At 64.8% G+C, this 457953-nt stretch carries 414 protein-coding genes, 5 pseudogenes and 3 riboswitches (2 of these 422 cut by a window edge); of the genes and pseudogenes, 166 read left to right on the top strand and 253 right to left on the bottom strand.

The features are described from left to right. The 3 genes from CIT39_RS14160 to CIT39_RS14150 all read right to left on the bottom strand — a co-directional run. Positions 1 to 503, bottom strand: the beginning of a protein-coding gene (locus tag CIT39_RS14160) for a cytochrome P450 (RefSeq protein ID WP_244607578.1). 832 nt of this gene lie to the left of the window's left edge; the window shows 503 of its 1335 coding nt (coding positions 1-503); its start codon is at positions 501 to 503; its stop codon lies off the left edge, out of view. An 89-nt stretch (positions 504 to 592) separates the two neighbouring features. Then, the gene (locus CIT39_RS14155; protein WP_094974707.1) at positions 593 to 916 is read right to left on the bottom strand and encodes a hypothetical protein; all 324 of its coding nucleotides are present in this window, start codon (positions 914 to 916) and stop codon (positions 593 to 595) included. A 104-nt stretch (positions 917 to 1020) separates the two neighbouring features. Beyond that, positions 1021 to 1794: a ferredoxin--NADP reductase gene (locus tag CIT39_RS14150; protein WP_094974708.1), complete on the bottom strand. Its 774-nt coding sequence runs from the start codon at positions 1792 to 1794 to the stop codon at positions 1021 to 1023. A 156-nt stretch (positions 1795 to 1950) separates the two neighbouring features. Here CIT39_RS14150 and CIT39_RS14145 point away from each other — a divergent pair, with 156 nt between their 5' ends. Next, entirely contained in the window at positions 1951 to 3147 is a 1197-nt protein-coding gene (locus CIT39_RS14145; protein WP_094974709.1) for an amidohydrolase family protein, read from the top strand. A 125-nt stretch (positions 3148 to 3272) separates the two neighbouring features. Further along, positions 3273 to 3956 (top strand): hypothetical protein, encoded by a 684-nt coding sequence (locus CIT39_RS14140; protein ID WP_094974710.1) that lies wholly within the window; start codon positions 3273 to 3275, stop codon positions 3954 to 3956. Between the two features lie 4 nt (positions 3957 to 3960). Here CIT39_RS14140 and CIT39_RS14135 read toward each other — a convergent pair whose 3' ends face one another. The 9 genes from CIT39_RS14135 to CIT39_RS14095 all read right to left on the bottom strand — a co-directional run bounded on the left by CIT39_RS14135 (position 3961) and on the right by CIT39_RS14095 (position 12888). Beyond that, positions 3961 to 4350 carry a hypothetical protein gene (locus tag CIT39_RS14135; RefSeq protein ID WP_094974711.1) on the bottom strand — a complete coding sequence of 130 codons (390 nt, stop codon included), beginning with the start codon at positions 4348 to 4350 and terminating at the stop codon, positions 3961 to 3963. 207 nt (positions 4351 to 4557) lie between these two features. Next, entirely contained in the window at positions 4558 to 5013 is a 456-nt protein-coding gene (locus CIT39_RS14130) for a MarR family winged helix-turn-helix transcriptional regulator (RefSeq protein WP_094974712.1), read from the bottom strand. Positions 5014 to 5036: 23 nt separating this feature from the next. Continuing rightward, positions 5037 to 5741 (bottom strand): ABC transporter ATP-binding protein, encoded by a 705-nt coding sequence (locus CIT39_RS14125; RefSeq protein ID WP_094974713.1) that lies wholly within the window; start codon positions 5739 to 5741, stop codon positions 5037 to 5039. Next, positions 5738 to 6529, bottom strand: coding sequence for an ABC transporter ATP-binding protein (locus tag CIT39_RS14120; RefSeq protein WP_094974714.1), 792 nt, complete (start codon positions 6527 to 6529; stop codon positions 5738 to 5740). The genes CIT39_RS14125 and CIT39_RS14120 overlap by 4 nt, the downstream gene beginning before the upstream one ends. Then, a complete protein-coding gene (locus CIT39_RS14115; RefSeq protein ID WP_094974715.1) occupies positions 6526 to 8415 on the bottom strand; it encodes an ABC transporter permease in 1890 nt (629 codons plus the stop codon). The genes CIT39_RS14120 and CIT39_RS14115 overlap by 4 nt, the downstream gene beginning before the upstream one ends. A 239-nt stretch (positions 8416 to 8654) precedes the next feature. After that, positions 8655 to 9857: an ABC transporter substrate-binding protein gene (locus CIT39_RS14110; RefSeq protein WP_094974716.1), complete on the bottom strand. Its 1203-nt coding sequence runs from the start codon at positions 9855 to 9857 to the stop codon at positions 8655 to 8657. A gap of 80 nt (positions 9858 to 9937) precedes the next feature. Beyond that, on the bottom strand, positions 9938 to 10522 hold the full coding sequence (locus CIT39_RS14105; protein ID WP_027557295.1) for an amino acid synthesis family protein: 585 nt from the start codon (positions 10520 to 10522) through the stop codon (positions 9938 to 9940). A 15-nt stretch (positions 10523 to 10537) separates the two neighbouring features. After that, positions 10538 to 11434, bottom strand: a complete 897-nt coding sequence (locus CIT39_RS14100) for a UPF0280 family protein (protein ID WP_094974717.1) — start codon at positions 11432 to 11434, stop codon at positions 10538 to 10540. Further along, positions 11431 to 12888 carry a 6-hydroxynicotinate reductase gene (locus CIT39_RS14095; protein WP_094974718.1) on the bottom strand — a complete coding sequence of 486 codons (1458 nt, stop codon included), beginning with the start codon at positions 12886 to 12888 and terminating at the stop codon, positions 11431 to 11433. Before CIT39_RS14095 ends, CIT39_RS14100 begins: the two co-directional genes overlap by 4 nt. A 250-nt stretch (positions 12889 to 13138) precedes the next feature. On the opposite strand from CIT39_RS14095, the gene CIT39_RS14090 reads away from it, so the two are divergent. Both CIT39_RS14090 and CIT39_RS14085 read left to right on the top strand, forming a co-directional pair. After that, positions 13139 to 13621 (top strand): (2Fe-2S)-binding protein, encoded by a 483-nt coding sequence (locus CIT39_RS14090; RefSeq protein ID WP_094974719.1) that lies wholly within the window; start codon positions 13139 to 13141, stop codon positions 13619 to 13621. Continuing rightward, positions 13621 to 17142, top strand: coding sequence for a molybdopterin cofactor-binding domain-containing protein (locus tag CIT39_RS14085; protein WP_094974720.1), 3522 nt, complete (start codon positions 13621 to 13623; stop codon positions 17140 to 17142). Before CIT39_RS14090 ends, CIT39_RS14085 begins: the two co-directional genes overlap by 1 nt. A gap of 215 nt (positions 17143 to 17357) precedes the next feature. Here the strand turns inward: CIT39_RS14085 and CIT39_RS14080 are convergent, their stop codons facing one another. Further along, entirely contained in the window at positions 17358 to 18326 is a 969-nt protein-coding gene (locus tag CIT39_RS14080) for a catechol 2,3-dioxygenase (protein ID WP_094974721.1), read from the bottom strand. A 438-nt stretch (positions 18327 to 18764) separates the two neighbouring features. On the opposite strand from CIT39_RS14080, the gene CIT39_RS14075 reads away from it, so the two are divergent. From CIT39_RS14075 to CIT39_RS14065, 3 genes are all read left to right on the top strand, one after another. After that, positions 18765 to 20504: an ATP-binding protein gene (locus tag CIT39_RS14075; RefSeq protein ID WP_094974722.1), complete on the top strand. Its 1740-nt coding sequence runs from the start codon at positions 18765 to 18767 to the stop codon at positions 20502 to 20504. Between the two features lie 217 nt (positions 20505 to 20721). Then, entirely contained in the window at positions 20722 to 21300 is a 579-nt protein-coding gene (locus tag CIT39_RS14070) for a peroxidase-related enzyme (protein WP_094974723.1), read from the top strand. A 10-nt stretch (positions 21301 to 21310) separates the two neighbouring features. After that, positions 21311 to 21814 carry an MgtC/SapB family protein gene (locus tag CIT39_RS14065; RefSeq protein ID WP_094974724.1) on the top strand — a complete coding sequence of 168 codons (504 nt, stop codon included), beginning with the start codon at positions 21311 to 21313 and terminating at the stop codon, positions 21812 to 21814. Here CIT39_RS14065 and CIT39_RS14060 read toward each other — a convergent pair. The 3 genes from CIT39_RS14060 to CIT39_RS14050 form a co-directional block, all read right to left on the bottom strand. Then, positions 21811 to 24387 (bottom strand): cation-translocating P-type ATPase, encoded by a 2577-nt coding sequence (locus CIT39_RS14060; protein ID WP_109853902.1) that lies wholly within the window; start codon positions 24385 to 24387, stop codon positions 21811 to 21813. The genes CIT39_RS14065 and CIT39_RS14060 overlap by 4 nt on opposite strands. Further along, positions 24384 to 24551, bottom strand: coding sequence for a hypothetical protein (locus CIT39_RS14055; protein ID WP_162848641.1), 168 nt, complete (start codon positions 24549 to 24551; stop codon positions 24384 to 24386). Before CIT39_RS14055 ends, CIT39_RS14060 begins: the two co-directional genes overlap by 4 nt. 232 nt (positions 24552 to 24783) lie before the next feature. After that, positions 24784 to 24927 carry a hypothetical protein gene (locus CIT39_RS14050; protein WP_162848640.1) on the bottom strand — a complete coding sequence of 48 codons (144 nt, stop codon included), beginning with the start codon at positions 24925 to 24927 and terminating at the stop codon, positions 24784 to 24786. Between the two features lie 270 nt (positions 24928 to 25197). Between CIT39_RS14050 and CIT39_RS14045 the strand changes: the two genes are divergently transcribed. Continuing rightward, the gene (locus tag CIT39_RS14045) at positions 25198 to 25353 is read left to right on the top strand and encodes a hypothetical protein (RefSeq protein WP_162848639.1); all 156 of its coding nucleotides are present in this window, start codon (positions 25198 to 25200) and stop codon (positions 25351 to 25353) included. 29 nt (positions 25354 to 25382) lie between these two features. Here CIT39_RS14045 and CIT39_RS14040 read toward each other — a convergent pair whose 3' ends face one another. Further along, positions 25383 to 26012, bottom strand: coding sequence for a ParB-like protein (locus tag CIT39_RS14040; RefSeq protein WP_094975095.1), 630 nt, complete (start codon positions 26010 to 26012; stop codon positions 25383 to 25385). A 313-nt stretch (positions 26013 to 26325) separates the two neighbouring features. Here CIT39_RS14040 and CIT39_RS14035 point away from each other — a divergent pair, with 313 nt between their 5' ends. From CIT39_RS14035 to CIT39_RS14010, 6 genes are all read left to right on the top strand, one after another. Then, positions 26326 to 26667 (top strand): hypothetical protein, encoded by a 342-nt coding sequence (locus tag CIT39_RS14035; RefSeq protein ID WP_094974762.1) that lies wholly within the window; start codon positions 26326 to 26328, stop codon positions 26665 to 26667. 222 nt (positions 26668 to 26889) lie between these two features. Beyond that, positions 26890 to 27177 (top strand): acyl carrier protein, encoded by a 288-nt coding sequence (locus tag CIT39_RS14030; protein WP_094974763.1) that lies wholly within the window; start codon positions 26890 to 26892, stop codon positions 27175 to 27177. Between the two features lie 10 nt (positions 27178 to 27187). Further along, entirely contained in the window at positions 27188 to 27658 is a 471-nt protein-coding gene (locus tag CIT39_RS14025; RefSeq protein WP_094974764.1) for a 3-hydroxyacyl-ACP dehydratase FabZ family protein, read from the top strand. After that, positions 27655 to 28860 carry a beta-ketoacyl-ACP synthase gene (locus tag CIT39_RS14020; protein WP_094974765.1) on the top strand — a complete coding sequence of 402 codons (1206 nt, stop codon included), beginning with the start codon at positions 27655 to 27657 and terminating at the stop codon, positions 28858 to 28860. Before CIT39_RS14025 ends, CIT39_RS14020 begins: the two co-directional genes overlap by 4 nt. An 18-nt stretch (positions 28861 to 28878) precedes the next feature. Continuing rightward, the gene (locus CIT39_RS14015) at positions 28879 to 30156 is read left to right on the top strand and encodes a beta-ketoacyl-ACP synthase (RefSeq protein WP_094974766.1); all 1278 of its coding nucleotides are present in this window, start codon (positions 28879 to 28881) and stop codon (positions 30154 to 30156) included. 8 nt (positions 30157 to 30164) lie between these two features. Then, positions 30165 to 31097 (top strand): lipid A biosynthesis lauroyl acyltransferase, encoded by a 933-nt coding sequence (locus CIT39_RS14010; RefSeq protein WP_094974767.1) that lies wholly within the window; start codon positions 30165 to 30167, stop codon positions 31095 to 31097. 16 nt (positions 31098 to 31113) lie between these two features. Here the strand turns inward: CIT39_RS14010 and CIT39_RS14005 are convergent, their stop codons facing one another. Further along, on the bottom strand, positions 31114 to 32847 hold the full coding sequence (locus CIT39_RS14005; protein ID WP_094974768.1) for a winged helix-turn-helix domain-containing protein: 1734 nt from the start codon (positions 32845 to 32847) through the stop codon (positions 31114 to 31116). Between the two features lie 172 nt (positions 32848 to 33019). Here CIT39_RS14005 and CIT39_RS14000 point away from each other — a divergent pair, with 172 nt between their 5' ends. Next, positions 33020 to 37549, top strand: a complete 4530-nt coding sequence (locus CIT39_RS14000; protein ID WP_094974769.1) for an autotransporter domain-containing protein — start codon at positions 33020 to 33022, stop codon at positions 37547 to 37549. 177 nt (positions 37550 to 37726) lie between these two features. Here CIT39_RS14000 and CIT39_RS13995 read toward each other — a convergent pair whose 3' ends face one another. From CIT39_RS13995 to CIT39_RS13965, 7 genes are all read right to left on the bottom strand, one after another. After that, complete coding sequence (locus CIT39_RS13995) at positions 37727 to 38839, bottom strand: polyamine ABC transporter substrate-binding protein (protein ID WP_094974770.1); 1113 nt, start codon at positions 38837 to 38839, stop codon at positions 37727 to 37729. Between the two features lie 2 nt (positions 38840 to 38841). Beyond that, positions 38842 to 40023 carry an aminotransferase gene (locus CIT39_RS13990; protein ID WP_094974771.1) on the bottom strand — a complete coding sequence of 394 codons (1182 nt, stop codon included), beginning with the start codon at positions 40021 to 40023 and terminating at the stop codon, positions 38842 to 38844. Between the two features lie 7 nt (positions 40024 to 40030). Continuing rightward, positions 40031 to 40357 (bottom strand): rhodanese-like domain-containing protein, encoded by a 327-nt coding sequence (locus tag CIT39_RS13985; protein ID WP_026202463.1) that lies wholly within the window; start codon positions 40355 to 40357, stop codon positions 40031 to 40033. A 157-nt stretch (positions 40358 to 40514) separates the two neighbouring features. Further along, a complete protein-coding gene (locus CIT39_RS13980) occupies positions 40515 to 42443 on the bottom strand; it encodes a potassium transporter Kup (RefSeq protein ID WP_094974773.1) in 1929 nt (642 codons plus the stop codon). 140 nt (positions 42444 to 42583) lie between these two features. After that, complete coding sequence (locus CIT39_RS13975) at positions 42584 to 44482, bottom strand: potassium transporter Kup (RefSeq protein WP_162308498.1); 1899 nt, start codon at positions 44480 to 44482, stop codon at positions 42584 to 42586. A gap of 173 nt (positions 44483 to 44655) precedes the next feature. After that, positions 44656 to 45483 carry an OmpA/MotB family protein gene (locus CIT39_RS13970; protein ID WP_094896445.1) on the bottom strand — a complete coding sequence of 276 codons (828 nt, stop codon included), beginning with the start codon at positions 45481 to 45483 and terminating at the stop codon, positions 44656 to 44658. Positions 45484 to 45505: 22 nt separating this feature from the next. Next, a complete protein-coding gene (locus CIT39_RS13965; RefSeq protein ID WP_094974774.1) occupies positions 45506 to 46279 on the bottom strand; it encodes a motility protein A in 774 nt (257 codons plus the stop codon). Positions 46280 to 46577: 298 nt separating this feature from the next. Here CIT39_RS13965 and CIT39_RS13960 point away from each other — a divergent pair, with 298 nt between their 5' ends. Then, entirely contained in the window at positions 46578 to 46871 is a 294-nt protein-coding gene (locus CIT39_RS13960; protein ID WP_094975097.1) for a hypothetical protein, read from the top strand. Positions 46872 to 46873: 2 nt separating this feature from the next. Here CIT39_RS13960 and CIT39_RS13955 read toward each other — a convergent pair whose 3' ends face one another. From CIT39_RS13955 to CIT39_RS13940, 4 genes are all read right to left on the bottom strand, one after another. Continuing rightward, on the bottom strand, positions 46874 to 47593 hold the full coding sequence (locus CIT39_RS13955) for an RraA family protein (RefSeq protein ID WP_162308497.1): 720 nt from the start codon (positions 47591 to 47593) through the stop codon (positions 46874 to 46876). Between the two features lie 120 nt (positions 47594 to 47713). Continuing rightward, positions 47714 to 48598, bottom strand: coding sequence for a CDP-diacylglycerol--serine O-phosphatidyltransferase (gene pssA, locus CIT39_RS13950; protein ID WP_094974776.1), 885 nt, complete (start codon positions 48596 to 48598; stop codon positions 47714 to 47716). Positions 48599 to 48677: 79 nt separating this feature from the next. Next, positions 48678 to 49376 carry a phosphatidylserine decarboxylase gene (locus tag CIT39_RS13945; RefSeq protein WP_094974777.1) on the bottom strand — a complete coding sequence of 233 codons (699 nt, stop codon included), beginning with the start codon at positions 49374 to 49376 and terminating at the stop codon, positions 48678 to 48680. A gap of 78 nt (positions 49377 to 49454) precedes the next feature. Then, a complete protein-coding gene (locus CIT39_RS13940) occupies positions 49455 to 51410 on the bottom strand; it encodes an ABCB family ABC transporter ATP-binding protein/permease (protein ID WP_094974778.1) in 1956 nt (651 codons plus the stop codon). A gap of 201 nt (positions 51411 to 51611) precedes the next feature. Here CIT39_RS13940 and CIT39_RS13935 point away from each other — a divergent pair, with 201 nt between their 5' ends. Beyond that, positions 51612 to 52217 (top strand): LOG family protein, encoded by a 606-nt coding sequence (locus CIT39_RS13935; RefSeq protein WP_162308496.1) that lies wholly within the window; start codon positions 51612 to 51614, stop codon positions 52215 to 52217. A 4-nt stretch (positions 52218 to 52221) separates the two neighbouring features. On the opposite strand, the gene CIT39_RS13930 is transcribed toward CIT39_RS13935, so the two are convergent. The 4 genes from CIT39_RS13930 to cysS form a co-directional block, all read right to left on the bottom strand. Beyond that, positions 52222 to 52599, bottom strand: coding sequence for a VOC family protein (locus tag CIT39_RS13930; protein ID WP_094974780.1), 378 nt, complete (start codon positions 52597 to 52599; stop codon positions 52222 to 52224). Positions 52600 to 52717: 118 nt separating this feature from the next. Then, complete coding sequence (gene cimA, locus CIT39_RS13925) at positions 52718 to 54316, bottom strand: citramalate synthase (protein WP_094974781.1); 1599 nt, start codon at positions 54314 to 54316, stop codon at positions 52718 to 52720. Further along, entirely contained in the window at positions 54313 to 54804 is a 492-nt protein-coding gene (locus CIT39_RS13920) for a GNAT family N-acetyltransferase (RefSeq protein ID WP_162308495.1), read from the bottom strand. Before CIT39_RS13920 ends, cimA begins: the two co-directional genes overlap by 4 nt. A gap of 115 nt (positions 54805 to 54919) precedes the next feature. Continuing rightward, complete coding sequence (cysS, locus tag CIT39_RS13915; protein ID WP_094974783.1) at positions 54920 to 56302, bottom strand: cysteine--tRNA ligase; 1383 nt, start codon at positions 56300 to 56302, stop codon at positions 54920 to 54922. A 280-nt stretch (positions 56303 to 56582) separates the two neighbouring features. Here cysS and CIT39_RS13910 point away from each other — a divergent pair, with 280 nt between their 5' ends. Next, entirely contained in the window at positions 56583 to 56876 is a 294-nt protein-coding gene (locus CIT39_RS13910; protein WP_094974784.1) for a hypothetical protein, read from the top strand. Positions 56877 to 57018: 142 nt separating this feature from the next. Next, entirely contained in the window at positions 57019 to 58206 is a 1188-nt protein-coding gene (locus tag CIT39_RS13905) for a DUF2865 domain-containing protein (protein ID WP_094974785.1), read from the top strand. Positions 58207 to 58228: 22 nt separating this feature from the next. On the opposite strand, the gene CIT39_RS13900 is transcribed toward CIT39_RS13905, so the two are convergent. From CIT39_RS13900 to CIT39_RS13890, 3 genes are read right to left on the bottom strand one after another with little or no spacing between them, the layout of a single operon-like run. Next, positions 58229 to 59986 carry an NAD+ synthase gene (locus CIT39_RS13900; protein WP_094974786.1) on the bottom strand — a complete coding sequence of 586 codons (1758 nt, stop codon included), beginning with the start codon at positions 59984 to 59986 and terminating at the stop codon, positions 58229 to 58231. A 16-nt stretch (positions 59987 to 60002) separates the two neighbouring features. Next, on the bottom strand, positions 60003 to 60356 hold the full coding sequence (locus CIT39_RS13895; protein ID WP_094974787.1) for a diacylglycerol kinase: 354 nt from the start codon (positions 60354 to 60356) through the stop codon (positions 60003 to 60005). 4 nt (positions 60357 to 60360) lie between these two features. Further along, positions 60361 to 61749 (bottom strand): class II 3-deoxy-7-phosphoheptulonate synthase, encoded by a 1389-nt coding sequence (locus CIT39_RS13890; protein WP_094974788.1) that lies wholly within the window; start codon positions 61747 to 61749, stop codon positions 60361 to 60363. Positions 61750 to 61928: 179 nt separating this feature from the next. Between CIT39_RS13890 and CIT39_RS13885 the strand changes: the two genes are divergently transcribed. Further along, the gene (locus CIT39_RS13885) at positions 61929 to 62825 is read left to right on the top strand and encodes an alpha/beta hydrolase family protein (protein WP_094974789.1); all 897 of its coding nucleotides are present in this window, start codon (positions 61929 to 61931) and stop codon (positions 62823 to 62825) included. An 875-nt stretch (positions 62826 to 63700) separates the two neighbouring features. Next, a complete protein-coding gene (locus tag CIT39_RS13880) occupies positions 63701 to 64282 on the top strand; it encodes a DUF1349 domain-containing protein (RefSeq protein WP_094974790.1) in 582 nt (193 codons plus the stop codon). A 33-nt stretch (positions 64283 to 64315) separates the two neighbouring features. On the opposite strand, the gene CIT39_RS13875 is transcribed toward CIT39_RS13880, so the two are convergent. Further along, a complete protein-coding gene (locus tag CIT39_RS13875) occupies positions 64316 to 64579 on the bottom strand; it encodes a hypothetical protein (RefSeq protein WP_094974791.1) in 264 nt (87 codons plus the stop codon). Positions 64580 to 64731: 152 nt separating this feature from the next. Next, positions 64732 to 65445: a LuxR C-terminal-related transcriptional regulator gene (locus CIT39_RS13870; protein WP_162308494.1), complete on the bottom strand. Its 714-nt coding sequence runs from the start codon at positions 65443 to 65445 to the stop codon at positions 64732 to 64734. A 440-nt stretch (positions 65446 to 65885) separates the two neighbouring features. On the opposite strand from CIT39_RS13870, the gene CIT39_RS13865 reads away from it, so the two are divergent. From CIT39_RS13865 to CIT39_RS13845, 5 genes are read left to right on the top strand one after another with little or no spacing between them, the layout of a single operon-like run. Beyond that, positions 65886 to 67118: an acyl-CoA dehydrogenase family protein gene (locus CIT39_RS13865; RefSeq protein WP_094975098.1), complete on the top strand. Its 1233-nt coding sequence runs from the start codon at positions 65886 to 65888 to the stop codon at positions 67116 to 67118. Further along, on the top strand, positions 67091 to 67684 hold the full coding sequence (locus CIT39_RS13860) for an NAD(P)H-dependent oxidoreductase (protein WP_094974793.1): 594 nt from the start codon (positions 67091 to 67093) through the stop codon (positions 67682 to 67684). The genes CIT39_RS13865 and CIT39_RS13860 overlap by 28 nt, the downstream gene beginning before the upstream one ends. Before the next feature lie 54 nt (positions 67685 to 67738). Next, positions 67739 to 68539 carry an alpha/beta fold hydrolase gene (locus tag CIT39_RS13855; RefSeq protein WP_094974794.1) on the top strand — a complete coding sequence of 267 codons (801 nt, stop codon included), beginning with the start codon at positions 67739 to 67741 and terminating at the stop codon, positions 68537 to 68539. A 23-nt stretch (positions 68540 to 68562) separates the two neighbouring features. Continuing rightward, positions 68563 to 69006, top strand: coding sequence for a cupin domain-containing protein (locus CIT39_RS13850; RefSeq protein ID WP_035701455.1), 444 nt, complete (start codon positions 68563 to 68565; stop codon positions 69004 to 69006). A 40-nt stretch (positions 69007 to 69046) separates the two neighbouring features. Next, a complete protein-coding gene (locus CIT39_RS13845) occupies positions 69047 to 70324 on the top strand; it encodes an MFS transporter (protein ID WP_244607577.1) in 1278 nt (425 codons plus the stop codon). Between the two features lie 93 nt (positions 70325 to 70417). On the opposite strand, the gene CIT39_RS13840 is transcribed toward CIT39_RS13845, so the two are convergent. From CIT39_RS13840 to CIT39_RS13820, 5 genes are all read right to left on the bottom strand, one after another. Next, positions 70418 to 70996: a TIGR00645 family protein gene (locus CIT39_RS13840; protein ID WP_094974795.1), complete on the bottom strand. Its 579-nt coding sequence runs from the start codon at positions 70994 to 70996 to the stop codon at positions 70418 to 70420. A 31-nt stretch (positions 70997 to 71027) separates the two neighbouring features. Then, positions 71028 to 71666 (bottom strand): TerC family protein, encoded by a 639-nt coding sequence (locus tag CIT39_RS13835; RefSeq protein WP_094974796.1) that lies wholly within the window; start codon positions 71664 to 71666, stop codon positions 71028 to 71030. Between the two features lie 6 nt (positions 71667 to 71672). After that, entirely contained in the window at positions 71673 to 72026 is a 354-nt protein-coding gene (locus CIT39_RS13830; RefSeq protein ID WP_094974797.1) for a hypothetical protein, read from the bottom strand. A gap of 2 nt (positions 72027 to 72028) precedes the next feature. Then, positions 72029 to 72496, bottom strand: a complete 468-nt coding sequence (locus CIT39_RS13825; protein ID WP_094974798.1) for a tellurite resistance TerB family protein — start codon at positions 72494 to 72496, stop codon at positions 72029 to 72031. A 400-nt stretch (positions 72497 to 72896) separates the two neighbouring features. Continuing rightward, positions 72897 to 73277, bottom strand: coding sequence for a nuclear transport factor 2 family protein (locus tag CIT39_RS13820; RefSeq protein ID WP_094974799.1), 381 nt, complete (start codon positions 73275 to 73277; stop codon positions 72897 to 72899). 180 nt (positions 73278 to 73457) lie between these two features. On the opposite strand from CIT39_RS13820, the gene CIT39_RS13815 reads away from it, so the two are divergent. The 6 genes from CIT39_RS13815 to CIT39_RS13790 all read left to right on the top strand — a co-directional run bounded on the left by CIT39_RS13815 (position 73458) and on the right by CIT39_RS13790 (position 80145). Continuing rightward, positions 73458 to 75203: an MOSC and FAD-binding oxidoreductase domain-containing protein gene (locus CIT39_RS13815; protein WP_094974800.1), complete on the top strand. Its 1746-nt coding sequence runs from the start codon at positions 73458 to 73460 to the stop codon at positions 75201 to 75203. 32 nt (positions 75204 to 75235) lie between these two features. Further along, the gene (locus CIT39_RS13810) at positions 75236 to 75832 is read left to right on the top strand and encodes a redoxin domain-containing protein (protein WP_094974801.1); all 597 of its coding nucleotides are present in this window, start codon (positions 75236 to 75238) and stop codon (positions 75830 to 75832) included. 234 nt (positions 75833 to 76066) lie between these two features. Continuing rightward, positions 76067 to 77578 carry a tetratricopeptide repeat protein gene (locus tag CIT39_RS13805; RefSeq protein WP_094975100.1) on the top strand — a complete coding sequence of 504 codons (1512 nt, stop codon included), beginning with the start codon at positions 76067 to 76069 and terminating at the stop codon, positions 77576 to 77578. Between the two features lie 242 nt (positions 77579 to 77820). Beyond that, positions 77821 to 78648, top strand: a complete 828-nt coding sequence (locus CIT39_RS13800) for a class II glutamine amidotransferase (protein ID WP_094974802.1) — start codon at positions 77821 to 77823, stop codon at positions 78646 to 78648. Between the two features lie 17 nt (positions 78649 to 78665). Beyond that, positions 78666 to 79895, top strand: a complete 1230-nt coding sequence (locus tag CIT39_RS13795; protein ID WP_094974803.1) for a carboxylate-amine ligase — start codon at positions 78666 to 78668, stop codon at positions 79893 to 79895. 64 nt (positions 79896 to 79959) lie between these two features. Continuing rightward, positions 79960 to 80145, top strand: coding sequence for a hypothetical protein (locus CIT39_RS13790; protein ID WP_094974804.1), 186 nt, complete (start codon positions 79960 to 79962; stop codon positions 80143 to 80145). 13 nt (positions 80146 to 80158) lie between these two features. Here the strand turns inward: CIT39_RS13790 and CIT39_RS13785 are convergent, their stop codons facing one another. Next, entirely contained in the window at positions 80159 to 80467 is a 309-nt protein-coding gene (locus CIT39_RS13785) for a hypothetical protein (RefSeq protein WP_094974805.1), read from the bottom strand. 377 nt (positions 80468 to 80844) lie between these two features. Here CIT39_RS13785 and CIT39_RS13780 point away from each other — a divergent pair, with 377 nt between their 5' ends. Both CIT39_RS13780 and CIT39_RS13775 read left to right on the top strand, forming a co-directional pair. After that, positions 80845 to 81984: a hypothetical protein gene (locus tag CIT39_RS13780; protein WP_094975101.1), complete on the top strand. Its 1140-nt coding sequence runs from the start codon at positions 80845 to 80847 to the stop codon at positions 81982 to 81984. 388 nt (positions 81985 to 82372) lie between these two features. After that, the gene (locus tag CIT39_RS13775; RefSeq protein ID WP_094974806.1) at positions 82373 to 83380 is read left to right on the top strand and encodes an alpha/beta fold hydrolase; all 1008 of its coding nucleotides are present in this window, start codon (positions 82373 to 82375) and stop codon (positions 83378 to 83380) included. A gap of 217 nt (positions 83381 to 83597) precedes the next feature. Here CIT39_RS13775 and gor read toward each other — a convergent pair whose 3' ends face one another. From gor to rpiA, 3 genes are read right to left on the bottom strand one after another with little or no spacing between them, the layout of a single operon-like run. Continuing rightward, a complete protein-coding gene (gene gor, locus CIT39_RS13770; RefSeq protein ID WP_094974807.1) occupies positions 83598 to 84986 on the bottom strand; it encodes a glutathione-disulfide reductase in 1389 nt (462 codons plus the stop codon). Positions 84987 to 85032: 46 nt separating this feature from the next. Continuing rightward, a complete protein-coding gene (locus CIT39_RS13765; protein WP_094974808.1) occupies positions 85033 to 85575 on the bottom strand; it encodes a DUF2059 domain-containing protein in 543 nt (180 codons plus the stop codon). Then, complete coding sequence (rpiA, locus tag CIT39_RS13760; RefSeq protein WP_094975102.1) at positions 85572 to 86303, bottom strand: ribose-5-phosphate isomerase RpiA; 732 nt, start codon at positions 86301 to 86303, stop codon at positions 85572 to 85574. Before rpiA ends, CIT39_RS13765 begins: the two co-directional genes overlap by 4 nt. A gap of 168 nt (positions 86304 to 86471) precedes the next feature. On the opposite strand from rpiA, the gene CIT39_RS13755 reads away from it, so the two are divergent. The 5 genes from CIT39_RS13755 to CIT39_RS13735 all read left to right on the top strand — a co-directional run bounded on the left by CIT39_RS13755 (position 86472) and on the right by CIT39_RS13735 (position 91356). Next, positions 86472 to 87146 carry an HAD family hydrolase gene (locus CIT39_RS13755; RefSeq protein WP_094974809.1) on the top strand — a complete coding sequence of 225 codons (675 nt, stop codon included), beginning with the start codon at positions 86472 to 86474 and terminating at the stop codon, positions 87144 to 87146. Positions 87147 to 87301: 155 nt separating this feature from the next. Next, the gene (locus tag CIT39_RS13750) at positions 87302 to 87796 is read left to right on the top strand and encodes a hypothetical protein (protein ID WP_094974810.1); all 495 of its coding nucleotides are present in this window, start codon (positions 87302 to 87304) and stop codon (positions 87794 to 87796) included. A gap of 107 nt (positions 87797 to 87903) precedes the next feature. Next, positions 87904 to 88923, top strand: coding sequence for a GTP 3',8-cyclase MoaA (gene moaA, locus CIT39_RS13745; RefSeq protein ID WP_094974811.1), 1020 nt, complete (start codon positions 87904 to 87906; stop codon positions 88921 to 88923). Between the two features lie 169 nt (positions 88924 to 89092). Further along, positions 89093 to 89674: a TRAP transporter small permease subunit gene (locus tag CIT39_RS13740; protein ID WP_094974812.1), complete on the top strand. Its 582-nt coding sequence runs from the start codon at positions 89093 to 89095 to the stop codon at positions 89672 to 89674. Between the two features lie 26 nt (positions 89675 to 89700). Beyond that, positions 89701 to 91356 carry a TRAP transporter large permease gene (locus tag CIT39_RS13735; protein WP_094974813.1) on the top strand — a complete coding sequence of 552 codons (1656 nt, stop codon included), beginning with the start codon at positions 89701 to 89703 and terminating at the stop codon, positions 91354 to 91356. 24 nt (positions 91357 to 91380) lie between these two features. Here the strand turns inward: CIT39_RS13735 and CIT39_RS13730 are convergent, their stop codons facing one another. Both CIT39_RS13730 and CIT39_RS13725 read right to left on the bottom strand, forming a co-directional pair. After that, on the bottom strand, positions 91381 to 92787 hold the full coding sequence (locus CIT39_RS13730; protein WP_181955155.1) for a sensor histidine kinase: 1407 nt from the start codon (positions 92785 to 92787) through the stop codon (positions 91381 to 91383). Between the two features lies 1 nt (position 92788). Continuing rightward, positions 92789 to 93463, bottom strand: coding sequence for a response regulator (locus CIT39_RS13725; protein ID WP_094974814.1), 675 nt, complete (start codon positions 93461 to 93463; stop codon positions 92789 to 92791). 422 nt (positions 93464 to 93885) lie between these two features. On the opposite strand from CIT39_RS13725, the gene CIT39_RS13720 reads away from it, so the two are divergent. After that, positions 93886 to 95046 (top strand): acyl-CoA dehydrogenase family protein, encoded by a 1161-nt coding sequence (locus tag CIT39_RS13720; protein ID WP_094974815.1) that lies wholly within the window; start codon positions 93886 to 93888, stop codon positions 95044 to 95046. Positions 95047 to 95290: 244 nt separating this feature from the next. Here CIT39_RS13720 and CIT39_RS13715 read toward each other — a convergent pair whose 3' ends face one another. From CIT39_RS13715 to CIT39_RS13700, 4 genes are all read right to left on the bottom strand, one after another. Further along, on the bottom strand, positions 95291 to 96379 hold the full coding sequence (locus CIT39_RS13715) for a TRAP transporter substrate-binding protein (protein ID WP_094974816.1): 1089 nt from the start codon (positions 96377 to 96379) through the stop codon (positions 95291 to 95293). 170 nt (positions 96380 to 96549) lie between these two features. Further along, positions 96550 to 97641 carry a TRAP transporter substrate-binding protein gene (locus tag CIT39_RS13710; RefSeq protein WP_094974817.1) on the bottom strand — a complete coding sequence of 364 codons (1092 nt, stop codon included), beginning with the start codon at positions 97639 to 97641 and terminating at the stop codon, positions 96550 to 96552. Positions 97642 to 97856: 215 nt separating this feature from the next. Further along, positions 97857 to 98999: an Mrp/NBP35 family ATP-binding protein gene (locus CIT39_RS13705; RefSeq protein ID WP_094974818.1), complete on the bottom strand. Its 1143-nt coding sequence runs from the start codon at positions 98997 to 98999 to the stop codon at positions 97857 to 97859. Positions 99000 to 99053: 54 nt separating this feature from the next. Beyond that, entirely contained in the window at positions 99054 to 99491 is a 438-nt protein-coding gene (locus CIT39_RS13700) for a VOC family protein (RefSeq protein WP_094974819.1), read from the bottom strand. 197 nt (positions 99492 to 99688) lie between these two features. On the opposite strand from CIT39_RS13700, the gene CIT39_RS13695 reads away from it, so the two are divergent. The 5 genes from CIT39_RS13695 to CIT39_RS13675 all read left to right on the top strand — a co-directional run bounded on the left by CIT39_RS13695 (position 99689) and on the right by CIT39_RS13675 (position 104516). Beyond that, positions 99689 to 100561, top strand: coding sequence for an NAD(P)-dependent oxidoreductase (locus CIT39_RS13695; protein WP_094974820.1), 873 nt, complete (start codon positions 99689 to 99691; stop codon positions 100559 to 100561). A gap of 112 nt (positions 100562 to 100673) precedes the next feature. Then, complete coding sequence (nhaD, locus tag CIT39_RS13690; protein ID WP_094974821.1) at positions 100674 to 101954, top strand: sodium:proton antiporter NhaD; 1281 nt, start codon at positions 100674 to 100676, stop codon at positions 101952 to 101954. A gap of 135 nt (positions 101955 to 102089) precedes the next feature. Beyond that, entirely contained in the window at positions 102090 to 103685 is a 1596-nt protein-coding gene (locus tag CIT39_RS13685) for a sensor histidine kinase (RefSeq protein ID WP_094974822.1), read from the top strand. 44 nt (positions 103686 to 103729) lie between these two features. Next, positions 103730 to 103933 (top strand): DUF1289 domain-containing protein, encoded by a 204-nt coding sequence (locus CIT39_RS13680; RefSeq protein ID WP_094974823.1) that lies wholly within the window; start codon positions 103730 to 103732, stop codon positions 103931 to 103933. A gap of 28 nt (positions 103934 to 103961) precedes the next feature. Then, a complete protein-coding gene (locus CIT39_RS13675; protein ID WP_094975104.1) occupies positions 103962 to 104516 on the top strand; it encodes a TIGR02281 family clan AA aspartic protease in 555 nt (184 codons plus the stop codon). A gap of 46 nt (positions 104517 to 104562) precedes the next feature. Here the strand turns inward: CIT39_RS13675 and CIT39_RS13670 are convergent, their stop codons facing one another. Both CIT39_RS13670 and CIT39_RS13665 read right to left on the bottom strand, forming a co-directional pair. Next, a complete protein-coding gene (locus CIT39_RS13670) occupies positions 104563 to 104757 on the bottom strand; it encodes a hypothetical protein (RefSeq protein ID WP_094974824.1) in 195 nt (64 codons plus the stop codon). Continuing rightward, positions 104754 to 105605, bottom strand: a complete 852-nt coding sequence (locus CIT39_RS13665) for an AraC family transcriptional regulator (protein WP_094974825.1) — start codon at positions 105603 to 105605, stop codon at positions 104754 to 104756. The genes CIT39_RS13670 and CIT39_RS13665 overlap by 4 nt, the downstream gene beginning before the upstream one ends. Positions 105606 to 106090: 485 nt before the next feature. Here CIT39_RS13665 and CIT39_RS13660 point away from each other — a divergent pair, with 485 nt between their 5' ends. The 3 genes from CIT39_RS13660 to CIT39_RS13650 all read left to right on the top strand — a co-directional run bounded on the left by CIT39_RS13660 (position 106091) and on the right by CIT39_RS13650 (position 109126). Continuing rightward, a complete protein-coding gene (locus CIT39_RS13660; protein ID WP_244607576.1) occupies positions 106091 to 107977 on the top strand; it encodes a PAS domain-containing sensor histidine kinase in 1887 nt (628 codons plus the stop codon). Then, entirely contained in the window at positions 107974 to 108645 is a 672-nt protein-coding gene (locus CIT39_RS13655) for a response regulator transcription factor (RefSeq protein WP_094974827.1), read from the top strand. The genes CIT39_RS13660 and CIT39_RS13655 overlap by 4 nt, the downstream gene beginning before the upstream one ends. Positions 108646 to 108748: 103 nt before the next feature. Then, positions 108749 to 109126 carry a response regulator transcription factor gene (locus CIT39_RS13650; protein ID WP_094974828.1) on the top strand — a complete coding sequence of 126 codons (378 nt, stop codon included), beginning with the start codon at positions 108749 to 108751 and terminating at the stop codon, positions 109124 to 109126. A 469-nt stretch (positions 109127 to 109595) separates the two neighbouring features. On the opposite strand, the gene CIT39_RS13645 is transcribed toward CIT39_RS13650, so the two are convergent. The 9 genes and pseudogenes from CIT39_RS13645 to CIT39_RS13605 all read right to left on the bottom strand — a co-directional run bounded on the left by CIT39_RS13645 (position 109596) and on the right by CIT39_RS13605 (position 117589). Next, the gene (locus tag CIT39_RS13645) at positions 109596 to 110531 is read right to left on the bottom strand and encodes an acyltransferase domain-containing protein (RefSeq protein ID WP_094974829.1); all 936 of its coding nucleotides are present in this window, start codon (positions 110529 to 110531) and stop codon (positions 109596 to 109598) included. 9 nt (positions 110532 to 110540) lie between these two features. Beyond that, on the bottom strand, positions 110541 to 111491 hold the full coding sequence (locus CIT39_RS13640) for an AEC family transporter (RefSeq protein WP_094974830.1): 951 nt from the start codon (positions 111489 to 111491) through the stop codon (positions 110541 to 110543). Then, a complete protein-coding gene (gene mdcB / locus CIT39_RS13635; protein WP_094974831.1) occupies positions 111488 to 112366 on the bottom strand; it encodes a triphosphoribosyl-dephospho-CoA synthase MdcB in 879 nt (292 codons plus the stop codon). The genes CIT39_RS13640 and mdcB overlap by 4 nt, the downstream gene beginning before the upstream one ends. Then, positions 112363 to 113043 (bottom strand): malonate decarboxylase holo-[acyl-carrier-protein] synthase, encoded by a 681-nt coding sequence (mdcG, locus tag CIT39_RS13630; protein WP_094974832.1) that lies wholly within the window; start codon positions 113041 to 113043, stop codon positions 112363 to 112365. The genes mdcB and mdcG overlap by 4 nt, the downstream gene beginning before the upstream one ends. Continuing rightward, positions 113018 to 113740 (bottom strand): annotated as a pseudogene (mdcE, locus tag CIT39_RS13625) (biotin-independent malonate decarboxylase subunit gamma). Before mdcE ends, mdcG begins: the two are co-directional and overlap by 26 nt. Then, positions 113727 to 114665 (bottom strand): biotin-independent malonate decarboxylase subunit beta, encoded by a 939-nt coding sequence (locus CIT39_RS13620; RefSeq protein ID WP_162308492.1) that lies wholly within the window; start codon positions 114663 to 114665, stop codon positions 113727 to 113729. Before CIT39_RS13620 ends, mdcE begins: the two are co-directional and overlap by 14 nt. Beyond that, positions 114662 to 114979 (bottom strand): malonate decarboxylase acyl carrier protein, encoded by a 318-nt coding sequence (gene mdcC, locus CIT39_RS13615; RefSeq protein ID WP_094974834.1) that lies wholly within the window; start codon positions 114977 to 114979, stop codon positions 114662 to 114664. Before mdcC ends, CIT39_RS13620 begins: the two co-directional genes overlap by 4 nt. Before the next feature lie 9 nt (positions 114980 to 114988). Further along, positions 114989 to 116635: a malonate decarboxylase subunit alpha gene (gene mdcA, locus CIT39_RS13610; RefSeq protein WP_094974835.1), complete on the bottom strand. Its 1647-nt coding sequence runs from the start codon at positions 116633 to 116635 to the stop codon at positions 114989 to 114991. Positions 116636 to 116803: 168 nt separating this feature from the next. Then, positions 116804 to 117589: an alpha/beta hydrolase gene (locus tag CIT39_RS13605; RefSeq protein WP_094974836.1), complete on the bottom strand. Its 786-nt coding sequence runs from the start codon at positions 117587 to 117589 to the stop codon at positions 116804 to 116806. A gap of 179 nt (positions 117590 to 117768) precedes the next feature. Here CIT39_RS13605 and CIT39_RS13600 point away from each other — a divergent pair, with 179 nt between their 5' ends. Continuing rightward, on the top strand, positions 117769 to 118227 hold the full coding sequence (locus CIT39_RS13600) for a hypothetical protein (protein ID WP_244607575.1): 459 nt from the start codon (positions 117769 to 117771) through the stop codon (positions 118225 to 118227). 80 nt (positions 118228 to 118307) lie between these two features. On the opposite strand, the gene CIT39_RS13595 is transcribed toward CIT39_RS13600, so the two are convergent. Next, complete coding sequence (locus CIT39_RS13595) at positions 118308 to 118853, bottom strand: hypothetical protein (RefSeq protein ID WP_181955154.1); 546 nt, start codon at positions 118851 to 118853, stop codon at positions 118308 to 118310. Positions 118854 to 118892: 39 nt separating this feature from the next. Here CIT39_RS13595 and CIT39_RS13590 point away from each other — a divergent pair, with 39 nt between their 5' ends. The 4 genes from CIT39_RS13590 (at position 118893) to CIT39_RS13575 (ending at position 125200) form a co-directional block, all read left to right on the top strand. After that, positions 118893 to 120065: an efflux RND transporter periplasmic adaptor subunit gene (locus CIT39_RS13590; protein WP_094974837.1), complete on the top strand. Its 1173-nt coding sequence runs from the start codon at positions 118893 to 118895 to the stop codon at positions 120063 to 120065. Next, positions 120062 to 123205 carry an efflux RND transporter permease subunit gene (locus CIT39_RS13585; RefSeq protein ID WP_094974838.1) on the top strand — a complete coding sequence of 1048 codons (3144 nt, stop codon included), beginning with the start codon at positions 120062 to 120064 and terminating at the stop codon, positions 123203 to 123205. The genes CIT39_RS13590 and CIT39_RS13585 overlap by 4 nt, the downstream gene beginning before the upstream one ends. After that, complete coding sequence (locus CIT39_RS13580) at positions 123192 to 123608, top strand: thioesterase family protein (RefSeq protein ID WP_094974839.1); 417 nt, start codon at positions 123192 to 123194, stop codon at positions 123606 to 123608. Before CIT39_RS13585 ends, CIT39_RS13580 begins: the two co-directional genes overlap by 14 nt. Positions 123609 to 123709: 101 nt before the next feature. After that, positions 123710 to 125200 (top strand): PAS domain-containing sensor histidine kinase, encoded by a 1491-nt coding sequence (locus tag CIT39_RS13575; protein ID WP_094974840.1) that lies wholly within the window; start codon positions 123710 to 123712, stop codon positions 125198 to 125200. On the opposite strand, the gene CIT39_RS13570 is transcribed toward CIT39_RS13575, so the two are convergent. Beyond that, positions 125147 to 127438, bottom strand: coding sequence for an FdhF/YdeP family oxidoreductase (locus tag CIT39_RS13570; RefSeq protein WP_094974841.1), 2292 nt, complete (start codon positions 127436 to 127438; stop codon positions 125147 to 125149). The two genes, CIT39_RS13575 and CIT39_RS13570, sit on opposite strands and share 54 nt — an antisense overlap. A 248-nt stretch (positions 127439 to 127686) precedes the next feature. Between CIT39_RS13570 and CIT39_RS13565 the strand changes: the two genes are divergently transcribed. Next, positions 127687 to 128934, top strand: coding sequence for an oxalate decarboxylase family bicupin (locus tag CIT39_RS13565; RefSeq protein ID WP_094974842.1), 1248 nt, complete (start codon positions 127687 to 127689; stop codon positions 128932 to 128934). Between the two features lie 83 nt (positions 128935 to 129017). On the opposite strand, the gene CIT39_RS13560 is transcribed toward CIT39_RS13565, so the two are convergent. From CIT39_RS13560 to CIT39_RS13540, 5 genes and pseudogenes are all read right to left on the bottom strand, one after another. Then, on the bottom strand, positions 129018 to 129458 hold the full coding sequence (locus CIT39_RS13560; RefSeq protein ID WP_162308491.1) for a formate dehydrogenase accessory sulfurtransferase FdhD: 441 nt from the start codon (positions 129456 to 129458) through the stop codon (positions 129018 to 129020). Between the two features lie 46 nt (positions 129459 to 129504). Then, positions 129505 to 130005, bottom strand: coding sequence for a Dps family protein (locus tag CIT39_RS13555; RefSeq protein WP_162308490.1), 501 nt, complete (start codon positions 130003 to 130005; stop codon positions 129505 to 129507). A gap of 63 nt (positions 130006 to 130068) precedes the next feature. Beyond that, positions 130069 to 130632 (bottom strand): cytochrome b, encoded by a 564-nt coding sequence (locus tag CIT39_RS13550; protein WP_094974844.1) that lies wholly within the window; start codon positions 130630 to 130632, stop codon positions 130069 to 130071. Continuing rightward, positions 130629 to 131683: pseudogene (locus CIT39_RS13545) on the bottom strand (catalase family peroxidase). The gene CIT39_RS13550 and the pseudogene CIT39_RS13545 overlap by 4 nt, the downstream one beginning before the upstream one ends. A 291-nt stretch (positions 131684 to 131974) precedes the next feature. Further along, positions 131975 to 132172: a hypothetical protein gene (locus CIT39_RS13540; RefSeq protein ID WP_244607574.1), complete on the bottom strand. Its 198-nt coding sequence runs from the start codon at positions 132170 to 132172 to the stop codon at positions 131975 to 131977. Positions 132173 to 132506: 334 nt separating this feature from the next. Here CIT39_RS13540 and CIT39_RS13535 point away from each other — a divergent pair, with 334 nt between their 5' ends. Further along, the gene (locus CIT39_RS13535; RefSeq protein ID WP_094974847.1) at positions 132507 to 132749 is read left to right on the top strand and encodes a hypothetical protein; all 243 of its coding nucleotides are present in this window, start codon (positions 132507 to 132509) and stop codon (positions 132747 to 132749) included. Next, complete coding sequence (locus tag CIT39_RS13530) at positions 132715 to 133254, top strand: hypothetical protein (RefSeq protein ID WP_244607573.1); 540 nt, start codon at positions 132715 to 132717, stop codon at positions 133252 to 133254. Before CIT39_RS13535 ends, CIT39_RS13530 begins: the two co-directional genes overlap by 35 nt. Positions 133255 to 133515: 261 nt before the next feature. On the opposite strand, the gene CIT39_RS13525 is transcribed toward CIT39_RS13530, so the two are convergent. The 5 genes from CIT39_RS13525 to CIT39_RS13505 form a co-directional block, all read right to left on the bottom strand. Then, positions 133516 to 134787: an efflux RND transporter periplasmic adaptor subunit gene (locus CIT39_RS13525; protein WP_094974848.1), complete on the bottom strand. Its 1272-nt coding sequence runs from the start codon at positions 134785 to 134787 to the stop codon at positions 133516 to 133518. Then, positions 134784 to 137966, bottom strand: a complete 3183-nt coding sequence (locus CIT39_RS13520) for an efflux RND transporter permease subunit (RefSeq protein WP_094974849.1) — start codon at positions 137964 to 137966, stop codon at positions 134784 to 134786. The genes CIT39_RS13525 and CIT39_RS13520 overlap by 4 nt, the downstream gene beginning before the upstream one ends. Before the next feature lie 78 nt (positions 137967 to 138044). Further along, the gene (rpoH, locus tag CIT39_RS13515) at positions 138045 to 138968 is read right to left on the bottom strand and encodes an RNA polymerase sigma factor RpoH (protein WP_094974850.1); all 924 of its coding nucleotides are present in this window, start codon (positions 138966 to 138968) and stop codon (positions 138045 to 138047) included. 70 nt (positions 138969 to 139038) lie between these two features. Next, positions 139039 to 140454, bottom strand: a complete 1416-nt coding sequence (locus CIT39_RS13510; protein WP_094974851.1) for a sensor histidine kinase — start codon at positions 140452 to 140454, stop codon at positions 139039 to 139041. Positions 140455 to 140463: 9 nt separating this feature from the next. Then, the gene (locus CIT39_RS13505) at positions 140464 to 141144 is read right to left on the bottom strand and encodes a response regulator transcription factor (protein WP_162308489.1); all 681 of its coding nucleotides are present in this window, start codon (positions 141142 to 141144) and stop codon (positions 140464 to 140466) included. A gap of 492 nt (positions 141145 to 141636) precedes the next feature. On the opposite strand from CIT39_RS13505, the gene CIT39_RS13500 reads away from it, so the two are divergent. Together CIT39_RS13500 and CIT39_RS13495 are read left to right on the top strand one after the other, a co-directional pair. Beyond that, positions 141637 to 141885: a hypothetical protein gene (locus CIT39_RS13500; protein WP_162308488.1), complete on the top strand. Its 249-nt coding sequence runs from the start codon at positions 141637 to 141639 to the stop codon at positions 141883 to 141885. A gap of 253 nt (positions 141886 to 142138) precedes the next feature. Continuing rightward, positions 142139 to 142507 carry a hypothetical protein gene (locus CIT39_RS13495; RefSeq protein WP_094974853.1) on the top strand — a complete coding sequence of 123 codons (369 nt, stop codon included), beginning with the start codon at positions 142139 to 142141 and terminating at the stop codon, positions 142505 to 142507. 172 nt (positions 142508 to 142679) lie between these two features. Here the strand turns inward: CIT39_RS13495 and hydA (CIT39_RS13490) are convergent, their stop codons facing one another. The 5 genes from hydA (CIT39_RS13490) to CIT39_RS13470 are packed head-to-tail and all read right to left on the bottom strand — an operon-like array spanning position 142680 to position 147457. Then, positions 142680 to 144089 (bottom strand): dihydropyrimidinase, encoded by a 1410-nt coding sequence (gene hydA / locus CIT39_RS13490; protein WP_162308487.1) that lies wholly within the window; start codon positions 144087 to 144089, stop codon positions 142680 to 142682. A gap of 11 nt (positions 144090 to 144100) precedes the next feature. After that, the gene (locus tag CIT39_RS13485; RefSeq protein WP_094974855.1) at positions 144101 to 144832 is read right to left on the bottom strand and encodes a maleate cis-trans isomerase family protein; all 732 of its coding nucleotides are present in this window, start codon (positions 144830 to 144832) and stop codon (positions 144101 to 144103) included. A gap of 9 nt (positions 144833 to 144841) precedes the next feature. Next, positions 144842 to 145618, bottom strand: coding sequence for an ABC transporter ATP-binding protein (locus tag CIT39_RS13480; RefSeq protein WP_094896368.1), 777 nt, complete (start codon positions 145616 to 145618; stop codon positions 144842 to 144844). Continuing rightward, positions 145618 to 146469: an ABC transporter permease gene (locus CIT39_RS13475; protein ID WP_094974856.1), complete on the bottom strand. Its 852-nt coding sequence runs from the start codon at positions 146467 to 146469 to the stop codon at positions 145618 to 145620. The genes CIT39_RS13480 and CIT39_RS13475 overlap by 1 nt, the downstream gene beginning before the upstream one ends. Continuing rightward, entirely contained in the window at positions 146453 to 147457 is a 1005-nt protein-coding gene (locus CIT39_RS13470) for an ABC transporter substrate-binding protein (RefSeq protein ID WP_094974857.1), read from the bottom strand. The genes CIT39_RS13475 and CIT39_RS13470 overlap by 17 nt, the downstream gene beginning before the upstream one ends. Positions 147458 to 147655: 198 nt before the next feature. Between CIT39_RS13470 and CIT39_RS13465 the strand changes: the two genes are divergently transcribed. Together CIT39_RS13465 and CIT39_RS13460 are read left to right on the top strand one after the other, a co-directional pair. Next, a complete protein-coding gene (locus CIT39_RS13465; protein ID WP_094974858.1) occupies positions 147656 to 148363 on the top strand; it encodes a GntR family transcriptional regulator in 708 nt (235 codons plus the stop codon). Positions 148364 to 148365: 2 nt separating this feature from the next. Then, positions 148366 to 149115 (top strand): aspartate/glutamate racemase family protein, encoded by a 750-nt coding sequence (locus CIT39_RS13460; RefSeq protein WP_162308890.1) that lies wholly within the window; start codon positions 148366 to 148368, stop codon positions 149113 to 149115. Here CIT39_RS13460 and CIT39_RS13455 read toward each other — a convergent pair. Continuing rightward, positions 149112 to 150551, bottom strand: coding sequence for an amidase (locus CIT39_RS13455; protein ID WP_244607572.1), 1440 nt, complete (start codon positions 150549 to 150551; stop codon positions 149112 to 149114). The two genes, CIT39_RS13460 and CIT39_RS13455, sit on opposite strands and share 4 nt — an antisense overlap. 40 nt (positions 150552 to 150591) lie before the next feature. Here CIT39_RS13455 and CIT39_RS13450 point away from each other — a divergent pair, with 40 nt between their 5' ends. From CIT39_RS13450 to CIT39_RS13435, 4 genes are read left to right on the top strand one after another with little or no spacing between them, the layout of a single operon-like run. Continuing rightward, positions 150592 to 151686, top strand: coding sequence for an ABC transporter ATP-binding protein (locus CIT39_RS13450; protein ID WP_094974861.1), 1095 nt, complete (start codon positions 150592 to 150594; stop codon positions 151684 to 151686). 29 nt (positions 151687 to 151715) lie between these two features. After that, positions 151716 to 152762: an ABC transporter substrate-binding protein gene (locus CIT39_RS13445; RefSeq protein WP_094974862.1), complete on the top strand. Its 1047-nt coding sequence runs from the start codon at positions 151716 to 151718 to the stop codon at positions 152760 to 152762. Between the two features lie 15 nt (positions 152763 to 152777). Further along, on the top strand, positions 152778 to 153641 hold the full coding sequence (locus tag CIT39_RS13440) for an ABC transporter permease (protein ID WP_094974863.1): 864 nt from the start codon (positions 152778 to 152780) through the stop codon (positions 153639 to 153641). After that, positions 153641 to 154456, top strand: a complete 816-nt coding sequence (locus CIT39_RS13435) for an ABC transporter permease (RefSeq protein ID WP_162308486.1) — start codon at positions 153641 to 153643, stop codon at positions 154454 to 154456. The genes CIT39_RS13440 and CIT39_RS13435 overlap by 1 nt, the downstream gene beginning before the upstream one ends. On the opposite strand, the gene CIT39_RS13430 is transcribed toward CIT39_RS13435, so the two are convergent. After that, on the bottom strand, positions 154457 to 154792 hold the full coding sequence (locus CIT39_RS13430; protein ID WP_162308889.1) for a hydroxyisourate hydrolase: 336 nt from the start codon (positions 154790 to 154792) through the stop codon (positions 154457 to 154459). It abuts the gene before it with no gap. Between the two features lie 26 nt (positions 154793 to 154818). Here CIT39_RS13430 and CIT39_RS13425 point away from each other — a divergent pair, with 26 nt between their 5' ends. The 3 genes from CIT39_RS13425 to CIT39_RS13415 all read left to right on the top strand — a co-directional run bounded on the left by CIT39_RS13425 (position 154819) and on the right by CIT39_RS13415 (position 158341). Beyond that, on the top strand, positions 154819 to 156015 hold the full coding sequence (locus CIT39_RS13425; protein WP_094974865.1) for an MFS transporter: 1197 nt from the start codon (positions 154819 to 154821) through the stop codon (positions 156013 to 156015). Continuing rightward, complete coding sequence (locus tag CIT39_RS13420) at positions 155996 to 157363, top strand: amidase (protein WP_094974866.1); 1368 nt, start codon at positions 155996 to 155998, stop codon at positions 157361 to 157363. Before CIT39_RS13425 ends, CIT39_RS13420 begins: the two co-directional genes overlap by 20 nt. A 78-nt stretch (positions 157364 to 157441) precedes the next feature. Beyond that, a complete protein-coding gene (locus CIT39_RS13415; protein WP_094974867.1) occupies positions 157442 to 158341 on the top strand; it encodes a LysR substrate-binding domain-containing protein in 900 nt (299 codons plus the stop codon). Positions 158342 to 158506: 165 nt separating this feature from the next. On the opposite strand, the gene CIT39_RS13410 is transcribed toward CIT39_RS13415, so the two are convergent. The 12 genes from CIT39_RS13410 to CIT39_RS13355 form a co-directional block, all read right to left on the bottom strand. Beyond that, positions 158507 to 159997 carry an amidase gene (locus CIT39_RS13410; protein WP_094974868.1) on the bottom strand — a complete coding sequence of 497 codons (1491 nt, stop codon included), beginning with the start codon at positions 159995 to 159997 and terminating at the stop codon, positions 158507 to 158509. A gap of 17 nt (positions 159998 to 160014) precedes the next feature. Then, positions 160015 to 160812, bottom strand: a complete 798-nt coding sequence (locus CIT39_RS13405) for an FAD binding domain-containing protein (RefSeq protein ID WP_094974869.1) — start codon at positions 160810 to 160812, stop codon at positions 160015 to 160017. Between the two features lie 11 nt (positions 160813 to 160823). Next, on the bottom strand, positions 160824 to 163211 hold the full coding sequence (locus tag CIT39_RS13400) for a xanthine dehydrogenase family protein molybdopterin-binding subunit (RefSeq protein WP_094974870.1): 2388 nt from the start codon (positions 163209 to 163211) through the stop codon (positions 160824 to 160826). Between the two features lie 2 nt (positions 163212 to 163213). Then, entirely contained in the window at positions 163214 to 163705 is a 492-nt protein-coding gene (locus CIT39_RS13395) for a (2Fe-2S)-binding protein (protein WP_181955153.1), read from the bottom strand. A gap of 20 nt (positions 163706 to 163725) precedes the next feature. Beyond that, positions 163726 to 164832 (bottom strand): ABC transporter ATP-binding protein, encoded by a 1107-nt coding sequence (locus tag CIT39_RS13390; RefSeq protein WP_094975109.1) that lies wholly within the window; start codon positions 164830 to 164832, stop codon positions 163726 to 163728. Between the two features lie 8 nt (positions 164833 to 164840). Then, entirely contained in the window at positions 164841 to 165746 is a 906-nt protein-coding gene (locus CIT39_RS13385; protein WP_094974871.1) for an ABC transporter permease, read from the bottom strand. Beyond that, positions 165743 to 166633 (bottom strand): ABC transporter permease, encoded by an 891-nt coding sequence (locus CIT39_RS13380; RefSeq protein WP_094974872.1) that lies wholly within the window; start codon positions 166631 to 166633, stop codon positions 165743 to 165745. Before CIT39_RS13380 ends, CIT39_RS13385 begins: the two co-directional genes overlap by 4 nt. 82 nt (positions 166634 to 166715) lie before the next feature. After that, positions 166716 to 168065 carry an ABC transporter substrate-binding protein gene (locus CIT39_RS13375; RefSeq protein ID WP_094974873.1) on the bottom strand — a complete coding sequence of 450 codons (1350 nt, stop codon included), beginning with the start codon at positions 168063 to 168065 and terminating at the stop codon, positions 166716 to 166718. Between the two features lie 364 nt (positions 168066 to 168429). Next, the gene (locus tag CIT39_RS13370) at positions 168430 to 169407 is read right to left on the bottom strand and encodes a HEAT repeat domain-containing protein (protein ID WP_162308485.1); all 978 of its coding nucleotides are present in this window, start codon (positions 169405 to 169407) and stop codon (positions 168430 to 168432) included. 2 nt (positions 169408 to 169409) lie between these two features. After that, on the bottom strand, positions 169410 to 169643 hold the full coding sequence (locus tag CIT39_RS13365; protein ID WP_007593252.1) for a 4Fe-4S dicluster domain-containing protein: 234 nt from the start codon (positions 169641 to 169643) through the stop codon (positions 169410 to 169412). Between the two features lie 35 nt (positions 169644 to 169678). Beyond that, the gene (locus CIT39_RS13360; RefSeq protein ID WP_094974875.1) at positions 169679 to 171421 is read right to left on the bottom strand and encodes a fumarate reductase/succinate dehydrogenase flavoprotein subunit; all 1743 of its coding nucleotides are present in this window, start codon (positions 171419 to 171421) and stop codon (positions 169679 to 169681) included. Positions 171422 to 171524: 103 nt separating this feature from the next. Further along, complete coding sequence (locus CIT39_RS13355) at positions 171525 to 172298, bottom strand: ferredoxin--NADP reductase (protein ID WP_094974876.1); 774 nt, start codon at positions 172296 to 172298, stop codon at positions 171525 to 171527. Positions 172299 to 172493: 195 nt separating this feature from the next. Between CIT39_RS13355 and CIT39_RS13350 the strand changes: the two genes are divergently transcribed. From CIT39_RS13350 to CIT39_RS13330, 5 genes are all read left to right on the top strand, one after another. Further along, positions 172494 to 172790, top strand: a complete 297-nt coding sequence (locus CIT39_RS13350; protein WP_162308888.1) for a gamma-butyrobetaine hydroxylase-like domain-containing protein — start codon at positions 172494 to 172496, stop codon at positions 172788 to 172790. 226 nt (positions 172791 to 173016) lie between these two features. Further along, positions 173017 to 173790, top strand: a complete 774-nt coding sequence (locus CIT39_RS13345; RefSeq protein WP_094974879.1) for a Crp/Fnr family transcriptional regulator — start codon at positions 173017 to 173019, stop codon at positions 173788 to 173790. Between the two features lie 181 nt (positions 173791 to 173971). After that, positions 173972 to 175393: an ABC transporter substrate-binding protein gene (locus CIT39_RS13340; RefSeq protein WP_162308484.1), complete on the top strand. Its 1422-nt coding sequence runs from the start codon at positions 173972 to 173974 to the stop codon at positions 175391 to 175393. Between the two features lie 35 nt (positions 175394 to 175428). Next, positions 175429 to 176286: an ABC transporter permease gene (locus CIT39_RS13335; RefSeq protein WP_162308887.1), complete on the top strand. Its 858-nt coding sequence runs from the start codon at positions 175429 to 175431 to the stop codon at positions 176284 to 176286. Continuing rightward, the gene (locus CIT39_RS13330) at positions 176283 to 177155 is read left to right on the top strand and encodes an ABC transporter ATP-binding protein (RefSeq protein WP_094974882.1); all 873 of its coding nucleotides are present in this window, start codon (positions 176283 to 176285) and stop codon (positions 177153 to 177155) included. The genes CIT39_RS13335 and CIT39_RS13330 overlap by 4 nt, the downstream gene beginning before the upstream one ends. 26 nt (positions 177156 to 177181) lie before the next feature. On the opposite strand, the gene CIT39_RS13325 is transcribed toward CIT39_RS13330, so the two are convergent. The 8 genes from CIT39_RS13325 to CIT39_RS13290 form a co-directional block, all read right to left on the bottom strand. Beyond that, complete coding sequence (locus CIT39_RS13325; RefSeq protein WP_094974883.1) at positions 177182 to 178306, bottom strand: mandelate racemase/muconate lactonizing enzyme family protein; 1125 nt, start codon at positions 178304 to 178306, stop codon at positions 177182 to 177184. A gap of 39 nt (positions 178307 to 178345) precedes the next feature. Beyond that, positions 178346 to 179383, bottom strand: coding sequence for a tagatose 1,6-diphosphate aldolase (locus tag CIT39_RS13320; protein WP_094974884.1), 1038 nt, complete (start codon positions 179381 to 179383; stop codon positions 178346 to 178348). After that, on the bottom strand, positions 179380 to 180339 hold the full coding sequence (locus CIT39_RS13315) for a sugar kinase (protein ID WP_094974885.1): 960 nt from the start codon (positions 180337 to 180339) through the stop codon (positions 179380 to 179382). The genes CIT39_RS13320 and CIT39_RS13315 overlap by 4 nt, the downstream gene beginning before the upstream one ends. After that, positions 180336 to 181409 (bottom strand): ABC transporter ATP-binding protein, encoded by a 1074-nt coding sequence (locus CIT39_RS13310; protein ID WP_094974886.1) that lies wholly within the window; start codon positions 181407 to 181409, stop codon positions 180336 to 180338. Before CIT39_RS13310 ends, CIT39_RS13315 begins: the two co-directional genes overlap by 4 nt. Positions 181410 to 181414: 5 nt before the next feature. Continuing rightward, a complete protein-coding gene (locus CIT39_RS13305; RefSeq protein ID WP_094974887.1) occupies positions 181415 to 182419 on the bottom strand; it encodes a zinc-dependent alcohol dehydrogenase family protein in 1005 nt (334 codons plus the stop codon). Between the two features lie 7 nt (positions 182420 to 182426). Further along, positions 182427 to 183254: a carbohydrate ABC transporter permease gene (locus CIT39_RS13300; RefSeq protein ID WP_094974888.1), complete on the bottom strand. Its 828-nt coding sequence runs from the start codon at positions 183252 to 183254 to the stop codon at positions 182427 to 182429. A gap of 4 nt (positions 183255 to 183258) precedes the next feature. Further along, a complete protein-coding gene (locus tag CIT39_RS13295; protein ID WP_162308483.1) occupies positions 183259 to 184146 on the bottom strand; it encodes a carbohydrate ABC transporter permease in 888 nt (295 codons plus the stop codon). 61 nt (positions 184147 to 184207) lie between these two features. Further along, complete coding sequence (locus CIT39_RS13290) at positions 184208 to 185509, bottom strand: ABC transporter substrate-binding protein (protein ID WP_094974890.1); 1302 nt, start codon at positions 185507 to 185509, stop codon at positions 184208 to 184210. 187 nt (positions 185510 to 185696) lie between these two features. Between CIT39_RS13290 and CIT39_RS13285 the strand changes: the two genes are divergently transcribed. Both CIT39_RS13285 and CIT39_RS13280 read left to right on the top strand, forming a co-directional pair. Continuing rightward, positions 185697 to 186716: a LacI family DNA-binding transcriptional regulator gene (locus CIT39_RS13285; RefSeq protein ID WP_244607571.1), complete on the top strand. Its 1020-nt coding sequence runs from the start codon at positions 185697 to 185699 to the stop codon at positions 186714 to 186716. A 9-nt stretch (positions 186717 to 186725) separates the two neighbouring features. Beyond that, positions 186726 to 187460, top strand: coding sequence for an SDR family NAD(P)-dependent oxidoreductase (locus CIT39_RS13280; RefSeq protein ID WP_094974891.1), 735 nt, complete (start codon positions 186726 to 186728; stop codon positions 187458 to 187460). A 99-nt stretch (positions 187461 to 187559) separates the two neighbouring features. Here CIT39_RS13280 and CIT39_RS13275 read toward each other — a convergent pair whose 3' ends face one another. The 12 genes from CIT39_RS13275 to CIT39_RS13220 all read right to left on the bottom strand — a co-directional run bounded on the left by CIT39_RS13275 (position 187560) and on the right by CIT39_RS13220 (position 197108). Beyond that, the gene (locus CIT39_RS13275) at positions 187560 to 188645 is read right to left on the bottom strand and encodes a YeeE/YedE family protein (protein WP_094975111.1); all 1086 of its coding nucleotides are present in this window, start codon (positions 188643 to 188645) and stop codon (positions 187560 to 187562) included. 101 nt (positions 188646 to 188746) lie between these two features. Next, on the bottom strand, positions 188747 to 189190 hold the full coding sequence (locus tag CIT39_RS13270) for a DsrE family protein (RefSeq protein WP_094974892.1): 444 nt from the start codon (positions 189188 to 189190) through the stop codon (positions 188747 to 188749). A gap of 10 nt (positions 189191 to 189200) precedes the next feature. After that, positions 189201 to 190106: an alpha/beta hydrolase gene (locus CIT39_RS13265; RefSeq protein WP_094974893.1), complete on the bottom strand. Its 906-nt coding sequence runs from the start codon at positions 190104 to 190106 to the stop codon at positions 189201 to 189203. Positions 190107 to 190121: 15 nt separating this feature from the next. After that, positions 190122 to 190556, bottom strand: a complete 435-nt coding sequence (locus CIT39_RS13260; RefSeq protein ID WP_162308886.1) for a DsrE family protein — start codon at positions 190554 to 190556, stop codon at positions 190122 to 190124. 26 nt (positions 190557 to 190582) lie between these two features. Further along, positions 190583 to 191275 carry a c-type cytochrome gene (locus CIT39_RS13255; RefSeq protein ID WP_162848638.1) on the bottom strand — a complete coding sequence of 231 codons (693 nt, stop codon included), beginning with the start codon at positions 191273 to 191275 and terminating at the stop codon, positions 190583 to 190585. Then, on the bottom strand, positions 191259 to 192521 hold the full coding sequence (gene soxC, locus CIT39_RS13250) for a sulfite dehydrogenase (protein WP_094974896.1): 1263 nt from the start codon (positions 192519 to 192521) through the stop codon (positions 191259 to 191261). The genes CIT39_RS13255 and soxC overlap by 17 nt, the downstream gene beginning before the upstream one ends. 6 nt (positions 192522 to 192527) lie before the next feature. Beyond that, positions 192528 to 194219, bottom strand: coding sequence for a thiosulfohydrolase SoxB (gene soxB / locus CIT39_RS13245; protein ID WP_094974897.1), 1692 nt, complete (start codon positions 194217 to 194219; stop codon positions 192528 to 192530). A 27-nt stretch (positions 194220 to 194246) separates the two neighbouring features. Beyond that, the gene (gene soxA / locus CIT39_RS13240) at positions 194247 to 195068 is read right to left on the bottom strand and encodes a sulfur oxidation c-type cytochrome SoxA (RefSeq protein WP_094974898.1); all 822 of its coding nucleotides are present in this window, start codon (positions 195066 to 195068) and stop codon (positions 194247 to 194249) included. Positions 195069 to 195096: 28 nt separating this feature from the next. After that, positions 195097 to 195423 carry a thiosulfate oxidation carrier complex protein SoxZ gene (gene soxZ / locus CIT39_RS13235; protein ID WP_094974899.1) on the bottom strand — a complete coding sequence of 109 codons (327 nt, stop codon included), beginning with the start codon at positions 195421 to 195423 and terminating at the stop codon, positions 195097 to 195099. A 17-nt stretch (positions 195424 to 195440) separates the two neighbouring features. Next, entirely contained in the window at positions 195441 to 195893 is a 453-nt protein-coding gene (gene soxY / locus CIT39_RS13230; RefSeq protein WP_094896300.1) for a thiosulfate oxidation carrier protein SoxY, read from the bottom strand. A gap of 19 nt (positions 195894 to 195912) precedes the next feature. Next, positions 195913 to 196356 (bottom strand): sulfur oxidation c-type cytochrome SoxX, encoded by a 444-nt coding sequence (soxX, locus tag CIT39_RS13225; RefSeq protein ID WP_162848637.1) that lies wholly within the window; start codon positions 196354 to 196356, stop codon positions 195913 to 195915. A gap of 128 nt (positions 196357 to 196484) precedes the next feature. Beyond that, positions 196485 to 197108 (bottom strand): SoxW family protein, encoded by a 624-nt coding sequence (locus CIT39_RS13220; RefSeq protein WP_181955152.1) that lies wholly within the window; start codon positions 197106 to 197108, stop codon positions 196485 to 196487. Between the two features lie 134 nt (positions 197109 to 197242). Between CIT39_RS13220 and CIT39_RS13215 the strand changes: the two genes are divergently transcribed. Continuing rightward, positions 197243 to 197869: a hypothetical protein gene (locus tag CIT39_RS13215; RefSeq protein ID WP_094975113.1), complete on the top strand. Its 627-nt coding sequence runs from the start codon at positions 197243 to 197245 to the stop codon at positions 197867 to 197869. Between the two features lie 2 nt (positions 197870 to 197871). Here CIT39_RS13215 and CIT39_RS13210 read toward each other — a convergent pair whose 3' ends face one another. Further along, positions 197872 to 198603 (bottom strand): cytochrome c biogenesis CcdA family protein, encoded by a 732-nt coding sequence (locus CIT39_RS13210; protein ID WP_094974901.1) that lies wholly within the window; start codon positions 198601 to 198603, stop codon positions 197872 to 197874. Positions 198604 to 198708: 105 nt separating this feature from the next. On the opposite strand from CIT39_RS13210, the gene CIT39_RS13205 reads away from it, so the two are divergent. From CIT39_RS13205 to CIT39_RS13190, 4 genes are all read left to right on the top strand, one after another. Beyond that, the gene (locus CIT39_RS13205) at positions 198709 to 199080 is read left to right on the top strand and encodes a thioredoxin domain-containing protein (protein ID WP_094974902.1); all 372 of its coding nucleotides are present in this window, start codon (positions 198709 to 198711) and stop codon (positions 199078 to 199080) included. A 37-nt stretch (positions 199081 to 199117) separates the two neighbouring features. Then, complete coding sequence (locus CIT39_RS13200) at positions 199118 to 199468, top strand: ArsR/SmtB family transcription factor (RefSeq protein ID WP_028137430.1); 351 nt, start codon at positions 199118 to 199120, stop codon at positions 199466 to 199468. Positions 199469 to 199541: 73 nt separating this feature from the next. Continuing rightward, positions 199542 to 200621, top strand: a complete 1080-nt coding sequence (locus tag CIT39_RS13195) for a YeeE/YedE family protein (RefSeq protein ID WP_094974903.1) — start codon at positions 199542 to 199544, stop codon at positions 200619 to 200621. 298 nt (positions 200622 to 200919) lie between these two features. After that, a complete protein-coding gene (locus tag CIT39_RS13190) occupies positions 200920 to 201195 on the top strand; it encodes a hypothetical protein (RefSeq protein WP_162848636.1) in 276 nt (91 codons plus the stop codon). Between the two features lie 283 nt (positions 201196 to 201478). Here CIT39_RS13190 and CIT39_RS13185 read toward each other — a convergent pair whose 3' ends face one another. The 9 genes from CIT39_RS13185 to CIT39_RS13145 form a co-directional block, all read right to left on the bottom strand. Further along, positions 201479 to 203791 (bottom strand): TonB-dependent receptor, encoded by a 2313-nt coding sequence (locus CIT39_RS13185; RefSeq protein ID WP_094975115.1) that lies wholly within the window; start codon positions 203789 to 203791, stop codon positions 201479 to 201481. After that, positions 203772 to 204851: a HoxN/HupN/NixA family nickel/cobalt transporter gene (locus CIT39_RS13180; RefSeq protein ID WP_094974904.1), complete on the bottom strand. Its 1080-nt coding sequence runs from the start codon at positions 204849 to 204851 to the stop codon at positions 203772 to 203774. The genes CIT39_RS13185 and CIT39_RS13180 overlap by 20 nt, the downstream gene beginning before the upstream one ends. A gap of 317 nt (positions 204852 to 205168) precedes the next feature. Further along, on the bottom strand, positions 205169 to 207499 hold the full coding sequence (locus CIT39_RS13175; RefSeq protein WP_094974905.1) for a TonB-dependent receptor: 2331 nt from the start codon (positions 207497 to 207499) through the stop codon (positions 205169 to 205171). 356 nt (positions 207500 to 207855) lie between these two features. Continuing rightward, the gene (locus tag CIT39_RS13170) at positions 207856 to 208326 is read right to left on the bottom strand and encodes a hypothetical protein (RefSeq protein ID WP_094974906.1); all 471 of its coding nucleotides are present in this window, start codon (positions 208324 to 208326) and stop codon (positions 207856 to 207858) included. After that, positions 208310 to 209221 carry a DUF2950 domain-containing protein gene (locus CIT39_RS13165; RefSeq protein WP_094974907.1) on the bottom strand — a complete coding sequence of 304 codons (912 nt, stop codon included), beginning with the start codon at positions 209219 to 209221 and terminating at the stop codon, positions 208310 to 208312. Before CIT39_RS13165 ends, CIT39_RS13170 begins: the two co-directional genes overlap by 17 nt. Beyond that, on the bottom strand, positions 209218 to 210852 hold the full coding sequence (locus tag CIT39_RS13160; RefSeq protein WP_094974908.1) for a DUF3300 domain-containing protein: 1635 nt from the start codon (positions 210850 to 210852) through the stop codon (positions 209218 to 209220). Before CIT39_RS13160 ends, CIT39_RS13165 begins: the two co-directional genes overlap by 4 nt. A 189-nt stretch (positions 210853 to 211041) precedes the next feature. After that, positions 211042 to 212934 (bottom strand): sensor histidine kinase, encoded by a 1893-nt coding sequence (locus CIT39_RS13155; protein ID WP_094975116.1) that lies wholly within the window; start codon positions 212932 to 212934, stop codon positions 211042 to 211044. A gap of 88 nt (positions 212935 to 213022) precedes the next feature. Beyond that, the gene (locus tag CIT39_RS13150; RefSeq protein ID WP_094974909.1) at positions 213023 to 214255 is read right to left on the bottom strand and encodes an HlyD family secretion protein; all 1233 of its coding nucleotides are present in this window, start codon (positions 214253 to 214255) and stop codon (positions 213023 to 213025) included. Further along, positions 214248 to 214658 carry a hypothetical protein gene (locus CIT39_RS13145; RefSeq protein WP_094975117.1) on the bottom strand — a complete coding sequence of 137 codons (411 nt, stop codon included), beginning with the start codon at positions 214656 to 214658 and terminating at the stop codon, positions 214248 to 214250. The genes CIT39_RS13150 and CIT39_RS13145 overlap by 8 nt, the downstream gene beginning before the upstream one ends. A gap of 174 nt (positions 214659 to 214832) precedes the next feature. Here CIT39_RS13145 and CIT39_RS13140 point away from each other — a divergent pair, with 174 nt between their 5' ends. Both CIT39_RS13140 and ppk2 read left to right on the top strand, forming a co-directional pair. Continuing rightward, positions 214833 to 215285, top strand: coding sequence for a hypothetical protein (locus tag CIT39_RS13140; RefSeq protein WP_094974910.1), 453 nt, complete (start codon positions 214833 to 214835; stop codon positions 215283 to 215285). A gap of 72 nt (positions 215286 to 215357) precedes the next feature. Beyond that, complete coding sequence (ppk2, locus tag CIT39_RS13135; protein ID WP_094974911.1) at positions 215358 to 216158, top strand: polyphosphate kinase 2; 801 nt, start codon at positions 215358 to 215360, stop codon at positions 216156 to 216158. 43 nt (positions 216159 to 216201) lie between these two features. On the opposite strand, the gene CIT39_RS13130 is transcribed toward ppk2, so the two are convergent. The 5 genes from CIT39_RS13130 to CIT39_RS13110 form a co-directional block, all read right to left on the bottom strand. Next, positions 216202 to 216636, bottom strand: a complete 435-nt coding sequence (locus CIT39_RS13130) for a hypothetical protein (protein WP_094975118.1) — start codon at positions 216634 to 216636, stop codon at positions 216202 to 216204. 20 nt (positions 216637 to 216656) lie between these two features. Then, on the bottom strand, positions 216657 to 218357 hold the full coding sequence (locus CIT39_RS13125) for an aspartate:alanine exchanger family transporter (protein WP_094974912.1): 1701 nt from the start codon (positions 218355 to 218357) through the stop codon (positions 216657 to 216659). Between the two features lie 13 nt (positions 218358 to 218370). Further along, positions 218371 to 221124, bottom strand: coding sequence for a decarboxylase (locus tag CIT39_RS13120; protein WP_094974913.1), 2754 nt, complete (start codon positions 221122 to 221124; stop codon positions 218371 to 218373). A gap of 164 nt (positions 221125 to 221288) precedes the next feature. Continuing rightward, positions 221289 to 222992 carry a SulP family inorganic anion transporter gene (locus CIT39_RS13115; RefSeq protein ID WP_094974914.1) on the bottom strand — a complete coding sequence of 568 codons (1704 nt, stop codon included), beginning with the start codon at positions 222990 to 222992 and terminating at the stop codon, positions 221289 to 221291. Beyond that, positions 222989 to 223966, bottom strand: coding sequence for a YoaK family protein (locus CIT39_RS13110; protein ID WP_334249226.1), 978 nt, complete (start codon positions 223964 to 223966; stop codon positions 222989 to 222991). The genes CIT39_RS13115 and CIT39_RS13110 overlap by 4 nt, the downstream gene beginning before the upstream one ends. On the opposite strand from CIT39_RS13110, the gene CIT39_RS13105 reads away from it, so the two are divergent. The 3 genes from CIT39_RS13105 to CIT39_RS13095 are packed head-to-tail and all read left to right on the top strand — an operon-like array spanning position 223850 to position 227000. Beyond that, positions 223850 to 225493: an aspartate:alanine exchanger family transporter gene (locus CIT39_RS13105; RefSeq protein ID WP_334260434.1), complete on the top strand. Its 1644-nt coding sequence runs from the start codon at positions 223850 to 223852 to the stop codon at positions 225491 to 225493. The two genes, CIT39_RS13110 and CIT39_RS13105, sit on opposite strands and share 117 nt — an antisense overlap. A gap of 12 nt (positions 225494 to 225505) precedes the next feature. Next, the gene (locus tag CIT39_RS13100) at positions 225506 to 226393 is read left to right on the top strand and encodes an alpha/beta hydrolase family protein (RefSeq protein WP_094974916.1); all 888 of its coding nucleotides are present in this window, start codon (positions 225506 to 225508) and stop codon (positions 226391 to 226393) included. A 22-nt stretch (positions 226394 to 226415) separates the two neighbouring features. Further along, complete coding sequence (locus tag CIT39_RS13095) at positions 226416 to 227000, top strand: invasion associated locus B family protein (protein ID WP_094974917.1); 585 nt, start codon at positions 226416 to 226418, stop codon at positions 226998 to 227000. Between the two features lie 15 nt (positions 227001 to 227015). On the opposite strand, the gene CIT39_RS13090 is transcribed toward CIT39_RS13095, so the two are convergent. After that, complete coding sequence (locus tag CIT39_RS13090) at positions 227016 to 227327, bottom strand: response regulator (RefSeq protein ID WP_244607570.1); 312 nt, start codon at positions 227325 to 227327, stop codon at positions 227016 to 227018. A gap of 233 nt (positions 227328 to 227560) precedes the next feature. Next, positions 227561 to 228184: a response regulator transcription factor gene (locus tag CIT39_RS13085; protein ID WP_162308480.1), complete on the bottom strand. Its 624-nt coding sequence runs from the start codon at positions 228182 to 228184 to the stop codon at positions 227561 to 227563. A gap of 310 nt (positions 228185 to 228494) precedes the next feature. On the opposite strand from CIT39_RS13085, the gene CIT39_RS13080 reads away from it, so the two are divergent. Continuing rightward, positions 228495 to 229178, top strand: coding sequence for a helix-turn-helix domain-containing protein (locus tag CIT39_RS13080; protein ID WP_094974920.1), 684 nt, complete (start codon positions 228495 to 228497; stop codon positions 229176 to 229178). A gap of 60 nt (positions 229179 to 229238) precedes the next feature. Here CIT39_RS13080 and CIT39_RS13075 read toward each other — a convergent pair whose 3' ends face one another. The 12 genes from CIT39_RS13075 to CIT39_RS13020 all read right to left on the bottom strand — a co-directional run bounded on the left by CIT39_RS13075 (position 229239) and on the right by CIT39_RS13020 (position 241166). Then, on the bottom strand, positions 229239 to 229694 hold the full coding sequence (locus CIT39_RS13075; RefSeq protein ID WP_094974921.1) for a potassium channel family protein: 456 nt from the start codon (positions 229692 to 229694) through the stop codon (positions 229239 to 229241). Between the two features lie 210 nt (positions 229695 to 229904). Beyond that, a complete protein-coding gene (locus CIT39_RS13070; protein ID WP_094975120.1) occupies positions 229905 to 230900 on the bottom strand; it encodes a Bug family tripartite tricarboxylate transporter substrate binding protein in 996 nt (331 codons plus the stop codon). Positions 230901 to 231050: 150 nt separating this feature from the next. Beyond that, the gene (locus CIT39_RS13065; protein WP_094974922.1) at positions 231051 to 231812 is read right to left on the bottom strand and encodes an SDR family NAD(P)-dependent oxidoreductase; all 762 of its coding nucleotides are present in this window, start codon (positions 231810 to 231812) and stop codon (positions 231051 to 231053) included. 21 nt (positions 231813 to 231833) lie between these two features. Next, complete coding sequence (locus tag CIT39_RS13060; protein ID WP_094974923.1) at positions 231834 to 233573, bottom strand: nitrilase-related carbon-nitrogen hydrolase; 1740 nt, start codon at positions 233571 to 233573, stop codon at positions 231834 to 231836. A gap of 13 nt (positions 233574 to 233586) precedes the next feature. Further along, positions 233587 to 234576 (bottom strand): acetamidase/formamidase family protein, encoded by a 990-nt coding sequence (locus tag CIT39_RS13055; RefSeq protein ID WP_094974924.1) that lies wholly within the window; start codon positions 234574 to 234576, stop codon positions 233587 to 233589. Between the two features lie 31 nt (positions 234577 to 234607). After that, on the bottom strand, positions 234608 to 235336 hold the full coding sequence (locus CIT39_RS13050; RefSeq protein ID WP_094974925.1) for an ABC transporter ATP-binding protein: 729 nt from the start codon (positions 235334 to 235336) through the stop codon (positions 234608 to 234610). Next, on the bottom strand, positions 235329 to 236045 hold the full coding sequence (locus tag CIT39_RS13045; RefSeq protein ID WP_094974926.1) for an ABC transporter ATP-binding protein: 717 nt from the start codon (positions 236043 to 236045) through the stop codon (positions 235329 to 235331). The genes CIT39_RS13050 and CIT39_RS13045 overlap by 8 nt, the downstream gene beginning before the upstream one ends. Next, entirely contained in the window at positions 236045 to 237109 is a 1065-nt protein-coding gene (locus CIT39_RS13040; protein WP_094974927.1) for a branched-chain amino acid ABC transporter permease, read from the bottom strand. Before CIT39_RS13040 ends, CIT39_RS13045 begins: the two co-directional genes overlap by 1 nt. Positions 237110 to 237124: 15 nt before the next feature. Beyond that, positions 237125 to 237997, bottom strand: a complete 873-nt coding sequence (locus tag CIT39_RS13035) for an ABC transporter permease subunit (RefSeq protein ID WP_094974928.1) — start codon at positions 237995 to 237997, stop codon at positions 237125 to 237127. 94 nt (positions 237998 to 238091) lie between these two features. Beyond that, the gene (locus CIT39_RS13030) at positions 238092 to 239333 is read right to left on the bottom strand and encodes an urea ABC transporter substrate-binding protein (RefSeq protein ID WP_094974929.1); all 1242 of its coding nucleotides are present in this window, start codon (positions 239331 to 239333) and stop codon (positions 238092 to 238094) included. 10 nt (positions 239334 to 239343) lie between these two features. Beyond that, complete coding sequence (locus tag CIT39_RS13025) at positions 239344 to 240009, bottom strand: ANTAR domain-containing response regulator (protein ID WP_094974930.1); 666 nt, start codon at positions 240007 to 240009, stop codon at positions 239344 to 239346. Continuing rightward, the gene (locus CIT39_RS13020) at positions 240006 to 241166 is read right to left on the bottom strand and encodes a transporter substrate-binding domain-containing protein (RefSeq protein WP_094974931.1); all 1161 of its coding nucleotides are present in this window, start codon (positions 241164 to 241166) and stop codon (positions 240006 to 240008) included. Before CIT39_RS13020 ends, CIT39_RS13025 begins: the two co-directional genes overlap by 4 nt. Before the next feature lie 653 nt (positions 241167 to 241819). Between CIT39_RS13020 and CIT39_RS13015 the strand changes: the two genes are divergently transcribed. Continuing rightward, on the top strand, positions 241820 to 242956 hold the full coding sequence (locus tag CIT39_RS13015) for a GNAT family N-acetyltransferase (protein ID WP_094974932.1): 1137 nt from the start codon (positions 241820 to 241822) through the stop codon (positions 242954 to 242956). 27 nt (positions 242957 to 242983) lie between these two features. Here CIT39_RS13015 and CIT39_RS13010 read toward each other — a convergent pair whose 3' ends face one another. Beyond that, on the bottom strand, positions 242984 to 244207 hold the full coding sequence (locus CIT39_RS13010; RefSeq protein ID WP_162308882.1) for an FAD-dependent oxidoreductase: 1224 nt from the start codon (positions 244205 to 244207) through the stop codon (positions 242984 to 242986). A 463-nt stretch (positions 244208 to 244670) separates the two neighbouring features. Here CIT39_RS13010 and CIT39_RS13005 point away from each other — a divergent pair, with 463 nt between their 5' ends. The 3 genes from CIT39_RS13005 (at position 244671) to CIT39_RS12995 (ending at position 248994) form a co-directional block, all read left to right on the top strand. After that, a complete protein-coding gene (locus CIT39_RS13005; protein ID WP_094974933.1) occupies positions 244671 to 246017 on the top strand; it encodes a lipopolysaccharide biosynthesis protein in 1347 nt (448 codons plus the stop codon). A gap of 236 nt (positions 246018 to 246253) precedes the next feature. After that, on the top strand, positions 246254 to 247429 hold the full coding sequence (locus tag CIT39_RS13000; protein WP_094974934.1) for a glycosyltransferase family 4 protein: 1176 nt from the start codon (positions 246254 to 246256) through the stop codon (positions 247427 to 247429). A 29-nt stretch (positions 247430 to 247458) separates the two neighbouring features. Next, entirely contained in the window at positions 247459 to 248994 is a 1536-nt protein-coding gene (locus CIT39_RS12995; RefSeq protein ID WP_094974935.1) for a glucosamine inositolphosphorylceramide transferase family protein, read from the top strand. 58 nt (positions 248995 to 249052) lie between these two features. Here CIT39_RS12995 and CIT39_RS12990 read toward each other — a convergent pair whose 3' ends face one another. Continuing rightward, positions 249053 to 249976, bottom strand: coding sequence for a LysR family transcriptional regulator (locus CIT39_RS12990; protein ID WP_094974936.1), 924 nt, complete (start codon positions 249974 to 249976; stop codon positions 249053 to 249055). A 108-nt stretch (positions 249977 to 250084) separates the two neighbouring features. Here CIT39_RS12990 and CIT39_RS12985 point away from each other — a divergent pair, with 108 nt between their 5' ends. The 11 genes from CIT39_RS12985 to CIT39_RS12935 all read left to right on the top strand — a co-directional run bounded on the left by CIT39_RS12985 (position 250085) and on the right by CIT39_RS12935 (position 260952). Beyond that, positions 250085 to 250408 carry a Dabb family protein gene (locus CIT39_RS12985; RefSeq protein WP_094974937.1) on the top strand — a complete coding sequence of 108 codons (324 nt, stop codon included), beginning with the start codon at positions 250085 to 250087 and terminating at the stop codon, positions 250406 to 250408. Then, on the top strand, positions 250405 to 251484 hold the full coding sequence (locus CIT39_RS12980) for a maleylacetate reductase (protein WP_094974938.1): 1080 nt from the start codon (positions 250405 to 250407) through the stop codon (positions 251482 to 251484). Before CIT39_RS12985 ends, CIT39_RS12980 begins: the two co-directional genes overlap by 4 nt. A gap of 4 nt (positions 251485 to 251488) precedes the next feature. After that, positions 251489 to 252853, top strand: a complete 1365-nt coding sequence (locus tag CIT39_RS12975; protein ID WP_094974939.1) for an amidohydrolase family protein — start codon at positions 251489 to 251491, stop codon at positions 252851 to 252853. Positions 252854 to 252875: 22 nt separating this feature from the next. Then, positions 252876 to 253778, top strand: coding sequence for an NAD(P)-dependent oxidoreductase (locus tag CIT39_RS12970; RefSeq protein WP_094974940.1), 903 nt, complete (start codon positions 252876 to 252878; stop codon positions 253776 to 253778). 15 nt (positions 253779 to 253793) lie between these two features. Beyond that, a complete protein-coding gene (locus CIT39_RS12965) occupies positions 253794 to 254678 on the top strand; it encodes an intradiol ring-cleavage dioxygenase (RefSeq protein WP_094974941.1) in 885 nt (294 codons plus the stop codon). A 58-nt stretch (positions 254679 to 254736) separates the two neighbouring features. Beyond that, positions 254737 to 256131, top strand: a complete 1395-nt coding sequence (locus CIT39_RS12960) for an FAD-linked oxidase C-terminal domain-containing protein (protein WP_094974942.1) — start codon at positions 254737 to 254739, stop codon at positions 256129 to 256131. Further along, positions 256128 to 257651 carry a sugar ABC transporter ATP-binding protein gene (locus tag CIT39_RS12955; protein WP_094974943.1) on the top strand — a complete coding sequence of 508 codons (1524 nt, stop codon included), beginning with the start codon at positions 256128 to 256130 and terminating at the stop codon, positions 257649 to 257651. Before CIT39_RS12960 ends, CIT39_RS12955 begins: the two co-directional genes overlap by 4 nt. Further along, positions 257644 to 258594 (top strand): ABC transporter permease, encoded by a 951-nt coding sequence (locus tag CIT39_RS12950; RefSeq protein WP_094974944.1) that lies wholly within the window; start codon positions 257644 to 257646, stop codon positions 258592 to 258594. Before CIT39_RS12955 ends, CIT39_RS12950 begins: the two co-directional genes overlap by 8 nt. Beyond that, positions 258591 to 259568 carry an ABC transporter permease gene (locus tag CIT39_RS12945; RefSeq protein WP_094974945.1) on the top strand — a complete coding sequence of 326 codons (978 nt, stop codon included), beginning with the start codon at positions 258591 to 258593 and terminating at the stop codon, positions 259566 to 259568. Before CIT39_RS12950 ends, CIT39_RS12945 begins: the two co-directional genes overlap by 4 nt. 44 nt (positions 259569 to 259612) lie before the next feature. After that, a complete protein-coding gene (locus tag CIT39_RS12940) occupies positions 259613 to 260590 on the top strand; it encodes a sugar ABC transporter substrate-binding protein (RefSeq protein ID WP_094974946.1) in 978 nt (325 codons plus the stop codon). 74 nt (positions 260591 to 260664) lie between these two features. Next, complete coding sequence (locus tag CIT39_RS12935; RefSeq protein WP_094974947.1) at positions 260665 to 260952, top strand: YciI family protein; 288 nt, start codon at positions 260665 to 260667, stop codon at positions 260950 to 260952. Positions 260953 to 261043: 91 nt separating this feature from the next. Here CIT39_RS12935 and CIT39_RS12930 read toward each other — a convergent pair whose 3' ends face one another. From CIT39_RS12930 to hydA (CIT39_RS12870), 13 genes are all read right to left on the bottom strand, one after another. Continuing rightward, positions 261044 to 262036: an ABC transporter ATP-binding protein gene (locus CIT39_RS12930; RefSeq protein WP_094974948.1), complete on the bottom strand. Its 993-nt coding sequence runs from the start codon at positions 262034 to 262036 to the stop codon at positions 261044 to 261046. Beyond that, complete coding sequence (locus CIT39_RS12925; RefSeq protein WP_162308479.1) at positions 262033 to 263022, bottom strand: ABC transporter ATP-binding protein; 990 nt, start codon at positions 263020 to 263022, stop codon at positions 262033 to 262035. The genes CIT39_RS12930 and CIT39_RS12925 overlap by 4 nt, the downstream gene beginning before the upstream one ends. 19 nt (positions 263023 to 263041) lie before the next feature. After that, a complete protein-coding gene (locus CIT39_RS12920) occupies positions 263042 to 263965 on the bottom strand; it encodes an ABC transporter permease (RefSeq protein WP_094974950.1) in 924 nt (307 codons plus the stop codon). Further along, positions 263962 to 264903 (bottom strand): ABC transporter permease, encoded by a 942-nt coding sequence (locus CIT39_RS12915; RefSeq protein WP_094974951.1) that lies wholly within the window; start codon positions 264901 to 264903, stop codon positions 263962 to 263964. Before CIT39_RS12915 ends, CIT39_RS12920 begins: the two co-directional genes overlap by 4 nt. A gap of 17 nt (positions 264904 to 264920) precedes the next feature. Continuing rightward, positions 264921 to 266522 (bottom strand): ABC transporter substrate-binding protein, encoded by a 1602-nt coding sequence (locus CIT39_RS12910; RefSeq protein ID WP_094974952.1) that lies wholly within the window; start codon positions 266520 to 266522, stop codon positions 264921 to 264923. Positions 266523 to 266660: 138 nt separating this feature from the next. Beyond that, a complete protein-coding gene (gene nikE / locus CIT39_RS12905; RefSeq protein WP_094974953.1) occupies positions 266661 to 268331 on the bottom strand; it encodes a nickel ABC transporter ATP-binding protein NikE in 1671 nt (556 codons plus the stop codon). Then, positions 268328 to 269176, bottom strand: coding sequence for an ABC transporter permease (locus tag CIT39_RS12900; protein ID WP_094974954.1), 849 nt, complete (start codon positions 269174 to 269176; stop codon positions 268328 to 268330). Before CIT39_RS12900 ends, nikE begins: the two co-directional genes overlap by 4 nt. After that, a complete protein-coding gene (locus CIT39_RS12895) occupies positions 269173 to 270207 on the bottom strand; it encodes an ABC transporter permease (protein ID WP_094974955.1) in 1035 nt (344 codons plus the stop codon). Before CIT39_RS12895 ends, CIT39_RS12900 begins: the two co-directional genes overlap by 4 nt. A 28-nt stretch (positions 270208 to 270235) precedes the next feature. Beyond that, positions 270236 to 271855 carry an ABC transporter substrate-binding protein gene (locus CIT39_RS12890; protein ID WP_094974956.1) on the bottom strand — a complete coding sequence of 540 codons (1620 nt, stop codon included), beginning with the start codon at positions 271853 to 271855 and terminating at the stop codon, positions 270236 to 270238. A 116-nt stretch (positions 271856 to 271971) separates the two neighbouring features. Continuing rightward, complete coding sequence (locus CIT39_RS12885) at positions 271972 to 273408, bottom strand: NAD(P)-binding domain-containing protein (RefSeq protein ID WP_094974957.1); 1437 nt, start codon at positions 273406 to 273408, stop codon at positions 271972 to 271974. Next, the gene (locus CIT39_RS12880) at positions 273405 to 274154 is read right to left on the bottom strand and encodes an SDR family oxidoreductase (protein WP_094974958.1); all 750 of its coding nucleotides are present in this window, start codon (positions 274152 to 274154) and stop codon (positions 273405 to 273407) included. Before CIT39_RS12880 ends, CIT39_RS12885 begins: the two co-directional genes overlap by 4 nt. 1 nt (position 274155) lies before the next feature. After that, positions 274156 to 275130 (bottom strand): NAD-dependent epimerase/dehydratase family protein, encoded by a 975-nt coding sequence (locus tag CIT39_RS12875; RefSeq protein WP_094974959.1) that lies wholly within the window; start codon positions 275128 to 275130, stop codon positions 274156 to 274158. A gap of 16 nt (positions 275131 to 275146) precedes the next feature. Continuing rightward, entirely contained in the window at positions 275147 to 276616 is a 1470-nt protein-coding gene (gene hydA / locus CIT39_RS12870; RefSeq protein ID WP_094975122.1) for a dihydropyrimidinase, read from the bottom strand. Positions 276617 to 276671: 55 nt separating this feature from the next. Here hydA (CIT39_RS12870) and CIT39_RS12865 point away from each other — a divergent pair, with 55 nt between their 5' ends. Beyond that, positions 276672 to 277334, top strand: coding sequence for an aspartate/glutamate racemase family protein (locus CIT39_RS12865; RefSeq protein ID WP_181955150.1), 663 nt, complete (start codon positions 276672 to 276674; stop codon positions 277332 to 277334). Here CIT39_RS12865 and CIT39_RS12860 read toward each other — a convergent pair. From CIT39_RS12860 to CIT39_RS12840, 5 genes are all read right to left on the bottom strand, one after another. Further along, complete coding sequence (locus tag CIT39_RS12860; RefSeq protein WP_094974960.1) at positions 277331 to 277999, bottom strand: flavin reductase family protein; 669 nt, start codon at positions 277997 to 277999, stop codon at positions 277331 to 277333. The genes CIT39_RS12865 and CIT39_RS12860 overlap by 4 nt on opposite strands. Next, positions 277996 to 278928, bottom strand: a complete 933-nt coding sequence (locus CIT39_RS12855; RefSeq protein ID WP_094974961.1) for an N-carbamoyl-D-amino-acid hydrolase — start codon at positions 278926 to 278928, stop codon at positions 277996 to 277998. The genes CIT39_RS12860 and CIT39_RS12855 overlap by 4 nt, the downstream gene beginning before the upstream one ends. 130 nt (positions 278929 to 279058) lie before the next feature. After that, positions 279059 to 280354, bottom strand: coding sequence for an aminotransferase class III-fold pyridoxal phosphate-dependent enzyme (locus CIT39_RS12850; protein ID WP_094974962.1), 1296 nt, complete (start codon positions 280352 to 280354; stop codon positions 279059 to 279061). Between the two features lie 10 nt (positions 280355 to 280364). Further along, complete coding sequence (locus CIT39_RS12845; RefSeq protein WP_162308478.1) at positions 280365 to 281945, bottom strand: hydantoinase B/oxoprolinase family protein; 1581 nt, start codon at positions 281943 to 281945, stop codon at positions 280365 to 280367. After that, a complete protein-coding gene (locus CIT39_RS12840; RefSeq protein WP_094974964.1) occupies positions 281942 to 283951 on the bottom strand; it encodes a hydantoinase/oxoprolinase family protein in 2010 nt (669 codons plus the stop codon). The genes CIT39_RS12845 and CIT39_RS12840 overlap by 4 nt, the downstream gene beginning before the upstream one ends. A gap of 392 nt (positions 283952 to 284343) precedes the next feature. Here CIT39_RS12840 and CIT39_RS12835 point away from each other — a divergent pair, with 392 nt between their 5' ends. The 3 genes from CIT39_RS12835 to CIT39_RS12825 all read left to right on the top strand — a co-directional run bounded on the left by CIT39_RS12835 (position 284344) and on the right by CIT39_RS12825 (position 286973). Then, positions 284344 to 285384: an AraC family transcriptional regulator gene (locus tag CIT39_RS12835; protein ID WP_244607569.1), complete on the top strand. Its 1041-nt coding sequence runs from the start codon at positions 284344 to 284346 to the stop codon at positions 285382 to 285384. Positions 285385 to 285490: 106 nt separating this feature from the next. Next, positions 285491 to 286183, top strand: coding sequence for an O-methyltransferase (locus tag CIT39_RS12830; protein ID WP_094974966.1), 693 nt, complete (start codon positions 285491 to 285493; stop codon positions 286181 to 286183). Positions 286184 to 286217: 34 nt separating this feature from the next. After that, complete coding sequence (locus CIT39_RS12825) at positions 286218 to 286973, top strand: siderophore-interacting protein (protein WP_244607568.1); 756 nt, start codon at positions 286218 to 286220, stop codon at positions 286971 to 286973. Between the two features lie 30 nt (positions 286974 to 287003). Here CIT39_RS12825 and CIT39_RS12820 read toward each other — a convergent pair whose 3' ends face one another. Together CIT39_RS12820 and CIT39_RS12815 are read right to left on the bottom strand one after the other, a co-directional pair. After that, positions 287004 to 288425 carry a PepSY domain-containing protein gene (locus CIT39_RS12820; protein WP_094974968.1) on the bottom strand — a complete coding sequence of 474 codons (1422 nt, stop codon included), beginning with the start codon at positions 288423 to 288425 and terminating at the stop codon, positions 287004 to 287006. A gap of 12 nt (positions 288426 to 288437) precedes the next feature. After that, positions 288438 to 290795 carry a TonB-dependent receptor gene (locus CIT39_RS12815; RefSeq protein WP_162308477.1) on the bottom strand — a complete coding sequence of 786 codons (2358 nt, stop codon included), beginning with the start codon at positions 290793 to 290795 and terminating at the stop codon, positions 288438 to 288440. A gap of 117 nt (positions 290796 to 290912) precedes the next feature. Continuing rightward, positions 290913 to 291115: riboswitch (cobalamin riboswitch) on the bottom strand. A 72-nt stretch (positions 291116 to 291187) separates the two neighbouring features. On the opposite strand from CIT39_RS12815, the gene CIT39_RS12810 reads away from it, so the two are divergent. Next, positions 291188 to 291760: a histidine phosphatase family protein gene (locus tag CIT39_RS12810; RefSeq protein ID WP_162308476.1), complete on the top strand. Its 573-nt coding sequence runs from the start codon at positions 291188 to 291190 to the stop codon at positions 291758 to 291760. Here the strand turns inward: CIT39_RS12810 and cobT are convergent. The 8 genes from cobT to cbiE all read right to left on the bottom strand — a co-directional run bounded on the left by cobT (position 291753) and on the right by cbiE (position 298954). Beyond that, complete coding sequence (gene cobT, locus CIT39_RS12805; RefSeq protein ID WP_094974971.1) at positions 291753 to 292805, bottom strand: nicotinate-nucleotide--dimethylbenzimidazole phosphoribosyltransferase; 1053 nt, start codon at positions 292803 to 292805, stop codon at positions 291753 to 291755. The two genes, CIT39_RS12810 and cobT, sit on opposite strands and share 8 nt — an antisense overlap. Before the next feature lie 10 nt (positions 292806 to 292815). Next, entirely contained in the window at positions 292816 to 293565 is a 750-nt protein-coding gene (gene cobF / locus CIT39_RS12800; RefSeq protein WP_094974972.1) for a precorrin-6A synthase (deacetylating), read from the bottom strand. Between the two features lie 46 nt (positions 293566 to 293611). Further along, the gene (locus tag CIT39_RS12795; protein ID WP_094974973.1) at positions 293612 to 294289 is read right to left on the bottom strand and encodes an energy-coupling factor ABC transporter permease; all 678 of its coding nucleotides are present in this window, start codon (positions 294287 to 294289) and stop codon (positions 293612 to 293614) included. Positions 294290 to 294326: 37 nt separating this feature from the next. Next, a riboswitch (cobalamin riboswitch) is annotated at positions 294327 to 294545 on the bottom strand. A 45-nt stretch (positions 294546 to 294590) separates the two neighbouring features. After that, entirely contained in the window at positions 294591 to 295322 is a 732-nt protein-coding gene (gene cobA / locus CIT39_RS12790; RefSeq protein WP_094974974.1) for a uroporphyrinogen-III C-methyltransferase, read from the bottom strand. Beyond that, positions 295319 to 296629, bottom strand: a complete 1311-nt coding sequence (locus tag CIT39_RS12785) for a cobyrinic acid a,c-diamide synthase CobB (RefSeq protein WP_094974975.1) — start codon at positions 296627 to 296629, stop codon at positions 295319 to 295321. The genes cobA and CIT39_RS12785 overlap by 4 nt, the downstream gene beginning before the upstream one ends. Beyond that, positions 296629 to 297411: a precorrin-4 C(11)-methyltransferase gene (gene cobM / locus CIT39_RS12780; protein WP_094974976.1), complete on the bottom strand. Its 783-nt coding sequence runs from the start codon at positions 297409 to 297411 to the stop codon at positions 296629 to 296631. The genes CIT39_RS12785 and cobM overlap by 1 nt, the downstream gene beginning before the upstream one ends. After that, positions 297408 to 297776, bottom strand: coding sequence for a cobalamin biosynthesis protein (locus CIT39_RS12775; RefSeq protein WP_094975125.1), 369 nt, complete (start codon positions 297774 to 297776; stop codon positions 297408 to 297410). The genes cobM and CIT39_RS12775 overlap by 4 nt, the downstream gene beginning before the upstream one ends. Beyond that, positions 297773 to 298954 carry a precorrin-6y C5,15-methyltransferase (decarboxylating) subunit CbiE gene (cbiE, locus tag CIT39_RS12770; protein WP_094975124.1) on the bottom strand — a complete coding sequence of 394 codons (1182 nt, stop codon included), beginning with the start codon at positions 298952 to 298954 and terminating at the stop codon, positions 297773 to 297775. The genes CIT39_RS12775 and cbiE overlap by 4 nt, the downstream gene beginning before the upstream one ends. 10 nt (positions 298955 to 298964) lie before the next feature. Between cbiE and CIT39_RS12765 the strand changes: the two genes are divergently transcribed. After that, positions 298965 to 299711: a cobalt-precorrin-6A reductase gene (locus tag CIT39_RS12765; protein WP_094974977.1), complete on the top strand. Its 747-nt coding sequence runs from the start codon at positions 298965 to 298967 to the stop codon at positions 299709 to 299711. On the opposite strand, the gene cobJ is transcribed toward CIT39_RS12765, so the two are convergent. From cobJ to CIT39_RS12730, 7 genes are read right to left on the bottom strand one after another with little or no spacing between them, the layout of a single operon-like run. After that, a complete protein-coding gene (cobJ, locus tag CIT39_RS12760; protein WP_094974978.1) occupies positions 299690 to 300421 on the bottom strand; it encodes a precorrin-3B C(17)-methyltransferase in 732 nt (243 codons plus the stop codon). The genes CIT39_RS12765 and cobJ overlap by 22 nt on opposite strands. After that, positions 300418 to 301149 carry a precorrin-2 C(20)-methyltransferase gene (locus CIT39_RS12755; RefSeq protein ID WP_094974979.1) on the bottom strand — a complete coding sequence of 244 codons (732 nt, stop codon included), beginning with the start codon at positions 301147 to 301149 and terminating at the stop codon, positions 300418 to 300420. The genes cobJ and CIT39_RS12755 overlap by 4 nt, the downstream gene beginning before the upstream one ends. Positions 301150 to 301151: 2 nt before the next feature. Continuing rightward, positions 301152 to 301781, bottom strand: coding sequence for a precorrin-8X methylmutase (locus tag CIT39_RS12750; RefSeq protein ID WP_094974980.1), 630 nt, complete (start codon positions 301779 to 301781; stop codon positions 301152 to 301154). Continuing rightward, complete coding sequence (gene cobG, locus CIT39_RS12745) at positions 301781 to 302944, bottom strand: precorrin-3B synthase (protein WP_094974981.1); 1164 nt, start codon at positions 302942 to 302944, stop codon at positions 301781 to 301783. Before cobG ends, CIT39_RS12750 begins: the two co-directional genes overlap by 1 nt. After that, positions 302941 to 306189, bottom strand: coding sequence for a cobaltochelatase subunit CobN (gene cobN, locus CIT39_RS12740; protein WP_094974982.1), 3249 nt, complete (start codon positions 306187 to 306189; stop codon positions 302941 to 302943). Before cobN ends, cobG begins: the two co-directional genes overlap by 4 nt. After that, entirely contained in the window at positions 306189 to 307238 is a 1050-nt protein-coding gene (gene cobW, locus CIT39_RS12735; protein WP_094974983.1) for a cobalamin biosynthesis protein CobW, read from the bottom strand. The genes cobN and cobW overlap by 1 nt, the downstream gene beginning before the upstream one ends. Continuing rightward, a complete protein-coding gene (locus CIT39_RS12730) occupies positions 307235 to 307609 on the bottom strand; it encodes a DUF1636 family protein (RefSeq protein WP_094974984.1) in 375 nt (124 codons plus the stop codon). Before CIT39_RS12730 ends, cobW begins: the two co-directional genes overlap by 4 nt. A 94-nt stretch (positions 307610 to 307703) precedes the next feature. Next, positions 307704 to 307921, bottom strand: a riboswitch (cobalamin riboswitch). A 40-nt stretch (positions 307922 to 307961) separates the two neighbouring features. Here CIT39_RS12730 and cobO point away from each other — a divergent pair. Next, positions 307962 to 308597 (top strand): cob(I)yrinic acid a,c-diamide adenosyltransferase, encoded by a 636-nt coding sequence (cobO, locus tag CIT39_RS12725; RefSeq protein WP_094974985.1) that lies wholly within the window; start codon positions 307962 to 307964, stop codon positions 308595 to 308597. A 7-nt stretch (positions 308598 to 308604) separates the two neighbouring features. Beyond that, on the top strand, positions 308605 to 310053 hold the full coding sequence (locus CIT39_RS12720) for a cobyric acid synthase (RefSeq protein ID WP_094974986.1): 1449 nt from the start codon (positions 308605 to 308607) through the stop codon (positions 310051 to 310053). Here CIT39_RS12720 and cobD read toward each other — a convergent pair. Continuing rightward, complete coding sequence (gene cobD, locus CIT39_RS12715; protein WP_162308475.1) at positions 310042 to 311007, bottom strand: threonine-phosphate decarboxylase CobD; 966 nt, start codon at positions 311005 to 311007, stop codon at positions 310042 to 310044. The genes CIT39_RS12720 and cobD overlap by 12 nt on opposite strands. Positions 311008 to 311018: 11 nt before the next feature. Further along, positions 311019 to 311942, bottom strand: coding sequence for an adenosylcobinamide-phosphate synthase CbiB (gene cbiB / locus CIT39_RS12710; RefSeq protein ID WP_094975126.1), 924 nt, complete (start codon positions 311940 to 311942; stop codon positions 311019 to 311021). 139 nt (positions 311943 to 312081) lie between these two features. Here cbiB and cobU point away from each other — a divergent pair, with 139 nt between their 5' ends. The 4 genes and pseudogenes from cobU to CIT39_RS12690 form a co-directional block, all read left to right on the top strand. Continuing rightward, the gene (gene cobU, locus CIT39_RS12705; protein ID WP_094974988.1) at positions 312082 to 312585 is read left to right on the top strand and encodes a bifunctional adenosylcobinamide kinase/adenosylcobinamide-phosphate guanylyltransferase; all 504 of its coding nucleotides are present in this window, start codon (positions 312082 to 312084) and stop codon (positions 312583 to 312585) included. After that, a complete protein-coding gene (cobS, locus tag CIT39_RS12700; protein WP_094974989.1) occupies positions 312582 to 313364 on the top strand; it encodes an adenosylcobinamide-GDP ribazoletransferase in 783 nt (260 codons plus the stop codon). Before cobU ends, cobS begins: the two co-directional genes overlap by 4 nt. 4 nt (positions 313365 to 313368) lie before the next feature. Further along, positions 313369 to 314001 (top strand): 5,6-dimethylbenzimidazole synthase, encoded by a 633-nt coding sequence (gene bluB, locus CIT39_RS12695; RefSeq protein WP_094974990.1) that lies wholly within the window; start codon positions 313369 to 313371, stop codon positions 313999 to 314001. A 96-nt stretch (positions 314002 to 314097) separates the two neighbouring features. Then, positions 314098 to 314506 (top strand): annotated as a pseudogene (locus tag CIT39_RS12690) (response regulator); the annotation flags it as partial. A 4-nt stretch (positions 314507 to 314510) separates the two neighbouring features. Here CIT39_RS12690 and CIT39_RS12685 read toward each other — a convergent pair. Next, on the bottom strand, positions 314511 to 315419 hold the full coding sequence (locus tag CIT39_RS12685; RefSeq protein WP_162308473.1) for a LysR family transcriptional regulator: 909 nt from the start codon (positions 315417 to 315419) through the stop codon (positions 314511 to 314513). A gap of 128 nt (positions 315420 to 315547) precedes the next feature. Between CIT39_RS12685 and CIT39_RS12680 the strand changes: the two genes are divergently transcribed. Both CIT39_RS12680 and CIT39_RS12675 read left to right on the top strand, forming a co-directional pair. After that, complete coding sequence (locus tag CIT39_RS12680) at positions 315548 to 316486, top strand: ring-cleaving dioxygenase (RefSeq protein WP_094974991.1); 939 nt, start codon at positions 315548 to 315550, stop codon at positions 316484 to 316486. Further along, entirely contained in the window at positions 316483 to 317109 is a 627-nt protein-coding gene (locus tag CIT39_RS12675; protein WP_094974992.1) for an alpha/beta hydrolase, read from the top strand. The genes CIT39_RS12680 and CIT39_RS12675 overlap by 4 nt, the downstream gene beginning before the upstream one ends. A gap of 41 nt (positions 317110 to 317150) precedes the next feature. Here the strand turns inward: CIT39_RS12675 and CIT39_RS12670 are convergent, their stop codons facing one another. From CIT39_RS12670 to CIT39_RS12640, 7 genes are all read right to left on the bottom strand, one after another. Then, entirely contained in the window at positions 317151 to 318125 is a 975-nt protein-coding gene (locus CIT39_RS12670) for a magnesium transporter CorA family protein (protein WP_094974993.1), read from the bottom strand. Between the two features lie 362 nt (positions 318126 to 318487). Continuing rightward, a complete protein-coding gene (locus CIT39_RS12665; RefSeq protein WP_094974994.1) occupies positions 318488 to 319981 on the bottom strand; it encodes an ABC transporter substrate-binding protein in 1494 nt (497 codons plus the stop codon). Positions 319982 to 320036: 55 nt separating this feature from the next. Further along, positions 320037 to 321041 (bottom strand): ABC transporter ATP-binding protein, encoded by a 1005-nt coding sequence (locus CIT39_RS12660; RefSeq protein ID WP_094974995.1) that lies wholly within the window; start codon positions 321039 to 321041, stop codon positions 320037 to 320039. Next, positions 321038 to 322051, bottom strand: coding sequence for an ABC transporter ATP-binding protein (locus tag CIT39_RS12655; protein WP_162308472.1), 1014 nt, complete (start codon positions 322049 to 322051; stop codon positions 321038 to 321040). The genes CIT39_RS12660 and CIT39_RS12655 overlap by 4 nt, the downstream gene beginning before the upstream one ends. A 2-nt stretch (positions 322052 to 322053) precedes the next feature. Then, the gene (locus CIT39_RS12650; protein ID WP_094974997.1) at positions 322054 to 322947 is read right to left on the bottom strand and encodes an ABC transporter permease; all 894 of its coding nucleotides are present in this window, start codon (positions 322945 to 322947) and stop codon (positions 322054 to 322056) included. After that, positions 322944 to 323894, bottom strand: coding sequence for an ABC transporter permease (locus CIT39_RS12645; protein ID WP_094974998.1), 951 nt, complete (start codon positions 323892 to 323894; stop codon positions 322944 to 322946). Before CIT39_RS12645 ends, CIT39_RS12650 begins: the two co-directional genes overlap by 4 nt. Positions 323895 to 324008: 114 nt before the next feature. Then, positions 324009 to 325430 (bottom strand): amidase, encoded by a 1422-nt coding sequence (locus CIT39_RS12640; protein WP_162308471.1) that lies wholly within the window; start codon positions 325428 to 325430, stop codon positions 324009 to 324011. Between the two features lie 121 nt (positions 325431 to 325551). On the opposite strand from CIT39_RS12640, the gene CIT39_RS12635 reads away from it, so the two are divergent. Further along, positions 325552 to 326439: a LysR family transcriptional regulator gene (locus CIT39_RS12635; protein WP_094975000.1), complete on the top strand. Its 888-nt coding sequence runs from the start codon at positions 325552 to 325554 to the stop codon at positions 326437 to 326439. Positions 326440 to 326446: 7 nt separating this feature from the next. Here CIT39_RS12635 and CIT39_RS12630 read toward each other — a convergent pair whose 3' ends face one another. The 7 genes from CIT39_RS12630 to CIT39_RS12600 form a co-directional block, all read right to left on the bottom strand. Then, positions 326447 to 327382, bottom strand: a complete 936-nt coding sequence (locus CIT39_RS12630) for a carbohydrate kinase family protein (protein WP_094975001.1) — start codon at positions 327380 to 327382, stop codon at positions 326447 to 326449. Positions 327383 to 327496: 114 nt separating this feature from the next. Next, positions 327497 to 329413 (bottom strand): nitric oxide reductase activation protein NorD, encoded by a 1917-nt coding sequence (locus tag CIT39_RS12625; protein ID WP_094975002.1) that lies wholly within the window; start codon positions 329411 to 329413, stop codon positions 327497 to 327499. Between the two features lie 10 nt (positions 329414 to 329423). Beyond that, positions 329424 to 330233 carry a CbbQ/NirQ/NorQ/GpvN family protein gene (locus tag CIT39_RS12620; protein ID WP_094975003.1) on the bottom strand — a complete coding sequence of 270 codons (810 nt, stop codon included), beginning with the start codon at positions 330231 to 330233 and terminating at the stop codon, positions 329424 to 329426. A 63-nt stretch (positions 330234 to 330296) separates the two neighbouring features. Beyond that, positions 330297 to 331643, bottom strand: coding sequence for a cbb3-type cytochrome c oxidase subunit I (locus tag CIT39_RS12615; RefSeq protein ID WP_094975004.1), 1347 nt, complete (start codon positions 331641 to 331643; stop codon positions 330297 to 330299). A 39-nt stretch (positions 331644 to 331682) separates the two neighbouring features. Beyond that, entirely contained in the window at positions 331683 to 332135 is a 453-nt protein-coding gene (locus tag CIT39_RS12610) for a c-type cytochrome (RefSeq protein WP_094975005.1), read from the bottom strand. Positions 332136 to 332230: 95 nt separating this feature from the next. After that, positions 332231 to 332491, bottom strand: a complete 261-nt coding sequence (locus CIT39_RS12605; RefSeq protein WP_162848692.1) for a cytochrome C oxidase subunit IV family protein — start codon at positions 332489 to 332491, stop codon at positions 332231 to 332233. After that, positions 332491 to 333069, bottom strand: coding sequence for a cytochrome c oxidase subunit 3 family protein (locus CIT39_RS12600; RefSeq protein WP_094975007.1), 579 nt, complete (start codon positions 333067 to 333069; stop codon positions 332491 to 332493). The genes CIT39_RS12605 and CIT39_RS12600 overlap by 1 nt, the downstream gene beginning before the upstream one ends. 174 nt (positions 333070 to 333243) lie before the next feature. Here CIT39_RS12600 and CIT39_RS12595 point away from each other — a divergent pair, with 174 nt between their 5' ends. Beyond that, entirely contained in the window at positions 333244 to 333411 is a 168-nt protein-coding gene (locus CIT39_RS12595; RefSeq protein ID WP_094975008.1) for a hypothetical protein, read from the top strand. Between the two features lie 117 nt (positions 333412 to 333528). On the opposite strand, the gene mmsB is transcribed toward CIT39_RS12595, so the two are convergent. From mmsB to CIT39_RS12500, 19 genes and pseudogenes are all read right to left on the bottom strand, one after another. Further along, a complete protein-coding gene (gene mmsB / locus CIT39_RS12590; protein WP_094975009.1) occupies positions 333529 to 334719 on the bottom strand; it encodes a multiple monosaccharide ABC transporter permease in 1191 nt (396 codons plus the stop codon). Further along, positions 334716 to 336293 (bottom strand): multiple monosaccharide ABC transporter ATP-binding protein, encoded by a 1578-nt coding sequence (mmsA, locus tag CIT39_RS12585; RefSeq protein WP_094975010.1) that lies wholly within the window; start codon positions 336291 to 336293, stop codon positions 334716 to 334718. Before mmsA ends, mmsB begins: the two co-directional genes overlap by 4 nt. Before the next feature lie 185 nt (positions 336294 to 336478). Next, positions 336479 to 337552, bottom strand: a complete 1074-nt coding sequence (chvE, locus tag CIT39_RS12580; protein WP_094975012.1) for a multiple monosaccharide ABC transporter substrate-binding protein — start codon at positions 337550 to 337552, stop codon at positions 336479 to 336481. 73 nt (positions 337553 to 337625) lie between these two features. Beyond that, positions 337626 to 338504, bottom strand: a complete 879-nt coding sequence (locus CIT39_RS12575) for an SMP-30/gluconolactonase/LRE family protein (RefSeq protein ID WP_162308470.1) — start codon at positions 338502 to 338504, stop codon at positions 337626 to 337628. Continuing rightward, the gene (locus CIT39_RS12570; RefSeq protein ID WP_094975014.1) at positions 338504 to 339580 is read right to left on the bottom strand and encodes an aldose epimerase family protein; all 1077 of its coding nucleotides are present in this window, start codon (positions 339578 to 339580) and stop codon (positions 338504 to 338506) included. Before CIT39_RS12570 ends, CIT39_RS12575 begins: the two co-directional genes overlap by 1 nt. Positions 339581 to 339582: 2 nt before the next feature. Then, entirely contained in the window at positions 339583 to 340509 is a 927-nt protein-coding gene (locus CIT39_RS12565; protein WP_094975015.1) for a Gfo/Idh/MocA family protein, read from the bottom strand. Beyond that, positions 340506 to 341282, bottom strand: coding sequence for a FadR/GntR family transcriptional regulator (locus CIT39_RS12560; protein ID WP_094975016.1), 777 nt, complete (start codon positions 341280 to 341282; stop codon positions 340506 to 340508). Before CIT39_RS12560 ends, CIT39_RS12565 begins: the two co-directional genes overlap by 4 nt. After that, entirely contained in the window at positions 341279 to 342259 is a 981-nt protein-coding gene (gene yjfF, locus CIT39_RS12555; protein ID WP_094975017.1) for a galactofuranose ABC transporter, permease protein YjfF, read from the bottom strand. The genes CIT39_RS12560 and yjfF overlap by 4 nt, the downstream gene beginning before the upstream one ends. Then, positions 342256 to 343248 carry an ABC transporter permease gene (locus CIT39_RS12550; RefSeq protein WP_094975018.1) on the bottom strand — a complete coding sequence of 331 codons (993 nt, stop codon included), beginning with the start codon at positions 343246 to 343248 and terminating at the stop codon, positions 342256 to 342258. The genes yjfF and CIT39_RS12550 overlap by 4 nt, the downstream gene beginning before the upstream one ends. Continuing rightward, positions 343245 to 344789: a sugar ABC transporter ATP-binding protein gene (locus CIT39_RS12545; protein WP_162308469.1), complete on the bottom strand. Its 1545-nt coding sequence runs from the start codon at positions 344787 to 344789 to the stop codon at positions 343245 to 343247. Before CIT39_RS12545 ends, CIT39_RS12550 begins: the two co-directional genes overlap by 4 nt. A gap of 84 nt (positions 344790 to 344873) precedes the next feature. After that, positions 344874 to 345839 (bottom strand): galactofuranose ABC transporter, galactofuranose-binding protein YtfQ, encoded by a 966-nt coding sequence (gene ytfQ / locus CIT39_RS12540; RefSeq protein WP_094975020.1) that lies wholly within the window; start codon positions 345837 to 345839, stop codon positions 344874 to 344876. Positions 345840 to 346254: 415 nt separating this feature from the next. Continuing rightward, entirely contained in the window at positions 346255 to 347427 is a 1173-nt protein-coding gene (locus CIT39_RS12535; protein ID WP_094975021.1) for a fumarylacetoacetate hydrolase family protein, read from the bottom strand. A gap of 95 nt (positions 347428 to 347522) precedes the next feature. Beyond that, positions 347523 to 348580, bottom strand: a pseudogene (locus CIT39_RS12530) (YeiH family protein). Between the two features lie 111 nt (positions 348581 to 348691). Next, positions 348692 to 348910: a hypothetical protein gene (locus CIT39_RS12525; RefSeq protein ID WP_094975023.1), complete on the bottom strand. Its 219-nt coding sequence runs from the start codon at positions 348908 to 348910 to the stop codon at positions 348692 to 348694. A gap of 164 nt (positions 348911 to 349074) precedes the next feature. Continuing rightward, a complete protein-coding gene (locus CIT39_RS12520; protein WP_094975024.1) occupies positions 349075 to 349788 on the bottom strand; it encodes an ABC transporter ATP-binding protein in 714 nt (237 codons plus the stop codon). Further along, positions 349785 to 350539: pseudogene (locus tag CIT39_RS12515) on the bottom strand (ABC transporter ATP-binding protein). Before CIT39_RS12515 ends, CIT39_RS12520 begins: the two are co-directional and overlap by 4 nt. Before the next feature lie 2 nt (positions 350540 to 350541). After that, positions 350542 to 351561 carry a branched-chain amino acid ABC transporter permease gene (locus CIT39_RS12510; RefSeq protein WP_094975026.1) on the bottom strand — a complete coding sequence of 340 codons (1020 nt, stop codon included), beginning with the start codon at positions 351559 to 351561 and terminating at the stop codon, positions 350542 to 350544. After that, positions 351558 to 352460, bottom strand: coding sequence for a branched-chain amino acid ABC transporter permease (locus CIT39_RS12505; protein ID WP_094975027.1), 903 nt, complete (start codon positions 352458 to 352460; stop codon positions 351558 to 351560). The genes CIT39_RS12510 and CIT39_RS12505 overlap by 4 nt, the downstream gene beginning before the upstream one ends. Before the next feature lie 84 nt (positions 352461 to 352544). Next, entirely contained in the window at positions 352545 to 353804 is a 1260-nt protein-coding gene (locus CIT39_RS12500; RefSeq protein WP_094975028.1) for an ABC transporter substrate-binding protein, read from the bottom strand. Positions 353805 to 353975: 171 nt separating this feature from the next. Here CIT39_RS12500 and CIT39_RS12495 point away from each other — a divergent pair, with 171 nt between their 5' ends. The 9 genes from CIT39_RS12495 to CIT39_RS12455 all read left to right on the top strand — a co-directional run bounded on the left by CIT39_RS12495 (position 353976) and on the right by CIT39_RS12455 (position 365613). Continuing rightward, positions 353976 to 355469 carry an AMP-binding protein gene (locus CIT39_RS12495; RefSeq protein WP_094975030.1) on the top strand — a complete coding sequence of 498 codons (1494 nt, stop codon included), beginning with the start codon at positions 353976 to 353978 and terminating at the stop codon, positions 355467 to 355469. Next, a complete protein-coding gene (locus CIT39_RS12490) occupies positions 355466 to 356107 on the top strand; it encodes a TetR/AcrR family transcriptional regulator (protein WP_094975031.1) in 642 nt (213 codons plus the stop codon). The genes CIT39_RS12495 and CIT39_RS12490 overlap by 4 nt, the downstream gene beginning before the upstream one ends. Then, positions 356104 to 358014 (top strand): flavin-containing monooxygenase, encoded by a 1911-nt coding sequence (locus CIT39_RS12485; RefSeq protein ID WP_094975032.1) that lies wholly within the window; start codon positions 356104 to 356106, stop codon positions 358012 to 358014. Before CIT39_RS12490 ends, CIT39_RS12485 begins: the two co-directional genes overlap by 4 nt. Before the next feature lie 11 nt (positions 358015 to 358025). Beyond that, positions 358026 to 358661, top strand: coding sequence for a 2-hydroxychromene-2-carboxylate isomerase (locus CIT39_RS12480; protein ID WP_094975033.1), 636 nt, complete (start codon positions 358026 to 358028; stop codon positions 358659 to 358661). A gap of 211 nt (positions 358662 to 358872) precedes the next feature. Beyond that, the gene (locus CIT39_RS12475) at positions 358873 to 359358 is read left to right on the top strand and encodes a (2Fe-2S)-binding protein (RefSeq protein WP_094975034.1); all 486 of its coding nucleotides are present in this window, start codon (positions 358873 to 358875) and stop codon (positions 359356 to 359358) included. After that, on the top strand, positions 359355 to 360371 hold the full coding sequence (locus CIT39_RS12470; protein WP_094975035.1) for an FAD binding domain-containing protein: 1017 nt from the start codon (positions 359355 to 359357) through the stop codon (positions 360369 to 360371). Before CIT39_RS12475 ends, CIT39_RS12470 begins: the two co-directional genes overlap by 4 nt. 7 nt (positions 360372 to 360378) lie before the next feature. After that, positions 360379 to 362577, top strand: coding sequence for a xanthine dehydrogenase family protein molybdopterin-binding subunit (locus CIT39_RS12465; protein WP_094975036.1), 2199 nt, complete (start codon positions 360379 to 360381; stop codon positions 362575 to 362577). A gap of 96 nt (positions 362578 to 362673) precedes the next feature. Further along, a complete protein-coding gene (locus CIT39_RS12460; protein ID WP_094975037.1) occupies positions 362674 to 365031 on the top strand; it encodes an Orn/Lys/Arg family decarboxylase in 2358 nt (785 codons plus the stop codon). A 6-nt stretch (positions 365032 to 365037) separates the two neighbouring features. Beyond that, positions 365038 to 365613 (top strand): GNAT family N-acetyltransferase, encoded by a 576-nt coding sequence (locus CIT39_RS12455; RefSeq protein WP_162308468.1) that lies wholly within the window; start codon positions 365038 to 365040, stop codon positions 365611 to 365613. Between the two features lie 57 nt (positions 365614 to 365670). Here the strand turns inward: CIT39_RS12455 and CIT39_RS12450 are convergent, their stop codons facing one another. Together CIT39_RS12450 and CIT39_RS12445 are read right to left on the bottom strand one after the other, a co-directional pair. Continuing rightward, the gene (locus CIT39_RS12450) at positions 365671 to 365883 is read right to left on the bottom strand and encodes a hypothetical protein (protein ID WP_094975039.1); all 213 of its coding nucleotides are present in this window, start codon (positions 365881 to 365883) and stop codon (positions 365671 to 365673) included. A gap of 131 nt (positions 365884 to 366014) precedes the next feature. Continuing rightward, positions 366015 to 367064, bottom strand: a complete 1050-nt coding sequence (locus CIT39_RS12445) for a hydroxyacid dehydrogenase (RefSeq protein WP_094975040.1) — start codon at positions 367062 to 367064, stop codon at positions 366015 to 366017. A gap of 250 nt (positions 367065 to 367314) precedes the next feature. On the opposite strand from CIT39_RS12445, the gene CIT39_RS12440 reads away from it, so the two are divergent. The 3 genes from CIT39_RS12440 (at position 367315) to CIT39_RS12430 (ending at position 368929) form a co-directional block, all read left to right on the top strand. Then, positions 367315 to 367869 (top strand): thiamine pyrophosphate-binding protein, encoded by a 555-nt coding sequence (locus CIT39_RS12440; RefSeq protein ID WP_094975041.1) that lies wholly within the window; start codon positions 367315 to 367317, stop codon positions 367867 to 367869. 8 nt (positions 367870 to 367877) lie between these two features. Next, complete coding sequence (locus CIT39_RS12435) at positions 367878 to 368474, top strand: thiamine pyrophosphate-dependent enzyme (protein WP_162308467.1); 597 nt, start codon at positions 367878 to 367880, stop codon at positions 368472 to 368474. A 77-nt stretch (positions 368475 to 368551) separates the two neighbouring features. Next, positions 368552 to 368929: a VanZ family protein gene (locus CIT39_RS12430; protein ID WP_094975043.1), complete on the top strand. Its 378-nt coding sequence runs from the start codon at positions 368552 to 368554 to the stop codon at positions 368927 to 368929. A 45-nt stretch (positions 368930 to 368974) separates the two neighbouring features. Here the strand turns inward: CIT39_RS12430 and CIT39_RS12425 are convergent, their stop codons facing one another. The 11 genes from CIT39_RS12425 to CIT39_RS12375 form a co-directional block, all read right to left on the bottom strand. Next, the gene (locus CIT39_RS12425; RefSeq protein ID WP_061028470.1) at positions 368975 to 369358 is read right to left on the bottom strand and encodes a DUF1236 domain-containing protein; all 384 of its coding nucleotides are present in this window, start codon (positions 369356 to 369358) and stop codon (positions 368975 to 368977) included. Positions 369359 to 369468: 110 nt separating this feature from the next. Beyond that, positions 369469 to 370356 carry a 2-hydroxy-3-oxopropionate reductase gene (locus CIT39_RS12420; RefSeq protein WP_094975044.1) on the bottom strand — a complete coding sequence of 296 codons (888 nt, stop codon included), beginning with the start codon at positions 370354 to 370356 and terminating at the stop codon, positions 369469 to 369471. 197 nt (positions 370357 to 370553) lie between these two features. Then, positions 370554 to 371339, bottom strand: coding sequence for a hydroxypyruvate isomerase (hyi, locus tag CIT39_RS12415; RefSeq protein WP_094975045.1), 786 nt, complete (start codon positions 371337 to 371339; stop codon positions 370554 to 370556). Positions 371340 to 371351: 12 nt separating this feature from the next. Then, positions 371352 to 373136, bottom strand: coding sequence for a glyoxylate carboligase (gene gcl / locus CIT39_RS12410; RefSeq protein WP_094975046.1), 1785 nt, complete (start codon positions 373134 to 373136; stop codon positions 371352 to 371354). Positions 373137 to 373289: 153 nt separating this feature from the next. Then, positions 373290 to 375095, bottom strand: a complete 1806-nt coding sequence (locus CIT39_RS12405; protein WP_094975047.1) for an adenine deaminase C-terminal domain-containing protein — start codon at positions 375093 to 375095, stop codon at positions 373290 to 373292. An 85-nt stretch (positions 375096 to 375180) separates the two neighbouring features. After that, positions 375181 to 375981: an NYN domain-containing protein gene (locus tag CIT39_RS12400; protein WP_094975048.1), complete on the bottom strand. Its 801-nt coding sequence runs from the start codon at positions 375979 to 375981 to the stop codon at positions 375181 to 375183. A 51-nt stretch (positions 375982 to 376032) separates the two neighbouring features. Beyond that, on the bottom strand, positions 376033 to 377532 hold the full coding sequence (locus CIT39_RS12395) for a tripartite tricarboxylate transporter permease (RefSeq protein ID WP_094975049.1): 1500 nt from the start codon (positions 377530 to 377532) through the stop codon (positions 376033 to 376035). Beyond that, a complete protein-coding gene (locus CIT39_RS12390; protein ID WP_094975050.1) occupies positions 377532 to 378029 on the bottom strand; it encodes a tripartite tricarboxylate transporter TctB family protein in 498 nt (165 codons plus the stop codon). Before CIT39_RS12390 ends, CIT39_RS12395 begins: the two co-directional genes overlap by 1 nt. Beyond that, positions 378026 to 378994: a Bug family tripartite tricarboxylate transporter substrate binding protein gene (locus CIT39_RS12385; protein ID WP_094975128.1), complete on the bottom strand. Its 969-nt coding sequence runs from the start codon at positions 378992 to 378994 to the stop codon at positions 378026 to 378028. Before CIT39_RS12385 ends, CIT39_RS12390 begins: the two co-directional genes overlap by 4 nt. Before the next feature lie 110 nt (positions 378995 to 379104). Beyond that, the gene (locus CIT39_RS12380; RefSeq protein ID WP_094975051.1) at positions 379105 to 379944 is read right to left on the bottom strand and encodes an IclR family transcriptional regulator; all 840 of its coding nucleotides are present in this window, start codon (positions 379942 to 379944) and stop codon (positions 379105 to 379107) included. Between the two features lie 86 nt (positions 379945 to 380030). Beyond that, complete coding sequence (locus CIT39_RS12375; protein ID WP_094975052.1) at positions 380031 to 382160, bottom strand: acetate--CoA ligase family protein; 2130 nt, start codon at positions 382158 to 382160, stop codon at positions 380031 to 380033. A 350-nt stretch (positions 382161 to 382510) separates the two neighbouring features. Between CIT39_RS12375 and CIT39_RS12370 the strand changes: the two genes are divergently transcribed. From CIT39_RS12370 to CIT39_RS12355, 4 genes are all read left to right on the top strand, one after another. Further along, a complete protein-coding gene (locus CIT39_RS12370) occupies positions 382511 to 383203 on the top strand; it encodes a GntR family transcriptional regulator (RefSeq protein WP_162006348.1) in 693 nt (230 codons plus the stop codon). Positions 383204 to 383263: 60 nt separating this feature from the next. Beyond that, complete coding sequence (gene oxc / locus CIT39_RS12365; RefSeq protein WP_094975054.1) at positions 383264 to 384997, top strand: oxalyl-CoA decarboxylase; 1734 nt, start codon at positions 383264 to 383266, stop codon at positions 384995 to 384997. Positions 384998 to 385151: 154 nt separating this feature from the next. Continuing rightward, positions 385152 to 386429 carry a formyl-CoA transferase gene (gene frc, locus CIT39_RS12360; protein WP_094975055.1) on the top strand — a complete coding sequence of 426 codons (1278 nt, stop codon included), beginning with the start codon at positions 385152 to 385154 and terminating at the stop codon, positions 386427 to 386429. A 315-nt stretch (positions 386430 to 386744) separates the two neighbouring features. Beyond that, a complete protein-coding gene (locus CIT39_RS12355) occupies positions 386745 to 386927 on the top strand; it encodes a hypothetical protein (protein ID WP_094975056.1) in 183 nt (60 codons plus the stop codon). 140 nt (positions 386928 to 387067) lie between these two features. Here CIT39_RS12355 and CIT39_RS12350 read toward each other — a convergent pair whose 3' ends face one another. From CIT39_RS12350 to CIT39_RS12335, 4 genes are all read right to left on the bottom strand, one after another. Next, positions 387068 to 387283, bottom strand: a complete 216-nt coding sequence (locus CIT39_RS12350) for a hypothetical protein (RefSeq protein WP_162308466.1) — start codon at positions 387281 to 387283, stop codon at positions 387068 to 387070. Positions 387284 to 387347: 64 nt separating this feature from the next. Next, complete coding sequence (locus CIT39_RS12345) at positions 387348 to 387590, bottom strand: transcriptional regulator (RefSeq protein WP_094975058.1); 243 nt, start codon at positions 387588 to 387590, stop codon at positions 387348 to 387350. A 99-nt stretch (positions 387591 to 387689) separates the two neighbouring features. After that, the gene (locus tag CIT39_RS12340; RefSeq protein ID WP_026201564.1) at positions 387690 to 387899 is read right to left on the bottom strand and encodes a cold-shock protein; all 210 of its coding nucleotides are present in this window, start codon (positions 387897 to 387899) and stop codon (positions 387690 to 387692) included. 261 nt (positions 387900 to 388160) lie between these two features. Continuing rightward, a complete protein-coding gene (locus CIT39_RS12335; protein ID WP_094975059.1) occupies positions 388161 to 389135 on the bottom strand; it encodes an alpha/beta hydrolase family protein in 975 nt (324 codons plus the stop codon). A 115-nt stretch (positions 389136 to 389250) separates the two neighbouring features. Between CIT39_RS12335 and CIT39_RS12330 the strand changes: the two genes are divergently transcribed. Both CIT39_RS12330 and CIT39_RS12325 read left to right on the top strand, forming a co-directional pair. After that, positions 389251 to 389940, top strand: coding sequence for a hypothetical protein (locus CIT39_RS12330; RefSeq protein ID WP_094975060.1), 690 nt, complete (start codon positions 389251 to 389253; stop codon positions 389938 to 389940). Between the two features lie 157 nt (positions 389941 to 390097). Next, entirely contained in the window at positions 390098 to 390541 is a 444-nt protein-coding gene (locus CIT39_RS12325) for an SRPBCC family protein (protein ID WP_094975061.1), read from the top strand. 191 nt (positions 390542 to 390732) lie between these two features. On the opposite strand, the gene CIT39_RS12320 is transcribed toward CIT39_RS12325, so the two are convergent. Further along, positions 390733 to 392064, bottom strand: coding sequence for an Hsp70 family protein (locus tag CIT39_RS12320; RefSeq protein ID WP_094975062.1), 1332 nt, complete (start codon positions 392062 to 392064; stop codon positions 390733 to 390735). A 354-nt stretch (positions 392065 to 392418) separates the two neighbouring features. Here CIT39_RS12320 and CIT39_RS12315 point away from each other — a divergent pair, with 354 nt between their 5' ends. From CIT39_RS12315 to CIT39_RS12235, 17 genes are all read left to right on the top strand, one after another. Further along, entirely contained in the window at positions 392419 to 392556 is a 138-nt protein-coding gene (locus CIT39_RS12315) for a hypothetical protein (protein ID WP_162848635.1), read from the top strand. 425 nt (positions 392557 to 392981) lie between these two features. Further along, entirely contained in the window at positions 392982 to 393986 is a 1005-nt protein-coding gene (locus tag CIT39_RS12310; protein ID WP_094975063.1) for a Bug family tripartite tricarboxylate transporter substrate binding protein, read from the top strand. A gap of 86 nt (positions 393987 to 394072) precedes the next feature. After that, positions 394073 to 394570 carry a tripartite tricarboxylate transporter TctB family protein gene (locus CIT39_RS12305; RefSeq protein ID WP_094975064.1) on the top strand — a complete coding sequence of 166 codons (498 nt, stop codon included), beginning with the start codon at positions 394073 to 394075 and terminating at the stop codon, positions 394568 to 394570. A 42-nt stretch (positions 394571 to 394612) separates the two neighbouring features. Then, positions 394613 to 396112 (top strand): tripartite tricarboxylate transporter permease, encoded by a 1500-nt coding sequence (locus tag CIT39_RS12300; protein WP_094975065.1) that lies wholly within the window; start codon positions 394613 to 394615, stop codon positions 396110 to 396112. 401 nt (positions 396113 to 396513) lie between these two features. Continuing rightward, positions 396514 to 397803, top strand: a complete 1290-nt coding sequence (gene oxlT, locus CIT39_RS12295) for an oxalate/formate MFS antiporter (protein ID WP_094975066.1) — start codon at positions 396514 to 396516, stop codon at positions 397801 to 397803. Positions 397804 to 398055: 252 nt separating this feature from the next. Further along, a complete protein-coding gene (gene oxlT, locus CIT39_RS12290) occupies positions 398056 to 399378 on the top strand; it encodes an oxalate/formate MFS antiporter (RefSeq protein WP_094975067.1) in 1323 nt (440 codons plus the stop codon). A gap of 190 nt (positions 399379 to 399568) precedes the next feature. Beyond that, positions 399569 to 399997 (top strand): CBS domain-containing protein, encoded by a 429-nt coding sequence (locus CIT39_RS12285; protein ID WP_094975068.1) that lies wholly within the window; start codon positions 399569 to 399571, stop codon positions 399995 to 399997. 99 nt (positions 399998 to 400096) lie between these two features. Beyond that, positions 400097 to 401116, top strand: coding sequence for a 2-dehydropantoate 2-reductase (locus CIT39_RS12280; RefSeq protein ID WP_094975069.1), 1020 nt, complete (start codon positions 400097 to 400099; stop codon positions 401114 to 401116). Then, a complete protein-coding gene (locus CIT39_RS12275) occupies positions 401116 to 401901 on the top strand; it encodes a fumarylacetoacetate hydrolase family protein (RefSeq protein ID WP_162308465.1) in 786 nt (261 codons plus the stop codon). Before CIT39_RS12280 ends, CIT39_RS12275 begins: the two co-directional genes overlap by 1 nt. Before the next feature lie 542 nt (positions 401902 to 402443). After that, on the top strand, positions 402444 to 403850 hold the full coding sequence (locus CIT39_RS12270; protein WP_162308464.1) for a hypothetical protein: 1407 nt from the start codon (positions 402444 to 402446) through the stop codon (positions 403848 to 403850). Positions 403851 to 404443: 593 nt separating this feature from the next. Continuing rightward, on the top strand, positions 404444 to 406186 hold the full coding sequence (locus CIT39_RS12265) for a phospholipase D-like domain-containing protein (protein WP_202975562.1): 1743 nt from the start codon (positions 404444 to 404446) through the stop codon (positions 406184 to 406186). A gap of 250 nt (positions 406187 to 406436) precedes the next feature. Further along, a complete protein-coding gene (locus CIT39_RS12260; protein WP_018315845.1) occupies positions 406437 to 406634 on the top strand; it encodes a hypothetical protein in 198 nt (65 codons plus the stop codon). Between the two features lie 48 nt (positions 406635 to 406682). After that, the gene (locus CIT39_RS12255; RefSeq protein WP_094975072.1) at positions 406683 to 407333 is read left to right on the top strand and encodes a hypothetical protein; all 651 of its coding nucleotides are present in this window, start codon (positions 406683 to 406685) and stop codon (positions 407331 to 407333) included. A gap of 897 nt (positions 407334 to 408230) precedes the next feature. Further along, complete coding sequence (locus CIT39_RS12250) at positions 408231 to 409226, top strand: NAD(P)H-dependent flavin oxidoreductase (protein WP_094975073.1); 996 nt, start codon at positions 408231 to 408233, stop codon at positions 409224 to 409226. A gap of 25 nt (positions 409227 to 409251) precedes the next feature. Further along, positions 409252 to 410220: a quinone oxidoreductase family protein gene (locus CIT39_RS12245; protein ID WP_094975074.1), complete on the top strand. Its 969-nt coding sequence runs from the start codon at positions 409252 to 409254 to the stop codon at positions 410218 to 410220. Between the two features lie 261 nt (positions 410221 to 410481). Then, complete coding sequence (locus CIT39_RS12240; RefSeq protein WP_094975075.1) at positions 410482 to 411855, top strand: cation-efflux pump; 1374 nt, start codon at positions 410482 to 410484, stop codon at positions 411853 to 411855. 226 nt (positions 411856 to 412081) lie between these two features. Next, entirely contained in the window at positions 412082 to 414409 is a 2328-nt protein-coding gene (locus tag CIT39_RS12235) for a PAS domain-containing sensor histidine kinase (RefSeq protein WP_094975076.1), read from the top strand. Between the two features lie 4 nt (positions 414410 to 414413). Here CIT39_RS12235 and CIT39_RS12230 read toward each other — a convergent pair whose 3' ends face one another. Next, positions 414414 to 415307: a LysR family transcriptional regulator gene (locus CIT39_RS12230; RefSeq protein ID WP_094975077.1), complete on the bottom strand. Its 894-nt coding sequence runs from the start codon at positions 415305 to 415307 to the stop codon at positions 414414 to 414416. Between the two features lie 224 nt (positions 415308 to 415531). Here CIT39_RS12230 and CIT39_RS12225 point away from each other — a divergent pair, with 224 nt between their 5' ends. Genes CIT39_RS12225 through CIT39_RS12205 form a run of 5 tightly spaced genes read left to right on the top strand, consistent with a single transcriptional unit; the run spans position 415532 to position 421497 of the window. Then, on the top strand, positions 415532 to 416008 hold the full coding sequence (locus tag CIT39_RS12225; RefSeq protein ID WP_094975078.1) for a formate dehydrogenase subunit gamma: 477 nt from the start codon (positions 415532 to 415534) through the stop codon (positions 416006 to 416008). Continuing rightward, entirely contained in the window at positions 416005 to 417561 is a 1557-nt protein-coding gene (locus CIT39_RS12220) for a formate dehydrogenase beta subunit (RefSeq protein WP_094975079.1), read from the top strand. Before CIT39_RS12225 ends, CIT39_RS12220 begins: the two co-directional genes overlap by 4 nt. A gap of 10 nt (positions 417562 to 417571) precedes the next feature. Beyond that, positions 417572 to 420445, top strand: coding sequence for a formate dehydrogenase subunit alpha (fdhF, locus tag CIT39_RS12215; protein ID WP_094975080.1), 2874 nt, complete (start codon positions 417572 to 417574; stop codon positions 420443 to 420445). A 4-nt stretch (positions 420446 to 420449) separates the two neighbouring features. Next, positions 420450 to 421277, top strand: coding sequence for a formate dehydrogenase accessory sulfurtransferase FdhD (gene fdhD, locus CIT39_RS12210; protein WP_094975081.1), 828 nt, complete (start codon positions 420450 to 420452; stop codon positions 421275 to 421277). After that, positions 421267 to 421497: a formate dehydrogenase subunit delta gene (locus CIT39_RS12205; protein ID WP_162308463.1), complete on the top strand. Its 231-nt coding sequence runs from the start codon at positions 421267 to 421269 to the stop codon at positions 421495 to 421497. Before fdhD ends, CIT39_RS12205 begins: the two co-directional genes overlap by 11 nt. Here the strand turns inward: CIT39_RS12205 and CIT39_RS12200 are convergent. The 14 genes from CIT39_RS12200 to CIT39_RS12135 form a co-directional block, all read right to left on the bottom strand. Next, positions 421457 to 424441, bottom strand: a complete 2985-nt coding sequence (locus CIT39_RS12200; RefSeq protein ID WP_094975083.1) for a bifunctional [glutamine synthetase] adenylyltransferase/[glutamine synthetase]-adenylyl-L-tyrosine phosphorylase — start codon at positions 424439 to 424441, stop codon at positions 421457 to 421459. The genes CIT39_RS12205 and CIT39_RS12200 overlap by 41 nt on opposite strands. Then, positions 424438 to 425898, bottom strand: a complete 1461-nt coding sequence (locus CIT39_RS12195; RefSeq protein WP_094975084.1) for a sensor histidine kinase — start codon at positions 425896 to 425898, stop codon at positions 424438 to 424440. The genes CIT39_RS12200 and CIT39_RS12195 overlap by 4 nt, the downstream gene beginning before the upstream one ends. Then, positions 425882 to 426562 carry a response regulator transcription factor gene (locus CIT39_RS12190; protein ID WP_094975131.1) on the bottom strand — a complete coding sequence of 227 codons (681 nt, stop codon included), beginning with the start codon at positions 426560 to 426562 and terminating at the stop codon, positions 425882 to 425884. The genes CIT39_RS12195 and CIT39_RS12190 overlap by 17 nt, the downstream gene beginning before the upstream one ends. Before the next feature lie 284 nt (positions 426563 to 426846). Continuing rightward, entirely contained in the window at positions 426847 to 428424 is a 1578-nt protein-coding gene (locus tag CIT39_RS12185) for a Do family serine endopeptidase (protein ID WP_094975132.1), read from the bottom strand. A gap of 219 nt (positions 428425 to 428643) precedes the next feature. Then, a complete protein-coding gene (locus CIT39_RS12180; RefSeq protein WP_094975085.1) occupies positions 428644 to 429987 on the bottom strand; it encodes a methyl-accepting chemotaxis protein in 1344 nt (447 codons plus the stop codon). 118 nt (positions 429988 to 430105) lie between these two features. Next, positions 430106 to 430588, bottom strand: a complete 483-nt coding sequence (locus CIT39_RS12175; RefSeq protein ID WP_094975086.1) for a cytochrome c-type biogenesis protein — start codon at positions 430586 to 430588, stop codon at positions 430106 to 430108. 4 nt (positions 430589 to 430592) lie between these two features. Next, on the bottom strand, positions 430593 to 432575 hold the full coding sequence (locus CIT39_RS12170) for a heme lyase CcmF/NrfE family subunit (RefSeq protein ID WP_094975087.1): 1983 nt from the start codon (positions 432573 to 432575) through the stop codon (positions 430593 to 430595). After that, the gene (gene ccmE / locus CIT39_RS12165; protein ID WP_094975133.1) at positions 432572 to 433099 is read right to left on the bottom strand and encodes a cytochrome c maturation protein CcmE; all 528 of its coding nucleotides are present in this window, start codon (positions 433097 to 433099) and stop codon (positions 432572 to 432574) included. The genes CIT39_RS12170 and ccmE overlap by 4 nt, the downstream gene beginning before the upstream one ends. A gap of 37 nt (positions 433100 to 433136) precedes the next feature. Beyond that, on the bottom strand, positions 433137 to 434258 hold the full coding sequence (ccmI, locus tag CIT39_RS12160) for a c-type cytochrome biogenesis protein CcmI (protein ID WP_094975134.1): 1122 nt from the start codon (positions 434256 to 434258) through the stop codon (positions 433137 to 433139). 131 nt (positions 434259 to 434389) lie between these two features. Continuing rightward, the gene (locus CIT39_RS12155) at positions 434390 to 434659 is read right to left on the bottom strand and encodes a hypothetical protein (protein ID WP_162308462.1); all 270 of its coding nucleotides are present in this window, start codon (positions 434657 to 434659) and stop codon (positions 434390 to 434392) included. A gap of 99 nt (positions 434660 to 434758) precedes the next feature. After that, a complete protein-coding gene (locus tag CIT39_RS12150) occupies positions 434759 to 436159 on the bottom strand; it encodes a hypothetical protein (RefSeq protein WP_094975088.1) in 1401 nt (466 codons plus the stop codon). A gap of 161 nt (positions 436160 to 436320) precedes the next feature. Then, the gene (locus tag CIT39_RS12145; protein ID WP_094975089.1) at positions 436321 to 437697 is read right to left on the bottom strand and encodes a sensor histidine kinase; all 1377 of its coding nucleotides are present in this window, start codon (positions 437695 to 437697) and stop codon (positions 436321 to 436323) included. Between the two features lie 94 nt (positions 437698 to 437791). Further along, positions 437792 to 438457: a response regulator transcription factor gene (locus CIT39_RS12140; protein ID WP_018315821.1), complete on the bottom strand. Its 666-nt coding sequence runs from the start codon at positions 438455 to 438457 to the stop codon at positions 437792 to 437794. Between the two features lie 234 nt (positions 438458 to 438691). Then, positions 438692 to 438847 carry a hypothetical protein gene (locus CIT39_RS12135; RefSeq protein ID WP_162848634.1) on the bottom strand — a complete coding sequence of 52 codons (156 nt, stop codon included), beginning with the start codon at positions 438845 to 438847 and terminating at the stop codon, positions 438692 to 438694. A gap of 234 nt (positions 438848 to 439081) precedes the next feature. Between CIT39_RS12135 and ku the strand changes: the two genes are divergently transcribed. From ku to CIT39_RS12100, 7 genes are all read left to right on the top strand, one after another. After that, positions 439082 to 440056, top strand: a complete 975-nt coding sequence (gene ku / locus CIT39_RS12130; RefSeq protein WP_094975090.1) for a non-homologous end joining protein Ku — start codon at positions 439082 to 439084, stop codon at positions 440054 to 440056. Between the two features lie 57 nt (positions 440057 to 440113). Beyond that, the gene (locus CIT39_RS12125; RefSeq protein ID WP_094975091.1) at positions 440114 to 440347 is read left to right on the top strand and encodes a hypothetical protein; all 234 of its coding nucleotides are present in this window, start codon (positions 440114 to 440116) and stop codon (positions 440345 to 440347) included. A 268-nt stretch (positions 440348 to 440615) separates the two neighbouring features. Then, positions 440616 to 440780 (top strand): Flp family type IVb pilin, encoded by a 165-nt coding sequence (locus CIT39_RS12120; RefSeq protein ID WP_018315817.1) that lies wholly within the window; start codon positions 440616 to 440618, stop codon positions 440778 to 440780. 215 nt (positions 440781 to 440995) lie between these two features. Then, a complete protein-coding gene (locus CIT39_RS12115; RefSeq protein ID WP_094975092.1) occupies positions 440996 to 442537 on the top strand; it encodes a thymidine phosphorylase family protein in 1542 nt (513 codons plus the stop codon). Then, positions 442534 to 443454, top strand: coding sequence for a ribose-phosphate pyrophosphokinase (locus CIT39_RS12110; RefSeq protein ID WP_094975093.1), 921 nt, complete (start codon positions 442534 to 442536; stop codon positions 443452 to 443454). Before CIT39_RS12115 ends, CIT39_RS12110 begins: the two co-directional genes overlap by 4 nt. Then, the gene (locus CIT39_RS12105) at positions 443451 to 445046 is read left to right on the top strand and encodes an MBL fold metallo-hydrolase (protein WP_094975094.1); all 1596 of its coding nucleotides are present in this window, start codon (positions 443451 to 443453) and stop codon (positions 445044 to 445046) included. Before CIT39_RS12110 ends, CIT39_RS12105 begins: the two co-directional genes overlap by 4 nt. Positions 445047 to 446226: 1180 nt before the next feature. Further along, positions 446227 to 448980, top strand: coding sequence for a beta strand repeat-containing protein (locus CIT39_RS12100; RefSeq protein WP_094975136.1), 2754 nt, complete (start codon positions 446227 to 446229; stop codon positions 448978 to 448980). Between the two features lie 36 nt (positions 448981 to 449016). Here the strand turns inward: CIT39_RS12100 and CIT39_RS12095 are convergent, their stop codons facing one another. Next, positions 449017 to 449655: a VOC family protein gene (locus CIT39_RS12095; RefSeq protein WP_094975817.1), complete on the bottom strand. Its 639-nt coding sequence runs from the start codon at positions 449653 to 449655 to the stop codon at positions 449017 to 449019. 230 nt (positions 449656 to 449885) lie between these two features. Here CIT39_RS12095 and CIT39_RS12090 point away from each other — a divergent pair, with 230 nt between their 5' ends. Further along, complete coding sequence (locus CIT39_RS12090) at positions 449886 to 451520, top strand: thiamine pyrophosphate-requiring protein (RefSeq protein WP_094975137.1); 1635 nt, start codon at positions 449886 to 449888, stop codon at positions 451518 to 451520. Positions 451521 to 451606: 86 nt separating this feature from the next. Beyond that, entirely contained in the window at positions 451607 to 454087 is a 2481-nt protein-coding gene (locus CIT39_RS12085) for a GAF domain-containing sensor histidine kinase (RefSeq protein ID WP_162308461.1), read from the top strand. Positions 454088 to 454090: 3 nt separating this feature from the next. Here CIT39_RS12085 and CIT39_RS12080 read toward each other — a convergent pair whose 3' ends face one another. Then, positions 454091 to 455674, bottom strand: a complete 1584-nt coding sequence (locus CIT39_RS12080; protein WP_094975139.1) for an MDR family MFS transporter — start codon at positions 455672 to 455674, stop codon at positions 454091 to 454093. Between the two features lie 156 nt (positions 455675 to 455830). Then, complete coding sequence (locus CIT39_RS12075; protein WP_094975140.1) at positions 455831 to 456346, bottom strand: YcgN family cysteine cluster protein; 516 nt, start codon at positions 456344 to 456346, stop codon at positions 455831 to 455833. 294 nt (positions 456347 to 456640) lie between these two features. On the opposite strand from CIT39_RS12075, the gene CIT39_RS12070 reads away from it, so the two are divergent. Beyond that, on the top strand, positions 456641 to 457953 hold the 5' portion of the coding sequence (locus tag CIT39_RS12070; protein ID WP_094975141.1) for a transglycosylase domain-containing protein. It continues 976 nt past the right edge of the window; 1313 of the gene's 2289 nt are visible here — the first part of the coding sequence; it begins with the start codon at positions 456641 to 456643; the stop codon falls past the right edge of the window.

Below are 457953 nucleotides of genomic sequence, written 5' to 3'. Positions count from 1 at the left end.
CCCCAGGCGATGAATTTGGGCCGGTCGGCCAGAGGCAGTCCCAGTAGCTCGGAGATCACTGCGAGCGGCAGGATTCGCGCGTAGCGCTGGACCAGATCGGCTGTACGTCCCTCCGCGAACAGCTCGTCGGCCAGGCCGTCGGCAATATTGCGGATGCGCGGCTCCATCGCGACGATGGCACGGCGGCGAAAGGCCTCGTCCACAATGCTGCGGAGCCTGGTATGGTCAGGTTCGTCCATCGTCAGCATGTTGTTGGCGACGGTCCTGACGTAGCTCGGCATCCACCAGCGCAGACCCGCGACGTCGCCGTCCTCCTTGCGCAGCGTGAAGGTCGCGCCGTCCTTCAGAACCTGTGCCGTCGCGTCATGGGTCGTGGTGATCCAGACATCGCCGACCAGGGGAAATCGCGTCGCGACGAGAGGACCTGACATGCGCAACGCCGCGATCGCCTTGGGCGGATCGCGGAAGAAGGCCTCGCTGGTGAAATCGAGGCGTACTGTCATGGGATCACCGGAGTGATTATTGGCGTCTCACCCAGATGGTATGGACGGACCGACGCGCAAGGGGGGCGGAACTCGCGCGAGGAGACGACCTATCCGCCTCCCGGCGAACGCTGCCCCGTCTTGCGCTGCTGCTGCGTGTATGCGTCCCAATGACTCCAACTGCCATTGCTGAGGCTCTGCAGGTCGGTGCCGAGCGGACGGCGCGTGCGCTTGTCGTGATCGGCGATGACGCGCTCGGACTGCGCGATCTTGCGCTTGAGTTCCGCGACCGTCTTCTGGGTCTGGCCGTTCCGCTTCGAGGAGGCGATCTCGCCCATCGTGAAGCGCGCGGTCTCGAGCGCCTTCAACTCGGCGCGGTTCTTCTTCAACTGGACCCGGTGCCAGGCGATGTTGCTGTCGCTGTCCGCAACCATGTGGGAACTCCGCTGATTCGCTCCCACAGTGTATCAAGCGCCGAATCGGCGCCGCAACGCCCGCCAGACGGCGAAACTACGGTCTTATCGGGCAAGATTGGGGATCAGCGCTCGGCAAAGGCCTTTTCGACCACGAATTGGGCCGGCTCACCGTGATTGCCCTCGATGAAGCCGCGTTCGCCGAGGAGCACGCGGGTGTCTGCGACAAGGGCCGGGCTGCCGCAGATCATGACGCGGTCATGGGCGGCCTCCAGTGCCGGCAGGCCGATATCGGCGAACAGCTTGCCGGAAGTGATGAGATCGGTGATGCGGCCGCGGTTGCGGAAGGGATCGCGGGTCACGGTCGGGTAGTAGATCAGCTGGTTCTGGATGTACTCGCCGATCAGTTCGTCCTTCGGCAGCGTCTCCGTGATCATCTCGCCATAAGCGAGTTCCTTGACGTGCCGGCAGCCGTGCAGCAGCACGACCTTCTCGAACCGCTCGTAGGTCTCGGGGTCCTTGATCACGCTCAGGAACGGCGCAAGGCCGGTGCCGGTGCCGATCAAATAGAGGTTGCGCCCCTCCTCCAGATTGTCGATCACCAGCGTGCCGGTGGCCTTGCGGCTGACGATGATCTCGTCGCCTTCCTTCAGGTGCTGGAGCCGCGAGGTCAGCGGACCGTCCTGCACCTTGATCGAGAAGAATTCCAGCGTGTCCTCGTAATTGGCGCTGGCGACGCTATAGGCCCGCAGCAACGGCTTCTCGCCGACCTTGAGCCCGATCATGGTGAATTCGCCGTTACGGAAGCGGAAGGTCGGGCTGCGCGTGGTCTTGAAGGAGAACAGCGTGTCGGTCCAGTGGTGGACGCTCAAAACGCTTTCCTGATTGAAATTGCTCATCTCACCTATCCGTGTCGCGTCAATGCGGTTGTCGAGGCGGGCAGCTATGCGTCGTTTGTACACGATCATTCGTATACTAATGAATAATCCCGCTTGCTCCCGCGGTCAAGGCTGCCCAAGATCGGAAGCGTTGCAGTTAAGGACAAGGACCCCTCCATGGCGCATGACGCACCCCAGGCCACCGGACCGTCGAAACTCGTGATCCGGAACATCGGCCTGATCCTCTCCGGCGCGCTGGAAAAGCCGATCCTGGACGGCGACACCATCGTCGCCGAGAACGGCAAGATCACCGCGATCGGCCGCTACAAGGACCTCAACACCGAAGGCGCAACCACCATCGTCGACGCCAACGGCACGACGGTGACCCCCGGCCTGATCGATAGCCACGTCCACCCCGTCGCGGGCGACTGGACACCGCGGCAGAACCAGACCGGCTGGATCGACAGCTCGCTCCATGGCGGTATCACCACCATGATCTCGGCGGGTGAAGTGCACATGCCCGGCCGCCCCCGCGACGTCGTGGGTCTGAAGGCCATGGCGATCTTCGCCCAGCGCGCGTTCTGGACCTTGCGTCCGGGCGGCGTGAAGGTTCATGCCGGCGCGCCCGTCATCGAATGCGAGATGGTCGAGGAGGACTTCAAGGAATTGGCGGCCGCCGGCGTCAAGCTGCTCGGCGAAGTCGGCCTTGGTGGCGTGAAGGACGGACCCACTGCACGAAAGATGGTCGGCTGGGCACGCAAGTATGGCATCCAGAGCACGATCCACACCGGCGGCCCCTCGATCCCTGGCTCCGGCCTGATCGACAAGGACGTGGTGCTGGAGGCCGACACCGACGTGGTCGGCCATATCAATGGCGGACACACCGCCCTGCCCGACGACCAGATCCGCTGCATTTGCGAGGGCTGCAAGCGCGGGCTGGAGATCGTTCACAACGGTAACGAGCGCTCGGCGCTCTACACGCTGCGCATCGCGCGCGAGATGGGCGACCTGCATCGCGTCATCCTGGGCACTGACGGGCCGGCCGGCTCCGGCGTGCAGCCGCTCGGCATTTTGCGCATGGTCTCGATGTTGTCTTCGATTGGCGAGCTGCCGGCCGAGATCGCGTTCTGCCTCGCCACCGGCAACACGGCGCGGATGCGGCAGCTCGACTGCGGCCTGATCGAGGTCGGCCGCGCCGCCGATTTCGTCATCATGGACAAGGCGCAGCACTCTCCCGGCAAGACCATCCTCGAGAGCGTGCAGCTCGGCGACCTCCCCGGCATCGGCATGACCATCATCGACGGCATCGTGCGCACCCAGCGCAGCCGCAATACGCCGCCCGCCGGTAGGGTGCCGGAAATCGTGGCGAAGTGACGCAGCCGGAACGACCCTCCGCTCCGCATCGCCCCTCGATGGCGTTGAACAAGTCTGCGGCCTGCTGCGTCTAACGCAGGCAGCCCTCGGTGGCGGCAGTTCATTGCTGGACCATCGGGGGAGACATGAAGAACTCATCACGGATAGCCGTCGGCGTTGCCGGCGCGGTGGCGGGTTATGTCGCGAGTTTCGTGCTGCTTTCTCTGTTCGATTTCGGCAACCGGGCGGATCCCATAACAGCGGGGCTTGTGGGACTTTTCGTTTACTCTCCCATCGGCGCGATCGCCGGAGCGGTGTTTGCCAACTGGCTGGTGACGCGTTCGGGCACGGACACCAGCAATGGCAACGTCGCGCGCAACAGCCTGAAGTCGCTGGGCGTTGTCGTCCTGCTCTGCGCCGCCGGGATCGGCATCTACATTGCCTACGCCTATGCGACTGCGACGCCCTGGCTCAACCGCAACGGCGCCAATCCCCTGCTCGTATTCGAGGTCCGTTTTCCGGCGGGGATCGCGGTGCCGACATCAGCCCAGGGCATCGAACTGCAGACCGACCTCAATACAATGCCTGGCGAAGTGACCCCGGCCGCCTTTCATCGTGACGGCGACCAGCCCGTCATCGCAGGCGAGGTCGAGCTCGCGTTTCGAACCTCGCACCGGCAGCTCGCCGTGAACATCCAGGGCCAACCGAGCCGTATCTATCCGATCGATTTGAGCGCCCGGGCGCCGCATACGCCGGAGTTCGGAACGTGGCGGCGGCTCGGCGACGGCAGCGAAATCCGCTACCGCGCCAAATGGCCGGGACAGACGTAAGGGATCAGCGCTTCTTCGCAATCTCACAACGCACATAGGTCTGGCGCTTGGCCTGCCCGACCGGTCCGTTGTCCATCACCAGCTTGCCGTCCGTCGCGATGGAGACCCGGGGAGTGGAGCGAAACTTCTCGCCCTCGCCTTCGCAGGCGAGCTTCATCTTCCAGCCGAGCTTTCCGTCAGCGGTGATCTCGCTGGCGCGGCACCGTGTCTCGTACCAATACAACCGATTGCCGCCTTCGATGCTCATGCGGTTGGGGCTGTCGTCGTCGCGGCAGTCTTTTTTGGTGGACGCCCAGAAGCCCTCGTAGGGTTGGGCGGCAAAGGCGGGCGCGCATGCGCCCGCCACCGCCGCACCTAGACTCAAGACCAATGCAAATTTCGTGGCGGCTCTCATGACTAAAGACCTCGACAAACCCCTCATCGAGGTTAGTCGCCAATTCTCGCAGCTTGTTCAACTGTCGTAGGATGGGCAAGGGCGCGAAGCGCCGTGCCCACGATCTCTTCCTGACTGAGAAAGATGGTGGGCACGCTTCCGCCTTCGCTCTGCGAGCTACGGCGGACGAGCCGTTTTGCCCACCCTACGAGACCGTCAACGGCACCGTCACCGCAGCTTGTTCAACAGCGCCATCAGCATCTCGCGCTCCTTGGGCTCGAGCGGCGCCAGCGTCTCGCGCGTGATGGCGAGCGCGTTCGGCGCGACCTTCTCCGAAAGCTGCTGACCCGCACGCGTCAGGCTGACAAGGAGCCGCCGACCGTCCTCGGGATCCTGGCTGGTCTCGGTCAATCCGCGCGCGGTCAGTCGGTCGATCACGCCCTTGATGGTCGCGACGTCCATCGCCGTCAGCCGGCCAAGCTGGTTCTGCGAGCACGGCCCGGTCTCGGCGAGTTTCGACAATGCCGCCCACTGCGTCGGCGTCAGATTGGTGCCGATATCGCGGGAGAAGATCGAGCTGTGGCGCTGCCAGACCTGGCGCAGGATGAAGCCGACCTGCTCGTCGAGCACGTAAGGCGGTTTTCCCGGCTTGACGCTCTTCTTCGCCGTGACGCTTCTCGCCATCCGTTCGCAGCCCTTTTTTGCCGTCACAACGACAGATGCGCGTCGCGGATATCAGGACGCGCATCGAGCTCGGCCATGGTGCCGCCGAAGCAGATGCGGCCGCGCTCGATGATGTAGGCGCGATCCGAGATCAGCCGCGCGAAATGCAAATTCTGCTCGGAGACGACGATGCTGACGCCCTCCTTCTTCATGGTGAGGATGGCATCGACCATCTGCTCCACGATCTTAGGAGACAGGCCCTCCGAGGGCTCGTCCAGCAGCACCAGCGACGGATTGCCCATCAGGGTGCGCGCAATCGTCAGCATCTGCTGCTCGCCGCCGCTCATGCGGCCGCCGGGGCGGTTCTTCATCTCGCCGAGATTCGGAAACAGCGCGAACAGCTTTTCGCGCGTCCAGTATGGTGCGTTCGGACGCTTGGGCTGCTTGCCGACTTCGAGATTCTCCTCCACCGTCAGGTCGGTGAAGATGCGCCGTTCCTCCGGCACATAGCCGAGCCCCTCGCGCACGATTTCGTGCGTCGGACGCAGCGAGACGTCCTTGCCCTCGAACATGATGCGGCCGGAGCGTTGCGCCACGAGCCCGACGATCGAGCGGAACGTGGTCGACTTGCCGGCGCCGTTGCGCCCAAGCAGCGCAACGACCTCGCCCTCGCCGACCTCGAAGCCGATGTCGAACAGGATATGCGCCGGGCCATAATGGCTGTTGAGGCCCTCGACGGTGAGCTTCATATTGATGCTCCCTCGCGATGGCGGGCATCGTAGACGAGGCCTTCGCCGAGATAGACCGCCTGCACCTGCGGATTGCCGCGCACCTCGGCCGGCGTCCCCTCGGCGATCAGCGTCCCTCGATTCAGCACGATGATGCGGTCGGCATGCTCGAACACCACGTCCATGTCGTGCTCAGTGAAGAGCACGCCGATCGACTTTTCGCGCGCAATTTGAGCCGTGAGCCGCATCAAATCGACACGCTCGCGCGGCGCCATGCCGGCGGTCGGCTCGTCCATCAGGAGCAGCTTTGGCTGGTTGGCGAGCGCCACCGCAAGCTCGAGCCGCTTGAGGTCGCCGTAAGCCAGCTCGCCGCAAGGACGATCCGCGTAACCACCCATGCCGACCAGCTCGAGCAGCCGCCCAGCTTCGCCGCGTTCGAACTTCGGCGCCGAGCCGAACAGATTGAACAGCTGTTTGCCATGTGAGATCAGCGCGACCTGCACGTTCTCGCGCACCGTCATGGTGGCGAAAGTCGCGGTGATCTGGAAGGTGCGCCCGACGCCCATGCGCCAGATCTCGCGTGGCTTCTTGCCGGTGGTCTCTTCCCCGAGCAGTCGGACCTGCCCGGTATCAGGCTGGTTCTGGCCGTTGAGCATGTCGAAACAGGTGCTCTTGCCGGCGCCGTTCGGCCCGATCAGCGCCAGGATCTCGCCGGCGCGCAGCGAGAACGAAACGCCGCGCACGGCATGGATGCCGCCATAGGATTTGGTCAGACCTTCGACCGCGAGAAGTGGGGGTGCAACGCTCATTCGGCGGACTCGATCGGCTTGGCAAGCAGAGATGATCCCGGCGGCGAGGACTTCCTGCGCCGCTGCGCCAGCATTTCCAGCATGCCGACGATGCCCTTGGGAAAGACCACGACGATCAGCATGATGAAGCCGCCGAGCACGAGCTTCGACAGGTCGGTCTGGCTTATCAGCCAGATGCTCAAAGCCTTGTAGACGATGGCGCCGATCACCGCGCCCGACACCGTTTCGACGCCGCCCAGCAGCACCATGACCAGCGCATCGACCGAGAGCGAGATACCGAGATTGTCAGGAAAGACGCTCCCCTTCAGATAGGCGAACAGCGCACCGCCGATGCCGGCGGTCGTGCCCGCGATCACGAACGCCGTCCACTGGATGCGCTTGGCATTGATGCCGATCGCCTCGCTGCGCAACAGCGAGTCGCGCGTGGCCCGAAGCGCGTAGCCGAACGGCGAGAACACCATGGCCCGCAGCGCGATGGTCACCAGCGCCGCAACGCCGAGCGCCAGCCAATAGAAGTGCGACGGGCTCCCCGCCCATTTTTCCGGCCAGACGCCCAATATGCCGTTGTCGCCGCCGGTGACGCTCACCCATTGGAACGCGATCGACCAGACGATCTGCGCGAAGGCGAGCGTCAGCATCGCGAAGTAGACACCGGATAGCTGCACGGCGAAGAAGCCGAACACGGCGGCCCCCATGCAGCCCAGCAGCGGCCCGAGCAGCAGGCACACGATCATCGGCAGCCCCGCCATCTTGGCGAGGAAGGCAACGCCGTAGGCACCGAGGCCGAAATAGGCGGCATGGCCGAAGGACGCGAGCCCGCCGACTGACATCAGGAAGTGCAGGCTGACGGCGAAGATCACGAAGATCGCGATCTCGGAGCCGACGGTCAGCACGTAGTTGCCGGCGAACAGCGGCAGCGTCGCTGCGATCACGAGCGCCGCAAGCGCCAGCAGCCGCTCGTTCGACGTCAGCGGGCGCCATGGATTGACGGTAAGCCCGGGCGTCTTGCGCGCGGGCGCCTCCGGCTTGCCGAACAGCCCCCACGGCCGCACGATCAGCACCACCGCCATCACCAGGAAGACCAGGATGATGGAAATCTTCGGAAAGATCAGGATGCCGAAGGCATTGAGCTCGGAGACCAGCACCGCCGCGACGAAGGCGCCGACGATGCTGCCGAGGCCGCCGATCACGACGACCACGAAGACCTCGACGATGATGCGCAAATCCATGGCGTGGTGCACGGCATCGCGCGGAATCTGTAGCGCGCCGCCAAGCGCGGCCAGGAAGACGCCGACCGCGAACACGGACGTGAACAGCCATTTCTGATTGACGCCGAGTGCTGCGACCATGTCGCGGTCTTGCGTCGCCGCGCGCACCAGCACGCCCCAGCGCGTGCGCTGGAATAGCAGCCAGAGAATGCCGAGCACGACAGGGCCGAGCACGATCAGGAACAGATCATAGCTCGGGATGTTCTGGCCGAAGAAATCGATGGCGCCCCGAAAGCCCGGAGCGCGGCGGCCGACCAGATCGTCGGGCCCCCAGATCAACACCACGAGATCCTCGACCATCAAGGTCAGGCCGAAGGTCGCGAGCAGCTGGAACAGCTCCGGCGCATGATAGATGCGGCGAAGCAGCACCATCTCGACGAGCACGCCGATCAGCGCCACGGCAATCGCGGCCAGCACCATGCTGCCCCAGAAGCCGAACGCACCCGACAGACGCTCCGTCAGGGTGAAGGCAATATAGGCGCCGATCATGTAGAAGGCGCCATGCGCGAAATTCACGATCCGCGTCACGCCGAAGATGATCGACAGGCCCGAGGCCACCAGGAACAGCGACGCCGCGCTGGCGAGACCGGTCAGAAACTGTACGACGTAAAAGGCCATCGGCGGTCCGGGTTGGGTGTTGCATGCCACGGCAGGGCACGCGGGTCTTGGTTCACCTCTCCCCGCCTGCGGGGAGAGGGAGCTTCGTGGGGTGAGTTAGCCTTTCGACTGCGCGAAGCGCAGTTCGCTGGGCGTAACCCACCTCTTCTGGTTCTGAGAGTGTAGACCGTGGTGGGTTACGCCAAGCGGTCTGCGCTACGCGCAGTCCGCAGGGCTAACCCACCCTACGGCAGTGGTGATCAATTCTTCGGACGCAGCTTCTCGACCTCCGCATCGCTCGGCAGGTAGTCCGCGCCCTTCTTGTAGACCGAATCCACCATCACGCCCTTGCCGTCCTTCAGCGCGGTCTTGCCGACGAATGCGCCGAGAGTCGACTGATGGTCGATCTTGCGGAAGGTGATCTCACCGAACGGCGACGGCATTGAGATCCCCTCCGCCGCGGCGATCAGCTTCTCCGGATCGCTCGAGCCCGCCTTCGCCAGAATCGCGGCGGCCGCCTTGATGGTCTGGTAGCCGACGATCGAGCCGAGGCGCGGATAGTCGTTGTACTTGGCCTGGTAGGCCTTCAGGAACGCATCATGCTCTGGCGTCTTGATCGAGTACCAGGGATAGCCGGTGACGATCCAGCCCTCGGGCGTCTCATCCTTGAGCGGATCGAGATATTCGGGCTCGCCGGTCAGGAACGAGACAACCTCGCGGCCCTTGAACAGGCCGCGGGTATTGCCTTCGCGCACGAGCTTGACGAGGTCGGCGCCGAAGGTGACGTTGAGGATCGCCTCGGGATTGGCGGCGGCAACGGCCTGCACCACCGGACCCGCGTCGATCTTGCCCTGCGGCGGCCACTGCTCGTCGACCCACTGGATGTCAGGGCGCTTCTCCGACATCAGCTTCTTGAAGACGGCGACCGCGGACTGGCCGTATTCATAGTTCGGCGCGATGGTCGCCCAGCGTTTTGCGGGCAGCTTCGCGGCCGCCTCGACAAGCATCGCCGCCTGCATGTAGTTGGAGGGCCGCAGGCGGAAGGTGTACTTGTTGCCCTTGGACCAGGTGACGGCGTCCGTCAGCGGCTCGGCCGCGAGGAAGAACACCTTCTTCTGGTTGGCGAAGTCGCTGACGGCAAGGCCGATGTTCGACAGGAACGTACCCGTCAGCATCGCGACGCCCTCGCTCGACACCAGCTCATTCGCCGCGGTCTGCGCATCCGCCGGCTTGCCGCCGTCGTCCTTGGAGATCACAACCAGCTTCTTGCCGTTGATACCGCCGGCCGCGTTGATCTCTTCGACCGCGAGCTGCCAGCCCTTGCGATAGGGTTCGGTGAACGCCGGCAGCAGCGAATAACTGTTGATCTCGCCGATCTTGATGTCCTGCGCCACGGCCGAATGAGCCATGCCGCCCGCCAGAAGCGCAAAGGCCGCGCCGACGAAGTAATTTCTAGCTCGCATCCCAACCTCCAGTTTTGAACTCTCTTACGTCTTCTGCGTGATCTCATCGGAGAGGCTGTGCCCGCCTCCCGCTCCGAGTTCTATCTCAAACCGTCCTCGCCCTTTACTTCCGCAACCGTCAGCCCGCCGACGCGCGGCAGCGGACGGCCGCTGTCGGTCACGGCGACCGCGACCATGATCTCGTTGGCGCGCGGCGCGTCGTTGATCTGCACCTCCATGCCGTCGAAATGGCTCCGCACGAAGGCGGCATCCTTGTGCCCGAGCGGGATGTCGAGCGTCGTGCCCGGCCCGCTACGCTTCTTCGACGACGGGATCAGCGCCGCGCCCTTGCTCAGCACCTTGCGCACCGGCGCGCCCATCTTGGGATGGAGGATCGCGGCGGCATGCTCGAGCTCGCCGTTCTCGCCGACGGCGGCAGCTTTGCCGTAGCTCTGCGCCTTCGCGCCATCGATGCCGAGCGCCGCCACCGCGCGTTTCGACAAGAGCTCGCCCAGCTCCTCGCCGATCGCGATCAGCGGCGAGAGGTCCTCGACATATTTTCCGGCAAAGGGATTTTCGATGACGGCAATCGCCGCCGCGCGCCGGGTCGGCGGCGAGACCTGGCGGCCCATCTCCATCTGCGTCTCTTCGACGACGGTGACGATCTTGCGGATGATCGCGCTCATGCTTCGCTTCCCCGTTCAGGCACAGACCGCGTTCTCCAGCAGAAGCGGACGCGTTCGTTGCCGTTCAATTTCTTTCGGTCCGATGACAAGCATATCACCACAGAGCTGCAACACGGCACCCTCGATCAATCCGCGATCGAACAATTGTCGTGCACATTCCGCGCCAGATTCGAGTGCGGCGGCGATCTCCCCCAGCGACAATTCACCGACGCCGCGGGTGACGAGACACGCGCCGAGGTCGCTGTCGGGCTGAAGCTCGTTTGCTGGCATCCGAATGATGGCGGGATGCCCGGGCAGATCGACAGCGTTGGCTATGACGGTCGCAGCCGCATCGGCCTGCGACGCCGTCGCCGCCAGCACTGTCACGGCATCGGCAATGCCAAGCGAAAAGCTGCGGCCGTGCCGTCCGCTGGTCGCGATGCCGCGCACGGGATCATCGGCATCCACCCGCATCGTCCGCATCACGCCGTCGCGATCAGGTCGGTCCATCAGGCCGATGGAGAAATATTCGGCGTTAGCGAGATGAAGCGCAATGTCGCCACCGTTGTTCACATAGACGCGGTCCAGCGTCGCAGCACCGAGCATCGCGCCCAAAATCTCCTCCGCCACGCTGCCTGCCACCGCAGCCATCGGCGTGATGAAGCAATCGGCGGCAAATGGCGCGACAGCGGCGTGCATCCGACACGCAACCACGCCCTTCAGCGAAGTGCGCTTGCCGGCGGCGCTCCGCAGCTCCGGCAGTTCGGCGCAGAGTTCGTCGAGCAGCCCGGTCAACCGCCGTGCCGCGGCCTCGTAAGCCGCACGCACATCGTCCGCGCGTCCCCTCGCCTCAACGACCAGATCAATCGGACCATCCTGCAAATGCAGCCGCCGGCCATCAGACAGCAATGCGATTTGCGGGAGCCTCGTCATGACCGCGGTCCCGGGATCGGGTTCTGCCACGGCAGCTGACGCACATCGTCACCGGCCTGCACCTCGGCGAGCGGCTTCACGTAATCCATGTGACCGCCGAGCGCAGCGTAGTCGGACAGCTTCATCGTGAACTCGATCGGGGCGACCAGCGCCGGGGTCGGTACATAGCCGAACGCACCTGACGGCATCTGCGTCACGTCGACCATGTAGGTGATGCCGCCGCCCGGCCAGACATAGACCGGCGCGCCGCCGCTGGTGACGCGCGTCAGCGCATCCTTCACCGACCGTGTCAGCCGCACCGGATTGTCAGTGACGCCCGCGCGCAGCGAACCGCCAGCTCCTGCCATGAACAGCACCGTGCACAGCGCCGGCTCGCAATTCTCCTGGATGCGCTCGACCGAGAACTTCAGGTCGGCCGGCATCTCGGTTTCGACGGGCCTCAAGACCTCATCAAGCACATAATAGGACGAATGCTCGCCGGTGGTGGAGACCATCAGCATCGAGAGACCCGGCTTTGCTTCCTTGGCATCGAACGGCCCGAGGATCGCGAGTGGATCGGAGATGTTGGTCCCACCCCACCCCGTGCCGGGATCGGCGACCTGGAAATAGCGGCCGGGCGTCGAGCGCCGGCCCTTCATCTTGATGCCGGTGTCGGCGATGTCGAGCAGCTTGCCGGCCTGGTGCTCGCTCAGCACGCCGGTGATGTGGTCGTCGACCACAACGACCTCGTCGACCTTGCCGTGCCATTGCTTGGCGAACATGCCGATGGTCGCCGAGCCGCAGCCGACCCGCATGCGCTCTTCTTTCATGCCGTTGACGATCGGCGGCTGGCCGGCCTGCACCACCACGCTCGCACCGCCGTCGATGGTCAACTCCACCGCCTTGCAATTGGCGAGATCCATCAACGTGTCGCAGGTGACGCGGCCCTCCTTCTTGGAGCCGCCGGTCAGGTGATGCACGCCGCCGAGCGACAGCATCTGCGAACCGTATTCGCTGGTCGTGACGTGACCGACCGCCTCGCCCTGCGCGCGGACGGTGGCCGTCTCAGGCCCCAGATAGCGATCGGTGTCGATCTTCACCTTGATGCCGCAATAGGAGAAGATGCCCTCGGTGACGACAGTCACCATGTCGACGCCGTCGACCTCCGCAGAGACGATGAACGGCGCCGGCTTGTAGTCGGGATAGGTCGTGCCTGCGCCGATCGCGGTCACGAAGGTCGAGGGTTCGTGCACGATCTTGCCGTCCCAATCTTCGGTGCGGCTGAACGGGACCAGCTTGCCGCCATGCGAGACCGTGCGCTCCAGGATCACATGCGGATCGACGCGGACGAGCTTGCCGTCGTGGTTGGCGTAGCGGTCGCAGGCGCCCGCGGCGCCCGGCTTGATGTAGCACATCACCGGACAGGCATCGCAGCGGATCTTGTCGATAGCAGCGCTCGTCGTTTCCATCACCATGTCAGAGCCAGCGAGATCGCGGTTATCATTCGTATACGAACGATGGTGCGCGCGCCCCGGATGGCTGTCAAGCGGCGGTGCAGCGCAAAAGATGCGGCTGCTGCATAAAGCCTCATTTGCCTATCCGCTCTGTCCACAAAGAAGGCAGTCGCGCTGCAGTGCGGCATGCACGGCTTGCACGTTTGTGTACAAACGGTATCGTCGCGACGTAGATTTTCGCCCCGACTTGGCCGAGCGCTTGGAAACGAGGATGACGCAGACACCGATCCGCCTCACCGTGAATGGGGCGATCCACGAGGTCGCCGCAGCGCCGCAGACGCCGCTGCTCTACGTGCTGCGCAACGACCTCGCGCTCAACGGCCCGAAATATGGTTGCGGGCTCGGCGAATGCGGCGCCTGCACTGTCCTGATCGACGGGGCCCCGGCCCGCTCCTGCGTGATTCCCGTCAGTGGCTGCGCCGGCCGCGACATCGTGACGCTCGAAGGGCTCGGCACGCGCGACAAGCCGGACGTGGTGCAGCAGGCCTTCATCGACGAACAGGCCGCGCAATGCGGCTATTGCCTCAACGGCATGATCATGACCACCAGGGCGCTGCTCACAATCAACCCGCGGCCGACCGAGCAGGAGGCGCTCGCGGCGCTGCGCTACAATCTCTGCCGCTGCGGCACCCATGTCGAAATCCTGCGCGCCGTGATGCGCGCTTCAGGCCAGCTCACCGAGGCCGTTGACTGATGGCCTCCCCTGCCCCTGATGGAGCTGAGCGCCAATTCGGCTCGCTCGTGGTCGTCCGCACCGTGGACGAGCTCACCTCCGAGACCTTCATCCGCATCACCGCGGACGGCTCGGTCAACGCCTATAACGGCCATGTCGATCTCGGCACCGGCATCCGCACCGCGCTCGGTCAGATCGTCGCCGAGGAGCTGGACGTCTCCTTTGCGCGCGTCGTCGTGGTGCTCGGCGACACTGCGGTGGTGCCGAACCAGGGCGCGACGATCGCGAGCGAGACCATCCAGATCACAGCCGTGCCGCTGCGCAAGGCCGCGGCGCAAGCGCGGCATTTTTTGATCGCGCGCGCGGCCGAGCGACTGGAGCTGCCTGCGGCGGAGCTCGGAATCGAGGATGGCCTCGTGCGCGGCCGCGACAATCGCAGCGTCAGCTATGGCGAATTGATCGGCAGTGAGACGATCCGCCTCGAGTTGGCCGATGACGTCACCGTCAAGGCGGTCGGCGACTACGCCATCGTCGGCCAGTCGATGCCGCGCGTCGACCTGCCCGCCAAGGCCACGGGCGAATTGACCTTCGTCCACGATATCCGCGTCCCCGGCATGCTGCACGGCCGCATGGTGCGCCCGCCCTATGCCGGCGTCGATGCCGGCCCGTTCGTCGGCACAAGTCTCATTGCCGTCGATGAATCCTCGGTGCGCGACATCCCCGGACTTGTCGCCGTGGTGCGCATCGGCGACTTCGTCGGTGTCGTCGCCGAGCGTGAGGAAAATGCGATCCGGGCGGCCGAGCAGCTCAAGGTGAGCTGGAAGCCGACGCCGGCGTTGACAGATCTCTCCGACGTAGAGACCGCGCTGCGCACCAATCCATCGACGCCGCGCACGCTGATCGACAAGGGCGACGTCGATGCGGCGATATCGGGCGCGGCCAAGCCGATGCAGCGCACTTACGTATGGCCGTATCAGATGCACGCCTCGATCGGCCCATCCTGTGCGGTTGCCGATTTCAGCGACGGCAATATCCGGGTTTGGTCGGGCACGCAAAATCCGCACGTACTGCGCAGCGACCTCGCGCTGCTGATCGAGCGACCCGAAAGCGAGATCGAGGTGATCCGGCTGGAGGCCGCCGGCTGCTACGGCCGCAATTGCGCTGACGATGTCACTGCCGACGCCTTGCTGCTGTCGCGCGCGGTCGGGCGCCCCGTGCGCGTGCAACTCACGCGCGAGCAGGAGCACGCCTGGGAGCCCAAGGGCACCGCGCAGCTCATCGATGTCAATGGCGGGCTCGATGCCAACGGCGGCATCGCCGCTTACGATCTCGCCACCCGTTATCCCTCGAACGCCGCGCCGACGCTGGCGTTGCTGCTCACCGGGCGCATTCCATCCGAGCCCGCCGTGCTCCAGATGGGCGACCGCACCGCGATCCCGCCCTACGATTACGACCACATGCGTGTCGTCGCCCACGACATGCCGCCGATCGTGCGCGCCTCCTGGTTTCGTGGCGTCTCCGCGCTGCCGAACACGTTTGCGCACGAATCCTACATCGACGAAGCCGCGACCGAGGCCGAAGTCGATCCGATCGAATACCGCCTGCGCTATCTGAAGGACCAGCGCGCCGTCGATCTCGTCAACGCGGTGGCCGAGCGCGCGGGCTGGACGCCCCGGCCGGTGCGCGAAGAGAAAGACGGCGAAGTCGTGCACGGGCGCGGTTTCGCCTATGCGCTCTACGTCCACAGCAAGTTTCCCGGCTATGGCGCGGCGTGGTCGGCCTGGGTCGCCGACGTCGCGGTGAACAAGACGACCGGCGATGTCAGCGTGACGCGGGTCGTCGCCGGACAGGATTCCGGATTGATGATCAATCCGGACGGCGTCCGCCACCAGATCCACGGCAACGTCATCCAGTCCACCAGCCGCGCGCTGATGGAGGAGGTCTCGTTCGAGCGCGGCGCAGTGGCGGCGCGGGAATGGGGCGCCTATCCGATCATCCCCTTCCCCGACGTGCCCAAGATCGACGTGCTGATGCTGCCGCGGGCGGATCAGCCGCCGCTCGGCGTCGGCGAATCCGCCTCGGTGCCGAGCGCCGCGGCGATCGCGAACGCGATTTTCGATGCCACCGGTGTGCGCTTTCGCGAGCCGCCATTTACGCCCGAACGCATCCTGAGGGGACTGCACGGCGCTGCAACGGCGGCGCCGCAGGCCCTGCCCGCGCCCGTTCCGCCGCAGCCGTCGCGCAGCTGGGAGAATCCCTTCGCCAAACGCGCCGGCATTGTCGCGACGATTGCGGCGGTTTGCACCGCCGCGATCGGCATCGGCGCAGCGCTGCTGCCGGGACGCGCGATCGCGCCGATCGCGCGACCGGATATATCGGTCTATTCCGCCGCGACAATTGCGCGCGGAGAGCAACTCGCAGCGCTCGGCAATTGCGCTGAGTGCCACACCACGATCAATGGCGCGCTCTACGCCGGCGGCCGCGCATTGGAGACACCGTTCGGCACGATCTACGCGACCAACATCACGCCTGATGTCGAGACTGGAATCGGCGCCTGGTCCTACCCGGCCTTCGAGCGCGCGATGCGCGACGGGCTGCACCGCGACGGACGGCAACTCTATCCCGCCTTCCCGTACACGCATTTTTCGAAGACCAGTGATGCCGACATGCAGGCGCTCTACGCCCACCTGATGGCGCAGCCTGCAGTGCGCGCGACGGCGCCGGCGAACACGCTCGCCTTCCCGTTCAACCTGCGCCCGCTGCTCGCGGGTTGGAATGCGCTCTTCCACCAGACAAAGGAATTCAAGCCCGATCCCACCAAGTCCGAGGCCTGGAATCGCGGCGCTTATCTCGTCGAAGGCCTCGGCCATTGCAGCGGCTGCCATTCGCCGCGCAATGCGCTCGGCGCCGAGCAGCGCAACGCCTACCTCGCCGGCGGCTTTGCCGAGGGCTGGGAGGCGCCGCCGCTGACCTCGCTCTCGCATGCGCCGATCCCATGGAGCGAGGACGAGCTGTTCGCCTATTTGCGCACCGGACATTCGCGCTATCACGGCGTCGCCGCCGGCCCGATGGCACCTGTTGTCCGGGACCTCAAGGCCCTGCCGGACCAGGACATCCGCGCGATGGCGGTCTATCTCAATTCGTTCAACGACGCCGCCGCCGATGCGCCTGCGCTTGCCGCAACGCTCGAGAGCGCAACGCAGGTCACGTCCGGCTCTTCCACTGGCGCGCGGCTCTATCAAGGCGCCTGCGCCGTCTGCCACGAGGTCGGCGGCCTGCCGCTGTTCGGCTCCCGGCCTTCCCTCGCGCTCAACAGCAATCTGCACAGCGCGACGTCGGATAATCTCGTGCAGGTCATCCTGCACGGCATCGCCGAACCCGTGTCGAGCGACCTCGGCTACATGCCCGCGTTCAGGAACAGCATGAGCGACGCGCAAATCGAGGAACTTGTCACCTTCCTGCGCGGCCAATTTGCGCCCGACAAGCCAGCATGGCCAGGCGTCCGCGAGACGATCGCGCGCGCACGGGCGTCAGCGCATTGAGGCAGTACAAAGAAAGGCTTGGCTGGAAGCTCACCTGTGGCCATCCTTCGAGACGCCCGCCTGCGGCGGGCCCTCAGGATGAGGACAGGGTGCGTGGCGCCAGTTCGATAGGCAAAGCTGCCTCTTAGACTAGCCTCATCCCGAGCAGACCGCGAAGCGGTCGTCTCGAAGGACGAGGCGCTTGCTCAGACCCCCGCCAGCTCACCTGCTTTAACTCACCCGTGCTTCTTCATCTCCACCGGCGGCGTGCCGTGGGTGTGGAAGGACTCGATCGTCTTCAGCCCCCAGGCCTGACCCTTCTTGCGCTCCTCCTCGGTCCACACGATCGGCTTCCAGTCCGGCGCGAGGATCAGGCGGGCGCCGGCATTGGCGACCTCGACGCGGTTGCCGCCGGGCTCGTAGACATAGAGAAAGAAGGTCTGCTGAATCGCGTGTTTGTGCGGGCCGGTCTCGATGTGGATGCCATTCTCCAGGAAGATGTCGGCAGCGCGGAGAATCTCCTCGCGGCTGTCGAGCGCGTAGGTGACGTGGTGAAAGCGGCCGGGCGTGCCGGAATGGTCGAGCGAATAGGCGAAATCGTAGCTCTTGTTCGACATCGTCAGCCACATCGCGGCTTCACGTCCGTCGTTGAGGACGATCTGCTCGGTGAGGCGGCAGCCGAGGTAATTCTCGAAGAATTCGCGGTTCGCTTTGATGTCGACGGCGAGGCAGTTGAGGTGATCGAGCCGGCGAACATTGACCCCGCGTGCGGGAAAGCGCTGCGCCTGGTTCTTCAGCGCGGGTTTCAGCTCCGGCGGCGCCTGATACCATTCGGTCTCGTAATAGAGCTCGACGATGTGGCCGTCGGGATCGCGGCAGCGGAAGGTCGGCCCTTGTCCCATGTCGCCGTCGATCCAGCCGATGTCGAAGCCGGAGCCCTTCAGCGCGGCGACCCGGCGCTCCAGCGCCTGCTGGCTGCGCGCGCGTAGTGCCATGTGCTCCATGCCCGAGGTCTTGGACGCCGTCAGCTTGAGCGAATAGCGCTCGTAATCGTCCCAGCCGCGCAGGTAAACGGAGTCACCCTTCTGCCCGCTCACGGTCATGCCCATGACGTCGACGAAGAATTTCAGGCTCTCGTCGGGCTTCGGCGTCAGCAATTCCATATGACCGAGATGGGCGAGATCGAGGATCGGTTCGGGCTGCATGGTCTCCTCCAGGGCATGGCTGCGATCCGCCGGACCGGATCTCGCATCGGATGCAGAGCTGGTAATTGGCTCATGCGTCCGGGCGGCACTGAAGGCCGCGGGTTCATTTGCACTAATGTACAAATGATTAGGTCCCGTCAACAAATCAACGTGTGCAGTTCGGTGAAACCCGGTGCGCACCGCCGTGACCAGCCGTCCTCCGAACGGCCGACGGACTGCCCGGATGGTAAAATTTTCCTTAAGTGAATTTATGCTCAAAGGCCTGGAAAAGCAGCATTTTTCAGCCGATTCCGGCGCCGAGTATGCATTCGGAACAAACCTATCGACCGAATTGTCGCAGATTTAAGAAAACGCCTGCACCTGCTGCTTAACCGTTTGTCCAGCCCCCGGCTCGCATAGTCAGGGTTAAACTCCTCGCTCTCGCCAGGTTCATTCATCGTGACATCCTTTGGACGTGTGATTTCGGTTCGCGGATCGCTCGCCCGGGTCGGGCTGCTGGCGGAAAGCCAGATGCCTATCTCGGAAGTTCGAGCGACCGTCGGCCGCTTCGTCAGTATTCGCAGCTCCAGTTCGGTCATCGTCGCGATGATCACCGAGGTGTCCTGCGAGAACCTGTCGAGCAGCGACAATTATATCGCTGTTGCCTCGGTCGACCTGCTCGGCGAGATCCTCAACGCCAGCGACAAGCCGAAATTCCAGCGCGGCGTCACCAACTATCCGACCATCGGCGATGCCGTCGATCTGATTACCAGCCAGGAGCTGCGCACGATCTACGCGCCGACCGGCTCGGACCAGATCAATGTCGGCTTCCTCCAGCAGGACCGCTCGGTCGTCGCCTATGTCGATGTCGAGGAAATGCTGTCCAAGCATTTTGCGGTGCTGGGGTCGACCGGCGTCGGTAAATCCACCGGCGTGTCACTGCTGCTCAACGAGATCCTGAAGGCGCGTCCCAACCTGCGCATCTTCCTGCTCGACGTGCACAACGAATATGGCCGCTGCTTCGGCGACCGCGCGCTGGTGCTCAACCCGCGAAACCTGAAGCTGCCGTTCTGGCTGTTCAATTTCGAGGAAATCGTCGACGTGCTGTTCGGCGGCCGCGCCGGCGTGCCCGAGGAGCTCGACATCCTGGCCGAGGTGATCCCGCTCGCCAAGGGCGTCTACACCCAATACCAGAACGCCGACCGCATCGGCCTCAAGCGCATCGATCCCAAGCAGATCGGCTACACCGTCGACACCCCCGTGCCGTACCGCCTCGTGGACCTGTTGTCGCTGATCGACGAGCGGATGGGCAAGCTCGAGAACCGCTCCTCGCGCATCATCTATCACAAGCTGATCTCGCGCATCGAGGCCGTGCGCAACGATCCGCGCTACACCTTCATGTTCGACAACGCCAATGTCGGCGGCGACACCATGGCCGAAGTCATCAGCCTGCTGTTCCGTCTCCCCGCCAACGGCAAGCCGATGACGGTGATGCAACTCGCCGGCTTCCCGGCCGAGGTGATCGATTCCGTCGTCTCGGTGCTCTGCCGCATGGCCTTCGATTTCGGACTGTGGAGCGACGGTGTCTCGCCACTGCTGTTCGTCTGCGAGGAAGCGCATCGCTACGCCTCCGCGGACCGCAACGTCGGATTCGGGCCAACCCGCAAGGCGGTGTCACGCATCGCCAAGGAAGGCCGCAAATACGGCGTCTATCTCGGTCTCATCACTCAGCGTCCGGCCGAGCTCGATGCCACCATCATCTCCCAGTGCAACACGCTGTTCACGATGCGGCTTGCCAACGAGCGCGACCAGGCGCTGCTGCGCGCCGCAGTGTCGGACGCCGCCGCGAACCTGCTCTCCTTCGTGCCCTCGCTGGGCACGCGTGAAGTGCTGGCCTTCGGCGAAGGCGTCGCGCTGCCGACCCGGCTGCGCTTCAAGGAGGTGCCACCGCACCAATTGCCGCGCGGCGAGGCCACCATCAGCAGCGTGCCATCGGTCACCTCCGGCCACGACATGCATTTCGTCAGCGCCGTGCTCGAACGCTGGCGCGGCGCCACCTCGCAGCGCGACGTGCCGAACGATCCGGTGTTTTCGGCTCCGCCCGCCAAGACGCTCTCCAACGTCGAGGCCCCGATGCTGCAGCCCTCAATGGGGCTCGATCCGGACCGCTTCTCGCTTTTGAAGAAACCGCTGCGGTAGCCACTCGCGTTTCCCGGACGCGCTGCAGCGTGCAACGCTGCTGCGCAGAGCCGGGACCCACGCCACATAGACTGCACTCCCGGAAATATGGGCCCGGGCTCTGCAGCGCACCGCTGAAGCAGCGCAGCGCTGCGTCAGGGGCACCAGCCTCGCGACACCTCTGGAGCCTCTCGTCCGCATCGACTATGGTCTCCGGCCCCAAGCCGGAATCCATGCCATGACACAGCCCACGCAACGCTTCCCCGCCCCCGCCCTCGATACGCTACCCGATGACATCCGCACGCGCCTTCTCGCTGTGCAGGAGAAGAGCGGGTTTGTGCCGAACGTGTTCCTGACGCTGGCCTACCGTCCCGACGAGTTCCGCGCCTTCTTCGGCTATCACGACGCGCTGATGGAAAAGGACGGCGGCCTTAGCAAGGCCGAGCGCGAGATGATCGTGGTCGCGACCTCGGCCGCCAACCAGTGCCAGTATTGCGTGATCGCCCACGGCGCGATCCTGCGCATCCGCGCCAAGAACCCGCTCATTGCCGACCAGATCGCGGTGAACTACCGCAAGGCCGACATCACGCCGCGGCAGCAGGCGATGCTCGATTTCGCGATGAAGGTCTCGGCCGACGCGCAGCGGATTTCCGAGGACGATTTCGCCGCACTCGCGCCGCACGGGTTCAGCGACGACGACATCTGGGACATCGCCGCGATCTCCGCCTTCTTCGCGCTGTCGAACCGGCTGGCGAATTTCACGGGCATGCGCCCGAACGACGAATTCTACCTGATGGGACGCGTGCCGAAGACGTGACGGACAAGACATGACCGGGATGGACTGGCCCGAAATCCTGCTGCGCCTCGGCACCGCGACATTCGCCGGCGGCGCGATCGGCCTCAACCGCGACCTGCACGGCAAGCCGATCGGACTGAAGACGCTCGGCATCGTCGGGCTCTCCACCGCAACCGTCGTGCTGCTCGCGGTGCAATTCGCCGAGCCCGGCAAGATCACCGATGCGGCGAGCCGCGTGATCCAGGGCATCCTGACCGGCATCGGCTTCCTCGGAGCCGGCGTCATCGTCCACGAGAGCGATCGTTTTCGCGTGCGCGGCCTCACCAGCGCGGCCTGCACCTTCCTCGCCGCCTGTCTCGGCATTGCCTGCGGCGCCGGAGAATGGAAGATCGTGCTGGTGGCGCTGGCCTTCACGTTCGTGCTGCTTACGATCGGCCGCCGCGTCGAACGCTGGCTGCATCGCGCCTTCGGCGGCAAGGAAGATCCGCACCATGCGGAGGCTGCGCCGAAGACCGGCTCCCGGGACGGCGTCTAGAATCGCAACCGCCGTCCCCATATCGGCTTCAGCAGTTCGAGCACCGTGAGCACCAGCAATCCCGCACCGAGGGTGACCATCAGATCGTCCAGGTGCAGGGGACCGAACCGGAACAGACTGGACGCAGGCGGCCAGAACAGGGCCGCGGCGAGAATGGACGCGATCGACAGGAATATCCAGAGCAATGCCGGATTCGGACGGAAGAAGGCAGACAGGAAGGACGCGCTGAAGGATCGGTTGACCAGCACCAGCGCGACGATGCAGACGACGAGCGCGATGAAGGCCAGCGTGCGCGCCTCTTCGGGCGGAACACCCCAACGAAGCGCGACGACGAAGATCGCGGCGATCGACACAAATGCAACAACGCCCTGCAAGACGCTCCAGCCGACCAAGGCCCACGAGAACAGCTCAGCATCGGCACGCCGCGGCGGGCGGCTCATGACATCGCGCTCCTCCCGCTCGGCTTCAAACACGAGCGAGCACACGGGGTCGATGATCAGCTCCAGAAACGCGATGTGAACGGGGCCGAGAACCAGAGGCAGTCCGAAAACCAGGGGCAGCAGGGCAAGCCCCGCGATCGGAACGTGGACGGCGAAAATGAAGGCCATGGCCTTGCGCAGATTGTCGTAGATCCGGCGTCCCAGGCGGACGGATGCAACGATGGAGCCGAAATCGTCGTCGAGCAGGACGATCGAGGAGGCTTCGCGGGCGACATCGGTGCCGCGGCCGCCCATCGCGATCCCGATATGGGCTGCCTTCAGGGACGGCGCATCGTTGACGCCGTCGCCGGTCATCGCGACGATCTCGCCGTTGCGCTTCATGGCCTGCACGATCCGCAGCTTCTGCTCCGGCAGCACCCGCGCGAACACGTTCACGTTCCTGACGAGCGCCTCCAGCCCGCCCTCGTCCGCGAGCTTGATCTGCTCGCCGGTCGCGACCTCGTTGACGTCGAGCCCGGCCTGCCCGGCGATCGCCAGGGCGGTCGCCGGATAATCGCCCGTGATCATGACGACGCGGATGCCGGCCGAACGGCATTCCGCGACCGCCTCAGGGACGTGCGGACGAAGCGGATCGGCCAACCCGACGAGACCGAGAAAGCGAAACGAAAAGCCTTCCTGCGAGCTCGGCAGGGCGTCGCCGTCGCAGGTCGCGGCGGCGACGCCCAGCACGCGAAGACCATCCTTCGCCATCACCGCGACCGCATCCCGCATCGCGTCCTGATCCGCGCCATCCAGCTTGCAGAGGCGCGCGATCGCTTCGGGAGCGCCTTTGGCCGAGGCGAACACTGCCTGGGACGATTGCCAAACCTGGGTCATCGCCAGCAGTTCGGGGCGCAGGCCGTAGCTGCGGATCAAGGTCCGAGCTCCCGGGATTTCATCATCCTCCGGCAGGCTCGCCCGCGTGAACGCGTGCAGGGCCTTCTCCATCGGATCGAACGGTTCGGCCGAACTCGCCAGAGCACTGCAACGCGCCAGCTCGAAAAATTCTGCTCCCACGGGCCCCGCCTGCGACGACGCCAGGCGCGCGCTCGCCCCGTCGGGCAGCCTCAGTTCCGCGACCGACATCCGGTTCTGCGTCAGCGTGCCGGTCTTGTCGGTGCACAGCACGGTTGCGGAGCCGAGCACCTCGATCGCGGCCGCGCGCCGTGTCAGCACCCGCGCCTTCGAAATTCGCCAGGCGCCCATGGCCATGAACACCGTGAGGACGACGGCAAACTCCTCAGGTAGCATGGACATGCCGATCGCGATGCCTCCGAGCAGCGCCTGCAGCCAATCCCCGCGTAACGTTCCGTAGAGCAGGACGGCGGCGAGGCTGATCGCCGCACCCCCGAGAAAGCAAAGCCGCACGAGCCGTGCGGTCTGCTGCTGCAGCCGCGGCGGCTCCTGTTGCAGGCCATGCAGCGACAGCCCTATCTTTCCGATCTCGCTGCGAGGGCCGGTGGCCTCGACCTCGGCGAGGCCCTCGCCTCGCACGACCAGCGAGCCCGAATACACGAACGGCAGGTCATCGCCCCCCGGGCGATGTTCAGCCAAGGCGGCTTTTTCAGTCGAGGACGCTTTGGCGACGGGCGTCTTGATGGCCTGCTTGCGAACCGGGACCGATTCTCCGGTCAGCAGGGACTCGTCGACCGCCAGATCACGCGCGCTGACGAGGACTGCATCTGCCGGGATCCGATCGCCTTCGGCCAGCATGAGGAGATCGCCGCGGACGACGTCCCGGCCCGCGATGCGCCGGCGCTCGCCGTCCCTGACCACGAGCGCTCGCGGACTGGTCAGCTCCCGCAACGCCTCCAGCACGCGCTCGGTGCGGGTTTCCTGCACGATCGTGATCACGACGGAGATGGCGCCGAATGCCACGAGCAGCAAGGCCTCGCGGAGGTCGCCGAGCAGCAGGTAGACCAGCCCGCCGCACAAAAGGAGCGCGAGCATCGGCTCGCGCAGCACATCGAGAACGATGCGCAGCGGCGTGCGCCGTTCGGGCCGCGGCAGTTCGTTGTAACCTTCCTGTTGCAGCCGCAGCCGGGCCTCGGTTTCGCTAAGCCCGGCCGGACTGCCGCGTTCTGCGTTGCTCACGTCTTCGGCCGCATGCTCCAGAGACTTCCAGCGCCCACGACGGCTGTCACGAGCAAGACGGCGACGAAGGTCTGGATGATGGTGAAGTTCAGGGCGTCACGCGCGACGAACAACGCGGTGAGCGCGCCGGCGACGATGAAGACGATGCGAAAGATGAGGCTCATGGTCGTGTCTCCGGCCAGCATGACCTGGAACCGACCTCGCCCTCGCCATCGGGGCGCAACGCTGCTTCGGCAATCATGCAGGCAAACTTTACCCGACCGCAGCGACGCAGATTTGCGGCAGGTCAAGCCTGATCCGGCCACCGCCGCATCTGGCCGGTCGACGGGTGCGACGTGATGTCCACACCGGATCGATCGGCCCCTGCATCGCTCATGGCGGCAGAGCGCTACGCCGCTAGCGCTTCGCCATCAACTCGAGCGCCGGAGCAAAGCGCTCCGCGAACGTCAACGACTTGGCGTGATGAACTGCGGCAAACGATGCCGAAATTCCTGCCGAAGCGATCGCGAGCAAGAAAATTACGAAAACCAGACGGCGCATTGTTCGCCTCCTGTGTGAGCTCGACTACCCCACAGAGATGGGACGGCTCTGTTTCAGGACGGTGTCATGGGCGCGGAAATTGATTTCACTCAAGCGACTGTGATGGGATTCGGCTTATCAGGGCACAAGCCATCACCAACTAACGATCATCGGCGTGTTTTGCGGCGGAATGCAAGCGGCGATCGGAATGTTACAGCCGCGTCTGCAATCCCAGGCAATGCGACGACGCGCGGCATCCGCTGGAATGTGGAGTCATCGAGGACTATCCAAATGAAGATCGTGATCCAGAAGCTCAATGGCCTGTGGCACCTCATCGTCGGGTCGCACCGGATCCGAACGCCCTTCCTGGACACCCAGGACCGCGCGCTGGTGGTCACCTACGCTCGCCGCGCCTATCCCGGCGCCAGGATCTTCCAGCCCGACTGATGGCATCACGGCTCGCGATTCCCGCCGTCCTAATCGTCGTCCTCGGGACCGCACCATCCGGGCAGGTAGATCGCGTCCTTGCTCTTGGCTGCGGATATCGCCTTCTCGAGCGCCTTGTCGAAATCGGCCTCCACGACCTTGCGCGAGACCTTTCGGCGCAGGAAGTCGGCCCACAGGAATTCGGAGAACGGCGTGGTGTCCTTGGCGAAGCCGCCCAGGCGGCGCAATTCGCCGGCAAGGCTGCGGAACGGATCGTCCTTGAGATCGGCGACCGATTTCGGCAGGTCGCGGAACTGTCGCCGTTCGCCCTTGGCATCGTAAGGATAGACCCAACGCTTGTTGTCCATCACGCCCCAGAACGCCTCGCGCTCGACCATGCGGAGGTCGCCGACGACGGTCACCAGCACCTCCTTGACGCCTTCGTCGTGCAGCGCGCGGCCGAGATGATGATGGTCGATCACGTAGTATCGCGCGTCGGGGCCGTAGACGACGGGGATCATGTGCTTGCCGAGCAGATCGGCCTGCTTCTTCCTGTCGTGCTCGCGCCAGCGCTTGCGCTTCTCCTTGACCTCGCGCATGCCGACCGTCATCTGCGTCGGCCGGAGCGACAGGATCGGGACCGGATGCACTCTCGGCTCGCGCGCGTTGGTCGTGGTCATGGTCGAAGGCCCTTCGGACGGATGCACCTGACGGTTCAGGTTCCCGACTATGACATGGGCCATGCGGCGGCAAAACGTGTTCGCGAGGACACCGAGATCACAAGCCGATGTAGGCGGTGCAACCTTGGTTGTTGTTGCAACGCAACCCTCGTGCCCCGGTATCGGCATAAGGGGCGGTTCCGCAATCGCTCCACACCGGTCCATGCGCAAATAGTGCAAGCGCACGAATGCACGCGGGTATTGAGAAGATTTCCTGCGACGTGTTCATCACGTATGCTATCTGAAATCGCTGCTTTGGAGTGATCCCCGCCCCATGACGACCCAGCGGCCCATAAGCTCTGACGACGAGCACCGGGTGCTCCAGTTCAGGCCGCGCACCTCGCCTTCCCCCGCGGCCCACCGCGGTAGCGGTACGGTGCAACCGTTGCGTGTCGCGCCCGAACCGCTCGACCTGTCGCGCTATGAGCAACCCCGCGCCGAGCCGGACGATTTCCGCCATCGCATGCTCGCCAACATCGCGGCGCTGGCCTTTACCATCGCGCTGACTGCAATCGGAATTTGGCTCGCGGTCAGCATTGCCGACCTGCGCCGGACCCAGGATTGCGTGCTGATGGGCCGTCGCGACTGCGCCAAGATCACGACGCCGCATATCTAGGCCCGCCTGATCGCCGGCCCCGGCGGTAAGGGACACCAGCGGGGCATCCCCAGCCCTGTCTCGACGCCTGCCCGGCTCCATTGAACTCAGGGCTTCGCTCCGATATACGGGCTTTCGACCCGGCCAGAGGGGGGTTGAGGGCGTCATCAGGGGCGCGATGCCCACCCACCGTGCCACTCTGGACAATCTGATAAATACCCGCAATATATCAAAGGCTTAGTGATGTCTTCCACATTCGATCAGGTCGCCACGATCATCGCTGAAACCTGCGACATCCCGCGCGACACGATCACGCCGGATAGTCATGCCATCGACGATCTCGGCATCGACAGCCTCGATTTCCTGGACATCGCATTTGCGATCGACAAGCAATTCGGCATCAAGCTGCCGCTGGAAAAGTGGACCCAGGAGGTCAACGACGGCAAGGCGACCACCGAGCAGTATTTCGTGCTGAAGAATCTGTGCGCCCGCATCGACGAACTGGTTGCGGCCAAGGGCGCGGGCGCCTAAGGGCGCGGTCATGCAACTCGAATACTTCCACATGATCGATCGCATCGTCGACCTCAAGGTCGACGAGAAGACGATCGTCGTCGAAGCCCAGGTCCCCAAGGAGAGCACCGTCTTCGAGGGGCACTTCCCGGGTTACCCCTTGATGCCCGGCGTGCTGCTGATCGAATCGATGGCGCAGGCCTCGGGCTGGCTCCAGCTCGGCGTATTGAAGTTCGAACGCATGCCGATCCTGGCCGCCGTGAAGGAAGCCAAGGTCCGCGGCTCGGTCTTCCCCGGCGATCTCATGAGCATCGAGGCGAGCCTCGTCCATGAAGGATCGGGCTATGCCATGACCGAAGCCAAGATCAGGGTCGGCGGCAAGCTGCGCGCCAATTCGGCGCTGACCTTCACGCTGATCCCCTTCCCCAATGCGGATATCCGCGGCTACATGGCGAAAGTCGCCGAGCGCGTCGGCTTTCCGCAACAGGCCGTATCGCCATGACTGACACTGCTTCGAAGCCCGGCCAGACCGAAGTCTGGATCACCGGCATTGGACTCGCGACCTCGCTCGGCGAGGGCCTGGACGCCAACTGGGCCGCGCTTTCCGAGAAGCGCATCAACGTCGACGAGAAGCGCTTTGCGCCCTACATCGTGCATCCCTTGATGCCGGTCAGCTTCGACAGCCAGATCCCGAAGAAGGGCGACCAGCGCCAGATGGAAGCCTGGCAGCGCATCGGCACCTACGCCGCCGGCCTTGCGCTCGATTCCGCCGGGATCAAGGGCAACAAGGACATCCTGTCCAAGATCGACATGGTGGTGGCCGCCGGCGGCGGCGAGCGCGATCTCAACGTCGACACCGGCGTCTTGACGGCCGAGGCCAAGGGCGCGAACGCGCCCGGCTTCCTTAACGAGCGCCTGATGAGCGATCTCAGGCCGACGCTGTTCCTGGCGCAGCTCTCCAACCTGCTCGCCGGCAACATCGCCATCGTGCACGGGCTCGGCGGCACCTCGCGCACCTTCATGGGCGAAGAGGTCGCCGGCGCCGATGCCGCCCGCATTGCGCTTGCGCGCATCGCCTCGGGCGAGAGCGACATCGCGCTGGTCGGCGGCTCGCACAATGGCGAGCGCAAGGATCTGCTCGTCCTCTACGAATTCGGCGATTTCAACCTCAAGGACAAATTCGCTCCCGTCTGGGCGCGCAAGGACCACGCCGGCTTCGCGCTGGGATCTGCCGGCGCCTTCCTGGTGCTGGAGTCGAAGGCGCATGCGCAAGCGCGTGGCGCCAAGCCGTTCGCAAGACTGACGAGCGTCGTCGCCGACCTCGCCCGGCGCAAGCAGCCCGGCGACATGGCCGCGACGCTGGAGCAGCTGTGGGCCAAACTGCCCCGGCGCGAAGGCAAGGGCGCGATCATCTCGGGCGCGACCGGCGCAGAGCCCGCGACGAGCGAAGAGCATGGCTTCCTGAAGGGCCATGCCGACTTCCCGGTGCGTTCGACCGGCACGATGTTCGGCCACACCATGGAGACGCAATTCCCGCTCGGCATCGCGCTCGCCGCGCTGTCGATCTCGCGCGGTGCGCTATTCCCGCCAAACGATTCGACCGGCACCGAGATTGAAATGCAGGGAGCGCCCACCCAGATTGTGGTGGTCGGAGCCGGACACTGGCGCGGCGAAGGCATGGCGCTGGTCGAGGCAGTTGGCTAGCTCACCCGGGGGATCGACATGACTGCACCACGCGACAAACTCGGGCGTCCCGTCGTCGTCGTCACCGGCATGGGCATCATGACCTCGCTCGGTGCCGGCAAGGCCGACAATTGGGCCAAGCTCGTCGCCGGCGAATCCGGCATCCGTACCATCACGCGTTTTCCGGTCGACGGCCTCAAGACCACGATGGCCGGCACGGTGGATTTCGTCAGCGTCGATCCGTTCTCCTCCACCGGCCTGTCCGAGCGGATGGCTGAGATCGTGACGGAGGAAGCGCTCGAGCAGGCCGGCATCGGCGCCAAGGCCGATTTCCCGGGCCCCCTCTTCCTCGCGGTTGCGCCGGTCGAAGTCGAATGGCCGCAGCGCCGCGAACTCGGCCGCGCCGTCGGCGCGCCCGACTTTACCTATGACGATTTGCTGCGCATCTCCGGCGGCGGCAAGTACAGCGCCTATCACCACCGCTTCATGTTCGGCTCGGTGGCCGCGTATCTCGCCGAGACCTTCGGCACCAAGGGCTCGCCGATCTCGCTATCGACGGCATGCGCGTCCGGAGCCACCTCCATCCAGCTCGGTGTCGAAGCGATTCGCCGCGGCGAGACTGACGCTGCGCTGTGCGTGGCGACCGACGGCACCGTGAATCCGGAAGCCCTCGTGCGCTTCTCGCTGCTCTCGGCGCTGTCGACCCAGAACGATCCGCCGCAGGCGGCCTCCCGCCCCTTCTCCAAGAACCGCGACGGCTTCGTCATGGCCGAAGGCGCCGGCGCGCTCGTGCTGGAAAGCTACGAGGCAGCCACCGCGCGCGGCGCAAAAATCCTCGGCGTGATCGCCGGCTGCGGCGAGCTCACCGATTCCTTCCATCGCACCCGCTCGTCTCCCGACGGCAAGCCGATCATCGGCTGCATGAACAAGACGCTGGCCGATGCCGGCATGACGCCGGACCAGATCGACCACATCAACGCGCACGGCACCGCGACGCCCGAGAACGACAAGATGGAGTTCAACACGACATCGGCCGTGTTCGGCGAGCTTGCGCAGAAGATTCCGGTGACGTCCAACAAGTCGATGGTCGGCCACACCATCTCGGCCGCCGGCGCCGTGGAAGCGATCTTCTCGCTGCTCACGCTCGAGCATCAGCGCATCCCGCCGACGATCAATTACGAGACGCCGGATCCGACGATCCTGTTCAACGTCGTCGGCAACAAGGCGCGCGACGCCCGCGTCACCGCGGTGATGTCGAACTCGTTCGGCTTCGGCGGTCAGAACGCCTCGCTGATACTGACCCGCGAACCGGCCTGACCGGACGCATGGCGCTGATTCCCGTCAGCACGAAGATTCGCGCGCGGAATGCAGCCAAATCGATCGGCGGAAGCCTGATTGGCGCCGCCACCGTCGGCATGCTGCGCACCACGCGCTATTTCGATCCGGTCAAGACCTCCGACTTTTTCGCGCGCGCCGTGAGGCTGATCGGGCCGCGCCTGCGCGAGCACCGCATCGGCCGCGCCAACCTCACCGCGGCCTTTCCCGAGAAGTCGCCGGAGGAGATCGAACGGATCCTGATGGGCGTGTGGGACAATCTCGGCCGCGTCGGCGCCGAATTCGCCCATATGGATCACGTCTGGGACTACGATCGCGACCATCCCGAAAACAGCCGGATCGAACTCCCGGCGCGCAGCATCGAGCTGTTCGACCGGATCCGCGATGACGGCAAGCCGGCGCTGATCTTCGCCGCGCATCTCGCTAATTGGGAATTGCCGGCGCTCGCCGCCGTCGCGCATGGACTGGAGACCGCGATCCTCTATCGCCGCCCGAACATCGCCTCGGCCGACCGCATCATCCAGGAGATGCGACAGGTCAACATGGGCACGCTGATCCCGGCGGGGCGTGACGCCCCGCTCCGGCTCGCCCAGGCGCTGAAAGACGGCAAGCACGTCGCGATGCTGATCGACCAGTACCTGACGGGCGGCGTCGAGGTCACCTTCTTCGGCCGCAAGACCCGCGCCAACCCGATGCTGGCGCGCCTGCTCCGGCAGGTAGAATGCCCGATCCACGGCGTGCGCATCATCCGCCTGCCCGGCGGCCGCTTCCGCGGCGAGCTCACGGAAGAGATCCCGCCGGTGCGCGATGCCGAGGGCAGGATCGACATCCAGGGCACGACGCAGGCGGTCACGAGCGTGGTGGAAGGATGGGTGCGCGAGCATCCCGAGCAGTGGCTGTGGCTGCATCGCAGGTGGCGGTAGGGCGCCTATCCGCCCCTCACCGCTCCGGCAATCCTGCGTCCACCATGCCCTGAACGACGCGATCCGCGGCCGCAAGATATACCGGGCTTGCGTTCTTCGTCGGGGGCGCGACATTGAACCTGGTCGTGCCGGGCTGCAGCTTCAGGCCTTCCCTGATCGCCGCCCTCGCCTCGTCGAACCGTCTCGATCGCTGGTAGGCGACCGCGAGCAGCATGTGCGAGCGCCCCGTCGCCGCCGTGATGGCGATCGAGCGTTGCAGCCACGGCACCGCCTCTTCGCCCTGCCCCTTTAGGAGGGTCGCCCAGCCCGCGCCAAGCAGCCAGGTCCAGCGCGAGGTCGGCGGCGTGTCGTAACGGTCGGCTTGCCGAAATGTAGCAAGCGCGTCGTCGAAGCGACCAAGAAAGATTTGCCCGAGTCCGACCAGATAAAGCGCAGACCCGTCCCAGGGGTCGAAGCTCAATACCTTGGCGCACGTGACGAGACTTTCCACGAAATGATTGGTGGCGCTCTGGAAGCGGCAATAGGCCTCGAGCACCGGAATCGAATTGGGCTTCGACCGCAATGCCTGCTCGAGCGTCGCGCTTGCCTTGGCCTCGACCGCAAACGCTTCATCCGAGCTGAACCAGCGCATCTGGATGCCGCGCATCTGGAGCGAGGCGAGCGCAACCGCGATGTCGAGATTGTCGGGGTCGTCAGCGAGCGCCTTCTGCAGCATGGTTTGTGCTGCGCCAAAACGCTCGCGCGTGGTCTGGTTGATCGAGGCGAGCGCCTGCTCGACGGCCACCTTGTCACCGCCCGCCGACGATTTGCGAGCCCGGGACGGCGCCGCACTCGGCTCCAGAATCTCGTTGAGGCGGCGCGCGAGCACATGACCCGCGCCGGCGACGAGCCGGGACTGCGCAAGCTGCGCGTCCGCCTCGTCCGCGCTGACCGACGCCGCGACGACCGACTGAACCTCACCGGTACCAGCCTTGATGACGCGCGCCCGCAACGTCCAGGATTGATCGCTATGCTGCAACTCGCCACGCAGTTCGTAATCGGATGATGCGACGGACGCAGCGGTGCTGTCGCCGCCAGTGGCCGCCAATCGTGGCGCAACCACGCTGATGTTCTGGATCTTGGCAAAACCATCCGTCAGTCGAGCGGTGACCTCGGCGGCCATCACCGCGCCGCGCGGGTCGTTGCTGTCGTCAACGATGGGCATCACGACGAGCCGCGGCGGCGTTCGCTTGAACAGAAGGTCCGGCTTCAGCACCGGCGCGGCAACCGCAAGCCCCACGACGATAACACAGAGAGCCGCAACCGCGGCGACCATGGCCTGCCGGCTCAAACCAAAGACGGCGCGCTGTGGTCTCACGGGCGCGGCGACGACCTCGGCCGGCGGCCGGCGCTCAACCTCCCCCGTTGGATCCGAGCGGAGCCCCTCGGCCTGTGCCTTGACATCTGGCGCAGCCACAACCTCCGTCGCCAGCAGATAGCCGCCGCCGGAGGCGAGCTTGATCAGCTGCCGCCGCTCGTCACCGAGCGCGGTACGAAGCTCGCGGATGCATTGAAACAGGCTGTCCTCGCCGACATGGACGTTCGGCCAGACCGCCTCCATCAGCTCCTGCTTGCTCAGCACCCGGCCGCCGCTGGCGGCGAACAGCCGAAGCATCTCGAACGTCTTGGGCCGGAGCTTGATCGGCATGCCATCGGCCCCGCGCAGCTCAGCGCGCTGCAGGTCCAGCTCGAAGCCGGCGAAACGAAGCAACTTATCCCCCAAAGCGTCTCTCAAGGCGGCTCATATAGTCGAAGTCTACCGGAAATGCCCAAAAATCGGGCCTGAAACGGAAATATCAGAAACTTTCAGAAAGTAGCTACGCCCTTATCAGGACACCCCTCCGCCCCGATGCGAAGAATCCAGTCGAGGACTCGGGACTTGCGTGTTGGGGGACGTTGTGAAGACGGGGAAAGATTATTTCAAAGCGACCCGCCGCCTGCGGGCCGCCCTGCTGACGTCGTCGGCGCTGGCCTTGGCCTGGGCGCTGCCGGCCACCCCATCGCGCGCCGCGTCGGATGGCATCTGGCTCACCTCTCCCGGCAGCAACGATTATGGTACCGCCTCCAACTGGGACAGCGGCTTCGTGCCGTTGGGCACGGCGTCCTTCGGCAGCTCGGACACCACCAGCCTGGCGATTTCAAGCGTCAGCGTCGGCGGCTGGACCTTCAATGCCGGCGCCTCGAACTACACGTTTTACGTCAACGGTCCGTTGACCTTCACGGGTGCCGGCATCACCGTCAACGGAGGCAGCGCCACCATCACCAGCCACAATAGTCTGTATTTCTTCAACAGCAGCACGGCCGGCAGCGCCACCATCATCAACAACGACACCCTGGGATTCTTCAGCAACAGCACGGCGGGCCACGCCACCATCACCAACACCAACGAGCTGGACTTCAACGACGCCAGCACGGCAGGCAACGCCACCATCACCAACAACGGAAATCTGTATTTCATCGACACAAGCACGGCCGGCACTGCCACCATCACCAACAGCGGCAATCTGTATTTCCGCGCCGCCAGCACGGCCGGAAGCGCCACCCTTATCAACAACGCCGGAGGCACTATCGATTTCTCGAACAGCACCGGTCCGAACGGCGACGGCAGGCTGAGCGCCGGCTCGATCGCGGGCGCCGGCACTTACAACCTCGGCGCCAATGAGCTGACGGTCGGCTCCGACAATTCCTCGACCGAGGTCAGCGGCCTCATCTCAGGCGCCGGCGGATCGCTGGTCAAGACCGGCACCGGCACGCTGACCCTGTCGGGCGCCAATACCTATACCGGCGGCACCACGATCAACGGCGGCACATTGCAGCTTGGCAGTGCCGGCGGCATCGGCACCATTCTGGGGACAGTCGCCGTCGGCAGTGGAGCCACATTCGACGTCGTCAACGCCGACACGAGCGGCATCACCAGCATCGCGAACAGCGGGACCACAAACTTCCGCAACGCTACCAGTGCCGGCAGCACCAGCGTCAACAATGACTATCACCTGAATTTCTACAACACCAGCACGGCCGGAAGCGCGACCATCACCAACAACGCCGGCTTGACATACTTCTACGGCACGAGCACGGCCGGCAGTGCCAACATCACCAACAACACCTACGGCCAGCTTAGCTTCAACGACTCGAGTTCGGCCGCAAACGCCAACATCATTAGCGGGTCCTACGGCTTCGTCGGCTTCTACAACTCGAGCACGGCTGGCAGCGCCACCATCAACATCAACAGCAGTGCCGGCACGCTGAATTTCCGCGGCACCAGCACGGCCGGCAGCGCCACCATCACCAACGCCGGATCCACGTTATTTTACGACGCCAGCACCGCCGGCAGCGCGACGATCAACAACAGCGGAATGATCTACTTCTACGGTTCGAGCACGGCAGGCAATGCCGTCATCACCAACACCAGCTCAATCGATTTCAACCAAACCAGCTCGGCGGCAAGCGCCAACATCACCAACAACGGCGTCTTGGGCTTCAGCGGTTCGAGCACAGCGGCAAGCGCAACCATCACCAACAACCTTGCGATGTCGTTCGCGGGCGCCAGCACGGCTGGCAGCGCGACCATCGCCAACACCTATAATCTAATCTTCAACGGCACCAGCACGGCCGGCAACGCCGTCATCACCAACAATGGCGGCGGCCCCTTCCACAATTCCGTCGGAACGACCTATTTTCGGGACAACGCGACCGCGGGCAATGCGCAGCTGATCAACAACGACCCGAGCGCCGTCTTCGATTTCTCCGGCAGCACCGGTCCGAACGGCGACAATAAGCTCGGCGCCGGCTCGATCGCCGGCGACGGCACTTTTTATCTCGGCGCCAACGCGCTGACGGTCGGCGGCAACAATCTGTCGACCACCGTCAGCGGCGTGATCGCCGATGGCGGCTGGAGCGGCGGAGCCGGCGGTTCGCTGGTGAAGACGGGCACCGGCACGCTCACGCTGACAGGCACCAACACCTACACCGGCGGCACCACCTTCGCCGGCGGAACAGTCAGCGTCTCCTCGGACGCCAATCTCGGCGACCTCGCGGGCGGCCTGACCTTCAACGGCGGCACCCTGCAGATATCAGGCACGACATTCAACGCCTCCGCGCGCACGGTCAATCTGGGGGCCGGCGGCGGTACATTCGACATTGCGGACGCAACCAACAATTTCGTCCTGAGCCAGGGTGTCAGCGGCAGCACGCTGACCAAGTCCGGCGCCGGCACGCTGACCTTGACCGGCGCCGCAAGCTTTTCCGGCGCGACGGTGTCCGCCGGCATGCTGGTGTTCGACGGCAATGCGACGGCCGGCAATGCGGCCATCACCAACAACGCGCAGCTGGTCTTCGCCACCAGCGCCACGGCCGGCAACGCCACCATCACCAACACCAATCAGTTGACGTTCTACGGCAACACCACAGCCGGCAACGCCGTCATCATCAACAGCGGCAACGTGCTGTTCGACGGCGACTCGACGCCCGGCAGCGCGCAGCTCGTCAACATCGCGTCCACCGCCGTCATCAACTTCTTCACCCCCGGCCCGGGCAGCGACGGCAGGATCAGCGCCGGCTCGATCGCCGGCGACGGCCGCTTCGACATCAACGGCGCAGAGCTGACGGTTGGCGGCAACAATCTGTCGACCACCGTTACCGGCGTGCTCACCGGCGACGGAAGCATCACCGGAACATCGCTGATCAAGGTCGGCACCGGCACGCTGACGCTGGCGGGCATCAACACCTACACCGGCGCCACGATCGTGAACGGCGGCACGCTGGCGGTGAACGGCTCGATTGCGTCCTCCAGCAGCCTCACCGTGAACAGCGGCGGCACGCTCGGCGGCACCGGCATCGTCGGCAACACGACGATTGCGAGCGGCGGCACGCTCGCCCCGGGCAATTCCGTGGGCACCCTCACCGTCAGCGGCAACCTCGCCTTCAGTTCCGGTAGTCTCTACAAAGTCGAGGTCTCGACGACAGCCGCCGACCGGACCAACGTCTCGGGCACCGCGACGTTGACCGGCGCCACCGTGCAGGCGGTGGCGATCCCCGGCAGCTTCCGCAGCCAGACCTACACCGTTCTCAATGCGACTGGCGGCCTTGGCGGAACGCAGTTCGCCGGGCTGAGCGTGAGCGGCAGCTTCAGCCCCACCCGCAATCCGCACCTCACCTACGATCTGAACAACGTCTATCTCGTGCTCGATCCCGGCACGATCGTGGTGCCGCCAGGCACCGGCGCCAACCAGAGCAGCGTCGCCGGCGCCATCAACAAGGCGGTCGAAGGCGGTGCGACGCCGCCGGCCGGCTTCGATGCGCTGCTCAACATGGGCCAGCCGCAACTCAGCGGCGCGCTCGGCCAAGTCTCCGGCCAGCCCGGCGCCGCCGGCACGCAGGCCTCGTTCAACGCCATGCAGCAATTCGTCGGCATGCTCGACCCGCTCGGCGACGGCGAGCGCGGCGGGGCCGCTGGCGACGGCGGGACGCTGGGCTACGCGTCCACCGGCCCGCGCGACGCCAAGATGCGCGAAGCTTACGCCGCAGTCACGCCACGCGAAGCGAGCGGCGAAGTCATCGACCGGCGCTGGGGCGTCTGGGCCTCCGGCTACGGCGGCGCCAGTACCTTGAATGGCAATGCAGCGACAGGTTCGAGCACCACCACCAGCCGCATCTACGGCACCGTGGTCGGCGCCGACTATCGCGTCTCGCCGGATACGCTGGTCGGCTTTGCGCTCGGCGGAGCCGGCTACAATTTTGCGCTCTCAAATAGCCTCGGCGGCGGCCGTGCCGATCTGTTCCAGGCCGGCCTCTATGCCCGCCACTCGTTCGGACCGGCGTATCTCTCGGCCGCCCTCGCCTATGGCTGGCAGGACGTCACAACCGATCGCACCGTAACGGTGTCAGGCACCGACAAGCTTACCGCCAACTTCAAGGCCAGCACCTTCTCGGGCCGCCTGGAAGCCGGCTGGCGCTTCGCACCCGTTCCCGCCTCCAGTTTCGGCGTGACGCCCTACGCGGCCGCACAAGTCACGACCTTCCACCTCCCCGGCTACGGCGAGACCGCGATCGTCGGCAGCAACCAGTTCGCGCTGTCCTACACGTCGCAGGACACGACGAATGTCCGCACCGAGCTCGGCGCCCGCACCGACCAGCACTTCCTCGTCAATGACGGCGCGCTGACCTTGCGCGGCCGACTCGCCTGGGCGCACGACACCAACACCAGCCGGCTCGTCAGCGCCGCCTTCCAAACGCTCCCAGGCGCTGCCTTCACGGTCAACGGCGCGAAACCGGCGGCCGACTCCGCGCTGGTCGGTGGCCGGGCCGAGATGAAATGGAAGAACGGCCTGTCGCTCGCAGGCACGGTCGAAGGCGAGTTCTCGCAGAGCACCCAGACGTACACGGGTAAAGGCACGGTGCGGTACGAGTGGTAGATGGCGCTGTGCTCTCGCGATGCGTCGGCAACTAGCGCGGTGTTGCGCCCGAGCGTCAATTAAGCCAAGCCGGAGTGCGACTTAAGCACCGCCACCGCCGGCAGCCCGCAGGTGGCGTTTCTACTGTGCATGGGGTTGTTTTGCGGAATTTGGTTTGTCGGGTGGGATCTCGAACGCCTACCGCCCCGTCTTCACCTTGGTCCATAGCCGGTTGATGATCCGTTGGGTCGCAGGCTCGCGCGCCGTGATGACGAACAGCTTCGCGAGCGTCGGCTCGTCCGGGTAGATGTTCTTGTCGTTCAGAATCTTCGGATCGACCAGCTTCTGGCTGGCGAGATTGCCGTTGGCGTAGGACAGGAAGTCCGAGTTCTTGGCCGCGACGTCCGGACGGTAGAGATAGTTGATCAGCTCGTAGGCTTCCCTGACGTTCCTGGCGTCCGCGGGAATCGCGAGATTGTCGAAGAACATCTGCGCGCCCTCCTTCGGAATGGCGAAGCCGATCTCGATGCCATTCTTGGCTTCCGCGGCGCGGGCGCGGGCCTGCATGATGTCGCCGGACCAGCCGACCACGAAGCAGATCTCGCCGGTGGCGAGCGCGCTGAGATATTCGGAGGAGTGGAACTTGCGCACGGAAGGGCGGACTTTCGCGACGACATCGGCGGCCTTCTCGAGGTCCGCCTGCTTGGTCGAGTTCGGATCGAGCCCGAGATAATTCAGCGCCGCCGGAAAGATGTCGTCGGCGGAGTCGAGCATGTGGACGCCGCAATCTCTAAATTTTGCGAGGTTCTCAGGCTTGAAGACGATGTCCCAGCTGTCGATCCTGGCATCCGGCCCGAGGATCGCTTTCAGCTTGGCCACGTTATAGCCGATGCCCGTCGTGCCCCACATATAGTTGGCGGCGTAGTCGTTGCCGGGATCATAGGTCGCAAGATGCTTGGTGACCATCGGCCAGGCATTGGCGAGGTTCGGCAGCTTCGCCTTGTCGAGCTTCTGGAAGATTTTGGCCTTGATCTGGCGCTGCAGGAAATAGGCCGTGGGCACCACCACGTCGTAGCCGGACTTGCCCGCCATCAGGCGCGTCTCCAGCGTCTCGTTGGCATCGAAGGTGTCGTAGACCACCTTGATGCCGGTCTCCCTGGTGAAGGCCTCGAGGACATCTGGCGCCATGTAGTTGGACCAGTTGTAGAAGTTGACGACACGCTCCTCGGCCCTCACGGGAGCGGAAGGCAAATTCAGCGCGGCGGCGATCGCAAAACCAAGGCAAAGCCCGAAGCGGCCGACATTGGTCATCTCTACCTCTTGCGACCGCGCACCGCGTCCGACAGCCGCTCCAGCGCGGTGTCGAGGGTCGCGTCCTTCTTGGCGAAGCAGAAGCGGACCACCGAGGTCACCGGGTCCTGCTCGTAGAAGGCCGACACCGGGATCGCCGCGACCTTGTAGTCCTTCACGATCCGCCAGCAGAACTCGGTGTCGCTCTCGTTCAGCCCGAGCGGCGACAGGTCGACGGTGAGGAAGTAGGTGCCCTGCGACTTCAGCACGGGGAAGCCGAGGCTCTCCAGGCCCTTGGTCAGGCGGTCCCTGCTCCGCGTCAAATCCTTGCGCATCGACAGGAAATACTCGTCCGGCTTGCCGAGGCCGTAGGCGACCGCGGCCTGCAGGTTCGGCGCGGTGGTGAAGGTCAGGAACTGATGCACCTTGGCGGCGACGCGCAGCAGCGGCGGCGCGGCGCAGACGAAGCCGATCTTCCAGCCCGTCAGCGAGAAGATCTTGCCGGCCGAGCCGACCTTGATGGTGCGCTCGCGCATGCCGGGAATGGTGATCAGCGGGATGTGCTTGTGCTCGTCGAAGGTGACGTGCTCCCAGACTTCGTCAGTGATCGCGATGACGTCGAACTCCTGGCAGTAACGCGCCAGCAGCTCGAGATCCTCGCGCGGATAGACCACCGCGCTGGGATTCAAGGGATTGTTGAACAGCACCGCCTTGGTCTTTGAATTGAAGACGCTTTTCAGCATGTCCTCATTCAAGCGCCAGTGCGGCGGCTCCAGCCGCACCAGGCGCGGAATGCCGCCGGCTTGGCGGATGATCGGGAGATAGGAATCATAGACCGGCTGGAAGCAGACCACCTCGTCGCCGGGCTGGACCACCGCGAGGATCGCCGAGGTCAGCGCCTCGGTACCTCCGGAGGTCACCATCACCTCGCTCATCGGATCGAGCTTGAGCCCGTGCCAATGGCCGTAATGGGTCGCGATCGCCTGGCGCAGCTCCGGCAGGCCCATCATCGAGGGGTACTGGTTGTAGCCGTTCAGCGAGGCGTCGGCCGCGGCGCGACGGATGTCCTCTGGGCCGGGATCGTCGGGAAAGCCCTGGCCGAGATTGATGGCCGCGTTGTCGCGCGCGGCCTGCGACATCGCCTCGAAGATGGTGACGGGAAGGTCGGCGAAGACCTTGTTCAGCGAGGAGCTCTTGGTCGTCATCGCGGGGTCAGCCACCGACCTTGCTGGGAAGGCCCGCCGCCTTCCAGCCCAGCATGCCGCCGGCCAGATGCTTGTCGTAAGGCAGGCCCGCCGCCTGCGCCGCGAGCGAGGCCGTCACCGAGCGTTTTCCGGAACGGCACGCGAACACGACGTCCTTGCCCTGGGGATCCGGGATCGCCTTGGGATCGAAGGTCGAGAGCGGCACCACGACGCCGTAGGGATAGGCCTCGGCTTCGACCTCGTTCGGCTCGCGCACGTCGACGAGGAGATAGCGGCCCTCCGCGACACCCTTGGAGACCTCGTCCGGGGTCAGATCCTGCACCTGGTTTGCCACATCAACCTCCAACATCGCGCGTGCCCGCCGGACGTGTCCCGGCCGGCGGCAACCTCGCCTCTCGGCTCACGAAAATCAAGCGCTACAAAGGCTTGAGCCCCGGAGCGCAAGTTAAAGCTAAATCGCAGCGACTTGAAGTGCGGCGTTGGCTGGCCGGCTAGATCGTCACCTGGGTGCCGACCTCAACCACCCGGCCGCTCGGGATCTGGAAATAGTCGGTGGCGTCGTTGGCGGAGCGGCTGAGCGAGATGAACAGCCGGTCCTGCCAGCGCGGCATGCCGGAATGGGCGGCGGGCTTGAGCGTCCTGCGCGACAGGAAGAACGAGGTCGACATGATGTCGAACTGCCAGCCGAGCTTGCGGGCGATCGCCAGCGCCTTCGGCACGTTCGGCGATTCCATGAAGCCGAACTTCAGCGTCACCTTGGAGAAGGTCGGGCTGATCTGCTCCAGCTTGACCCGCTCGGCCGGATCGATCCGCGGGGTCTGCGCCGTCTCGATGGTGAGAATGACGTTCTTCTCATGCAGCACCTTGTAGTGCTTCAGACTATGCATCAGCGCGGTTGGCGCGCTGAGTGGGTCCGAAGTCAGGAACACGGCGGTGCCGGGCACCCGTTGCGGCGGCCGCTTCTCCAGCATCGCGACGAGATCGGCGAGCGGGAACTCGAGCTTGCGCGATTTCTCGAACAGCAGCCGGCTGCCGCGCCGCCACGTGTACATCAGAATGATCATGAGCGCGCCGAGCGCCAGCGGTACCCAGCCGCCCTCGAACACCTTGAGCAGGTTGGCGGCCAGGAACGTGAGGTCGAGGAACAGGAACGGCGCGATCAGCGCTCCGGCCGCGAGCGGCGACCAGCGCCAGACCTTCCAGATCACCACGAAGCCCATCATCGCCGTGACCACCATGGTCCCGGTGACGGAGATGCCGTAGGCGGACGCCAGCGCACTGGACGAGCGGAACAGCAGCACCAGCAGCACCACCGCGACCAGCAGCAGCTGGTTGATGCGCGGGATGAATATCTGGCCGGAATGGGCTTCCGACGTATGGCGAATTTCGAAGCGGGGCAGCAGGCCGAGCTGGATCGCCTGGCGCGTCAGCGAATAGGCGCCGGTGATCACCGCCTGGCTCGCGATGACCGTTGCGGCGGTAGCCAGCACGACCATGCAGCCGCGGAAAAAGCCTTGCGGGAAAAGCTGGAAGAACGGGCTGACGATGGCGCCGGGATCGCCGAGCACGAGCGCGCCCTGCCCCAGATAGTTCAGCGCCAGCGACGGCAGCACGATGAACAGCCAGGCGGTCTGGATCGGCCGCTTGCCGAAATGGCCGAGGTCGGCATAGAGCGCCTCGGCGCCGGTGACCGCCAGGAACACCGCCCCCAGCGTGACGAAGCCGATGATGCCGTGGTGGAGCATGAAAGAGACCGCATAGAGCGGGTTCAGCGCGTACAGGACTTGCGGCTGCTGGATGATCGGATGGATCGCCGCCACGGCAAGGACCGCAAACCAGACGCACATGATCGGGCCGAAGAAGGCGGCGACGCGGGCGGTTCCGCGCGACTGCACGGCGAACAGGCCAACCAGGATGATCACGGTCAGCGGAACGACATAGGGCTCGAAGTGCAGGGTGATGTCCTTCATGCCTTCGATCGCCGACAGCACCGAAAGCGCCGGGGTGATGACAGCGTCGCCGTAGAACAGGGCGCCCGAGATGATGCCGAGCAGGACGATAGTCGCCCCGCGGGTACCGACCGCGCGCTGGGCCAGCGCCATCAGCGCCAGCGTGCCGCCCTCGCCGTTGTTGTCGGCACGGAGCAGGATCACGACGTATTTGAGCGTGACCACGACGATCAGCGCCCACAGGATCAGGGAGAGCACGCCGAGCACCGCAGCCGGCGTCGGCACCCCCTCCGCGCCCGAGGCGGCCATCACCGCTTCGCGGAACGCGTAGAGCGGGCTGGTGCCGATATCGCCATAGACCACCCCGATGCTGCCGAGCGTCAGCGCCCCGAAGCCGGCGGTCGTGTGGGCGTCGCCATGCCCATTGGCCGCCGCCGTTTCCGGGGCGGAAATCGCTATGTCATTTGTCATGGGAGAGCCCGATGGCCTCTAAAATGCTTCACTGCACAACGGCGGAAGAGCGCGCGGCTTATAGTCCTGCGCTGCTGGCATAGCCTAGCCCGATTCCGGGTCCTTGCCATGCAATTTCCGCATGGATGGGCCAGTTCCGTTCAAATAGTGACCTGGGTTCCGACTTCAACCACGCGCCCGGTGGGAATCTGGAAATAGTCGGTGGCATCGTTGGCCGACCGGCTGAGGGCAATGAACAGATGGTCCTGCCAAAGCGGCATGCCCGACTGCGCCGACGCCTTCAACGATCTTCGTGACACGAAGAACGACGTGGACATGATGTCGAATTGCCAACCCTGCTTGCGCGCGATCGCGAGCGCCTTGGGCACGTTCGGCTGCTCCATGTAGCCGAAGCGCAGGCGGACTTTCGAGAACTTGTCGCTGATCTTCTCCATGCGGAACCGCTCCGCGAGGTCGACCCGCGGCGTATGCGCGGTCTCGATGGTCAGGACCACGTTGTGCTCGTGCAGCACCTTGTTGTGCTTGAGATTGTGCAAGAGCGCGGTCGGCACGAAGGCGGGATCGCTGGTCAGGAACACCGCGGTGCCCTTGACGACGTGCGGCGGCCGCTTCTCCAGGCTGCGGATCAGATCGTCCAGCGGCACCTCGATCCGGCGCGTCTTCTGAATCAGGATCCCGGAGCCCTTCCGCCAGGTCCAGATCGTTCCCGCCATGGCCACGCCGAACAACAGTGGCACCCAGGCGCCCTCGAGCAGCTTCAGGAGATTGGCGCTGAAGAAGCTCAGATCGACGATGACGAAGGGCACGATCACGGCCGCAGCCGTCGCGGCGCGCCAGTTCCACAATTTCCAGATCACGACGAAGCCCATGATGCCGTCGGCGACCATCGTGGTGGAGACCGCGATGCCGTAGGCCGAAGCCAGATTGCTGGGGGTGTGGAACAGCAGCACCAGCAGCATGACGCCGATCAGCAGCAGCCGGTTCACCCGCGGCAGGTAGATCTGGCCGGCGTGAGTCTCGGAGGTGTAGCGAACCTCGAAGCGCGGCAGGAGGCCGAGCTGCACCGCCTGATAGACCAGCGAATAGGCGCCGGTGATCACCGCCTGGCTCGCGATCACGGTCGCGGCGGTCGCAAGCCCGACCAGCGGCAGCACCAGGCTCTCGGGCACCATGCGATAGAACGAGTGTTCGATCGCGCTGGGATCGGACAGCACCAGGGCGCCCTGCCCGAAATAGTTGATCAAGAGCGCGGGCAGCACGAAGAACATCCAGGCCGACTGGATCGGCTTGCGGCCGAAATGTCCGAGATCGGCATAGAGCGCCTCGCCGCCGGTGACCGCCAGGAACACGGCACCGAGCGTCACGAGGCCGATCGTGCCGTGCGACAGCACGAACTGCACGGCGTAATAGGGATTGATCGCCGCCAGCACGGACGGGTCATCGGCGATGTGGACGGCCCCCATGACGGCGATGACGGTGAACCAGACCACCATCACCGGCCCGAAGGCCGAGGCCACCAGCGCGGTCCCCTTGCTCTGCACCGCGAACAACAGCACCAGGATGAAGACGGTGAGCGGCACGACATAGTGCTCGAGCGCGGGCGCCGCGAGCTTCAGGCCCTCGACCGCCGATAGCACCGAGATCGCCGGCGTGATCATGGAATCGCCGATGAACATGGAGGCGCCGACCACGCCGAGGGCGAGCAGAAACCAGCTCCGCCGCCCGAGTGCGCGCTGCCCGAGTGCCATCAGCGAGAGCGTGCCGCCCTCCCCGTTGTTGTCGGCGCGCAGCAGCAGCAGGACGTATTTGGCGGTGACGACGATCAGCAGCGCCCACAGGATCAGCGAGAGCACGCCGAGCACCATGACGCGTGAGACCGGCGCACCATGGGCGGCGCCCCTGACGGCCTCATGGAATGCGTAGAGCGGCGAGGTGCCGATATCGCCGAAGACGACGCCGATGCTCCCGAGCGTAAGGGACCAAAAGCCCGAGGTGACCGGCCCGTCCTGGGTCTCGGCCTGTGTGATGCTCGCCGTCATGGAGGTGGAAAACGCTTCTTCCCTGGAATTGATCCGGCGCCTTTTGACGCTTCCGCCGCGCCTGTCAATCGGCCCATCACCATAGCAGGTGCCGAGACGGATGCTGTGACGGCGCGGCCACGTTCGTCGCCAGCGTGACGACATGCCTCAGGTAAGATGGTAGCGCAAGAGGCCTAGGGCTTCAGATTCGGCGGCAGCGGCGGATCCTCGCGCATCAGGGTGATGGTCACCCGCCGGTTCGCCGCGAGCGAGGGATCGTCGGGAAACAGCGGCTGGGTGTCCGCCTTGCCGGAGACGGCGAAGATGTGAGACGGCGGCAGGCCCTCGCGTTCGAGGATCTGACGCACCGCATTGGCGCGGTCGGCCGATAGATCGAAGGCGCCGTAGTCGCTGCGGTTCGGCACGAAGCCGGCCGCGGTATGGCCGGCGATGGAGACGCGCAGCGGCGTGGCCTTGAGCGGGATCGCGAGCTTCTCGACGAGCCGGCGGGTGCGATCATAGGGCACCTTGGAGCCGTCGGCGAACATCGAACGGCCGTCCTGGTCGACGATCTCCAGGTTGAGGCCCTGCTTGGTCTCCTCGAACATGATGTGCTTGGATATCTCGGTCAGTTCCGGCATGTCCTGTAGCGCCTGCCTCAGCGAGGCGGCGGCCAGCGCGAAATTCCGGTCGACCTTCATCCTCGCGCCCGACGTCTTGTCGTGATCCTCCTGATCCGGCGTCGGCGTGTTCGACGACTCTTCTGGCTGGATGTGGTCGACGTTCTTCAGCCGCGCGCGGGTCGGCAGGCCGTCGGATTCGATGATGCCGGCGTAACGGGCTTCGCTCTGGACGCCGAAGGCTTCGCGCATGGAGCCCGCAACGATCTTCAGCTTATTGGCGTCCTGGGTCGAAAACGCGACCAGCATCACGAAAAACGCCAGCAGCAAGGCCATCAGATCGGCAAACGTCACGAACCAGCCATGGCCGCCGTGTGCTTCTTCGCGCTTCTTCTTTGCCATCGGTCAGACCCCGGCGCAGTCGCTACGCCGGAACCGGCTCGCCTTCGGCATGGCGATGCTTCTCGGGCAGATAGGCCAGCAGCATCTCGCGCACCAAGGTCGGGCTCTTGGAATCGCGGATCATCAGAATGCCGTCGATGATCAGCGTACGATTGGTTTCCTCGTCGATCAGCTTGGTGTGCAGCTTGTCGGCGATCGGCAGACAAATCAGGTTCGCGACCAGCGCACCATAGAGCGTGGCCAGCAGCGCGGTCGCCATGAAGGGGCCGAGCTTCGAGGGATCCGACATGTTCGAGAACATCTGCACCATGCCGATCAGCGTTCCGATCATGCCGAACGCGGGCGCGCAGTCGCCGACCGCGCGGTAGATCTTGCTGCCTTCGTTGAGATGCAACAGGAAATTGTCGCGATCGCGTTCCAGATTGTCTCTGATGAAATCGAGGTCGTAACCGTCGGCGACGTAGCGGATGCCTTTGGCGAGGAACGGCTCGTCGGTCTCGACCTTCTCCAGTCCCACCGGTCCCTGCTTGCGGGCAATCTCGGCGATGCGGGCAAGCTCGTCCACCAGGTCGTGCGCCGACAGCCGGCTCATCGTAAAGGCAAACTTCATTCCGAGCGGCAGGCCGTGCATCAGCACCGACAGCGGAAAACGGATCATGGTCGCGGCGGCGGAGCCGCCAAAGATGATGATCATCGCATGTTCACTGATGAACATGTGCAGATCGCCGCCCATCAGCACCATGGCCACAATAACGGCTAATCCGCCCGCGAGTCCGGCGCCTGTCATAATGTCCATGGCATACTCCAACGCGTACGCAACAACGGCCATCCTGGCCGCTGGCGCGGCCCAACCCCGAACCGCATCAGGAACCCTAGAGCGCCGCCCTTAAAGCCGCGTAAAGGTTAAGTTCGGACAGCGTGGTAGCCGCGCTTGCGAGCGCCGAATTGCCGCCCGGCGATAGGAATTTCAACCGTTCGCTAACCATGTCGGCCGCAACAGGACGCGCTGCGGCTGCGGCCCTGCGCCACATCGAAGCCGTGGATCGTTTGCTGTCATGTAGCAGCGCGGCATGCCCGTGGCGGGAGCCATCGCAATGTTGACGCTGTTCAGTCTTCTCACCGCGGTGCCGGCGGTGCTGGCGCTTCACCTGCTCGAGCCGGAACTCGTCCTGCCGGCATTCAGCGCTTTGCTCTTCGTCGAAGCAGCGTTCGCCGTGATTGCAGCGCGATTGATTCACAGCACCCACAGCGCAGACGACATCACGCTGTGGGATCTCGCAGGCGGCTTCACCTTGATCGGATGCGCCGCCGCGGTGCTCGGTGAGCCCGATCAGGCCGCACTGTTTCTGACCGAACAGGGCGGCCCTCGGCAGGCATCATCGCCGTAAGCTCAGTGAATCTCCGCCGAGCGCTTCAGTGCGGCCTTCAGCTTCTCCAGCGAGAAGTCGGGGCTGCGGGCGATCTCGAGGATCGGCGTCTCGCGGCGGCCGCAGAGCTCGGCGGCCTCTGGCAGCTTCGCCGCAATGTCGAGCGGAATCACGATCGCGCCATGCTGGTCGGCATGGATCAGATCGTCGGACTTCACGGTCATGCCGGCAACGCGCACCTCGCCGCCAAAGCTCTCCGCATGCACCCAGGCATGCGACGGGCCGATCGAGCCCGCCAGCGCCTGGAAGCCAGGGGCCCATTGCGGGATGTCGCGGATCGAGCCGTCGGTGATGACGCCGAGACAACCGAGCGCCTTGTGGACGTTGCTCTGCACCTCGCCCCAGAACGCGCCGTAGCCGACATCGGGGCCGTCGATGTCCTGGATCACCGAGATGCGCGGACCATGGCCGGTGCCGACATATTCGTAATATTCGATGCGGCGCTTCGACTGCTCTTCGGCGGGCAGCGAGGATTTCAGCACCGAGCGGATCGCGACCGTGCGGGCATACCCGACGATCGGTGGCAGGTCGGGAAACGGGCAGACCAGTTGCTTGGTGGTGTAACCGATCAGCCGGCGCTCGGGCGCCACGATCTCCATGGCATTGCAGATCGTCGGCGTGTCGTAGCGGCCCAGCGCTTCGAGGACGGAAGCGGGCAGCGGCCCGGTCGCTTTTTCGGTCACGGCGTTCTCTCCCAGATTGGCGGCTGATTGACGCGATGCCGCCGTCACAGGGCGATATAGCCGAGATCGGGTCTCAACCCAACTCGGGGGGCCTCATGGCAGATATCCGCGTGCCGCCGCTCAGTGCAGCCGTCCGGGCCGGTCGTCGTCGTCGTCGGGCGGCTCCGATAAATTCGCCAGCGTCGGTGCCGATGGCGGCGAGGTGACTTCGCCTCCCGAGGGCCCGGTCGCCTGCATCGCGCGCGCCTGGTCGCGATAGGATTTGTAGCCGAGCGGCAAAGCGAGAAGATACAGTACCGTGCCGATCGACAGCACATGCCAGGGATAGGCGATCAGCAGCGCGATGAAGACGATCACCGCGACGAATGCCGGCAGCACCAGTTCCGGCGGCACGCGCATGCGCTTGGTCTTGCCGGAGAACACCGGCAGGCGCGACACCATCAGGAAGGCGATCAGTAGGGTATAGGCTGCCGTCAGCGCGGCGGGCCAGCGGCCGAGGTCGAGGAACGCGACATAGATCGGCAGCAGCACGGTGATCGCGCCGGCCGGCGCCGGCACGCCGGTGAAGAAATTGGCCGCGAAGGCCGGCTTGTTCGGATCGTCCATGGTGGCATTGAAGCGCGCCAGGCGCAGGCCGCCGGAAATCGCGAACACCATGGCGGCGATCCAGCCGGCGTTGCCGAGCTCGTGCAGCTGCCAGAAATACAGCATCAGCGCGGGCGCGACGCCGAAATTGACGAAATCAGCGAGGCTGTCGAGCTCGGCGCCGAACTTGGACTGCCCCTTGATCATGCGCGCGATGCGGCCGTCGATACCGTCGAGGGCGGCCGCGAACACGATGGCGTAGACGGCGAGCGACATCCGCCCCTCGATCGAGAGGCGGATCGAGGTCAGGCCGGCGCAGATCGCCAGCAGCGTGATGACGTTGGGCACCAGCATCCGCACCGGAATCGGGCGGAACCGCCGGCGGCGCACATCGGGGTCTTTGAAGTCATAGGGCGTCATCGCGGGTCCTCACCTCGAGGCGAGATATAGCAAGCCGCGTCCCCCTCCGCCATTGGGGCGGGAGGCCCCCCAGGCCTGGTCAATTGGCGCGGAAGGCGCGGCTGGGGTCGTCGCCAGCAAGATCGGCCAAGATCGTCTCGCCGGCGATCGCGGTCTGCCCTTCCGAGACCAGCGCTTTGGTCCCCACAGGCAGATAGACATCGAGCCGGGAGCCGAAGCGGATCAGGCCGAAGCGCTCGCCGGCGCCGATCGCCTGGCCCTCCCTGACGAAGCAGACGATGCGCTTGGCGACGAGCCCTGCGATCTGCACCACGCCGATCCGCGCCGCCGGCGTCGAGATCACCAGCGAGTTGCGCTCATTGTCCTCGCTGGCCTTGTCGAGCTCGGCATTGATGAAAAGGCCGGGCCGGTAGGCGATGCGGTCCACCCTGCCCGCTACCGGAGCGCGGTTCACGTGGCAGTTGAACACGCTCATGAACACCGAGATGCGCGGCAGCGGCCGGTCGCCGAGCCCGAGCTCGGCCGGCGGCAGCGCCATGGTGATCATCGAGACGCGGCCGTCTGCCGGCGACACCACGAGCCCCTCGCGCACTGGCGTCACACGGACGGGGTCGCGGAAGAACAGCGCGCACCACACGGTCAGGATCGTGCCGATCCACCCCAGAGGCGACCACAGCCAGAACAGGACGAGGCTTACCAGCGCAAAGCCGCCGATGAAGGGATAGCCCTCCTTGTGGATCGGCGGGATCTGTCGCTGGATCGAATCGAGAATGGACATCGCTATCTGCCGCTCGGGGTTAATGGCGCGGGTCGTCGCGCGGGCCTCTTTAGGCCAGAGTTGGGACCGGAGACAAGGTCACACCGCTGCCGCAGGCGCCGTCAGGGCGTCGTCGACCGGCGGCGGCTCCCGGTTGGGCGCCTCGCTGGTATCCGCCATCTTGGCCAGTTTCTCGCGGGCAGCCTCCGCCTCACGCTGCCTGTTCCACATGCTGGCATAGAGACCGCCATGCGCGAGCAGCTGGGCGTGGGTCCCCCGCTCGGCAATGCGGCCCTGGTCCAGCACGATGATCTCATCGGCCCCGACGATGGTCGAGAGCCGGTGCGCGATCACCAGCGAAGTGCGGTTCTTCGCCACGCGGTCGAGCGCGCCCTGGATCTCGTGCTCGGTATGGGTATCGAGCGCCGAGGTCGCCTCGTCCAGCACCAGAATCGGCGGCGCCTTCAAGACGGTGCGTGCGATCGCGACGCGCTGCTTCTCGCCGCCCGAGAGTTTCAGCCCGCGCTCGCCGACCTGGGTCTCGTAGCCCTTCGGGGCCATGCGGATGAAACGGTCGATCTGCGCAAGGCTCGCCGCCTCCTCGACTTCGGCATCGCTGGCGTCCCAGCGACCGTAGCGGATGTTGTAGCGGATGGTGTCGTTGAACAGCACGGTGTCCTGGGGCACCATGCCGATCGAGGCACGGAGTGAATCCTGAGTCACCGCGCGGATGTCCTGGCCGTCGATCAGGATCTTGCCGCCGGAGATGTCATAGAGGCGGAACAGAAGGCGCGAGATGGTCGACTTGCCTGCGCCCGAAGGGCCGACGATGGCGACGGTCTTGCCGGCGGGCACCTCGAAGCTGATGCCCTTGAGGATCGGGCGGGCCGGTTCATAAGCAAAGCGCACGTCCTCGAAACGAACGATGCCGGCAGAGATGACCAGCGGCCTGGCATCGGGCGCATCCTTGATCTCAGCCTCGCGGCCCAGCACATTGAACATCTTCTCGATGTCGATGATCGCCTGCTTGATCTCGCGATAGACCATGCCCATGAAGTTCAGCGGCTGGTAGAGCTGGATCATCATGGCGTTGACCAGCACGAAATCGCCGACCGTGTTGGTGCCGTTGCGGACGCCGATCGCGCACATCAGCATGGTTGCAGTCAGCCCCAGCGTGAAGATCACCGCCTGTCCGGTGTTGAGGACGGCGAGCGACGTATAGGCTTGGATGCTCGACTCCTCGTAGCGAGCGACCGACTTGTCATAGCGCTGCGCCTCGCGCGCCTCGGCGCTGAAATATTTGACGGTTTCGTAGTTGAGCAACGAGTCGATCGCCTTGGTGTTCGCCTCGGTGTCGGAATCGTTCATCTTGCGGCGGATGCCGATCCGCCACTCCGTCGCGACATAGGTATAGTACATGTACACCGTCACCGTGATCAGGGTTGCGACCACGTAGCGCCAGTCGAACTGCCACAGTAGCACCGCGAGCAGCAGCGAGACCTCGACGATGGTCGGGATCAGCTGGAGGATCACCATGCGCACGATGACCTCGATGCCCTCGCGGCCGCGCTCGAGCACGCGCGTCAGGCCGCCGGTCTTGCGCTCGAGGTGAAAGCGCAGCGAGAGCTCGTGCATGTGAATGAAGGTGATGGTCGCAAGCTTGCGAACCGCATGCATGGCCACGCGGGCAAAGATGCCGTCGCGCCATTGCGTCAACACCGCCATCACGATCCGCATCACGCCGTAGCTCGCGGTGAGCAACAGCGGCGAGGCGATCACCCAGAGGTGCCAATTGTCCGCCTGCACCGGCGCCGTGTTGGCGCCGGTCAGCGCATCGGTCGCCCATTTGAAGCTGAAGGGAACCGTGAGCGTGATCAGCTTGGCGGCGAGCAGCAGCACCATCGACCAGACCACGCGCATCTTCAAGTCGAAGCGGTCGCCCGGCCAGATATAGGGCCACAGATGCGCCAGAGTGCCCATCAGCGTGGCGCGTTCCAGCGGTCCGCCGGCCGGCTCGGGCGCCTCCGAGCCATGGGGCGAATGGGAAGGATTCATCAAAACAGCCTGAAAGCCCACCGAATGCGGGCTGCGTTGCGATTAACGATTTCGCTCGTCATATAGAAGCTTCCGAAGGCGAACGCACCCCGCCAGATGGCGAATCTTCGATTGTTTGTCGCCATTTACCGGTAAATTCCCGGGAGTATCGAATCACCGATTGGGCTTGACGCCTCTTCGCTGCAATGCATCATGGCACCAATGAGCACGATCAAAACCGTCTGCGTCTATTGCGGCTCCGGCCCCGGAACCAATCCCAACTTCATCGAAGCGGCGAAGGCGCTTGGCAAATCGCTGGCGGACAACAAAATCCGCCTCGTTTATGGCGGCGGCTCGCTCGGCCTGATGGGGGCGGTCGCAACCTCGGTGCTGGATCACGGCGGCACCGTCACCGGCATCATCCCCGACTTCCTGCGGATGCGCGAGAACGCGCTGACGCGCGTGCAGGAGATGGTCGTCACCCCCGACATGCACGAACGCAAGCGGCTGATGTTCGAACGCTCCGATGCCTTCGTCGCCTTGCCCGGAGGCCTCGGCACGCTCGAGGAGCTGGTCGAGCAGCTGACCTGGCAGCAACTCGGTCGCCATGCCAAGCCGGTGCTGCTCGCCAATGTCGACAATTTCTGGGAGCCACTGTTCTCGCTGGTCTCCCACATGCGCCAGACCCAGTTCATCCGCGCCGGTCTTTCCGTCGATATCCTGAAGGCGGACAAGATCGAGGAGATCGTCCCGCGGCTCCGCGCCGCGGCCGCGCAGATCCCCGACAGCCAGCGCGATCTCGCGCCGGAAGTGGCGCGCAAGCTGTAGCGCCCTACTCTGCCGGAAACGTCACCGCCTCGATGCGGTTACCGTCGGGGTCGGTGACGAACGCCGCGTAGTAGCGCACGCGATCGTGCGGACGGATGCCGGGCGCACCGTCCGAGGCGCCGCCGGCGGACAGCGCTGCGGCGTGAAACGCATCGACCTCGCTTGTCGTCTTCGCCCGCAGGCAGATATGCACGCCGCTCTCGGGGGCGACTGGCGGCATGGCTTCGCGCAGATTGATCCAGAACTCCGGATAGGCCTTGCCGAAGCCGACGGTCCGCGGTCGGGTGACGAGACGCGCGAGTCCGAGCGCTCCCAGGGCGGCCTCGTAGAAGCGAGCGGAGCGATCGAGATCGCTCACGCCGACGGAGATGTGGTCGATCATGGTCCCGCCCTTCCCCTACCGCTCGTAGCCCGGATGAGCGAAGCGACATCCGGGAAAGTCTATCGGCGCGGCATATACCGTCCCGGATATCGCTTCGCTCATCCGGGCTACATCTTTCTCACGCCGGCGCGCCCGACTTCACGAGCTTGTAGATCACCGAATCCATCAGCGCCTGGAACGAGGCGTCGATGATGTTCGGGGAGACGCCGACCGTGGTCCAGCTGTCGCCGTTCTCGTCCTCGCTCTCGATCAGGACGCGCGTGACCGCGCCTGTGCCGCCGTTGAGGATACGCACGCGGTAGTCGATCAGCGTCAAGCCCTCGATGTATTTCTGGTACTTGCCGAGATCCTTGCGCATGGCAACGTCGAGCGCGTTGACGGGACCGTTGCCTTCGGCAGCCGAGATCAGATGCTCGCCGGCGACGTCGACCTTCACCACGGCCAAAGCGACGGTGACGCGCTCGCCATGCGAATTGTAGCGCTGCTCGACATTGACGTCGAACTGCTCGACCTCGAAATAATGCGGCACCTTGCCGAGCGTGCGGCGCGCCAGCAGCTCGAACGAGGCGTTGGCGGATTCATAGGCGTAGCCGGCCGCCTCGCGCTCCTTCAACTCCTCGACGAGGCGCGTCAGCTTCGGATCGCTCTTCTCGTAAGGGATGCCGGCGCGGTCGAGCTCGGCGATGACGTTGGACCGCCCGGCCTGGTCCGAGACCAGGACCTTGCGGTGGTTGCCGACCGTCTCGGGCAGCACATGCTCGTAGGTCTGCGGGTCCTTCAGCACCGCGGACGCATGGATGCCGGTCTTGGTGACGAAGGCGCTCTCGCCGACGTAAGGAGCGTGCCGGTTCGGCACGCGGTTGAGCATGTCGTCGAGCGTGCGCGAGACCTTGACCAGGGTCGCCAGCTTCTCCGTCGTGACCCCGATCTCGAAGGCGTCGGAAAACGCCTGCTTCAGTTTCAGCGTCGGGATCAGCGAGCACAGATTGGCGTTGCCGCAGCGCTCACCAAGGCCGTTCAGCGTGCCCTGGATCTGCCGTGCGCCGGCACGCACCGCGGCGAGCGAATTGGCCACCGCCTGCTCGGTGTCGTTATGGGCGTGGATGCCGACATGATCGCCGGGGATGTGTTTCGTCACCTCGGTGACGATGGCCTCGACCTCGTCGGGCATGGTGCCGCCATTGGTGTCGCACAGCACCACCCAGCGCGCGCCGGCCTCATAGGCGGCTTTCGCGCAAGCGAGCGCAAAGCTCGCATCTTCCTTGTAGCCGTCGAAGAAATGCTCGCAGTCGAGCATGACCTCGCGACCGGCGGCCTTCGCGGCCGCGACGCTGTCGCGGATGGAGGCGAGATTTTCCTCCTTGGTCGTCTCCAGCGCGACGCGCACCTGATAGGCGGATGCCTTCGCCACAAAGCAGATCGCGTCCGCCTTCGCTTCCAACAGTCCGGCCACGCCGGGATCGTTCGAGACCGAGCGCCCGGCCCGGCGCGTCATGCCGAACGCCGTAAAGCGCGCATGGGCGAGCTTGGGCTTGGTGCCGAAAAACTCGGTGTCGGTCGGATTGGCGCCGGGATAGCCGCCTTCGACATAATCGATGCCGAGGTCATCGAGCATCGCGGCAATGACCTGCTTGTCCGTCAGCGTGAAATCGACGCCGTTGGTCTGCGCGCCGTCGCGCAACGTAGTGTCGAACAGATAAAGGCGCTCTTTGCTCATTGCCCCGCTCCGAGCGTCTTCTTCATGGTGGTGTTGGCGAGCCACTCGTCGTTGACGGTGATGCTGTTGCGCTGCATGGCGACATAGCCGCGCTTGGCGAAGAATCCTTGCGCGGTATCGCTGGCATCGACCGAGAGGCTGGCCGCACCGCGACCGCCGGCGAGCTTCTCCAGCGCGTCGACGAGCATGGTCGCGATACCCTGCCCGACGACAGCCGGATGCACATAGAGCATTTGGATGTGATCGGCGCCGCGCAACGAGGCGAAGCCGACGGGCGATCCTTCCATCGTCGCGATCAACGTCAGATCGGACGCGAGCCGCCTGCCGAACTCTTCGCCTTCCGCCGCCGCCATCCAGGCCTGCTGCTGCGCCTCGTTGTAGTCCTCGCCGGTGAGTTCCTCGATGCTGGCGGTGAAGATCGCCGCGAGCACCGGCACGTCATCTGGCAGGAACGGCCGCAGGCCGGGCTTTGGCAAAGTCTGTCCCATCGTCCTCACCACATCCCATAGAGCTTGAGCACCAGCGCCACGGCGCCCGCGAGCAGCAGGACCTTCAGCGCGATGTAATAGATCCAGTGCCGCGGAAAAGGCGTGTCGGGCCGCTTCATCGCGAAAACTCCCAAGTGGTGCCGTCCTTGGAGTCCTTGATCGCAACGCCCATCGCAGCGAGTAGATCGCGTATGCGGTCGGATTCCTTGAAGTCCTTGCGGCTACGGGCCGCCGTCCGCTCCGCGATCAGGCCCTCGACCTCCTTGGGATCGACGCCACTCGCCTGCTGCTTACGGCCTTCCCATTGCGCAGCACTCTCGGACAGGAATCCGAGCAGGCGCAACGAGCCCGCCAGAGCGCCCACGTCACCTCCACGCAGGCCATGCATCGCTGCAATCGCCAGCGGCGTGTTGAGATCGTCGATCAGCGGCTCGACCACCGACGCGGCCGGCTCGCCGGGCGCAACGTCAGCCGCAACACGATACCAGTCGTCGAGCGTCTTCGCGCTTTCCTCCAGCGACTTCATGGTCCAGTCGATCGGCGAGCGGTAGTGCGTCTTGAGCATGTTCAGGCGCAGCACCTCGCCCGGCCAGTCCGCGAGCAGCTCATGGATCGTGATGAAGTTGCCGAGGCTCTTCGACATCTTCTCACTCTCGACCTGCAGGAAGCCGTTGTGCATCCAGTAACTCGCCATGCGCTCCCGATGGAAGGCGCAGCAGGTCTGCGCGACCTCGTTCTCGTGATGCGGAAACACGAGATCGATGCCGCCGCCATGGATGTCGAAATGCTCGCCGAGGTGCTTCCAGGCCATGGCCGAGCATTCGACGTGCCAACCCGGACGCCCCTCAGCTTTGATACCAGCCGGCGATGGCCATGACGGCTCGCCGGGCTTGGACGGCTTCCACAGCACGAAATCGGTGGCATCGCGCTTGTAAGGCGCGACATCGACGCGGGCGCCGGCGATCATCTCGTCGAGCGAGCGCTTCGACAGCGCGCCATAGCGCGGCAGCGTCGAATTGGCCGCGTTCATCGCCTGCGGCGAGAACAGCACGTGGTCCTCGGCGACATAGGCAAAACCGCCCTTGACCAGTCGCTCGATGATCTCGCGCATCTCGCCGATGTGCTCGGTCGCGCGCGGCTCGACGCTCGGCCGCAAGCAGCCCAGCGCATCGACATCGGCGTGAAACTGCTCGCCGGTCTGCTCGGTGACCTTGCGGATCGCCTCGTTCAGCGGCAGGCCCGGAAAATCACGCGCGGCGCGGTCGTTGATCTTGTCGTCGACGTCGGTGATGTTGCGGACATATTTGACGTGCGCCTCGCCATAGAGGTGGCGCAGCAGCCGAAACAGCACGTCGAACACGATCACCGGCCGCGCATTGCCGATATGGGCGAAGTCGTAGACGGTCGGTCCGCAGACATACATGCGGACGTTCTTGGGATCGAGCGGCACGAAGGTGCGCTTTTCCCGGCTCAGCGTATCGTAAAGGCGCAATTCCATATGGATACCCGTCGGCTGTTGGCCGGGCGTCCAGGTCTCTCAACGTGTTTGAGAAAAGACGGCTCCAGCCAGCGAATCGCTAGCTCGTAATCTCGCAAATGAAGCAAATGGCGAGGAGACCGTTCATGCGGAACATATGGGCTAACAGGCGCCCCTGCGTCAAGGGAGCCGCGCGAAACGCCATTCACCCGGACTACGGACGTCCGATAGTTCATATCCTTAACTATTTGAGCCCATTCTGGAACCGGATTGTTCCACCTTTTTGCCTCTCGGTATTTTCATGCGATCCTTGCTCGCGCTCATTTTCAGCGCCTCGATCCTCGCCGCATCCGGCGCCTGCGCCGAGACCCGCGTCTTCATCATCGCCAACGGTTACGGCGACCAGTGCCTGGCCAAGGGTGAGAAATGCGGGGCCTCCGTCGCCCGGACCTATTGCCAGTCACGAGATTTTGCCCAGGCATCAAGCTATCGCCGGGTCGATCCCGACGAAATTACCGGCTCTGTCCCCAAATCCGGCACAAATTGCTCTCATGGCCATTGCGACGAATATGTCGCAATCACCTGCCAGCGCTAATTTACTCGGCACTGGCGCAGCTTAGGCCGGTCCCTTGGCCCCCGAAACGACGTGACGATGCCGCAGGAAGCGGCTATGGGAGGGCGCGCTTCGGCCCTTCCAAGTCACGTGGAACATCACCTTGGGCCGTGACCTCGCTAGAATGGCGGATATGCCTGAATTCCTATCCCTCTCCCGTGCCCGCTTCGTCCTTGCCTGCACCGTGCTCTTGAGCACGGCCGTGCTCGTCACCGGCGCTTTCGCGCAGGCCGGGCCGCCCGGACCGCCGCCTCAGCCGGGGCAAAACGGACTTGGGCCCAATCCGATGTGCGTGCGGCTGGAAGGCCAGCTCGCGGCGCTCGACCGCGGCGGCGGTGGCGACCCCGCGCGTGAGGAGCAGATCCGCCGTTACCAGGACTCCCAGGCCAGGCAGCAGGCCGAGCTCGACCGTGTCACCATGCAGGCCAAGCGCATGGGCTGCGATTCCTCCGGCTTCTTCTCGCTGTTCAACGGCCAGTCGGCCCAATGCGGCCCGGTCAACACCCAGATCCAGCAGATGCGCGCCAATCTGGACCAGATCACCGGCAATCTCGAACGCCTGCGCGGCGGCAGTGGCGGCGGCTACAGCCCGGAGCGCGACAGTCAGCGCCGCTCGGTGCTGGTGGCGCTGGCGCAGAACAATTGCGGCCCGCAATACGCCAACGCCGCGCAAGGCCAAGGCGGCGGCAACTTCCTCAGCAATCTGTTCGGCGGCAACAACGCGGGCAATCCGCAAGGTGCGCCGCCCTCCGATCTCGGGCCGCAATCCGGCACTTTCCGCACCGTGTGCGTGCGCACTTGCGACGGCGCCTATTTCCCGATCTCGTTTGCCACGGTGCCGGCGCGCTTCTCCGACGACGAGAAGACCTGCAAGGCGCTGTGCCCGGCCGCGGAAGCCGTGCTCTACACCCATCGCAATCCCGGCGAGGACATGAATTCGGCGGTCTCGATCAGCGGCCAGCCCTACACGGCGCTGCCGACCGCTTTCAAATTCCGCAGCGAGTTCAACCCGTCGTGCTCCTGCAAGGCCGCCGGCCAGACCTGGGCGGACGCGCTGAAATCCGCTGACGACAAGGCGACCGCCGAGCAGCAGGGCGACATCATCGTCACCGAGGAAAGCGCCAAGAAAATGCAGCAGCAGCGGCTCAACAAGGGCACGCCTGCGAACGCCAAAAAGGGCGCAGCTCCCCCGCCGACCACGGCGGCTGCACCAGCTGCGGCGCCGCCGGTGGATACCGGCGCGGCTGCGAGCTCCGATAACAAGCCGATCCGCTCGGTCGGCCCCACCTTCCTGCCGCAGCAGCAGAAATAGGTGCGGCGGCTAGCTGCCGCCCTCACCCCTCGAATGCGTCGATCGACGCCTTGCTGCCGCGCGAGACCAGCGTCTCGTCCGCCGTCGGCAGCCCCTCGCCCTTGTCGCGGAAGCGGTTGGTGATGGGATAGCGGCGGTCGCGGCCGAAATTTCTCGGCGTTACCTTCACGCCGGGGGCAGCCTGGCGGCGCTTGTATTCGGCGACGTTGAGCAGATGGTCGATCCGGGCGACGGTGTCGCGATCGAAACCGGCGGCGATGATCTGATCGAGCGGCTCTTCGCGCTCGATCAGACGCTTCAGGATCGCGTCGAGCACGTCATAAGGCGGCAGCGAGTCCTCATCACGCTGGTTCTCGCGCAATTCCGCGCTCGGCGGCCGCGTGATGATGTCGGGCGGGATCACTTCGCCGGCAGGCCCGAGCGCGCCATCGGGCTTCCAGCCGTTGCGCAAGGCCGCCAGCCGGAACACCTGTGTCTTGTAGATGTCCTTGATCGGGTTGAAGCCGCCGTTCATGTCGCCGTAGAGCGTGGCGTAGCCCACCGACATTTCCGACTTGTTGCCGGTCGTCACCACCATCAACCCGGTCTTGTTGGAGATCGCCATCAAGAGCGTGCCGCGGCTGCGGGCCTGGAGGTTTTCCTCGGTGATGTCGGGCGGCAGGTTCTTGAACAGGCCCGAGAGGATGGTCTCGAACCCGGTCACGGCCTCCGCGATCGGCAGCACCTCGTAGCGAATGCCGAGATGGCCGGCGAGTTCGCCCGCATCGGCGATCGAGTGTGCTGCGGTGTAGCGATACGGCAGCATCACGCCATGCACCTGATCGGCGCCGAGCGCATCGACCGCGATCGCCGCACACAGCGCTGAATCGATGCCGCCGGAAATGCCGAGCAGCACGCCGGGAAAACCGTTCTTGACGACGTAGTCGCGCAGCCCCAGCACGCAGGCGGCATAATCGGCCTTGTCACCCTCGACCTGCTCCGCGATCGGTCCCGCGCAACGCCAGTCGTCGCCGTTTCGCGTGAAGCGCAGCGTGACGATGCTCTCTTCGAAGGACGGCAGTTGCGCTGCGAGCGAGAGATCGCCGTTGAGCGCGAACGACGCGCCGTCGAACACCAGTTCGTCCTGGCCGCCGACCTGGTTGAGATAGACCAGCGGCAGCCCGCTCTCGGTGACGCGGGCGACCGCGACCGACAGGCGCACATCGTTCTTGTCGCGGGAGTAAGGCGAGCCGTTCGGCACCAGGATGATCTCGGCGCCGGTCTCGGCCAGCGTCTCGATGACGTTCTCGTAGTCCCCGGACTCTTCCAGCCAGATATCCTCGCAGATGGGGACGCCGATGCGTACGCCGCGCACGGTCACGGGGCCCGCCGCAGGGCCGCGCGAAAACAACCGCTTCTCGTCGAACACGCCGTAGTTCGGCAGATTGCATTTGAAGCGAAGTGCGGCGATGCGCCCGCCATCGAGCAGCGCGCAGGCATTGTAGAGCTTGCCGTCCTCGGCCCAGGGCGTGCCGATCAGCATGGCCGGCCCGCCACCGGCGGTCTCGCGCGCCAGTGCCTCGATCGCGGCGCGGCAGGCCGCCTGGAAGGCCGGCTTCTGCACCAGGTCTTCCGGCGGATAGCCGGCGATGAACAGTTCCGGAAACAGCACGAGATCGGCGCCGTCGGCTATGGCACGCGCGCGCGCATCGCGCGCCTTGACGGCGTTACCCTCGATGTCGCCCATAACAGGATTGAGCTGGGCGAGCGTGACCACGAATGCTTTGAGACGTTCGGTCATGGCCGCCGCGCTCCGATCAGATGAATCCCAGTCGCTCGATGATGGCGATGATCCAGAACGCGCCTGCCATCAGCAGCGCGACGCCGACCGCCGCCGAGCCCATGTCCTTGACCCGGCCGATCTGCTTGTCGTGATCCATGGTCAGCCGGTCGGCGAGCTTCTCGATCGCGGTGTTGAGCAGCTCGACGGTCAGCACGAACGCAACCGAACAGACCAGTTCGACCGCGCGCATCGCGGTCGCGCCGACCAGCCAGGCCAGCGGCAGCGACAGCAGGAGCGCAAAAATTTCCTCGCGGACAGCCTGCTCCGATCGGAACGCAAAGGCCAGACCGTTACGGGAATTGATCGTGGCCTTCCAGATCCGCAGCAAGATCCTAGAGCCCCGCTGCCGCCGGCATCGGCGTGGCCTTGCCCGCGCGTTCCTGCTTGAGCAGCTCCGCAATCAGGAAAGCCATGTCGATGGATTGCTCGGCATTGAGGCGGGGATCGCAGACGGTGTGATAGCGGTCGTTGAGGTGCTCGTCGGTGATCGCGCGTGCGCCGCCGATACATTCGGTGACGTCCTGCCCGGTCATCTCCAGATGCACGCCGCCGGCATGGGTGCCTTCGGCGGCATGGATCGTGAAGAACGACTTCACCTCGGACAGGATGCGGTCGAACGGCCGCGTCTTGTAGCCCGAGGTCGAGGTGATGGTGTTGCCGTGCATGGGATCGCAGGACCAGACCACCACCTTGCCCTCGCGCTTCACGGCGCGGATCATGTTCGGCAGATGCTCGCCGACCTTGTCGGAGCCGAAGCGGCCGATCAGCGTCAGCCGGCCCGGCTCGTTGTCGGGGTTGAGCACGTCGATCAGCTTCAACAGTTCGTCGGGCTTGAGCGACGGGCCGCATTTCAGCCCGATCGGGTTCTTGATGCCGCGGAAATATTCGATATGGCCGTGATCGAGCTGGCGGGTGCGGTCGCCAATCCAGATCATGTGACCCGAGGTCGCGTACCAGTCGCCGGTGGTGGAATCGACGCGGGTCAGGGCCTGCTCGTAGCCGAGCAGCAGCGCCTCGTGGCTGGTGTAGAAATCGGTGGCACGCAGCTCGGGATGGGCCTCGAGATCCAGGCCGCAGGCGCGCATGAAGTTGAGCGCGTCCGAGATGCGGTCGGCCAGCTCCTTGTAGCGGCGAGACTGCGGACTATCCTTGAGGAAGCCGAGCATCCATTGATGCACGCTGCCGAGATTGGCGTAGCCGCCGGTGGCGAAGGCGCGCAGCAGGTTCAGCGTCGCGGCCGACTGGCGATAGGCCATCAGCTGGCGCTGCGGATCGGGAATGCGCGCTTCCCTGGTGAAGGCGATGTCGTTGACGATGTCGCCGCGATAGCTCGGCAGCTCGATGCCATTGAGCTTCTCGGTCGGCGACGATCGCGGCTTGGCGAACTGGCCGGCAACGCGCCCGACCTTCACCACCGGCACCGCGCCGGCATAGGTCAGCACCACCGCCATCTGCAGCAGCACGCGGAAAAAATCGCGGATGTTGTTGGCGCCGTGCTCGGCGAAGCTCTCGGCGCAATCGCCGCCCTGCAGCAGGAACGCTTCGCCCGCCGCAACGCGCCCCAGCGCCTTCTTCAGGTTGCGCGCCTCGCCCGCGAACACCAGCGGCGGAAAGGTCGCAAGCTGCGTCTCGACGTCGGCCAGGGCCTTGGCGTCGGGATAATCGGGCACCTGTAGCACCGGCTTGCTGCGCCAGGACTCGGGCGTCCACCGCTCGGACATCGCAATCTCTCCGTGAAGCAAAAAGCACAACCTGATCTAGGGGTTGCGAGGGCCGCCTTATACACAGGCTGGCACGACATCGCCAGTTGTAAATCCGCCTCGAACTGCAAACCCTTGCGAGGAAAGCCAAATTCGCATCTGCTGGGCGGGCGAGGCAACTGGCGGGATACCTTGCGCCCATGGACGCGGCACCGGACGACGTTTTCATCGACGAGATCAACTTCCCGGCGACCGACGGGTATGCCCTGACCGGCACCCTGTTCCTGCCGCGCGGCACCAAGCGCCATGCCGTCCTGATCAATTCGGCGACCGCCGTCCCGCGAAAAATCTATCGCGGCTTTGCCTCCTACCTCGCCCATCGCGGCTGCGCGGTGCTGACCTACGACTACCGCGGCATCGGCGATTCCCGGCTGCCGGCGATGGTCGGCTACAACCGGCCGAAATCGCTGGTCGGCTTCAAGGCCTCGATGTCGGATTGGGCCGCGCTCGACGTCACCGCCGCGGTCAGCTGGATGCGCGAGCGGTACAACACCCTGCCGCTTGCCTATGTCGGCCATTCCTTCGGCGGCCAGGCGCTCGGGCTGATCGCCAACAACAGCGAAATATCGCGCGCCGCCTTCGTAGCCTCGCAGGCCGCGACCTGGCGGCTGATGACCTCGCCGGAGAAATACCGCGTCTTCGCCTTCATGAACCTCATCGGCGTACCGCTCGTTCACACGCTCGGCTACGCCCCGGGCTGGACCGGCGTCGGCGAGGATTTGCCCAAGGGTGTCTTCCTGCAATGGGCCGAGTGGGTCTCGAGCCCGCGCTACCTGTTCGATTCCAAGCTGCCGGCGCTGGAGAATTTTCCAAGGTTCAAGGGCGAGCTGCGGGCGCTGTGCTTCTCGGACGATCCCTGGGCGACGCGGCCGGCGGTCGAGCTGCTCGCCAGCGGGTTCACCGCGATCAAGCCGGAGGTGCTCGACGTCAAGCCGTCCGACGTCGGCGCCAAGGCAATCGGCCATTTCGGCTTCTTCCGCCCCGAGCACCGCGACACGCTGTGGCGCGGCGTCGCCGAATGGGTCCAGGGGGACTGAGACACATCACGATGCGCCTCGACGTTCATCATTGCTGCACGATGGCGGGAGTAGCGAGCAATCCGGAAATCGCTCATCGTGACGGTGCCACTTCTCGAGCGGCAGCTCCGTTGCAGACACGGCTAATCATCCTCGCGGCGCATCTCGCCCGAGTTTTGCTTCATCGCTTCACCCTCGATTGAACGAGGGCGCAGGGAAGACCGGGTGCCGGCCGGGCACCCACGGTCCACTGTGCGAAGGTTGCGCTACAAGAAGCTGCACAGCGGCATACAGGTGAAGCCGAACATCCGGCCTTCCCTGCGCAGTGGGTTTACAGCTTATGTCGCGCTCTCCCCGGGGAGCGTTGCACTATTGCCCCCGTCGCCTTGTGGATGACTGATGCGCGTGCCCGGTTGAGCAACACACATCACCGCAAGACTTGGCGCACAGACCCCGGGCGCCAGGACCACACGATTTTGCCGTACGCCGATCACACCGGTCGTGTGCGCGAGGCGCCTTGCTCACGGTTGCCCGCCCTGCGAAATCCTTGGCGCCGATGTCACCTGCGTCCACCGCCGCCCGGCCCGCGTTCGTGACGATCGCGATACGCCCCTCTTCGTTGGGCCGGGATGCCGCAACACATACGCCGTTCCCGAATTTCGGTAAAGTGGAATATTTTCGGTGATGAGGGTTGCCCCATCCCTCGCGTGTTTTGCCTATCGGGCAACACAAGGTCTTGTAGCTATCGTGCCCGGCCCGGACGTTTCCGTGGAAACGCTGAAAGGCGTGCGCGAGGTCGCATTGCGCCTGAAACCTGCCTTTTTGTGCTCGGCACAAAACTTTCCGCGTAGTTGGTTGTTGGACCGCGTGTCCCGCCTTCAGATGGAGCATCAAGGATGTTTGGCAGGTCCAACGGCACTTGGTTGAACGAACCGAAACAATGGTCTGAAAAGGACAACTTCCTCGAAGTGGTTACGGACCATGCCACCGACTTTTGGCGCGAAACCCACTACGGTTTCATCCGCGACAGCGGGCACTTTCTTGGTTTTCCGGTCGGGGACGCATTCACGGCCGAACTCCGCGTCCGGGGTGATTTCAAAGCGCTCTACGATCAAGCGGGCGTCATGGTGCGTGTGGACGAACGTTGCTGGCTCAAGGCCGGGATCGAGTTTGCGGATGGGCGCGCGATGCTATCGAGCGTCCTGACCGACGGGCGATCGGACTGGGCGACGGCACCCTATCAGCACGACGCCAGTGACTTCCGGTTGCGCATTACGATTGCGCACGGCGTTCTTCGCTTGCAGTCTTCGAGCGATGGCAAGATATGGCCTCTCATGCGGCTTGCGCCGTTCGCAGCGAATTCTTCCTATCTTGTTGGACCTATGGCCTGCACACCGGAGCGATCCGGACTCGCGGTCGCATTTTCAGATTTTCGGCTGACGCCGCCGCTCGGTAAGGAGCTTCACGATTTGCAATAACCGGACGGGCGGACGCCGATTTATGCCTCGGCCCTACCGGATAATGGTCGTCAGCGCCGAGTAACGCTTGTTCGGCTTGACCTCGCCCGCCGAGAACTGCGCGAAGGCGTCGCTGACGCGCACCGCCGGCGGCGTGTCACCCGCGAAGCGGAATTCCTTCGGCCGCGGCGCGTAGAAGCTGGCGCGGTAATATACGTCGTCGAAGCGCGGCTCGCCGACCCCGAACAATGCGTCGCAGGCGAGCAGGAGCGCGTAGACTCCCGCGACCGCAGCGACGATCTCCCTGAGAATTGACATGCTGATGCCCTGCCCTGTTGCAGGCAGAATGCAGATCAGTTCCAAAGCTCTGGTTTAAAGCGCAGTGCTTCTCGTCCGCACGGTTTGCCGCTGCTGGACGGATTGCAGACAATTTTAACGACCCCGCCGAACGCACGCTGTGACCGGCGGCTTCACTGCCGCGCGCTGAGAAGGCAGGCCGCAAGTTCGGTCCGGTTGTGCACGCCGAAGCGCCGGCATAGATTCGCGACGTGCTCCTTCACGGTCTGGTCGGAAATCCCCATTTCGCGGGCAATCTCCTTGTTGGTCTGGCCACGGCAAACCCGGATGGCGACATCCGCCGAGCGCGGCGGCAGCGATGCCGAGAGCATCCCGGCCGTCTCGGGTTGACGGCCCGGGCTACGACCGGCTTGCAGCTCGCCCGTATCCATCATGTTGGTCAGCGCTAGCGAGCCGGCCCGGCATAGCATCTGCATGCGCAATCGTGCCCGCGGCGTATAGGGCGCGCCCGTCTCCGTCGTCGCAGTGAAGAGCACGCCGATGATCTTCCGGCCGCACCACAGCGGCCCACCCATATTGTAGGCGAAGCCCCATTCATGCAGCATCTCGAAGCTCGGGCTGTGCCGCCATTGCTGCGGGCCGATCACGGTTTCGCCGTCGACCGCGCAGCCGCGGGTCATGATGCAGTCGAGCACAGGGTCGTGCTTCCAGAAGCCGGCCTTGTAATTGTCAAGCAGGCCATCGGCGACGTGGCGGCTGTAGACCAGGGCGGGCTCCGGGCCGTCGAGCAGGTAGAGGCCGACGGTCGGCGATCCCGTAAGCTCGGTGATTGCCGAGCAACAGGCCGCGCCCAGTGCACGCACCGAACGGCTCTCGGCGATGGACATCAAACGATCCGCCAGCTGGCCCTCAGGCAGACGGTCAAACTGCTCCTGCTCGGCCCTCACCGCCACTCCTCGCACGACGTGCGCCATTTCGTTTTGTTATAGGCTTAAAACTTCTTCTTCGCCCGTTCTCCGGTCAAGCGGAAAGAAGCGGCAGAACCGTGCTTCTCCGGCTCAGCTTTACGGCACAGCAGCAACGGCGATCCCCCCATGATGGGGGATTGCCGGTCTGCCCGCTTCATCCCTAGATTTGCCCATCGTGACCGCGCGACGACATCACGCGGTTCCGACGGGCCACGTCACCATCGCGAGCTGCCTGCTCACCCGCGCGCCAACGACCTTGGCGCGCGACGGCAGAGCTTTGCCGACGGACGAGGTTCCCGCGGTCCCGATCTTCGCCGCCGATCGCGGCGGAGCAACAGCCTGACGTGGAGATACCGATCATGAGCCTTTCCATGCAACGCGCCGCCAGGCCTTCCACGACGCCATCAGTGGCCGAGTTCCACGCGCGCCTCGACGCCGTACTGCCACTGGTCGAGTCCCGCGCCGCCGAGGCCGAGGCGCAGGGCTATCTCACCGACGACGTCGTCGCCGCGCTTCGCAAGGCCGGCATCTACACGATGCTGTTCCCCCGCGAGGTCGGTGGCGCAGAGCTTCTGCCATACGACGCCATGACCGTGATCGAGCGCCTTGCCTATACGCATGCATCCGCCGGATGGTGTGCGATCGGCAACAACATGGAAGGCACGACGCTCGCCATCTATGTCGAGGACGAGGGCATCAAGAAGGTCTTCGCAAAAGGCGCCGACATCACCATCGCCGGCAACGGAGTCCCGCGGGGCTTCGCCCGTCCGGTCGACGGCGGCTACATGATCCGCGGCAACTGGGCCTATGGCAGCGGCATCCAGCATGCCGAATGGGTCCACTCCGGCTGCTTCGTCACCGACGCCTCCGGCAAGGACATGGTGTTCGGTCCCAACGGACAGCCCAAGATCGTCGTCACCCACCATCCGCGGGCGACCATCAAGCTGATGGGCAATTGGGACGTGCTCGGCCTGCGCGCCACCGGAAGCTTCGACTACACGCTCAGCGAGGGCGACGAGCTGTTCGTGCCGACACACATGACCTACGATTTCGACATCGGAGCGCCGCGTCGCGGCGGGGTGCAGGGCGCGCTGGGGCTCGCTGGCTATAGCGCCTGGTCGCACTCGAGCTGGGCAGTCGGAGTCGGCCGCCGCATGCTCGACGAACTCGTGAAGGTCATCGTCCCGCGCCAGGATCCCTTCGGCAAGTCGTGCGAGAGCGCCAGCTTCAAGTTCCAATTCGCGCAGGCCGAGGCTCGTTTTCGCGCGGCACGTGCGCTGGTGCACGAAACCTGGAAGGAGGTCTCCGAGACCTGCGCCGACGGCGAAAGCCCGTCGCTGGCGCAAATGACAATGATCAAGCTGTCGCTGCGCCACATCCACGACGTCCTGTCCGACGTCTCGACCTTCGCGCACCGTGCAGCCCGGGGCGCCTCGCTGCACAACACGCCGATGCAGCGCTTCTATCGCGACATCCACTCGGGTACCCAGCACATCCTGATGGCCGACCAGATCGTCGAGGAATGCGGTCGTGCGCTGCTCGGCCTTCCCGGGCCGGACGCGCAATGGACAGTGTTCGGGGTGACTGGCTGAGCGCGCAGGAGGTCGGCGTGAACGGATCCCGCATCGTTGGCTTCTGCGGCAACAGCTGGCGGCCGGCAAGATCGCGCGTGCTCGTTGAAGCCGTTGCGGCCGATCTCCTGACCCATCACGCGCTCAAGACCGACATCCTCGACCTCGTCGATGCCGGCCAGGGCATCGCCGCGTTTACCCGCAACGGGCTCGACGACCGCGCGCGCGATCTCGTCGAGGCAATCGAGCATGCCGATGGCCTGGTGATCGGCTGCCCGGTGTTCCAGGGCTCGTATCCCGGCCTGTTCAAACATGTCTTTGACCTGATCAAGCCCGGCGTGCTGCGCAATCGCCCGGTGCTGCTGACAGCGGTCGGCGGCGGGCTGCGCCACTCGCTGGTAGTCGAGCATCAGCTGCGTCCGTTGTTCGGGTTCTTCGAGGCCTGCACGGTGTCGACCGCGATCTATGCAAGCAGCGACGAACTGGCGTCGGGCGGCCCCCTGGCGCCGATGATCGCCGCTCGCCTCGCCAACGCCGTGGAACAATTCGCAGCGCTCGTCGGCGACCGCCGGGCCAACGCCGCATGATCCCTCTTCCGCTGCGGTGCCCAGACAGGCTGCCTTCAACCGGAGACATCCATCATGCTTGAGACCACCAAACCCTTGCCCGACCTCACCGGCTTTGCTCGCGCGGAATACGTTATCAACGACGTGCGCACCGTCGTTCACACCATCGGAAGCGGCCCTCCACTGGTGTTTCTGCACGGTACCGGCACGTTTACCGGCTTTGAGATGGCGCGCGATTGGGCGAAGCGGCACACCGTCATCATTCCTTATCAGGCCGGTTTCGGCGATTCCGGCGATGCGGTCTGGATCGATACGATCGAGGATCATGTCCTGCAGACCACGGACTTGCTCGACAGGCTGGGACTGGCGAAGTTCGATCTGGCCGGGTTTTCGCTCGGCGGGTGGCTCGCCGCCGAGTTCGCCATCCGCCAGCCGCATCGCGTCCGCAAGCTGGTGCTGGTCGCGCCCGCCGGCCTTGTGGTTGCGAGCGCGCCGGCCCCCGGCCTGTTCGAAATCGCGCCACAGGATTTGCCGGCCTATCTCGCGAACGATCCTTCAAACGCGCTCCGTTACTTTCCCAGGTCGCCGGATCCTGCATTCGATGCCCGCCTCGGACGCGAAGTGACCGGCTTCGCCAAGCTGATCCGCAACGATCCACAAGGAAATCCGAAGCTCGCGCACTGGCTACACCGGATCACGATGCCGACGCTGGTCTTGTGGGGCGCCGCGGATCGCCTGCGACCAACGGCGCAAGCCGAAGCCTGGAAGGCGGGGCTGCCCGATGCGCGCGTGACGCTGGTGCCGGATACCGGACATCTTGTGTTCGAGGAAACGCCCTCCGCTGCGCACCACGTCACCGATTTTCTTGCCGAGTAGCTCAGACAACAGAGGACACCACCATGATCGAGATGCCGCCGGGCGTAACCCCTGCCAAGGACGGTTTTGGGAACATCGTCTGGAACATTCTGGGCCAGACCTACACGCTCAAGCAACACTCCGAAGCGTCGATGGCCTGGCATGCCGTTTTCCCCGACGGCACCTTCGTGCCGCCGCACGTTCATCCGACCCAGGACGAGTTCGTCTACGTGCTGAGCGGCCGCTACGATCTCTGGCTCGACGGCAAGGACCTGGTGGCGACCGCCGGGGACCTCGTGCGCATGCCCAAAGGCATTCCCCACGGCATCTTCAACAAGTCCGGCGAAACCGCGACCAGCCTGTTCTGGGTTGCCCCGACGCGATCGCTCAAGGAGCTGTTCGAGCGCATCCACAACCTGCCCGATCCGCAGGAGGTCGTTCGGCGTGCCGCCGAGCACGAGGTCAATTTCCTGCCGCCCCCGGCTTGATGCTCGTCTTCCACCGAAGCTCAAACCGCAAGGATTGATCATGACGACCAACTGGACCACCATTTCCGAGAGCGACCGCCGGCGGATTGCTGTCTGGCAAAAGGGCATGCTGGCGCTCGCCATCTTTTGCGAGATATTCCTCGCGGCCGACTGGTATGCCTTCGCCGCCGTGCTGCCTTTCGTCTCCGAGAGCCTGAAACTCAATCCCGCCGAGGCCGGCCTGGCGCAGGGCATCTTCGCACTGACCTATGGCGTCGGCATGGTGGTGTGGTCGCCAGTGAGCCGCTCCATGACGGCGCGCAACATGCTGCTGGTTGGGCTTGCCGGCACCGGTCTCGGGATGGTGCTGCAGGTGTTCGTCCAAACCTACACCCAGCTCGTTCTGCTGCGGCTCGTGATCGGCTTCTTCGACGCCGGCATTTTCATCGGCAACATGAAGCTGATCTTCGGCTGGTTTCCGCAGAGCCGGCGCGGCTCGGTGGTCGGCATCATCCTTGCGGCCTACAGCCTTGCCATCACCCTGGATTTCGCACTCGGCATTCCCCTGACCATCGCGACCGGATGGCGGACCTTCTTCGCGGTGCTGGCGGTCGGCACCCTGATCGTCGCGGCGATCGACGCGCTCGTCGTCCGCAACAGCCCGCGCGAGATCGGCATCGCCGATTTCACCTGGGGGAACGAGACGCCTCAGGAGCACCTGCCGCTTGGCGAAATCTTCCGCTCGAAATGGATCGCGGTCGGTGGCTTCGGCATCGTGGCCTGCACCTTCGCCATCGCCGGCACGGCGACCTGGGTGGTGCCCGCCTTTATCACCGTGCAGCACATGCCGCCGGAAGCCGGCGCCGTGATCGGCACCGTGATGGGGCTGTCGCAGGTCCTGTTCCTGGTGATCGGCGGCTACATGTCCGACCGGCTCGGCAAGCCGTTCATGATCAAGCTCACCGCAGGGCTCGCCTTCCTGACCGCCCTGATGTTCCTCTGGAGCGTCGTCACGCCGATGCCGTTCGGGATGCTGGTGCTGTTCGCAGCCCTCAGCGGCGTCGCTCTGCTTGGCGGTGGCGCGATCTTCGCACTACTCAGCGAAAAATACTCCGACGCGCTCGCACCGGCGGCGATCGGCTATGCGGAGGTGTTCGGAATCTTCTCGGCTTTCGTGGCGCCCTGGATGATGGGGGTCATCATCAACGCCTCTTCCGGTGCCTTCACCGGGGCTTTCGTCGCCTTCGCGGTGGTCGAGTTGATCATCGTCGGCCTCCTGCTGATCCTCGCCCGCGAGGACGTCAGGCAGGGAGCGGTCGTCGGCAGTCCAGCCGAATGATTAGCCTGGAGCGGACGGGACCGTACCCCGCGAGCTCCCGGGCAGAAACCAGAACGGACGTCGGCACCTCCCGTCAGAGGGTCGCCCCCTCAGTCAGTGGCCGGCTTCCTTGCGATGACCGCTCTCGCTGAGGCGGTCGACCCAGGCGATGCCGACCGCCGAGATGATGAAGGTCAGATGGATCAGCACCTGCCACATCACGCCGGTCTCGGTGAAATTGCTGCGCGTGGTGCCGAGATTGCCGGCCTCGATGAAGGTCCTGAGCAGCGAGATCGAGGAGATGCCGATGATCGCCATCGCGAGCTTGATCTTGAGCACGCTGGCATTGACGTGGCTGAGCCATTCCGGCTCGTCGGGGTGGCCGGTCAGGTTCAGCCGGGAGACGAAGGTCTCGTAGCCGCCGACAATCACCATGATCAGGAGGTTGGAGATCATGACGACGTCGATCAGCCCGAGCACGACCAGCATGATCTGCTGCTCGCTGGCGTCGAAGGAGTGCAGGACCAGATGCCAGAGCTCCTTCAGGAACAGCAGCACGTAGACGGCCTGCGCGACGATCAGGCCGATGTAGAGCGGGAACTGCAGCCAGCGCGATCCGAAGATGAGCTGGGCGAACAGGCCGAGACGCGGCGGCACGACCTGCGCCGAAGGTGCTTTGGGTTCGGACGTCATGAATTACTCCGGATTGCCGAAAATTATCGCCTCAGAGACTCGCGATGACGGGTGCGAGCTCGAGCGAGCCCCGATAGATCATCTCGAAGGCGACGTAAATGATGATGGCGAGGCCGACATAGGCGATCCAGCGCTGCTTCTGGAGCACGCGGCCGAGCAGGTCCGCGGCGACGCCCATCATTGCAACCGACAGCAACAGGCCGAAGGCGAGAATGTAGGGATGTTCGCGCGCGGCACCGGCGACCGCGAGCACGTTGTCGAGCGACATCGAGACGTCGGCCGCGATGATCTGCACCGCCGCCTGGCCGAAGGACTTTCGCTGCGCCGGCGCAGCCGCCGCGCCGCCGCCATGGCCGAATGCGAGTTCCTTCGAGTGCGCGGCCTGCTCGCGCAGCTCGCGCCACATCTTCCAGCACACCCAGAGCAGCAGCACGCCGCCGGCGAGCAACAGGCCGATCACCTGCAGGAGCTGGGTCGCCACGCCGGCAAAGACGATACGCAGCACGGTGGCGGCGGCGATGCCGACGATGATGGCGCGGCGGCGCTGCTCGGCCGGCAGTCCCGCCGCGGCGAGGCCGATGACGACGGCATTGTCGCCGGCGAGTACGAGGTCGATCAGGACGACTTGAAGCAGCGCAGTGAGTGCTTCGGGCGTGATGAATTCAAACATGTTCGATCATTTTTTTGGCGTGGACGGATCGAGCCAATGCGGCTTCTTCCGCTCGACCCAATCCAGGACCTTCGAACGCGACGAACGCAGCGCAGGCACGTCCTCGGCAAGCAGCGCGAGGCCGAGCGGCAGCATCCAGACGCCGAGAATCGGCAGGAAGGAAAGCACGCCGCCGGCAACGAGCAGCGCGCCCGAGGGAATTCTGACCCAGCGGTTCGATGGTTTGAGCAGATAGGTGACCGTGTCACCCATGCGTGGCGGCAGCCGGTCGACGAGTTGGTCCAGGCGCGGGTCACCGCCGGCCATCTCGCCGGCGGAACCTGCGGCCTCATTGCGACGCTCGTTCGATGCTGCGCTCATGCCTACTCCTCTTCAGCCAACGGCTGTTCGATGCGCTCCTTACGCGGGTTGACCTGCTTCGCGCGCGGCAGCACCAGCGTCAGCAGGCGCAACAATTTGATCGCCTGCACTTCATGGGGATGGACGTCCTCGTCCGCCGCAGCAACGCGCTCCGACAGCTCGATCAGATGGGACGACAGCGGCAGGTTCGAAACCGGCCGCAGCGTGTCGATCACGACATTGGCGAAATCCGGCTCTTCGAGCCGTTCGGCGAGTTCGTCGAACATGGCATAGAGCCGTTCCTCCGGAATGTGCGGCGCCAGCTTGCGGTCCCTGACGAAGCGGACCACCTCGTCGCGCTCGACCGGCGAGACGCGCCGGTCGGCAACCGCGACCAGCGCGCCCACGATCACCAGCGCGGCGGCAGCCTGCTCGTTCAGGCTGGACGGTTCCGTGATCTCGATGGGATTTGAATGCTTGGCGTCAGTCATCGTTGCTCCTCAGTTTGCGAAATGACCGCACGGAGCTGCGATGGGGACGAATGGTCGGAGAGAACGAACGAGGCCCGACAATCGGCCAATCCATCGCATTCGCGCGGGACAGGTCATCCGACATCGCGAGGTTTGCCGACCAGGTCGGCGTCCTCGCCAGAGGGGCCCGGATTCTTGTTCGTGTCAGAGATAAAGGTGGGTCTGTCGGAATCAAGGCGAGATGACTGCGACCAGCCGCCGCATCGGTTCCATGTTGCCGGGCTTGGTTACGCAATGGTGTGCCAACCAGGCACATATGGATTTCACGAGGACCGTGGGCTTGCTCCGCCTGCGGGAGAGGCAGCCGACGGTCAATGCCGCCGCATCGTGCCCGCCATATGCGATTGCCCTGCCGCCCAACCTATCCCACCCGCTCGACGAGATGCGCACGGGACGGTCCGGGGTCGAACCGGTCGCCGAAATATTGCGTTTCGTGTGCCACGAGGCCGTCGCGGAATTCCATGATGCTGACGACATAGGACGGCACCCCGTCATAGCTCAGCGCGAACTCGCTTACCCAGAGATCACCGCCGCCGATGATCCGCCGAACCGTGAAGCGCTTCTTGTTCGGCTGCACCGTCCGGCTTTCCCGGATGTTGCTGCGGCCGCGGATCCGCTCACCCGACTGCGGATAGTCGAGCACGGCGTCCTCGCGATAGATATCGTGCTCGGCTTCGAAATCGTTCGCATCCGAGGCGTCCCAATGGCGCCTGAGCGCTGCCAGTGTCACTTGATCATCCATTTCGCCTCTCCCGTTTCTCGTCTCACAGATCGGCGCGCGGACGGCCGCAGACAAGGCACTCTCGCAACGTCTAACAACCACTAACGGGCCAAAACCACGATCCGGGTGCAGATTGACGGCTGCCGCAATCTGGAATTCGCCAAATTGCGCAGGCACGGTGGTTTTGGCCGAGGAAAGTCCATGGCTCGTCTGCTCTCCCTCAATGTCGGCCTGCCGCGCGACGTCGCCTGGCAAGGCAGGACCGTCCATACCGGGATCTGGAAGACTTCCGTCACAGGCCCGCGCCATGTACGCCGGCTCAACATCGACGGCGACGGTCAGGGAGATACGGCGGGTCACGGCGGCGAGCAGCGCGCCGTCTTCGTCTATCAGGACGAGTCCTATCGATACTGGCAGAAACATCTCGGCCGTTCCGACCTCGTTCATGGCCAATTCGGCGAGAATTTCACCGTCGAGGGCCTGGCCGACACCGAGGTCTGCATCGGTGATCGCTACAGGATCGGATCGGCTCTGTTCGAGGTCACGCAGCCGCGCGTCACCTGTTACCGGCTCGGCATTCGCATGGACGAGCCCGATATGCCCGCGCTGCTCGTCAAGCACGGCCGGCCAGGCTTCTACTTCCGTGTCATCGAGGAAGGCGACGTCGAGGCCGGCGACAAGATCGTGCAGGTCGAAAGCGGTCCGGAAGGCATGAGCGTAGCCGAGATCGATGCGCTGCTTTACTTGCCCCCTCATCCGCCCGAGCGCCTCGCGCGCGCGCTGAAAATTCCGGCGCTGAGCCGCGGCTGGAATCACTCCTTTGCAGCGCTGCTCGCGCAGAAGGACAGCGCCGCCGCGGGAAACGCCGGGCTCGGCCCAACCGCTGGTCCGGCGCCGGCCTGGCGCGGCTTCCGCCCGTTCCGCGTGTCGCGCAAGATCGCCGAAAGTGCCAGCGTGACCTCGCTGATCCTCGAGCCCGCTGATGGACAGCCGTCGGCAGCCGCCCTGCCCGGTCAATTCGTCGTCGTGCGGCTGGGGCCATCGGCGATGACGCGCAGCTATTCGCTGTCGAGCCGCGCCGACGCCGCATCCTATCGCATCAGCATCAAGCGCGAGGCGCACGGCGCGGCCAGCTTCTATGTCGCCGAGACGATCCAGGCTGGCGATATCGTGCCGGTCGGTGCGCCGCGCGGCAGCTTCACGCTCCACTCCGATGCGCGGCCTGTGGTGCTGCTGAGCGCGGGCATCGGCGTGACGCCGGTGCTCGCCATGCTGCACGCCCTCGCCGCGGAACGCACGACGCGGGACGTCTGGTGGCTGCATGGCACACGCAACGGCCGTGAGCATCCATTCGCTGCCGAAGCGCGCGAACTTCTTGCGGGATTGGCGCATCATCACAGCCATGTCTGCTTCAGCGCACCCGATCCGGCCGACCGTCCAGGAGCCGACTTCGACAGCGCGGGTCGTCTGGATCGACAGCGGCTCCAGATGCTCGACGTTCCCAGGGACGGCGATTTCTATCTCTGCGGACCGACGGCCTTCATGAGCGATCTCACCATCGGCCTCGCCGCGCTGGGCGTCGCGCCCGATCGCATCCACACCGAGCTGTTCGGTAGCAAGCCCTCGCTGACACCGGGTATCGCCGCCGCGCCGAAGACGACTCCACATCAGCCGGCAGGAGCACGCGGCCCGGGTCCGATGGTGTCGTTCGCCCGCAGCGGCCTCAATGTCTGCTGGGGGCCCTCCTACGCCAACCTGCTCGAGCTCGCCGAGGCATGCGATGTCCCGGTGCGCTGGTCGTGTCGGACGGGGGTTTGCCACAACTGCGAGAGCGGGCTCGTGGCCGGAGAGGTCATCTACACGGCGGATCCACTCGACCCGCCCGCGGAGGGAAATCTGCTGATCTGCTGCGCACGACCGCAAGGCGACGTCGTAATCGATCTCTAGAGATGAACCAGCGATAGACACGGGAGTGTTCGATGCGAACTGACATCATGCCGGGCGTGACCTTCCCGGATTACGAACTCAGCGACCACACCGCAAAGCACCGCAAACTCTCCGAGTTGCAGGGGGACGATCCCATGATCGTCGTGCTCGGCCGCGGCGGATTCTGCCCGAAGGATCGTCGCCAGACCGAAGGGCTGGTTCAGCTCCATCGCGAGATGGAGGTCGGCTATTGCCGGCTGGTCACGATCACGACCGACACCATCACCGAGACCAATGAATATCGCAGCGGCGCCGGCGCGCACTGGCCCTTCCTCTCGGACCCCAGGCGGATCGTCCAGAAGGACCTCGACATCGCCGAATACACCGATCCCGTCCACAATCCCATGATCCCGCATGTCGTCGTGCTGGAGCCCCGCCTCGTCGTTCACAAGATTTACAACGGCTACTGGTTCTTCGGGCGTCCGACCATGGAGGAACTGCGCCAGGACCTCAGGGCCGTCAGCATGAAGTGCCGCCCGGATTGGGACATCACCGCGCCCGGATTCAAGGCGCTCTGGGATCAGGGCCGCAAGGAGCATTTTTATCCCTACGGCAAGGCTTATCGCGAAACGCTCAGTGGCCGGGACTAGCGCGTGTCCTCATAAAGTTCAGCTTAGCAACGCAAAGCGGAAGTCTCCGCCCCTGAAAGTGTTTGGCGGCTTGGGACCCCAACCGGACATCTATTCGGATCTTCGTCGACCAGCGATTGTCGAGGCGACACTTTAGAAAAAAAGCGCGAATGAGTCAGAAGTCTTGACCGACCTGAAGCCGCGCAACTGCTAGTGTTAGAAGTCCGGACGTGTGACCTGTGCGCGGAGGCAGCGGTGACAAACTCGGAAGTCTCCAACGACCCATCTGGCAAACCGCCGCCATCCGATGATGAGCCGCCCGACAAAGCGGTATCCGACAAGGAGCAGTCTGGGAAGTCGCCATCCGACCGCAATTTAAAGGTTCGCCTGCGAGCACGATTGCAGGTGATCGCCGGTGCGCTCGCCTCTATTGCCGCCGTCGGTGCAATCGCGGGCGGCCTGGTCGGTTACTGGACTGTTTGGAAGACGCTCCGCACAGATGTGTTTCCAGAAAGCCAAAAGACGCAAAAACAGGCTACGGCCCGGCCCGACCTTGCTCCCCGTTTGTCCCTCGTCGTCCTGCCATTCGCAAACCTCAACAACGATGCAGAGCAGGATTATTTCGCCGACGGTATTACGACCGATCTGACGACCGACCTCGCGCAAATGCCCGATACATTCGTGATCGGGCGCGGGACGGCTTTTACCTACAAGAACAAGCAGGTGGATCTCAAGACGCTGGGCAAGGACCTTGGTATTAGATGGGCCGTACAGGGCGCCGTGCAACGGGCCGGAGATCGGGTCCGGATGAACGTGTCGCTCGCTGACCTTTCGACCGGTCGCGACGTCTGGTCGGATCGTTTTGACGGCGATCGGATGAATCTCGCCGACTTGCAGGAGCAAGTCACGGCGCGGCTCGCCCGCTCTCTCAACGTTGAACTCATCCAGGCCGAAAGCCGACGCAGCCTGATGGACCCGCCAACGAATCCAGATGCTAAGGATTTCAGCATGCGCGGCTGGGCGAAGGTCTATCAACCTCAAACCAAGGTTACGAACGCGCAGGCAATGGACTTGTTTGACAGCGCGCTGCGCCTCGATCCAGACAACATTGACGCAATGCTCGGGAAAGCGTGGTGCATCGTCAGTGGCGTGCTCTCCGGATCGTCAACGTCCGTGATGGAAGACAAGAAGATTGCGACCAGCTTGGTTGATCGAGTGCTTGCCAAACGCCCGGCGAGTGCAAACGCGCACGTAACCAAGGGAAACACTTTGCTATACGGAGATCCCGAGAGAGCGTTGCCTGAATTCGACGCCGCTCTGGAAATCGACCCCAATTCGCCGGTCGCGCATGCAACAAAGGGAATCGCATTTGTCACGGCGGGACGCGCGCACGAAGCATTCTCCCCGGTCCAGATCGCCTTGCGCCTAAGCCCCAAAGATCCGTCCGCTGACGTTTGGCACTTCTTCCTTTGTCATGCCCACGTGCATGTGCGCCAATACAACGAAGCCATTGAGGAATGCAGGCGCTCGATCAATCTGAACAAATTGAACTGGATGCCGTATGCGGATCTGATTTCAGCTTATGAAGCCACGGGCCAACTGGAAATGGCCCACCAAATGATAGCCGAATTAAATGCAGTCCGGCCGGACTTCACGGTCCAGTGGTTCCGTCAAGTGGGCTACGCGCGTTCGAGCAATCCGCAGTTTCGCCGTGAGTACGATGACATCGTCGATGGGCTCAGAAAGGCTGGCGTCCGCGATCGATGATGTGACCAGGACTTCATTGCTAACTTGCGAGCAGAGGTCTCCTTCCGGCCCCTTAGCCGACCAGCTGGTGCGACCTGGCCCTGTCCGCTATTGAAAACGGAATGGACAAGGCGCCGCCTCCGCGCGGGCTGATCGGGTTTACGAGTACACGCCCTAGCGGTGCGGGCGGCCCGGATCTCGCCGGGAACGCAGCCCGGGCATATTTGTTGGTGCTGTCAGGACATATCCCCGACAGGAACCTCATGTGCCGCTGGATCGCATACCGGGGCGAGACCACCTCGTTCGAGCCTTTCGTCACCGAGCCCGAACATTCGCTGGTCGCGCAAAGCATCCGCTCGCTGCAATCCACGGCGGGCTCCAACGGCGACGGATTCGGTCTCGGCTGGTACGGCGAGCATCCGGAGCCCGGGCTCTATCGCGAGACGCGGCCGGCGTGGTCCGACGAAAACCTGCGCTACCTCTGCCGGCATCTGCGCTCGCATTTGTTCTTCGCGCACGTGCGGGCCGCGACCGGCACGGCGGTGACGCGGCAGAATTGCCATCCCTTTGCCTGCGGCCACTGGATGTTCATGCACAACGGATTCGTCGGGAGCTGGAATCGGCTGCGGCGCAAGGTCGAGGCGCTGATCCCCGATGCTTATTATCCGTCGCGGCTGGGCACGACTGATTCGGAAGCCGTGTTCCTGGCGATGATGGGTGCCGGCCTCGACGGCGACCCGCTTGGAGCGACGCGGCGCGTGCTGCAGGCCCTGGTCGGCCTTGTCAACGAAGGCAATCTGCGCGAACGGCTGCGCTTCACCAGTGCGATCGCCAACGGCCGGGATCTCTATGCCTTCCGCGTTGCGGTCAACGACGCCGCGAACACGCTCTATTACCGGGAAGACGGCGGTCAGGTCATCGTCGTGTCCGAACCGTTCGACAAGGAATCGGACTGGATCGAAGTGCCGCCAAATCACGCGCTGATCGCCCGCGCGTCCGAAAGCGTGAAGATCGTTCCGTTCGACGCGACAATTTGCGGTAGCGCCGACAGGGAACCCGTCCCTGCCAGAAGGATTAGTGCCCGCAGGTGATTTTTGCCGGGTGGGACATGACTTTTGCTTCGGATGTATTGAAATTGCTGCGCCTCGATTCATCAGATGACAAGCAGCATCTCGTGATTCGCTCCGCTGGCGGCGGGGCCAAGGCAGCTGAATACTCCTTCGGCATCGAGGAGGAGTATTTCCTGGCCGACCGCCGCAGTTTCGAGGTCGCGATCCACACGCCCAACGAGTTGTTCGAGTCGGCGAACTGGTCGACCGGCGGCCAGGCCATGCGCGAGATGCTGCAATCTCAGCTCGAGGTCGCCACCAACGTCCACGTCGACGTCAACGACGCCCGCGAAGAGCTTCGCTTCCTGCGGCGCGAAGTCGCCAATGTCGCCGCGCAATATGGTTTCGTGATCATGGCCTGCGGCACGCACCCGACCGCGGTGTGGCGCATGTCGCAGCCGAGCCCGAAGCCGCGCTATGAGGACATGATCGAGGATCTGCGCAGCATTGGCCATCGCAACATGATGTGCGGTATGCATGTGCACGTCCAGCTGCCCGATCCCGAGAAGCGCATGGCGGTGATGCGGGCGATGCTGCCGGATCTGCCGCTGTTCATCGCGCTGTCCGCGTCCTCCCCGTTCTGGAATTCGCACAAGACCGGACTGAAGGGCTACCGTCTCGCCGCCTATTCCGAGCTGCCGCGCACCGGCCTTCCCGAACTGTTCGAGAGCCGGCAGGACTACGACGACTATGTTGGCGCCTTGCAGCGCTCCGGCGTCATTCCCGACGAGAGCCACATCTGGTGGGCGATGCGCCCCTCGATGCGGCACCCGACCCTCGAGCTTCGCGCGCCCGACACCTGCACTTTGGTCGACGACGCCGTCGCCATCGCCTCGCTCTATCGCTGCCTGACGCGCCACCTCTATCTGCGACCCCATCTGTCGAAGGAGGTCACGGCGGTCGAACGCGCGATTGCGGTGGAGAACAAGTGGCGCGCCCAGCGCTACGGCACCGATTGCATCTTTGCCTCCAAGGACGGGCCGGTCGCGATCTCGGAGATGCTCTCCCGAATCATCGACGACACCGCCGGGGACGCCGAGGCGCTGGGCTGCACAGCCGAGATCGAGCATTGCCGCACCATCGTGGAGCGCGGCAGCTCGGCCGAATTCCAGCTTCGCGCCTACCGCGACAACGGCGACGACATCGCAGCCGTGTCACGATGGATCGCGACATCGACGATCTCGGGGACGAGCGCGCCGATCGGGCGCAGTGCGCCTGCGGCGTCATAGCGCCCGCGCAAGCTTCGCGGCCGAGAACGTCATTTCTGAATTTGATACGCCGTTGGGGGAATGCATGACTGACATCGCCTGGTGCGCCGGTTGCGGCCACAGCCTGGTCCCGATCCTGTCCGAGAACGGCCGCGCGCGGCCGAGCTGCTTCTGGTGCGAGGGCGTCGATGCGCGAACCACGGAGATGGCAAAGTGGGCGGACAGCCCGGCCGGAAAGCCGGATCGGGCCGCGCCTCACGCTTTCGATTGAGCCGCCCTCCGCGTCAAGCCCGCGCCACCACGCGCGGACGGAATACGGAATCGACCGTCGGCGAACGAGCCGCGACCGGCTTTCGCGTCGGCCGGCGCCGCGGGATGAAGAAATTATTCACGAGGATCGGCTCGTGATCGCCGAGCGCGGTCCGCTCCTTCACCAGCAGGCTCATGACCGAGCGCATCTTGATGACTTCCTGCGCCACGAAGCTGCAGTCCTCCTCGCGATTGATCTGCTCATGCATGATGGCTTCGGCTTCGCGCATGCTGACGCGGAGCGCCCTGATGGTTCTGCGAATTTCGTTGATACGGTTGTCCATGGCCTGCCTCCCTCTCGGTCACAGCATAAGAACAAAACATGAACACTCTGTCAATCGCCGTGGTGTCGGGTCGCGACGTTATCGCTGATCCCGAGGGCGGCTTCGCGCCGATCCGTGCCTGTGCCGCTGCACGCGCGTTGGCGAGGCTTGCCGACAAATTAGACAGGTCGCGTCGCCGCGCCGGGAGCCCGCGGTCCCGTCACGCGTCCGACGATCGGAACCAGCCGTCGATCTAACCTCCCGTGCAACCACCGGATTTTTCCCAAACCGGCACATCCGCATCGCGGCGCCGGGCCCGTTTGCTGCTTCGCAAACCAACTGGCCCAAAATTCGCAATGACGATGGCAGCGAAGCAACGGCGCAGAGCGGAGAACGTCATGAACGTGCATGCTGCGGGCGACCTCGGGACGACCGGCCTCACCCATCCGAACGGCGCGCCGCTCCGCCTCAACACGCAGGACTTCGTCGCCATCGACCGCGACCGGAATGCGAAATTCGAGGCGACCTATCGCCCGCAAGCACTCTACAACCGCGCCAACGAAGGCTTTCACGCCAACAACGAGACCTTCCTGCTCCACGAAGTCGCGACCAACCTGCCGATCTACCGCCCCGACACAGGTCCCACCGATTTCCACCTGCATCTTCCACCCGGCGGCTTCCAGCTGGTGCTGGTGACCTCGGGCGCGTTCACCTTCGACTATGACGGGCGCTTCTACAATGTCGGCCCCGGCGCGGTGATGCTGCAAAGCGCGATCGTGCATCGCCAGCTGTTCTACACCTGGTCGGGACTGTCGACCGAAGAGAATTTGAAGACGCCGCAGACGGTGGTGCCGGATCCGGTCTCGATGGGCTATTCGGGCAAATTCCTCGAAGCCTTCATCACCGATCCCACCACCTTTCCGAATCCCACCATCGTCGGTCCCGACCAGATCAACGAAGCCGAGACGCCGCGCGTGGCCTGGAGCCATCCGCTGCACGATCGCCCGGCCAATGCCGGCTTCTGGCTTCAGGATCCGCTGGCGCTGGATGCACTGTTCAAGCCACTCGCGGACAGCTCGATCAAATCGGCGCTGCCGGTTTACGTGCGCGACATCGGCATCGAAGCACCGAGCGGCCAGCTCGTCACCGGCCACATCATCGCAACCGACCCGCGCGGCGGGTCGCTGCTGCCGAAGAGCACATCGTCATCAGCGGACGCCGCCTCGTTCGCCAAGGGCGAGGTGGTGATCTATCGCGTCATTCGCGGCACGGCCGAATTCAAGAACAAGGCGGGCGAGATCTTCGAGCTCGCGGCCGGCGACGTCGTGACCGCAAGCAAGAGCTCGATCAGCCTCATTGCGGTCGGCGAGAACACGCAGGTGCTCCGGCTCGGTCTCCTCAAGGGCATGAACGACCTTCGCAGCTGGACGCCGACGCAGCGCGACGAGATCGACGGTCTCGCCGGCCAGATCATCACGCAGAAGGACATTCGTCCGCTGCGCACCGAAGGCAGGCCGGTCGGATATCTTTACGGGTAGCCGCACAAGAAACGGCCCGCCGAAGCGGGCTTGGCAAGCGATCTCAGACCTGCCGCGACATCGTCGACTTCAGCGCGCGGCGCGATTGGGTTAGGAACTTCCCTCCGTCGCTTCTGTTGTGTCTGCACGACATGACCCGTGAACGCGCATGCCGTCCCCAAAAATGGAGATTTGACCATGCGTGCGCTCTGTTGGCCCGGCAAAGGCGACGTCCGGGTCCGATACGGATCCCAAGATCCAGCATCCGCATCAAGATTGCCGCCTGCGCCATCTGCGCCTCGGACCTGCATCTCTTTGACGGTTACCAGCCGAATGAGACCGGGACGTTAAACCAGAAGTGTCCCTTCCCCACTCTCGAATAGCTGGCTGTGGTCAGCGAAAGTGTCATATGCGCTTACTGAAAAAACGTTCGCCATCGCTGGCGACTACGACCCTTCATACTCTTGCACAGCATCCCTTGGCCTCCACCCTTGTCGCGGCAGCCGGCCTGATGGCAGCGGCCGCGGTCGTCAATCGGCGCCTTGCCGACAAGGCGCAGCGCGACAACCCACCCCAAGGACGATTCATCGACGTCGACGGAGTTCGCCTGCATTACGTGGAGCGCGGATCCGGACGTCCCCTGGTCCTGCTCCATGGCAATGGCAGCATGATCCAGGATTTCGAGTCGAGCGGCCTGATCGACCTCGCGTCCAAGGACTATCGCGTCATTGTGTTCGACCGTCCCGGCTTCGGCCACAGCCTCAGGCCCCGCAACGTGGTGTGGACGCCTGCAGCCCAGGCCGACCTCTTCAAGGATGCCCTTGCGCAACTCGGCGTCGAGAAGGCGATCGTGCTCGGACATTCCTGGGGAGCGTCGGTTGCGATCGCCCTGGCAAGCAGGCATCCCTCAATGGTCGAGGCCCTGATACTGGCGTCGGGCTATTATTTCCCGACAGCCCGCACCGACGCGATGATGGCGATGGCAGGGCCGGCGATCCCGGGATTTGGCGATATCCTCAGTTACACCATCTCCCCGATCCTCAGCCGTCTGATGTGGCCGGCGATGCTGCGTCAGCTGTTCGGACCCAAATCCGTCCCGCAAAAGTTTGACGGCTTCCCCAAATCACTGGCCGTGCGTCCATCGCAGCTTCGGGCCGGCGCGGCCGAGGCGGCGCTGATGGTCCCTGCTGCAATGCTGTCTGCGAAGACCTACGGCGAACTGGCCATGCCGGTCACCATCCTGGCCGGCGAGGATGACCGTCTCATCGACATCGACGAGCAGTCCGGCCGGCTGCATGACGAAATCAAGCACAGCAAGATGCGCCGCGTCCCGAATGCGGGTCACATGATCCAGCAGTCGGACACGGCCGACCTGATGGCCGCTGTCGACGAGGCCGCGGCCGGAACGCTGCACTGAGAGCCTGATCACGCCAGGCGAATCCGATTCAATGCGAGGTCTGCCTCGCACTGAACGCGGGTGAAGTTGCGTTGCATGACAGCTGACGCGGCCTGGCCGCGGTATCGGCCGGCCATGCATTCTTCAAATGCGCCCCAGAAGAATGTCACGATGGACGAGCGCACGTCCGATGATCAGCCCGCCGGGCGACAAGAAAACAACCCGGTGATTGCCGCCCCTACTCCGCGGCCTGGCGCACGTGGCGCGCGGTCGGGGTGCGCATGGTGACCAGCTCTTCGGCCGCGGTCGGATGCAGCGCGATGGTCGCGTCGAAATCGGCCTTGGTCGCCTTCATCTTCACCGCGATCGCGACGGCTTGCGTGATCTCGGCGGCGGCCTCGCCGACGATGTGGCAGCCGAGCACGCGGTCGCTCGCACCGTCGACGACCAGCTTCATCAGCACGCGGGTGTCGCGGCCCGACATCGTCGCCTTGATCGGGCGGAACGAGGTCTTGTAAATGTCGACGTGACTGAATTGGGCACGCGCCTCGGTTTCCGTCAGACCAACCGTGCCGACCTCCGGCTGCGAGAACACCGCGGTCGGAATGTTGGCGTGATCGACCTGCACCGTACGCTTGCCGAACACGGTGTCCGCGAAGGCATGGCCCTCTCGGATCGCGACCGGCGTCAAATTGAATCGATGGGTGACGTCGCCGATCGCATAGATGCTGTCGACCGAGCTCTTCGAGAAATGGTCGACCGCGATGCCGCCGTTCGCGGGGTTGATGGCAACGCCGGCGTTCTCCAGCCCGAGATTGGCCACTGCCGGGTGGCGGCCGATCGCGAACATCACCTGGTCCGAGGCGATGCTCGATCCGTTCGACAGATGCGTGGTGAATTCATCGCCGTGGCGGTCGACTTTGCTCACCGTGCAGCCGGTGAGAATGGTGATGCCCTGCTTCTCCATCTCGGCACGAACATGGCTGCGAACATCCTCGTCGAAGCCGCGAAGGATGTTGTCGCCGCGATAGATCACGGTGACGTCGGAGCCGAAGCCGGCGAAGATGCCGGCGAATTCCAGCGCGATATAGCCGCCGCCCTGGATCACGATCCGCTTCGGCAGCTTCTTCAAATGGAACGCCTCGTTGGAGGAGATCACGTGCTCGATGCCGGGGATCGCGGCGCCATGGTTGGGCGCGCCGCCGGTGGCGATCAGGATGTATCTTGCGGTGATCTTGCGGTCGTTTTCAAGCAGGCGGACGGTGTGCTTGTCCTCGATCACCGCGCGGCTCTTGACGATCTGCGCGCCCGACTTCTCGACGTTGGCGGTGTAGGCCGCCTCGAGCCGCGCGATCTCCTTGTCCTTGTTGGCGATCAGCGTCGGCCAGTCGAAGCTGGCGGGCGGAACGGTCCAGCCGAAACCCGCGGCATCCTCGAGCTCGTGGCGGAAATGCGAGCCGATCACGAACAGCTTCTTCGGCACGCAGCCGCGGATCACGCAGGTGCCGCCCATGCGGTACTCTTCCGCGATCATCACGCGGGCGCCGTAACCAGCCGCGATACGGGCGGCACGCACGCCGCCCGAACCACCACCGATGACGAAGAGGTCGACGTCGAATTCAGCCATTGTCCACTCCGACCCCTATCAGGAATCACCGATCAGATAGTGTCTGTCAGATCTCCTTGCCACGCTTGCGCATCTCGGCGCGGAAGGCCCCCATCACGGTCTCGGAGAAGTTCTGGGCCCAGGAGTTCATGAAGGCCATGCTGAGCCCGATGGCGCGCGGCTCGGCGTCGATCAGCTTCTTGCCCAGCGGCGACTTGTAGAAGGTGACGAGATCCTTCAGCTCCTGCTCGGTGAACTCGCTGGCATAGATCTGTGCCATGCCATCGCCGATCTCGTTCTGGCGGCCATTCAGCTGCTGTTCGACGATCGGGGCGACCTCGTTGAGGTCCTTCTGGTAGTTCAGGTTCTGCTGGATCAGCGCGATCTTGGTCTTCTGGACGAGACCGGGCACGGCGCCCGCGTACATCGCGGTGGCGTTCTTGATCTGCAGAATCTCTTTGGCCGCCGCGACCGCTGCGGGCGAGGCTTTCGGCTGCGCGGGTGCGGCAGCTGCCTTGGGCGCGGCCTGCTGCGCGGCGGCCGGGACGACCGAGAGGGCCAGTCCCACAGCGAGGGTCGCAGCCGGCAAAAACTTCAAGACGCTCTTCATTCCCAGTCTCCTTTCGGCTTACGCCGTTCAATCACGCGAATTCCCTCGCCGCCCGCCAATACAGCCGAGCTGGCCAAGCCGATGAATAACCCGTGCTCGACCACGCCGGGGATCACGCTCAACGCCTTGGCGAGACGAGCAGGATCCTCGATCCGTCCGAGCTTTGCATCGACGATCCAGTGGCCGCCGTCGGTGACCAAAACGTGGCCGTCCTTGTCCCCGCCTTTGGCGTTGCGGACCGCCATTTGCCCGGAAACGCCGCATTCGGCAAATGCCTTCTCGATCGCCCGGCGCGTCGCACCAAGCCCGAAGGGGATGACCTCGATCGGGAGCGGAAATTTGCCCAGCGTCGGCACCCATTTGGTGTCATCGGCGATCACGATCATGCGATCCGAGGCCGCAGCCACGATCTTCTCGCGCAGCAGCGCACCGCCGCCGCCCTTGATCAGGTTGAGCTCGGGATCGATCTCGTCGGCGCCGTCGATGGTGATGTCGAGATGGTCGATCTCATCCAGCGTGGTCAGCGGCACGCCGCACCTGATAGCATCGAGGCGAGTCGCCTCGGAGGTCGGCACGCCGATCACCTTGAGCCCGGCGGCGACGCGCTCACCGAGCAGCTCGACGAAATGCTTGGCGGTCGAGCCGGTGCCGAGCCCGAGCTGCATGCCGTCCCGCACCTCCTCGAGCGCGCGCGCAGCGGCCTGTCGCTTCAACTGGTCCATATTCACGTCTGCGCCCACCCTTGAGTCCCGAACGTGCCGCCGATCGTGGCCGCTTTCGGCGGCCTATGTAGCCTCGTTTTCCGCCGGAGAACAGGGTCTGGGGAACCAGACTATAAGTTGATCTTATGGCGCCGCCCCTTGCACTGGCATGACCGGGCCGGTAGCGCTTGGACCATGACCTCCCCTCACACCATCGTCTTCGATCTCGACGGTACGCTTGTGGATACGGCGCCCGACCTGATCACCGCGCTGAACCATGTGCTCGACCGCGAAGGGCTGCCGCCGGTGCCGATGGCCTCGGCCCGCAACATGATCGGCGCCGGCGCCCGCAAGCTGATCGAGCGGGGGCTGGAGGCCGAGGGCCGCAGCGTCACCCCCGCCGACATGGACCGGATGACCGCGGATTTCATCGCCTATTACGCCGACCATATCGCGGTCGAATCCCGCCCCTTCGAGGGGCTCGAGGCCGCGCTGGACCATTTTTCAGCGCAAGGCCATCGCCTCGCCGTCTGCACCAACAAGCTGGAATGGCTGTCGAAGCGGCTTTTGGACCAGCTCGACCTCAGCCGCCGCTTCGCGGCGATCTGCGGCGCGGACACCTTTGGCGTCCAGAAGCCCGACCCCACGATTTTTCGTGAAACGGTGGCGCGCGCCGGCGGAGCGGTCAAAGCGAGCATCATGGTCGGCGATGCCGGAACCGATGTCGGGGTCGCTCGCCGGGCCGGAGTGCCCGTGATCGGGGTCAGTTTTGGCTATACCGATGTGCCGATCGCCGAGCTGAAGCCGGACCGGCTGATCCATCACATGCGTGACCTTCCGGCCGCCGCCAGCAGCCTGATGACCGTATAGCGCCAGCAAGTTATTGATATATAATGGTATTCAGAAATCTCCTGCATTAACCATTCATTAACTATGCGCAGCCCGCCGGTTGCCTGCCCCAAACGACGCTCCTAAGGTCCGGGCGGGGTTATGGGGCGGTTCGTCGCAGTCGAAGTGGATGGGTCATGCGTCGTGTCATCGCGGTTGCGTTAGCCGGAGCGAGTCTTTTGGGAGCGGCAAGCCTTGGGGGCTGCTCCTCAATGTCCTGGGACATGTTCAAATCGGCCCCGCCGACCGTCCAGGTCCGGCTCGAATCCAACCCGCCGGGTGCCGACGCCACGACCTCGCTCGGGCCGGGATGCAAGACTCCTTGCTCCGTCTCGGTTCCCGCCCCCGAGGCTCCCTTTACGGTCGCTTTCGCGCTGCCAAAGTACCAGCCGGCGAGCGTCCCGGTGAACGTGATCAGAAGTCCCGGGGATTTCACCACGCCCGCCTCGGTGACATCAGACCCGAATCCGGTGTTTGCGGAACTCCAGCCGGCCACCCCGCCGAAACCGGTTCGCAAGCCGCACCGGCCGAGGAAGCCCAAACCGGCTGCAGCCGCGCCGGCCGCGGCACCAGCCGAAGCCGCATCGCCCGCGGGCTCGCCGTTCCCCGATCCGAACGCCGGCAGGCGGTGATCTAAGTATACCACCCGATTGTCCTCGTCGCGTCCGATGCTTAGATTGTGTCCCGAGCACCGCTGAAGCAAAGGTGCGCCCGACGCCGCAAGTGACAAGGCCTCTTCATGAACGGATCCACCGCGCTGTCGACCCCGATGACCGATCCGTTCGGGCGGACCATCAGCTATCTGCGCGTCTCCGTCACCGATCGCTGCGATTTGCGCTGCTTCTACTGCATGTCCGAAGACATGACGTTCCTGCCCAAAGCCGACCTGCTGACGCTGGAAGAGCTCGACCGGCTCTGCTCTGCTTTCATCGCCAAGGGCGTGAAGAAGCTGCGGCTGACCGGCGGCGAACCGCTGGTCCGGCGCAACGTGATGACCTTGGTCCGCTCGCTGTCGCGGCATCTGTCGAGCGGCGCCCTGAACGAGCTGACGCTGACCACCAACGGCACCCAGCTTGCGAAATACGCAAGCGAGCTCGCCGATTGCGGCGTCCGCCGCATCAACGTCTCGCTCGACACGCTCGATCCCAAGAAGTTTCGCGAGATCACCCGCTGGGGCGAGATCGACAAGGTACTGGAAGGCATCGAGGCCGCGCGCGCCGCAGGCCTCGCCATCAAGATCAACGCGGTGGCGCTGAAGAACCTCAACGAGGACGAGCTTCCCGAATTGATGCGCTGGGCCCACGGCAAGGGCATGGGCCTGACACTGATCGAGGTCATGCCGATGGGTGAGATCGGATCGGGCCGCATCGACCAGTATCTGCCGCTGTCGCTGGTGCGCGCACGCCTCGCCCAGCAATTCACGCTGACGGATCTGGCCGAGAGCACCGGAGGTCCGGCCCGCTATGTCAGTGTCGCCGAAACCGGCGGCAAGCTCGGCTTCATCACGCCGATGACCCATAATTTCTGTGAATCCTGCAACCGGGTTCGCGTCACCTGCACCGGCACGCTGCACACCTGCCTCGGCCACGAGGATGCCTCTGATTTGCGCAAACCTCTGCGTGCATCCGACGACGACACGCTGCTTGCGGATGCGATCGACCGCGCCATCGGGCTGAAGCCCAAGGGCCACGATTTCATCATCGACCGCCGCCATGACCGTCCCAGCGTCTCCAGGCACATGAGCGTCACCGGCGGCTGACACCGGCGGATTACGGTCTTATTCCCCTTAACTATCAACAAACTTCCGATTGACTGGCGGCACGCCCGCTGGTTTGGTGCGCGTGCCTCATGCCTGCGCGGCGAGACAAGCCACGCGCCCGTTCGGCGCAGTCAAGACGGCCGGGGCACAATCGGGGGAGGACCTATCGTTGCAAGCGCTCCTAAAAGTGAGCCAGGGAATCGACGCGTTCACGCGCTGGACAGGCAAGCGTGTGGCGTGGCTGATCATGGTCGCCGTCGTCGTCTCGGCGGTCAACGCGATCATCCGCAAGACATTCGACACCTCGTCGAATTCATGGCTCGAGCTGCAATGGGTGCTGTTCAGCATCGTTTTCCTCGTCTGCTCGCCCTGGACGCTGCTGGACAACGAGCACATCCGCATCGACATCGTGAACAATTCGCTGCCGAAGAAGGTCCGCAATGTGATCGATGTGATCGGTCACCTGTTCTTCCTCATTCCGCTCTGCATCGTCATGATCGTCACGGGCGTGCCGTTCTTCGAGCGCTCGTTCCACATCAACGAGCAATCCGGCAATGCAGGCGGTCTGCCCCAATGGCCTGCCAAAGCTCTGATCATGATCGGCTTCGCTTTGCTGCTCGTTCAAGCAGTCTCCGAGCTGATCAAGCGAATTGCGGTGATGCGCGGATTGATTCCGGATCCCCATGAATCGCAGGTGTCGGCGCTGGAGGCGGAAGTCGAGCATCTCGTCGAAGCGATTGAGAAGAAGTAGCCGTTGGCGACGGTTTAGGGGGAATTATGACCGCTTTTATCATCGCCAATATGGCGCCCATCATGTTCGCGTCGCTGGTCGTCGTGCTGCTGCTCGGCTATCCCGCGGCATTCTCGCTCGGCGCCGTCGGCCTGTTCTACGCCGTCATCGGCGTCGAGCTCGGCCAATTCCACCCTGACTTCCTGCAGGCTCTTCCCGAGCGCGTCTACGGCGTGATGAATAACGACACGCTGCTCGCCATCCCGTTCTTCACCTTCATGGGACTGGTGCTGGAGCGGTCGGGCATGGCCGAGGACCTGCTCGACACGATCGGCCAATTGTTCGGTACCATCCGCGGCGGCCTTGCCTATGCCGTCATCTTCGTCGGCGCGCTGCTCGCCGCGACGACGGGCGTGGTCGCGGCGTCCGTGATCTCGATGGGTCTGATCTCGCTGCCGATCATGCTGCGCTACGGCTATGACCGCCGCGTCGCCGCCGGCGTCATCGCCGCGTCGGGCACGCTCGCGCAGATCATTCCGCCCTCGCTCGTTCTGATCGTGATGGCCGACCAGCTCGGCAAGTCGGTCGGCGACATGTACGAAGGCGCCTTTATCCCGGGCCTCGTGCTCGCGGGCCTCTACGCCCTCTACGCCTTTCTCGTCAGTATGATCTTCCCGAAGGCCGCGCCGGGCCTGCCGAAGGAGGCCATCGGCTTTCGCGAGGACAGTGGCGACCGTGGCCTCCGCTCCCTCGGCGTGCTGTTCCTGGCGAGCTGCGTGTTCGGCTGGTTCATGATGCGCAACTCCGAGACGCATGGCGCCGACTATGTCGTGCTGAGCATGTTCTACGGCATCATCTTCGCGTTCGCCGTCGCCGTGCTGAACTGGGTGATCGACAAGCTCACCGGCTTCCGCTTCCTCTCGAAAATGGCTCAGCAGACCACCTTCGTGATGGTGCCGCCGCTGTTCCTGATCTTCCTGGTTCTCGGCACGATCTTCATCGGCATCGCGACCCCGACCGAAGGCGGCGCGATGGGTGCCGCCGGCGCCCTCATCCTCGGTGCCGCGAAGCGGCGGCTGAGCTGGGACTTGATCCGGCAAGCCACGGAATCGACCGCCAAGCTGTCGGCTTTCGTCGTGTTCATCCTGGTCGGCGCTCGCGTGTTCTCGCTCACCTTCTACGGCGTCAACGGGCACGTCTGGGTCGAGCACCTGCTGACCTCCCTGCCGGGCGGCCAGGTCGGCTTCCTGATCTTCGTCAACCTGTTCGTGTTCGTGCTGGCCTTCTTCCTCGACTTCTTCGAGCTGGCCTTCATCGTGATCCCGCTGCTCGGACCTGCCGCCGAGCATCTCGGCATCGACCTGATCTGGTTCGGCGTCATCCTCGGCGTCAACATGCAGACCTCGTTCATGCACCCGCCGTTCGGATTCGCGTTGTTCTATCTCCGGTCGGTCGCGCCGAAGGAGCGCTACACCGATCGCCTCACCGGCAAGCGGATGGAGCCCGTCACCACCGGCCAGATCTATTGGGGTGCGGTGCCATTCGTCGTCATCCAGATGATCATGGTCGGACTGGTAATCGCGTTCCCGTCGATGGTGATGCACTACAAGGGCGTCCAGTCGAACATCGACCCCAACACGATCAAGATCGAGGTGCCGCAGATCGAACTGCCGCCGCTGGATTTCGGGCCGCCGTCGAAGTAAGCGGAGGCTGCATGGCCGACCTTCTTACCCTCCGCCTCCAGCGGAGGGTAAAGGTTCGGCCCGCTCCGCCAGACGAAACCGCAGCGTGAACTCCGCGCCGCCGCCGGGGAGGTTCTCGACCGCCACCGTCGCGGCGTGATCGTCGGCCACGGCGCGCACGATCGACAGCCCCAGTCCCGCGCCGTCGCTGCGCCGGCGGTCGGCGCGCCAGAAGCGCTGGAAGATCAGTTCGCGCTCGACCTCCGCGATCCCCGGGCCGCAATCGCGCACGCGCACCGAACCGTCCTCGCCCACCTCGACGTCGACGGTGGTGTCCTTTGCCGTGAACTTGATGGCGTTTTCGGCAAGGTTGAAGATCGCGCGCTGGAGCATCTCCGCATTGCCGTGGATCCTGACCGGCACGTCGGTGCCCCGGAGCGCAATGTCCTTGTGCTGCGCGATCGCGAATGGGGCGATCGAGGCGACCACATCGGCGCAGACCGCGCGCAAATCCGTGGTCTCGCCGGGATCGAGCACCAAAGTGTCGAGCTCGGCGATCTCCAGCAACTGGGCGACCAGGCGGCTCATCGTTTCGATGTCGGCATGCAGCGCCTGCCGTGCGGCACGATCGCCGAGCGTCTCGATCCGCGTGCGCAGGATCGCAAGCGGCGTGCGCAATTGATGCGCGGCATCCGCCGTGAACTGCCGCTGCACCCGAAAGCCGCCTTCGAGGCGGTCGAGCGCCTGGTTGACGGCGGTGACGAGCGGCAGGATCTCGCGCGGAATCTGCTCCGTCGGCAGGCGGATGTCGGTGCGCGCCGGGCCGATATTGCTGGCCTCTTCGGAGGCCTTCAACAGCGGCGCGATCGCACGGCGAAAGATGATGATGTCGGTGGCGAGCAGGATCAGCAGGATCGGGATGGTGATCCATCCCACTCGGCGGAAGAAATTCGAGACGATGTCGTCGATGATGACGTCACGGTGTGCGAGGTCCTCGGCGACCCGGATGCGCACCGTGTTGCCGTCGATGTCGCGGGTGACGGCGGCCCCCGAAATGCTCTCCGACGAGCGCGGCGCAGCAGCTGCGGCGGAGCGCCGATGGGAAGAGAACAGCAGCCGGCCCTCGGCATCGCGAATGTCGTACTGATAGCGGCCATACGCTTCCGAATAGAGGCCCTTGAGACTGTCGGGCAGATGGAACGTCAGCACGCCGCCCGGCTGGGCAACGATGCGCTCCGCCAGCACCTCGGCCTGGGCGCGCATGGCATCGCGATGCAGCTGGTCGATCTCGGAATTGAGCAGCCAGAACAGCACCAGCGGCAGGAAGATCGCGACCACCGCGACGGCGAGGATGTGCAGGAACACGATGCGCCAGATCAGCGATTTGAACGTCGGCGACCTGCCATAGGACCCGGCGCCCTGGGGCCTGGCTTGGGACCCGATCCGGGCCACGCTATTTCTCCACGTCCATGAGATAGCCGACGCCGCGGATGGTATGGATCACGACCTTCGCGCCGTGCTCGGCGAGTTGCTTGCGCAGCCGCGAGACGTAGACCTCGACCGCGTTGGAGGCGACCTCGCCGTCCAGTCCGAAGATGTGATCCTCGACGTTCTTCTTCGGCACCACCCGGCCCTGCCGGCGCAGCAGGATCTCGAGCACCGACGTCTCGCGCGCGGAGATGATCCGCGGCTGGTCGTCGACGAAGATCTGGCGGCTCTCGGTGTCGTAGACGAGGTTGGCGAGACTGAGCGAGCGGCCGAGCAGCTGGCCGGGCCGGCGCAGGATCGCCTCCAGCCGCGCTATCAGCTCCTCCATCGCGAAGGGCTTGGCGAGATAGTCGTCGGCGCCGCTGCGCAGGCCGCTGACGCGATCCTGCAGGCCGCCGCGTGCGGTCAGGACCAGCACGGGGAGCGGCTCCATCTTGAGGCGCAGCTCGCGCAGCACCGACAGGCCGTCGCCGTCGGGCAGCCCGAGGTCGAGGATCATCGCAGCGTAGCTGACGCTGCTCACCGCCTCGCGCGCCTCGGCCGCGCTGCCGACGATGTCGCTTTGATAGCCGGCCGCCGCCAGCCCGCCCGCGACGAGCCGCGACAGCTCGGCATTGTCCTCGACGATCAGAAGGCGCATGTGCTCGACCAGAATTCCGGTATTTCAGAACCGCGGGACCCGCCGCGCTTCGGAATGTCTCCCATCATTCGGCGGCTACGACCAGCAAAAAAATGCGTCCTTGCGGACGTCGACAGAACCGTAAGGTGAGCGTCAGGCAACGTTGATATGGGTTCCGTTTCGCCGCGACGCTCGCCCTGCCGCACGCACATGCACCACAAAAGTCGAACTGATCATCAACGCCAAGACAGCAAGAGCAATCGGCCTCGTCGTGCCGCCAGGCTTGCTCGTGCGCGCCGATGAGACGATCGAATAGACTCTGTGACCCCGGCGTCCTTCCCTCATCCGGTAGTGCCAGCGCGGGTGTTGCTCAACTCCGGCCCATCCGTCTATAGCTGATCGAAAGCCGGCCTCCGCCGAGGCGGCAGTCGACCGGAGTAGCTATGCCCCATCAAGACGACAGCATTGCAGCGAAGATCGAGGCGTTCATCCGGACTGAAGTCATTCCCTACGAGAAGGATCCCCGGACAGGTCCGCACGGTCCGAGCGACGAACTCGTGCAGGAGCTGCGCGACAAGGCGCGGAAGGCCGGCGCCCTGACGCCGCACATTCTCGCGGACGGGTCCCATCTCACGCAACGCGAGACTGCGAAGGCGCTGATCAAGACTGGCCTGTCTCCACTCGGTCCATTGGCGTGCAACACCATGGCGCCGGATGAAGGCAACATGTACCTGCTCGGCAAGGTCGGCAGCCCCGAGCAGAAATCGCGTTTTCTCGAACCGCTGGTGTCGGGCAAAGCGCGCTCGGCGTTCTTCATGACGGAGCCTGCCGATGCGGGCGGAGCCGGATCGGATCCGTCGATGATGCAGACGAGGTGCCGGCTCGACGGCAACCATTGGGTCATCAACGGGCGAAAGAAGTTCATCACGGGAGCCGAGGGAGCGCGCGTCGGGATCGTCATGGCGAAGTCTGACGATGGCGCGTGCATGTTCCTCGTCGATCTGCCAAATCCCGCGATCCGCACGCTGCGCGTGCTGGATACTATCGACAATTCGATGCCCGGCGGACACGCGGAGATCGACATTGAAAACCTGCGGGTGCCGGCCGACCAGATGCTCGGCGCGTCCGGCGAAGGTTTTAAATATGCCCAAATTCGTTTGAGCCCCGCACGGCTGTCGCATTGCATGCGATGGCTGGGCCTCGCGATCCGCGCTAACGAGATTGCCACCGACTATGCCTGCCGCCGCCAGGCGTTCGGCAAACCGCTGGTCGACCACGAGGGCGTCGGCTTCATGCTGGCGGAGAACCTGATCGATCTCCAGCAATCGGAGCTGATGATCGACTGGTGCGCCGGAGTGCTCGACACCGGCTCGCTCGGCACGACCGAGAGCTCCATGGCGAAGGTGGCCGTGTCGGAAGCACTGATGCGCGTTGCCGATCGCTGCGTTCAGGTGATGGGCGGCACAGGGGTCTCGACGGAGACGATCGTCGAGCAAGCCTTCCGCGAAATCCGTGCCTTCCGGATCTATGACGGGCCGACTGAAGTGCACAAATGGTCGCTGGCCAAGAAGATCAAGCGCGACTGGAAAGCGGCGCAAGAATAAAGCGGCGCGGTGGCGCAGTTGGCACAGGGGGCTGGTCAGACCTTCTGATCAAATTGCTCCGCCCCCAACACCAGCTCCGCCCTCCCAGCAGCGATTTGCGGCTAAATTTTCTCTCGGATTATCAAGCCGTTGGCTACTGTGCATGGGGTTGTTTTTCGAATTTTGAGTTGGGCGCTCCCTTGGACGCATAAGAAAGCGCCCCGGAGCCTTCGCTCCGGGGCGCCGCGTCCAGCCGGTGATGCGCTCAGCTCTGCGAGCGCCGCGCCATGAAGATGTCGTAGCCGACCTCGGCGACCTGGAACCAGGCGTAGCCGTCGCTGGTGAACTTGGCGAGAGAGTCGTGCACCTTCTTGAAGTTGGGATTGGTCGCGCCGACTTCGGCATGCAGCTCCTTGGCGGCCTTGTAGCAGGCATCCATGATCGACGGCGAGAAGGCGTGCAGCTTGGTGCCGCCCGCCAGCAGCTTCTTCAGCGCCAGCGGATTGGCGGCGTCGTAGCGCGCCATCATGTAGTTGTTGGCGTAGTGGCCGGCCTGCTCCAGCACGCTCTGGTAATATTTCGGCAACGCGTTCCACTTGTCGAGGTTGACGAAGGCCATCAGCATCGGACCGCCTTCCCACCAGCCGGGATAGTAATAGTGCGGCGCGATCTTGTAGAAGCCGAGCTTTTCGTCGTCATGGGGGCCGACCCATTCGGCGGCGTCGATGGTGCCTTTCTCCAGCGCCGGGTAGATGTCGCCGCCAGCGAGCTGCTGCGGCACCACGCCGAGCTTCTGGAGCACGCGGCCGGCAAAGCCGCCGACACGGAATTTCATGCCCTTCAGATCATCCGGCGTGTTGACCTCTTTCCTGAACCAGCCGCCCATTTGGCAACCGGTATTGCCCGCGAGCAGCGAGACGACGTTGTAGCTCTTGTAGAACTCGTTGAGCACCTCGCGCCCGCCGCCCTGCATGTACCAGGCCTGGTTGATGCGCATGTTGGGACCGAACGGTACGGCCGAGCCGAAGGTGAAGGTCGGATCCTTGCCGAAATAGTAATAGGAGGCGGTGTGGCCGATTTCGCAGGTGCCGTTCTGCACGGCGTCGAGCACCTGCAGGCCCGGCACGATCTCGCCGGCCGCGAAGATCTGGATCTGGAATTTGTTGTCGGTCGCCTCGGCGACCATCTTGCACATCATCTCGGCGCCGCCGAACAGCGTGTCGAGCGATTTCGGCCAGCTCGTCGGCATGCGCCATTTGATTTCCGGCATCGACTGCGCGATCGCGGGAGCCGCAAGCGCAACTGCGCCGGCCGCACCAAGTCCTGTGACCTTGATGAAGTCTCTTCTCTTCATGATTTCCTGCCCTGATGTACCAGTGATTGTGAGCCTTCTTTCCGAGGCTTGCGGTCAGCATGACGCAAGCCGGGACCGAATGCCATCCCGATCGCACTCTGCGGCAAAGAAAAAGCCCGGCCTCCCCTGGAGGCCGGGCTTTCCGGTCTTGCGACTTTAGGCCTAGGCGATCAGCCGCGCGTGCGCGAGCGGATCATGAAGCTGTCGTAGGTGTATTCGGCGACCTGCCACCACAGATATTCGTCGGAGCGGTAGGCCTGCATGGCATCGATCGACTTCTTGAAGTCGGGGTTCTTGGCCGAGATCTCGCCCCACAATTCGTTGGTCGCCTTGAGGCAGGCTTCCAGCACCTCGTTGGTAAAGGGACGAAGCTGGGTCCCGCCGGCAACCAGTCGCTTCAGCGCCCCCGGGTTCTGCATGTCGTAGCGCGCGGCCATCCAGGTGTTGGCGTGAGCCGTCGCGTTGGTGAGGATCGCCTGGTAGTTCTTCGGCAGCGCATTGAACTTTTCCAGGTTGGCGAAAGCGTGGACGGTCGGACCGCCTTCCCAGAAGCCCGGGTAGTAGTAGTACTTGGCGACCTTGGCGAAGCCGAGCTTCTCGTCATCGTAGGGGCCGACCCACTCGGCCGCATCGATGGTGCCCTTCTCGAGCGCCGGATAGATGTCGCCGCCGGCGAGCTGCTGCGGTACCACGCCGACCTTCTGGAGCACCTGACCGGCAATGCCGCCGATGCGCATCTTCAGGCCGGAAAGGTCGGCAACGGTCTTGATCTCCTTGCGGAACCAGCCGCCCATCTGGGTGCCGGTGTTGCCGCAGGGGAAGCCGACCACGTTCGACTTCTTGAAGAACTCGTTGGCGAGCTCATTGCCGCCGCCCTGATAGAGCCACGAGTTCTGCTGGCGCGCATTGAGGCCGAACGGCACCGAGGCGAAGATCGCGAAGGTCGGATCCTTGCCGACATAGTAGTAGGACACCGTATGGCACATCTCGACCGTGCCGCTGGAGGTCGCATCGAGCGCCTGCAGACCGGGAACGAGCTCACCGGCGGCGAACACCTGGATCTGGAATTTGTTGTCGGTCATCTCGGCGACGTACTTCGCCACCTGCTCGGCACCGCCATAGATTGTATCGAGCGACTTCGGGAAGCTCGAAGTCAAGCGCCACTTCACCTCGGGCGAGGACTGCGCGATCGCCGGCGAGGCCACCGCGGCGGTCGCCGCCGCGCCTGCTGCCGACACTTTCAGAAAATCACGACGCTTCATCTTCAGGTCTCTCCTTGCTGGGGCGTTTCCCCTTGACTTCTCTTCTTGCCGCCGCTCATTCCGGCGACGCGTTAGGCCGCGTCGAACCGAAGGGGCTTGACTGCCGTGGGCCTTTACCACGGAAGCCTCGCCTGCGGAACGCGACAATGGCATGACTGGGCTCTACGAAAGTCGCATGCCCCCAGAAAGACGAGAGCGTGGCCGCGGGCGCCGGCTCAGGCCGCCGCGATGACGCCCTTGAGCTGGTCGCGGACCTGACCCGCGATGGCGCGGTAGATCGCCGCATGGGGACCGTCCGGCTCGCTGTCGACGACGGGAGTGCCGGCATCCGAAGTGGCGCGAATCGCCATGTGCAGCGGGATCTCGCCGAGGAAGGGGACCTCGAGCTTCTCGGCCTCGTGCCGCGCCCCGCCATGGCCGAAAATGTCCGATCGCGTGCCGCAATGCGGGCACTGGAAGTAGCTCATGTTCTCGACGATGCCGAGCACCGGCACGTTGACCTTCTTGAACATGGCAAGCCCCCGCCGCGCATCGATCAGGGAGAGGTCCTGCGGGGTCGAGACGATCACCGCGCCCTTCAGCGGCACATTCTGCGCCAGCGTGAGCTGGGCATCGCCGGTGCCCGGCGGCATGTCGACGACGAGCACGTCGAGCTTGCCCCATTCGACATCCCGCAGCATCTGCGTCACCGCCGACATCACCATGGGACCGCGCCAGATCATCGCGGTCTCTTCCTCGACCAGGAAGCCGATCGACATGATGGCGAGGCCGAAGCGCCGAAGCGGAATCATTTTTCGCTCGGCGTTCAGCTCCGGCTTATCGTGCAGGCCGGTCAGCCGTGGCACCGAGGGGCCGTAGATGTCGGCATCGAGCAACCCGACCTTGAGGCCGAGGTCGCGCAGACCGAGAGCCAGGTTCAGTGCAGTGGTCGACTTGCCGACGCCGCCCTTGCCGGAGGCGACCGCGATCACGGCGGCAACGCCCGGGATTTCCGACTGCCGCGCCATCGGCGACTGGGCGCCGCCCTGTGGCGGCGGCTTGTGGGCATGGACCGGCTGTACGCCGGGCGTGCCGCGGCTCGGTTGCGGGGGTGGCGGCGGCGCAGAGCCTGGCTTGCGCTCGGCGGTCAGCGCCACCATGACGGTGGTGACGCCGGGAATGGCGCGCACGGCGGCCTCCGCTTCGGCCCGGATGGACTCCCAGGCCCTCGCCTCGGCGGCATCGACGTTGATCGAGAAGAACACCTTGCCGTCGGACGCGTTGACCGCGCTCAGCACATTGGCATTGGTGAGCGCGACCCCGCGGGGGGATTTGATCCGGGCGAGGCTGTCGAGAACCTGTTGCTGCGTTACGCTCAAAGCGCATCTCCTAGAAGTTCAGGATGCCCCATTAGAGCGGAAACGCCCAAAAGGCTACTGCCTGCCGATATCGTCCGCCTTCTCGGCCGGCGCAGCCCCCTGCTCCGTGGCGGCCTCGTAATTCAGCTCGATCATGACCCCGTTGGGGTCGTTGACGAAGATCTGCCAGAGGTCGCCGCCGGGCACCTGGCGGGACTCGAACTTCATGTCCCTGGATGCCAGCCGCTGCTTCATGCCGTCGAAGCCGCGACTGACGAAGGCGACATGATGGACAACGCCGGAATCCGGCTTTTGCGGCTCGGCGGTCGCGGAAATATCGACGAGGTGCACCACCGCCTTGCCCTCGCTGTACATCCAGGCACCGGGGAAGGCGAAATTCGGCCGGGCGCCTTTTTCGAGGCCCAGCACATCCTCGTAGAAGCGGACCGTCTCGGCCAGATTCCGGGTCCGGATGTTGAAATGATCGAGGACGCCAACGCTCACGCCGCCCATGCTTTCGCTCCCTTTTTTGAAGTCCTTGGGTCCGCCATCCTAGCACAGGGGGCCGCCAAACGAAGCCGTTGCCCTCCGCCCTTAACGGTTTATGGTGCGCCTCCGATCCGCCCTCTCGGCGGAACTTCGAGGACGCCGCCCTGGCGCCCTCGCCCGGCTGCAACCGTAAAACTCAAGCTACGGACAAGGTACCACACATGGCTAAAGTCGCTTTCCTCGGTCTCGGCGTCATGGGCTACCCCATGGCCGGACACCTCGTGAAAAAAGGGGGCCATGAGGTCACCGTTTACAACCGCACCGCGGCCAAGGCGAAGGAATGGGCGGACAAGTTCGGCGGCAAGACCGCCCCGACCCCGAAGGCCGCCGCCGAAGGCCAGGATTTCGTGATGTGCTGCGTCGGCAACGACAACGATCTGCGCGCGGTCACGATCGGCGCCGACGGCGCCTTCGCCGGCATGAAGAAGGGTGCGACCTTCGTCGATCACACCACCGCCTCCGCCGAAGTCGCGCGTGAGCTGGATGCAGCCGCGACCAAGGCCGGCTTCAAGTTCATCGACGCGCCGGTCTCCGGCGGCCAGGCCGGCGCCGAGAACGGCGTTCTGACGGTGATGTGCGGCGGCGCCGAGGGCGCCTATGCCGGCGCCGAGCCGATCATCACGGGCGCCTATGCGCGGATGTGCAAACTGCTCGGGCCCGCGGGAAGCGGCCAGCTGACCAAGATGGTCAACCAGATCTGCATCGCCGGCCTGGTGCAGGGTCTCTCCGAAGGTATCCACTTCGCCAAGAAGAGCGGCCTCGACGTCGCCGCGGTGATCGAGACCATCTCCAAGGGTGCGGCGCAGTCCTGGCAGATGGAAAATCGCTACAAGACCATGAACGAGGAGAAGTACGATTTCGGCTTCGCTGTCGAATGGATGCGCAAGGACCTCTCGATCGCGATCGCCGAAGCCCGCCGCAACGGCGCCAACCTGCCTGTCACCGCGCTGGTCGATCAGTTCTATTCCGAGGTCGAGAAGATGGGCGGCAAGCGCTGGGATACGTCGAGCCTGCTGGCGCGTCTGCAACGCTGATGAACGCATGACGGCCGCAGCCGGGCAGCTGCGGCCCTTGCGGGTCTCGACGCGGCGCCCGCCGCGACGAGGCTCGCATTGAGTCTAAGAACGAATTCCGGGGGGAATTGACTTGCTGAGCGTGATAGCCGCCATTTTCATCGTTGCGTATGCTGCCATCGCGCTCGAACATCCGCTCGGCGTCAACAAGAGCGCTTCGGCTCTCCTGGGAGCCGGTCTGCTCTGGACCATTTACGCGCTGTCCGTCGGCGACGCCTCGCTCGTCAACCACCAGCTCGACGAATCCGTCGCTTCGACCGCGCAAATCGTCTTCTTCCTGATCGGCGCCATGACGATAGTCGAGGTGATCGACGCCCACAACGGCTTCGAAGTCATCACCTCGATCATCCGCACCACGAAGCAGACCACGCTGATGTGGATCATCGGCTTCGTCACGTTCTTCCTGAGCGCGATCCTCGACAATCTGACGACGACCATCGTGATGATCTCGCTGATCCAGAAGCTGATCGGCAACAAGAGCGATCGCCTGCTGTTCGCCTCCATCATCGTCATCGCGGCCAATGCCGGCGGCGCCTGGACCGTGATCGGCGACGTCACGACGACGATGCTCTGGATCGGGGGGCAGATCTCTCCCGTCAGCATCATGAAGTCGGTGTTCCTGCCGTCGCTGGTCAACCTTCTGATCCCGCTGCTCATCATCGGCTATTCGCTCAGGGGAAAAGAGATCGTCCCTCCGCTGCAAGGGGGAGAGCAGGCCCTCAGGGTCGAGGCGTTCGAGCGCAATCTGATGTTCTATCTCGGCCTCGGCACCCTGGTTGCGGTTCCGGTTTTCAAGGCCGTGACGCACCTTGCGCCCTTCATGGGTATTCTTTTCGGGCTGGGCATCCTCTGGCTGGTCGGCGAGGTCGTTCACCGCCACAAGGACGAGGACGCGCGCCGTCCCCTCACCCTCGTCCATGCGCTGACGCGCATCGACATGAGTTCCATCGTTTTCTTCGTCGGCATCCTCTTGGCCGTCGCGTGTCTGGAGCATGCTCGCGTGCTGGAACTGTTGGCGAAATGGCTCGACGCCACGGTCGGGCGTCTCGACATCATCGTCATCCTGCTCGGCCTCCTGAGCGCCATCATCGACAACGTACCACTCGTCGCGGCAACGATGGGCATGTACAATCTGGTGCAATATCCGCCCGACAGCTTCATCTGGGAGTTCATCGCCTATTGCGCCGGCACCGGCGGCTCGATCCTGATCATCGGCTCGGCCGCGGGCGTTGCCGCCATGGGCCTCGAGAAGATCGAGTTCTTCTGGTACGCCCGCCGCATCGCAGGCCCCGCGCTGGTGGGATATCTGGCTGGAGCGATGGTCTACATCGTGCAGCACGCGGCGCTGCACTGACCGCGGGCCAGATCCGAATTAACGCCGGGTTAACGTAATTCTTTAGCTCCTTAAGTCACCTCTTAAGGATTTCTTGCCAGAGATAGACAATGCAGAAGGCCCGCGTCCGGCGTGGGCAGGAATCGTTGTTGCTTGATGAGTAACCCCGCTGAAAAGCCTGAGGTAGTACAGCTTCCGGCCGAGCCGGTGAGCGCTCCATCGGCGAGCAGCCGAAGGGCTGCGGCGCAGCGGGTGCGCGAGGCGCGGGACAAGTTAACGTCGACAAGTGGAACCCGGCCGGCCTTCGACGTCGAGATGCTGCGCCAATACGCCCAGACGCGGCTGTCGGCTTCCTATGTCGTAATGCTGCTGGTGGTCGCGACCGGCGTGCTGTTCGGCCTGTGGATGCAGCCGATCCCCGCCGCCGCCTGGACCGCCGGCATGCTCTGCATCCACGCCGCGATGATCCGCAGCTGCCGGCGCTTCCTGACCGAGCCCGCCTCGCCCGCGGCGACCCGGGCATGGCAGACGCGCTTCGTCGTGCTCGACCTGCTCTATGGCCTGTGCTGGATGGCGATCCTGATCCATCCCGTGCTCGACATGGTCACGGAAACGCTGATGATGTTCCTGATGCTGCTGGTGATCGCAGTGTCGAGCATGCTCGCCGCCAATCTGCCGATCGCAGCCCTCGCCGCCACCGCGCCGGTCGCGGTTGCCATGGCGCTGAGCTTCGTGATGACCGGCTCGCTGGACAATTACATCCTGGCCGCGCTCGCGCTCGCCGCCGAAGGCTATTTCGTGCTGCTGGCGCATCGCCTGCACTCCTCCACCTTTGCCACGCTGGAAGCGCGCGCCGAGAAGGACGCGCTGATCGGCGAGCTCGAACAGGCCAAGGCAATCTCCGACGAAGCGCGCCACCGCGCCGAATCCGCCAACGTCGCCAAGTCGCGCTTCCTCGCGCAGATGAGCCACGAGCTGCGCACGCCGCTGAACGCCATCCTCGGTTTCTCCGAGGTCATGAAGAGCGAGATCTTCGGCGCGCATGCGGTGCCGGTCTACAAGGAGTACTCGGCGGACATCCATAATTCCGGCGTGCACCTGCTCAACCTCATCAACGAGATCCTCGATCTGTCGCGGATCGAGGCCGGCCGCTACGAGCTCAATGAGGAAGCGGTGTCGCTGGTCGGCATCGTCGCCGACTGCCATCATCTGATGAAGCTGCGCGCCTCCAGCCGCGGCATCACCATCCACGAAGTGTTCGAGCAGGCCATGCCCCGGCTGTGGGCCGACGAGCGCGCGATCCGCCAGGTCGTGCTCAACCTGCTCTCCAACTCGATCAAGTTCACCCCGCAAGGCGGCGAGATCTGGCTTAAGGCCGGCTGGACCGCCTCGGGTGGACAATATCTCTCGGTGCGGGATTCCGGCTCAGGAATCCCCGAGGACGAGATCCCGGTCGTGCTCGCCTCGTTCGGCCAGGGCTCCAACTCGATCAAGTCCGCCGAACAGGGCGCCGGCCTCGGCCTGCCGATCGCCAAGAATCTGATCGACCTGCATGGCGGCACGTTCACGCTGAAATCGAAGCTGCGCATCGGCACCGAGGTGATCGTCACCTTCCCGCCGGAGCGCGTGATGAGCGCGCTGGCGCCGCTATCGGATGATTCCCCGCCGCTCCAGCCGGAGAGTTCCGTCCTGCCCGAGGAGAAGCGCCGGCCGCGCCACAAGCCGATCATGAGCGCAGGCACAGGCTCTTAACCAGATGCTTGCAGACATGCCCGACAATCCCCCACTATGTCCGAATGAGCAAAGAAACGCCGTGCGTCGCCGTCTGCATGATCGATCCCAGGACCAAGCTGTGCTTCGGCTGCGGCCGGACCTTGCCCGAGATCGCGCGCTGGCACGCCATGGAAAGCGCGGACCGGCTCTCGGTCATGGCGCTGTTGCCGGCACGCATGACGGAAGCTGGACTGGCGCCGATCGCCGCATCGCCGAAACGCACCTGACCGGCCTGTGCGCCTGCGGAGGCGCGCGATGATCCGCTTCCTGCTCGTTCTCGCCATGCTCGCCGGCACGGCAGGCGCAGTCGTCGCCTATGGCGACCCCGATAGGATCGCCCGCGCCAGCCACAAGGTCTCGCACATCTTCCGCAGCCAAACGGCAACGCCCGCCCCCGCCGTACAGATCCCGCGCGGCCAGGGCGGCGAATTCGCGCTGCGTGCGAAGATCAACGGCATCGCCGCGCCGATGGTGATCGATACCGGCGCGACGTCGGTGGTGCTGACCTGGGAAACCGCGAAAGCGATCGGCCTGCCGCTCGAGATGCTCGAATACGATGTCGATCTCGAAACCGCGGGCGGCCATACCAAGGCAGCCCGCCTCACGCTCGACCGTCTCTCCGTCGGCCATCTCGTCGAAAAATCGGTGCCGGCCCTCGTCGTCCAGCGCGGGCAGCTGAAGACCAATCTGCTCGGCATGAGCTTCCTCGACCGCCTGGAGAGCTGGGGCGTGCGCGCCGACAAGCTGATGCTGACCGGCTATCCCGAGCTTCACGGCGGCCGTCGCCGCCCGCGGACGGCGATCGATTAGCAACCTCACGATCGCGGCGTCCGCCGGCGCCAATGTGGATGCGTGCCTAGCGCGCGAGGCATGCGACGATGGTCCTGAAGAAATCCAGGATGAATCGGCCATGGATAACGCTTGAACCGGGCTCCGAAGCTGCCAGGCGATACGAATTGCCGAGAGCGCGGACAAACCCGACCATCTCCATCGGTTCAAGATGCGTCAGCATCAAATGTGTGCCCGCGAGAAGGGTGGCAATGCGGCTCATGACGGGCCTGCCTTTGCGCGCGGCAGCGGCATGAATTGCGCGAGATAGGCGCTCCGCCATTGATACGGCGTATCGCCGACGAAGCGCTTGAACACCGTGGTGAAATGCGCCTGCGTCTGGAAGCCTACGGTCAAGGCGATATCGACCAAGGTGACTTCAGCCTGCTTGAGCAGCTCCTGGGCGCGTTCGATCCGCCGCCTCAGCAGGTATTCGTGAGGCCGAACGCCGGTGGCGGCGCGGAATTGCGCGGCGAAGTGCATCCTGCTCAACCCGGCCACGGCCGCCAGGTCCTGAAGCGTGATCTTGGCGGTCAGGTTCTTGTCGACATATTGCAGGACGCGCTTGAGGCGCCAGTTTTGCAGCGACCGCACGGCCCGGCCCGCGTCCTCCTCGCGAACGCCGTCAGCCGGGCGAAGCTCGGCCGGTGCGCGAAGCGACTGCCGGCTGAACGTCCGGGTGAGGATCGCGAGCCGCAAGGCATCGGCCATGATCGCCGAATGGGCATCGTGCGCGGCTTCGGCCGCCGCGAGTGCGGCCGACAGGCGCCGCATGACCGGATCGGCGGCTTCCGCTGTGGGCGCCTGCTCGCTCTCGACAGGCTGCCCCGCCAGGAGTTTTGCAGAGAGCCGGAAGCGAGGACCATGAACGGCAGATGGCTCGACGTCAGCCGCCTGCGTCTCGACTGCCAGGGCGACATCCAGATGGACGAAGGACAGCGTCGCTCCGTCTTCGCCGAACCGGTCAGGGAATTTCGACAGCCCGAGCGGATCGCGATCGATCGCCGAGATATCGATCGCGCGAACGTCATGATCCTTGATTGCCTGTGAGCGTGACATCTGCAGCGACATCGTCGAATCTCCTTGTCCCGTTTTCGATCCGGCCAAGCCTGACCGGCTTGTCCGAATGTCGTGGGAGCAGAGTAGTTCGGCGGTCCGCCCGATCCATTCTACGCGCGGGTGTATCAATAGGTTCTCGGGTTAGCCGTGTCATACCTAGGTATGATCGAGGCATGTTCGCTGGGGTAGCGCGACCGTGCGGTGATCACCTGCATCGCGGATGGGACGCGAAGCGCGACGTGCGGCACCTGCGGTAAGTTGACGCGCCTTTTGCGCAGATTCGCCGGCGGAACCACGCGAGCCGGCCGGTTTCCGCAGGGAATGCCAGCTGCCGGCACTTTCTCCGGATTGCGTGGCGCGCAGGTCTTCCACGAGGGCACGAAAATCACGCGGCCGACTGTTGTGAACGCGATCAAATCGCGGCATCAACGCCGCTGGTATGAGAAGGGCGACTGCCAGCGACGATGACGACTCATGATCGAACCACCGGTTCATCCATGAGCCGCGCCGGCTTGCGGTTCTGCTCCGCCATCCTCGCCGTGACGGTCTTCCTGGTTGACGTGCTGACGCCGCTCGAGGGAGCGGTCGCCGTGCTCTATGTCGTCGCGATCCTGCTCGCGGCGAAGACCAACCGGCGCGACGACACCATCGTCGCCGCGGCCGGCTGCGTCGTCCTGACGATTTCCGCCTATCTGCTGTCGCACGATCTGGAGAGCATCGCCTCGCCCTTGCTTCGCTTGTTGGTGAGCCTCGCGGCGATCGGGATCACGACTCTGCTGGCGCTGCAAAATCACGCGGCGACGCAGCGCCTCGCAGCGCAGGCGCGCCTGCTCAACCTCTCGCATGACATGATCTTCGCCAGGGATCGCGGCGGCGTAATCACCTTCTGGAACAAGACCGCCGAGCAGGCCTATGGCTGGTCGGCCGACGAGGCGCTCGGACAGCTCGCCGACAAGCTTCTGCGAAGCACATATCCCGACCGGCGCGAGATCATCGAAGCGGGCCTGCTCGACACTGGTCGATGGGAAGGCCACGTGCAGCAGCGAACCAAAGACGGCGCCGTGCTCACCGTCGATGCCCGATGGGCCCTGCAGCACGACCGTCTCGGCAAGCCCGTCGGGGTCCTCGAGACGCACACCGACGTCACCGACCGCGTCGCCGCACACAGCGCGCTGGTGCAGAGCGAGCAGCGGTACCGCCGGATGTTCGACGCCAGCCGGATCGGCGTGGTCGAAGAGGACTGGAGCGAAGTCCGGGCCGCACTGCAGTCGCTGGACACCGCCGGCACCGGCCTGCACGACCATCTGGTGCAACATCCTGATTTCGTCCGGAATGCCCGCCGGCTCGCCAAAATCACCGACGTCAATCCGGCCCTGCAAAAGATGGCAGGGGCAAACGGCGCCTCGGCCTTCATCGAAAATGTGGATCTGCTTCTCGGTGAGAACGACCGGAGTTTCCTCGGCGCCTTGATCGCGTTCGCGGAAAGGGAACCGTTCTACGAAGGCGAGACCGAGATCGTCAGGTTCGACGGACGCAAGGTTCCCGTGCTGTTCACGATCACCTTTCCCTCCGGGCCTGACGGCGATCGCAACGTGCTCGCTTTCGTCGTCGACATCGCCGAGCGCAAGCAGGCGCAGGATGCCCTGCTTGCGGCGCAGGCGGAGCTGGCCCATGCCGCACGCGTCGCCACCCTCGGCGAGCTCACCGCCTCCATTGCCCACGAGGTCAACCAGCCTCTGGCGGCGATCGTCACCAGCGGAGAGGCCGGCCTGCGCTGGCTGCGGCGCGAGGTGCCCAATCTGGACGAGGTCGCGGCCACGATCGTCCAGATCGTCGCGGCAGGCCGCCGCGCCAGCGAGATCGTAGCGCGCATCCGGACCTTCCTGAAGAAGGCGCCCGCCCAGCAGGACAGTATCGATATCGCCGAGATCATCGAGGACGCGGCCCTTCTGGTCGCTAGGGAGCTTGCCAACGACGACGTCGTCCTCACCTCCGAGACCGAGCATGGGCTAGGGCCGATTCGCGGCGACCGTATCCAGCTTCAGCAGGTGCTCGTCAATCTGCTGGTCAATGCCGGCCAGGCCATGTCAGGCCAGCCCGGTTCCCGCACCGTCAAGCTGCGCGCCAGCACCGTCGACCGCGAGCGTCTGGCCATCACGGTTCAGGACAGCGGTCCCGGCGTCCGGCCTGAAGACATGCCCCGCCTGTTTGATCCGTTCTTCACGACGAAACCCGGGGGAATGGGCATGGGACTTGCGATCTGCCGAACGACGGTGGAAGCTCACGGCGGCCAGTTGTCGGTCCAGAGCACGCCCGGCGCGGGGACGACGTTCCGCCTGACACTGCCATACGCCCAAGAACATCAAGAACATCCCGGACCATGACACGACCAGACCAAGCGCAGCCGCCTGCCCAATCCCTCAATTCGGTCGTCATCATCGTCGATGACGATGCCGGGATCCGCGCTTCGCTCGACAGCCTGTTCCGATCCGTCGGCCTCGAGACGCGCCTGTTCGCCTCGCCCGCCGAACTGCTCGGCGGCGCGCTGCCGGACCGCCCCGGCTGCATCGTGCTGGACGTCCGCCTTCCCGGTGTGAGCGGGCTCGATCTGCAGGGCCAACTCGTCCGGCACGGCATCAGACATCCCATCATCTTCATGACCGGTCATGGCGACATTCCGATGTCGGTGCGTGCCATGAAGGCCGGCGCAGTCGATTTCCTCGCCAAGCCGTTTCGCGACCAGGACATGCTCGACGCGGTGACGGCGGCGCTCGAGCGCGATGCACAGCACCGCGCCGAGGCCGCGACCAAGGAGGACATCCGCGCCCAATACGAGACCCTGACGGCGCGCGAGCGCGAGGTGATGGGCCATGTCACCGCTGGCCTGATGAACAAGCAGGTCGCCGCCCTGATCGGTCTCAGCGAGATCACGGTCAAGATCCACCGCGGGAACGTCATGCGCAAGATGGAGGTCCGGTCGCTGGCCGATCTCGTCCGCAAGGCCGAGGCGCTCGGGGTTTCCCAGACCCGCAGGACTACGGACCAAACCTGAGTATAGTTCCGGCCGGGCTGATCCGGGTGCATATAAGACGTTATCGGCCGCGCAAAGGGAGATACTTCTCCTTGCGGAACACCGCGGTCAGGATTGTGCGCTCATGGCCAAAACCCCGGTGATTGCGATCGTAGACGACGACGAGGGCGTTCGCACCTCGCTTGCGAGCCTCGTGCGCTCGATCGGCTACGAAGCCCAGGCCTACGCATCCGGCATGGACTTCCTGCGGCAGGCACCGGGAGACGATCCCGCGTGCATGATCGCCGACGTCCAGATGCCTGTTATCTCCGGCGATGAGTTGCAGGCCCGGCTGGTTGCCGCCGGCCGCCATTTCCCGATCATCTTCATGACGGCGTTTCCGAGCGAAAACGTGCGCCAGCGTGTGATGGCCGCAGGCGCGCATTGCTATCTCGGCAAGCCCTCCAGCGGTGACGAGATCATTCGCTGCCTCGAAGAGGCGCTGGCAGGCCACGCGCCGTAGTCCGCAAGAGGGCTCTCCTCCCAACCCGACGTACATTCCGGCAAACAGGTTGGTGGACCGGAAATACCGGTGAGCCCGGCAAACCTCCACTCGGTTCGATTTCACGACATTCCGAGACGGCCCTCGCCGGGGTGCCCACGCGCTGGCGCCGCGCCAGCCGGAACGCGTCGACTTCATCCAGGCTCTCAGGCAGCAATCCGGCTCCGGCTCGCAAGGCCGTGTCTTGGGTGCGGCCCGCAGACTTCTCGTGAATCATGCGAAATGAGAAACAGAAGGGGTTCGTGAAATACTTTGGCTGCGGGATCGGCGATGCTGTGCGTGTTGGGTGACTGAGACCCCCACGTCACCGCTCGAGCCTCCCTCCTCCCTGGGCATACGAGCATCTCAGGGCCGTCCTCCCCCAAAGGACGGCCCCTTTTTTCGACCGCGCAGCGCGATCGACGGAGGCCCCTGTTCGGACCAGCCGACGTTAGGCGCCGAGGTGACGCGCAATCCAACCGCGGACGCCCTCAAGACTCCTGAAATCGTCCAGTGAGCGCGCCGGAAATCCGGGCTCGATGTACGCAACCATCTTGCTCAGCGCCTGTCCCGGCCCAAGCTCGAGAAAGGTCGTGGCGCCCGCCTCGAAGCAGCTCTCCAGGCAATTTGCCCATTGCACGGTTTGCGATATCTGCGCGGCGAGTTTGTCGAGGCCTATCTCGGCGGAGACGACCGTCGCGCCATCGATACCGCTCACGATGCGCGCGCCGGCGGCCGGCGGAAACGTGACCTGCGCCGACCGCAACACCTCGCGAAACGCGGCCGACGCTTCGACGAGCCGTTCAGTGTGGGAAGCAACCTCGACCGGCAGATCGACGACCATTGCCGCGTGCGTTGCCCTCGCGCTTGCTGCGATCGCGTTCAAAGCCCCCCGGCTGCCGCCGATCACGAAGGCGTCGCCCGGATTGATGATGGCGATCGCCGCGCCAAAGCGCCTGCAGAGGCGGTCGACGTCGCCACGTGAAAGTCCGCGCACGAAGATCAGCCCATCACCGGCGCGCGTGGCGGCGTCCATGGCCTCCGCACGGCGCGCGACGAGGTCGAGCGTGACGGTCGCTTCGAACACCCCCGCACCCCAGGCCGCGACCTCACCGACGCTATATCCGGCGTTGATGGCGCCATGTGGAATGGCACCCTTGAGCGCAGCCATGGCGGCCAGTGCCTGCAAGGTACACAGGATCTGGCTGGCACGGTTGCGATGCAGGGCCTCATCGGGCTCGCTGCGCACGAAATCGCGCGGATCCCTGCCCCCCAGCAATGTCGCCGCATGTGCAAACAGGTGCGCGGCTTCCGGTGCATCGCCGGTGAGAGCGAACATCTCCCGGTGCTGCCTGCCTTGGCCCGAGCACAGGATCGCAAGTGTCATTGCTGCCGCCTAATTCGGAAAGAGCATTGCGATCGCAATCGCCAGGGTCACGACGCTGACTCCGGTGCTCGCAATGACCATGGATCCGGCCCTGGCGGAATCCAGCCGGTAGTTGACGGCGAACAAGATTCCGAAAAAACCAGAAGGTACCGCGGCGAGCAGAATGGCCGTTTTCGCGGCATCCGGGGCGACCGGAATGGCGCGAATGACCGCAACAGCCAGCAGCGGGCGGACGATGTCCGAGGCCACCGTCGCAGCCGTGATCGTCCAATCCAGCCGAAACGATTGTGCCGACAGAATGGCTCCGGTGAGGAACAGGGCGACGCCGGCGGCCGAACTTCCGATCAGCGCGAGGCTGGCATGGGCCAGTGCGCCAAGGCTCACATCCGACAACGAGAACACGATGCCAAGCGCGGGCGCCAGCACCACCGGCTTGGTGATCGCACGCCGGACTGACGTCAGGACCTGCCGTGCCGCCAGTTCCTCGCCATGCGCCTTGGCGGCGCCCATTTCCGCTATGATTAGCGTCAGCGGACTGATCAGGATCGAGCCCGCCGCCAACGCAACGGCAACCGGGACGGTGCCGGTTGGCCCCACGACCGACGTCATGATCGGAAGGCCCACACCGGCGAGATTCGGAAAGCCGATCGTCAGCGCCTGCAATGACGCCTCCGACCGGGACACCTTGGATAAGCTGCGTGCAGCGAAATACCAGGCGAGGTAGAGCAGCAGAATCGTCACGCCGAGCACCAGGAAAAGCGGGACCTGCTCGATCATCTCGCGGCGCGACGCCGAGGCGGTCGCGGCGAACAGCGAGGCCGGCAACGCAAAGTCCATCACGAGCGCATTGAGAGCATCGACATGGAGATTGTCAACGACATGAAACTTGCCGGCTGCATACCCCAAAAGCAGAACGAAGAAGACCGGCACCAGCGCCATCAGGATCGCATTGGACATCACCGGGCCGCTCTCTCATGGGCATCGACGAACAGCGCCATGGCAAGCAGGTCAGCCGAACCACCCGGGCTGAGGCGGCGGACGACGAAGCTTTCGTGGATCGATTGCGCGCGCGGACGCCAGCCGTCCGCGCGGACGCCGCCGGCGTCGATGAAGCTCTGCGCCGCGTCATGCGCGAAGCGGAGGCCATCGAGCCCGCCGCGATGCAGGAGGTTGGTGTCTTCGACAGATGCGATCAGGGCAAAGCACGCCTCGACCCGGGCGGCTTCCAAATCCTGTAGCGCGGCAGTCGCTCTCCGCAGGGCCGGCAAGCCGATCCGGTACACGCTCGGAAATCCCGTCGCGGCCTCGATACGCGCACCGCCCGCGCGAAACCGGCGTCGGGCCACGCTGCCATGGCTGTGCAGCAGCACCGGACCATCGAGTATGCTGTCGCCCCACAGGCGCGCCACGACAGCGCCAAGCGGAAGCCCGGGATCGACCAACCCGCCGGCTTTCGCGCCGGCCGCCGCGCACAGCAGGCCGAGCCCGAAGATCGCGCCACGGTGCGTGTTGATTCCCGAAGTCGCAGCGAACATGGCGCGCTCTGCCTCAAGCCCGATGATCCGCAGCCGTCCCATACCGCAGCCAAGCGCGCCTGCGTCGGCCAGGCGTTGCAGACAGGGCCTGATGGCCGCAGCACTGCGACGAAACGTGTTCGCATCCATGTCATCGTGACTGCCATTGTCGACATGGCTCACCAAGCCCGGCTTCGGCCAGGTTTCGAGCTCCTTGACCAGGCAATCTGCGGCGACGGCACCGATGGCGGAGACATCGGGCGCGATCTGCGCCCGATGCGGATGTCGCCGTTCCACGCCTCTTGCGGCGGTGGTGATCATGATCCCATCGCTCCCGAAATGAATTGATCCCTGCCGAGCAGGGCCGCGCGCTCGATGCTCTTGACCAGAATCTCGTCGGCGCCGCCGTGGAATTCGCGCCAGTTGACCGCAGCGCCGTCGGCACCCATCAGTTCGCCATCAAGCCGCATTGGCGCGCCGGTCTCGATCGCGGCGACTTCGGCGACGAAACGATCGACGTCAGTTTCGCCTTGAACCTCGAACAGGATATCGAGGTCGGAACGGCCGGTGACGTAGTCAAGCCCGGTCAACGACTGCCAGGCCAGGCTGCCGAACACGCGCGCGTCCACCGCATGACGAAGCGCCAGTTCATCGAGCCGGTCGAGCGTCAGCCACCAACTGCGTGGCGCGTAAGCCCGCGCCTGCCGCAGCGACGGCGGCCTTGCAACGGAGGCGACGTGGTCGATATCAACCACAAGGGAGATACGCTTCTTGCCGGCCGAGGGCGGTAAGGGCAGGCCGAGCGCGAGGCCGGTTGCCTCGCTTGGCAAAGCGCGCCGCCTGATCGTTGGCCATCGCATTTTGGGCCAGCGCGCGACCAACACATCGGTTGCGAGATCGCCGCGCGAGTCCAGTATCGCACGCCACCCATCAGGGCTGACGAAGACGAGGTCGTGACGACCAGGTTGACGTTCACTGTGCTTGCAAGGCGAGGTCATGAACGCGCTCCGCGATCTCGGTGGCCTTCAGCCGGCCGCCACGCTCCTTGCCGAGCGCATCCCGCCGGTCGTGCACGGCCGGCATATCGGCCAGCAGCGCCTCCAACTGATCGGCGAGCGAACTGGCATTGCTCCACATCATGTGAACAGCGCCCATCTGCGCGAGATTGGACAGACCCGGCGCGAACACCGGCGTCGATCTCGCCTTCTCCTGCAGGGCCTCCATCGACAGCTTGGTGACCTTCGCCATCGACGGCAGGTCCATCACCGCGGGATCGGCCCCAGGCAGTCCGACCAATACGCGCGTCGCAAGACCCGTCGCAAGCAGCGCGCCTGCGGCCGAGTGGCCGTATAGAAGACCGATGGTCGGGCGACCGTGCGTGTCGCATGGATCAGCACCTTCGCCAGATGCGCGAGGAACTCGTTCAGCCCGAGCAGCTCGTCACGCTTGCTCATGCGCTGGCTGTCGCTGTCGACGAGCACCAGGATCGGTCCGGAGTCCCGGCCGATCGACTCAAGGACGTGGCCCGACAGCTTGATCGCTTCATCGACGCCTAGCGGCGTCCGGTCTGCAACACCAAGCACGAGCATCCCGCCGCCGGTTCGCAGCCTCGCCGAGCCGAGGATGACGCCCTTGTCGTTCCCTCACCTCGTGGCCGTCAGGAAAGAGCGATGCGATGATATCATCGAGCGTCACGCCTGGTCCTCCCGATCCGGTTGGCAAGGGCAATGAACTGGTCGGCCGGCAACTCGGGGATGGCTTGAGCATCCGCGATACCTTCCGCCGTCCAGATGTCCACGGCATCACCGCAGGCACCGAAGCTACGCAGCCGGTCGGCAAGCCGCTGCTGTTCGGCCTTCAGCCTGTCGAGACCGAACGATCCGGCCAAAGCGAGCAATTCGAGCGCGGCCTCGCGAAAGTCCTGCACCGTATCGTCGGCGAACACATCGGCGGCGCCGAGCAGACGACGGTGCTTGCCGCCCATGGTGCGCCAGACCAAAGCGCGGTCGCGGGAGTCGAACTCTTCGACGCCGCGGTTGGTCTCGATCACCTCGGGGCCCGACACGGCGATGCGCCCCGGCTCCGATACGGCAAGCGCAGAGCAACAGCCTGCGATGAGACCACCGCCGCCATAGCATCCAGATCTGCCGCCGATCAGACCGATGACCTTCACGCCGGCGGCACGGGCTTCCATCACAGCACGCATGATCTCGGCGATGGCAAGCTCACCGGCATTGGCTTCCTGCAACCTGACGCCGCCGGTATCGAGCAGGATCAGGACGGGGATCGAGCCGATTTGGCGCGCAGCGCGGAGCAGCCCTGTCAGCTTGGCGCCGTGCACCTCGCCGAACGCGCCGCCCATGAAACGGCCCTCCTGAGCCGCGAAGAACACGGGCGAGCCGTCGAGGCGGCCGTGACCGACGACGATGCCATCGTCGAACTGCTCGGGAAGATCGAATATCTTCAGATGCGGACTGACCTCGCGCTGCTCGGGCCCGATGAACTCGACGAGGCTACCGACATCGAGCAGCAGCTCCAGCCGCGTGCGAGCCGACGCCTCGTAGAAGCTGGTGCCGCGGGCCCGTTCGGCCGGAGTGATGTCCTTGAGCGGAGCAGTCATTGGCCCTCCCCCGCGATCAATCGCACCGCCTGCGCCAACCGGAGCGAGACCGTATCGGGACGCGCGCCGCCGTCGTTGATCGAGAACTTCAGCCCGCCAGGAGAATAATGCTCGACGAAATCCCCGATCACGGCACTCCATATCTCGCCGAAGCCCATCGCCGCGGTCCTGATATCGACCACGCATTCCGCATCCGGCAAAACGCGCTCCACCAGCACTTCCAGATTGCCCGAGGCAACTACGCCGACAATCGCAGTTCGCCTGGCACCGCTTGCGCGGGCGCGAACCGGGTGTCGAAAGCTGAGATCTTCCATGGCGCGTCCTCACCAGTTCCTGAATTTCGACGGGGGTGCGTACAAGCCGCCTGACCAGCGCACGAGATCCTTGATCGAGCGCGCCGCCAGCAGGCTGCGATCCGCATCGAGCGGATTGATGCCGAGATCGTCCGGCCGGCGGATCACGCCGCGCTCGCGAAGGCGCGAGATAATGCCATGGTCCCGCCGACGGCCGGGGTCGGTGTAGCCGGCAACGCCGCGGATGGCCTGCTCGCGCTCCTGCGCGGTGCGGCACATCAAGAGATTTGCGATGCCTTCCTCGGTGACGATGTGCGTGACGTCGTCGCCATAGATCATGACCGGCGCAAGATCGAGCTTCAGCTTCTCCGCAAGCTCGATCGCATCGAGTTTCTCGACGAACAGCGGCACGTTCTTGTCGCCGAAAGTCTCACCGATCTGCACCACCAGCTTGCGGCCGCGGCGTAGCGGCGCCGGACTGTCGGGATCGGCCTCCGCTCCGGCCTTCAGCCAGGGCTCGCTCGGATGACGCCGCCCGCGGGCATCCGCCCCCATGTTCGGAGCGCCACCGAAGCCCGCGATGCGCGAGGTGGTGATGGTCGACGAATTCCCCTGCAGATCGATCTGCAGGGTGGAACCGATAAACATGTCGCAGGCATAGAGCCCGGCGGTCTGGCAGAAGGCGCGGTTGGAACGCAGCGAGCCGTCGGGACCGGTGAAATAGACATCGGACCTGGCCCGGATGTAGTCGTCCATGCCGACCTCCGAGCCGAACGAGTGGATCTGCCGCACCCAGCCGGACTCGATGGCGGGAATGAGTGCGGGATGCGGATTCAACGCGAAGTGCGTCGCGACCCTGCCTTTCAGCCCCAGCCTCTCGCCGAATGTCGGTAGCAGGAGCTCGATCGCGGCGGTGCTGAAGCCGATGCCGTGATTGAGGCGCTGCACGCCATAGGGCGCGTAGATGCCCTTGATCGCGAGCATCGCGGTCAGGATCTGGCCTTCCGTGATCGCGGCGGGATCGCGCGTGAACAACGGCTCGACGAAGAACGGCTTGTCGGCCTTGACGATGAAGTGGACGCGGTCCGCCGGGATGTCGACCCGCGGGACGGTGTCGACGATGTCGTTGACCTGGGCGATCACGACGCCGTCCTTGAACGCCGTCGCCTCGACCACGGTCGGGGTGTCCTCCGTGTTCGGGCCGGTGTAGAGATTTCCCGCGTGGTCGGCGCTGACGGCGGCGATCAGGGCGACGTGCGGCGTGAGGTCGATGAAGTAGCGGGCGAACAGTTCGAGATAGGTATGAACCGCGCCAAGTTCGATCTTGCCGCCGAACAACATACGCGCGATCCGCGCCGATTGGGGCCCGGAATAGGCATAGTCGAGCCGCTTGGCGACGCCGCGGTCGAACAGGTCCAGATGTTCGGGCAGAACGACACCCGACTGCACCATGTGCAGATCGTTGACCTTTGACAGGTCGACCGCCAGCAGCGCGCGACTGAGCAGATCGGCCTGCTTCTGGTTGTCGCCTTCCAGGCAGATCCGATCGCCCGGCCGGACCACGGCCTCGAACAGGCGCGTCACGTCTTGGGCTGCCACGACCTTGCCACGGGCGAGCGCAGAGCCTGCGGCAATGCGGGCGTCACGCGTGGCGCGGTTGTTCTGCCAGCTCGTCATAGCCATTGCTCCTCGGCGCGCCTAAGGTCACGGACCGGTCCGCGTCTCGCGCTGGTCATCTCGATCACGTTCATGAAACACTTCGGGGAAGTCAGGCCGGCGGAAGTGTTGTCTCTCCCGCCGGCCTTCCCTTCGCCGGCCGTGCGTCAGGACCGGCAAGATACGTGACTAGCGCGCAGCCTGTTGATCAATGCTGCGCGCGGCGCGAGTGATCACAGTTGCGACTTCCTTCGGATGCGACTCGAAGACCGAGTGGCTGGCGCCGGGGATGACGGTGATCTGGCTCTTGGCGCGCTCATAGTACCAGCGCTCGAGATCCGGATTGATGATCTGGTCGCTACCGGCCACGACGCCCCAGCTCGGCTTGGTCTTCCATGCGGCCGCAGTGAGCGGCGTGCTGAAGACCTGCGCCGCAGCCGGGACTTGCGAGCGAGCGACGAACTCGGCGCGCTCACGCGGCAGATCGGGCGCGAACAGTTTCGGGAATTGCACGGGATCGAGATAGGTGAACTTGTCGGGGGTGACCTTGATGACGCCCTCGGTCTTGCCGAGCACGCTCGGCGTCTTCTTGCCCAGCGCCGATTCATCTTCGCCGACCTCGGGCGCGTGCGCGGCGACGTAGACGAGACCGACGACGTTGGGATGGACTCCGGCTTCAGTGATGATGGAGCCGCCATAGCTGTGGCCGACGAGGAGTGTCGGACCGTCCTGTTGATCGAGAATGCGCTTCGCCGCCGTGACGTCGTCGGCGAACGACGTCTCGGGCTCCTGCACCATGGTGACGCGGAAACCCTCCTTGGTGAGGATCTCATAGACCGGCTTCCAGCCGGACGCATCCACCCAAGCCCCGTGCACCAGGACGATGTTCTTCAGGGGTTCTGCGCGTGCGGGAGCAACGGTCGCGAACAGATAGAGAGCGGCGGCAAAGGCCAGACCAGCGTTGGGGTGCTTCATGTCGGGATTACTCCGGGTTGGAATGACGCGACACTAGTTCCGCCGCTGGCCTGCGTATTTCGGCAAGCAACGGCCCTTGCCACTTCGCACGCCGAAAACTGCTCGTCACAACGGCGGCCACTCGCACATCCTCCGGACGCGACCTACTTAGGCCGTGCACTTCGAGCGGAGCAGATGCCATGCGTGCGGAGAGTCACGACGTCGCGAAGACCAGAACTGCCATCGTCTTCCGCAGAAGCCACAGGTCGAACCGATCGACGATGGCGCAGGGATCGACAATGACACCGAATTCACTCATCCGGATCGCAGCTGCCCTTATAGTCCTCCTGAATGCGGCAACTCCGGTCCATGCAGCGTCCTGCGAGGATTCGATCGGGCGTGTCCAGGCACAGCTGGACGCCGCCATTGAGAAGAATGCAGACGCAAATGGCTGGAGTCCGGAGAGCCTCGAGGCACTACGCGGTGATCAGCCCACGCCGCGATCTCTGGCGCAAGCGGAAGGCGCAAGGGGAGCGCATCTTCGGCTCGCGCTCGATGCCCTCGATCGCGCGCGGGCGGCGGACGGTTCCGGCGACATCGCCAGGTGCCGCCGCGAGCTGTCCGAGGCGACGCTACTGCTCCAGCAGGCGCCACAATGATTCCGGAGGGGATGCCTTTGCGATCGTGCGGCCAGACAGCGGGACGTGCGTTCAGGGAATACCGGCACGCCGGCCGTTCCCTATCGTTCCGCGCAATGAAGGAATCCGGAGCAGCCCATGCGAGAACAGCCCTCCTCGAACAGGTCCAAATACCGCCGGTTTACATCGATGCTTCTGGGTGCGGCTCTTGCATTTAGCCTGATATGGCTGCCCGCCGCAGCGGTTATTGCGCAAACGGCACTGCCGACGATGCCACCATCGATCGGAATGCTCTCGACCTCGCCGCTCAACATGGGTTCGACACGGCCTGAAGGCATTCCGCTGGGCTCGACTGAAATTGCAACGCCGGGCGTATCTCCGATCACGCCATTGCAAGGCACGACGAACTGCGCCGCATCAGGCAATCCCGGATCATCGGGAGCCCTGTTCGACGGCGGCGGCCTCTCCGGAAGCTCGTCACTTGCCTGCCCCAACGGCTTGACGACCCAGTCAGCCTTGCCTCCCTCGACATCGACAGTCGGAAGCGTCGGGATTCCGCTCGGATCCACCGAGCTCGGCGGCGCCGGAATCAGTTCGTTCGTGCCGGTGCCCGGCCCCGACTCCGTGGGCAGCACGAGTTCAATCAACGGCTCCGGCAATCCCGGAGATCAAGGAGGATCATCGCCGTGAAACGGAGCCTCACCATTGCACTCGTTGCTCTCGCCGCAATCGTGATCGGCGGAGGCTTCTGGCTTTTCGGTGGCGACAAGAAGCCGATCGTCACCGCCGCGCCGCTGCCCGCCGCCGTGCCAGTGGTTGCTGCCACCGTCACCGGCAAGGATGTTCCGATCTATCTGCGCGGCATCGGCACGGTGATCGCCTACAACACCGACGTGGTGCGCAGCCAGATTCAGGGACAGATCGTCAAGATCGCGTTCACCGAGGGCCAGACCGTCAAAGCCGGCGACCTGCTCGCCCAAATCGATCCTCGTCCTTACGAGGCACAGATCGAGCAGTTGACGGCGAACCGCGACCGGGACCAGGCGCAGCTCGTGAACGCCGAGGCCAATCTTTCTCGCTACAATCAGCTCGGCGACAAGGGTTATGCGACCCCGCAACTGATCGAGACGCAGACGGCGCAGGTGGCGCAGCTCAAGGCCGCCGTGAAGGCCGACGAGGCGCAAATCGATCAGGCCAATGTCCAGCTCAGCTACACGCGCCTGACGTCGGCGATCCCCGGCATCACGGGTGTCCGCCAGATCGACGTCGGCAATGTGATTCATCCGACCGATCCGAACGGTCTGGTCGTCGTCACCCAGATCGAACCGATCTCGCTGCTGTTCACCCTGCCGCAGGCGGATCTGCCCGCAATCCAGGAGCAGGCCGCGAAGGGAGCGCTGAAGGTCATCGCCTACAGCCAGGACAACAAGATGAAGCTCGATGAGGGCACGCTGCTGCTGGTCAACAACGAGATCGCGGGGACCACTGGCACCGTCCAGCTCAAGGCGGTGTTCCCGAACCATGAGCACCGGCTATGGCCAGGGCAGCTGGTGAACGCGCGCCTGCTGCTGGAGACCCGCAAGGATGCCCTGACGGTGGCGGGATCGGCAGTTCAGCAAGGTCCGAACGGCAGCTATGTCTACGTCGTGTCTGCCGATCAGACAGCTACCTTGCGCCCCGTTCACGTGGTCGAGATCAGCGACGGACAGGCCCTGATCGATCGGGGCTTGAAATCGGGCGACGTCGTCGTGGTCGATGGCCAGTATCGGTTGACCGAAGGAAGCCGCGTCAGAGAACTGCACGGCAAGGCGGCACGCGAAGCCGATCTGCAAAGCGCCGTGCAGGACGCGCTCCCATGAACCTCTCCGCGCCCTTCATCCTGCGGCCGATCGCGACTGCCCTGCTGATGGCCGGCTTGCTGTTGTGCGGCCTTGCGGCCTATCCGCTGCTGCCGGTCGGCGCGCTGCCGAACGTCAACTACCCGACCATCCAGATCTCGGCGCAACTGCCTGGCGCCGACCCCGGCACGATCGCGTCGTCCCTGGCCACGCCGCTCGAACAGCAGCTCAGCCAGATTCCCGGCATCACCCAGCTCACCTCGTCCAGCGCACTCGGCGTGGCACAGCTCACAGTGCAGTTCGAGCTGTCGCGCACGGTCGACAGCGCCGCGGTCGACGTGCTGGCCGCGATCAACGCCGCGAGCCCCTTCCTGCCGCCGAACATCCCCTACCCGCCGACGATCAGGAAGGTCAACCCGGCCGAGACGCCGATCATGCTGATCGCGCTGACGTCGGACTCATTACCGCTGACCACGGTCGACGCCTACGCGGAGAACATCCTGCTGCCGAAGATCTCGCAGGTGCCGGGCGTGGGCCTGGTCGGCATCGGCGGCCAGCAGAAGCCCGCAATCCGTGTCCGCGTCAATCCGCAGGCGCTCGCCGCCCGCGGCATCGGCCTCGAAGACGTCCGCAACGTGATCGCCGGCGCCAATGTCGATTTGCCGAAGGGCACGCTCAACAGCCCGCGCGTCACCTATACGTTGAACACCAACGATCAACTGCTCAAGCCCTCCGCCTATGAGGACCTCATCATCGCCTACCGCAACGGCTCGCCGGTGCGCATACGCGATATCGGCACGGCGATCGAAGGACCCGAGAACGACCTGCTGGCCGGCTGGTACGGCAAAGAGCGCGCCATCATTCTGGCAGTCCAGCGCGTGCCCGGTGCCAACGTGATCCAGACCGTCGACCGGATCAAGAAGCTGCTGCCGCAGCTGCAGGCCTCCGTTCCGCCGGCGATCAAGGTGACGATCGCCGCCGACCGAACCGCCACCATCCGCGCCGCGGTCTCCGACGTCCAGTTCACCCTGATGCTGACGGTCGCATTGGTGGTAATGGTCATCTTCCTGTTCCTGCGGAATTTCTGGGCCACCGTCATTCCGGCGATCACGGTTCCACTGGCGCTGATCGGCACGTTCGCGGTTCTCTACGTGCTCGGCTACAGCCTGGACAATCTCTCGCTGATGGCGCTGTCGATCGCGGTCGGCTTCGTGGTCGACGATGCCGTCGTGGTCATCGAGAACATCGTACGCCATCTCGAGCAGGGCATGACGCCGATGGAAGCGGCGCTCAAGGGCTCCAGCGAGATCGGCTTCACCATCGTCTCCATCACCCTGTCGCTGATCGCGGTGTTCATCCCGCTGTTCCTGATGGGCGGCTACGTCGGCAAGCTGTTCCAGGAATTCGCAGTCACGATCACCGCCGCGCTGCTGCTGTCTCTGGTCATCTCGCTCACACTGACGCCGATGATGTGCGCGCGGCTGCTGAAGGACCAATCGCGGAAGACACACGGCCGGCTCTATCTCGCCTTCGAACGGGGATTCGATGCCCTGCTTTCACTCTATGCGAGAGGCCTGCGGATCGTTCTGCGCCATCGCTTCGTGACGCTGCTGGTGATGCTCTCGACCATCGCGCTGACCGGCTATCTGTACGTGATCATCCCGAAAGGTTTCTTCCCGCAGCAGGACACCGGGCAGATCGTCGGGATCACCGAGGCTGCCCAGGACATCTCCTTCCCCGCGATGTCCGAACGTCAGCAGGCGATCGTCGGCATCCTCTCGAAAGATCCGGCGATCCAGTCGGTGGCGAGCTATATCGGTCCGGGCGGACCGACGGCAACGCTCAATCAGGGACGCATCTTCATCGTCCTGAAGCCGAAGCCCGAGCGCAAGGCCAGCGCCGATCAGGTGATCGAGCGGCTGGGGCCCCGGCTGGCCCACATCCAGGGCATCAGGCTTTACATGCAGGCTGCCCAGGACATCACCATCGGCGCACGGCTGTCGAAGACGCAGTATCAATACACGCTGACGGACGCAGATTCCAACGAGCTCACCAACTGGTCGGCGACCTTCCTGGCAAAACTCCGCGCGCTCGACCTCATCACCGACGTCGCGAGCGACCAGGCCAATGCCGGTCCGAGGCTCGAAGTCACCGTCAATCGGGAAGTCGCCTCCAGCTTCGGTATCCTGCCGACGACGATCGACAACGCCCTCGACGACGCCTTCGGCCAGCGCATCGTCTCCACCATGTTCACCTCGCTGAACCAGTATCACGTCGTGATGGAGGTCGATCCGAAGTTTCAATACGGACCCGAGGCGCTCAAGGACATCTACCTGAACTCGGCTGGCGGCCAGCAGGTGCCCCTGAGCACGCTGGTCCACGCCGTCATCAAGCCTGCGCCCATCCTGATCAATCACCAGAGCCTGTTTCCCTCGGTCACGATCTCGTTCAACCTGCGGCCCGGCGCAGCGCTCGGCGATGCGGTGACGGCGGTCCAGAAGATCGAGAAGGAGATCGGTAAGCCCGCCTCGCTGTCGACATCGTTCCAGGGCAATGCGCAGGCCTTCCAGTCCTCGCTGTCGGGCACGCCGCTGTTGATCGGGGCGGCGCTGATCGTGATCTACATCATTCTCGGCGTGCTCTATGAGAGCCTGATCCATCCGATCACGATCCTGTCGACGCTGCCTTCGGCCGGCATCGGCGCGCTGCTGCTGCTACTCGCCGTCCATATGGATCTCAGCGTCATCGCCATCATCGGCATCATCCTGCTGATCGGCATCGTCAAGAAGAACGGCATCATGCTGGTCGATTTCGCTCTACAGGTGGAACGCGAGCACGGGCTCAGCCCGGAAGAGGCGATCTACCAGGCCTGCACGCTGCGCTTCCGCCCCATCCTGATGACGACGATGGCCGCGCTGCTCGGCGGCGTGCCGCTGATGCTCGGCACCGGTACCGGCGCGGAGTTGCGCCAGCCGCTCGGCTACACCATCGTCGGCGGCCTGATGTTCTCGCAGATCCTGACGCTCTACACCACGCCCGTGGTCTATCTCTATCTTGACAAGCTCGGCAACTGGTTCACCGGGCGCAAGCCGCGGGCGGCCGCGACATCCACTCTCTCGACAACCGGGGCAGATACGGAACTGAGCCATGAATCCGCTTGAGAAGGTGACCGCCGGCATGACCGCCGACAAACTGGTGGCCGTCACGCCCGAGATGACGGTCGGCCACGTGATACCAGGCATGCCGGCGGTCTACGGCACGCCGATGATGATCCTGCACATGGAAATGGCCGCCGGATCGGCGGTGCAGCCGTTCCTGCCCGCAGGCCATGTGAGCGTCGGGATGATGGTCAACATCCGCCACCTCGCCGCAACGCCGGTCGGCCGCACGGTGCGCGCAATCGCGCGGGTGATCGCGGTCGAGGCCAAGAGCGTGCTGTTCGAAATCGAGGCCTGGGACGGCGGCCGCAAGATCGGCGACGGCACGCACCGGCGCGGCGTAGTCGATGTCGCCGAGTTCGAGCGGCGGTTCGACGTGACAAGATCAACAGCAGAGATGGCCTAGCCTCGCGGCCGGCGAGCAGCCGATCGCGACCTCGTGCGCTTTGACAAAGGACCTGTCAGATTGCAAAAGACGACTCTTCAACGTCGAATTAGACATTTCGTATGACGCTCGAACGCCTGGATGGCTCCACGCCCGTAAAGCCCCAGCGATGGTGGCGCCGTGTGCTCCCAGGCTGGCCCATGCGGCATCGCGCTCCACTGTGGGCGTGGGGTAGTGTTGCCCTGAGCTTGTTGTCGTTCACGTCTTCCCTGCTCGGCTTCAATTTCACATCGATCGCATTCGCCGCCTCGATAGCGGCTTCGCTCGTGGTGATCAGCCTGACGCTCACCGCCCGGAAGAAGGCCCATACCGAGCTGGAGCGGAGCGAGCAGCGATATCGCCATCTGTTCAGCCGCATGCCGATCGCATTCCATCAGCTCGACGCCAGCAGGCTGGTCGTGCTGTTCCGGAAATTGCGCCGCGAAGGGGTCAAGGACCTCGGCCCCTATTTCGATAGCCATCCCGAGTTCCTCCGGACCTGCATGGACGCGCTCTCGTTTCAGGAGGCCAACGAACGGGCCGTCCAGATGTTCGGAGGCGGCGTCAGCGGCTATGTCGGACCATCCATGGCCGAGACCTGGAAGGAACGTCCCGATACGTTCCGGCGGGCCATGGAGTCACGTTATGGCGGTGAGACGAACTTCGAGGAAGAGACCCAGATGGTCACCTGGGACGGCCGTGTCGTCGACGTCCTCTTCACGACGGCCCGCGTCGGCCCCATCAACGACCTCGAAATCAGCCTAGTCGGCACCATCGACATCTCACAGCGTGTTCGCGCGCAGCAGAAGCTCCAGCAGGTCCGGGCCGAGTTCGCGCATGCCGCGCGCGTCTCGATGCTCGGCGAGCTCACCGCCTCGATCGCGCACGAGGTCAACCAGCCGCTGGCCGCCATCGCAACCAGCGGCGCGGCCGGGCTGCGGTGGCTGAACAGGCCTACGCCCGATATCGTCGAGATCCGCAAGACCATCGAGAACATCGTCGTGGATGCCCAGCGCGCCGCGAACATCGTGGCGCGCGTTCACGGGATGGCTTCCCGGAAAGCGCCCGAGCAGGCATCCCTGTCGTTCGACGAGATCATCCGCGAAGCGCTTCTCTTCCTGCGACACGAGATGGAATCCCGAAGCGTGAGCATTCTGCACCAACCCGATCCGAGCGCGCCACAGGTGCTCGGTGACCGCACCCAGCTCCAACAGGTGATCGTCAACCTGGCCATCAACGCGGTGCAGGCGCTGTCACAGGCTGGATATGGCGATCGCAGAATCGTCATCAGCACGATCACGCAAGACGCGGCCACGCTGTGCTGCTCCGTGGAAGACAACGGTCCCGGCATTGCCGCCGAACATCTCGATCGGCTGTTCGAAAGCTTTTTCACGACCAAGGACAATGGGATGGGCATGGGACTACCGATCTGCCGGTCGATCGTCGAAGCGCACGGCGGTCGGATCGGCGCCGAAGGCCATGGCGTCAATGGCGGCGCCCGCTTCTGGTTTACGCTGCCGCTATCCCCCGGGAGCAGCCGAACGCACCAGGCGGATCGGGACGCCCTTGTATGACGGCGTAAAGCTGAGCGGGTCGCGGCCATAGAGCGGAACCAACGGATTGGTCTCCGGATAGTAGGCCGCGCAGCAGCCAGTCGGAAAAGAATAGGCTACGACGCGGAAGTTGCGCACGATCCGCTCGGCGCCGTCGGTCGAGGCGGTGATCAGGTCGACGCGATCGCCATCGGCAAGCCCGCGCTTCCTCAGCTCGTATTCGTTGAGGAAGATCACGTCGCGCTGGCCGACAACGCCGCGATAGCGATCGGACATCGAGTAGAGCGTGGTGTTGTACTGATCGTGGCTGCGTATGGTGGTGAGCCAGAGCGAATCGGGATCGCTTTCCGGCGGGTCTTCGCCGCAGCCCGGGAAGACCAGGAAGTTCGCCTTGCCCGAGGGGGTCGCCCAGATGCGCTCGCGTGCGGTCGAGGTGAGATGGAAGCCGCCGGGGACGCGGATGCGGGCATTGTAGCCCTGGAATATCGGGAACACGGCCTCGATCGCATCGCGGATGCGATCGTAATCGGCAACGAAGCCGTCCCAGTCGACCACCGTACGCTCGCCCAGCGTCGCCTTGGCGACGCCGGCGACGATCGCGACCTCGCTGAGCAGGTGCTCCGATGCCGGCTTGTTGCGGCCGCCGGATGCATGCACCATCGACATCGAATCCTCCACCGTGACCGACTGCGGCCCCGATGCCTGCACATCGACTTCGGTCCGTCCGAGGCACGGCAGGATCAGGGCGGCGCGGCCGTGGATCAGGTGGCTGCGGTTGAGCTTGGTCGAGACGTGGACGGTCAGATCGAGCTTGCCAAGCGCCGCCCGGGTCGCCTGCCAATCCGGAATGGCCGCGGCAAAATTGCCGCCCATCGCGAAGAAGGCCTTCACCTCGCCGCGGATCATGGCTTCCAGCGCGGTGACCACGTTGTGTCCCGGCGCGACCGGAGGCTTGAAACCGAAGCGTTGCTCCAGGCGTGCGAGGAAATCCGCCTTGGGGACCTCCGTGATCCCCACGGTACGGTCGCCCTGCACGTTGGAATGGCCGCGAACCGGGCAGACGCCGGCGCCTTCGCGCCCGACATTGCCGCGCAACAATGCGAGGTTCGCGATCTGCTGGACGTTGTTCGCGCCGCGCCAGTGCTGGGTGATGCCCATGCCGTAGACAAGGATGGCGCGTTCAGCCTTCATGTAGGCGCCAGCGGCATATTCCATGTCCTCGCGCGTCAGGCCGGACTGACGTTCGATATCAGGCCATTGCGTGCGCTTGAGATCGTCGATCAGCGCTTCGACGCCGACGGTGTGACCGCGAATGAAATCCCAATCCAGGATCTCCGGCTGCTCGGCGGCGCGGGCGGCATCGTCCGCCTCGACCACGATCTTCATGATCCCCTTGAGAACGGCGACGTCGCCGCCGACCCGGACCTGGAAGAGTTTTGAGCTGATCGGCGTCGACGACAGCGTGATCATCTCGACCGGGCTCTGCGGTGCCTGGAAACGCTCCAGCGCCCGCTCTCGGAACGGGTTGAATGAGATGATCGATGCGCCGCGGCGAGCCGCGTTGCGCAGGCTCGTCATCATCCGTGGGGTGTTGGTGCCCGGATTCTGGCCGAAGATGAAGATGCAATCGGCCTTGTCGAAATCCTCCAGCAACACGGTGCCCTTGCCGACGCCGAGCGAGTACGGCAGGCCGACGCTGGTCGCCTCATGGCACATGTTCGAGCAATCGGGGAAATTGTTGGTGCCGTATTCGCGCACGAAGAGCTGATAGAGGAAGGCGGCTTCGTTCGAGGTCCGCCCGGATGTGTAGAACTCCGCCATGTTCGGATCGGGCAAGGCCCGAAGCTCCCGACCGATCATGTCGAACGCTTCGCTCCACTCGACCGGGAGATAGCGATCGGATGCGGAATCGTAAGCCACCGGATGGGTGAGCCGCCCGACCATTTCGAGATCGTAATCGTTCCAGCCCGCGAGCTCCGTGACGGTATGCTCGGCGAAGAATTCGGGGGTGCAGCGCTTCGATGTCGTCTCCCAGGCGATCGCCTTGCCGCCGTTCTCGCAGAATTCGAATGACGAGGTGTGCTTCGGGTCGGGCCAGGCGCAGCCGGGGCAATCAAAACCCTCCGGTTGATTCATCCGGCTCAGCGTCGCTGCGGCCTTCAGCGGCGCCCTCTGCACCAGAAGCGCCTCGCTGAGCGCCTTGAGTGCGCCCCAGCCGCCGGCGGGTCCACCATAGGGACGAACCGATTTCGTGGTCATCTCGACATCTCTCGATCTTGTGCTTCTTCGCGGTAGTTAAGGATCGCGCGGGCAGAGCCGTCTTTTCAAAACGAAACCGAATTTCGCAATTGCACACGTCCGGACCGGGATGGTCGGCCGCAGCAGCCATGCATTCCGGCAAAAGCAGCGCCGTTCTCGGAAGCTGAAACGACAAGCGGAAACTAGGGTTGACGGTTGGAGCCCCGTCGCTACGGAGGGCTTTCGACATTTTTCAGGAGCGACCCCAGATGTTTTCACGACGTGATTTGCTGGCCATGTCCGCGGCAGGCGCCGCCATGGTCGGCTCGAGTGCGCAGGCCGCAACCTTCGGCAACCCGGACGAGCCGCCGCAAGGTGCCGTCAACGCCAAAAGCCCCGGCAGCCTGACCGATCCCGGTCCGCAAAACCCTGAATTGGCCAAGCAATTCCCCTCCGCACAAACCCCGCCGGCGACCGACGTAGGCGGCCAGCCGATGGATTGGGCCTCGTTCAACAATGCGCCGAGGCGCATCCAGAATGGCGGCTGGGCACGGCAAGTCACCGTCGCGGATTTCGCCATCTCGAAAGAGATCTCCGGCGTCAACATGCGGCTGTCCGCCGGCGGCATCCGCGAGCTGCATTGGCATCAGGCGGCCGAATGGGCGATCATGACCTACGGCAGCTGCCGCATCACCGTGCTCGACACGCAGGGGCGCCCCTATGTCGGCGACCTCAAGGCCGGCGACCTCTGGTATTTCCCGTCGGGCGCGCCGCATTCACTGCAGGGACTGGGTCCCGACGGCTGCGAATTCGTGATCTGCTTCGACGACGGCCACGCCAATGAGTTCAACACGCTGCTGGTGACGGATTGGCTTGCCCATACGCCGCCCGAGGTGCTGGCGAAGAACTTTGGCGTGCCGGCCGACGCCTTCGCCAAGATCCCGCTGAACAATCTCTGGATTTTCCAGGGGACGCTGCCCGGCGATCTCGCTGCCGATCGCGCCGCAATCGCCAAGCATGCGGAGGCACCGCCCTATCCGTTCATCCATTCGCTCGGCAGTTCGGCGCCGGTGAAGGAGAGCTCCGCCGGCAGCATCCGCGTCGCCGACAGCAGCAACTTCAAGGTATCCACCACCATCGCCGCGGCACTGGTGACGATGCCGCCGGGAGCGGTCCGGGAGATGCACTGGCATCCGAACGCCGACGAGTGGCAGTACTACATCAAGGGCAAAGCGCGCATGACGGTGTTCGACACCGGCCCGAACGCGCGGACGACGGATTTCGCAGCCGGCGACATCGGCTATGTCCGGCGCAATCTCGGCCACTATGTCGAGAATGTCGGCGACACCGAGCTCCAGTTCATCGGCGTATTCCGTGCGCCGCGCTACGAGGAGGTCTCGCTCTCCAACTGGCTGACGCACACGCCGCCCAAGCTCGTCGCCCAGCACTTCAACATCGACGAGAAGCTGGTCGCTCAATGGCCGGACAACGGCCCCGGCATCATGCCCAAATCCTGAAGCAAGCCCATATGGGGCCGGAACGAGAAAGGTGCCGAAGCCGGCACCTTTCCTTTTGTCCGTGGTTCGCGCCGTACGGCGATCTACAGCGATCTGCCGAGGAGGAAGGCCGCGAGCGGCAGGAGATGGGACAGCGCCCGCTGCCATTGCCCTGATAGCGCATGGATCCCGAGGAAAACGTCGTTGGCGGTCTGCGAACTCGCGAACACGCCGAGCGACAACCATGCAGCCAATGTCGACGCGCGGTCACCATCGAGCCACATCCGGACTTCCATGCCGAGCTCGTTCGAGATCAACTCGATGCTCCCGATCTCGCTTGCGCGGCCGATGATCCCTTCGGTGAGACTGAAGCCGACGCCGAAATCCTCGAGGTCAGCCGGCGTCCCCATCATCACCGCATGAGTCGATCCGTTGTAGGTGAGCGCGACGGCGCTCTCCTCGGCCACCAATCGCGATGTCGGTGTGGTGCGGCCGCCGCGCCAGGCGATCTCCCGGTGCCGGGTGAATGTCGAGCCCCCCATCATGGCTCACCCCCCTCGCAGCGATCGGCCGCATGAACACACTTAATCCTTACGAATTCGGACCGCTTCGGCCGGTCTCGTAGAGGAACCAGACCCGCCGCTCCGTCTCGTCGATCCAGTTTTCCAGCAGGCTCGCGGTCGCGACATCGCCGTGTTCGTCGCAGAGCTCGTGGACCCGGCGCATCTCCCGCGTCAGTTGCTGATTGTCACCGCGGAGCTCGGCGAGCATGTCCTGCGGATCGACATAGTCGGCATCGTTGTCGAGAATGCGCTGCTCGCGCGCGATCTGGCCGATCGAGCGCAGAGCCGTTCCGCCGATCTTGCGCGACCGCTCGGCAATATCGTCGGTCATGGCAAAGATCTGCTCGGCCTGCTCGTCGAGCATCAGGTGATAGTCGCGAAAGTGCCGGCCCGACACGTGCCAGTGAAAGTTCTTGGTCTTCAGGTACAGCGCGAAAACGTCAGCCAGCAACGCTCTCAGCGCGGCTGGGATATCCCGGTTCGCATTGGCCCCAAGATCCGTCGGGGTCTGGATATCGGCTTTCGTCATGATCGTCATCCTTGTTGGAGATTGAAGAACTTCGGCCGCGCGCTTCGCCGGCGCATGAAGGGTTCATTCCGCCGGCGTCGTCCTGTTCCGCAGTCGGAAGAGAGCCATCGTCCCGAAGACGCCGTCGCGGCGGACCAAGGCGTGGAACAGCGCTGCCGCCAGATGCAGCAGCACGATGGCAAAGAAGGCGAAGCCCAGATAAAAATGAGCATTCCACAGCAGCGTGTGCGCGCGGTCGCTCTGCGGCAGCACCGCCGGAATTTGAATCCCGCCATACAGGACAACCGGATAGGCCGCAGCCCAGAGCATACCGAGCCCCAGCAGCGGCATGACAATCATGAAGCCATAGAGGGCGAGATGTGACAATCGCGCTCCCAGCTTGATCGCCGGCGGAAGATCCTCCGGCAATGGCGGCGCGCCGTAATGGAGCCGCAACGCCAGCCTGATCACGACGAGAACCAGAAGCGTGACACCGAGCGTCTTGTGGATCAGGATCAGCGGCAAATATGTCGGTGCCACCGTAGACACCATGCCGACCCCGATGAAGAGCATGGCAATGATGCAAGCCGCCATCAGCCAGTGCAAGAACCGCTGGACCAGGGCGAAACGATGAAGCGCTGTACTCATGGCTTGGCGGCCTCGGTTCGCGGATAGCTGCTGGCTTCGGCCGCACGCAGATCGTAGGACTTGCGGTACACCGACGAGCGCGCGGCCGGGAAAGGATCGTCTGACACCCGAATTCCCTTCGGCAGCACGGTCGGATCGAAATTGATGTCGCGGCACGGCCCGTCCCGCTCCTGTTCGATCCGCTGCACGACGAGCGTTCCGACCTGCACCGTCCGGCGGCCCTCCGGCCAGGCCTTGCTCGGGTCTGCGGTGGGATCGCCGGGATCGGCGACCGTCGTGACCATGGTCCAGCGTTGCGGGCCGGCAGTGCGGATGCGCTCCGTTATCTCCTGCTCGAGAAAATCGGGCCCGCGCTTTTCCAGCTCGGCCTGTGATATCGGTACGACCTGAGCGGCGGGGAGCAACGACCATCGCACCGTCCGCTCGCCGCCGCGTGCATCCGTGAAGATGAAACTGTTGAGCCCGTGGTAAGCGTCCTCCGCATAACTGTCGGTCCAGGGCGCCGTCTTCGCCCAGGTCGCAAAGGCGGCGAATTCCGGATTGGACTGGATGAATGCCTTCATCGCTTCCGGATCCTTCTTGCCGGACGCAATCAGCAGGTCGTGGAATGCCTGCGGCGTCGACACCGCGAAAAACGGCGGATTAATCAGCGCCATCCGCCACTCTTCGCCGTCCGCCGCGGCGATCTGCAATCCCAACCCCGCACACGCGCGGTTGCATCCACGGCGTTCGGATCTGTGGTGCCGAGATTGAAGCGGCCCACCGCCGAATACTTGCCGCGCTCAAAGATCCTGGCACGCGAGAGTTCGACGCCGTTTCCGTTCGCCTCGAAGGCTCCGGTGAAGCAGATTCCCTTGGCATGATTCCGCCGGTGCCCCAGCGGCGCGCCTCCCGGGGGCGCCAGCGCCGCGATCATCCGCTCCGGCGTGAGGCGCCCGGGCGAGAGCCAGCCTGCAGTATATGCGAAAGCGGCAGCGCCGCCTCCGAGCACAACCGCAATCAATACGAGCGAGCCGAAGCCCGAACGCGGCAAGTTGCCTGATTGCTTCATCACTTGTCCTTGTAATGCGTAAGCCGCCCCACGGACGGTCGCACGGCCCGTTCCGCCGAGCGGTGTGGGTTCCTTGTAGCCGGCGGCCACGGTCGTGATCTTCTGAAACCCAACGTCAATTTCTCGAAGGCACGTTTGGGGGTGTCCAACCAGCGGGAGGGTCTATCTGCCGCCTGGGCTCACTCGAAATATCTCGTGCGATTTGAGAATCACCTACCGGGATCGACAGACCCATCCTGCAATTGATCGCAGCTCGGAGGCTCTCCGAACGAGGCCGGCGACGTCTGCTCTTCAGCAGCCGCGGCAGATTGATCCTTCCAGCATCTTCTCGAGCCGGGCGTCTTCCTTGTCGATGGTCGGGTCCGTGCCGAGCAACGGCCCCTTCGTCACGTGGCCGCCGCCGTCCGACGCTGGAAGTGCGGTACCGAGCGAGTTCGTTCCCGGCGCGGCAGCGCTCGTACCGAGCGTACCGCCGCCACCCATCGACATATGTGATCCCATACCACCACGGGCCGACGCGGTGCCCGACAGTCCAATACAGGCGGCAACACAAACGACAGGGAATAATCTCATTGCTCACACTCCAGATGTTCACGCGATCCGCTGCACGGAAACGTACACCGGTCGCGTTTGATCACGCACAATGGCGCGAGCGTTCTGACAACCGTGACAGAATCTTCTCGTAGGAGTGATGCACATGCGTCGGGACTCTTCGACCGGAGTACCTACATGAGTCTCATCAGAACAATTCCGGAAACGCCACTAGCCGAGCAGCGATCATCGTCCGCGCCTCTCCGCACACAGCAAGTAATGGAGAATCGCTATGACTGCATTCAAGGTCTTGATCGCTGCTGCGCTGATCTCAACGGCAACGATATCGTCAGCATCGGCGGCCTGGTCTTTCGCCGACCAGGAGCCGGCAACTTTCGCATCGATGTACCCCGATCGCGACGTGCTGAATGGTGGCGCGCTGACGCCCGCCGGGCGAATGGGCCTCGAGCGACCCGGTGGGGCCGCGCCGGTTTTCACCCATGGCTATCTTCACGGCGAACACGGGCGTCGATGACGAGACGCCGCGAGCAAGCACCATCCGTCCTGCCGCCCCCATATCTTCATCTCAGCATCCCGGCGGCAGGATCGGCGATACCCCCGGCGTTGGCGCAGCGCCAGAAGCGTTGGCCGCCAACACCGTGGCAGGCGAAGCAAGATTCATCGAGACGCCTTCCATGCAAGCCGAGCTGTTCGGGCTCGGTACGACCGCGGCATTCGGATCGATGCCTGTGCCGCCGGCACCGCCGGTATCCCCAACGATCGTGCCGGGCGCGGGACTTATCGGCACTTGCGGAATCGAAAGCGGCAGAGACGCAGCGCTCGTCACCTGCCCTCCCGGCATCGAGCTGCATGCAACACTCGTACCTGTTCCTGCCGGCGCAGCCGCGGAGATCGTTCCGATAGAGCTTCCGTTCTGCCCCGTGACCGGAAGAATCTCAGCCGCCAGGCTCGATGTCGAAGCGCCCATGGCCGATACGCTCGGCGTCGCCGGTACCGGCATGGGCGATGACGACGGCTGAGCACAGGCGACCACCGTCCCCGGCGTGGTCGGGTCCGAGGCGAGCGGAACAGGCGCCAGCGTCGTATCCGGAGCACCCGGCACCGTCGTCGCGGAAAACGGGCCCGGACTGTTGAGCGGCGAAATCACGATCGCACCCGGCACTGTCGGCAGATCCATTGCCGTGCTGCCGGTCGTGGCGACCTGTGCCTGGCCCGGAGAGAATCCGAGCAGAAAAGCTAACATCGTGCCGAGCGCAATCCGCATCATCTCTGTGGAGCCCCTAGCTGACTTCGGTCTTGCGAACGGTGACCTTGCTGCCTTCTGCCAAGCTGACCGAAGGATTGAGCACGACCTGATCGCCGGGATGCACACCGTCGCGCACTTCCACCGTGGTGCCGAAGTCTCTGGAGATCGAGACCTGCTGAAATTGAACCGTGCCGTTCCGCACGACTACGACATGAAGGCCGTTTTGATCGAAGACGAGCGCGTCGGAGGGGATCGTCATCGATGGCGTCCTGCGCGGGATTGATAGTTCGACGGTGCAATAAATGCCGGGACTGAGCAGGCCATCGGGGTTGGGCACGTCGATCTCGGTCAGCAGCGTCCGGCTCCCCGGCTGCAGCGCAGTTGCGATCCGCGTGACCTTGCCCGCAAACGTCCGCCCCGGAATTTCGGGGACGCGGATCTCCGCATCGACGCCCGGCGCAACGCCAAACGCTTCGTCCTGAGGCACGAACACCTGGGTCCGGATCACGTTGGAATGCATCAGCGTGAACATGAAGGTGGAGCCTGCCTGCACCAGGCTGCCATTGTCCACGTTACGCTGGGTGACCACACCGTCGAACGGCGCCACCACACGCTGGTACGACTTCTCCTGCTGGAGGACGCGGATCTGCGCCTGCTGCGCAGTGATGTTCGATTGGGCGACCCCCACCGCGCCTTGCTGCGCGCGCAGGGTGAGACGATCATTGTCGCCCTGTTGTGCCGTCAACCAGCCCTGCTTGACGAGATTGCTGTCGCGCGAATTGGTGACGTCGGCGAGCTCCCGGCTTGCCTGCGCCTGCTGAAGCGCGGCCTGGTCCTGCGCCAGCGTCGCCTGCGCCTGCGCGATCTGCTGATCCAGCTCGGGCGCGGTGATTTCCGCAAGGAGGTCGCCCTTCTTGACGCGATCACCGATATCGACGTAGCGCTTCTCGATATAGCCGCTGGTCCGCGCGAAGATGTTGGCCGCCTCGAATGCGGTCGTCGTCGCCGGCAAACTCACCTTCATGATGTCGCCGCTGGGCTTGACTGTCGCCACCCGCACTTCCGGAACGTTGGTCCGCACCTGCTCTGCCACCGCGGCAACGACACGCGCGGCCTCGTAGTGCCGCCAGGCTCCAATGCCGAGACCGCCGGCGAGCAGCAGGAGCGCACCTCCTCCGAGCAATGCTCCGCCGTAACGCCGGCGGGATCGCGGACCCTTGCTCGGCAACTCCACGACCCGGAGGCTCTCTGCCCCCGGGCGGTCTCTCGCCTCGTCGTCATCAGTCTTTGCACGAACATCGCTCATTCCGGTTGCTCCTCGAATACGCCGTGGCGAGGCTTGCCGTCATTGCCCTTGCGCAGCATGGCAAAGAGATAAGGCACGATCAGCAAGGTAGTCGGGGTTGCGAACAGCAGGCCACCGATGACCGCCCGCGCGAGCGCCGCATTCTGCTCCTCGCCGGGCCCGCCGATCGCCATCGGGATCATGCCCACGATCATCGCGGCCGCTGTCATCAGCACAGGCCGGATCCTCGTTCGGCCCGCGCTCAGCGCCGCCTGGAAGGCCGAGTGTCCCTTCAACTGCTCGTCACGCGCGAACGTCACGAGCAAGATGGAATTTGCGGAGGCAACGCCGATCGCCATGATGGCACCCATCAGCGAAGGCACGTTCAGCGTGGTCCCGGTGATGAACAGCATCGTCACGATGCCGCAGAATGTCGCCGGCAGCGCCATGATGACGACGAAGGGATCGCCGAAGTTCTGGTAGTTCACGACCATCAGCAGATAAACCAGGATGGCCGCGAACAGCAGCCCGATTCCGAGATCGCGGAACGACTGATGCATGCTCTGGATCTGTCCCAGAACCTGAATGGAATTGCCCGGCTGAAGCTGCTTCTGCAGGGTGGACGTCACCTTCTCGATGTCGGCTGCAACGCTGCCGAGATCACGACCCTGCACGCTCGCATAGACGTCGTACACCGGCTGGACATTGGCCTGGTTCGAGTTGGTGGGAACGGTGCCCCGCTTGAAGGTGGCGACATTGCTGAGCAGGCCGGGCACCGTCTGCCCGCTTGCGGCAAGGGAGGCCGACACTGGCGTGTTGCCCAATGCGTTTAGCGAATTGGCCCTGTATTCAGGCGTCTGCACGGCCAGATAATAAGGGATGCCTGACGTCGGATCCGTCCAGAAATTCGGCGAGACCTGTGAGGACGAACTGAGGCTGACATTGATATTGGTCGCCACCGTGCTCGCATTGAGGCCGAGCTGCGCGGCGCGGGTGCGGTCGATGTCGGCGTAGAACGCGGGAGCATCCACTTCCTGCTGCAGATGCGCATCAACCACGCCGGGGATCGCCGCGAGACTCTTCTGCAGCTCCTTGGCCACGGCCAGGTTGTTGTTGCCGTAACCGACCGTGCGGACATCGATCTGCGCTGGAAGACCGAAGTTCAGGATCTGCGTGACGATATCGGCCGCCTGGAAATAGAAGGTGTCCTCCGGAAATGCCGAAGGTAGCACCTGCCGCAGCTTCCTGACGTAATCCGCGGTCGGCTTGTGCCCGTCCTTCAGCGAGACGAGGATGGTGCCGTCGTTCACCCCGATGGTCGAGCCATCAGTGAATGCGAGATTGTAGGCCCGCGCGGGGAGTCCGATGTTGTCGACGATCAGCGCCCGGTCGCGCTCGGGAATGACCTCGCGGATCTTGTCCTCGACAGCCTGGAAAATCGCTTCCGTGCGCTCGATACGCGTGCCCGCGGGCGCGCGAACGTGCAGCTGGATCTGGCCACCGTCGATCAAAGGATAGAAGTCCCTGCCGACATAGACGAACATGGTGGCCCCTAGCGCCAGCACCAGCACGGCGACAACGGGCACGACGACGCGATGCCGCAGCAACGCCAGCAGGAGATCGGAATAGCCATCGCGCAGGCGCTCGAACCCGCGCTCGAACATGGCCGAGGCGCGCGCGAAGACGCCCGACGGGCGTTCGCCCTCGCCATGGCGCCGCTCGCTCTTGAGCAGCAGGCCGATGGTGATCGGCGTGAGCGTGCGCGACAGCCCGTAGGACGCGAGCATCGCGAACACCACGGCGAGGCCGAGCGGCGTGAACAGATACTTGGCCGGCCCCTCCAGAAACACGACCGAGGTGAACACGCAACTGATCGCGAGCGTCGACACCAGCGTCGGCACCGCGATCTCGGCCGCTCCGTGCAGGGTTGCCTCCGACAGCGGCATGCCTTCCTCCGTCCAGAGCCGGTGCGTGTTCTCGATCGTCACCGTCGAATCGTCGACAAGGATACCGACCGCGAGGGCAAGCCCGCCGAGCGTCATCGTGTTGAGGGTCTCGCCGAGGAAATACAGGACGATCAGCGAGGACAGCATCGCCAGCGGGATCGAGATCAGGACGACCAGCGTCGACCGCCATGATCCCAGGAACACCAGGATCATCAGCGCGGTCAGGCCCGCCGCGATCGCACCCTCGCGCAGCACGCCATCGACCGAATGGGTGACGAATATCGACTGGTCGAACAGCTCGTTGATCTTCAACCCCGCCGGGGCCGACGCGCGGATCGACTTCAGGGCCGCCTTCACGCCGTTGACGACAGCGAGCGTTGACGCATTTCCGTTCTTGATGATGCTGAGCAGGACGGCGCGGTGGCCGTCCTCGCGCACGATGTTCTGCTGGACCTGGGCGCCGTCGCGGACCTGGGCGACATCCTTCAGGAAGATCGTGGCTCCGTTCGCGAACTTCACCGGAATCATGTTGAGATCGTGGATCGTGGCCGGCGTCGCATTGGTGCGAACGGTGTATTGGGTGTCTCCGATTTTGGTCGTACCGGTCGGCAGCGTCAGATTCTGGGTGTTCACCGCATTGACGACGTCGAGCGGCGTCAATCCGCGCGACAGCAGCTTGTTCGGATCGAGATCGACCATGATCTGGCGGTATTTGCCGCCGGCGGGTGTGGGCAGAGTCACGCCCGGTACGGGAGCCAGCTGCTGGCGGACGCGGTAGATGCCGAAATCGTAGAGCTGCTGCTCGTTAAGGCTGTTCGACTCGAGGCTGAGCTGCAGCACGGGCACGCTGGACGCATTGAACTGCACGATGATCGGCGGCTGGATGCCCGGCGGCATCAGGGCACGGATAGCGTTGGTCGCCGAGACGATCTGCGAGATCGCGAGATCGAGATTGACGTCCGGCTGGAAGTAGATCTTCTGAACGGACAGGCCGTTGAGGGTCTGCGCCTCGATATTCTTGATGCCGCTGACATTGGCGCTGATCGAATACTGGCTGTAGGTGCTGACGCGCTGCTCCATCTCCGGCGTCGACAACCCGGTGTAGCTCCAGATGACCGTGACGACGGGAATCCTGATCTCCGGGAAAATATCGGTGGGCATCGAGCGGATCGCGAGGCCGCCGAGGAACAGGATCAGCGCAGCGAGCACATAGAATGTGTGCGGAAGCCGTAGCGCGAAGCGAACAATTCCCATGGTGGTCTGCCTGGAGTGAGTTAAGTGGGGCGTCGGACAGGTGAGGACGCTCGAAGCCCCGTTCAATTGAAAACGAATTCAGACGCCACACACGGCGGACCGTGGCGCATCCTGCGCGGCGAGCGTGACGGCCCGCTTGACCTTGGCGAAGGCGCGAATCTCGATCTGTCGAACCCGCTCGCTGGAGATGGACAATTCGCGGGCCAGCCGATCGAGCGTGACGGGGCATTCCGTCAGCCGCCGTGCCTCGAAGACGCGACGTTCCCGCGCCGCAAGCCCGCCCAGCGCAACCCGCAAGGCTTTGGCACGCCGCTCCGTCTGCTCGTGATCGGCAAGCAACGTCTCGGCGTCGATCGCCCCGTCGACCAGCAAGGCTTCCAGGTCGGTTCCGCCATCTTCGCCACCGACGGGCGCGTTCAGCGACAGGTCACCGTTCAGCCGCACGTCCATCTCGATCACTTCACGCGCCGTCACCTCGAGCTTCCCGGCAATCAATTCGGCGACGTCAGGCGTGAGCCCCGACATCACGTTGCCGGTGGCTTTCCTGATTTCGCTGCGGAGCTTGAAGAATAGCTTCTTCTGCGCGGCCGTCGTCCCGATCTTGACGAGGGACCAGGACCGCAGGATGTACTCGTGAATGGCGGCCCTGATCCACCAGACCGCGTAAGTGGAGAAGCGCGCGCCACGACCGGGTTCGAAGCGTGACGCCGCGATCACGAGGCCCAGATTGGCCTCGGCGATCAGATCGACCATCGGAAGGCCGTATCCTTTGTAGCCCCGCGCCAGCTTGGCCGCGAGCCGGAGATGGCTGGTGACGAGCGCGTCCGCCGCGCTCCGATCCCCGGTCTGCTGCCAGCGACGCGCGAGCTGCTGCTCCTGACCCGGCTCGAGAAGGTCGTAGCGCCTGATGGCCGCGGAATACGCGCTGAGGAACGGCGCCGGCACCGGCGAGACCGGCATGGCCGGGAGATTTTTCCTCGTAACTTCGTGGCTAGTCTGCATCCGTCACTCCCACGTTCCAGGCCGGCTGATCGATCTCGAAAGCATCGCGCATCGTTTTGGTCCATCCCATCTAATCGGAGTCGGCGTGCACTAACGTCCGCGACCGGCGGGTGACGGCCCTGCCCGTCCGTCCGATCCGGGCAAGGATCTCGATCTGCCCACCGGGAGCGGGACCGATGATCAGCCGAAAGCCGTGCAGCTTGACGATGGCGGCGACCAGGCTCAGTCCGAGCCCGACGCCGGGCGTGTTGCGCATCGTGTCGGAGCGATAGAAACGGCGCAGCACCGCCTCACGCTCCTGCTCGCTGATGCCGGGGCCGGTGTCGCGGACGCGCACGAGCGCCGTATCGTCCTCCGCCTCCAGAGCGAGCTCCACCCGTCCGCCCGATGGCGTGAACTTGACGGCATTGTCCACGAGGTTGGCGACGGCCTCGAACAGCAGGTCGCGGTCGCCCCAGACCTGCACATTGCGCGCGATGACGACACCGAGCCCGATGAGCTTGTCCTCGGCGATGGGCTCGTAGACGTCGCACACCTCCCGCAGGATCTCGTCCAGCGCGACCTCGCCAAATCCGGCCATGCGGCGGTTGTTCTCGATCTCGGTCAGGCGCAGCAGCGCCGTGACGATGGCGAGCGACTGGTCGATCCCGGCCATGGCCTTGTCGGTGATGTCCTGGAGTTCCTCCAGCGTCGCCGCATGCGTGCGCCCGCGCTCCAGCGCCAGGCGGACACGCGTGAGCGGCGTCCTGAGGTCATGGGCGATGTCGTTGCCGACGCCGGCCAGCGCGTTGATCATCGTCTCCATCTCGTCGAGCATGCCGTTGACGATCGCGGCCAGCCGCGCGAACGGATCGTCCGTCCCGCCCTCCGGGAGCCGCTCGCGCAGCTCGCCGGCGACGATGCGCTGGACCCGCTGGTTGACCTCCTCGACCCGCTTCTGGGCACGGGCGCTCAGCCAGGCGCCGGCCACTAGGCAGAGGCTGAAGGCCGGCAGCAGGCCGAGGGCCAGGGCTTCGCCCACGACGCTCGATATCTCGCGCGTCTCGTCGACGTTCCGTCCCATCACCAGCACATCGCCTCCATCGAGGCGCCTGCCGATCGCCCTGACGACCGGAACCTGGACTGCCGGTCTTCCCTTGAGATCGAGCCGCACGCCCTGCACCGCGCCACCCAACCCGAGTTCGCGCGGCAAATGGTCGATGTTGCCGGCAAGCCTGATGCCGGCGGCATCGAACAGTCCTGCGTACTGCACACCCCTGGAATCCTGCTCGAGATGATCCGCGATCGCACTGATGCGGCGGGCCGGCGGCAGGTCTGCGATGAAATGGATCTGCGTGGTGATCATGCGATCGGATCGCGCGATCAGGTAGTCGTCGAGCTTCCAGTAGACGAACGTGAACAGGGCGACCACGAACAGCGCGAAGGCGGCCGCCACGGCCAGGGCCCAGAGGAACGTGCTGGAGCGGATCAACCGGACCTGATGCATCTTGCGTTCCTATTGCCGCGAACGCAGCACGAAGCCGGAGCCTCGGACGTTGTGGATGAGCTGCACCTCTCCTGGACCGTCGACCTTGTGACGGAGCCGGCCCATATGCACGTCGATCAGGTTCGTGGTCGCCGGGACGAACTTGTAGTTCCAGACCTCCTCGAGCAGCATCGCGCGCGTCAGCAACTGATCGTTCCGGCGCATCATGTATTCGAGCAGCCGGAATTCGCGCGGCAGCAGGTCGAGCTCGCGATCGCCGCGTCGCGCCGTCCGCTCGATCAGGTCGAGCTCGAGCGGCCCGGAATGCAGGATGGTCTTACGGTCGTCGGTCGGGCGGCGCAGCAGCGCCTCGATCCGCGCGACCAGCTCGATGATCGCGAACGGCTTGGTGAGATAATCATCTCCGCCCATGCGCAATCCGCGTACCCGGTCGTCCACCGCACCGAGCGCACTCAGCACCAGCACGGGCGTCCTGAACTGATCCTTGCGCAGCGCCTCGATGACGGTCAGTCCGTCCATTTTCGGCAGCATGCGATCGACGATCATGGCATCCGGGCTCGACCTGCGCGCACGGTCGAGACCGTCGACGCCGTCGCCAGCCCATTGCACCTCGAAGCCGCGATCGGTGAGCTCGGCGACAATCGCCTCGGCAGTCTCGGTGTCGTCCTCGATCAGGAGAATACGGTTCATGATCCTCGTTCCGCGCTCCGCGCGGCGCTTTGGCACGCGGTGAGGAAGCGTGGGCTCAGCGGCGCACGGCGTCATGTTCGGTGTCCGCACGCGCCGGCCCCGCCGCCCTGACGCCGCCTGAAGCCGGCCACTCGCTCTGATGCGAGATAGGCTTGCGGCGCGGGCGCTGCCATTGAATTCCAGTTCATGTTGCGGACGGCTCGCATCACGAGCAGCGCCAATGCAACGAAGGTGCATGTTGCCGATGTCGTGATCATCTTGCGGGCTCCGCATTCGAACTGGGCTGGATCGAACATATGCCCTCAACGCACGCGTTGTAGTTTCAGGGGCCACGGATGTTATCCATTCGCACGATCGCGGTTGTTACGCCGCATCGGCTCACAGGTCGTTGAACTGCGGTGAGCAAATCGTGCGTTTGAATCGTGTGTGGTCGTTCACACGTCAACGGCGAGCCGACATGGTTCGGCCTGATGTCATCAAAGGAGAGAGCGAATGACCAAGTCAAAACTGTTGTCGATGGGACTGATCGCAGCCGCCATGCTCGGCGGCCCCGTCATGGCGCGCGAGCAACATCGCGTCGTGCGGCAACCCGCGGTACAAGCGGATATGATCGCGACGACTGCGCCCTTCGATTATCCGGGCGAACGCGCCTGCATGCCAGCACCGCGCGTCGGCGCCTTCGCCACCGCGCCGTGGACCGGAAACAACGTGCCGTGCGAGCCGGGTACCGGCAGCCTCTGATCGCCGCACATCGAATGACAGGGAGCGGGCTGGTCCATTCAGCCCGCTCCTTGCGCGCACGCCGCCACCACGCGCGGCGCAGTTACCTTCGCGAGCAGCGCGGCTCATACATGACGCCGAATTCAGTTGGATTTCCGTGCATCGCTCCTACCTCTCATGCATCACACGCCCAGTCATTAGCAGCCTCGCGCGCAGCACGAGGCGTCGGCGACTTCCGGGATGGTTGGGCAGCTCAACACGAGAGGAGTTTTCCATGAAACGGGCCATCATGATTTTGGCAACAGCAGCCCTCGCTTCGACGCTGGCCATCGGCGCGGCAGACGCGCACGGCGGCGGCGGTGGCGGCCACGGCGGGTTTGGCGGCGGCTTCGGCGGAGGCGCACATGCGGGCTTTGGCGGCGGCGCGCATTTCGGCGGCATGGGCCACGCGGGAAGATTCGGCGGCGGCGGCGCCCGGTTCGGTGGCGAGCACCTCGGCTTCGGCGGCCATATCGGCGGTCTCCGCCAGCACGCATTCCACCGCTACGGCCGGCGCGGATATGGATTCTACGGCGCCTATCCGGACTGCTATGACTGGTACGAGCTGCATCCCGCTCAGGCATTGCCCCTGAGCTGCAGCTAGCCGCGCGCGCACGGCGCCGATCGGTCCGGACCTTACCACGTCATGGGACGGATCGATCGAGGCAGCGCGGTTTCATCGCGGGACTGTCGGCATGTGTTGTGCAGAAACACGCAGTTTCGCGTTCTCGCGGCCCGTTTCTCCCGAGATTTTCTTGATCGCTCATCCTCAATTGTCAGATCAGGCTCGACTTGCCGCGGCTGAGCACCTCGCCCGCGCCCTTGTCGCCGACGATCTTGCCCTGTTCGTACACGACCCGCCCGCGGGCGATTGTGGTGACCGGCCACCCAGTGACGTCGAAGTCTTCCCAGGGCGTATAGTCGGAGCCGTGATGCAGATCGGCCTGACGGATCTTCTTCGTCAGCTTCGGGTCCCACAGCGCGATGTCGGCGTCGAAGCCGACGCCGATCGAGCCCTTGCGCGGATAGAGGCCGTAGATCCGCGCGTGGTTGGTCGCGGTCAGCTCGACGAATTTCTGCAGGCTGATCCGCCCCCTCGAGACGCCTTCGGAGAACAGGATCGGCAGCCGCGTCTCCACGCCGGGAATGCCGTTCGGTACCCAGCGGAACGAAGTGCGTGCATTCGGCGTCAGCTTGCCCTTGGGATCGTCGTAGCGGAACGGGCAGTGGTCGGACGAGAAGGTCTGGAACACGCCGGTCGTGATGCCTTCCCAGATCGCCTGCTGGCTTTCGACGTCGCGCGGCGGCGGCGAACAGACATATTTCGCGCCCGTGATGTCCATGTTCAGGCCCTTCATGTCGTCGGCCGTCAGCGTGATGTATTGCGGGCAGGTCTCGGCATGCACCGGCAATCCGCGTTGCTGGGCCCAACGCACCTGCTCCATCGCCTCTCGGCCCGAGACATGCACGATCATGATGGGAACGCCGATCACCTCGGCATGGCTGATGGCGCGATGCGTCGCCTCACGCTCGACAGCCTGGGGCCGCGACACGCCGTGGTAATACGGCGCGATCTGGCCTTCGCGCTCGAGCTTGCTGGTGAGAAAGCGGATCGCGTCATAGCCCTCGCAATGGACCATCACCAGCGCCTCCTCGCGGCGCGCCACGTCGAACACTTCCAGCAGCTGGCTGTCGCTGAGCACGAGATCGTCATAGGTCATGAACACCTTGAACGAGGTGTAGCCGTCCTTGACGAGCGCCGGCAGCTCCTGCCCGAGCACGACCGCGGTCGGATCGGAGATGATGAGGTGAAACGCGGTGTCGATGTAGCACTCGCCCTCGGCGAGCTTGCGGTAGTTCTCGACGCAGGTGCGGAGCGACGTGCCTTTCTCCTGGAGCGCGAAGGGCAGCACCATGGTGTTGCCGCCGGCTGCAGCCGCGCGCGTCGCCGACGCAAAATCGTCGGCCATCACGACGTCGGGGCCGGAGGGCTGCGAAATGTGGACGTGACTGTCGATCCCGCCCGGCAGCGCAAGCAATCCCGTCGCATCGATCTCGCGCGCGGCGCCCTTGACACGGTCGGCGATGCTGACGATTCGGCCGTCGCGAATGCCGATATCGGCGCGAAACTCGTCGCTGGCCGTCACGATGGTGCCGCCGCGAATGGCGAGATCGAGCTGGGTCACAGGCGCCTCCGTTACTTGTTGACCGCTGGTGTCTGGAAGATCCGGCCCCACGACGCAAGAGTCGTGACGTCGCCGCCGGCGAGCGCAAGCGTTCGCCACAGCGTCACCGCCACCGAATCCAGCACGGCGATGTTCAACTCCCGTTCGAGTGAGGCCGCAAGCGCGGCGCCGTCGAGATTGGTGCAGAGAATGACGATCGCGTCGGCGCCGTCCGCCGCGACCGCGCGGATCATGTCCGCGATGGTCGCAGGCGGGACCTCGCCGAAGGAGAAATTATCGCGCAGGCCCAGATGCCGCTCGGCATGCGGAGCGATGCCGTCTGTCGCCCAGACGTCGCCGATTCGCCGCTGGACGTCGTCGGTGTAGGGCGAAACGAGGCCAACGCGCTCGGCACCGAGCGCACGTGCAGCATCGATGCAGGCCAGCGTAGAGGTCGTCGCCGGCACGCTCGTGCGCGCGGTGATCGCCTCGCAGAGGCTCCTGTCACGGCCGATACCGAGCCAACTTGCCGAAGTGCCATTCCAGGCGATGGCATCGACCTTGGCATCGGCCAGCAGGTCCGCCGCAGGCAGCATCACGGAGGCGTCGAACTGGTTCAGCGCCGCGGCATCGAGCGCAATCTCGGTGACGCGGAAGCGCGAGAAATGCGCGGTGACATCAGGCACGCCATGCAGCATGGCGCTGGTGACGGGCTCGAGCACCGAGTTGGAGGACGGCGTGATCATGCCGAGACGCTTGCGCATGGCCTTACCTTACGACGCCTGCGCAAGGCGCGTCGACTCCTCCCGGATCAGGGAGAGGATGCGGCGCTTTGCGTCATTGAATTCGGGACTGGTGATGTCGCGCGGACGCGGCAAGTCGAAATTGACCGCCTCGCGGATGCGGCCGGGCCGCTTCGTCATCACCACGATCTTGTTGCCGAGCACCAGCGCCTCGTCGACGCTGTGGGTGACGAAAACGATGGTGCAGCGCCGCTTCTGCCAGATCGCGACCAGCTCCTCCTGCATTTCGAGCTTGGTCTGGGCGTCCAACGCCGCGAACGGCTCGTCCATCAGGATCACGCTCGGGTTCATCAGCAGCGCACGGGCGATGCCGACGCGCTGGTTCATGCCACCCGACATCTCGGAGGGATGGTGGTGCTCGAAACCGCGCAAGCCGACGAGATCGATGAACTCCATGGCGCGATCGTGCCGCTCGGCCTTGCCGACGCCCTTGAGCTTGAGATGGAAGGCGATGTTGTCGATCGCCGTCAGCCACGGCATCAGGGTCGGCTGCTGGAACACCACGCCGCGGTCGGAGCCCGGCCGCTCCACCTGCTTGCCGTCGACCAGCGTCCGGCCGGACGTCGCCTGCTCGAAGCCGGCGATGATGTTGAGCAGGGTCGACTTGCCGCAGCCGGACGGACCGAGCAGGCAGACGAAGTCGTTGGCCTCGATGTCGAGATTGATGTTGTCCAGCGTCAGCAAATCGCGGCCGCGCCGCTTGTCGGAGAACACCTTGACGATGTTGCGTAGCTCGATGGCCGCCATCAGCCTGCCCTGCCCTGCACGGTGGTCGTCCGCTGCCAGCGCAACGCGCGCGCCATGATCGCCTTGAGCCCGAGATCGGAGAGATAGCCGAGCAACCCGATCGAGATCATCGCCGCGATTACGATGTCGTAGCGCAGGAAATAGTATGAATCCCAAAGCACGTAGCCGAGGCCGCTCTTCACCGCCACCATTTCGGCCGTGACCGTCAGCATCCATGCCGAGCCGACCGCGATGCGGAGACCGGCGAAGATCGAGGGGAGCGCCGCCGGCAGCACGATATCGGTCAGCATCTGCCGCTGGTTCGCGCCCATCATCGCGCCTGCGCGCACGAGATTGTGGTCGACCGTCTTCACGCCGTGGATGCTGTTCATCAGTACGGGAAAGAAGGCGCCGAGGAAGACCAGGAAGATCGCCGGCTTGTCGGCGATGCCGAACCAGATGATCGCCAGCGGAATCCAGGACACCGGCGGTATCGGCCGCAGCATCTGGAGCGTCGGCTCCAGCGTCTTCTCGAACAGGCGCGACCAGCCGATCGCGACGCCCGCGAGGATGCCGAGCAGGCTTGCCAACGCGAAGCCGCCGAACACGCGCAAAGCGCTGGCGAGCGCATCGCGCAGCCAGTGACCGGAATAGGTCTGCGTGGTCTCGTCGAAGCCGAACACCCAGTCGCCGAGCGCATGCAGCACCGCGCTCGGCGCCGGCAGGAGCGCGGGCGGAAGCACGCCGCTGCGGGCAAAAGCCTCCCAGCCCGCGATCAGCAGCGCAGGGACAATGAGGCGTTCGAGCCCTTGGAACACCCGCGTCAGCCGAAAGGCTGGCCTCGCGGGCGAGACGTCAGTAACCGAGGTCATTCTTGGCCTTTCCCGTGGCCTGCCCCAGGAACGAATAGTCCATGTTCTTCTCCGCTTCCGCGGAGACGTCCTTGGAGATGTATTTGAGATCACGCATCATCGCGGCGATCGCGAGCGTCTGCGACCGGTGGAGCGCGGGATCGGGCGAGGCATTTTTCAGCGCCTCGGTTGCTACATTCTTGTCGAGGCCGGTGAGCTTGTTGATGACGTCGATCCACGGCGCCTTGTCGGCGATCAGCTTGTTGTCGAGCTCGACCACGGCGCTGACGACGCCCTGAACGCCGGCGCGCTGGCTCGCGATCACGTCGGAACGGGTGACGATCAAGTTCGTCAGATTGCCCGCGGCCTGGTCGTACGGCAGCACGAAGTGCTTGCCGGCGCCGGCAAGCCGGATCTGCGAGGCGAACGGCTCGACCGAGCAGATCATGTCGACCTCGCCGCGCTGCAAGGCCGCGAGATGGTCGGACGGATTGGGGATGTTGATGAACTGGACGTCCTTGTTGGGATCGACGCCCTGCTTGAGGAATGCGCCGCGCATGTGGATGTCCTGCGCATTGCCGCGGGAGGCCGCGACCTTCAGCAACTGACCGTCGCTCTTGCCCTTGGCAACGATGGCCTTGAACGCGGTCCAATCATCAGGCGGCAGGTTCAGCTTCGTGGAGGAGAGACATTCCGAGCCGCCGTTGATCTGGCCGGACACGGCGACGACGTCAAAGCCCTTGTCGAGCGCGGTGACGTAATGGAGGTAGGTGACTTGCGCGACGTCGATACTCTTGGAGATCAGTGCGGTGAGCACATCGTTGCCCGAGTTGAAGCCGGTGGCCTCGACCTCGACGCCCTTCGCCATACCCGGGATCAGCGACATCGGCAGGCAGTGCGCGCATTTGGCGTAGCCGAGCTTGATCTTCGCGGTCTGCGCAATGGCGAGGTCGCCCCCGCCGAACATCGCTACCATCACCACGAGGCCCAGTCGCAAACTCGTCCGCATCGCTCACTCCGTTTCGAAGGCGCGAGACCTCGCGCGTCTCGGGAGATCATCGGTCGGCCTTCGCGGTAGTGCAACGGTGATTCTGCATGCTGCATACAATTTGCGCGCTATGCCATTGTTTTCAGCGACATGCGACGGTATTTTGGGCACGCCAAGCGGCCGGAAACGGCTAGGATGAACTGAAGCAACGAGGCGCGCGTGCAGCAGAAGTCGGAAACCCCGAAGGGCCGAAAATCGCCCAAACTCAAGAGGATGGGCCTGCATGAGCGCGCCGCCGCGCGGATGCGGACGATGATCATTCGCGGCGAGCTGGCGCCGGGATCGCAGACCCAGGAGACCAGGCTATCGAAGGAGCTGGGCGTGTCGCGTACTCCCCTTCGTGAGGCGATGAAGGTGCTCGCGGCCGAAGGGTTGATCGAGCTTCGCCCCAACCGCAGTCCGCGCATCGCCGACATCGCAGTCGCCGGCATCTCGGAGCTTTTCGAAGCGCTCGCCGGGATCGAACGTCTGGCCGCCGAGTTCGCCGCCGAGCGCGCCACCGAACGTGACCTCGCCCGCCTGCGCACGCTGCAGACCCGGATGGAGGGTCATCATCGCAACGGCAAGCTCGACGATTACTTCGCCATCAACGGCGAAATCCACAACACCATCGTCCGGATGGCGCGCAACACGCCGCTGCGCGAAGCGCACGAGACGCTGATCTCCCGCGCCGAGCGCGCACGCTATCTGGCGCTGGGTGCCGACAAGCGTTGGAGCAATTCGGTCGACGAGCACGCCGGCATCCTCGCCGCCCTCGAAGCGCGCGACAGCGAAGCCGCAGGGCGCCTGCTCGGCGCCCATGTCCGGCAGACCGGCACCGCGCTGCTCGAGACGCTCGCTCCCAAACCCAAGCTGACGGCGGCGTGACCATGAAGCTGCTGCTGCTCAACCCCAATACCAGCGCGGGGGTCACCCAGTTGATGACGGATGTCGCCCAGCGCGCCGCCGCGCCCGGCACCGAGATCGTCCCCTGCACCGCGACGCGCGGCGTGCCCTATATCGCGACGCGCACCGAGGCGCAGATCGGCGGCGCGATCGCGCTGGAGATGCTGGCCGAGCAGCACACGAAAGTCGACGCGGCCATCATCGCCGCCTTCGGCGATCCCGGCCTGTTCGCCGCACGCGAGACCTTCGATATTCCCGTGATCGGCCTTGCGGAAGCCGCGATGCTGACAGCCTGCATGGCCGGACGGCGCTTTGCCATCGTCACTTTCGCGCAGGCGCTGGGGCCCTGGTACGAGGAATGCGTCCGCGACCACGGGCTGCGCGAGCGCTGCGCGGGCATCCGCATGCTCGACACGCCGTTTCAAGCGATCTCCGAGGTCGGCACCGAGAAGGAGGACCTTCTGGTCGAACTCGCACAGCGCGCCATCGTCGAGGATGAGGCCGATGTGCTGATCTTTGCAGGTGCGCCGCTCTCGGGTCTTGCCGAGCGCGTCGCCGACCGGATCCCCGTTCCCGTCGTCGACCAGGTCGTCGCCGCCGTGAAGCAGGCCGAGGCACTGGTCGCGTTGCGCCTGCGCAAGGCCACCGCGGGCACGTACCGCCGGCCCGCTGCCAAACCCACCATCGGTCTTGCCGGCGCGCTCGCCGCCCGGCTCGAGCATCGCGACAGCTAGGGGAGCTTCGGCCGACGATGCGAAAAGCCCAATTCGTTTTCGATGGCACGGCCAAAAGCAAACAGGCGGGATTCGCAGCCCGGTGGGGCGATGATCTGGATGCCGAAGGGCAGCTGATTTTCCCCTCGCCGCACCGGCAAGGTCAGGACCGGACAGCCGACCAGCGACACGATGAAGGTGACGGCGAGATAGTCGATCGGCGTTTCCAGGGCTGCGCCGTCGATCGCGGTGACGTCACTGATCTCGTTCGGCCAGGGGAATACCGACGCCGCCGGCGCTACCAGGAAATCGGCACGCGCGAACAACTCGCGAAAGCTGCGGTAGATCGCGGTGCGCCGCCGCTCGGCGTTGAGGTAATCCTCCGCCGAGAGCTTGGCGCCCGCCTCGATATTCCAGATCACGGTGGGCGTGAGCTCGCCGCGGCGCGTTCTGAGCAACTCGCCATAGCTGTTGGCGATGTGCGCGGCACGAAGAGTGCGGAAGGTCTCGATCGCGCCACCGCAATCCGGCGAAGACGAGACGATTTCGGCGACACGCGCGAGCGCTTCGCAAGCATCGGCAAAACGAACGCGGACATCGCGCGAAACCGGCGCAACACCGAAATCAGGCGTGACTGCGATCCGGGAACGTCCAACCAGGGGACGATGGTCAGTGACGACACCGGTCGAGAGCGGGTCCTGCGCATCGGCGCCAGCGCAGACCGACAGCGCCAGTTCGAGATCATCGACGCCGCGAGCAAGAAAGCCGTGGCTGGCCAGCATGTCCCAACCGAGCGGCCGGCGCGGCGACGGGATACGGCCAGGCGTCGGCCGGATCGAGGCCACGTCGCAGAAGCTTGCGGGGGTGCGCACCGAGCCACCGAAATCGGTGCCGTGCGCGACCGGCACCATGCCGGCCGCCACCGCTGCGGCGGAGCCGCCGGACGATCCGCCGGAGGTCAGCGCTGGATCGAACGGATTGCGCGTCGGCCCGCACAATTTATTGGTGCAGACAGCGCCGAAGCCGAACTCGGGCGTGTTGGTCTTCCCCAGGATGATCCCACCGGCGCGCCGCAGCCGCGCGACCACGAGATCGTCCTCGGCCGGCACGTGATCGCGAAACAGCACCGATCCGTAGGTGGTCGCAAGCCCCGCGGTGTCGGTGAGGTCCTTGATCGCGACGGGCACCCCATGCAGTGGACCGCTCGGCGCAGCCGCCGCGTCGCAGATGTCCGCCGCACGGCGGGCACCCTCCGCATCAACGGTCACGAACGCCGCCAATTGCACGTCCACGAGTGCAATCCGCGCCAGATGCGCCTCGACGGCGTCACGCGAGGACAGCTCGCCCTTGGCAATGGCGCGCGCGAGGGTTGTGGCGGTGAGGTCGCAAATCGATTGATCCGAGGTCATCGGACTACAATGCCAAAACGCGCCGCAAAAAGCGACCGCGCCGGGCACGAGACTTGCTTTCTCCTCTGGGGCAACGGGAGGCAACATCATGGCTGAAGCGCAAGGCGGACGATCGCTCGTCGTCGACGCCGTCACCCACCGCTACCCGAGCGGCGCGCTCGCGGTCGAGAACATCAATCTCGACATCAAGGGCGGCGAGATCATCGCCCTGCTCGGCCCGTCCGGCTGCGGCAAGACGACCTTGTTACGCATCATCGCGGGCTTCATCGCGCAGACCCAGGGGCGGATCATTATCGGCGACGACATCGTCGACACGCTGCCGCCGAACCGCCGCGCGGTCGGTATCGTGTTCCAGAACTATGCGCTATTCCCGCATCTCTCCATCAGCGAGAACGTGGCCTACGGGCTCGCCGCCCGCGGCATCGACAAGGCAACGCGCCAGCGCGAGTCGCAGCGTCTTCTGGAACTGGTGCAATTACCGACCATGGCCGAACGCCTGCCGAGGCAGCTTTCCGGCGGCCAGCAACAGCGCGTCGCGCTTGCTCGCGCGCTCGCGATCAAGCCTTCGATCCTGCTGCTCGACGAGCCCTTTGCCGCGCTGGACAAGAATCTGCGCCTCGACATGCAGATCGAGGTCAAGCGGCTGCAGCGTGTCTCCGGCATCACCACGCTGATCGTGACGCACGACCAAGAAGAGGCGCTGTCGATGGCCGACCGCGTCGCCGTGCTGAGTCAAGGCAAGCTCGAGCAGTTCGGCACGCCGTCGGACGTCTACGACCGGCCGCAGACGCTGTTCGTGAACACCTTTGTCGGCTCCAGCAATCGCATGCCCGGCGTGGTCGTCTCGGCGGACCGAACTGCCGCCAAGATCCGCCTCGATGCCGGCGCGGAGATCATCGCGCGGCCCGCCGCCGGCGCCCTCACCGAGGGGGGCCGCGTCACCGTGTGCATCCGACCCGAGCATCTGCAATTCGTCGGCGACGAGACCGGCTTTGCCGGCGTGGTCGGCATGTCGCTGCCGCTGGGCGCGACCGTCGTGCACGAGGTCACGACGGCCGACGGCTCCGGCGTCAAGATCTCCCAGGCGCGCATCGGCGAGGCGCGCGCGCTGGAGAGCGGCGCCGCCGTGCGCCTCGCACCACTCGCCCCTTCGCTCGCCAACGCATTCCCCGCAACGCTTTAATTCCTGTCATTGTCCACACGGAGTTCGACATGATCCTCAATCGCCGCAGCCTGATGACGACCGCCCTCACGCTCGGAGCCATGAAGGCGTTTCCCGGACTGAGCTTCGCGCAGGCACGCCCGCTGGTGTTTGCGACCTTCACCGGAAGCTGGGAAGAAGCGCACAAGGCCGTGCTGGTGCCCGCCTTCCGCAAGGCAAACGCCGACGCCGCCATAGTGCTCGATCCCATGCTCTCGGTCGACCAGATCGCGAAGGTGAATGCAGCAAAAGCCAATCCGCCGATCGACGTCATGCTGCACGATCCCGGCCCTGCCCTCGTCGCGATCGGTCAGGACCTGGTCGAGCCCTATCCGGTCGAGAAGAGCGCCTATTACAAGGACCTGATCGCCGAGGCGCAGGAGCCGATGGGACCGGCTCCGTTCTTCCAGGTCGTCGGCCTCACCTACAACCCGGAAGCCGTCAAGACGCCGCCGACCTCGTGGGCCGATCTCTGGAAGCCCGAGTTCAAGGGCCGGGTCGGCATCACCAACCTCAACTCGACGCTCGGCACCGGCTGGCTGGTCGAGATCGCCAAGATGCGCGGCGGCTCGGAAGCCAATATCGATCCCGCCTTCAAGGCGCTGGAGGAACTCAAGCCCAATCTCGCCGCGGTGGCCGCCAATCCCGGCGCGCTCGCGACCCTATTCCAGCAGGGCCAAATCGACATCTCGCCCGGCAATTTCAACGCCATCCAGATCCTGAAAGCGCGCGGCGTGCCGGTCGAGTTCGTTGCGCCGAAGGAAGGCGCCATCGCCTTCAAGACCACGATCCACATCGTCAAGAACTCGCCGAACCGCGAGCTTGCCTTCAAGCTGATCGAGGCGGCGCTGACACCGGAAGTCCAGACCACGCTGATGAACCCGCCTTATCTGATCGTGCCCACCAATTCCAAGGTGACGATGGGCGGCGAGATCGCGCGCGTGCTCGCCAAGGACACCGCCGAGCTGAAGAAGAAGTTCGTGTTCCAGGACTGGAAGAAGATCAACGAGCAGCGCTCGGCGTGGATCGAGCGCTTCAACCGCGAGATCAAGATCTAGCGCGAGGACCTGACGATGGGCGCTGCACCGGCATCACGGGACGTCACGTCCTATGGAATGGGATTGGCGGCGCCGCTGGCGCTGTTCTTCCTGCTGTTCTTCGTCGCGCCCCTGCTGCAGCTGCTCTGGCTTTCGCTGCACAACGACACAGCCGGGCTCCATTGGGGGCTCGGCCAGTACCTGCACTTCCTCACCGACCCCTTCAGCCTCAGCGTACTCGGCTCGACGCTGCTGCTGGGGGCCGAGGTGACGGCCGTGTGTCTCGTGCTCGGCTTTCCCATCGCCTGGCTCTACCAGCGGGTCGGGCCCAAGGTTCAGACCATCATCATCCTGATCGTACTGCTGCCGCTTTTGACCAGCGTGGTGGTGCGCACCTTCGCCTGGATCGTCATCCTGGGCCGCCAGGGCATCATCAACGCGACGCTGCAATCCCTGGGGATCATCGATACGCCCCTGAAGCTGCTCTACACCCAGTTCGGCGTCGTGATCGCCCTGGCTCAGGTGCAGATGCCGCTGATGACGCTGCCGCTGATCACCGCGCTCGGCCGCATCGATCCCAATCTCGACGATGCCTCCTGCTCGCTCGGCGCCGGAAGCTGGCGCACCTTCTTCCGCGTCGTGCTGCCGCTGTCGCTGCCCGGCGTGATTGCCGGCTGCACGTTGACCTATGCCGCCGCCATCACGGCCTTCATCACCCAATCGCTGGTCGGTGGCGGACAGATGCTGTTCATGCCGATGTATCTCTACCAGCAGGCCTCGACCTTGCAGAACTGGCCGTTCGCGTCGGCGATCTCGATCATCTTCCTGCTGGCCGTGCTCGCGGTCGTGTCCGTCTTCACCACGCTCGGCCGCCTGTCGCGCGGCTATGGAGGCGCCTGATGGCTGGCCGCAAGCGCACCCTCGAGGCGTTCAGCTTCGAATTGGTGATGACATTGGTCGCGATCATCGCGCTGATCCTGATCATCGCGCCGTCGCTCGTCGTCCTGATCGTCTCCTTCACCAGCGGCTTCTCGCTGAGATTCCCGCCGCCGGGATATTCGCTGCGCTGGTACGCCGAGCTCTGGGACGCCTGGCAGCTGCACTTTGCGGCGAAGAACAGCCTGATCGTCGCGCTGTGGGCGACGGGCCTGTCCGTCGTGCTCGGTGTCGCCGCCGCGCTTGCGATCTCGCGGTCGCAGGCGCTGTCGGCGCGGCTGCTCGATTCCCTCTTCATGTCGCCGCTGGTCCTGCCTGCGCTGGCTTTCGGTCTGGCTGCTCTGATGCTGTTTTCGCTGGTTGGCCTGCCGGTGTCGCCGTTGACGCTGGTGATCGGCCACACCGTGGTCTGCGTGCCCTATGTCGTGCGCAACACGGTCGCTGCCCTTGCCCAGCTGGAGCCGACCCTGCTCGAAAGCTCCGCGGTGCTCGGCGCGAGCCGCCTCTACACGTTCCGGCGCATCGTGCTGCCGCTGATCCGGCCCGGCATCATTGCCGGGGCCTTCATCGCCTTCATGTCGTCGTTCGACAACGTACCCGTCTCGCTGTTCCTGCGCGACGCCGCCACGGACATGCTGCCGATCCGGATGTGGCAGGATCTCGAAGGCAAGCTCGACGTCACCATCGCCGCCCTGTCGGGCGTCCTGATCATCGCGACCGTGGCGATGGTCGCAGTGATGGAGCGTGTCACCGGCCTGTCGCGGCGGCTGACCAACTGATCAGGCTCCGCGAAACAGCGAGTAGCCCCAGCGCGTGAATTTCAGCGGCAGATGAAAATGTTCATCGACGTGCTTGATGCGGAAGCGGAACGGCGCCACGGTCAGGAAACCGTCGCTGTCGCCAAAGAATTCGCCGAGATGAAACAGCACTTCATACTCACCAGCCGTCACGCCTGCGCCTTGCGCGACGGGATGATCGAGCACGCCGTTCGCCCCGAGCCGTCCGTCGGCGATTCGCAGCGAGTCCGGATCGATCCGCCAGATCTCGACGCGCAGGCCCTGCGCCGGGCGTCCGCTCGCCACATCGACCGCGTGAATGGAAATGCCGCCTGCCACCATGGTCCTCCCGTGAGCGCAGCTGCATGGTAGACGCAAACAGTACCGTTCGACCAGCGCCCGCGCTGCCGCCGGCCCTGGGGGCGATGACCTCGCTCCAGGCCCTGGTGGCGCTCGCGCTGTTCGCGCCGGGCGTGGTCGCGCCGCGCGCCCATATCGAGGTCTGGCAGCTCTCGATGTTCTCCTGCGCGGTGTTCGCCGTCGGCATCCCCGCCTCGTTCTGGGGCGGCGGTTTCATCGCGCGGCTGGGCTCGCTCCGGATCGCCAGCCTCTGCGCGGCGGCCATCGTCGTCAGCATGGCGCTGGCCTCGCTCGGCACGACGGCGGCGCTGCTCGCTGCGGGCCTCTGTCTCGGCCTTGCCTTCGGGCCGGAGACGCCGGCCAGCGCTGCGCTGCTGTCGCGGCTCGTGACGGCCGAACGGCGGGCCTTCGTGTTCTCGGTGCGACAGACCGGCAACCAGATTGGCGCCGTCTGCGGCTCGCTGGCGCTGCCTGCCATTGCCATCTCGCTCGGACCCGCCTGGTGCTATGCAGCCGTGGGTGCCTGTGCACTGCTCGCGATCCTGCTGTTCGAGCGGCTGCGGCCGGCCTATGCCGGCAAGGCGGCCCCTCTTCCGGAGCTCAATCTCCGCGCACGGCTGGCGCTGGTCACCGCGGACCGGCGCATCGCGATGCTGGCGCTGGCCTCGATGCCATTCAGCGCGATGCAGGTGTCGCTCAACACGGTCTTCGTCACGCTCGGCACCCGCGAACTCGGCCTCAGCCATATCGAGGCCGGGATGGCGCTCGCCTGCGCGCAAGCCGGCGGCCTGGTCGGCCGGCTCGGCTGGGGCTTTGTCGCCATGCGGCTCAACGCCTCACGCGCCGTTCTGGTCGTCATCGGCCTCGGCATGGCCTTCTGCGCCGCGCTGCTTGGCCTTGAGGGCGCATCGCTGGGACGCACTTGGCAATTCGCGATGGCCGCGTTGTTCGGCCTGACCGCGTCGGGCTGGAACGGCGTTTTCGTCGCCGAGATCGCGCGCCTAGCCCCGCAGGATCGGATCGGCGAGGCCACCGGCGCGGTGTTGACCGCATCCTATGCGGGCCTGCTGGCTGCCCCGGCGCTGATCTCGATCCTGGACGCCGCGGCCAGCCTCGGCGCGGCCTTCGTCGCCCTGGCCTGCCTTGCGCTGTGCGGCACATTGGCGTTGATCTGGGGAAGCCATGACAAAACAGGTCAATAGTGCGCGCGGGATCGCGGCCGATGTGGCGGCCGGACGAACGAACGCGGTCGAGACCGCCAAAGCCGCGCTCGCGCGCATCGAGGCCGCCAAGGCGCTGAACGCCGTGGTCACGATCGACCCCGCGCGCACGCTGGCCGATGCCGCGGCGGTCGACGCTCGCCTGCGCGCCGGAGAGACCTTGCCGCTCGCGGGCGTGCCCATCGTCGTCAAGGACAACATCTGGGTCGCCGGCTGGCGTGTCACGCAGGGCTCGCGCCTGTTTGCCGATTTCGTCGCGCCCGAAGATGCGATTGCGATCGAGCGGTTGCGCAGGGCCGGCGCCGTCGTCGTCGGCATCGGGGCGACGTCGGAATTCGCCTGCAAGGGCGTCACCACCTCACAGCTCTACGGGCCCACGCGCCACCCGCTCGACCGCGCGCTGACACCGGGCGGCTCGTCCGGCGGTCCTGCCGCTGCTGTCGCAGCCGGTCTCGTGCCGCTCGCAATCGGCACCGATGCCGGCGGCTCCAGCCGCAGGCCGCCGGCTCATGTCGGCGTCGCCGGCTTCAAGCCGTCTTACGGCGCGATCCCCTATGGGCCCGGTTTTGCCGAGCCGTTCTTCGGTCTTTCCGTGATCGCACCGATCGCGTCTGACGTGGCCGATATCGCATTGGCGTTCGAGGCCATGGCCGGCGCCGATCCGCGCGACCCGGATTCCGCCGTCATCGCATCGCAGGCTGAAGACATCGCCGGCTTGCGCATGGCATTCTCGCCCCGTCTTGGGCTCGACGTCGCGGTCGACGACATCGTCGCGGATGGCCTCGCCTCCACCGTCGACCGACTTTCCGCGGCAGGCTTGCGCATCATGCAGCGCGATCCCGTCTGGCCGACGGGCGCGACCGAAGACGCCATCATGCCGCTCCAACATGCAGGTCTCGCTGCGCTCTATGGGGACACGTTCCGCAAGGATCCGACCATATTCGATCCCGACGTCGCTAGGCAGATCGAACGCGGCCTCTCATGGTCGGGTGCCGAGGTTGCTGGAGCTCTGGTCGCGAGCGCCGCGGTCGCCAGTGCTTTCGCCGCCTTCCTCACCGAAATGGACTTGCTGCTGACCCCAACCGTCCCCTGCGTCGCTTGGTCGCTGACGCAGCTTGGGCCGGACATGATCGGCGGAAAGCCCGCGAGCCCACGGGGGCATGCCGTCTTTACTCCCTTCGTCAATCATGCCCGCCTGCCGGCGATCTCGATTCCGTGCGGAACGGATCCGCGCGGCCTTCCGTTCGGCCTGCAAATCATCGCCAGGCGCGGACAGGACCGCACGCTGCTTGGCGCCGCCCAACGGATCGAGGCCATGTTGCGGAGGTGACGTTGCTGGGGCCACGATCCCTCAGGGTGGACGCGCTAGCATGGGTTTTGCATAAATTGCAGGCGATATGGACGCCGCATGAACCTCATCAGTCTCGACATCCGCATGCTCCGGTCGCTGATCTCGGTGGTCGAGACCGGCAGCATCACCGAGACCGCCCGACGGCTGGGCCGCACCCAGCCGGCGATCACGCTGCAATTGCAGCGGCTGGAGGAGCTCACCGGCAAGCAACTGTTCGAGCATGGCGGCCGCAGGCTCATCTTGACCGACGACGGCACCATGGTCCTCACCTACGCCAAATCTATCTTGAGGTTGCATGATGAGTTGATTTCGCAACTGGCGTCGCAGGAGATCGAAGGCCAGGTCGTGCTCGGCACGCCGGACCTCTATGCCGCCTTCATGCTGCCGCAGATCCTCAGCGTGTTCAAAAAATCATTTCCGCGCGTGCAGGTCGAGCTCAATTGCGCGCTGTCGACACCGCTGGTCGGCCTCGTCAAGCGCGGCGATGTCGACATCGCGCTGGTCACCCGCATGAACGATTTCACCGGCGGCCAGGTGGTGCGGCGCGAGCAGCTGGTGTGGATGACGGGCGAGCAGTCCACGGCACATCAGGAGCGACCGATCCCGCTCGCGCTGCTGCCGCCGGGCAACATCTATCGCGACTACGCCATCGATACGCTGGAACGCGCAAATTTGCGCTGGCGCGTCGCCTGCGTCAGCGAAAGCGTCGGCGGACTACAAGCGGCCGCCTTCGCCGGGATGGCGGTGACCGTGCTCGGCCGCAGCGCGCTGGTGCCGGCTATGCGCGAGATCGGACCCAACGAGGGACTGCCGCCGTTGCCTAAGATCGAGCTGCTGCTTTACAAGTCCAGCGGCGCGACCTCAAAGGCGGCGACTGCGCTACACGACTATCTCGCGCATTATCTACGCCTCGACGAGGAGCTCAGCGGCCGCGGCGCACCGATCGAGCTGGGCTAGGACCCCAAAAGTGCGAAAACAACCCCATGCACAGTAGGACGGCCCTTGTTTGCAAAGGGTTTTTCGCGCGTCATTTTAGGGAATACCTAGGTCTAACAATCTGAACCGACCCTGAGCGAGCTGACACGTCGGGCAAAACACCTGCACTGTTCTAGGATGGCCGCTTCACCCCTTGGCGCGGCCTCCACTCCCCTCGCGTAACGCGAGCTGCGGCCAGAACTTTGCCCAGGGCTGCGCCTGCTCGAATGCCGCGGCGATACGGAAGATCGTGGGCTCGTCGAGCCAGGGCGCGATGATCTGCAGGCCGATCGGCATGCCGTCGCGATCGAAGCCGCAGGGCAGCGTCGCCGCCGGCAGACCTGCCAGATTGATCGGCCAGGTGAACGGCGACCAGCCGAGATGCGGATCGACCTTGCTGCCATCGACGGTGTCGACGCCGATCCGGCCGGCCTCGAATGCGGTGACAGCAACCGTCGGCGTCACCAGCACATCGACACGTTCGAACAGCTTGACGAAGGCATTGCGCACCTGGCCGCGGCGGTAACTCGCCTCGATGTAATCCGTGCCACTGTAGCGCCGTCCGGCACCGATGACATTGCGATAGTCGGCCTCCGAGCTTGCAAGATCGGTTGCGGACTTGCTCGCAACCGCCGCCGCCTGTTCGGTAAAGGCGATCGGCTTCAGGGTGTGCTGGAGAATGCCGGGGTCGAGACCCGGGCCGTCCATGGTGACCTGCGCACCGCAGGAATCGAGAACGGCAAGCGCCTTGCCGAATGCCGCGCACACGTCAGGGCTGACGGCGGCGTAGCCGAGATCTGCGCTGGCGCCGATACGAATGCCATCCAGACGCCCTGCATCCGTATCGAAGCGACGTGCGGACACGGGAAGGCTTGCGGCATCGCGCAGATCGTAAGCGGCGATGACCTCCAGCGTCAGCGCGGCGTCTGCGACCGTGCGCGTGATCGGCCCGGTATGGGCGAGCGAGGCCCAGGATGGCGGCGAGAAGCCGGGCGAGCGCGGCACGAGGCCGAAAGTCGGTTTCAGGCCGAACACGCCGCAAAAGGAGGAAGGCACCCGGATCGAGCCGACGCCGTCGGTGCCGATCGCGATCGGCCCGCAACCAGCGGCCACGCCTACTGCCGCACCTCCGCTCGACCCTCCGCTGGTACGGCCGGGATTCCAGGGATTACGCGTGATGCCGGTGACCGGGCTGTCGGCCGTCAGCTTATAGCCGGATTCGCAGGTCGTGGTCTTGCAGGTGATGATCGCGCCGGCGGCCTTCAGGGACGACACCACGGCGGCATCGGCCTCGGGCACAAAGCTCGTGTTCATCGGCGAGCCCGCATAGGCCGGCACGCCCGCAACGAAGACGAGGTCCTTGATCGTGACGGGTACGCCGGCGAGCGGCCCCTTGGCTTCGCCCGCACGCATCTCCCTGGTGAGCCGGTCGGCTTCCGCCCTCGCCTGCTCGTACATCGGCGTCACCACCGCATTGCAGGTCTCGTTCGCCGTCTCCAGCGCGGCGATGGTGTCATCCATGACATCGCGCGGGGTGAACGCCTTGCGCCGATAGCCGGCCATGATCTCTGTTGCAGAGAGCGCGCCAAGGCCAGTCGGCGCCGGTGGGAAGGCCGTTCGGCCGGAACCATCAGTCATCATCAAACCTAAAGGAGCTAGCTGAGCGCCGCGTCGACGGCGCGCTTGGCCATCACGGTGACGAGATGTGCGCGGTAGTCGGCTTCGGCATGGATATCGGAGGTGAGACCGTCGGTGTCGATCCTGATTGCCGCGATCGCGGACGGATCGAAATTTTGCGACAGCGCCTCTTCCATCGGTGGCACCCGGAACACACCGGGCCCGGCACCGGTCACGGCGACGCGGACGCCGTCGGCGAATTTCGCAACGAACACGCCGACCAGCGCATAGCGCGACGCCGGTGCCTTGAACTTCGCGTAACCCGCCTTGAGAGGCACGGGAAAGCGGATCGCGGTGATGATCTCGCCGGGCTGAAGTGCGGTCTCGAACAGGCCGAGGAAGAACTTGTCCGCCGCGATCTCGCGCGTGCTGGTGACGATCGTCGCGCCAAGTCCGAGCACGCCGGCCGGATAGTCCGCTGCCGGATCGTTGTTGGCAACGGAGCCACCGATAGTGCCGCGGCTGCGCACTGCGGGATCCCCGATCATCGACGCCAGCGCCGCCAGCCCCGGGAGCTTGGCCTGCAGCAGTTGCGAGGCCGCGACCACCGCATGCGGCGTCATCGCGCCGATGGTGATGGCAGCACCGTCGTCGGTAATACCCTTGAGATTTCCGAGCTTCGACAGGTCGATCAGCGCCGGCGGATTGGCCAGCCGCTGCTTCAGCGTCGGAATCAGCGTCATCCCGCCCGCGACAAGCTTGCTGTCCTCGATCGAGGTCAGCAGCTTGGCCGCATCGGGAATCCGGGCAGGCTGGTGGTAGGCAAATGGTTTCATTGTCGTCCTCCCTATTCCGCGGCGACCGGCAGCGACGCATTCTGCAGCAGCCGCCAGATCCGGTTCGGCGTCGCCGGCATGTCGACATGGGTGACGCCGAGATGGGACAGCGCATCCACCACCGCATTGATCACGGCGGCGGGCGAGCCGATGGTGCCGACTTCGCCGCAGCCCTTCACCCCCATCGGCGTGTGCGTGCACAGCGTGGAGTGGGTCGCGACCTTCATCATCGGCATGTGGTCCGCACGCGGCATGCAATAGTCCATCAGCGAACCCGACAGGAGCTGGCCGGAGCCCTCATCATAGACCGCGTTCTCGAACAGCGCCTGGCCGACACCCTGCACGATACCGCCGTGCAACTGGCCTTCCACGATCATCGGGTTGATGACCGTGCCGACGTCATCGACAGCCGTGTAGTTGACCAGCGTCACCGTGCCGGTTTCCGGATCGACCTCGACCTCGGCGATGTGGCACCCGCCGGGATAGGTGAAGTTGACGGGATCGTAATAGGCCTGCTCCTCAAGCCCCGGCTCCAACACCTCGAGCGGATAATTATGCGGCACGTAAGCGGCGCCCGCGATTTCCTCGAACGACTTCGTGCGATCCGTGCCCGCGACCGAGAAGTTTCCGGCCTCGAACTGGATATCGACTTCAGCCGCCTCGAGCAGATGGGCGGCGATCTTCTTGCCCTTCGCGATCACCTTGTCCGTCGCCTTCGACAACGCGGCACCGCCGACCACCAGCGAGCGCGAACCATACGTGCCCATGCCGAACTGCACGCGATCTGTGTCGCCGAACACGATGTCGACATTCTCAAAGGACACGCCGAGCTTCTCCGACACGATCTGCGCGAACGTGGTCTCGTGGCCCTGGCCGTGATTGTGGGTGCCGATCATGACCGTCACCTGGCCGGTCGGATGCACGCGCACCGTGGCGCTTTCATAAAGGCCGCCGCGCGCCCCCAATCGTCCGGCAAAACGCGACGGCGCAAGGCCGCAGGCCTCGACATAGGTGGAATAGCCGAGCCCGCGGAACTTGCCCTTGCTGGCAGATGCCGCCTTGCGGATCCCGAAATTCTTGACGTCGGCCGCGACCAGCGCACCGTCGAGGCAACCCATGGGATCGCCGGAATCGTACTGCACCAGCACCGGCGTCTGGTACGGATAGGCCTCCTTCGGGATCATGTTGCGCCGGCGGATCTCGACGCGGTCGATGCCCATCTCGCTGGCTGCGACGTCGACCATCCGCTCGAGCACGAAGGTGGCCTCGGGACGGCCGGCGCCGCGATAGGCGTCTACCGGCACGGTGTTGGTGAACACGACCTTCACGTTGCAGTAGATCGCCGGCGTCGTGTACACGCCGCCAAGCAGCGGCGCATAGAGATTGGTCGGAATGTTCGGCCCGAAGGTCGAGAGATAGCCGCCCATGTTGGCGAGCGTGTTGACGCGGAAGGCCAGAAACTTGCCGGTCTCGTCGAGCGCGAGCTCGGCCTCGGTGACGTGGTCGCGGCCGTGGCGGTCGGAGACATAGCCTTCCGAGCGGCTCGCGACCCACTTCACAGGCCGCTTCACGCGCTTGGCGGCCCAGGTGATCACGGCCTCCTCGCCGTAGTGAAATTGCTTGACGCCAAAGCCGCCACCGACATCGGGCGCGACCACGCGCAGCTTGTGCTGCGGGATGTTCAGCACCAGCGCGCCCATCAGGAAGCGCACGACGTGCGGAAACTGGCTGGTGGTCCATAGCGTGAACCGATCGGTGCCCGGTTCGTATTCGGCGATGGCCGCGCGCGGCTCCATCGGATTGCCGATCAGGCGGTTATTGACCAGGCTGAGCTTTGCGACATGCGCAGCCTTCTTGAATGCGGCTTCGACGGCGGCCTTGTCGCCAAGTTCCCAGTCGCAGCAGATGTTGTTCGGGACGTCGTCGAACAATTGTGGCGCGCCCGGCCGGACGGCTTCGAGCACGCTGACGACCGAAGGAAGCACCTCGTAATCGACCGCCAGCAACTCGGCCGCCGCCTCGGCCTGGTCCGGCGTCTCGGCGATGACGAAGGCCACCATGTCGCCAACGAAGCGTACCTTGCCCTGCGCCAGCATCGGGAACGGCGGCTCCTTCATCGGGACGCCCTTGGCGTCCGAGATGCCCCAGCCGCAGGGCAGCGAGCCCAACTTGTCCGCTGCGGCGTCTTCTCCGGTCAGGACGGCAATGACGCCGGGCGAGGCCAGCGCCGCGCTCTTGTCGATGCCGCGCAACACGGCATGGCCATGCGGAGACCGGACGAACACGCCGGCGGCCATGCCCGGGCGCTTGATGTCGGAGACGTAGTTGCCGCGTCCCGTGAGGAAGCGCTGATCTTCCTTGCGCTTCGGTGCAGCGCCGATGCCGATCACATTGCCCATGGTCACTCTCCCTTGGCGGCGTTCATGGCGGCAGCGCCAGCCATCACCGAAATGACGATGTTCTGGTAGCCGGTGCAGCGGCAGATGTTGCCTTCGAGACCGTGGCGGACATCGGCCTCGGTCAGATCCGGCTTCTCGGCGGCGAGTGCGATCGCGGTCATCAGCATGCCCGGCGTGCAGAAGCCGCATTGCAGGCCGTGATGCTCGCGGAATGCCTCCTGCATCGGGTGCATCTGGTTAGAGCCGGGTGCGCCTAGCAGGCCCTCGATGGTAAGCAGCGTCGCGCCGTCAAGTGCCGGTGCCAGCAGCGTGCAGCTCTTCACCGGCAGACCGTCGAGATGCACCACGCAGGCGCCGCATTGGCTGGTGTCGCAGCCGATATGGGTGCCCGTGAGGTGGAGCTGCTCGCGCAGCAGCTCTGCGACGAGCGTCGCCGGTTCGGCCTCGACAGTGGTTGGCCGGCCGTTGAGGGTAAAGGATATCTGCACGGTCATACTCCTGTGCGCAAGGGTCTTCAGGCGAGAGGCAACGCGCTGCCGGTGGCCCAAGTGGCCATCACGACATCGCCGACGGTGAAGGGATCTGCGAAGAAAGTCTTTTCCGGCACGTAGGCCACGAACTCTTCGTCAGGCACGGTGTCGAGCATGACCTTGACGAAGTAGCCTTGATACTCGATCGCGAGCACACGGCTCGGCAGCGAGGTCGTGTAGCCCGGCGGCAAGTCCCTGCCCGGCCGGACCAGGGCGACATCGTCGCGGCGGACGGCGATGTCGACCTTGTCGCCGACGCTGAGATTCGCGCGCGCCTGAAGCGGCACTTCGATGCCGGAGGGAGCCGCCTGCGCGAGGGTAAAACTCGCGCCATTGACCTTCTCGACGCGGCCGGACAGCACGTTCTGCCCGCCCATGAACTCGGCGACGTAGCGATCATGCGGATGGGCATAGACATCGCGCGCCGCGCCTGCCTGCTTGATCTTGCCTTGCTCCATCACCACGACGAGGTCAGCCAACGCAATTGCCTCGAGCTGGGTGTGGGTGACATGGATGAAGGTGATGCCGAGCTCCTGCTGCATCCGCCGCAGCTCCTGGCGCATCTGCACCCGCAGCTGCTCGTCGAGCGCCGACAGCGGCTCGTCGAGCAGCAGCACCCTGGGCTCGGTGATCGCGGCGCGCGCCAGCGCCACGCGCTGCTGCTGGCCGCCGGACAGCTGCGCCGGCAGTCGGTCGGCGAATTGCGTCAACCTCACCTTCTCGATCATGGCATCGGCCGCGCGAAGCCGATCGGCCTTGGACTGGCCGCGCACGCGGAGTGCAAAGGCGATGTTCTCGCGCACCGTCAGATGCGGAAACAGCGCGTAGGACTGGAACATCATCGCGGTGCGGCGCTGCACCGGCGCAAGCCCGACGACGTTCTGCCCGCCGATGACGATCTCGCCGGCGGTCGGGTCCTCGTGGCCGGCAATCATGCGCAGGATCGTGGTCTTGCCGCAGCCGGACGGGCCGATGAAGCAGCAATAGGCGCCGTCCGCGATCTTGAGGTTGACGCCGTCGACCACATTGGTCACGCCGTCAAAGCTCTTGCAGACGCCTGCCAGTTCGATATCGCCACGATCGCTCTTCATGTCCCAGCTCAACCCTTTGCGCTGCTGCCGCGCTTCTTCTGAATCAACACGATGCTGCCGAGGCTCGCGCCGATGACGACGAACGAGACGATGGTGGTGACTGTGCCGAGCGCGTAGAGCGAGGGCGAGGTGACGTTCAGCGTCATGCTCCAGATCTCCAGCGGCAGCGTGTTCAACGAGCCCGCGGTCTGGAGGCTGCGCGCGAACTCGTCATAGGACAGTGTGAAGCCGAACAGCGCGACCGCAACGAGGCCGGGCGCCAGCACCGGGATCATCACCAGCCGGATCGACTGCCAGCGGCTGGCACCGAGATCGTAGGCCGCCTCCTCCCAGACGTGGTTGAAGCGCGACATCACCGCGAACATCACGAGCACCCCGAACGGCAGCGTCCAGGATAGCTGCGCGCCGAGCGCGGAGCTGTACCAGCTCGCATTCAGCCCGAGCGCCTGGAACAGAAGCCCGGTACCAAGACCCAGCACCAGGCCAGGCGCCACCAGGCTGCCGATCATCATGTAGAAAACGAAAGTGTCGCCGCGAAAGCGCTTGCGGAAGCCGAGGCCCGCGAGGAACGACACCACCACGGTGATGACAGTCACGATGACCGCAAGCTTGATCGAGCGGTCGAACGAGCCTTTGACGTCGCCGGTGCGGACCTGGGTGAAGAGATCGACGAACCAGTGCAGCGAATGCCCCTTCATGGGGAACACGAGCCCGCCGCGGATGTCCTGGAAGGACAGGATATAGATGCAGAACATCGGGCCGTAGAGCGCGACGACGTAGAGCGTGAACAGCGCCGCCAGCACGTAGAACGTCCAGGGCCGCCCGCCTTTGCTCGGCGCGATCGCCTTGGTTGTCGCGGGCACGATCGTCTTGGGCGTATCGGTCTTGGACGCATCGGCAAGAACAGCGCTCATCGCGTGATCTCCTGCCTGATATCGACCGTGCGCAGGATCAGCGAGACGATCGCGACCAGCACCAGCGTCAGCAGCACGGCGCTTGCGGCCGCGGTCGGATATTGCAGCACGCCGACGTCCTCGTAGAACGCGCTGACCACCGAGGCCGAGCCGCCGCCGGACATCACCTTCACCACGAAGAAGTCGCCCATCACGATCGAGACCACGAAGATGGTGCCGAGCGCGATGCCGCTCTTGGACATCGGCACCACGATGAGGCGCATGATGTCGAAACGGCTGGCGCCGGCGTCGATCGCGGCCTCGATCAGCTTCTTGTCGATCCGCGCCATGGAATTGAAGATCGGCACGATCATGAAGATCGTGAGCTGGTGGACATAGGCGATGACGACGGCGAGGTCCGAGAACAGCAGGACTTCCAACGGTTGATGGATCACGCCCGTTCCCAGCAGCGCCTGATTGATCAGGCCCTCCTTGCCCAGAAGCGGAATCCAGGAGATCATGCGAATGATGTTCGAGGTCCAGAACGGCACGGTGCACAGCAGGAACAGGCCGATCGCGAGCAGCTGGTTGCGGACGTGGAACACCAGGAAATAGGCGACGAAGAAACCGATGATCAGCGTGAAGACCCAGGTCAACACGGTGAACTTGATGGTCGCCAGATAGAGCTTCAACGTCAGCGCCGAATGCAGGACTTCGACATAGCTTGCGAGCGTGAAGCCCGGCGTCAGCCCGCCAAAGCCATCGGTCGCAAAGAAGCTCGCGGCGAGCACGACCAGGATCGGCGCCACGAAGAACGGCACGAGAACCACGACCAGCGGCGAGACATAGAGCCAGCCGGCGAGGTTTGCGCGTGGTGACGTTTGAGCTGGACTAAAACTTGGCTGCATGTCGGCGAACGCCTCGAAGTCGGTCTTTGCGCACCGGCGCAGTCACGCGCCGGCGCTTCGCTTCAGTCGGGGAAGGCAGGTTTCAGGCCACCTTGAAGTCGTTCCAGCGCTTGTTCATGTAGGCGGCTTCGTCCATCAGCGTGTTCCAGCACGAGATGTTCTTGACGCGGTCGAGGAACGAGCCGCCGTCGCGCTTGGTGCCGGCCTTCTCCATCGGCACGCCGTAGGGATCGTTGATCACCGCAGGCGCCGGCTTGCCGTCGTACCAGAAGTCCCATTCGGCGGCGGTGAGGAATTTCTTCGCCGTCGACGGCACCGGGCTGTAATAGCCGTAGCGGCCGACGAAGCCGCCCTGCCAGCCCGAGAGATACCAGTTGAGATATTCGTAGGCGGCATCCAGCTTCTTGCCGGAGAGATGCTTCATCAGGCCCATGCCGTTGCACCAGCCACGATAGCCTTCCTTGCCGTTCTTAACGTTGACCGGCGCGTAGACGCAGGGGATTTCCTTGACGCGCACCGCGGCGACCGCCGGCGACCACATCGACTGGATCACCACTTCGCCCGCCGCCATCAGCTGCACCGACTGGTCGAAGGTGGTCCAGGTCGCCCGGAACTGGCCCTGCTTCTTCAGCTCGATCAGCTTGTTGCAGGTGAAGTCGATCTCCTCCTTGGTCATGTTGCCCTTGTTGTCGTACTTGATCAGTCCGGCGCTTTCGAAGCAGAGCGCAGCGTCCATGATGCCGATCGCGGGCACGTCGAGGATCGCGGCCTTGCCCTTGAACTTGGGATCGATCAGGTCCTTCCACTCGGTCACTTCATGGCCGACCAGATCGGGCCGGTAGCCGATGGAGTCGGCATTGTAGACCTGCGGCAAGAAGGTCGCCCATTCGGTGACGCCGTCGTGCAGATCGGTCGAGTCGGGCTTGGAGATGTACATGGCCTCGTAGGGCGAGATGCCCTGGCGCGGGATCTTGTGGCCGTCGATCTCGCCCTTGGTGAAGATCGGCAGGATGTTGTCGAACTCTTTGATCTTCTTGACTTCGATGCCCTGGATCACACTGCGCTTGGCGGCGAGCTTAGCCTGCCAGCCTTCGAGGTCGGCGATGTCGACCGTATTAGGCTGGCTTATGAAGCGGTTGATGGCGGCGGAGGTGTCGAGGTTCTGCATCGTCACCTTGAAGCCGAGATCCTTGGCGGCCTGGTCGCCGATCGCCTTCACCACCGAATAGGAGACGCCGACATGGCGCAGCTCGATGTCCTTGATTTCCTGCGCCCAGATGGTCGGGAATCCGCGGATCGCATCCGATCCAATTGCTGCGCCCGCAACTGCGGCCGCCCCCTTCAAGAGCGTGCGCCGGTTCAATTTTTTCGCCGATCCCGCTTTCGTCCCCGCCGGATTGGAAGTGGACGTCCCCTTAGCCCCATCAGACATGGCAACCCTCGTTGGTTACGATGAACGCTCGCGCCGGACGCCATTGTCCAGCCGCGGATGTGATCGATTGCGCGCAAGGCTAGAGGCGGGATTCTGCGAAGTAAAATTGGAAGTAGCAATTCACGGCATAAGCGCCACTAATGGCTCAAATCTCTGCACGTCATCTCGGCACGCGGCTCAGGAAGGCAGCAGGCAGCGGTGACCGATCGCCTGAATGCGGGCTTATCCGGTCCGTCGTTTCCTCGAATTGTTCGGAGCACGAGTCCGACTTGCCCTGCAAGCGACCGTGCAGGTCTTCACCAGCCGCGCGTCGCGGCGTAGCACAGCGGTCCAACAGAATTGTACTGAAATGGCCCTTTCCGCTCTACGCTCCCGCCTTTCCCTTTCGCGCGGCAATCTGCTGGAGCGCCCAGCGGGCATTCTTGCGCACGTCGGGGTCGGGATCGTTGGCGACCACCACGAGGTAGACCTCGCCTTCGGGGGCGGCGATCTCGCCGAGCGCGGCAGCCGCCTCCTTCCGCAAATTGGCTTGCTCGTGGCTGATGCAGTTGCCGATCGGGCGCAAGGCGCGCTCAACCTTCATCTTGCCGAGGCTGCGGATCGCCTTGAGCCGCACCTGCCAGAATTCGTCGGCAAGTGAGGCGATAAGCTGATCGGCAGCGAGCGAACCGTTGACGTTGAGCCCCAGCGTTTCGGCAGCCATCTCCCGGACCATCCAGTCGGTGTCCCTGAGGGCGCGGGTGATCGTCTCGGCCGCCGGCTTCATCTGCGAGAAGGCGAGCGCGCTCACCGCGGCGCGGCGCACATGGGCGTCGGGATCGTGGATCAGCGCGGTCAGCGCCGGGATCGACTCTTCGAGCTTCAGGAAACCGATGACGCCGATCGCCTGCACGCGGACGGCCGCGTCACCGTCCTGGAGCGCTTCCAGCGCGGGCTTCAGCGTGTCCTTGCTGCGCAACTCCTTGAGCGCGCGCAGCGCGCCCATGCGAACGAAGGCGTGGGCATGCTTGACCAGCGGCAGGATGATTTCGGTGCAAGCGGGGTCCTTGAATTCGGCCAAACTGTCGGCTGCGGCCGACGCCACGATCCGCTCGGGATCGACGAGCAGCTTGACGAGTGCACTTGCCGCCTCCCGCCCGTCGAACTCGCCGAGCGCCATCGCGACCTGCTGGCGCACGCCCGCGTCGGGATCTGACACCAGGTTGGCGAGATGCGCGACCGCGGCCGGATCGCCGGAATGGCCGAGCGCGATGATGGCGACGCGACGCTCGGCCGGATCGGCAGCCTGCAACCGCTCGTCGGCGTCTTCGAGATCGTCATAGGATTCGAACGGGCTCGACATGCTCACCTCAAGAGATAGGGGATGTTGACGGTGACGGCGCCGGTCGGGCAGTCGGCCTCGCAGGGCATGCAGTACCAGCACTCATCATAGGCCATGTAGGCCTTGTTGGTCATGTCGCTGATGCGGAGCACGTCGAGCGGGCAAACGTCGACGCACACGGTGCAGCCCTTGTCGGCGATGCATTTGGCGTCGTCGACGACCACCGGAACCGATGTCTGATAGGATGCGAGAGGCATCGTTGATCTCCTGTTGCTTCTATTTGGCGGTGGATTCAGGCCGTCGCGCGGATGCGCTGCTTGTCGTAGAGGTCCTTCTCGTCGTCGGCGATCGGCACGACATAGGGCTCGACGGCGCGCTTCTCGCTGGTCATCTTGCCGTTCTGCTTGCTCAGAAGGGTGTGGCAGAACCAATTCTCGTTGTCCTTCTCGGGGAAATCGGTACGCCAGTGATAGAGGCCCCAGCGGCTCTCCTCGCGATACAACGAGGCATGTACCGCCATGTCGGCACAGTCCATGATCGACTGGACTTCGAGCGCACGGAGCAGCTCATGTGCGTTCCGCGCGATCATGTGTTCCTGCATGTCCTGCCGCGTCTCGGCGAGGCGGCGCATGCCGAGCTCATATTTGCGCGTGACCTTCGGCGGCTGGAGATAATCGTTGACGAGGCGGCGGGTCTTGTACTCGACCTGGTTCGGCGGAATGCCGTCCTCGCGCCTGGTCGGCGCCATCACGCGGTCGCGTTCCCTGGCGACATCGGCCGCATCAAACTCCGCGAAATCGTGGCTGTCGGCGAACTCCATCGCGTCGATGCCGGCGACCGCTCCGTTGGTGAAGGCACCGAGCATGTAGTTGTGCGGCACGCTCGCCATGTCGCCGGCTGCATAGAGGCCCGGCACAGTGGTGCGGGCGTTGTCGTCGACGAACACACCGGAGGCGCTGTGACCCGAGCAGAAGCCGATCTCGGAAATGTGCATCTCGATCGAGTCGTTGCGATAGTCGACCCCGCGTCCCTGCTGGAACAATCCGCGCGTCGGCCGCTCCACCTTGTGCAGCGTGGATTCGATTTCCGAGATCGTATCCGGGTGGAGATGCTTGAGCTGGAGGAACACCGGGCCCTTGCCCGACAGCAGCTCGTTGTAGAATTCGAGCATCATCTGCCCGGACCAGTAGTCACATTCGATGAAGCGAGATCCCTCGTTGTTGGCGGTAAAGGCACCGAAGGGACCAGCGACATAAGCGCAGGCAGGACCGTTGTAATCCTTGATCAGCGGATTGATCTGGTAGCATTCGAGGTTCGCAAGCGCGGCGCCGGCGTGATAGGCCATGGAATAGCCGTCGCCGGAATTGGCGGCATTCTCGTAGGTGCCGAACATGTAGCCGGAGGTCGGCAGACCCAGGCGGCCGGCGGCGCCCATGCACAGGATCACGGCCTTGGCCTTGATCACAAGAATCTCTGCGGTGCGGGTGTTGACACTGATCGCACCGGCGATACGGCCGTCATTGGACTTGAGCAGGCGCGTTGCCATGTAGCGGTTCGAGATCAGGATGCGGGCACGCCGCAGCTGGCGATAAAGCGCCTTCTTCACGGTCTCGCCGTTCGGCATCGGTAGCACATAGCTGCCGATGTGGTGCACCTTCTTGACGGCATAATCGCCGTTCTCGTTCTTCAGAAAGCGGATGCCGAAACTGTCGAGCTCCTCGACGATCTTGTAGCAGTTCTGCGCGTATTTATAGACCGCCTTCTGGTCGACGATGCCGTCATTGGCGATGGTGATTTCCTTGGTGTACTGCTCCGGCGTCGCATAGCCGGGAATGACGGCGTTGTTCAGGCCGTCCATGCCCATCGAGATCGCGCCGGAGCGCTTGACGTTGGCCTTTTCGAGCAGGACGACATTGGCCTTCGGATTCTTCAGCTTCGCCTTGAGCGCCGCCATCGGGCCGGCCGTGCCGCCGCCGATCACCAGCACATCGCAGGAAACCTCCGAAAGTCCGTCGACGATCTGATCTAGTGCCATCGCTTGCTCCTGGTTCGCCGGGCGTCCGGCGCCTTTGCATCAGATTTGTTCAGAGGGCGTCGCGGCGATAGCAATTAGTTGTCGCCGGGACGCGATTTATAACTCAGCGCTCGACGAAGGCCTTTTCGATCACGAAATGGCCGGGCTGGCTGTGGTTTCCTTCGACGAAGCCACGCCCGGAAAGCATTGCGGGGAGTTCCTCCAGCATTGCCGGGCTGCCGCAGAGCATGATGCGGTCGGTCTCGATATCGAGGCAGCCCTGCCCGATATCGTCGAAGAGCTGGCCCGAGGCGATCAGATCGGTGATGCGACCACGATTCCTGAACGGCTCGCGGGTAACGGTCGGGTAGTAGACGAGCTTGTCGCGGATCAGCGGTCCGAAGAATTCGTGATTGCGGAGGCCTTCAACCACGTGCTCGCCATAGGCGAGCTCGGAGACCTGGCGGCAGCCATGGGCGAGCACGATGGTCTCGTAGTTCTCGTAGACGTCGGGGTCCTTGATCAGGCTGGCGAACGGCGCGAGGCCCGTGCCGGTCGAAAGCAGCAGGAGGCGCTTTCCCGGAATGAGGTTGCCGGTGATCAGCGTCCCCGTTGCCTTGCGGCCGACCAGGATGATGTCGCCTTCGCTGATCTTCTGGAGGCGCGAGGTTAGCGGACCGTCCTGCACCTTGATCGAGAAGAATTCGAGCGCCTCCTCGTGATTGGCGCTGGCCATGCTGTAGGCCCGCATCAAGGGCTTGCCCTCGACCTCCAGCCCGATCATCGCAAACTGTCCGTTCTGAAAACGGAAGCCGGGATCGCGTGTCGCGGTGAAGCTGAACAGGGACTCAGTCCAGTGCCGGACCGACAGAACCGTCTCCTTCTGAAATGCGCTCATCCGTCGTCTCTCCATGCCTGCGGTTCGGCGCAAGGTTTCGGAGAGACGGGAGTCCGGCAACCCGGAACTGAACTTCCCGGTCGATTAGTTTCACATTTCGCGGGCGATGATCGGGAAGCAGCCGGCGTTGGCAACTAGTTGCTATTCGCGATCGTCTGCGACGACGTAGAAGAGGGTCGGAGATACGTCATGACCATGACCTTGGTTGCACCGACCGTGACAGACTACGAAGCGAGCGCCGATCTGGCGACGCTCCTCGTCCGCACCACACAGGACGATGCGTTGAGCGTGCCTGCCGAAAGACTTCGGCTCTCCTGCAAATGCGCCCACTGCACCCGGGCCCGCTTCGACGGCCGCTTTCCCGAACGCTTTCCGGGCATCGCAATCACCGAGATCGGCGACCTCGGCTATGGGCTGAACATCTCGTTCTCGGACGGGCATAATCGGGGCATTTACCCGAAACCGTATCTGCTGAGTCTGGCGGGGCGGTAGGCCCCGATCTCCCTACGCATACCGCTGTCATTCCCCGCGGGGACTCCAGTACGCCGCGGCCTCTCCGTATCCCATTGACGTCTCCGGAATACTGGATCGCCCGGCCGAGCCGGGCGACGACAGCGGAGTAATTGGCACCGACATGCCAAAGGTGAGCCGCGATTACCACTGTCTGGCACGGACATTGCTCCTCTTTAGAACGATTTGAACGTTCCGGAGGCTGACGATGTTGCAGGCGGCGAATGTGGTTCGCGGGGCTGTTCCCCCGGCAGTCCGGCCTGCAGGCAGCTCCTCGCTGCTGCTCACCGAGAACCAGCGATGGATTGGCGGGCCCCCGCCGCTGATGGACAAGCTCTCCCCACGCGAGCGGGAGCTGGTGCTGAAGCAGGGCCGCCGAAAAGTGCTCAACCGCGGCCAGACGCTGTTCAGCCAGGGCGGCAAGCATGACGGCATCTGGCTGATCGAGAGCGGCCGTATCCGGGTGTTCTACACCTCCCCGCTCGGGCGCGAGATCACGCTGGCCTATTGGCATGTCGGCAACTTCGTCGGCGGGCCGGAAGTGTTCGAAGGCACCGTGCATCAATGGTCCGGTGTTGCGTCCAGCAATTGCAGCGTCGTGCACCTTCCCGGAAAGGAGCTGCGGTCCCTTGCCGTCGAGATCCCGAACCTTGCGATCGGCCTGATCGAAGGCCTGACGTTCAAGGGCAAATGCTATTCGGCTCTCGCCCAGATGCTGGGAACGCGCTCGATCACGCAGCGGCTTGCGCATCTGCTGCTGCATCTCGTCGAGCTCTATGGCGTCGAGGACGCCGATGGCAGGGTGATCGCGGCCGCCTTCACCCATGCCGATATTGCACACATGGTCGGAGCCACCAGGCAATGGGTCACGATCAGCCTGAAGCGTATGCAGGAAAAGGGAATCGTGTTGACCAAGCGGTCACAGATCGTGGTCTGCCGGACGGACGTGCTGGAGGAGATGCGCGGCCACGCATCCGATTGACCGAATTTGCGACCACCTCCCGTGCACAGGCAAGCGGCTTTATAGTGCAGGACTGCTCAAGGAGTATGCAATCAGCTTTTCCCGGCAACTAATCGACTGCAGCGGTCATTCCGGATTTGCCCTGTCCGGGCGCTCACCCAATCATGGCAACCACAGCACATCCAACCGAATGAGGATGAGAATGGTCCGCCATCTTCCCACGCTCTCGATCGCGACGTCGGTGACGTCGTTGGCCCTCCTGGCCGCGCAGCCGGCCTTGGCGGAAACCGTCACGCTCGGCATCGGAACGCAGGACACCACAACCAACACGGTGACTGCGGGCGTGGTCATCCGCCAGCTCCATCTCCTCGAAAAGTATCTGCCCAAGGACGGCAAATACGCCAACATCAAGTTCGAGCTGGAGTGGCAGAACTTCACCTCCGGCCCGCCCGTCACCAATGCGATGATGGCGAACAAGCTGCAGATCGGCATGATGGGCGACTATCCGCTGATCGTGAACGGCTTCACTTTCGAGAGCAACCCCGAGAGCAAGAGCCGGCTGATCGGCGTTGCCGCCTACAGCCTCGCCGGCTCCGGCAACGGCATCGTCGTTCACAAGGACTCGCCCTATTACGAACTCGCCGATCTCAAGGGCAAGCTCGTCAGCGTGCCGTTCGGCTCCGCCGCGCACGGAATGGTACTGAAGGCGATGCAGGATCGCGGCTACAACTCCGACTTCTTCCAGCTCGTCAGCCAAAGCCCGGAAGTCGGCTCGACCAATCTGCAGGAGAAGAAGATCGACGCGCATGCCGACTTCGTCCCCTTCGCCGAGCTGCTGCCCTTCCGCGGCTTCGCGCGAAAGATCTTCGACGGCGTCGAGACCAATCTGCCGACGTGGCACGGCGTCGTGGTGAGAACGGACTTTGCGGAGAAGTATCCGGAAGTCGTCGTCGCCTATTTCAAGGCGTTGATCGCTGCCAACCAATGGCTGCGCGACGATCCGAAGCTCGCCGCCGAGAAGATTCAGGAGTGGACCGGCATCAACAAGGAAGTGGTCTACATCTTCCTGGGGCCCGGTGGGAACATGACCACCGATCCCACGATCAAGCCCGCTCTGATCGACGCCGCCGCGGCCGACGTCAAGGTACTGCAGAACCTCGGCCGCATGAAGGAATTCGATCCCAAGAAATGGGTCGACGACAGCTACATCCGCAAGGCCTATAGCGAGATGAAGCTCGACTACGACGCGCAGCTCGCCAGCACCAAGAACTACGAGATCTCCGGCGAAGACTCCTTCTGCAAGAAGCCGATCACCGATCCGCGCAAGGCCGGTGAGGTCTGGGTGGACCAGGCCGGCATCATGCCCTTCTCGTCGGCCAGCTGCACGCTGAGCGCCTATGCCGACTACAAGGCCAAGGGCAAGAAGATCAACGTCGCCTACGTCTTCGACACCACGCGCGGCATCAAGCTGTTCGCCGACCAGGCCTTCTTCGCGGTCGGCGATGGCGGCGTCGCCCCGTTCCTGCTGAAAAAGGACGCCGAAGCCTACGCCGCCAAGGTCGGCGGCAAGGTGCTCGGCTTCGACGACGCGGTGAAGGCAGCAGTCAGCGGAGGCAAGACGTGAGCAGCTCCGCCATCCTCAGACAGCCCGAGGACAGCATGCCGGCAACAGCCATTGCAGCGACGGGCCCGGAGCCCGTCGCCAGCCCACCCTCCTTCGGCATGCTCGCGCTGCGCTGGTACCGACTGAACCGCAGCGGCCTGCGCGCCATTGCGATCGGCGTTACCTCGCTGCTGGCGTTCCTCCTGGTCTGGCACCTGCTCACGACCTATCGCGTCGTGTTTTTCGTGCGCTTCACCAACGTCCCCTCGCCACTCGCGGTCTATGCCAGCTTCACCAAGGCGATCCACGACCCCAAATTCCTGTTGCATATCGTCTTGAGCTGTCGGCGCATCCTCATCGGCTTCTCGCTCGCAGCCATCATCGGCGTGCCGCTCGGCCTGATCATGGGCCGCTTCAAGCTCATCCACGAGATCATCTTCCCGGTCGCGGAAGTGCTGCGGCCTATTCCGGCGATCGCCTGGGTACCGATGGCGATCATGCTGTGGCCGACCAACGAGCAGAGCATCGTCTTCATCACCTTCCTCGGCTCGTTCTTCCCGATCCTCATCAATACGCTGCACGGCATGTCGCTGGTCGATCCCGTGCTGGTGCGCGCGGCGCAATGCCTGGGCGCGCGGGAGCGATCGATCTTCCGCGAGGTGTATTTTCCGGCCTCGCTGCCGCACATCTTCACCGGCCTCACCGTCGGCATGGGCGTCGCATGGGTGTCGCTGATCGCAGCCGAGATGATCTCAGGGCAATACGGCATCGGCTATTTCACCTGGGAGGCCTATTCGCTGGTGCAGTACGCCGACATCGCGCTCGGCATGATCGCGATCGGCGTTCTCGGCCTGGGATCGAGCTTGCTGATCCGGGGCGCGGGACAATTGGTGATGCCGTGGAGAGTAAAATGAGCGAGACCCCCGCCAAGGCACCGCAAGGTCACATCGAGGTCACGAACTTTTCCCTCAGCTATGACAGCATCGAGGGACCGGTCCAGGCCGTCACCGACACGCAGATCCACGTGAAACCGGGCGAGTTCGTCTCGATCGTCGGGCCCTCCGGCTGCGGAAAATCCACGCTGCTCAACGCGGTCGCCGGCTTCCTCAAGCCGACCACCGGTATCGTCACCGTCGACGGCGAACGTGTGAGCGGGCCCAGCGCCGAGCGCGGCATGGTGTTCCAGCAATATTCGCTGTTTCCCTGGAAAACCGTGCGGGAGAACGTCGAGTTCGGCCTGAAGATGCGCGGCATGCCGCGCTCGCAACGCGAGCGCGCCGCCCGGACGCTGCTCGGGCTAGCGGGCCTGGAGGCCTTCGAGAAGCACTATCCGGAAAAGCTCTCGGGCGGCATGAAGCAGCGCGTCGGTATCGTCCGCGCGCTCGCGACCGGGCCGAAAGTGCTGCTGCTGGATGAGCCCTTCGGTGCGCTCGACGCCCAGACCCGCGTCATCATGCAGCAAATCCTCACCAACATGTGGCAGCGGCTGAAGATCTCGGTGCTGTTCGTCACCCACGACATCGACGAGGCGATCTTCCTGTCCGACCGCGTCTACTGCATGACCGCGCGTCCCGGCTCGATCAAGGCGGAGGTTCCGATTCCGCTGGAACGGCCGCGACAGCAGTCGATGATGATGTCCTCGGAATTCCTGGCGCTGCGCCGCGGGCTGATGTCCCTGATCCGCGAGGAGAGCCTGAAAGCGATGGGCGGCGAGATCAGTGACCTCGGCATGCGGGGATTGGACATCGAGCTGCACGGCCAGTCTTTGGCCGACGTACTTTAGGCGAAAAACACCAGCACGCGCACTGGTTAGACGCTGCGATAGCGCTCGACAGCTGAAAGATCCGGTACTGTTCCGAGCCCCGGATCATCACTCAGCTGAACCCTGCCTTCGCGCACATTGGTCACGGAGCCGCAAAACAGATCACGCAGCGGATTGTCGTTGGCATCGACCTCCAGCCAGCCATCGCCTCCGATGCCGGCCAGCAGATGAGCCGAGGCAAGCAGTCCAATGCCACCGCCGAGATAGTGCGGGCAAAACGTCTTGCGCGCGTCGAGAATGTCACGCGCCAGTCCGGCACAGACGGTGAGCCCGCCCCATTTCGCGATATCGGGCTGAACCACGCCAAGCACGTCCTCGGCCAACACCTCCTTGAAGCCCGCGGCGCTTGAAATGTTCTCGCCGGCGGCAATCGGCATGTGCGCGCTCGCGCGCAGTCTTCGCCATTCTTCGCGTGGCCGATCGGCGCGGATGGGCTCTTCCAGCCAGCGCAGATCGAACGCGCCAAGCCGCGGCAGCATCTGAAGCGCCTGCTCGACCGACCAGCCCTGATTGGCATCCGCCGCGAGCATGCCCGCGCCGACGATCTCGCGCATGGCTGCCAGATTAGCAAGGTCGATGTCGGCGCCGAAGCCGACCTTCAGCTTCAGTGCGCGATGACCCCGCCCGAGTGCGGCTTCGGCCGTCTGCGTAGCGCCACCGGGATTGATGCCGCTGGCATAGACCTTGATTGTGCTGCCGTGTCCGCCGAGCAGGCGCCACAGCGGCAAGCGACGACGGCGCGCCGAGAGGTCCCATAGCGCGAGATCGATCCCCGCGATAGCCTGTGCGAATGGACCGGGCTCTCCGCATTGCAGCGCGAGAACTTCAGTGCCCCTCGTCAGAGCCTCGAAGGCTTGAGCCGGACCGTCGAACCTGCGCCCCACAAGGCCGGGCGCGAGCACTTCGTTGACGAGCCGGGCGCGATGCTCCGCGCCCGGTGCTGGAAAGTTGGACCAGGCTTCGCCCCATCCTTCGACGCCGTCCTCGTCGATCACGCGAACGAAGACGGCGGGACGGTTGAGCATCTTGCCGAACGACGTTACCACCGGCGTTGCCAGCGGATAACGATAACAGAACGCCTCGATCGAACGGATGGTGAAGCTGTCAGTCATGTTGCAGATCCTGCGAGACGACGCGGAGCCGCCACCATCTCAGTAAGCGCGCGCGAAGTCACCTTCCTGCTTGATATCGCTGAAAACAGGATAGCGCGCCCTCCATGCCGTACCCTTGGCCGTCGTCAACTTGCTGAGCCGTTCCAGAACGTTGAGGCCGTCCTTGCGCAGGCTGGCAGACACCGCGGCGCGATCCGGGAAATTCTTCAGCACGGCATCGAGCCAGATGGTGCGACCCGCGAGGAAGCCGCTCGCGCCCGCCGCATAGGAATAGTCGAGCACGCGCTCGAATTTCTCCGGCGCGGCCCCGCCCGACAGCAGCACCCAGGGGATGTTGCGGCCGCGGCAGATATCGCCGATCGCGTCGAACTCTTTCTGCGCGGCCTTGGCCTCCGCACTGCCGTCACGGGCAGGCAAGCTATTGGCCGCCAGCGGGCTCTCCAGCTTGAGCAGGTCGACGTTGTATTCGGGCTTCGCAAACTCACGCACGCTGTCGATGACGAGGCCGGGGAGCTTGCCCGGCGACTCCACGTAATCCGCGGTGTGGTTGGCGCTGCCGAGGAACGGATAGACCAGCAGCTCGAGCACGTAGGGAATGTCGTGACGGGCGCAGTCCTCGCCGATCTCGCGCACGAATTTCTTCTGGTGATCGTTCACAGCAGCCTCGGCGTCCGGCCGGTACCAGGCCAGCACCTTGACGGCGTCGCCGCCCATGGCGCGGATCTTCTCCACGCTCCAGTTGGTAATGGCGCGCGACTTGCGGCCGCCCGCGGTTTCCTCGACGCGGTGTTCTTCCAGCGTCATGATCAGGCCGCAGCGCGGCGGCAGCAGATCGATCGCAGCGGGCACGGCAAAATTGGGGTCAAACAGCATCGAGCTGCAATGCGGCGCAAGGTTCTCGACGAGTAAGCGCTTGGCCGCCGTGACGTCGGAATATTCGACCTGCTCCCGCGTGATGCCTTTTGCCTTGGCGATGGCATCGAACAAGGGCGGCCGCTGGTCCAGCGCGACCATGCGAAAGTGGCCATCAGCGTCAGCAAGCCGTGCCAGGCCGCGGTTCTTTCCAATCGTTCTCATGGCTTCGTCCTCATGAATACAAGACACTCGTTGATATCGGGGATTCCATTGCGGCCGCCAGCGTGGCGGCATTTCATCGCGGCCGAGGCCGCCGAAAACGCCATGGCGGCGCGCACGTCGAGACCGGCGCCGATCCCCAGCGCATAGGCACCATGGAAGACGTCGCCCGCGCCGGTGGTGTCGACGACGTCGACGGCATAGGCGGCCTGCCGGTGCAACTCGCCGTTCTCGTACCAGCTCACGCCCGTCTCGCCGCGCGTGACCGCGATGACGCGGCAGCCGAAGCGGGCGAGGGCTGCCAGGGATTGATCGTCCGTAGAGCCGGCAAAGGCGGCAAGCGCAGGCTCGGAAAAGATCGCGTGGTCGGTCAGCGGCAGCAGCCGCTCGAACACGTCAGGCTCGGCCATGTCACCGTCGAGCACAGTCGGGATGCCGCGGGCGCGTGCTTCGCGGAACAACGTCGCGGCGCCCTCGACCCAACGCGGATCGGCGAGCACGGACGATGCGCGCGAGACCGCTTCGATGGGGAGCCAGTCTGCGGCTTCGGGATAGAGACCGCGGAAATTCACGATCTGCCGCTCGCCGGAGCTGTCGACGATGACCCCGGAGACGGATGAGCGGCCATCGGCAAACAGCCGGAAATTCTCGACGTCGACGCCTTCCGCGGTGAAGGCCGACTTCATCTCATGCCCGGCAGCATCATTCCCTGCCCGCCCCCAGAACGCGACGGACGCACCGAGCTTTGCCACCGCGACGCTGGCATTGGCGGCCATGCCGCCGCCAAGCGTGCCGTATTCGATGGCCCTGATCTTCTCGCTTCCACCCGCGAACGGCCGATCGACGCGCCAGACCTGATCGAGTGCCGACAACCCGAGACAGATCACGTGCACGGGCCTCGTCCTGGACGCGACGTCCGCGAGCGCCGACAGATCTCCGATGTTGACCAATGCGCTCACCGCACGACCTGTCCGTTGGTGGCATCGAACAGATGCGTCTTGCCGGATTGCGGACGCAGCGTGATGCGATCGCCGACCTTTGGCCGCAGCGCCGGATCGACCCGCGCGATGGCGGAGCCGCCGGCGAGATCGAAATGGATCAGCGTATCCGAACCGAGCGGCTCGACCAGCTTCACGTCGATGGCAATGCCGTCGGCCGCATCAGCAGCAACGGCAAAATGTTCGGGCCGAATGCCCAGCACGGCGTTGCCGGCCTCGCTCAGCCGGCCTGCGGTCTCGCCGTCGAGCGGCACCACAGTTCCACCTTGCGAAAGGATCGCACGCCCCTCGCGCCATTCGACCGGAAAGAAATTCATGGCCGGCGAGCCGATGAAGCCGGCCACGAACTGGTTGGCCGGCCGCTCGTAGACCGCCTCGGGCGTGTCGTATTGCTGGATCGTGCCGGCCTGCAGCACCACGATGCGGTCGGCCATGGTCATGGCCTCGATCTGGTCGTGGGTCACGAAGACCATGGTGGTCTTGAGCTCCTGCGACAACGCCTTGATCTCGGCGCGCACCTGCCCGCGCAGCTTGGCGTCGAGATTTGAGAGCGGCTCATCGAACAGGAAGGCTTTAGGGTTGCGCACGATCGCGCGTCCCATGGCGACGCGCTGGCGCTGGCCGCCGGAGAGTTCCCTCGGCTTGCGATCGAGATATGGCTCGATGTGAAGCAGCGCCGCCGCGCGCTTCACCCGCGCGTCGATCTCCGCCCTCGGCGTTCCCCGCAACTCCAGCGCAAAGGACATGTTGTCGTAAACCCGCATGTGCGGATAGAGCGCGTAGTCCTGGAACACCATCGCGATGTCGCGCTGCGCCGCCTGCACGCCGTTGACGCGCGTGTCGCCGATGTAGAGGTCTCCGGAGGAAATCGGCTCGAGACCCGCGATGATCCGGAGCAAGGTCGACTTGCCGCAGCCGGACGGGCCGACGAAAACCACGAACTCGTGGTCCGCGATCTCCAGATTGAGATCGGGGATCACAGTGAAATTCCCGTAGCGTTTGGTAAGATTGCGGATCGAGATCGAGGCCATGATCGTCAGTCCAGCGCCAGCACGGGCTTGATCAGCTCGCCCTTGGCGAAGCGGGCGAAATTCTCGGGCAACGCCGGGAGGCCGAACTCGCCATCGACGAGGATGCGATATTCGTCCTTGTATTTGCGCAGCAGCTCGACATTCGGCTCGAAATCCGAAACCGGGAAATAGAAGGTCCGGATCATGTAAAAGTCCTTGCGGCGGAAGACCTTGCCTTCCTCGATGGTCCAGGGCGCGGCGTTCTCGCCGACCAACACCAGCGCCCCGCGCGGCAGGACGAGCTCGATGCCGACGTTGCGTGCCGCATGCGCGCCGGAGCATTCCATGATGAGCGCAAAGCGCTTCGAGGTATCACCGACTGGATGTGCTTTTGCACCGAAAGACTGGGCGATCTTCAATCGCGACGCGTTGGGATCGGCGACATAGATGTCGTCGTAGCCGAGCGCGCGAAGCGCCAGCACGACGCCGAGGCCGACAGGCCCCGCTCCCATCACGAGGACCGCATCAGCCTCGTCCGGCGGCACTACGCGACTGACGAACCGCACGGCGTGGCCGGAGGTGCCGATGGTGTCGAGCAAGAGCGGCGCGAGGCTGTCCTCGATATCATCAGGCACCGGCAGCAGACAGTTCTCCGGCACCGGCACGTATTCCGCATAGCCGCCCGGCCTGTTCCAGCCGATCAGGCTGGAGACTTCGAGGCACATTTGGGTGTCGCCGCGCTGGCAGGCGGCGCAGTGGCCGCAATGCAGGGGAATGTAGACGGCGCAACGGCGGCCGTGCAGCCGGTGACCAGGCTGCTCGACGACACCAAAGATCTCATGCCCGGCGGTGAACTCGGCGCCCTGGTGCCAGAGCTTGAAATCGGAGCCGCATAGCGCGGTGCGCAAGATCCGGACCAGCACCTCGCCGGTGCCGACATCGGGCATCGCCACGCGCTCGATGGTGATGCGGTCGTTGCCGTGGAAGACCGCGGCCTGCATGATCGAATTCGGACGGGGGGATACGTTCATCAAGTACCTAGCCTTTCACCGCACCGAGCGTCAGCCCGGACACCAGCCAGCGCTGAACCAGGGCAGCCAGCACCAGCGGCGGCAACGCAATCAGCGTCGCAGCCGCCATGAGGGCGCCCCATTGCGTCGAGCCTTCGCCGATGAAGTTGAAGGCGGCCGCGATCAGCGTCTTGGTGTCACCATTGGAGAGCACCAGCGCAAACAGGAAGTAATTCCAAGAAAACACGAAGGCGAGGATCGCCGATACGGCGATGCCTGACGCAACGAGCGGCATCGCGATGCGCCAGAGGATACGCGTGACGCTGCATCCATCCACCTGTGCCGCCTCGAACACGCTGCGTGGAATGGCATCGAACGATGGCAGCAGCACCCAGATCACGATCGGCAGCGTGATGACGGCGTGGCTGAGGATCAGCGCGGTGTAGGAGCCGATCATGCCGATTTGCCGGAACATCACGTACCACGGCAGCAGGAAGAGCGTGCCCGGCGCCATGCGCGCCGCGAGCGTCAGGATCGCCGGCCACGTGATCCGCGTCCAGGAGACGGCGAAGGCGGCAGGAATCCCGAACAGCAGCCCCAGCGCGGTCGAACCGATGGTGACAATCAGGCTATTGAGCGCATAGCTCAGGAACGGCGTGGTCCTTGTCAGCTCGACGTAGTTGTCCAGCGTCGGCGAGAAGACCAGCGTCGGCGGATAGGCAGTGACCTCGAAGGACGGCTTGAACGATGACAGCACCATCCAGACCGTCGGCGCCATGATGAGCACACCGGCGATCACGAGTTGCACCGTGTTGAGCCAGCGGATCCAGCGGTCGGTATTGACGGCATCGTTCATGGCATCACCACGCCACTGCGCCGCGGAGGCGGTTGAAGGCGAGCACGGCGCCGAACACGATCGCGGTCAGCGTCAGCATCAACGCGCTGGCATAGCCGATGTTGAAGAATTCGAATCCGACCCGGAAGCCGTAGATATTGAGCGTATTCGAGGCGTTGCCGGGGCCGCCCTGGGTCGTGATGTAGATGATGTCGAAGAAGCGCAGGAGATCGACGCTGCGCAGGATGGCTGCAGTGACGATGGTCGGCAGCAGCAGCGGCAGCGTAATGCGCTGGAACGTCTTGAACGGAGATGCACCGTCGATCTGCGCGGCCTCATAGACGCTCGGCGGCAGCGATTGCAATCCGCCGAGCACGATCAAGGCGACGTACGGCGTCCACTGCCAGCTATCGATCAGCGCAATCGTCGGAATCACCCATGTCGGCGAAGCCAGCCAGTCCGAGGGCGGCAGGCCGAACGATTGCAGGATATAGTTGGCGGCACCCAGCGACGGATCGAGGATAACCAGCCACATCATGCCGGCCACGACAGGCGGCATCATGAAGGGCGAGATGAATAGCGACCGCACGATGCCCGGCAGGCGCTTGGCATTGAACAGCACCAGTGCGAGCCAGATGCCGAAGACGAGCTGCAGCACCAGCGACAGCACGAACAGCGCAATGGTGATCCACAAACCGTGCCAAAATTCGTAATCGGAGATCAGCTTCGAATAATTGGCGAGGCCCGCGAAGGATTGCTTGCCGGTCGAGGAGAACGTCTGAAAGCCGAGCCAGATCGTGTAGACGACAGGGAACGCGATCATCGCGACCGTGAAGAACACGGCCGGCGCCGAGAGCGCCGCCATCTCCAGCTTCTGCCGGTCCTGCGTGAGTGGCGCAGCCGTATCAGACATGTGTTCCTGTCCTCGATCGAGTGAGATGCCGGCAGGCAGCGAGCCAGCCGGCACCGGGCGGTCAGTTCAGCGCGATCAGCGCGTCCAGCGCCTTGTCGGCATCCGCGCAGGCCTGGTCGATCGGCTTTTGCTTCAGGATCAGATCCTGCACCGCCTGCCCGATGAATTCGCGCGACTGCGGATTGGCGACGATGGGATAACCGACTTCGGACGAGCCCTTGGTGGCGAGCACGTCGAGCGCGGCCTGCCATTCCTTGCGGACCGGCTCTTCGTCGATCCACTTGCGATACTCAGGGTCCTTGGCGACCGACGGACGCGGCGGGGCAATGCCCTGGAGCGCCATCTTCTTCTGCACTTCCGGGCTGGTCGCCCACTGCACGAAATACCAGGCGGCATCCGGCTGCTTGCTGTGCGAGGACACCGCCATGCCCCAGCCGATCGTGGTCGGCACCTGGCCGGCCTCGCCCGCCGGGAACGGCAACAGGCCGGTGTCCTTGAGGCGCGCACCGCCGTCCATGACGGTACGCAGCTCGTTGGAGGATTCGAACGCCATCGCGGCACGGCCGCTGCGATAGAGCGCAGAGATCTGCTGGAAGCTGTAATTGACGACGCCGGGCGGACCGAAATCGCGCAGCAGGCGGCTATAGGTGTCGAGCGCTTCCTTGCCCTTGGCCGAGCAGAGATTGGACTTGCCGTTCGCGATATAACTGCCGCCGATGTTGTGCAGCATGTTGCTGAAAGTGTAGGCGACCGCGGGCTTGAGGCCGCGCGAGACGAACGGCGTCACGGAGCTGTCGCAGGTCTTGATCTTCTCGGCCGCAGCCTCGACGTCCTTGATCGTCTTCGGCGCCTCGAGGCCGCACTTCTTGAAGATATCGGTGCGGTAATAGAAGATCGGACCTTCGAGATTCATCGGCATGCTGGTCAGCTTGCCGCCGAAAGTCGCCGCCTTCAGCAGCGCCTGGCTCAATCCAGCCGGATCATAGTCCTTGGCCACCTCGTTCTTGGCCATCGCAGTGAGATCGCCGTACCAGCCGGCAGCGGCGAACTGTTCGCCTTCGCGCGAGGGCAGCGTCATGAACACGTCGACCTCGTCGCTGTTCGCATTCATGACCGTGACCAGGCGCTGGCGCATCTGCTGTTCCTGGTAGCCGTCGACCTTGAGAATCATGCCGGTCAGCTTCTCGAAATCGGCCTTGTAGGTCAGCAACGCCTGCGAGACCGGATTGTTGTTGGCGAGAAAGGTGACTGTCTTGCCCTTGAACTTCATCCAGTCGAAATCGGCCGCGTGCGCCTGCGCGCTGACGGCGACAATCGCAAGAACAGGCAACGCGACGCGCGTCGCGAGCATCTTGGCCTTCATTGAACTCTCCTCCCGCTGGCGCCTTTTGCTGTCGGCACCTTATGAAAACGGTTACATCCTAAGCGCCACAGCATCTCTGTCAAGTGATGGACAATCGAACTTTTCCGCGGCATTATCGCGGATATTCTCCTTATTGCGGCTTGAGACGAGATTGTAACGTTACATGATAAACGGATCGTCCGCCAAATTGACGAAGCAAGGCATCCGCGCCGTCGCGGCGCGAGCCGGCGTGTCGACGGCGTCGGTCTCACGTGCGCTCAACAATCCCGATGCGGTGAGCTCGTCCCTGCGCGCGCGCATCGCGCAGGCTATCGACGCCGTCGGTTACATCCCTCACGCGCCGGCCCGCATTCTGTCATCGCGGCGGTCGCGTACGCTGGGCGCGATCGTGCCGACGATCGACAACACGATGTTCGCGCGCGGCATCGCTTCGCTGCAGAAGTACCTCTCTTCGGTGGGCTACATGCTGTTCCTCACCACGAGCGGATATGATCTCGACGTCGAACTGCAACAGGCCCGCAACCTGATCGGCCGCGGCGTCGATGGCCTGGTGCTGCGGGGCGACTGCCATCACGAAGGTTTGCGCAAGCTGCTCGCGGACAATGCGGTGCCTTTCATCAACGTCGGGATCTATCAGCCCGACCGGCCCTACCCTTGCGTCGGCACGAACAACGAAGCGGCCGCCCATCGAGCGGCCGCACATGTCATCGAGCTCGGCCATCGCCGGATCGGAATCGTTTCCGCGCTCCAGCGCAACAACGACCGCGCTGGCGCTAGAGTCGCCGGCTTTCGCCGCGCGCTCGCGGAGAACGGCCTGGAACTGCCTCCGGAATGGCATGTCGAAGTGCCCTATACCCTGGACGACGCGCGCGAAGCGGCCCGCCATCTCCTCAACCTCAGGGACCGCCCGACGGCAGTGGTCTGCGGCAACGACGTCATCGCCTATGGCGTCCTGCTGGAAGCGGAGCGTAGCGGCTTTTCGGTTCCGCGCGATCTGTCGGTCGTCGGCTTCGACGACCTCGACTGGAGCCGCCATCTGCGACCGAGCCTGACCACGATCCACGTCCCAACCGACGAGACCTGGCAGCGAGCCGGAGAATATCTGGTGCGCAACCTCGCCGGCGAGCAGACCATCATGCATCGCGAGGTCGATTTCTCACTGGTGGTTCGGGAATCGACGGCTCCGCCTCCCCCAATCCTGAAGTGAGATCCTCCGATGAGTGCCAGCTTTTCTCTCACCCCCGGCTTTCATGCCGTCGTGGTCGGCGGTGCCGGCGACATCGGCGCCGCGATCAGCAACCAATTCTGCGATCTCGGGGCGACGGTGACCGCCACAGGCGTCAATGATGCCGATCTCGCACGCTCCCTGCTCAAGCCGCGCACTGGACTTGCGCTCGCGACGCTCGATGTCACGAGCGATGAAGCCGTGGCGTCACTCGCAGCGCAACACCAACGCGTCGATGCGCTGATCAATTGCGCCGGCATCCTGGCGCGGGACAAGGAATACGAGATCGAGACCTTCATGAAAGTGCTCGACGTCAATCTCACGGGCACGTTTCGGACCTGCATGGCGTTTCGCTCGCAGCTGGCGAAGATGAACGGCTCGATCGTCAACATCGCCTCGATGAATGCCACCCTGGCGCTGCCGCGGATTCCGGCCTATTGCGCCAGCAAAGGCGGCGTCGTGATGCTGACCAAGGCGCTGGCCCTGGCGTGGGCCGAAGACGGCATCCGCGTCAACGCCGTCGCACCCGGCTATGTCGAAACCGCGATCAACGCCGCCGGCCGCACCGACCGCGCCCATTATCAGCGCATCGCCGACCGCACCGCCTTCAAGCGCTGGGGACAGCCCGAGGACATCGCCGGTGCCGTCGCCTTCCTCTGCATGCCAGCCTCGCAATACGCGACCGGAACGGTGGTCGCGGTGGATGGCGGGTTTCTGGCGGGGTAGTGGCCGGCGCGGCCGCAGGTGCGCCAGGATGCCGATGATGAGGAACGTCTTCTTGCGGCCGATGAGGTCGCTCAGCGCGCCGACCAAGACCGCGGCGATTCAGCGGCTCGCTGCCGGCAAGCTCGTCGTCTGCTGCGGCATGCCGGCGCGATCGACGAGCAGGTCCGTGAGCCCCGCCCCCAGCCACATGCCACCGAGCACGAGCCAGGCGGTGAGTGCGAAGACCGAGGCACCGGTCACGCCGGCGCCAACCGCGCAGCCGCCGGCGAGCATCGCGCCGAACCCCATCAGCACCGCGCCGAGCAGGTAGCGCCGCATGCCGAGCCCATCAGAAAATCCCTCGAGCTTCAGCTCATGCGCGTGCGCCGCGGCCAGAAACGAGCCGAGAAACACGCCGGGGACGATGCCAAGATCGAAGCCGAGCCGGAGCTGCGCGCTGTTGAGCACCAGCATCAGCAACTCGGCCGACGGTCCGCTGAAGGTGAGGCTCTTCAGCGTCACCGGCGCGAACGAAGCTTGCGACAGCTGGTAGGTGAAGAGCCAGCCGGCGACGACGGCCGTTCCGGCTGCGAGCGCAGCAAGGATCAGCCGGCGCGGCAACCGGCTGCGAAAGGCAAAGGACAGCCCCGCAATCAGCCACACCGCTCCGAAGGCAAGCTTCTCGGGCGTGCCGGCACCGAACATCGCCATAATGTCGCGCGACGGGCCACCATCGACCAGCCACAGATTGGTCACCCATTCGCGCGCGGGCGACAGCAGGCCGCGATAGGAGGCCTGCGCGGTCACCGCAAACACCAGCCCCGACAATAATGCCCGCAGATTGCCATTGGCCGAGAGCACCAGCAGCCGGCTGGCGCAGCCGCGCGCCAGGATCATCCCGCAACCGAACATGACGCCGCCGAGCAGTGCTCCGGAGATGCTTCCCTGCTGCGCGAGCTGACGCGCCTCCGATACGTCGAGCCAGCCGAGCGCGACCAAGCCTTGCGTGCCCACCAGCGCCGCGGCAAAGGTCAGGAGCCAGACCGCAAGGCGCGGCCCGCCCTCGCCGCGGGAGAATTCGACCGCCGCGGCACGCAGACAGAAGCGGCTGCGCTGGGCGAAGAACCCGAACAGGCCTCCGGCCAGAAGGCCGCCGAGCCAAGACAGCCGGTCTTCACCCAAGAGATCGATGATCGGCGTCAGCACGTCTGCCTCGGCTGTTCCTGCGAGCATGCAATTCTAGCGATTGGGCCGTCACTTCCCATGAGCCAGATCAAAGCTCGACACCGCAGGATGCCGGAGCGGCCTCATGGCCGTAGATAGGCATATCCCTGCTGTTGCAGCTCGGCGAGCCGCACCACGCCGCCCTTCTCGGCCACCACGAAGCCGGGCGTGAGGTCGTCCAGCTTGACGCCCTGCGCCTTCATCGTGTTGGCGCAGGCGTCGAAACCAACGCCGGCATCGACGAGCTTCGTCATCATCGCAACGGTGTGCTCCTGTGCCGCGAGCGCGTGGAAGGCTCGCAGCGCCGGCCCGTGCACCACCAGCCTGATGTCAGCCTTCCCAGGTCCGCCGACGCCGTCGACATGGTTCTGCAGATTGCCCAGAACGAAGACGACACGATCGGCATCGGCGAGATGATAGACGACGCGCTGTCGCGCGGACGCTTCCGTCGCAGCGGACGCCTGGCGCACCGCGAAGGCACCAAATAGTCCGGCAAGGCTCGCGCGAAGCATGGATCGACGCTGCATGGTCCCCCTCCTATCGTGTCTGCTTGATGAATTCGGCGATGCGGTCGGCGACGTCTTCCGCGAACAGATCGCGAAAGAAATGATCGGCATCCTCGATCGTGTCGAGCTGGACTCTGCCTCCGCTCGAACCCGCAAGCGAAGCGAAGGCGTCGGCAACGTCGGGCACGACGCTATCCTTGGTTGCGGCGAGCACCAGCACCGGCAGCTTCACGCGCGCCACCAGCGCGGCCGTGTCCTGGCCGGCATCGGCACCGTAGAACGAAGCAAGGGCCCGCGCGGTGACTACGGCATTGCGACAATAGATGAAGCCGGGGACGTCCATCCACTCCCCGCCCGAGCCCGCCGCAACCGCCTTCGTTGCCAGCTCCAGAAACGGTTCGAGCGGCCTGCCGTAGGTCGTGGCGTAGGAGGCGCGCAGATCGACCTCGGCTTTTGCGGTCACCGGCGCCAGCAGCACCGCACCCGCCACCGGCGGGGCTTCGCCGGCCGCGAGATACCGCGCGACCTGGTTGCCGCCGCGCGAATGGCCGAACGCGAAGACGAGCCGGGACAGGCCCTTCGCCCGCGCCACCCAGGCGCCGATCTCGGCAATTGCATCCCCGACGACATAGTCATGCCGCGCGGCGCAGTCATACATGCCCTTGCGGCGATCGAGCCCGAGCGACAACGTATGAGCTAGCGAAGCGATGCCGCGCTGCTCCAGCGCCTTGGCAACGCCCTGGATGACCTCCATGTCCTTGTGCGCGAGCGTGCCATGGGTCATCACGACGAGCGGTGTGTCCGGTGTCATCGTGGCGGGTGTGCGCAGCGTTGCAAGTGTGGTGCGGCTGTCGACCGACAGTTCGAGCTCCTGCTCGGCCGCATATCCGGACCCTGCGAACGCGAGCAAAATGGCCAATCCCAGCAACCATCGCATCGTTGGCTCTCTCCCCTATGGCCGGACAATCGTCCAGTTCTTCTCCGCAAGTTCCATCAGCGCGGCAACCCCGACCTGTGTGACGCTGACGCCCTCGATCAGCGGCGGCCGCCTATCCTCCTTCGCCGCCAGCGTCTCCAGCGTGTTGCCGCAGGCGATGAAGCTCACATTGGGCATCGATTTCAGGAAATTCACCAGGCGCTCCTTCACCGGCGAACGGTCCGCGAGCAGCATGTCGAGGCCGCCGTTGAAGGCGACCACTGCGATCTCGACGTCCTCGCCTTGCCCGGAATAATGCCGCGAGACGTTGGCCGCAACATCGAGGACCGCGCGCATCTTGACCGGGTCGTCGTCGCTGATCTGCAGCGCGAGCCTGTGAGGTTCCGCCGCCCGGGCCAGAGCCGGATGGAAGATGACGAACAGGCCGGCCGCGAGAGCCGCATGCAGCAGCGTGCGGCGGCTCGCCCGGCCGTCTCTCACTCCACGCCCCGCGACTTCTTCTCCTTGCCGTCCTCGGGCGTCACGTCGATGGCGGCAGCGCGCCCGGTGATCTTCACCGGAGCGATGCAGTCCTTCATGCAGGGGTCCTTCTGCCAGAAAGACTTCTCGCTAGTGGCGCGGTCGTCCATCACGAAGCCCTGCTCGTTCGGCATCTTGATCGTGGCAAGGGTCTTCTTGTTCAGCTCGAAGTTCTGATCGGTGATGACGTCGTTCAGATAGAGGACGTAAGCGACCAGCGCATAATATTCATCGACAGACAAGGATCCCGTATTGCCATAAGGCATGGCGTGACGGACGTAGTCGAACACGGTGGACGCGTAGGGCCAGTACGAGCCCACCGTCTTGACCGGATTGTCCGAGGTCAGCGAGCCCTTGCCGCCGGCCAGAACCGGCCAGCGGCCGTTGCCCTCGCCGAACTCGCCGTGGCAGGACGAGCAATTGTCCATGAACAGCTTTTCGCCCTCGGCGACCGTGCCCTTGCCTTCCGGCAAGCCTTGGCCGTCGGGCCGCACATCGATGTCCCAGCCGCGGATCTCGTCCGCGGTCGGCACGCGGCCGATGTGATAGCGGGGACCGCCCTTCGCGTCCACCTTCTGCTGCGAGACTGCAGGCGCGCTCAGCGCGCAGGCCGTCAGCGCGACGGCGATGAGCTTAAGCGACTTCGACATTCTCGACCTCACCATTGGCCTGCACATGCCAGGTCTGGATGCCATTGTTGTGATAGATGGAGTTGACGCCGCGAATCTTGCGCAGCTCGGCCTTGCTCGGCTGCACGTAGCCGGTCTCGTCCTGCACTCGTGATTGAAGCAGCAGGGGCTCGCCGTTCCAGTCGAACTCGTAGTAGAAGCGCGTCAGCGCCTTGTCGAGAACCGGCCCGTCGAGCCGCGCCGGCCACCAATTGCGACCGCCGTCGAGCGAGACGTCCACGCGCTTGACCTTTCCGTTGCCGCTCCAGGCTAGACCCGAGACGATGGTAAAGCCTTTGCCGTGCTTGATCGGCGCCTGCGGGCTCGGGCTCGTGATCACGGACTTGGCGTCCATCGACCAGGTGAAGCGGCGCGCCTTGCCGTTCGGCATGAGGTCAGTGTATTTCGACGTCTCCTCGCGGGTGTGCCAAGGCTGATCACCGACCTTGATGCGGCGCAGCCACTTGACCCAGAGATTGCCCTGCCAGCCCGGCACCACGAGCCGCATCGGATAGCCTTGCTCAGGATAGAGCGCCTCGCCGTTCATCTTGTAGGCGATGATGCAGTCGTCGAGCGCCTTCTCGATCGGCAGACTGCGATCCATCGTGGCGGCATCGGCTCCCTCGACCAGCAGCCACTTGCCGTTGCTCTTGACGCCGGCTTCTTCCAGCAGGGTGCGCAGCGAGACGCCGGTATATTGCACGCAGTGGATCATGCCGTGAGTGAACTGGCAGCCATTGAGCTGGGCGCCGCGCCATTCCATGCCCGAATTCGCCGCGCATTCCATGAAGTGGATGCGATTGACGCGCGGATAGCGCTTCAGCTCCTCCAGCGTGAGAATGAGCGGACGCTCGACGAGGCCATGGATCATCAGGCGGTGATCAGCCGGATCGACCTCGGCGATGCCGCCGTGATGGCGCTCGAAGCAGAGGCCGTTCGGGGTAATGATGCCTTCGAGCTCGTGCAGCGGCGTGAAGCTCACCGAGGATTCGCGCGAGGCAGTCAGCCATTCGACGTCGCGCCGGACGACGTCCTTCTCGAATTTCGACGGCTTGCCGTACGGGCGCACGGCGACGCCCTCGCCGAGCGACTTCGTCCACTCGGGCACATTAGGCGGCTGGTTGGCGGGATTTCCGCCAGCGGCTGCCGGTCTTGCCAGCATGGCGGCCGCGACGCCGGCGCCGGTGGCCAGGAAGCTGCGACGGGATTGGCTGTCTGTTTTCGACATCGCTTCTTACGCTCCGGTAACTTTGACGGCCCTGTTGGGCTCGAGCCGAACGGTTTTCTGTCGCGTCAAATAGTTCGCGACGACGTCCCAGATCGGCGGCCCTTCGGTTCCTTCGTTGACGCTGGCCCAGCCGGCGACCTGGTATTCCCTGGTGGGATCGATCGGCGTGCCGGTCTTGAGAACCTGCATGTCGGAGATACGCTGCCCCTGCGGCTTGGTGACGTCGATCGCGTAAGACAGTCCGCCGATCCGCACCATGTCGCCACCCTGCTGGTAATAGGGATCGGCGTTGAAGAGATTGTCGGCGACGTCCTCGATGATCTCCTTCAACCGGCTGCCCGTCATGCCCATGCGGTAGACCGCGGGATAGGTGATCGCGGTAGCGTTCGTGACGTCCTCGAAGGTGATGTCCTGCCCCGGCAGCACGCTGGTGCCCCAGCGGAAGCCAGGCGACAGCGCGATCTCGGCATCGCGCTCCTGCATCAGCGCCTGGCAGATCAGGTCATCAAACGTGCCGTTGAAATTGCCACGCCGATAGAGCAGCGAGTCGGTCTTGCCGAGCACCTTGGCCAGCTCGGACGCGAACGGCTTGCGGACCTCGGCGATCTTCGCGGCCATCTCGGCGTCCGCCGTGATCACATCGGAGAACAGCGGAATCAGCTTGTAACGGAACGCCTTGACCTCGCCGTCGCGGACGTCGAGATCGAGCCGCGAGACGAACTTTCCGGAGGAGCCTGATGCGATCAGCAGGGTCTTGCCGACCTTGACGGCCTCGGGCAGCGCGTCATGGGTATGTCCGGTCAGGATGACGTCGATGCCCTTGACACGGGTCGCGAGCTTGCGATCGACGTCGAAGCCATTGTGGGACAGCAGCACGACGAGTTGCGCACCACCCTTGCGCGCCTTGTCGACCTGAGCCTGGACGTCCTCCTCGCGCACGCCGAATGACCAGTTCGGAATCATCCAGCGCGGATTGGCGACCGGTGTATAGGGGAACGCCTGGCCGAGCACCGCGATCTTGACGCCGCCGCGCTCGATCATGGTCGAGGCGTCGAAGGCCGCCTCGTTCCACTCGGTATCGCGGATGTTGAGACCGAGGAAGGGAAAGCCGAGCCCGTCGATCGCCTGCTTGACGCGCTCGGTGCCATAGGTGAACTCCCAATGGCCGGTCATGGCATCGGGCTTGAGCAAGGCCATGCAGTCGATCATGTCCTGGCCGCGCGTTTTCAGCGAGGACCATGAGCCCTGCCAGGTGTCACCGCCGTCGAGCAGCGCAACCTTGTCGCCGCGCTCGGCACGGATCGCCTTGATCACGGTTGCGGCGCGATCGAGCCCGCCGATCCGGCCGTAGCTCTTGGCAAGCGCCTCGAAATCCTCCGAGGTCAACGCATAGGCCGCGGACGAGCCGGGCGCGATGCCGAAACGGGCGAGAAACTCCCTGCCGGTGACGTGCGGCGGAAGCCCCTTGGCCTCGCCCACCCCGAGATTGGTCGAGGGTTCACGGAAATAGAGCGGCATCAGCTGGCCGTGGATATCGGTCACGTGCACCAGCGTGACGTTGCCGAGTGGCTCGAACGCCAGCAACTCCTTCTCGGTCAGGCGCTGCTGGGCGACCGCCCGGGTCAGGCCGGAGCCGACGCCGGTCGAGAGTGCCGCCGTTGCCGCGGCAACCTGAATGAACTCGCGCCGAGAGATCATGCGCAATACTCCTGCAAGCTCATCGTTTCAGTTGCGAACCGACGGCGTCTCGACCGGCAACCCGATGCCGCGCCAGGCGACATAGAGCTCGAGCGCAAGGAAGTCGTCCGAGAGCGGCTTGAACGGCTCGGCGCGCACGTCGAACATGCAGCCCTCGAACCGCTCATGCAGCGGCACCAGGCGTTGGTCGCGCAGCCGATAGGTCGGGAAGCCGTTGGTCTGACCCTGACTCAGGAAGTCCGCACGCATGAACTTTCCGTTGTTGCGTTCGTGGCACGACGCGCAGGCGAGATCGAGCTGTCCATAGCGCGTGTAATAGGTCTGCTTGCCGCGCTCGAACCACGGCGACATCGGCCCGTCGGTCTTCACCGCCACCGGCATGCCGTGCGATTGGTATCGCACGAAAGTGGTCATGTCGGTCAGCTCTCTAGATTTGAATTTCCAGGGCTCCGCCTTCATGTGCTCGCTGCGGCAGATGTTGATGCGCTGCTCGAGATTGACCGGCTTCTTGAGCTTGTCGTCCCATTTCGGCATCGCCGCGCCGACGCCCTTCATGCTGGTCTCGGCCTCGCCGTGGCAGCTCATGCAGGACTTGCCTTCGCTCCCCTCGACCTTCTTCCAGGCATCCGCCGCGCGCTCCACCGCGAGGAAGCCCGGGTTCTCCAGGTCGTCGTCCTGCAGGGCTCGCGTTTCCTTGGTGCGGAACTGGTAGCCGGAGATGATGGTCTTGAAGACGTGTCCGGGAGGCGCCGGGATGCCCTTGCGTTCGGCCTCCTGCGCGGAGGCGCACGTCGCCCATGATGCGGCCGCGGCGATCGCGACAGCTAGTCCAATATAGCGCGACAGCATCCGCCCTCTCCCTCGAAGCTCTATGGCATTACGCCTTGAGCGCGATCTTCTCTTCGGCCGTGATCACCGAGCCGTCGTCATCGGTCCAGGCGAACTTGAACGTCCCGGCTTCGTCGATCCTGGCGTCGAACTGGATGTAGGGGTTGGCCGAGATCGCCGGTTCGAGTGCGCAGGAGAACACCGGCTTGCCGTTGAACTCGCAGGTGAACTTGTTGATGATCTTGCGCGGTATAGGCTTGCCCTGCGCGTCCTTGCGCTGGCCCGACTCCATGACATGCGAGACCAGGGTCTTGATCTGGATGATTTCGCCCTTGGCCGCTTCCTTGGGAAGCTTGAGGCGCGGTTTCTCTGCCATCGTCCGTCTCCTTTAGCTTAGCCGCCGCAGCCGCCGATTGTGACCTTGACGGTCTTCTGCTCCGTGAACAGCGACCCGTCGCTCATTTTTGCGACCGCAACCACGTTCTGCGTGGTGGCGAGCCGGATCCGGATCGATGCTTCCGCCTTGCCCGAGAGCGGCGTGAACATCAGCGTCGCGACACCGGCGTTCGGATTGCCGTCCGCGAGGATCATGACTTCCTTGACATAGGAGTCCGCGGTCATCGGGCTTTCCACCGTGAGCGACAGAGGCACGGTGTTGCCGTTTTCCGCGATCTCAGGCAGGTCGAGCGAGATCTTGCCCTTGACCGGTTGCTTGCCGCCGGTGAACTTCTCGATCCACTTCGCCGCGTCGCCCGTCACTTCGGCATCGGCCGCCATGGGCATCAGGGTCAGCATGACGAAGCCGCCCCCGAGCGCAAATGCCTGCCGTCGATTGATGGCTTTCATTCCTTAGTCCTCCTCGCCGTCAGTTCAGCGTCTTGAGATAGGCGACCACGTCCTCGACCTGCGCGGCCGTCAGAATTGACTTGCCGACGAACTCCGGGCGCACCCGGCTAAGCCCCTCGTTCCTGAAGAACGCCGGCATGACGGTGTCGGTGAAGATGCGCTTGGGATCGGCGATGATGAGGCGCAATTGCGCCTCGGTGTAGCGGCCGGCGACGCCGTCGAGCGACGGGCCGAACTCGCCATGGAAATCCTCGGACTTCAGGCTGGTAACCTGGTGGCAGGCTAGGCAATTGCCGAGCGTGCGCGTCAAGAACACCTTCTTGCCGGCATCGGGATTGCCCGGCGCACCGGTCAAGGATTTGGGTAACGCGTCATTGACGACATCTAGCTTGATCGGCTCCTGCGCGCAGGCGCTTCCGGCCGAGAGACATAGTGCAAACGCAGCCGCGAGCGAGCGCCGCATGTTTCCTACCCTTATGGCGAGGTGACGCCCGCCTCGTTTTGCGATGGACTCACGATCCATCAAATTCAGCTATTATGATATGTTCATATGAAAGGCGGCGTCAAGCGAATTTCGAAACAGGCTCTCGGTCAGCCGTTCGCGGCCAGAAAATCCCGGAACGAGCCGCGCTCATAGGCGCGCTCCCGCACGAAGCGAAACATCGCCAGGAAGTGCGGCGGCTTGAGATAACCCGGGGCGCGGGCCACTTCGCGCGCCATCGCGTCCTTTGCGTCGAGACCATCAGGGGATGGCGGAAAGAACTGAAAGGTCGGCGTGAACCGGATCCCGTATTTTTGGGCGAGCTCTTTCTCTGATAGTTCCTGGCGATCGAAGTCCGTCACCTTGCGCGAACCGATCAGATTGAGTTGCAACACCTCGAAATTGTCGCGGATATAGGTCGCGATGCCGGCATCGGCGAAGTTGACCAGATGCGTCTCGCGGCAATAGGGGCAGCCCCGCAGCTCCCACATGATGGCGAGGCGCTTGCCGCCGGCCGCCGCGCTCTCCAGGTCCTCGCGCAGATCGAGGAAACTCTGCAGAAACCAGGGCTCGTGATAGAGCCCGTCTTCTCCGACCGGGGGCTCGGTCGCCGCCGCGCGGCGGCCGGCCAAAGCCGCGCTTGCCGCGAATGCCAGGAGGCCGCGGCGTGTCAGCCCGAGAAGCGACGTCGGGATTTCGTGCGTCGGAAGATCTTGCGCGTTGCTCATTTTCATTATGATATTCGAATACACGAATGTGACAAGGAGATCCGAATTTGCGCTGCACCATCGCGCTGCTGGCGTGGCTGGCCTCGACCGCGCTCGCGCCCGGCGCGGAAGCCGATAGACCTGCGGATGTCGCATCGGCGATGGCGCCGATCATGGCCAGTCTGCGCACGGCCGCGAGCTATGCGCGCACCGGAAATGTCGCGCTGGCACAGATCGAGACCGAAGAGGCGATCGCCCGGTGGAAACGGCTCGCTCCGAACGCGTCCGGTGTCCTGCCCGCCAACGCGCCGGCCGGATGGCCGGGATTTCTCGACCGGGGGCACGAACGACTGACCACAGCGACGGGCGCGCTGGAGCGAGGCGACACTGTCGCCGCCGGCCGTGAGTTGCTTGCGCTTCGACAGGCTTTTCACGCGCTCAGACGTCACGCGGGGCTCTACGATCTCGGCGATTGCATCTTCGAGATCGCGCCCGCCATGGAGACCTTGCGTGTCGCGGCCATCAGATATGGCGAACAGCCGGCACCGGCGAACGCTGAGGAAACCGTTTCCGCCGCAGGCGCGTTCCGCGATCGGCTCGTACGCTGTAACGAATGGGCAAATAGCGAGATCGCCGCCCAGGGCGAATTCCGCCGCCTGATCGACGGCGCAATCGCCAGCAGCAGCGCGATCGCCCATGCCGTGATGGCGGGCGACGGCCCCCTGGTGCATCGTTACCTGATCGAGCTGCAGTCCTTCGCCCAGTTGCTCGACTTTCGCTACGGCTAGCCTCAGCCGATACTGGTCAGTCCAGGAAAATACTCGAGCAGCCATTCCGAGACCGCGGGCATCAATCCGGTCAGGAACATCAGGCCGGTCGCGACCAGGAAAACGCCCATCGTCTTCTCGATCAGGCCGAGATGCCGGCGCACACGGCCGAGCGCGGCGATGAAGCGGCCGGTGAAGGCCGCCGCGATCAGGAAGGGAATGCCGGTCCCGACCGAATAGGCGAGCAGCAGCAGCGCCCCTCGCCCGGTCGTGTCCTCCGAGCCCGCCATCAGCAGAACGGCAGCGAGGATCGGGCCCGCGCAGGGCGTCCAGCCGAACGCAAAGGCCAAGCCCATGACGAAGGCCCCCGCCACGCCGGCCGGGCGGTTGTCGACCTGCACGGTCGCGCTGCGATAGAGCAGCGGAATCCTGAGCAACCCCAGAAAATGCAAGCCCATCACGATAATCAGCCCGCCGGCGACGATGCCGAGCGTCGACAGATGTGCGGAGATGAAGCGTCCCGCGATCGACGCGGTGGAGCCGAGCGCGACGAACACCAGCGAAAAGCCCGCCACGAAGGCCAGAGCGGAGATCAGGATCCGCGGCCGCAGATCCGGCCGGTCGCCGGACAGATCCGTGACCGAGACACCGGCCATGTAGCAAAGGAAGGGCGGCACCAGAGGCAGGATGCAGGGCGACAGAAACGACAACAGGCCCGCGACAAAGGCCGCACCAAGCGTGACATCCAAGGTCATTTCCGCCCCATCCCTAGCACATATACGAATTTAATGATATAAGACGTCAAGGGCGTTTGGGAAGCAAGTCCGCCAATCAAGCCCGCAAAGGCCCGATTACGCAGCATGAACAGAAACGCCGTTTGGCTCGCCCTCACCGTCGGGCTCGCGCTGCCCGCTACGGCGTCGCGCGCCGCCGAGCTCATCATGTTCGAGCGGCCCGGCTGCGCCTGGTGCGCACGCTTCAACGCCGAGATCGCGCCGATCTACGGCAACACCGACGAAAGCCGGGCTGCACCGTTGCGCCGGGTCGACCTGAACAGCCCCCGTCCCGCCGATCTCGCCGGAATCGATCCGGGTCCCTTCACGCCGACCTTCGTCGTGGTACAAGAGGGCCGTGAGATCGGGCGCATTCGCGGCTATCCCGGGGATGCCTTCTTCTTCGGCCTGTTGGGCCGAATCCTGTCAAATGCGGGATCGGAACCCAAGGGGTCGTGACCGTTCTTGCGGATTTTGCTGAGAGGAACTTGACGCGATGCCGTTGCCGAAGCTGAAGGAAATCGAGGGCTCCGCCGAACTCGAGCAGATGATCGAGAAGGCGCGCGAGGCCAGCGACATGCTCAAGGCGCTGTCGCACGAGTCCCGATTGCTGCTGCTCTGCATCCTGGCCGAGGGCGAGAAATCCGTGACCGAGCTCGAGCAGTTCCTGGGCGAGCGACAATCGACCGTCTCGCAGCAGCTCGCGCGGCTGCGACTCGATCGGCTGGTGACGACCCGCCGCGACGGCAAGACGATCTACTACAGTCTCGCGAGCGAGGACGTCCGCAAGATTCTCACCGCCGTCTACGACGTGTTCTGCGAGCCGGTGCGCCGGCGCCGCCGGTAGTTCTCCGCGCTGGCTTTTCGCGCCCCACCGGCGCAGACTACCCGCGGACAGAAACAAAAAAGAAGCGGGAGGAATGCTCAGTCCTTCGACCATGGCGTTTGCATGCGGGCTTGCCGCCGGTGCCGTGCTCGGCGTTGCCGGCCGCGCGGGACGTTTCTGCACGCTGGCGATGCTCGAGGACGCCTTCTTCGGATCGGATTTTCGCCGGCTGAAATCCTTTGCGCTGGCCGCTTCAGTCGCCCTGCTCGCGACCCAGGCGCTCGCCGCGTTCGGCATCGTCGACCTGTCGCGGTCGATCTACCTGACGGCATCGATCGGCCTTGGCGGTGCGATCATTGGCGGGCTGATGTTCGGCGTCGGCATGGCCCTGGTCGGCACCTGCGGCTTCGGCACGCTGGTGCGCGTCGGCGGTGGCGATCTACGTGCCATCGTTGTCTTTCTCGTGCTCGGCCTGTCGGCGCTCGCGACCATGCGCGGCATCACCGGCATGCTGCGCCTGAAGCTGATCGAGCCGTTGTCGTTGCGGCTGCCCGAGGGAAGCACCCAGACTTTGACCTCGCTGCTCGGTGCAGGCGGCGCGATGCGCGCGATCCTCGTTGTGGCAATTGCCGCCGCGCTCGCCTTCTGGGCCCTTGCGGATGGCAGACTGATCCGGTCGCCGCGGCTGCTGAGCTCCGGTCTTGCCGTCGGCGCCACGATCGCGTTCGGCTGGTTTGCGACCGGATGGCTTGCCGACGACGAGTTCGATCCCGCGCGGGTCGCCTCGCTCACCTTCGTGGCGCCGCTTGGTGACGCCATTCTCTACATCGCCACCTTCTCCGGCGCGCGGCTCAATTTCGGCATCGGCTCGGTTGCCGGCGTTGTCGCCGGCTCGTTTGCCGCCGCGATGCTCGCGCGCGGCTTCCGCTGGGAGGCTTGCGACGACGCTCGCGAGTTGAAGCGTCACATGACCGGCGCACTCTTGATGGGCATTGGCGGCATCATGTCGTTGGGCTGCACCGTCGGTCAGGGCCTGAGCGCGTTCTCGACGCTCGCGGTTTCGGCACCCGTCACGATGGTGGCCATCGCCTGCGGCGCGCGCCTCGGGCTCGAGTTCACGATGACCGGCGAGTGGCTACCGGCGGTCCGCAGACTGTTCGGGGTCTCGACCTGACGAATTCGCCTTGATGGGCCGAGCCGATCTCTACCACCCAAACACGAAATTTGAAAAACAACCCCATGCACAGTAGCCAGGCGGTTGGCGGCACTATGCTTTTTCGAACGGCAAAGCCGGCCCAACGGACCCGCTTCGGAACAGATGTTTGACCCGTCAGGCAAAACACCGACGTTCGGCCGCAGAAAGGGTCAGCCAGGACGAACCGGCCTGTCTCAATTCCCTTGATCTTGATCAACGATCCGCCCGCCAATTATGGACCGATCAGACCCGTAACCGCAAAAGAATGGAGGTCGTCATGACGTCTAGTATGCTGGGAAAACTATTGGTTGCGGCTATCGTGGCCGGTGTCGGAATGTCTGTCTCGTTCGGCTGGTCATCCAACGAGACACCATCGCTGTCCTTCAGCCAAGCGGACGCGCGGGTCGGGCGTCCGCTGACGCCCGTATCCGTCGCCGGCGTGGCACGCCGGACCACCAGGCGCGCGGTCGTCGGGACCGCAGCCGTCGGCGCAGCGGCGGCGGGCACGGCCTGCGTACGCGTGCTGGTCAACGGGACCTACGTCTGCCGCTGACCGCCCCCTTTGGAATTGGCACGAGGAAGCCGACCGCTGCGGATGAATAGCATTCGCGGCGGTCCGACCTCGCGCCGCTCAAGACGGCGCCCGCACCGTCGGCTCGTACGTCACGCAGTCAGGCAGAAAGCCGACAAGCCAGTCGTATGACCTCTTCTCCAGCTTCGGAAAGAGGGGCGCAGGCTCGCGTCTGAGAAACGCGGCGCGTACAGCCGAATGCCCTGGACCAGGGCGCCGAGGCGGCCCGGCGACAGTCCGTCGTCGCACCGCGACCCGAGCAAACCTAAAACGTCCCGGCGATCGTGAGGCGGAACGTCAGGGGCTCGACGGGGTGCAGCACGTAGTCCATCACGCCGTTCTGACAGACTGAAGCCGGAGCGGTGCCCGCTGTGCAGAGATTATAGAGCGTGTCGGTCTTGAGCAGCGAGCCATAGGCATAGCTGATCTGGTTGGCCTTCGTGTTGAGGAGGTTGAGCACGTCGAGCTGAAGGCGCCAGCCATTGTCGATGCGATAGCCGAGGCGGCCGTTGAAGATGCTGGTCGCGGAGGAGCGGAATGTGTTGTCCTCCGTCAGAGGACTCGACGCCAGATAGCGCCAGCGCAAGGTGCCGAACCAGCCGGTCTTCTCGCCGAGCGTGATGCCGGCCGATGCCACCATTGCAGGCGCGTTCGGAATGTAGTTGCCGGGTGCGTTGCCGATCTGCGCCTCGGGGTAGCCGGCGAGCGAGGCATAAACCTCCGCCTGCTCGCTGTCATAGCCGCGAAAGCGCGCATGGGTCATCGCGAGATCGGCGTCGATGTCGATCCAGGACCGCGGCCGGTAGTGATTGGTCCATTCGAAGCCGTAGCGGCGGCTGGCGCGGGTCGCCGAGGTGTCGCCGGCATCGCCGGAGAACAGGATTTCGGAATCCTGATCCAGCATGAAGAGGCTGAGTGAGCTGTCCAGGCCGGGAACGATCCTGCTGCGCACGCCGACCTCCGCACCCTTGGTGCGCACCAGGAGCGGCGACGGCGTGAGCCTCGTCGCGGGATCGCGGGGGTCTTCCGTCGTGGTCGCGCCGCGGGCGTCGTTGGAGTGCATGCCATAGCCGGCGCCGAAGAAGAACTCGGTCTGGGTGAACGGACCGAGCACCATCCTGAATTTCGGGCTGCCGAGCGCAGCGTCGGCGCGGCCGGTATTGCTGGCATTGAACCGCGACGTGACGTCGGCGGAATAATAGTCGCCACGCCAGCCCACCGTCGTCCTCAGCCAGTCCGTCCAGCGCACCGTGTTTTCGGCATAGACGCCGACGCTGCCCTCCCCGACCTTGTCGCTGCGGATGTTGGCAAGGAAGCCGCGCTGGAAGGTGTTGGTAAGCGCGAGATCGATCGCATCATAGCGCGACTGCAGGCCCACGGTGGTCTGCATCGGCAAGCCGACGAACGAACCGTTCAGCGTGCGCGAAACGTTCGCGCCTGCCATCAGACGGTCGTCGTGCTGGTGGAACTGGTCGCCGAGCACGGGATCGCTGAGGAAGTAGGTGAAATTGTTGAAGAGGTCGAGCTGGCTCTTCACGACATAGGCGTTGGCTTTCCATGAGCCGAGATCGTCACTCTGCGCGATGCGGCCGGAGAGCGCGAAGCGGTTGGTGTTGCCGCCATCGCTCGGATCTTCCGAGCCGAAGCGATCGAGAAAGCCGGAGGCGATCGCGCGCTGCGGCACCTGGTCGGTCGCATTCCATTTGTTGACGTAAGCCATGCCGGTGACGGAGACGCCGTCGGTCGCGGTGCCCTGGCTGTAGCGCACGAGGCCGTTGAGTTTCCGTACGTTGTCAGGATTATCCCACGGGCCGTTGTAGGTCCCGACCTCGCCGGCCACGAGCAGCGCGCCGTCGCCGAGCTTCGCGGAGTCCATGCCGAGTAGGCGGCGGTAGCCGAAGCCGCCCACGCTTACTTGCGCGAGCGCTCTGGTGCGGTCGATCAGGCCGATATGGACGCTGCCGACCGAGGCGAAATCGCCTTCGTCGGCAAAATACGGCCCCTTGCGCACGTCCACTGCGGCGATGGTCTCCGGGATCAGCCAGTTGAGATCGGCATAGCCCTGGCCGTGCGCGTGGGTGCGCATGTTGACCGGAACACCGTCGACGGTGATCGCAAGGTCGGTCCCATGATCAAGATTATATCCGCGCAGAAAATACTGGTTGGCTTTGCCTTCGCCGGAATGCTGCGTCACGATGAGACCCGGCACGGCTTCGAGCGCTTCGCCCGGCCGCGTGAAGGGGCGTGCATTGATCTCCTCGCCCGAGACGGTGAGCTCGCTCGCCATGCTGGGCTGGCTCTTCGCACCCGAGGCGACGCTGCGCGCATCCGACGCTTGTGACGCTGCCGGATATACAGGGATGCGGTGGCCGTTCGAGGACGGCCTGCCGGTGCGGCGGGATGCGACCGGCTTCTTGCGCCCTGCCGTCTCGCCGCCACCGACCTCGATTGGCGGCAGTTCGCGCGAGGTGTCGCTGCTCTGCGCGAGAGCGCAGCCGTCATCCGCCAGCAGCACCAGGGCCGAGAGTGCCGTCAGGGCGCTGCCGCGACGACCGGGCTTACGCCGCTTCGGTCGCATCGGCGCATGCCAGGGCTTTCGTGGCGGACCGGCGCCGGTCACCCTCGAAGAGGCGACGATAGAGCACGACCGAGACGAGCCAGGCGATCGCAAACAGCGCGATCACCGCGAAGCCGACATTGGCGAGCGATTCGTTGAGACCATCGACCAGCGTCCACACGCCCCCGGACAGGCCGAGCCGGTCGGCCGCCAAGCCAAGCGCTTCGATGCCGCCAATGAACAGCGCGACTGCCACGGAGGCGCCGGTGATCGTGAGGTTGTACCAGAGCTTTCGCATGGGATCGACGAAGGCCCATCGATAGGCGCTGACCATCAGTGCGGAGTCGGCCGTGTCGACCAGCGCCATGCCCGACGCGAACAGCGCTGGGAAGACCAGCACGTCGGCAATGGAGGCGCCGCGCGCGGCCTCGGTTGCGGAGATGCTGAGCAGGCCGATCTCGGTCGCCGTGTCGAAGCCGAGCCCGAACAGGAAGCCGAGCGGATACATGTGCCAGGGCTTTGTGACCAGGCGGAACAGCGGTCCGAGCAGTCGCGCGAGGAAGCCTCGATGGGCGAGCAGCCGCTCGAGTCCCTCGGCGTCGTGAACGCCCTGCTCCCGTGCCGCGCGAAACGTCCGCCACAAGCCAGCGAAGATGACGAGATTGATGGCCGCGATCACGAGCAGGAAAACCGCCGACACCGAGGTGCCGATGAGGCCGCCGATTTCCTTGAGCAGGCTGTCGCCGCCGAAGCTCACCACGCCAAGCGCAAGCAAGATAGTCGCGACCACGACGACGGTGGAATGGCCGAGCGCAAAATAGAGGCCGACACTGTGTGGCGCGCCATCCGCCTGCATCAATTTGCGCACGACGTTGTCGATGGCGGCGATGTGATCGGCATCGACGGCATGGCGCAGGCCGAATACCCAGGCCAGCAGCGCGGTCGCCAGAACCGTCGGCCGGTCGCCGAACGACGCGAAGGCCCAGGCCCAGGCGGCGATGTTGGCCGCGATCAGCCCCCCGAACAGCACCACCGTTCCGGGCTCGACCGCCCGCAAAGTCCGCCTCACCGCTTGCTCCATTCACCTGATCCCGCAGTATGACGTTTATCAAGAACCCTCATACTAGCAAGAGCAAGAGCCGCGCCAATTTCGGTCCTGCGGCCGAAAGGCACCCGGAAATGGAAGTCACCTCATTGATTCAATGGAGACATTTTTGGCGTGACCTCACCGGGCCGGAGCGAGCTGCGGCGCCTCTGTTGGCAAGCAACTATCCACTGTGACGACCAAATTGACAGGTCCGCACACGATGGTCATGCGCATGCTGCTGTCGCCGGCTTCTCAACGATCGCTCCCGCAATAGCGCCCGGGAGCGGTTGCCCCAAGTGCAGGTACAGCGACTACATATCCACGGTCATCGACAGCAGATATGTCCGTGGCGCCCCCAGGAAGAACGTTCCGAACGACGCCACACTGGACCAGTAGCTCTCACCGGTCACATTCTGGATGTTTGCACGGAAAACCGTCTTCCTGCCGCTGATCGCCGTGGTGTAACGGGCGCCGAGATCGAGCCGCGTCCACTCCGGAATTGGCTGCTTGTTCGCGGCGTCCACGAATTGCCTGCCTGTGTAGATCACGGCTCCATTCAAAGTGAGGTTCCTCATCCACGGGAGGTCCCACTCCATGCCAATATTGGCCTGAATATTCGGAACGCCGATCGGCGTATTGCCTACATTGGCCGCGACGGCGGTCTTCGTCAGGGTGCCATCCAGCAGCGAGATGCCTCCAAGGACACGAACATCCGGCATGAGCTCGCCGTAGACGTTGAACTCGAGCCCGCGGACTCGTTGTTCGCCTGTCGCCGCGAAACGCCCGGCGGACAGCTCGCCGCTCGCCTTCGATATCTCGAACGCGCTGAAGGTGGTTGCGATCCGGCCGAACTCCACCTTGACACCGGCCTCGTACTGTTTCGCGACGTAGGGCTGCAGCACTTCGCCGAAATTGGACGCTGTCTGGGGAGCCACGTCGCCGCGCGCGAGACCTTCGACATAGTTCGCGTACAGCGAGACATGCTCCAGGGGACGGACGACGAGACCAACCACCGGGGTCACGGCGCTCTTGTCGTAAGACGACGTCAGCGTTCCGATATTGGAGAGATAGTTGTTGGCTTCGATGCCCTGGCGCCGGACACCGAGGGTCAGAAGGACCCGCTCGTCGAGCACGGACAAGGTGTCGGCAATCGAAAGCCCCGTGAGTTCGCTGTCCGAGAGCCGGGGACGATCGCTGATCTCGTTGGCGAACTGGGTCGGCGCGACGGTCGGATTGTAGACATTCGAGGTGACCGGACTGCCATTCGTCAGGCGCCGGTACAGTGCGTCCTGATAGACCGAGGCCTGAACGGCGAGCGCATGATGGACGAAGCCGGTGTCGAAGCGGGCGCGAAAGCCGCCATCATATGTGGTTCGATCGATGCTGAGGCCGAAGTACTGGGGCGTAGAGGTCGTATCGCCGCTTGTGTTGACGATGGTTGGAAGACCGAAGAACCGTTCGACATTGGTCTTGGCACCACCGACATCCGCAAACAGAGTGACCTGATCGCTGACGTCGTACTCGGTCCGCAGCAAGGCAGATTGGTCGTTGATGCGTGACCATTCCCAGGGTTGGGTCACGTTCAACCGGCCGTCCGGCGCTTTTGGCACCTGCAGGCCGGGAGCCATCAAAAAGGGACGTGAGGGAGCGTCGAATCGATCGGTCTGCGCGATCAGATAGAGCCAGGATCTGAACCGTTCGCCCCGGTAGTCCAGCGCCAGCGATCCGACACCCGTCGTTTCGGATTGGCGATCGATGGGCGTATCGCCGCCGCGGAGGCCCCCGCTGGCGCGTACGCCCCATTCCTTGCCGTCGCCATAGCGTCTCGCAACATCCCAGTGACCACCGAAGCGTGCGGTCGAGCCGTAGCTCGCTGTCAGGCGGGTCAGATCCTCTTCCGCGCGCTTGGGCACGACATTGATGACGCCGCCAACGCCGCCATTGGGCGCCATGCCCGAGAGCGCGGCCGACGGACCTTTGAGCACTTCGATGCGCTCGACGTAGTCCGTGAAGATCCGATATGTCGGTGCGATTCCGTAAAGGCCCTCGAAGGCGAATTCACCGTTGTTGCCTTCATTGATCGGGAAACCGCGTATGTTGAAGGACTCAACGATACCGCCCGTCGGGTGGGAACTCCGCACGGACGGATCGAGGATCAAGGCGTCCGCACCCGTTGCCGCCTGCTGATCCCGAATGAACTTGTCGGTGTAGCTCGTCACGCTGAACGGTGACTTCATGGTGTTGGTATTGCCGAGCATTCCCAGCCGCGCGCCTTGAGCGACCTGGCCGCCCGCAAAGGCGGGGACGACACCGGGCTGCGATTGCACGGTGACGGTTTGAGCTTGCGGGGCGCGCCGTGAGGTCGATCGGACCCGGGCGTCGTTTCGCCTGGTTGGCGCACGGCGGGCCGACGGCTTCGTCGGCGCCTCGACGGTCACGGGAGGAAGAGAGCTGCCCCCTTGTGATGTTTGGGATCGCGCAGGCAATTCGAACCACGTGAGCAACGCCACTCCACCCAGCAGCGCCGCAGCAAACCGCGCCACCGTCCCAACCCCACCTGCACGCAGCATTCCCAGCAAGTCCTTCATCAATAGCGCGCAGGCCGCCGTGAAGCGGCTCCGCGCTTGGCCAGCAACGACCATGGATCGAAGAGCAGTTCCTCATATCCGAACTCGGCCGCACGTATGGCCCGTCGATCAACTGCCCTGCAGACGCGCACGCGCATTCACTGCCTTCATCTTGGCAGCAACATTCGAATGCCAGCGATCTGCATCGCTTCTTTAGGAAGACGCTATCGTGACGGCAACGCAAATGCGTGCGCTGCGGCTTAGAATGCCTCGATCATCAGCGACCGACGGGAGAATGTCTGGAACGGTTCAAATACGCTTTGATGATTCAAAATCGGTGCGGTCAAAATGCCGCAGGACGATTCGTCGGGGACGCGCGCGAAGAAGGCTGCGGCGTCATCATTTGCGACGACATCTGCCGCTGACGTGCGCTATCTCAGCGAGATCATGATCTGGCTGATGTTGGCAGCAAGCTCGAGGCCCGCTTTCGGCCCCTGCATCACGATCGTCACCCCCTTCTCGTTGCGCAGGTGGACGCCGTTGATGCCCCCGACCAAAGCGAAGCCGCCCCCGACGGAGCTGTAGGTGCCGGCGAAGTCGCCGACCTCCCGGATATTCGAGGCCCAGCCGTCGAGCCGGCCGATCGTTGCACCGGCGGTGATGCCGAAGCTCATGCCCGTGACTTTGAAGGGATACTTATTGCCCCGATAGGTCAGCACGCCGCTTCCGACGCCACCGCCGACGAGGAGACCCGCCTTGACGATCTTGGCGCGCACGTGACCGGCGGCTTGCGCGAATGATGGCGTAACCGGCAGTGCGGAGCTCAGTGCCAGCACCACCACTGCGATCGGGCCGCCGACGCGCAGCCGCGACGCCGTGATCCATTCAAGGCTTTGCGGCATCGGCTTTCTTCCAAGTCTGGTCGGGATCGAACAAGGTCGTGCGCGGTGCGATGAAATCGGTTCTCGCCCCCAGATCCTTCTCGTAGACGGTGCCGGCATGGTTCACCACGAACGTCATCACACCGGAATTGCCGTACTCGGCGGGCCAGGCGATCAGCCCGAAGCCGCCGATCATCTTGCCCTTGACGACATAATTGAGCGCGCCGCCGGGCGCGTCGGAACCCTGCCCCTTCAGGATGCGGAAGTAATAGCCGTGATACGGCGCAAGCCTTTCTCCCGGTTTATAGCCCTCGGCTGAAGCCTCCGCGACCAAGGGACCAAGCGGACTCGGGTCGCTGTCGTCGCGCCAGAACAGGCCGTCTTTCTTGCCGGACGTGGAGAGGAAGCGCTGCGCGTAGATGCCGGCGCCTTCGCCGCGATCTTTGTCGGCATATTCGTTCTGCGCGTCGACATAGGCGAGCGCGGTCTGGATCGCATCGAGCTCGTTACGGCCGATGCGACGGCGCAGCACTTCGATCCGTCCCTCGTCGGTGTCGAACTCCCAGCCTGCCTTGGTGTTGACGAGGGGAATCGGGAACGGGAAATCGTCAGGCCCGAGCACGAGCGTCGCCTTCTTGTTGCCCTCCGCCTTGATCGCGTGCTTGGCGTCGTACATCGAGACGAAGCGGGCGCGGATATCGGCGTCGGCGACTGCGTCGCCCGACGACACGATGTCATCACCCGCTTTTCCGAGCACTTTCAAAACGTCACGGGGACCGCTCTTGGCCGCCGCCGCGAGTGCCGAGGCGGCGTCCTCCGGCGTCGGATAGGACTGCTGCGCACGGGCCGCGGTGATGAGAGTCAGCGCCACGATGCCCGGCAGAACGGCGCGACGGAGTAACTTCAAGCCGATCATGGCAATTCCTCCACGGGGATCCTTGCGCCATTGGCGAGCCAGTCACCGTAGGATCGGAATCTCAACCCGAGCTTGTCGTAGTAGACCCGCAGATAGCCGTCGCTGCCGCGCGTCACAGCATCGGGCGCCACCCGCTCAACCTCCTGTGCCATGACGCCGACATAGGTCTTGTCACTGCCGATATAGCTGAAGCGGTAGTAGCCGAGGCCGTTGGCGAGATGACCGAGCAGGACGACATCATGCTTCAATGCGATGTCGGAACGCCGGCCGCCGCCGCCACCTCCGCGGCCGCCACCTCCGCCACCGCGCGTCGCCATTCCCCCACCTCCGCTGCGGCCGGCCATGCTCGGTCCGCCGCCACCACCGCGCGGCACGCTCGCCATGCTGGATCGTCCGCGTGCAGACGCTGCGGCTGCCGACCGGCCGGAGGAGACGTTCATCGCGCCACCGCGATTGCCGCCACCACCGCGGTTGGCCGCACCGCCGCTGGGGCGGTTGGCGGCCTTTGCGCGATCCCCACCCCCCTTGTTGGCGCCCTTGGCGCGGTCGCCTCCGCCCTTGGCGCGATCCCCGGCACCAGCGCGATCACCACCGCCCGGCCGATCGCCGCGGTCACCCGCGCGATCACCAGCACGATCTCCTGCACGATCGCCTGCGCGGTCTCCTGCGCCCTGATCGGGACGCAGCACCTGATTGCCGTCACGGCCTCGGAAATCCATCCGGTCCGACGCACCCGCCTTCAGGTTGTTGTTCCCAAAGCGCTGCTGAACATTGCTGTTGTTGTAGCGAACGCCCTGGCGATGCGCCGGATTGTGCTGCCAGCCGTTGGCGATGTTGGTGGTGCGATGATTGACGTAGACATTGCGATTGCCCCAATTGCAGCCGCCGCCCCAGTAATTGCCCCAGCGCCCGATCGCCCAGGCCGTGCCGAAGGCGATGCCGGCCGCGACCACGCCGGCACCGATATAGGACGGGTAGCCCCAATAATACGGCGGATACTCCGCATAGGGCCAGCTGCCATAAACCGTCGCCGGATCGTAATATGGCACGTACATCGCCGAGGGGTCGGCCTGCTGGATCACGACGACCTGCTTGCCCTCCTGAGATTGGACACTGACCTTCTGCTGCTTGGTCGTAACCAGCTTCTTGTTGTCATAGGCCTTGTTGCGCAGCCGCTGGATCGCGTCCATCACATCGGGCTGCTGGGCAAGGAAGGCATCGCCGAGCTTTTTGGTCCATTCGAGCTTGTCGCTCATCATGGTCAATACGTCGGCGGTGCTGGCCAGCGCCTTGACGCTGTCATCCCAGGCCTGCTTCTCGACCTCCGTCTTCAGCGCATCGCCCTTCAGGGTCTTGCGCTCCTTCAGCCAGCGGTCGGCCTGCACCACCTCCAACGGATAGGTTGAGGCGGCGAGCACGTTGGCAAGGAGCTCGTCCGGATAGAGCGCGATCGGCGCCACCAAGGCCTCAAGCTGCTCCGGCTTCAGAAGCTCGGCCGGCGGCGCCTCCGGAGTAGCCGGTTGTGCTTGCGGAGGCTGGGCAGCAGGCGTCGTGTTGGTTTGCGCCGTTGCGGCGAACGATGTCGCCATGACGAGCGCAAGCGCCAACAAGGTCTTGCCGCAGCGAAACATTGCACTCTCCCTTGCACGTCCAGTGTGGGACGATCGGGCCCAGGCGCAGACGTTTGTTGATCGAGATCAAAGAAACGAGGACGTCGCGGCTGCTGCAGCGCGAGAGTAAACTGTCAGGCGATCAATCCGGCGCCCATCGGCAGGCGGCCCGGCATGTGTATCCAGGGGCATTGGCGCCTACATCGTCTGTTAGCGGACGATCGGGAGCCGGATCGTGAAGAGCGCCCCGCCCGCGGCCTGGTTTACGGCAGAGATCGTGCCGTGATGGGCCTCAACGATGGTCTTGACGATCGCGAGCCCCATGCCCATGCCCTGCGGCTTGGTCGTGAAGAACGGAGTAAACACGTTCGCGAGGTCAGAGGCGGCAATTCCGGGACCGGTATCGGAGACCTGGACCTCCGCTTCGTTACCGACGCGCTGGGTCGAGACGCTGACCTGGCGTTCTCCGGGATCTGCGTCGAAGATCGCATCCATCGCGTTGATGATCAGGTTGAGAACGACCTGCTGAAGCTGGATCGGATCGCCTCTGGCGCGCAGGTCAGCCAGGACAGGCGTGTAGATCAACTTGATCCGGCGTCCGTCGGCGACGGCCCGCACAAGGCCAATCGCTTCCTGGACCATATCGTTGAGCTCGATGTCCCTGACCTCGAACGGCGTCTTTTTCAGGATACTGCGCAGCCTGCGGATGACTTCGCTCGCCCGCTGATCGTCACGTCTGATGTCCGCAAGAATCTGCCGGATCTCGTTCATGTCGGGCGAAGCGGCCTTCAGCATGAGCTCCGCGGTCTCGGCGTTGGTCAGGATGGAGCCGAGCGGCTGGTTCAATTCATGGGCGATCGACGTGGTCAACTCGCCAACGGCCGAATAGCGGTTGGCGTGAGCGAGCTCGGCCAGGCGCTGGAGGGACTCGACCTCGGCCATCTGGCGTCGACGGCGCTCATGCAGCATCCCATTGATCAGGCCGCTCTGCACCAGAATGACGGACGCAATGAGCAGCATCTGCCAGCGATAGCGCTCCCAGATGCTCTGTTCGCGAAACACGATTTCGCTGCCGCGAGGCAAGCGGCTCTCGCTGATGCCCCAACGCTGCAATTGGCGCCAATCATATCTTGGGGCGGCGAATCCGATCGGATCATAGCTGATGCTCGCTGGTTTCGTGCCGCCGAGAATGCCGATCGCTGCACTGACGGTCCTGGAACTCGTTTCCTCGATCATAAGCATCGGCCCCCCGACGGGGCCGTCACCGAAGAACGGCTCCTGGTAGGAGAAGATCGGGACATTCGCTGCTGCGTAGAGGCTGCGCAGGGCGATGTCGCTCTCGTGGACGACTCCGGCCGCATCGACTGACATCAGTCCCCAGAACAGCGCGGTGTGCGGCGGCAGCCTTGCTGCGCGCTTGAGGATTTCCTCGAACGACAAGTCCGAGTACCAGACCAGCTCAATCCTCTCACCCAAAGGCTGCAGTTCCCGCTTGACCTCCTCGACCCAGAACTTCTCCAGCGGCGAGGCACCGATCACGATCGCGACCGACTTTGTGTCAGGCAAGATCTGAAGGATATTGCCGAACGCGGCCATGAAATCGTTGCGGACCGCCACGACGACGTCGTTATCGCCGAGATCGGCGCGATTGATCAGCCGATGCTCGACCGCGGAGAGAATCAGCGGCGCGTCAGGGAACAGTCTTCCGCGGTATTTCTGTGCAAACCGGGCTGCAGGCGCGCCGATGCTCAATACGATGTCGGGCTTCGCTTCCTCGTACAGCGACTGCAGATATTCGACGAAAGGCGCCTCGGGACCGGGACTATTGAAACGCGCGGTGAGCAGCGCGTGTTCCTGGATGTCGAGTGGCCAGGGCGATTCCCGTTCGAGCTTGGCTTTGATGTCGCGCGCATACTCGCTCCACGGCAGAAAATCACGGCCGAAGGAATGCAAAATTAGGACGCGCTTCAGCTCGCCGCGGAGGCTCCGCTCGACTGCACCAACTCGCCCGGCCGACAGGCACACGGCGAAAAGCAGCGCAATACAGAACAGCGCCGGCACGGCCCCTGGCCTGACCTTGGAGATGGACGTGCGTCCGCTCATGCTCCATCCTTGCAGCTGCAGCAACTGCTGTCGCGACAATTCCAGCGGGAATTGCATCGCTGCGACAGCCCGGGAGCGGCGTCACGGCTCAGTGCCCGCTCAGCACCAGCGTCTTGATCGGCAGCAGCAGCGCCTGGATGCGGAGCAGCATCGCATGCACCAGCCCGACGCCGTCAACGACATGCAAGGCAATGGCCCGGCCGGTGCTGGTCTCCTTCGCCGAGATCTCCTCGTGATTGCCGGTATAGGCGTTGACGATGCAGCTGCTCCCAGGCGTCACGCCATCGAGGCCGCCTTTGTAGAGCGGCTCCAGGAAGGCGAGTATCGAACCCGGCTTCCGTGTATTCTGAAGTTCAATCAATTCCTGGCCAGCCTGGACCTGGCCGGCGGCGATGTAATCCTGCACATCGGTGACAACGAGCGGGATGATCACCCACGGCTTGGAGATGCAGGTCGCTTCCGCGACCATCCCTACCTTCATCACCCCCGCTTCAATCTGCCCAAACCCGGCCTGCAGCCTACCCTTGCCGGCGTCCTCCGGGATCAACACGCCGGCTGGTCGCATGATCTGGGCAACGAGATCGCCAGGCCGAACGAGGAACTGTTCGACCCGCCCGTCGACGCCGGCGCGAACGAAGGTCTTGTCGAGATCGACCTGTGCCTGCGCCATCGCGGCCGAGGCGCTGGCCTTCTCCGCAGGAAGCAGCGTGGAGACGCGCAAAGACGCGGATTCCCGGGTGGCGTTCGCGGCGTCGATACCGGCTTGCCGTCCGTTGACCACCACTTGCAACTTCTCGATGTCACGCTGCGGCACGATGCCGGGATTGCGACGCTGCAGCTCGGATTTCACCTCAAGTTCGTCCTTGGCCTGCTGATAGGAGGATTTCGCCTCCTCCAGCTGGGCTTCGGCCTTGACGATGTCGGATCGCGCCGAAATCAGCGAAGCATCGACCTCGGCCACCTTGCTCCTGGCCGTTTCCAGAGCGGCCTGCTGTCTCGAACTGTCCAGCGTGAACAGGACGTCGCCCTTCTTCACCGATTGGCTGTAGCTGACCTTGACCTCGGAGACGCGCCCAGAACCCTCGGGTAGAATCGGCACCGTCCGGAAGTACATTGCCGCCGAATTCGTCGCCGGATGGAAATAGAAGATCATCGTGATCAGGGACACGGTGAGCATCAGACAGCCGGTGATGCCCCATCGCAGCTCGTACCAGATGGAAAAGAAGGTGATCTCCTTCCCGAAGCGCTTGCCCTGGCCGTAGCGGCGGTAGAGGTAGTCCGGCAGGATGGTCAGAAGGGAGCAGAACATGAGCTCAAGCATGGCTGGCCTCCTTCCCCTTGGGGATCGGCTTCTCGACCGGCGGCAAGCTAGGTAGTTCGGGCGCGCCACCCTCGGCGGGCGCGGCGTCGGCGATCCTTTCGACCGAGCCTGCGATACTGCGCAGCGGCGTGCCGAAATCTGGCAAGTCGATCATCGCCAGCAGGAGCCCTGCGACCCAAAAAATATGCATGTGCGTAAAAAGCGAGATGATGCCCAGTACGGCCACGATCTCGAACTGCAGCTTCTGCGACTTGTGCGCCATTCGCTCGGGCAGGCTGTGCAGCTTCCAGTAGAGCGTACCGACCCAGAGCAAGGTGCCGACCAGGAAGATTCCCATCACGACCATCAGCACGTCCGTCCCACTTCCCGGCGCGAGATAGAACGGCAGATGATGGGGGGCCATCGGATGAAGCTGGTCGCTCAACGTTCACTCTCCTGGATAGGCTGAGTTCGGATCAATCATCGCAAAAGAGGAACTGTCCCGGCACGGGCTTGCTTGATTTGAATCAAGGGTACGGCCGACACTGCATCTAGCGTTTCACGAAAGCGGAGCCAGAACAAGCAGGAGACGCAAGCCATGGCCGGTCTCGACGACCTCATCCCAAACGCCGCCCAGATCCGCAAGGAAGCCGCCCTCAAGGAGGCCGAGAAGGCCGAGGAGTATGTCCGCCTCGCCGCCGCGGCCGAAGCCGAGAAGCGCGCGCTGATCGAGCGGCTCAGCAAACCCTCCGGCAAGAGCGAGGAGGAGAAGATCAAACTCGCCTCGACCATCATCCAGCGTGCAGTGCGAAACGGCCTGACTGAGGTGCTGGTCTATCGCTTCCCCAACTCGCTCTGCACCGACAAGGGGCGCGCCATCAACCAGATGGAAAAGGGTTGGGAGACCACGCTGACCGGCATCCCCAAGGAGATCTTCCAGCTCTGGACCGACTATCTGAAGCCGCGCGGCTATCGCATCGCCTACCAGATCATCGATTTCCCCGGCGGTGTGCCGGGCGATATCGGCGTGACCATCTCGTGGGACGACTGAATCTTGGGACGACTGAATCTCGGGACGATTGATTCCGGGACGATCGACGAGCGGAGCAGCGAAAGGACCGGCATGGCCAAGGACGTGACCACGGAACGGATGAAGCGGAAGGACTACGAGAAGAAGCTTGAAAAGCTTCAGGTCGAGCTCTGTCACCTCCAGGAATGGGTCAAATCCAAGAAACTGAAGGTGATCATCATCTTCGAGGGGCGCGACGCCGCCGGCAAGGGCGGTACCATCAAGGCATTGACCGAAAAGGTCAGCCCACGCGTCTTCCGTGTCTGCGCCCTGCCCGCCCCCTCCGACCGGCAAAAATCCCAGCTGTTCATGCAGCGCTATATCGAGCAATTCCCGGCGGCCGGCGAAATCGTGATCTTCGACCGCAGCTGGTACAACCGCGCCGGCGTTGAATATGTCATGGGCTTCTGCACACCCATCGAGCACAAGAGGTTCCTGGAACTGTGTCCGCTGGTCGAGAAGTTCGCCGTCGACGCCGGCATCATCCTGATCAAGCTGTGGCTCGAGGTCGGGATGGACGAGCAGGAGCTCCGCTTCAAGGCGCGAATCGAGGACCCGCTGCGGCAGTGGAAGCTGAGCCCGATGGACACTCAGTCTTTCGGGCGCTGGTACGATTATTCGCGGGCGCGCGACATGATGTTCGAGGCCACCGACACGAAGCACGCGCCATGGCGACTGATCCGCTCCGACGACAAGCGACGAGCCCGTCTCAACGTCATCTCGCACATCCTGAGGGTCATCCCTTACAAGAAGGTCGCGCGGCAGAAGGTCAAGCTGCCGCCGCGGTCCCACAAAGGGCGCTACAACGACCAAGCCAGCTTGCGCGGAATGAAGTTCGTCGAGCAACGATACTGAGCAGGGTTGGGCCGCGCGTTGATGGCGGCCCAACCGTTGGGGTCTATTTCAGGCGGATGGTGACGCCACCCACCGCCGCCGATACTTCCGCGCCGACTCTCGGACCACTGAGCTGAAGGATCACGCCGTTGCCGTTCTGCAACTGAACGGCACCGGCGCCTGCGGCGACGGCTCCGCCCGCTCCACCCACCGCATAAGAGCCTTCGATGGAGGCCGGCCCTTTCAGATTGAGGGCGCGGCCGACGAACTTCGAGGTCGACGCCCCGACCGTGAGGCCGACGCTCATGCCGGAGACGGTGAAGGGATATTTCTTGCCCCTGAGGAGCAGAACACCCTCGCCGCCACCGACACCGACGATGAAGCCGCCCTTGGTGAAGACGACGGCGACCTCGCCCGTCTCGGCACGCAACGGCGTGCTGAGACCGGTCAGGGCCGCAATCGAGGCAAGCAGGGCGGCGCCGGCGGCAAGTTTCTTCATGACTTTCTTCCCTTTCTTGATCATTGTGCAAGAATCATTGCGAAGTAGCCGAACACGGTGAGCAGGATGCCCGACACGGCGTAGCCGACCGGGAACCCGATCCAGGGCACGGAGCTCTGGATTTCCACCGCGGCCTCGCGGCACGGACCGGAATGAGACCGCGCACCGGCAACGCCGCCCATCAACACAGCCGGATTGATCTTGAAGACGTGAAAGCCGATCGCCCAGACGATGAACGGGGGGATCGTGCACGCGATGAAGCCTGCGATGAAAATCTTCAGCGCGACCGCACCCGTGAGCTGTGCCAATAATCCGGCGCCGGCATTGACTCCGACGATGGCGACGAAGACCACGAGACCGAGATCCTCCAGCACGTTGCGCGCCGCGTTTGGCGTATTGCCGAAGAAACGCAGCCGGGAGACCAGCGATGAGACGATCACGCCTGACAGCAGCAATCCGCCGGCATTGCCGAGGCCGATCTTGGCGCCGAAGGCCGGAAATTCGATCATCCCGATCAGGAAACCGATGATCATGCCCACGGCGAGTGTCAACAAGTCCGTCGACGTATTGGTCCGCGCAATGCGTCCCCACATCTCGCCGAGCTCGTTGACGGCCGACTTGAGGCCGACCACCGAGACTATGTCCATCCGCTGCAATTCGGTCTTGAGACCCGCGGCAAGCGGCACACCACCACGCTCGACCTTGGTGACCTGCAACTGGCCAGCAATCGCCGTCTCGCGGAAGGATTCGAAGGTCCGTCCAACCATCTCCTTGTTGGTGACGAGGATGTCCGCCTGGTCCATGGGAATGCCGAGCGCCGTGGCGTCGGCAACTTCGGGGCCGATCAAGCCCATCTTGTCGGTCAGGTGCTCGGTTGCACCGCCAAGCGCAACGACGTCGCCCTTTAGCAGCACGAACTCGGGATCGGCTCCCTGAGGCTCGCCGCCACGCGCCACGTTGACGATCCGGTATTCCGGATGGATCGAGCGGAATTTGGCGATGCTCATGCCGACCTGGGCCGGATTTTCGAGCCGGTAGGCGCGCAAGCCGAACTGTCGATAACCAGTCAGCCCGCCGCCTTCGAGATCCTTGACGCCGAATTCCTTCTCATACTGCTTCGCCGCCGCTTTCGCGTCGACACCCCACCAGCGCGGCAGGTACTTGCAGATCAGGATGATGCCGACGGTGCCCCAGATATAGGTGATGCCATAGGACAGTGCGATCATGCCGGTCGCGTCTTCGGCTTTCATCCCTGCGGGAAGCTTCACGACACCTGAGGTAATGGCCTGCTCGGCCGAGCCGATCGCGGCTGACATGGTCTGCGAACCCGCCAGCATGCCGCCGGCGGCGCCGGTCGGGAGGTCGAAGAGCTTTGCAAAGATGACAACGAGCGCGAGACCGAGGATACTCGACACCATCGCCAGGAACACGAATTTGATGCCGTCGCCCTTCAGACTGTTGATGAAGGACGGCCCGACGCGCAAACCTACGCCATACATGAAGAGGTAGTAGAACAGGCTCTTGGCGAAATTGTTGAGCTCGAGCTTCACGCCGTAGCTTGAGGACCACACCGCCAAGCCGGCGCCGACCACGATGGCGCCGGCGACCATGCCGAGGCCATAGCCCTTGATGCTGGCTCGTCCGATCCAGACGGCAAGGCCAACGACGAAGAACAGCAGCAGATATGGATTCTGCTGCAAGAACGTGAAAAAGCCCTGCATGATCGTCCCCTATTTATGATGCGGCCTTCAGCTTCGGCGTGGCGCCGGGCTTGGGCCGGCCGATCTTCGCCAAGGCTTCGGCACGTACGAGCTTCAGCCCTTCCTTGGCGTCGTAGCCGTGGATTTCCTTCACATCGAGCTTGCGCATGAAGTCGATGGTCTCCTGGGTGATAACCTGTCCCGGCACCATGATCGGGAAGCCCGGCGGATACGGGATGACGAAATTGGCCGAGACAAGCTCGGGACCAGCCTTCAGCCGGCGATCGATCTCGGGATCGTCGAGGCGGATATGTTCGCAACCCGCGGCGTCATAAGCCGCATAGAAGCCGGTGCGGATATCGCCTTCGTTGGTCTTTGCACCGGCATCGCCGCGGAAGCTCGGGTGGAAATGCGAGAAGTTCGGCAGGTCGGGCACGTCGGTCATCAGGCTCTTGACCCGGGCCTCGAACGTCTTTTTGGCATTGGCGCCGCCCTGCGTCAGCCCGCGGTCGACTTCACCCGCGATCTCGGCGAGGACGCGGATGAGATGCGCGACGTCGCTTCGGGTGTTATTGATGTTGGATTGGACCAGGACCGAGTTGCGCGAGGTCTTGTTGACCTGGATATTGTACTCGTTGGCCAGGATGCCCTTGAACTGCGTGCCGTCGAAACCGGCCGTGCCGCACACCAGCGTCATGCGGGTCGGATCGAGGCAGAACTCGTCCTCGTCCAGGCTCTTGAGCGTATTTGCCCAGTTCACGCCGGCCGCGAGATAGTCGGTGAAGCCGCTCTGGCGATACTGCGCCGGCACCATGGCGTCGGCGCCGAGTATGCGGAAGTATCTTGAGATCAACGGATTGTTGTTGACCGCGTTGCGTATGGCAAACGCAATCTCGATGGCATTGGCGACGAGGCCATACCCCTCCAGCTCCATCTGCCGCCGCGAGATATCGAGGCTGGCGATCAGTTGCTGGTTCGGGCTGGTGGACGCGTGGGTGAATACGGCTTCCTTGAACTGCTGCTCGACCGTGTGGAATTCGACGTCCTTGACCGAGAGCATAGATCCCTGCCGGATCGCCGACATCGACTTGTGGGTCGAATTGGTCTGGTAGACGCGCAGACGGATCTGCCTGGGATCGGGAATGAGCCGGGTCTTGAGCAGCAACTCGTCCGACGGATTCTTGCCGAGTTCGGCCTGCTGCTTCTCATAGGCCGCGATCGACTTCGGATCGTGCATCCACACCTCGATGTCGTTGGCAGCGCCCATGGCCGTGCGGCGTCGCAGGAACGGCGAGAAGCGCGCGAAGCCGAACCAGGCTTCGTCCCACAGGAAGATCAGATCCGGCTTGATCGCGAGACATTCTTCCATCACCCGGCGGGTGTTGTAGATGTGGCCGTCGAAGGTGCAGTTGGTGAGGTCGACCATCTTGACGCGGTCGAGCCGGCCGTCGGCCTTGGCGCCGAGCAGAGCCTGCTTGATCGTCTTCAGCGGAACTGCGCCGTACATCGAGTATTCCGTCATCGGGAAGGCTTCGACATAAAGCGGCTGCGCACCGGCCAGAACCATTCCGTAGTGGTGCGACTTGTGGCAGTTGCGATCGACGATCGCGATGTCGCCCGGCGCGAGCAGCGCCTGGACCGCCATCTTGTTCGATGTCGAGGTGCCGTTGGTGACGAAGAAGACCCGATCGGCGCCGAGTGCCCTTGCCGCCTTCTCCTGCGCCTTCTTGATGTTGCCGGTCGGCTCCAGCATGCTGTCGAGGCCGCCCGTGGTGGCGCTGCTCTCGGCCAGGAACAGGTTCGGTCCGTAGAATTCGCCCATGTCGCGGATCCAGTCGGACTTGAAGATCGACTTTCCGCGGGCGATCGGCAACGCATGGAACGTGCCGATCGGACGCTGGGCGTATTTCTTCAGATTGTCGAAGAACGGGGTGTCGTAGCGATCCTGAATTCCTTCGAGAATGGACAGATGCAGCTCGAGGAGCTCCTCGACGGAGTAGAAGATACGGCGAACGACGTTGGCTTCGGGATTTCCAGCCAACTCCTCGACGTCGCGGTTCGAGATCATGTAGAGATCGAGTTCGGGACGGACGCGCTTGATGATCTGGGCGAGCCGGAGCGCAGAGGCGTCGGACTCGTCGTTGAGGCCGGCCGAAGCCGTGATCGAGCGCAGCACGGGTGCGTTGTGGCGGGAGCGCAGCCCGAAGCCTTCGTTGATGATGACGGCCGCGATATTGGGATTGAGCATGGTCGCGCAGAATGCGTCTTCCAGGCTGCCGACGATGACGGGCTCATAGATGAAGCCATCGATCGGACGCCGCAACTTGCGCCATTCGGCGGCGAGCGCGGGCCACTGACTTGACGACACGCCGGTCACGATCAGGGTTTCGAAATAGGGGCGGCGTGCCGTGTGCGCACTGAACATCGGTGGCACCAGCTCGAGCGCCTCGCCATTACCATCATCCGTCGCGCTCCAGTCGCCGGCATGCTGACGGAAAGATCGGGTCGCCAGTGCCTGAGTAATCCGCGTCGCAAGGGCCAACGACGTTGCCCCATCGCTTGCGGACGCGGCCTCCCGCAATGCCGCCATCAGATGCAGGCCGGGATAGCCGTAGAACTCCTCAGTCACCGAGAGTTCGGCCAGGGCCGCATCGTAGACCGCGCGATTGCCCACACGAGCCCAGACCTTTGCGGCCTCCACGAGGTCGCGCCATTCGTCCGCACGGCTGCCGGGACCGGAGAAGAACTGATCGATGCGCTTATGCGCCGGCTTGGCGTCCTTGGACATGTGTTTCTCCCGATCCTCGGCGGTCCCTTGATGGTCTCTTGGGACAAGAATGATGCGTCATCGTGAGTTCGGCGCCGACCACTCCATTGATCCAAGTCAACGGTCGGACGCATCCTAAGCAAGCCGGCGGCCGAGACCGTCGCTCGCATTGCAACACGAGCCCGTCAGGCCGTTCGCTGCGCCGTGACGGTCGGCTCGTCACCGAGGACGCTGTCGAGCGAGCGCAGCCATTGGGCGCTATCAGTCTTGTTCGCGAGCCCTTCGGCATGCAGGAGATCGCGGAGCTGCGCATGCGCCCCGACGATGCAGAAAGTGACCTTTCGCGAGGCAAGCTCGTCATGAAGGTCGTGCAACATGCCCGCGCCGGCGAGATCGATATAGGGCGAGGCCGAGAGGTCGCAGACCACCAGCCGAATGCCCGGCGACGTCCCGAGCGCAGCCAGCACCCTGTCCAAAATCGTTTCCACGTTGATATAGAGCAGCGAGGCTTCAGGCCGGAAGGCGATGATTCCGGCCAGAGGCTCCACACCCTCGTGCCTCGCACTGTCCGAATAACGGCCGCTGCCGGGCAAGCGGCCGAGGAAGGCGACGTGCGGCTGTGAGGCCCGTGCCAACAGCAACAGGATCGATGCGATCGAAGCCAGCAGAACGCCCTGGAGGATCCCGAGCAGCAACACGGCGATCAAGGCGATCCCCGCTGCATAGAAATCGATACGGCTGACCCGCCACATCCGCAAGAGCGCACGGACATCGACGAGCTTGTAGACGGCGGCGAAGACGATGGCCGCAAGCACCGCCTTGGGCAGATTGGTGAGCAGCCCCGTGAAGAACAGAAGGCACAGCCCGAGCGTCACGGAGCAGATCACCAGTGCCAGCGGCGTCCGCGCGCCAGCGCTGTCATTGACCGCAGATTGCGACAGGCCGCCGGCGACCGGGTAACCATGCCCGAGCGCCGCCGCGAGGTTCGCGGCTCCCAGTCCCAAAAACTCCTGCCGGACATCGAGGGAATAGCCGTGCTTGGCGGCGAAGCTGCGGGCGGCCGAAACGCCCTCGATGTAGGCCAGCAGCATGCATCCTGCGGCGAGCGGAAACAATTCGTCGAACTCCAGCAGGCCAAAGGTTGGTATCCCCAACGCCGGCAGCCCCTGCGGTATCTTCCCGGTGACGGGCACACCGAGGGCCGGAAGGCCGAGCAGCGTCGCTGTCGCGATCGCCAATGCGACGATCGTGATACCCACCGGCTTCCCCGGAAAGAGCCGCTCGCCAAACAGGAGCAGCAAGAGTGCGACAGCGCCGACGGCGAGCACGAGCGGGTTGATGGCACTGATCTGGCCGAGCAGCCTGATCGCCCGGTCGAAGAAGTTGTGGCCGCCGCCGGCGACGCCGAGCAGACTCGGCAGCTGGCTTGCGATGATCGTGAGCCCGGCACCGGCCTTGAAGCCGACCAGGATGCTGTCGCTGACGAGGCGGACCAGCACGCTCAGCTTGAACAACCACGCGATGAAGCACAGCACTGCCACTGCAAAGGCGGCAAGGCTCGCAATCTGCGCATAACGTATCGCATCTCCTCCGGCCAGCACACCGACAGTGCCTGCAATCATCAGGGAGATCGCCGAAGTCGGCCCGATCGCAAGTTGCCGCGACGCCCCCAACAACGCGTAGCCGAGGCCGCCGAGCATATAGCCGTAAACCCCGATCTGAGGAGGCAGGCCAGCCAGCGCGGCATAGGCCAGCGAGACCGGGATGGCGTAAGCCGCCAGCGTGACGCCGGCGACGGCGTCGGAGGGAAACCACTCTCGCTGGTAGGCGCCAAGCCAGCCGGCCGGCGGGAAGAACCGTATCCATCCAGGCTCGGACGGCGCACTCATTGGACGACCTTCTGATACGAGGCTTCGCAGCGCAGCAAGACGACCAACAGTGCGACCACGGGAAGGCCGAGCGCGAGGTCCGGAATAGCCTTGGTGGCGAAGGCGCCCATCGCGGCGCCCAGGCCGAACACGGCACACAAGGCGAAGAAAATGCCCGAACGGCGCAGCGTGCCGAGCGGCGCACCTCCGGCGGCGGCCACAAAGGCCATCTCGATCGCCTGGCGCAGGTTGCCCGTGATCATCGCCGTGCTGCAAGCAACACCCTCGACCTTGATGAAAATCGCGGTCTGCATCGCCGCGACGAACGAGATGCCGAGCGTTCCGGCCAGATCCGGCATCCTGTTGTGCAGGATACCGATCGCGATCAGCAGCAATATCTCGAGCAGGGTGCTGATTGCGCTGGCCCGTTCGCCCGCGACGCGGCGCAGCCATGCGGCAATCACGATACCCGCCGCAAAGGCGAGAAGCGGCGGCACGAAGTGAAACGCCTTGGCCCAGTCGCCGGCCGTCGCATAAACCCAGAGGAAGATCAGGTTGGCCGTCTGGGCATTCGCCATCACGCCGTGGATGATCCAGGTATAGGCGTCGATATAACCGCCCGCGAAGGCAAGCAGCAGAACGATCTCCACCGTTTCGTCGCGGCGGATCGCGCCGGCTGCGAGGTCGAGAGCACTCATGTTGACGATGCCGGCTGTCGCGAATTCTGCATCGTTCGATAGGCGATGCCTTGCCGCTCGCAGGGCTTGATCTGGATCAAGCAACCCCGCGATTTCCCGACTGAGATCACGGCAAAGCGCTGGGGGAGATACGACATGAATACCGTCAGCTGGATCATCTCCACCGCTCCGGAAATCTTTCTGCTGCTGGCCGTCGCGATCGGCACGATCCTGGGTCGAGCCCGGATCCGCGGTTTCGCCGTCGGGACCACCGCCTGCATCCTGATTGTGTCCGTGCTGCTCGGACAGCTCGGCCATTTCGCATTTCCCTCCTTGTTGCGCGTGATCCTGTTCAGCCTGTTCGTGTTCACGATCGGCTACCGATCCGGACCAGAGTTCTTCGCCTCCCTGAGCATCCGCACGCTCGCGCAGGTCGCCGTGGCGCTGGTAATAGGCGGCACCGGTCTGATCCTCGTCCTGCTGTTTGCTCACAGCTTCCGGCTCGATCCGGGCACAGCTTCCGGGATCGCGGCCGGAGCCTTGACGCAATCGTCGGTCATCGGGACCGCGTCAGGCGCACTGGCCCAGCTCGGCCTGCCCAAGGATGTGCTGAACCAGCAGGAGGCGAACATCGCGGCGGGCTACGCCGTGACCTACGTGCTCGGCTATATCCTGACGCTGCTGTTCGTCCCCTTCGTCGCACCGAAATTGATGGGGATCGACCTCAAGGCCGAGGCAAAGAAGCTCGAGGCGGAGCTTGCCGGTGGCGATCCGCCCAAAACCGAGAACCTCTCTTATCGCAAGTTCCAGGCCCGCGCCTATCGCGTGACCGCGGGCGCCGGACGCACCGTCAAGTCGATCGAGGAGGAAATCGGAAGCCGCACGGTGGTCGAGCGCATCGTGCGCCAAGGCGCGGACGTCGAGCCGCATCTGGAAACCATCCTCGAGGCGGGCGACGACATCGTCATCGCCGGCCGGACCGCAGTCATCGTCGCCGCCAGGCCCATCATCGGCACCGAGATCGACGCCGACGAAATCCTGAAGGCCGTCCCGGGCAACGTGCTGGAGGTGCTCGTGGACAATCGCCATCTCCATGGCCGCTCGATCCAGGAGATCGCGGCGCGCGTCGGCGCCGACGCCCGGGGCGTCTTTCTACGCGCCCTCACGCGCATGGGCCGCGAGGTCCCCTTGAGCGCGGACACCCGGATCTATGTCGGCGACGTCATGACACTCGTCGGCAGCACGCGCAACATCGAGCGCGCCGCCAAGGCCATCGGCCAGATCCTTCGCGCGGGTGATCGCACCGACATCGCCTTTCTCGCTGCCGGCGTTGCGGCCGGCCTGCTCGCAGGGCTCGTCAGCTTCAGGATCGGCGGCGTCGCGCTCACGCTCGGCGGCGGCGGTGGCGCGCTGATTGCGGGCCTCGTCTGCGGCTGGCTGCGATCGCGCAAGCCCTCGATGGGTGCGATGCCGCCGGCTGCGCAGCAAACCCTGAGCGATCTCGGGCTCGGCGGCTTCATCGCGGCGATCGGGCTCGGCAACGGCGCCGCGGCATGGGCCGCCATTCAGGCGCACGGGCTGCTTCTGGTCGGCATGGGTCTCGTCATCACGCTCGTGCCGCTGATCGTGGCGACCCTGTTTGCCTTCCACGTGCTTCGCATGAACCCGGTCGTGACCTGCGGCGCGCTGGCCGGCGCCATGACTGTCGATGCCGCGGTGACGGGAGCGTGCGAAGTGGCCGAGAGCCAGACCCCGGTCCTTGGCGTCGCCGTGCCATATGCGGTCGGAAACGTGGTGCTCACGGTCCTCGGACCGATCATCGTAGCGGCAACCTACAGCGGATGATGGAGACCCGTAATGCGGCGACCGGTCAGATCGGTGCTGGGACATATCGCGGCCATATTGTTCGCATGGATCGCTTTCGCCGCGCCCGCGCACACGGCGGATGACGCCCGGATCCAGGAAGAGATCTGGGCGCTGCCGCTGGCGCTTCCGATGTTTGCCTATCTGGTGCGTCCCGTCGGCGACGGCCCCTTCCCGCTCGTGATCATGAATCACGGCGTCTCGCTCAACCCGACCGACCGCAGCTTCTTTCCCCTGGTCGAATTCCGCGACGCTGCCCAATGGTTCGCAAAGCGTGGCTACCTCGTGGTAGCGCCGGTCGGCTCCGGCTATAGCGCAGCCGCCATCGACATTCCCGAGCGCGCGGTCTACGGACCGTTCTTCTCCAAGATCGGCAAGTGCAGCAATCCCAATTTCCACGACGCCGGGCTCGCGGTCGCCCAGGTCGACCTCGGCATCATCGACTACCTGGCCGCCGAGAAGCGCATCATCCCCAAGGACGTGATCGTGATCGGGCAGTCCGCCGGAGGCTGGGCCTCGATCGCCTTGTCGAGCTTGAACCCACCGCAGGTGAAGGCCATCATCACCTTCGCTGCGGGCCGAGGTGGGCGCGTCGGCGGCAAGCCGAACAACAATTGCGCCCCCGACAGACTGGTTGAGGCTACCGCGGATTTCGGCCGCACATCACGTGTGCCGATGCTTTGGATCTACATCGAGAACGACACTTTTTTCGGCCCCGACCTGTCGAAGCGCATGCATGGGGCTTTCACCGCCGCCGGCGGTCGGGCCGAGTATCACCTGATGCCGCCGTTCGGCGATGAGGGTCATTTCTTCATCGGCTCAAAGGATGCCATTCCGCTCTGGTCGCCGCTGGTAACGACATTCCTCGACGCGCTGAAATAGATGCCGATCCGGAGGCACGATCATGCCCACTGTCCGTGACTGCCTTGCCAGTCTCCTGCTCATTGCCCTCGCCGGCATCACGACGCCGCCCGGCCATGCCGCTCCAAAGGGCGTCCAGGCCGGGAAACCGGCCGAAGTCGCCACACGTGGTCAGCGTGAAGCAAAGGACATCCGCTACGGAAGCTGGCAGAAGCTCTGCTTCAAGGCCGGCGGCGCGCCTACGCTGTGTCGGACCTCGATCACCGGCCAATTCGCAACCGGACAGACGGCCGTGCGCGTCGATCTGATCGAGCGCGAAGACGTCGCTACGGCCCGGCTGCAACTATTCGTGCCTGTCGGCATGTACCTGCAACAGTCACCCAGGTTGAGCGTCGACCAGGGCGCGCCCTTCCGCCTGCCCTATAGCTGGTGTCTCACCAATCTGTGCATCGCCGCCGATGTGGCGACGCCGGAGATCATCAGGGAGATGGAGTCCGGCAAGACCCTGACGCTCGAACTCGTCGATTCGAACCTCCTTGCCCTGACGACTTCGATTCCGCTGGCGCAATTCGCCACCACCCGCAAGGGGACACCAGCCAGGACGCTGGAGCAGGATATCGACGAATGACGGCCCGGGTTGGTCTCAGGAAATGCCGGCGCGCTCGATGGTTCCGATCAGTGACTCCGCCGTAAAGGGCTTGGGCAGATAGGCGAGGCAGCCGGACCCAAGCGCCGCAGCGCGGTTCGCCGGGCTGTCGTTGCCGGTGATGTAGATGACAGGCGCGGTGACGCCCTGCTCGGTCAAGATTCGCCGCACGTCGATGCCGGATATTCCGTCGAGATCGATGTCGAGAACGATGCAGATCGCAGTGTCGAAATTGCCGTGTCGGAGCAGGTCTCCCGCGGATTCGAACAGCGTGGCGTCGAATCCGTATCCCCGCAGCAGCCTGTTCATGCTGGTCCGTATGGACCAATCGTCATCGACGACAAACACGGACCTGCGTAGCGGCAAGGCGACCTGCCTTCTCGGAAAATGAGCGACTGCGAGTGCTGTAAACGACGATCGACAGTTGCCGACCCGGCGCCTGTGCATGATTGCACACAGCTCGCCGTGCACTGTCAACACACTTTGATATTGTCCTTTGGGGCAGTCACACCATGGGAACCAGATTTGCGGTGACGAAGCAGCTAATGCTCGTTCGTATCGAGCATCCCGAGCCGCTCCGCGATCGAAACGAGTTCCGCAAGCGAATCAACCTGCATCTTCTCCATCACCTGGTGGCGGTGTGCTTTCACGGTGCGTTCGGTCGTCCCGAGTTCATACGCAATCTGTTTATTGATCCGGCCGCGCACGATGAGATTGAACACCTGTCGCTCACGTTGAGTCAGCGTGGCCAGATGAGTCCGAAAAATCTCGAGTCTGCTGCGTTGGGCGCGAGCCGCCTGCTGCCCCGCCAACGCGCGCTCGATCGCATCGATCAATTGCTCGGAGGATATCGGCTTGGTCAGGAAGTCCTCCGCACCCGCCTTGATCGCCCGCACAGTGGTCGGCGTGTCTGCATATCCTGTCAGGAAGATGATCGGCAGCGTCGAGCCGGACGCGATCAACCGCGCCTGCAAATCGGGACCGCTCAATCCCGGTATTCGCACGTCGAGCAGAATACATCCGGGCCGCCTGTGATCCAGCGCGGACTCCAACAACTCCAGTGCCGAGGCATAGGTCGCCACCTCATAGCCCGCGAGCTTCAGACGCCGTTCGATCGCGGTCCGAAAGGATTCGTCGTCGTCAACCACGTGAACGCGACCCGGCACCTTCAACCTCTCGCCCAGTTCCAGCGAGGACCAATGACGTCCTCTCGCTCTGCAAAATCTTCTTACAACAGTCTGAGGACCGAAATATCTGCCCGCAATCAGCCAAATCCCCGCAGCCGCGGCGCTTTCTCGCTCCGCGCACCAAACGCCAACGCTGTCCTTTGGTACAATGAACCTAGGGACAATGGATTGAAGTACCGCCTTGGTCGTAAATCAACCTCGGCGGGAGCGGAACAGCGCGGCGCATTCCCAGCAGCGAAGATACCTCGCCGAACGGACCAAATTCGGCGATGAGCTGAGGACTTGGCCTATGTTTGTTCGCATCGCAACCGATTCCGCACTGCGTCCCAACTCCCTCCGTGACCTCGGCATGACCAGCGATTCAAATGCGCTCGTCAGTTTAAGCGAATTTTCGTACAGAAAAGGCACCGAGATTTACGGCGAGAAGGAGCCGGCTGAATATGTCTACCAGGTCAAGGCTGGTGCGGTGCGAAGCTACAAGCTGTTGTCGGATGGTCGCCGGCAGATCGGCGCATTCCACCTCAGCGGGGACATCTTCGGGCTCGAGAACGGCGGGGAGCATCGATTCACGACGGAAGCGGTCGTCGACACCACGGTGCGCCTGATCAAGCGACAAAGCCTTGAAACGGTAGCCGAGAGCGATGCGATGGTAGCCAGAAACCTGCTCAGCATGACCACGAGCAATCTCCAGCATGCGGAAGATCACATGCTGCTGCTTGGCCGCAAGACCTCGCTGGAGCGGGTCGCGGCGTTCCTGCTCGAAATGGACAAGCGGCTGACGGCGGCGGGCGTCATTGCGCTCCCGATGTCGCGACGCGATATCGCCGACTATCTCGGCCTGACCCTGGAAACCGTCTCGCGCGCCCTGTCGCGCCTGCACGAACTCGGCATCCTCGGCTTCATCGGCAACACCCAACGGCAGATCGTATTGCTCGACCGGAACCAGCTCGCCAGCCTCGATCTACATCCTTGATCCGGCGAAGCGTCGATCGCATTAGCGAATACTCTGGAGCGCCGCTCCCCGCATCCGCATTCATATGTGGCGTGAAGCTGGGCCGGGCGCTTCAGTCAGCCCGAGATGCTCGAGCGTCTTGCGCAAGACCTCGAAGAGAATGGCGGCGGACCAGCCGAACAGCAGCACGCCGTTCATCGCGGTGAACGGGCCGATCAGCCGCCATTCGCGGACCGGCGTGATGTCGCCATAACCGAGCGTGGTATAATTGACGAAAGCAAAGTAGAGCAGGTCCGTGTCGGTGGCAGCAGCCTGGACGATGCCGTACGCCGCAGCCCACATCAGGATTTCCAGCATGTGCGCGACCTTCAACACCACAGCGGTTGCGATCATGACGCCCATCAGATGCAATTTCGGTCGTTCGGTATGACGCAGACCCGCGCTGCGTGCGATCCCGACGGCGACGACCGTCACGAGCGCATGGAGCCCGATATTGATCACGCTGACCAGAGTGCCGGCGACGAACTGCAGCATCATGGCAACTCACCCGCCCTCAATTCACCCCGGACGTCCTTCGTCCCCGCCGAACAATGCAAAATGTCCGCCCGTCGGCGTGCCGCCGCGGTTTTCCCTCGCAGGCCACGGCGGGGTCTGGAACTTCACGTCGACGAGCACACGACACTCGCGCCGATCGGCCATGGCGGCGGTTGATCTAGGTCAATGCCGCTTCAACGCCCGAGCTTCATCTCAGTCGCGCTTGAGCCCGATCGACTTGACGATGGGAGCCAGGCGGGTCAGTTCGTCCTCGACGAGGCGTTGAAATTTGTCGGGGCCTGAATCAACGTCCGGCTCCAGACCTTGCGAACGATAGCTTTCCTGCAACTGCGGATCGGCCATCGCCGTGCGGGTTGCCCTGGAGATCTGCTCCACGATCGCATCCGGGGTTGCGCGTGGGGCGAACAAGCCAAACCAGCCGGCATATCTGAGGCCCGGCATGCCGGATTCGATGACGGTCGGAATTCCCGGCGCGCCGCTCAAGCGCTGTTCGCTCGTGACGGCGATCAGCCGCAGCTTGCCCGCAAGGTGCAACTGCAGGATCTGGCTCGACACCACCGCAACCACGGCGGAGATCTGGCCGCTGACCAAGTCGTTCGTCGCGGCACTCATGCCCCGATAGGGCACGTGGACGAAGTCTGTTGCGAAACCGGATTGCAGCCTGAACATCTCCCCAATGAGATGATTGCCGGTACCAACGCCCGGAGTGCCGTAGGAGAGCTTGCCCGGATTGGCTGTTGCAAAAGCTACCAGCTCCCGCAGGTCCTTCACCGGCAGGGAGGGATGAACCGCGAATGCAAGCGTGGTGGTGATCAGGCGATAGATGGCCCGGAAATCACGAACCGCATCGTAGGCGGGCTTCGCCGAGGACAACGGAATCATCACCTGAGTGCTGCCATTGCCGAGCAGAAGCGAATAGCCATCGGGGGCGCTCTGCGCCACCGCGGCGGAGCCGATCGCGCCGCCGGCGCCGCCGATATTCTCGACGTAGATCGGGCCCAGCAGCGACGCGATCCTGTCGGCCCAGGGACGGCCGATCTGATCACCAGCGGCGCCAGCCGTATAGGGAATGACCAGCCTGATGGGACGGGAGGGATAATCCTGGGCGGCCGCACAGCCGGGCCATGCGGCCAGCGCCGTGATGCGCGCCGCCCTATCGAGCAGTTCTCGGCGTGAAAGGAGGGACATCTTCTGCGTATTCAGGACCGTACCAATCATCATACACGAATGAAGGGCCCTGAAAATCCGCACAGGTAGATCGCTGCCCTGCACCGTGCGGGCGACGAGCTTGGTCAAGGACCAGTGCGTCGGCCGCAACGCGGCAGGTGCAGTGACGCCTCAGAACTGCACACCGCGCGTCAGGGCACCGTCCACGACGAGGTTCGTTCCCGTGATGAAGCTCGCGGCACGGCTTGCGAGAAACACGACCGCGTTGGCCATCTCCTGCGGGGTCCCCATCCTGCCCGTGGGATTGAGCGCAAGCGCCGTCTTGTAGAGCTCGGGATTGTTGTCCTTGATCGTGTTCCAGACCCCGCCTTCGAAATAGGTATTGCCCGGCGAGACCGTGTTGGCACGGATGCCCTTGTGTGCGAGCTGATTGGCGAGACCTTGCGTGTAGTGGATGATGGCGGCCTTGAAGGTGCCGTAGGGGCCGGCCGCGAAATCGACCTCGCGCCCGGAGACGCTCGATATGGCGACGATCGCACCGGCGTCGCTCTTCTCCAGATAGGGCATGGCCGCATTCACCAGCCGGACCGTGCCCATCATGTCGGTCGAAAATTCCCTCGCCCAGCTTTCATCGTCCTGCCCGATAGCCAGCGCACTCACATTGGCGACGACAACGTCGATGCCGCCGAGCTTTGCCGCCATATCGCCAACCCAAGCCTTCAGGACGGCAGCGTCGGCGACGTCGACCGCACCGCCAAAGGCAGCAACGCCCTTGGCCTTTAGCGCAGCGACCGTGCTCTCGACCTCAGCCAGATTGCGGGAGCACACGCCGACATCGGCGCCTTCGGCGGCGAACGTCTCGGCGATCGCCCGGCCGATTCCCTTGGTGCTTCCCGTGACGAGAACCTTGGCGCCCTTGAGTCCCAGATCCATGGCCGAATTCCTTTTCCTGGTTCAGTAATTGTTCGCGACCGCCTTTACCAATCCACGATAGCTGTGTGGCATGCGCATCGACACCAGATCTTTTCGCCGCACGACATTGGTCGGATAGACGCTGTCGACATTGGTGGTGTCGACCAGCGCGGTTGCAAGGCCTGTGCCGCCGGCTGCGATCGCCTCCCGCCTCGGGAACGCGAACGTATCGGGGCCGAACACGCCGCTCAGCCCGGGATACCCGCGCTCGGGGTCGGCGACATTGGCAAAGGCGAAGAACAGGTTGTTTTCGCCGGCACGAACGCGGAAATGATGCCAGTGATGCGGATCCGGACCGGTCGGAATCGGCGTTGGCTGCCCAACCTCCGTGCCGGCATGCGACGAACTGAAGCGCCCCTTGATCGCGGCGGGGCACGCGATGAGATCGCAGCCGCGCAGCGCCAGCACCCGGCCCGCTTCCGGGAAGGATGCATCGTGACCAATCAGCAACCCGATGCGGCCGATCGGCGTGTCCACGACGGTCCAGCCGTCACCTGCGGTGGCCCAGCTTCGCTCATCGGCGGTGATATGCGTCTTGCGATAGACCGAGACGTCCCCATCCGGCGACACAAGGCAGGCGCTGTTGTAGAGCAGATCGCCGTCGCGCTCGGCGAGGCCGCACACGAGGTAAAGGCCGAGTTCGCTTGCAAGCTTGCCGAGGCTGTCGGTCGCCGGCCCCGGGATCGGTTGCGCAGATGTCGCGGGATCGGCAAGTCCCGTCAGCGCGAGCTCCGGGAAGACGGCGAACTCGGCGCCTTCGTCCTTGGCCTTGCGCGCGAGCGCTACGATCTCCCCGAGGTTTTGGTTGGCGTCATTGCGAGGTGCAAATTGCACGACACTGACCCGCGACGTCTTGCCGGTCGGCCACGGCTCATGGCCGTACAGACCAAAGAAATCGCGCGGATTCCAGCTGAAGGTGTCGGTCAGCAGTTCCGGATAGAGTTCCGGACGGCGCTGCGTAAACACGGTCTCGCCGAGCACGCGGCGCGCGCGCGAAGCGTCGAGGTCGATTTCCGACAGCAGAACGCCATCGCCCTTGTCGAGCACGGCCGTGACCTGCCCGTCCGGCGCGATGACGCAGCTGCCGCCGCTGAACTGCACCGTGCGCTCAAGTCCCCATCGATTGCTTTCGATGACGTAGCAGCCATTCTCGAAGGCACGGCTGATCCAGTACGGCGCCGGCGTCCGCTCGGCGAGCCAGTTCGAGATGTGGCAGATGACGTCCGCACCGCCCAGCGCCATCAACCGCGCGGTTTCGACGAAATGGATGTCCATGCAGATCAGTAGCGCAATGCGTCCGATCGGCGTCTCGAACACCTGGTTGTGCAAATCGCCCGCCGCCGCCCATTTCGGCTCGGAGATATAGGGATGCGTCTTGCGGTGGCGGCCGACGATACCGTCGGGCCCGATCAGGACGGCCGAGTTGAAGTAGATGCCATCCTCATCGACCTCCGGCATGCCGACCACGATGTAGCAGCCGTGCTTGCGCGCCAGCGCGGCAAAGCGGTTCGTGGTCGGCCCCGGGATCGCCTCGACGAAGGGCGCGACCTCGGCGCGGTCGAACCAGCAATAGCCGGTCGTGCCCATTTCCGGCGTGACGATCAGCTTGGCACCGGCCGCCGCCGCCTGCTCGCAGAGTTCGAGCAGGCGCGCGATGTTGCGTTCCTTCTCGAACATGGTCGGCTCGAACTGGACGGCGGCGACCTTGTGCTTGGTGGACATGATCCGGCTGACCTCAAACGAGATAGGACTTCTTGATGGAGGCGCCGAGCGTATATTTCGGGTCCACCATATTGCCGACTCGCATGCGTCCGGCCTGGGTCAGCAGCATGTAGGCGTCGATCTCGTCAAAGCCGTAGTCCGCCGCCATCCAGCGGCACAACTCGCGATAGGCGATGCGCGCGGCATCCTCCATCGGCCGGGCCGAGCCGATGGTCATGATGAAGTCCTTGGTCTCGAGCCGTGGCCAGGCGATCGTCCAGCCTTTGATGAGATCGACCTGGACCGTGGTCACGGTTGGATGCTCGATCGCAACGCCGCAGAGCTCGCCGTCCCCCTGCGCGGCATGGCAATCGCCGAGATAGAGCAGCGCGCCCTTGGTGTTGACCGGCAGATAGACGATGGCACCGACGCCGACGTCCGGCAGGTCCATGTTGCCTCCGTAATAATCAGGGACGAGCGAGGAGATCGCCTCGATCTCCGGCGACGTTCCGATCGTGCCGATGAACGGCTCATAGGGCAGCGTGATCTTGTCGTTCCATTTGGTGCCGGTCTTGGCGTCGATCACCAGCTTCTTGACCCGTTCGGGCAGCGCCGGGTTGAGCAGCGCGGTCTGCCCCGTGCTGACGAGGCCGCCGAAGTCCGGCATGACCACGGTGGTGCCGCAGGGCTGCGGCCCGCGCGGTACGATGCTCTCGATATAGACCGCGAGCGTGTCGCCCTTCTCGGCGCCGTTGACATGGATCGGGCCATTCTGCGGATTGAGGAACGGAAAGTTGAGAATCTTCGACGGGCTGTCGGTTTCGTGCTTGATGGCGCCCTCGAACGCGTCGTGGGTCTCGGCGGCGACGACCGCTCCCGGATCCACGGTCAGCACCGGGTTCACATAGGGGCCGTAGACATAGTGATACTTGCCCTGCTCGCTTTCGGTGATCGTATACGAGGTGCCGCGCTCTCCCTTGGCCACGCCCTTGCGAGCCATGATCGAATCTTTGTGCCAGGACATCTTCTTTTCTCCTTCTGTCGTGGGCCAGCTTTCAAACGGCGAGATGGCGCCGCATCTCCACTTCGTCGTCGAGCGCTGCGCGATCGAGATTTGCGACGATGCGGCCCTTGTCCATGACGTAGCAACGCTGCGCCATGGCGCGGATCATGTCGAGATTCTGCTCGACCAGAATGATGGTCACACCCGTGCTGCGGTTGAGGTCGACCATGTTGCGCGCGATATCCTGGACGATGTTGGGCTGGATACCTTCCGACGGCTCATCGAGCAGGATGAGATTGGGGTTCGCGATCAAGACTCGTCCGATCGCGAGTTGCTGCTGCTGGCCGCCCGACAGGGTGCCGGCGCGCTGGTGCCAGCGTTCGGCGAGGATCGGAAACGCCTCGACGATCCTGCGTCGGCCCGCTTCGGGAATGCCGCCGCCCTTGATTGCGGCGCCGACCGCGACGTTCTCGCCGACGGTCAGCCGTGGAAACACGTCGCGTCCCTGCGGCACATAGCCCATGCCGAGGCGGGCCCGCTTGTGCGCCGGCAGGGAATCCACCGCTTCGCCGCGATAGACGATCGAGCCGCTCATCGCCGGCACGAGCCCGATCAGGCTCTTCATCAGCGTGGATTTGCCGACGCCGTTTCGTCCGATGACGGCGACGATCTCGCCTTCCCGCACTTCGATCTCGAGGCCTTGGAGCACGGGCTTGCCGCCATAGCCGGCGCGCAGAGCCAGCGTCGAGAGGATCACTTCCCTGCGTGGCACATCAAGCATGGGCCTGCCCCAGATAAATCGCCGCCACACGCTCATCCGCCACGATCTCGTCGATCGAGCCCTGCGCGAAGACCTGGCCGAGATGCAACACGGTCACGCGCTGTGCGACCTGGCGGACGAAGGTCATGTCATGCTCGATCGCGAGCACCGTCATGCCGTCCGCATTGAGCCGCTGGACCATCTCTCCGGTCAGATGGGTCTCCTCCGGCGACATGCCGGCCGTCGGCTCGTCCAGCAGCAGCAGGCGCGGCTTCAGGCTGATCGCCATGCCGATCTCGAGCCATTGCTTCTGGCCATGGCTGAGATTGCCCGCAACCTGGGCCTGCTCGGACTGGAGCCCGAGGAAGGCGAGCAGCCGGTCGATCTCCGCTTCGAGCTCGGCGCCGCGATGACGGCTCTGAAGTGCGATCTCGAGGTTCTGGCGGACAGACAGACCCTTGAATACGCCGGGCACCTGGAATTTGACGGAAAGGCCGCGATGAATTCGCGCAAAGGATTTCAGGGAGGTGATGTTCTCCCCCGCGAAGAGAATTTCGCCGCTGCCGGGATGATGCTCACCCAAGATCAGGCGGAACAGCGTGCTCTTGCCGGCGCCGTTCGGACCGATCAGGCAATGGATTTCGCCGGGCTGGAGCGTGAGGTCGACGGCGTTGGTGACGTGCAACCCGCCGAAATGCTTGTTCAGCTTGCGCAGTTCGAGCAGCGACATCAGCCGGCCCTCTGCGTCAGGCGGGCGGCGAGCTTGCCGAGCCAATTCATCGCACCGAGCACGAGGCCGTTCGGGGCGATCAGCACCGTGAGCACCAGCAGCACGCCCATGAACACCAGCGCATACTGGCTGCCATAGATCGTCAGCGCCTGGAACGCAGCGAGCACCACCAGCGTGCCGACCACGGTCGAGGTCAGGTCGCTGCGGCCACCGACCGCGACCCAGATCAGCGGCAGCGCCGCCGCCGTCATGCCCATGCTCGACGGCGTGATGTATTGACCCCACGCCGTGTAGAGCACTCCCGATATCCCCGCGAGCGCTGCGCCGATGACGAAGGTGATGAGCTGGTACTTGCGGATGTCGTAGCCCAGCATCTCCGCGCGTTCAGGATTCTCGCGGATCGCGACGATGACGTTGCCGAACGACGAGTTCATCAGAATGCGCAGGCCCAGATAGACGAAGATGAGAAGACCGAGCACGAAGTAATAGAGGCCGATGTCGGCAAACAGCACGATCGGCTCGCCCGGCCAGGGGATGGTCAAAGGCGGCATCGCGCTCATGCCGTTGAAGCCGTTCAGTCGCGCGCTGCCGATGTGCCATTCCGGCCCCGCGGTCTGCGCCATGAAGCGCTCCAGCATCAGCGTCACGGCGAGCGTGACGATGCCGAGGAAGACGCCGGCGATGCGGCCGAAGAACATGAAATAGCCGAGCAGGACCGCGAACAGCGCCGCGATCGCGATCGCAGCGACAAACGCGACCAGCGTGAAACCATAGGCCGAGCCAAAATTGAGAGTGAGGACGCCGTAGCCATAACCGGCGATCCCAAAGAACGCGGTCTGCCCGAAGGACAGCGAGCCGCCATAGCCCCAGATCAGGCACAGGCTGAGTGCGATGAACACCCAGACGAAGAAGTAGACGGTGTTGCCGACCGTGTAGCCATCGCTGAATAGCGGATAGGCAAGCGCGATCGCAAGCACGATGGCAAACAGGCTCCAGAAGGCCCGACCGCGACCCACGGTTTGCGGGCCTTCGAGACGGCGAAAAAGGGAAACGAGAGCAGTCACGAGACCATCACTCCGTCAGGTGCGTTCGCGCAGCACGAAGCCGGAGATGCCCTTTGGCAGCACCCGGACGACAATGATGACGGCGACCAGAAGCCCGATCTGGCCGAATAATTGTCCCTGCCACGACGTCATGACCGACTTCACCACCGCAAGCACGGCGCCCGCGGGCGCCGTCCCGAGGAAGACGTCGGCCCCGCCGATCACGACGGTGACGAAAGCCTCCATGATGAAGGTCGCGCCCATGGTCGGCACCAGCGTCATGGTCGGCGCGTAGAGGCCGCCGGCAAGGCCGGCGAGCCCTGCCCCGCAGGCAAAGGTGAGGCTGTAGACGAGCCGCGTATCGACGCCGAGCGCCGCCGCCATATGTGGCACCTGGATCGTGGCCCGCGCGAGCACGCCGAAGCGCGTCCAGTTGAAGAGGGCATACAGCCCTGCCAGCACACCAAGCGCAGCGCAGAACAGCACGATGCGATAGATCGAATAGGAGTACGCGCCGACCTGGAAACTGCCGAACGGCGTGCCGACCCCGGCCATGGTCGAGCCGACCATGATCAACGTGCCCTGCGTCGCGATCAGGCTGAGGCCCCAGGTTGCAACGATCGTGTCAAGCGGCCGGTCGTAGAGATGGCGGATGACCACGAGCTCGACCAGCACGCCGACCAGCGCGGACACGATCGTTCCAGCCAGGATCCCCAACGGCAACGGCAAGCCGGCATGCACGGTGGCGGCCGTCACATAGGCGCCGCACATGATGAACTCGCCATGGGCGAGGTTGATCACGCCCATCATGCCGAAGATCACCGCGAGCCCGCAGGCTGAGAGCACCAGGAACGCGAAGGCGTCGCCAAACTGATAAAGTGCCGAGAATACGAGGGTCGCGATGTCCATGAACCAACCAGGATAGAGAGATACGCGATGTTGCCGTCGCAGCCAATCGTGATCGTCCCGACCTGCAACTCAGGCCGGGACGATCAGCCGCCGGTCAGGGTTTCGGCGGCGGATTCGACGGCGTGTACTGGGCCATCGGATCCTTCTTGGTGAGATCGCAGCCCGCGTCACCCAGCCAGTACGGCTTGATGTCCTCCCAGACCTTCGGGAAGGAGATCGAGTGATCGGCGCCGACCTTGGCGAGATAGATCGTATGCGACATGTGCTGGCTCTTCGGGTCGACGCAGACCTTGCCCTCCGGCGCATCCATGCAGACGTCGCCGAGCGCGATCACCTTGCGGATGTCCTCGCGCTTGGTCGACTTCGCACGCTCCACCATCTGCTTGTAGAGATAGACGGCGAGATAGGAGTTCTCCGCCTCCTGGTTGACATAGGGCTCGCTCGGGAACTTCGCCTTGAACTTGGCGTAGAACTCCTTGCTCTTCGGCGAGTCGATCTCCTCGATGTAGTTGGTGGTGACGTACATGTCCTTCAGGCTCGGCGGCTTGAAGCGCTTGTGCTCGTAGCCCTGGCCGACGTTGACCGACGAGGCCATGGGCAGGTTGACGTTGGCGGAGGCCGCCTGCTCGTAATAGGAGGCCTGCGCGGTGCCGACCAGCAGGGTGACAACGAAGTCGGGCTTGGCCTTCTGGATGTTCTGGATGCTCTGGGAGAATTGCGACACGCCGAGCGGGATGAACTCCTCGCCGGCCATTTTGCCGCCGTTCTCCTTGACGATCTTGCGCACCCATTCCGCCGAGATCTGACCGAAATTATAATCGGCTGCGAGCGTGTAGACGTTCTTGCCGTACTTCTCCATCATGTAGGGGATGAGCGTGGAGAACTGCTGCTCGGGCACCGCCCCTGTCACGATCATGTGGCCGTCGCAGACACCGCCTTCGTACTGGTTATTGTAGAAAGCGAAGCCGTTGAACTGGTCGACGATCGGACGGTACGCCTCGCGCGAGGCCGAGGAGAAGCCCGCGAACACGACGTCGACCTTGTCGCGCTGGAGGACGCGCCGCATGAACTCCTGGTAGCGCGTGTTGTCGGATTGCGTGTCGTAAGCGACGAGCTCGATCGGCCGCCCCATGATGCCGCCGGCCTTGTTGATCTCCTCGGTGGCGAGCTGGATGGCGTGGACCTTGCCGATCGTCGCGGCGGCAAAATCGCCGGACTGATCTTCAAGCACGCCGAGCTTGATCGGATTTTCCGCCGCGTGTGCCAGAGATGATCCGAGGACAAGCGTCCCCGTGAGGGCTGCGGCACGCAGCCCCCGCAATACAGACTTGCTCATTTTGCTTCTCCTAGATGGCCTGCTTGTTGCCGCCTTGCAGCGTGATGCCGGTTGTGCGGCCGGACGTATCGGGCGGCTTCGCCCGCTTGCTCATAAACTCCTCGCAATAGAGTTCCATGTTCTGCCGCGCGCGCATGCTGTCGCGACGGAGCTGGGAATAGGCTCCCTCCTCGTCGAGGCCGTCTTGCCGCATCAGCAGGATGACCGCCCGGATCACCGCGCGCCGACCGCGGCGGCGTTCCTCGAGGTCTTGCAGGCGTTCATACATCTCGGCGCGCAGCAGGAACTGGTTGATGCCCATGAACAGGGACGTATAGACGGCGCCGCCATGCACCGGCTTACGCAGGAACGAGGTCGCGCCGAGGTTGACGAGCGCCTTGAGCCGGCTCGGCGCCTCGACGCCGACGAGGCCGATCACCGGCACCGGCGGCAAGCGCGAGCCGGGATCGACCTCGATTGCGACCGCGCCTTCGAGATCGCCGTCGATGAACAGGATGTCCCGCTCGGCCTGAAGGCCGGCGACGTCAATCTGCGCACGGCCGTCGATGATCTCCGGATATTCGGTGGAGACGCCGAGCTTGGCTAGCGTCGTTTCCAGCGCGCTCTCCCATCCGCCCCGCCGGGTCACGACGATGGCACGGCCGCCCTTGAAGTTCTGTAGCAGTCGAGAGCTCATGATTGCACCACCTTCAAAAGCGGAGAGCGCATTGCGCCGGCGAAGCGCGGCGACGACTGAACGAGATAGGGATCTGGCGCGATCGGCTCGCGCGATTCCAGCAACACTTCGAATTGCCCGCTGACGGTCGACCGGCCGATCCGGGGCGTCAGCCAGGCGTGGAAGGTCTGGCGGTCGATGCGGACCTCGCCTTGCGGAGCGCACAGCCGCTGATCGGCCACGGCGGCACGTACCGTGCGGGCGTCGTCGGTGCCGGCTTGCGAGAGGGCCGCGCCGAGCAGCTTGACGGCGATGTAGGACGCTTCGGCGTCAGCCGACGAGACCGGTCCATCCGGAAAAGACGTGGTGTAGGCACGAATGAAGGCGCCGTTCTCCGCCGAATTGAGCGAGGAGAAATAGACACTCGATGACAGATGTCCATCGACGGCATCCGGGCCGATTTCCGGCAATTCCGGCTCCGACAGCGTGCAGCTCGCGACCGGGATTTCAGCCGCCTGGTCGATGCCGCGCGCACGGCAGGCGGCGCGAAACGCACGGAAGAAGGCATAAGCGCTGGTGCCGATCAGGTTGTTGAAGACGAAGTCCGGACGCTGATCGATGATCGCCGCAATCACCTGGTCGACCTCGGTGTCCCCGACCGACAGATAGCGCTCGGCAAGCACGGTACCGCCGCGCGCTGCGAGCGCCTCCCGGAAGATGCGATTGTTTTCCCACGCCCAGATGTAATTGGAGCCGACGCAGAAGGCGCGCGAGCCGACGCGCGATGCCAAATAATCGACGAGCGGCAGCACGTGCTGGTTCGGCGCGGCGCCGGTATAGATCACGTTGTCGGAGCTCTCGAATCCCTCGTAGTGAGACGGATACCACAACAGTCCGTCGAACTTCTCGAAGCAGGGGATCACCTCCTTGCGGCTCGACGAGGTGTAGCAGCCGACCACATGCCGAACACCGGAACCGAGCAGCTCGAGGCTGAGCGAACGATAGCTCGCAAGGTCGCCGGACGGGTTGACCACGACCGGCTCCAGCGCAATGTCGTCACGCCCTGCATTGATCTCGCGAAAGGCGAGCAGCGCACCGTTCAACATCGAGCGCGCAACGACGCTGTAGGACCCCGTCGTCGATAGCATCACGCCGATCCGATAGTTCGTCCGCGCCATCACTCGTTCCAAAATAAAAAGGCGCCCACCGGCTGTTAAGCCGAGGGCGCCCTCGCCGCCAACCGAGCACGCCATCAGCGTGATGTTGGAAATGATTGAAGCTCGCTGCGTTGACGGGCCGAACTGCCCAACGCCTGCATGATACGGTCGTTGAGATCAGTTACGAAGTCAAGCGCGTTATTGCAGCGGAAACTGCCGCGATTCTTATCGTGATGCAGCAAAACTATGCAGCCGAACTGCGCCCGCTGTCTCGATGCGGCGGAGACCGCAGGGAACGCCGGACGCCCGCCTTCCAGACCGGACGTGCGCCGTCGAAAGCTGCGAGCAGACCTGCCAAGAGGCCCGCGCCCGGTCGAGGGCATCGGCTCTTGCCGCCGCGAACGACGGATGTCTCTGCCGGCTGTCGGTTTCGTTGGAGCGAGTGAACTTCAGCAGCCCCGAGCCTCGTCCAACATCAGGCCGCTTCTGCACGATCTCATCCTGGGACCAGGTCCAAAAGGCTCCGGGATTTAAGAATTTGGTAACGATACGAACGTGCTTGAGCGCGTTAATGCAGTTCGAACGCCGCCGGTGTCTAGCCCGTAACGACCCTGCTATAAAGCGTAGCCGCGGCTCGATCGACTTCGCGAATTATCCGGTTTCCCTGATTGCGCATGAACAAGCTCACCAACAGTTTCGACATCGTCATCGAGCAGGCGTTCGACTTTCTGTCTCCGGAATATGCCGAGCTGTTCGATCGCTCGGCCGCCACGGCGTTCCAGCATCCGATCTGGCTGCATAGCCTCTACACCAGGCTCGCTTCGGATGCGGGTGCGACACCTCTGGTCGTCGTGGTCCGCCACCGCGCGACGGGCGCCCTTGCGATGGTGCTGCCCTTGCTCCGGATCCGGCGCGGTCCGATCCGGACCGTCGAATTCGCCGACCTCCGCGTCTCCGATTATCTGGCGCCGGTTTGCAACCAGGAAGTGTTTTCGCAACTGCTCGACGACGCGGACGCATGCGCCGAGATTCGGCGCCTCGTTCGACCTTTCGATCTGCTCCGCATGGCCAAGCTGCCCGACGGGCGGCTTCCGATCGAGAACCTCCTGGCCGCGTCGCGCCGCGTATCGATGGACACCAACGCCTACGCGACGGTTCTCGTCGCGCCGTTCGAGCAATGGCGGACCAGTGCGATCGATCGTTCCTATCAGAAGGAGCTCGCAAAGAAATATCGTCAGCTGCAGAAGAAGGGCGCGCTGAGCTTCTCATGCTGCAACGACAACGCCTCCGTGCTCGAAGCCCTGGATGTGATGAGGAAGCTTCGCGGTCCACGCTTTCAGGCGCAAGGCGACGGAGATCTGCTCCAGCGTCCCGAGTATTTCGGCTTCTATTCAGACGTGGCCCTTCGTGGGCTCGGCGCCTTTGTGCGCCTCTATGCCATGAAGATGGACGGCGAGGTGATCGCCGCCGTGCTCGGCCTCTGCCATCGAGGCAGCTTCCTCATCATCATGAGCGCCTTCGATATTGCCGGATACAAGAGCCAATCCTTGGGCGCGCTGATGTTCGAGCAGGTGGCGCGGGATTGTATCGAGCGCGGCGATCAGATGCTCGATTTCACCATTGGTGACGAGCCATACAAGAAATTGTTCGGCGGACAGCCCTCTCCGATGTGGGCGATCACGAAAGCCGGCAGCACCGCAGGCGCCATCGCCCTGTTCGCGCTGAAGCAGGCTCCCTGGCTGAAGCTGGCGGCCAAGCGGCTATCGGATTTGCGGCTCCTGCCCGCCCGCACCCCAACGCCCACGCGCTGAAAGACGGCAGGCGAAAGGCCGCGGAACTCAGGCGCGCAGGGCGCCGCGAACCCATCCAATCCAGCCCGGATGCATTTGATCGATGCGGTGTGCCAGGCTGCGCCGCAGGAAGTGCAACCGGCGCCGAACGTCCCAGCCGATATCGTTGCGTGACGTCAGGGCCTGGCGGAAGCGCGCCATCTTGAGGGACCGCTGATCCGCCGCGATCTTGTCGCGATCGGAATAGAACTGCGAGATCTTCTCCAGGCCCATGCCGGGGGTCGCGAACCATTTCGGCGCATATTCCGTGCACAGACGATCGACATCCACCAGCAGGCGCGCGACGCCCGTCCCCGCCGCGGGACAATTGGTCTGGAACGCATCGCCGATGAGCACGATGCCGGGTTGGAGGTGTCCTTCGACAACGGTCAGATCCATCACCCAGTTCTGGACCCGGTCGATGACGCGGAAATCGCCGAGATAGGTCCGCAATCCCGGCAGCAGACGCAGGGCCGTCGCTTCCGGCTCGCGACGCAGCTCGCGCATGATCGGATCGGTCGGGTCGCGGAACATGAAGAGATTGGCCCGCATGCCGGCGCGTACCGGAAACAGGCTGAGATAGTCGATGCCGTCAGCCGTGCGCTCGCCATAGCAGGTCAGCGCTTCGAAATCGAACGGGCGACCATCCTGACGGGCAATCGTGAAACCGAACGACACCGAATGGCGCTCGGCCAGAATCCGCCGCTTGATACCGAGTTTATAGCCGAGAGCCGCGGCCATGCCCGTGGCGAGAACGACGAGGCGCGCAGTCACGCGCCGTCCGGAAGCCAGCTCGAGATGCTGGACGTCGCCGCCACCACTGATCGCAGTGGCCTCGTCGACGATCAGGTTGGAGGAAGCGGGTATCTGGCTGCGCGCCATGGCAACGAGATCGACGTAGGAAAATCCATAAGCCTGGCCGACGCTGACATCGACCACCTTGCCTTCCCGGATATTGAGCACCTGATCATATCGGCAAGCGACATTCTCGAGCGCGTTGAGGAAGCCCAGCTTGCGCAACAATTCCAGTTGATGGCCGCCAATCTTTTCGACCCGGAATTCGTCCGGATGAACCGCGCGCTTTTCGATCAGGGCGATGCGATGCCCTGCCCGCGCCAGCATGGCCGCCGCAAGCGACCCTGCAAGGCCGCCGCCGACGATTGCGATGTCCGCAACGATCGTCGAAGTACCAGCTGTGTCGATCGGCTCGGCCACAGTTCCATCCGCCGTCATGATCCAGGCTCCCACGGTCAACCAAAGTCGCACGTGCAATTCTCCGGCCTGATGTCGCATCGCAGGACCAAACGCGATCATTTCTCGGTATCGAGGTTAATGAAGCGGAGAGCCGGCTGCCCAGACGATACCGGGCACGCCTCTTGCTCGGAATTCTCCGTAAAGTCCGGCTTCCGGCGGTTCTGCGGTCGATCCCGGCGAGCCATTTCGCATTCAAGCGGCTGATCACGCCATTCCCCGGCCGTCGACGCGGCGCTATTCAATCGGTCTCAGCTCGCCTTGCACTATTTGGGACAATGGAAACGGTGATGTTCCACAGTGAGGCAACCGGCGTCATCGCGATATCGACGCCGCAGGCGAGATCCCGGATGCCTCGCATTAACACTCGTGATTTTTCGGCATGCTAGGTTGCCCCCGGTATCGGAACATGTCTCTTCAGGAGAGAGCAGCTCCTTAGACTTCCATGATCAAATCCATCCTCCAGCTCATGCGGCGCGACGTCACGCGCGGGGTCGTCGGGACCATCCTGCTCAAGGTTGGTAGCGGCGCGCTGGCATTTGCGGTGTTCTCGCTGGCGGCACGAACGATGTCGCCCGACGGCTTCGGCATCTTTGCGACCTGGCTTTCGGTCGCTCAGATCGCCGCCGTCGTGGGACTGGTCGGTCAGGAATCGTTGCTGGTGCGGTTCCTGAACGAGTATCAGGTCGGTGACAGGCCGGACCTCATCAAAGGCGTCCTCCAATCCAGCGTCAAGATCACTTCCGTTGCCATGCTGGTTGTCATCCTCGGCATTGCCATCGTGGCTGGCCTGAGAGGCGACTGGTGGGTGCTCATCCTTGCAGTAGCGGCCTACACGGCCGTGAGTGCAGGCGTGATGCTCGGCAGTCAGGTCGCCCGCTCGCTGGTGAGCATTCTCATGGGCGAGGGAAATCGCGAGTTCTTCTGGCGAGTCATCGTCGTCCTGTTTCTGCTCGCCATGCTGCTCGGTCATCGGCAACTCGATCCCGCCGAGTTGTTCGCGGTGATGACCATTGCCATGTCGGCCGGCCTGATTGCGCAAATCGTTTCGATCGCGCGCGTGCTGCCGGATTTGCGTGGTACGGCGGCGCGCTCCGAGACGTCCCGCTGGCGCTCGAGCGCCCTTCACTTCTGGCTTGCGTCCATCCTCGAGGCCGCGAACCAGTATTTCGACGTCATTCTGGTGTATTGGATGCTGGATCCGGTGACCGCCGGAATCTACTTTGCCGCATCGCGCCTCGCCAACATCTTCGCCATGCTGTCTGCGGCGCTGTACACGTTCGGAGCCCGCCGGCTTCCGTCGCTGTATTTCAGCAAGAACCACCAGGAGTTCGGGCGAACCTTGCGGCTGATGGCGGAGGTGACCGCATTATGCGTGGCCGCGGGGCTCGCCACGATCTGGATCGGCGGCCCCTATCTCCTCAACCTGTTTGGACCTCATTTCACCACACAGCACTCGGTCTTGATCGTGCTCGCAATCGGGACGGCCATCCAGGCTGCAGGCGGCCCGTCCGCTGCGATCCTGCAACTGACCGGCCATGAGCGAATCTATGTTCCCGTCGTTGCCGCCAACGTCGCGTTGCGGCTCGTGGGGTTTCTCATCCTCATTCCCTGGCTCGGCCTGCTTGGCGCGGCGATTTCGGCCACCGTGTCGCTGGCGCTTGCGACCATTGCCCTGAACGTCCTCTGCCGCCGGCGAACAGGAGTCGATCCCTCGATCCTCGTGCTGTTGCGCTTCTCCGCCTTGAAACGAGGCAATTATGCAGTGCGCGGCGCCGACTCCAGCGACTAGGCGTCGATCACACCGTCCCGCGGCGGTTCGCGATCACGCGCCGGCCGCGCAGGATCGGTTAGTTAACGTGCTCGCTACGCCGCATCCGGGAACCGGTGAAATGGCTGCGGGAACGATGTCGACGGCCAGGCCTGGCATTAACTCCGTTTGTTGCTAGTCGGTGTCCACGCGAAGCCCGCATGATAGGTACGGAGTTAAGAAGGTGAAGATTTCGTTTCTTTAGCGGGTCGGGATCGGTGCTCCACTATCAGCCGAACAAGGAATTGGGCGAGACGACCGCGACGGCACCCGCGCGGTCGAACGGCAGCGAACGAAAGCTGCACGTGCTTCTCGCCCAGACCCAGGCCGAGAACGCCGGTGCGCAGGAGATCTCCAGGCTGCTCGGCGCCGGGCTGACCGAGCGCGGCTATCGCGTCACCAATCTCTTCTTCTTCCGCAAATCGGATTCCTTCGACGAGCCGCCCGATACGCTCTATTGCGCGCCGAGCCGCCCCGGCAATCCGATGGCCCTGCTGCGGATGCTGTGGACACTCGGCCGTCATATCAGCACCGTCAAGCCGGACGCCGTCCTGACCTTTCAGCATTTCGGCAATGTCATCGGCGGCGGCGTGACGCGCCTCGTCAGCCGCGCACCTGTCGTCGCCAACCAGGTTTCATCCGCATTGTCGATGAGCTGGCCGGTTCGCACAGCCGACATCGTGATGGGTAGCGTCGGCTTCTTTGACCGCATCACGCTCAATTCGCAGGACATGGAGCGCGAATATTCGCGCTATCCCGCAGCCTACCGGTCGCGCATGGTGCATGTCCCGCACGGCTTCGATGACAAGGCCCTTACGCTGTCGAAGGATGCTGCACGACAAAAGTTCAACCTGCCGCCGGATCGCATATTGCTTGGCTGCGCAGCGCGGCTGCATCCGCACAAGCGTCTCGACCTGGCGATACGTCTGTTGCCGGATCAACCGTCCTGGCATCTCGCGCTCGCCGGCCAGGGTGCCGACGAGGCCCGGCTGAAGCTGCTGGCGAATGAATTGAAGGTGTCGGACAGGCTGCATCTGCTCGGGGAAATTCCCCCCAGACGGATGGCGGACTTTCTTGCCGGCCTCGACGTGTTCGTATTCCCGACACAGGCCGAGACCTTCGGTCTGGCCGCGGTCGAGGCTGCGAACGCCGGTGTTCCCTCCGTCGTCACCGACCTTCCCGTCTTGCGCGAAGTGCTGTCCTACGAAGGAAGGCCGACGGCTCTTTTCGTCGATGCTTCCGATCATGCGAAGCTCTCTGCAGTCGTCTCCACGCTGCTGACGGACCAACATTTACGCGACGATCTGCGACAAAACGCCAAAGGCCTGCGGCTGCGCTATTCGGTAGATGCCATGGTGGAGGAATACGTCCGGATTCTCAGCCAGGTCATTTGACCTGATAAGTTGGAATAGATTGGCTCGACATGATCATCGAGTTTCGCTGTGAACGTGAGCATGCGCGGCGGTGGATGAGCCGCGACACGCTGTTGATCGACGGCCGGGAAATTCCGGTTCAAATCGCGTGGACGGCGACTGCGGAGCCGCGCCCCACAGGCTTGGACACCCTGTTCGAGCTGGAACGTGTGGTGTTGCACAAGGGCAAACACAGCGGCGCCAGCAGGCTGCACGTCGTTCCGGAATCGACGCAGGGTCGGACCGGGACCGCCGACGTGATCGTCGACTTCACCAATGGTGCGCGCGACCCGAACAGCTCCGCAAAGCTATATCTCCGTCCGCTGTTCAACGGAGTTTCCGGCGAAAACGCCGCCCTCGCCGCGATTCTCGCCGGCGACCTGCCGGTGATCGACATCGTCAACGAGGTCGACGGTTCGCTCGTCGATAGCGGCCATCCATCCGGAGAAATTGCCGCCGGCTTGAGCGGCGCGCTCGAAACCGTCATGGCGCGAACGCTCACGATGGTCGCGGCAATCCTGTCGGGACGGCCGCGCATTGTGCCGCAGCTGGCGCGTTCCACCGCAAACGGCGCGGGCCGACGACCCGCAGCCTATGTCGCGCGCGGCCTTGCTGTCTCGATCGCCAAGGAAATCTATCGCCTCTGCTGCTACGCCCCGCATTGGCATATCGGGTGGCGCTTCAACGACGGCGCAGGCATTTGGCAGACCGGTGACCTGTCCGGGCCGCGCTGGAACGTTCTTGGAGATCCCGGCAATCACTTCTATGCCGATCCCTTTCCCGTCACGTGGCAGGGACGAACATTCGTCTTCTTCGAAGATCTCGATCATCGTATCGGCAAGGGCATCATTTCCGCCATCGAGTTCAATGACGCCGGCCCAGCGGGAAAAGCGGTGCCCGTGCTGGAAGAGCCCTGGCACCTCTCCTATCCCTTTCTGATCGAAGACGGCGGCGAGTTGTGGATGATCCCGGAGAGTTCAACCCACGGGGACGTCGCCCTCTACAAATGCGTCCGGTTTCCGGACAAATGGGAGCGGCATGCAACGCTGCTGTCAGGCCTCGAACTTGCGGACGTGACGATCACGCAGCACAACGGCCTGCATTATCTGTTCGGCGCCTGGCGAGACGGAACCGGCGGTTATTCGGATTCGCTGGCGATCTATTACGCCGAGCATCTCCTTGGTCCTTGGGTGCCCCATGCCAGCAACCCGGTCCTGATCGACCGCGCCAGCACGCGGCCGGCGGGGAATCTGATCACCATGAACGGCAGACTGTGGCGACCGGTGCAGAACTGTACCGACGGATACGGCGCGGCGCTCGGGCTGGCGGAAGTGGTCGAACTGTCGCCGATGACGTTCAAGCAGATCGTCCGCCACACGCTGAAGCCCGGACCGCTATGGCCCGGCAGGAAGCTGCATACCCTGAACCGCTGCGGCCGGCTCGAGGTGATCGACGGCTCGCGCGTGCAGCCCAAGATGCGCGCCCTCGCAAGCAAATTTCCATCGGCGGTTTCATCTGCGCAACCGAGCCCGCGTTCGGCGCTTTGATCTACGGCCTGCCCGCCTGGCTCGCCCGCCGCGATCGCTACGCCTGAGCTTCTCCCGCTCACTTCGCCGCGTCGATCCAGATCCCCGGCTCAGAATGCTCGCGGATGTGGCTGACCAGGAAGTCGGAAAATACCCTGATCTTGGCGGGCAGGCCGGCGCGGTTCTGATAGGCGATGTTCATGGTAAGCAGCGGCAGCTCCCAGTCCATCAGGACCGGAACGAGACGGCCCGCCGCGATGTCGCTCTGCACGATGTAGAGAGGCTGGATGAGGATGCCGAGACCCGCCAGCGCCGCGCCTCGGATGACCTGACCGTCGTTGCTGTCGAGCGTCGGCGTGATGCGGACGGTCTGCGCGCCATGGCCTTTGCGCAAGCGCAGCGAATAGGGATCGTTGGCGAGATTGTAGACCAGCATGTTGTGACGCGCGAGATCGGCGGGTTGCTCCGGCCCGGCGCAGCTTTCGAGATAGGATGGTGCGGCCGCGAGCACGCGGCGCATCTGGCCGATGCGGCGGACGATGATGTTCGAATCCGGTTCCTGCTCGCGCGTCCGGATCGCCACGTCGATGCCGGCCTCGATGAAATCAGGGTAGCGGTTGGCAGTCGTGATCTGCATGTTGAGCTTCGGATAACGCGCACGGAAGGCCGGTAGCATCGGCGCGAGATAAATCACCGCAAACGACAGCGAGCTCGTGACGCGCAGCGTACCCTGCGGTGACAGCGCGCGATCGCTGACGATGTCCTCGGCTTCGGCCAATTCGCTCAGCACGGGGCCGCAGCGGTTCAACAGCTCCTGCCCGGCTTCCGTCAACCACAGCCGGCGGGTGTTGCGCTCGATCAGCCGGACCGCGAGGCGCTCCTCGAGCGCGCTGAGGGTGCGGCTCGCAGCCGCATTCGACATGCGCAAGGCTTCGGCTGCCTTGGACAGGCTGCCGAGCTCGGCCGTCTTGGCGAAGACTTCCAGTTGCAGCAACCGATCCATTTTTCCACTTTCTGGAAAAGAGACTTGCGATTATTGACCTTTATTTCCGTATCCCGCAAGTCAAAATGGCCGCAACACAAGCAAGATAGCAGGCGAGGAAATCAGGAAATGTCGGGCCCGATCAGGCACATCGTGATGTGGCGGCTGCGCGGGGAGACCCCTGAGGAGCGCGCCACCGCCCGGATCAAGGTCAAAACCCTGTTCGAGGGCCTCAAGGGCCGGATCGACGGCCTCACCCATATCGAGGTTGGCGTTGACGTCAGCGCTGTCGACTATGCCTGCGACGTGGTGCTGTTCTCCGAATTCACCGACCAGGCCGCGCTTTCGGCCTATGCAACCCACCCTGAACATTTGCGCGTCCGCGAAGCGTTGGGCGACTTGCGGATCGGGCGCTTCCAGGTCGATTATCCCATCAAAGAGACCGGCGCATGATCGGTTCGTTCACCTTTGAAAGCCTGCCCTGCCGCGTCGTGTTCGGCAGCGGAACGCTTGGCTCCGCCAAGGCCGAGGTGGAACGGCTGGGGGGCAAGCGCGCGCTGGTGCTGACGACGCCGCAGCAGGAAGCGCAGGGCAAGAGCCTCGGTTCCACGCTCGGCCCGCTCTATGCCGGCATCTTTGCCGGCGCCACCATGCACACGCCGGTCGAGGTCACCGAGCGCGCGCTCGCGGCGATGAAGGCATGCGAGGCCGACTGCGTCGTCTCGCTCGGCGGCGGCTCGACCACGGGTCTCGGCAAGGCGCTGGCCTTGCGCACCGGAATCAACCAGCTCTGCATTCCCACCACCTATGCCGGCTCGGAGATGACGCCGATCGTCGGCCAGACCGAGAACGGCCTGAAGACCATGGTGCGCGATGCGGCGATATTGCCGGAGACCGTGATCTACGATGTCGACGTCACCCTGACGCTGCCGGCAAGTCTGGCCGCAACATCGGGCATCAATGCCATCGCCCACGCAGTCGAAGCGCTTTATGCGCGCGACACCAATCCCGTCACGTCGCTGATGGCGGAAGAAGCCATCCGCGCGCTGGCACGCGCCCTACCCGCCATTGCCGTCAAAAGCGACGACCGCGAGGCCCGCACTGAAGCGCTCTATGGCGCCTGGCTGTGCGGTGTCTGCCTCGGCACCGTCGGCATGGCGCTGCATCACAAGCTCTGCCACACGCTCGGCGGAACCTTTGACCTGCCGCACGCAGAGACCCACACCATCGTGCTGCCGCACGCGCTGGCCTACAACGCGCCGGCCGTGCCTGACGCGATGGCGCGAATCTCCCGTGCGATCGGCGCGACCGATGCATCGGAGGGCCTTTTCGAACTTGCGGAGCGGCTGGGTGCGAAGACGGCGCTGCGCGATATCGGCATGCCCGAGAGCGGCATCGACAAGGCGGCTGATCTTGCCGTCACCAACGCCTACTGGAATCCGCGCCCGCTCGAGCGCAGCGCCATCCGCGACCTTATCGCGCGCGCCTGGGCCGGCGAGCCCCCGGCCGCCATCAAAGCGGCGGCTTGAAACGATGCGGCGCACGCTGATCAAATCCGCCACTGTCATCACCATGGATGACGCGATCGGTGACCTCGGCACCGGCGATGTGCTGATCGAGGGCAGCCGCATCGTCGATGTGCGGCCATCGATCGACGTGGCGGCCGACACGGAGATCGTCGACGGCACGGGCCGTATCGTCATCCCGGGCCTGATCAACGCGCACATGCACACCTGGCAGACGGGCTTGCGCGGCTATGCCGCCAACTGGACGCTGCTGGAATATTTCCGCCGCATGCATGCAGGGCTTGCGACCGTGTTCCGGCCCGACGACATCCATATCGCCACGCTGGTCGGCGCGCTGAACCAGATCAATTGCGGCACCACCACACTGGTCGACTGGTGCCACAACAATCCGACGCCGGATCACACCGATGCTGCGGTGCGCGGCCTGATCGAGAGCGGCATCCGCGCCGCCTTTTTCCACGGCTCGCCCAAGCCGGAACCGAAACCCGGCGAACCCCATTTCTCGGAAGTGCCGCACCCGCGCCGCGAGGTCGAACGACTACTAGCGGGCGCCCTCGCCGACCGCGACGGTCTTGTTTCGCTCGGCCTTGCAATCCTCGGCCCGCATTATTCGACGCTCGACGTCGCCATGCACGATTTCCGCATGGCGCGCGAACTGAAGTTGATCGCATCGATGCATCAGGGCGGCGGCCCGGCCAAGACGCAGGGCGGCTGGGAGAAGTTGATCGAGGCCGGGCTCGTCGGCACCGGCATCAACATCGTCCATGGCAACGATCTGCCCGACGATCTGCTCGACCGAATGGTCCAACTCGGCGTGTCCTTTTCGGTCACGCCGGAGAACGAGATGATCCAGGGCCACGGCTTTCCGATCACCGGGCGGCTGCTCAAGCGCGGCGTGCGGCCGACGATCGGCATTGATCTGGAGTCCGTGCTGGCCGGAGACCTCCTGACCGTCGCGCGCGTTGCGCTCTCGACGCAGCGTGCGCTCGACAATGCAGAGGCGCGCAAGACGACCGGAACCATTCCCGCGACCACCACGATCCCCGTTCGCGAAGCGCTGCGCTGGATCACGACGGAAGGCGCCCGCATGCTCGGCCGCGAGGACCAGATCGGATCGCTGACGCCGGGCAAGCTTGCCGACCTTGTCGTCATCAATGCCTCGGATCTCAACCTCGTCCCCGTGCACGACCCCGTCGCGACCGTCCTGATGCAGACGAGCCTTGCCAATATCGAGGCCGTGATGATCGGCGGCGCCTGGAAGAAGCGGAACGGGCGACTCCTGGTCGACGGACTGGAGGCGAAGAAGGAATTGCTGGCGCAATCGGGCCGGCGTCTGGTGCAGGACATCGAACGACAGGGGCGCGCCGCCTGAAGGGCGCCAACGGACAACAACAATGACAGATACCTCGAAAAACATCGCTTTCATCGGGATCGGCAAGATGGGCTTGCCGATGTCGGTGCTTGTCGCCAAGGCCGGCTACACCGTCACCGCCTTCGACCAAAGCGCGGCGCGGATCAACGAGGCGCGGGGGCAAGGCATTTTGATCGCGGCATCGCCGATTGAGGCCGTGAGCGGCAAGGCTGCTGTCATCACCTCGCTGCCGGACGACCTCGCGTTGCGCGGCGCGCTGCTCGGACCTACCGGCCTCGTCGCGGCAATGGCGGCAGGAACTGTTCTGATCGAGACCAGCACGGTGAGCGTCGAAGCATCCACTGAAGTTGCGGCCGCCGCGCAGGCGCGCGGCATTGCCTATCTACGCTCGCCGGTCTCCGGCAATGCCAGCATCGTTCATACCGGCGCCTTGACCTGCTTCGTCTCGGGGCCGAAAGACGCCTTCGAAAACGCAAAGCCGCTGTTTACGGCCTTCACTCGTGCGCAGACCTATCTCGGCCCGGCCGAGGAAGCGCGTTACGCAAAGCTCTCGGTCAATCTGATGATCGCGGTGTCGGCGGCGATGATGGCCGAGAGCCTGGCGTTGGCGCGCAAGGGCGGCATCGCCTGGCAGGACATTCTGAAAGTGCTCGACGACAGCGCGGTGGCCTCGCCCATGGTCAAGTACAAGACTGCGCCGCTGCGCAACCGCGACTTCGAGTCCACTTTCTCCTGCAAGCAGATGGCCAAGGATCTCGACCTCATCCTCGGCGCCGGCCACGCCGTCGGCGTCCCGCTTCAACTCGCCGCCCAGGTGCGCGAGACCTACGGCTCGCTGGTCGCACAAGGCGACGGCGACACGGACTTCATCGCGACCGTCAAGCACCTCGAACACCTGTCCGGGCTCGGCGAGCCCAAACTCTGATCGGCGGAGCCCCCCATGCGCAATTTCAACGAGACCACGATCACCGACGCGGTGCTGGAGCGGATCAAGGACGCTAGCGATCCGCGCATCAAGCAGGTCAGCGAAGCCCTGGTGCGCCACCTTCATGCCTTCGTCCGCGAGATCCGTCCGACCCAGAAGGAATGGGAGTTCGGCATCGATTTCCTGACCCGCACCGGCCACATGTGCGACGACCAGCGACAGGAGTTCATCCTGCTGTCGGATACGCTGGGCGTCTCGATGCTGGTCGATGCGATCAACCATCCGGTGCCGGAGGGCGCGACCGAGACCACGGTGCTTGGCCCGTTCTTCGTCCAGGCTGCTCCTGAGAAGGACAGCGGCGCGGATATCTCCGGCCCGATGGAAGGCGATCCGATGCTGGTCACCGGCTCTGTTTCCACCGTCGACGGCAAGCCGCTGGTGGGGGCCGTCGTGGACGTCTGGCATTCCGACGATGACGGCTATTACGACGTGCAGCAGCTCGACGACATCGGCAATCTCGCGATGCGTGCGCGTTTCCACACGGACGCCAATGGAAAATTCCATTTTTGGTCGATCAAGCCGGCCGCCTACCCCGTCCCGCATGACGGCCCCGTCGGTGAGATGCTGGAGGCGCAGGGCCGCCACCCCTGGCGTCCGGCTCATGTGCATTTCATGATCTCCGCGCCGGGTTTCGAGCAATTGGTCACCCACGTGTTCGTCGCAGGAGACCAATATCTCGACTCGGACGTGGTGTTCGGCGTCAAGGACAGCCTGATCCGCGAATTCGCCAGGCACCCGGCCGGCCGTGCGCCGGATGGTCGCATGGTGGACACCGAATATTTCCATCTCAACTACGATTTCGGCCTGAAGCAGGTCGCGAGCAACGCAAGAGCCGCTTAAGCTGAAGCGGCGACGGACCGACAAGAGTCCGGCGACAGGGAGCAGACGGGAGTTAAGGATGGGACCGCGGGTCAGCACGAGCATCTTGGCCGAACGCCTTACCGGCATGATCGGCCCGCGCGCGAGCGTTGCGCGCGGCGTGCTCGATCAGCATGGGCAGAGCGAATCGCACTACCGCAATCTGCCGCCGGACATCGTCGTTTTCCCCGAAACAACGCGGGAGGTTGCCGAGATCGTCAAGCTGTGCGCCGGCGCAGGCATGCCGATCGTCCCGTTCGGTGCCGGGACTTCGCTCGAAGGCAATGCGGCCGCCATCGCCGGCGGCGTCTGCTTCGACTTCGCGCGCATGAACAAGGTGCTGACGGTTCACGACAGCGACATGGACGTCGTCGTGCAGCCGGGCATCACGCGCAAGCAGCTCAATGCCGAGCTGCGCAATACCGGACTTTTCTTTCCGATCGACCCCGGTGCCGACGCCTCGATCGGGGGCATGACCTCGACGCGGGCCTCCGGCACCATGGCCGTGCGCTACGGCACCATGAAGGACAACGTCATGGCGCTGGAGGTGGTGCTGGCCGATGGCCGCATCATCCGCACCGCCAGGCGTGCGCGGAAGTCGGCCGCCGGTTACGACCTCACTCGCATGTTCGTCGGCGCGGAAGGAACGCTTGGTTTGATCACCGAGATCACGCTCAAAGTGCACCCCGTGCCGCAAGCGATCTCGGCAGCGGTCTGCAGCTTCGACACACTGCACGACGCCGTCAACACCGCAATCTCCGTGATCCAGTCCGCGATCCCCGTTGCGCGCATCGAGCTGCTCGACGACGTCATGATGCGCGGCATCAATGCCTATGCCAAGCTCGGTTACCGCGAAGCTCCCACCCTGTTCTTCGAGTTCCACGGCTCCGAGTCCTCCGTTGCCGAGCAGGCCGAAGCCGCGCAGGCGATCGCTGCCGACCATGGCGGCCATGGCTTTGCCTGGGCGAAGGCACCGGAGGACCGCAGCCGTCTCTGGCATGCCCGCGACAACACCCTCTATGCCGGGCTGGGCCTGCGGCCGGGTGCGCGCGCCGTGATCACCGATGTCTGCGTGCCGATCTCACGACTGGCGGAATGCCTGACCGAGACACGGCGCGACGCGGACGAGCATGGCTTCACGGCGCCGATCGTCGGCCATGTCGGCGACGGCAACTTTCACATGCTGATCCTGATCGATCCCGCAAGGCCGGAGGAGAGCGAAGGCGCCAGGGCGCTGCAGGCCCGCATGGTCGCCCGCGCCATTGCCATGGACGGCACCTGCACCGGCGAGCACGGCATCGGGCTCGGCAAGATCGACTACCTCGCCGATGAACTCGGCGAAGCCGTCGATGTGATGCGATCCATCAAGACCGCGCTCGATCCTGATGGTCTGATGAACCCTGGAAAGATCTTTGCGAGCGGAGCCAAAGCATGAGCGACGCACTTCCGGTCGAGGTCACCTCCCCCGCGCCGCTCCTGGAGCTGCGCGGCATCAGCAAGGAGTTTCCCGGCGTCAAGGCGCTGGATGACGTGTCCTTTGCCGTCTACCCCGGCGAAGTCCATATGCTGCTGGGTGAGAACGGTGCCGGCAAGTCGAGCCTGATGAAGGTCCTGTGCGGTGCCTATCGCGCCGATGCCGGCGAGTTCCATTACAAGGGCGACAAGGTCGCGATCTCGTCGACCGCGGATGCGCAGAAGCTCGGCATTGCCGTGATCTTCCAGGAATTCTCGCTGGTTCCCCATCTCGATATCGCCCAGAACATCTTCTTGGGCCGCGAACCCGGGGGACGCATCCCCGGCACCATCGACCGCCGCAAGATCCTGGCCGATGCGAAGCGTGTGCTCGACACGATCGGCTTCGACATCGATCCCTCCACGACCGTCGACAAGCTCGGCGTCGCGCAGCAGCAGATGGTCGAGATTGCCAAGGCGATCAGCCAGAACGCCCGCATTCTCGTGATGGACGAGCCGACCGCGGCGCTATCCGACCGCGAGACCGAGCTGCTGTTCGCGCTGATCGCGCGGCTGAAGGCCGACGGCGTTTCCATCGTCTACATCTCGCACCGCATGGCCGAGGTGTTCGCGCTTGGCGACCGCATCACCGTGCTGCGCGACGGCCGCCGCATCGACGGCGTCAAACCGGCCGATGTCACGCCGGACCAGCTGGTACGCATGATGGTCGGCCGCAACGTCGACATGACCTATCCCCGGAATTTCGCCGACAAGCCCGGCGAGCTGCTGCTGGAAGTCAAGGGCCTGAGCGCGGCGACCGGTATCTCCGACATTAATATCGAGGTGCGCCGGGGCGAGATCGTCGGCCTGTGCGGCCTGGTCGGCTCCGGCCGCAGCGAAGTCGCGCGCGCCATCTTCGGCGCCGATCCCGTCACATCAGGCGAGATCATTTTCGACGGAAAGACCATTTCCGGCGAGCCTGATCTTGCCGCCCGCCGCGGCATCGCGCTGATCCCGGAAAGTCGCAAGAGCGAGGGTCTCGCGCTGCTGCGCTCGGTCAGCGACAACCTCGTGGTATCGGCGCTGCGAAAGCTGTTCCCGAGCGGACTTTTCGATTCTCGAGGCGCGCAACGGACTTCCGACGCCCTGATCCGGCAATTGCGCATTGCAACGCCCAGCGCGCGTCAGACCGTCGGCCTGCTCTCGGGCGGCAACCAGCAGAAGGTCGTGATCGGCAAATGGCTGGCGGCCGGCTCGAAGCTCTTCATCTTCGACGAACCGACGCGCGGCATCGACATCGGCGCCAAGTCGGAGATCTTTGCGCTGATCGACCGCCTCGTCGCGGAAGGCGCTGCGGCGCTGATGATTTCGTCCGAGCAAATCGAGATCTGCCATGTCTGCGACCGCGCCTATGTGATGCGCGAGGGTCGCATCGCTGGGCACCTGACGCGTAACGAACTGACCGAGGAGAACATCGTGCGACTGGGGATGCATCATGCGTGAAGCCGCGGTCGTCTCGGGATCCAACCCGCTGCAACGCATTCCCGGCGTTGCCATGGTGCTGGTGCTGCTGATCACATTGTTCAGCGCGATCGCGCCCGGCTTCCTCTCGGTCGCCAATCTCTCCAACGTGCTGGTGCAGTCGACCATCCTGACCATGCTGGCGCTGCCGATGACGTTGATCATCATGACCGAGGGTCTGGACCTCTCGATGGGCGCAGTGCTGACGCTGACCTCGCTCTGCGTTGCGATCGTCTCTCTCGCAACCCACTCGATGCTCCTGGGCCTCGGCGCCGGCCTGCTGGTGGGTGTAGCCTTCGGCGTTGTCAACGGCTGGCTGGTCGCCATCCTAGGCATTCCACCTTTCGTCGCGACGCTCGGCACCCTCGGCATGGCGCAAGGGCTGTCGCTGATCGTCAGCGACGGCCAGAGCGTGGTCGGCATTCCCCACAGCGTGCGCGACATCTATTCGGCGACGCTGCTCGGCGTGCCCGTGCCGATCGTGATGGCGCTCGTGACCTATGCGGCGTTTCACGGCCTGCTCTATCACACCCGCTTCGGCACCTATATCTTCGCGCTCGGCGGCAACCGCGAGGCGCTGCGCTATGCCGGTCTGTCGCCGAACAGGCTGCTGATCGCGGTCTATGCGATCGGGGGCGCCATGGCCGGCATCGCCGGGCTGCTGATGACGGCGCGCATGAACTCCGGCCATCCCACGGCCGGCCTCGGCCTCGAATTCGACGCCATCGCAGCCGTGGCCGTCGGCGGTACCTCGTTCGAGCGCGGCAATGGCTGGCTGCTCGGCACCCTGCTGGGCGTCCTTTCCGTCGGCGTGCTCCGCAACGGGCTGAACCTGATCTCGCTGCCGTCCTCGGTGCAGGTCGCCAGCGTCGGCGTGCTCGTCATCGTCGCGCTGTTCCTCGATGGTCTCAGGAGCCGGGCATGACCGACATCACCAAAGACGCCATGATGCCGCCCCGCTCCTTCCTGTCGCAGGATGCAATCCAGGTGTTCTATCGCCTGCTCGCGGCCCTGCTGATCTGCGCGGTGCTTGCCGTGCTCAGCGATTCCTTCCTGAGCCTCGGCAACATCCTCAACGTGCTCAGGCAGGCGAGCCTGACCTTCTTCATCGCGTCCGGCCTGACGCTGGTGGTGCTGACCGCCGGCCTCGATCTCTCCGTCGGGGCCAATGTCGCGCTGTCGGCCTGCATCGCCGGCACCGTGATTCACAAGACCGGCTCGCCGGCGCTTGGCATCCTCACCGGGCTTGCCTGCGGCGGCCTCGTCGGCCTGCTCAACGGCATCATGGTCACCGCGCTGCGCATCCCCTCCTTCATCGCCACCTACGGCATGCTCTGGGTGCTGAACGGCCTCACCTACTGGTACATGGCGGGCGAAACGCTTCACGGCTTCCCCGCCGGCTTCCGCCAGATCGGCAGCGGCTATCTGTTCGGCCTGCCGATCCCAGTCTATCTACTGCTGGTGTTCCTCGGGATCGGGACGTTCTTCGCGCAGCGGACGATCTGGGGCCAGGAGATCTATGCGATCGGCGCCAATCCGGTCGCCGCCCGGCTCTCCGGCATTCCTGTCGCGCGCCGCCTGCTGCTGGTCTACGCGGTCTCCGGCACCATGGCGGGGCTCGCTTCGATCATCTTCCTGTCGCGGCTTAATTCGGCCGAGGCCGACATCGGCGAAAGCCTGACGCTTCCCGCGATCGCGGCCGTGCTGATCGGCGGCACCTCACTGTTCGGCGGCGTCGGCACCGTGTTCGGCACCTTCATCGGCGCGCTGATCCTGACACTGGTGCTGAACGGCATGAACCTGCTCTCGGTCAGCGCCAACTGGCAGCCGCTGGTCACCGGCATCATCGTCATTCTCGCGGTCTGGCTCGACATGAAGACCCGCCGCCGCGCGCAATGAGTTCTCAAGAAAGTCCAACAAGCAAAACGAGGGATGGAGGCGACATGAAACGGAAACTGGGTTACCTGACGCTGCCGGTGCTGATGACAGCGGCGGCATTCACGACACAAGCACGTGCCGACGGCGAGACCATCGCCGTCTTCACCAAGAATCAGACCAACCCGTTCTTCCAGACGGTGCGGGTCGGCGCCGACAACATGGCGAAGACGTTGAACGCCAAGACGCTTCAGTACATCCCGACCAAGCCGGACTCGATCCCCGAGCAGCTCAGCCAAATCGAGGACGTGGTGGTGAAGAAACCGAGCGCGATCGTGTTCACGCCGGTCGACTACAAGGCGATGGTGCCGGGCGTCGAGAAGATCAACGAAGCCAAGATCCCCGTCGTCAACATCACCGACCGCTCCGCCGGTGGCAAGTTCCTGTCTTTCGTCGGTGCCGACGATTACAGCCTGGGACTCGAGACCGCGCGCTTCCTCCTGAAGACGCTGGGCGGAAAGGGCAACATCGTCATCATCGAGGGCGTCAAGGGCTCGCTGACCAATGTCGACCGCGTCCGCGGATTCAACGATGCACTCAAGGAGAACACGGGCGCCAAGCTCTTGGCCTCGCAGCCCGGCAACTATCAGCGGCTGCAGGCGCTTCAGGTCATGGAAAACCTGATGCAGTCCAACCCGCAGATCGACGGCGTGCTCGCTGCCAACGACGCCATGGCGGTCGGCGCAATCGAGGCGTTGGACGGTGCCAACCGCAAGGCCCAGGTGATCGGCATCAACGGCACCAAGGAGGCGATCGACGCGATCAAGTCCGGCAAGCTGCTCGCCAGCGGCGACTACAACGGATTTGCGCAAGGCTGCCTCGGCACCATGATGGCGATCCGCGCCTTGCGCAACCAGCCGGTCATCGCCGAGATCGTGCTGAAACCGACCGTCATCACCAAGGACAATTACAAGCCGTTCGACGTGCCGCTGGAGCAACGGACCTGCCCGACCTTCGAGGAAGCCGGCAAGCTCAGCGCCAAGTAAGTCCACCCCATCACGTTCGGACGGTCGCCACGGCGGCCGTCCCAAGAACTGAAGCCGAAGAGACGGAGACCACCATGCTGTTCGCCATTCACGCCGTCGACCGCGCCGGCGCGCTGCCGACCCGGCTCGCCAATTACGATGCCCACAAGGCTTTCCTGAGCGACACTTCGCGCTTCGGCGTGAAGATCGTGATGTCGGGGCCGCTCGTCTCCGACGATGGTCAAACGATGATCGGCAGCCTGTTCCTGATCGAGGCGCCAGGCCGTGGCAACGTCGAGGCTTTCAATCGCGCCGACCCCTTCGCCGCGGCCGGCATCTGGGAAAAGGTCACGATCACGGGCTTCCTCCGCCGGCAGGGTTGAGGCCGGCCCCACCAAAAAATGCGAAAACAACCCCATGCAAAGTAGAACGTGATTGTTTTCGCTGGCGAATTTCCGACGCCAATCTCGCGCTTCAGCTACTCATCGCCGCAGTGCCGTCCTCGAGATGACAGGCCACCCACTGCTCGGGTCCGGCGGTGCGAAGCACCGGCTCATCGACCCGGCAGCGATCGAACGCGAGCGGGCAGCGGGTGTGGAAGCGGCAGCCCTTCGGCGGGTTGATCGGGCTCGGCACGTCGCCCTTGAGGATGATGGGATTACGCTGGGCGCCGGGCTCGGGCAGCGGGACCGCCGAGAGCAGCGCCTTGGTGTAGGGATGCCTTGGCGCGGCAAAGATCTCGCGGCGCGGCGCCACCTCGACGATCTTGCCGAGGTACATCACCGCGACGCGGTGGGTCATGTGCTCGACGATCGCGAGGTCGTGGCTGATGAACAGCAGCGCGAGGCCAAATTCACTCTGGAGATCCTGCAGCAAATTGACGATTTGCGCCTTGACCGAGACGTCGAGCGCCGAGACCGCCTCGTCGCACACGATCAACTCGGGTTCGGCCGCGAGCGCGCGGGCAATGCCGATGCGCTGGCGCTGGCCGCCGGAGAACTCGTGCGGCCTGCGGTTCAGCGCCTCGCGCGGCAGGCGCACGGTATCCATCAGGGAGGTGACGCGCACCTCGAGGTCCTCCGCCGATTTCGCGAGGCCGAAATTCCGGATTGGCTCGGCCAGGATGTCGCGCACGCGCATGCGCGGATTGAGGCTGGAGAACGGATCCTGGAACACCACCTGCACACGCCGGCGCATCTGACGCATCGTACTCGGCGCGGCATCGTCGATGCGCTGACCGTCGAGGATGACCTGGCCTGAGGTGATGTCGAACAGCCGCAAAATGGCGCGGCCGACCGTCGACTTGCCGCAGCCGGATTCGCCGACGAGCGACAACGTCTCGCCGCGCGCAATCTCGAACGAAACGCCGTCCACCGCATAGACGAATTCGGTCTTTCGCCCGAAAAAGCCCTTGTTGACCGGAAAATGCTTCTTGAGGTCGTTGACCTGGAGCAACGGAGGGCTCATGCCGCGACGGCTCCCTTGGCCGCATAGTGACAGGCGGCGACGTGACGAGGGCCCTTCTCTTCGAGCCCCGGCGCATATTGGCGGCACAGATCGGTCGCAAGCGCACAGCGGCCGGCAAAGACGCAGCCGATGATCGGCTTTCTGAGATCGGGCACCTGCCCGGGAATTTCGGCGAGCCGTCTTGCCGTGCCTGTCAGCGACGAGCCGAGCCGCGGCACTGCACCGAGCAGTCCCTGCGTATAGGGATGCCGCGGCGTGCGAAACAGCTCGGCGACCGGCGCTTCCTCGACCTTGCGGCCCGCATACATCACCATGACGCGCTCGGCGATCTCGGCGACGACGCCGAGGTCGTGGGTGATCAGGATGATGGCGGCGCCGACCCGGCTCTTGAGGTCCAGCATCAGCTTCAGGATCTGCGCCTGGATCGTCACGTCGAGCGCGGTGGTCGGCTCGTCGGCAATCAGAAGTTTTGGATTGCAGGCGAGCGCAATGGCAATCATCACACGCTGGCGCATGCCGCCGGAGAGCTGGTGCGGATATTCGCGCACCCGGCGCCCCGGTTCGGGAATGCCGACCAATGTCAGCATCTCGACTGCGTGCGCCTCGGCCGCCGCCTTGTCCAGGCCCTGATGGATCATCAGTGTTTCGCGGATCTGGCGGCCGACGGTGAGCACTGGATTGAGGCTCGTCATCGGCTCCTGGAAGATCATCGAGATGTCGTTGCCGCGGATCGCGCGCATCTCGCGATCGGAGAGTTGCAGCAGGTCCCTGCCCGCAAAGCGGATCGCGCCTGCGATTCTGCCCGGCGGCTCCGGGATCAGCCGCATCAGCGACATCGAGGTCACCGACTTGCCGCAGCCGGATTCGCCGACGATGGCCAGCGTCTCGCCCTCGTTGACATGGAACGACACCCCGTCCACCGCGCGGTTGATGCCGCTGGGGGTGCGGAAATGGGTCTGGAGATTCTCGACTTCGAGCAATGCCATCGCGATCAGCCCCTCGACATCACAGGCTCTTGGCCATGCGCGGATCGAGCGCATCGCGAAGGCCGTCGCCGAGCAAATTCACCGCGAGCACGGTGACGGACAGGAAGGCCGCCGGAAAGAACACGATGTAGGGCTTGACCTGCCACAGCGCACGGCCCTCGGCCATGATGTTCCCCCACGACGGAATAGTCGGCGGCGTGCCCGCGCCGATGAAGGACAGGATCGCCTCGGTGATCATGGCGCTGGCACAAATGTAGGTCGCCTGCACCAGCATCGGCGCCACCGTGTTGGGCAGGATGTGGCGGAGGATGATCATCGGCGTGCGCGTGCCGCAGGCGACCGCGGCATCCACATAAGGCTGCTCGCGCAGCGACAGCACGACGCTGCGCACGAGGCGTGAGACGCGCGGGATCTCGGCAACAGTGATCGCCAGGATGACGTTGCCGACGCTGCCGCGCGTCAGCGCCATCAGCGCGATGGCGAGCAGGATCGGCGGGATCGACATCAAGCCGTCCATGAAGCGCATCAGGATGCCGTCGGCCCAGCGGATGAAGCCGGAGACCATGCCGATGGCAAGGCCGGCCGCGGATGCGAAGATCGCGACCGACAGGCCGACCGTGAGCGAGACCCGCGCGCCGAACAGCACGCGCGAATAGATGTCGCGGCCGAGCACGTCGGAGCCGAACCAGTAGTCCGCCGAAGGCGCCCGGGTGCGTTTGGCAGGCGCGAGCGCGGTCGGATCGACCGTTCCGAGATATGGCGCGAAGATTGCGATGAGCACGAGCGTCAGCAGCAGCGCGCCGCCGATGGCGACCGTCGGATGACCGCGCAGGAAGCCGATGAAGCCGCGCCGGATCTTGACCGGCCGCAGGATCTCCGGCAGTTGCGGCGCGAGGACGAATCCAGCCGGCAGCGCCTGCGGATTGACGGTGGTGTCGGTCAATAGCGGATCCTCGGGTCAACGAGCGTATAGATGACGTCGATCATCAGATTGACGAGGACGTAGACGAAGCTGAACAGCAGCACGATACCCTGGATGACGGGATAGTCGCGGCGCAGGATCGCATCGATCGTGAGCCGGCCGAGGCCGGGAATCGCAAACACGCTTTCGGTGACGACCGCACCGCCGATCAGGAGCGCGATACCGATCCCGATCACGGTGACGATCGGCACCGCCGCGTTCTTCAACGCGTGAACGAACAGGATGCCGCCCTGCCCGAGGCCCTTGGCCCGCGCGGTGCGGATATAATCCTGCTGCAGCACTTCGAGCATGGTGGCGCGGGTGATGCGCGCGATCAGCGCGATATAGACGCAGCCAAGCGCGACCGCCGGAAGAATCAAATTCTCCAACCAGGGCCAGAAGCCCTGGGCCAGCGGCGTGTAGCCCTGCACCGGAAGCCATTCCAATTCGAGCGCGAAGACGTAGGCGAGCATATAGCCGACCACGAAGACGGGCAGCGAGAAGCCGAACACGGCAAAGCCCATGATGACGCGGTCGATCAGGCTGCCCGCTTTCCACGCCGCCACCACGCCGAGCGGCACCGCGACCACGATCGTGAGCAGCAGCGTGACGGTCATCAGCGACAGCGTCGGTCCGAGGCGCTGTCCGATCATCGTCGAGACCGGCAGGTTGGTGAAGATCGAGGTGCCGAGATCGCCGTGCAGGATGCGCCAGACCCAACCTCCGAACTGGATCAGGAACGGACGGTCGAGACCGAGGCTCTGCCGGATGCGCTCCACATCCTCCGGGCTCGCCTGGTCGCCCGCGATCACCACGGCCGGATCGCCCGGCGCGATGTAGAGCAGACTGAACACGAACAGAGCGACGATCGCCATCACCGGCAATGTCGAGACGATGCGACGGAGGATGTAGGAGAGCATCTGGCTTCAGTGCAAGGTCATGCGGATTTCGAAACGCCCCAGAAGAACGGCAACGGCCCCTTGGCGATGCCGGAGACGTTCTTGCGCCAAGCCGTGTAGCTCAGGAAGAAGCCGGTCGGCGCATAGACGACGTCGTCCATCGCCGCCTTGTTGAGGCGACCGATGGCGGCCTTTTCCTCGTCGAGGTTCTTGGCCTCGAACCATGACGTGACTTCCTTCTCGGTACCTGCGCTGGTCGGCCAGCCGAACCAGGCCTTGTCGCCATTGGCGCGGATGGCGGTGTAGGGCGCGGGGTTGGTGCAGTCCGCGCCCGCGTGCCAGGTGTGGAACATGTTCCAGCCGCCCTGCCCCGGAGGGGTCTTCAGTGCGCGGCGGGAGCCGACCGTGCCCCAGTCGGTCGCGACGAAGTCGACGTTCATGCCGAGCTTCTTCAGCAGGTCCGCGGTCACGTCGCCCTGCGCCTTGGTGATAGGCTGATCCTGCGCGACGAGGCACGTCACCGGCTGGCCTGAATAACCGCTCTCGGCGAGCAGCTTCTTGGCCGCGTCGAGATCGCGCTTGCCCTTCAGGATCTCGCCGCCCGCCTCGGAATAGAGCGGCGTGTCCGGCGTGAAGAAGCCGGGCAGCGGCTTCCAGAGCGAGTTATCGTCGCCGACGATCGCGCGCATGTAGTCTTCCTGGCTCATCGCCATCAGCACCGCACGCCGCGCCCGCACGTCGTTGAAGGGCGGGTACAGGAAATTCATACGGAACGAGCCGATATTGCCGAGGGGATCGCCGATATCTACGCTGATGTTCTTGTTCTTCTTCAGAACCGGAACGAGGTCGGCGATCGGGTTCTCCCACCAGTCGATCTCGCCATTTTGCAGCGCTGCGGCCGCGGTGGCCGCATCCGGCATCACGATCCATTCGATGCGATCGACCAGCATCTGCTTGCCGCCGGCGAGCCATGACGACTTCTCCTGCCGCGGCGCGTAGTCGGCGAATTTCTCGAATACGGCTTTCGCGCCCGGAACCCACTCGGCCTTGGCGAACTTCATCGGGCCGGAGCCGACATAATCGCCGATCTGCTTGAAAGGATCCGTCTGCGCAATGCGCTCGGGCATGATGAAGGCGCACGGCGAGTTGTTCTTGCCGAGCGCATAGAGCATTTTCGGGAAGGGCTGCTTCAACACCCATTTGAAGGTGCGGTCGTCGACGGCGGTGAGTTCCTGCTGGAGCGCCTTGATCATCAGGCCCATCGGATCGCGCACCGCCCAGCGCGTCAGGCTCGCGACGACATCCTTGCTCAGCACCGGCTCGCCATCGTGGAATTTGAGGCCGGGCCGCAATTTGAAGGTCCAGGTCGTGCCGTCGTCGCTAACCTGCTCGGACTCGACCATCTGGCGCTGCGGCTGCAGCGAGGAATCGATGCCGTAAAGCGTGTCCCAGACCAGCGCCGCAGCATTGCGCACGACATATTGCGTGCCCCAGATCGGATCGAAATTGGCGAGATTGGCCTGCGGCACGAAGCGCAGGGTGCGGGCAGAAGCACCTTGCGCGATCGCCGGGGCCGAGACGCCGGTCAATGCCAGACCGCCCGCGCCGGCCAGTCCCTTCAATACGGTCCTGCGATCCATGAAATCCTCCCAGTAGTGCCGTGATGCCGGCCGTATTTGGCCAAGAGCAGGTGAAACCAGAGCCCATTGGCGTGCAAATGGTATGCCACTAACCGGCCTTCCAGCGGGTTCTCATCGGGATTTCGACCGGCCCAGGCTTCAAAGCGCAACCGCCAGCGCCGGCCCGGTGTCGATATGCGGGATCGCCTCGACCAGCTTGCGCGTGTAATCGGTCTTCGGATTGTCGAACAGCGCCCGACTCTCGCCCTGCTCGACGATTCCGCCGTTGCGCAGCACGATGGTGCGGTCGCAGAGCATGCGCACGACATTGAGGTCGTGGCTGACGAACAGCAGCGCGATGTCGTTCTCGCGCCTGAGGCGGTCGAGCAGCTGTAGCACCACCGCCTGCACCGAGACGTCGAGCGCGGCAGTCGGCTCGTCCAGCACCAGGAGCCGCGGCCGGCACGCGATGGCCCGGGCAATCCCGACGCGCGCCTTCTGGCCGCCGGAGAGCTGATGTGGGAAGCGCGGCAGCAGATCCAGCGGCAATCCCACCCGCTCGGCGCATTCCTCCACCCGTTTGCGTAGCGCGTCGCCGGCCCGCATTCCGTCGAGCCGCAGCAGCGGATGGGCGATACAGTCGAACGCAGTGAAGCGCGGATTGAGGCTCTCGTTCGGGTCCTGGAAGACCATCTGGATGTCTTTGCGCAAGCGCGAGCGGTGGAAGTCGCGCGACGCAATATGGCCGATCGACTGCCCGTCGAACACGATATCGCCTTCGCTGGGATCAATCAGCCGGCAGATCATCCGCGACGTCGTGCTCTTGCCGGAGCCGGATTCGCCAACCAGCCCGACGCTCTCGCCGCCGGCCATCGTCATCGAGAAATCCGCGACCGCCGCCGAGCCCTCATCGAAGCGCTTGGCGAGCTTGCGCACCTCGAGCAGCGGCGGCGTCCCATACGCGGGCTCCTGCCTCGGCTTGCCGAGCACTGCCGCGTAGCCCTCCCGCTCCTCCTCCGTCACGAGGTCTTCGATCCGCGACGTCGACGTCGGCGACGCCGCGACCAGGCGCCTGGTATAAGCGTGCTGCGGCGTGCTGAAGAGTGTCCTGGAACTCGCCTCCTCGACGATGCGGCCGCGTTCCATCACGGCGATGCGGCGGCAATAGCGCGCCACGAGCCCGAGATCGTGCGTGATCAGAATCGTCGCCATGCCGCGCGCGGCGGCGATGTCCGCCAGCAGATCCATGACAACTTTCTGAGTGGTGACGTCGAGGCCGGTGGTCGGTTCGTCCGCGATCAACAGCGCCGGATTGCAGGAGATCGCGATCGCGATCATGACGCGCTGGCACATGCCGCCGGACAGCTCGTGCGGATAGGCGTTCATCCGCGCTTCGGGTTCGCGGATCTGAACGGCGCGCAGCAGGTCCAGCGCTTCGCTCCGCGCGGCCTCTTTCGAGATGCGCTTGTGGGTGAGGATCGCGTCCGCGATCTGCAAGCCGATTGCCCGGATCGGATTCAGCGCGGCCCGCGGGTTCTGGAAGATCATCGACATCGCGGCGCCCTGGAGCTGACGGAGGTCGTCTCCCCCAAGCTTTGTCACGTCCTGTCCGCGAAACATGATCTTGCCGCCGGTGACGCGGCCGGCCGCGTCGAGCAGCCGCGTCGTGGCAAAGCCGGTCACCGACTTGCCCGAGCCGCTCTCGCCGACGAGGCCGAGCATCTCGCCCTTCTCGACCGTGAGCGTCACGCCGCGCACGGCCTCGACCATGCCGCGTCGCGTCGAGAACGCGACGTGGAGGTCGTCGATCCTGAGCAGGGCCTCGCTCATGTGCGCATGCGGGGGTCGAGAATGTCCCGCATCCCGTCCCCGAGGAGATTGAAGCACAGCACGGCCATCATTAGCGCCAGGCCCGGGAAGGCCACCAGCCACCACCGCCCCGTCGAGATGAAGCGCGCGCCTTCCGCGACCATGATGCCCCATTCCGGTGTCGGCGGCTTGACGCCGAGACCGATGAAGGACAGGCCCGCAGCGTTGAGAATGGCCCAGCCGAGGTTGAGCGAGATCTGCACCGCCATCGCCGGCAGGATATTCGGCAACAGGAAGCGCAGCACCACCGAGAAATGGCTCTCGCCGCAGGCGCGCGCCGCCTCCACCCAGCCGACATTGCGGCGGACATTGACCTCGGCCCGCGCGAAGCGGATGTAGAAGGGAAGATTGATGATCGCGGTCGCGATCACGATGTTCTCGATCCGGTTGCCGAGCGCTGCGACCATGGCCATCGCCAGCACGAACAGCGGAAAGGCCATCATCACGTCGACGAAGCGGCCGACGCCACGATCGAGCCGGCCACCGGCATAGCCGCAGAACGAGCCGACCACAGCACCGATCGCGAAGGAGATGCCGACTGCCGAGACCGCAATCGCAAGATCGAGACGCGCGGCGATGATGAGACGGCTGAACACGTCGCGTCCGAGCTGATCCGTGCCGGCAATGTGCGCCGCGCTGGGCGGCAGCAGGGCTTCCGAGACGTTGGAAGCCACGGGATCGTAAGGCACGATCCACGGCCCGACGATCGCAACCAGCACGAACAGGAGCACGCCGGTCGCCGCAATTGCGGTGAGCGGGTTGCCGCGCAGAATCCAGACCGAATGGCGGAGGGTTGCGCTGGTCATCCGATCGACACCCTGGGATCGGCGATGCCGTAGCAGATATCGACGACGAGATTGACCAGCACGAAGATGCCAGCCATCAGCAGCACGAAGCCTTGCACAGGCGCATAGTCGGAGGACAGCAGCGCATCGAGCGCATAGGAGGCGACGCCCGGCCAGGAGAACACCTTCTCCACCAGCACGTTGGCGCCCAGCATGGTCGAGAACACGATGCCGGCGATGGTGATGACGGGAAGGATGGCGTTCCGCAGCGCATAGGTGACGACCACCTTGCGCCAGGACAATCCGACCGAGCGCGCGGTGCGCACGAAGTCGCTGCCGAGCGAGACCAGCATCGAGGCCCGCGTGATCCGCGCCAGCGGCGCGATCACGAACAGCGCCATGGTCACCGCCGGCAGGATCAGCTGCCGACAGGCCGTCCACCAGCCCTCGATATCGCCGGCGAGCAGGAAATCGATCGAGAGAAACCCGGTGTGCTGCGGCGGCAGCGAGGTGAAGACGTCGATCCGCCCGGTCGGATCGGGTGCAAGCCCGAACAGATAATAGAAGACATAGATCAGCAGCAGGCCAGATACGAAGGTTGGAACGCAAACGCCGAGTGCGCAGAACAACCGCACGCCGTGATCGACGATCGAGCCAGGCCGCAGCGCCGCGACCACCCCAAGCGGCACCGCCGCGATCAGCGCCATCAACAGCGCGGTAAAGGTGAGCTCGAGCGAGGCCGGCAACCGCTCGCGCAGATCCTTCAACACCGGCTGCCCGGTCATCATGGAGCGGCCGAGATTGCCGCGGCCGATATCGGAGAGATAGAACACGAGCTGCTCCGGCACCGATTTGTCGAGCCCCATCTGCTTGCGGATCTGCTCGATCTCCTCCTTGCCGGCGTTGGGCCCGGAGGCGAAGAACACCGCGGGGTCGCCGGGCAGGACGCGCATCAGCAAGAAGGTGAAGACCAGCACACCGAACAGCGCCGGCAGCGACGACAGAAGCCGCCTGCCCGCCCGCACCATTGTTGCACCAAGACCAGTCATCACCTTCCAGAGCTCCCTTCGGCTGACGCCATCACTTGCGGCTGACGTCGCGATAGTCGACCTGGCGGTGGAACTCGTAGGTGTAACCCTCGATCGACGACGCCATCACCGCATCCTGGTTCGGCTGCCACAGCATGATTTGCGGCATCAGGTCGGCATGCATCGCGTTGAGCTTGCGGCCGTCCTCTTCGTACTTGGCCTTGTCCGGCTCGAACCGGGCTTCTTGCGCGATCGCGGCGAGATCGGGATTGTTGATCGAAGAGTAGTTCCAGCGCTGATTGCCGGTGTAGAAGTTGCGGTAAAAATAGTCAGTGGACGGCAGCCAGGCGACGATGCCCTCGGTGAAGAAGGGCAGCTTCTTCTCGTTGATCTGCGTCGACATCTGCGCATCCGGCAGTTTCTGGATGTCGACCTTGATGCCGATCTTGCCGAGCGATTCCTTCACCAACGCGGCCATCGGTTCGGCGGTCGAGGCCTGGCCGACATTGAAGCTGAAGGTAGTCGAGAAGCCTTCGGGGAGCCCGGCGGCCTTGAGATATTCTCTGGCCTTGTCGAGATCGAGCTTCACCGGCTGCTGGAACGGATAGATGCCGTTCAGCGGCTTGCCGTCCGGCCAGCTCGCGCCGTACAGCGGCGCGCCGCGACCGAACAGAGCGGCCTTGAACATGTCGTCATAGGGCAGCGCAAAGGCTATCGCGCGGCGGACATTGACGTTGTCGAAGGGCGGGATCTGGTTGTTCATCGAGACGAAGGTGATCGAATTGTACTGCGGCGTCGAGATCACCTTGAGCTTGCCCTTGGCCTCCAGCGACTGCACGTCGCTGGCCTGGAGATCGACCACGAGATCGGCATCGCCGCGCTCGACCAGATTGGCGCGGGTCGCCGGCTCCGGCACCGACTGGATGATCACGCGCTTGAAGAAGGCCGGCTTGCCGGGCGAGCCGCGGTTCCAGGCCTCGTTGCGCTTGACGATCACCTGCTCGCCGGGCTTGAAGGTCTCGATCATATAGGCGCCGCTCCCGGCGGTGTTCTCCTTCAGCCAGGCGGTGGCCCAGGGATCGTCCGCGGTGGCGTGCTGCTTCGCCAGCTTCGAATTGATGATCATGGGATAGACGGTGGCGAGATTCGGCAGCGCGAGCTTGTCGGGCTTGGGCAACGTCACCTCGATCGTGAGAGGATCGATCACCTTGAACTGATCCGCAGAGGTCAGGGAACCCGTGAGCAACTGCGCCTTGCCGAGGATCGGTGCGGTGACGCAGCGATCGAGCGACCATTTGACGTCCTCGGCCGTGACAGGCGAGCCGTCCTGAAACTTGGCGTCCTTGCGCAGGCGGAAGGTGAGCTTCAACCCGTCGGGACTGACATCGTAGGATTCGGCGAGTTCGCCGGTGATCTTGTCGAGATCGAACACCCATTTGCCATTGAGCTGCTTGCGGCCGAACGCCACCAGCCGGTCATAGGTGCTCATGCTCAGCGCGAAGGATTCGCGCGTCGAGCCGGGGATGTTGGGATCGAGCGTGTTGACGGATGCGCCGGTGACATAGCGCAGCGTTTCCGCCCTGGTCTGCGCCTGCGAAGGCGCGGCGGCAATGAGCAACAACGCAGTGGTGGCGAGGACGCGGGGCGCCAGCCTGAAAGACACAAAACGCATTCGTTTTCCCCAAGTTTTCGACAACAACGCCAGCAAGGCAGATCCAGAAGGAAGCAAGTTGCGCGCCAGTCTCATGGGCGCCGTCGCGGCGCTTCGTTGCGGCAGTGCATGGATCATCATTGCAATTCCCCGCTGTTTCGCGCAGGCCGCGCGACCACGGCCTGCGGCACGTCGTAGGCGCTGAGCGAGGCCCAGTGCCGCGCAACATCGGCGCGGAACAGGCCGCGCGTCAGGCCGTGGACCAGCTTCGGCACAGCCGTCGTCATCGCGTTGATCGACGATCCCGACGGACCAAAGCTCATGGTCGAGGCGATGGCAAAGAGATGGATGTCGGAGATCCACGGCGTCTCGCCTGCTACGCGCTCGGTGAAGGCGTAATCGTCGGCGAGATAGGGAAAGCGGCCGAGCCGCGCGTTACGCTCGTTGTCCGGCGGCTGATAGCGGTCGGCCCAGGTCGCGATGTTGCCGACGAAATTGGAGAGCTCGCCGCGCGCGGCAAAGTTCATGTCGATGCCGGTGCCGCAGATGACGAAGTCCGCCGTGACGGCCCCGCGCGGCGTCTGCAGTTCAACACCGCCGGCGGTCTGGAGCGCGGCTTCGAGCGGCGCCCCCTCGTGCAATGTGAAATTGGCGTGGCGCGCGCAGCGGTCATAGGTTGCTTGCGGAAAGCCTTCGCGCATTTCGAGGATGGTGCGCATGAAGCGCCAGCGCCAGGCATCGTCGAGATCGCTGAGATGACGCAGGAAGCCGCGAAAGGTCAGCCAGCGATAGGGCTGGATCACCTGGATCTGCGCGCGGCGGCAGAGCAGATGCACCTCTGCGGCGCCGGCCTCGAGCGCAGTTGCCGCATTGTCGAAGGCCGATGCGCCGGCACCGATCACGGCAACACGCTTGCCGCGGAGTTTTTCGAAATCGATGTCGTCGGCGACGGTTGCGACAAGGCTGGACGGAAGCTGACGAAGCGGCTCGGGAATCATCCAACCGCCCATGCCTTCCTGCCCCGTCGCCAGCACGATCTTGCGCGCATAGAGCACCTCGATCGCGTCGGCCCGCTTCACGCGTGCGGCGAGCAGGCCGTCGGCCGCCGGCGCAATCTCCAGAAGCTCGCAGCCGTTGCGCACCGGCAAGCCGATCGTCCGCCGCAGCCAGAGCAGATATTCCGCCCAATGCTCTCGCGGGATCAGGCCGAGCTGCTGCCAGCTCTCTTCGCCAAAGCGGGCTTCATGCCAGGACTGATACGTCAAGCTCGGGATATCGAGGTCGGGCCCCGTATAGTCCTTCGGGCTGCGCAGCGTGGGCATGCGGGCATAGGTCCGCCACGGGCCCTCCATCCCCTCCTCGGCCTTGTCGAGCAGCAGGATGTTGCCGACGCGCGAGCGCATCAGGCCGAAGCCGATGGCCACGCCGGACTGGCCGGCGCCGACGATCAGCACGTCCAGCGTCGGCTTGCCGTCCGGGCTCGTCTTCGGTTCGAGCCAGGCGGCGCCGGGATGCGCGATTTTGGCGAGATCGGCGCGAATGCCCGCTTCGAGCTGTGTCAGCGCATCACTCATGCCGCGAGCCAACCTCCGTCGACCACCATCACCGTGCCGGTCGTGAACGAGGACGCGTCGCTCGCCAGATGCAATGCGGTCTGCGCGATCTCCTCAGCCACGCCGAACCGCTTCATGGCATGCCGGTTGCGGGAGGCTTCGCGCACCTCGTCCGAATTCTTGTGCCGGGCAAAGCTGCGGCGAAGCATCGGCGTATCGATTGCGCCCGGCGCGATGGCGTTGACGCGAATGCCGTCGGTGGCGAAATCCACCGCCATCGTCCGCGTCAGGCTGACGATGGCGCCCTTGGCGGCGATGTAGGCGCTGTTGCCCTTGCCGCCGGCGATCGCAAGCTGCGAGGCCAGCGTGATGATCGATCCGCGCTTCTGCTGCAGCATCTGCGGCACCGCAGCCCGCGCCCACAGCCAGGTGCCGCCGACATTGGTCCGGAACACCGCATCCCAATCGTCCACGCTCGTCGTCAGCACCGTGCCGCCAACGGAGAATCCGGCCGCGGTCATCAGGATGTCGAGCCGGCCGAGCCGGGACACGACATCGCCGACAACGGTTTCAGCGAAGCTGGCTTCACCGACATCGCCGATATGCGTCGTGCCCTCGCCCACCAGGCGCAGCGTCTCTTCGAGCCCCGCGGCGTCGCGATCGACCAGGGCAAGGCGCGCCCCTTCCTCCGCGAACAGCTTGGCGCTGGCCCGGCCGATGCCCGAGCCCGCTCCGGTGATGATGGCCGTGCGCCCCTGCAGCCGCATGTCAGATCCCGTCCTTGTGCTGCATCCACCAATTGCTCATCGCAGTTGCCGATTCCGCGCAGCCGAACCGGGCACGCCAACCGAACTCATCGGCCATCCGCGCCACCGACATCGGCGCCCGATCCCCACCATGGAGCTTGATGAAGGTTCTTTCACCGGGTGCCGCCAGCCGGCATTGCAGGCCGGGATGCAGAGCCGCAAAAGCCTCGCCCCATTGCAGCGCCGACCAGGCCGCACCGCTGGAAATATTGTAGAGCCGGTGGCGTGGCCGCTCGGCTTCGATCAGCACCGCGACCGCTTCGGCTGCGTCGACGGCATAAATCCAGTCCTTTACCCCAGCGCTTGGCATGAGCGCCAGCCCGCAGCGAGCGAACTCGGCCAGCATCTGAAACTGAAGGCTCGGTGTATCGCGCACCTTGCCGATCCGCTCCCACGGGCCGAACACCGCGCTCAGCCGCACGTTCAGGAAATCGCCGCCCCAGAGCTCGGCATGGCGCGCGACCGAGCGCTCCGAGGTGAATTTGCTGATCGCGTAGAACGAAATCGGATCGCAGGGCGTCTCCTCGTCCAGCACCGGATAACGCTGGCCCGCAGCACCATAGGCGGAAGCCGACGAGAGGTTGACGATTCGCCGAACGCCACGACGGATCGCCGCGCTCAGGATCGGCATCTGAGCCATCACGTTGACTTCGAGGATGCTTGAGGTGGCGGTGCGTTCGAGGTGTTCGCCGGCAGTTATCGCGGCGCCAAGGACGATCGCATCGCAACCCTTTTTGACGAGAACGTCGATCCTTTCGACGTCCGTGATCTCGCCCTGAACGACCGTTAGCTGTTCCCGGTAGTCGGCAAGGGACCTCTCCGCTCCCGCTGGAAGCTGCTTGCGGTCATACAGCATCACCTCGTGCCCGCGCGCCAGCAGGACCTCCGCAATGTTGAGGCCGACAAAGCCGGTGCCGCCGAAGACGACGATCTTCATCGCGCGCGATCCATGATCACAGCAGCTGCGCTCCGAAATTCCGTTCCGGATCCATGTCGGCGACCAGCCGTCCAGTCGGCTTTGCCGCCTCGCCGCCGCTGCGCGCCAGGAATTTACCGCTGCCGGCGCTAGCGAGGCACTTGTCGCCGTCGATGATCACCCGCCCGCGCGACAGCACCGAAACCGGCCAGCCCTTCAGCTTGCGGCCTGCGAACGGCGTATAGCCGGTGAGGTCGTGCATCATCTCGTCCGCGATCGTGACCTCGCGATTGGGATCCCAGATCGCGATATCGGCATCGGCGCCGACTGCGATCGAGCCCTTGCGCGGGTGCAGATTGTAGATCTTGGCCGGCGCTGTGGAGGTCAGCTCGACGAACTTCTCCAGGCCGAGTCGCCCCTTCGACACCATCGCGTCGAACAGCAACGGCAGCCGCAGCTCCAGCCCGGGCAGGCCGTTCGCAACCTGCTTGAAATTCGGATTGGGTCCGGCGCGCAGCTTACCGGTCTCGTCGTAGCGATAGGGCGCGTGGTCCGACGAGATGGTCTGGAGATCGCCGAGCGACAGCGCCTGCCACAGCGCCTCCTGATCGGCATGCGTGCGCGGCGGCGGGCTGCACATCCATTTGGCGCCTTCGGAGCCGGGCTTGTCGAGATCATCAGCGGTGAGGAACAGATATTGCGGACAGGTCTCCGCGAACACCTTCAGCCCCTGCCCGCGGGCGTCACGGATCACCTTGGCGCCTTCGGCGGTCGAGACGTGGAAGATCATGATCGGCTGGTCAATCAGTGCCGCCATGCCGATCAGCCGGGTGAAGGCTTCGGCTTCCGAGACGCGAGCGTGGCTGACGGCATGATATTTCGGCATGGTGTAGCCACGCGCGAGCAGCCGCTTGACCATCCAGGCGATGATGCCGTGATTTTCGGCATGGGCGCACAGCATCGCGCCGGACTGGCGCGCGGCGAGGAGGATGTCGAGCAGCGGCTCGTCGTCGACCTTGAGCCGGTCATAGGTCATGAAGATCTTGATGGAGGCGTGGCCCTGCTTCACGAGCGCCGGAATGTGCTCGTCGACCGTCTCCTTGGTCGCATCCGCAATGATCATGTGAAAGGCATAGTCGATCACCGCGCCCTTCTTTGCCAGCGCGTGATAATCCTCCACCACCTGCGGCAGCTTCATGCCGACATGCTGGGCCGCGAACGGGATCACCGTGGTGGTGCCGCCGAAAGCGGCAGAGACGGTCGCACTCTCGAAGGTGTCGGCGTTCATGATGCCGGCCGCGGACAGCTGCTCGATATGGGCGTGGCTGTCGACGCCGCCGGGCAGCACCAGCTTGCCGCGCGCGTCGATCTCACGCTTCGCCGCCGGAAGCCGGCGGCCGACGGCCGCGATGGTCTCGCCGGAGATGGCGACGTCGGCCTCGAACACGTCGGTGGTGGTGGCGACGCGTCCGCCGCGGATGATCAGGTCGTAAACTGGTTCAGTCATGAGGCACTCCGTGATAGACTTGGGCAAATGATCTCCATTCCGCAGGAAGACCATCATGTCCCGGCCGCGCATTCTCATCATCAATCCGAACTCCAACCCTGCGGTCACGCAAGGGCTCGAGGACGCCTTGAGGCCGCTCGGTTTCGAGGGCGGCCCCGAATTGGTGTGCCAGTCGCTGGCCGAGGGTCCGTTCGGCATTGAAAGCCAGGCCGATGTCGACGGCGTCGCGATGCCGCTGCGAAAGCTGGTCGAGGGCGACAACAGCTCGGCGGCTTTCGTCATCGCCTGCTACAGCGATCCCGGGCTTCAGGTCTGCCGCGAAGGCACGGAACGGCCCGTGTTCGGCATCGCCGAGTGTGGCGTGCTGACGGCACTCGCCCGCGCCGAAACCTTCGGCGTCATCGCAATCGCGCAGCGCTCGATCCCGCGCCACATGCGCTATCTCCGGCAGATGGGGCTGACCGATCGCCTCTCCGGCGAACGCCCGCTCAACATGAGCGTCGCGGAAACCGCGTCCGGCGAAGGCACGCTGGCCAAAATGATCGAGGTCGGCCGCGCGCTGCGCGACGAGGACGGCGCCCGCGCCATCGTGATGGGCTGTGCCGGCATGGCGCGGCATCGCCGTCCGCTCGAGGACGCGCTCAAAATCCCCGTGATCGACCCGACACAGGCAGCCGTCACCATGGCGCTGGGTACGGTACAGTTCTCGGCTCACTAGGCGTCCCTCAGCTCTTTGGCGTCCTGCCGCGCGCTCCATTGCGCATGGCTCTCGCGCGTCAGCGAAAAGACATCCCGCTGGGTCGTGTAAAGATTGCCGAACATGCGGCCGATCGGCCGGTAGGCGTCGAGATCGACATACATGTTGACCTCGTCGACAAGGCCCTCCCGGGCGTGAACCCTGAGCACCTCCCCAACGAGCAGCTCGCGATCCGGCGAGAAGTTCAGCACGACATGGCGCCGGCATTCCAGCGCGAACGGCGCCGCGGCGAGGCGCGGCACTTTTACATCGACGGAGGGAAGCGTCGCGAGCCCGGTCGCGGCAACTTCGCTGTCGCCGGAGGGAAAATCGACCGCACAGTCGTTCATCGCGACCGACAGCGCCTCGTCCACCATGTGCACGACGAACTCGCCGTCGCGATGGATGTTGCGGGTGGTGTCCTTCGGCGAGTGATCCGGCTTGTGCTGAAGACCGAGCACGATCAGCGCGGGGCTCTCGGAGAACACGTTGAAGAAGCTGAACGGGGCCGCATTGACCGCCCCGTTCTCGTCCAGTGTCGTCACCAGCGCGATCGGGCGCGGCACGACCACGCCGCAGAGTAGCTTGTAGCGATCGCGCGGATCGAGCTCGCGCAAGGAAATGCCATTGTCCGACATCGGCGTCATTTCTCCGGCGGCGGCACCGCCCCGGTTTGGCTGGTGATCAGGCCGTAATGCTCGATCCGGCGATGCTGCGCGAAATTGAAGATCGTGGTCTTGCCGAAATTTGTGGCATCGAGATCGCAGGGATGGACCAGAAGCTCGTCGTCCTCAGTCAGGGCTTCCGCGACGATCTCGCCGTTGGGATCGACGATCAGACTGCCGCCGAACAGCGGGTGGCCATCCTCGTTGCCGGCCTTGGCCACCGCGACGACCCAGGTCGAATTCTGATAGGCGCCGGCCTGCACGGAGAGGCGGTTATGAAACAGGCGTTTCTCGACACCCTCGTCGCTTCGCTCCGCATTGACGGAGGGCGTGTTGTAGCCGATCAGCACCATCTCGACGCCCTGCAGGCCCATCACGCGATAGGTCTCCGGCCAGCGCCGGTCGTTGCAGATCGCCATGCCGATGATGCCGCCCAGCTCGCGCCAGACATTGAAGCCGAGGTCGCCGGGCTCGAAATAGCGCTTCTCCAGATGCTGGTGCGAGCGCCTGGTATCGTACTCCACATGGCCGGGCAGATGGACCTTGCGATATTTGCCGACGATCTTGCCGGACTTGTCGGTCAGGATCGCCGTGTTGAAGTGGTGGCCGTCCGGCGTCAGCTCCGCATAGCCGAAGTTCATGGCCATCTGGTGCTGCGCCGCGCGCTCGAACAGCGGCTTCGTCGCCGCGTTCGGCATCTCGCGCTCGAACCAGATGTCGGCCTCGGCGCGATCCTCCGAATACCAGCGCGGGAAAAACGTCGTCAACGCCAGTTCCGGATAGACAATCAGGTCGGCGCCTTTTGCTTTCGCCTCGTCCATCAGCGCGATCATGCGCTTGACCACGACCTCGCGACTGTCGGCTTTCTGGATCGGGCCCATCTGGGCGGCGGCAACATTGACGATACGCATCAGCGATTTCCCGGTGATCTCTTGGACGAAGCGAAAGCTTCAACGATTTGCCGGCGCGTGCGGCATAACGCAGCATCGCCGGAGGTTTCCAGCCGGATGGGCTGGACAGTTTGCATGGCGTGACCGGCGCTCATCGGTGCTCCTCGTCGGCAACATCGAGGCCATGGTCGAGCGCGTCCAGAAGCTGGTCGGTCTCACGCTCGGACATGATGAGCGGCGGTGCCAGGAACAGCGAGGTCTGCTCGCCGCTGGTTCCGATCACCGCACCGGCCTCCAGCGCCCGCGTGGCGACGCGCGAGGCGATCGGCACTTCGGTGGTGTCGGCATGCCAGGAGCGCCAGTCCGGTCCGTGCAACTCCACCGTCCAGTGCAACCCCTGCCCCGCCACGCGCTGCACGCTGTGATGTTTTCGCGCGATCGCGAGCAGGCGGCGGCTGAACAGCTGTTCGAGGCTCTTCACATGCTCGAGAATTTTCTCCTCCCTGATGACCTTCAGGTAGGCGCTCACCGCGGCCATGCTGATCGGATGGCCGCGCAAGGTGCCGTAGTTCTGCCAGCTCGTGCCTTTCAATCGCTCGACGATCTCTTTCGACACGACGACCGCCGCGACAGCGGCCGCACCGCCGCCCAGCGACTTTCCGAGCGTCACGATATCGGGGCGAGTTTCGGCGCCCTGAAACGCAAACCAACGCCCGGCGCGGCCGGCGCCGGTGACGACCTCGTCGGCGATCCAGTACGAGCCCGCCTGTCGCGCACAGCGGGCCACCTGGTCCTGATAGGCGCCGTCGTAATAGATGCCGCCCTGAGTGTAGTCGATGATCGTCGCCGCGGTATCGGACAGCAGACGCGTGGCGTCGGCCAGATATTCGCTCGGCGGCCTGTTGTTGGCCGGCCCACCGTAGATCGCGCCATCCGGCGCCGGCAGGATGCGCACCGGAGCCATCGGCGCCGGCAGCCTCGCCCCTCCTGAATGCACCGCAAGGCCACCGTGCCATTGCGGCTGCACGGTCATGCTGCGCGACAGGCCCGTGATGCCGTGATAGGCACGCTCGCGCGTCGCCAGCGCTGAGCGCTGCGTCAAGGCCTGACAGAGCGACAGCGCCATGTCGTTGGCCTCGCTGCCGCTGATGCAGAAGCGCACCGCGCCGACCCATTCCTCTTCGCCGCCGAACGCCGTCGCCATCAGATCATCGGCGGCCTGCTCGCGGCCGACCCAGGTCCAGCCCTCGTTGACGACGGGTGTATCGGCGGCGCGGCGGATCGCCTCCACCATCGCAGGGTGCCGATGGCCGAGACCACCGCCGGTGTTGCTGCCGTCGATGAGCTTGCGGCCGTCCGTAAGATGAAAATAGACGCCTTCGCCGCCGACCACGGCCATGGGCGCGCTGTCGCCCGCGTTCAGCCCGGTTCGTAACAATCTGCTCATCGTAATCCCCTCACTCCGCGGCTTCAGCGCCGTAGCCGCCGCCGCCGCAAGTCTCGACCGTGACGAGATCGCCTTGCTGCAGCACGAGGTTGGATTTGCCGTCGATCGCGACGTTTGCGCCCTGCCTGACGAGCGAGATGCGACACGCCTTGCCGGGTTCGCCACCCTGCATACCGAACGGCGGAATCACCATGCGCTCGATGCAAGTGGTCAGATGCATCGATGGAGCGAGAATGCGGTAAGCACGAACGACGCCATCGCCGCCGCGGTGGACGCCGGCGCCGCCGGATTGCCGGCGAATGGCCTGCTGCTCGAGGCGGATCGCGTAGTTCGCCTCGATCACCTCGACCGGCGTATTCGAGGTGTTGGACAGATGGACCCGGGTCGCCGAGATGCCGGCCCGGTCATGCCGCGCGCCTTCGCCGCCGCCGTGGACCTCGTAGAGCATCTTCCAGGAACCGTCCTGCCGCGGCTGCGCAAAGAACAGGACGCCCGCGGTGGTCGCGCCGCCCGCGGACAAGCGCTCGGGAATGGTGTCCTGCATGGCGCGGAAGATCGCGTCGACGATGCGCATCGACGTCTCGTGGTTGCCTGCGGCGACCGACGCCGACCATCCCGGTTCCAGGATCGAGCCCGGGCGCGTAATGATGGTCAGGGGACGGAGCGCGCCGGCATTCTGCTGCATGTCGCGCCCGCTCATGATGCGCGCGGCATAGGCGACGGCCGAGCGCGCCATGAACGGCGTCGTGTTGCAGAAATTCGAGACGCGGTCGCAACTCCCCGAAAGGTCGAAGGTCGCCTCGTCGCCGGCAATGGTAATCCTGACGTGGATACGCGCGGGCGCGTCGTTCACGCTGCCGTCGTCGAGATGGTCCTCGCCTTCGTAGATCCCGTCCGGCAACGCGCGTAACGCCTCGCGCATCTCGATTTCGGAGAGATCGTGCAGGCGCGACTGCGTCGCTTTGAACACCGCCTTGCCGTGCTCGCGGCAGAGATCGACGATGCGCCGCTCGCCGGCCTTGGTCGCCGCGATCTGCGCGAGCAGATCGCCCTCGCAAGATTCCGCGTCCCGAACATTCGCCTTGAGCAATTGCACGATCGGCGCGTTGACGCCAACTGCCGTCGCAATCAGCACCGGCGGAATGCGCATCGCCTCCTGGAACGTGTCGATGGCTTTCGCAAAATAGCTGCCGGGCCAGCTGCCGCCGATATCGGGCCAGTGCGCGAGGCTGACCGCGAACGCCACGATCTCGCCGTCGACGAAGACAGGGCGCACGACCTTGACGTCGTTGAGATGATTGCCGCCGAGCGCACCGACATTGTAGATCAGCACGTCGCCGTCGTTCAGGCTGTCGCGCGGCACCACCTTCAGCAGTTCGGGGACCGTGTAAGCCATCGCGCCCAGATGGATCGGGATGTCGCGGCCCTGCCCGACCAAGTCTCCACGACCATCCGTGATCGCCGACGACAGATCGCCGGCCTCGCGCAGCAGCGGCGAGCGCGCCGAGCGCGTCATCACCAGGCTCATCTCCTCGGCCGCAGCCGAGAGCCCGTGCCTGATGACCTCGACGACGAACGGATCGAGCTTCATGCAGCCCTCCGCGTCAGGAACAGATTGCCTGAAACATCCGGCCTTGCCTGCCAGCCCGGCGGCACCACCACCGTGGACCAGGCGTCTTCGATGATGGCCGGGCCGCGGACGGTGTCGGTCATCGCGGCGCGGTCGATGATCGCAGTCTCGATCTCATGCAGGCCGTCGAACGAGCAGGTGCGCGTCCCTGAGGAGACCGCCCTCACCGCGGTCGCCGGCCGGCGCACGACGGTCGTGGACGGCCGGCGCGCCTGGACCCGCACGGACTCGATGACGCAGGGTTCGCCGGTCGCATAGCCGAAGAGTTCGTGATGCCGCGCCAGGAAATCCTGCTTGAGCCTGGCGATCTCGAGCGGCAGCGCGAGCGGGACCGGAATGGCGTCGTTCTGCGCCGCGTAGCGCATCAAGGCCACCAGTTCGACCTGGATCTCCGCCTTTGCAACGCCATTGGCGATCAGCGGCGCCGAGGCATCGTCGATCAGCGTGCCGATCCGCTCCGACACGCGCGCAAGGTCGATGCCGTCGAGACCAGCGCGCAAGGTCTGCTGCTGCAGGAAGCTGAAATCGGCAGTGAGACAGCCCAGCGCCGAGAACGCGCTCGATGCGCTGGGCACGACGACCTCTGCAATCCCATAGAGATCGGCGAGCCCTGCGGCATGCATGGGGCCGCCGCCGCCGAAGGCCAGCAGCGTGCAGTCGCGCCCGTCAATGCCGCGCTCGACCGTGACGCGGCGCAGCGCGCGGGCCATCGTCGCGTTGGCGACCTTGATGATGCCGAGCGCCGTTTCGGTCAGGCTCAGTCCCAACGCCTGCGCGATCGGCTCGATGACGCGCTTGGCCGCCTGGACGTCGATCCCGATGCGGTCGCCAAGCTTCGTTTCGGGGTTGAGATAGCCGAGCACGGCGTTGGCGTCGGTGATGGTTGGTTCGGTGCCGCCGCGGCCGTAGCAGGCCGGACCCGGCTCGGAACCGGCACTCTCCGGGCCGACGGTCAGGCCACCCGGGCCGTTGCGCACGATCGATCCGCCGCCCGCCCCGATGGAGTGAACGGCGAGCATCGGCTGGCGCAGCGGCTTGTCGCCGAGCATGCGGCCATCGGTCATCTCGGCCTGGCCGTCGACGATCAGGCACACGTCCGTCGTGGTGCCGCCCATGTCGAAAGTCAGCATGCGCGGCGTGCCGAGTTGGCGCGCGATGCTGACCGACGCCGAGACGCCGGCGGCCGGGCCCGACATCGCCATCACAAGCGGGCGACGCTTCACCGCAGAGATCGGGATCATCGCGCCGGCGGAATGAAACACCTGCAAGCCGGGGCCAATCGGCAGCCGCTGCTCGAGCTCGCTGAGATACTCCACCGCAATGGGCATCGCGGCGGCGTTGAACACGGTCGCCGATGTCCGTTCGTATTCGCGCGCCTCGGGATTGACCTCGTGCGACAGCGAGACATGGGCGACGACGTCCTTGAGCCGCTCGCCCAGCATCTTCTCGTGCACGGGATTGGCATAGGCGTGAAGCAGAGCCACCGCGACGCTCTGGACCCCGGTCTCCTTCAGCCAGGCAACCAGGCGCTCGATCTCCGCTTGCTCGAGCGCCTTGAGCACCCGACCCTCGTGATCGAGGCGCTCAGCAAGCCCGAAGCAGCGCTCAGGCGGCACGAGCGGCGGCGATTTCGGCGGAATGTCGAGACGGTAGAGATCGCGGCGGCGATAACGCGCGATCTCGAGCACATCGGCAAATCCTTCGGTCGCGACCAGCGCCACCTTCGGCAGCCGGCCCTCGACGATGGCGTTGGTCACGCGCGTCGTGCCGTGTACGAAGCGCCTGACCTCGCTTTTGCGCAGGCCCACCGCTTCGATCGCCTCCAGCATCGCCTGAACCGGCGCGTCGGGGCGCGACGGCACCTTTGCGATCCGCGCCTCCGATGAATCGCGCCGGATCGCGATGATATCGGTGAAGGTGCCGCCGATATCGGTGCCAACCTCCCAGTGATGTTCGGAGGAGCTCATGTGCCGGGGCAGCGACAGATGAGGCCCGAACCGCACGCCGGCCTGTTACCGTCCATTGCGAGATCCATTGCCGAACCGAGACCGCTCATCATGCATTCCTTGTCTTGCCACTGTCCGCGAGTGTGCGACAGAGCGGTCAGGTCGGGATAGGGCCAGCTTTGCCGCAAACCACCAGGCCGGTGCTGCGGCCAGCGAATTCGGCTGCACGTTTTGGTGCAGCTCTGCCCGCGCAGAGAGCATGCAGACGCGGACTGCTGAACGACGGCAGAGTGCATCGCACCACGGATTTTTCCGCGCAAACCGCCACGGCCGTTGCACTGCGATCCCAGCGACTAAAATCGTCTGTCTAATTTGCAGGCGATCGAACGGCGTTGCGCAGGGTTCGGATGCCCATGAGCTATGCACGGCGGGCGGCTCAGCCTTTCTTTATTGTACGGTCAGTAAGCGAGGATATCGTCCGGTCCGATCGATGGGCGAAAGCGCAGCCATCCGTTGGGACGAACTGGTTAGAAACCATCGAGATTAGGGCGACCTGCGTTGAAAGTCGCGATCACGGGCCAGATATTGCCTGGACCAGCCAGTCCTCTGCGGATCCCCCATCGCCTGCCATGCCCTTCTTCAGGATCAACGATGACCAGATGAACCCCGATGATCTCGGGGATTTCGATCCCGAGACCGTGCCGCGCGCCGTCGCCGCTTTCGGGGGTCACATGGTCACCAAGGGCATGGAGCTGGCCATGCACGCGCATCGCAAGGACGAGCTCGTCCTGACCATGCGCGGCCTCGTCAGGCTGGAGGCTGGACACGGCGTCTGGATCGTCCCGCCGCGTTGTGCGGTGTGGATTCCCGGTCATGTTCCGCACAGCGTCAGCGTCGCCGGCGACGTCGAGATGCACTGCCTGTTCGTCGAACCGGATGCGGTGCCCGCGTTGCCGCAGCAATGCTGCACACTGACGATCTCGCCCTTGCTCGAGCGTTTGCTGGTGCATGCCACCCATATGCCGGTCATGTACGATCTCGACGGCGCCGACGGCAGGATCGCCGCGGTACTGATCGACCAGCTGTCTCTTGCGCCCGCCGAAGAGCTGCGCTTTCCCATGCCGGCCGACGCCAGGCTGCGCCGGATCGCGAGCGCGATGATGACCGATCCTTCCGATCGCGCGACGATCGAGGACTGGAGCCGGCGCATGGCCGTTGCTCCGCGCACCCTCACCCGCATCCTCCGACGCGAGACCGGCATGAGCTTCGGCCGCTGGCGCCAACAGCTCCATATCTTGATCGCGCTTCAACGTCTCGACCAGGGCGCATCGGTCCAAGCCGTTGCGCTGGATCTCGGCTATGAGAGGGCCAGCGCCTTCGTCACCATGTTCCGCAAGGCGCTGGGCAAGCCGCCGGCGCGATATCTGGCCGAACGCCGCGTCGGCGCACACTGACCGGAATTCGCAATCGATTGTCCCGTTCGCGGAATGCGGTCTGAGGGACCATCTCGTATCCAGGCTCCGAAGCGCCCGGCGGGCGCATTGCAAGGAGCCGACCGACATGGATTCACTCAGCAAGGGCGTCGTCGCCGAATTCCTCCATCGTCTTCACCAGGAAGCGGAGGTCGCCGACGGCCCCCTGATGCAAGCCTTCGCGAACGAAGCGAACAGCCGTGACGAGATCATCAGCAAGGCCATCGCGGCCGAGAGCCGCGATCTGAACGAAGTCTATCGCGGATTTGCGGACAATTTCCTGAGCGTCTCTCCGCAGTTCGGACGCTTCCTCTACATGTGCGTCCGTGCCCGCAAGGCAAGGCGCATCGTCGAGTTCGGCTCCTCAATGGGAATTTCCGCGATCTACATGGCGGCGGGCCTGCGCGACATCGGTGGCGGGCGCCTGATCGGGACCGATCTCGAACCCGGCAAGATCGAGCGGGCACGGGCGAACGTTGCCGCCGCGGGGCTCGCCGACCTCGTCGAGTTCAGGCACGGCGATGCGCGCGAAACGCTCAGCTCCGGCCTAGGCGGCGAGATCGACATGGTCATGCTCGACGGAGCATTTACTCTCTATCTTCCAATTCTCAAGCTGCTGGAACCACATCTGAAGCCGGGCGCCGTCATCGTCGGCGAGAACGCGCTCGAGGAAGCCTCGGGCTATATCGACTACGTGCGCGATCCCGAGAACGGCTACCTCTCCCTGTCTCTACCGTTCGATCCGGGACGTGGCAACGAATTCACGATCAGGACCAGATGATCGGCGCGATGGTGAAACTGCGATGGAGCCAAACTTGAACGAGCCAGCTCACGAGCCACAGACGTCCGAGCCATCGCGGGCACCGCAGGGACGGCTGACGCGGATGTTGCTGCGATGGCTGATGCGTCCTGCGCGCGTTGCCGGCATCGAGACGCTCTCGTCCCGCTTCCGGCTTGTCGAGCTCGAAGGCGAAGCGCTCGGGAACGTCGCCTGGACGGCCGGCGAGAAGATCCAGGTCGCGATGGGCTCGGGCCTTAGCGCGCGCACCTATACGCCGATGTCGTGGGACGCCGGCAACGGCAGAATGCGGCTGCTCGCCTTTGCCCATGGCGATGGCCCCGGCAGCCGCTGGGCCAGCGGTCTGCGCGAAGGTGACACCTGCCAGTTCTTTGGTCCTCGCCGTTCACTCGACCTTACCGACCTCGGAGCGCCCATCGTTCTGTTCGGCGATGAAACCTCGTTCGGCCTTGCAGCCGCGTTGCGCGACAGCCTGCGGGCCGGCGGCGCGCTCCATCTGTTCGAAGCCACTGATATCGCGGAGTCCAGACCGGTGCTGGACTCCATCGGCCTCGGCGAGGCCAGATTAATCGCACGCAGTGCGGATGGTACCCATCTTGCATCCGCGGAATCCGAGCTGCTTCGCCTTGGCGCAAACGGCGCGCAGTTCGTCCTGACCGGCAAGGCATCCTCGATCCAGCGCGTCGGCCGCGCCTTGAAGGCCGCCGGTGTCGCATCATCGCGGATCAGGGCAAAAGCCTATTGGGCACCAGGCAAGAGCGGCCTGGACTAGAGAGGAGCCGATGTAACGGCCGGCCGTCGGTCAGGACCGCAGACGCCGCCAGCCAATCGCGATCCCGGTGACGGAGAACACCAGCCCCAACGCACATAGCCCGACGATCAGGACATCGCGCAGACGCGGATGCGCCACCAGAAACGGAAAATCCAGCGTGTGGAGCGCGCGATAGACCCAGCGGTAGGTCCGCCGCGAGGCATCCAGCCTTTGCAGCACGCTGCCATCGGCGCCGTCGATATCGAACCAGATGTCGCCGCAGCGCGAGCGGTACACCGGCGCGCCCGGAATAGCCGATTGCGCGGCGTAATCGTCGTTGCCCGCAAGAACGGACGGCACGCCACAGCCGGCAGCGAGGCGCGCCACCAGACTCTGGATCTCACGCCTATCCAGAAATCCCGCTGGTCCGTCGCGGGGCGCGTCCCCTGCCTTGATCAAGACTTGACGGTCAAGGCTCACCCGATCGCGCCGGTAGACAGTGCCGTTGATGGCAAACCATTCGATCTCCCGAGCCGAGGGTGATATCGGCTGCCGATCAGGCAAGGAGGCAGCCGTCCAATCGGGCAATGCGTTCATCACGCCTGACTCGGCGGCGGTCAATTGCCCCCGCGAGAACAGCCGGCCGTGATCCATCGAGAGCCAGCCGCTGACACTCCATGTCAGCACGAACATTGCTGCCGCAAGGCCAATGACGTGATGCAACGCGTGCCAGCCACGATAGGGCGAGGATATCCGGCGCCCGCGCAGCTTCACCCGCGCGATCCCGAGCACCGCACCAAGCATCGCCGCGATCAAGGCCAGCAATGACAGCGTCCAGACGACGCGATCCCACAGGGACCAGTTGCTTCTCAGGACCGTCGGATAAATCCAGTGCAGCACACTGCCGGCCCAATTCCAGCCCCGTTCGCGCCGCCCTGTGTCCAGGACGATCTCGCCGGTGGACGAGGAGACATAGACTTCCCTCCCCGCAGCATCGCCGAGAGCCACCCGAAACAGCGGCCGGTGGCGATCGAAGCCGTTCGGCACGCTCCACTGATCATAGTCCGAATGCGCAACGACCGCAGCCCGCGCGGCATCGAGCCCGCGATTGCGCGCGTGCTCCCTCGCGATGGCAAGCGCGGTATCGGCAATTGCAACCGACGCATCCCCTCCGTCGGAGGCGCGCACCGCGCGCACGCGCGAGGGTCCCGAGACGATGTAGACCGCGGCATCGCTCCGCTGGATCAACCGGACGCGCACGACGCCGGCGACCTCGCTCGCAGCGACCGCCTCCGCAACCGGGATCCTCGCCGCTCCGCGATCCACCGGAGCAAGACCGGCAAACCGTTCCGCTTCCGTCAGCGACGGAAACGGAACGAAGTGCATCACGATCCCCGTCGCGAACCACATCGCGAACAGCAGGCAGAACGCGATCCCGAGCCAGCGATGCACCAGGACGATCGCGCTCATCATGTGATCAGCGCCCTACCATTTGAACGCAGCCGAGAGCTCATAGGTGCGCGGCGCTCCCAGGAGGATCTGGTCGGGATAGAACGGATCGCCCCAGATCGCGTAGCGCTTGTCGGTGATGTTGCGGACACGGAAGGTCAGGCGGGCCCGGTCGACCGCGTTGAACACCGTCTTGGGGATGTCGACGAAGGCGTAGACGTCGGCCACCGTGTACGCCTTCATCGTCACGACATTGGCATCGGTGTTGTAGCGGTCGCCAACATGGCGGCCGGTGATGCCGAGCTCCACCGGCCAGGGCGTGAAGAATCGCCAGGACGCGCCGGCATTGGCCACAATGCGCGGCACGTTGGGCGGCGTATTGCCGGAGAACGAGCCGCCGGCGAAATCGTAATCGGCATAGCGCGCATCGACATAGGCGATGTTGCCCCACAGACGCAGCGGATCGATCGGACGGACCGAAGCGGCAAGCTCGACGCCCTTCGATTCCTGTCGCCCGGCGATATTGAGCGCCATGCCGCCGGCCGCGGCATAGACGTTCTTGCGCACGATGTCGTAGGCCGAGAACGACCACTCCGCCCTGTTGTCCCAGAACAGGTGCTTGACGCCGGTCTCGTAGGTGCGCGCGGTGGTCAGATCCAGATTCTGCGTCGGCAAGAGCAGAAAGATGTTGTTGGCCGAGATATCCGCGCCGGTAGCGTATTGGCTGAAGAAGGTCAGGCCGGGCACCGCCTCCCAAGTGTAGCCGATCCGGCCCGTCACAGGCGCCCAATCCTTCGTGTACGGGAAGTCCGGTTTCACGAGACCGCTCTTGTCGGTTGAGTTGCGATCGAGACCGATGTGCTCGACGCGCAGGCCGCCGACCAGCGCGAAGGTCCGCGTCAGCTTCAGCCGGTCCTCGAACGAAAGCGCCTCATTGTCGATGCGCGCGGTCTGCTGCTGCGTCGTCAGCAGGCCGTAAAAGCCACGGTTGGGATCGACCAGCGAAACGGAGTCGCCGGGAAAGTTTGCAGCGCCCGGCCTGACGAAATCGAGATAGCTCGACGACAGCGTCGTGACCAGGCGATTGTAGAAGCCTGCGATATTGGCGTCCCAGATCAAATCGGTGATGTTACCAACGAGGCGCTGGCTGTGCGCGACATAGAAGCGCTCGCGATCGACCAGGTTCGTGGTGGAATTGAAGGCCTCGATTTCGTTGTTGAACCAGGTGCGCTCCGCGCCGTAACCATACGCCTGACTTTTCAGCGTCAGGTCCGGCGCCAGCTTCAGCTCGAATCCGCCGCGCAGCCACACCTCCTGCGCGACGTTACGGTTGTCGAGGACGTTGTAATTGGTGTTGAGGGTGCGGTCGTCGATGGTCACCGCGCCGAGGTTGGTTTTGTTGTAGTTCGAGACGTAATTGCCCGAAACGATCCCACTCGTCGCATGCGAACCGCTATAGGCGATCGGCACAAGCGGCGCGCCCCAATAGGCCTTGGAGCGGTCTTCGCGATACTCGATCGCGCCCCACACCTTGAGACTGTCGGAGATGCGATAGTTGAGCTGGCCGGAGACGTCGAGCATCTTGGTATTGGTATCGTCGACAAAGCCGTTGAGCGAGGAACGGCTGATATCGAAGCGGTAATCGAGGCCTTGAACGTTGGTGCTGCCGCCCGAGCCGTAATGCGCGCGGAACGAATTCAGCGAATCCCAGGAGAAATCAGCTTCGTTCCGGATCGGTCCCGTATGCGGCTGCCTGGTGACGAAATTGATCGCGCCGCCGGCGGCGCCCTCGCCCGAGATCAGCGATGCCGGGCCTTTCAGGAATTCCACCGCCTCCAGATTGGCGGTGTCGGTGATCCGCGAGGTCATGTTCTGCGGACCGATCTTGATGCCGTTGTAGAGCGTATTGATCTGGCTGTTGGTGAAGCCGCGCATGGAGAACGCCGCGGGTTCGGCCGGATTGTCGCCGGAAGTGACGCCGACCGCACCCTGCGCCACATCCGATACGGTGCGATAACCCTGCTCGCGCATGATCTCGGCCGAGATCACCTCGACGGTCGCGGGTATCTCGCGCACCGTCAGGCCAAGCCGCGAGGCGCTTTCGGCCACGGCGTTGCTGTTGAGCGGCGTCGGGGGCGCCTCAGTCGGCACGACGGGCTTCGGCATCGCTGCTGCGGTTGCCGGCCTGCGCGCAGCCGCGCGGCGCGGGCTCTGCGCGTCCCGACCGGCCGGCCTGGCCTGCTTGCGGGATTGGGCCGGCGACACTTCGACCGGCGGCAGGGGCTCACGGGCTTGCTGCCCCAGCGCGGCGGGCAGATCGAGAGCGGCAAGAGATGTGAGCGCGGCGGACGCGAGCAGAAAGCGACGCGGTCGTACGATACGGATGGAAGACACGGTTTTGGGACCTCGGTATGACGTCAGTGGCACGTCACAGCGAACGAGGTCTCACCTTCTGGCTCTTCAGCCGTCCGATGAAGCCGAATGTCTGTACTCCCCGACCGACATCTTCGCGTGTGACCACGGCTGACGGCAGGTCTCCTGGCTCGCGGGTCGTGACCACTTCGTCGCCTTCCCGGGACCGAGCACCCCAGTGGCTTCTGACGAAGGATTCACCGCTTACAGTTGCGGGGGCAGCCACGGCGTTGGGGACAATATCCCCGCACCGTATTCCCTTTTCATCCCCTCTCGGGGAAACCGTCGCGAGCATCTAGGATTACCATCACAACAGAGTCAATGTGCCAGTTGCGGCGTTATTGCCACAACGACCAACTTCCTTGGAGATGAGCATGGAAGGCGAGACCTTCCTCTGGCTGATAAGGCACGCGCCGGTCGAGGGCGTCACAGGCACCATCCACGCTGCCGACGCGCCGGCAGATCTCGGCGATCGCGCCCAATTGGATGCCGTGCGACGGCGTCTGCCGCCGGATGCCGCGAGCTATGCCAGCCCCTCACGGCGCACGGTCGAGACGGCGCGCGCGCTGGGGCTCGAACCGGAGTTGATCAGCGAATTCCGCGAGCAGGATTTCGGCGACTGGACCGGCCATCGACACGACGAACTCAGTGCCACCGGCGACGATGCCTATGCGCAGTTCTGGAATGATCCGGCGAACGCACGGCCGCCGGGCGGCGAGAGTTTTGCGGACCAGGTCGCGCGTGTCCGGTCGGGTCTGTCGCGGATCGGCGCCGGATCGGCCACGCTCGTCGTGCATTCCGGCACCATCCGCGCCGCGCTCTGCATCGCGTTGGATCTGACACCGCAGGCTGCCCTGCGCTTCGTGATCGATCCGCTATCGCTGACCCGGATCGATCGCCTTGCGAGCGGCTGGCGCGTCGTCTCCGCCAATCAGCGGATCAGCTAGGCCTGTCAGGCACATTGGCCTGCGCAAAGGTCGCCATGTCGTTGTGGAGCGCGCAGGCGAGCCGAACCAGCGGCAGCGCAATGGCCGCGCCCGATCCCTCTCCGAGCCGGAGATCGAGGCTGATCAACGGCTGCACGTTCAGCGCGCGCAACACCAGCCGGTGTCCCTGCTCCGCAGATTGATGCGACGGCAGCAGAAACGGCTGGCACGATGGGTTGAGTCGCGCCGCTGCGAGCGCCGCCACCGATACGATGAAGCCGTCGATCAAGACCGGGATGCGGCGCTGCGCGGCCGCGATGATCGCACCTGATATCGCTGCGATCTCCAGGCCGCCGACGGCGCACAGAATTTTTTCGGCCGAGGCGCTCGCAACGCCGTGGCGGGCTATCGCCGCATCGATCACCCGCGCCTTGTGCGCGCGGCCGGCCGCATCGACCCCGGTCCCGCTGCCCGCGATCTCCTCGGCGCTCACGCCAAGCAGGCTTGCGGCGATCGCAGCCGAGGTCGTCGTGTTGCCGATCCCCATCTCGCCGAAGATCAGGAGATCAGGTTGATGGGCTGCCGCACGTGCGACCGCGCGCTGGCCGGCCTCGAGCGCAAACGCCAGCTCGGCGGGTGCGAGCGCGGCCTCGACGCTGAAATCGCGCGTGCCGTGGCGCGGCTTGTCGGTGACGATTCCCGCCATCTCGTCCTGCGCCAGCGTGCCGGCGTCGACCACTTCCAGGCTCGAGCCGAGCTCGCGCGCCAGCACGGAGATCGCGGCACCGCCGGAGGCAAAATTCGCCATCATCGCGATGGTCACTCCTTGCGGATACGCCGATACGCCCTGCGCGACGATGCCATGGTCGCCGGCGAAGATGATGATCGGCACAAGCGCCGCACGCGGCCGCTCGGTCGCCTGCAAACCGGCGAGCTCGATCGCGAGCTGCTCCAGCCGGCCGAGCGCACCGGTCGGCTTTGTCAGTTGCGCCTGCCGCGCAATCGCCGTCTCGCGATGCGCGGCGGAGATTTCGGGGCAGTTCTTGGTAACCCATTCCGGGAGCATGCTGCCTCGCTCAACGCGCGCGCTTGAGAATGTAACTGTCCATGATCCAGCCATGCCGCTCGCGCGCCTCCTGGCGCGCCGCGACGATGCGCGGGCCAACCTCGGCGAGCGCCCCGGACATGACGATCTGGTCGGGCATGCCGAGATATGCGCCCCACCAGATCTGCAAGCCTTCCGGGTCAAGCACTTGAAACGCCGTGCCGCCGTCGAGCATCACTACCACGGTATCGACACCTTGCGGCCAGCCGCCTTCGCGCAAGCGCCGTCCCGTCGTGACCAGAAAGGGCTCGCCGATATCGTTGAGCGGGAGCGCATGCGCCGCGCACAGCGCCTGGATCGAGGTGATGCCGGGCACGACCTCGATGTCAGGCAAGGGATCGAGCCGCCGCGCAATGCGCAATGAAGAATCATAGAGCGACGGATCGCCCCAGATCAGCAGCGCAACCTTGCCCTCGCCTGCGAGATGCTTTGCGATCGTCTGCGACCAGGTCGCGGCAACCGCATCGTGCCAATCGTCCACGCCCTTGCGGTAATCGGCTTCAGCAGCGTCGCGCACGGGAAGATCGAATTCAGCGATGGCTGTCTTGTCGCTGGTGAGCACGTCCGCGCAAATCGTCCGCCTGAGATCGGCGAGATCCGACTTCGCCGTTCCCTTGCGCGGGATCAGGACGAGATCGGCGGCGTTGATCGCTTGCACAGCGGCGCGCGTGAGCTGGTCGGGATCGCCGCAACCGATGCCTATCAGGGAGAGCGTGAGCATCGCGAACGCGACGGGCGGCCTTGCTGGCCGCCCGTTCGCTTGTCTCTCAGGCCGCGTTGTGCAGGCGCGGAGTGACGAGGCCGGACGCGGTGACGCCGCGCAACGACTTCGCCAGCGCCAGCACGGCGAGATCGGCGAGCGGCTCGATCACGATAACCAGCGCGTAAGAAGCCGCAAACGTCGCGATGCTCGCGAGGTTGCTCATCGCAAAGCCCGAACCGTAAAGCGCCCAGAACGCCACCCAGGCGATGACGCCGGCCTGGTAGGTCGTCGAAAGCGCCAGCGCCTGTCGATATTTCAAATCAACATAGGCGGTGTTGCGCGAAATGGTCCGCGTGGCGATCGCCTGGATCGCGAACAGCGGCACCAGCAGCGTCGTGACGTTCATGCCATATTGGGGGATGTCAGCGGGCTCGAAGAACACGCCCTGGAGCAGGAGACCGAAAGCAAGGCCGAAGGCGGCGGGCGCCGCGCCGAACAGCAGGAACAATGTCGAGCCGAGAATGAAGTGCACTTCGGAGACACCGACCGGGAAGTGCGGCAGGATCTCGAAGAAGACGAAGACGAGGACCGTGGTGGCGAGCGTCCGCGCCGCAAACGACGTGACGCCCTGCTCACGCACGGTCTCGACCGCGAGCTTCAGCGCAACGCCGCCTGCGGCGATGCCGGTTGCGTAACTCAACACGAGCTTGGCGCCCGTCACTAGACCGGGTTCGATATGCATGGCTCAGTTCCTTCCTGCCGTTACACCCGACGGCCTTGGCCTCAAAACGCGCACGGCCGGTCTCCTGGCTCGCGGTTCGCTGGGTTCTCCGGCCTTCCCGAACCTTGCGGCCCAGTGGCTGATCGGAGTCCCTCACCGCTTACAGTCGCGGGGGCGGCTGGGGTTTTGAGCGCCGCAACTGGGTCCGCCCACCCCCATTCCCGATTATGCTCCGGCGCTTTGCGCCGCGTTGAGCACCATGCCCCTCCTGTGTGCCCCTTTCGTCGAGCCGGCGTCAAGGGGCGACCGCCTGCCGGGGCGATCATGACGAATAATCCCCCGCCAGCGCGCCGAACAGGATCACCGCGGCGGTCGAAGGAGCGCCGCCGCGGGCAAGCTGCTCGGCGAGTTCGGCAATGGTGGTGCGCACCAGCCGCTCGTCGGGACGACCGAGGGACTCGGCGACCAGCGCCGGGGTGTCCGCGGCGAGGCCCTGCGCGACCAATTTTGCGACAAGCGCCGGAAAGGTGCGTCGGCCCATATAGACCACCGTCGTCGCCTCCGGATCGGCCAGCGCCGCCCAATTCAGATTCGGCGGCAACTCCCCGGTGACATCGGCCCCGGTCACGAACTGCACCCGTCGCGAGGTGTGACGCCGTGTCAGGGGAATGCCGGCCTGTGCCGCCGCGGCGCAGGCCGAGGTGACGCCGGGAACGATCTCGTAGCCGATGCCCGCTTCGTGCAGCGTCTCCAGCTCTTCTTCGAGCCGGCCGAAAATGCCGGCATCGCCCGACTTGAGCCGCACCACGCGCACCCCTGTTGCGGCATAGTCGACCAGCAGGCGGTTGACGTGATGTTGCTTGGTCGAGGCACGCCCTGCCCGTTTCCCCACCGCGACGAGATTGGCGCCGGGCCGGGCGAGATCGAGGATCGCGCCGGAGGCAAGATCGTCATAGAGCACGACGTCGGCCTCGCGCAGCCGCGCGGCGCCCTTGAGCGTGAGCAGTTCGGGGTCGCCCGGTCCGGCGGAGATGAAGGAGACGAAGCCGCTCACCGATCCTCCGCGATCAGATGGAAGAACGTACCGGTGGCGTGGCCGCGCCGCGAGCCGGTTTCGGCAATGACCGCGCCGGTCGCATCATGCACCACGGCCAGCGGCATGTCAGGCTGCGCGACGATCGTTGAATAGTGGAATTCGTGGCCGCGCAGGCGTGCGCCGGGGCGGTGTCCCGGCATCGGCGCGGCGAGTTCGGCCAGACGATAACCGAGATGCATGCGGCGCTTGGCAAAGCTCGTCTCCAGGCCGAGCAAGCCCGTCATCTCGTGGCGGACACCGTCCGCATCGGTCAAAGCGGTGCCCAGCACCATATAGCCCCCGCATTCGCCGTGCACCGGTCGCGTTTCGGCGAAGGCGCGCAGGCCGCTGCGAAAATGCGCATTGGCCGCGATCTTGCCGGCATGGAGCTCGGGGTAGCCGCCGGGGAGCCAACACACATCGGCGCTCGCGTCAGGCGCTTCATCGGCGAGCGGCGAGAACGTCGAGATCTCCGCGCCCGCCCCGCGCCAGGCTTCCAGCATATGCGGATAGACGAAGGAAAACGCGGCATCGCGGGCGAGCGCGATGCGTTGCCCCGGCGGCGTCACGTTCAGGCCGTTCACGGCAGGTTGCGGCGACCAGCTGGCCGCAGATCGCAGCACCGCATCGAGGTCGACATGCTCGGCGACGAAGCGCGCGGCCTCGTCGATCAGCTTGCCGATCTCGGCCTGCTCTTCGGCTTGCACCAGGCCGAGATGCCGCTTCGGCAGGCTGATCTCGGCATGGCGCGGCAGCGCGCCGAACACGGCAATCCCGGCCTCGTTGAGCGCATGCCGCACGAGATCTTCATGACGCGGGCTGGCGACACGATTGAGCACGACGCCGGCAAGCTTCAATCCGGGGCGATAATCGCGGAGGCCCGCGGCGATAGCCGCCGCCGTCTGCGCTTGTCCGGAAGGGTCGATCACCAGCACCACGGGCCAGCCCAGCATCTCTGCGATATCGGCGGTGGCGCCGGTGCCGGAAACGCCGCGGGCGGCGACACCGTCGAACAAGCCCATCGAGCCCTCGGCGAGCACGACATCGGCATCCACGCCGCGGCTGACGAGATGGGCGATTGCCCCGCGGTCCATCGCCCAGCTGTCGACGTTGACGGAGGCGCGGCCCGTGGCTGCGGCGTGGAAGGCGGGATCGATGTAATCAGGACCGCTCTTGAAACACTGCACGTTCAAGCCGCGATGACGCCAGGCGCGTGCGAGCGCCAGCGTCAGCGTGGTCTTGCCGACGCCGGAGGCCGGTGCGGAGATGACGAGGCCTGCCGCCATCACGAGGCCTCCGGGAAGCGCGGCTCGGCGCCGACCGGCCGATAGCGGCGGTCGTAATCGGCAGCATAAAGGCGGCTCTCGTCGAAATCCGCAGCTTCCAGCGTCTTGCCGACCAGGATCAGCGCGGTGCGCTCCATCTCCGCGCCAACGGCAGCATCGAGTGTTGCAAGCGTGGCACGGACGATGCGCTGGTCCGGCCAGCTCGCGCGCCAGACGATCGCGACCGGGCAATCCGCGCCGTAATGGGGCGTGAGCTCGGCGACGACATTGTCGAGCAGATGGATCGAGAGATGGATCGCGAGCACCGCGCCGGTCGCGGCAAATGCCGCCAGCTTCTCACCCTCAAGCATCGCGCTGGCGCGGCCCGGCGTGCGCGTCAGCACCACCGTCTGGGCAAGCCCGGGCAGCGTCAGCTCGACCTCGAGCGCCGCCGCAGCAGCCGAGAAAGAGGGAACGCCGGGCGTGACCGTGTAGGGAATGCCGAGCGCGCGCAGGCGGCGAAGCTGCTCGCCCATCGCCGACCAGATCGAGAGATCGCCGGAATGCAGCCGCGCCACATCCTTGCCCGCCTCATGCGCGGCGGCGATCTCGGCGATGATCTCGTCGAGTGACAGTGGCGCGGTATTGACGACACGCGCGCCGGGCGGGCAATGCGCCAGCACGCCCTCCGGCACCAGCGAGCCGGCATAGAGGCAGACCGGGCTGGCGGCGATCAGGTCGCGCCCGCGCAAGGTCAGCAAGTCAGGCGCGCCCGGTCCTGCGCCGATAAAGTGCACCGTCATGCGCCGTCTCCTTCGGCGATCGCGGCGGTCGCCGTGCGATCCTGCGAGACGACGCGTGTCGCAATCAGCCGCGCGCGAGGACCAGCGGCCGCGAGCGCCGCAGCCTCGGCGACCGATCCGGTCCCGAACTTCTCGGTGACGAATTTCGACTGCGTCAAGGTATCGACGCTCGCAAGGACGTCGGCCGGAACAGCCTTGACCGGCACGCCGCACTCACGTGCGAGCTGCAGCAACGGCTCCGCATCGGCCTTGTCGCTGACCGTCGCTATCGCTGTGAGGCCTTCAGGGCCACCTGCTGCGAGTAAAGCTTCGCGCAACGAAGCCAGCGTGACTTCCTTCCTGAAGCCGAGTCCAGCGACCTTCATCGGACCGCCCTCCACTGCACCACTGGCCGTACCGCATCCCATGACCGGTAGCGGCCGAGCGGCGCGGCATGCGCGATCTCGACTCGCATCAGCTCGCCGCCATGGCGCTGGTGAAGCTCGCCAAGCAGCGCTTCCGTCTCCAGCGTCACGGTATGCGCGACCAGCCGTGTGCCGGACGGAAGCCGCGACCAGATCGCATCGAACATCGCGCTGTCGAGACCACCGCCGATGAAGACCGCATTCGGCGCTTCGAGTGCCGCAACAGCTTCGGGCGCCCTCCCTGTGACGACGGCGATCCGGTGCGAAAGTCCAAACGCCGCTGCGTTGCTGTGGATGTTTGCGACGCGATCCTCGCGCGCCTCGATCGCGGTCGCCGTCCCGCCGCACAGCGCCCACTCGACCGAGATCGATCCCGAACCGGCGCCGATATCCCAGAGACGTTCGCCCGGACGCGGCGCCAGCGCCGAGAGCGCGAGCGCGCGCACCGGGCGCTTGGTGATCTGGCCGTCGTGAATGAACAGATCGTCGGGCAAACCCGAGCTACGGGGAATGCCCTGCGTCCCGATCAGCAATAACGCGACCGCAACAAGATCTCCGGTCATATCCTCGGCAAAGAGATCGACGCGATGCTGGTCAATGCATTCCCGTGGCCCGCCCAGCGCTTCGAGCGTCCACAACAGCGAGGCGCCCCATCCGCGCTCAGTCAACCATTTCGCGAGGTCTCCGACCGCAGCTGCGTCGCGTACCAGGCAGATGATGCGTGCCTCTCGCACCAAATGCGGCATCAGACGTTCGAACGGCGCCGCATGAAGCCCGATGCAGGTCACGGACTCCAGGCGCCAGCCGAGGCGCGCTGCAGCGAGGGAGAAAGTCGACGGGGCCGGATGCGCGATCCATTCGTCGCCACCGAGTTTCTCGGCGAGAACCGCGCCTGCGCCATGCCAGAACGGATCCCCGGAGGCGAGCACCACCGTCGACCGGCCGCGGCAATTTAGAACGACATCCGCATCGAACGGCACCGGCCATCGGCGGCCCCGGCTGCCGACATCGGCGAGCGCAAGATGACGTTCGCCGCCAAACACGATTTCTGCCGAAGCAAGCGCCTTCCGGCTTGCATCGGACAGCCCGGCGAGGCCATCTTCGCCGATACCGATGATCGTCAGCCAGGGATCAGCCAAGGAATCAGCCATGACGCGCGCGCTCATACTGGGCGGAACGGCCGATGCGAGCCTGCTCGCAGCGGAGGTCGCGCGCGCCGGGCTTGGCGCCGTCTATTCCTATGGCGGCCGCACCCGCGCGCCTGCCGATCAGCCGCTGCCGACCCGCATCGGCGGCTTCGGCGGCGTGAGTGGGCTTGCCGACTATATCCGCAGTGAAGGCATCACGCATGTGATCGATGCGACGCATCCTTTCGCCGCGGAGATAAGCCGCAATGCGGTCGCGGCGTGCGCGCAGACCAGCACGCCGCTGATCGCACTGGAGCGCGCGCCCTGGACCAAAGCGCCCGGCGACAATTGGATCGAGGTGACCGATGTCAGCGCCGCAGCTGACGCGTTGTCCGAGGCGCCCGCAAAAGTGTTTCTCGCCATCGGCCGCCAGCATATCGCACCGTTCGCGGCGAAGCCGCAGCACACCTACACGCTGCGTTTCGTCGATCCGCCGGACGCACTCCTGCCCTTCGCTGCCGATGTGGTCGTGTCGCGCGGGCCGTTCTTGCTGAACGGTGAGCTGGAGATGATGCGGGAACGCGGCATCGGCTGGATCGTCGCCCGCAATTCCGGCGGCGCCGGCGCGCGTGCCAAGATCGACGCGGCCCGCGTGCTCGGCCTGCCGGTGATCATGATCTCGCGACCGGAGCTGCCCGAACGCCGACGGGTCGAGAGCGTCACTGAGGTGATGCAGTGGCTCGGTCATCAGACCCGCCTCGGCGCATAGACCCAGTGGCCAACACGGCGCGTCTGCGAATTCCCGACGATCACCAGCGTGCGCATATCCGCCATCTCCGGGGTCGCGTCGTTCAGCGTCACGGTCACGATCTTCTCGTCGGCAGCGCTGATCGCGCGTGCAAAGATCACGAGGCGCTCACCGCAGCCTGCCTCTTTCAGCACTGCGAGCGCGCGGCCGAATCCTTCCGGCCGGCTTGCCGAGCGCGGGTTGTACATCGCAATGGAAAAGTCGGCTTCCGCCGCCAGCCGCAGGCGCTTCTCGATCACGGCCCACGGCTTGAGATTGTCGGAGAGATTGATCGCGCAGAAATCATGGCCGAGCGGCGCGCCTGCGCGCGCGGCCGCTGCCAGCATCGCCGTGATGCCCGGCAGCACGCGGATCGAAAGATCCCGCCATTGCGGCGCCTGTTCGAGTGCCTCGAACACCGCGGAGGCCATCGCAAAGACGCCGGGATCGCCGGAGGACACGACGACGACCTGCCCGCCTTCGGACGCAAGCCGCAAAGCCTCGCTCGCGCGCTGCAGCTCCTCGCGATTGTCGGAAGGATGCAGCTTCAGCCCCGGCCGCGGCGGCACGCGCGCAACGTACGGCGCGTAGCCCAGAATGTCGGTCGCCGACGCCAGCGCAGCCGTGACCTCGGGCGTCACCAGCGCATCACTGCCCGGCCCGAGGCCCGCGATGGTCAACGTGCCCGTCATTCGGCGGCGTCCAGGTGCCGGCCCTTGCCGTGGACCAGCACGATCGCGAAATAAGGACAGTCGCCGCCGTCGACCTCGGCGAGCCGCACCACCCGCTCGCCCGGCATGGTGCCGCGCTCGACCAGCCAGGCATCGTCGAGCCGGCCGGCGGATGCGAGCGCGCGCCGCACCTTTGCAAGATTGCGGCCGGTCTTCATGACGACGAGCGCATCGGAATCGCGCATGTGCCGCTCGAGCTCGGCTTCGGGAAGCGTCCCCATCAGCACGGTCGTCACGTCATCGCCCAGCGCGATCGGCTGTCCGACCCCGTTCCAGCAACCGACCATGCCGGGAATGCCCGCGATCACCTCGATCTCGACGCGACCTTGCAGGCGCGTGTGCAGATGCATGAAGGAGCCGTAGAAGTAGGGATCACCCTCACACAGCACGACGACGTCGACTGCGCGCGAAAGCCGCACCAGGCGCTCGGCCCATTCGTCGTGGAAGCCGGCAAGCAGTTGGACATATTCCACGCTGTCGAACGCAATCTCCGTCGTCACAGGATATTCCATGGGATATTCGGTGACATCAGGCGCCAACATGCCTTCGACGATGCGCCGGGCCTGGCCCGGCCGGCCCTTCTTGCGGAAGTAGGCGACGTGCCTGGCGGCGCGCACGGTGCGATCGGCACGCACGCTCATCAGATCAGGATCGCCGGGGCCGAGACCGCAGCAGATGATGCGTCCCATCGCTATTCGCTCCGGCTCGCCAGCGCATTCACGGCGGCAACCGTGATCGCGGAGCCGCCGAGGCGGCCCTCGACGGTCAGCGCCGGCACCGGCGGATCCGCCATCAGCGCGGCCTTGGATTCGGCGGCACCGACGAAGCCGACAGGACAGCCGATGATCGCCGCGGGCCGCGGGCAATCGCGGTCCTCCAGCATGTTGAGCAGATGAAACAGCGCAGTCGGCGCATTGCCGATCGCAACGATCGCACCATCGAGATGCTGCCGCCACAGTTCCAGCGCCGCAGCCGAGCGGGTGTTGCGCATGGATTGCGCCAGCGCGGGCACGGTCTCGTCACCAAGCGTGCAGATGACGGCGTTCGCGGCGGGCAGTCTTGCGCGCGTAACCCCTTCCGAGACCATGCGCGCATCGCACAGGATCGGCGCGCCTCTCAGCAAGGCGGCGCGCGCAGCCGTCGCCATGCCGGGCGTGAAGCGGATATGCGCCTCCAGGCCGACCATGCCGGCGGCATGGATCATCCGCACCACCACCGGTTCCTCATCCGGCGTGAAGCGGCCAAGATCGGCCTCGGCTCGGATCGTCGCGAAGGACTGCCGGTAGATCGCCGCGCCGTCGGTCTCGTAGGTGTGCGGCATCAATGCCCTCCCACCAGGATCGAGGGATCGCTCACGATGTCGGCGCCGTTCAGGCCGCGCAGCACCGGCTCGTCGCGGATCGAGCCGTCACGGACGAGGTCGAATCCGGCGCGGGTCGCAACCAGTGTCACCGCGGCCGTGCCGGAATGGGCACAGCCCTTGCCGCAGCCGGAGACGTGGAGCCACGTATCGACGCCAATGCGCGGCGCGAGCGCCGCTGCGAGCGCGCGCGTATCGGCATGGGCCTCGCGGCAGCGCGGCGCGCCGCTGCAGGCGATGACGCGAAGCGCGGGATCAAAGGGCTCGGTGATCAGGCCCGGCGCGCTCGGCATCTCGCGCTTGCCTTCGCTGAGCACCATCCGCCAGGGCGTCATGCGCAGCGCATGTCCGCAACCGGCGAACTGCTGCAGTGTCGTATGCAGCATCTGTCCGAAAGCGAGGCCGACCATCGCGCCTTGCGGATAGTGCCCGGGCCGCGACGCGGCCATCACCGGCGCGGGCTCGGTCTCGCCTCGCAGCGATTGAGGCAATGCCGCGCCGGAGGCGATATGGGCCGCCATGCGCCCTCGCCCGCCCGTCGCGCCGCCGGAGGCCAGGAACCAGCTTGCAAGCGCGAGCGCCGTGCTCACGGCGTCTCCACGTGCGACGGAGCGCCCGAGCTTTGCGCCGTCGGCTCGCACCAGGAGATGGCCTGTGCGATCGCGCTCGATCCGTATGTCGGCGGAATTGCCGGCGAGCACGCGCGAGGTCCCGTCGTCGATGGCGAAGCCGAATTTCGTTGGAAGCGCGAGTGAGCTATCCCCGAGCACTTCTTCGAGTTCGGCGGCGAGCGATTGAGTCGCGTCGCCAGTGCGCCAGAACGGCGTGACGAGGATGTTGCGTCGGGCTTCCGTGGCCGGATCCGGATCGAGCAGCGCCAATCGTGCAAGGCCGTCGATCAACGGCCGATGGCCTTGCTCGCGGACGCCCCTGATCTGCAGATTGGCGCGGCTCGTCACGTCGATCAGACCATTGCCGTGCTGCCCGGCGAGTTCGGCAAGTCCCGTGATTTGTGGCGCTTCGAGCCGCCCACCGAACGGACGCACGCGCACCACGAGCCCGTCGCCCGAGAGCATCGGGCGCAGCGCGCCGGGACACCAGCCCTTGACCGTGGCCGCACTCATGAGGCCTCCCGCAACGCTGCAGCAATCGAATTGCGGCGCGTTTGCCAGAGCGCCGCATCGTGCAGGCGCGCAAAGCAGGTTTCCATCGCCGCGAGTGCGGACGGATTTTCACGCGCCATGAAGGCGCGGACGTCGTCATTGCCGAGCGTCGCATCGTAGTAGAGATCGAACAGATGCGGCGGCACGGCGTCCGCGAGATGAGCGAAAGCGGCCATGTGCTCCAGCGTCGCCGTGATCTCGGCGGCGCCGCGAAAACCGTGACGCATCATGCCGGCGATCCAGCCCGGATTGATCGCGCGTGCGCGGACGACGCGCGAGATTTCCTCGGTCAAAGTGCGCGCGTGGGGCTGCTCGGGACGCGTCGCGTCGAGGTGATAGAGCGATGGTCGCGCCGCGCCGAGATGCGCAGCCGCCGCCGCTACACCGGCTTCATGTGCGGCATAGTCGGCCGCGAGCAGCAGATCGGTTTCCGGCAAGTCCTGAACGTGGACAAAGCCATCGGCCGAAGCGAGGCGCTGCTCGATGCCGGCGCGATTCGGCTGCATCTCGCCGTCGGCCGAAAACGCCCATGACGATGCCGACAACCAGGCTTCGCCTGCGGCCTCGCGCGTCTCCGACGTGAAGTCATCCGGGATCGCCGAGAGGCCAACGCCGTATTGTCCGGGACGCGGGGCGAACACGCGGGAGGCGCGGTGGCGGTACGGATTCTCGTCGCCCTCCTCCTCGCGCGCCGCAAGCGCTTCGGAGGCGGCCTCGAACAATAGCGCAAGGCCCGAGAAGACGTCGCGGAACAGGCCGGACACCCGCAACGTCACGTCGATGCGGGGACGGCCAAGCTCGGCCGGGGTGACGATGTAGTAACCGGTGACCCGGCCGGAGGCGTGATCCCAGCGCGGCGCAAGGCCGGCCAGATGCAGCGCCATCGCAAATTCCTCGCCGGCCGTGCGCATCGTCGCCGAGCCCCAGAGATCGACCACGAGCCCCTTCGGCCAATCGCCATGATCCTGCAAGTGACGGCGCAGCAGCTCTTCCGCAAGCTTGATGCCCTGCGCATGCGCCGACGGCGTCGGCACGGCGCGCGGGTCGACGGCGAAGAGATTGCGTCCCGTCGGCAGCACGTCCTGACGGCCGCGATAGGGCGAGCCCGAAGGCCCCGGCGCAACGCGCTGCCCTGCGAGTGCGGCACATAGCGCATCCCGCTCCGCATCGCCGCAGGCGCCGCGGCCGAACACATGCAGGCCGTCGCCGTACTGGCTCTCCTTGAGATCGCAGACGAAGCGGTCGATACGTGGAATCGCTTCGGCCGGTACGGCCGACGCATCGAGACCGAGATCGTCTTCAAGGCCCACCGCGCGCGCCTCGTCGCGGATCGCGCCAATCAGCCGCTGGCGGCGCGCGGGATCGAGACCATCGGCGGTCGAATATTCGTCGAGCAGGCGTTCGAGCCGCCGCAATCCCTCGGGCACAGCCGATGTTTCCAGCGGCGGCGGCAGATGGCCGATAGTGACGGCCGCTAAGCGCCGCTTGGCCTGCGCGGCCTCGCCGGGATCGTTGACGATGAAAGGATAGATCACCGGCAGATCGCCGATCACGGCTTCCGGCCAGCACTGTGAGGAGAGCGCGACGGATTTTCCCGGCAGCCATTCCAGCGTCCCGTGTGCGCCCATGTGCACGACGGCATCACACGCCTGCTCTCGGAGCCAGAGATAGAACGCGACATAGCCATGGCGCGGCGTGCGGGCGAGATCGTGATAATCGCTATCGCGCGCGACCGCATCGCCGCGCTCGGGCTGGACCGCGACAATCGAACGGCCGCATGCGACAGCCGCGAAGTGGAACTCGCCATTGCGGCAACACGGATCACTCTCCGGCGCACCCCAGGCTTGCGCGAGATCATCCTGTAATGCTTGCGGCAGCCGCGCGAGCGCAGCACGATAGTCTGCGACGTTCCAGGTCAAGCTCTGCTTCAGCAGCGTGTCGCCAAGTGCGTGGACCGGCGTGACATCGTAGCCGGCTGCCGCCAGATCGGACTCCAGGGCTTCGACCGAAGCCAGCGCATCGAGCCCGACGGCGTGCGCGATCTGGTGCGGTCGCCCCGGATAGTTCGAGAGCACGATCGCAAGCCGCTTCTCGGCAGCCGGCGTCTCGGCGAGCCGCCGCCAGGCCGCGACGCGGGCGGCGATGGCCTTCACGCGCTCTTCATCCGGCCCGTGCGCCAGATGCGAGAATTGCAGATCGGGATCGCGCTGCGCGGCCGATTTGAAACTCACCACGCCCGCGAACAGCCGGCCGTCGACCTCGGGCAGCACCACATGCATCGCGAGATCGCCGGGCGACAGGCCGCGCAAGGACTCCACCCAGTCTTCGCGCCGGGCCGACGAGAGCGCGACCTGGAACACCGGACATGACGCGGCGTCGAACGGCGTCGTACCATCGTCACCCAGGGCTGAGAACGCCGTCGCATTGACGATTGCGGCCGGAGGATTTTGCGCGAGATGCGCCCGCAACCAGTCGGCGACACCTGGAGCCTTCAACGAGGTGACGAACACGCCGCAGGCATCAAAGCCGCGCTCGCGCAGCGCTGCGATCAGCGCATCGACCGGGCCGGTATCCGCCGCTGTGAGGTAGGAGCGATAGAACGTCACCAACGCGCGCGGCTTGCCGTCACCGCCCACCGGCGCAGCAACGACACCGCGCGCCGGATCGTAGAAGCCCATCTCAGGAACGGCCGTCTCGCCGATCACGGGCCCTGCATAGAGGCCCGAGGCCAGCGCAAGCTGCGCAATCGCCGCTTGCGCAGCCACCGGGCCACCGGTGTCGCAGAGCACCTTCAGCCGGCGCAGCGTCGAGACCGGCAGCGTCGAATACGCATCGAGCCGCGTGTCGTCGCGGCCGTCGGCCGGCAGCACGGCCAGCACGATATTGCGATCCTTGGCGAGTTGCTGAAGAGCCGCGAGGCCATAGGACCAATAGGACTCGCCGCCGATCAGGCGAACCAGAATGCCGCGCGCCTGCGACAGCGTGCGCTCGATATAGGTGTCGACCGACAGCGGATGACGCAATTCCGCGAGATTAGCGAGCCGCAGCGTCGGCAGGCTGTCGCGGCCGCGCCGCCAACCGGCCGCGAACGCCGCAAGATCGGAATCCGAATACGAGAGCACCACGAGATCGGCCGGGTCCTGGCCGATGTCCCTTGGCGTCGCGGTCTCCTCGAGACCGCGGCTCTCGCGGAAAACGACGTGCATCAGATGCCAGACCCTGAAAGACCAAGTCCTGACCTGATCGCGGCCTCGTCGATATCGCCGCGCTCGCCGATCACGACGAGCTTCGACTGCCTGGTGCCCGCCCCCCATGGCTTGTCGTACTGGTGGCGCACGCGCTCGCCGACCGCTTGCAACAGCAACCGCATCGGCTTACCCGCGACCGCGATATAGCCCTTGGCGCGCAGCACGTTCTGCTCGCGCGCCAGACGCTGGACGGATGCGACCAGTGCGTCGATGTCGGTGATTTCAGGAAGATCGATCACCACGGAGTTGAAATCATCATGCTCGTGCTCCTCCTCGCCATCGTGATGCGAGGGACGCGCGGCGAGATCGTTCTCCGCGGCAGCGCCGAGGCCGAGGATGAGGCGCGCATCGATCGCGCCGTCGGTGACGGGCACCATCGGCACACGGCGCGGCATCTCGGCGGTGATCGCGGCCTTGGCGGCTTCGATGCCGGCGGCGCCCGCGAGATCGGCCTTGGTCAGCAGCACGATATCCGCGCAGGCGATCTGGTCCTCGAACACTTCCGATAGCGGCGTCTCGTGATCGAGACTTTCATCGGCCGCGCGCTGCGCTTCGACAGCAATCGGATCCGGCGCAAAGCGACCAGCGGCGACAGCCTCGGCATCGGCGAGCGCGATCACGCCGTCGACCGTGATGCGCGAGCGGATCTCCGGCCAGTCGAACGCCTTCAGCAGCGGCTTGGGCAGCGCCAGGCCCGAGGTCTCGATCAGGATGTGGTCGGGCCGCACCGGCCGCGCCAGCAGTTTCTCCATGGTCGGAATGAAATCGTCGGCGACGGTGCAGCAGATGCAGCCATTGGCGAGCTCGATGATGTTCTCCTCCGGGCAGTTCGCGTCGGCGCAGGACTTCAGGATCTCGCCGTCGACGCCCTCGCTGCCGAACTCGTTGACGAGCACCGCGAGCTTCTTTCCGTTGGCATTGCTGAGCAGATGCTGGATCAGCGTCGTCTTGCCGGAGCCGAGGAAACCGGTGACCACAGTCACCGGGACTTTTGCGAGCGAGCTCATTCGGCGGCCTCCGGCACGACGGCAACAGGGGGAATGCGGGCAAGCGACTGCTTGCGGAAGATTTCCGGTCGGCTGCGCCAGGGCACGAGCCCGTCGGGTGCGGCCGCATAGGCCGCAGCGCCCGCGACCACGTCCTTCGCATTGGCGTCTGAGAGGCGCCCATAAACGTAAGACCACCGGCCCGGCGCGCTCAGTGCCACCGAGCAGCCCTGGCTGCAGGCCGACAGGCATTCGACCGGAACCACATGGACGCCCTCGGGCACGCCGGCCTCGAGGATCGCGCCATGCAGGCGCTTGCCGGGCGTGGTCTCGCCCTCGCCCGGCGTCTCGCCGGCGCGGCAGGTGATACAAACGTGAAGTGTGACGGTCATCGCTCTTCCAGATTAAACGGCGGAGGCGATGAGGCACACGGACCATTCTTCCGAAGGCCCGCTTCCCCGTCGCGGAACACCCCGTCCGCCGGTCCAAAAATCGTCCGCGCTGGCAGGTCTCCCGGCTTGCGGAGCAGGGTTTCCCCTTCGATCCCCGCCTTCCCGATCCCAGGGGGATCAGTGGCTTCGGGCATCTCTCCGGTCACGGTCGCGGGGGCGGCTGCATTTTGGAGCCAAATCTTGCCGATTCGGACCCTATCGCATTCCCTCTTCGCCTGTCATAGGACAGGAACCAACACCGGGTCACCATTTGCCGGTGGCCGCCACTTGTCAAGCCGAAGGACCGGGACCGATGACGCCTGAACCGGATACGAAAACGGCCGAGGAAACCGACGCCCGCCACGCCACGAAAATGGCGAAGAAGAAGGCCGCCCGCGACAAGATCATGGCCACCAAGAGCGGCGAAAAGGGCCTCATCATCGTCCACACCGGCGCCGGCAAGGGCAAGTCCTCCTCGGCCTTCGGCATGATCGTTCGCTGCGTCGCCCATGGCTTTCCCTGCGCGGTCGTGCAGTTCATCAAGGGCGCCTGGGATACCGGCGAGCGGCGCCTGCTCACCGGCCATTTCGGCGATCTCTGCCAGTTCCACGCCATGGGCGAGGGTTTTACCTGGGAGACGCAGGACCGCGCCCGCGATATCGCCGCGGCACGCGCCGGCTGGGAGAAGGCCAAGGAGCTGATCCTCGATGAAAGCTTGCGCATGGTCGTGCTCGACGAGATCAACATCGCGCTGCGCTACGACTATCTCGACATCGCGGAAGTCGTCGAATTCCTGACGACCTCGAAGCCCGAGATGACACATGTCGTCCTCACCGGACGCAACGCCAAGGACGAGCTGATCGAGATCGCCGATCTCGTCACCGAGATGACGCTGGTCAAGCACCCCTTCCGCTCCGGCATCAAGGCGCAGGCCGGCGTCGAGTTCTGATCACACGATGGCACGCGCATTGATGATCCAGGGGGCCGGCTCGGACGTGGGCAAATCGCTCATCGTCGCCGGCCTTGCGCGGGCCTTCACGCGCCGCGGCCTGCGCGTGCTCCCCTTCAAGCCGCAGAACATGTCGAACAACGCAGCCGTCACTATCGACGGCGGCGAGATCGGCCGCGCCCAGGCGCTGCAGGCGCTCGCCGCCGGCGTCGAGCCGCACACCGACATGAATCCGGTGCTGCTGAAGCCCGAGACCGATGTCGGCGCGCAAGTGATCGTCCAGGGCAAGCGCATCGCGACCGCGCGGGCACGCGACTACGCGGCGATGAAGCCCTCGCTGATGGGCGCGGTGCTGGAGAGTTTCGAGCGACTGAAGGCGCGCTCAGATTTGGTGCTGGTCGAAGGCGCCGGCAGCCCGGCCGAGGTCAATTTGCGCAAGGCCGACATCGCCAATATGGGCTTTGCGCGCAAGGCGGATGTACCGGTCGTACTGGTCGGCGACATCGACCGCGGCGGCGTCATCGCCCAGCTCGTCGGCATCAAGACTGTGATCGACCCCGACGATGCCGCGATGATCCAGGGCTTTGTCATCAACAAGTTCCGCGGCGATCCCACGCTGTTCGACGACGGCTACCAGCTGATCGAGCAAAAGACCGCATGGCGCGGCCTCGGTGTGCTGCCATGGTTTGCGCGCGCGGGCGAACTGCCAGCTGAAGACGCGCTCGGCCTGAGCGACGCGCGCAAGCCGGGCCAGTGCAAGATCGCCTGCCTGGCGCTGTCGCGGATCGCCAATTTCGACGATCTCGACCCGCTCAAGCTCGAAGCCGGCGTCGATCTCGTGATGGTGCGCCCGGGCCAAGCGATCCCGGGCGATGTACGCTTGGTGATAATCCCCGGCTCCAAATCCACCCGCGGCGATCTTGCCTTCCTGCGCGCGCAGGGCTGGGACATCGACCTGCTCGCACATCACCGCAGGGGCGGCCATGTGCTCGGCCTCTGCGGCGGCTATCAGATGCTGGGCCGCAGCGTCGCCGATCCCGAAGGCATCGAAGGGCCCGCCGGCGACACGGCGGGGCTCGGACTGCTGGATGTCGAGACGGTGATGACCCCGCAGAAGACGCTGACGCGGGTCGCGGCCGTGCATGCCGCCACGCATCAGCCGATCGAGGCCTACGAAATCCACATCGGCCGTACCGACGGACCGGATCGCGCCCGCCCGTTCGCGAAGCTGAACGGCGAGCCGGAAGGTGCGATCTCGCGCGATGGCCTCGTGCAGGGCAGCTATCTGCACGGCCTGTTCACATCGGATGATTTCCGCAAGGCGTATCTGGCCAGGCTCGACATTCCCGCGGGCGACGAACCCTATCACGCCCGGGTCGAGAGCGCGCTCGACGCGCTGGCCGATCACATCGAAAAGCATCTCGACGTGGAAGGCCTGCTCGCGCTAGCCCGCTAGAACCTCGGCAACGCGTGTCCATTCGGCCTCGCTGCCCGGAAGCCCGAGGCGCAGCCATGTCGGCTTCTGCGCGAACACGCGCGACCAGATCCGGCCACGCGCGAGCTTCTCCTGCGCGGCGAGTGCGTCGGGCGTCTCGTACAGACGAAACAGTGACGCACCGCCGACAAGCCGCCAGCCCTGCGCTTGCGTCATCTCGTCCAGCCGGACACAATCGCGCACGAGACGCGCCGACGTCGCTTCGGCCCAGGCATCGTCGCGTAGGGCGCGGCTGCCAATCGCGATCGCAGCTCCGGAGACCGGCCATGGGCCCGACATCGCGATGAGCCTGGCGATGTCCGCGGCATTGCCGATGGCGAACCCAAGGCGCAAGCCGGCGAGTCCGTAAAACTTCCCGAACGAGCGCAGGATCAGCAACCCCTGCCGGTCCGCTTCCGACGCGAGCGACAGCTGCGGAACCGTGTCTGCAAAACTCTCGTCGATCACGAGACGGCCGACGCGTGGCAGCAGCGTCAGCAAATCCTTCGGTGTATGACACCGGCCATCGGGATTGTTGGGATTGACGACGACGGCGAGATCCGCCCCAGCCAGCGCGTCGAGCTCCGCGACCTCCTGCACATCCCAGCCAGCAGCCGACAGCACGCCAGCATATTCATTGTAGGTCGGCGCGAGGATGTGTGCGCGTCCGCGCGGCGCCAATTGCGGCAGCATTTGAATGACGGCCTGGGCGCCGCCCATTGCGACGATCGGCGCACTCGTGCGATAGGCGTGCCGCGCAGCTTGATGCAGGGCGTCAATCTCGGCTCGCGACGGCAGCGTGCTCCACGCCCGCGCGCTCACCTCGCCGACGGGATAAGGCAGCCGGTTGATCCCTGTCGAGAGATCGATCCAGTCTTCCGCGCGTCCGCCAAAACGCTGCTGGGCCAGATCGAGATTTCCACCGTGCTCACGCATGTCCCGTTCTTTCACGCGAAAGCCAGGATCGCAAGGAGGCCTGCGAGCAGCAGCATGGCGCGGCGGTAGACCGTCAGTGCCTCGGTGATGTCGGCGGCGCGCGGATCGCGCGCGCCTTCGTTCAGCCAGGGCTCGTTCGTGGTGCTGCCGTGATAGATGCGGGGCCCGCTGAGCCGCACGCCAAGCCCGCCCGCCATCGCGGCCTCCGGCCAGCCGGCATTCGGCGAGCGGTGACGGCGTGCGTCGCGAGTCATGCACGATAGCGCGTCGGATCGCCGCGGTGCCAGCAGCACAAACAGAAAGCCGGTCAGCCGCGCGGGAATGAAGTTCGCGACATCGTCGATGCGCGCCGCCGCCCAGCCGAACGCCTCGTGCCGCTCGCTGCGATGGCCAATCATGGAGTCCAGCGTGTTGATAGCCTTATATCCGAGGATACCCGGCAGGCCGAACAGCGCGCCCCAGAACACCGGCGCCACGATGCCGTCGGAGGCATTCTCCGCAAGGCTCTCGATCGCCGCGCGCGCGATGCCGGCCTCATCGAGCGCTGCGGGATCGCGACCGACGATGCGCGAGACCGCGTCGCGTGCGGCGGCGATATCGCCAGCCAGCAATGGATCTGCGACGGCGGCCACATGATCATGCAACGACCGCAGCGCGACCAGCGGCCATGCCATGACGCCGAGCAGCGCGATCTGGATCCAACCCGAGGGAAGCAGGACCTGAAGCACCCAGCCGACCGCAACGGAGAATGCGATCACCACGAGCGCGCCGGCGATGCCCGCGCCACGGCGAAACGCCGGCGGATCCGACGCGCGATTCCACCCGGAATCAATGGCGCCGATCATCTGCCCGAGCCAGGTCACGGGATGGCCTATCCGCGCGAACAGCCACGACGGCCAGCCCAGGAGGGCATCAACCGCCATCGCCAACATCATCGCGCCCGCAAAACCCACACCTGCCTCCTGTCTCGCCCCTGTTGCGCAAAGCAAGGCCCGAGCGCAAGCCCCTGCCCGCCTGATTTCGGCTTTGTCTTTGACCGCGTTTGATGATTAGTCAGGCCCTCGGGAGACCTTCATGGCCATCATCTTGATCACAGGCGGAGCGCGATCGGGCAAGAGCAGGCGTGCGGAAATGCGCACGCGCGCCTTCCCCGGGCAGCCCGTCTACGTCGCGACGGCCGAGGCGCTCGATGCGGAAATGGAGGCGCGCATCGCCAAGCATCGTGCGCGGCGCGAAGCCGACTGGATCGAACGCGAGGTGCCGCTTGATCTTGTCCCCGCGCTGGTCGCGACAGATGGCGGCGGTGCAAGACTGGTGGACTGCCTGACGCTGTGGCTCTCCAACCTGCTGCATGCGGAACGCAACTGGGAGCACGAGGTGAACGCGCTCGCCGCCGCCCTGCCCAGTTTGAAAAGCCCCGTCGTCTTCGTCACCAACGAGGTCGGTCTCGGCATCGTGCCCGACAACGCGCTGGCGCGGCGCTATCGCGACGCCGCCGGAATCATGAACCAGGTCATCGCGGCGGCGTCCGACGAGGTCGAGTTCGTCGTTGCCGGCCTGCCGATGAAGCTGAAATGATGCCGCGCGCAGACTTTTTGAACAACGTGGTCGCCGATCTCAGGATGGCAGCGTCGTTCGTCACGATCCTTCCCGTAGCGTCGTCGAAGCCCGCGGCCGACGGCGCCATCGCGCGTGCGACATGGGCTCTACCCGTGGCCGGACTGCTGGTCGGCCTTGCCGGCGCGTTCGTCTATGAGGTCGCCACCCGCTTCGGACTGGCGCCGAACCTTGCCGCCCTGCTCGCTCTCGCCACGACCGCCCTCGTCACGGGCGCGCTGCACGAAGACGGTCTCGCAGATACCGCCGACGGGCTCGGTGGCGGCCGCACGCGCGAGCGCAAGCTCGAGATCATGCGCGACAGCCGGATCGGGACCTACGGCGTCTGCGCGCTGATCCTGTCGTTCGGCCTGCGCTGGAGCGCGCTCGCCGCGATCGCCAATCCCTTGCTGGTGGCATTTGCGCTTTGCGCCGCGCACACCGCCGCCCGCGCAGGCGTGCCGGCCTTCATGGCACTGGTACCGCCGGCCCGGCCTGACGGGCTGTCGGCGAGCGCGGGATCGCCGCCGGGCCGCAGCGTCGCCATCGCCTTGGCTCTTGGAACGCTCGCGCTGGCTCTCGCGTTGGGGCCGGGCAAGGCGCTGGTCGGCTTGGTCCTGCTGTCGCTCGCCGGCCTGTTGCTGGCGCGGCTTGCCGTGCGTCAGATCGGCGGGCAGACCGGCGACATCCTCGGTGCATTCGAGCAGATCGGCGAGATCCTCATTCTGCTGGTGGCGGCATCCTTCCGGACGGGAGGCTGATTTCATGGTCGAGTTCGACGATACCTTCCGTCAGCACTTGCGCGAGCTGTTCGTGTGGCGCCGCGACGTCCGCCGCTTTCGAACTGACCCACTGCCGGCCGGCGCCATCGATCGCCTGATCGAGACCGCCTGCCTTTCGCCCTCGGTCGGCCTCAGCCAGCCCTGGCGCTTCGTCGTCGTCGACGATGTTGCACGGCGCCGCGCCATCATCGACGATTTCACGGCGTGTAACGCCGAGGCACTGAATTGCTATTCGGGCGACCGTGCGGCGCGCTACGCCGCACTGAAACTCTCTGGCCTCGAACAGGCCCCCGGCCATCTCGCCGTGTTCGCCGACAAGGCCAGCGACATCGGCCACGGCCTCGGCCGCGCCACCATGCCGGAGACGATCGAATATTCCGTCGTCGCCGCCATCACCGCGATGTGGCTCGCCGCACGCGCCGAGAGCATCGGCATTGGCTGGGTGTCGATTCTGAATCCGGATCGGATCCACGCGATTCTCGACGTGCCTCATAGCTGGAAGTTCATCTCCTATCTCTGCATCGGTTATCCCGAGATCGAATGCGACCAGCCCGAGCTCGAGCAGGCGAAGTGGGAACACCGGCGCGGTGCCGAGGAGTTTACGCTGCGGCGTTAGCACGCCGCACTGTCCTGCGTCTTTGCGAGCGAGGCGAAACAATCCAGAGTCTCTCCGCGGAAAGATTCTGGATTGCTTCGTCGCAACGGCTCCTTGCTCCGCATGTTGCTGGTCGATGACGATCCGGTCAATCGCGAGGTCGGCAAAGCCATTCCGAACCGGCTCGGCCATCATGCCGCGATCGCCACGGACGGCACATCGGCCGTCGCGCTCGCCCGTGATCAATCATTCGACGTCATCCTGATGGATCTGCACATGCCGGACATGGACGGCGTCGAGGCGGCGTCGAGGCTCGGCAAGCTCGGCCTACCGAGCACGCCGCGCGTCATCGCCGTGACGGCGGATGTGTCGTCCAGCGCGCGAGCGGCTCGCCGGCGCCGGCATCGTTCAAATGGTCAGCAAGCCGATCCTGATCAGCGCGGTGCGCGAGGCGATCGAGGACGAACCGGACATCAAGCCGTCGGCAGTGCAACTGTCCACGGGAGCATTGATCGACCGGCACTTTCGCGTCAGCGCGCCTGCACGCGCTCCTCTTCCCGCCCAAACCGCTCGACCAGGAAATCGATGAACAGCCGCACCTTCACCGACAGATGCCGGGTCGGCGGATACACCGCGTAAAGCGCGAGCGGCGGCGCGGAATAATTATCCAGCACCGTTCGCAGCTCGCCCTTCCGCAAAGCGTCGGCGGCGATGAACTCCGGCAGCAGCGCGAGCCCCCTGCCCTTGATCGCGACATCGCGCAGCACCTCGGCATTGTTGACGCAGAGCGACCAGGCCGGCTGGATCCAGTGGTCGCCGTCGCTGCCTGTAAGCTTCCACTGATTGCCGGTGAGCAGGAAGCCGTAGGTCAGGGAATTGTGCTCGCGCAGATCCTGCGGATGTTTTGGCGTGCCGTGACGCGCGAGATAATCCGGGGACGCACAGATCATGCGCGCCACCGGCATGATCTTTCGCGCGATCAAGCTCGACGATTCCAATTCCGCGATCCGCAAGGTCACGTCGAAACCGTCCTGCACGGGATCGAGCAGGTCGTCGCTGAGCACGATCTGGAGCTGAAGCTCGCCGTGACGCGTCATGAAATCGGCGAGCACCGGACCTAACCGCATCGTGCCGAACGACATCGGTGCGTTGACGCGGAGCAGCCCACGCGGCGCCGACTGGGCTTGCGTCACCGCCTGATCGGCCGCCTCGACCTCCGAAAGGATGACGAGCGCGCGTTCGAAATAGCGCTGGCCGCTCTCGGTCGGGCTCGCATGCCGCGTGGTCCGGTTCAACAGCTGGACGCCGAGGCTCTCCTCGAGGTCGGCGATGTACTTGCTGATCGCCGAGCGCGACAGCCGCAACTGGCGGCCCGCCTCGGCAAAACTGCCGCTTTCGACCACTTTCACGAAGGCCCGCAGGCTGCCGAGCTTATCCACGGGCTATTTCCGCCGATTGTTTCCAAATCGTAGACAGAGCCGTCATATTTGCATGGATTGTCTCCAATCCAAAGCGGAACAATATTTCCAACCAGAGCAAGACGCTCCCCGAGCTTTGGAGGACGACAATGTCTGGACTGCACCATGTGACCGCGATCGCCGGCGACCCCATCCGCAATTTCGGCTTCTACACCCGGGATCTCGGCCTGCGCTTCGTCAAGAAGACGGTCAATTTCGACGATCCCGGCACCTATCATTTCTATTACGGCGATGAGACCGGCCGGCCCGGCACCATCCTGACCTTCTTTCCCTGGGCCGGCGTTCCGGCCGGGCGCCGCGGCGTCGGCGAGACCCATCAGACCGCGTTCCGCGTGCCGCAGCGCTCGCTCGGCTACTGGACCCAGCGCTTCACGGAGAAGGGCATTGCCTATGAGGCGCTCGAGAAGCGCTTTGGCGAGTCCGTGCTGCCATTCACCGATCCCGACGGCATGGCCCTCGCGCTGGTCGGCGTGCCGGGCATCGAGAACGAGCCTGGCTGGAGCAACGGAGATGTGCCGGCGGAGCATGCGATCCGCGGCTTCCACGGCGTAACCTTGCTGCTCGACAGCGCGGCGAAGACGGCCGCTATCCTCACCGACGTGTTCGGCTTCAAGGAGACCGGCCGCGAAGGCTCGGTGATCCGCTTCAAGGCGCAGGGCGATGCCGAAGGCAGCGTAGTCGACATCTACGAGGCCAAGGGATTCCTGCGTGGGCATCAGGGCGGTGGATCCGTGCATCACATCGCCTTCCGCGCGGCGGACGACGCCGAGCAAGGCAAGATGGCGCAACAGCTCGTGAGCAGTCACGGCCTGCATCCGACCGAGCAGAGGGACCGCAACTACTTCCGCTCGATCTACTTCCGCGAGCCCGGCGGCGTGCTGTTCGAGATCGCGACCGACATCCCCGGCTTCGCCGTCGATGAACCCGTCGCGACGCTGGGACGCGACCTCAAGCTGCCGAGTTTCCTCGAAGCCCAGCGCAAGCAGATCGAGGACGTGTTGCCGAGCCTGGAAGAGAGCGTGTCATGACCGAGAGTGCCTTCATCCATCGCTTCGAGCCCGCGATCAGCGCGGGCTCCCCTCCGCTCCTGCTGCTGCATGGCACCGGCGGCGACGAGAACGATCTGCTCGGGCTCGGCAAGATGATCTCGCCTGGCTCGGCCCTGCTCTCGCCGCGCGGCCGCGTGCTCGAGCACGGCATGCCGCGCTTCTTCCGCCGTCTCGCCGAAGGCGTCTTCGACGAGCAGGATGTGCGGCGGCGCGCGCTCGAGCTCGGCGATTTCGTCAGCGAGGCACGGAAGCAATATGGCATCGCAGCGCCTGTCGCGGTCGGCTTCTCCAACGGCGCCAACATCGCAGCCGCGCTGTTGCTGCTGCAACCGGAATTGCTGGCTGGCGCAATCCTGCTGCGCGCGATGGTGCCGCTGTCGGATCCGCCCACGGCCGATCTTGCAGGCAAGCCGATCCTGCTACTGTCTGGCCAGACCGATCCGATCGTACCGCCCGGCAATTCGGCCAAGCTTGCCGCTCTGCTCTCGCAAGCGGGCGCGAGCGTGACCCACAGGGTCCTGCCGGCGGGCCATCAATTGTCGCAAGCCGACGTGACGCTCGCCCGCGACTGGATCGGCAAGGTCGACGCCAAGGCAGCATGAACCACGAGCGGCGCATCGTTTCCGAACGGTGCGCCGCTTTTTCATTCGAACCAGCCGCGCCGTTTGAACCAGATCAGCGGCAGAACGCCGCTTGCAATGATCGCGAGGCATGCCAGCGGATAGCCGAACGTCCAGTCCAGCTCCGGCATGTGCTTGAAGTTCATGCCCCAGATTCCGACCAGGATGGTGGGGGGCACACCGACGACGGACACGATCGTCAGGATCTTGAACAGCTCGTTCTGCTGGATGTTGATGAAGCCGAGCACAGCGTCAAGCAGAAGCTGGATCTTGTCGGACAATCTCGTCTCGTAATCGTTGAGCGAGACGACGTCCTTCGACACCGCTTCGAGACGCTTCTTCGAGGCTGCCGTGATCCACTCGCTGCCGACGTCGCCAGCAAACGATGCGATGCGGCCGACCCCGAGCAGAACGTCCCGCGCCTTGGCCAATCTGTCCGCGAGTTCACCGATGTTTTCGAGCGCTTCCCTCATCCTGCGACTGGAATGGGCCAGCCGTTTGGTGCGAACGAGGCCGCCCTTGAAAACGCCCCGCGAAAGCCCGTCGACTTTCGCACCAAGATGCTCCAGGACATCGGCGCCGCGATCGACCATTGCTTCGAGCAAGCTGGTGAACACGCACATGCCGTTCTCGAGACTGTCGTCGGAGCCGATTCGCTCGCCGACGGCCTCGAATATGGGCAGTTGGGCAAAACGCACCGTCACCAGCACGTGGGGACCGATGACGAAGCCCACGGGCGTGATCTCGGCCTCGCCGCCCTCGTCGGGCTGGACTGCAGGAGAGCTGAGATAAAGCGTGCCGTGATCAAAGATCAGTCGGCTCGATGCTTCGATCTCGCTAAGGGAATCCTGGGACGGAATCCGTATTCCCAACAGCCGTTCGACAAACTGTTTTTCCTCGTCGGTCGCGTTCAGTAAGTCGGCCCAGATGATCTCAGAGGGCATTTCCGTGCTGATGCTTCGCCAGTCATTTGACGGCCATCTATACAGTTTGAGCAAGAAACCGAACTCCGTGTGCCCCCTGGCGGCGGATCGCGCGGCAAGCTGCCATCCTGCGTCAAGCTAACGCATGAGGATTTCGATCGTTCAATGTCTGGAAATCGACCGAGAGCTGCGCTCGAAGGAAACGAGGCGACCTTCTCAAGATACTGCCATCATGCCGGTGTTTTGCCCGACGCATCGAGCGGCGTCAGCCGTGGCGCATGATGCCGAGCGACCCCGCAAGCCATTGAAATAGCTGGCCCCGTCTACTGTGCATGGGGTTGTTTTCGCGTTTTTTGCCTGGAGTAGTCGAAGCAATGGCCTCTTCCCGATGGAGGAGGCCATTGTCGAGGCGAACCTTCGATCTGTTCGAGCGCTCGCTATTCCCAGGACCACGCCGAGAAATCGTTCTCGAACTGCGGGACTTCCTTCCAGACGCCCTTCAGCTTCTTGTTGGTGACGGTCGGCCATTGCGGCTGGAACAGGTAGGCGGAGACGGCGTCGGTGGCCAGCATGCGCTGGGCGTCGCCGAGCAGCTTGGTGCGGGAGGCTTCGTCCGGCGTCGACACGATCTGCTTGTAGAGCGCGTTGAAGGCCTCGTTGTTGTAACCGATATAGTAGTCCGGCTCGGTGAGCTTGACGAGGTCGAACGGCTCGACATGGCTGACGATGGTCAGGTCGAAATTGTGCGGACCGTTGGGCGCGAACACCTGCGACAACCACTGCGCCCATTCGACGTTCTCGATCTTGGCGACGATGCCGACCTTGGCGAGCTGGGCCGCGACGATCTCGCCACCCTGCCGCGCGTAAGGCGGCGGCGGCAGTTTCAGCGAGAGCTCGAGCGGCGCGGTGACGCTGGCTTCCGTGAGCAGCTTCTTGGCCTTCTCCGGGTCGTAGGGGTTGACGCCGGTGGTGTCGACATAGCCCAGCGATCCCGGCGTGTAGAAGCTGCCGATCGGCGTGCCGAAGCCCTCGACGGCGCCGTCGATCAACGCCTTGCGGTCGATCGCGGCGAGGATGGCGCGACGAACGCGGACGTCGTCGAGCGGCTTCTTGCGGTGGTTGATAGCGACGATGGTCTTGGCCCGGGAGCCGCCGATCAGCACCGTGAAGCGTGGATCGGACTTGAACTGAGCAACGACGCGGGTCGCGATGCGCGGAAATGCGTCGACGTCGTTCGAGAGCAGCGCAGCGGCCTGGGCGGCCGGATCGGAGATGAAGCGGATCGTCACCTTCGAGAGCTTGATCGCGGAGGCGTTGCGATAATCGGCCCATTTGGTCAGCGTGATCGAGGAGCCCTTGGCCCAGGCGCCAAGCTGATAGGGCCCGGTCCCGACCGGCTGCGTGACGTTGGTCGCCGCGCTCTTCGGCTCGACGATCGAGCCGCTCGCCTGTCCGAGCAGGAACGGCAGGTTCGGCTCGGAATGTTTCACCGCGATGACGACGGTGTCGGCATCGGGCGTCTCGACCTTCTCGAAAGCCTGGAACAGGCTCTTGTCCTTGTTGGTGCTGGTCGCGGCCGCGTTGCGTTCGAACGAGAACTTCACTGCCGCTGAATTGAACGGCTCGCCATTGTGGAATTTGACGCCCTTGCGCAGCTTGAACGTGTAGGTCTTCAGATCGGGCGATGCGGTCCAGCTCTCCGCCAGCAGCGGCGAGGTAGTGCCGTCCTCGTTGATCTTGGTCAGCGTCTCGTAAATGTTGTAGAGCGTGACTTCAGCGATCGCAGCAGCGGCGGCATTGGTGGGGTCGAGCCCCGGCGGCTCCAGCGTCATTCCCATGACGACGCTGTCCTTCTTGCTCTGCGCCTGCACGGGCAAAGGCGCTGCCACCAGCGCGGCGGCAAAGGCGACGATCGATAGTTTCCTCAACATGCGTAACTCCCCGGCCTGTTCTATTCTTAAGCCTACGCCAATCCTGCTCCGGACACTAACCTTCCACGGCTGCCGGCGGCAACGCCATCACGGCCTCGGCCCTGTGGCAGGCGGCAAGGTGCCCCTCGCCCACCTTGCGTAACGCAGGCAGCGCCTCGCGGCAATGCTGGTCGGCGAGCGGACAGCGCACGACATAGGGGCACCCGGTGGTGGCCGCCGATTGCGAGGCGATCGCCTGGCTCCCGCGCCGCCGCCGCCCGCCGCCGGCGCGCGCCCGCGGCACCGCCTCCAGCAGCGCCCGCGTATAGGGGTGGGCGCAATGCTCGAACAGGTCTTCGGGGCGGCCCTGCTCGACGATCCGGCCGAGATACATCACCGCGACCTCGTCGCAGAGATAGTCGACGACGGCGAGGTCGTGGCTGATCAGGACGTAGCTGAGGCCGAACTGCTCCTGCAGATCCTGCATCAGGTTCAGCACCTGCGCCTGCACGGAGACATCGAGCGCCGAGACCGGCTCGTCGGCGACGATCAGCTTCGGCTGGGTGATCAGCGCGCGCGCAATTGCGATGCGCTGGCGCTGGCCGCCGGAGAATTCGTGCGGGTATTTCTCCATGTCGGCACCGCGCAAGCCGACCTGGCGCAGCGCCGCGGCGACACGTTCACCGAACGTGGCGCGATCGGCCCCCTCCAGCACCGTCAACGGTTCCGCGACAATGCGCGCGATGGTCTGCCGCGGATCGAGCGAGCCGTAGGGGTCCTGGAACACCATCTGGAAATCGCGGCGGGCGTGACGCAACTCGTCGGCGGAGATGCGATTGAGATCGCGGCCGAGCAGCGCGACCTGTCCCGACGTCGGCCGCTCCAGCGCCATCACCAGCCGCGCGAAGGTCGACTTGCCCGACCCGGACTCGCCGACGATTCCGAGGCTCCTGCCCGCGGCAACCCGCACGTTCACACCATTGAGCGCACGCACCTGCCCCGGCGGGCGAAACAGGCTTTCGCGCGGCAGAGCGTAGCGTTGCTCGAGATCCTTCACGTCGAGAAGCGGCGCAGCGGTCATGCGGTCAGCACTCCCTCGCGTTCCGACATCGAGACATCGGTCCTGATGCAGCGGACGAAGTGCCCGGGTCCGACGTCGATCATCGGCGGAAGCGCGGCACGGCACCGGTCGATCACGAGCGGACAGCGGTCGGAGAAGGCGCAGCCGGAAGGCAGATCGGCAAGCTCCGGCACGGTGCCCGAGATCGTCTTCAGCCGCGTGCCCTTGCGCGCGCCAAGCTTCGGCCGGGCGCGGAACAGGCCCTGCGTATAGGGATGACCCATGCGGCGGAACACCTCGTCGGTCGGCCCGCTCTCGACGACCGTGCCGCCATACATCACCATCATGCGCTGAACGTTCTCGGCGATGACGCCGAGATCGTGCGAGATCAGGATCATCGACATGCCGCGCTCCTCGACAAGATCGGCGATGAGGTCGAGGATCTGGCCCTGGATGGTGACGTCGAGCGCGGTGGTCGGCTCGTCCGCGATCAACAGGTCTGGCTCGCAGGCCAGCGCCATCGCGATGGTGATGCGCTGGCGCTGGCCGCCGGAGAACTGGTGGGGATAGGCGTCGATGCGCCTGTTAGCATCGGGCAGTCCGACGCGGTCGAGCAAGGCGATCGCCTCCTTGCGTGCCTGCGCCGCAGAATGGTTCTTGTGACGCCGCAGCGGCTCGGCGACCTGATGACCGATCGTATGCATCGGGTTGAGAGCGGTCATCGGCTCCTGGAAGATCATACTGATGCGATTGCCACGCAGCTTGCAATAGTCCGCGTCGGCAAGCCCGGCGAGTTCGTGATCATCGAGCTTGATGCTACCGGAGATCACTGCGCTATCGGGCAGCAGCCCCATCAGGGACAGCGCAGTGATCGACTTGCCGCAGCCAGACTCGCCGACCAGCCCCAGCGTGTCGCCGCGCTTCAGGGTAAAGCGGACATCGCGCACGGCCTGCGCACGCCCGCGGCTGGTGTTGAGACCGACGCCGAGGCTATCGACCTCGAGCAGCGGCACGGCCTCTCGCTCGCCCATCGTCATCGCTCCCGCGCCAATCTGGGATCGAGCAGGTCGCGCAATCCGTCACCGAGAAGATTGAGGCCGAGCACCGCGATCGCGATCGCAGCGCCCGGATAGACGGCGAGCATCGGCGACTGGAACAGCAGCGTCTGCGCATCGTTCAGCATCCGCCCCCAGGACGGCTGCGGCGGCTGCGTGCCGAGGCCGAGATAGGACAGCGCGGCTTCGGCGAGAATGGCGAGCGCGAACTGGATGGTGACCTGCACGATCAGGATCGACAGAATATTCGGCAGCACATGCTCGATGGTGATGCGGAAGGCACCCTTCCCTGCGGCACGCGCGGCCAGCACGAATTCGCGCGCCCAGATCGCGTTGGCCGAGCCGCGCGTCAGCCGGGTCAGTGTCGGGATCTGGAAGATGCCGATTGCGACGATCGAAGTGACCATGCCGGGCCCGAACACCGCAGCCAGCATGATCGCGGAGAGCACGGCCGGAAAGGCGAAGGTGAAGTCGGAGAAGCGCATGATGATCTCTTCGGTCCAGCCGCGCCGGGCGGAGGCGAGCAGGCCCAGCGTGACACCGAAGCCGAGACCGATGCCGACGGCGATGACACCGACCAAGATCGTGGATCGAGCGCCGGCCAGCAGCAGCGAGACGATGTCGCGGCCGAAGGAATCGGTACCGAGCCAGTGCGCGGCCGAGGGCGGCCGCAGCTTCGAGGCGATGTCGATCTCGTAGGGCGACCACGGCGTCCACACCAGCGAGAGCAGCGCCGAAGCGAGCACCAACAGACTCAGCGAACCGCCAAGCACGAAACTGCGATGCCGCAGCGCCCGGGCCCAGAAGGTCCTGGCCGGCAATCGGCGCGTCGCTATCGGCGCGTCAATCGGAGTGGTCAGGGGCGCGCTCACAGATCGTGCACCTTGATGCGGGGATCGATGAAGGCATAGAGCACGTCGACCACGAAATTGACGATGACGACCATGGTCGCGAGCAGCATCACGCAATTGCGCACCACGATGAGGTCGCGGTTGGCGATAGACTGGAAGATCAGCCGGCCGAGACCCGGCAGGTAGAATACGTTCTCGATCACGATGGTGCCGGCGAGCAGATTGGCGAATTGCAGCCCCATCACCGTCATGACCGGGATCATGGCGTTGCGGAGCACGTGGCTCCACAGCACTTCCCGCTTGCCGAGCCCTTTCGCGCGCGCCGTTCGAACAAAATCCTCGCGCAGCACTTCCAGCACCGCCGAGCGCGTCACACGCGCAAGGATCGCGGCCTGCACCACCGCGAGCGAGATCGCCGGCAGCAGCAGCGACCTGACGCCGAGCCAGATGCCGTCCTCCCAGCCGGAAAATCCCCCCGCCGAGAGCCATTGCAGCCGCACCGCGAACAGCAGCACGAGCAGGATCGCAAACCAGAAATTCGGCAGCGCGATGCCGATCTGCGTCAGCGACATCACGCCGACATCGCCGAGCCTGTTGTGGTTGGCGGCGGTGTAGATGCCGGCCGTGAGCGCCAGCGTCACCGTGATCGTCATGGCCATGATCGCGAGCGGAACGGTCAGCACCAGCCGCTCCGCGATCAGGCTGGCGACCGAGGTGCCGTAGACATAGGAGTTGCCGAGATCGCCGACGAGGAGCCCCTTGATCCATTGCAGATAGCGAACCGCCAGCGGCTGGTCCAGCCCGAGCTTGACCGTGAGCGCGCGCACCGCATCCGCCGAGGCATCGGCGCCCATCAGCATCTGCGCGGCGTTGCCGGGCAGCGCATCGAGCACGAGGAAGATGATCAGCGAAGCGCCGACCAGCGTCGCCAGCAAGGTCACCACTCGTCGGAGGACAAAGACGCTCATGCGCGCTCGGCTTCAGGGCTCAGATGCGGCACGATCAACATGTCCGGGCGGCTGAGGCAAGCCCTTTGCACACAAGTCCCTTGCACAGTAGGCCTTTGCTGCATGGCCATCTCCTCAAGCTGGCCAGCGGGACAGGAGATCGCTTGAAGCCTCGAACAGCGCGCTGACGCGCAGCAATTCCGCATCGGCCCGGAAGCGGCCGACGAGCTGAAGCCCGATCGGCAGGCCGTCGCGGCCGAAGCCAGAAAGCAGGCTGATTGCGGGATGGCCGGTCATGTTGAACGGCATGGTCCAGGGGAACCAGTGCGGCCGGACGCTATCGAAATGCGCTCCGTCGATCTCGATAGAGCCGAACAGATCCTGCTCGATCGGCAGCGCGGTGCGCGTGAGCGTCGGCATCGCCAGCAAATGCCCGTGCGCAAGCAGCGATTGCACGCGACGGAACAGCGCGGTGCGCGCGAACATCGCCTCCTGGTAGTCGACGCCGCTGACCTCGGTCGCGAGCGCGAGCTGCTTGAGGAAGGCCTCGCTCAGCTCGTTCCCGTGCTCGGCCGCGAGTTTCGCAAAGCGCGTACGCCAGACCGTGTGGTTGATGGCGCGCCAGATCGGCTCGATGTCAAAATCGTCACCGGAGAATTCCTCGAGCTCGGCGCCGAGCCCCGCCAGCCGGTCGAGGCTCGCCTTGAAGCTGGCTGCGACCTCAATGGACACCGGACGGCCAGGCGGCGTCAGGCAGTACAGGATCCGTTGCCCGCGCAGATCGCCGCGCGGGGCAGCCGTGCCGATGAAATCCGGCACGGGGACGCCGATCGACCAGGGGTCGCAGGCATCCTCACCTGACATCGCCTGCATCATCAGCGCGGTGTCGGCGACGGTGCGGGTGGTCGGCGTGACATAGGTCTGGTTGCCGAACACGTCCAGCGCCTGGCTGTGCGGGATCACACCGTTGCTCTGCTTCAAACCCACCACGCCATTGCAGGCAGCGGGAATTCGCGTCGAGCCGCCGCCGTCGGTCGCGACCGCGAGCGGCGCAATGCCGCTCGCCACCGCGACCGCCGCGCCGCCGCTGGAGCCGCCGGAGGACCGGCGGGCGTCCCAGGCATTGCGGGTGCGACCGAACAAAGGCGAATCCGTCAGGCACTTGCTGCCGAATTCCGGCGTCGTGGTCTTGCCGATCAGGATTGCGCCTTCGCGGCGCAACCGCGCGACCGCGACGGCATCCTCGGTCGGCACATTGTCCTTGTAGGGAACGGCGCCGAAGGTGGTCCTGACGCCCTCTGTGTTGACGATGTCCTTGACGGTGACGGGGATGCCGTGGAGCAGGCCAAGCGGCTCGCCGGCCATCATCTTGCGCTCGGCAGCGCGCGCCTGCGTCATCGCCTCGTCGCCACATAGCGTGATGAAACAGTTCAGCTCGGGCTGGCGCGCCTCGGCGCGCGCCAGCACCGCACTGACGATCTCGACGGGAGAAATCTTCCGCGTGGCGATGAGGCCGCGGAGTTCGGTTGCGGACAAGAGACAGGGATCGCCGTTCATCGTCACACCACGCTTCGAAGCTGGCCTGTTGGCCCAAGGCATTGACAGCGAGAATGACAGTTTTGTTAACTCGTCGTCCAATACCATTTTGAGCCCCAACCCATACACTTTCGGTATGCCAATGGATCTTCGCCGGCTCCGCTATTTCGTCGCCGTCGCCGAGGCGCGCAGCATCGGCAAGGCCGCCGAGCTGCTTCGGATGGCGCAGCCGCCGCTCTCGGTCCAGATTCGCAAGCTCGAGGCCGAGATCGGCGCTCCGCTGTTCCGCCGCGGCACCCGCGGCATGGACCTGACCGAGGCAGGTCAGGCACTGCTGGCGCGCGCCAGCGAGGCACTCGCCCTCGCGACCGACGGCGCCGAAGCAGCGCGCGCGGTTGCCTCGGGGCGGCGCGGGCGGCTGTCGGTAGGCTATATGTTCGTGCTGGCGAACGCGATGCTGCCGCGGCTCATCCCTGAGCTCCGCCGCGCGGTTCCCGGCATCGACCTCGGCTTCGCCGAACTCAGCGCATCGACGCGCGAAGCCCGCGTGCTCGACCGCAGCGTCACGGTCGCGCTGTGCATGCCGGCGATCAACCATCCTGAGATCCAGGTGGCACGGATCGGTGCGCAACCGTTCATGCTGGCGATGCCGATCCGCTCGCCGCTCGCACGCTTGAGCTCGGTGCCGATGGAGAAGCTGCAGGGCCGCCCGCTGATCGCGCTCCCGCATCCGGACCATGGACCCGCCTCCTCCGCCGTCGTCCCCTTGTTGCGCCGGCACCAAATCGTGATGCCGATCGCCAGCCGGGTGGAGACGGTGCATTCGGCGATGAGCCTGGTTCTGGCCGGTGAAGGTCTCGCCATTCTGCCGGCCTGCGCGCAGCTCGGCGCGCCACGCGGCATCGTGTTCCGACCGCTGCGTGACGTCACCGACTCCCTCGACATTGCAGTCTGTTGGCGGCGGGATTCCCAAAGTCCGCTGATCGGGATCTTCCTCAAATGCGCCGAGAAGGCGGCCGCGCGGATCTGAGGCGAGGCTAGAGACTCCAACTCACCTCGTGGCCCCAGGGCGGATCGGCGCCCGGGCGGGTGCAGGTGAGGCCCGCGCAGCCGGCGGCGAAGGACAGTGCGCGGCGGAGCTCATCGGCACTGATGTCCTTCAGTGCTCGCCGGGCAATGCGACCCTGCTTGTGCAAAGCAAACAGCAGCGCCGCCTGAAAACTGTCGCCGGCCCCGATCGTGTCGGCCACCTCGACCTTTGGCGCGGCGACCTCGATCTGCCCTGTCCCCGCGTGCCATGCAATGGCGCCATCGCTGCCGCGGGTGATGACGACGAGGCTCGTGCCCTGCATGAGCAGTTCGTTCGCCCGCTGCCGATATGGCTCGTCGCCGAAGAGGTAGGCGAAGTCGACGTCCGACAGCTTGATCAGATCAGCGCTGGCAGCGAACTCCGCCATCCGCGCGAAATAGGCCGGCTTGTCCTCAACCAGATTAGGGCGGCAGTTCGGATCGAAGGAGATCGTCGATGAGGGCCGCGCATCCGCGATCAGCGCCTTCGTCTCGGCGGCTCCCCGGTCGTTGACAAGCGTGGTCGAGCCGACATGAACGGCCTCGATGTCGGCGAATGGAATGGCCTCGCGCCGGTAGGTCCAGCTCCGCGTCGCGGTCTCGGCATCGTAGAAGGCGTAGTGCGAGTCGCCGTCGACGATACGGACGAAGGCAAGCGTGGTCTGACGGTCGCTGCGGGTGGCGAGACTGAGGTCGACATGCGAGGCTGTGGCGTGGTCTGCGATCATCCGTCCGAACAAATCGGTCGAGATGCCGCCGACGAAGCCGGTCGGCGCGCCGAGTCGCGCCATGCCGATCGCGACATTGAGGCAGGAGCCGCCGACCGCCGGCATCACCGCTTCGCGCCCACCGGCGTTTCGCATCGGCACGAAATCGATCAGCGCATCGCCGCAGGATATCAGCATTCGCTTCAGCCCTCGGCAATCATTCCAGCGCGCGCTTGCTTCATCAGTCTGAGGCAAGCCTATCAGCAAGTGTGGCCACCATCCAGCCGCACCACGCGCTTTATCCGCGCCGGCTCAGTGCGCGACCTGCCGGTAGATCGCCGGCAGCGCCGCGGGCAACCGCTTGATGTTGCCGACGATGGCATAGCCGCCGCGGCCGAACAGGGTCGGGAAGTAGGATTGCGCGGTTGCGTCCACCGTGACGCCGAAGGCGGCGATGCCGAGCCGGCGAGCCTCTTGCACCGATTTGCGGGTGTCTTCGAGCGCGAAGCGGCCCTCGTAATGATCGACGTCGTTCGGCTTGCCGTCGGTGAGAACGAGCAACAGCTTCTTGCGCTGCGGCTGGCGGGCGAGCTCGGCCGCGGCGTGGCGCACCGCCGCGCCGATCCGCGTGTAATAGCCCGGCTTCAGCGCGCCGATGCGACGCTCGACTGTCGGGCTCATCGGCTCGCCGAAGGCCTTGACCGTCTCGAGCCGCACCCAGGACCGCCGGCGCGAGGTGAAGGTGAGGATGCTGTGGTGGTCGCCGCAAGCCGAAATCCCGTGGGCGAGCGCCAGCAGCGCCTCCTTCTCCACGTCGAGCACGCGGTAGCCGTCGACCCAGGCGTCCGTGGACAGCGAGACATCGACGAGCAGCGTGACCGCAAGATCGTGCCCTTGCGGGCGCATCGCGACATGGATGCGATCGAGACCACTGCTGCTGCCGGCGCGAAGATCGCAGCGCGCACGCACCAGCGCGTCGAGATCGAGATCGTGTCCGTCGACCTGGGCGCGCATCAATTCGTGGCGCGGCCGCAGCACCTCGAAGCGGCGGCGCACCTGGCGGATGTGCCGGCGCATGGCGTCGTCGGGCGTCCAGCTCTCACCTTGCTCGGAGGCCGCACCCGCCAGCACGCGGCAATGATCGGGCAGATAGGATCCGCTGCGGTAATCCCATTCGGGATAGGTGAGATCCGCGTTCAGCCGCGATGCATCGAGGGCCTCCGGCGGCAGGTCGAGATCGAACTTGAACCGGCTCGCCGGCTTGCCTGTGCGGCGGCTGAGCGTGATCTCCTCGAGATCGTCGGCTGCCTTCTGCGCGTCCTCGTCCTCACTGTCGTCCGAGGGACGGTCGACGTTGACCATCTCGGCCATCGCGAGGATCTTCTCGAAGCGATTGAGCACGAAAGGATCGCGGCGATTGGCATTGTCCTCGCGCTCGCGCACAGCAAAGCGCTTGCGATTGTCCTGGGCCTCGGGCTCGGCGCACGGTGCGCATTCATCCTCGCCGGCATGCGCGGGCGAGAGCTCGCGCGTCCAGCAATCCCCCCAAAGCGGGCACGGCAGGATCGAATGATAGCCCGGCGGCGCCTTGTCCGGCAGCGGACCCGTCCCCATCATCGCCGGCCACAATGTGCCCGCAGGTGCCCTTCCGGCGCCGAGCAAGGCCAGCACGATCTGCTCGACCTCCTGCTCGATGCGCGGCAGGGGGCGACGAGGCCGGGCCTCGGCCGTTGCCGCGACGAGCTGGGCGTAATCGGCGACAAGGCCGGGAAATTGCGTGAGCACGAAGACCGCCGTCTCGCTCGCCCGGCGCAGCACCAGAAGATCCCGTCGCAGCGGATCGGCTTCCGCGATCGTCTCGATGGGCGCGGCCGCGAACCAGGCCGCAAGCCAGCTATAAAGCGCCGCGTTCAACGCGCGGTCCGGAAAGATCGAGATGCGATCGGGGAGGAAGATGGCCGCAGCGTCACGGCCGGGCTGCTCCAATCGCTCGTCTCCAAGGCCGATGCGCTGGCGCCAGCCGAGACGGTGCCCCGATTTTCGCGCGCCTGCGCTTGCAATCTGCACCCCACTCTCACCGCCGAGCGCGCGGAACATCACCGCGAGCCGGCCCTTCACCTCGGTCAGTGCAACGGCGTGATCATCGTGAACCGGATAGCTCGCGGTCCCGCCGACCATCCGGTGCCAGGCGCGGCCGACCGTCTCCTCCAGTTCGAGAAAGTCGAGCATGGCCGTGGCCTCACCCGATGACGGCGCGTGCGACGTCCAGCAGGGCCGCCTTCACGTCGGAATCGTCGGTGAGCGGCTCGATCATGCCCGCCAGCACGGCATCGGCGATCGGCGTGCCCGCGGCGATCAAGGTCGCGCAATAAACCACGAGCCGGGTCGAGACGCCCTCCTCCAGGTCGTGACCCCGGAGCGCGCGCAGCCGGCCAGCCAGCCCCACCAGCGGCCGCACGCGCTCCGGCGACAGCCCGCTCTCGGCGGACACGACGGCGATCTCCTGCTCGGGCGGCAGGAAGCCGAATTCGATGGCGATGAAGCGTTGCCGCGTCGATGGCTTCAGCGCCTTCAGCAGCGTCTGGTAGCCGGGGTTGTACGAGACCACGAGCATGAAGCTGTTCGGCGCCACCAGCTCCTCGCCGGTCCGCTCCAGCGGCAGGATGCGGCGGTCGTCGGTCAGAGGATGCAGCACCACGGTGACGTCCTTGCGGGCCTCCACGACCTCGTCGAGATAGCAGATGCCGCCCTCGCGCACCGCGCGCGTCAGCGGACCATCGGTCCACACGGTGTCGCCGCCCCGGAGCAGATAGCGCCCGGTGAGATCGGCGGCGGTGAGATCGTCGTGACAGGCAACCGTGTGAAGCGGCAGGCCCAGCCGCGCCGCCATATGCGCGACGAAGCGCGTCTTGCCGCAGCCGGTCGGCCCCTTGAGCAGAACCGGCAGGTGACGTTGCCAGGCATGCTCGAAAAGCTCGCATTCGTTTCCGGATGGAACATAGGCCGGCAGCTCGGGCGCCGAGGTCACCGTATGAAGGGCAGCTTTCATGAGGTCTCTCCGGATTTTCCAGGAAGCAGGCGGCCGCGGCAAACCGCGGCCGCCCTTTCTCGTTTACTCGGCCGGCTGCAGCGCGGCGGGAATGATCGCCTGCTTCTCGCGGCCTGGCACCAGCACGGCCCAGACGAACATCAGCGCGGAGATCGCGACGAACACACCGGAGCCGAGTCGGACCCAGTAGAACATCACGAGCTGGTCCTGCACGTCCATGTAGCCCTGGCCGAGCACGCGCTGGAGATGGACCTGGACCACGCCGGCGAAGGTCAGCGCGAAGGTCATGGTCATCATCGCCGTGCACATGATCCAGAAGCTCGCCATGGAGAGCCACTGGTTATAGGGCGCACGTCCCTTGAGCTGCGGGATCGCATAGGCCATCACCGACAGGTTCAGCATCACGTAGGCGCCGAAGAAGGCGAGATGGCCGTGCGCGGCAGTAACCTGGGTGCCGTGGGTGTAATAGTTCACGGAGGACAGCGTGTGCAGGAAGCCCCAGACGCCGGCGCCGAGGAACGCCATCACCGAGCAGCCGACCGACCACAACAGCGCAGCGCGGTTCGGATGCTTGCGGCCGGCCTTCCAGGTCATCTGCACCGTGAAGATCACCATGGTGAAGAATGGCGCAACCTCGAGCGTGGAGAACAGCGAGCCAATCCACTGCCAGTAACCGGGCGCTCCGATCCAGTAGAAATGGTGGCCGGTGCCGAGGATGCCCGAAAACAGGGCCAGGCCGATGATGACGTAGAGCCACTTCTCCACGACCTCACGATCGATGCCGTTGAGCTTGATCATGAGATAGGCGAGCACGGAGGCCATGATCAACTCCCAGACGCCTTCGACCCAGAGATGGACGACGTACCACCAATACATCTTGTCGACGGCGAGGTTCGCCGGGTTGTAGAAGGCGAACAGGAAGAAGATCGCGACGCCCCACAGGCCGAACAACAGGATATTGGTGACCGTGGTCTTGCGGCCCTTAAGCGCCGTCATCGTGACGTTGAACAGGAACATCAGGCAGACGACGACGATGCCGACCTTGATGATGAAGGGCTGTTCGAGGAACTCGCGGCCCTCGTGATAGTGGAAGAGATAGCCGACCACGGCGACGCCGGCCGCGCCGAAGAACATCCAGAACTGGATCTTCGCCAGCAACGGGCTATAGAGTTCGGTCTCGGTCTCTTCCGGGAGAAGGAAGTAAGTCGCCCCCATGAAGCCGATCAGCGACCACACGATCAGCGCGTTGGTGTGGATCATCCTGACGATGTTGAACGGCAGGAGGGTCGACAGTGTGTTGGGCAGGACGTAGATCGTTCCGGCGAGAAGGCCGAACAGGACCTGGGCCATGAACAGGGTCAGCGCGCCGTAGAAATACAGCATCGCGACCTTCTGGGTTTGATATTTCATCTCGGGTTCTCTCTGTCTTGAAAGAGGAATGCGGCAGGCTCAGCCGGCCTTGTTCGGCGGCCAGCTCTGACGCTTGATCGTGCTGGTCCATTGCAGGAAATCGGCGAGATCGTTGAGTTCCTGGTCGGTCAGGTTGAACTGCGGCATCTGCCGCCGACCCTCTGCGCCCGAGGGCTGCGACTGCATCCAGGCCTTCAGCGTTTCGCGTGCAGCGGCCGGATCCTCCTTGCCGCCCCAGCGATCCCAGACGTTGCCGACCTCAGGCGCGAAATAGGCGCCCTCGCCCAGCAGCGTGTGGCAGTTGATGCAGGAGTTCTTCTCCCAGACGTGCTTGCCGCGGGCGACCGCGGACGTCAGCGTCGTGGCGTCCGTGGACGTCGTGGCCATGTAGTAATGGCTGTGCGCCGTCAGCCCTATGAAAATGGCGAAGAAAAAGGCCGAGCCGCCGTAGAAGACGTTCCGAGCGGCCGACTTGGTCAGGCGTTCAGCCATTGCCAATCCTTTCCGTATGATTCCCGCGAAATAGCGATGCTGTGATTTATTGCCGAATGGCGCGGATCACTCTTTGTCGAGGCGCAAGGAGCGCGTCAGATCAGGGCAACGATGGCGGATGCGAGCCAGGCGAACAGCACCACGATGAAGACCCAGGCGCTGACGATGCCGCGCCAAAGTGCCGGTGCCGAGCGGAGATCGAGGAAATCGAGCACGATGCGGCGGCCCTTGACGGCGGCAAACGTCAGCAGCAAGGCATTGGCGAGCAAGGGACGCGACACCAGCGGCGGGACCAGAATGGTCGCGAGCGCAAGGCCGACCAACATGATCCAGGCGGCGTCGAGACGATCCGGTATCACGGGTGCACCAGATAAATGATCGGAAACATGACGATCCAGAGCAGGTCGACCATGTGCCAGAACGCGGTTCCGGTCTCGACTCCCGCCGCCCGGGCGCTCCGCGAAACCACGGCCAGGATCACGATGCCGAGGCCGACATGCAGAAGATGGAAGCCGGTGAGGAGGAAGTAGAGCGTAAAGAACGGGCTGGTCTCCAGGCCGTTGCCCAACGCGATCTCGCCGGCATATTCGAACAGCTTGACCGCGATGAAGACACCGCCAAGGGCCATGGCGCCGAACAGCCAGCCGCGCGCACGTGCCCTTTCGCCCGCCCGTGCAGAGGCCGTCGCGCGTGCGGCGGCCCAACCGCTGGTCACGAGCACGATGGTGTTGATTCCGGCCAACTGAGCATCAAGCGTGGCCTGCCCGGCGGCGAAGACCGCCGGTTGAAGCGCGCGCGCGACGACGAAAGCACCGAGGAACAAGCCGAACGCCGCGAGTTCGCTGAAGATCAGCACCCAGATCATGGGATCGCCGGGAAGATCTTCCAGGATTCCCCAGCCGGTGCTCCGTCGTTCGCAATCCGTCGCCGACATCTGTCTTCCGCATCAAGTTCGCCGAACAGATATCCCACTTGTCCGGCCCCAACTTTGTCGCCGGACAAATAGTGCAACCAGTCTGAAGCGCGTTTGTGCTGTCGCAACGTTCCGCCCGGCCCACCGTCATAGGCTGGATGCATCCGGCGGTTCCGCAAGACGGCGAGCGATGCGATGAGCGATGCACAAATCGGGCTGATGACCGCGACACCGATCATCATCGTCTTCGCCATCGTGCTTCGGCGAATGGGGGTGCTGTCGACCGTGGCAACAATATCGGCGGTGAGCCTCTCCGTCGCGATCGCGACGGTGCTGTTCACGACGCAATCACCGCTGCCGTAGGGCGGGCAAAGCGGCCGCCACAGGCAGACGCGTGCCCACGTCTCGGTCCACGATCGCGGAAGCATGGTGGGCACGGCGCGTTGCGCCTTTGCCCACCCTACGAGACCGTCAATGCGGCTACCGCCGCTGGTTATACACGTCGATGCACACCGCCCCGAGCAGCACCAGGCCCTTGATGACCTGCTGGTAGTCGATGCCGATGCCGAGGATGGACATGCCGTTGTTCATCACGCCCATGATCATGGCCCCGACCACGGCGCCACCGACGCGCCCGACCCCGCCATAGGCCGAGGCACCGCCGATAAAGCAGGCGGCGATGACGTCTAGCTCGAAGCCGAGCCCGGCCTTCGGCGTCGCTGTGTTGAGCCGTGCGGCGAAGACGAGACCGGCGAGCGCGGCGAGCACGCCCATGTTGACGAAGGTGAAGAAGGTCAGCCGCTCCGTCTTGATGCCCGACAGTTTTGCCGCCTTGGCATTGCCGCCGACGGCATAGACCTGCCGGCCGATCACGGTGCGCCGGGTGACGAAGCCATAGAGTGCGATCAACGCGGTCATGATCACAAGCACGTTCGGCAGGCCGCGATGCGAAGCGATCAGATAGGTGAAATAGAGTACCGCACAGGCGAGCAAAACGCTCTTCCCCAGGAAGAACGCATACGGCTCGACCTCGATGCCGTGCAATTGCTCGCGCGAGCGGCCCTTGGCGCCGGCATAGACGAGGCCAAGCGCGAGCACGGCACCGATCAGCATCGAGGTCGGATGCAGCGTGCCGGCCTCGGGCAGCAGTTCCGGAATGAAGCCGGACGACAGCTTCTGGAAGGTCGCCGGAAATGGGCCGAGTGATTGGCCCTGCAGCACCGCGAGCGCGAGGCCCTTGAACACCAGCATGCCCGCCAGCGTCACGATGAAAGACGGGATCTTGAAATAGGCCACCCAATAGCCCTGCGCCGCGCCGATGGCGGCACCGACCACGAGACAGGCAATGAAGGCGAGCGTGTAGTCAACCTTGTACGTCACCATCAGCACGGCGGCCACTGCACCGACGAAGCCGGCGACCGAGCCGACCGAGAGGTCGATATGACCGGTCACGATCACCAACAGCATGCCCAGCGCCATGATGACGATGTAGCTGTTCTGGAGCACCAGGTTCGTCAGGTTCAGCGGCTGCAGCAGCGTGCCGCCGGTCATGACCTGGAAGAACAGCATGATCGCGATCAACGACATCAGCATGCCGTAGTTGCGCAAATTGTTCTTGATGAAGCTGCCGTGCCGGCGCTCCTCGGGCAGCGATACGGTCTTGTCGGTCATGGCTGCGATCCTCCCATCTCCGCGGCCTCAGGCACGCCGTTTCCGTTGCGTCTTACATTGCGCATGATGGCGCGCATGATCTTTTCCTGCGTCGCGTCGGCGCCCTTGAACTCGCCGACGAAGGCGCCGTCGTTCATGACGCAGATGCGATCGCAGATGCCGAGCAGTTCGGGCATCTCCGAGGAGATCACCACGACGCCGCGGCCGGCTTCCGCCAGCTCGTTGATGATACAGTAAATCTCGTATTTGGCACCGACGTCGATGCCCCGCGTCGGCTCGTCCAGGATCAGCACCTTGGGGTCGGTCATCAGCCATTTCGACAGCACCACCTTCTGCTGGTTGCCGCCGGAGAGCTGGCCGGTCTCCTGGTAGACGTCGGAGCAGCGGATGCGCATGCGCGTGCGATAGTCGCTGGCGATCTTCAGTTCAGCGATGTCGTCGATCACGCGTTTAGGTGCGACCTGATCGAGGCTGGCCAGCGTGATGTTTTTGCGGACGTCGTCGGCCAGGATCAGGCCGAGCTGCTTGCGATCCTCGGTGACGTAGGCAAGGCCCGCGTCGATCGCCGCCGCAACGCTCGGCAGCACCATGTCTCTGCCCTCGAGCCGAATACTGCCGCTGATATTGGTGCCCCAGGAGCGGCCGAACAGGCTCATGGCGAATTCGGTGCGGCCGGCGCCCATCAGCCCGGCAATGCCGACGACCTCGCCGCGCCTGACGCCGAAATTGACGTTCTTGATCACCTGCCGCTCCGGATGGATGGGGTGATGGACCGACCAGTTCGCGACTTCGAGCACGGGCTCGCCGATCTTCACGCTGCGCTCCGGGAAACGGTGAGCCATATCGCGATTGACCATGCTGCGGATGATGCGGTCTTCCTGGATCGGCTCGGCGCGGCAGTCGATGCTGTCGACCGTGCGGCCGTCGCGCAGCACGGTGATGTGGTCGGCGACCTTGGCGACCTCGTTGAGCTTGTGCGAGATCAGGATCGAGCCGATGCCCTGCTCGCGGAACACCATCAAGCGTTCGAGCAGCGCGGCGCTGTCGGCCTCGTTGAGACTCGCGGTCGGCTCGTCCAGGATCAGCATCCGCACCCGCTTCGAGAGCGCCTTGGCGATTTCGACCAGTTGCTGCTTGCCGACGCCGAGATCGGTGATCAGGGTGTCCGGGGACTCCTTCAGACCGACCTGCGCCAGCAGCTCACGCGTGCGCCGGTAGACCTCGTCACGGTCGATCACACCGAACTTTGAAGGCGGATGCGACAGGAAAATGTTCTCCGCGATCGACATCAGCGGGATCAGCGCCAGCTCCTGATGGATGATGATGATGCCAAGCGCCTCGGAATCGTTGATGTCGCGGAAGCGGCGCTCCTCGCCGTCGAAGACGATGGTGCCTTCGTAGCTGCCATGCGGATAGACCCCGCTGAGCACCTTCATCAGCGTCGACTTGCCGGCACCGTTCTCGCCGACGAGCGCGTGGATCTGCCCGGCGTGAACCGAGAAATTGACGTCGCGCAGCGCCTGGACGCCTTCAAAGCTCTTGCTGACGTTGCGCATCTCCAGCATGGCGGTCATCGTATCAGACTCCAGGTCTCTTCGACGTCGTCATGGCCGGGCTGGTCCCGGCCATCCACGTGCCGCTGCCTGCAAGGAAGGACGTGGATGCCCGGGACAAGCCCGGGCATGACGAGTATGTGGACATCCGTTTCGTCCCATAAAGAGCTCCCCCTCCCCGCATTCGGGACAAGCAAAGAAAGAGCCTACTGGAACTGCGACTTCTTGTAGTAGCCGCTCTCGACCAGAACCTTCTCCCAATTGTCCTTGTAGACCACGACCGGCTTGAGCAAATAGGACGGCACGGTCTTGACGCCGTTCTCGTAGGTCTTGGTGTCGTTGACCGTAACCTGCTTGCCGGCCAGCGCGGCGTCGACCATGTCGGCGGTCACCTTGGCGAGGTCCCGGGTGTCCTTGAAGATGGTCGAGTATTGGTCGCCGCGCAGCATCGCCTTGATCGAGGGTACCTCGGCGTCCTGACCCGAAATGATCGGCATCGGCTGATCGGCGCTGCCATAGCCGACGCCCTTCAGTGAGGAGATGATGCCGATCGAGATGCCGTCATAGGGCGAGAGCACGGCGTTGAGCTTCTTGTTGCCGTAGTAGGCGCTGAGCAGATTGTCCATGCGGGCCTGCGCGGTGGCACCGTCCCAACGCAAGGTCGCGACCTTGTCCATGCCCATCTGGCCGGAGGCGACCACGAGCTTGCCGCTGTCGATGTAAGGCTTCAGCACGCTCATGGCGCCGTTGTAGAAGAAGTAGGCGTTGTTGTCGTCGGGCGAGCCGCCGAACAGCTCGATGTTGAACGGGCCCTTGCCTTCCTTCAGACCGAGTCCCTTTTCGATCGATTGCGCCTGGAGCACACCGACCTGGAAATTGTCAAAGGTCGCGTAATAATCGACGTTCGGCGTGCCGCGGATCAGGCGGTCATAGGCGATCACGGTGATGCCTTTTGCCTTGGCTTGCTTGAGCACGTCGGACAGCGTGGTGCCGTCGATCGCGGCGATTACCAGCGCTTTGGCGCCCTTGGTCACCATGTTCTCGACCTGCGAGAGCTGGTTCGGGATGTCGTCCTCGGCATATTGCAGATCGGTGTTGTAGCCGCGCTCCTTCAGCACCTTGACCATGTTGTTGCCGTCGTCGATCCAGCGCGCCGAGGACTTGGTCGGCATGGCGATGCCGACGGTCGCCTTGTCCTGGGCAGAGGCGGTGAGGCCTGTGGCCATCGTCGCGGCGCCGGCCAGGGCCAGCGCGAGGAATGTCGTCTTCAGTTTCAGCATGTTTCACTCCCTTTGGTGTCAGATTGTTTCTTGCTGTCATCGAGAACTTGGTCGTAGACGGCTCTTGGGTCTCCTATGCGAGCTTGACGTCGGGCTCGGCGCGACCGCGGGCGGAGGCCTCCAATAGAAAGGTGTAACCGGCTTGCGGATCGGCGGCGCGTGCCGCCGCGTCCATATCCTGCCACGCCGATGTGACGAGGAGGCGCGACAGATCGGGACCGACGAAAGCCGGACAGCTCGCCTGCTTGGCTGGCACGCCTAGCGAGCGCAGACGCTCGCCTTGCGGAGAGTAGACGTCGATGCGGCTCGCGCCCCAGCACGCGTTCCAGATGTTCCCGTCGGCGTCGCACACCGAACCGTCGAGGCCACCGATACCGCTGTGGCGCAGTAGAACCTCCGGCTCGCCGCGCGGCAGACCGGTCGCAGGATTGAGCGGCACGGCGTAGAGCACGGCGCGCGTGGTGTCGGTGAAATAACCTGTGCCGCCATCCGGCGAGAAGCAGATCGAATTGGGAATGCTGATGCCGGAAAACAGCGTCGAGATCTTGCCGCGATGGAGCGCGTAGATCGCCCCCGCCTTCAGCTCGGCTTTCTTGCCCATGGTCCCGATCCAGAACGTGCCGGACTGGTGCACGCGGCAATCATTGGAGCGCGTGTCGGGATTGTCCGCTTCGAGCGGTAGGAGCAGCGTCATCGCGCCGTCGGCGAGCGTGCGGATATAGAGCCCGTCCTCGGCAACGATCAACTGCCGTTCGGCATCGATGCGCCCAAGTGCGCTCGCCATCCGGCCGAGCGCGTGGACACGGATCGCACCACTGCCGAGTTGCGCCTCGAACAGCCGTCCCTCGCGGATGTCGAACCACCAGGCGGTATCGGTGGTCACGTCATAGGTCGGACCTTCGCCGAGATGGCAGGGATCGTTCGAGAGAATTGAGGTTGGGACCTGTTCCATCAGGGCGTCCTCACTGCAAAGCGATAGACCGTGTGATGGCGATAGACCTGGCCGGGATCGAGGCGCGGGCTCGGGAAATCCGGCCGGTTCGGCGCGTCGGGCCAGATGTGCGGCTCAAGGCACATCGCGTCCGACTGCCGGATCAGCTTGCCGCCCTTCCCCGAGATCGTGCCGTCGAGATAATTGCCGGAATAGACCTGAAGACCGGGCTGGTCGGTCAACAGCTCCATGATCCGCCCGGAGCGCGGCGCCTCCAGCCGCGCCGCGAGCGCGAGCTTGCCGTCGCGGGCGAGGCAGTAGGTGTGGTCGTAACCCCTGCCGTTGCGCAACTGCTCATCGTTTTGCCGGATCCGTTCGCCAACCGGCCGAGGTTCGCGGAAGTCGAACGGCGTACCGGCAACGGGGCGCGGCGGCTCCGGCAGCGGAATGGCCGTGGGATCGATGGCGAGGAAATGCTCGGCGGCGACCATCAGTCTGTGATCGAGAATGGGCGTGCCTGATGTCGCGCCTTCCAGATTGAAGAAGCTGTGATTGGTCAGGTTGACGATGGTGGGACGGTCGGTCCGCGCCTCCATGGTCAGAGACAGCTCGGTCGGGCCGGTGACGCGATAGGTCAGGCGGACGTCGAGCTTGCCGGGATAATTCTCCTCGCCATGCGGGCTCGTGTAGGTGAGCGTCACCGCGGGCTGGGCGCCGTCGTCGATCTCCGCGATCTCCCAGAGCTTGCGATCAAATCCCTCGAGGCCGCCATGCAGCGCATTCGGACCGTTGTTGACGGGAAGCTGCACCGTCTCGCCATCGAGCGAAAACCGTCCTTTCGCGATGCGGTTGGCGTACCGGCCGACGGTGGCGCCCAAGAACTTTCGTTCCGCGAGATAGCCGGCGAACGCGTCATGCCCGAGCACGACGTCGTCGTGCCTGCCCTTCGCATCGGGCGCGATCAGCGCCTGCAACACCGCGCCATGGGTGATGATGCGCGCCTCGAAACCGCCCTCGCCGTGCAGCAGGATGCGCTCGACCTCGCGGCCGTGGGGCAGCGTTCCAAAAACGTCTTTCGTGATTTTTGATGCGGCCATGTCTAATCCACAAACGGTTCGACGACGGTGCGCCTGCCGAGCAAGAATGCGTCGGCGACGAGGCGAAGCGGCGCCAGATCAACGTCGCTTGCGCCGGTGGCCGCGAGCGCGACGAAGCGCCGGTAAAGCTCCCGATATTCCTCGTCGGGCGCCTCGGCAACGGTCTTGCCTTCGATCGCCATGTGCCTGCCGCCGCCGGACAGCGTCATCCGGCCCTGCTCGGTTTCGACGACGATATCCCAGCTCTGCGGCCCGGTCTGGCGGAAATCGAACTCGGCGGTGACAGGCAGGCCGTCGATGTCGGTCAGCGTCAGGCTCGCTGCGATCGGAGACTGGCAATTGGCGGGAAACGCCAGCTCGGCCGCGGTGACGAACACGGGCTTGGGCAGGATTTTGGTCAGGATCGACAGCGCGTTGATGCCGGGATCGAACACGCCGAGGCCGCCCGGTTCCCAGATCCAGCTCTGGCCGGGATGCCAGACGCGAACATCCTCCTTCCAGCTGATGTGCACCGATTTGATGCGTCGCGCCGCGAGCCATAGTCGCGCGGGCTCGACCGCCGGCGCATGACGCGAATGCCAGGTCGCAAACAGCGTTCGCTTTGCCTCTGCCGCCATCGCGATCAGCGGATCGAGCTCGGCAACACCGATGCCCGGCGGCTTCTCCAGCATGACATGCTTGCCGGCGGCGAGCGCCGCGGCGGCCTGGGCGCGCCTCACCTGCGGCGGCGTGCAGAGCGAGACCGCATCGATCGGCGGCCCCTTTTCCAGCAACTCCTCGATGGTGGCAAAATGCGGAAGCCCCGGCAACGAGGCGTTGCGGCTGGCAATTGCAGTCAGCGTCGCGCCCGGCACCGCGGCGATCGCACCGACATGCTGGTCGCGTGCGATCTTGCCGAAGCCGACGATGGCGATGCGAAGTTCGGTCACGATCGCTCTCCGGACTGCACGGATGGCAACGCCGCGGCCGGAACGGTCTCGATCACCGTACCATCGTGGCGGCGCATGCCATTGTGAATGACATGGACCATCGCCTCTGAGGCGGCATCGGCATCGCCGGCCGCAATCGCATCGACGATCTTCTGGTGCCAGAGCAGCACCGTGTCGCGGTCTTCCAATTCGACCGGCGCACTCAGCAGGAACGAGGCGCGAAGCGCGGCCTCGATGACGTGGCCGATCGAGCGCATGAACAAATTGCCGGAGGCCCGCGCCACGGCGACGTGAAGCGCGAGGTCGGCATCGGCAAAGCCGACCGAGTCGGACCCTTCGAGCCGCATGCGCTCCATGCTGCGCCGAAGCTCGGTCAGATCCTCCTCCGACCGCTGCGCGGCCGCCAGCATCGCCGCGCGCGGCTCGACCGCGAGACGGATCTCGGCGAGGTCGTTGAGGAAACGCTTGTCGATGCCGGCATCCAGATGCCAGGCCAACACGTCCGCATCGAACATGTTCCAGGCGCCGCGCTCGCGCACGACGGTGCCGACCCGCGCCTTGGTGGTGAGCAGCCCCTTGGCGACCAGCGTCTTCACGCTCTCGCGCAGCACCGGCCGCGACACGCCGAACATCGCGATCATCTCGGCGTCACCCGGCAGGCGCGTGCCCTCCGCATATCTGCCCGCGATGATGTCGACGCCGATCGAGCGAGCCACCTCCGCATGGTTGGAGTGGGCCCGCCGCGTCGGGATGACGACAATGCGCGAGGTCATGAGGCAGCTCCCGCGCGCTTCGTCAACGGCCGGCGGGCCAGCGCGACCAGTCCCTGCTGCAAAGCAATGAAGGAGAACAGCAGGATTCCAGTCGCGATCTTGGTCCACCAGCTCGACAGCGTGCCGTCGAAATTGATGTAGGTCTGGATCAGGCCCTGGATCAGCACGCCCAGGAAAGTGCCGATCACCGAACCCTGCCCGCCCGTAAGCAGCGTGCCGCCGATCACGACGGCGGCGATGGTGTCGAGCTCGACGCCGACGGCGGAGAGCGAATAGCCGGCGCTGGTGTAGAACGAGAAGACGATGCCGGCGATACCTGCGAGCAGGCTCGACAGCATGTAGATCTTCACCGTCATCGTGCCGACGGCAACGCCCATCAGGCTCGCGGTCGCCCGGCTGCCGCCGAGCGCATAGACGTTGGCGCCGAACCGGGTGAGATGCAACAGCATGGCGCCGCCGGTCACGATCGCGAGCATGATGATCGCGATCGCCGTCAACCGTCCTCCACCGGGCAATCGCAAGGCAAAGTCCGACACGGTGGAATAGAACGGCGCGGTGATCGGTATGGATTCGGTAGAGAGCAGGAAGCTTGCCCCGCGGGCCAGGAACATGCCGGCGAGCGTCACGATGAACGGTGGCAGATCGAAGACATGAATCACCGCGCCCATCGCTGCACCGAAGGCCGCCGAGAGTGCGAGGACGGCGACGAAAGCAACCAGCGGCGGCATGCCCCAGCGCTCGATCGCGAGCGCGACGAAGACGGTGGTGAAGCCGATCACCGAACCGACCGAGAGATCGATACCGCCGGAGATGATGACGAAGGTCATGCCGGCCGCGACGATGCCGAGGAAAGCGTTGTCGGTGAGGAGATTGCCGACCACGCGGGTCGAGGCGATGTTGGGAAACTGCACCGCGCAGGCTGCGAAGCCCGCGACGAGCACGATCGCCGTGATGAGGGCAGGCGGCAGGCCCCTCATGCCTTCGTCCTCCGCAGCCGCGCGGCGATGCCGGCAAAACCGGTCAGCTTCGGCGATTGCAACAGCAGCACCGTGAGCACCACCACCGCTTTGACCAGCAGGTTGAATTCCGGCGGATAGCCGGACAAAAGGATGCCGGTGTTCATGGTCTGGATGATCAGCGCGCCGAGCACCGCGAGCACGAGGCTGAAGCGGCCGCCGAACAGCGAAGTGCCGCCGATCACAACGGCCAGGATCGCATCGAGCTCGAGCCAGAGGCCGGCATTGTTCGCGTCCGCCCCCATGATGTCGGCGGCCGCGATCACGCCGGCCAGCGCGGCGCAGACGCCGCACCAGACATAGACCGACAGGATCATCGCACGGGTGCCGACGCCGGCAAGCTCGCTCGCGCGCGCATTGCCGCCGGTCGCCTCGACCAGCAGCCCGAGCGCGGAGCCGCGCACCACCGCGCCGGTCAGGATGAGCATGCCGAGCGCAATCGCGACCGGCACGGGCACGCCGAGAATGGCACCGTTGCCGAGCCAGACCAGATCGGGCGACGAGAACGTCACGATGCGCCCCTCGGTGATCAGCTGGGCGATGCCGCGTCCCGCCACCATCAGGATCAACGTCGCCACGATCGGCTGCATGCCGAGCACCGCGACGAGGAAGCCGTTCCACAGGCCGCAAATCAAGCCCGCGCCGAGCGCTGCCGCCAGAACCACGGCCAGACCGTGAGTGTCGGCGAGGCTCGCCGCGATCGCGCCCGCGATTGCCATGATCGCACCGACCGACAGATCGATGCCGCGCGTCGCGATCACCAGCACCATGCCGAGCGAGAGCAGTGCCACCGGCGTGCCGCGATTGAGCACGTCGATCAGGCTGCCGAACAGACGGCCGTCCTGGAGCCGCAGGTCGAAGAATTGCGGCGACATCACGCGGTCGACCGCAAGGATGACGATCAATGCGAGGATCTGGGCGAGACCGCGGCGCGGCAACAGCGCTGTCATGCGTGGGCCTCATGCGCAACGCCGGCGCCGTCGGCGGCGATGGCCGCGAGAATGTTGCCGACATCGACCGCCTCGCCCGCGAGCTCCTCGACATGGGCGCGGTCGCGCAGCACCACGACGCGGTCGGAATAGGTCACGATCTCATCGAGCTCGGAGGAGATCACGAGCAGCGAGAGACCATCGTCGCAGAGCTCGCGGATCAGGCGGATGATCTCGGCATGCGCGCCGACGTCGATGCCGCGGGTCGGCTCGTCCAGCACGAGAAGCCGCGGCGAGGTCGCGAGCCAGCGCGCCAGCAGAACCTTCTGCTGGTTGCCGCCGGACAACAGGCCGACGGGGCGCTCGGCATCGGGCGGACGGATGTCGAGCATCTTGACGTAGCGGCGCGCGATCTCGTCCTGCTCGCGGCGTGACAGGGGGCGATGCAGGCCGCGCTTGGCCTGGAGCGCGAGCACGATGTTCTCGCGCACCGTAAGCTCGGCGACGATGCCGTCGGTCTTGCGCTCCTCCGGGCAATAGCCGAAGCCGTGGCGGACGCCATCACGTGGCGACTGCAGCCGCACCGGCGAACCCTCCACCCTCGCCTTCCCGCCATCGGCGCGCTCGGCGCCGAACACCAGCCGCGCCGTCTCGCTGCGGCCCGAGCCGAGCAGGCCGGCAAGGCCCACGACCTCGCCATGGCGCAGCTCGAGATTGAACGGGGCGACATAGCCGGCCTTGCCGTAATTCTCGAAGCTCGCGCAGACCTCGCGCACTCTGTGCTCGCCCACCGATGCGCGCGCGCTGGTGGTCTCGGCCAATTCGCGGCCGAGCATCAGCCGGATCAGCTCGAGCCGCGGCAGCGAGGCGGTCTCGCGCTCCCCGACCAGGCGGCCGTTGCGCAGCACCGTGATGCGATCGGAGATCTCGTAGACCTGGTCGAGGAAATGGCTGACGAAGACGATGCCGATGCCGCGTTTCGCGAGCTGGCGCATGATACCGAACAGGATCTCGACCTCGTGACGGTCGAGGCTCGCGGTCGGCTCGTCCAGGATCAGCACGCGCGCGGAGAGATCCACCGCGCGGGCAATCGCCGTGACGTGCTGGACGGCCACCGAATAATTGCCGAGCGGCGCGGCGACGTCGATGTCGAGGCCGAAATCCGCGAGCAGCACCTTGGCGCGACGGCGCATCTCGCCTTCGCGCACCATGCCGAAGCGCACCGGCTGGCGGTCGAGAAACAGGTTCTGCGCCACCGAGAGGTTCGGCAGCAGATTGACCTCCTGGTAGACGGTGGCGATGCCCGCAGCCACCGCCGCCTTCGCCGAACGCGGGGCGATCTCTTCACCGCCGATCCTGACGATGCCGGCACCGCGCGGAAATATGCCGGTGACGACCTTGATCAGCGTGGACTTGCCAGCGCCGTTCTCACCGAGCAGCGCATGGATCTCGCCGGCGCGCAGCGTGAAGTCGACCTCCTGCAACGCGCGGACAGCGCCGAAGCTCTTGCTGATCCCGCGCACCTCGAGAAGGGGCAGAGCAGGATCGGGGCCGTTCTGCATGGTAAATTCACTCCCACGGGTGCCCGCCATCGAAGCGGACACCCAGCCTAGTGTTTCGTGCAGCGGTTTCGAAGGGGGATCGCCTCAGTAACCGAGGCCCTTCTTGCTGTCGTAGATCTTCTGCGGATCGTCGGCTGCGGTATAGAGCTTGGACTCGGTCTGGATCCATTTCGGCGGAACCGTGCCCTTGCCCTTGAAGGCTGCGACGGCATCGAGCGCCGGGCCCGCCATGTTCGGCGTCAGTTCCACCGTGGCATTGGCTTCGCCGGCAACCATCGCCTTGAAGATATCGGGGACCGCGTCGATCGAGACAGTGAGGATGTCTTTGCCGGGCTTGAGACCGGCTTCCTTCATCGCCTGGATCGCGCCGACCATCATGTCGTCGTTGTGCGCGTAGACGGCGCAGAGGTTCTTGCCGCCGCCCTCGGCCTTGATGAAGCTTTCCATCACCTCCTTGCCCTTGGCGCGGGTGAAGTCGCCGGTCTGGCTGCGCACCACCTTCAGATTCGCGTGCTTGGCGATCGCGGTGTCGAAGCCTTTCTTGCGGTTGGTGGCGACGCTGGCGCCGACCGTGCCCTGCAGCTCGACGATGTTGCAGGCCTTGGCCCCGACTGTCTTGGCCAGCCAGTCACCGGCGACCTCGCCTTCATGCACGCTGTCGGAGGTGACGGCGGTGAGATAGAGCTCCTTGCCGGAGGGGTCGATATCGCGGTCGAGCAGCACGACAGGGATCTTGGCTTCCTTGGCCTCCTTCAGCACCGAGTCCCAGCCGGTCGAGACCACGGGCGCGAGGAAGATCGCATCGACGTTCTGCGCAATGAAGGAGCGGATCGCCTTGATCTGGTTCTCCTGCTTCTGCTGCGCGTCTGCGATCTTGAGATTGACCTTGCGCTTGCTGGCCTCCTGCTTGGAGACCGACGTCTCGGCCGCGCGCCAGCCGGACTCCGATCCGATCTGCGAGAAGCCGACGGTGAGCTCGGCGGCATTTGCCGGCAGCGCGAGCAGCAAGGCGGCCGTGGCGCTGGCCGCAAAGAGGGCTTTGAGGATCATCAGGCGAGTCTCCCAAGATGTTATCCGGGGCGCCGATTGGTAGCATGACACCCACAGGCCGGCCCTTGAGGCGGCGGGAGGGACTATTTCACGGAAGATAAGTTCCGACTAGTCATATTATTTGACTATTTGGAGGAAAAAACGCGCCGAGCGGTGGCAAGCGGTTTTAAGACACGCCCGGCGCGATCTTGTTCCAGCGATGCAACGGGAAGATGAGGGAGATTCTAGGGGCCAGACGCGGACACCGTCGTGGCCGGGCTTGTCCCGGCCATCCACGCCTCACCTCGCATGACAGAGAACGTGGATGACCCGGCCTTCGCCTCGCCGAAGCGGCTTCGGCTGCGCAGGCGGGACAACCCCGGGCATGACGGCCTCGTAGACGTTCGCGTGGGAGGTCAGAGCCAGACGTGAAGCGTTAGATCAGCTTTCGCTGCGCCAGGTTCTTCATCAGCGCACCGATGCCGAAGGTCCAGGGCTCGCACTCGTCGCTGGTGCGCATGCGGTTGACGAGCTTGCCGAGCTGGGGCGCTGCGATCGTGACAATGTCGTCGCGCTTGTGGGTGAACCCCTGCCCTGGCGCGTCGCGATCCTTGACCGGCGCGAACATCGTGCCGAGGAACAGCACGAAGCCATCGGGATATTGATGCACCTTGCCGATGGTCTGCTCGACCAGATCGGTGGGATCACGGCTGATCTTGCTGATCGAGGAATGGCCATCGAGAACGAAGCCGTCCGCTCCTTTCACGTTCAGGCTGATGTCGAGCTTGCGCGCGTCGTCGAGCGTAAAGCTGTCGTCGAACAGGCGCAGCAGCGGTCCGATCGCACATGAGGCGTTGTTGTCCTTGGCCTTCGACAGCAACAGCGCCGAACGGCCCTCGAAGTCGCGCAGATTGACGTCGTTGCCGAGCGCGCCGCCGACGATCTTGCCGCGGCTCGAGACGAACAGCACGAGCTCCGGCTCCGGGTTGTTCCAGGTCGATTTCGGATGCAGGCCGGCATCCATGCCGGTGCCGACCGAGGACAGCGTCGGCGCCTTGGTGAAGACCTCCGCATCGGGGCCGATGCCGACCTCGAGATATTGGCTCCAGGCGTTCTGATCGATCAGCACCTGCTTCAAATGCATCGCCTGGTCGGAACCTGGCTTGAGCTTGGAGAGATCATCGCCGATCAGCCGCGTCACTTCCTTGCGGATCGCTTCGGCCGAGGCGGGATTGCCCTTTGCGCGCTCCTCGATCACCCGCTCCAGCATCGAGATGGCAAAGGTGACGCCGGCAGCCTTCAGCGTCTGCAGGTCCACGGGCGCAAGCAGCCAGGGCTTTTGGCGATCGCGCTGGTCCGGCGCAGTGTTGGCCACGATGGCGTCGAGATCGCCGATCCGCTCGCCCTTGGTCAGGCCAAGGGCCTTGGCCGGGTTGTCCTCTTCGCAGAGCGCGCTAATGGTCGGAAATCTTGCGGTGACGTCGAACACGCCGTCACCACGGACGGCGACCACGGCCGGACCGTTCGCCTGCGGCAGCCAGACGCGGCCGGCGAGTGTGCCGCGTGTTCCGTCCTCGGGGAGAAGGTCTTTCACCGACAATGTCGTCATGGCCGCACCCTCGTTGTTTCTCGGATCAGCCGCAGCCGATCACATTGGCGAAAACCAATAAACGTCTGGCGGGGGAAGTCCAGAGAGCGCGCCCCTCACTTGAACCAGTGCACCAGTGCGATGCTGATGCCGAGCAGCAGCATCAGGGACAGCGTCACCGCCGCCGTCACCCGCCCGCCGACGTTGGCGAGCACACGCACGTCGACGCCGAGACCGAGGGCCGCCATCGACACCACGGTGAGAAAGCCGGTGATCTTGGTCACCGGACCAACCACCGTCCCCGGCACGATTTCGAGGGAGCGCAAGGTCGCCAGCGCCAGAAAGCCGAGGATGAACCAGGGCACGAGGCGGAAGAAGCCGACATTGGTCTTCTTGGCATCGCTCTGCCAGCGTGACGCCGCGAGCGAGAGGCCGACGACGACCGGCCCGAGCATCAGCACACGCATCAGCTTCACGAGCGTGCCGATCTGCGTCGCGACGAGCCCGGCCGGGACCGTCGCGGCCAGGACCTGCGGCACCGCATAGACCGTGAGGCCGGCGAGGATGCCGTATTGCGTGGCAGACAATTGCAACAGCGGAATCAGCAGCGGCAGGCCGAGCACCATCATCACGCCGAGGATTGCGGTGAAGGAGATCGAGGATGCGATCTCGTCATTGTTGGCGCCGATGATCGGGGCCACCGCGGCGATCGCCGAATTGCCGCAGATCGAGTTGCCGCAGGCAATCAGGATCGACAGCCGCGTCGACAGGCCCAGCATCCGGCCGAGACCGAAGGAGACGCACAGCGCAATCACCACGACGGCTGCGATCGACGCCAGCAGCGCGACGCCGGAAGCCGCGATGGCGGCGAAGCTGATCGAGGCCCCAGCAGCATGACGGCGACTTCGAGAAGCTGTTTTGCGCTGAAGGCAATGCCGGCCTGCCAGCGCGGCGCGGGTTTCCAGAAGCTCCGCAGGGCCATCCCAAGCAGGATCGCCATGACCAGCGCCTCGACATAGGGATGCTCGAAGACGCCGAGCTCCGCCCTTTCGAGCAGGGCCGAGACGCCGGCGACGGCGATACAGAGGAGGATGCCTGGAATCAGCCCGAAAATACGGCTCGCGGCGGTGGCTGACTTGGCGCCAGCCGGGCTGGATGCTTGATTCTGCGACACAAATCTCTCCCTACGGAGAAAGATTTATACGCAGCGCCGGCTCAATGGGGAATAAGTTTTCGACATATCAGGGCCGAGAGAAGTTCTGTCCTCGACCCGGAATAATCGGCCTCAGAAGATCAGGCTCTTGGCCAGCGAGGCCACCCGGCTGAACCCGTCATAGACGCCTGGTTCGAAGAAGGCCGCACGCGCGAGCACGATTCCGGCCACAAGCGACCAGAACAGCCCGGTGCCGACCCGCAGCAGCAGCTTCGACGCGCGCGACTTCGGCAGGGCATCCGTTGCGGACACCAATCGCTCGCCGAAGGGCTCAAATCCAGTGCGTTCCATGACCGTCAATCCATCAACTTCTGATGGGAATGTCGTCGTTTCCCGCTCAAACGGCAATGGAAGCGATTGGCGTTTTTGCTCCTGCCCAAGGAAACTCCTTCCGCCGGAATGACCCCAGACAACAGTTTTCTTCTTCTCGACTATTCGGACACCGCCCGCCAGGCTCAGAGGGCCAGATAACGCCGGCGGATCGCCTCATTGGCTTTCAGCTCGTCGATTCCGGCGGCGTAGACGATCTGGCCCTTGTCGATGATGGTGGCGTGGCTCGCGAGCCCCAGGCAGAAATGCATGTTCTGCTCGGCAATCAGCACGGTCGATCCGATGCCTCGGAGCTGCCGCAACAGCTCGCCGATCCGCTGCACGATGATCGGCGCGAGCCCCTCGCTCGGCTCGTCCAGCAGCAGCAGCGCGGGGTTACCCATCAGCGTGCGCGCGATCGCCAGCATCTGCTGTTCGCCGCCCGAGAGACGCCCGGCGATACGATGGCGCAGCGGCTCCAGCAGCGGGAAAACCTCGTAGATGCGCTTGATCGGCCATTCGTCCTGGCCCTCCGGTCCCTTCTTGCGGCCAATGACCAGATTGTCCTCGACGCTGTGCTCCGGAAAGATCTGGCGGTCCTCCGGCACGAAGCCGAGACCGGCGCGCGCGATATGATGCGGCTTCCGGCCGGAGATCAGAGCACCACGCAGGCTCACTTTGCCCCGCCGCGGCGGCGCCAGTCCCATGATCGCCTTCATGGTGGTGGACTTGCCGGCGCCGTTGCGGCCCAGCAGCGCCATTGTCTCGCCTTGCCGCACCGAGAGGCTGACGCCGAACAGGATCTGGCTGGTGCCGTAATAGACGTCGAGATCGGCGACCTCGATGACGACAGCATTCATGCAGCCGCCCCCGCATGCTCAGTACCCAGATAAGCCTCGATCACAGCGCTGTTGTTGCGGATCTCGTCGGGCGTACCGGTTGCCAGAATACGGCCATAGCAGAGCACGACGATTTTGGGCGCGATCTGAACACGATGTCCATGTCGTGCTCGATGAAGACGACGGTGATCTTTTGCGTCTCCCAGAGCTCGCGCACCTTGTCGATCATGCGCCAGCGCTCTTCAGGTCCCATGCCGGCGGTCGGCTCGTCCAGCAACAAAACTTTCGGTTCGAGCACCAGCGCCAGCGCTATGTCGAGGAGCTTCTGATCGCCGTGCGAGAGCGTTGCGGCGGTGCGATTGCGCTTTCCCGCGAGTCCTAGCAGCTCCATCACGTGCTCGGCGCGATCACGCGTCTCGGGCAACGGAAAGCGCCTGTGCAGCACCGCGGAGGAGCGTTGGTCGGCGCTGACGGCGGCGAGCATGGTCTCCTGCACCGTCAGCGATTTGAAGATGCTGGCGACCTGGAAAGCACGGCCGATGCCGTGACGGACGATCTCGGGCGGCGAACGGCCGGCCAGATCGACGCCGTCGAGCAGCACCTGGCCGGTGTCGGGCTTCAACGCGCCGGTGATCAGGTTGAAGAAGGTGCTCTTGCCGGCGCCGTTCGGACCGATCACCGCGGTGAGGGAACCGTCGAGGAAGTCGAGCGAGACGTCGTTGGTCGCCTTCACGCCACCGAAGGACTTTGCGAGGTTGCGGATCTCGAGCATCCCTAGCGCTCCTCGCCTGCGTCGCGCCGCTGCGAAAACCATTCGGCGACGAAGTCCAGCAGGCCTTTGCGCAGGCCCAGCGCGAAGAACAGGATGACGATTCCCAGCACGATCCCATGGTACTCGGTGAACCGCGTCACGGTGTCGTTGAGCAGCAAGAGCAGCACGGTGCCGACCATCGGCCCGAGGAAGGTCGAGACGCCGCCGAGCATGTTGATGAAGATGGCTTCGCCCGAGATGGTCCAATAGGCGAATTCCGGATAGGCGCCGGAGACGAACAGCGCCATCACCATGCCGCCCATCGCCGCGAACACCGCCGCCAGCACGAACACGGTGAGCTTGGTGCGCCAGACGTCGATGCCGAGGAAGCTCGCGCGCGCGGCATTGTCGCGAATCATTCGCAGGGTGTAGCCGAACGGCGATTGCGCGATCTGGCGCATCGCGAGCAGGCCGAGGATCAGCAACGCGCAGCTCGCGACGTAGAGATGGACGTGGTTGGCGAGATTGATCCCGAGGAATGCGGGACGCGGAATGCCGCCGCGCAGGCCCTGGTCGCCGCCGGTGAAAGAGGCCCAGGACAAAATGGTCGAATGGATCAGCATCTGGAAGGCGAGCGTGACGAAGGCGAAATAGATCTCCTTCAGCCGCACGCAGATCGCGCCGATCACGGCCGCGATCAGCGCCGTGATCGCCAGCGTCGCCACGAACGCGACGGGAATCGGCACGGCCAGCTTCTGCATGATCAGGCCGAAGCTGTAGGCGCCAAGGCCAAAGAACATGCCATGGCCGAACGAGGTCAGGCCGGTATAGCCGACGAGCAGGTTGAGCGAAGTCGCGAACAGGCCGTAAGCCGAGCAGCGGATGACGAAATCGAGCAGCGCCTTGCTGCCCGTGAACAGCGGCAGGCTCGCCAGCACGGCAAAAGCGATCAGCGCGATAAGGATGTCGCGATAGCGCCCAAGCGCGGCGCCGCCGTGCACAGGCGCCAGCGTCCCGGCGCGTCCGGCCTCGAGCTCGGTCATGCCGCCTCCTTGCCGAACAGGCCGGTGGGTTTTGAGACCAGCACGATCACCATGAACAGGTACATCAGGCCTTCCGTGAACAAGGGAAAGCCGAGCGAGCCGTAGGACCTGATCAGGCCGAGCAGCAGCGCGCCGATCAGGGCACCCAGGATCGAGCCCATTCCGCCGATCACGGTGACGATGAAGGATTCGATCAGCACCGAAAATCCCATCCCCGGGGTCAGCGAGCGGACCGGCGCGGCGAGCGCACCCGCGAGCCCCGCCAGCATGCCGCCGAGCGCGAACACGCCGCCATAGATCAGGCCGGTGTTGATGCCGAGCGCGGACACCATGCCTGGATTCTGCGCGGCGGCGCGAATCACCTTGCCGATGCGGCTGCGCGACAGCCCGATGCCGAGCACGATCGCTGCGACCAGCGCGACGCCGATCAGCAGCAGATAATAAGGCGGCACCACGCCGCCGGCGATGAACAGCGGCATCACCTGGAATGCGGACGGCATGCCCATCGACTTGAATTCGGGCCCCCAGATCAGGCGTACGACATCGTCGAAGATCAGCACGAAAGCATAGCAGACGAGGAGCTGCATCAATACGTCGGCGCCATAGACGCGGCTCATGAAGACGCGCTCGAAGATCAGGCCGAGAATGGCCGTGCCGGCCGCGCCTGCGAGCATCGCGAGGGCGAAACTGCCGGTGAACTGATAGGCGGTCATCGCGAAATAGGCGCCGAACATGTAGAAGGCGCCGTGGCTGAAATTGACCACTTTGAGCACGCCGAAAATCAACGTCAGCCCGACCGCGACCAGGAACAGCAGCATGCCGATGATCAGCCCGCTGGTGGTTTGCGTCACCAGGCAGGCGGAGCTGGAGAGGCAACCGGCAAGCGCGTCGAGATCCACGGGAGCACTTTCATTGCGGCGCGCCTGACGGGGCGCGGAAAACGAGATGGCGGAGACGGTCGCCCGTCTCCGCTGCGCATCGGATCAGGTGTAGCCCTTGCTCTTCTTCCACTCGGCCTCGAGCTCGAAGATCGTCTTCCAGTCGCCGGCCTTGACCTCGGGGACATACGGCTCCTGCGGAATCGTAGTGCCCCAGCCGATGGCGTAGCCGACCAGCGTGTGATCGTCGCCGCGCATCGTCACGGTGCCGTCGGCACCGAACGGACACTTGATGGTGAGGCCCTTCAACGTCTCCGCGATCTTCTTGCCGTCCGCCGAGTTCGCCTTCTTGGCGGCCTCGGCGAGGAACATCACGGCGGTCGCGTTCTGCCACGACCAGTTGGTCGGATACTCGTTGTACTTCGCCTTGTAGGCATCGCCCCAGGCCGCGTTTTCCGGCGTGGTCGGAAAGGTCTTGATGTAACGGTTGCCGGAGTGGATGCCCTTGGGCAGGTTCTTCACCACGGTGAGCGCGGTGTAGTCGGCCATGTTGACCGCGAACACCTCCATCTGGCTGAACATCGCGTAGATGTTGGCCTGGTCGATATAGGAGGTGAGATCGCCGCCCCACAGGCAGGAATAAAGCGCCTGCGGCTTGGCTTGCAGGATCTTGGTCACCACCTCGGTGTAGTCGGGTTGGAACAGCTTCGGCCAGGACTCGCTGATGATCTCCACATCAGGGGCGAAACGCTTCAAATACAGCGTGAACTCGCCGGTGGTGTCGCGGCCATAGGCATAATCGGGCGAACAGGTCGCCCATTTCTTCAAGCCCTTGGTCTTGGCGATCGCGGCGGCGTAGCTGCCGCCGACGATGGAATCGTGGATGCCCTGGCGCACGCAGCGGAACGCATTCGGGATGTGCTGCTTCGGATCGGCCGTCAGCGAGGAGGCTTCCGAGCAGGTGTGGATGCAGAGCACGCCGAGATCGCGTGCGACCTCGTGCACTGCGAACGATCCGGACGAGGCCTCTCCGTCCAGCAGCAGCTCGCAGCCGTCGGTGTTGACGAGTTCGCGCGCGACGCGCGCGGCTTCCTGCGGCTGGCCCTTGGAGTCGCGGATCACCATCTCGATCTGCCGGCCGGCAAGGCCGCCGGCGGCGTTGACCTTGTCGACCTCGAGCATCACCGCATTGCGCGAGGACGTGCCGAGCTGCGCCACGCGGCCTGACAGGATCGTCGGCATGCCGATCTTGATGGTCTTGGCTTGCGCACGCGCCACCCAGGGCGCGGCAACACTCATCGCACCGGCGCCCATCAGCGCCAGCGTTGAACGGCGGCTGATGCCCGGCGTGCGGGTTCTCGTCATTGTCCCCTCCCTCTTTCGGGTCGGCGTTTCCAAATCCCTGTCGGAGATCGTGTCGTCTCCGTATTCCGGAGGATTTCAGAGGGTGGGGGGTGACGTCAAGCCAAAGATGAATTACGAGTCAGAATTCATCGAGGAAGGCAACGAGGCCGCAGGCGGCCCAAAATCCGCGCAATGATCAATCTTTCGAGCTTCAGCGCCTTTCACGCCCGGCGCACGCCGGACCGGCCCGCGCTGAAATATCGCGGCGAGGAGATTTCCTACGTGGCGTTCGATGCTCGTGTCCGGACGGTGACAGGCTGGCTCGCCGCGCAAGGCATCGGCGCCGGCGATGTCGTGGCGGTGCTGATGAAGAACAGCGCCGCGTTCCTGGAGCTCGTCTTCGCCACCAGCCATCTCGGCGCGGTGTTCCTGCCGATCAACTTCCGCCTCTCCCGCGACGAGGTCGGCTACATCGCCGGCAATGCCGGCGCGCGGCTGTTGATTGCCGATGAAGAACTCGCCGCCAATGCAGCGGGTGCGAAGACCCTCGTTCTGAACGAAGCCGCACAGCAGAGCCTCACGCATCTCGCAGGCGATGCGCCGCCCGCGCCGATGCATGTCCGCGCGCCAGCCGACCTGATGCGGCTGATGTATACCTCGGGCACAACCGACCGCCCCAAGGGCGTGATGCTCACATACGATAACTTCTACTGGAAGTCCGCCGACCAGACGATCGCGCTCGGCCTCAGCGCCGAGACGCGCCTTCTCGTCGTCGGCCCGCTCTATCACGTCGGCGCGCTCGATCTGCCCGGCATCGCCGTGCTCTGGCATGGCGGCTTCATCCGCATCGAACGCAATTTCGAGCCGGAGACCGCGCTTGCGGCGATTGCCGAGGACAAGCTCAACGCCGCCTGGTTCGCACCTGTCATGACCAGTGCGATGCTCACCTGCCCGACGCGTGATCGCTACAACGTCTCCAGCCTGCAATGGGCGATCGGCGGCGGCGAGAAGACGCCGGAGCTGCGCATCCGCGCCTTCTCTGACCATTTCCACAACGCGCGCTACATCGACGCCTATGGCCTCACCGAAACCGTCGGCGGCGATACCTTCATGGAGGCCGGTCGCGAGATCGAGAAGATCGGCTCGACAGGGCGCGCTATCGCCCATGTCGAGATCGAGATCCGCGACGAGGACGGCAATACGTTGCCGGCCAACGTCAACGGCGAGATCTGCCTGCGGGGACCGAAGATCACGCGCGGCTACTGGAAGGATCCGGACAAGACGGCCGCCGCCTTCTTCGGCGACTGGTTCCGCAGCGGCGACATCGGCTATCTCGACGAAGATGGCTTCCTGTACCTCACCGACCGCAAGAAGGACATGATCATCTCCGGCGGCGAGAACATCGCCTCCTCTGAGGTCGAACGCGTCATCCATGAATTGCCCGAGGTGCGCGAAGTCGCGGTGATCGGCCTGCGCGACGCCCGCTGGGGCGAGCGGCCGGTCGCGATCGTCGTGCTGATCGAGGGCGCCAGGCTCGAGCTCCCTGCCCTCACCGAGCATTGTCGCGCCCGGCTCGCGAGCTTCAAGGTGCCGAAACAGCTGATCATCCGCGACGGCCTCCCGCGCAATCCATCCGGAAAGATTCTCAAGCGCGTGCTGCGTGCCGAGCTGGAGAGGTCTGAATGACGCAAGTGAACGCCAAGGTGACAAAGCTCAACCGCGTCGAGCGCAACGCCTGGACCAAGCAGAAGATCTTCGAGGCCGCCACCAAGGTCGTCGGCAAGCATGGCTATGCCGAAGCCTCCGTCGCCCGCATCACCGAGCAGGCCGGCGTCGCGCAAGGCACCTTCTACAATCATTTCGAGAACCGCCAGGAGCTGCTCGACCAGTTGCTGCCGAAGATCGGCCTCGACATGGTCGGTTTCATCCGCGCCCGCACCGGCACCGCGGATGCGGCGCGGCAGGAGATAGCGCGCTTCTCGGCCTTCTTCGACTTCATTCGCGAGGTGCCGGAGTTTCTGCGCATCCTCAACGAGGCCGAGTTCTTCGCACCGATCGGTTATCAGAAGCATCTCGACAACATCTCGGTCGCCTATGTCCGCATTTTGCGTCGCGCGCGAGGCGCAGGCGCGATCGAGGATTACAGCGACGACGAGTTCGAGGCGATCGTCCACATGCTGATGGGCGCGCGCGGCTATCTCAGCCGCCGCTACTCCTATTCCGCCGACGGCGTCACCGCCGTGCCCGAGCACGTCATCTCCGCCTATCGCAAGCTGATGACGCGCGGGCTCTTCACCACGTCCGGAGACCAGGACACACCATGAATATCGAAGCTCCGCACAGGCCGCTCGACCTTGCCTCGACCATCGCAGAAGGCGACATCCGCTGCCTCCTGATGGTGCTGGTGCACATGACTGGCGATGAGAAATGGCTCGCGCCGCCGTACTTGCCCAAGCGCGACATCCGCCTGATCCCCGATCCCGAGGCCGGCGTGCCGCAGGAAATCCAGGACGAGATCCGCGCCGCTGTCGTCAAACTCTTTGCCGATGGCACGCCGAAGCCCGCCATCGCCGATCCCGGCGAAGAGCTGCTACTGACGATGATGCGCGCCTGCCTCGGCGAGAACGTCGCGCCGGAATATGCCCCGCTGATGCGCGAGGAGATGGGCTTTGTGGCGCGCGAGCCGCGTTGGACCAAGCAGCCGTCGAACGACAAGCTCGCCGAGCAGCACGTGCTGATCGTCGGTGCCGGCGTTTGCGCCATCGCGCTCGGCGTCGCGCTCGGCCATCTCGGCATTCCCTACACCATCGTCGAGAAGAACGCCGAACTCGGCGGCACCTGGTGGATCAACCGCTATCCCGGCTGCGGCGTCGATACGCCAAACCACTCCTATTCCTATTCGTTCGGCTCGGGGAATGCATGGACCCGCTATTTCTGCCAGCGCGAGGAGTTGCTCGGCTATCTCCAGAAGGTCGCGGAAGAGTACGGCATCCGCAAGCATCTGCGCGTCAACACCGAGCTGACCTCGTCGCGCTGGGACGAAAGCAAGCGGCGCTGGATCTCGACGCTCAAAACCAGCAACGGTGAAGAAACCTTCGAATCCACCGCATTGGTCTCGGCCATCGGCCAGCTCAACGACCCCTCGCGCGCCCGGTTCAAAGGCGAGGACGAGTTCAAGGGAACGATCCTGCATTCGGCGCTGTGGTCCGATGACATCGACATCGACGGCAAGCATGTCGCCGTGATCGGCACCGGCGCGACCTCGATGCAGCTGGTGCCGTCGATCGCGGACCGCGTCGCCTCGGTCACGGTCTATCAGCGCAGCGCGCAATGGGCGCGGCCTGTGAAGGGCTATGCCGATCCGATCAGCGAGGGCGCGCGCTGGCTGCTGGCGCACCTTCCGTTCTATGTGCAGTGGTACCGCTTCAACATGTTCTGGCGCTATGGCGACGGCCTCTTGCCATTTCTGCGCAAGGACCCGGCCTGGCCGCATCCCGAGCGGGCCGTCAACAAGGGCAACGACCGGCACCGCCAGGAGCTGACCGACTTCATCCTGTCGGAACTGCAGGGCCGGCCGGACCTGATCGAGAAATGCATGCCGACCTATCCGCCCTACGGCAAGCGCATTTTGCTCGACAACAACTGGTTCAAGACCTTGAGGCGACCGAACGTGGGCCTCGTCACCGACGCGATCGATCATTTCGACGAGACCGGCATCGTCACCGCCGACGGCCAGCACCGTCCCGCCGAAATCATCGTGGTCGCCACCGGCTTCAAGGTGACGGAGATGGCGGCGCGCCTCAACATCAGCGGACGCGACGGCAAGGATCTGCGCCAGGCCTGGGCCAACGACAATCCGACGGCGTTCCTCGGCCTCACCGTGCCCGACTTCCCCAACTTCTTCTGCATGCTCGGCCCGAACTCCGGCCCCGCGCATGGCGGCAGCGTCATCTTCCAGTCGGAATGCCAGAGCCGCTACATCTCGGCGTGTCTCGCCGAGATGATCGAGCAAGACGTCGCAGCGATCGATGTCCGCCCGGACGTGCTCGACGATTACGTCCGCAAGGTCGATGCCGAGCACGAGACCATGATCTGGACCCATCCGGGCATGAGCACCTACTACCGCAACGCGAGCGGACGCGTGTTTTCGGCCATGCCCTGGCGGTTCGTGGATTACTGGCGCATGACGCATGACCCGGATCTGGGGCAGTACCGGCTGACGAAAGCATAGAGGGACTCGCCGTGCCGAAGCCACTTATACGCGTCTATACCGACTACAAGAGCCCCTACGCTTTCGTCGCCAACAAGCGCCTGTTCGAGCTCGAAGACACGCACGGTGTCGAACTCGAATGGCTGCCCTATACGCTGCGCGTCGCCGAGTTCATGGGCACAGTCGAGGAGCGCACGCCGCATTTCTGGCGCAAGGTTCGCTACGCCTATATGGACGCTCGGCGCTTCGCCAATGCGCAGGGCCTCGTCATGAAAGGACCGCGGCGCATCTACGACGCCTTCTATTCGAGCGTGGGCATGCTGTTCGCCCAACACCACGGCTTCTTCCGGCCCTATCACGACATGGTATTTCGCAAATTCTGGAGTCATGAGCTGGAGATCGACGACCTCGCCGCGATCGCGGATATCATCGCATCGTGCGGCGGCTCGTCCGTCGAGTTCGAGGCATATGTCAACGGCTCCGCACGCGCCGAGCACGATCGCATCATTGATGAGGCCGAGGCACTCGGCGTGTTCGGCGTTCCCACCATGGTGTTCAACGGCGAGTTGTTCTGGGGCGGCGACCGCATCGACATGCTGATCGAACGCATCGAGCGGCCCGAGACCATCGAAACCGCTCTTGGCAGCCGGCACCGCAAGCCGGTATAGCCGCCTTTACGCGGCCAACCCACTCCCCATCGGCGCAAGCTCCAGCCCAAGGCTCTCCGAGCCAAGCGCTGACCTCGCCATCCGGCCGGAAGAATCGGTCTGGAACCAAGCGCCGCGTCATCCGTTGGGCGGTATCGGCCAGCGGTGGCAGCGCATTCGTGCGTCACTCCCACAATTTGCCCAGCCCGGCCCTTCCGCAAGGAAAAAGATTATGGCCGACACGACGATCCCCGAACGTATTCCGATCAACCTCGTCGTCAATGGCGAAAGGCGCACGCTCGAAATCGTGCCGTGGACCACGCTCCTCGATGCGCTGCGTGACCGTCTGGAGCTGTCCGGCACCAAGAAAGGCTGCGATCACGGCCAATGCGGCGCCTGTACCGTGCTGGTCGACGGAAGACGGGTCAATTCCTGCCTGACCCTCGCGGTCATGAAGGATGGCGCCGAGATCACGACGATCGAAGGCTTGGCCAGGGACGGCACGTTGCATCCCCTGCAGCAGGCCTTCATCGACCACGATGCCTTTCAGTGCGGCTATTGCACGCCGGGACAGATTTGCTCGGCCGCCGGCCTGCTGGCCGAAGGTCATGCGCGAGATGCCGACGAGATCCGGGAGCTCATGAGCGGAAACCTCTGCCGCTGTGGCGCTTATCCCAACATCGTGGCTGCGATCGAGCAGGCAATGAGCCGGTCATGAACAATTTCGATTATTCCCGCGCAAGCGACGTTGCCGACGCCATTCGCCTGCTCACCGCCGATCCCGGCGCGAAGCTGATTGCCGGCGGCACCAACCTGATCGATCTGATGAAGGAGAATGTCGAACGGCCCTCGCGGCTCATCGACATCTCCCGCCTTCCGCTCCGCGACATCAAGGGGACCGCCGGCGGCGGTCTGCGCATCGGCGCCCTGGTGCCGAATTCGGACCTCGCCTACCACCCCTTGATCGAGCAGCGCTACCCCCTCCTCGCCAGCGCCATCCTGGCCGGCGCCTCCGCGCAACTGCGCAACATGGCCTCGGTCGGCGGCAATCTGATGCAACGAACGCGCTGCTCCTACTTTTATGACACGGCCACACCTTGCAACAAGCGGAGCCCTGGCACAGGCTGCTCGGCGCTCGATGGCCTCAACCGGAACCATGCGATCCTCGGCACCAGCAAGTCCTGCATTGCGACCAACCCATCCGACATGAGCGTGGCGCTGGCCGCGCTCGGCGCGCTGGTCCACATCGCAGGCCCCTCGGGTCAGCGCACCATCGCGTTGACGGATTTCCACCGGCTCCCGGACGACAAGCCTCATCTCGATACGAATATCGGCAGTGGCGAGATCATTACGGCAATTGAGCTGCCGCCGCGCGGTTTTACCCGGAACTACAGCTATCTGAAAATCCGCGACCGGCTGTCCTATGCCTTTGCATTGGTCTCGGTCGCAGCCGCGCTCGAGCTGGAGGGCAACGCGATCAGCGAAGCGCGCCTGGCACTCGGCGGCGTGGCTCACAAGCCCTGGCGAAACCTCGAGGCCGAAGCAGCATTGCGGGGCCAGGCGGCTACACCGGACCATTTCGGACACGCCGCCGATCTGCTGCTGCAGGGGGCGACTGCCCGTTCCCATAACGAATTCAAGATCGAGCTGTCCCGTCGCGCCATCGTGCGAACGCTGATGCAGGCCGCGAGTGCCAGGCCGCAATCACAAGCTCACAAGAAGATCGCATGAGGGCCGGATGAACGCCTATGTCGGAACACCAACCTCGCGCGTCGACGGCCGGGCCAAGGTCACCGGAGCCGCGAAGTACGCCGGCGAATTCAGCGCCAACGGCTTGGTCCATGGCTTCGTGGTGGAGGCCACCATACCGCGCGGTCGCATCGTGCGCATCGATACTCACGAGGCGCTGAAAGTCGCCGGGGTTCTCGACGTGCTCACGCACGCCAATCGTCCTCCCCTCGCGGACAAGGACGAAGCCTGGAAGGACGAAGTGGCTCCGGAGGGCTCGCCGTTCCGGCCGCTCTATGACGACATGATCAAGTTCAACGGACAGCCGATTGCGCTCGTCCTTGCCGAGGAATGGGAAACCGCGAAGTTCGCCGCTACGCTCGTGCGGATCGACTACGAGCAGCTTGAGTTCGTGACCGATCTCGAGGCCGAACGCGGCAGTGCCAACGAGATGGACAAGCCGCACAAGCCGCGCGGCGACGCCAAGGCAGCGCTTGCCGTCGCCGGCTTGCGCCACGAAGCGGATTACCTCGTTCCGACCGAGCATCACAATCCGATGGAGCTCTATGCGACGACGACGGTCTGGGAGGACGGCAAGCTCACGGTATACGACAAGACGCAAGGCGTTCAGAACGTGCAGAAGTATCTCTGCAGCGTGTTCGGCAAGAAGCCCGAGGAGATTCGCGTACTTTCGCCCTATGTCGGTGGCGCCTTCGGTTCCGGCCTGCGGCCGCAGTACCAGGTCGTGCTGGCCACGATGGCCACGCTCGCGCTCAAGCGTTCGGTTCGCGTCGTGCTGACGCGGCAGCAGATGTACGGCCTGGGCTATCGCCCCATGACCATCGAACGCGTTGCGCTCGGGGCAAGGCCGGATGGCACGCTTGATGCCATCACCCACGAAGCTATCGCAATGACCTCACGCTACGAGGATTTTTCGCGCAACGACACGGGCTGGGCCGAGCAGCTCTACAAGAGCCCGAACACCCACTTTGCCCACAAGCTGGTCGATCTTGACGTTTCGACGCCCTGCGATATGCGGGCACCGGGCGCAGCATCGGGCGTCTGTGCGCTCGAATGCGCCATGGACGAATTGGCGGTCGCGCTCAAGCTGGATCCGATCGAGCTGCGGCTGAAGTGCTACTCGGATCGCGACCAGAGCGAAGACCTGCCCTACACCAGCAAGAAGCTGCGCGAATGCTACGCCCGCGGCGCGGAAGCGTTCGGCTGGAGCAGCCGCGATCCCACACCCCGCTCCATGCGCGACGGCAAGGAACTGATCGGCTGGGGCATGGCAACGGGGGTTTGGGAAGCACTGCAGATGCCTGTTGCCGCCCGTATCGTGTTGACGGCAAACGGCCGTGCCGAGGTCTCCTGCGCCGCCTCTGATATTGGCACTGGCACCTATACCATCGTGGCGCAGGTCGCGGCGGATGCCCTGGGCCTGCCGATTGAGAACATCAGCGTCAGGCTCGCCGACTCGATCTTGCCGCAAGCTCCCGTCGAAGGCGGCTCCTGGATGGCGGCATCCAGCGCGCACGCCGTGTTGGCAGCAGCGGAAGACATTCGCCAGGAGCTCGCGCGGCTTGCGAAGGCGATGCCGGATTCTCCGCTGGCTGACATCGAGATGCACAATGTCACCTTGGCCAACGGCATGATCGCGAGCAATGGCAAGAACGCGGCTGCTGTCTCTATTGCCGACGTTATGCGCCACGGCAAGATCGAGCGGATCGAAAAGGAGAGGCTGAACGAGTTCGCCGAGGACAAATCGCACGCCCGCAATACGCATTCGGCGGTTTTCGCCGAAGTGAAGGTCGACGAGGAGCTCGGCGTGATCCGCGTGACGCGGGTCGTGAGCGCGGTTGCTGCCGGCCGCATCCTGAACACGAAGACCGGCCGCAGCCAGATCATGGGCAGCGTGGTCTGGGGGATCGGAATGGCACTTCACGAGGAAACGCAGATCGATCACCGCTTCGGCCGTATCATGAACGCGAACATCGCCGAGTACCACATTCCCGTGAATGCTGACATTCACGACATCAATGTCATTTTCGTCGACGAACCGGACGAGCGGATCAACAAGCTTGGTATCAAGGGGCTCGGAGAGATTGGCATCGTCGGGGTGCCTGCAGCGATTGCGAATGCAGTCTATCATGCCACCGGCAAGCGCATCCGGCGCTTCCCGATCACGCTGGACAAGCTGCTGGAGTGAAGCGGCAGTCCAATCTTGCCGCGGCACTCGAGGCCTGTCATCCAGGTGTCATCGATTGTGCACAGAGCTGTATCTTCTGCACATTCGGGACAGATCATGGACTATTTCAAGCGCTTCAACTTCTTGTTCGCCGCACCCGCATTCGATGCCGATGACCTCGAGGGCATTCGCTTCAACCAGATCATCGAGGAGATCCAGCGCTCCGGTTTCGAGGTGGTCCGGGCCCGCAAGCTGGAAGATGCCGAGATGGCAGTGCAGACCGATGCCGCAATCGGCTGCATGGTGGTGGACTGGGGCAAGAAGGGACTGGAAGGCAAGACGTCGGCCCTGATCAACCTGATGCGGCGCCGCGGCCTCGACTTCCCGATCATCCTCCTGATCCGGCGCAAGCGCTTCGAGGACCTGCCGGTCGAGGTGCTCGACTTCATCGACGGCTATGTCTTCCTCTCCGAGGAAACCCCGCCCTTCATCGCCAAGAATCTGATCAGCCGGCTCAAGCAATATGCCGAGACGCTGAAGACGCCGTTCTTTGGCGCCCTCGTCGACTATGCCGAGGAGGGAAACCAGCTCTGGACCTGCCCGGGCCACAATGGCGGCGTGTTCTACAATCGCAGCCCGATCGGCCGGGTCTTCGTCGAGCATCTCGGCGAATCCGTGTTCCGCGACGACCTCGACAATTCCGTGCTCGATCTCGGCGACCTCCTCACCCATGAAGGACCGGCGCTGAAGGCCCAGAAGGAAGCCGCGCAGATCTTCGGTGCGGAAAAGACCTATTTCGTGCTCAACGGCACCTCGACCTCGAACAAGGTCGCGCTCGGCGCCCTCGTCACCGACGGCGACCTCGTGCTGTTCGACCGCAACAATCACAAGGCCGCCCATCACGGCGCCCTGATGATCAACGGCGGCGTTCCGGTTTACGTGCCGACCATCCGCAATTCCTGGGGCCTGATCGGCCCGATGCGATGGGACGTGCTCGACGAGAAAGCGCTGCGCGAGGCTATCCGCAACCACCCGCTGGTCACGGACAAGGAGGCCTGGCGCAAGGAGCGGCCGTTCCGCGTCGCCGTTGTCGAACAGTGCACCTATGACGGTACGATCCACAGCGCCGAGATGATCCTGAAGCGTATCGGCCATCTCTGCGAATACATCCTGTTCGACGAGGCCTGGGCCGGATTCATGAAATTTCACCCGCTCTATGCCGGCCGCTTCGCCATGGGGCTGACGAACCTCCCCCCGGAAGCACCGGGCATCATCGCGACGCAGTCGACCCACAAACAGCTTGCGAGCTTTTCGCAGGCCTCGCAGATCCACATCAAGGACCGCCACATCCGCGGCCAGAAGCGGCGCGTCGAGCACCGACGCTTCAACGAAAGCTTCATGCAGCACGCCTCCACGTCACCGTTCTATCCGCTGTTCGCCTCGCTCGACGTCGGCGCCCAGATGATGAAGGGCCGCTCCGGCGAGGTGCTGTGGGACGACACGATCCGCCTCGGCATCGAGCTTCGCAAGAAGATCCGCGCGATGCGCCGGGAGTTCGAGGAGAAGGAGCAGAACCCGGACCGGCGCTGGTTCTTCGAACCCTTCGTTCCCGACCGCGTCGCCATTCCCGATGTCGGCCGCCCCGGTGCCGCGCATAACGTCGCCTGGGAAACCCTCTCCACCGATGAGCTCGCCACCAATGCCGCGCTGTGGCAGCTCTCGCCCGATGCGAACTGGCATGGCTTTCCCGACCTCACGGAAGGTTTTGCCATGACCGATCCGAACAAGCTGACGCTGCTGACGCCAGGATTCGACCGCACCACCGGCGCCTATGCCGAGCACGGCATCCCCGCTCCCGTCGTGGCGCAATATCTGCGCGAGAACCGCATCGTCCCCGAGAAGAACGACCTCAACTCCCTGCTCTTCCTGCTCACCCCCGGCGTCGAAGCCAGCAAGGCCGGCACGTTGATCTCCGGCCTCGTCGCGTTCAAGAGGCTGCACGACGACAACGCACTGCTGGCCGACGCCATCCCGGAATTTTACCAGCGGCGGCAGGCCCGCTACGCCGGCGTGCGCTTGCGCGATCTCTGCGGCGAGATGCACCGCTTCTTCCGCGCGGCCGATGTCAGCACTCTCCAGGCGCGACAGTTCATGCCGGAGCACATGCCGGAAATTGCGATGTCGCCGCGCGATGCCGCGCGCTATCTGTTCAAGAACGATGTCGACTACCTCCCGATCGAGGCGATTGCGGGCCGCATCGCCACCACACCCTTCGTGGTCTATCCCCCCGGCATCGCCACCATCGTGCCCGGCGAGCGGCTGACGGAACGGGCGAAGCCCATGGTGGATTATCTCAAGATGTTCGAAGCCTGTTTCAACAATTTTCCAGGCTTCGATGTGGAAATCCAGGGCGTCTACAAGGAGATCGATGCCCAGGGGCGCATCGGGCTCTATACTTACGTCGTCGCCGAGTAGGTGCCGATGAACGAAACAGTTGCGCGCGCAAGTGACGAACCCGTTTGGGTCCGCCCCTCGCGCGAGAGTGATGTCGAGGCGATGCTGGCGATCTACCGCCATCACGTCCGCAATGGCGTGGCGCGCGAGGTCGAAGGAACCGGCGCGCCCGAGCCGGACGATCTGCGCGACCGGCGCAAGAACCTCAAGCAGACCCGCCTGCCGCATCTGGTCGCAACCTTTCGCGGCGAAGTGGTCGGCTATGCCTACGCGGTGCTGTTCCGCAAGCGTCCGGCCTATCGTTACACGGCCAAGCATTCGATCTACGTCCACCACGAGCAACTCGGCCGTGGGGTCGGACGGCTGCTGCTGCAGGAATTGATCGATGCTTGTGCGGCTGCCGGCTTCCGCCAGATGATCGGCTATATCGATGCCGACAACGCGCCCTCACTGGCGCTGCACGAGCGGTTCGGCTTCGCGCGCGCCGGCCTGCTCTGCGGCGTGGCCTACCGCCATGGCCGCTGGTCCGACACCGTCATGGTGCAGCGATCGCTCGGCGCCGGATCGACGGCGCCCCCGCCGGTGACGGCGCCGGGCCGCTAGGGCATGATCCGGAAAAGTGCAGTGGTTCTCCGAAAGATCATGCTCAAACAATAGGCCTCACGACGGAAAATCAGCCGGCTTCACATGGATGCGGTCGGCATGCAGCGACCAGTGATGTAGTGCCTGGTCCTTGCAGAACCTGGCCTTCGCCTGCTCCCTGGCCTCGTCCTCATCGGCGGCGTCGATCTCCAGCGTACCCTGGCAAACCTCGCTCTGCCGACCGTACTCGCCGAGCACGTTCTTCATGAACCTGACGACATAGATAGACATGGGACCTCCTGCGCCCCCCGGGGGCACTCTAGTCCCATTTAAGCCGGACCGGGAAAGGAGATTTTGACGCGGATCAAGATCGGGCGATTCCTCGCCGCGTCGTCATCCCCGGAATGGTAATCTGGCTGCCCCTACCCCGGCATCACGCCGAACGCCTGCTTGAAGCGCTCCGCATAGCGCGGCCAGACCTCGGGATTGATGATGCGCGGCGGGCGCTTGCCGTCGAGCGTGTCCAGGACCTGCTCGGCGGCGATGCGGCCCATGTTCTGGCGCGCCTCGATGGTCACCCCAGCGGTATGGGGGCTCGCCAGCACATTGTCGAACTGAAGCAGCGGATGTTCCGGCGGCGGCGGCTCCTTGGACCAGACGTCAAGGCCGGCACCCGCGATACGCTTGTCGCGCAAGGCCTGGAGCAGCGCATCCTCGTCGTGGATGAAGCCGCGCGCCGTGGTGATGAAATACGCATGCGGCTGCATCAGCGCGAACTCGCGCGTGCTGATCATGTTGCGGCTGCCCTTGTCGAGCGGGCAAGAGATCGAGACGAAATCGGCACGGCGCAACAGCTCGTCGAGCTCGACCTTCTCGCCGCCGCGCTCGGCCATCACTTCGGCCGACAAATAGGGGTCGTAGGCCAGCACCTTCATGCCGAGCAGGCCCTTGCACAGCGCGGCGATGCGCCGGCCGACATTGCCGAGGCCGATGATGCCGACGGTCTTGTGTTCGACCTCGTTTCCGACCAGATCGTTGCGGTTGACGTCGCGCTCCCGGCGCAGCTTGCGATCGGACTGGATGATGCGCTTGGACAGCGTCAGCATCATCGCCAGCGCGTGCTCGGCAACCGAATGGGCATTGCCGCCGGACTGGTTGACGACCAGCACACCCGCGTCGGTGCAGGCCTCGACATCGACGGGGTCGAAGCCCGCGCCATTGCTGGAGACCAGCAGCAGGTTCGGCGTACGCTTCAGCAAGGCGGCATCGACATGGAAATGCGGGGCGAGTTCGTCCCGGGCGGCGCCGATCTGGTAGACATGCGCCGCGCTCATGATCGGCGCGTAGAAGTCCTCGGGACTCTCGTTCTCGATGCGATCGAGCCGGACGTCAGGCCGCGCCTTCAGGATATCGATATAGACCGGATTGGCCAAATATTTGACGTAGAAGACGCGCTTGCTGTTGACGGACATCAGGACCCTTCCGGCTATCGAGGGAGATCCGCAAGGTCAGCGCGATGCGCGCCCGTCCGTGCCCCCTCCCGTTTTCTAATTGTCGCCGCTTATGGCACGGCGGTGCCGGCCACGGCAGGCCGTCTGGCGCAGATCACGGTGCCGCCCCGACATGTTGACAATCCTACCCGCTCCGTCAAGTTCGGACAGCCGCGACGGCCATAACCAAGAAGCATGCGCGGCTCGAGAAAATACGCCAAGGGAGGACGCGATGGCGATTGCGGAACAGCAGGCGACGCCGGCGGCGGGCGACAACAGCTGGCACGGCATCGTCCTGCAAACCCTGAAGCGGAACGAGATCAGCCTCGTCCCTTACGTGCCCGACCGCGTGCTGACGCTCCTGATCAAGAACCTGCACGCCGATCCGTTCTTCACCACTTTCGCTACCGCGCGCGAGGAGGAAGCCGTCGGCATCGTCTCCGGCGCCTGGATGGGCGGTCGACGTGGCGCGATACTGATGCAGACCTCCGGCTTTGCCACGCTCGCCAACGTGCTCGCCTCGCTCGCGGTGCCCTACCAGATCCCGCTGATCATGTTCGTGTCCGAGCGCGGGACGCTCGGCGAGTTCAACTACGGCCAGTCGCTGGTCTGCCGCACCATGCGTCCGGTGCTGGATTCGCTGGCGCTGGAGCATCACACCATCACCCGGCTCGACGAGCTCGAGTTCATCGCCGACCGCTCGATCAAGCAGGCCGTCACCACGCAGGCGCCGGTGGCGCTGATCCTCAACCCGCTGCTCACCGGCGGCAAGACGTTCGACAAGTGAGGCGAGCCATGGACAATCGCAACACAAAGGTGATGAACCGCTTCGACGTCACCTCGCGCCTGATCGGCAAGCTCAAGCACGAGGAGGCCGTGATCGGCGGCATCGGCAACACCAATTTCGACCTCTGGGCCGCCGGCCACCGCCCGCAGAATTTCTACATGCTGGGGAGCATGGGCTTGGCCTTCCCGATCGCGCTCGGCGTCGCACTGGCGCAGCCCGACCGCCGCGTCCTCGCGCTCGAGGGCGACGGCTCGCTGTTGATGCAGCTCGGCGCGCTGTCGACGATCGCGACGTTGAAGCCGAAGAACCTCATCATGATCGTGATGGACAATGGCATCTACCAGATCACCGGCGCACAGCCGACGCCCGCGGCCAGCGTCGCGGACATCGTTGCCATCGCCGCAGGCTCCGGCCTCGCAAACAGCGCATGGGCCGCGGACGAGGAGGATTTCGAGCGCCTGGTCGAGGCGGCGATGTCCGCCACCGAGCCGAGCCTGATCGCGGTCCGCATCGACGACAAGCCCGGCGTCGGCGCCACGAGGCGCGATCCCGTGCAGATCCGGGAACGCTTCATGCACGGGCTCGGCGTGCGCGAGCCGCTTTAATTTTTCGTCATTAACTACACGCCGATCTGATGAAGGGACTGTACCGGCCCGCTGCCAATCCGTGCTAAGCGACCCGAATGTCCATTTTGATACGTTCCTTTGCCTGGCTACTCGCGGCCGCCGTTACTTTCGCGACCCTAGGTCCCCCCGGCCTGCGGCCCCACTCCGACCTCGGCCAGGACGGTGAGCATGCGCTCGCCTTCATCCTGGTGGGATTAGCCTTCGGCCTCGCCTATCCGCGGCGGCGCCTGCTGGGTGCGGGGGCCGCGGTCGTCCTGATTGGCCTGCTCGAGCTGATGCAATTTTGGGCACCCGGACGCCACGCCCGGCTGGAGGATTTTCTGGTCGACGCGCTCACCGCCTGCCTCGGCTTTGCGCTCGCGGCGGTCACCGATTGGGTCATGTCGCGCTTTCGCGCAAATCCCTCTGCAGCAAGCGAAGGCCCCGCGGAGTAGAACTCCACAGGGCCTTTTTCTCTTCTCGCCTATGGTCGGCGTCGATCAGTCGATGATCTTGACCACGCGACGCGTGCGCGGCTCGACGATCACACGGCGATCGTTCACCACCGCATAACGATACTCGGTGTAGTTCGGCACGGGACGGAGCACCACGGTCGGCGGCAGCGGCTCGCCCACCACGACGCGCTCCTCGACCACGACGGAGTCACTCCGCGGGATGCCGCCCAGAATTGCGTTCGGAATTTCCAGGCCCGCACCGACGGCCGCACCAACGGTGCCGCCGACCATCGCGCCGATCGGTCCGCCGATGTCGCCACCCGCACGTGCGCCATCCCTGGCGCCCTGTTCGGTCGTCGACTGGGCAAAGGCTGCACTCGACGCCAGCAGTGACGCGGCAGCCAACGAAATCGCAAGACGGGTCTTCATCGAAAGCCTCCAGTGATTGTTGTGCGCCTTCAACCGCGGGGCCGGGGCATTGTTCCGGTTCCCGCGTGCCGAAGACGCCTCAAAACCGGAGACTGTTACGGCGTAACAGTTCAGGCCGCGGCGATCTCGTGACCCCCCAACAGTTCCAGGGCACGTATCATCGCGGAATGATCCCAGTCCTTGCCGCCATGCGCGGTACAGGCCGAGAACAATTGCTGCGCCACTGCCGTGCTGGGCAACGACAGGCCGAGCGTGCGCGCGCCTTCGAGCGCCAGATTGAGATCCTTCTGATGCAGCTCGATGCGGAAGCCCGGATCGAAATTGCGCTTCACCATGCGCTCGCCGTGCACTTCGAGGATGCGCGAGGAGGCGAAGCCGCCCATCAACGCCTGTCGCACCAGCGCCGGATCGGCCCCGGCCTTCGACGCGAACAATAGCGCCTCGCTCACCGCCTCGATGGTCAACGCGACGATGATCTGGTTGGCGACCTTCGTGGTCTGCCCGTCGCCATTGGCGCCGACGCGGGTGACGTTCTTGCCCATCTTGTCGAAGACCGGCTTCATGGTGTTGAACGCCCGCTCCGGCCCGCCGACCATGATGGTGAGGCTCGCCGCCTTGGCGCCGACCTCCCCGCCCGACACCGGCGCGTCGAGATAGTCCGTCCCCAGCGCCTCGATCTTCCCGGCGAACTCCTTCGTCGCCAGCGGCGAGATCGAGCTCATGTCGACGACAATCTTGCCCTTGGAGATGCCGTTCGCAACGCCATCCTTGCCGAACAGCACCGCTTCGACATGCGGCGTATCCGGCACCATGATGATGATCGCATCGGCCTGCTCGGCGACCTGCTTGCTCGTCTTGCAGGCGATGCCGCCGGCCGCGATCAGCTCCGGCGCGACGGCCGCGACGTCATGCAGGAGAACACGATGGCCGGCGTTAAGGAGATGGCCGGCCATCGGCCGTCCCATGGTGCCGAGCCCGATGAAGCCGATGTCGATCATGTCTCATTCCTTTGGATTTGGGTTAGGTCGATCCGCGGGCTCGCTGCACCTCTCCCGCTTGCGGGAGAGGTCGGCACGCAGTGCCGGGTGAGGGCTGCCTCCGCGTTGGGATTTCCTCCGCAAGAATCCCATTGCGGAGGCACCCTCTCCCCGACCCTCTCCCGCAGGCGGGAGAGGGAGCGCACCGCCGCCCCGGTTCACGTCTCGAGCGTCTGCGCGGCGTGCCACGAAAGCCCTTCCAGCGTCGTGGTGCGCGGCTTGTATTCGCAGCCGATCCAGCCGCGATAACCGATCGCGTCGAGGTAGCGGAACAGGAAGGGATAGTTGATCTCGCCGGTGCCGGGCTCATGGCGGCCCGGATTATCGGCGAGCTGGACGTGGGCGATCTGCGGCAGATATTCCTGCATGGTGCGGGCGAGATCACCCTCCATGATCTGCATGTGATAGATATCGTACTGGATGAACAGATTGTTCGACCGCACTTCCGAGATCAACTGCACTGCTTGCTCGGTGCCGTTGAGGAAGAAGCCGGGAATGTCGAGCGTGTTGATCGGCTCGACCAGCAGCTTGATGTTTTCGCGCGCCAGCGTCGAGGCCGCAAAGCGCAGATTCCCCACCAACGTCTCCTGAAGCTCGCGCGGATCAGCATCGACGGGCGCGATACCCACGAGGCAGTTGAGCTGCTCGCAATCGATCGCCCTGGCATAGTCGATGGCGCGGAACACGCCGTCGCGGAATTCGGCGGTGCGATCGGGCAGGATCGCGATGCCGCGCTCGCCCGCCGCCCAGTTGCCGGCTGGCAGATTGTGCAGCACCTGCGTCAGCCCGTGAGCCTCGAGCTGCTCGCGCAGCTGCGCCTTGTCGAAATCATAGGGGAAGAGATATTCGACCCCGGAGAAGCCTGCTGCCTTCGCCGCTGCGAAACGGTCGAGGAACGGCATCTCGTTGAAGAGCATGGTGAGGTTGGCGGCGAATTTCGGCATGATGCTTCTCCCCTATTCCGCCGGCTGCAGTACGCGTGTGGTGCCGACCTCGTCGAGTGGCAGATCCAGCACCTCCTCGAACTCGACGATGTTGTCGATCTCGGTGCCCATCGCGATGTTGGTGACGCGTTCGAGGATGAACTCGACCACCACGGGCACGCGGTGCTTGGCCACCAGCTCGCGCGCGGTCGCGAACGCGGCCTGCGCGTCCTTCGGATCGGTGACGCGGATCGCCTTGCAGCCAAGGCCTTCGGCGACGGCGACGTGGTCGACGCCGTAGCCGCCAAGCTCCGGCGCGTTGATATTCTCGAAGGAGAGCTGGACGTGATAGTCCATCTCGAAACCGCGCTGGGCCTGGCGGATCAGGCCGAGATAGGAATTGTTCACGACGACGTGGATGTAGGGCAGATTGAACTGCGCCCCGACCGCGAGCTCCTCGATCAGGAACTGGAAGTCGTAGTCGCCGGAGAGCGCGACGATGTCGCGATCCGGGCACGCCGCACGCACGCCGAGCGCGGCGGGCAGCGTCCAGCCGAGCGGCCCCGCCTGCCCCGCATTGATCCAGTTGCGCGGGCGATAGACGCCGAGGAACTGCGCGCCGGCGATCTGCGACAGGCCGATCACGGTGACGTAGCAGGTGTCGCGACCAAAGGCCTTGGTCATTTCCTCGTAGACGCGCTGCGGCTTGATCGGGACGTTGTCGAAATGACTCTTGCGCAGCATCGTCTTTTTGCGATCGCGGCATGACGCCGGCCACGCCTGGCGCTCGCGGAGCCTGCCTGACCGACGCCACTCCCTGGCGACGGTGACGAACAGCTCGAGCGCCGCCTTCGCGTCCGAGACGATGCCGAGATCGGGATTGAACACGCGCCCGATCTGGGTCGGTTCGATATCGACATGCACGAAGGTGCGGCCCTTGGTGTAGGTCTCGACCGAGCCGGTGTGGCGGTTAGCCCAGCGGTTGCCGATGCCGAGCACGAAGTCGGATTCGAGCATGGTGGCATTGCCATAGCGGTGGCTGGTCTGAAGGCCGACCATGCCGGCCATCAGCACGTGATCGTCGGGGATTGCGCCCCACCCCATCAGCGTCGGCACCACGGGCACGTTGGCGATCTCGGCGAATTCGACCAGGAGATCCGAGGCATCGGCATTGATGATGCCACCGCCCGCGACGATCAGCGGGCGTTCGGCGGCGTTGAGCATCTCCAGCGCCTTCTCGACCTGTTTTCGCGTAGCCGTCGGCTTGTAGACCGGCAGCGGCTCATAAGTCTCGTCGTCGAACTCGATCTCGGCCAGTTGCACGTCGAGCGGCATGTCGATCAGCACCGGTCCCGGCCGGCCCGAGCGCATGACGTGAAACGCCTGGCTGAACACGCGCGGTACCAGCGCCGGCTCGCGCACGGTGACGGCCCATTTCGTCACGGGCTTTGCGATCGACTCGATGTCGACGGCCTGGAAGTCCTCCTTGTAGAGCCGCGCCCGCGGCGCCTGCCCGGTGATGCAGAGGATCGGAATGGAATCGGCGATCGCCGAATAGAGCCCGGTGATCATGTCGGTGCCCGCCGGCCCCGAGGTCCCGATGCAAACGCCGATATTGCCGGCTTTGGCGCGCGTATAGCCCTCGGCCATGTGCGAGGCGCCCTCGACATGCCGCGCCAGGATGTGGCGGATCGAGCCGCGTTTCTTCAGCGCCGAGTAAAGCGGATTGATCGCGGCCCCGGGAACCCCGAAGGCGGTGGAGATGCCTTCCTTCTCCAGAATTCGCACGGCCGCATCGATAGCTCGCATCTTCGCCATATCGGACCTCGCCCTGAGTTGCGTCAGCGAGCGGGATCATCGGGCGTGCAAGATGCGATCTCAACGAGATCGATTTTATTTTCCACGATGCGGCAGCCGTAGAAAAATTGCGGCAGCCTCAATCGGTTAGATGAAGAAATGCGTGAAAGCGCCTCACTCGAACAGCGGCGCCAGCTCCATCTGCGGCACCAGCACGAGGCCTTTGTCGGTGATGCGAATTTCCGGAATGACCGATAGCGGGATCAAATTGAAGCCCATGTAGGGGATGGTGCAGCCGGCCTCCGCCCATTCCTTCTTCAGCGCCCTCACTTCTTCGGCGACCTCCGTGACGCGCTTGTCGGAGAGCAGACCCGCGATCGGCAGCGGAACCAGCGCCCTCACCTTGCCGTCGGCGACGACGCAGACGCCGCCCTGCTGGTCCTTGATGGCGGCGACCGCGACTTGCATATCGGCCTCGTTGGTGCCGGCAACGATGATGTTGTGGCTGTCGTGTCCGACGCTGGAGGCGACCGCGCCGCGCTTCAGGCCAAAGTCCTTGAGCAGGCCATGGGCAACATTGCCGGCGGATTTGCCGTGGCGCTCGACGACCGTAACGAAGCAGAGGCCGTAGCGCGCGAACAAAGACGGCCAATCCTTGGCGGCCTCGATCCCGACCTTCTCATGGATCAGCGTGATGCCCGGGAGTGCGGTCTTGATCGCGTTGACGGTGCAGGCTTTCGCCGGCAGCTCTGGCGTCAGCTTCATCGCCGCCTCCGGTAGCTTCACCGTCGCATAGGCCGCCTTCGGGTATTGATAGCGCTGCGACAGCGCCTGATCGAGACGCGGCGTGATCTTGCGGTTCTCGACCACGAGTTCGCCGCCATACCAGGTGCATTGCGGCTTGAACTGGTCGTCCATCAGCACGAGATCGGCGCGGCGGCCGCCACCGAGCCCGCCGATGTCGCCGTCCATGCCGAAGCGCGTCGCGCCATGCAGCGAGCCCATCGACCAGGCCTGCTCAGGCGACATCCCCGCCTTGACGGCTTCGCGCACCACCCAGTCGAGGCCGAACAGCAGCAGATCATCGGCGTCGCGATCATCGGTACACACGGCCGTGCGCTTGTGCGAGGCGCCGAGCTCGGTGATGGCGCGGATCGCCTGCGGCAGCGAGTGCCATGGCGTGGTCGGCGGCCCCCCGCGCAGGAACACCCAGACGCCGGCATCGAGCAGATCGTCGGCGATGTCGCGGTCGATCGCCTCATGGGTGTCGGTGACGCCTGACGCCGCATAGGCCGCCACGAATTCGCGACCGTAAACATGGCCGGACACGGGTCGTCCGCGCTTCAAGGCGGCCGCAAGAATGGCGTGGCTGCGCTCGTCACCCATCGTGACCGGGACAAAATCCATCTTCTCGCCGAGCCCCACGGCTTCGGGCCAGCGGTCGAACAGACCGGCGATCTTGTCCGGTGTGAGATCGCCGCCGGCCGTTTCCAACTCGGCCGACGTTGCCGGCACCGTGCTCGGCACCGTCAAAAAGATCGAGAGCGGCGCCTCGCGCGCGTCCTCCAGCATCGCCTCGACGCCGGCGACGTCCATGACGTTGCCGATCTCGTGGCTGTCGCAGAAGATCGTGGTGGTGCCGTTGAGCAGTGCCGCCTCCGCATAGGCGCAGGCCGTCACCATCGAGGATTCGATGTGGATGTGCGGATCGACCAGGCCCGGCGCGATGATGCCGCCTGCCGCATCGTAGGTCGCGACATCACGCCAGACCTTCTTCGCCGTTCCGGCCGGCTTCACCGCAGCGATGCGGCCGCCGGTCGTCCAGACCTCGCGGTCCGCATGGATGCGTTCCGAATAGGTCGAGAGCACCCGCCCGCCAGTGATGACAAGATCCGGCGCGAGGCGCGCCGAGGCGACATCGGCCAGGCGCCGGGTCATCGCATGCAGCGGGGCGACGGCGAAGCGGGTGAGTCTGGTCATCGGGACCCTCGCGTGGCGTTACGGCCCTGCGATGGTTACGCCCTACGCCAAACCGGGCAAGCGCAAATATGGCGGCACGCCCTGCTCAGGCCTTAGGCGCCGGGCCGCCCGCCGTGACCGACTTTGCGGGTCTGCGCGGGTTCCGCCGTCTTGGCGATGGTGCGGCAACGGGCTTGACCCGTATGCGCAACGCCCGGCCGTTGGATTCATCGATTTCGAACGAATTCGTCTTTCGCACAAGATCGCTCAGCTTGCGGGAGCCGTAGGTTCTCGAATCGAAATCGGGGGCGAGGTTGGTAAGCCCTTTTCCGACCTCCCCGAGAGAAACCCATCCGTCTTCGCTTTCCATCTGGGCGATGACTTTCTTGATCATGGAGATGGCTGCGTCAGGGGGTTGAAGCAGTGGCGACCTCAAGCCGGCATCCTGGGTGCTGGCGGGGACGGCGAGCAAATTCTCGGTATAGACGAACCTGCGGCAGGCCTGCCGGAAGCTTTCCGGCGTCTTCTGCTCGCCGAACCCGAAGACATCGACGCCCTGCTCCCGGATGCGGGCGGCAAGCCGGGTGAAGTCGCTGTCGGAAGACACCAGGCAGAAGCCATCGAAGCGGCCGCTATGCAGCAGGTCCATGGCGTCGATGACCAGGGTTATGTCGGATGCATTCTTCCCCGTTGTGTAAGCGAACTGCTGCTGTGGGATGATGGCGTGTTTCGACAGGATGTCGGCCCAGCCCTTCGACCTTGCATTGGAGAAGTCGCCGTAGATGCGGCGAACGCTGGCCTCGCCGATCTTGGCGATTTCCTCGAACAATCCATCAGCGATCTTCGCCGACGCATTGTCGGCATCGATCAGGACAGCGAGACGGGGCGAGCGAAGTTCCGAAGGCATGACGTTTCCCCAAGATGGACGCAGCATTAGACGACGCAAGCGTCGGGACGGCTAGTCCTCGTTCGCCTTGAAGCGCCCCATCCCCTTCAGCACGAAGGGCGCCAGCAGCGCGATCAGTGCCAGCGCCAGCAGCGTGGCCGAGATCGGGCTCTGCAGCAGCGTCATGGGATCGCCGAGGCTGATGGCGAGCGCGCGGCGGAGCTGGCTCTCTGCGATCGGGCCGAGGATCAGCCCGACGACGACGGGCGCGATCGGAAAATCGAACCGCCGCATCAGGAAGCCAAGCACGCCGAAGCCGGCCAGCATCGACAATTCGACCACAGACGGCTTGGCGGCAATGGTGCCCATGGTCGCGAACACGAGGATGCCGGCATAGAGCCATGGCTGCGGGATAGCCAGCAGCCGCACCCACAGGCCAACGAGCGGCAGATTGAGCACCAGCAGCATGCAATTGGCGATGAACAGGCTCGCGATCAGGCCCCACACGAGGTCGGGCCGCTCGGCGAACAGCAGCGGTCCGGGGTTGAGGCCGTATTGCTGGAAGCCCGCCAGCATCATTGCGGCGGTCGCCGAGGTCGGCAGTCCCAGCGTCAACAGCGGCACCAGCGTGCCGGCGGCGGAGGCGTTGTTGGCGGCTTCCGGTCCTGCGACGCCTTCGATCGCGCCCTTGCCGAATTCTTCGGGATATTTTGTGAGACGCTTCTCGGTCGAATAGGACAGGAAGGTCGGGATCTCCGCGCCGCCCGCCGGCAGCGCGCCGATCGGGAAGCCGAACATCGTGCCGCGCAGCCACGGCTTCCACGACCGCTTCCAGTCTTCCTTCGTCATCCACAGCGAGCCGCGTACCGGCTCGAGCTTCTCCTCGCTGTGGTGGCGGCGCGATGCCACATAGAGCGCTTCGCCCACCGCGAACAGGCCGACCGCAAGCGTCGTCACCTCGACGCCGTCGAGCAAGTCAGGAACGCCGAACGCCAACCGCGCCTGTCCCGTGAGCTTGTCGATGCCGACGAGACCGAGCGTCAGGCCGATGAACAGGCTGGTCAGGCCGCGGATCGGGGAATCGCCGAAGGTCGCCGACACCGTGACGAAGGCAACGCACATCAGCGCGAAATAATCCTCGGGGCCGAAGCGCACGGCGAAATCGACCAGCCACGGCGCGAGGAACGCAAGACCGATGGTGGCGATGGTGCCGGCGACGAAGGAGCCGATCGCGGAGGTCGCAAGCGCCGGCCCGCCGCGGCCGGCCTTGGCCATCTTGTTGCCTTCGAGTGCGGTCGCCATTGAGGCGCTCTCGCCGGGCGTGTTGATCAGGATCGCGGTCGTGGAGCCGCCATACATGCCGCCATAATAGATGCCGGCGAACATGATGAGCGAGCCGCCGGGGTCGAGCTTGTAAGTCACCGGCAGCAGCAGCGCGACCGTCAGCGCCGGGCCGATGCCAGGCAGCACGCCCACGGCGGTGCCGAGGAACACGCCAATCAGCGCGTAAAGCAGATTCATCGGCTGGACGGCGACCGCCATGCCGTGGGCCAGCGCGGCAAAGGTGTCCATCACAGCAGTCGCTCCAGCGGGCCGGTCGGAAGGCTGAGCGTGAGCAGCCGGTCGAACGCGAGATAGATCAGGGTCGACATCACGAGGGCGATGATGCTGTCGACGAGAATGGCCCGGCGGCCGAAGGCTGCCGACGTCGTCACGAACAGCGCCGAGGTCGCCAGGATGAAGCCGCCGCCGAAGCCGATGATGGCGATCAGCAGCGCAAGGCCGATGAGGATCAGAACCACGGGCACGGGATCGGCGCTCTCGCGCACCGGCAGATTGCCGCGCAACGCGTCGACGAAATTGCCGATCGCGAGCAGCGCAAGGCCACAGGCGACCACCACCGGCATCGCCTCCGGCCCCATCCCGTACATCGTGGTGGATGACAGGCCGCGCGCGTCGAAGACCAGCACCGCGGCAAGAACTGCAAGCAAGGCCGCGATAACGATGCCGGCGCGATCGACGCGCCGCGGCGGCTGGGCGGGATCGCCAGACGCGTTATCTTGGGTCATGATTTGACCAGGCCGACCGATTTCAGCACGTCGGTGACGCGCACGGTTTCCTTCTTCAGGAAGTCGGCGAAGGCGTCACCGCCGAGATAGGCGTCTTCCCAGCCCTTCTGCTTGAGGATTTCCTTCCAGGCGTCCGACTTCACCATCTTCTCGACCGCATCGCTCAGCGTCTTCTTCTGCTCGGGCGTGATGCCGGGAGGTGCCACCACCGACCGCCAATTGGCGATCACGAGGTCGATGCCTTGTTCCTTGAACGTGGGGATGTCGCTGCCCGGGATGCGCTTCTCCGAGGTCACGCCGATCGCGCGCAGCTTGCCGGACTTGATCTGCCCGTCATATTCGCTCAAGCCCGAAATGCCCGCGGTAACTTTGCCGCCGAGGATCGCTGCCAGCGACTCGCCGCCGCCGGAGAACGGGATGTAGTTGATCTTCTTGGGGTCGGCGCCGACCGCGCCGGCGAAGAGGGCCGCCATCACATGATCGACACCGCCGGCCGAGCCGCCGGCGAAAGTGACCTTGGCGATATCGGCCTTCACCGCGGCGGCCAGATCCTGCGCGTTCTTGATCGGCGAATTGGCGGGCACCACGATCACCTGGATTTCCTCGGTGAGGCGCGCGATCGGCGTCACCTGATCGAGCGTCACCGGCGACTTGTTCATGGCGAGCGCGCCCACCATGACGAAACCGTTGACCATCAGTTGGTTGCCGTCGCCCTTGGCACCGTTGACGAATTGCGCGATGCCGACGCTGCCGCCCGCGCCGGGAACGTTGACGACCTGCACGCTGCGCGCGATGCCCGCGGCGACCAGCGCCTGCTGCATGGAGCGCGCGGTCTGATCCCAGCCCCCGCCGGGAGCCGCCGGCGCCATCAGCTTGAGCTCGAGCTGCTGCGCAAAAACGGGCGCCGTCGCTGCAAGGGTCAGCGCGACGGCTGCGCCGGCAAGGCGCGCGGGAAAATGGAACATGAGGACGCTCTCCAGGCTCATGCGGACATTCGCCGCATTGTGTCGTTTGGTCGCATATCAACCAAAACGGCCGGGCCTGTCCAGCGACATCCCCTGGACGACGCGCGTGGTCAGCGGGGCGCCGGGATCACCCCACCGAGGGCGGCCGTCAGCTCTGCGGCGACGTCGCGGACGATTTGCCCGATTTCCGGCAACCTCTGATCGGTCATCCGGCCGGTCATGCCGGAGACTGAAATCGCCGCGAGCGGATCGGCACAGTCGTTGTAGACCACCGCCGCAACACAGCGCAGTCCCATGCAGGCTTCTTCGTCGTCGAGCGCAAAACCCTGCTTGCGGATTTTTTCGAGCTCCTTGAACAGGTCGCTCGGTCGCACGATCGACCTCTCGGTCAGCCGGGGCATGCCGTGATGGCGGATGACGGCGCCGACGTCCTCGTCGGAATAGGTCGCGAGCACGGCCTTGCCGACGCCCGACGTCACCATGGGAACGCGGCCGCCGACCAGGGTCAGCGAGCGCATGATCTCGCGGCTTTCCATGCGGGTTAGCACGATGATGAACTCGTCGTCGACGACGGCGAGATTGGCGGTCTCGCGGGTGAGATCGCGCAGCTTGCGCAAGTAAGGAATCGCCTGCGCGGAAAAATTGCGCCGCCGCGCAAAGCTCGCGCCCACCGTGAAGGCGCGCGAGCCGACATGCCATTTGGACTGCGTGCGATCGAACTGCACGAAGCGGCGGCTCTCCAACGTTGCCAGCAGGCGGTGCACGGTCGAGGCTGACAGGCCGGTGCGCACCGCGAGATCGCTGAGGCGATAACCTTCGTCGTCCTCGGCCAGCGTTTCCAGGATCGACAGCGCGCGATCGACGGACTGCACGCCGCCGTCGCGCGTGTCGTTGTCGGCCTCCGATGATCGAGGCTCGAGCGATTTGCGCCGGATCACGTTCTTGCTCATCGCGACCTGACAGTTGTCACCTCTCCCCGCGCTTGTCCGCCGAAGCCTCGGCGAAGGCGGATGCGAGGAGAGGTGAAGTCTTCGTCTCAGAGCAGCCCTGCCCCGCGCGCCCATTTGTACTTGGCGCCGAGCACTTCGACCGGCAGCTCGGTCGAATAGGCATAGGCCGGGATGCCGTTCTGGTAGAGATATTCGGCGGCTTCCTCGACCTCGACGTCGCCCGCGAGCGAGGCGACGATTGGCTTCACGAAGCCCTTGGCCTCCATCTCCTTCTTCACCTCGACCATGTTGCGGGCGAACACCATCGGCGGCGTGACGATGGTGTGCCAATAGCCGAGGATCAGCGAATGGATGCGCTCGTCGGAGAGGCCGAGCTTGACCGTGTTGACGTAGGTGATCGGCGGCTCGCCGCCGGTGATATCCACGGGATTTCCGGCCGCGCCAAACGGCGGGATGAACTTGCGGAAAGCCGCGTCGAGATCCGCCGGCATCGACATCAACGACAGGCCGTTGTCGACGCAGGAGTCCGACAGCAGCACGCCGGAACCGCCGGCTCCGGTGATGATCAGCACGTTCTCGCCCTTCGGCGTCGGCAGCACCGGCACGCCACGGGCGAATTCGAGCAATTGCCGCAGGCTGCGGGCCCGGATCACGCCGGACTGCGCCAGCACGTCCTCGTAGATCTTGTCGTTGCCGGCGAGCGCGCCGGTGTGCGACGAGGCCGCCTTGGCGCCGGCCGAGGTACGCCCGGCCTTGAGCACGATCACCGGCTTCTTCTTGGAGACGCGCTTTGCGGCCTCCGCAAAGGCACGGCCGTCCTTGAGGTCTTCGCAGTGCTGCGCGATCAAATTGGTGTTCGGGTCCTGCTCGAAGAAGGCGAGCAGATCGTCCTCGTCGATATCGGACTTGTTGCCGAGGCCGACGATCGCCGAGACGCCCATCTTGGCCGAGCGCGAGAAGCCGATGATGGCCATGCCGATGCCGCCCGACTGCGACGATAGCGCCGCGTGGCCCTTGACGTCGTAGGCCGTGCAGAAGGTCGCGCAGAGATTGGCCGGCGTGTAGTAGAAGCCGTAGATGTTCGGCCCCATCAGGCGGACATTGTACTTCTGGCCGATCTCGACGATCTCGGCCTGCAATTCCGGCGCGCCGGCTTCCGCGAAGCCCGACGGGATCAGCACCGCGCCCGGGATTTTTTTCTCGCCGCATTCGACAAGCGCCGCGGCCACGAACTTCGCGGGGATTGCGAACACCGCGGTATCGATCACGCCCGGCACGTCCTTGACGCTCTTGTAGGCCTTGTAGCCGAGGATCTCGGCCGCCTTGGGATGGATCGGATAGATGTCACCCTTGTAGCCGCCGTTGATGAGGTTCTTCATCACGGAGTTGCCGATCTTGCCGTCCTCGGCGGAGGCGCCGACCACAGCCACCGCCTTCGGCTGCATGATGCGGCTCATGGCAGCAACGATCTCTTCGGTCGGGCGCGGCTTCGGCTTCGGCACATAGGCGAAGTCGACGACGATGCGCACGTCGGCGGCGGTTGCGCCCTTCGCTGTCGCGAACACCGGGTTGAGGTCGAGCTCGACGATTTCAGGGAAGTCCGTCACGAGCTGCGAGACCTTGACGATGACATCGGCAAGCGCGTTGCGGTTGACCGCCTCACCGCCGCGCACGCCCTTGAGGATCTCGTGCGCCTGGATGCCGTCGAGCATCGAGAGCGCATCTTCCTTGGTCGCGGGCGCGAGACGGAAGGTAATGTCCTTCAACACCTCGACCAGCACGCCGCCGAGACCGAAGGCGACCAGCTTGCCGAACGAGCCGTCGGTGATCGAGCCGACGATGACCTCCGTGCCGCCGGCCAGCATCTGCTGCACCTGGACGCCGTCGATCTTGGCGTCGGCCTTGTACTTCCTGGCGTTGGAAAGAATGGTCTCATAGGCCTTTTCGGCGTCTTCGGCGGTCTTGAGGCCGACGATGACGCCGCCGGCTTCGGTCTTGTGGAGAATGTCCGGCGAGACGATCTTCATCACCACCGGGAAGCCCATCGAGGAAGCCATCTTGCCGGCCTCGCCGGCCGACTTCGCCACGCCCTCCTTCGGCACCGGAATACCGTAGGCGTCGCAGACCAGCTTGCCTTCCGGGGCCGTTAGGCTGGTGCGGTTGTCCGCCTTGACCTGGTCGAGCACCTTGCGGACGGCATCTTTGGAATTGGACATGTGGCTTCTCCCTTAAGCTCAGTTCGTTCTTTTCAAAGCGCGCGCGTGGTTTGCGGCTGCCCGTGATGCTTGCCATTCGTCGCGCTCTGTTCCATGTCGCGGAACGGGTGGCACAAAGCGCTGGACACCTCCGCCGCCGTGGATCAAAAATGGCCGGCGATGGCATTTGGTATGCCAGAAGCCAACTTGTCAAGCCGCGACGCTTATTAGAATACTGCAAAAAATAGCCAGCTTGACATTCTGGTATTTGGTATGCCAAAAACTTTCCCGTTAATAGTCATGTAAAAGACGACTCCCACTGGAGGAGATTCGTCGTGTCACTGCGGAAACCAACCAAGGCGTTGCCGAACATGGCCGAGGCAGATATCGCAATCGTTCGTATTGCCCCGGAGTCGAGCTTCAAGAACAAGGCGTATGACGCCTTGAAGGAAGCCATCCTCAAGATGGACATCTACTCGACGCCCGAGCCGGTGATGCTGGACGAGCGCGCGCTGTCCGAACGCCTGGGCGTCAGCCGCACCCCGATCCGCGAAGCCATCGCGATGCTCGAGCAGGACGGTTTCGTGAAGACGGTTCCGCGCCGCGGCATCATGGTGGTGCGCCGGACCAAGAGCGAGATCGTCGACATGATCCGCGCCTGGGCGGCGCTGGAGAGCATGGCCGCGCGCCTCATCACCACCACCGCGCGCAAGAAGGACATCACGGCGCTGCGCGACTACTTCAAGGACTTCAGCAAGGACCGCCTGCCCGAGGATCACGTCGAGGAATATTCGCGCGCCAACATCGCCTTCCACCAGGCGCTGATCTCGCTGTCGGAATCGCCGGTGCTGGTCGATCTCACCAACGACCTCCTGCTGCACGTGCGCGGCTATCGCCAGCTGACCATCGGACGCAAGGATCGCACCGCGACCTCCCTGCCCGAGCATCTCGGCATGATCGAAGCACTGGAGGCGCGCGACACCGAGCTCGCCGAAAAGCGCGCCCGCGATCACACCCTCGGCCTTGCCGCTTACGTCGAAGCGCACGGTCAGGAACTCTTCTAGCAACGTTCACCAGAAGGGCGAACAACTCGCCCCAGTATTGAGACCAGGGAGACAAGGCCCATGCTGAACACCGCGACCAAGTCCGAAGCACCGGGCACCGAGCAGGAGCTGACGGATGGCTTTCATCTCGTCATCGACGCGCTCAAGCTGAACGGCATCAACACCATTTATAATGTGCCGGGCATCCCGATTACGGATTTGGGCCGCATGGCGCAGGCGGCCGGCATTCGCATGATCTCGTTCCGCCACGAGCAGAATGCCGGTTATGCGGCGGGCATCGCCGGCTATCTCACCAAGAAGCCCGGCATCTGCCTCACCGTCTCCGCGCCCGGCTTCCTCAACGGGCTCACCGCGCTCGCCCACGCCACCACCAACTGTTACCCGATGATCCTGATCTCGGGCTCGTCCGAGCGGGAGATCGTCGACCTCCAGCAGGGCGACTACGAAGAGATGGACCAGCTCGCGATTGCGAAGCCGCTGTGCAAGGCGGCCTATCGCGTGCTGCACGCCCAGGACATCGGCATCGGTCTCGCCCGCGCGATCCGCGCTGCGGTCTCGGGCCGTCCGGGCGGCGTCTACCTCGACCTGCCGGCCAAGCTGTTCGGCCAGGTGATGAACGCCGATGCCGGCCGGAAATCGCTGGTCAAGGTGATCGACGCAGCACCTGCGCAGATCCCCTCGCCGGCTTCGATCAAGCGCGCGCTCGACGTGCTCAAGGGCGCCAAGCGCCCGCTCATCATCCTCGGCAAAGGCGCGGCCTACGCCCAGGCCGACGAGGAGATCAAGACCTTCGTCGAGAAGAGCGGCATCCCCTTCCTGCCGATGAGCATGGCCAAGGGCCTCCTCTCCGACACCCATCCGCAATGCGCAGGCGCTGCCCGCTCGACGGTGCTGAAAGAGTCCGACGTCGTGCTGCTGATCGGCGCGCGGCTGAACTGGCTGCTCTCGCACGGCAAGGGCAAGAACTGGGGCGAAGCGCCCAAGAAGTTCATCCAGGTCGACATCGAGCCGCGCGAAATGGACTCCAACGTCGAGATCGTCGCCCCCGTGGTCGGCGACATCGGATCGGTCGTGTCCGCGTTCAACCAGGCCATGGCGTCTGGCTGGACCGCCCCGCCCGCCGAATGGACCAAGGCGATTTCGTCCAAGCGCGAAGAGAACGTCGCCAAGATGGCGCCGAAGCTCATGAACAACAAGTCGCCGATGGACTATCACGGCGCGCTCGGCGTCTTGAAGAACGTCATCAAGGAGCATCCCGAGGCGATCCTCGTCAACGAGGGCGCCAACACGCTCGACCTCGCCCGCGGCGTGATCGACATGTACCGGCCGCGCAAGCGTCTCGACGTCGGCACCTGGGGCGTGATGGGCATCGGCATGGGCCAGGCGATCGCCGCTGCGCTCGAGACCGGTCACCCCGTGCTCGCGGTCGAAGGCGACTCGGCGTTCGGCTTCTCCGGCATGGAGGTCGAGACCATCTGCCGCTACAATTTGCCGATCTGCATCGTCATCTTCAACAATGACGGCATCTATCGCGGCACCGACGTCAACAGCGTCAACGCGGATCCCGCGACGACGGTGTTCGTCAAGGGCGCGCGCTACGACAAGATGATGGAAGCCTTCGGCGGCGTGGGCGTCAACGCCACCTCGCCCGACGAGCTCAAGCGCGCCGTCAACGAGGCCATGAAGTCCGGCAAGCCGACACTCATCAACGCGGTGATTGATCCGGCCGCCGGCTCGGAGAGTGGCCGCATCGGCAACCTCAATCCGCAGAGCGTTCTGCAGAAGAAGAAGTAAGCGGCCGCCGGGTCATTCCCCGCGCAGGCGGGGAATCCAGTAATCGCCGGACCATCCATTGTGGCGAGCACTGAGCCCAACCGAAACGACAGCGAATATTGGATGCCCGCCTTCGCGGGCATGACGGAAACAGAGTGGTAACAGGAGCAACAGCATGACCAAAGCGCTCACGGGCGTTCGCATTCTCGACTTCACCCACGTTCAGTCAGGACCGACCTGCACGCAGCTGCTCGCCTGGTTCGGCGCCGACGTGATCAAGGTGGAACGTCCGGGCGTGGGTGACATCACCCGCGGCCAGCTGCAGGACATCCCGAACGTGGACAGCCTGTATTTCACCATGCTCAACCACAACAAGCGTTCGATCACGCTCGACACCAAGAACCCCAAGGGCAAGGAAGTCCTCACCGAGCTCATCAAGAAGTGCGACGTGCTGGTGGAAAACTTCGGCCCCGGCGTGCTCGACCGCATGGGCTTCCCCTGGGAGACGATCCAGGCGATCAACCCGAAGATGATCGTCGCCTCGATCAAGGGTTTTGGCCCCGGACCGTACGAAGACTGCAAGGTCTATGAGAACGTGGCGCAGTGCACCGGCGGCGCAGCCTCCACCACCGGCTTCCGCGACGGTCTTCCGCTCGTCACCGGCGCGCAGATCGGCGACAGCGGCACCGGCCTGCATCTGGCGCTCGGCATCGTCACCGCGCTCTATCAGCGCACGCATTCGGGCAAGGGCCAGCGCGTCACCGCCGCGATGCAGGACGGCGTGCTCAACCTCGCTCGCGTCAAGCTGCGCGACCAGCAGCGCCTCGCCCACGGCCCCCTCAAGGAATACAGCCAGTTCGGCGAAGGCATTCCGTTCGGCGATGCCGTGCCGCGCGCCGGCAACGATTCCGGCGGTGGCCAGCCCGGCCGCATCCTGAAGTGCAAGGGCTGGGAGACCGATCCCAATGCCTACATCTACTTCATCACCCAGGCCCCGGTCTGGGAGAAGATCTGCGACGTGATCGGCGAGCCCACCTGGAAGACCGATCCCAACTACGCCAAGCCGGCAGCCCGCCTGCCGCGCCTCAACGAGATCTTCGCCCGCATCGAGCAGTGGACGATGACCAAGACCAAGTTCGAGGCGATGGAAATCCTCAACAAGGACGACATCCCCTGCGGTCCGATCCTGTCGATGAAGGAGCTTGCCGAAGACCAGTCGCTGCGCGCGACCGGCACGGTGGTCGAGGTCGACCACCCCACCCGCGGCAAGTACCTCTCGGTCGGCAACCCGATCAAGCTGTCGGATTCCCCGAGCGACGTCGAGCGCTCCCCCCTGCTCGGCGAGCACACCGACGAGATCCTGCGCTCGGTGCTCGGCTTCAGCGACCATCAGGTCGCCGACATCCACAAATCCGGCGCGCTCGACCCGCCGCAGAAGCAGGCCGCCGAGTAAGCGGGCGTAACGGTGAACGACGAAGGCCGCCGGTTTCGGCGGCCTTTTTGTACGGGCCGAAGGAACCCAACGCAGCCGGAGGCCGTTATTCTTTCGACCGGCGTACTTGGAAAGTTGGAGTGTGCGGGTACGGCGAGTGACCAAGCCTCGCGCCAGCCCCGCCCGACATTGAAGAATGATCCACTCTGCCGTTCTGAGGGTGACTAGTCAGTCCATATCGGCTTAAAAGCGGGAGGCGTCGTGTCCGGCGCTCGCGGGCCATGTCCATTGATCCATGTCCATTGATCCATGCCCGTTGATCGAAGCGAGGTTGAAATGGTGAAGGACCAATCCACTGATCGGGCCAAGCGCGAAGCAGACAAGGCGTTCAAGCCTGTCACGACGCAGAAGCCGATGAATGATTATGCGAAGGACCAGCACTCCCAGAACGAGAATCGCGAGCGGCTGAAAGCCGAGCGATTGGCGCGCGAGGCAGGGTTGAAAGGGCTTCCCGAATAGGAAGCGTCCTGTCGCTGACGACGATCTGGGATCCGGCCAACTGAAGGCCGCCGAAATCGACGTCTGATGTCGATCTGAAGCGCAGTTGTTTTCCAAGCATGATCTTTTTGGGAGCCGCTACGCGCTTCCCTGATCAGGCGTTACAGCATCGAGAGGACGACGATGCCGTCTTCGAGCTCCCCGGACGTCAGCCGGGTCCGCGCGATGCGCTCGAACTCGGTTCGGTGCTTCTGAAAATAGCTGAAGGCCTGTTTCTGCGTTTGATATGTCGTCGCGAGCCGGCACGTCTGCCGGCCTGCACCAAGCGCCAGAAAAAAGGTGATTGTGCCCCCACCGTCCGACTTGGCTCTACGCACGACCAGCACTCCTTAGCATGTGACCGGTCCCTCCAGATGTCGTCAGGGGCGCTGCCGAAGTCGACTATTGCGGCGGTTTCTTCTTGCGCTTCGTCGGGGTCGGTGCCGGCAACGATGCGCGAAGGGTTGCGTCAGCCGCTTCCTTGGCTTGGCGCAGCTCTCGAAGCCGGGCCATGTTCTTGCGAACCTCGACCCCCTGCTTTTCGGCATCCGCCATCGCCCGCGCTCCTTCTTCAGCCGCCAGGCGCTGACGGTTGGAACGCGCGATACCTTCGGGTGACGGTTCGGCCGATTTCTTGGCGCTCATCCTTCACCGTGCTCCACAACAGACAAAACCCGCTCAATCCTTACGATCGAGCGGGCAGCGTCACCGTTTCAGTACATCCGTGAAACGGCACCAGAGAGCTCAAGCCAGCGAGAGATTCTCAGCGCTGACTTTGCCCCGCATCTTGTCGGTCTTGGCCTCGAAGTTGACCTTTTGGCCCTCAGCGAGACCCGCAAGACCAGCCCGCTCGACCGCGCTGATGTGAACGAACACATCGTTGCCGCCGTCGTCGGGCTGAATGAATCCAAAGCCCTTCTGGCCGTTGAACCACTTCACGGTACCTGTCGTCATTTTCTTCTCCAAAGCGCGCGAGCGCATATCCCGCGTGACGCTCACGCGGAACCAATTCAACTCGTCGATGTCTCTGGAAAAAGAGCCCGCGGGCGCATTCAACAAGGCACAGCGGCTGAACGAACGGATTTAAGGTATACCTCACAATCCGCACTTGCACAATCCCCACTTGCAAGGCTTGGCCAAGCTTATTTGCACCAGGGAACGGCGGGAACGGTCCCTGATCTGAGGCGACTACCCGGGGCATCCTTGGGCGAACGCTCAGTGATCTCCGCCAGAGAGCTGCTCACGGAAGAACGTCACGACCGCCGCGTTGAACTCGCGGTGAAAGCCTGCCCGGTCGAACCCCGCCGGCACGTCCGTGCAGATGCGCGGGACAGCGGCCGCGAGTTCGGGAGAACACGGAGCGAGGAACGCAAAGTGGCCTGCCGGCACGACATGAATCTCCGGCTTGCCGGGCAAGCCCTCGGCGACGCGTTCTGTTCCTGAACCGTCTCCGACGCCAGGGCCGCCGAATTTCGAGCGCCAGAACTGGAACGGCACCTTGACCACAGCGAGGTTCTCCCGTGTCAGGAGGCCAGGCGCGGGGTCTATGATCACGGCAGCGCGGATACGCGCATCGTGGATCGGCTCTGGCGGCGTCACGCCATTGTGCAGCTCGGCGCAGGCACCGGTGGTCTCCTTGCAGAGGCTCGCGATCCTCGCAAAATCCGGCCTGGTGCCCATCAGCACGAAGCCGGTAGCACCGCCCAGCGAGAAGCCGAAGAAACCAACTTTGGCGGGATCGATCACTGCCCTGTCCTTCCACTCCTTCAGCATGAAATCGAGCAGGCGGACGATATCTACGGGGCGAGATTCCCAGACGGACAAGGTGTTGCGCCGCGACGAGTCGTTGGCGGTGTCACCGGGATGATTGATGGCGGCGACGATGAAGCCGGCATCGGCCAGTGCCTCGGCCGTGTCGTGCTGCTGGCCGAAGAACCCACCCCGGCCGTGCGAGTAGATCACGAGCGGCAGCCTTGCACCCGTGACGGGACAATCCTTCACACCCCTCAAGTCGAAATCGGCGTCGACTGAAAGGTTGCCGAGCGCCACATGCGCCGGCTCGGTCGCGCATGGATACCAGATCGCGCCTGACAGCGCCGGATCGGATTGGAGCAGCTGGATGCCAGCGGCCTTGGCAGGCGAAGCAAGACAGCAGAGAATGGCGGCAAAAGCCCAAAGCGTCCTGTGCAACGGAGCCCCCTCATTTCGCGCAGGAGTTGAACGAAGGACGGCAGCGGAATTGTGGCTTTTGTTGATGAAGCGTAGACACTGGGGCTGGTCTTAACGCTCGGAATGGGAGGTCACGATGTCACTTCTGGGCAAGGCCGCCGTCGCGATGTGGTGGAGTATCCGTCCGGACCAGCGCGAGGAGTTCAGCGACTGGCATTCGCATGAGCACTTTCCGGAGCGGATGAGCATTGCCGGCTTCCGGCGCGGTTCGCGCTGGACAAGCACGACGGACGCGGAAGGCTTCTTCGTGCTCTACGAGCTCGAACAGTACGAGGTCCTCACCTCGACTGCATATCTCGACCGGCTCAACGCGCCGACGCCATGGTCGACCAAGATGATGCCGCATCATCTCGGCATGGTCCGCAGCCAGTGCGGGGTGGCGGCGAGCTTCGGCGGCGGCGTCGCGAGCTCGCTCGCGACCGTCAGGTTGTCGCCGGAAGCCGGACGGGATGCGGAGTTGCAGATGAGTCTCACCGAAACGCTCGGCGCATTGGCGCAGCGGCCGGGGCTGACAGGCGGCCATCTCCTTCTCACCGACACGCCTCGCATGAGCGCGCCCACGACCGAACAGCAGATCCGCGGCAAGGACGGCGCCGCCGACTGGATCGTCCTGCTGTCGGGTTACGATGCGAATGTGGTCGAGGACGTGACCGCCGGCCAATTCTCGCCGTCATCACTTCGCGCAGCGGGCGCTCGCGAGGATATCCTGGTTGGCCGCTTCAGACTGTCACTCACGATGACGCCGCAGGATGTCGCAGCCACCTAGCAGACCGGCCGGACGACCTCTAAAAAAATCCAGTTCGCCTGTCGGATCGGCGGCTTCGCGGTCGTCCTCGTGACATGAATGGGCCATAGACGCCAATTTTGAGACACCAATTCTGAGACACCAATCCTGGGCCCATCAATCACTGAGGACAACAACCATGCCCAGCACGATCCGCCTGCACCGCGTTCTCGCGACCAGCCCGCAAAAAGTCTATCGCGCCTTCCTGGAGGCCGATGCGATGGCGAAATGGCTGCCGCCGAACGGCTTCACCTGCACCGTGCATCATTTCGAGCCCAAGGTCGGCGGCACGTTCAAGATGTCGTTCCGGAATTTCACCACGGGCAACAGCCATTCGTTCGGCGGCGAATATCTCGAGCTCCTCCCGGGCGAACGCCTCCGCTACACTGACAGGTTCGACGACCCCAACCTGCCCGGCGAGATTGAGGTCACCGTGGTCCTGAAGAAGGTTTCGGTCGGCACGGAAGTGGACATCACGCAGGCCGGCATCCCCGACGTGATTCCGCCCGAGGCCTGCTATCTCGGCTGGCAGGAATCGCTGCGCAATCTGGCAAAGCTCGTCGAGCCCGAGATCAATCAGTAGCGTGCAGATCGGGTGGGCACCAACTTTGTGGCCATCCTTCGAGACGCCCGCCGTTGGCGGGCCCTCAGGATGAGGATCGAGTGCGCGGCACCAGTTTCAACGAGCGACGGTGCCGCTTAGCCTCATCCTGAGGAGACCGCGAAGCGGTCGTCTCGAAGGACGAGGCGCGCACTTTGATCGCGCAAAAGGCCCTACCCGCTCGCCTTCGCCTCGAGCCCGCCGCCGGCCGTCCAGCGGTCCGGATCGGGGCTGTGCCCGATCAGCGCGAGGCCATAGGCGATCGACTCGAACTGGTCGCCCGACATCAGCCGTTCGTTGCCGAACCGCTCGGCGAACAATTTTCGCACCGCGGGCACGAAGGACGTGCCGCCGGTCAGGAACACCTTCTCGATCTCGCGCGCGGTGACGCCGGCTTCGGCCAGCACCTTGTCGACGGTCGCAGCAAGCCGCGCGATATCGTCGGCAATCCAGGCGTCGAATTTCTTCCGCGTGATGGCCGCGCCGATATCGACGCCACCGCCCTTGAAACGAAAATCCACCTCGTCCTGCACTGAGAGCGCGACCTTTGCGTCCGACACCGCGCGGTACAGCGAAAAGCCGAGGTCGAAATCGACGATGGTGATGAAATCCTCGAGCAGCTTCGGCTTCAACGCGGTGCGCGCGAGATCCCTGAGCTCGCGCAGATCGCCGTTGCTCTTCATCATCGCCAGTTGATGCCAGCGCGCGAGGTTGGTGTAATGGCCGCTGGGGACCGGCAGCACCTTGTCGAACGAGCGGAAGCTGGAGCCCTTGCCGAGCCGCGGCGAGACGACATGGTCGACGATGCGATAGTCGAACGTGTCGCCGGCGATGCCGATGCCGGCGTGTCCGAGCGGCTCGGCGCGGAGGGCTCCGCCTGTCCGCGAGAAACGCATCACGGAGAAGTCGCTGGTGCCGCCGCCGAAATCCGCGACCAGCACGGTGGCATCGCGCTCCAGCCGGCGAGCAAAGGAGAACGCCGCACCGACGGGCTCGTAGACGTAGCGCGCATGGCCGGCGCCCAGGCGCTCGAACGCGGCGCGGTAGCGCTGCATCGCCAGCGCCTCGTCGGGATTGCCGCCGGCGAAGCGCACCGGGCGGCCGACCGTGATGTTGGACGTCTCGAAGCCGAACTTCTCGCCGCCATGGCGCGCCAACGTCCGCAGGAACGCCGCCAGGATATCCTCGAACTTGAAGCGCTGCCGGAACACCTGCGTGGTCTGGAAGCTGGAGCTCGCAGCAAAGGTCTTGAACGACTGCAGGAAGCGGTAGACGTGGCGTCCTTCGAGGAACGTCTCGATCGCCCAGGGGCCGCCCTCGGCCTGGGCGCCGGCGCCCGGCCGGTCCTCCCAGAAGCACAAAGCCGACACGTAGACACTATGGCGCTGTCCGCCGTGGTCGAAGCGGATGGCCTCGACCCGGCGATCGTCCGCCGCGATCGCGACGACGGTGTTGCTCGTCCCAAAATCGATGCCGATCGAGACGGCGGGCGAGGCGCTCGACATGAACCACTCTGACAGATGATTGGAAAAGGGGGCGAACCACTAACGGCTTTGCATCGCCGTGCCAAGGCCCGCTCGCTGCAGTGCGCCCCGGAACTTGACGCCCGTTGCCGCGAGACTCCCGCTGCGGGCCGATAATTTGAGCCCTTTTTTCCGTCCCTCGGCGGCGAAAGATCCGCGGACCGCGCCGCGCTTGCAATCTTATGTCCGAAACGGCCCGTTAACGAAGCGTTATGCTGCAATGCGAGAGAGCGCGTGCTGCTATGCAAACAGGCGCGTAGACTTTGGCATCTGGTATACATAGAGTTCCTCTCGAAATGAGACAGCACTGCTGACCGTCTCGAGAAAGGAATTCCGATGTCCAAGACCGCTTCCGTCGCTCTCGCCCCCTCCGCCTCGCTGTTCGCCCGCCTGCTCGCCTCGATCGACCGATTCTTGATGGCGAGCGCGCAGGTTTCCAACCGCAACGGCGACCTGCCCCGTTTCGGCCTCTGAAGCGCGCAGGCGCTTCGACAGAAACAGAGCCTGCTCGCCGGAAAACCGGCAGACCGACATGGCCCCCGAAAGGGGGCCATTTTTTTGTCCTCGCGCGGCCTCCTGCCGGGGCAAGTGCGACGATTGGTCCGGCTGGGCGCCAGCTGATCCAATTGTTTGTCCACTGGCATCTCGCATACCATTATTCAAAATAATGGTGGCGCAACCCAAGGTGTTAAGCAGGGTGCGTGATGCAGGGTGGGAGCGGCCGAGAAACTTATCCCAAAGAAGCGGATGCCGGGCCTTGTCCCTCCTCATAAAGTTCAGTTGGTAAGACCACTGCAATGGGCGATCCGCAAAGGATGACCCAAGGCACGTAATCCGGGATGGGCTGACGCAAGCCGACAAAGAGCGGCGCGGTTAGGGTTGGACAGGGAGAGAGTAAGATGAAGCTATTTGTTCTGAATGTCGCCGCGGCGGCGATCGCGGTGTCGTGCGTCAGCACCGCAAGCTCTGCGGGTTGGGAGCCGGTCCGCCCGGTCGAGTTCATCGTGCCTGCGGGCACCGGCGGCGGCGCCGATCAGATGGCGCGCACCGTCCAAGGCATCGTCACCAAGCACAATCTGATGAAGCAGCCGCTCGTCGTCATCAACAAGGCCGGTGGCGCCGGCGGCGAAGGATTTCTCGACGTAAAGACGGCATCGGGCAATCCTCACAAGATCATCATCACGCTGTCGAACCTGTTTACGACACCGCTGGCGACCGGAATTCCGTTCAACTGGAAGGACCTGACGCCGGTCGCCATGCTCGCACTCGACGAATTCGTGCTCTGGGTCAACGCCGAGAAGCCGTACAACAGCGTCAAGGATTACGTCGACGCCGCGAAGAAGGCCCCGGCCGGCTCGTTCAAGATGGGAGGCACCGGCTCCAAGCAGGAAGACCAGATCATCACGGTCGGCATCGAGAAAGCGGTCGACACGAAGTTCACCTACATTCCCTACAAGGGCGGCGGCGAAGTGGCGGTGCAGCTCGTCGGCAACCACGTCGATTCGACCGTCAACAATCCGATCGAAGCGGTCGCGCAATGGCGCGGCGGCAAACTCCGTCCGCTCTGCGTGTTTGACGGCCAGCCGATGGCCTATGACGAGCCGATCGCCGACGGCAAGGCGTGGAAGGATATCCCGACCTGCAAGTCGCAGGGCCTGGCGATGGAATACCTGATGCTGCGCGGCATCTTCATGCCGCCCAAGGCCACGAAGGATCAGATCGAATATTACGTCGAGCTGTTCAAGAAGGTCCGCGCCACGCCAGAATGGCAGGAGTTCATGAAGAGCGGCGCCTTCAACACGACCTTCATGACGGGCGCCGACTACGCCAAGTGGATCGAGGCGGAGGAGAAGCGCCACGAAGGCTTGATGAAGGAAGCCGGCTTCCTCGCGTCGGCGAATTGAGCCGCGCCATCGACGACGGCTGAGGACGCTGGTCGTCCTCACGCCTGCCGCGACCGCGAAAGACTGCGTTTCCGCCTGGAGGTCCCATGACTGAACGATCCGGATCCGGATCTGGCCCCGCACACAAGACGCTGGAAATCGGCATGGCGCTGTTGATCGCGGCCTTCGGGCTGGTCGTGATCTTCGGCAGCTTGAAGGCCGGCATCAACTGGGGTGCGGAGGGCCCACGTGCCGGCTTCTTTCCCTTCTATGTCGGGGCCGCCATCGTCGGCGCAAGCGCCATCAACCTCTGGCACGCGCAACGCGACGACGACGGCCGGCTGTTCGCAGAGTGGGGACAGCTGCGCCAGGTCATGAGCGTCGTCGTGCCCACCGCGATCTATGTCGGCTCGATGCCGTTCATCGGTCTCTACGTCGCATCGATGGTCTTCATCGCCTGGTTCATGCGCTGGCTCGGCGGCTATCGCTGGCTGACGACCATTGCAATTGCGGTCGGCATGCCGGTCCTGACCTATCTGGTTTTCGAGCGCTGGTTCCTGGTCCCGCTTCCCAAGGGTCCGCTCGAGGAGTGGCTCGGACTGTAATAGCCGCATATTTATTCAGTTACTGCTGCAGGACTCATCGACATGGAAGAGTTAGCCAACCTGTTTCACGGCTTCGCGGTCGCCCTGCAACCTTACAACATCATGCTGATGATCATCGGCATCACGCTCGGTGTCATCATCGGTGTGCTTCCGGGGCTCGGCGGCGCCAACGGCGTGGCGATCCTCCTGCCGCTGACCTTCAGCATGCCGCCGACGTCGGCGATCATCATGCTGTCCTGCATCTATTGGGGGGCCTTGTTCGGTGGCGCCATCACCTCGATCCTGTTCAACATACCCGGCGAGCCCTGGTCGGTGGCGACGACCTTCGACGGCTATCCGATGGCGCAACAGGGCAAACCCGGCGAAGCGCTGACCGCCGCCTTCACGTCGTCCTTCGTGGGGGCGCTGTTTGCGGTCATCATGATCACCCTCGTTGCGCCCCTCGTCGCGAGCTTCGCGCTGCGGTTTGGTCCGGCAGAAAAATTCGCCGTGTACTTCCTCGCCTTCTGCAGCTTCGTCGGTTTGAGCAAGGAGCCGCCGTTCAAGACCATTGCGGCGATGATGATGGGCTTTGCACTCGCGGCGGTTGGCCTCGATTCGATCACAGGGCAGTTGCGGCTGACCTTCGGCGTCACGGAGCTGCTCAACGGCTTCGACTTCCTGATCGCCGTGATCGGCCTGTTCGGCATCGGCGAGATCCTGCTGACCATGGAGGAAGGGCTGGCATTCCGCGGTGGCAATGCCGCCATCAATCTTCGAGTTGTGCTCCAGACCTGGCGCGAGCTGCCCGCCTATTGGATGACCTCGCTGCGTTCCTGCCTGATCGGATGCTGGATGGGCATCACGCCCGCCGGCGCGACGCCGGCATCCTTCATGAGCTACGGCATTGCCAAACGGCTGTCGCGGCGCTGCAACAACTTCGGCAAGGGTGAGATCGAAGGCGTGATCGCGCCGGAGACGGCCGCGCATGCCGCCGGCACCGCGGCGCTGCTGCCGATGCTCTCGCTCGGCGTGCCCGGCTCCCCGACCGCGGCCGTCCTGCTCGGCGGCTTGCTGATCTGGGGCCTGCAGCCCGGCCCGATGCTGTTCGTCGAGCAGAAGGAATTCGTCTGGGGCCTGATCGCCTCGATGTATCTCGGCAATCTCGCCGGCCTCATTGTCGTGCTCACCTGCGTGCCGATCTTCGCCGCGATCCTTCGGGTGCCCTTCGGCATCATCGCGCCGCTGATCCTCGTGCTCTGTGCAATCGGCGCCTACTCGGTGCACAACAGCACCTTCGACGTGATGCTGATGCTGGTGTTCGGCGTGCTCGGCTATCTCCTGAAGAAGTGCAACTACCCGCTCGCGCCCCTGGTGCTCGCCATCGTGCTCGGCGACAAGGCGGAGGAGGCCTTTCGGCAATCCCTGCTGGGATCGCAGGGCTCGCTCGGCGTGTTCTTCTCCAACGGCCTCGTCAGCACGATCATGGCGCTCGGTCTTGTCGCCCTGTTCTGGTCTTTGATCCAGGAAGGTTACAGCCGGCTGCGCACGTCGATGGCGTGAGGCGCGCAATCCGCGACGCCGCCAACGCCAAATTGCCGCAGGTCGGACTTCTGGAATATAGAATTCCAGGAATTGCGCGATCTCCGATCGACCGCGCGTCGGCGGCCGCAAAGCGGTGCACGCATCGAAGTCCCCAGCGAGCGGCCTTCTACGTCGCGCTTACGGCACCGCCGCCGAACGAAAAGTATCTATTCAATCAACGTTTTGAATGGGATCGGCCGCGATTGGCGCCGACAACGCTCGACAGCGATGGGGCTTTACAATCCCGCGCTCATCGCGCATGTGAACACGCGTTATTTTGCCGCACCTCTCTCTCCCTCGGTTGAATCTTGGCATAATGCATACCAGTATGCCCGCCAGCGCATGCATAAAAATGATCGGCGCGTTCGGGAGGGTTTTTAATGACGGACATGGTGCAGGCAACGGCCCCTACAGCCGGGCGCGTTAGCGACACGTATCGCTGGGCGCAATTGGCGGTGGGTGTAGCGGCGATGGTGATGATCGCCAATTATCAATACGGCTGGACGTTCTTCGTCCCCGACATCCAGAAGAAGTTCGGCTGGGATCGCGCGTCGATCCAATGGGCCTTTACCCTCTTCGTCCTGTTCGAGACTTGGCTGGTCCCGATCGAAGGATGGTTCGTCGACAAATACGGTCCGCGACTCGTCGTGCTGGTCGGCGGCGTGCTTTGCGCCATCGGCTGGGCGATCAACGCGCAGGCCACCACGCTCAACGGCTACTACCTCGGCATGATCGTCGCCGGCATCGGCGCCGGCGGCGTCTACGGCACCTGCGTCGGCAACGCGCTGAAATGGTTTCCGGACAAGCGCGGTCTTGCCGCGGGCATCACGGCCGCGGGCTTCGGCGCAGGCTCCGCGCTGACCGTCGCGCCGATCCAGGCCATGATCAAGGACAGCGGTTTCCAGACCACCTTCCTCTATTTCGGCCTCGGACAGGGCATCATCATCTGCATCCTCGCCTTCTTCCTGCTCGCGCCGAAAGCGGGTCAGGTGCCGAACGTGGTGGCGAACGCCAATCTGCTGCAGACCCGGCGCAACTACCAGCCGACCGAAGTGCTGCGTCAGCCGATCTTCTGGCTGATGTATTTCATGTTCGTGATCGTCGGCGCCGGCGGCCTGATGGTGACGGCGAACCTGAAGCCCATCGCGGCCGACTGGAAGGTCGACAACGTACCGGTCACGCTGATGGCGGTGACGATGACGGCAGTGACGTTCGCGGCCACGATCGACCGCGTGCTCAACGGCCTGACGCGTCCGTTCTTCGGCTGGATCTCCGACATGATCGGCCGCGAGAACACGATGTTCATCGCCTTCGGCATGGAAGGTGTCGGCATCTGGATGCTCTACCTCTGGGGCCACGATCCGATCTGGTTCGTGCTGCTCTCGGGCTTCGTGTTCTTCGCCTGGGGTGAGATCTACTCGCTGTTCCCCTCGACCTGCACCGACACGTTCGGCGCCAAGTTCGCGACCACCAATGCCGGCCTGCTCTACACCGCGAAGGGCACCGCCGCACTGCTGGTGCCGATCGCCAATTACATGCAGCAATCGTCGGGTACCTGGGACAGCGTGTTCATCATCGCGGCCGGCGCCAACGTCCTGGCTTCGCTGCTGGCGATCGCGGTGCTCAAACCGTGGCGAAAGGTCGTGGTCGCCAACTCGACCCTCGCCTGACGCGCTTCCCATAGCTCTTCACCGAGCAGACGCCCGGCCTCGCGGCCGGGCGTTTTCGTTTGGCGAGTCCCGGCCTGCCCAAGGATATGGAACCGTAGATTTGTGACAATCCGCCGCAGTTAGGGCTTGATTTCTGGAATATGGTATACCAAGCTCCGCGAAGCGCTTGCGACGATAAGACACAATATTTGCGACACTGGGTCATCTTGCTATCCCACGTCGCATTCAATCAGGCGCGTTGGGAGGTTCTTGATGATTTCCAGCACGGATGGCGCCGTCACGGCCGCGCCTCTTCGCACAGGTTTCCGTTGGCTCCAACTCGCCATGGGCATCGTCTGCATGGCGATGATCGCCAACCTGCAATATGGCTGGACGCTGTTCGTCGATCCGATCGATCACGCCCACCATTGGGGCCGAGCCGCGATCCAGCTCGCCTTCACCATCTTCGTCGTCACCGAGACCTGGCTGGTGCCGGTCGAGGCCTGGTTCGTCGACAAGTACGGCCCGCGCATCGTCGTCATGTTCGGCGGCGTGATGATCGCGCTGTCCTGGATTCTCAATTCCTACGCCGACAGCCTTCCCCTGCTCTACACGGCGGCCGTCATCGGCGGCATCGGTGCGGGCGCGGTGTACGGCACCTGCGTCGGCAACGCGCTCAAATGGTTTCCCGATCGCCGCGGCCTCGCCGCCGGCGCAACCGCCGCCGGCTTCGGCGCCGGCGCCGCAATCACGGTGGTGCCGATCGCCAACATGATCGCATCGAGCGGCTACCAGCACGCCTTCCTGAGCTTCGGCATCGGCCAGGGCGTGATCGTGTTCGTGCTCGCCTTCTTCATCCAACCGCCGCGAATCTCGATCCCGCCGAAGAAGAAGCAGCTCAATCTGCCGCAGACCAAGATCGACTTCACGCCGCCGCAGGTGCTGCGCGCCCCTATTTTCTGGGTGATGTACCTCGTCTTCGTCATGGTCGCCTCCGGCGGTCTGATGACCGCGGCGCAGATCGCGCCGATCGCGCACGACTTCAAGATCGCCGACACGCCTGTTACGCTCGCGGGCTTCCAGATGGCGGCGTTGACGTTCGCGATCTCGCTCGACCGCATCTTCGACGGCTTCGGTCGCCCGTTCTTCGGCTTCGTGTCCGACACGATCGGCCGCGAGAACACGATGTTCATCGCCTTCGGCACCGCAGCCCTCATGCTGTTGGCGCTGTCGGCCTACGGTCACGTCCCGGTCGTGTTCGTGCTCGCGACCGCGGTGTATTTCGGCGTCTTCGGCGAGATCTACTCGCTGTTCCCGGCGACCTGCGGCGACACCTTCGGCTCGAAATTCGCGACCACCAACAACGGCATGCTCTACACCGCGAAGGGCACCGCTTCGCTGCTGGTGCCGCTCGCGAGCGTCATCTCGACCGCCTATGGCTGGAAGGCCGTGTTCGTGGTGGCCGTGGCGCTGAATGCGACGGCGGCGCTGATGGCGCTGTTCGTGATCAAGCCGCTGCGCCGCTCCTTCATCCTGGGCAAGGAAGCCGAGAGCGCGAATACTGCAACGACGAACGCCAAGACCGAGACGGCGTAGCGACCACGCGCCATCGGATCGGACGGAAGGGGCGCAGCGATGCGCCCCTTTTTCTTTGGCTCCTTCGCCCTCGCGCATCCGGCAACGTCAGTATTGCTGTCGCAAGATTTTTCGGATCACCCAAACCAGCGCTTGACGATTGGTATTATGTATACCACACTTGCTCCAACATTCACCCAGGGAGGTTGCAATGCTGGTCGGAGACATTCTGCGCAAGAAGACGCCACGCGTCGTCACGGTACGGATGAACGAAACGGTGGGTATCGCCGCCAAGCTGATGCGCGCCAACAACATCAGCGCTCTCGTGGTCAAGGACGTGGTCCGCTCCGAGGGTAATACCGCGGTCGGCATGTTCACCGAGCGCGACGTGGTGCGCGCCGTTGCCGAGCACGGCGCGAACGCCGTCAACGTCAAGGTCTCGCAGCTGGTCTCGGTGCAGCAGCTGGTGTCCTGCAGCTCGATCGACACGATCGAGCAGGTCCGCCATTCGATGAACCGGCATCACATCCGCCATTTGCCTGTCATCGACAATTACAGCCTCGTCTCCGTCATCAGCATGCGCGACATCGCTGCTGCCATGGACGAAGCCATCAACGGCAAGCCGCAAGCCGCCGCCTAAGCGATACGACCCTTCCCCTGTGACTACCGGCCCCGGCTCGGATCCTTCCGAGCCGGACCGGATCTTTCGTCCAAAATTCCGGTCACCCGCGAGGATTTCATGAAGATCTGCATCTACGGCGCCGGCGCGATCGGCGGGTATCTCGGGGTTCAGCTTGCGCGCGCCGGCGCCGATGTCAACCTCATCGCACGCGGCGCGCATCTTGCCGCCATGCGCCAGCACGGCTTGACGCTGCTCGCGGGCGGGGAGACGCACACCGTGCATCCGCGCTGCACCGACGATCCCGCCGAGCTCGGCGTGCAGGACTTCATCATCATCACGCTGAAGGCGCATTCGATCACCGGCGTGATCGAGAGGATGCAGCCGCTGCTCGGGCCCCACACCCGCATCGTCACCGCCGTCAACGGCATCCCCTATTGGTACTTCTACAAGCATGGCGGCCAATACGAGAATTCGACGCTGGAGAGCATCGACCCAGGCGGGCGGCAATGGCGCGAGATCGGCGCCGAGCGCGCCATCGGCTGCATCGTCTATCCCGCCACCGAGATCGAGGCGCCCGGCTTGATCCGCCACGTCTACGGCAACAATTTCCCGCTCGGCGAGCCCTCCGGCGAGGTCACCGCGGACGTGCAGCGCCTCGCCGACCTGTTCGTCGCGGCCGGGCTGAAGGCGCCGGTGCTCGACCGCATCCGCGACGAGATCTGGCTCAAGCTGTGGGGCAATGTCTGCTTCAATCCGATCAGCGCGCTGACCCATGCGACGCTCGACGTGATCTGCACCGATCCGTCCACGCGCGCGCTGTCACGCGCGATCATGGTGGAGACGCAAGCGATCGCCGAAACCTTCGGCGTCAAATTCCGCGTCGACGTCGAGCGCCGGATCGAGGGCGCCCGCAAGGTCGGCGCGCACAAGACCTCGATGCTGCAGGATCTCGAGCGCGGCCGGCCGATGGAGATCGACCCGCTCGTCACCGTGGTGCAGGAGATGGGCCGGCTGACCGGCATCGCCACGCCCGCGCTCGACTCCGTGCTGGCGATGGTGACCCAGCGCGCCCGCATCGCCGGGCTCTATGACGGCGTCTCGACACCCAGCGATCCCCGCGCACTGGCGGTGGCGTGATGGCTGTCGAGACGAAGCAATGGCTGCGCTTCCGGAACAACGGAGCGACCGGCTTCGGAACGCTGAGCTCATCGGGCATCAGCGTGCACGAGGGCGAGATGTTCGGTCGCAACGTCGCGACCGGCAAGAGTCTGGCGCTGTCGGAGGTCGAGCTGCTGGCGCCCTGCGCGCCCAGCAAGATCGTCGCGCTCTGGAACAATTTCCACGCGCTCGCGGCCAGGCTGAACCAGCCCGAGCCGCCGGAGCCGCTCTATCTGCTCAAGGCCACCACCAGCATCACGACGCCCGGCGCCGTGATCCGCCGCCCCTCTTATTACGACGGCAAGACCACCTATGAAGGCGAGCTCGGCATCGTCATCGGCAAGACCTGCGCCCGCGTGTCACCGGCCGAGGCACACGGCTGCATCTTCGGCTACACCTGCGTCAACGACATCACCGCCAACGACATCCTGACCAGCGACCCCACCTTCCCGCAATGGGCCCGCGCCAAGGGCATCGACGATTACGGCCCGTTCGGCCCGGTCATCGCCACCGGCCTCGATCCGGCAAAGCTGGTGGTCCGCACCATCCTCAACGGCGCGGAGCGACAGAACTATCCGATCTCCGACATGATCTTCTCAGCACAGGAGCTGGTCAGCAAAATCTCCCACGACATGACCCTGCTGCCCGGCGACCTCATCGCCGTCGGCACCTCGGTCGGCGTCGGCGTGATGAAGGAGCAGGTCAACACGGTGACCGTCGCGATCGACGGCATCGGCGAGCTCACCAACGAGTTTCGGCTGTAGCTCTCGCTGTCATTCCGGGTCGCAACACCGAAAGCCTGAAATGACGGCTCGCCGGAAATCCGCGCTGCAGCGCAGTAATATTGATCCGCCGCAAGTTCGGCTATCGCTGCTGTCGCTATCCTTCCCTGTCAAGAGACCGATGTCTATTGCAAGGGAGGACGCCATGACGAATGCCACCAACGCACTTTATTGGACGGCCCTGTACTCCGCTCTCTCATTCGTTGCGATATTCGTGGTCTGGCTCGCCGACAAGATGCGGTCGAATTTCCTCGGGAAACGATAGCCCGAAGCGGGCCGCCGATTGCCGTTGGCCCTGGTGTTGGCCCCGGTCGGAACCCGCCGAATTGGACGCGCACGCGCCGCCTCGCATTTGGCCGCCTAGCCCGTCGCTGGTGAAGCGGGCCCGGCGCCCCGCCCGCACGCCCTGCGCGAGCCCGTTGTGGATCGTGCGGTAAACGCCGTGCGGCCGACGCGCCCCTTGATCTCGGTTCCGCTCTCCAATAGCAACTATGGCGAGATTGTGCCGGCGTGAGGAATTCACGATGTGGCTGTTCTTTCTGGTTGCCTGGTTCGGCCTGCTAGCCGTCGTCGCGGTCTTCGCCCAGCAGGCGCTCGGTTACGACATCAGTCACCTGCCCGCCTGGTTCGCGAGCCTGCCGGTGCCGCAACGCATCGCGACCGGGGTGATCCCAGCTCTTGCGCTGGCCCTGATCGGCGCTTCCGCCTGGCGGCTGTCACGCCAGGACCGCAGCCTGAAGACGCTCCGCGACCGCCTCAAGAAAACCCGCGAGGACGCCGTCGTCGCCCACGCCCTGCAGAACCATCTCGACGCCACCGTCCAGCATCTGATCGAGAGCGATCCCCGGGAGGCGGTCTCCGCGCTGCATGACAAGCTCGGCGAGACCGAGCAGCGCGCGCTGCTCCAGCAGGGCCGCAACCAGTCCACCGACATGCACGACCAGCTCGCCGAAATCCGCCGCCGCCAACAGGCGTTGCGTGAGATGGTCGGCAAGGTCGCCGACCAGCGTCGCGCGGTCGAGCCGGTCTTCACCGAAATCCGCGACCGTCAGAACCAGCTCGAACGCTCCCTGCACGACCTCGAGACCGACGACCGCAAGAACAATCTCGCTGACCGGCAGAGGGACATCGCGCGCGACGTGGCGGCGCTTCTGGGTCGGGTGAGCGCGGTGCAGGAGACGTTTGCGACCCTCAACCAGTACAAGGAAGACCTCGCCAAATCCCACGCCGAGCTCGTGCCTTTGCGGTCGAGCGACGCCGGCATCAACGCCCTGATCGGCGAGCTCAGCCTCAGCCATGACCGCCTGGCCAAGACCATCGACGAGCTCGAGACCGGCGGCGAGACGCCGCTTCCCGCCCGCGTCGAGACGCTGTCGAAGAACAAGATCGAGATCGAGCAACGCCTCGCCCGCATCGACGACAGCTTCAACATCCTGAAGGCTATCAGGCTCGACTTCGAGGAACTCGGCCAGCGCCAGGCCCAGCTCGAACGCTCCCTCGCCGATGTCGAGACGGACGCCGACGGCAAGACCCTCACCGACCGCCAGAACGCGCTGAACGAGTTCGTCCTGCAGTCGCGCCAGCGCCTCGGCGCTCTGCAGGAGACGCTGGCGACGCTGAACGCCTTCAAGGCGGAGCTGTCGAAATCGCAGGCCGACCTCGTCCCGTTGAAGGCACCGGTGTTCGGAATCGAAGCCCTGATCGCGGAGGTCGGCACCACCCGCGATCTCCTCGCCAGGACCGTCGGCGAGATCGAGGCGAACGGCGACGTCACCCTCGCCTCACGCGTCGACGCGCTGACCCAAAGCAAGCGCGAGGTCGAAGACCGCCTCGCCCGCGTCTTCGACAATTTCAACGCGCTCGATGCCTTGCGCAAGGACATCGGCGGCATCTTCTCGACGATCCGTAATGGCCTGAACCGGATCGGGTGACACTGCCCCTGCACCGTAACAAATCGAGACCGCCAGCTATTCTCGGTTCGGTCGGCCCGTGATACAATCTTGGCGCGAGCATTTGGATTTCTGGTCTTTCGACTCGATCATCATTCCATCGCCGGCACCGGCACGCCGATGCCGGCCAACGTTGATATTCGGAGGATGCGTCCATGGCCGCCCGGAAAGTCACCAAGTCTGCCAAGAAGACCAACTCCAAAGCAAAGACGTCGAAATCGAAGGCCAAGGCAAAAGCCAAGACGAAAGCCAAGACGAAAGCCAAGGCAAAAAGGACCGCCGCCAAATCCAAACCAGCCAAGAAGAAGTCTAAGTCGGCCAAGAAATCCAAATCGGCCAAGACTGCGAAGTCCAAGACTGCCAAATCAAAGACCGCCAAATCAAAGGCGCGCAAGAAGGTAAGCAAGTCCAAGGCGAATAAGAAAGCCGCCAAGGCGAAGAAGAGCAAGACTACGAAGAAGAGCAAGACCGGCGCGTCCAAGACGAAGGAGACCGGCACGGGCAAGCCCGCGAAGAAGGCGGGCACGTCGACCAAGCCGCCAGCCACGACGCCGCCGGCCGTTTCCACGCCGGCAGTGACACCGCCCACCCCGTCGAATCCACCCCCGGGCGCGTCGGGCTTCCAGGTCGTTGGCACCAACGCCAATGCGCCGTTTTCGCTGAAACTGCATCGCGGCGACGGCATGACGCTGGTTGCGATGAACTGGAAGGCCGGCCAGCCGCCGGCGAATTTCGTCGGCTTCGCGATCGAGTACCAGGAGCCCGGCGGCAGCACGTTCTTTGCGTTGAACAACCGGCTTGGCTTTCTCGACGCCTCGGGCAACGTCAATCCCCAAAAGCTTTCGACCCTGCAATCGCCGATCCAGAAATTCCGTTGGGTGCATTTCCCACGTAACGCCGAACTCGTCGGCGACTTCATCTATCGCGTCACGCCGATGTTCATGGATGCGCAGGGCGCCCTCAGCAAGGGCGAGCCGCAGCAGGCGCCGATCCAGCTCGCGCGCGAGACCTATCCCGGCATCGCCAATGTCACCTTCACCCGCGGCTTCGTCTCGTCGCAGGCCTTCGTCGATCGCTATCTGGCGCATGGCCCGATCAACACGCTGGTGGCGCCGCTTGCCGCGAGGGGGCTCGACTTCAAGCCGACGCATCCCGACACGCAGGCCGCGCTGGCCTGGATGGGATTTGAGGCGCGCGGCGCGATCCTGCAAACCCTCGACGAGGCGATCGCCGACCATGCCGAGGTCCGCGTCGTCGCCTACGACCTCAATCTGCCTGAAATCCTCGACCGTCTCGTCCAGCTTGGACCGTCGCTCAAGATCATCATCGACGACAGCGACGCGCACGGCGACAGCGATTCAGCGGAGACTGCTGCGGAGAGACGGCTGGTCGCCTCGGCCGGGCGTCAAAACGTGCTGCGCCAGCATATGGGCAATCTGCAGCACAACAAGACGATCGCGGTGAACGGGCCGACCGTGAAGAAGGTGGTGTTCGGATCGACCAACCTGTCCTGGCGCGGCTTCTACGTGCAGGCCAACAACGCCCTGGAGGTGACCGGCCAGAAGCCTGTCGATCTCGCCTTCGAAGCATTCGACAGCTACGTCGCCCGGAGCAACAGCGCCGCAGGCTTCGGCGCAACGCCCTCGGCCGACTGGCGAGATCTCGGCCTTCCCGGCATCGATGCCAAGGTGGCGTTCTCTCCGCACAGCGCCGCCAACGCCAAGCTTGACGAGATCGCGGCCGACCTCAAGAGCACGACGTCGTCATTGCTCTACTCGCTCGCCTTTCTATTCCAAACGGGCGGCTCCGTGCGTGACGCCATCGAAGACCTCACCAAGGACAGCAATATCTTCGTCTACGGCATATCCGACAAGAAGGTCGGCGGCATCGACGTGCAGGACCCCAACGGAAACGTCACGCCAGTGTTCGCCGCCGAGCTTGGCGCCAACGTGCCGGAACCCTTCAAGTCGGAGCCGACCGGCGGCACCGGCACGCGCATGCATCACAAGTTCACCGTGATCGACTTCGACAAGCCGACAGCGCGGATCTATCTGGGATCGTACAATTTCTCCAAGCCCGCCGATCGCCAGAACGGCGAAAATCTCCTGATCATCAAGGACCGGCGCATCGCCGTGTCCTACATGATCGAGGCGCTCAGCATCTTCGACCACTACACGTTCCGGGTCGCGGTCAAGCAGGCCAAGAGCAAGGGCGAGAGGCTGCATCTGGCGCGGCCGCCGGGCCCGGGCGAAGAGGCGTGGTTCGAAGACGACTTCACCGTCGGGCACAAGATCAAGGATCGGCTGCTGTTCTCCTGAAGGGTGACAACACCCGGAAATTCGCGGGACGGGTCGCGCGAAGCAAGCCCCTCCCGCGAACGGCTGCGGCGGCGTCAGGAGCCGCGCAACTGGGAAACATCCGTACACATCACATCTGCGCGTGTCAGACATATGCCGCCAACATGTCCCGCGCGCGCCGCAACTTGGTCGCATTCGGCCGCCCTTCTGGAAGGCGTGTCTGGGGGCACGGCATGGCCGTGTTTCGACCAAACCTTCTAGGGGTATCGCTGTGAAGAAGATTGTAATTGCTCTGGGTGCCACGCTTGCTCTGGTGACGGCTGCGAACGCTGCGGATCTTCCGCGCCGCCAGCCCGTGCCTGTCTATCCGGCCGAGCAGGCACCGATCGGCAAGATGCCGATTGGCAAAAGCCCGGTTGGAAAAGCTCCGATCGGCAAGGCGCCTGGCCCGGTCGCTGCACGCTACTGAGACTCAGCGCAAAACCAGCGCAAGCGGCCGACAGTCGAGGGGCATCGCGTGACGAACAAACCTGATCGATCGGGACCCTGCATCCTTGCGGGGTTCGCCCTCGCGGCCATGATCGCGTGTACGACGCCCTCGGCCTCGGCCCACGAAGCGAACAAGCGCGTTGCCGACGCCAATGCGCTTGCCACGACCGACTCCACGTCACGACCGGCGCCGCAATCGACACGGCGCTCCGTCGCGCGCGCGGAGAAGGGTCCCTATTACGTCGACTTCCGCGCCCGCACGGCCGCGAGCTGGGGCCACGCCTTCGTCTGGTACGGCAAGACCAGCGAGAAGGCGGTCGAGGTCGCCGGCCTCACGCCCGCCGGCGACACGTTGGCCTACGTGCTCGGCCACCTCACCTTCGTGCCATCGGAGACCGGCGCGAGCTACGGCGATCTCGATCCGGAATATCTGACCGCTAGCTATCGCGTCTATCTGAACGAGCCCGACGCCAGGCGCGTGTTCGCCTACATCAAGAAACTGCAGGCGAACTCGCCGGTCTGGAACGCCGAGACCATGAACTGCACCGGCTTCATCGGCGACATCGCCGAGTTCATGGGCCTGAAGGTCCCCTATCGCTGGCAGCGCCCGGAAAACTTCGTCAACAGCCTCAAAGACATGAACGGCGGCCGCCAGATGGTGCGGCTGTCGGCGGAGTAGCTCTGCCGTCATTGATGCAGGAGTGCCCTTAGTGCACCGGCCGCGTCCGGCGTGACGCCCTCGCCCGTCGGGCAAAACACCCCGTCAAATCCGCGACCCCGCCTGTCAATCCCCACCCACACAAATATTCCACTTTACCGAAATTCTGATTTGCCGTACAAGCAGATTACCTTGGCCCGAGACGAGGGGCGGATCGCGATCGTCACGAACCGCGGGCCGGGGTGCGATGGACGCGACGGCGTCGGGCGCGGGCAGCATTGCAGGGCGGGACACCGTGAGCAAGGCACGCTTCGCGCATACGACCCGGCGCCGACAGCGTCTTCGCATGGCTTCGGGGGCGAGCACACGCCACCCCTCGGATTCCCAGCGAGGACGTGCGCGGACGGTCAAGTCGTGTGGTCCTGACGCCCGGGGTCTGTGCGTCAAGTCCTGTGGTGATGTGGCGGCCAACCGGTGCGCGCATCGGTCATCCGCAAGGCGACGGGGGCAATAGTGCAACGCTCCCCGGGGAGAGCACGAAGTACGCCGTAAACCATCGCGCAGGGAAGGCCGGGCGTTCGGCTCACCTGTGGTCCACCCCGTGTGCGTCTTTTTGCGCACGGACTTACGGGTGCCAGCCGGCGCCCGGCCTTCCCTGCGCCCTTGTCTTTCATGAGGGCAACGCGACGAAGCAAAGCTCGGGCGAGATGCCGCGAGAGCGCGAAGGTGTGTCCAGGGTTTGAAAAGCCGGATCGAGGTTATCCGTGCCCCAGGATTATCCACGCCACGGAATCCTCCCCCTCCCTGCATGATCGCCCTGCCCCCACCGCACGCCCCGCTGATAGACTTTTGCCAACCCCGGCGGCATCCTCCACGCATCAACCGATAACAAAGCCTACGCCGCCCAGGGGGAACATCATGTTGCAGACACGGTTCACGAAACTCGTCGGCGTCGAGCACCCGATCGTCCAGGGCGGCATGCAATGGGTCGGGCGCGCCGAGCTGGTCGCCGCCGTTGCCAATGCCGGCGCGCTCGGCTTCATCACCGCGCTGACCCAGCCGACGCCGGAGGATCTGACCAGGGAGATCGCGCGCTGCCGCGACCTCACCGACAAGCCGTTCGGCGTCAACCTCACCATCCTGCCCGCGATCAAGCCGCCGCCTTATGCCGAATACCGCGCCGCGATCATCGAAGCCGGCATCACCGTGGTCGAGACCGCCGGCAACAAGCCGCAGGAGCATGTCGACGAGTTCAAAAAGCATGGCGTCAAGGTCGTGCACAAATGCACCAGCGTCCGCCACGCGCTCTCGGCCGAGCGCATGGGCGTCGACGCCATCTCGATCGATGGCTTCGAATGCGCCGGCCATCCCGGCGAGGACGACACGCCCGGCCTGATCCTGATCCCGGCCGCGGCCAACAAGATCAAGATCCCGATGATCGCCTCGGGGGGCTTTGCCGACGCCCGCGGCCTCGTTGCGGCACTGGCGCTGGGCGCCGAGGGCATCAACATGGGCACGCGCTTCATGGCGACCAGGGAGAGCCCGATCCATCAGCTCATCAAGGAGAAGATCGTCGCCAACGACGAGCGCGAGACCGAGCTGATCTTCCGCACCATGCGCAACACCTCGCGCGTCGCCAAGAACGAGATCTCGACCAAGGTCGTCGCGATGGAGAAGGAGGGCGCGAAGTTCGAGGATATCCGCGAGTTGGTCGCGGGCGCCCGCGGCAAGATGGTGTATGCAACAGGCAATTCCGACGAAGGCATCTGGTCGGCCGGCCAGGTGCAGGGCCTGATCCAGGACATCCCGAGCTGCGCCGAGTTGGTCTCCCGCATCGTGCGCGAGGCGGAAGCCATCATCCGCAGCCGGCTCGAGGGCATGATCGCTCATCCAAGCGCGCAAGCCGCGGAATAATCACTGCAACAAGCGAGAGCAATACATGAAGGCTTATGTCTATGGCGCTGATGGCGCTCGGATTTCCGACGTCGCTCAACCAAAACCCAAGGGCACGCAAGTGCTGGTCCGCGTGCGCGCCTGCGGGCTCAATCGCGCCGACACCGGCATGCGCAAGGGGCACGCGCACGGCGCGGCTGGCGGCGCCGGGACCGTGCTCGGCATGGAATGGGCCGGCGAGGTCGCCGAGCTCGGGCCGGACGCCAAGGGCTTAGAGATCGGCGACCGCATCATGGGCTCGGGCAGCGCTGCGTTTGCCGAGTACACGTTGGCCGATCACGGCCGGCTGTTCCGTGCGCCCTCGAACATGAACTTCGAGGAATCCGCCACCCTCCCCGTCGCGCTCGCGACCATGCACAACGCCGTCGTCACCGTCGGGGGCGTGCAGCCGGGCCAGAGCGTGCTGATCCAGGGCGCGAGCTCCGGCGTCGGGCTGATGGCGATGCAAATTGCAAGACTCAAGGGCGCAAAGCTCGTGATCGGCTCCTCGACCGATGCCACCCGCCGCGGCCGGTTGAAGGAGTACGGCGCCGACCTCGCGGTCGACAGCTCCGATCCCAAATGGGTCGACGAGGTCCTGAAGGCGACGAACGGCGAAGGCGTCGACCTCATCGTCGATCAGGTCTCGGGCAAGGTAGCGAGCCAGAACCTCGCCGCGACCAAGGTGAAGGGCCGCATCGTCAATGTCGGTCGGCTCGGCGGCACCCATGCCGATTTCAACTTCGACCTGCACGCGGCGCGCCGCATCGACTATGTCGGCGTCACCTTCCGCACCCGCACCATCGAAGAGGTCCGCGAGATCTTCGAGGAGGTCAGAAAGGACATCTGGGGCGCGGTCGAATCGCGAAAGCTCCAGCTGCCGATCGACCGGGTGTTCGCATTCGCCGACATCGACCAGGCGTTCGAGCACATGGAAGCGAACAAACATCTGGGGAAGATCGTCGTGACGATGTGAGTGGTGCGGCAGCGGAACGAGAGCGGCATGGCCCCTCTCCCTCCGCCCGTCATGGCCGGGCTTGTCCCGGCCATCCACGTCTTTGCCGCGTGGCGCGAAGAACGTGGATGCCCGGGCCTTGGCCTCGCCGAAGCGGCTTCGGCCGCACAGGCGGGACAAGCCCGGGCATGACGGAGCTGGCATCTCGCTCCTGCAAATCACTAGCGACAACCCCTGTGGATCATCGCTTGATGTTCATCCCCGGGCTGCTAAATCCCCGCCATGACCTCCCAGCACAATAAAACCTCGGTCGCCGCGATCTCGATCTTCGCCAGCGGCGGCATGGCGGCGGCCAAGTTCGCGGTCGGCATCGCGATCGGCTCGCTCGCTCTGATCTCCGAGGCCCTGCATTCCTCGGTCGACCTGATCGCGACCATCATTACCTGGGCGGTGGTGCGGGTGTCCGACAAGCCGGCGGACGAAGAGCACCATTACGGCCATGGCAAGCTGGAGAGCGTCTCGGCGCTGGGCGTCACCGCCCTGCTCTACGTGCTCGCCGGCGGCATCCTGGTCGAGGCCTACAGCCGGCTGCGCGAGGGAACCCCGCCGCCGACCATTTCGGCCGTGCCGTTCGTGGTGCTGGTGATCGACATCCTCGTCAATCTCTGGCGCGCCCGCGCCCTGCACCGCGCCGCGCGCGAGACCAGGAGCCAGGCGCTCGCGGCCGACGCACTGCATTTCGCCTCCGACGTGCTGGGATCATTCGCTGTGATCATCGGCCTGATCCTCGCCGCCCTCGGCTTCTGGTGGGGCGACGCGGCCGCAGCCGCCGCAGTCGCCGTGATGATCGCCCTGCTCGGCCTTCGCATGGCCGGCTCGACCGTGCAGACACTGGTCGACCGCGCCCCGGAGGGCGCGCACGAAAAGGCCACCGCCGCGATCCGGAGCGTGGCCGGCGTGATCGATATCGAGCGGCTGCGGGTGCGCATGGTCGGGGCGACCACGTTCATCGACACCATCGCCAAGGTGCCGCGGACCTATCCGATCGATCGCGTCGAGGAGATCAAGCGCAAGGCGCACGCCGCCGTCGACAAGGCGTTCGGCGATACCGACCTCAGCTTCACCGCCGTTCCCGTTGCGCGCGACAACGAGACCGTGCGCGACCGCATCATGGTGATCGCGCACAATTCGGGCCTCGCCGTCCACCACGTCACGGTGCACGATCTCGGTGGCAAGCTGATCGTCAGCATCGATCTCGAGGTCGACGCCGGAATGCGGCTCGACGCCGCCCACGATGTCGCCAACACGCTCGAGCGCAAGATCAAGGAGGAGTTCGGCGAGGACGTCGAGGTCGACGTCCACATCGAGCCGTTGGAACCGGAACTTCCGTTCGGGGTCGACGCCACGCCCGAGAGGGTGCGGACCATCGCCGATGCACTGACCGAATATGCCGCCGGCGGCGAGATCCACGACATCCACAATGTCCGTGTCCGCAACACCGATGCCGGCGAGATCGTCAACTTCCACTGCCGCACGACACCGTCGATGAGCGTGATCAAGGTGCACGAGCATGTCGACGCGATCGAGCGTGCGCTGCGGCGCGCGTTCCCCAACGTGAAGCGCGTGATCAGCCACGCCGAACCGCCGCGCGCGTGACGAAGAATGTGCGATGAGTCACACGTTCTCGTTTCGGACTCCTCGCGCCCGTGAGTTTGAGGACGCGCGCTGCACAAACTGCGCATTGGATAAGAATAATTCCGCGTTAACGATTCATTGACTCTCGACACCCCGCGAAAACTGGATTCAAATCGTTGTGATTCGGAAGCGATGTGGGGCTGCCTCCGAACTTCAGTTGCAATCAGGTTTTTAGGGGGCCGAAGGCATGCCGCGTGCAGACGCCGCGAACGTGTGCGTCCAATCCGATTCGATCAAAGGATTGGCGCAGTCGATCGCGAAACCTGCCTATCATCGGCTCTTGATTGCAGAGCCAGCGCTTCGTCGCGCCGTGCCGACGCTGATCATCGCCTTTCTGATCACGATCTGCCTGGGCGCGTTCGTGCAGGTCGTCGATCAGACGCGCCAGAAGCGGCTCGTGGTCCGGCACGACATCTCGGCGCTGGCCGATCTGCTCGCCGAACGCATCGACCGCCTCACCTCCGGACGACAGGAGCGGCTCAAGAACATCGAGAGCCTGCCGGCGCTGCTGCCGGATATGATCCCGTCCTGGGGCACGGCCTCGGGCCGCCACGTCATCGTCACCTCCGCCGGCATCGACCGTCGCGTCCTCGCCCGCATCCCGGTCGACAGCAGCCCCTCGGGCAACGACCGCCTGCTCGATGCCATCACGACGGCACAATTGCTCGCGGCGCCGACGCGCGACGGCGACGTCTCCGACATGACGCTGCCGAGCGGCAACGCCGCGATGGCGACCTCGCGGCAGATCAAGTCGCTGCCCGGCTTCGTCACCGTGATCCAGGAGCGCAACGAGCCGATCTGGGGCTCGGACGCAGCGCTCTCGGTGACGCTGTCGGCGACGACGGGATTCGTCGTCCTGATCCTGGGCTTCGCCTTCCACTGGCAGTCCACCCGCGCCCGCGAAGGCGACCTCATCAACGACGCCGTGCGCGGCCGTATCGACACCGCGCTCAACCGCGGCCGCTGCGGGCTGTGGGACTGGGACCTGTCGCGCGGCCGGATCTTCTGGTCGCAATCGATGTTCTCGATGCTGGGCCTCGACGGCCGCCACGAACTCCTCACCTTCGGCGAGGTCAACGCGCTGGTGAAGTCCGACGACATCGACTTGTTCGCGATCGCCGACCAGCTCATCTCCGAGAAGATCGACCACATCGACCAGACCTTCCGCATGCAGCACGTCGACGGCCACTGGATCTGGCTTCGCGTCCGGTGCGAGAAGACGCGCGGGGCGACCGATTCCAGCGTGCACCTGATCGGGATCGCCGTCGACATCACCGAGCAGAAGAGCCTCGCCGAGAGGACGGTGGAAGCCGATCTTCGTTTGCGTGATGCGATCGAGACCATTCCGGAAGCCTTCGTGCTGTGGGACGCCAGCGACCGCCTCGTGCTCTGCAACTCGCACTTCCAGCGCCTGCACAAGCTGCCCGACAGCGCCGTCATCCCCGGCACCTCCTACGAGACCGTGCTCGAGGTCGGCCGCATGCCGGAGGTGCGCACCCGCCACAACGAGACCGCTGCCCAGGGCCCCGGCGCGCGCACCTTCGAGGCGCAGCTCGACGACGGCAGCTGGCTGCACATCAGCGAGCGCCGCACCAAGGACGGCGGCTACGTCTCGGTCGGCACCGACATCACCCGCATCAAGGAGCACGAGCAGAAGCTGGTCGACAACGATCTGCGCCTGCGTGCCACCGTCATCGACCTGAAGCGTTCGCAAGCCGCGCTGGAGCGCCAGGCGGTCGAGCTCGCCGATCTCGCCGAGAAGTACCAGCGCGAGAAGACCCGCGCCGAGGAAGCCAACCAGACCAAGTCGAAATTCCTCGCCAATATGAGCCACGAGCTGCGCACGCCGCTCAACGCCATCATCGGCTTCTCCGAGATCATGGGCTCGGGCATGTTCGGCGAGCTGGGAAGCGAGAAGTACCAGGAATACTGCCAGGACATCCTGACCAGCGGCCACTATCTGCTCGAGGTCATCAACGACATCCTCGACATGTCCAAGATCGAGGCCGGCCGCATGAAGCTCGACATGGAAGAGCTCGACCTGGCGCGGACGCTCGCGGAATCCCTGCGGATCGTCACCGGCCGGGCCCAGGACAAGCGCCTGACGCTCGATGCCGACATCGAGACATCCATCTCCGTCGTCGCCGACCGCCGCGCCACCAAGCAGATCATCGTCAACCTGCTCTCCAACGCGGTGAAGTTCACGCCCGACGGCGGACGCATCGTGGTGCGCAGCCGGCAGCTCGACGACCGGATCGTGCTGATGATCGCCGACACCGGCATCGGCATCGCGCCGCATTCGCTGGCGCGGCTCGGCCGCCCGTTCGAGCAGGTGGAGAGCCAGCTCACCAAGACCTATCACGGCTCGGGCCTGGGCCTCGCCATCGCCCGCTCGCTGGCGCAACTCCACGGCGGCTCGATGCGGCTGCGCTCCAGGCTCGAGGTCGGCACCGTCGTGCGCGTGACCCTGCCGCGCGACGCGATCAAGGCATCCAAGATATCGGCCGCAGCTTAGCCTCCTAGAGCTGCAGCGACGGCGCGACTTCGCGCGCGACATTGACCAGCGCCGCGATCAGCGGCGTCATCGGATCGCGCTTCGGGATCACCATGCCGATGCTGTAATTGACGTCGGGATCGGTGATCGGGATCGAGCGCACCGTGTCGGACAGGCCGAGCGTCTCGGCAAGCTTGGCCGGCATCACGCTCGCCCAGCGCCCCGTCTTCACATGCGTGAACAGCACCAGCAGCGAGTTCGAGGTCAGTGTCGGCGTCGCCTCCGCGCCGACGGAGCGCAAGGCGCGATCGATGATGCGGCGGTTCTGCATGTCCGGCGTCAGCAGACACAGCGGCACCTGCCCGACCTCCTTCCACGTCACCGACTCGCGGTCGCCGAACATCGCATCCGGCGCGGTCAGGAGGCGATAGCTCTCATTGTAGAGCGGAATGGTGCGCACCTTGCCGATCGGCTCGTTCTCGATATAGGTCAGCCCCGCATCGACCTCGAGATTTTCCAGCAGCCCCAGCACTTCCGATGAAGTCGTCGAGCGGATGCTGAAACGCACCTCGGGATGCCGGGCGCGGAACGGTGTCGTCAGCGATGCCACCATGCCGAGCACGGTCGGGATCGCCGCGATGCGGATTTCGCCGGAGAGCTGATGCTTCAGCCCGTTGATCTCGTCGCGCATCGCGCGGGCATCGCCCACGATCCGCCGCGCCCAGTCGAGCGCCCGCTCGCCCTCGGGAGTGAACCCCTGGAAGCGGGAGCCGCGCTGGACCAGCATCACGCCGAGGATCTCCTCAAGCTGCTTGAGACTGGTCGACATCGTCGGTTGCGTCACGCCGCAGACCTCCGCCGCGCGTCCGAAATGACGCTCCTTCGCCAGCGCCAGCAATAATTCAAGCTTGTCGATCAACCGGGCGTCCCCTCGAATTCTGACGTGGCATGCAAGCTAGCACGCCGGGCCTGCACCAACACGCAAAAACCGGCAGCCGATCCAACGTTCATCGGAAATTCGTATCGAGCGATTGCGCTTGCAAATCGATCGGAATTCGCAATCGCAGCACGGGACGGCTTTATTGATCTTCGAATGATTCCAACTAGTTTGGACCGAGAAAACGCTCAATCTGAGAACGAAGAATGACAGCGAGTTACGAACCTTGGGATGAAACGCGCGGCGCTGAAATCATCGCCGAACATGCCAGCCAAGAGGGTGCGACGCTGGTCATCTTGCACGCGCTTCAGCAGGCGTTCGGCTATGTGCCGCAGGCGGCCATTCCCATGGTGGCGCAAGCGCTCAACCTGTCACGTGCCGAAGTTCACGGCGTCTTCACGTTCTATCATGATTTCCGCCACAAGCCGGCCGGCCGCCACGTGCTGAAGCTCTGCCGCGCGGAGGCCTGCCAGGCTGCGGGCGGCGATGCACTGGCTGCGCGCGCCGAAGCAAAGCTCGGCGTGTCGCTCGGCAGCACCACGGCCGACGACCGCGTCACGCTGGAGCCGATCTACTGCCTCGGCCTGTGCGCGACCGCGCCGTCCGCGATGCTCGACGGCCGGCTGATCGGCCGGCTCGACCAGAAGCGCCTCGATGCATTGATCGTGGAGGCACAACGATGAGCTTGCGACTGTTCGTCTCACGTGACGCCGGTGCAATCGCCGTCGGCGCCGACGAAGTTGCCCTGGCGCTGGAGCAGTCTGCGGCCAAGCGCGGCGTGGCGATCGAGATCGTCCGGACCGGCTCGCGCGGGATGTACTGGCTGGAACCGCTGGTCGAGGTGGCGACGCCGCAGGGCCGGATCGCGTTCGGCCCGGTCACGGAGGTCGACGTGCCATCCCTGTTCGATGCGCTCGCCACCAACACACCGCATCTGCTGCGGCTGGGCGCGACCGACGAGATCCCCTGGCTCAAGCGCCAGACCCGCCTCACCTTCGCCCGTTGCGGCGTGATCGACCCGCGCTCGCTCGACGACTACCGCGCTCATGGCGGCTACAAGGGGCTGGAGCGCGCATTGTCGCTCGGCACGGATGCGATCCTCGACGAAGTCACCGCATCCGGCTTGCGCGGTCGCGGCGGCGCGGGCTTCCCGACCGGCATCAAGTGGAAGACGGTTGCGCAAGCCAAGGCCGACCGCAAGTTCATCGTCTGCAACGCCGACGAAGGCGACAGCGGCACCTTCGCCGACCGCATGATCATGGAGGGCGATCCCTTCCTGGTGATCGAGGGCATGACCATTGCCGGCATCACGGTGGGCGCGACCAAGGGCTACATCTATATCCGCAGCGAATATCCGCATGCGGTGGAGGCGATGAATGCCGCCATCGAAGCCGCCAGGCGCGGCGGCTATCTCGGCGACAAGATCGGCGGTTCCACGTACAGCTTCGATCTCGAAGTCCGCGTCGGCGCCGGCGCCTATGTCTGCGGTGAGGAAACCTCGCTGCTGGAAAGCCTCGAAGGCCGGCGCGGCATCGTGCGCGCAAAGCCGCCACTGCCCGCGCATCACGGCTTGTTCGGCAAGCCGACCGTCATCAACAACGTACTGTCGTTCGCGGCCGTCCCCTTCATCCTCGCCGAAGGCGCAAAGACCTATGCCGATTACGGCATGGGCCGCTCGCGCGGCACGATGCCCATCCAGCTGGCCGGTAATCTCCGCTACGGCGGCCTGTTCGAAACCGCCTTCGGCGTGACACTCGGCGAGCTCGTCGACGACATCGGCGGCGGCACCCTCACCGGCCGGCCGGTCCGCGCCGTGCAGGTCGGCGGTCCGCTCGGCGCCTATTTCCCGCGCGCGCTGTTCGACACGCCGTTCGACTACGAGGCCTTCGCCGCGCGCGACGGCCTGATCGGCCATGGCGGCATCGTCGTGTTCGACGACAGCGTCGACATGCGCAAGCAGGCGCGCTTCGCCATGGAGTTCTGCGCCGTCGAGTCATGCGGCAAGTGCACGCCCTGCCGGATCGGCTCGACCCGCGGCGTCGAGACCATCGAGAAGATCATCAACGGCGAGCGCGTGAGCGAAAATCTCGCGCTGGTCGAAGACCTCTGCAACACCATGAAATTCGGCTCGCTCTGCGCGCTCGGCGGCTTCACGCCCTATCCTGTGCTCAGCGCGTTGAAGCACTTCCGGGAGGATTTCGTCCCGGCGCCGACCACGCTTCAGGCCGCGGAATAGGAGAACGACAATGTCTCTGATCGAAGAAATCGACTTCGGCACACCGCGCTCCAAATCGGAAACGATGGTGACCCTGACCATCGACGGCAATGAGGTCACGGTGCCCGAGGGCACCTCAATCATGCGCGCCGCGATGGACGCGGGCCACCAGATCCCGAAGCTCTGCGCGACCGACATGGTCGATGCGTTCGGCTCCTGCCGTCTCTGCCTCGTCGAGGTCGAGGGCCGCGCCGGAACGCCGGCCTCCTGCACCACGCCCGTCATGAACGGTCTCGTCGTGCACACCCAGAGCGAGCGGCTGAAGAAGCTGCGCAAGGGTGTAATGGAGCTCTACATCTCCGATCATCCGCTCGACTGCCTCACTTGCGGCGCCAATGGCGACTGCGAGTTGCAGGACATGGCCGGCGCCGTCGGCCTGCGCGACGTGCGCTACGGCTATGAGGGCGAGAACCACGTCTTCGCCAAATCGGACGGCTGCTCCAACGACAATTGGATGCCGAAGGACGAGTCCAATCCCTACTTCACCTATGATCCCTCCAAGTGCATCGTCTGCTCGCGCTGCGTCCGCGCCTGCGAGGAGGTGCAAGGCACCTTCGCGCTGACCATCTCCGGCCGCGGCTTCGACAGCCGCGTCTCGCCCGGCATGAGCGAGAGCTTCCTCGGCTCCGAATGCGTCTCCTGCGGCGCCTGCGTGCAGGCCTGCCCGACCGCGACGCTGACCGAAAAGTCCGTGATCGAGATCGGCCAGCCCGAGCACTCCGTGGTCACCACCTGCGCCTATTGCGGTGTCGGCTGCACCTTCAAGGCCGAGATGCGCGGCGAGGAAGTCGTGCGCATGGTGCCGTACAAGGACGGCAAGGCCAACCGCGGCCATTCCTGCGTCAAGGGCCGCTTCGCCTGGGGCTACACCAACCACGGCGAACGCATTCTCAATCCGATGATCCGCGAACGGATCGAGGATCCCTGGCGCGAAGTATCCTGGGACGAGGCGTTCTCGTTCGCGGCCTCCAAGATGCGCGGCATCCAGGAGACATACGGCCGCGACGCCATCGGCGGCATCACCTCGTCCCGTTGCACCAACGAGGAAACCTATCTGGTGCAGAAGTTGATCCGCGCCGGCTTCGGCAACAACAATGTCGACACCTGTGCCCGCGTCTGCCATTCGCCGACCGGCTACGGCCTCGCCACCACCTTCGGCACGTCAGCCGGCACTCAGGATTTCGACTCGGTCGAGGACACCGACGTCGTCCTCGTGATCGGTGCCAATCCGGCCTCCGCTCATCCCGTGTTCGCGTCCCGCCTGAAGAAGCGGTTGCGCCAGGGCGCCAAGCTGATCGTGATCGATCCGCGCCGCACCGAGATGGTGGAAGCGCCCCACGTGAAAGCGCTGCACCTGCCCTTGATGCCCGGCACCAACGTCGCGGTCATGACCGCGCTGGCGCATGTCATCGTCACCGAAGGCCTCGCCAACGAAGCCTTCGTGCGCGAACGCTGCGACTGGACCGAGTTCGAGGAATGGGCGACGTTCGTGTCGCAGCCCAAGAACAGCCCGGAAGCCACCGCCATCCTCACCGGTGTCGATCCGAAGGATCTGCGCGAAGCGGCCCGCACCTACGCCACCGGCGGCAACGGTGCGATCTATTACGGTCTCGGCGTCACCGAGCACAGCCAGGGCTCGACCACCGTGATCGCGATCGCAAACCTTGCGATGGCCACAGGCAATATCGGCCGTCCCGGCGTCGGCGTGAACCCGCTGCGCGGCCAGAACAACGTGCAGGGCTCCTGCGACATGGGCTCGTTCCCGCACGAGCTGCCCGGCTACCGCCACATCTCCGGCGACGCCGTGCGCGACCAGTTCGAAGCACTGTGGAACGTCAAGCTCAACCCCGAGCCGGGCCTGCGCATTCCCAACATGTTCGACGCCGCGGTCGAAGGCACCTTCATGGGCATCTATGTGCAGGGCGAGGACATTCTTCAATCCGATCCCAACACCAAGCACGTGGTGGCTGCACTGTCCGCGATGGAATGCGTCATCGTCCACGACCTGTTCCTGAACGAGACCGCGAACTACGCCCATGTCTTCCTGCCCGGCTCGAGCTTCCTCGAGAAGGACGGCACCTTCACCAACGCCGAGCGCCGCATCCAGCGCGTGCGCAAGGTGATGACGCCGAAGAACGGCATGGCCGATTGGGAGGTCACCATCGGCCTTGCCAAGGCAATGGGCTTCGAGATGAACTACGGCCACCCTTCCGAGATCATGGACGAGATCGCGGCGCTGACGCCGACCTTCGCCGGCGTCTCCTACGCCAAGCTCGACGAGCTCGGCTCGGTGCAGTGGCCCTGCAACGAGCAGGCGCCGGAGGGGACGCCGGTGATGCATATCGACGGCTTCGTCCGCGGCAAGGGCAAGTTCGTCGTCACCGAATATGTCGCCACCGACGAACGCACCGGCCCGCGCTATCCGCTGCTGCTCACGACGGGCCGCATCCTCAGCCAGTACAATGTCGGCGCGCAGACGCGGCGCACAGAGAACGTGGTCTGGCACGCCGAGGACCGGCTGGAGATCCATCCACACGATGCCGAGCAGCGCGGCGTGCGCGACGGCGATTGGGTGCGGCTGAAGAGCCGCGCCGGCGAGACCACGCTGCGGGCCGAGATCACCGACCGCGTCGCGCCCGGCGTCGTCTACACCACCTTCCACCATCCGGACACGCAGGCCAACGTCATCACGACCGAGTATTCGGACTGGGCGACCAACTGTCCGGAGTACAAGGTCACGGCGGTCGAGGTCTCGCCCTCGAACGGCCCGTCCGACTGGCAGAAGGCCTATGACGCGCAGGCGCGGCAGTCCCGCCGCATCGCGCCGGCCGAGGCCGCGGAGTAGCCGCATGCATGTCCCAGTCCAGGCCATCGACCGGGAGACCTGGCGCGACGGCGTCGCGTCGGAGGGCGTGCGGCTGATCCCGGAGGAGACGCCGCTGGCGCTGACCTACAACGGCGGCACCTATGCCGTCATGATGGGGACGCCGCAGAACCTGGAAGATTTTGCCGTCGGCTTCAGCTTGAGCGAAGGCATCGTCAAATCGGCCGACGACATCCGGTCGCTCGAAGTGGTCCGCCTCGACGATGGCATCGAGCTCAGGATGTGGCTGGCGGCGGAAGACGCCGCGCGCATCGGCGAGCGCCGTCGCTACGTCGCGGGACCCACCGGCTGCGGCATCTGCGGCATCGAGTCCATTGCCGAGGCCGTGCGCCCCGCAGCGGTCGTGCCGCACGGCCAGACCTTCACGCCCGAGCAGATCATGGCGGCGATGCAAGCGATCGCGCCGCTGCAATCGATCAATCTGCAGACCCGCGCGGTTCACGCCGCCGCGTTCTGGTCCCCAGCCGGCCACATCGTCGGGCTGCGCGAGGATGTCGGCCGCCACAATGCGCTGGACAAGCTCGCCGGCGCGCTGGCGCGCGGCCGAACAGATACGCGCGGCGGCATGGTGCTGCTGACGAGCCGCGTCTCGGTCGAGATGGTGCAGAAGGCAGCCGCAATCGGCGCACCGGTGATGGTCGCGGTGTCCGCGCCGACCGCGCTTGCGGTGCGTACGGCGGAAGCCGCCGGCATCACGCTGATCGCGATCGCACGGCAGGACGGATTCGAGATATTTACGCACGGCGGCCGGATCGTGGCTCGCCATGCCACGGAGGTTGCCGATGTCGCCTGACCGCCTGATCTACATGGCCAACCAGATCGGCAAGTTCTTCCAGAGTCAGGGCCACAATAAAGCCGTGCCGGGGATTGCCGAGCACATCAAGAAGTTCTGGGATCCCCGGATGAAGCGCGCGATCTTCGCCCATCTCGACGCCGGCGGCGCGGGCCTGGAGCCTGACGTCCGCGAGGCGCTCACCTCGCTGAAGGCGGCGTCCCTTCCAGCAGCGCCCTGAACACGCGCCGCACCTCGCTCTGCGTCTCCTTCACACGCGCCTCCAGCGAGGAAAAATCCGGCGCATCGCCGGCCCGCGCCATCACGCGCTGCAGATCGGTGCCGGCGGTTTCCGGCTTGAAGCGGTCGCTGACGCACAGCCGCAGGATCTGCGTGAGGTCGTGATAGAGCCGTGCGGCCGCACGCAAGATCTCGGTCTCCGATTGCGGAAGCACGCCGAGCCTACAGGCGTTGTCGAGCACCTGCACCGTACCGACGTCGAGAATTTCCGGCTTATCGTGCGCGTGCACGAGCTGGAGATATTGCGCGATGAAGTCGATGTCGACCATGCCGCCGGCAGCGTATTTGAGATCCCAGCAATCGGCCTCGCCCTTCTCCTGGGCGATCGCGCGCCGCATGTCGGCGACGTCGTTGGCGGTGATTCCGGAATCGCGGTGACGGGTCAGGACATCGCGGATGACGCGCTCGATCCGCATCCGGAATTCCGGCGAAGCCGACACCACGCGGGCGCGCGTGAGCGCCATGTGCTCCCAGGTCCAGGCCTCGTTGGCCTGATAATCCGCGAACGAGACCAGACTCGAGGCGACGGGACCGGCGCGGCCTGAAGGACGCAGCCGCATGTCGATCTCGTAGAGCACGCCGTAATTGGTGCGGGTCGTGAAGGCGCTGATCAGGCGCTGGGTGAAGCGGGCGAAATAATGCGCGCCCTGAAGCGATTTCGGCCCGTCCGAGTCCGGGGCCTCGCCGTCGAAATCGTAGAGCAGGATCAGGTCGAGATCGGACGACGCCGTCATCTCGCGGCTGCCGAGCCGGCCCATCGCGATGATCGCGGTCTCCTGTCCCTTGATGCGGCCGTGCTGGGCGGCGAAGCGGTCGGCAACGAGGCCGTGCACGGTGTGGACGATGCCCTCGGCGACATCGGCGAAGGCCGTGCTCGCCTGCTGCGCCGAGACGGTGCCGGAAAGAATCCGCGTGCCGATCAGGAACAGGCTCTCCTGCCCGAACAGCCGCAGGCGGTCGAGGAACTCTTCGTAGGAGCCGGCGTCCTGCACGGTCGCGGCCAACCGTCCCGACAATTCCTGCCGGTCCGGCATGGCGCCGAAGAAGCGCGGGTCGATCAGGCCGTCCATCAGCTGCGGCTGCCGCGCCAGCATCTCCCCGAGCCGCGGCGCGGCCCCCAGCACCAGCGCCACCAGCGCAACGAGATCGCGGTTCTGACCGAGCAGCGTGATCAGCCGGCCGCCGCGCTGGAGCGCCCCGAGGAAATCATCGAACGCCACGACGGCGCGATCCGGCTCCTCGGCATGAGCGAGGCCGTCGATCAGGGCAGGAACGAACTCGACGAAGGCGTTTCGCGTCGCCTCATTGCGGAATACGCGATAGTCGCCGGTGATCCAGTCGCACACCGTCTGCGCAACGGCGGCCGGCTTCTTGAAGCCGAGCGTTGCAAGGTGCTGGAGCAGGCGCGGATCGTCGGGACCGGCACTGTAGTCGAGCGCCGGCAGCTTGGCCGTGCCGGTCGGATCGTCGCCCTCGAACAGTTTTTCATAGTGCCCCTGCACGATCTCGAGCTGCCGCAGCAGGTCGGTCGCAAAGGCTTCGCGATCCGGATAGCCGAAGAAGCGCGCAAAACGCTCGACCGCCTCCTTGTCTTCGGGCAGCGCGTGGGTCTGCTCGTCGGCGATCATCTGGAGGCGATGCTCGACCCGGCGCAGGAATTCATACGCAATGGCGAGCTCGTCGCGCGCCGTAGGGGTGATCCAGTTGCTGGAGGCGAGAATGTCGAGCGCCTTCAGCGTCGGCCGCACCCGCAATTCCGGATGGCGGCCGCCGGCGATCAATTGCTGGGTCTGCGCGAAGAACTCGATCTCGCGGATGCCGCCGCGGCCGACCTTGACGTTGTGCCCCTCCACCGCGACCTCGCTCTGGCCGCGATAGGTCTGCATCTGCCGCTTCATGTCGTGGACGTCGGCGAGCGCGGCGAAGTCGAGATGCTTGCGCCAGACGAAGGGCGCGATCTCGGCCAGCAAAGCTTCGCCCGCTTTGGCGTCGCCGGCGCAGGCCCGCGCCTTGATCATTGCGGCGCGCTCCCAGGTGCGCCCCTCCCGCTCATAATAGTTCAGCGCGGCGTCCCTGGAGATCGCCACCTGCGTCGAGGACGGATCGGGCCGCAGGCGCAGATCGACGCGGAACACATAGCCGTCATAGGTGCGCTGCTGCAGGATGCGCGCCATGCCCTGCGTCACCCGCACGAAGAACGGTTGCGGCTCGATGTCCGCCGCCAGCGTCGTCGAATCGGGATCGAAGAACACGATGAGATCGATGTCGCTGGAATAGTTCAGCTCGCCCGCGCCCATCTTGCCCATCGCCAGCACGATCAGCCCGCAGCCCTCTTCGGGCGCCTCGGGATTGGGCGGCGAGAGCTTGCCACGTGCGGCTTCCTGCCGCAGCAGGTATTGGAGCGCCGCCTGCACCGAGGACACCGCGACATCGGTCAGCGCCGCCGTCACCCGCATCACCGGCCAGACCCCGCCGATGTCGCACAGAGCGGTGAGAAGCGCCGCCTCGGCCTTCATGCGGCGGAGCAGCCGCATCACCTCGGCTTCATCCGTCGCGGCCAGTACCCCGCCCCTCGCCTCCGCGATCAACGCAGGCAGATGCGTATCCGGATCGCATTCGAGCAGCCGGATCAGGCGCAGCGGCTCAGTGCGCACCAGATCGAACAAATAAGGCGAGAATTCCGCGATGCCGGTCAGGATATCCCGCGCGAAGGGATGAGCCAGCAACGCTTCGAGACGGGCCAATTGCGCCGGCTCGAGCTCGGCCAGCCAATTGTCAAAACGTCGTTCGTCGGTTGTGGAAGCGGCAATATGGGGAGCCTCCGCGAAGCGTGCGGCGAGGCTCTCACCATGCTTGTCCGCGTTTCCCGGCGCGGAGTGGTTCATGCCACCTTCTGTGGCACATCCGGTATTGGCGGAGCAACCCTGTCGCCGGCCCCGGCGCGCGCGGGCAGCACCAGCGTGGCGACGAGACCGGGCTGGGCATCGCCCAGCTTCAACTCACCGCCATGCAATGTCGCAACCGCCGAGGCGAGGCTGAGACCGAGGCCGGAGCCCGGCAGCGTGCGGCTCGCTTCCAGCCTCACGAATCGTTCGACGGCATGCGCGCGGTCGGCCTCGGGGATGCCGGGACCGCGATCGGTGACGCTGAGCAGCACCTTGTCGCCATCGCGCCTTGCTTCGATCGTGATCGGGCGAGCGTCCATGCTGACCACGGTTCCGCCGGTCTGTGCGACCGGCTTGCCGTATTTGATCGCATTCTCGACCAGATTGGCGAGCGCCTGGCTGACCAATTCGCGATTGGCGTGAACCGGTGTCGGCTCGGCCTTGACCTTCAACGTCATGCCGTCGTCCTCGGCGAGCGGCTCGTAGAGCTCGTGGATGCCACCGGCGACCTCGGCCGCGTCGAAATCATCCATGTTGCCGCGCGCCTGCCCGGACTCGGCGCGCGCGATCATCAGCAGCGCGTTGAAGGTGCGGATCAGGCCGTCGGATTCCTCGATGGTCCGTTCCAGCGCCGCCCGGTAATCGGCTTCGCAGCCCGATTTCGCCAGCGCCTCCTCGGCGCGGTTGCGCAGGCGCGTCAGCGGCGTCTTGAGGTCGTGGGCGATGTTGTCGGAGACCTCCTTCAGGCCAGCCATCAGCGCCTCGATCCGCTCCAGCATGGCATTGAGGTTTTCGGCGAGGCGGTCGAGCTCGTCACCGCTACGCCCCACGGGAAGACGCCCGCTGAGATCGCCGGTCATGATGCGCTGCGCAGTCCCGGTCATGGCGTCGATGCGCCGGAGCACGCGGCGCGCGACGAAGATGCCGCCGCCCAGACCGAGCACGACGACGATCAGGATCGACCATTGCGCCGCCTTGGCGACGATGCCGAACAGGCGACGCCGCTCGGCGAGGTCGCGGCCGATCAGCAGCCGGAAGCCGTTTTCCAGTTCGGTGACACGCACCAGCGCACGATGGTCGCGGTCGTCGGCGTCCTCGATCCGCCGGTAGGCGGTCTCCGACCAGCCGCGCGTCGCCATCACGCCGGGCGCCAGCGAGCCGACATTGCCGGCGATCGCCTGTCCGGTCGGCGTGGTCACGAGATAGAGGTTGGCGCCCGGCCGCAGCGCCCGATACTCGATCGCAAGCACCAGGCCGCGCAGGCCACGGCGGCCGTAGATCTCGGAGATCTCCGAGGTCTCGGCATTGACCGTCTGCGTGATCTCCTCGGTGATCAGCCGTCGCGTATTCCAGGCGAAATAGGCCAGCAGCGAGGCCGCGAACATCGCGAACAACAGCAGATAGACCAGCGTCAGCCGGAACGCCGTGGTGCGGACGAGTTTACCGAATGCCGTCACGGATCATGTACCCGGCGCCGCGGATCGTGTGCAGCAGCGGGCGCTCGAAGCCCTTGTCGATCTTGGAGCGCAGCCGCGAGATGTGCACGTCGATCACGTTGGTCTGCGGATCGAAATGATAGTCCCAGACGTTCTCCAAGAGCATGGTGCGGGTCACCACCTGGCCGGCATGCTTCATCAAATATTCGAGCAGGCGGAATTCGCGCGGCTGCAGCGTCAGCTCGTCCTTGCCGCGGGCGACGCGATGCGAGAGCCGGTCGAGCTCGAGATCGCCGACGCGGTAGAGCGTGTCCTCGGCCGGACCACCGCGGCGGCGCGACAGCACCTCGACCCGGGCCAGGAGCTCGGCGAAGGAGTAGGGTTTCGGCAGATAGTCGTCGCCGCCGGCGCGCAGGCCCTTGATGCGGTCGTCGACCTGTCCGAGCGCAGAAAGAATCAGCACCGGCGTGGTGTTGTCCTGATCGCGCAGCGCGCCGATCAGCGACAGGCCGTCGCGCTTGGGCAGCATGCGATCGACCACCAGCACGTCGTAATCGCCGTTTTCGGCCATGGCGAGTCCTTCCTCGCCGTCGCTGGCGTGGTCGGCAATGTGTCCGACCTCGCGAAATGCCTTCACGAGGTAATCGGCGGATTCGCGGTCGTCTTCAATGATGAGGAGGCGCATCGTGCGTTCGGCGGCGGTCAAGGAGGTCAACCTTCTCTAAACATGGCGCGAGCGGCAATCGCATGCAAGCCGAGTGGGAGACTCTGGCATCGAGAAAAAGGCGGGCGGTGAAGCTGGGGGGACTTCACCGCCCTAGGCCTTCCGACGGAGGGGGGCGTAATTCCACCGGAAGGTAGACTGGGGAAGCGAACGTTGCGCTGCTTCCCCGAAGGGCGCCGTCGGCGGGGGCGACTGATGCCGGCGACACCCTTCATCTCGTGGGCCTCCTGAAGCCTCAGCCCTGGTCAGCCCTTGGCGAGGGGCACCGCGACGAAGCGCGACTGGCCGCCGCTCTTCACGCGCATCAGGACGCTGTTCTTGTTGTCGGTCCGCGCCGCGGTGATGGCCTCGCGGACGTCGCCGGCGGTGGCCACGCTCTTGCCGCCGACTTCGAGAATCACGTCGCCTTCCTTGAAGCCGCGTTCGGCCGCGGCGCTCTTCGGATCGACTTCGGTCACCACGACGCCTTCCTTGCCGGCGCCGGCCACCGAATTGGCGGGGGCAACGGTCATGCCGAGCTTGGGCACGTCGGTCCCCTTGCTCGCACCCTTGCCGCTGTCATTGTCGTTGTCCGCCTTGGCCTCGACCGTATTCGGCAATTGGCCGAGCGTCATGTTCACGACCTTGTCCTGGCCCTTATGCAGCACGTTGAGCTTCACGGTCGCGCCGGGCGCCATGCCGCCGATGGTGCGGGCAAGCTCACGGGCGTCCTTGACCGTCTCGCCGTTGACCGCCGTAATCACGTCACCGGACTCGATGCCGGCCTTCGCGGCCGGACCGTTGGCCTGCGGCTCCGCCACCAGCGCGCCTTCGGCCTTCTTCATGCCGAGGCTGTCGGCGATATCGGAGGTCACGGGCTGGATCTGCACGCCGATCCAGCCGCGGCTGACTGAGCCCTTGTCCTTGAGCTGGGCGACCACGCTCTTCACGGTGCTCGCCGGAATCGAGAACGCGATGCCGACGCTGCCGCCGGAGGGCGAATAGATCGCCGTGTTGACGCCCATCACCTCGCCGTTGGTGTCGAAAGCCGGACCGCCGGAATTGCCCTTGTTCACGGGCGCGTCGATCTGGATGAAATCGTCATAGGGACCGTTGCCGATGTCGCGGCCGCTGGCCGAGACGATGCCGGCAGTCACTGTGCCGCCGAGGCCGAACGGATTGCCGACCGCGAGCACCCAGTCGCCGATCCGCGGCTTGGCGTCGGCAAGCTTGGCGAACGGGAAGTTCGAGCCGCCCTCGACCTTGATCAGCGCGAGGTCGGTGCGCTGGTCGGTGCCGATCACCTTGGCGCTGTAGGTCTTGCCGTCGTCGGTGGTCACCTCAACCTTGTCGGCGCCGTCGACCACGTGGTTGTTGGTCACCGCATAACCGTCAGCCGAGATGAAGAAGCCGGAGCCCTGGCCCTGCACGACGCGGCCACGGCCGCCCTTCGCGCCAGGGAAGCCGTCCGGACCGCCGAAGCGGCGGAAGAAGCGCTCCATTGGCGAGCCCGGCTGGAACGGCGAGGAGGAATCATCGCCGTCATCGTTGCTCGCTGTCTTCTCCTTGATGTTGACCTTCACCGAGATCACCGACGGCTTCACGCGCTCGACGACGTCGGCGAACCCGACCGGACGCTCGACCTTGCGAACCTCGTTGTTGACCTGCGCATGAGCCGGGGTCGAGAACAGGTCGGCCGGCGATGTCGACGGGCTGAAGCCATAGACGGCTGCGCCGAGACCGGCGACGACCGAGGCCATCAGCGCGAACCTGCGCGCGGAGAACACCGACCGGCGCGGCTGCCGGAAGGACGGAAGGTTCGAGAGGTCGATACGGTCGGTCATGCAGATCTCCAGGGCCTTGAAATCCATTTGGTGCCTGATGGCGGCACCTTACGGTCCTGAAGATGGGGGCTCCCGCCTTACCGTGCGCTGGCGGCGGGGTTAAACTTTTGTAATGAAGGGGTGCGCGGATGCGGCAGTTTAGCGCAGCCGAAAATCGTGATCTGACAGGAACTTAACCACCGTTCCCTCACGGCGTAGCAGACCCCTTTGTTGGCGCGCTCAGCTCGCTCTGACGCTGACGATGAACTCGTCGACTTCGCGCTTCAAGGTGGCGGCCTGCTGCGACAGATCGACCGCCGAATCCCGCGCCTCGGCGGCCATGCGGCCAGTCTCCGCCGACGTCGAGGTGATCTGGACGATATGGTTGGAGACGTCGAGCGTGCCGTGCGCGGCGTTCTGGGCGCTGCGCATGATCTCCTGCGTGGCGTTGCGCTGCTGGGCGGTGTCGACCTCGATGCCGGACATGATGGACGAGATCTCCGACAGCGTCTTGGAGATGCCGTCGATCGCGCCGCGCGTCTCCGCGGTGATGCCCTGTATGCTGGCGACATGGGAGGTGATTTCCTCCGTCGCCTTGCTGGTCTGGTGCGCCAGATTCTTCACCTCGGAGGCGACCACCGCAAACCCCTTGCCTGCCTCCCCTGCCCGCGCCGCCTCGATGGTGGCGTTCAGCGCCAGGAGATTGGTCTGCGATGCGATCGCCTGCACTAGCTGCACGACCTCGCCGATCTTGTCGGCGGCATCCGACAGCGTGTGGATGGTGTCGCGGCTCTTCTCCGCCTGGGACGCCGCGCCCTCGGCGCGCTGGGTCGCGTCGGTGACGCGACGGCTGATCGTGCCGATCGAATTCGTCATCTCCTCGGCCGAGCCCGCGACCGTCTGCACGCTGGCGCTGGCCTGGCTCGCCGCGCTTGCGACCGCATTGGCCTTGGTGCTGGTGTCGTTGGCCGTCCGCGACAACGTCTCGGCGTTGCTCTTCAGATGCACCGCCGATGAGGCCACGCTGTCGACGACGCTGGCGACGAGATCGTTGAAGCGCTTGATCCGCTCGTCCAGGAAGTTCGACCGCTCGGCCTGGTGCTGGGTTTCCTGCAGCTGCTGCTCAGTGAGGTGGCGCCGCTCGAGCCCGTTGGTCTTGAAGACTTCCAGCGCACCGGCGAGCAGGCCGATCTCGTTGGTGCGGCCGAGCCCCGGAACCGGTGTCTGGAATTTCTGGTCGGCGACCTCGCGCATGGCGTGCACGATCGCCGCCAGCGGACTGAGGATGCCGTTGCGCACGGCGAACCAGGTGGTGAGGCAGATCGCGACGGCAACGACGGCGATCACGCCGCAGGCCATCAGGAAATAGGAGAACGCGGCCTGCGCCTGCTGATAGATCTGCATGGCGTGATCGCGCGCGGGGCCACTGAGCGCGGCGAAGTCCGAGGACAGGCTGGTGATCTCGTTGTTGAGATAGAGCACCGCGATGAAGCCGGTACCACCGCCGATGCCCAGCAGAAACAACAATGCAGCGACGACGGCGCCGACCAGGAAGCGGATCGTCAGATTGCTGTTCGCGAACATCAGAAGGACTCAGAGTCTGGAGACAAGGCTCGCGACAAGCTTCCAGACAAAGGTCAAAATTGCATGAACCGGACGGGGCCGGCCGTAGCACTACCGAGCACGAACGACGCCCATGAGCTCACGGAGATTTTGGCTCGTCCGACATCAGGGCCGCGAGCCGCGCCTGCTCATCGGACGTAAGTGGCGGCGCTGGTACATCTGCACCACTGCGCGCGCGACGCCGGATTTGCAGCCACAGCGCCAGGCCGCCGCCGATCAGCAGCGACGGCCCGAGCAGCCACAGCAGCAGGGTCTGACGCTCGAAGCGTGGCTTCAGCAGCACGAACTCGCCATAGCGCGCGACCAGGAAGTCGAGCACCTGCGAGTTGCTGTCGCCGGCGCCGATGCGCTCGCGCACCAAGAGCCGCAGATCACGCGCCAGCGGCGCGTCGGAATCGTCGATCGACTGGTTCTGGCAGACCATGCAGCGCAGCTCGCGCGACAGCTCGCGCGCACGGGCTTCCTTGGCCGGATCCGGCATGATCTCGTCGGGCTGCACCGCATGAGCCGCAGGCAAGGCCAGCAGCATCAGCAGGGTGAACGCGGCCATCATCCGGCGCATCGGATCACTCCGCCGGCTGGAGGCGCTGCTTGGCCCGCGCCGGCTTCGGCGCGCCGACCCGCAGGCGCCGGTCGGACAACGACAACACGCCGCCGAACGCCATCAGCACCGGCCCCCACCAGATCAAGAGCACCATCGGCTTGTAATAGATGCGCACGGCGATGGCGCCCTCGGCATTGGCTTCGCCGAGCGAAATGTAGAGCTGGCTCGCGCCGCGCGTCAGCAGCGCGGCCTCGGTGGTCGACGAGCCGCGGGTGGTGAAGCTGCGCTTGGAGGGCGTCATGACGCTGAGCGGCTTGCCGTCGAGGCTGACGTTGAACTCGGCGATCATCTCGCGATAGTTCGGGCCTTGACGCTGCAGCACCCCGTCGAGCTTCACGTCAAAGCCGGCGATGTGGGCGACGTCGTTCTGCTTCATGGTCGCGATGTGTTCGCTGTTCCAGGTGGTCTCGCAGACGATCCCGATCAGCGCCACGCCGAGGCCGGCATGCGCAAGCGCTGAGCCCCAGGCCGAGCGCGGCAGGCCGCGCGCCCGGTGGCGCACCGTCGCGAACGGCAGCCGCACGAGGCCGGTGCGTTCGACGATGTCGGTGACCGCGCCGGCGATGACGAAGACGCCGAGCCCGATCGCGAGTGGCGCCAGCGTGCTGCCCCCGCTCGCCCAGCCCCAGGCGATGGCGACGGCGACGAGCCCGGCGACGCCCGCAGCGAGCAGACGCTGCGTCACGCCGAGCAGATCGCCGCGCTTCCACGCCAGCATCGGCCCGAACGGCACCGCCAGCAGAAGCAGGGTGAACAGCGGCGCGAAGGTGAGATTGTAGAAGGGCGCGCCGACCGACATCTTGAAGTCGGCGAGCATCTCCATCGCCAGCGGATAGAGCGTGCCGAACAGCACGACCGCGCAGGCAACCGTGAGCAGCAGATTGTTCAGCACGAGCGCCCCCTCGCGCGAGATCGGCGCGAACAGGCCGCCCTGCTTCAACGACGTGGCGCGGCCCGCGAACAGCGCCAGGCTGCCGCCGATGAACAGGCAAAGGATCAGCAGAATGAACACGCCGCGGGTGGGATCGGTGGCGAAGGCGTGCACCGAGGTGATGACGCCCGAGCGCACCAGGAAGGTGCCGAGCAGCGACAGCGAGAAGGTCAGGATCGATAGCAGAATGGTCCAGACCTTCAGCGCGTTGCGTTTCTCCATCACCAGGGCCGAATGCAGCAGCGCGGTGCCGGAGAGCCACGGCATCAGCGAGGCGTTCTCGACCGGATCCCAGAACCACCAGCCGCCCCAGCCGAGCTCGTAATAGGCCCAGTACGATCCCATGGCGATGCCGAGCGTGAGGAATATCCAGGCGACCAGCGTCCACGGCCGCACCCAGCGCGCCCAGGCCGCATCGATCCGGCCCTCCATCAGCGCCGCGATTGCGAAGGAGAACGAGATCGAGAAGCCGACATAGCCGAGATAGAGCATCGGCGGATGCACGGCGAGCCCGATGTCCTGGAGCACCGGATTGAGATCGCGCCCCTCTATCGGCGGATTCGCGATACGCAGGAACGGGTTCGATGTCACGAGGATGAACAGATAGAAGGCGCTGGCGACCCACGCCTGCACGGCAAGCACGTGGGCGCGCAGCGACAGCGGCAGATTGTTGCCGAACGCGGCGACCAGCCCGCCGAACAGTGCGAGGATCGACACCCACAACAGCATCGAGCCTTCATGGTTTCCCCACACGCCGGTGATCTTGTAGAGCAGCGGCTTCATCGAATGGGAGTTTTCGTAGACATTGGCGACGGAGAAGTCCGAGTTCACGTGCAGCATCACGAGAGCGACGAACGAGGCACCGACGAACAGCAGCTGCGCCAGCGCCGTGGAGCGCGCCACATTCATCAGTGCAACATCGTTCAGGCGCGCGCCGATCAGGGGCACGATCGACTGGATCAGTGCGAGCCCAAGCGCCAGCACCAGCGCGTAATGTCCGGATTCTGCGATCACCGCATTGCTCCCTGCGCATTGCCCTGCGCGGTCGTCGCCGCGGGCTTGCCCGCGTCGGACGTCTTATTGCTGTCAGAAGGCTTGCCGCCGTAATCGTCCTTCCAGTGCCCCTGTTTCTTCAGGGCATCGGCGACGTCCTTGGGCATGTAAGTCTCGTCGTGCTTGGCAAGCACGGTATCGGCCTTGAACACGCCATGGGCGTCGAGCGCGCCCTCGGCGACGACGCCCTGCCCCTCGCGAAACAGGTCGGGCAGGATGCCCTTGTAGGCCACCGGCAGCTTGGCATTGCCGTCGGCGACCTCGAAGGTCACCGCGAGATTGTCGCCGCGCTGGAGCGAGCCGGGCTGCACCAGCCCGCCGAGGCGAAACCGCTTGCCGGGTTCGACGTGCTTCTCGGCGACCATGCTCGGTGTCGAAAAGAACACGATGGAGTCGCGAAGTGCGTTGAGCACCAGCGCGGCCGCGAGCGCGAGCACGGCGAGCGAGCCGCCGATGATGGTCATACGTCGCTGCTTGCGCGTCATGGCGTATCCGTTCTCCGCTGCTCTCGTCCCGACATCGTCATCCGCCGAGCCCGAGAGTCCTGAGGCCATCGTTGAGCTGGCGCAGCCGCTCAGCGTCGCTGGCAACCGCCTGCCGGGCATCGGCCGATGCTCCCACGGCCTTGTCGCGCTCGCCCATTACCAGATAGGCGCGCACCAGTCGCAGCCATCCATCGACGTCGTCGCCGTTCTGCTTCAAGCGGGTGGCCAGACGATCGACCATTCCGCGCACCATCGCGTTGCGATCGCCTTCGGCCATGTCCTTGGAAGCGGCAATCGTCTCATCCGACAACGCCGGCATCGTCCCGCCGCCGACCCGCACCAGCGAGGACTGCACCAAGGCACGCCACGGCGCATCCGAGGGCGCTTTCGCGAGCAGCGCGCGCCAGATCGTGGCTGCATCATCCTTGCGGCCGTCCTGCTCGGCGGCGAGGCCGAGGAAGTAGTTCGCCTTGGGATCGTCCGCGTTCAGGGCACGTGCACGCTCGAATTCCGTCTTGGCCTCGACGGTCACCACACCGCCAGCGGCAGCCGAGATTGCTTCGCCGAGATCGGACCGGCGTTCCGCGCTCTCGCCATTGTAGGTGAGCGAGTTGCGATAGGCGCGCACCGCATCGTCGAAACGGCCAAGCCGCTCCAGCACCGGCGCGAGCACGTTCCAGCCGCGGCCGTCGGTGGGATTCTTCTCCAGATGTTGCTGGACCTGCACCACGAGGTTCTCAAGCGACTGCGCCACGCCGGACCCGGATCCGCGCTCGCGCTCCGCCAGGGGAAAATCCTGAAGCCGAGGCGAGCCAAGTGGCATGTAGACGCCGATCGCAACGAGCGGCAGGCCAGCGAGCGCCACCACAGCTGCCGCGCGGCGCCATTTGAGATTCGATTTCGGGGCCATGGCCGGATCGATGGCGGGCTCGCTGGCGGCCGCGGCGAGCAGCCTGCGGCTGATCTCGACGCGCGCAGCCTCGGCATCCGGCGCGGGAATCATGCCCGCGGCGAGATCACGTTCGACCTCGGCCAACTGGTCCTTGTAAACAGCGACCTCGCTGCCCTGGTCTTGCGCGCGTCCATTGCGCCCAAGCGGCCAGAGCACGGCGAAAATCGCCGCGACCGTCATCAGCGCGAACACGAACCACAGCGTCATCTGGCAAACTTCCGGCAGCGCACGAACCGCGCCCATAGGTGGCTTTACACCACAGCCGGACGATGCGGCAATTGACAATTGTCAATTTGACGCGACCGCGCGCGGTCTTGAAACGGTGAAAATCCAACGGCTTAGCCGATTTCGAAGTCCGTGCTTTGGGCGGCGTCCTCGCCATGCCCATTGAAGGCCTTCAGGAAGTATGTTCCCGGCTTGATCGCATCAGGCAATCTGATGCGCAGCGCTCCGACCGGAACCGGAGAGGCAACCCTCGTGGTCGTCTCGGACAGTTGCCGACCGCTTGCCTTCTCGACCAGCACCACTTTGGCACCGACCATCAGTCTTTGATACTTGGCAACGACGACGCGGTTCTCGATTTCGATGGAGCTGATAACGGGTTTCATGCGCCCACAAATAGAAATTCCCCGGACTTGCACGGGGACCGTACGGCGCGCCATCCGCATGGTCAACCATAAATTGTGATCGCGAAATATGCGCCTGGATCAGCTTGCGCGCGACGATTTGCGCTCGCCGGTCGCTGCGTTTTCCGCGGCCCGGCTCATCAACGAGGCATAATCATCGCCAAACAGCACCTGGCAGAAGCGAATCGCGGCCTGCACCTGCTGCTGCCTGTAGGTGCGGACCTTGTGATCGGCCGCGCGCAGCGACTGCACCAGCTGCTCGGTCGAGCGCTCGACATATTGCTGGAGGTCGGAATAGGTGCGCAGCGTCACCTCGTTGATCGCAAGCTCGCTGGCGTAGTTGCGGCAGGTCGCGACGAAATCGATCAGCGCCGCGGTTTCCTCCACCTCGGTGCTGTCGATCCGCGCTCCCGGCGGAATGTCCTTCTCGGGGCGCTGGCGCAGGATGCGGCGAACGCGGCCGGGAACGCTGTCGATCTCCGATTGCAGCGCATTGGAGATGTCGGCCCGGATCGAGGTCAACTGCTTGCCCCAGGCGGAATCGTTACGCAGGTCGAGCTCGGTGCGTAGGCCGCGCACGCCGTCGTGCAACGCCTTGAGGTTGCCGGCAACGTTGTCGAAATGGCCGCGCTTGATGTCGATGCGCAGGGCGGCGGCAACACAGGACAGATCGTGCAGCGCCATCGTGACGGCAACGCCGTAGGGCGTCGCCGCGACACGGATCTCGTCGTCGGACGCTGCAATCTTGATGGCGAGGCGGATGATCTGCCAAGGCGCGGTCATCCGTTGCACCACGATCGAGAGCGCGAACGGCAGCATCTGCGGCGTCTGCAGGACCGGAATGTTGAGCGCTGACGTCACCGAGACGATCTGGGAATCGCCGAAGGCGCGCAGAGTGCGCGGCAATTTCTCGTTCAGGCTGGCGATGGCCTCCCGGACCTGAAGCACCGCTCCGATCGAATGGAGGTCCTCGATCACGTTGGGCGGGCCGACGCGGGCGAGCGCGCGCGACTTGTCGCCGCCACCGGGACCGGTCAGCTCGAAAATGGCATCCGCAGCGACCGCCTGGAGCTTCTGCGCGAGGGCCTCGACCTGCCCCGCACTATCGGCGGGCATGCGCGCCAGCGCGGCCTCGAACTCGTTCACCTTGTCCGGCGCACCATCGCGGCCCAGCCATTGCCAGATCGGCTGCAGCGAGGTGCGGCGGATCTGGCCGACCCGCAGCGGGACGCCGGCCTCGATCAGGAACGGTTCCAGCGCCTGGAACAGCAGCCGCGACAGATCGTCCGTGCGCGGCGGCGGGGCTTCATCGGCTTCCGACTTGCGGACGATCTTGCGCAGCTGCTCGAGCACCAGGGTCGCGACAGCCGTATCCTGGCCGCGCTCCAGCGCGCGCTCGAACTCCCGCATCAGCAGCGCCTGCGCCTGCGGCGGGAGCTGCGCGAGATATTCCCTCAGCCGCTCGATCGATGTCTGGCTCATGCGCCCGGGTTATGCACGGTAAAATGGCGGACATGGGATGGGTCCAGCGTGATCATAGGAGTCCCCCACTTAAGAAGCCGTTTAGCAAGTGTGGCCGAATCCAGCCGGTTTGCTGCGGCCGGGCATCGGCGAGGAGGGAATAAGCTCGTCGGAACAATGGATTATACGCCCGGAAGGACCAGTTCGGCGCGCAGGCCGCCGGTCGGCGCACCACTGAGCGAGAGGCTGCCGCCATAGAGCGCGGCGAGGTCGGTCACGATCGACAGCCCCAGCCCCGACCCGGGCTTGGACTCGTCGAGCCGCTGGCCGCGCCGCGAGACCTGTGCGCGCTCGGCTTCCGACAGGCCGCGGCCGTCGTCATCGACGATGATCCGCAGCCGCGGGCCCACCCCGGCCTGCTGCGGCGCTTCCACGAGGACCTCGATGAAGACGCGCGAGGCCGCCCATTTGCAGGCGTTGTCGACGAGATTGCCGACCATCTCCTCCAGATCCTGGCGCTCGCCGCGAAATTTTGCCGACGGATCGGCCTTGGCTTCGACAGCGATGCCGCGATCGCGATGAATCTTCTCCATGGTCCGCCGCAATGCCTCGATGGCGGGCGCCACCTCGGTCACGGTCGCGACCACCGAGACCCGTGCTGCGATGCGCGCACGCTCCAGATGATGTGCGACCTGGTCGCGCATCACGTCGGCCTGCTCCATCACCTTGGCTGCGAACGGTTCCGCGGCGTGGGCGCCGGCCTCGTTGACGATGACCGACAGCGGCGTCTTGATCGCATGGGCGAGATTGCCGACATGAGTGCGCGCGCGCTCGACGATCTCGCGATTGGCATCGATCAGCGCGTTGGTCTCGCGCGCCAATGGCGCGATCTCGACCGGGAATTCGCCCTCCAGCCGCTCCGCCCGCCCGGAGCGGATGTCGGCAATCGACTCCGAGATGCGCTTGAGCGGCGCGAGGCCGAAGCGGACCTGGAACACGGTCGTCAGCAGCAGCACGATGCCGAGCGCAGTGAAGGTGCCGCCGAGATAATAGTCGAAGCTGCGGGTCTCGTCGAAAATCTCGGTGTCGTCGCCGGCGACGCTGACGAGAAACTTGCCGTCGGCGCCGAGATCGACGGGCCGCTCGACCATGCGCAGGTTCTGGCCTTCGGGACCATCGACATAAGCGAGCCGGATGCCGGCGGCGGTGAGCTCGGTGCCCTGCTCTTCCAGCTTCGGCAGCTTCTTGTCCCAGAGCGAGCGCGAGGAGCGCACCTCCGGCTTCTCGGTATCGGTCCGCGTGATCTGCCAGTACCAGCCCGACAGCGGCAGCTCGAACAGCGGCTCGCCCAGCGACTGGAACTGGCGATCCGGCGGCTCGTCGGGGGTCGCAACCTCGGCGATCAGGGTGCGGAGATAGAGATTGAGCCGGCGGTCGAAGGCGCGCTCGGTGGCGTTCTTGTAAACCGACGACAGCACCACACCGGTGATGGCCAGGATCACCACGAGCCAGGCGGTCGCCGACAGGAACAGTCGGTTGGCAAGCGAACTAGCGGCCATCGGAACGATCCCGGGAGGCACAGGATGGCAGGGCGTCAGAGGTCATGACCGGACCAAGGCCCCTGTCGCGCTGCCCGTCAAGCCCCGGAACGGCTCAGGCGGCCGGGGGCGTCAGCAGATAGCCGAGGCCGCGCACGGTCTGGATGATGTCGACGTCGAGCTTCTTGCGGATGCGGCCGACGAACACCTCGATGGTGTTGGAGTCGCGGTCGAAATCCTGGTCGTAGAGGTGCTCGACCAGCTCGGTGCGCGACACCACGCGCCCGGAATGGTGCATCAGGTAGGCCAGAAGCCGATATTCGTGCGAGGTCATCTTGACCGGATTGCCGGAGACGCTGACGCGGCCGGTCCTGGTGTCGAGCGTGACGGGGCCGCAGCTGAGCTCGCTCTGGGCATGGCCGGTCGAGCGGCGCAGCAGCGCGCGGATGCGCGCCAGCACCTCCTCCAGATGGAACGGCTTTGCCACATAGTCGTCGGCGCCGGCATCGAAGCCCTGCACCTTGTCGCTCCAGCGGTCGCGCGCGGTGAGGATCAGGACCGGCATGGTGCGTCCGTTGCGGCGCCAGGCCTCCAGCACCGAAATGCCGTCCTTCTTGGGCAGGCCGATGTCGAGCACGACGGCGTCATAAGGCTCGTTGTCGCCGAGATAGTGTCCCTCCTCACCATCGAAGGCGCGATCGACGACGTAGCCGGCGTCGGTCAGGGCCTTGGTGAGCTGGCGATTGAGATCGGGGTCGTCCTCAACAACGAGCAGGCGCACGTTTCTCTCCAGACATAGGCCGCATCAAGACCGCACCAGATGAGCAATTCCGGCGTGAACTGAATATGAACGCGGGGAACCCGACGCGTTACTTTTTGGTCATATACGAAGAGTCTGCAGCCCACGCGATTGCGCCCGCCATGCGACCGGACGAGCCGGCAGCGTGACGGGCGCAATGTGCCGCTTTCCGCGGCGAGTTTTGGGAAAGTCCGCCCTTCCCGGGAATTCGTCCCGTCAGGTCCGGAAGAAAACGAACCAGATGACGGCGAGGATCAGGATCGCAAGCCCGGTCGAGATGGCGAGCAGTGCGGCAACGGACGGCCCGGGTTCACCCTGGCGCGCCTCGGTTGGCGTTTCGACGATCTGTTGCTGCTCTCGCGTAGTGGCCATGATGCCCTCGATCTCTGCGTGTCGCCCCCGATGACCGCGACCTCATCGCAGCCTATGTCCGGAGCCAACGCCCGATCCGATATGATGTTCCGAATTTGCAGTGCGATCAGAGCGCAACCAGCCGCCCGGCAGCCGGTTAACGCAGTTGGCGGATTCAGCGATCGACCTCGCTATGATTCGTTGTTCCCCGATGGTATTCTGGGACGTTGTCCTCTGTTGCGTTTGGAGTAGCCCATGGCCCCCCGCGCCAATTGGAAGGGTTTTCTGCGTTTGTCGCTCGTGACCTGTCCGGTCGCGCTCTATCCGGCCACTTCGGATACCGAGAAGGTCTCCTTCAACCAGATCAACCGCAAGACCGGCCACCGGATCAAGTACCTCAAGGTCGACGCCGAGACCGGCGACGAGGTGACCTCCGAGGACATCGTCAAGGGCTACAAGGTCGACACCGACACCTATATCGAGGTCACCAAGGACGAGCTCGACGACATCGCGCTCGACTCGACCCACACGATCGATATCGACGAGTTCGTGCCGAAGGCCGACATCGACAACCGCTATCTGATCCGCCCCTATTATCTCGTGCCCGACGGCAAGGTCGGCCACGACGCCTACGCGGTGATCCGCGAGACCATCCGCAGCATGGACAAGGTCGCGATCGGCCGCGTGGTGCTGACCAACCGCGAGCACATCATCGCGCTCGAGCCGCTGGAGAGCGGGCTGATGGGCACGCTGCTGCGCTATCCCTATGAAGTCCGCAGCGAGACCGAGTATTTCGACGACATCCAGGACGTGAAGTTGACCAGGGACATGCTCGACCTCGCCAAGCACATCGTCGAGAAGAAGTCCGGCGCATTCGAGCCCGAGCTGTTCGAGGACCATTACGAGACCGCGCTGATCGATCTCATCAACAAGAAGCGCAGCGGTGCGCCGATCACTGCCAAGGCCGCGCCGAAGGGCGGCGGCAACGTCATCAACCTGATGGACGCGCTGAAGAAGAGCATCGCGAACGAGAAGGACGCCCCCGCGGCGAAGGTCGCCAAGGAGACCGTCAAGGCCAGGAAGCCGAAAAAGCGCGTCGAGGGCCAGCGCGAGATGCTGTTGCCGATATCCGGCAAGGGCGGCAAGGAGGCCGCGGCCAAGGCAGCGACCACGCCGAAGAAGGCCGACAAGCCGGTGCGCGCGCCGGCGCGGGCGAAGAAGGCCGGTTAGCCGCATCCCCCCGCGATCGCGCCGTGATGCCACCCCTCGCCGATCAGGCGGCCTGACATGCCCTGGTCGACGGCGTTCGACGAACCCGTCCGCGTGGACAACAAGTTGCAATTGCGCACACTTCAAGAGGCCGCGGATTACATCATGCGGCTGCCCGAAGACGCCCAGCACGAGCCGCGCTGGCAGACAGCCATCGAGACCCTGATCAATGCGGCCGAGACGGGCGGCGGCTGGGTGATGTTCGCCCGCATCGCGATGTTGCGGGCGCTGAATGCGGACCGGCGCGATTGAGCGCCTGACGAACAGGCTCAACAATCGGTTAAGCGGCCGCACGATGGTGCCCTGACGGACGCTGCGCCCGCGCAGCCCGGCCGAGGCCTGCCGGGGTGAATCCATTTGGACGGATCGATGGAACCTTAATTTAATGAATGCCGTCGTATGAGCAGGGGCGCGCCCGCCCGGGCTTAATTCTTTTGGCGCGCATAAAGACTTATTCGATCTATTTGCAAGTCCGATAACGACGCGGCCATACGTTGGATCGGATGAACGGGAGTTGGCAATGCGTTTGCTTAGGTCCTTCCTTGCCGATGAGAATGGTGCAACCGCGATCGAGTACGGCCTGATTGCCGCAGGCATTGCGCTGGCGATCATAACGGCCGTGAACACGATGGGTGGCGCCCTCCTCAACAACAAGTTTGTCGCGATCAGCACGGGGATAAAGTAGCCCGATCCCCGATTTGGCCGGCCGACATCGGCGATATCGCCACGGCATTCGGCTTCCCCTGTCATCTCCAGACCGACGCGCCTGCAGCAGCGCGCCTGCGTGACAGCCCGCCACAGCTCACCCGTGTCCTTCGCGCGGGCCATGATCTGGGTCAACAGCATCAGGACGGCGACGTCTAAGCATGGAGGTCGCGTTCCCTCCCCGCCGGCCTGTCCATGCATCCAGACCTTCCGCGCTCCCAACTGAAAATCCGCCGCGTCCGGCTCGATACCGGCCGCGAGAACGTTGTCGTCGTCTCCAGGCAGTCGAAGGCGCTGCGCGCCGAGATCTTCCGCGGCTTCAGCCGCGTCGAGCTGCGACATGCCGACAAGGTCCTGCTGGCGACCTTGCTGATCACGGACGACGATACGATGGCGGCCCCGGACGAAATCGGTCTCTCTGAACCCGCGTTCCGGCGCTTCGGGCAAGGCGTCGGCACGCTGGTCACGGTCAGGCCCGCCGTGCCACCGGAGAGCCTGGAAGCCGTGCGCGCGAAGATCCGCGGGCGAACGCTGAGCCAGGCCGAGATCGGCGCGATCATCGACGACCTCGCGCATTACCGCTACTCGGACATGGAGATCGCCGCCTTCCTGATCGGTTCGGCGAGCTTCATCACCAGCGACGAGCTGCTTGCGCTCACCGGGGCGATGGCGCAGGCCGGCACGCAATTGGTGTGGCCGAACCCTGTCGTGGTCGACAAGCATTGCATCGGTGGCATACCCGGCAACCGCACCTCGATGGTCGTGGTGCCGATCGTCGCCGCGCACGGCCTGCCGATCCCCAAGACCTCCTCGCGCGCCATCACCTCGCCTGCCGGCACCGCCGACACCATGGAAGTTCTGGCGCGGGTGAATGTCGGCGTCGAGGAGATGAAGGCGATCGTCTCGGCCTGCAACGGCTGCCTGATCTGGGGCGGGCATGTGAACCTGTCGCCGGCCGACGACGTGCTGATCTCGGTCGAGCGACCGCTGAGCCTCGATACGCGCGAGCAGATGGTCGCCTCCATCATGTCCAAGAAGATCGCGGCGGGTTCGACGCATCTGTTGATCGACATTCCGGTCGGGCCGACCGCGAAGGTCACCAATGGCGTCGAGGCGATGCGGCTGCGCAAGCTGTTCGAATTCGTCGGCGACCGCTTCGGCCGCACGGTCGAAGTGATCACGACCGACGGAAGCCAGCCGATCGGCAACGGCATCGGGCCGGTGCTCGAGGCCAATGACGTCATGGCGGTGCTCGGCAACGACAAGGATGCGCCGCGCGACCTGCGCGAGAAATCGCTCCGCCTCGCCGCCCATCTGCTGGAATACGATCCGAAGCTGCGCGGCGGCGCCGGCTATGCGAGGGCGCGCGAGCTGCTCGACAGCGGCGCGGCGCTGAAGCAGATGCAGAAGATCATCGACGCCCAGGGCCCGTCCACCTGCAGCAGCGAGCTCGGATCGCTCAGCTTCGACGTCAAGGCGGCGCATGACGGCATCGTGTCCGCGATCGATTGCCTGCGCCTGAACCGCTTGGCCCGCACCGCCGGAGCGCCGCTCGACAAGGGCGCCGGCATCCGCCTGTTCAGGAAGATCGGCGATCGCGTCGAGCAGGGCGAGCCGCTCTATCGCGTCTACACGTTCGACCGCCCCGAGCACGATCTGGCTGCCGATGCCGCCACCGAGGAGAGCGGTTACGTCGTCAACGGTCACGAGCCCCTCCAGGGCAAGTCGGCGTCGTGAGTACGATCGCGCTCCAGGCCCTGCCCGGCGGCAGCGATGGGGCGGAGCGCCTCGCGGCGCGGCTCGGGCTTTCCTGCGGCGAGATCGCCGTGCACCGTTTTCCGGACGGCGAGCTGCGCGTCGCCGTCGCGCCGGCGACCGACACCACCATCCTCTATGCCCCGCTCGATCAACCCAACGACAAGCTGATCGCCCTGTTGTTCGCTGCCGAGGCGCTGCGACGCAACGGCGCGAAGCGGCTGGTGCTGGTCGCGCCCTATCTCTGCTATATGCGGCAGGATGCTGCGTTTCATGCCGGCGAGGCCATCAGCCAGCGCGCGATGGGCGCTCTGCTTGCGACCACCGTCGACCGCGTCGTCACTGTGGACGCGCATTTGCATCGCACCACCGACATCCGGTTGGTCTTTCCCGGCATCGAAGCTGAGAACCTGTCCGCCATGCCTGCGATCGCGAACGCGCTGGCAACTGAGAGCATCGACCCCGCGACCATCGTGATCGGACCCGACATGGAGTCCGAGCCCTGGGTGAACGATATCGCGAGCCGGCTGCGGCTGCAGCACACGGTGGCGCGAAAGACGCGGCACGGCGATCGTTCCGTGGCGATCAGTTTTGCCGATCCCGGCCTGCTCGCGGGACGGCCCGCGCTGCTGGTGGACGACATCGTCTCCTCCGGGACGACGCTGATGGCCGCGGCGAAGGCGCTGATTGCGATGGGCGCGACCGCCGTCGATGTGGTCGTGACGCACGCGCTGTTTCCGCCTGCGATGATCGGTGCATTCACCGAGGCCGGCATCCGCTCGATCCGCTCGACCGACAGCGTGCCGCATCCGACCAATGCGATTGCGCTCGACGAGAGTCTCGCGGCCGCCTTGCGGTCCGAGCTGACCACGACACTTCCTCCGGAGACGACGCCATGAGCATCACCGTTCGATTTTGCGGCGCCGCCCGCACCGTGACCGGTTCGAGCTATCTGTTCCAGACCGCGACCGGCCGCTTCCTGGTCGATTGCGGCCTGTTCCAGGGCCAGAAGACGCTGAAGGAGCTCAACTACGGCGCCTTTCCGTTCCGGCCCGCCGATATCGAGGCCGTGCTGCTCACGCATGCCCATATCGACCATAGCGGTCTGTTGCCGAAACTCGTGCGCGCGGGATTCGAGGGACCGATCCTGGCGACGCGCGGCACCATCGACCTCTGCTCCTACATGCTGCCCGATGCCGGCAGCATCCAGGAATCGGAAGTCACGCAGCTCAACCGACGCAACGCCTCGCGCGGGCGCAAAGAGGTTCAGCCGATCTACACGCAGGCCGATGCGATCGCATCGCTGCAATCGTTTCGCGCGGTGGAATATGAACGCTGGACCGACGTGATCCCGGGCGTTCGCGCGCGCTACTGGAACGCCGGCCATCTGCTCGGCTCGGCGTCGATCGAGCTCGAAATCGCTGAGCAGGGCGCGCCCCGTCCGATGCGCGTGCTGCTGTCCGGCGACGTCGGGCCGGAGGCCAAGCTGCTGCAGCCCGATCCCGAAGCGCCAGCCGATTTCGACTACGTCATCTCGGAATCGACTTATGGCGACCGCCTGCGCGAGGCCACGACACCCGCGCTCCGCCGCAAGCACCTCGCGGCCGAGGTGCGCGATGCCGCGGCGGCCGGCGGCGCGCTGCTGATACCTGCCTTCGCGGTCGAGCGCACCCAGGAGCTGATCGTCGATCTCGTCGACCTGATGGAGCACGGCGAAATTCCGACCGCGCCGATCTTCCTCGATTCTCCGCTCGCGATCCGTGCCACCGAAGTGTTTCGCCGCCATGCCGAGAGCCTCGACCCGACCGTCGATGCCGCGCGCCTGCTCAACTCGCCGCATCTCAAATTCACCGAGACCGCGGACGAGAGCAAGGCGATCATGCGCCTGTCCGGATTCCATATCATCATCGCCGCGAGCGGCATGTGCGACGCCGGCCGCATCCGCCATCATCTGAAGCGCTGGCTGTGGAACGAGCGCGCGACCGTGCTGCTCGCAGGCTTCCAGGCCAACGGCACGCTCGGGCGCTTCCTCCAGAACGGGACCAAGGCCGTACGGATCCAGGGCGAGGAGATCAAGGTCGCGGCCCGCATCCGCATGATCGACGAATATTCCGGCCACGCCGACGCCGCCGGCATCGCCGGCTGGATCGCGGCACGCCGGCCCATCGCCCGCGGGCTGTTCTTGGTCCATGGCGAGGAAGCCGCAATCGCGGGGCTTGCCGAACGCGTCGCCGAGCGCATCGTTCCGGCGGCCCGGGTGTACCAGCCGCTGCTCGACGACATCTACGAGCTCGCCGCGCCCGAACCGCGCGTGCTCGACGTCGATCACCGCCGGCGCCTCGCACCGGAGGCCGTGACCCGCCTCGACTGGCACAACGAGATGTCGGAGCTGGTACTCGACATCAACGACAGGGTTGGAGCGGCCGCCGACGACCGCGCCCGCGGCGTCATCATCCGACGGCTGCGCCGCGCGCTGGAGGAGAAGGCGTAGCGGGAGGCCGGTCGCTGCGCAATTACGGCAGCTGAAGCGCGGCTCCCTCGTGTCCCAGATGCGCTGCAGCGCTCTTACGCTGCTGCGCAGAGCCGGACCCAGGAGCTGCGCGCTCCGCTGACGCATGGGCCCCGGCTCTGCAGCGCACAACGCCGCGAAGACGCGGCGCGCTGCGCTGCGTCCGGGGCACGAGACCGTTGTTCAATTCGTAGGATGGGTAGAGCGAAGCGAAACCCATCAGCAATTCTTTCACGTTGAAGCATGATGGGTTTCGCAAGTGCTCTACCCATCCTACGACATCGCGCACATACCTTCGCGTCCTCGCGGCTTGTTTTGCCCGAGCTTTGCTTTGGTCTCGCACCCTCTGAAAGCAAGGGCGCAGGGAAGGCCGGGCGCCGGCTGGCACCCGAAGTCCCGCGTGCGAAAAAAGCGCGCACGGGGTGGACGACAGGTGTTGCCGGTCGCCCGGCCTTCCCTGCGCGATGGTTTTCACGGTGTCCTTCGTGCTCTCCTCGGGGAGCGCTGCACTATTGCCCCCGTCGCCTTGCGGATTTCAGATGCGCGCGCCGGTTGGCCGCACATCACCACATGACTTGACGCACAGACCCCGGGCGTCAGGACCACACGACTTCTCCGTCCGCGCACATCACCATCCGCGTTCCCGATTGCTGGCGTGCGCTCGCCATCGAGACCGGACAGAGACGCTGTCAGCGCCGTGTCGTACCGCGCCTGCCGCCGCTCACGGTTTCCCGCCCTGCAGCTCCATCGCGCGCCGACGCCGTCGCGGCCACCGCATCCCGGCCCGCGTCTCGTGACGATCGCGAAACGCCCCTTGTGGCGGGCGGGATGGCACAGCTTGTACGGCAAAACCGAACTTCTGTAAATACGAATATTTTGACGCGCGGCTATCGACCCAGTCCTGGTGTGTTTTGCCCGTCGGGCAGCACAAGGGATTGTGGGTGGAATGGTCCAAGCTGCTACGAAACCCCAGCGGCGCGACGCCCACCGCGAAAATCAAGCTGCTCTCAAGAAAAACAGGAGCACGTCCGAAGCCTTCAGCCAAGCTGGAACTGCGATCCGCGTCTACTGACGAGGTCGTCTGCCGTTCGTCCCGGCATCGCGAAAAGCGTCACGATCCCGCCGCACGGCCTATTTCGATCACGCAGAGCGAGAAGAACAAATGGCAGTCACAGCGATTTTCTCCGGCGGAATCCTCACCGTCCTTGGCAACGGTCACAACAATTCGGTCGTGTTAGGCCGCAATGCGGCGGGGACCATCGTCGTCAACGGCGGCGCGATCGCGATCAAAGGCGGCCCCGCCACGGTCGCCAACACCAAATTGATCAAGGGCTTCGGCCAGGACGGCAACGACATCATCACCATCGACGAGAGCAGCGGCGCGATGCCTGCGGCGAATCTGTTCGGCGGCGCCGGCAACGATATGCTGACCGGCGGATCCGGCGGCGACATGCTGTTCGGCCAGTCCGGGAACGACACGCTGCTCGGCAAGGGCGGCAACGACCTGCTCTTCGGCGGCTCCGGCAATGACGTGCTGGTGGGCGGCGACGGCAACGACCAGATGTTCGGCGAAGCCGGCAACGACCGCATGATCTGGAACCCCGGTGACGACAGCGACCTGATGGAGGGCGGCGAAGGCATCGACACCGCCGAGGTGAACGGCGGCAACGGCAGCGAGGCCTTCGCCATCACGGCCAACGGCGCGCGCGTGCGCTTTGACCGGGTCGATCCGGCGCCGTTCTCGCTGGACATCGGCACCACGGAGAACCTCGTGGTCAATGCGGGTGGCGGCGACGACGTCATCACCGCAACAGGCAATCTCGCTGCACTGATCAATCTGACGCTCGACGGTGGAGCGGGCAATGACACGATCCTCGGCGGCAATGGCGCGGACCGTCTGCTGGGCGGCGAAGGCAACGATTTCATCGACGGCAATCAGGGCAACGACACCGCCCTGCTCGGCGCCGGTAACGACACCTTCCAGTGGGACCCCGGCGACGGCAGCGACAAGGTCGATGGACAGGCCGGAACCGACACCCTGCTGTTCAACGGCTCGAACGTCGCCGAGCACGTCACCCTGTCCGCCGCCAATGGCGGACACGTGCTGCTGACCCGCGACGTCGCCAACATCACGATGGACCTCGATAGCATCGAGACCATCACCATCGATGCGCGCGGCGGCAGCGACAACATCGTCGTCAACAATCTGGCTGGAACCGATGTCAAGCAGGTCAATGTCGATCTCGGATCAGCCGGCGCCGGTGACGGCGCGGCCGACACGGTGACGCTGGTGGGCACGAACGGCGCCAACGCGATCCATATCTCCGGCTCGGGCACGTCGGCTGCGGTGGCCGGACTGCCGGCCGCCGTCACCATCACCAATGCGGAAGGCGCGAACGATGCGCTCGTGATCGAAGGCCTCGGCGGCAACGACACGATATCGGCCGCCATGCTGGCCGCCGGAGTCGTGCACCTGACCATCGACGGCGGCACCGGCAACGACGCCATCCTCGGCAGCGCCGGCAGCGACACGCTGATCGGCGGCGACGGCAACGATTTCATCGACGGCAACCAGGGCAACGACACCGCCCTGCTCGGCGCCGGCAATGATATCTTCCAATGGAATCCCGGCGACGGCAGCGACACCGTCGAGGGCGGCACCGGCGTCGACACGCTGCGGTTCTTCGGCGCCAGCATTGCGGAAACCATGGCCGTCCTGGCGAACGGCGACCGCGCCCTGCTGACGCGCGACGTCGCAAACATCACGATGGACCTGCACGGGGTCGAGCACGTCGATATCCACGCGCTGGGCGGCACCGACCACATCACCGTCGGCGATCTGACCGGGACCGACGTGACGCGGGTGAACATCGACCTCGGCGGCCCGGACGGAACGCCCGACGGAGCCGTCGATACCGTGTCGGTCGATGCCACCCAGGGCGCCGACACGTTCGGGGTCAGCGGCAATGCCAGTGGCGTGACGGTGTTCGGCCTGCATGCGAGTACCCACCTGACGTCCGTGGACGCGACCGATCAGCTGACGATCAACGGCCTCGCCGGCGACGACGTCATCGACGCCAGCGGACTCGCTGCCGGCGTGCTGCAGCTGACGATCAACGGCGGAATCGGCAACGACACCATCCACGGCAGCCAGGGCGACGACCTGATCAGCGGCGGCGACGGCAACGACGTCGCGCTGATGGGCGCCGGCAACGACACCTTCGTCTGGAATCCGGGCGACGACAACGACACGGTCGAGGGTCAGGCCGGCAGCGACACCCTTCTGTTCAACGGCGCCAACATCGCCGAAACCATCAACATCTTCGCCAATGGCGGACGCGCCGAGCTGACGCGGGACGTCGCCTCCATCACGATGGACACGCACGGCGTCGAGACGATCGCGTTCAATGCCCGCGGCGGCGCCGACACCATCACTGTCGGCGACATGAGCGGCACCGACGTGACACAGGTGAAGATCGATCTAGGCGCGGCCCCCGGCACCGCCGGCGGCGACGGCGCGGCCGACAACATCGTGATCAACGGCACCGGAGGGGACGACGTCATCACGCTGTCGCTCAACAGCAATGGCGCGCTGGTGATCGACGGTCTGGCGAGCCAGGTCGTGATCGAAAATTTCGACTTCAACGACACCATCACCATCAAGGGCCTCGGCGGCGACGACGTGATCGAGGCGTCGGGCGTCGGTCCGGGCGGGCCGCACCTCGTGTTCGACGGCGGCGCCGGCGACGACGTCCTGATCGGCAGCGCCGGCAGCGATACGCTGCTGGGCGGGCTCGGCGACGATGTGCTGATCGGCGGCGGCGGCATCGACGTGCTGGACGGAGGTCCCGGCGACAACGTCGTGATCCAGTCGTTGCTCGCCAATGCGAGCTTCCACGCGGGCACGCTGGTCTGAGCATGTGATTCCGGACTGCGTTGGGTCCGTGCGCGCTCAGGTCAGCTCTCTTGGTCCGGCGAGCGTTTCGATCCGGGCGCGATAGCGCAGCTTCGATCCCCGCACGATTTCGGGCGGCCGGTCGATCGTCAACGCGCGGTACAGCGCCTCTACGGCGGCGGGCTCCGGATGCTCGAGCGTGAAGGATCTTAGCCGCGCGCCGAGGTCCGCTATCGCAGCCATCGAGCGCGGCTTGCCGCGCCTGTCGATGATCGAGGGAGCTGCACCGTCGAGCGGGAGGGAGCCGTCGTCCGGAATGGTGAAGTCGAACGAAGGATCGGCCGCGGGAAGCGGAACCTTGGCGCCGAAGACGTCGCCCCGGCGGGCGATGATCGAGTCGATCCTATCGGTTCGCGCGACCCAGCCGCGCAGGCGGCGGCCCTCGTCCCAATCGGACCTGAGCTGGTCCTGGTCGTCCAGACCGAACCAGCGCGGGCGGCCCGGCGCATCGGCCTCGGGGTCGAGCGCCACGATTTCAAGATAGACCGTGTCACCGAGCTGAAGCAGGTGATTATGGGTGCCCATATAGGCATGGCGTTGCCCGAACGGGACATCGAGATCGAGGCAGTTTCGAACGTGGAGGACGCCTTCGGCGAGGCTCGGAGCGATAACCGTGATATGATCGAGCTTCAGCATCTTCCGGAATTCCACGGCGAACGTTGCTTCATCATGCTGTCATCCACTCCGGCTTGCAACGTCATCGCTCGGCTCCGGCGTTCCCCGGGGCGGCGGCGTGGCCTGGTGACGCCGTCCTGCATGGCTGACCTACCGCATCCGCGCCGCGCTTCGCTTTACCGTCCAGCCGATTCCTGATCCTCTCTCCCCAACCAGCCGGATCAACCGGCCTCGCCAGGGAGAGAGACGCCATGAAGCTCGGCACCGCCATTGCGGAAATCATGCGGCGTGAGGGCATCGAGATCCTCTGCGGCTATCCGGTCAACCATCTGATCGAGCATGCGGCGAAAGCCGAGATTCGCCCGGTGATGGTGCGGCAGGAGCGCGTCGGCATCCACATGGCGGACGCGATCTCGCGGGTGACGTCGGGGCGCTCGATCGGCGCGTTCTGCATGCAGCATGGGCCCGGCGCGGAGAACGCGATGGGCGGCGTGGCGCAGTGCTATGGCGAATCCGTTCCGGTGCTGGTGCTGCCGATGGGCTATCAGCGCCGGCTTGCTCATATCGAGCCGAACTTCAATTCCAGCGAGGCGATGAAGGCGTTCTCGAAATCGTCCGAACCGATCATCCTCGCGGCCGAGGTCGCCAACATCTTTCGCCGCGCCTTCACCAAGCTGAAGAACGGCCGCGGCGGGCCCGTGATCGTCGAGATTCCCTCGGACATGTGGAACGAGGAGGTGCCGGAGCCGCTCAACTACACGCCGGTGCTTCGCACCCGCTACGGCGCCGACCCCGTGCATGTGAAGGAGGCGGCAAGCCTGCTCGTCAACGCCAAGCGTGCGGTGATCTATGCCGGCCAGGGCGTGCATTACGCGCAGGCCTGGCCGCAGCTGAAGCGGCTCGCCGAGCGTCTCGCGATCCCCGTCACCACCAGCCTCGGTGGAAAATCGTCGTTCCCGGAAACTCATCCTCTCTCGCTCGGCTCCGGCGGCCTCGCGGTGCCGCGCGCGGTGCCGAAATTCCTCGCCGAGGCCGACGTCATCTTCGGCATCGGCTGCTCCTTCACCGAGACCAATTTCGGCATCGCGATGCCGAAAGGCAAGACCATCATCCATTCCACGCTCGATCCCAACCATCTCAACAAGGACGTCGAGGCTGCGATCGGCCTGGTCGGCGACGCCGGGCTCGTGCTCGACGCGCTGCTGGAGGAGATCGGCAAGACCGTCACATCCGATCGCGACGCCGCCGCGGTCGCGGCCGAGATCGCGGCCTCGCACAAGGAGTGGCTGGCGAAATGGATGCCGAAGCTCACCAGCAACGACGCGCCGCTCAGCCCCTATCGCGTGTTGTGGGATTTGCAGCACACGGTCGACATCGACAACACCATCATCACCCACGATGCCGGCAGTCCGCGCGACCAGCTCTCGCCGTTCTGGAAATCGACAAAACCCCTCACCTATCTCGGCTGGGGCAAGACGACGCAGCTCGGCTACGGCCTCGGCCTCGCGATGGGCGCGAAGCTGGCAAAGCCCGACAAGCTCTGCATCAACGTCTGGGGCGATGCGGCAATCGGTTTCACCGGCATGGATTTCGAGACCGCGGTGCGCGAGCGCATCCCGATCATGTCGATCCTGCTGAACAACTTCTCGATGGCGATCGAATTGAAGGTGATGCCGATCTCGACCGAAAAATATCGCTCGACCGACATTTCCGGCGACTACGCCGCGATGGCGCGCGCCTTCGGCGGCTATGGCGAGCGGGTGACCAAGCCCGAAGACATCATCCCTGCGATCAGGCGCGGCATCCAGAAGACGCAGGAAGGCATTCCGGTGCTGCTGGAGTTCATCACCAGCAAGGAGACGGAGGTGTCGCGGCCGGGAACGTGAGGCAAGCCGGACGCTGGCTCCGGCCGCAGGAGATGTGATAATCCGCCCCGGTGCCGCGCCTGTCGCGGCATCAAGCCGGATTACAGATGACCGACCCTTCCCATGACGTCGCCGATGAGCTCGCAGCTGAGAACGCGCAGCTGCGCAGTGCGCTCGCGACTGCGCGGGATCGCCAAAGTGCCAGTGCCGAAATCCTGCGCACCATCGCGGCCTCGCCCTCCGATGCCCGGCCGGTGTTCGAGGCGATCGCGTCGAGTTCCAGGCGCCTGCTCGACGGCTTCTCCGCCACCGTGCTCCAGTTCATCGGCGACGAGCTGCACCTCGTGGCCTACACGCCGACCAGCCCGGAAGCCGACGAAGGGCTGAAGGCGTCGTTTCCGCGCAAGATCGCGGAGTTTCCGACTTTTGCGCTGGTGCGTGGCGGCGAGACGATCCAGTTTCCCGACAGCGAAGCCGATGACGTGCCGCAGCTGAACCGCGATCTGGCGCGGCTGCGCGGCTTCCGCAGCGTGCTGTTCATGCCGCTGATGAACCGGGGCACGCCGGTCGGCATGATCAGCGTCACCCGTGCCGTACCAGGCGCGTTCGCGGCCGACCTCGTGCAACTGCTGCACACCTTTGCCGACCAGGCCGTGATCGCGATCGAGAATGCGCGGCTGTTCAACGAGACAGAAGAGACGCTGCAACGCCAGACCGCAACCGCGGACATTTTGAAGGTGATGGCAGGCTCGCCGTCCGACGTGCACCCGGTGTTCGACGCCATCGCCGCCAACGCCAACCGGCTGATCGGCGGCTTCTCCACGGCGGTGCTGCGCTATGTCGACGGCGCTGCGCACCTTGCCGCATTCACACCGACCGATCCTGCCGGCGATCACGTGCTGCAGGCCTCGTTCCCGGTACCGTTCGCGCAGTTCCCGCCCTATTCGCTCGTGGCTAACGGCGCGGCGGCGCAACTGCCCGATACCGAGCTCGAGCCGGCCGCGCGCGACATCGCCCGCGCCCGCGGCTATCGCAGCATGCTGTTCGTGCCCTTGATGAGCGAGGGCGAAGCGATCGGCCTCATCATCACGACGCGGCGCGCGACCGGCGCGTTTGCCGAGCATCACGTGCGGCTGCTGCAGACCTTCGCCGACCAGGCGGTGATCGCTCTCAAGAATGTCAGCCTGTTCAATGCGACACAGGAGGCGCTGGAGCGTCAGACCGCGACGGCCGACATCCTCAAGGTGATCGCGGCCTCGCCCGCCGACGTCACGCCCGTGTTCCAGGCCATCTCCGACAGCGCCAAGGCGCTGGTCGGCGGACATTCGTCCACCGTCACCCGCGTCATCGACGGCATGCTGCATCTGGCCGCCTTCACCACGGATAATGAAGCCGGCAACGCCGATCTGCTCGGCTCGTTCCCCGCAGCGCTGACATCGTCGGGCATTCACAGCCGGGTGGCGACAAGCGGAGAATATGCCTTCCGCAGCGACATGCAGAACGAGCCTGATCTCACCGAGGCCATGAAGGAGCTCGCGCGGACGCGGGGCTATCGCAGCATTCTCGCGGTGCCGATGCTGCGCGACGGCATCGCGATCGGCACCATTGCCGTGACGCGGCCGCAAGCCGGCCATTTCCCGGACAAGGCCATCAACCTGCTCAAGACCTTTGCCGACCAGGCCGTGATCGCGATCGAGAACACGCGGCTGTTCAACGAGGTGCAGGACCGCACCAGGGAGCTCGCGAAGTCGCTCGACGATCTGCGCGCGGCGCAGGACCGGCTGATCCAGACCGAGAAGCTGGCATCGCTCGGCCAGCTCACCGCCGGCATCGCGCACGAGATCAAGAATCCGCTCAACTTCGTCAACAATTTTGCCGCGCTGTCCGCCGAATTGACCGACGAGCTGAACGAGGTGCTCGCGCCCGTGACGCTCGCGGACGATATCCGCAGCGAGGTCGACGAGCTCACGGGGCTGCTGAAGGACAATCTCGGCAAGATCGTGCAGCACGGACAGCGCGCCGATTCCATCGTCAAGAACATGCTGCTGCATTCGCGCGAGGGTGGCGGCGAGCATCGGTCGAGCGATATCAACGCGGTGGTCGAGGAGAGCCTCAACCTCGCCTATCACGGCGCCCGCGCCGAGAAGCCGCAGTTCGATGTGACGCTGAAGCGCGAGCTCGATCCGGCCGCAGGCTCGGCCGATGTATTCCCGCAGGAGATCACGCGGGTGCTGCTGAACCTGATCGGAAACGGATTCCATGCGGTCGCCAGCCGCAAGGCCGAGACCAGGGCAGCGGGGTACGAGCCGGTCGTGACCGCCGCGACCCGCGACCGCGGCGACCACGTCGAGATCCGCATCCGCGACAACGGCACGGGCATCCCGGACGAGGTGAAGGAGAAGATGTTCAATCCGTTCTTCACCACCAAGCCGGCTGGCGAAGGCACCGGCCTCGGCCTGTCGATGAGCCACGACATCGTGGTGAAGCAGCATGGCGGTACGATCGACGTCGCGACCGCGCCGGGCGAGTTCACCGAATTCACCATTGTGCTGCCGCGGAAGAGCAGCTTCCCGAACGGCGCGGGCTGAGCCCTACTCCGCCATCTCGACGGGTTGCGTCACCGAGGGACCGGCCAGCGGCCGCTCCTCCATCGCGATCAGGCACAGCGCGGCGGTGGTCATCAGCGCGGTGGCGGCGCCGAACACGTAGCGGAAGGCGTGCCGCATGTCGTCGGCGGGAATAGCGACGGCGCTTGCGGCGTGGTGCTCGCCGGCGAGCGGCACGTCGATGCCGAGCGCGATCAGCAGGATCGCGGCGAAGGCGGCGACCGTGAACGAGGACATCAGCGAGCGGAAGAAGTTCATCGCGCCGGTGATGGTGCCGACTTGCGGGCGCGCGACCGAGTTCTGCAGCGAGACCACGCAGACCGGAAAGGTGGTGCCGAGCCCGAGCGCGAACGCCGCCATCAGCATCAGCAGGCCCCACAGCGGCAGCGTGGTGAGCGTGAGGCCGAGGCCGCACAGCGCGGCCCAGGACGTGCCGATGATGGCGACGCGCTTGTAGTGTTTTGCACGGGCCATGGTGCGGCCGGCGACGGCGGCACCAACGGTCGAAACCGCCGCGAGCGGGATCAGCGCAAGCCCCGCCTCGCTCGCGCTCAGATGGTAGACCTGCTCGTAATAAAGCGGCAGCTGCACGGTGAGGCCGGTGATCGCCCCGAGCCCGCAGCCACCGGCGGTCATCGCGAACGGCGCCACCGATCCGGTCAGCATCTTCAACGGCAGGAACGGCTCGTCCGCGCGACGCGCGTGCCAGACGAAGCTGACGGCGAGCGCGACGGCGCCGCCCACCATCGCCAGCACGGTCGGCGACAGCCAGGGATAGCGCGTGCCGCCCCAGGTCAGCACCAGCATGAAGACGACGGCGGAGGCCATCAGCAGCACGCCGCCGAGCCAGTCGACCTTGCGCTTGCGGTGGAACACCGGGATCTTCTTCATCTTCGGCAGCAGCAGCGCGAGCGCCGCGGCAGTCAGCGGCAGATTGATCCAGAAGATCATCGACCAGTGCAGATGCTCGGCGAACACGCCGCCGATGACCGGACCGAGGATGCCGCCGACCATCCACACGCTGGAGAAATAGGCCTGATACTGGCCGCGCTCGCGCGGGGAGACGACGTCGGAGATTACGGTCTGCACGACAGGCATGATGCCGCCGCCGCCGAGACCCTGAAGGCCGCGCGCCAGGATCAGCATCGGCATGCTCGGCGCGATCGCGCACAGCACCGAGCCCGCCACGAACAGGCTGAGGGAGATGATGATCATGGCGCGGCGGCCATAGATGTCGCTGAGCGTGCCGAACACCGGCGCCACCGCGGTCGAGGCGAGCAGATAGGCGGTGATGACCCAGGAGAGATTGGAGACGTCCTGGAACTGGCGTCCGATGGTCGGCAGCGCGGTCGCCACGATGGTCTGGTCGAGGGCGGCCAGGAACATCGTCAGCATCAGGCTGATGACGATAGTGCGGACCTCGTCCTGCGACAGCGGCACCGGCGGCGCAATCGACGGGGCATCATCGACGCTGATGACTTCGCTCGGAAGCCGGGACAGCTCCTCGGCGATGTCGTCGGGCAAAGTCTGGATGTCGGCAGAACTGCTCCGCCGGTCGAACTTGTTCATCTCGCTCGGGTGCCGTGTGGCGGCGCAACGCCGCGAAGGATTCGTTTTATGCAGTCCAATGTAGACAGCAAAATTTGTCCCGGGCAGGCATCGCGGCGCATGGGTGCATCCCGCCCCCGGGTCATCCCGAAGACGTGATGGGCGCCGCGCGGCGGCTCAGTCCTTCGGACGTCGCTTCAAACGGGCCCGCTTCGGCAGCTGCGCCGGCCATTGCACGATGTGGTTCTCGAGTTCGTCGTCCGGAATCTCCACCTCGCTGCCTTCGACCCGGCCGCGCACGGAGACGCCGGCTTCATGCACGGTGTTGGGATCACCGGAGACCAGCGGATGCCACCAATAGAGGTCGCGGCCCTCGGCAACGAGCTTGTAGCCGCAGCTCGGCGGCAGCCAGTTCAGGGTGCGGACATTGGCCGGGGTCAGGCGGACGCAATCCGGAACCTTGTCGGAGCGATTCGGATAGTCCTTGCAGCCGCAACTGGCGCCGTCGAGCAGCTTGCAGCCGACATGGGTGAAATAGATCTGGCCGGTATCCTCGTCCTCGAGCTTGTTCAGGCAACAGCGGCCGCAGCCGTCGCACAGGCTTTCCCATTCGGGCCCCGACATCTCTTCCAAAGTCTTGGTTTTCCAGAAGAATCCTTCCTGGCCTGAAGGTCGTTTGGGAGCTGCGGTCATGCGCCTCAACAAAAGTTCGAAAGAGCTACGGCTGAAGCCATCTAGGGCGTGCGGCCGGGGTGGTGCAAGCAAGGCGCCTTCGAGGCCCGTAATGAACCGGGGTCAATTCAGCCTGTTGCTCAAAATCGCGAGCGTGACCATTGGTTTATGGGCCCCGCTCGGCTAGAAGGAACAGCAAGTCCCTCGGATGCTGGCCGGGCGCCTTGGGTTTGCCGCAACATTCCCTCAAGACGTCTCGATGCCGCCCCCGGCCGGGTGCTTGAACGCTTTTGAAGCGAGCCTCAAGGGTTCTAGGTGCGCCAGATCATACCATCGCATTGGAAGCAGAAGGCCCGGAATTTCTTCCTGGACCTCGATGCGCGCATCGATTCCTCGCTGTTCTCCTCGGCCAAGGGCATCCGCGAGCTCTACGAGCGCTACTCGACCTTCATGGACCGCTTCTATGTCGGGCGCTGGAAGCGCTGGGTGTTCATCGAACCGCTGTCGGAGGCCGCTACCCTCGGGCTCGGCGGCCTGGTGGTCATGCTCACCCTCGCCATCCCCGCCTTCCGCGAGACTGCGGACGAGGACTGGCTGAAGAAGTCCGACCTCGCGGTAACGTTCCTCGACCGCTACGGCAACCCGATCGGCAGCCGCGGCATCAAGCATAACGACTCGATTCCGTTGGAAGATTTTCCAGACGTGCTGATCAAGGCGACGCTGGCGACCGAAGACCGCCGCTTCTACGACCATTTCGGCATCGACATCGCCGGCACCGCGCGCGCGCTCGTCACCAACGCGCAAGCCGGCGGCGTCCGCCAGGGCGGCTCCTCGATCACCCAGCAGCTCGCCAAGAACCTGTTTTTGAGCAACGAGCGCACCATCGAGCGCAAGGTCAACGAGGCCTTCCTCGCGGTCTGGCTGGAATGGCGCCTGACCAAGAACGAGATCCTCAAGCTGTATCTGGACCGCGCCTATATGGGCGGCGGCACTTTCGGCGTCGACGGCGCGGCGCATTTCTACTTCAACAAGTCCGTGCGCGACGTGACGCTGGCGGAAGCCGCGATGCTCGCCGGCCTGTTCAAGGCGCCGACCAAATACGCACCTCACATCAACCTGCCCGCCGCGCGCGCCCGCGCCAACGTGGTGCTCGACAATCTCGTCGACGCCGGCTTCATGACCGAGGGCCAGGTGTTCGGCGCCCGCCGTAATCCCGCCTTCGCCGTCGACCGCCGCGACGAGGCTTCGCCGAACTACTATCTCGACTACGCCTTCGACGAGATGCGCAAGCTGGTCGACACCTTCCCGAAATCCTACACCGAGCGCGTCTTCGTGGTGCGCCTCGCCATCGACACCAACGTGCAGAAGGCCGCCGAAGACGCGGTCGAGAACCAGCTGCGCCAGTTCGGCCGCGACTATCACGCAACGCAGGCGGCGACCGTGGTGTCCGATCTCGACGGCGGCATCCGCGCCATGGTCGGCGGCCGCGACTATGGCGCCAGCCAGTTCAACCGCGCCGTCGACGCCTACCGCCAGCCGGGTTCGTCGTTCAAGCCCTACGTCTACACCACCGCGCTGCTGAACGGTTACACGCCGAACTCGATCGTGGTCGACGGCCCGGTCTGCAT

Origin of the sequence: Bradyrhizobium symbiodeficiens, from assembly GCF_002266465.3 — a bacterium.
Classification (GTDB): Bacteria; Pseudomonadota; Alphaproteobacteria; order Rhizobiales; family Xanthobacteraceae; genus Bradyrhizobium; species Bradyrhizobium symbiodeficiens.
The sequence above is the reverse complement of the archived record's forward strand: the minus strand, read 5'-3'. Positions and strand labels throughout refer to the sequence as shown.

Excerpts from the sequence above, each read along its gene's own strand:
- CIT39_RS14155 (WP_094974707.1), bottom strand. The coding sequence starts at position 916 with ATGGTTGCGGACAGCGACAGCAACATCGCCTGGCACCGGGTCCAGTTG.
- CIT39_RS14150 (WP_094974708.1), bottom strand. The coding sequence starts at position 1,794 with ATGAGCAATTTCAATCAGGAAAGCGTTTTGAGCGTCCACCACTGGACC.
- CIT39_RS14145 (WP_094974709.1), top strand. The coding sequence starts at position 1,951 with ATGGCGCATGACGCACCCCAGGCCACCGGACCGTCGAAACTCGTGATC.
- CIT39_RS14140 (WP_094974710.1), top strand. The coding sequence starts at position 3,273 with ATGAAGAACTCATCACGGATAGCCGTCGGCGTTGCCGGCGCGGTGGCG.
- CIT39_RS14135 (WP_094974711.1), bottom strand. The coding sequence starts at position 4,350 with ATGAGAGCCGCCACGAAATTTGCATTGGTCTTGAGTCTAGGTGCGGCG.
- CIT39_RS14130 (WP_094974712.1), bottom strand. The coding sequence starts at position 5,013 with ATGGCGAGAAGCGTCACGGCGAAGAAGAGCGTCAAGCCGGGAAAACCG.
- CIT39_RS14125 (WP_094974713.1), bottom strand. The coding sequence starts at position 5,741 with ATGAAGCTCACCGTCGAGGGCCTCAACAGCCATTATGGCCCGGCGCAT.
- CIT39_RS14120 (WP_094974714.1), bottom strand. The coding sequence starts at position 6,529 with ATGAGCGTTGCACCCCCACTTCTCGCGGTCGAAGGTCTGACCAAATCC.
- CIT39_RS14115 (WP_094974715.1), bottom strand. The coding sequence starts at position 8,415 with ATGGCCTTTTACGTCGTACAGTTTCTGACCGGTCTCGCCAGCGCGGCG.
- CIT39_RS14110 (WP_094974716.1), bottom strand. The coding sequence starts at position 9,857 with ATGCGAGCTAGAAATTACTTCGTCGGCGCGGCCTTTGCGCTTCTGGCG.
- CIT39_RS14105 (WP_027557295.1), bottom strand. The coding sequence starts at position 10,522 with ATGAGCGCGATCATCCGCAAGATCGTCACCGTCGTCGAAGAGACGCAG.
- CIT39_RS14100 (WP_094974717.1), bottom strand. The coding sequence starts at position 11,434 with ATGACGAGGCTCCCGCAAATCGCATTGCTGTCTGATGGCCGGCGGCTG.
- CIT39_RS14095 (WP_094974718.1), bottom strand. The coding sequence starts at position 12,888 with ATGGTGATGGAAACGACGAGCGCTGCTATCGACAAGATCCGCTGCGAT.
- CIT39_RS14090 (WP_094974719.1), top strand. The coding sequence starts at position 13,139 with ATGACGCAGACACCGATCCGCCTCACCGTGAATGGGGCGATCCACGAG.
- CIT39_RS14085 (WP_094974720.1), top strand. The coding sequence starts at position 13,621 with ATGGCCTCCCCTGCCCCTGATGGAGCTGAGCGCCAATTCGGCTCGCTC.
- CIT39_RS14080 (WP_094974721.1), bottom strand. The coding sequence starts at position 18,326 with ATGCAGCCCGAACCGATCCTCGATCTCGCCCATCTCGGTCATATGGAA.
- CIT39_RS14070 (WP_094974723.1), top strand. The coding sequence starts at position 20,722 with ATGACACAGCCCACGCAACGCTTCCCCGCCCCCGCCCTCGATACGCTA.
- CIT39_RS14065 (WP_094974724.1), top strand. The coding sequence starts at position 21,311 with ATGACCGGGATGGACTGGCCCGAAATCCTGCTGCGCCTCGGCACCGCG.
- CIT39_RS14055 (WP_162848641.1), bottom strand. The coding sequence starts at position 24,551 with ATGAGCCTCATCTTTCGCATCGTCTTCATCGTCGCCGGCGCGCTCACC.
- CIT39_RS14050 (WP_162848640.1), bottom strand. The coding sequence starts at position 24,927 with ATGCGCCGTCTGGTTTTCGTAATTTTCTTGCTCGCGATCGCTTCGGCA.
- CIT39_RS14045 (WP_162848639.1), top strand. The coding sequence starts at position 25,198 with ATGAAGATCGTGATCCAGAAGCTCAATGGCCTGTGGCACCTCATCGTC.
- CIT39_RS14040 (WP_094975095.1), bottom strand. The coding sequence starts at position 26,012 with ATGACCACGACCAACGCGCGCGAGCCGAGAGTGCATCCGGTCCCGATC.
- CIT39_RS14035 (WP_094974762.1), top strand. The coding sequence starts at position 26,326 with ATGACGACCCAGCGGCCCATAAGCTCTGACGACGAGCACCGGGTGCTC.
- CIT39_RS14030 (WP_094974763.1), top strand. The coding sequence starts at position 26,890 with ATGTCTTCCACATTCGATCAGGTCGCCACGATCATCGCTGAAACCTGC.
- CIT39_RS14025 (WP_094974764.1), top strand. The coding sequence starts at position 27,188 with ATGCAACTCGAATACTTCCACATGATCGATCGCATCGTCGACCTCAAG.
- CIT39_RS14020 (WP_094974765.1), top strand. The coding sequence starts at position 27,655 with ATGACTGACACTGCTTCGAAGCCCGGCCAGACCGAAGTCTGGATCACC.
- CIT39_RS14015 (WP_094974766.1), top strand. The coding sequence starts at position 28,879 with ATGACTGCACCACGCGACAAACTCGGGCGTCCCGTCGTCGTCGTCACC.
- CIT39_RS14010 (WP_094974767.1), top strand. The coding sequence starts at position 30,165 with ATGGCGCTGATTCCCGTCAGCACGAAGATTCGCGCGCGGAATGCAGCC.
- CIT39_RS13995 (WP_094974770.1), bottom strand. The coding sequence starts at position 38,839 with ATGACCAATGTCGGCCGCTTCGGGCTTTGCCTTGGTTTTGCGATCGCC.
- CIT39_RS13990 (WP_094974771.1), bottom strand. The coding sequence starts at position 40,023 with ATGACGACCAAGAGCTCCTCGCTGAACAAGGTCTTCGCCGACCTTCCC.
- CIT39_RS13980 (WP_094974773.1), bottom strand. The coding sequence starts at position 42,443 with ATGACAAATGACATAGCGATTTCCGCCCCGGAAACGGCGGCGGCCAAT.
- CIT39_RS13975 (WP_162308498.1), bottom strand. The coding sequence starts at position 44,482 with ATGACGGCGAGCATCACACAGGCCGAGACCCAGGACGGGCCGGTCACC.
- CIT39_RS13970 (WP_094896445.1), bottom strand. The coding sequence starts at position 45,483 with ATGGCAAAGAAGAAGCGCGAAGAAGCACACGGCGGCCATGGCTGGTTC.
- CIT39_RS13965 (WP_094974774.1), bottom strand. The coding sequence starts at position 46,279 with ATGGACATTATGACAGGCGCCGGACTCGCGGGCGGATTAGCCGTTATT.
- CIT39_RS13960 (WP_094975097.1), top strand. The coding sequence starts at position 46,578 with ATGTTGACGCTGTTCAGTCTTCTCACCGCGGTGCCGGCGGTGCTGGCG.
- pssA (WP_094974776.1), bottom strand. The coding sequence starts at position 48,598 with ATGACGCCCTATGACTTCAAAGACCCCGATGTGCGCCGCCGGCGGTTC.
- CIT39_RS13945 (WP_094974777.1), bottom strand. The coding sequence starts at position 49,376 with ATGTCCATTCTCGATTCGATCCAGCGACAGATCCCGCCGATCCACAAG.
- CIT39_RS13940 (WP_094974778.1), bottom strand. The coding sequence starts at position 51,410 with ATGAATCCTTCCCATTCGCCCCATGGCTCGGAGGCGCCCGAGCCGGCC.
- CIT39_RS13935 (WP_162308496.1), top strand. The coding sequence starts at position 51,612 with ATGAGCACGATCAAAACCGTCTGCGTCTATTGCGGCTCCGGCCCCGGA.
- CIT39_RS13930 (WP_094974780.1), bottom strand. The coding sequence starts at position 52,599 with ATGATCGACCACATCTCCGTCGGCGTGAGCGATCTCGATCGCTCCGCT.
- cimA (WP_094974781.1), bottom strand. The coding sequence starts at position 54,316 with ATGAGCAAAGAGCGCCTTTATCTGTTCGACACTACGTTGCGCGACGGC.
- CIT39_RS13920 (WP_162308495.1), bottom strand. The coding sequence starts at position 54,804 with ATGGGACAGACTTTGCCAAAGCCCGGCCTGCGGCCGTTCCTGCCAGAT.
- cysS (WP_094974783.1), bottom strand. The coding sequence starts at position 56,302 with ATGGAATTGCGCCTTTACGATACGCTGAGCCGGGAAAAGCGCACCTTC.
- CIT39_RS13910 (WP_094974784.1), top strand. The coding sequence starts at position 56,583 with ATGCGATCCTTGCTCGCGCTCATTTTCAGCGCCTCGATCCTCGCCGCA.
- CIT39_RS13905 (WP_094974785.1), top strand. The coding sequence starts at position 57,019 with ATGGCGGATATGCCTGAATTCCTATCCCTCTCCCGTGCCCGCTTCGTC.
- CIT39_RS13900 (WP_094974786.1), bottom strand. The coding sequence starts at position 59,986 with ATGACCGAACGTCTCAAAGCATTCGTGGTCACGCTCGCCCAGCTCAAT.
- CIT39_RS13890 (WP_094974788.1), bottom strand. The coding sequence starts at position 61,749 with ATGTCCGAGCGGTGGACGCCCGAGTCCTGGCGCAGCAAGCCGGTGCTA.
- CIT39_RS13885 (WP_094974789.1), top strand. The coding sequence starts at position 61,929 with ATGGACGCGGCACCGGACGACGTTTTCATCGACGAGATCAACTTCCCG.
- CIT39_RS13880 (WP_094974790.1), top strand. The coding sequence starts at position 63,701 with ATGTTTGGCAGGTCCAACGGCACTTGGTTGAACGAACCGAAACAATGG.
- CIT39_RS13875 (WP_094974791.1), bottom strand. The coding sequence starts at position 64,579 with ATGTCAATTCTCAGGGAGATCGTCGCTGCGGTCGCGGGAGTCTACGCG.
- CIT39_RS13870 (WP_162308494.1), bottom strand. The coding sequence starts at position 65,445 with ATGTCCATCGCCGAGAGCCGTTCGGTGCGTGCACTGGGCGCGGCCTGT.
- CIT39_RS13865 (WP_094975098.1), top strand. The coding sequence starts at position 65,886 with ATGAGCCTTTCCATGCAACGCGCCGCCAGGCCTTCCACGACGCCATCA.
- CIT39_RS13860 (WP_094974793.1), top strand. The coding sequence starts at position 67,091 with ATGGACAGTGTTCGGGGTGACTGGCTGAGCGCGCAGGAGGTCGGCGTG.
- CIT39_RS13855 (WP_094974794.1), top strand. The coding sequence starts at position 67,739 with ATGCTTGAGACCACCAAACCCTTGCCCGACCTCACCGGCTTTGCTCGC.
- CIT39_RS13850 (WP_035701455.1), top strand. The coding sequence starts at position 68,563 with ATGATCGAGATGCCGCCGGGCGTAACCCCTGCCAAGGACGGTTTTGGG.
- CIT39_RS13845 (WP_244607577.1), top strand. The coding sequence starts at position 69,047 with ATGACGACCAACTGGACCACCATTTCCGAGAGCGACCGCCGGCGGATT.
- CIT39_RS13840 (WP_094974795.1), bottom strand. The coding sequence starts at position 70,996 with ATGACGTCCGAACCCAAAGCACCTTCGGCGCAGGTCGTGCCGCCGCGT.
- CIT39_RS13835 (WP_094974796.1), bottom strand. The coding sequence starts at position 71,666 with ATGTTTGAATTCATCACGCCCGAAGCACTCACTGCGCTGCTTCAAGTC.
- CIT39_RS13830 (WP_094974797.1), bottom strand. The coding sequence starts at position 72,026 with ATGAGCGCAGCATCGAACGAGCGTCGCAATGAGGCCGCAGGTTCCGCC.
- CIT39_RS13825 (WP_094974798.1), bottom strand. The coding sequence starts at position 72,496 with ATGACTGACGCCAAGCATTCAAATCCCATCGAGATCACGGAACCGTCC.
- CIT39_RS13820 (WP_094974799.1), bottom strand. The coding sequence starts at position 73,277 with ATGGATGATCAAGTGACACTGGCAGCGCTCAGGCGCCATTGGGACGCC.
- CIT39_RS13815 (WP_094974800.1), top strand. The coding sequence starts at position 73,458 with ATGGCTCGTCTGCTCTCCCTCAATGTCGGCCTGCCGCGCGACGTCGCC.
- CIT39_RS13810 (WP_094974801.1), top strand. The coding sequence starts at position 75,236 with ATGCGAACTGACATCATGCCGGGCGTGACCTTCCCGGATTACGAACTC.
- CIT39_RS13800 (WP_094974802.1), top strand. The coding sequence starts at position 77,821 with ATGTGCCGCTGGATCGCATACCGGGGCGAGACCACCTCGTTCGAGCCT.
- CIT39_RS13795 (WP_094974803.1), top strand. The coding sequence starts at position 78,666 with ATGACTTTTGCTTCGGATGTATTGAAATTGCTGCGCCTCGATTCATCA.
- CIT39_RS13790 (WP_094974804.1), top strand. The coding sequence starts at position 79,960 with ATGACTGACATCGCCTGGTGCGCCGGTTGCGGCCACAGCCTGGTCCCG.
- CIT39_RS13785 (WP_094974805.1), bottom strand. The coding sequence starts at position 80,467 with ATGGACAACCGTATCAACGAAATTCGCAGAACCATCAGGGCGCTCCGC.
- CIT39_RS13780 (WP_094975101.1), top strand. The coding sequence starts at position 80,845 with ATGAACGTGCATGCTGCGGGCGACCTCGGGACGACCGGCCTCACCCAT.
- CIT39_RS13775 (WP_094974806.1), top strand. The coding sequence starts at position 82,373 with ATGCGCTTACTGAAAAAACGTTCGCCATCGCTGGCGACTACGACCCTT.
- gor (WP_094974807.1), bottom strand. The coding sequence starts at position 84,986 with ATGGCTGAATTCGACGTCGACCTCTTCGTCATCGGTGGTGGTTCGGGC.
- CIT39_RS13765 (WP_094974808.1), bottom strand. The coding sequence starts at position 85,575 with ATGAAGAGCGTCTTGAAGTTTTTGCCGGCTGCGACCCTCGCTGTGGGA.
- CIT39_RS13755 (WP_094974809.1), top strand. The coding sequence starts at position 86,472 with ATGACCTCCCCTCACACCATCGTCTTCGATCTCGACGGTACGCTTGTG.
- CIT39_RS13750 (WP_094974810.1), top strand. The coding sequence starts at position 87,302 with ATGCGTCGTGTCATCGCGGTTGCGTTAGCCGGAGCGAGTCTTTTGGGA.
- moaA (WP_094974811.1), top strand. The coding sequence starts at position 87,904 with ATGAACGGATCCACCGCGCTGTCGACCCCGATGACCGATCCGTTCGGG.
- CIT39_RS13735 (WP_094974813.1), top strand. The coding sequence starts at position 89,701 with ATGACCGCTTTTATCATCGCCAATATGGCGCCCATCATGTTCGCGTCG.
- CIT39_RS13725 (WP_094974814.1), bottom strand. The coding sequence starts at position 93,463 with ATGCGCCTTCTGATCGTCGAGGACAATGCCGAGCTGTCGCGGCTCGTC.
- CIT39_RS13720 (WP_094974815.1), top strand. The coding sequence starts at position 93,886 with ATGCCCCATCAAGACGACAGCATTGCAGCGAAGATCGAGGCGTTCATC.
- CIT39_RS13715 (WP_094974816.1), bottom strand. The coding sequence starts at position 96,379 with ATGAAGAGAAGAGACTTCATCAAGGTCACAGGACTTGGTGCGGCCGGC.
- CIT39_RS13710 (WP_094974817.1), bottom strand. The coding sequence starts at position 97,641 with ATGAAGCGTCGTGATTTTCTGAAAGTGTCGGCAGCAGGCGCGGCGGCG.
- CIT39_RS13700 (WP_094974819.1), bottom strand. The coding sequence starts at position 99,491 with ATGGGCGGCGTGAGCGTTGGCGTCCTCGATCATTTCAACATCCGGACC.
- CIT39_RS13695 (WP_094974820.1), top strand. The coding sequence starts at position 99,689 with ATGGCTAAAGTCGCTTTCCTCGGTCTCGGCGTCATGGGCTACCCCATG.
- CIT39_RS13685 (WP_094974822.1), top strand. The coding sequence starts at position 102,090 with ATGAGTAACCCCGCTGAAAAGCCTGAGGTAGTACAGCTTCCGGCCGAG.
- CIT39_RS13680 (WP_094974823.1), top strand. The coding sequence starts at position 103,730 with ATGAGCAAAGAAACGCCGTGCGTCGCCGTCTGCATGATCGATCCCAGG.
- CIT39_RS13675 (WP_094975104.1), top strand. The coding sequence starts at position 103,962 with ATGATCCGCTTCCTGCTCGTTCTCGCCATGCTCGCCGGCACGGCAGGC.
- CIT39_RS13670 (WP_094974824.1), bottom strand. The coding sequence starts at position 104,757 with ATGAGCCGCATTGCCACCCTTCTCGCGGGCACACATTTGATGCTGACG.
- CIT39_RS13665 (WP_094974825.1), bottom strand. The coding sequence starts at position 105,605 with ATGTCGCTGCAGATGTCACGCTCACAGGCAATCAAGGATCATGACGTT.
- CIT39_RS13660 (WP_244607576.1), top strand. The coding sequence starts at position 106,091 with ATGAGCCGCGCCGGCTTGCGGTTCTGCTCCGCCATCCTCGCCGTGACG.
- CIT39_RS13655 (WP_094974827.1), top strand. The coding sequence starts at position 107,974 with ATGACACGACCAGACCAAGCGCAGCCGCCTGCCCAATCCCTCAATTCG.
- CIT39_RS13650 (WP_094974828.1), top strand. The coding sequence starts at position 108,749 with ATGGCCAAAACCCCGGTGATTGCGATCGTAGACGACGACGAGGGCGTT.
- CIT39_RS13645 (WP_094974829.1), bottom strand. The coding sequence starts at position 110,531 with ATGACACTTGCGATCCTGTGCTCGGGCCAAGGCAGGCAGCACCGGGAG.
- mdcB (WP_094974831.1), bottom strand. The coding sequence starts at position 112,366 with ATGATCACCACCGCCGCAAGAGGCGTGGAACGGCGACATCCGCATCGG.
- mdcG (WP_094974832.1), bottom strand. The coding sequence starts at position 113,043 with ATGACCTCGCCTTGCAAGCACAGTGAACGTCAACCTGGTCGTCACGAC.
- CIT39_RS13620 (WP_162308492.1), bottom strand. The coding sequence starts at position 114,665 with ATGACTGCTCCGCTCAAGGACATCACTCCGGCCGAACGGGCCCGCGGC.
- mdcC (WP_094974834.1), bottom strand. The coding sequence starts at position 114,979 with ATGGAAGATCTCAGCTTTCGACACCCGGTTCGCGCCCGCGCAAGCGGT.
- mdcA (WP_094974835.1), bottom strand. The coding sequence starts at position 116,635 with ATGACGAGCTGGCAGAACAACCGCGCCACGCGTGACGCCCGCATTGCC.
- CIT39_RS13605 (WP_094974836.1), bottom strand. The coding sequence starts at position 117,589 with ATGAAGCACCCCAACGCTGGTCTGGCCTTTGCCGCCGCTCTCTATCTG.
- CIT39_RS13600 (WP_244607575.1), top strand. The coding sequence starts at position 117,769 with ATGCGTGCGGAGAGTCACGACGTCGCGAAGACCAGAACTGCCATCGTC.
- CIT39_RS13585 (WP_094974838.1), top strand. The coding sequence starts at position 120,062 with ATGAACCTCTCCGCGCCCTTCATCCTGCGGCCGATCGCGACTGCCCTG.
- CIT39_RS13580 (WP_094974839.1), top strand. The coding sequence starts at position 123,192 with ATGAATCCGCTTGAGAAGGTGACCGCCGGCATGACCGCCGACAAACTG.
- CIT39_RS13575 (WP_094974840.1), top strand. The coding sequence starts at position 123,710 with ATGACGCTCGAACGCCTGGATGGCTCCACGCCCGTAAAGCCCCAGCGA.
- CIT39_RS13570 (WP_094974841.1), bottom strand. The coding sequence starts at position 127,438 with ATGACCACGAAATCGGTTCGTCCCTATGGTGGACCCGCCGGCGGCTGG.
- CIT39_RS13565 (WP_094974842.1), top strand. The coding sequence starts at position 127,687 with ATGTTTTCACGACGTGATTTGCTGGCCATGTCCGCGGCAGGCGCCGCC.
- CIT39_RS13560 (WP_162308491.1), bottom strand. The coding sequence starts at position 129,458 with ATGATGGGGGGCTCGACATTCACCCGGCACCGGGAGATCGCCTGGCGC.
- CIT39_RS13555 (WP_162308490.1), bottom strand. The coding sequence starts at position 130,005 with ATGACGAAAGCCGATATCCAGACCCCGACGGATCTTGGGGCCAATGCG.
- CIT39_RS13550 (WP_094974844.1), bottom strand. The coding sequence starts at position 130,632 with ATGAGTACAGCGCTTCATCGTTTCGCCCTGGTCCAGCGGTTCTTGCAC.
- CIT39_RS13540 (WP_244607574.1), bottom strand. The coding sequence starts at position 132,172 with ATGTCGATGGGTGGCGGCGGTACGCTCGGTACGAGCGCTGCCGCGCCG.
- CIT39_RS13535 (WP_094974847.1), top strand. The coding sequence starts at position 132,507 with ATGACTGCATTCAAGGTCTTGATCGCTGCTGCGCTGATCTCAACGGCA.
- CIT39_RS13530 (WP_244607573.1), top strand. The coding sequence starts at position 132,715 with ATGGCTATCTTCACGGCGAACACGGGCGTCGATGACGAGACGCCGCGA.
- CIT39_RS13525 (WP_094974848.1), bottom strand. The coding sequence starts at position 134,787 with ATGAGCGATGTTCGTGCAAAGACTGATGACGACGAGGCGAGAGACCGC.
- CIT39_RS13520 (WP_094974849.1), bottom strand. The coding sequence starts at position 137,966 with ATGGGAATTGTTCGCTTCGCGCTACGGCTTCCGCACACATTCTATGTG.
- rpoH (WP_094974850.1), bottom strand. The coding sequence starts at position 138,968 with ATGCAGACTAGCCACGAAGTTACGAGGAAAAATCTCCCGGCCATGCCG.
- CIT39_RS13510 (WP_094974851.1), bottom strand. The coding sequence starts at position 140,454 with ATGCATCAGGTCCGGTTGATCCGCTCCAGCACGTTCCTCTGGGCCCTG.
- CIT39_RS13505 (WP_162308489.1), bottom strand. The coding sequence starts at position 141,144 with ATGAACCGTATTCTCCTGATCGAGGACGACACCGAGACTGCCGAGGCG.
- CIT39_RS13500 (WP_162308488.1), top strand. The coding sequence starts at position 141,637 with ATGACCAAGTCAAAACTGTTGTCGATGGGACTGATCGCAGCCGCCATG.
- CIT39_RS13495 (WP_094974853.1), top strand. The coding sequence starts at position 142,139 with ATGAAACGGGCCATCATGATTTTGGCAACAGCAGCCCTCGCTTCGACG.
- CIT39_RS13485 (WP_094974855.1), bottom strand. The coding sequence starts at position 144,832 with ATGCGCAAGCGTCTCGGCATGATCACGCCGTCCTCCAACTCGGTGCTC.
- CIT39_RS13480 (WP_094896368.1), bottom strand. The coding sequence starts at position 145,618 with ATGGCGGCCATCGAGCTACGCAACATCGTCAAGGTGTTCTCCGACAAG.
- CIT39_RS13475 (WP_094974856.1), bottom strand. The coding sequence starts at position 146,469 with ATGACCTCGGTTACTGACGTCTCGCCCGCGAGGCCAGCCTTTCGGCTG.
- CIT39_RS13470 (WP_094974857.1), bottom strand. The coding sequence starts at position 147,457 with ATGCGGACGAGTTTGCGACTGGGCCTCGTGGTGATGGTAGCGATGTTC.
- CIT39_RS13460 (WP_162308890.1), top strand. The coding sequence starts at position 148,366 with ATGAAGCTGCTGCTGCTCAACCCCAATACCAGCGCGGGGGTCACCCAG.
- CIT39_RS13450 (WP_094974861.1), top strand. The coding sequence starts at position 150,592 with ATGGCTGAAGCGCAAGGCGGACGATCGCTCGTCGTCGACGCCGTCACC.
- CIT39_RS13445 (WP_094974862.1), top strand. The coding sequence starts at position 151,716 with ATGATCCTCAATCGCCGCAGCCTGATGACGACCGCCCTCACGCTCGGA.
- CIT39_RS13440 (WP_094974863.1), top strand. The coding sequence starts at position 152,778 with ATGGGCGCTGCACCGGCATCACGGGACGTCACGTCCTATGGAATGGGA.
- CIT39_RS13435 (WP_162308486.1), top strand. The coding sequence starts at position 153,641 with ATGGCTGGCCGCAAGCGCACCCTCGAGGCGTTCAGCTTCGAATTGGTG.
- CIT39_RS13425 (WP_094974865.1), top strand. The coding sequence starts at position 154,819 with ATGGTAGACGCAAACAGTACCGTTCGACCAGCGCCCGCGCTGCCGCCG.
- CIT39_RS13420 (WP_094974866.1), top strand. The coding sequence starts at position 155,996 with ATGACAAAACAGGTCAATAGTGCGCGCGGGATCGCGGCCGATGTGGCG.
- CIT39_RS13415 (WP_094974867.1), top strand. The coding sequence starts at position 157,442 with ATGAACCTCATCAGTCTCGACATCCGCATGCTCCGGTCGCTGATCTCG.
- CIT39_RS13410 (WP_094974868.1), bottom strand. The coding sequence starts at position 159,997 with ATGACTGATGGTTCCGGCCGAACGGCCTTCCCACCGGCGCCGACTGGC.
- CIT39_RS13405 (WP_094974869.1), bottom strand. The coding sequence starts at position 160,812 with ATGAAACCATTTGCCTACCACCAGCCTGCCCGGATTCCCGATGCGGCC.
- CIT39_RS13400 (WP_094974870.1), bottom strand. The coding sequence starts at position 163,211 with ATGGGCAATGTGATCGGCATCGGCGCTGCACCGAAGCGCAAGGAAGAT.
- CIT39_RS13395 (WP_181955153.1), bottom strand. The coding sequence starts at position 163,705 with ATGACCGTGCAGATATCCTTTACCCTCAACGGCCGGCCAACCACTGTC.
- CIT39_RS13390 (WP_094975109.1), bottom strand. The coding sequence starts at position 164,832 with ATGAAGAGCGATCGTGGCGATATCGAACTGGCAGGCGTCTGCAAGAGC.
- CIT39_RS13385 (WP_094974871.1), bottom strand. The coding sequence starts at position 165,746 with ATGAGCGCTGTTCTTGCCGATGCGTCCAAGACCGATACGCCCAAGACG.
- CIT39_RS13380 (WP_094974872.1), bottom strand. The coding sequence starts at position 166,633 with ATGCAGCCAAGTTTTAGTCCAGCTCAAACGTCACCACGCGCAAACCTC.
- CIT39_RS13375 (WP_094974873.1), bottom strand. The coding sequence starts at position 168,065 with ATGTCTGATGGGGCTAAGGGGACGTCCACTTCCAATCCGGCGGGGACG.
- CIT39_RS13370 (WP_162308485.1), bottom strand. The coding sequence starts at position 169,407 with ATGTCGAGCCCGTTCGAATCCTATGACGATCTCGAAGACGCCGACGAG.
- CIT39_RS13365 (WP_007593252.1), bottom strand. The coding sequence starts at position 169,643 with ATGCCTCTCGCATCCTATCAGACATCGGTTCCGGTGGTCGTCGACGAC.
- CIT39_RS13360 (WP_094974875.1), bottom strand. The coding sequence starts at position 171,421 with ATGGCACTAGATCAGATCGTCGACGGACTTTCGGAGGTTTCCTGCGAT.
- CIT39_RS13355 (WP_094974876.1), bottom strand. The coding sequence starts at position 172,298 with ATGAGCGCATTTCAGAAGGAGACGGTTCTGTCGGTCCGGCACTGGACT.
- CIT39_RS13350 (WP_162308888.1), top strand. The coding sequence starts at position 172,494 with ATGACCTTGGTTGCACCGACCGTGACAGACTACGAAGCGAGCGCCGAT.
- CIT39_RS13345 (WP_094974879.1), top strand. The coding sequence starts at position 173,017 with ATGTTGCAGGCGGCGAATGTGGTTCGCGGGGCTGTTCCCCCGGCAGTC.
- CIT39_RS13340 (WP_162308484.1), top strand. The coding sequence starts at position 173,972 with ATGGTCCGCCATCTTCCCACGCTCTCGATCGCGACGTCGGTGACGTCG.
- CIT39_RS13335 (WP_162308887.1), top strand. The coding sequence starts at position 175,429 with ATGCCGGCAACAGCCATTGCAGCGACGGGCCCGGAGCCCGTCGCCAGC.
- CIT39_RS13330 (WP_094974882.1), top strand. The coding sequence starts at position 176,283 with ATGAGCGAGACCCCCGCCAAGGCACCGCAAGGTCACATCGAGGTCACG.
- CIT39_RS13325 (WP_094974883.1), bottom strand. The coding sequence starts at position 178,306 with ATGACTGACAGCTTCACCATCCGTTCGATCGAGGCGTTCTGTTATCGT.
- CIT39_RS13320 (WP_094974884.1), bottom strand. The coding sequence starts at position 179,383 with ATGAGAACGATTGGAAAGAACCGCGGCCTGGCACGGCTTGCTGACGCT.
- CIT39_RS13310 (WP_094974886.1), bottom strand. The coding sequence starts at position 181,409 with ATGGCCTCGATCTCGATCCGCAATCTTACCAAACGCTACGGGAATTTC.
- CIT39_RS13305 (WP_094974887.1), bottom strand. The coding sequence starts at position 182,419 with ATGAACGTATCCCCCCGTCCGAATTCGATCATGCAGGCCGCGGTCTTC.
- CIT39_RS13300 (WP_094974888.1), bottom strand. The coding sequence starts at position 183,254 with ATGAACGATGCCGTCAATACCGACCGCTGGATCCGCTGGCTCAACACG.
- CIT39_RS13295 (WP_162308483.1), bottom strand. The coding sequence starts at position 184,146 with ATGTCTGATACGGCTGCGCCACTCACGCAGGACCGGCAGAAGCTGGAG.
- CIT39_RS13290 (WP_094974890.1), bottom strand. The coding sequence starts at position 185,509 with ATGAAGGCCAAGATGCTCGCGACGCGCGTCGCGTTGCCTGTTCTTGCG.
- CIT39_RS13280 (WP_094974891.1), top strand. The coding sequence starts at position 186,726 with ATGAGTGCCAGCTTTTCTCTCACCCCCGGCTTTCATGCCGTCGTGGTC.
- CIT39_RS13270 (WP_094974892.1), bottom strand. The coding sequence starts at position 189,190 with ATGCAGCGTCGATCCATGCTTCGCGCGAGCCTTGCCGGACTATTTGGT.
- CIT39_RS13265 (WP_094974893.1), bottom strand. The coding sequence starts at position 190,106 with ATGCGATGGTTGCTGGGATTGGCCATTTTGCTCGCGTTCGCAGGGTCC.
- CIT39_RS13255 (WP_162848638.1), bottom strand. The coding sequence starts at position 191,275 with ATGTCGAAGTCGCTTAAGCTCATCGCCGTCGCGCTGACGGCCTGCGCG.
- soxC (WP_094974896.1), bottom strand. The coding sequence starts at position 192,521 with ATGTCGAAAACAGACAGCCAATCCCGTCGCAGCTTCCTGGCCACCGGC.
- soxB (WP_094974897.1), bottom strand. The coding sequence starts at position 194,219 with ATGATCTCTCGGCGCGAGTTCATTCAGGTTGCCGCGGCAACGGCGGCA.
- soxA (WP_094974898.1), bottom strand. The coding sequence starts at position 195,068 with ATGCTGTCGCGCTATATTGGACTAGCTGTCGCGATCGCCGCGGCCGCA.
- soxZ (WP_094974899.1), bottom strand. The coding sequence starts at position 195,423 with ATGGCAGAGAAACCGCGCCTCAAGCTTCCCAAGGAAGCGGCCAAGGGC.
- soxY (WP_094896300.1), bottom strand. The coding sequence starts at position 195,893 with ATGAAAGCCATCAATCGACGGCAGGCATTTGCGCTCGGGGGCGGCTTC.
- soxX (WP_162848637.1), bottom strand. The coding sequence starts at position 196,356 with ATGCGGCGCTCGCTCGCGGCTGCGTTTGCACTATGTCTCTCGGCCGGA.
- CIT39_RS13220 (WP_181955152.1), bottom strand. The coding sequence starts at position 197,108 with ATGAAAATGAGCAACGCGCAAGATCTTCCGACGCACGAAATCCCGACG.
- CIT39_RS13215 (WP_094975113.1), top strand. The coding sequence starts at position 197,243 with ATGGCGCCGATCATGGCCAGTCTGCGCACGGCCGCGAGCTATGCGCGC.
- CIT39_RS13210 (WP_094974901.1), bottom strand. The coding sequence starts at position 198,603 with ATGACCTTGGATGTCACGCTTGGTGCGGCCTTTGTCGCGGGCCTGTTG.
- CIT39_RS13205 (WP_094974902.1), top strand. The coding sequence starts at position 198,709 with ATGAACAGAAACGCCGTTTGGCTCGCCCTCACCGTCGGGCTCGCGCTG.
- CIT39_RS13200 (WP_028137430.1), top strand. The coding sequence starts at position 199,118 with ATGCCGTTGCCGAAGCTGAAGGAAATCGAGGGCTCCGCCGAACTCGAG.
- CIT39_RS13195 (WP_094974903.1), top strand. The coding sequence starts at position 199,542 with ATGCTCAGTCCTTCGACCATGGCGTTTGCATGCGGGCTTGCCGCCGGT.
- CIT39_RS13190 (WP_162848636.1), top strand. The coding sequence starts at position 200,920 with ATGACGTCTAGTATGCTGGGAAAACTATTGGTTGCGGCTATCGTGGCC.
- CIT39_RS13185 (WP_094975115.1), bottom strand. The coding sequence starts at position 203,791 with ATGCGACCGAAGCGGCGTAAGCCCGGTCGTCGCGGCAGCGCCCTGACG.
- CIT39_RS13180 (WP_094974904.1), bottom strand. The coding sequence starts at position 204,851 with ATGGAGCAAGCGGTGAGGCGGACTTTGCGGGCGGTCGAGCCCGGAACG.
- CIT39_RS13175 (WP_094974905.1), bottom strand. The coding sequence starts at position 207,499 with ATGGTCGTTGCTGGCCAAGCGCGGAGCCGCTTCACGGCGGCCTGCGCG.
- CIT39_RS13170 (WP_094974906.1), bottom strand. The coding sequence starts at position 208,326 with ATGCCGCAAAGCCTTGAATGGATCACGGCGTCGCGGCTGCGCGTCGGC.
- CIT39_RS13165 (WP_094974907.1), bottom strand. The coding sequence starts at position 209,221 with ATGATCGGCTTGAAGTTACTCCGTCGCGCCGTTCTGCCGGGCATCGTG.
- CIT39_RS13160 (WP_094974908.1), bottom strand. The coding sequence starts at position 210,852 with ATGTTTCGCTGCGGCAAGACCTTGTTGGCGCTTGCGCTCGTCATGGCG.
- CIT39_RS13155 (WP_094975116.1), bottom strand. The coding sequence starts at position 212,934 with ATGAGCGGACGCACGTCCATCTCCAAGGTCAGGCCAGGGGCCGTGCCG.
- CIT39_RS13150 (WP_094974909.1), bottom strand. The coding sequence starts at position 214,255 with ATGCTTGAGCTCATGTTCTGCTCCCTTCTGACCATCCTGCCGGACTAC.
- CIT39_RS13145 (WP_094975117.1), bottom strand. The coding sequence starts at position 214,658 with ATGGCCCCCCATCATCTGCCGTTCTATCTCGCGCCGGGAAGTGGGACG.
- CIT39_RS13140 (WP_094974910.1), top strand. The coding sequence starts at position 214,833 with ATGGCCGGTCTCGACGACCTCATCCCAAACGCCGCCCAGATCCGCAAG.
- ppk2 (WP_094974911.1), top strand. The coding sequence starts at position 215,358 with ATGGCCAAGGACGTGACCACGGAACGGATGAAGCGGAAGGACTACGAG.
- CIT39_RS13130 (WP_094975118.1), bottom strand. The coding sequence starts at position 216,636 with ATGAAGAAACTTGCCGCCGGCGCCGCCCTGCTTGCCTCGATTGCGGCC.
- CIT39_RS13125 (WP_094974912.1), bottom strand. The coding sequence starts at position 218,357 with ATGCAGGGCTTTTTCACGTTCTTGCAGCAGAATCCATATCTGCTGCTG.
- CIT39_RS13120 (WP_094974913.1), bottom strand. The coding sequence starts at position 221,124 with ATGTCCAAGGACGCCAAGCCGGCGCATAAGCGCATCGATCAGTTCTTC.
- CIT39_RS13115 (WP_094974914.1), bottom strand. The coding sequence starts at position 222,992 with ATGAGTGCGCCGTCCGAGCCTGGATGGATACGGTTCTTCCCGCCGGCC.
- CIT39_RS13110 (WP_334249226.1), bottom strand. The coding sequence starts at position 223,966 with ATGGCCGAGCTGTCCGAGCAGCACGGACACAATCAGGATGCAGGCGGT.
- CIT39_RS13100 (WP_094974916.1), top strand. The coding sequence starts at position 225,506 with ATGCGGCGACCGGTCAGATCGGTGCTGGGACATATCGCGGCCATATTG.
- CIT39_RS13095 (WP_094974917.1), top strand. The coding sequence starts at position 226,416 with ATGCCCACTGTCCGTGACTGCCTTGCCAGTCTCCTGCTCATTGCCCTC.
- CIT39_RS13090 (WP_244607570.1), bottom strand. The coding sequence starts at position 227,327 with ATGAACAGGCTGCTGCGGGGATACGGATTCGACGCCACGCTGTTCGAA.
- CIT39_RS13080 (WP_094974920.1), top strand. The coding sequence starts at position 228,495 with ATGTTTGTTCGCATCGCAACCGATTCCGCACTGCGTCCCAACTCCCTC.
- CIT39_RS13075 (WP_094974921.1), bottom strand. The coding sequence starts at position 229,694 with ATGATGCTGCAGTTCGTCGCCGGCACTCTGGTCAGCGTGATCAATATC.
- CIT39_RS13070 (WP_094975120.1), bottom strand. The coding sequence starts at position 230,900 with ATGTCCCTCCTTTCACGCCGAGAACTGCTCGATAGGGCGGCGCGCATC.
- CIT39_RS13065 (WP_094974922.1), bottom strand. The coding sequence starts at position 231,812 with ATGGATCTGGGACTCAAGGGCGCCAAGGTTCTCGTCACGGGAAGCACC.
- CIT39_RS13060 (WP_094974923.1), bottom strand. The coding sequence starts at position 233,573 with ATGTCCACCAAGCACAAGGTCGCCGCCGTCCAGTTCGAGCCGACCATG.
- CIT39_RS13055 (WP_094974924.1), bottom strand. The coding sequence starts at position 234,576 with ATGTCCTGGCACAAAGATTCGATCATGGCTCGCAAGGGCGTGGCCAAG.
- CIT39_RS13050 (WP_094974925.1), bottom strand. The coding sequence starts at position 235,336 with ATGCTTGATGTGCCACGCAGGGAAGTGATCCTCTCGACGCTGGCTCTG.
- CIT39_RS13045 (WP_094974926.1), bottom strand. The coding sequence starts at position 236,045 with ATGTCGCTGCTCGAACTGCGCAAGCTGAACAAGCATTTCGGCGGGTTG.
- CIT39_RS13035 (WP_094974928.1), bottom strand. The coding sequence starts at position 237,997 with ATGGACATCGCGACCCTCGTATTCTCGGCACTTTATCAGTTTGGCGAC.
- CIT39_RS13030 (WP_094974929.1), bottom strand. The coding sequence starts at position 239,333 with ATGAGCAAGTCTGTATTGCGGGGGCTGCGTGCCGCAGCCCTCACGGGG.
- CIT39_RS13025 (WP_094974930.1), bottom strand. The coding sequence starts at position 240,009 with ATGAGCTCTCGACTGCTACAGAACTTCAAGGGCGGCCGTGCCATCGTC.
- CIT39_RS13020 (WP_094974931.1), bottom strand. The coding sequence starts at position 241,166 with ATGGCGCGGACGAACTATCGGATCGGCGTGATGCTATCGACGACGGGG.
- CIT39_RS13015 (WP_094974932.1), top strand. The coding sequence starts at position 241,820 with ATGAACAAGCTCACCAACAGTTTCGACATCGTCATCGAGCAGGCGTTC.
- CIT39_RS13010 (WP_162308882.1), bottom strand. The coding sequence starts at position 244,207 with ATGACGGCGGATGGAACTGTGGCCGAGCCGATCGACACAGCTGGTACT.
- CIT39_RS13005 (WP_094974933.1), top strand. The coding sequence starts at position 244,671 with ATGATCAAATCCATCCTCCAGCTCATGCGGCGCGACGTCACGCGCGGG.
- CIT39_RS12995 (WP_094974935.1), top strand. The coding sequence starts at position 247,459 with ATGATCATCGAGTTTCGCTGTGAACGTGAGCATGCGCGGCGGTGGATG.
- CIT39_RS12990 (WP_094974936.1), bottom strand. The coding sequence starts at position 249,976 with ATGGATCGGTTGCTGCAACTGGAAGTCTTCGCCAAGACGGCCGAGCTC.
- CIT39_RS12985 (WP_094974937.1), top strand. The coding sequence starts at position 250,085 with ATGTCGGGCCCGATCAGGCACATCGTGATGTGGCGGCTGCGCGGGGAG.
- CIT39_RS12980 (WP_094974938.1), top strand. The coding sequence starts at position 250,405 with ATGATCGGTTCGTTCACCTTTGAAAGCCTGCCCTGCCGCGTCGTGTTC.
- CIT39_RS12975 (WP_094974939.1), top strand. The coding sequence starts at position 251,489 with ATGCGGCGCACGCTGATCAAATCCGCCACTGTCATCACCATGGATGAC.
- CIT39_RS12970 (WP_094974940.1), top strand. The coding sequence starts at position 252,876 with ATGACAGATACCTCGAAAAACATCGCTTTCATCGGGATCGGCAAGATG.
- CIT39_RS12965 (WP_094974941.1), top strand. The coding sequence starts at position 253,794 with ATGCGCAATTTCAACGAGACCACGATCACCGACGCGGTGCTGGAGCGG.
- CIT39_RS12960 (WP_094974942.1), top strand. The coding sequence starts at position 254,737 with ATGGGACCGCGGGTCAGCACGAGCATCTTGGCCGAACGCCTTACCGGC.
- CIT39_RS12955 (WP_094974943.1), top strand. The coding sequence starts at position 256,128 with ATGAGCGACGCACTTCCGGTCGAGGTCACCTCCCCCGCGCCGCTCCTG.
- CIT39_RS12950 (WP_094974944.1), top strand. The coding sequence starts at position 257,644 with ATGCGTGAAGCCGCGGTCGTCTCGGGATCCAACCCGCTGCAACGCATT.
- CIT39_RS12945 (WP_094974945.1), top strand. The coding sequence starts at position 258,591 with ATGACCGACATCACCAAAGACGCCATGATGCCGCCCCGCTCCTTCCTG.
- CIT39_RS12940 (WP_094974946.1), top strand. The coding sequence starts at position 259,613 with ATGAAACGGAAACTGGGTTACCTGACGCTGCCGGTGCTGATGACAGCG.
- CIT39_RS12935 (WP_094974947.1), top strand. The coding sequence starts at position 260,665 with ATGCTGTTCGCCATTCACGCCGTCGACCGCGCCGGCGCGCTGCCGACC.
- CIT39_RS12930 (WP_094974948.1), bottom strand. The coding sequence starts at position 262,036 with ATGAGCCCTCCGTTGCTCCAGGTCAACGACCTCAAGAAGCATTTTCCG.
- CIT39_RS12925 (WP_162308479.1), bottom strand. The coding sequence starts at position 263,022 with ATGGCATTGCTCGAAGTCGAGAATCTCCAGACCCATTTCCGCACCCCC.
- CIT39_RS12915 (WP_094974951.1), bottom strand. The coding sequence starts at position 264,903 with ATGCTCTCCTACATCCTCCGTCGCATCGTCTCGACATTGCCGGTGATG.
- CIT39_RS12910 (WP_094974952.1), bottom strand. The coding sequence starts at position 266,522 with ATGGATCGCAGGACCGTATTGAAGGGACTGGCCGGCGCGGGCGGTCTG.
- nikE (WP_094974953.1), bottom strand. The coding sequence starts at position 268,331 with ATGAGCGAGGCCCTGCTCAGGATCGACGACCTCCACGTCGCGTTCTCG.
- CIT39_RS12900 (WP_094974954.1), bottom strand. The coding sequence starts at position 269,176 with ATGACCAGCGCAACCCTCCGCCATTCGGTCTGGATTCTGCGCGGCAAC.
- CIT39_RS12890 (WP_094974956.1), bottom strand. The coding sequence starts at position 271,855 with ATGCGTTTTGTGTCTTTCAGGCTGGCGCCCCGCGTCCTCGCCACCACT.
- CIT39_RS12885 (WP_094974957.1), bottom strand. The coding sequence starts at position 273,408 with ATGAGTGATGCGCTGACACAGCTCGAAGCGGGCATTCGCGCCGATCTC.
- CIT39_RS12880 (WP_094974958.1), bottom strand. The coding sequence starts at position 274,154 with ATGCGGCTGCAGGGGCGCACGGCCATCATCACCGGAGCGGGCTCGGGC.
- CIT39_RS12875 (WP_094974959.1), bottom strand. The coding sequence starts at position 275,130 with ATGAAGATCGTCGTCTTCGGCGGCACCGGCTTTGTCGGCCTCAACATT.
- hydA (WP_094975122.1), bottom strand. The coding sequence starts at position 276,616 with ATGACTGAACCAGTTTACGACCTGATCATCCGCGGCGGACGCGTCGCC.
- CIT39_RS12865 (WP_181955150.1), top strand. The coding sequence starts at position 276,672 with ATGTCCCGGCCGCGCATTCTCATCATCAATCCGAACTCCAACCCTGCG.
- CIT39_RS12860 (WP_094974960.1), bottom strand. The coding sequence starts at position 277,999 with ATGACGCCGATGTCGGACAATGGCATTTCCTTGCGCGAGCTCGATCCG.
- CIT39_RS12855 (WP_094974961.1), bottom strand. The coding sequence starts at position 278,928 with ATGCGTATCGTCAATGTTGCCGCCGCCCAGATGGGCCCGATCCAGAAA.
- CIT39_RS12850 (WP_094974962.1), bottom strand. The coding sequence starts at position 280,354 with ATGAGCAGATTGTTACGAACCGGGCTGAACGCGGGCGACAGCGCGCCC.
- CIT39_RS12845 (WP_162308478.1), bottom strand. The coding sequence starts at position 281,945 with ATGAAGCTCGATCCGTTCGTCGTCGAGGTCATCAGGCACGGGCTCTCG.
- CIT39_RS12840 (WP_094974964.1), bottom strand. The coding sequence starts at position 283,951 with ATGAGCTCCTCCGAACATCACTGGGAGGTTGGCACCGATATCGGCGGC.
- CIT39_RS12835 (WP_244607569.1), top strand. The coding sequence starts at position 284,344 with ATGAGCTATGCACGGCGGGCGGCTCAGCCTTTCTTTATTGTACGGTCA.
- CIT39_RS12830 (WP_094974966.1), top strand. The coding sequence starts at position 285,491 with ATGGATTCACTCAGCAAGGGCGTCGTCGCCGAATTCCTCCATCGTCTT.
- CIT39_RS12820 (WP_094974968.1), bottom strand. The coding sequence starts at position 288,425 with ATGATGAGCGCGATCGTCCTGGTGCATCGCTGGCTCGGGATCGCGTTC.
- CIT39_RS12810 (WP_162308476.1), top strand. The coding sequence starts at position 291,188 with ATGGAAGGCGAGACCTTCCTCTGGCTGATAAGGCACGCGCCGGTCGAG.
- cobT (WP_094974971.1), bottom strand. The coding sequence starts at position 292,805 with ATGCTCCCGGAATGGGTTACCAAGAACTGCCCCGAAATCTCCGCCGCG.
- cobF (WP_094974972.1), bottom strand. The coding sequence starts at position 293,565 with ATGCTCACGCTCTCCCTGATAGGCATCGGTTGCGGCGATCCCGACCAG.
- CIT39_RS12795 (WP_094974973.1), bottom strand. The coding sequence starts at position 294,289 with ATGCATATCGAACCCGGTCTAGTGACGGGCGCCAAGCTCGTGTTGAGT.
- CIT39_RS12785 (WP_094974975.1), bottom strand. The coding sequence starts at position 296,629 with ATGGCGGCAGGCCTCGTCATCTCCGCACCGGCCTCCGGCGTCGGCAAG.
- cobM (WP_094974976.1), bottom strand. The coding sequence starts at position 297,411 with ATGACGGTGCACTTTATCGGCGCAGGACCGGGCGCGCCTGACTTGCTG.
- CIT39_RS12775 (WP_094975125.1), bottom strand. The coding sequence starts at position 297,776 with ATGAAGGTCGCTGGACTCGGCTTCAGGAAGGAAGTCACGCTGGCTTCG.
- CIT39_RS12765 (WP_094974977.1), top strand. The coding sequence starts at position 298,965 with ATGACGCGCGCGCTCATACTGGGCGGAACGGCCGATGCGAGCCTGCTC.
- cobJ (WP_094974978.1), bottom strand. The coding sequence starts at position 300,421 with ATGACGGGCACGTTGACCATCGCGGGCCTCGGGCCGGGCAGTGATGCG.
- CIT39_RS12755 (WP_094974979.1), bottom strand. The coding sequence starts at position 301,149 with ATGGGACGCATCATCTGCTGCGGTCTCGGCCCCGGCGATCCTGATCTG.
- CIT39_RS12750 (WP_094974980.1), bottom strand. The coding sequence starts at position 301,781 with ATGCCGCACACCTACGAGACCGACGGCGCGGCGATCTACCGGCAGTCC.
- cobG (WP_094974981.1), bottom strand. The coding sequence starts at position 302,944 with ATGAGTGCGGCCACGGTCAAGGGCTGGTGTCCCGGCGCGCTGCGCCCG.
- cobN (WP_094974982.1), bottom strand. The coding sequence starts at position 306,189 with ATGCACGTCGTTTTCCGCGAGAGCCGCGGTCTCGAGGAGACCGCGACG.
- cobW (WP_094974983.1), bottom strand. The coding sequence starts at position 307,238 with ATGAGCTCGCTCGCAAAAGTCCCGGTGACTGTGGTCACCGGTTTCCTC.
- CIT39_RS12730 (WP_094974984.1), bottom strand. The coding sequence starts at position 307,609 with ATGACCGTCACACTTCACGTTTGTATCACCTGCCGCGCCGGCGAGACG.
- cobO (WP_094974985.1), top strand. The coding sequence starts at position 307,962 with ATGACGCCTGAACCGGATACGAAAACGGCCGAGGAAACCGACGCCCGC.
- CIT39_RS12720 (WP_094974986.1), top strand. The coding sequence starts at position 308,605 with ATGGCACGCGCATTGATGATCCAGGGGGCCGGCTCGGACGTGGGCAAA.
- cobD (WP_162308475.1), bottom strand. The coding sequence starts at position 311,007 with ATGCGTGAGCACGGTGGAAATCTCGATCTGGCCCAGCAGCGTTTTGGC.
- cbiB (WP_094975126.1), bottom strand. The coding sequence starts at position 311,942 with ATGATGTTGGCGATGGCGGTTGATGCCCTCCTGGGCTGGCCGTCGTGG.
- cobU (WP_094974988.1), top strand. The coding sequence starts at position 312,082 with ATGGCCATCATCTTGATCACAGGCGGAGCGCGATCGGGCAAGAGCAGG.
- cobS (WP_094974989.1), top strand. The coding sequence starts at position 312,582 with ATGATGCCGCGCGCAGACTTTTTGAACAACGTGGTCGCCGATCTCAGG.
- bluB (WP_094974990.1), top strand. The coding sequence starts at position 313,369 with ATGGTCGAGTTCGACGATACCTTCCGTCAGCACTTGCGCGAGCTGTTC.
- CIT39_RS12680 (WP_094974991.1), top strand. The coding sequence starts at position 315,548 with ATGTCTGGACTGCACCATGTGACCGCGATCGCCGGCGACCCCATCCGC.
- CIT39_RS12675 (WP_094974992.1), top strand. The coding sequence starts at position 316,483 with ATGACCGAGAGTGCCTTCATCCATCGCTTCGAGCCCGCGATCAGCGCG.
- CIT39_RS12665 (WP_094974994.1), bottom strand. The coding sequence starts at position 319,981 with ATGTTGAGGAAACTATCGATCGTCGCCTTTGCCGCCGCGCTGGTGGCA.
- CIT39_RS12660 (WP_094974995.1), bottom strand. The coding sequence starts at position 321,041 with ATGACCGCTGCGCCGCTTCTCGACGTGAAGGATCTCGAGCAACGCTAC.
- CIT39_RS12655 (WP_162308472.1), bottom strand. The coding sequence starts at position 322,051 with ATGGGCGAGCGAGAGGCCGTGCCGCTGCTCGAGGTCGATAGCCTCGGC.
- CIT39_RS12645 (WP_094974998.1), bottom strand. The coding sequence starts at position 323,894 with ATGAGCGTCTTTGTCCTCCGACGAGTGGTGACCTTGCTGGCGACGCTG.
- CIT39_RS12640 (WP_162308471.1), bottom strand. The coding sequence starts at position 325,430 with ATGAACGGCGATCCCTGTCTCTTGTCCGCAACCGAACTCCGCGGCCTC.
- CIT39_RS12635 (WP_094975000.1), top strand. The coding sequence starts at position 325,552 with ATGGATCTTCGCCGGCTCCGCTATTTCGTCGCCGTCGCCGAGGCGCGC.
- CIT39_RS12630 (WP_094975001.1), bottom strand. The coding sequence starts at position 327,382 with ATGCTGATATCCTGCGGCGATGCGCTGATCGATTTCGTGCCGATGCGA.
- CIT39_RS12625 (WP_094975002.1), bottom strand. The coding sequence starts at position 329,413 with ATGCTCGACTTTCTCGAACTGGAGGAGACGGTCGGCCGCGCCTGGCAC.
- CIT39_RS12620 (WP_094975003.1), bottom strand. The coding sequence starts at position 330,233 with ATGAAAGCTGCCCTTCATACGGTGACCTCGGCGCCCGAGCTGCCGGCC.
- CIT39_RS12615 (WP_094975004.1), bottom strand. The coding sequence starts at position 331,643 with ATGAAATATCAAACCCAGAAGGTCGCGATGCTGTATTTCTACGGCGCG.
- CIT39_RS12610 (WP_094975005.1), bottom strand. The coding sequence starts at position 332,135 with ATGGCTGAACGCCTGACCAAGTCGGCCGCTCGGAACGTCTTCTACGGC.
- CIT39_RS12600 (WP_094975007.1), bottom strand. The coding sequence starts at position 333,069 with ATGTCGGCGACGGATTGCGAACGACGGAGCACCGGCTGGGGAATCCTG.
- CIT39_RS12595 (WP_094975008.1), top strand. The coding sequence starts at position 333,244 with ATGAGCGATGCACAAATCGGGCTGATGACCGCGACACCGATCATCATC.
- mmsB (WP_094975009.1), bottom strand. The coding sequence starts at position 334,719 with ATGACCGACAAGACCGTATCGCTGCCCGAGGAGCGCCGGCACGGCAGC.
- mmsA (WP_094975010.1), bottom strand. The coding sequence starts at position 336,293 with ATGACCGCCATGCTGGAGATGCGCAACGTCAGCAAGAGCTTTGAAGGC.
- chvE (WP_094975012.1), bottom strand. The coding sequence starts at position 337,552 with ATGCTGAAACTGAAGACGACATTCCTCGCGCTGGCCCTGGCCGGCGCC.
- CIT39_RS12575 (WP_162308470.1), bottom strand. The coding sequence starts at position 338,504 with ATGGAACAGGTCCCAACCTCAATTCTCTCGAACGATCCCTGCCATCTC.
- CIT39_RS12570 (WP_094975014.1), bottom strand. The coding sequence starts at position 339,580 with ATGGCCGCATCAAAAATCACGAAAGACGTTTTTGGAACGCTGCCCCAC.
- CIT39_RS12560 (WP_094975016.1), bottom strand. The coding sequence starts at position 341,282 with ATGACCTCGCGCATTGTCGTCATCCCGACGCGGCGGGCCCACTCCAAC.
- yjfF (WP_094975017.1), bottom strand. The coding sequence starts at position 342,259 with ATGAGGGGCCTGCCGCCTGCCCTCATCACGGCGATCGTGCTCGTCGCG.
- CIT39_RS12550 (WP_094975018.1), bottom strand. The coding sequence starts at position 343,248 with ATGACAGCGCTGTTGCCGCGCCGCGGTCTCGCCCAGATCCTCGCATTG.
- CIT39_RS12545 (WP_162308469.1), bottom strand. The coding sequence starts at position 344,789 with ATGCAGAACGGCCCCGATCCTGCTCTGCCCCTTCTCGAGGTGCGCGGG.
- ytfQ (WP_094975020.1), bottom strand. The coding sequence starts at position 345,839 with ATGATCCTCAAAGCCCTCTTTGCGGCCAGCGCCACGGCCGCCTTGCTG.
- CIT39_RS12535 (WP_094975021.1), bottom strand. The coding sequence starts at position 347,427 with ATGACGACATTGTCGGTGAAAGACCTTCTCCCCGAGGACGGAACACGC.
- CIT39_RS12525 (WP_094975023.1), bottom strand. The coding sequence starts at position 348,910 with ATGGAACGCACTGGATTTGAGCCCTTCGGCGAGCGATTGGTGTCCGCA.
- CIT39_RS12520 (WP_094975024.1), bottom strand. The coding sequence starts at position 349,788 with ATGAATGCTGTCGTCATCGAGGTCGCCGATCTCGACGTCTATTACGGC.
- CIT39_RS12510 (WP_094975026.1), bottom strand. The coding sequence starts at position 351,561 with ATGACCGAGCTCGAGGCCGGACGCGCCGGGACGCTGGCGCCTGTGCAC.
- CIT39_RS12500 (WP_094975028.1), bottom strand. The coding sequence starts at position 353,804 with ATGACGAGAACCCGCACGCCGGGCATCAGCCGCCGTTCAACGCTGGCG.
- CIT39_RS12495 (WP_094975030.1), top strand. The coding sequence starts at position 353,976 with ATGATCAATCTTTCGAGCTTCAGCGCCTTTCACGCCCGGCGCACGCCG.
- CIT39_RS12490 (WP_094975031.1), top strand. The coding sequence starts at position 355,466 with ATGACGCAAGTGAACGCCAAGGTGACAAAGCTCAACCGCGTCGAGCGC.
- CIT39_RS12485 (WP_094975032.1), top strand. The coding sequence starts at position 356,104 with ATGAATATCGAAGCTCCGCACAGGCCGCTCGACCTTGCCTCGACCATC.
- CIT39_RS12475 (WP_094975034.1), top strand. The coding sequence starts at position 358,873 with ATGGCCGACACGACGATCCCCGAACGTATTCCGATCAACCTCGTCGTC.
- CIT39_RS12470 (WP_094975035.1), top strand. The coding sequence starts at position 359,355 with ATGAACAATTTCGATTATTCCCGCGCAAGCGACGTTGCCGACGCCATT.
- CIT39_RS12465 (WP_094975036.1), top strand. The coding sequence starts at position 360,379 with ATGAACGCCTATGTCGGAACACCAACCTCGCGCGTCGACGGCCGGGCC.
- CIT39_RS12460 (WP_094975037.1), top strand. The coding sequence starts at position 362,674 with ATGGACTATTTCAAGCGCTTCAACTTCTTGTTCGCCGCACCCGCATTC.
- CIT39_RS12455 (WP_162308468.1), top strand. The coding sequence starts at position 365,038 with ATGAACGAAACAGTTGCGCGCGCAAGTGACGAACCCGTTTGGGTCCGC.
- CIT39_RS12450 (WP_094975039.1), bottom strand. The coding sequence starts at position 365,883 with ATGTCTATCTATGTCGTCAGGTTCATGAAGAACGTGCTCGGCGAGTAC.
- CIT39_RS12445 (WP_094975040.1), bottom strand. The coding sequence starts at position 367,064 with ATGTCCGTCAACAGCAAGCGCGTCTTCTACGTCAAATATTTGGCCAAT.
- CIT39_RS12440 (WP_094975041.1), top strand. The coding sequence starts at position 367,315 with ATGGCGATTGCGGAACAGCAGGCGACGCCGGCGGCGGGCGACAACAGC.
- CIT39_RS12435 (WP_162308467.1), top strand. The coding sequence starts at position 367,878 with ATGGACAATCGCAACACAAAGGTGATGAACCGCTTCGACGTCACCTCG.
- CIT39_RS12430 (WP_094975043.1), top strand. The coding sequence starts at position 368,552 with ATGTCCATTTTGATACGTTCCTTTGCCTGGCTACTCGCGGCCGCCGTT.
- CIT39_RS12425 (WP_061028470.1), bottom strand. The coding sequence starts at position 369,358 with ATGAAGACCCGTCTTGCGATTTCGTTGGCTGCCGCGTCACTGCTGGCG.
- CIT39_RS12420 (WP_094975044.1), bottom strand. The coding sequence starts at position 370,356 with ATGATCGACATCGGCTTCATCGGGCTCGGCACCATGGGACGGCCGATG.
- hyi (WP_094975045.1), bottom strand. The coding sequence starts at position 371,339 with ATGCCGAAATTCGCCGCCAACCTCACCATGCTCTTCAACGAGATGCCG.
- gcl (WP_094975046.1), bottom strand. The coding sequence starts at position 373,136 with ATGGCGAAGATGCGAGCTATCGATGCGGCCGTGCGAATTCTGGAGAAG.
- CIT39_RS12405 (WP_094975047.1), bottom strand. The coding sequence starts at position 375,095 with ATGACCAGACTCACCCGCTTCGCCGTCGCCCCGCTGCATGCGATGACC.
- CIT39_RS12400 (WP_094975048.1), bottom strand. The coding sequence starts at position 375,981 with ATGCCTTCGGAACTTCGCTCGCCCCGTCTCGCTGTCCTGATCGATGCC.
- CIT39_RS12395 (WP_094975049.1), bottom strand. The coding sequence starts at position 377,532 with ATGGACACCTTTGCCGCGCTGGCCCACGGCATGGCGGTCGCCGTCCAG.
- CIT39_RS12390 (WP_094975050.1), bottom strand. The coding sequence starts at position 378,029 with ATGACCCAAGATAACGCGTCTGGCGATCCCGCCCAGCCGCCGCGGCGC.
- CIT39_RS12385 (WP_094975128.1), bottom strand. The coding sequence starts at position 378,994 with ATGTTCCATTTTCCCGCGCGCCTTGCCGGCGCAGCCGTCGCGCTGACC.
- CIT39_RS12380 (WP_094975051.1), bottom strand. The coding sequence starts at position 379,944 with ATGAGCAAGAACGTGATCCGGCGCAAATCGCTCGAGCCTCGATCATCG.
- CIT39_RS12375 (WP_094975052.1), bottom strand. The coding sequence starts at position 382,160 with ATGTCCAATTCCAAAGATGCCGTCCGCAAGGTGCTCGACCAGGTCAAG.
- CIT39_RS12370 (WP_162006348.1), top strand. The coding sequence starts at position 382,511 with ATGGCCGAGGCAGATATCGCAATCGTTCGTATTGCCCCGGAGTCGAGC.
- oxc (WP_094975054.1), top strand. The coding sequence starts at position 383,264 with ATGCTGAACACCGCGACCAAGTCCGAAGCACCGGGCACCGAGCAGGAG.
- frc (WP_094975055.1), top strand. The coding sequence starts at position 385,152 with ATGACCAAAGCGCTCACGGGCGTTCGCATTCTCGACTTCACCCACGTT.
- CIT39_RS12355 (WP_094975056.1), top strand. The coding sequence starts at position 386,745 with ATGGTGAAGGACCAATCCACTGATCGGGCCAAGCGCGAAGCAGACAAG.
- CIT39_RS12345 (WP_094975058.1), bottom strand. The coding sequence starts at position 387,590 with ATGAGCGCCAAGAAATCGGCCGAACCGTCACCCGAAGGTATCGCGCGT.
- CIT39_RS12340 (WP_026201564.1), bottom strand. The coding sequence starts at position 387,899 with ATGACGACAGGTACCGTGAAGTGGTTCAACGGCCAGAAGGGCTTTGGA.
- CIT39_RS12330 (WP_094975060.1), top strand. The coding sequence starts at position 389,251 with ATGTCACTTCTGGGCAAGGCCGCCGTCGCGATGTGGTGGAGTATCCGT.
- CIT39_RS12325 (WP_094975061.1), top strand. The coding sequence starts at position 390,098 with ATGCCCAGCACGATCCGCCTGCACCGCGTTCTCGCGACCAGCCCGCAA.
- CIT39_RS12320 (WP_094975062.1), bottom strand. The coding sequence starts at position 392,064 with ATGTCGAGCGCCTCGCCCGCCGTCTCGATCGGCATCGATTTTGGGACG.
- CIT39_RS12315 (WP_162848635.1), top strand. The coding sequence starts at position 392,419 with ATGTCCAAGACCGCTTCCGTCGCTCTCGCCCCCTCCGCCTCGCTGTTC.
- CIT39_RS12310 (WP_094975063.1), top strand. The coding sequence starts at position 392,982 with ATGAAGCTATTTGTTCTGAATGTCGCCGCGGCGGCGATCGCGGTGTCG.
- CIT39_RS12305 (WP_094975064.1), top strand. The coding sequence starts at position 394,073 with ATGACTGAACGATCCGGATCCGGATCTGGCCCCGCACACAAGACGCTG.
- CIT39_RS12300 (WP_094975065.1), top strand. The coding sequence starts at position 394,613 with ATGGAAGAGTTAGCCAACCTGTTTCACGGCTTCGCGGTCGCCCTGCAA.
- oxlT (WP_094975066.1), top strand. The coding sequence starts at position 396,514 with ATGACGGACATGGTGCAGGCAACGGCCCCTACAGCCGGGCGCGTTAGC.
- oxlT (WP_094975067.1), top strand. The coding sequence starts at position 398,056 with ATGATTTCCAGCACGGATGGCGCCGTCACGGCCGCGCCTCTTCGCACA.
- CIT39_RS12285 (WP_094975068.1), top strand. The coding sequence starts at position 399,569 with ATGCTGGTCGGAGACATTCTGCGCAAGAAGACGCCACGCGTCGTCACG.
- CIT39_RS12280 (WP_094975069.1), top strand. The coding sequence starts at position 400,097 with ATGAAGATCTGCATCTACGGCGCCGGCGCGATCGGCGGGTATCTCGGG.
- CIT39_RS12275 (WP_162308465.1), top strand. The coding sequence starts at position 401,116 with ATGGCTGTCGAGACGAAGCAATGGCTGCGCTTCCGGAACAACGGAGCG.
- CIT39_RS12270 (WP_162308464.1), top strand. The coding sequence starts at position 402,444 with ATGTGGCTGTTCTTTCTGGTTGCCTGGTTCGGCCTGCTAGCCGTCGTC.
- CIT39_RS12250 (WP_094975073.1), top strand. The coding sequence starts at position 408,231 with ATGTTGCAGACACGGTTCACGAAACTCGTCGGCGTCGAGCACCCGATC.
- CIT39_RS12245 (WP_094975074.1), top strand. The coding sequence starts at position 409,252 with ATGAAGGCTTATGTCTATGGCGCTGATGGCGCTCGGATTTCCGACGTC.
- CIT39_RS12240 (WP_094975075.1), top strand. The coding sequence starts at position 410,482 with ATGACCTCCCAGCACAATAAAACCTCGGTCGCCGCGATCTCGATCTTC.
- CIT39_RS12235 (WP_094975076.1), top strand. The coding sequence starts at position 412,082 with ATGCCGCGTGCAGACGCCGCGAACGTGTGCGTCCAATCCGATTCGATC.
- CIT39_RS12225 (WP_094975078.1), top strand. The coding sequence starts at position 415,532 with ATGACAGCGAGTTACGAACCTTGGGATGAAACGCGCGGCGCTGAAATC.
- CIT39_RS12220 (WP_094975079.1), top strand. The coding sequence starts at position 416,005 with ATGAGCTTGCGACTGTTCGTCTCACGTGACGCCGGTGCAATCGCCGTC.
- fdhF (WP_094975080.1), top strand. The coding sequence starts at position 417,572 with ATGTCTCTGATCGAAGAAATCGACTTCGGCACACCGCGCTCCAAATCG.
- fdhD (WP_094975081.1), top strand. The coding sequence starts at position 420,450 with ATGCATGTCCCAGTCCAGGCCATCGACCGGGAGACCTGGCGCGACGGC.
- CIT39_RS12205 (WP_162308463.1), top strand. The coding sequence starts at position 421,267 with ATGTCGCCTGACCGCCTGATCTACATGGCCAACCAGATCGGCAAGTTC.
- CIT39_RS12200 (WP_094975083.1), bottom strand. The coding sequence starts at position 424,441 with ATGAACCACTCCGCGCCGGGAAACGCGGACAAGCATGGTGAGAGCCTC.
- CIT39_RS12190 (WP_094975131.1), bottom strand. The coding sequence starts at position 426,562 with ATGCGCCTCCTCATCATTGAAGACGACCGCGAATCCGCCGATTACCTC.
- CIT39_RS12185 (WP_094975132.1), bottom strand. The coding sequence starts at position 428,424 with ATGACCGACCGTATCGACCTCTCGAACCTTCCGTCCTTCCGGCAGCCG.
- CIT39_RS12180 (WP_094975085.1), bottom strand. The coding sequence starts at position 429,987 with ATGTTCGCGAACAGCAATCTGACGATCCGCTTCCTGGTCGGCGCCGTC.
- CIT39_RS12175 (WP_094975086.1), bottom strand. The coding sequence starts at position 430,588 with ATGCGCCGGATGATGGCCGCGTTCACCCTGCTGATGCTGCTGGCCTTG.
- ccmE (WP_094975133.1), bottom strand. The coding sequence starts at position 433,099 with ATGACGCGCAAGCAGCGACGTATGACCATCATCGGCGGCTCGCTCGCC.
- ccmI (WP_094975134.1), bottom strand. The coding sequence starts at position 434,258 with ATGACGCTGTGGTTCGTGTTCGCGCTGATGACGGTCGCGGCGATTTTC.
- CIT39_RS12155 (WP_162308462.1), bottom strand. The coding sequence starts at position 434,659 with ATGAAACCCGTTATCAGCTCCATCGAAATCGAGAACCGCGTCGTCGTT.
- CIT39_RS12150 (WP_094975088.1), bottom strand. The coding sequence starts at position 436,159 with ATGAGCCAGACATCGATCGAGCGGCTGAGGGAATATCTCGCGCAGCTC.
- CIT39_RS12145 (WP_094975089.1), bottom strand. The coding sequence starts at position 437,697 with ATGGCCGCTAGTTCGCTTGCCAACCGACTGTTCCTGTCGGCGACCGCC.
- CIT39_RS12135 (WP_162848634.1), bottom strand. The coding sequence starts at position 438,847 with ATGGCCACTACGCGAGAGCAGCAACAGATCGTCGAAACGCCAACCGAG.
- ku (WP_094975090.1), top strand. The coding sequence starts at position 439,082 with ATGGCCCCCCGCGCCAATTGGAAGGGTTTTCTGCGTTTGTCGCTCGTG.
- CIT39_RS12125 (WP_094975091.1), top strand. The coding sequence starts at position 440,114 with ATGCCCTGGTCGACGGCGTTCGACGAACCCGTCCGCGTGGACAACAAG.
- CIT39_RS12120 (WP_018315817.1), top strand. The coding sequence starts at position 440,616 with ATGCGTTTGCTTAGGTCCTTCCTTGCCGATGAGAATGGTGCAACCGCG.
- CIT39_RS12115 (WP_094975092.1), top strand. The coding sequence starts at position 440,996 with ATGCATCCAGACCTTCCGCGCTCCCAACTGAAAATCCGCCGCGTCCGG.
- CIT39_RS12105 (WP_094975094.1), top strand. The coding sequence starts at position 443,451 with ATGAGCATCACCGTTCGATTTTGCGGCGCCGCCCGCACCGTGACCGGT.
- CIT39_RS12100 (WP_094975136.1), top strand. The coding sequence starts at position 446,227 with ATGGCAGTCACAGCGATTTTCTCCGGCGGAATCCTCACCGTCCTTGGC.
- CIT39_RS12095 (WP_094975817.1), bottom strand. The coding sequence starts at position 449,655 with ATGCTGAAGCTCGATCATATCACGGTTATCGCTCCGAGCCTCGCCGAA.
- CIT39_RS12090 (WP_094975137.1), top strand. The coding sequence starts at position 449,886 with ATGAAGCTCGGCACCGCCATTGCGGAAATCATGCGGCGTGAGGGCATC.
- CIT39_RS12085 (WP_162308461.1), top strand. The coding sequence starts at position 451,607 with ATGACCGACCCTTCCCATGACGTCGCCGATGAGCTCGCAGCTGAGAAC.
- CIT39_RS12080 (WP_094975139.1), bottom strand. The coding sequence starts at position 455,674 with ATGAACAAGTTCGACCGGCGGAGCAGTTCTGCCGACATCCAGACTTTG.
- CIT39_RS12075 (WP_094975140.1), bottom strand. The coding sequence starts at position 456,346 with ATGACCGCAGCTCCCAAACGACCTTCAGGCCAGGAAGGATTCTTCTGG.